This is a genomic window from Ferruginibacter paludis (assembly GCF_030409685.1).
GTDB classification, from domain to species: Bacteria; Bacteroidota; Bacteroidia; order Chitinophagales; family Chitinophagaceae; genus Ferruginibacter; species Ferruginibacter paludis.
Genome location: NZ_JAUFQJ010000008.1, coordinates 1 through 461,373, shown reverse-complemented (window position 1 = coordinate 461,373; position 461,373 = coordinate 1). Strand labels below are relative to the sequence as shown.

Genomic DNA, 461,373 nt, shown 5'->3' with positions numbered 1-461,373 from the left:
TATAACCGTTCAACAAAATGTCAATGCTTTAAAAGATTTACCTGCCAATCATTTCTTTACCCATCCCTTTTTCGGTGATCTGAATGTGAAACCTGCCATTACATTTTTGAAACTGCATACGCGGCATCATTTAAAAATAATACAGCGTATTATTAAACAGGGTTTGCTTTAAGCCTTTCTTTTAATCATTGTTACCGGGTCATCTACCTTAGTAGAAAAATAACCTGATTTACTGCAACCTCATTACCTTATTAACCGGACAAATTTTCAATAAAATAATAAGGTCAATTCCTGATAACGCTGCATTTCTACCAAGGTTTACATACTAAAATGAAAACCTAAATTTCTTTTACTCGCTATGTATTGTTCAACAAAATAACTGGTTCATACTTCAGCAATGCCGAAGCAATTATGGTAGTTGCGCTTTATAAAACCGCTTCGAAATTAATTTTGTACCAGTACACCATTGTTTACATAATAATGATAGGCTGTACCACCACCCAGCGTCCAGTTGGTGGCATTGAAACTTCCGTTACCGGTTAAACTGGCCCTGATTTTATAGGCCTTTACTGCAAGACCGCTGCGGTTCCAGGTAAGTGGGGTTCCGCTGATGCAGGTTTCTGCCCCCAGGTTTTCATTTTGTAAAAAATACGCCTGGTTAATGCCATAAACTTTGCCTGCGCCTGTCTGGTCGATGCAGACTGCGGTTTGTTCATCTATGCCAATGCCTTTGATATTGTTATATGCAAAGTCCTTCATCATTCTTGCAAGAAAGGTGATGTGCCTGCCTTGCCTGTCACGCTGCGTATAGTGAGAATCTGTAATGGTATTTTGCAACAGGGGAGTAGCAATAAAATCATTTTGCCCCAGCGTGATGTATTTATGGTATGGATCTTTTAACGCCTGGGCTGAAGTTACACTGCCCGTTTGTGCACTATAATAAATACTACCCATCACTGCAAGACCGGCACTTGTACCGCCCACCGTAACCTTTTTTGTATTGATCAGGTAATTGATAGCGTCTTCGGTACCGGTATTTTTCCAGTAATTAACATAATCCCACTGATCGCCACCTGCGATAAACAACGCTTCGGCATTGCGTATCTTTTGCGTAACTGCTGCAAGGTCAGCCTTGGTCCTGCTATCAATAATAATAGTCTCAACAGAATTTACGCCCACCATATCATACATATACTGGTTATACCCATCGGCACCCGTAGCCCTTATCACCACCACATCTCCACCACCGGCTTTTTGTAAAAACCATTTTATGGCTGCATCCACATCTGTACCACCACCCATTAAAATAAGACCTGCAGTGGGTGAGGTAGTTACATCTGCAGCATCTCCTGTTAAATAGGTTACTACCGATGGCACAGGTTTAAGTGCATTGCCTCCACTTTTATCAGCTGACAGGCTGGTAGCTGCAGGAACAGCTGTCTGCTTGGCGCAGCTAAAAAACAGACCTACAGAAATCAGTAACAGCAGCTTGGATGGTGATTGCTTTTGCATGATTAAATTTTGAGTGAAGTGGATTATCAAATATAGTTGATAACAGGTATGTATCTCCAGTTTATTGCTACAATGATGCTATACCATTTCTGTAAGCATTAAAGAATATGTGGAAGATTAATTAAGTCGTTGTAAGCAGCAGGCGAATTAATCCCTGTAATTCAATGCCGGCTTTCTGTCTCCCAGTAAAGGTTTGTATTTATAATCACCCTTAAGTGTGTTGAATTCATCCGTTGCCTTTTTGATCAACGCCGGGTTTAAATACAGATCAATCGCCGTGAAAGCCAGCGTTTTTGCGGCTGCTATCATGCCTCTTGTGCCCATGTCTTTTCCGCCACAGGCAACCGCCTGCCAGCTGTGTGCAGCTGTGCCGGGCACCCAGGTAGCCGTGGATAAACCCACAGTCGGCACAATATAACTTACATCACCTACATCGGTTGACCCCTGGCTTTTATCTGTATGCAAGGGAGTAACAATCGCCGCCGAATCCAGTGAAGGTATCTTACCTAAAAAAGTGGATTGCAGTTTTTGTGCAAACACTATTTCATCGGGCGTATAGGTTATGCCACCTATTTTTTCAAGGTTGGTCTGCATATCTGCCGCCAGTGTTTTGTTGATCAGTAAATCATGTGTTCCATCAATTACTTCATACTCCATTTTCGTTTCGGTGCCCATTGCTGCACCCCGGGCGGCCCTGGTTACCCGCTCAAACAAATTTCAACAGTGGCTCTTTCCGGGTGGCGTACATAATAAAACACTTCTGCGAAATCAGGTACCACATTAGGGGCTTTGCCACCATTTGTAATTACGTAATGAATCCGGGATTCCTGCGGTATATGTTCCCGCATCATGTTTACCATGTTGTCCATGGCTTCCACCGCATCCAGTGCTGAACGTCCTTTTTCAGGCGAAGCTGCGGCGTGTGCGGCAACACCATAAAACCTGAATTTGGCAGAACGGTAAGCCAGTGCGCTGCTGTAAGTCACTTCATTTTTATCACCCGGGTGCCAGTGCAATACTACATCAGCATTGTCAAACAAACCTTCCCTCACCATGTATACTTTTCCGCCGCCACCTTCTTCGGCCGGGGTGCCATATAATTTTATGGTGCCCCGGATTTTACCAGCTTCAATCAATTGCTGAATGGCAATGGCCGCAGCTACAGAACCGGTACCAAAAAGGTGATGGCCGCAACCATGTCCGCTTGTTCTTCCTTCAATGGGCGTCTTGGTAAATGAGGTATCCTGTGACAGTCCCGGTAAGGCATCAAACTCCGCAAGAATACCAATCACAGGTTTACCAGTTCCGTAACTGGCTACAAATGCAGTAGGCATTCCTGCTACACCGGCTTCAATTGTAAACCCATGCTGGCTAAGTGTATTTTGTAACAGGAGTGAGCTTTTGTTTTCTTTAAATCCGACTTCGGCATAGTCCCCAATATTTAATGCAATTCTTTTATAGTCTTCATAACCAGCCTGTATATTTTTTGCGGCTGATGTCTTTAAATTTTCCCCAATTTTAAACGTGTTGTTTTGAGCAATGGAATTTAACGCTGCCACGAGTAAGCAGCCGGAAATAAAAATTAATTTCATGAATGTTATTTTAAACGAATGAATGGCGGTTGTACTAAAATACGAAGCCTGTATCCATCGACAGCATTTGTTTTATAAGATGCTTCCATTCAGCCATACAATAAATAGCGATTGACGCTTGTTGTTGAAACAAGCTATGCTTTCACAATCATCTTACCGGTGTTTTCTCCTTTGAATAGTCCCAGCAGCGCCGTTGGCAGTGAATCAAAGCCATGGATAATGGTTTCAGTGAATTTAAGTTTTCCTTCTTTTACCCATTGGGCCAGGTGTTGAATGCCTTCCGCAAATTCACTTTGAAAGTCGTTAATAATAAAACCCTGCATCAATACGCTGCGGGTGAGCAACATAGATTGCAATCGTGGCCCGGTCGGTACTTCAGTGCTGTTATAAGTAGATATTTGTCCGCACAAAGGAATGCGGGCGTGAAAATTGATATTGGCTATCACCGCATCCGATATTGTTCCACCGACGTTATCAAAGTAAATATCCACACCACCAGGACAAGCAGCTGCAATTGCTTTTTCCATATCCGTTGTGGTTTTGTAATTGATGGCTTCATCAAAGCCAAATTCGTCTTTCAGCAATTTTATTTTTTCATCAGACCCGGCAATGCCAACCACACGGCAGCCCGCTATTTTTGCCAGCTGGCCAACTACAACACCCACCGCACCGGCGGCACCGGATACCACTACCGTTTCGCCCGGTTTGGGTTTACCTATGTGCATCAACCCGAAATAAGCGGTTAGCCCCGTCATACCCAGGATGCCGATATAATAACTTGCAGGTGCAAGCGTAGTATCAATTTTAGAGATCAATTTTTCTGAAGCAACTATTTCAGTGCGCCAGGGAAGAAAGCCTGTAACCAAATCGCCGGTTGTAAAATTGGCAGATTTACTTTCCACAACGGAGGCAACAACTCCACCTGCAATGGGGGCATCAATTTGAAAGGGCGGGGAATAAGACTTGACGTCATTCATCCGGCCACGCATGTAAGGGTCTACGGAATAATACAATCCTTTCAGCAACACTTCACCTTCCTGCAACGCAGGCAATGTTATATTTTCTGTTCTGAAATCTGCTGCCACCGGAAGGCCTTTTGGTCTCCGGGCAAGCACTATTTGTTTTGTTGTCATGTTGTTGTTATTATAGTTATAAGTTGAAATAAGCAAATTTGCTGTTGTTTAGCAAGTTCTGCACCAGAAATATTACAAGTGCCGGGTGCTAAGGTTCAAATTATTTTTGTTTTGATCGGCAGGTATTTTTTTGCTTAGTAGAATTTATTACCCGCTGAGGGATGGAGAAGAGGGCAGTCATACAATAGTGGCTAGTTGAATAAATTTCTGCCGGTCCCGCAGATTAATAGAGAAGAATAGCAGACTTCCATTAAGAAACAGTTGTTATAAAGAGAGCAATGAATTAAACAATATTTGCGGCAACCTGCGCCATCTGCGGGAAGGTTGTCTCTGATAAGCCTGTTAAATGAACAATATGTCCTTGGCAGCAAAATTGTACAGGTAAGTTTTTAATTTTAAAATTTACTGCAATGGACTTAAGAAGTGAAGATCTGCCTGCCACATTACAGGCATTCGATTTGATGGATAATAAGGAAATTTTTTTGGCTGAGCAGGTCGTAAGCAATCAAGCTGAGATAGATATTTTTACCAACCGGTATGCAGGTAAACTGATTAAAGCCAAAACAACGTTGCCGGTGAACGGCAGTGCCAGCTACGCCAAACCGGCTCACCGAAGCAGGTATTCTTCAACAGGAGTTGTAATGGCAATCATTGTGGTGCTGGTTATTGTGCTTGTCATCTATGGCTTTTCAACCGGCTGGATACAGGAAAAATTGCACATGAAAGTATGATGTGCTGGAGCGTACAGTACGCCCAATAAATCAGCCTGGTGTATTTTGACGTGAAGACAATCTTATCTTTACTGCAAAAATAATCGTCATGCAAAATTGGTTGTTGGCATTGCTCAGTTTAATTGTTTCAGGTACCACCAGTGCACAGGTGAAAGCGAATTATGGCAATAACAAAGCCGCGGCGAAATATTATGATGTGCGTGGAATGAAAATGTATGTAGAAGAATACGGTAATGGTAAACCGCTATTGATGATACATGGTAACGGAGGCAGCATCCGCAGTATGGCCAGTATTATTCCTTACTTTTCGAAGCAGTATAAAGTAATTGTAACCGATAGCCGTGCGCATGGTAAATCGACAGATACAAATGACTCTCTGAGTTTTGAAATGATGGCCGATGATGAGGCTGCATTACTGGACAAGATGCATATTGATTCAGCGTATGTAATTGGTTGGAGCGACGGGGGTATTATAGCCCTTTCGCTGGCCATGCGTCATCCGGGTAAAGTAATTAAGCTGGCTTCAACAGGTGCCAATCTTTGGCCGGATTCTACTGCACTGATTCCTTCTTTATGGAAAGATGAACAAAATCATTACGATGCCCTGCACTCAAAGAAAATGACCGATGCCAAAGAGAAAAATGACTGGAAAATATTTATGCTCGACTGGCTGCAACCCAATATTCCATTAACTGATTTGACTGCCATTCAATGCCCCTCACTGATCATCAGCGGCGACCATGACTTAATTGTGCTTGAACATACGGTTCAAATTTTTAAACATATTCCACATGCCTATTTATGGATATTGCCCGATTCGGGGCATGGAACATTGGAAGAACACACCGCCGAATTCAATCAAAAAGTACATGATTTTTTTGTGACACCTTTTCATCAGCGATAGTGCTTACCACCTCACCTATTCTTTTTCTTTCCTGCTGATTCTCGAACTCGTCAATGCGTTCAACTGATAATTGATCCCCTGCATAAAATTACTGGCCACCGACGTATCGATTTTATATTGCTGTAACAACATGGCAGTTTGCTGCAGGTAAGTTGCAGTTAATTTTTTTTGCTGGCTGATCAATTCTGATGGCAATGGATATTTGGTAAATCGCTTTTCGAATGCCTGCCATTCATTTTTTAAAGATGGATTTTGGAGCAGTACGTTTTCTATACCAATTAATGCAGGTGAATATTTATCGCTGCTGCTATCACGGTATGGCTGATGCAACTTCAGTGTGATAAACAAACGCGGTTGACCGTCATATTCATTTTCATTTTCCCCTTTTTTCTGCAGAACCGAAGATGGTTTCCATCCCCTGGATAGCGCCATTACAATAATTTCACTACTGATGTTGCGGGTCTTGTTTTCAGATGCCATTTCAATCATTTCTTCCATGTTCTGCTCTAATACCGGCCAATGTGCTGCATACCAGTTTAGCACCTGCTGGTGATTATGGCCAAATACAATATTGGATGAAATCATTTTTTTGATGCGCTCATTTTTTGTGGAAGCCCATTCGTTGGCAACAAACGAAAATACTTTGTCCGTCATGTGGTTGCACAGCACATCCAGCACCAGTATTTTTTTATAGTCGTCCTTCATTTCTTTATACTCATGGATCAATGGTTCGGAAGAAACCGAATCGTGTTCGCCTATTAACTGGTACACTCCGTTTTGCAGCAGCCAGGAAGGTTGCTGCTTCAGAAAGCTGACCTTTTGCTGTAGCAGCCGGCTGTCTTTAGCAGAATCCTCCAAAAGCCCAGCGATTATTTCTAACTGCACGTTTTTGGAAGGATTGGTGTTTGTAAGGGCAAAGTTTACAAAAGCCGGGCGGTTGTATTGAAACTTACTGATAAACAGAACGGCAGCACTGCTGACCCAGCTATTTTTTGAATTCATCATCGGATAAATTTTCTGGTATAACAACAGCGCAGTATCATAACTGCCAGTCTTCCTGAGCGAATCGGTCATCAGGTAATGGTCATAGTAATTATGCCCGGCAAAATAACAGACCGCATTGTACTGTATTTCCTCATTGCTGCTGTTGAGCATTGGGATATAGTCTGCCTCTTCAAAGCCAGGTATGTTAACGTAGTGATATCCCGTATTGCTTTCCTCGTTGTCGCAGCCTGCCGACATCAGGGAGAGAGTGGCTGTGAGACAGGCAAAGGAAATGACGATATTGAGCAAAATATTTTTCATGAGCTTGCTGTTTAGTAGGCAGAAAGCTACCCGCATTATATTTAAATAACACTGACCATCGTCCGGCAAAATATTGAGTATTGTCAGTCCTTTTGCCCGATAAATTTGGGTTGGAATGATTACTCCTGGTGTTGGAATGCCTGTCTTCATTCAACTATATTTGCATGACGAAACAGTTATGCTAACGCTAAATAAACACTAAATGGAAATAGGAATTGATAGTTTTGCCGCAGCGTCAGCAAAGGCCGGCGGTACTGCAGCGGATAGCATGCAGGCGATAGATGAGTTGATTGAAAGAATTGTTTTTGCAGACAAAGCCGGCCTGGATGTTTTTGGAATAGGCGAGCATCACCGCAGGGAATTTTTAGATGCTGCGCCAACGGTGCTACTTGCTGCTGCGGCTGCTAAAACAAACCGCATTCGCCTTACAAGCGCCGTTACGGTATTGAGTGCTGCTGACCCGGTTAGGGTATTTCAAAATTTTGCTACCCTGGATTTGATCTCCAAAGGCCGTATAGAAATGGTGGTAGGCCGCGGCTCTTTTACCGAGGCGTTTCCCTTATTTGGATTAAAACTGGAAGACTATGACGAACTGTTTACCGAAAAGCTCGACCTGCTTTTAAAAATCCGTGCCAATGAAACAGTCAACTGGTCCGGTAGGTTTCGCCCGGCCTTACATAACCAGGCCATCTATCCAAGGCCTTTGCAGAATCCCTTGCCTGTCTGGATCGGTGTTGGCGGAACGCCGGCTTCTTTTGTCCGTGCCGGTACATTGGGTCTGCCTTTAATGGTTGCCATCATTGGTGGTGAAACACACCGGTTTCGTCCCCTGGTTGATCTGTACCGGGCCGCAGGAAAAAAGGCAGGTCATTCGCCGGAACAATTGACCGTAGGTTTACATTCGCTTGGTTACGTTGCCAACACTACGGAAGAAGCCGTAGATGACTATTACCCCGGCTATGCTGAAACGTTTACCAGGATAGGGAAGGAGCGTGGCTGGCCGCCGGTTACCCGTTCGCACTTTAATGCGCAAACCGGAATGTTCGGAGCTTTACTGGTAGGAGGGCCTGAAGAAGTAGCTGAAAAAATTAAAAGGCATAGTGAGGCCCTGGGTGGTATTTCCAGACTTACTTTTCAGATGGACAATGCCGGGCTTTCGCACAAAAAATTAGTGCAGTCTATCGGGCTGATAGGCTCAAAGGTTATGCCTTTCGTGAATGGATAAATGCAGGCTGCAGTGTTTGGCATGACAAATGTTCCCATGCATGCTGTAAGTAAAAACAGGTAATAAAAATTAATACACCACAATCCTGGTATGTATATTTGCTGCAGGCTCAACTGACTTGGGGATATGCAAATGCAGTACGCCGCTGTTATATTCAGCACTTATAAATGCAGTATCCACATTTAATGGCAATTCAATGCGTTTATAAAAGAAGATGTTTTTAAAGCCCGGTTGCCCGTCGTTTTCTTGTGGTTGAATGCCCGATTCTTTATGCGTTACACAAACCGTTAAAAAGTTTTTGTCAGCGTAAACTACAAAATCTTCCCGCACAACACCGGGCACAGCTATTTCAACCTTAACATAGTCTGCCTCGTCGGCCAGGCTTACAGCAGGATACATGGTCCTGTTTCCGGTATGAGATTTTTTAAGTTCTTTCTTAACCGCAGTTTCACTTAGTAAGGGAACAAACTGACCGGGGTAAATGGAATAGCCGGGAGGGAACAATTTTGCATTTTTCATATGACTTAATTTAAGGTGGACCGAAGCTTCAAGTTACGCTGAATTTTTGAGGGAAAATAATGACAGTTATCAGTTAAATTGAAGGACAAAAAACTACTCATGTGCATCAAAAATTCAGCCAAAAAAATACTACCTTTTGTAAAATAATGTATGAAAGCACTTGTTATTTCAGGCGGCGGCAGCAAAGGCGCATTTGCTGGCGGGATTGCTGAATACCTGATAAATGTATGTAAGCGGGATTATAAAATTTTTATTGGCAGTTCTACCGGCAGTCTGCTGGTACCGCTTTTATCCATTGGTAATACTGATAAATTAAAGCATGTTTTTACCACTGTTACGCAGGATGACATTTTTAACAATTGTCCTTTTTTGTTAAAGAAGAAGAAGAACGTGTATAAAACAAAAATCAATCACCTGGGTATTGTAAAAATGTTTTTAGAGGGGAAGAAAACATTCGGCGAAAGTGAGAACCTGCGTGACCTGATTTTTAAAACCATCACTGAAAGTGATTTTGAGCTGATCAAAAAAAATGATGTTCATATTACAGTGTCTAACCTCAATACAATGGCAGTGGAATATAAGGAAGCGAAGGACTGTACTTATACCGATTTTTGTGAGTGGGTTTGGGCTTCCGCTTCGCTGGTACCTTTTATGAGCCTGGTCACAAAAAACGGGTATGAATATGCGGACGGCGGTATGGGTAACATTGTGCCCATTTACCAGGCCATTCAAAAAGGGGCTACCGAACTGGATATTATTGTTTTAAAAACAAATGAAAACCCGGTGAATAAATTGCCTATCCGCAATGCACTGGATCTCACTTCCAGGGTGTTTTCTTTTATGCTGAACCAGATTGTTACAGATGATTTGATTATCGGCAGGCTGGAAGGAATGAATAAAAAAATTAAACTTAATTTTTATTATTCAAAAAAGGAGCTCACCACCAACTCCCTGATTTTTGATCCCGTTCAGATGGCCGAATGGTGGCAATATGGATATAGTGTAGGAAAAGAAAACTGCCCTGATTGCAGAACAATCGATCCGCCGGATGTTGCAAAAGTAGTCGCATCTGCTGTTCAGCATATGAAATAAATTTCAAAATCAATCTTCGTGGCTTGATAATAATTTATGGTTAAGTTAGCATTAGTTGGTATGTTGCGGATGATTGCATGCAGCATTAAATATGACAACAAGGGACAAAGCCATACAAATATTTAACTCAGCAGTGACCTCAGTGCAACCAGCACAATTAATACCAGCGCATTTATTTATAAGCGATAACAAATTGCATATTTTCAACCAACAATTTCCAATAGCCGGGTTGCAAAATATTTACGTAATTGGTGCCGGAAAAGCCAGTGCGGCCATGGCAAAATCGGTGGAAGAAATACTGGGCAATTTAATTACTTCTGGAATCATCGTTACAAAATATGAACATGCCATTCCTCTGCAAAAAATCATTTGCGCAGAAGCTGCCCACCCGGTGCCGGATGAAAGTGGTGTGGCAGCTACAACACAGACCATCGAATTAATAAGTAAGGCAGGCAAAGGTGATTTAATCATTTGTCTCCTCAGTGGCGGCGCATCATCGCTGTGGGTGGACGTACCGGCAGGCTTAACTTTAAAGGACCTGCAAACAACATACGAACTACTGTTGAAAAGCGGCGCCACGATTGATGAAATGAATACAGTGCGAAAACATGTATCTGCTGTAAAAGGTGGACAATTATTACAATATGCACCGCTTGCCAGTTGGTTTTCATTTATTATATCAGATGTGCCGGGAGATGACTTATCCGTCATCGCCAGCGGCCCGACTGTGGCAGACCAATCTACATTTTATGACACCGAGCGGATATTGAAACAGTATAATTCAATGACTGAATTACCGCCTGCTGTGAGCGATTATATCCATGAGGGCCTTAACGGAAAAATAAGAGAAACAACTAAGCTAACTGACAAGGTGTTTAACCACGTGCACAACCATATTATTGGCAGCAACAGCATCGCTTTAAAGACTGCGGCAGCATGCGCTGAAACGTTGGGGTACAACGTAGTCATGGTTGAAAATACGTTACATGGCGACGCCGCTGAGCGGGGAACTGCGCTGGTGCGGCAATGTAAAAATTATACAGGAAACCTGCCCGCATGCTGGTTGCTGGGCGGCGAAACTACCGTAGCTGTAACCGGCAAGGGCAAGGGAGGCCGTAACCAGCAAATGGCGCTGAGTGCACAACTGGAATTGAGCATGTATACAAATAATGATACCCTTACTTTTACTTTTTTAGCAGCCGGTACTGATGGAACAGATGGACCAACGGATGCAGCCGGGGCTATAGCAGCCCAGTACAGTATTGAATTAGCAAATGAAAAGAAACTGGATGCAGCAGCCTTTTTAAACAACAACGATGCTTATCATTTTTTTGAACAAACAGGCGGCCTGTTTAGAACCGGGCCTACACAAACAAATGTGATGGACCTGGTTATTGTAATTGCAGAAATAAAAACGAATGGATAATTGAATAATCAATAATGGATAATGTTGTCAGGTTGTAGCTTTCTTCATTATAGTTAAAGACTTAATGATGCGATCAGGAAAATTTATTTGATACTACATGCTACTCATTGTCCATTAAAAAATTATCCATTATCCATTAACATTATTAATTATGGTCACAGGCTTTCCTTTACTGCTTATTATAACGGCTGCTATTTTGTTTATCGTAATAGCCTGTTCCCGTTTTAAATGGCACCCGTTTTTGGCTTTGCTGATTGCTGCGCTGTTTACGGGGATTGCTGTGGGCTTGCCGGTAAAAGATATTGCCCTTACTGCCAATGAAGGCTTTGGCAACATGATGACGCATATCGGACTGGTCGTGGTGCTGGGAACACTCATTGGAACCGTACTCGAAAAAACAGGTGCAACGTTGCGTATTGCTGATTCCATCATTCATTTTGTTGGAAAGAACCGGCCGGTGTTAGCCATTACGGTTATCGGATCGGTGATAGGAATTCCTATTTTTTGCGACAGCGGTTTTGTTATTTTAAACGGACTGACAAGACCTTTGAGCCGGGAAACAAAAAAATCGTATACTGCAATCGTAAACGGGCTGGCAGGTGGGTTATACATTACACATACACTATTACCACCACATCCCGGGGCACTGGCGGGTGCCGCCAATCTTGGTTTAGGACAACATCTTGGTACTGTTATTTTAACCGGCCTGGCGGTAAGCATTCCAACTACAATTATATGCTGGTTATTTGCCTCCCGCTTTTTAAATGTGGTAAACGAACACGACGCGGCAGCAGAAATACAGGAAGAAGAACTAATGCACCTTCCTGTTTTTTGGAAAAGTGTATTGCCGGTGATAGTACCTGTTTTATTAATAGCCGCAGGTTCTGCCACCGAAATAGTACCAATGCATGAACAGCTGAAAAATGGATTGCATTTCCTGGGAAGCCCGGTAATAGCTTTACTGAGCGGTTTATTGCTTTCCTTATTGCTGGTAAAGCAATCTGAAGTCGCGGTTTTCAACGGTTGGATAACAGAAGCGATCCGAAACGCAGGCCCTATACTGATATTGGTTGGTGCTGGTGGTGTGTTTGGAAATGTGTTAAAAAAAACGCCGCTGGCCGACCTGGTGCAGCATTGGGTAAGCAGCGGCACATTTTCCCCGCTGGCTTTTTTACTGATCGCTTACGCAATTGGCTGTTTATTAAAAACGGCACAGGGTTCAACCACTTCAGCCATCATTGTCGCTACCTCCATATTATCCCCCGTTGCGTTTATAGCAGGATTTAAGGAACCGCTTTCTTTGTCTTTATTATTAGGCGCCACTGCTTCTGGGGCCATGATGGTAAGCCATGCCAACGATGCCTACTTTTGGGTAATATCGCAATTCAGCGGACTGAGTATGCAGCAAACTTACCGCAGTTTTTCATTATTAAGCATCGTGTTGAGCATTTGCTGCCTGTTAGTTGTATTACTGCTTGCATCAGCGCTGCTTTAGAAAAAATCAACCAACCGATTATTTCAAAATGTTATTCGCAGGATAATAAGGGCGCTGGCATAGCCGGCAAACACTTTGTTTAAGCAAATTTTTTAATGGCAGTTTTCCTCCTCAACCGGGTAAGATTATGAACACAAACTGCCCGCGTTTGCTGGTTGTTTACCGCATATTATTTTGGCATGTTTCTGTTGCTTTTTTAAATCGATCTAAACTTATCGATAACTATAAAAAACAGACCAACATGACAATTATATCAACAGAAAACAGTGAAGCAAAACGGATGGAAGATCCCCGGGAACAGTACCCTGTGCCACCTTACGAGGAACAGCAACAGGCCCCACCGGGAGACGAAGATTTATTGCAGCCGGGCGCAGATCATGGCGAACTGACTTATAAAGGATCCGGCAAGTTACAGGGTAGGAAAGCCATCATTACCGGTGGAGATTCCGGCATTGGAAGGGCCGTGGCTATTGCATTTGCCAGGGAAGGTGCAGATGTAGCCATTTCTTATTTAAACGAAGATGATGATGCACAGGAAACTGCCAGATATGTGGAAGAAGCCGGCAGAAAGGCCATATTGATACCCGGCGATATCAGCGATCCTCAGCACTGTAAACATGTGATTGAACAATCGGTAAAAGAGCTGGGTGAGATTGATATTTTGATTAATAATGCTGCCTACCAGGCTACACATGAATCACTGCAGGAAATTACACCGGAAGAGCTGGATCATACTTTTAAAACAAATATCTATTCCATGTTTTACCTGTGCCAGGCTGCGGAGCCTTATTTTAAACCTGGCAGCACGGTCGTAAATACTACATCTGTAAACGCATACAGGCCTTCCCCGGCTTTGCTGGCTTATGCTTCAACCAAAGGTGCCATTCAAAATTTTACATCCGGCCTGGCGCAGCTTTGGGCAGATAAGGGAATACGGGTTAACTGTGTTGCTCCAGGGCCTATCTGGACGCCGTTGATTCCATCTACCATGCCTGTTGAAAAAGTACAAAACTTTGGAAAGGATACACCGTTAAAAAGAGCCGGGCAACCCGCCGAGCTGGCACCGGTATATGTATTGCTGGCATCGCAGGATTCAAGTTATATGACGGGTTCAACCGTACAGGTCACCGGCGGAACACCTACCATTTAAGTGAAACTGACTAATTAAACGTACAAAAGATTGAATGAGCAGTATTGTTTTTGACCGGCATTATTTAAAGGAATACCTGCTGTTTGGATCGGCCGCTGCCACATTATATACGGTGGCAGTCGGCTTATTTCTTCATCATAACAGTTACCAGCATTTGTATTATCTTTTTATGGGCTGCCTTTTTTTATGGTAGCTATCTTTTTTTACGAATTTAAACTCTTGTATACCCGGTATGATAAAAAACGGGCGGTGTCCATGCTGCTGGCTGGTTATCTTACTACCTTAGCCGGCATATTGGCGGCTGTTATTTTTGCTGTAATAGCAATGTTGTTTTTTAACCCGCATTTATTTTCTTCAATGCCTGATCAGCAACTATTGCACGGAGCTGCAGCGCCGGACCAAACTACTAAACCCATTTACTTGTTGGGAATGATATTGGCTACAGCAACCATCGGAAATTTCGCGACCGGCTCCTTTATCTCTATCATTGTAAGCTATGCGGGTAAGCGGGACTAGGAAAAAGATTTACCACTTGAGTTAGAGAAATAACAGAACCCGCAAAATTGGCGTCGAACCAAAGTCATTCGTTTAGCATAGAGTACCCGGGGAAATAATAATAGAAGAAAAACGTTAACAGGTAAAGAAAATCCATTTCTATATGAAAAAGTACCTGTTTATCCTCGTATTTTGTCCTCTTATATCACTTGCACAAAGAGTAGATCTCGATCGTTTTAATTTCACTGTGCAGTTTCACTCGCTGCCTGCTATGCGCCTGGACAGCACTTATCACACTTATAATGTAGTTGTGGAAACCAGCCGGATGATGCAGCCATTTATGAAGCCTGCTGTTGCAGAAAACTCTGTAATACTGGAAGGCTGGAAAAAGCTTCCTGCCTACGGCCACATTACTATCAAAGTAAAGCTGGAGGATTTATTGCCGGAATCTGTTTCGATTAAAGAGAGAGTTGAAAATATTAAAAATACCCTGGGGCAAATCACGGGCACACGTACCTTATACCACGAGGAAGTAGTATACACGTTTGCTGCGATGGCAATGATATCTGATTACAAGGGTATGCATATCATGGACCAGGCACTGGCCGATCGTGGTTACAAGCAAGTTTATAAAAGTCCTGAATTTCCCTTCCGGCCAATGGCGGAAGGTTATTTTGTGTTAAACACAATGACCACCACCGGCGATCTGTACCGCAATTGCGTTAACAGGGCCATGCACTACCTGAGTGACCGCATCACCGATAATTTTGGTTACAGTGATGTTACGGTAAACGATATGATGTGGATCGTTGGCAACAAAAAGCATCCGGAATATGAAGACCACCGCAAAGCTTTTCAGCAGTTGACAGAAGTGTTGTTTTCGATGAATGCCAACCAATCCATCGAAGGTGCACGTGAGCAGTTAAAACCGGTGATTGATTATTTTGAAAGTGTGAAACAAACCTATACTTCCAGCAAAAAACGTGACCGCAAAATCCGCTATGCAAGTTATTATAACCTGGCAGTGCTGTACTATTACCTGGATGATCCGCAGGCGATGATGAAAGAAGCAACCGGTTTGGTGCTGAATGATTTTGATACAAGAGATGGAAAAAATTTTGAAGCGACTGCCACCAGCCTGAAAAATCTTTTTCAGCAGGCAAATATTTATACACGTCATTTTAAGATAGATCCGTTAAGCTATAGGGGGCCGTTGGAAGGATCAGAGCAAACAGTGCGATAAATTATTGCAAAATTACCGGCCATACCGGGAGTAATAACCGCCGTACCGTGAGTGATAACCACCAATAATCAGGTCGATTGAAAAGGCATTTCCCTGCAGGCTGCTGCCGCCGCTATTGCAGTAATTAACTACATTATAGCGGCCCTGCAACCCAAGGTAAAAAGTGGGGGTTACATAAAAATTATACCTTAATCCGCCATTGGCGTTGAATGAATTAATAGATAAAGGCCTTAGATTCTGATCATTCGTTTTGGAAACATCAAAACCATCAAATCCCACACCAGCCAGCAGTCCAAGATCATTCTTGCGACTACTCAGCAGGTAATACGTATAATCAAATCCGATATAGCCACCAAAAAAATGATCGCTTTGATATATTGTATTGTTGCGCTTGATAACATAAGGGTTAGCACTTTTTATAAAACGAAACTGTATCGTAAAATCAATCTCCTGTTTGTCTTTCCTTGAGCCCCATTGAAATCCGATTGCCGGATGATTGCCAATTATATTAAGATCACCATTTGGAGCCCAGGTACCAATGAGAAAAGCGCCATTCACCCGGGATTTTTTCCTTTGTTCTTTATCGTTTTGGTATACCAATGCCGCCAGCTCCGGATATTTTTCGGCATTGTGTTTTATTTCTGTTACCGGATCAGTAACATTACCAGTAAAAACGGAGCAGATGAATTTTTCAGCTGCATCCAATGGTCTTTCTTCCATCAGCAACTTTGCCCAGATAGAAATGAATTTATAAAAGGCCGCTTCGTTTTTATAATAAGGTGCTGTGTATCTTTTATAGAAAGCAAATAAACGGGCATAATTCTCCAATACTCCGATGGTTAAAGTGCTGATGGAGTCTTTTTTAAATGTAGCCTGTTGTATAGACAGCAATAGCGAGGTACAGGTTATGTTATCATTATCGCCACAGGCATCTTTCCAGATGTTGATGGCAGTATGCATGGAATCAAAAGCCTTCTGCCTGTAGAGTGTTGGAAATACCTCAACAGCATTTAAAAACACATCATTGCAGGTGGGATGTGTTTTTTTCATTTGTTCTGCTATGGTCTGGGCTTTCACATTATTAACGATGCTGGAGAGAATCAGCAGGCAAAAAAATAAGGGTTTCATAACAGGTAAAATGGTTACCCAAAAATAAGTGTATTGTCGTTGTATATCAAATTGGGCTGTCGTTTTAACAGGAATGAGCCTTACACAAGGTCTGTCACAAAATAAAATAATCAGCATCTGTTCCTTTTATGCAGAACATGATTCCAGAGCACAAACGGATTATGTTATGTGCCGCAAACTTTTGCGATGGCATTGTCTATAATTGTAATCGCATTCATTAATTGCTCTCTTGTAATAATCAAGGGCGGGCATAGCTGTAAAACGTTTCCCTGCGATACTTTAAAACTTAACCCGTTAGCGAGGCATTCATACATGATCTTTTCTGCTTCGGTAATAGCTTTTGCTTTTGTAACGGCATCTTTTACCAGTTCAATACCCCAAAGCAAACCAATGCCCCGCACATCGCCGATAACCGGGTGACGCTCTTTCAGCAGCTGCAGTTGTTCCCGCATAAAAATTTCATCTTGTTGTACTTTTTCAACGATGTTTTCCTTTTCCAGGAATTCAATCATAGCCAGGGCGGCGGCGCTGCCCAGCGGACTTTTTTCATGTGTATAATGCCCCAGCGACACATCGCCTGCAATGTTGTATTCTTCCCGGCAAACCATAGCGGCGAAAGGAATAACACCACCACCAAGGCCTTTGCCGAGGCAAACAATATCCGGCTCAATATCGTAATGTTCAAACGCAAACATTTTTCCCGTGCGGCCAAAAGCGATGGGTATTTCATCCAGTATCAGCAACACATTGTATTGTGTACATATCTCCCTGATCCTTTGCCAGTAAGCTTTTGATGGAATCTGTACATCAGTATTGCGAACAGTTTCAGCAATGAATGCGCCAACGCCGTCCTCCTTTTTTAAAATTTCTTCCAATGCATTGGCGTAGGCGATATCATCTTCAATACCATTTGTATTGCGGTAGCCTGTCGGCTGCGGAATGTTGGCTGTGTTCGGTATCAATGGCCCCAGGTATCTTTTAAACTGCTCTTCTCCGCCCGCCGCAATGGCATCAATAGAGGCGCCGTGAAAAGAATCTGCCAGCGATACCACTTTATATTTTCCGGTCACCACCCGTGCCAGTTTTAATGCAATGCCAATGGTACTTGTACCACCCGGTGCAAACAAAACCCTTGAAAGCGGAGGTGGTAAAAGCGAAGTAATTTTTTTAGCACAATCAATGGCAACGGCATTGGTATACCTGCGTGGACTAAAGGGAAGTATGTCCAGTTGCTCTTTTACTTTATCAACTACATACGCGTTGCGGTAACCCACCTGGTGCACATTGTTGCCATGAAAATCCATCAGTTTTTTTCCGCTTACGTCGGTAATATAAATTCCTTCGCAACTTTGTAACACATCAAGGCAGGGGGTGGAGAGGGACTGATGCAAAAAAACTTCACTGTCCCGGTCCAGTAATTCCATGGTAGTTGTATCAAGTATTTTGTACCAGCCTTTACGGGAGGGTGCGAAATTTACATCACCTTCTGTGAGCAAACTCTCTTCCTTTTGCGTACCTGCAGTCATCATAAACAGTTGTTTTATTTTTTTTCAAAAATAGGGCATCAATGGCAAAGACATTTTTTTGGAGTGAGATAAATTTAACAGGCGCAGACTTTAAAAAAATTACCGGCATATACTTTGTGTTACTTTTTAATATGTTTACCATAAAATTTATTTGCCATGATACAATTTGACATTACCTGCTTGAAGAATAGCGTGCTAAACCGCCTGCTTTGTTGTATGTGCTTTTTGTTTTTAACAGGAAAAAGTTTTGCTCAACCAACCATCGCTTTAACACCGGTGATTACTTCCGGGTTAAGTTCACCCATACAGTTTGTAAATGCCGGTGACGGAACAAACCGTGTTTTTATTGTACAGCAGGGCGGTACCATAAAAGCATATGATGCTTCGTTTAATTTCCTGGCAGATTTTCTTACCGTATCTAACGTAAACGTTGGCGGAGAGCGGGGTTTGCTCAGTATGGTGTTTCATCCAAATTATGCTGCCAACGGTTTTTTCTATGTATATTATACCAACACGGCCGGTGACCTGGAGCTGGCAAGATACCATATCAGCAGCGATGCCAATGTTGCGGATCCAGCCTCCAAAGTGATTTTAATTACGATACCGCATCCAACAAATTCCAATCACAATGGTGGAGAGTTGCACTTTGGTGCGGATGGATTCCTTTACCTGTCAACCGGTGATGGCGGAGGTGGTGGTGATGTTCCCAACAACGCACAGAATACCGCTGTGCTGCTGGGAAAAATTTTGCGGTTTGATGTAAATACTTCCAGCGTAAGTCCCTATTATACCATCCCCGCAGGCAATCCTTTTGGCAATGAAATATACGATCTTGGTTTGCGCAATCCATTTCGCTGGAGTTTTGACCGGCTTACCAATGATATGTGGATAGGAGATGTTGGGCAGGATTCTTTTGAAGAAATTAATTTCAGGCCAGCGGCAGCAACTGCCGGGGTAAACTATGGATGGCGTTGTTACGAAGGCAATAATACCTACAACACAACCGGCTGCGGACCGATAGCCAATTACGTTTTTCCGGTGTATACTTATCCTACCCAAAATCCGGCAGCTGCCATTACAGGCGGCGTCGTTTACCGGGGAACGCAGTATCCATCGCTGCAGGGTTATAATATCAGCGCCGATTTTTATTCAGGTACATTTTACCTTACGAAACCAAATGGTTCCGGCGGATGGATTACTACAACACAAGTGCTTGCAACAAATAACATCGCTGATTTTGGTGAGACAGAAAATGGAGAAGTATACGCCGTCTCGCTCACAGGCAACAGCGTGTTCCGGATAGACGCACCCGGACCTTTGCCAGTAACATTAACAGCCTTTGCCGGTGTGCCGGAAAAAGCAGGTGTGGCACTGCAATGGCGAACAGCAGCTGAACAAAACATACGTCAGTATGATGTTGAATACAGTTTAAACGGCAGTGCATTTTCTTTTGCAGGAACTGTGCAACCGGTGTTGACTTCGGCTGTAAATACCTACCATTTTTTACATGCCTTCCGGTATAACGGCATTGTTTTTTACCGGCTGAAATTGATAAATGCGGATGGCAGTTTTCATTATTCGGCCGTGATACAATTCCCGGTAAATAACACCATTAAAAATTTAATTGCTCCTACTATTGTTAGCAACGGTATCATCAATGCATACCTTGATAAACCCGGATATCGTGCATTGGAAGTGGTAAGCAGCAACGGGGCCATTGTTGCTAATCAAAATATTACAGGGCAATCCGGCCAGGTTAAAATACCAGTAAACACATTACCCACCGGGGTTTACATGGTAAAGTTTATTGGAGATAATAATACCGATGTTGAAAAAATAATCATTCGCTAAAGGACAAGTTGAAAGTGGCTTCCGAAGCAGGCGTGGTTGCGTAACTGTAACGCTGGTGCTATCTCTTTTTCATTCTGCATTACGCCGAAAGCAATCTAAGGATACAGCTTATCCGGTTAATGTTTTAAGTAAACGATATTGAATGGGGTGTTACAATCCGATGATGGTACTTCTTTCGCCTTTGGCCTTAAAATGAATAAATGCCTCTGCTGCTTTTACGCCTGCTTCCAGGCCGCGAAATTCTTCCAGTGGCTTAAAGTAATCGTTGTATGTATTGATGGGGTCTTGCGTTTTGTGTGCAAACATGGCTTCTTTCTTACGCTCCCGCAAAGCGGTAATATCAACGTAATCCGTTGGAGTAAAGCCCATGGTTTCGCTGCCCGTGTTTACTTCGTAAAAGTATAAATGGAATTTTCTTTCCGTCCTTACCCAAGCAGTCAGTGGTAACAAACCGGTCACCTGGTGATCCGGATGTCCGTCTACAGGCCATTGTGTAAATACGATATCTGGTTCCAGTGCCAGGATCATTTTGGTCATCTCTTCATTCTTGTTTTTATCCAGTACGGTGTTGCCATCAATCTGGCCCGCATACATGGCCGTAGCGCCTAATATTTTGCAGGATACAGCAGCTTCCTTTGTTCGCAGCTCCGCCATCTCGGCATAGGTCTTTGTAGCATCGCTGGCTTCGCCTTTTGTGAGATACAAAAATGTAACCTTGTGACCGGCATCGCTGTATTTAGCCATAGTGCCCCCGCACCCAAATTCCGGATCGCCGGGGTGGGCGCCAACGCAAACAATGCGCAGTTTTTTATCTGCACTATATGTTGCTGATATTGGCATGGCTTGTACAACCGGCGCTGCAGCCAGACTGCCAATACCCATTGCAGATAGTTTGATAAAATGGCGTCTTGCGGAAGTAGATTTTTCCATTGCTGTCGGTTTAAGCAATCACTGTTTTTGCAGATTGATGGCCTGTTTCAAAAATGGATAACGATACCAGTAACAGCAATCCGATTACAAAAAAGCCATCCAGTACCAGGGCCGAATCCCGCATTTCATGCGTTAATGATTCTACAAAACCAAAGGTAAATAAGCCAACAACAATAGACAGTTTTTCGGTAACATCATAAAAGCTGAAATAAGAAGCGGTGTCTGGAATATTTTGCGGAATGTATTTGGAATACGTGGAGCGTGACAACGACTGTACACCACCCATCACGATCCCAACCAATACAGCGGCAACATAAAACTGCATTGCATTGGTAACAAAATAAACACCGGCACATATCAAAGCCCAGATAAAAACAATGCCCGCCAGCACTTTGGTATTACCATATTTACCAGACAATTTCGCTGTAAAAGAAGCACCGATAATAGCCACCAGCTGTATGATCAAAATAATACTGATTAAACTTTCTTCCGGCATTTTTAATTCCTTGGCGCCAAAATTAGCTGCCACCAGCATAATGGTTTGTACGCCTACCGAATAAAAGAAGAAGGCAGGTAAAAATCGTTTTAATAAGGGCAGGTGTTTTAAGTTGTACCATACCTTGGCCAGTTCTTTAAAACCGCCGGTAAAAACATTGTAGTTGTGAGAACCTGCATTGGGCATGCCTTTCGGCAGTAAATAAAAAGGAATGATAGAAAAGCCCAGCCACCAGATGCCTACTATTAAGAATGAAATACGGGCAGGCAATGCATCATCCGTAATACCAAATGTGGAAGGGGATAATACAAAAACAAAACAAATAACCTGTACAACAATGCTTCCTGCAAAGCCATAAATAAATCCTTTGGCACTCACGGCATCCTGCTGGTCAATAGTAGCAATTTGCGGCAGGTAGGAATTATAAAATACAAAGCCGCCACAATAACCAACCGAAGCAATGCCAAAACAAATCATGCTGAATTCAAAGTTGTCCATTGTAAAAAAGAACAGGCCGGCACAGGCCAAACTGCCCATCCAGGTAAAGAACTGCAGGTATAATTTTTTATGTCCCTTGTAATCGGCAATGGAAGTAAGTATGGGCAGCATCACCACAATAATGAGGTACGACAATCCCAGGATGTAATTGGACAATACGGTGTTAACATACTGGTGACCAAAAAAAGAAACCATATCTCCCTTTTCTTTATTGGCTGTAATGGCAACATAATAGGCCGGAAAAATGGTAGAGGTAATTACCATATTGTACGATTGGTTGGCCCAATCAAACATAGCCCATGCCCAGATGGTTTTTTTATTATTTTTTTCAGGAGTCATAACCGGTGGATACTGTTACTTAATGCCGTAATGATCATTCATTAATTTTTCAAACAACGATCCCGGTAATATGCGCTTTAATGTAGGTGCAATGGTTTGTCCAAATGCCCCGATCAGGTAACGGTGAGCCGGATTGGCGGTATCTACAATCTTACATAATTTAGCCGCCAGTACATCCGGGCTTTGGCCGATGCTTTCGTCTTTTTCCATGCTGGCAACAGCGGCTTTGTATTCTGTTTCCAATTGAGGGTTGGCAATGCCAAACGCCGTTTTTTCCCTGCTTTCTGTAAAGCCGGTTTTAAAATCGCCGGGATTAATCACTACTACTTTTACACCGGTATTGCGCAGTTCCATCCGCAGGCTTTGAGAGTAGCCTTCAATGGCGTATTTGGATGCACTGTACATGCTTTGGTAAGGCAGCCCAAAAAGGCCGGCCAGCGAACCGATGTTAATAATCGTTCCCTGTTTTCTTTCAATCATCCCGGGCAGAACGGCAGTGCACATGCGCACAACGCCAAAAAAATTAACTTCAAATTGTTTCTTTGCATTTTCTACAGACATGGTATAGGCAGGGCCTGCAACACCGTTGCCGGCGTTGTTTACCAGTACATCCAGTTTGCCTTCTGCCTGTATAATGGCAGCAATGGCCTTTTTTACAGAAGCATCATCGGTAACATCTAACTCAATTGGTTTAAACGATACAGATTGCAACCGGTTAAGGTTACGGGCAGAACCATATACGGTATGTCCTTTTGATTGAAGCGCTGTTGCACAGGCAAGGCCTATGCCGGAAGATGCACCGGTTACCAGAATTACTTTTCCCATTAGTTGTAGTAAATTTTAGTTGAATAAATGCCGCCTGAAAGTATACGAATATTTCACAATGGCGCCGGCTAAAGATAAAAGGATAATCATAAATCATAAAATAAAGTTGATGCTGATAACAAAACAACAACAGCTTTTAGAAAACAGCCGTGCCGTAATCATCAGCAGTATTAAATTTTAGTACACCATAAATTTGTTATAATTTGATCAGGAAAGACGTTGTACACTGCACTTGCGCCGGTAACAACAAAGCCATATTAACAACGATTGCCAATAAAAAATTACCATGCTAAACTTGTCTGTTATTTTGGAGGATAGCGCCCGGCAGTATCCCGCAAAAGCCGCCTTTACCTTTATGGATCGTTCAATTACCTATGCTGAATTAAATGCAGCAGCAAACAAAGTGGCCAACGGCCTGGTAAGCCGCGGCATTGTACCCGGCGATAAAGTTGCCCTCAGTTGCCCCAACCTGCCTGCCTTTCCGGTGTTGTATTATGGCATTATTAAAACCGGGGCAGTGGTGGTGCCGTTGAGTGTGTTGCTTAAAAAAGATGAGATAGAATACCATCTTCGCGACAGTGATGCCAAAGCCTATTGCTGTTACACCGGCACGCCGGATTTACCTATCGGGCAAATGGGCCACGATGCCTTTAATGCAGTAGCAGCATGCGAATTGTTTTTTTTGATTATGCCCGATGCAGCCATGCCCACCTCCATTGCAGGTACATCAACCATGTGGGATTTAATGAACAATCAACCGGACGTATTTGAAATTTGCCAAACCAATGCGGAAGACACCTGTGTAATCATCTATACCTCCGGCACTACAGGCCGGCCAAAAGGCGCTGAGCTCACACACAGCAACCTGCTGTTGAATGCCATCCTTATTTGCGATTTGATGAACAGTACTGCAGATGATACGGGTTTAGTTGTGTTGCCGCTGTTTCATATTTTTGGTATGACGGCTTTATTAAATGCCGGCGTGTACAAAGGCGGCACCGGGATTTTACTGACACGTTTTGATGCAGGCAACGCCTTTGCCTTAATGCAGAAATATAAAGTCACCATTTTTATTGGCGTGCCTACTATGTTCTGGGGATTGTTAAATTATACCAACCCGGAAATTGATTTTGCCGGTATTGCAGCCAATTTAAAACTCTGCCTGTCCGGTGGTGCATCGCTGCCGGTAAAAGTGCTGCAGGATTTTGAGCAGCGTTTTAAGGTACCCATCATCGAAGGGTATGGTATGTCAGAAGGTTCGCCGGTAGTAATATTCAACGATTTAAAAACCGGCCGCAAGCCAGGTTCAGTGGGCACACCGGTTTGGGGTGTACAGGTAAAACTGGTTGATGCAGCAGGCAACGAAGTACCCGTCGGTGAAAAAGGTGAACTGTTGTACCGGGGCCACAACGTAATGAAGGGATATTATAAAAAGCCCGAAGCCACCGCTGCCGTTTTACAAAATGGATGGATGCATTCCGGCGACATTGCTGTTAAAGACGCGGATGGTTTTTATTACATCGTAGACCGTACAAAGGATATGATCATTCGGGGCGGGTACAATGTGTACCCAAGAGAAGTGGAAGAAACTATGATACAGCACGAAGCAGTATCGCTGGTGGCGGTGATAGGCATACCGCATGAAGAACTGGGAGAGGAGGTAAAAGCATTTGTAGTATTGAAAGAAAGCCATACAGTATCCTCTACCGAATTGCTCAATTGGACCAAAGAGCGGATAGCATCTTACAAATATCCCCGGCACATTGAGTTTGTTGCAGCATTACCCATGAGCGCTACCGGAAAAATATTAAAGAAAGAGTTGCGGAAATTGTAGGAAGTAGCAGTAACGTTTTACCAATATGTTACCGCATTTTGTTGAGGAAGATTTATTTTGCATCAGTCAGCCATGCACAACGGCAGCAAACGCATCCGCCAAAGCTGCATCCTGCGCCGGCGCAGACTTCACCTCATTAGCATGCTTGAAGCAAATGGCCGGAATCAATGTTCATTCCTGTTGGGAGATAATTTTTTCAGCAGGAATTCTTTTTTATTTCTTGAAACGTCTATCGATGAACCATCGCTCATAATAAGATAGCCACCTTCGCCTTTTACAAATTTTTCTACTTCATTTAAATTAACAAGGTAACAACGATGCACACGGGCAAAAGAATGTTCTTCCAGTAATTCTTCCATGTCTTTTAAATTGCGGCATACTACCATTTTCCTGTTGTTTTTTAAATGCAGCCTGGTATAATTGCTGTCAGATTCACAACTGATGATGGTGTCAACAGCTACCATTTGTAAGCCTTCCATGGTGGGCAGGGCAATTTTGCTGATGGGGGCGGATGGCTTTTGTATTTTTTGCATTAAAATTTCCAATTGCGCTGCAATGGGTTTTTGAGAGCGCCGGATAACTTTTTGTACCGCGTTTTGCAGTTCATCAATATCAATGGGTTTTAATAAATAATCAATCGCACTAAAACGTATTGCCTTCAGTGCATATTGGTCGTAGCTGGTGGTAAAGATGATTTCAAAATTAACGGCGGGTAATTGTTTCAGCATATCGAAGCCGTTCATCTTCGGCATTTCCACATCCAAAAATATAAGGTCAGGGGCTTGCTTCCTGATAGCAATGAGGGCATCTGTGCCGTCATTAAAAATACCGGTTACAGCAACCTCCGGGCAGTATTCTTCCAGCAGTATTGCCAGCGATTCGCAGCAATAGGGTTCGTCATCAATAATCATTGCCTTAATCATCCAATAAACTTTTTATGTATTTAAAAGTTCTTCTCTTTCTTTAAAGCCGATCTTTAAATTTATCTTAGTCCCAGCCACATTTCCCTTTTCATCCAATATATTTTCTATTTCATAAAAACTGTGCAGCCCTTTCTGGCTGTTCAACAGGGCCAACCGCTCTGTGGTGATTTTTAACCCCATCGATTTTTCTTTTTCAGCCGATTTACTTTTCATTTCCTCCGATTTCTCCAGCCCGATACCGTTATCAGCGATGGTGCAATGTAGAATATTGTCCTTCATGCTAAATTCAATATTCAGCCGGCCCTGTCCTTCTTTGTGCATCAGCCCATGCCAGATGGCATTTTCACAAAACGGCTGCAACAGCAAAGGTGGAATATAAATATTATCTGTTTCCACGGTGTTTAAAAAGGTGATGCCATAATCGAATGAATCTTTAAAACGGAGCCGTTCCATATCAAGATAAATAGTGAGCATTTGCAGCTCATCCTCCAGTGTTATCAGTGGCTTTTGAGAATTGATGAGCACCATGCGTATCAGGCGGGAAAAGCGGACTAAATAACTGGATGCTGTTTTACTTTCATTTTTTAAAATAAAACGATTGATGGAACTAAGACAATTAAAAATAAAATGCGGGTTCATTTGTGCACGCAATGCCTGCATTTCCAGTTCACCAGCCTGCCGCTGCAGTTCGGCCTGTTTCTTTTCACTTTCCAGGTGTTTCATTTTCCATTCCTGTTCTGTTTGCTCCCGCTGCAGTTTTTCGTTCTTTCGTTTAAGTGTGAGGTTTCTGAAAACATATAGGCCGGCAAAAATAAAAGCGATGAATACTGCAACTAGAAATTTTTTAACAGTCGCCTCCTGTTTCAATTGCTGATCTTTAATCTTATTGTCTTTATTTAATAACCCTATCCTCGCTTCTTTTATAGTATCCTCCGAAATTTTTTTATAATTGTTCAAACGAAATATGAATTGCCTGTTTTGAACAGAATCTTTTAAAGTAATGTATTTGAGCAAACACTGATAAGCGCTGTCATTATTTCCAGCATGATGATAGATCCCTGATAGCAATTCGTATCCTTTCAATGCGTCGGACCTTGATCCTATTTTCAATACAAGTGCCATACCTTCTTGTGCATAAGGCAGTGCAGCGGCATACTCCTTTTTACCTGCATAAGCGCTGCCGATGTATAATAATGTTGGGCCCAGTACCCTGCCAACAGGATCCTTTTTTCTATAAAAGGCAAGCGGTTCCTGTAATACTGCCAAAGCGCTGTCATATTCATTTTTCAACAGGAAGGTAGCTCCAATATCCTTTTTTATCCATGCAGCATTATCAGGATACTGAGCCATTAACTTTTTTAAATAATAGAAAGAAGAATCGTATTGGTTTGTTAAGCGAAATATCTCAGCCTTTTGCTCTGCCACATCAAAACCGGTTTGATGTTCCAGGGTAAACTGGTTGTTCTGGTTAAGGTATTGCAAAGCTGTTTGATAATCACCTGCCGTTTCATACAGTTTAGCCATGTCGGCCAATGATACCTGGTAAACAGTATTGTTGTAAGCTTTTTCTTCTTTTGTTATTGCCTGTGGAATTACTTTTTTGTTAAGCGCAATAGCCCGCTGGCAATATTCAAACGCAGCTTCATAATAACCGGTTTCAATGTAACTTTCAGAAAGCCACGTACAAAGCTTTCCTTCCTGGCTTTCGTTGCCTGCTTTATTAAAAGCATCAATAGATTTTTTACGGTAAATATTTCTTGCTTCGTTTTCTACATAATTGTTTCTTACAAAACCCATATCAGCCCAATACATGTAAGCATAACCCAATGTTTCGTAATCATGTATCTGTTCTGCCAGCGTTATAGATTGGGTTAAATAGTTTTCCACTTCTTTTTGAACTTCATAATCATCCTTTCCACTTATTCTTAAACCGAGCGCTTTTATCTGTTCATAATCTGCTAAATTCATTAATGATGCTGCAATTCCTTTTTTATAACCTATTTTGTTTGCTTCTTTGTTGGCAACAGAGGCATAGTCGTACATGGCACCGGCTCTTTCATTCAATGCAAGATGAGCGGTTGAAATGGTTCGGCATAACAAATTCAGGCAGTCTATTCTTTCGCTACCTTTTAAATGAGTTGCCAAATTTTTCAGGCTGTCAATTTTCAGTTGCTCAGTAGCCTGGGAAAATGCTGCCAGGCTTAAAGCAGTCACCATTGCTGAGAGGAATAAATATTTTTTCATAACAGAGTCCTGACTGCCGGTTTGAAGTTTAAAAAATAATTAGATAAGTTACAAAAAGAACGGCAATAAGGTGCTGTAAAACTAATTACCGGCAACACTGCTTCAGCCTGTGATTATGTAAATGACGGATTTCAATGCCGGAGTGCGGATGAGATTGTGAGAAGGGAAATGAATACAGACGATAATGAAGTTGCAGCGTGCGAAAAAGGGGAGCTGTTGTACCGGGGCCATAACGTAATGAAAGGGTTCGATGATTAACAGGATTAAGAATGCAGTGCCAATTAAAGATGCAGTAATGTACTCCAAACGGCCAATCATCAAAATCATAAAAATCAAACAAATTATAGTTCAGGTAAAGTAAGCCCCACGATAAAAAAGTATCCACAACAAACAGCCAAACAGCTAATCAATCCTTCAACAGCTTCCTCTGTCGGCTGACATTCCAGTTTATGTCATTTGCTTCCTAAAAATGGAAAATAGTCTGGCTACCAAAACTATATACTGCTTAAAACCAACGCATTAGGTTATTGGCATGGTTTAGGACTTATAGTATATACAAGCGATGACGGACGAAAAGAGGAGGAAGAGCAAGAGGGTACCAGATCAGCGCAGTTAAAAATACAAAAGGTTTTTCCTAAAGATATAATCATTCAGGATTATGGTATAAAACAGCCGTCTCAATATTGAGGCGGTTTTTTTATGGAGCTAAGTATTGCTGCGGAACTAAATGATAGAACGCTGATGACGCGGAAGGCGCGGATGAAAAACGGATTTTTATATAGCTATCTGGTGCAGATGTGAAAAGTAATATAATCGAAAACGCTTATATAGCGGATGAAAGCAGGTAGAACGGATGTTTCGGCTCTAAAATAGGTAATTCTGCCATGCAGTATACACAAAAAATCAGCCCTCCTCCGTATCAATCCGTGTCATCCGTGTTCCATCCTCCGCTAAAATCACTGCGCCTTCCGCATCACTTTCGCTTTTTCAATTTCCGCCAGCATCTCTTCGGCGTCATATAAAAGAATACCGCAAAAACGGCTGTAGGTTACTTTACGCAGGCGGCGCCAGTTTTTCAGCGTGTCCGGACTGATGCCGAAAAATTCAAAAATATGCCGGTCGGTAATCCATTTTAAAAATCCCTGGGGCAGGGTACGTTGTTCAATCAACTTTCTGATAGCGGCATCTGATTTCATAAATGTATGGGTTAGTGAAAAAAGTAATACAAATGAAATAAATATTATTCAAAATGTCAATGCGTACTTTTACTCATTTTTCCGGAAAGTAAAAAGCTTTATCAAAATGCAGACTGTCAATACAACCAGCCTGCAATCAATAAAGCTTTAAGGCAATCAACCGGGTTACTGCACAAACTGGCTTGCCACGGGGCTGTAGGCAATCTGTTCGCCGCTGCCAGTGGCCGCCACCCTTACCCAGTAGCGTTTACCCGGCTGCAGGTTGGTATAGATAAATTTGCTGCGGCTGCTGTTGGTGCTTTGCCATTCAGTTCCCGTAACAGGCTCTTCGGCGGCTATCTGGTACACATAGCCTTTGGCGCCCTTTACCGCACCCACCGATACTTCCATTACCCCCGTGCTTACGCCATTGGCCAACGTAACATTGCCCGGGTTGGTAATGTAATTGGGCTCCGGCAGCTTGCTCAGCGTAAAGCCGCTGCTGGTAAGGATGGCTGCGTCTCCGTTGGCAACGTACATAATGTACATGCCCAGCTGGCGCAGCAGGTTTTCCAGCAGGGTGCGGCTTTGGTTTTTCCTGGCCACAGCCGTCCGGTCAAGCGAGGCTGCTGCCACCAGGTCGGCACTGTATTGTGCCAGGGCATTGGTTACCTCCTGCAGCGTAGGCACGGGGTTGGGAAAGGCAGGATTGTTCGTCATACTGCTCAGTATGGCCTGTGCCTTTTGTTCAAAAACCGCATCGCCATACGCAGCAAAACTCATGTTGATTTTTTGAGTCTTCATAATAATTGAATTTTACGTTTGCCACAAATTGTGGGTTGTGGTATTAACAGGCCGTGGGTAATAATTATTGGCTGCCTGTTCAACAAAGTAACGTTTTACCCTTGCCGCAAGCAGCGCTTACCCTTATTTACCCGCATTTTTTTATAACAGGCTCAGGCTGAAACCACCATGCAAAAAACAGGGCTCCCAGGGCAGCAAGCCACCCCAATAAAGCGGCGGAAGAAGCCACAAAAGCAGTAAACGAAAGCCCGTTAGCAGCGGAAGTAAGCCCGGTAGCTGCGGAAAAAATCCTGGTAGCAGCAAAAGACTGCGCAAAAGCAGCAGGAACAGCCTTGCATGCTGCAAAAGGGTGGGCGATAGCAGCAAAAGAAATCGCAAAAGCAGCGGAAGCGCACGCAAAAGCAGCAAAAGAAAGGGCAATAGCAGCAAAAGAAAGCCTCCAACACGCAGAAGAGAGCCGACTTTCAGCAAATAAAAGCCCTGACAGCATACCCGGAACGTTGGATGAAGTACAACGGCCATCCTTGCCGTAGCCAGAAGTTTTAAATGCAGTATTGTCCGGGTATGTTTTCATTGGGCGTCATCGTAGTGTCACTCACTTGTACGGCATACCGTTGAGGGCTTTTATTAAAGCGGTTGTGCGTTTACCAAATTAAAAGGCACGTTTACGTAAAGTTTTATTTTGGTGTTTGTTTTTATTGTACATTGTTTGCCACTTACTTCTAATATCCAGCACTTAATTTTTAACCCTAAACCATTTTTCCATGACTATAAATATTTATGTCCGTTTGCGGCCTGCACGTTTTTTTATGTGTTTTAGCCACGTGTAATTTAAATGGGCAAAACCGGACAATTTATAAAACGTATTGTACTAACAACAATACAAAATGTATAACATTAATCCATTGATTTACAATTGCAATTTTTTTTAACAAATAGCACCTAATATTATAGATCTACGTGTTGCCCTGCAAGCGTAAATGACACCCCCAATATGATAGAGACACTTAAGATAAAAAATATCGCAACCTATGACAGTGTAGATGGTGTGGAAATCCCTGATTTGAAAAAAGTGAATTTTTTCTTTGGATATAATGGTTCAGGCAAATCGACCATAGTTAAATATCTATACAATCTTAGTCTTGACACAAGCCTTAAATCACAGGACTTTAATGACTGTTCACAGACAGGCTATATTGAATCCAATCAGCAAATACTAGTCTTTGACGAAAATTTTACAGAAGTAAATTTCAATAGAAATCCTGTATTAAAGGGTGTATTTTCTTTAAATCAGGCTAATGCGATTATTGATGGCCAGATAGCAAATGAAGAAGATTCAATACTTAAATTTGACGACCAAATAACAAGCAAGACAATTTTAACTGAAAGTATTGAAGCCGCAAGGCGAAAGCAGCAAAATAAATTATTAGAACATTGTTGGAGACAAAGAAATTCATTCGCAACGTTCACAAAAATTAGTTTAGCTCATTCGGGTAGTAAACCGAATAATTTACAGGAACTAAAAAATAAACTTGCAAACCCTTCGACTATAATTCTCACGATCCCACAACTTACTCATCGCTATCAACTACTCTATGAAAAAGAAATCAAACAAGTCAGTCAAAACTTAAGATCTGTTCTTTACAAAGAAATAAGAGTAATTGAAGTAAAGTTGGAAAAGTTGCTACAGGAAGTTATTATCGGTAACGAAGATGTAGATATTGCAGCTTTGATTGCGAAATTAAATGCAAGGAGTTGGGTTGAAACGGGGATTCAATTTCTTGACAAAACCGGTGACATTTGCCCATTTTGCCAGCAGGAAACAATTGATGAAAATTTGAAGGAGCAATTCAATAAGTATTTTGATTTGACCTACAAAGGAAAGATTAGTGAACTGGCTGCATTTCAAACAAATTATAAACAAAAAACAGAATCGTTTTTAGCAAATTTAATTAGCATCCAAAATGAATTCAATCCTGATAATTTAGTTACAAATGTTTATTTTAATCTACAACAACATTTCAGTAGTAACAATAAAATAATTACAGATAAAATTGAAAGCCCTAATGAAAGAAAACACATTGTCTCAATTAATTCATTCAAAAATGACCTTTCGGACATAATTAAGAAGTCAAATGAAAACAATAAAATCTTTTCAGAGTTAAATGCAAACAGAATAAATTTAATTTCGGAAATTTGGAATTTTATGGCTTCCAACTGCAAGACAGAAATTGATGACCTTGCAAAAAAGGAAGTAAAATATCAACGCATAACATTGTTGGCAAATAGTTTAATTGCGGACTACAGGACAAAGATTCTTGCATCCAAACAATTAATTGAAACATTAAGAAGCCAAACTATAAACACAAGAGAAGCCGTTTACAATATCAACTTAATTTTAAAGAATACTGGATTTGACGGTTTTGAAATTGATGAAAGGAATGTAGTAAATAATATTTCTCAATATTATTTGAAACGGCAAAATGCAACTGCTGGCAATCCGATTTTTAAGAGTTTAAGTGAAGGGGAGAAAAATTTTATTTCGTTCTTGTATTTTTTTCAACTGTGTATGGGAACTGACGACATTCAGAATAACGGCAACAAAAAGAAAATAATAGTTATTGACGACCCTGTTTCGAGTTTGGATAGTCAGGCGTTGTTTGTTGTCTCAACTTTAATTCATAATTTAATTTTAAGAAAAGGTGACAATCCTAAGCCAGACAAAAAACTGCTTAAAAACGACAGTATATCTCAAGTGTTTATCTTAACCCACAACCTATATTTCTACAAAGAAGTATCTTTTGACAAGCGACCAATTTGCACTGACTATTGGCATCTTAGAATAACTAAGATTAACAATAAGACTTCTGTTAAAGGAGAGCATAATAAAACTATTTATGATGACTATTCGTTGCTCTGGAACACGATTAAGGATTTAAAGGCAAACATTCCAACAACTACTTCTTTGAACATTGTAATTGCTAATTCAATGAGAAGAGTAATTGAGAGTTATGTGAACTTTATAGGATATGGAAAAGACTCTTGGGCTTCTCTTTTTAATGACAATCACAATGACCCATCTTACTATATAAAGTGTGCGTTTATATCAACTATTAATGATGAAAGCCACAAGATTACAGCATTAGATAGTGTCTATTACCAAAAAATTATTAATGAGCAACCTCAAATATTATTTGATGTATTTATCGAAATATTCAAGTCAATTGGTAAAGAGCATTACGAACTAATGATGAATGAACAACTTTAGCCTCAAATGAGAGACTAAACGACAAGGAAAACAAAACAAAGTGCATAAGAACCCCAATTTGGTCCAAGCCCCATTTGGTCCAAGCCCCATTTGGTCCAAGCGGAATCTTCCAATCAGCGGGCTCTTGCATTGGCTTGGTAGCAAAGGTATTGTGAGTAGGCCATGCTTGTACCAGACAACAAATGCGATAACGATAATAATGCACCCACTGCGGCAATCATAAAAGCAGCGCAAACAAAATAGTAAGCCTGTTAATTATTGGGAAGTGTTACTTTGCAGAGCCTGCAATGGCACAAGGATAGCCCGGCGCACATTGCCAACGCTGCACCCTTGCGCCAAATGCAAGGGTGCAACTGTTTGAAGAGATGCCTGCACCAATGGGGGGAGCTTTTATTAAAGCGGTTGTGCGTTTACCAAATTAAAAGGCACGTTTACTTAAAGTTTTATTTTGATGTTTGTTTTTATTGTACATTGTTTGCCACTTACTCCTTATCTCCGGCAATCAATTCTTAACTCTATATAATTTGCCCATGATTAAGAATATTCCTGCCTGTTTAATAACAATACAAAATGGATAACATTAATCCATTGATTTATAATTCGGATTTTTTGAGTTGGTAAAATGTTATATCATCTGTTTTACGTGTTAGCGGCAATGCCATAACAGACTTAATCATTAAAATAACAAATATGAAAAGAAGAGACTTTTTAATTAACACCGGACTTTCAGTTGTAGCAATTTCTGCCTCAGGTTTTATAAAATTTGATGGCAAACATTTTATTGGCGACTGTGAAACCACCTCTGACATTCTTGGACCTTATTACAGGCCCAATAGTCCTGTCCGCAATAACCTTGTCATTAAGGGGGAACAAGGTACTTTAATTGAATTAAGTGGTGTAATCAAACACAACGATTGTATAACACCCTACAAAAATGCTAAAGTTGAATTGTGGCATTGCGACAATAAAGGACAGTATGATAATACCTCTGCTGAATTTCGTTTTAGAGGTACGACATTTTCAGACGATAAGGGAAATTATTCATTCAATACTATTGTACCTGTGCCTTATGGCAGTGGAAATAACTTCAGGCCGGCGCATTTTCATTTGATTATTACAGCAGAAGGCTACCAGCCTTTGGTGACGCAATTGTATTTTGCAGGCGACAAATATATTGCAAAAGATGTTGCTGCATCTTCACCAAACTCCAAAAGACGAATACTAAAAGTTCAAAGTTTAAAAGATGGCACAAAAAAAATGGTATATGATATAAGTATGTCGCTTACTTTGGCGGCCGAAGCAGTTGCTATTGATAAATTAACAGGTATTTATACTAATATCAAAGACCTCAAAAATAAAAAGGAACTCTTTAAAAAAGACAACGACTTATGGGTAAAAAATGAAGTATTTGGAGAGAATTATAGATACATTGGAAACAATACATTTGAATATCCGGGAGAACCCGCCGGAAGCCATGACTCGTTACAATTTGAATTATTATCTTCTGGCGACACTAAACTAACAATAACAAGTGTATGGGGTGCAACGGTAACTCCTGTTGAAGTATATTTAAAAGACAAGTAAAATTTTAAAGAAATCTATATGCCCTGGTTCGTGGCACACGAATCATCAACGGCTTTATGGTTATCACAAAGAATGGTTCGTGTGCCACGAACCAGGGCGGAGGAAAACATCGATATGAAATAGGTAGGCTAAAATTTAAAAAAATGAAAAAATACTTTGTTTTCCTTCTCGTGATTTTATCACAAATAACCTTTGGACAAAATAAAAAGAGCATTGATTTTTACCCAACTACTTTTTACGGAACTTTCTCGCCTGAAACGAAACCGGCGCTGAGTATATCACCAGGAGACACGATTTACACGGAAAGTGTTGATGCCTTTGGCATTGATAAAAATGGAAAACAAGCAACCGACGGAAAAAGTGTAAACCCTTTGACGGGCCCTTTCTATATCAGAGGTGCTTCAAAGGGAGATATTTTGGTTATAACATTCACCAATATAGCCCTTAACCGGCCTAGTGCTATTAGCCTGGTACGTTTCGTTCCCAGAAGCTTGCCAGACAATATCAATCTACTCAAGGATTCATTTATACCATCTGAATGGGAGCTCGATTTAAATAATATGACGGGGTCACCAAAAGTAAAATACGATCATCTGCATAACTTTTACATTGTTTTAAATCCATTTCTTGGAGACGTAGGCGTAGCACCCAGTGATAGTGCAATAGCCTCTACAGATGCAGGTCCCTATGGAGGAAATTTTGATTTCAGCCGTTTAACGACATCATCAAAACTTTATTTGCCAGTCTTTCACGAAGGTGCCTTATTGTATATGGGAGATGGACATGCTGCTCAGGGTGATGGTGAAATAAACTTAACGGCACTTGAAACTTCTATGAATATCGGGTTTACTGTGCAATTAATTAAAGATAAAAAAGTAAAACTTGAATTTCCAAGAATTGAAGATGAAACGTATTTCATGGCAGTGGGATTGGACACCACTTTGGATAATGCTTTGAAGATAGCGACAAAAGGACTGCTTGATTGGCTTCAACAAGATTATCAATTGTCACTTGAGGAAGCAACTCAGGTTATTGGGTCATCAATAGAATATAGAATTGCAGAAATTGCAGACCCCAAAGTTGAAGTAGTTGCAATGATTAAAAAAGCCATACTTAAAAGACTTACTAAAACATCGCAGAATTAGGGAAAAACAGCCCCATTTGATCCAGGCTCATTCTTTCAAATCAGCGGGCTTTTGCATTGGCGCAAGCTTGGTAGCAAAGGTATTGTGAGCAGGCCATGCTTGTGCCAGACAACAAATGCGCTAACAATAATAATGCACCCACTGCGGCAATCATAAAAGCAGCGCAAATAAAATAGCAAGCCTGTTAATTATTGGGAAATGTTACTTTGCAGAGCCTGCAACGGCAGAAGGATAGCCGGCGCACATTGCCAACGCTACACCCTTGCGCCAAATGCAAGTGTTCAACTGTTTGAAGAGATGCTTGCGCCAAATGAGAGATAATTTTTTTATTGAGCCGTTTACTGAATTACGTATCTTGCTTTTTCTTAAACCAAAACATATGAAAACTTTTGTTCCGGCTTTATTGCTTGCGTTTACTGGTCTGCTTGTTTCCTGCGGTAAAAAAAATGACGTTGCTGTATCTAAGGATGAGGTTGGTGTCAGTTTATTTAGTATTGATACTACAAAAACAAAATTATTTAAAGAATCTTTTAATGGTAAGACTGAGGGTTATTCTGTAGGTCTTATTCCTGATGTTAGCACGCCGCTAACCGTTAATTTTAGCGTTACTACTAACCCGGCAAATTATAATACTAAACTGGAGTACACTGTAGTCAATCCGGATGGTTCTGCAGTGCCTTTGTCATCCTATTCTATTTCAGGTAACCAAATTAATTTTACCGTTCCAGGCAATTATAGAATAACTGGAGCAGTACCAGCCGGGGCTAATAATAACCCGTCAGCAGTAACACCAGAAATAAAAGTTCAGGTAGCCCCGAACGTTCCCGATAACAATTTAAGAACAGAATTAAAAAAAATAAGCACACTTCATTTTACCGGCGAAATTCTCAATGTTACCACTTCCCAAAGCTCAGGTACTTTGTCGCTGGGGAACCTGATGCTGCAAAGTCTGGAGGGAATTAAATATCTGAAAAACATCGACACATTGTATTGCCAGGCCAATACTTTAACCAGTCTTGATGTCAGCGGAATGACGAGTTTGAAATGGCTGGATTGTTCATTCAATCAGATAGGGTCGTTAAATCTTACGGGTCTTTCTAACTTGTTCTTGCTTGGCTGTGGTAATAATAAGCTGCCATCTTTGGATGTGCAGGGGTTAAATAATTTAAGCGCACTTTTCTGCGATGCAAATCAACTAACTGCGCTCAATGTAACTGGTTTAACAAAGCTGAGGTCTTTGACTTTTAGTAACAACCAGGTATCTCTTATCGACCTCTCTGGCTTAATAGATTTAGGATATTTAGATTGCTCCTCGAACCCATTGTCTTCTCTTAATGTAACAAGTTTTACGAAAATGCAAACTTTAATGTGCATCAATAACAACTTTACCAGTCTTGATGTACAACAGCTTTCACAGCTTGTTGCTTTTTCCTGCTATTCGAATGTCCTGTCTTCATTGACGTTTAGTACAGCTCCCAATAGCTACCCTAAATTAATTGACTTGCGTGTGTATGACACATTTGCATGTACGCCAGGGATTAAACAGGCAAAAATAGATCGTGGTGCTGCATTGAGTGTACGCTTGTTTAATGCTAACGGTCTTGTCAATAACGATTATGATGCTTCAACCTGCCCTTAATAGTGTCATTTCTTTTCAGCAGTCGAAGGAGTGTGTCAATGGAACGAAATGAAATAAGCTCAACAATGCTAAGCCTTTGCGCTAAAGGCGTAAAATTTTAACCAGCTAACAGAACATCAAAACAGTGATTGTAAAAACGAAACTATCTGAGAAAGACTATATTAACGCAAGCATTGCTATTCTTTTTGCCAGATCCTATACGCGAAATTTTTTGGGCATTGCTTGTGTGGTTATTTTAATAAACATTATTTCCGGCATTGTAAGAAGCGGGTTGGTTATAGCAAATGTATTGCCTCCAATAATCATATTGGGGATTTTTCCTGCCGTATTTTATTTCAGTATCAAAAGGGGGTATAGAAATAATAAAAGAATGAATGAAAGCATTGAATACAACTTCATGCAAAATGATTTAGTCGTAACGGGAGAATCATTTAAAAGCGAACTTTCCTGGAACAAGGTTTACAAAGTTGCAAAAACAAACAAGTGGCTGCTGATTTGGCAAACCCGGCAAATTGCAAATGCAATTCCCATCAATAACATCGCAGGTGACGACTTAACAAAATTGAAGAATATACTAACCGATAACCAGGTTATAAATAACTTGTGAGTCTTGAGTCCGGCGGCGTTTTCACAGAAGCAAATAATAATTATAATGCTGCGATGGTGAAAACACGGAGCAGAAAAGAGTTGCAAACAGTTTGTGGTCACGCTTGATATATTGAGCATGACCGCTTTCGAAAGCAGTTTTTCCGGCGTCGGCCTTCACGGAAAGTAAATGTCTACTGCCGGCTTAAGCTGTGCCCCCCCTTGGTTCAGGCGTTCTATTGAAGTGAAGTCTGCTTTGGCGCAAGGGTGTAGGGCAGGGACGGAGCGTTGGCGATCCTTGTGCCAGACAACAAATGCGCTAACAATAATAATGTACCCTTTGCCCCAATCATAATAGCTGCGCCATCAAAAATAGTAAGCATATAAATTATTGGGAAGTGTTACTTTGCAGAGCCGGCAACAGCACAAGGATATCCGGCGCTCATTACCAACGGTAAGCCCTTGCGCCAAATTGGAATGCATATACATTTCGGCGAGGTATTCTAAAGAAGGTCGTGGTCGGTGGTGGCAGCGGACCATGGGAAGAAAAGGTTTTCGGCGATGGGAGATGTACCAACGACGGAAGCAGAATTAGAAATCTCTATCGAAAGGGTATCAAGCATTTCATATCGCTTAGCATACATGGAGCGTTTATGAGATTTTATTTCCTGAACATTTTTTCGAACCGGTATTAATGGTATCTCAAACCAATTATCATTTGTGCTTTTTCCTCCAACTTCACACCAAAATTTATCATAATCGAACGTTATATTTTGCACCCACGGAAAATTGATGGCATGCCTTCTGTTTGATATATGAATGGAATTGCCTACCCCATAAATTGCACTGCAACCTATATTTCTTATCAATTCCTGTGCTGCATAAACGATCAGTGAATTTGGTCGCAATCCGTATAACAATTTTTGTGTTACTTTAAATGCATTTTGTATTTTTTTATTTTTATGTCCCTGAACACAACCAATTACACCTACCCATTGCCCCTTCACTACTTCTTCTATAGAAAAAACCACAGTTGTAATTTTTCCACCAAGCTGATCACATTCAAACGATAATGCCAGTTCTCCTTCATTCCGGATACCATCATTATAGCTTAGTTTTACAACTCCTTCATATTTATTATGTAATATCAGCTTAGCAATAACAATCCCTTCTTTATAAGTAAGAAATTGTTTAAATGCCGTTACCTTATTTTCTATAAAACGATAGGTATCCAGTATTACTTTTACTTTTCGTTTTTTATTCCATTTTGTCGAGATATAAGGTCTAAATGGTTTAACGTAAAGACGGGGACGGTTTGAGGATATGTAATTAAACTTTTGGGATCTAAAATAATTGAACCAATTACCCGCAAAACGCGGGTTCAATAGTATATAAAAAACTACCTTCCATTGTTGTTTCCTTCGATAACCAGGTATACGATCTGAATTTCCACTTGATGCAAGTTCCCAACCAATAATTAATACTGAAATAAAAGAAATCTTCCTGAAATAATGCATTATTATTAACTAAAGAATTTTAATACCATTATTACAATTTCAGACCAGGGGATAATTTTGTAGTCTATTACTCTCTTCCCCTTTTTACTATTTTTTATCGGGATGTTCCATTCTGCAAATCACGGATTTGTATTTTTGCACTTCCTGCAATTTATTGTCTGGCAGTTATCTGCCAGCCATGTTATAAGCAAAATAACCGGCAAAGAGTGCAAGGGAAATTACTGCCGTTTTAACAACCCATTTTAAAATGGTGAGTTTTATTGAATCTTGTTGCATATGGCAATTTAATTTACAGCTAAAAATATAAATTGGTTTGCTAAAGAGACAAATAGGTTGAACCAATAACAACTCCGTAACAAACAAAGGTTGTCTGCTTCTGTGGTCGGGTGTACACTCTCAATAGGCGAAGGAGTGCATCAGCGTTCTACTAAAGTGAAGTCAGCGTTGGCACAGGGTGTAGTTGGGGGCAGGAGCATTTGCTATCCTTGTGCCAGACAACAAATGCACTAACAATAATAATGCACTCATTGCGGCAATCATAATAGCAGCCAATCAAAAATAGTAAGCCCGTGATTTATTGGCAAGTGTTACTTCGCAGAGCCGGCAACGGCACAAGGATGTCCGGCGCACATTACCAACGCTTCAGCCTTGCGCTAATATAAATCTTAACCAGTTTGACGAGGAGCTTGCAACAATAGTGGGCGATAATAAGATCCTGGTTGCAGGAATTTGCCCGTCCTTTCCCCACCTGGCAAATCCTTATTGTCCTGTTCTCTTAAGCGAAATTGTTTCATGCACCAGTGCTCCGCTTGCTGCAATCCCTTCTATGGTAAGCGTATAACTGGTGGGCAGGTCTGCGGTATAAAAGCTAATGTTAGCGGGCGCTGTTTCATCTGTATGTACATTCCCGTTCCAGTAAATAGTTGTTCTTTCATCCTTTATTTTAACTTGCCTGCTTTCATCTGTTTCATACCTGGGAGCATAAAAATTCTTTTCAACATGGTAGCCGGCAACCTGTAAGGGACTTATTCCTTTTTGAACAAACCTTACCCTGCTATCGCTTCCTTTTTTTGTATTGATCAAAATGACCCCATTTCCCCCTCTTACGCCATAGATGGCCGCTTCACCACCTCTTAATACTTCAATAAAATCAATGTCGTATGGATTGACAGCACCCAACGCATCACTGACTTCAACTCCATCAAGAATATATAAAGGTTCGGAAAAATTAAAACTATTCCATCCAAAAAAACTAATATGCCCATCCATTATAGTGGCACCCGGAACAGAATAAAAGACGTCCCTCAGACTGAAATTTCCATATTTTTCAATAAAGTCAGACGGGATAATGTGCGATACCATGCTTACCCTTCTTGATTCATCATAGTTTACTTTTCTCTTTCTTGAGTTCACAAACACTTCCTGTAACAGGCGTGCTTTTTCTTTATCCCGCAAAGAATCGTAGCGGACACGCATGGCTAAATTGATCCCATCAAACTGATCAGGGTTAAAAGGCTGCGGGTTAAAAGACCTGTCAAAATAAGTGAGCGGAAAATGGGTGGCATCCATTATAACATTTACATTTTCATTTGTTCCCTTCGGATTTTTTGTTTGAACAATAAAGGACGTGGAATCGCTGTAATCTACCCCCGCGAAATGAAACCGCCCCTGTTGATCTGTAGTGTCAACGCCGATAAACGCATTGTCGGTTGCGGAAAAAAGCATCACGGCATAATGAGCCGCAGGGGCGTTTTTGCCGGTAGTTATTGTACCACTGATGGAAAGACTGCTGTCTTTTTCTTTTACATTGATGCGGGCATTGCTTTTAACATCGCTCCAGTTAAACCTGCTCCAGCCATGGGTTAACATCACCAGGTCAAGATCCAGCTGGGCTGCAGTATTATTATTGAAATAATAACCCGGCTGTTCAATATATCCTTTCAGGTAAGGCGATAGTAACAGGTGTGTTTTGATGTTGCTTTCATTGAGCTTATGCTTTACCATATTATCGTCGGTTACGGCGATGGAATACATCCCCTGTAAAGGCGTACCTGTTGCATCTGTTACTTTCAGCCCCAGTGTTACCTTTTCTCTTGCCTTGTAGTTAGCCCTGATGCCGGTGATGCTGACTTTTACACCGGGATGATGTACATACACCAATCGTTCACTTACCGGTTGCATGCCCTCATCAAACAGGGTTAATTGCGCAATGCCTTCCGGAAAATTGTTCAACGGAATAGTTGCCTCATACAAATCAGTGCCACGGCTCGTGAAACAGACTTTATTTCGTGAGGTTGCAACGAGATAGCTTACCTTATTCTTTTTATACAAAGAGTCGCCCAGCGCCACACGAACATGCAACGCATCATCGCTTCTTTTAGCAACGGTAAGCTGGTAAGCATAGTTATCAGCCGGTGCAAGGGGAACGGTAAATATTTTGCCGTTTTTTGTTTGAATGTAAGCCGTGTACGACACACCGCTTACAGGAACAAATTCAAACTTGCCCATGCCGAGGTGGGTGCTGCTAAAACTGCAAACGGCCTTCCCTTTGTTGTCCTTTATATAACCCTGCACATCTGTTCCGTATCCATACTGATCGACGGCCTTCAATGCCACATAGTTTTCAATATCATTCACCAGGTTGCCGCCTTCCGGTAAAAATTGTACATCTATATTACTGTTAAAAGAAGGCAGGCGAAGTAATTTCTGGTGCCCGTTGATGTTAATTTTTAATATCGCATCATTCCTGTTTTCTACAGCAATGGCATGCAGGTTGACAGAAAATTTACCTCCGGCATTTGTAACGGTGGCTGCTTTTTCAACCAGGCGGTCTTTATACAGCAACTGGTAACTGATATGCCGGTTAGCATAAGCATTCTTTGCAGTGTCCTGTAGTTGAACAGCCACGGTTGAAAGCGTTGAATCAGGATAGGAGAGGTCTGAAAGAATAAGGCTGTTTTTATTAAAAATATACAGCGAATTACTAAAAATATTTTGCGCATTGTTAAAGCCGGTCATCCATAAAGTGTAGGCCCTTAAAGTATAATTTCCTTCAGGGATAGAATCATTTAAGTGAAAACTGAAATTGAGGGAGCTGTACATACCATTTACAATTGCCTTCTCAACGACGGTATTTTCGTCATTGATTAACTCAACATATATTTTTTTGCTCCGGTTGCTGTCAAGCCCTGCCCGGTCTTCATTGATCAGGTAAATTTTACCAAACATATCGTCGCCGCTGAAGTAATACGGTTTGTCAGTATGTATATGGATCTTTTGTTGAGGAAACTGTTTACAGAAGTTGTAATAATTATCTACCAGTTGTTGCAATGTGTCAGTTGGTGGAAGTATTTCATGTCCGGCAAAAATGAAGAGCCCAGCCAGCAGGGGAAGGCAAACTTTTTTTTTAAAGAGTAGTCGGGCAATTGCTTTCATTTGACAAGTATTATGGATGGCAGAACGGGTACACTGAAATTAATTTGGTTTTAATTACCGGTGGAAATTGAAGATAACAATAATTTACTTAATACATTTTTTTTACACTTTACTTCCGTGGTTGGTGAAAACTCTTAAACCTCAAAGGTCGGTGTCCCCAGCGACCTCCTTCCCAGCAATGTCTCCTCCCAAGCCAGTGCGTTGGCCAGGGACGTTGCGTGCTACGGAGCAACGAACAATACTCAGGCCGGCACAACGTCATCGGCTATGCTTCAAGGGCACCGAGAGAGACGTTGCTGGAAAGAAGGATATCCGGCGAACATTACCAACGCTACACCTTTGCGCCAGTGCGAGCGTTCGCCAGTTTGAAGAAGTGCTTGTGCTAACGGGATGTAAATTTTAATTTAAGCCAGGCGTGCCTAAATTTATGGAAAAAGGGCAAGCCTGCATCTTTCAGAAAAAATTTATCACCGTCATAGAAAGCAATGAAAAAAAAGATAAAAAAAATCGTACAATACTTTTTTCTGTTATTGCTTTTTTGTTTTGTAGTATATGTATGGAAATTTCTTCCGATAGTAAACGGGCATGTAGCAAAAGAAATGTGTTCTGATGTTTTTGTTTCAGGAAGAACACCTGATGACATCGCAAAGCATGAAACAGGTATTTTTCCATACAACCTCGGTTCTTATAAAGTAGATAGGAAGGATAGTTCTGTAACAGTATCCGTGTTTGGACTTGCTAAAAGAAAAGCTATTTATAGAAGTGGTTTGGGTGCAACATTAATTAGTGGAATTAGTGAAACAGAATTAAGGCAACAGCCTATCAATATTACCAGTGCTTTATCTTTCAACCAGGATACAATAATTTTTCCACAGGGCAATCGTACAAATGACGGCGTCAATGCAGGCGTAAACAAGGTGCAATTAAATGCCGCCATCAAAGCTGCATTTGATGAGCCTGACAATAAACAGGAAAGACAAACAAGAGCAGTACTGGTTGTTTACGATGGCCAGATAGTTGGAGAAAAATATGCACAAGGTTATTCTGTTAATTCAAAACAGCTAAGTTGGTCCATGACCAAAGGAATAGTTAATGCAATGACTGGAATTTTAGTGCAGCAGGGAAAGTTAAACATAAATGCGGCTGCACCTATTGACCAGTGGCAAAAAGACGAAAGAAATAAAATTACAATTGCAGACCTGATGCACATGAGCAGTGGATTGCGTTTTTGGTGGTTCCCCTTTGGGCCAAGTGATTTAACCAACATGCTATTTAAAGAAAGAAATATGAGTGAATTTGCGGCTGACAAATCACTTAAAGATAAACCCGGCGAAGTTTTTAATTACTCAGATGGCTCAGCAAACATACTTTCGTATGTTATACGCAAAACCGTTGGTGACAAAGACTATTACCTGTTTCCATATGAATACCTGTTTCATAAAATAGGTATGAATAACACTTTAATGGAAGTGGATGCAAGTGGAACATTTGTTGGTTCATCCTACTGTTACTCAACAGCGCGGGATTGGGCAAGGTTTGGCTTGTTATATTTAAACGATGGTGTTTGGAATGGGGAACGGATTTTACCTGAAGGGTGGGTAAAATTTACTGCAACAGCTTCTTCTGCAAAAAACGAAAGAAATGGCAAATATGGAGCTTTGTGGTGGACGAATGAAGCAGATAAAAATAATGTTGCAAATAAAGACTACCCCAATGTACCTGCTGATTGTATTTACTGTCAAGGTTTTGACGGACAATATGTTTGGGTTATACCTTCAAAAAAGTTGGTAGTGGTTCGGTTTGCTTTTGAGCATGGAAATTACTTAGACCCCAACTTTTTCTTATCAGAAGTAATTAAGGCTTTGCCTGAGACACCCTTTGGCGCAAGCGGTCTACATAAGTGAAGTCTGCGTTGGCGAAAGGTGTAGGGCAGGGCAGAAGCGTTGGCTATCCTTGTGCCAGACAACAAACGCACTAACAATAATGATGCACCCATTGCGGCAATCATGTTAGTTGTGCAAACAAAAATAGTAAGCATATAAATTATTGGGAAGTGTTACTTTGTAGAACTCTGGCAACGGCACAAGGATAGCTGGCGCACATTACCAACGCTTCACCCCTTGGGCTTCAGCTTGAACAACATCTATAATCAGACAAATAATGGGACACAAAAAGGTTTGCTTAGACTGTAAAATTTCATTTAACAGAGAGTTTTAGCGCATATATTTGAGTTATGGGCAATATCTAGATACCTCTTAAAAATGTAAAATCAGACGCTCACAAAACATTTATCGCTCGATGCCCTCAAATATTTTGCATACTATTTCAGGATTACTTACTATGTCTCGTCCTGAAATCGGTTGACTACAAATCAACTAAAAAATGGATATCAAACAAAAAGCGATTACCGGGTATTTAACGCAAAGAGAAGTTTACATGAGCGTATCAGCGACTTCACCCTAACCTACAAGCAGGACTAAGACAGATAATTCCTCAAACTAATTTCTTAAAAATATATTTCACCCTTACTGTGATATTTTAGTTTGTTGTGCGTATAATTAAGAAAATAACTAAAATGGTTAATGTAATAATTAGAGAGAATGACTAAAATTTTTAAGCCCGACTTATTTCTTTCAGTCATTGAAACTAATAAAGGTATCATTTACAAAGTGGCTAATTCTTATTGTAAAGACACCGAAGATAGAAAAGACCTTGTACAGGAGATTGTTCTGAAATTATGGAAATCATTTGATAGCTATGACGAACATTTTAAGCATTCAACCTGGATTTACCGGATTGCTTTGAATACTGCCATTTCATTTTATAGAAAGGAAAAAACAAGAAAAGAAATTAGTAACCCGTTTTCTGAAAGCTTATTTAATGTAGCCGATTTTGAGGATAAAAAACAAATAGGGGAAAGTACATCTTTTTTAAATCAGTTTATTTCTGAATTGAAAGAGTTAGACAAAGCATTAATGTTACTTTACCTGGAAGAAAAGAGTCACAAAGAGATGGCGGAAATCATCGGCATTACCGAAACCAATGTGGCAACTAAAATTGGCAGAATAAAAGACATTTTAAAACAACGGTTTTCACAGAGCATAACTTAAATATTATGGAAGAAACAAATTTTGTTCTTTTATGGAAAGAACAGTATGAAAAAATTGACCAGTCATTGGTAATTAACAAGCAACTTTTAAAAGAGGTAATTAGTCAAAAAGCTGAATCAGCCTTACAATCTTTAATCCGGTTCAAAACAAGAGGAATTGTTGCGGCAGTTGTCTATTTAATTTTGTTAGGCATGTTTCTATTCTATGCAATTTCACATTATTCTTCTTCGGGAAATTATTTTATCCTTTCTATAGGTGCTATATTTCTTATCAATGTAAAAGCTTTATACGACTATATTAAACATTTGGTTTGGACAAATAACATTGATTATAACGGGAGTATTACAGAGATACAGCAAAAATTAACCAAACTACAATTATCTGTTTTACGTCACAGTCGTTTTATGGTTTTACAATTCCCTTTTTGGACAACATTTTATTTGAGCGACAAATGGTTTCCGCATTCTGTAAGTTGGGATTATATTATCTTCCAATTTTTACTGACTTCTTCATTTACATTCCTGGCTTATTGGCTATACAAAAATCAGACAATGGAGAGCGCAAATAAAAAGTGGGTAAAGACTTTAATTGAGGGTTCGGGCGGAAAATCAATTATAAAAGCAATTGCGTTTTATAAAGAACTTGAAACGTTCAAGCAAGTTAGCTAAGCTAAGGGCAGTGAGAGCGCCCGCCTGTACCATGATATCTTGTGCTCATTCCTGGCAAGGTTTCCTTCCGAGCCACTGCGTTAGCTAGGGACGGTGCTGGAAAGAAATGATGCAAGGATATCCGGCGCTCGTTACCAACGTTATCCCTTTGCGCCAATGAAAGATTTATTTGGTTGAAATGTTGCTCCCGCTGACGGACTTTATGCGTAAATAAAATAAATAACATTTACAGTTCTTTAAGTTTTTAAATTATATCTTCATTTCTCACCAATCAATTTTACCATTATGAAACTCTTTACACTAATCTCACTCTTTATTGTTATGTCCGTTACTGCCAGCAGCCAGGTAAACAAAGGCCAGTTTTTAGTTGGCGGAAACATTAATTTTAACTCAACCAAAAACGGCGGTTATAAAACAACCAGCCTTGTTGTTGCACCCAACATTGGATATTTTATTATTGACAAACTAGCTGCTGGTGTAAGGTTGAATCTTGCATCTTATCATCAAACAATAGGTTCAGTAAGTTCTACAAACACAAATACAAGCTTGTCGCCTTTTGCAAGGTATTATTTTTTGCCAGCTGCTAAAATGGTAAACGTATTCATCGATGGCAGTTATAACCATTTTAAAAACAAGAACCGGTACGAATCGCAACCGGCTAACACTTCAACATCGTATGGCTATACTGTTTCAGCAGGGCCATCCATTTTTTTTAATCAGCACATTGCCCTGGAATTTACTGTAGGATACCAATCTACCGTGCAAAAAAATATTCCGGGGAGTACAATAACACAGTTTAATTCTGGCCTGGGATTACAAATACATTTGGGGAAAATAAAAAGCAAGTCGGCTTGAGGCCATTCAGGTTTTCACAGAGGCAATAGCAACTATCAAAATTATAACAGTGTAACTCCTGCTGATAAAAAATAACCATCGGCCCGGGGCAGAATTTGATTTCCCAGCCTGCATAAAGCCCCATATCCGATGGATGTTATTTCAATATTACCACAACGTTATTTTACTTCAAATGACAAAACTTATTTCAAAATTATCAAATGAAATCTTCTATTTTTCTTTTCTTATCTATTGTATTGTACTGCCAACTGCAGGCCCAAAATTCCAAAAGATTTTCACTGGAGGTTAATTATGGTCTGAATGGTAACTTTTTTGTTCGTTCATATGATGAAACAGAAGGGCCTGCGAACAAAACAAACTTCTACAATAAGAATTTCCTGGGAACTGTGGGCGGTATTGAAATGAACTATCACTTAAATGATCATTCTTCTTTAATTGGCGGCTATTCCAGAAGTACCAACGCCGGAGAGAAAAATTATTCAGGAAATGTTAACGGAGTTAATCTCTTTATCAAAGATTTTAACATCAGGCATAGTAATGATTTTTATCAATTAGGTTATGAGCGAAGATTTAATAAATCAAATCCTATGCTTAAATACCATTTTGGCGTTGTGTATGCTACAATGCATCAACAAGAAATTTCAGTTGAAAATTTTGCCAACGATATAATAGTCGAGGAAAGGAATTTTAAAAATTCAAGATTGGAGGAGGGCGGAATTTTTGGGGGCGTTCATTTTCAAAAAAAGATTGATACAAAATTTGAATTAGGAATAAGAGTTAGAGCTTATTACCTTATATCTGCACAAACATTGGAGGCAGTGACCTTCACTCCAACATTAACATACCTGTTCTAAGAATTAAAATAGAGGGACAATACTTTCCCCCCATTTGGTTCAGGCGTTGTGCTGAAGTGGAGTCTGCGTTGGCGCAAGAAAGTAGGACAGGGCAGGGCAGGGCAGGGCAGGGGCGTTGGCTATCCTTATACCAAACAACAAATTCGCTAACAATAATATTGTATTAAGTGGGGCAATCATAATAGCAGCCAAATCAAAAATAGTAAGCCTATTAATTATTGGAAGTGTTACTATGCCGAGCCGGCAGTGGCACAAAGATATCCGGCGCACAGAGCCAACGCTACGTCCTTGCGCAAGGGTAAGCCTTTAACAGTCTGAAAAGCTGCTTGCGCTGATAAGGACACAGGTCATGATTTTACCGGATGAGCATTACCGTTCCGGATTTTGATTGTTGCTGTTGTCCTGCAATGCGAAACCGGCACTGCCAGGTATAAGCGCCAATTCCCTGCACTATTCCTTTATACATGCCATCCCAACCATTGTCAGGCAACGAAGAGCTGAATACCTTTTGGCCAAAACGGTTGTATATAATCCATTCAAAGGAAACAATATTGCCAAAGATCAGTGGTTTAAAAATATCGTTTTTGCCATCCTGGTTGGGGCTGAAAGCAGTTGGAATATAGAAGCCTTCCATACAATCTTTTAAGGATATCATCACGGTATCCGTACCAATGCAACTGAATTGATCTGTAACCTGCAACCAATAATTTCCGGGCTTGTCTACAGTAATTGAAGCATCGGTGCTGCCGGTGCTCCATAAGTATTTTGAATAGTGATTTGATGCTGATAATGTTGACTGGCCGTAACTACAAATTGCCGTATCCGCAGGGAGAAATAAAGACGGGGCGGGCAAAAGGGTTACTATTTTAACTGTATCGGTATTGATACAATTGTGGTCATCTTTTACCGTTACAAAAAAAACTCCGGTGTTGCCAACGTCAAAACTATTGCTGGTACTACCGTCCTGCCACAGGTAGGAAACAAAATTTCCCGGTTCAAGTCGCCTGGTTGTTCCCACACATAAGCCGGTATTGTGATCCAGCGTTATAAGCGGTTTTGACCAAACTTTTACAATACTTAAAGTATCACTGGCCTTGCAGCCCTCTGCAGTTTTCGCGGTAACACTGTATTGCCCTTGTTGCTTAATAATAATAGCTGCTGATGTATTTCCATTGTTCCATAAATAGGAAACAAAACCAGCAGGTGCGCTAATGCGCACACTGTCGCCTGTACACAGGCTAATATCGTTGCCCAGTTGCACCGGGGGCACTTTATTAACTTTAATGTGCACTGTATCAAAAGCAAAGCAACCAGGCAGCTTTTCCGCCTGCAAGTAATAAGCGGTGTCTTTTGGTGGATTCACCACTACATCAGGCTGATTAAGAAAATCAATAAAATAATTATCCGACCATTGATAGTTTAAAAACCCTCCGGGAGCTTTCAATTGTATAGTGTCGTTGTAACACATGGCTCTGTCTGGTCCTAAATCAATGGCCAAATTAAACGGATTAATAGTGATACTGTCCCTGGTTTTATTGCTGCAGGAATCAGCGGCTTCTACCCAGTATACGCCCGGCTGCGTAATGGTTAGTACGGAATCCGTTGAACCATTGTTCCACTGATAAGTTAAAAAATCAGTGCCTGCATGAAGTTGTATAGCGGTTCCACTGCAAATAATTGTATCGTTGCCAAGATTAAGTGTTGCCAGTTTGGGAGCTACCTCAATAATGAGCGAATCTTTTACCGGTATACAACTGTGAAGAATTGCAGCAATATGGTAAATACCTGGTTTATTAAACCGCAGTGAAACAGCTGTATCGGTACTGTTGACCATTTGTACTCCGGAAGGCAGCACCCATTGAGGAATTAAACCACATTTCCGATTTCGATGGACCCTGTAAGTATATACATCCTTCAAACTGCATACTGATGCAGGGCCTGTTATCTTTATGTAACTGCAGGAATCAAGAAAATCAGGACAGGTAAAACGTGACTGAACAAAAGCGTCTGTTAAAGTATACGCACTTGCATCACCTGCCTGCAGTACGAGCGATGAATCAATTTCATATTTAAAATCAATCCGGTCGAGATTTTTTTTGCTAACTACATAGTTATTTTCAATGCTAAAACAATAATCCGGCGCCGCCTTTATGGTATCCATTTTCAACAACCGGAAGTCACGTGAACTTAAAGCGCCATTGTCAACGTATCCAAACTGCTCTCCAACTGCTGCAAACTTGTCATTCGCCGCCATGGTAGCATCAATAAAATAACTTCTTTGGTATTCAGCCAACACCATCCCTCCGTATTTGTTCAGCGAAGTGTCTACAACCGCGAAATTGGTTGCATACCAAAAATAAGGTTGAAGATTAAGAGCTTCTTCCGTCCATTGCATCATGTAAATGCGTCCCTTTTTGTCAGCATATGCTTTTGATACTTTCTGGCTATAGGTCAAGGGAAATTGTACACCGATATTTTTAACAACGTCACCCTGCTGGCTGATGAGTGAAACCATTTGGCCATTGGCAAAGCTTGAGCACATCAATAAATCTCCGTAAGCAGACATATGAGCAAATGCAATAGTTGTTGGATTGGCCTGATCCGTGTATCCATATTGCCATTGCCGCTTGCCGGTTAATGCGTCTAATTTTGTAATAAAGGCAAAGTAAGATTGATCCTGTCTTAAATGAGCATTGCCACACACATAAATATTGCCGTTAAGCCATAGTAAGCCGCTCGGTGAAGCATAGTCAAATTGGCCCTGGTCATTCATAAAGTTGTAGGAGAGGCTACAATATTTATTCCATACAACTGTACCATTACTGTCCATTTTGGTGACGATCCAGCCAAAATCTGGTGTCAGATAGAGCGTGTAAATAAAGCTTTGGGGGTCGCTGGTAATAAATGATATGCCTGCAATTTGCTGACCCTGATTAAGTCTTTTGTTCCAAACCAGGTTTCCATTTTTATCAAGCCGGGCAATTTCACTGCTATTTGTTATCACGTAATAATTGTTGTCTGCAGTTGCTGCTATCGCCGTTACCTTTGAATTATTGCAGTAATAGGGAACTTCAAATTTTTTCGACTATTCAATACAACCCTTCTCAGTTGTTTTTACAACTATTCCCTGCTCGCCACAAGATCTCCACAGATAAGATACGCCTCCCATTACCAAACCGCTGTCACGGGTATTATCAACACAGGTGGCTTCCTCATTCGTTTCATAGAATCCATAATTTAACGAAGCGAAGCTGTCCCTGTTTTGAGCGGTACCCGCTGCGAAGTACACAACTGTAGCTGTATCTGCGCACTGACCCTTACGGGCAACCAGGCTAATGGTATGTACTCCTGGCGTGACGCCATAGTTCCAGGAAGGCCCCGTTACTCCCGGATAAAGACGGTCATACAACCAATACACTGTATCTGCGTTAATGCTATTGCTTGTGAAGTTGATGGTGGTATAGGCGGTAACAACGGAATCTTTACTTGCAGGCAATATTTGGGCTACTACGCCACAGGGATTTTTTGTTTGTGCATGCAGGTCTTCATGTTTTAGCAGCAACGCAAAAAATGCTACCAAAAAAGTACTCAAATATGCTTTCATCTGGTATTAAAAAGGTTTAGGGATTCTCAGGACAATATTGAAGGTAAGCATTAATCGATTAATTTTTATTCTGTAATAGTTTGGCAAATGCAATAGTTGTAAGAAAGCTTGCACAAATGGAGAGTCGCCATAATTTATCCCAGCGCTTCAGCGAACTTCACAAAACTGAAAAAGCCATTTGCCATGCATATCTCAACGCAATTGAAAATCCTGAGCCTTAAATTTAGAGCGACTCTACGTGTTGCCTGCCAATATCGCTGTATACTTCCGTAGTTGGTGTAAACTCTTCAATCTAAGGTAGGTGTCCCCACCGGCTTGTCGCAGGATGAATTGAGTTCCGTCGGAGTTTCACAGAAGCAAATAACAATTATAAACTGTAACAGTGAAACCCTGACGCATAAAAGAGTTGCAAACCATTTGCGGTCACGCTATTGAGGATGAGCGCTTTTGAAAGGCAGTGCTTCCGGCGTTGGGGTTTTCACGTAAAGCAAGTGCTTGTTGCTGCTTAAGCTATGAAACACCGTCGGGACCGAAAGGCCAAAAAATGTAAATTATGGGACAGCAACAGAATGTGTTTCTGTAATTTCAATAGTGGTTGAGGCTTGATAAGTGACGCTCAACTTTAATTACTAACTTCAACAAATAATGTTAACCGGCAGTGATAATGGCAGCCGGAATTTTGCGATTTTACTGCCTGCACAAAGGCCTGCCCGTTGTGTACTATGCGCAATAAAATTTACCGCTATGAGTCAAGCTAATTTTATTTTATTTACAATTGCTATTTTGGTTGGTGGCTGTAAAAGCCATCAACAGGGCGATTCAACATCCTCGTTTAAAACAGAAATACCTGCCTCTGTTTTCGGGCATGCTGACATTTTTTATCTATTAGCAAAAGACAGGCAAAAGGAGTTAGGTCTTGACAGGCTTGAAAATGGCTTCCACGATTTACAGGTCAGGGTTTGGTATAACTCGCCAGTGGCAAAAGAGCAAAAGCTGGTAGTCATCACAAACAAATACACCAACTGGACAGCGGCTGTTTATGATTTCCAGGTTAACAGGGACGATAAAGAGGAAACTATTCTATCTAAAAAAATAAGGCAGGTTTCACCCAAATCCGGCTGGCCAATATTCTCAAAAAAGTTATTGGACTTACAGATACTGACATTGCTCAACCAGGATGATGTAGAAGGCTATAGTGCGGGGCGTGACGGCACAACATACAGTATTGAAGTGGCAACGAAAAACCAATACCGGTTTTATAGTTATTGGGAACCGCAGGGATACCAGGACAAGTTTTGGCAAGCAAAGAATATGACTGAAATTTTAAAACTTATTGAAACAGAACTGGTCGTTTGAGAAACGCACAGGCACATGATGCGGGGACGTTTTACTACTGAACCCTCGCCAACAATTGTCAGCCAAAAATAAATCGCAATGTAACAAAGCACAACGGATCCGGCTATGCGCAAATACTTGCCCGGCAATGCTGGTGAAAATAAACTGTGATCAGTGTTGCGGTATTAATAGCTTTTGAATGAGAACTCCGAAAACTGGGCCTGCTCGGTTGGCCCACCTTTAAAATGCAGCCCGGCCCGCGGACTTCTGTCCCATTGAGGTAAAAACTGTACCGATACCGGTTGGGCGGTTGGCAACAACTTCCATTGCTCTTTGCCCTGCCTGTAGTAAACAAGTGTAGTCGCGTCGGGCTTCATAGTCAGTTTAAGCTGTACCGGTAACGTGCTGCCGATGTCAGCCTCTGCCAGTATGTTTCGTTTATTACTCCTCACCTCCCAAAACACCACTTTACCGCCGATAGTTCCAACACCGACAGCTGCATTGGCATCACCATAAAAAGCCAGCCCTTTCAGCACATTGTTATGATTTACCACGGTGGTGGTGATGTCAAAACTATCGGATACCGGCTTTACAGTTAGCACTATGCCTGTTAGATTATCTGCCCTGGCTGTGCCGGATAAAAATAAGGAACCATTGCGCTGTTGCACCACAGGCATTGCATTGCGGAAATCCCATTGCCAGTATTTGGCAGCCAGTTTATTATTGAAAAGGTCATTGATAGCGGCAGGCGCTGCTGGTGCAGTTTCCGTTTCTTTAAATGCCGGCCAGCCACTATTGTTGGGCCATACCAGTTCGGCAAGCATGCCCTGCCTGCCTGTAAACACACCGTTTTTATTGCTGTATGCATGGTGCAGGTAATAGTATTTGCCGTCGGCTGTGTTTACAAAAGTACCGTGCCCGGTGCAGGTAAAGTCGCCACCGCCCTGCAGTACAGGGTTACCCGTAAAATTTTCATAAGGACCTGTAAATTTTTTTGACCTGGCAACACGTACATTATAACTGCAAGCAGCTCCGCAGCAATTGCCTGCAGAATAGAACAGGTAATAAAAATTTCCTTTTTTGAGAATGCTCTGGCCTTCCATACCCATACGCGGCTCATCCTTCATCAAAAAAAAAGGGCTGCCCTCCAGCTTCAATCCATCTTTTGAAAGCTTGCTTCCCAATAACTCAATAGGCCGGTTATCCAGGCCATAAGCCTTAAAGGTGATATACAATTGCCCCATGTCATTGTACACAAATGCATCGATTGCTTCTTTACCAAAGTTTACGATAACGCCATGGTCAACAAAGCCCTTGTCAGGATATGCAGAGGTAGCCACACCGATGTATGATACACTATCTTTTTTGCGCCGGGCGGTGTAATACAGATAATAAGTGTTGCCGATCTTGTAATATTCCGGTGCCCAGAAAGAACCTGCTGTCCATTCGGGTGCTTTGTTAAAAATATAGCCCTGGTGTTTCCAATTTTTAAGATCAGTTGATATATAAACAGGGAAGTGCGGCGCCCATTCTGATGAAGTGCCTGCAGCGTAGTAGGTGCTGCCAACCCTTATGATAGATGGATCAGCAAAATCCCCGGCAATAACGGGTTTAACTCGTTGTTGCGCTTGTAGCGGGGTAAAAAAAACAATGCATTGCAAGGCCAAAAAAAACAGGAAAAGGGTAGCAACTGGTTTCGTCATGGAAGGCATTTATAGTTATCATCCAAAGATAGAAGATTGAATTGATACACAGTAAGACAACACAGTATGCGGCAAGCGTTCTGCTAAAGAGAGTTGAGTTGCCGCAAGGGGGAAGATGAAATAGCAGCACATGAATTATCGGGCAAGTCTTACTTTGCGATGCCGGCATTGGCACAAATAGCAAGTGTTGAGCAGCCAATATAGCTGCATAGTAAACGCCTACAACTACCAATCAATTTCAATAGCAGCAGCAATACAACTTTCACCACTTGAACAGGAGATAGCAGTGGTAGACATTAGGAGTTGATGGTTGTAGTTCCTAAATTTGAATTATCAAAATTATGGGAGCCACTTTCTTTATTGTTGAACAATTACCGTCAGTAAGCGGCCGCATTTATACAAGCCGGATGAAAACAACATGGTTATTATCGAGCCATTGCGGCAGATAAGAGCAACCCCGTCCATTGGTGAACAAATAGAAAAAAATAAAAAGAAAAAATAATAAGAAAATGGAATTCTCACCCTTCAACAATGTTGTTAAACGCTGTATTCAAGGAATGGATATGGAAGAAAAAGGTAAGCATGACGAGGCAATCAACGTATTTCAGCAGGCCTGGGAAGAAGCGGCAAATGACTTTGAAAAGTTTCTTGCTGCACATTATATCTCCCGGCAACAAAAAACTGTATCCGGCAAATTAAGATGGCTTGAAACAACTTTGCAGTTTGCTTTAAAAGCAGATAGCGATTCTGTTAAAAGTGCATTTCCTGCACTCTATTTAAATATTGCCAAATGCTATGAAGATTTAAAAGACTATAACAAGGCAAAAGAGAATGCAGAATTGGCAATTTTATTTCAGACAAATCCTGCAGATAAAGGTCCGTTTTACCATGGTACGAAAGCCGATTTGCTGGTTGGCGATTTATTAACGGCGGGTGGCATTTCTAATTACAAATCCGAAATTAAAATGAATCATATTTATTTCACAGCACTGGTAAATGGGGCGGGACTTGCTGCTGCATTAGCAAAAGGCGATGGAAATGAGCGGGTGTATATTGTTGAACCAACAGGTGATTATGAAAATGATCCCAACCTTACAGATAAAAAATTTCCAGGTAATCCAACTCGTTCCTACCGCTCAGAAGCCCCATTGAAAATCGTGGGAGAAGTAACAAACTGGGTTCGGCAAACTCCCGAAGAACTTAAAAGATTTCGTGAAAAATTGGCAAACAATAAAGGAGAAATAATTAACTAATGCCGGAGGGCTTGCAACAACTAACCGCTGACGTGGGGTTTTATAATATTGGTGCATCACGAGCAATTATCAGCTAAAATCAAAGCCAGTCTTAAGTTTTGGTTTTGACCAGCATCGCTCAAATTTTAGTATAAACAATGAATGAAGAGATGCCTGCGCTAACAGGAAATCAGGAGCGCTTTGCAACGGCCTGCTTACCTAAAATCTCTTCCCTGAAGTGAACGCCCCATTTCAACAATTCCTCCAGCATTTTATTCATCGACTTGCCAAGCGGGGTTAATGAATACTCTACAATTACCGGCATACTGTCGTACATGGTGCGGGTAATAATTTTATTTTCTTCCAACGCCTTTAACTCCTGCGACAACATTTTGGGCGATATATCCGCAATATCTCTTTGCAGTTCACCAAAGCGTTTGCTGCCAAATGTAAGGGCAAGTACTATCGGCAATCTCCATTTGCCCTGTATTACTTCCACGGCATCCCTGGTAACCATCAGCTTCTGCTGGCATACGCTGTCTTTCTGGTTCATAACTGCTGTTTTTGTTTGTACTTACTTGTGGGTAACTACTTACCCGCAGGTAACAACTATCTATTGGATAGCAAGGTTAATTAATTTTGAGTTTCAAAACAAAAAAATATGGCAAATACAACAACATGGGTAATAGACCCGATGCATTCAGAAGTGTTATTTAAAATCAAACATTTGGTGATCTCTACCGTAACCGGTTCGTTCAGAAAGTTTGAGGGACAAGTGGTGACGCAGGGAGACGACTTTAATGACGCAAGGGTAACCATTGCAATTGATGTAAAAAGTATCGACACCAATCAGCAGCAGCGTGATGAACATTTACAAGCAGGTGACTTCTTTTCTGCAGATCAGTATCCGCAAATAACTTTTGAATCTACCTCTTTTAAAAAAACGGACGGTAATGACTATAAAATGACAGGCAACTTAACTTTAAAGGGTGTAACCAAACCCGTTGAATTGCATGTAGAATATGGCGGTTCTGAAAATAACGGGCATGGTGTAATAAAGCATGGCTTTGAAGTGACGGGAATAATTAACCGCAACAAATTTGGTATGACGTGGAATAAGCTAACAGATACGGGCGGCTTAGGTTTGGGTGAAGATATAAAACTGATTGCCAATATCCAGGTGGCTGAATTGGTGGAAGAAGCAGTATAGATAACCTACGCTGATGGCAGGTTCGGGCAATAAATGTTTTTGCAATTGCTACGCTGTTGATTCACTAAAGAAAACCCGTAGTTGGCCAACTACGGGCTTTCTTAATTTATACCAACACATTTGTGCCAGTATTTAAATAACTTGTAGTGATATAATGCAGAAACTTCGGAATAACTTTAGCATGGATCTTATACTTTAAACTGAAACCTTGGAAAACCTGACCAATCCTGACCGGCATCATCTTAACATTCTTAGTAAATTATTTCATGACCTGGGTTATGACGCCATTTGTAAAATCCACGAAGCAGGTGAGAAACAGCAAATCGGCTCCGGGGAATATTTATTCAGGCAGGGGGATATCCAGGACTCACTTTATATTGTTTTAAGTGGAAGGTTACGGGCTGTGCGTGAAGACAATGGAGCCTTGCAAATCCTGGGTGATATTGGAGAAGGTGAACCCACCGGTGAATTTGCGTTATTCACAAACGAACCGAGAATGGCAGCGGTATTGGCGATTCGGGCCACCACTGTTTTAGAAATCACCAAACAGGAATATTTAAACCTGGTCGCTCAAAATCCCGGGTTTGCGGGTAAGCTAACAAGTTTTCTTATTAAAAGACTAAGGCGGAATATGCTGGAGCAACACACGAGTAATGCGCCCAAAAATATTGCTGTCATCAACCTGCAGGCACACCATGACCTGAGCCCCTGGACAAATGATATAGAACGTACCCTCGGAGAAAACGGAACGCCGATCCAGGTTTATGAATACGATTCACAACCGGGGCTGCATTTTAAAACTACATTTGATACATTGGAAGAACACGAGGGGCTGAATATTCTGGTGTGCTCGGATGCGAATCTTGAATGGTCGCGGCAGGCCCTGCTCTATGCCGATTTGGTAATAGTAGCCACTAATTTTCTGGCTGACACGAGCTTGTACCATATTGAAAAAACACTGGACCTCTATGCTCAAAGTATTCTGAATAAAAAAATATACATCGCCTTCTTACATGAAAATACAGGTTCCTTACCGCAACAAACCAGTCGCTGGCTTCAAAAACGTGCCGTAAACTTGCACATTCACGTGCGTAAAGGACATGCTGCGGACACCCGACGGTTTTGCCGTATCATTTCCAACCAGGCGATCGGAGTTGTATTTGGCGGGGGCGGAACAAAAGGCTTCGCTCACGTAGGCGCAACACGGGCAATGTATGAGGCGGGAATTGAGATTGATTTTCTTGGAGGAACCAGTGCCGGCGCTCTCTACGGTATCGGGATGAGCCATTCCGATTTTAATTTTCCAAAGGTCGAACTGCTTTGCGAGGCGTCCGCCAAAGCCCGGCTTATGACCAATGATTATTCCTGGCCATTTATTTCCATTATGTCAGGTAAAAAAATGATCGGTTTCATCCGGCGCATGTTCGGCGAATCTGAATTAGAAGATATTTGGGTGAACTCATACTGTGTGTCTACCAACTTTACCAGTTCTGCTACCGCTGTGCATGATGGAGGACTTGCCAGCAAAATGATCCAGGCGAGTATGGCCATTCCAGGCGTTTTTCCGCCGGTGGTAATCAATGGACAATTACATGTTGACGGAGGAGTAGTAGATAATTTACCGATCGAGCCAATGTACCAGTATCCCGTCCGGCACATTATTGCCATCTCGTTGTCAAGTCTTTCAACGAGGGAGATCGATTATACTGAAACACCTTCTGCAATCACCTTGGCATGGGATAAAATTACAGGCAGGCGGAGATACAAAATTCCCGGCATCATGTCGTTGATTATTAATTCTCTTACCCTCAACAGCCGCCAGCGGCAGGAAAATGCCAAAGGTAAAGTGTCGCTGTATCTTGAAATGGATCTGAAAGGGGTTGGCTTACTGGATGACAAAAAATGGAATGAAACAATCAAAAAAGGCCATGAGCAAATGAGTACTTTCCTCGCTGGTTTGCCGGATGAAAAAAAATTTTGGATGAAGAGCCCGAGTTTTCCACCAGTTCTCCGCAGCATCCCGGAGGTAGCTCCACGATATGCAGACAAAGCGCCCGACAGTTGATGGTCAATTGCATTTGCAATTTTATTTTTCTCATCATGTTTTTTACATTACATGTTATCAATAAACAACCTCCTTCATTTACAACGATATTGTAGTTGTGTTTTGTTTGGATGACCTGGCTACGATTCTGTGTTGACTATTATAACGCTTTGCTATTCGATATGCGGATTCAACTCGTTACTTTAAAAAACTGTTGAGGTAATTTAAAATGGTTGCGGTCTGCATCATCAGGCTCACATGCCCCTGGGAAGGAACAATGGCAAGTTGCGATGCCGGCATTGGCTGCATGTCGGCACTAACTCCACCGCCCAATAATTGATATGTTTTCATCAACTCAACTTTATCCAGTCCATCATTGTCACCGGATATGACTAATACAGGAGCCGCAATTTTTGAAATATTGGAGTCACCAACATTGAATGGTTCCTCTGCGAAAGCAAACATCTGCGCTAAAAATGGTCTCCATTTTGTTTTGTCAGGTGCCACTGCATCGTAGGCAGTTTTGATTGGGGTGTTATCAAAAAATTCTGGTTTAAAATTTTTAAACCCGCCGTTTACTACGGGTAGCCAGCCAGCGGTTTTATAAGTAGATGAAATGATGACTAATTTTCTCAACCGTTTCGGGCTTTGTACAGCAAACTGGTAAGCTACCGAGCCGCCCATACTAAATCCTGCAACATCCGCACTATCAATTTTCAGGTAATCCATTACACCGGCTACATCACTTGCCAAAGCAGTGATCGACAATTTTCTATCTGAAAACGGCGAATGCCCATGTCCCTGCATTTCAATTGCAATTACCTTCCTGGTTTTTGACAGTTCAGGGATTAATTGGCTCCAGTTCAAGTCAATGGTATAAAAAGCGCCATGCAGTAAAACTAAAGGCTTACCTTCTCCAAATACTTCGTAATATACTTTGATGCCATTAACAGGTGCATAGCCACTGTTGGAAGGTTTGATTGATTGCCCGTTTGATTTAGATACTGACAACATAGTGATTACAACTAACAATAGTATTGATTTCAGCCGGTTGCCGGTTTTGAATAACTTTTTCATAACATGATTTATCTTGTGTTTGAATTTTATTGACAAGACAAAGATTGGATTCATTTCCCAATTTGACACTGTGTAAAGACGACAACTTAGGGACGTTTTTTGCCAAAACTTTTTACTTCAGTAGTTGGGTTAAACTCTTTAACTCCGGGGGAGACGTCGCCATCAGCCTGTGGAAATTGAATTACTGTACAAATAAAACTGAAAGCCAGTGACTTTAAAAACAATGGTCATTGCAATTCGGGCAGCGGATAAAATGAAGTTTATTTTGGACAATTGCCATCAAAAAGTGTGGCATTTATTAATAGCCGGACAAAGATAAAATGATTGTCATCAACATAGGATATTGTAGGAACAGCATCTTAAAACAGTTGAAAAAAAAGTTTGAGAAAACTTGCATTTATAAAAAATTAATCCAAATTTTACCGCACTGGTTTTTTAAACCAGTCCTCCTCTTTTAACTATACAGAAGACGCCAGGCAACAGCCGGTGAAGGAAATGATTCAATAATTTTTATCTGAAGATTTTCCTGGTATCAATCCAATCATTCTTCCTTAATAAAAGTAATCCTTATCTGACAGGATAGTATTCCAGTCAAGCAAATATGCGCATGTTAAAAGTGCGCAACAGCAGGCCAATGCATATTTTTTAATGTAAGTAAATTGATTTTTTATGGATTTTGCATTCGCCCCCGGTGCATCTGGTTACGACATCATCATGCGTAAAATGTTTACCAACCGGGCATCCACCACATTGATAAATAAGCGTGGCATCAATTCAGTAAAAGATTTTTTCAATCACCTGGCAAGTGCCGGAGTAGTGGCTACACCGCTTACAGATATTTTAATCGGAACGCATGGCAACGAATCAGGCTGGATGAATGTGCAGCTGGATCCTGCATTTGATGCGCACACTACTTACGAAGCAATGGAAAGTGCGATCAATGCACCAACACGTACCTGCCAGCTTGCAGATGCCATCATCAACCCCAGGCCCGTGGACAGCAATAACAACCCAATTGATCCGCATGTGTTTATCAGGGGCTGCCGCATCGGAGTAATGAATCCTTTTATCGAAAAATTTAAAGAGGTAATCAATGGTTTGAGCACAACCGATATTGGCGTTTGCGCCCCGCTTTTTTATCATGAAGTCTATAATGTCAGGCAAGGTGTTTTTGAATCGTTTAACTATGACTTTCACATATTCAGTAAAACGGCGGTTGCCGATAAAGCTGCGCTGGTAGCGCTTTTTGATGGCTTAAACGCAGTGGATACATATGGAACCGCTATTACAACAGCCCAATGGAACGGGTGGATAAAGACCAATATCACAAGGGATGCAGATCCGCTGGTATTGGTAAATTTAGCTGCAACTCCGGTTACCAATTTACTAACTCTAAGATCCGGCTTTTACAGGCACAGGTTTCAAACCATCATATCCTCTATTCGGGTAGATCCTGCAGTGGGTGCTCTTCCGACTGATCCCGCTGGCATTGCCACTTTTTTAAAGCAACAACTCAATAATCTAGCAGCTAATCCAGGAACTAATCCGTTTGGACTTCAATTGCAGAGCACACATCCTTTTCCACTGTTTACCAGGTATGAATATGCTTCCATTGATGAGATGGTTGACGGTTTAACCTGGACTGTTAATACCCAATCAAGAGTTTTTGTAGGAAAGCGCCACGAATATTATGTATGTCCGCCGGTGACAGCCAACAATGCAAACAATGAACTGATATATAATTTTTACGCGACCCAGGGAGGAGGAGCGACCTCGAAGAAAAATTTTGCAGATGATGCAGCTGATTACTTTAACGCAGTATAAATAATTAAGTACCACCATGGCAGATCAGGATACCTTATCAATAATAGCAGAAGAAATCGGCAGTGCGTTTACACCATTGAAAGATATGGTGCAAACGCCAGAGGCTTTCCGGTCGACCATGAAGGAATTGGGCTGGGATGCAACGGCGGCGATACAACCCGTTACAGACCTGGTGAATTTGGTAGACCCTATTATCACCTTACTTGAAACAGGCGACATCAATTTTGGCAATATCACGCAGTTACTTGGTCTCATCAAAAACCTTGTAACAGGTATTGAAGGCCTGGTATCAAAACCCGATGCTTTGTTCAGCGGTCTCGCATCCACTGCTACAGAATTTAAAAATGATTTTCCGTCGGAAATTGGCCAGTATGTACTGGTTGAATACTTTTTAAATCAGCGCCCCAAAGTTGGCAGCCTGCTGCAGTTGCTGGGTATTATTACCATCACGTCAAAAGACGCCGGTGGAACAAGACCTGCCTATTACAGGAAAGAAATTCATTTTGATAAGATTGGTACATTGTTCAGCAATCCACTGAAATTATTGCAGGATTTGTATGGCTGGGCAACACCGGGGCTCGACAGGGAATTGCTCTTTAAAAACCTTACCGATATTTTTGACGGGTTTAGCATTCCGTTTAACCTCACTGAAATAAAATCGCAGTTTTTGCAGGTGTTGAATAACGGGTTGCCTGCAGGTACATTTGATAAAGATGCGCTCACGCTGGTGTTGATTGATGAAAAAACTTCCAATGTAGGCGCCGCCGCCGGAATTAATTTTTACCTGTTGCCTCAAAACGGTTCCTTGTTGCCGGGCATTGCCATTATACCTTATGCCAATGCCGAGATTACCGAAGAAGTCAACATTACAGATAATCTCACTTTTAAATTTGATACGGGGCTTGACCTGAACAACGGCGTGGCTTTGATCATCAGGCCGGGCAAAGCGCCTGAACTGATCAGCAATCTCACCGGAGGGGGAACCAGTGGAGGGGCCAATGCCAAAGTATCTTTGTTGCTGGAATATAAAAAAGCCGATGGCAAACCCATCATTGTATTTGGCGATCCAGCCGCAAGTCACTACGAATTTTTATCGGCCTCCATTGCTGCTGCGGCCAATATCACCACGGCAGGTTCCAAAGATGTAAAGCTTGAATTTGATTTAAAAGGAAGTAAAATAGTTATAAAGCCGGCACCGAATGATACCGACGGTTTTCTTTCAAAGATATTACCGGCAAATGGCATTACGCTTGCCTTTGAACTCGCTTTTGGTTTTGGTTTGCAAAGCGGTTTTTATTTTAAAGGAAGCAGTGGCCTTGAGATTGATTTGCCTGCTCACTTACAATTGGGCCCAATTGATATTGAAACTGCGAAGCTGGGAGTTAAACCTGCGGGAGGAAATATCCCAATCAATATTGCGCTGGATATCAAAGGTACGTTAGGCCCTATTGAAGCCGTGGTGCAGGGTATGGGCCTATCCGGCACATTCAGTTTTCCGGCCGACAGAAAGGGAAATCTTGGCCCTGTAGATTTCACTATCGGATTTTTATTCCCAACTGGTGTAGGGTTATCTATCGATGCAGGTATTGTAAAGGGCGGCGGTTTTCTTTCCATTGACCGTGATAAGGGAGAGTATGCCGGCGCACTGGAATTATCTATACAGGATACCATACAGGTATCTGCCATCGCCATCATCAACACAAAAATGCCGGATGGCAGCAATGGGTTTTCCCTGCTCATTATCATCAGCGTTCAGTTTGAACCCGGCATTTCGTTGGGTATGGGTTTCTTCCTGAGCGGGCTGGGAGGTATGCTGGGCATCAACAGAACAATTAATGTAAATGCCCTGCGGGACGGCGTAAAAAATGATGCCATTGAACAGATCATGTTCCCTGAGGATATCATCGCCAATATCAATACACTGCTTCCCCAGATCAAGGCCATTTTCCCGGTAAAGGAAAACCAGTTTATGATTGGCCTGATGGCCAAAATAACCTGGGGTGTGCCCACACTAGTTACAATTGAATTTGGTATTGCAATTGAGTTTACCAGTCCTGTAAGGCTCGCTATCCTAGGTGTGTTAAAAATAGTATTGCCAACCGAAGACGCCGCCATTTTGCAGCTGCAGGTAAACTTCCTCGGCATCATTGATTTTGACAATGGCTATTTATCATTTGACGCCAGCATATACAATTCCCATATTCTTACTTTCACATTAGAAGGTGATATGGCTTTGCGGTTAAACTGGGGCAATGAAAAAGCCTTCCTGTTATCGGTGGGTGGTTTTCATCCTTCGTTTACACCGCCGGCTGCTTTGAATGTGCCGAAAATGAAGCGGCTTACGCTAACTATTTTAAGCCCCAATCCGAATTTGGTTTTAACAGCCTATTTTGCTGTAACCTCAAACACAGTGCAGTTTGGTGCACGCATTGATTTTAAATTTGAAGTAGCAGGATTTAGCGTGGTAGGTTACCTGGGCTTTGATGTACTCTTCCAGTTCTCGCCATTTAAATTCATCGCCAATATTACAGCAGGCCTTGAAGTGAAGATGGGCAGCAGTACCTTGTTCTCCATCAACCTGGATTTCGAACTCTCCGGACCAACGCCATGGAATGCGAACGGTACCGCTTCTTTCCATATTTTATTTATCAGCATCAAGGTACATTTCAATGTTACCTGGGGCGATGCACAACAGGATACATTGCCCAGCATTGCGGTATTGCCAAAAATTCTCGAAGCCTTTACCATTGATGCCAACTGGTCGGCTGAACTACCGGCTAATCGTTACAACGTGGTAACAATTGCCGGCATCGTTCCGCAACCCGGACAAATTGTGTTGCAATCTTTTGGAGCTGTAAAGGTGAGCCAGTTGATAATGCCTTTGGGCCTGGTGATTAACCGGTTTGGTAATAACGCACCATCTGATATTAACATGGCAGATGTGTCAGCATTCAGGCTGGGCGGCGCCGTTACGCCATTGAGTAACGAAACAGAATCCTTCGCCCCTTCGGCATTTAAAAATATGAGTGATGATGATAAATTGAAATCACCATCCTATACAAAGGAAAAAGGAGGCGTAAAAGTTGCTGATACTGCAACACTGTTTGTGGATTACGCACTGGACAGGGATGTGGTGTATGAAGTTAAAGTATCTGATTTTGATCCGTTCCCCAATCCGCCTGCATTTGACATCGATTTCAGCTGGTTTAAACTGATGATGCGGGGAGGAGCAATTGGCAAAAATGAGCTGTCTGTACAAAACAGGCAGAAGAGTTTTAAACTCGCCAATGCTGCTGTAAATATGGACGAAGAGCAGTTTGTGCTGATTGATAACGCCACGCTTACACAGCACAATGTAAATGTATTTGCAGGTGGAACACATGCCCAGGCCAACGATGCTTTTGATACGATACTCAAACAAAATCCGGCATTAAAGGGCAAGATAAGTATTGCATCTGCTTACCAATTGTAGTCATTGATTTTTTAATTTTTCAGATATGCCAACATTACCTTCTTATGGATTTTTACCCTGGGCACGACAGGGCGTTGCGTCAAAAATAGGCGAGACGGATACGTTGGGAAGCGGTGACGGTTCTGCTATAGTTAGGGCAGATTTGAGCGCGGAACTGGATATCCAGTATACAAATCTCGATGGGTCTGTTCAAACCAACACCATTAAAAAGCTGGTGCAGGTAGTTGGCCCCGGCGATGTGATGAGTATAAGTACCAGGGCCATTGTAAGAACAGAGCCTGCCAATGGTGTGATGAATTATGAAGATAACGGACTGCCCTATATTGAATTTTATGAAGAGGATTTTTTGTGGAGATATACGCCCGCCGCTGCAGCCAATTTAAATACCCGGCAAACTAAACTTCGTCCGTGGTTGGCGCTTGTTGTATTAAAAGATGATGAGTATAAATTAAAACAAACTCCAGGCGGACTTCCTTTTATATCGGTAGAGCAGGGCACTTTTGACGCCGCCTTTCATCACCAGAATGATAACTGGGCATTTGCACATGTGCATTTTAATAACAAGCTGACAAACCTCAGTGGCGCCGCCATGCAGCAGGAAGTAAATGCAGATATAGCGGCAGACCCGGATGTGGCGGTCTCAAGATTACTTTGTCCCCGTAAGCTGGCCAAAAATGCTTCCTTCACAGCCTTTGTGATACCCGCTTTTGAAACGGGACGTTTGGCAGGTTTGGGGCTTGATACAGCCGGCGTAGCAGCACAAAAAACTTCCTGGCACAAAGGCGCTATGCCGGGAACCGGTACCCGGCCTTTTGATTTCCCTGTGTATTACCAGTGGCATTTCAGAACGGCTGCATATGGTGATTTTGAAAGTCTTGTCACCATGCTGAAACCCATCATTATGGATGGCAATTCGGGTAAGATGCCGATGGATATCCAGGACCCGGGTTTTAACCTGGGGGTTCAAAATGACGGCACCAAGGTAATTGGTATGGAAGCCGCATTGAAACCACCGGATTTTGTTCCTGACAGCTGGCCTGGAAATGGTGGTGCGAATGCAGCGGACAAAAACACTATTCAAAAGTTAAAAGACCTGCTGAATTTGTCTGCCGACCTGGTAGATAAGAATATTGTAGTCGCAAGTCCGAATCCTTTTTTCAATACCGACATTGGTGAAGATCCTTTGTTGGTACCTCCGGTATATGGTGTGTGGCATGCGTTGGTATCAAAATTGGGCGACGGTACCAATCCTCCATGGATAGACCAGCTGAACCTGGATTTCAGGAACAGGGGAGCTGCAGGGCTTGGCGTAAAAGTGGTACAAAATCACCAGGATGATTTTGTAAACCGGGCATGGCAACAAGTGAATAAAGTGAACGATGCCAATAAAAAGATACAGGAAACATTGCTGGCACAAGCCATCACCAAATGCATTTTTAAGAAGCACATCATCAATGCGGGAAATGACAAGGCTGTTATGCTCACACATTCTGTACAGCATCTTATAAAAAATGCAGCCAATACAAAAACGGTTCAGCAGGATTTTGTTGAGAGCCGCATTCCGTTTGCTTCAAAAACGGCAGCCTTCCGAAAAATGTCAAGGCCCAATAGCAAAATTGCCAGGGTTGGTTTGGGTGTTTCGTCCGGGATAGCTACTGTGGTTAAATTAAACACTGTTATTAAAAATTTCAATTTAATAGAAAAAGATGATCCGACCCATTTTGTAACCGCTGCAAAGTTAAAGCAGGCGCCACTTGCAGCATTAACCACAGCCATGATTGATACTGCGATAACCGGTGCGGTAAGCAGTTATACAGCCAGCGTTCCTGATCTTGCCAAAGATGCTTTTGTTGAAATGATAGAAACGGACGTTATCACCGCTAATGCATCTTTAAGCCAGGCACAATTGCTGACCGCCATTGATGGGAAAGCGGTAGCGGCAGATGTAAAAACTGCCATGAAAGATATGGTGAACAATATTGCGGCAACAAATTTCCCTGTAAAAAAGAATGCAGACGGTCAGGTTATTGTACAATTAAACCCTGCCAGGTTTACCGCTCTTTTCGGTACAGGCATTCATGCGAAAAATTACAATGATGTAATAATAAGTGACGGCTCCGACCTGACAAAAGTGAGCATTAAATCAATGACCACTCAAAATGACGTACTGGCATTGAAGGCATCTTTTGCAGACTTTACCTCCGTATTAGGTGCATTGCCGCAGGTTGAAGTTGTGCCTGCATTTAGCAATGCAGCAAATATTTCGACCCATATTTTTGAGAAATTAGATCCGGCTGCAACCTTTGCCAGGAAGTTGTTTATGAATATAAAACTGCTGCAGAAAGATGGCTCCTATGTTCCTTTGCCACAGTTGAAACCCATCATGGCTTATCCTGAATTTACAGAAGCAGTATACACTTACCTGCTGGAAATTTCCAAGAATTTTATACTACCCAATATTGATAAACTGCCAAACAATTCCATCACGCTGCTGGAAAATAACCAGGCTTTTATAGAAGCATTTATGGCTGGCATGAACCATGAAATGGCAAGGGAATTATTGTGGAGGGAATATCCTACAGATCAGCGGGGATCCTACTTCCGGCAGTTTTGGAATATAGATGACAGCCTGATGCCATTGGATGCGGACCCTGAAAAAGACAAGGAACTAAAACTGGACATTCGCAAGATCAATACATGGAGTCATCCCCTGGGCGAAAATAATCCGAGAGGAACTGAGCAATCCAACCTGGTACTCGTTATTCGAGGCGACCTGTTTAAAAAGTATCCCAACACAATGGTGTTTGCGCAACAGGCCATGTATGATCCCAATGATGCATCCAAACCAAGACAGTTGAAGGGCGGCATTGATTCCAACTTTACAAAATTCCCATTGTTTAAGGCAGAAATAGAACCCGACGTTACCTTATTTGGATTTTCACTGGATGAAGATACTGCAAAGGGCGACCGGATTGAACAACCTCATGGTTCTACCGCCGGTAAAAACCCGGGTTGGTTTTTTGTATTAAAGGAAAGACCCGGCCATATCCGTTTTGGCCTGGATGATTTTACAGACGAACATGGTAATACCGATGTAATGCCAGCAGGCAATCCGAAAACCTGGGATGACATGGCATGGGAATATTTGGTAAACAGTAAAGCAGACCTTAATTCCTACCACATCACGTTTAATAAAAATATTACCATACAAAACCCGGCGGACCAGCCTTTATGGAATGCAAATGCTGCAGACCTGGCGGCTATTTTATTTCAGGACCCTGTATTGTTTGCAAGACACGCTGCGGAAATGTTACCTGAAAATTAATGTTATTCAACTGAAACAAATTATGGCAACCATCAATGCACAAGTAGAAGATCCAAGGCTTGAAGAAATAAGAGCCACAGTAGCCCGGCACACGGATTCGATTCCTTATGTACTGCTTCCCCTGCGGATAGAAACCAGGTTTATGCAGGTGGAAAAGAAGGCGCCGGAAGCAAACGCAACTGTTGAATCGGTGCTGGAAACAATGGCTTTTGTGCAGATAGAAGCGATCAATGCGCAAGTCAGTTTAACCGGCGATAGTGTGCGTACGTTGACAGGCGATACCAATTCACTGATAACACTGATACAATCGATGGGCCTTTTGCTGGTAAAAGAAAAGGGCTGGTTAAGGCAGTTGTCTGGAGACATGCAAAAAGATATGCAGGCAGTTGTTGCAGCTTCGCAAAGTATATTTCCTGCAGACAGTCAGAAATTAAATACAGCCATTACACAATTAAATGCTGCCGTAACAGGTACAAAGATTGTTGACCTGGCTGCGCTGGAACCTGCACGGGTATTGATTGACAGGTTTATAACGATCAGTAATGCGCTGCAAACATTGAACGGGGTTAACAAAAAGAAAGCACCTTACACAGATGTAAAAAATAAAAAAACACTGTATGGATACATCACCAGCACCTTAAATACCATCAAAGAATTTTATCAGAATATTGATACAGCGATAAAAGCGTTGCAGTACATAGATACTACGCAGCGAAAACGAATACAGCAGTTACAGGCAGACATACAAACACAACTGGGTACGCTGGGTGCGTCCATCGAGAAAATGCATACCGATGCCGCCTGGAAAAAGTTTGCGGCGGAAACAGCACAACCCGAGGTAACAGCTATCATCGCTTTAAGCAATGCCTTTGCCGCAGGTTCGTTGTTGTTATTAAATAATTTACCCGGCCCGCCAGCCGTACAAACAGGCGATGTTTATTTCAGCGGAATTAAGGCATTGGTAAAAATTAAAAGATTCAATGCCCAAAAACAACAAGGTTACGAAGTAATAAAAAAATACAAAACCTACCTGGAGCCCCGGATTAATTCGCTCGCTAAAACAATACAATCACCGATATTGGAATCCAGGCCGGGCCAGGTATCCAAACTGCAGAATTTGTTTGCTTCCATCAACACAGAAGTCACCAACTCCGTAACAAAAATTAATAATTACAATGCAGCAAACAAATCGCAGGGTGCAGGCAAAAATCTGATCAATACTTTTTTTAATCAAAGTGTATCAAGTGTTATTGGTGGTTTTGCCGGCCAGGCGGTTGGAAATTTTCCAAAGCCGGTATATATCACTGATCCGCCAAAAATGGTTAACCAGCTGTGGGTGCGTATTTATCCGGATGATGTTTTTGTACAAACACATGAGGAGGCTTTGTCGCCAACTGAAACAGATGCCGGTAAACAGTTCTGGAAAGTTTGGTGGGCTGCCGGTGGCGATAAGGATTTACAAATGGCTGCCTGGCAAACCTTGTGCAAGGCATTGGGCACACACCGTGCGTCATGGGTCGCGAGAGTGTTAAATCCTTCTGCTATTGCTGCAAACAAAGCTATCTTTCAGACCGGCCCTTCTTCAAAAATTATCGATGCAATCACTATCCTTACCGCAATCAATGCACGGCTGAAACAATTGCCGTTAGATAAGCCCATATCAAACATTGTATCGGCCACTTTTGCACAAAAAGCATTGGCAGAGGTGCATACCAATCTTTTAAAAATCAGCACAATACTTTCCTCCTTAAAACAGGAGCAGGATTTTTTACTCGAAAAATTCAGAAGCAATTTTATAAATACAGCAGGGTTGTTAAACCAGCTGATCACCAGTAACCAGGATTTAACCGGCCTGAAACAAAAAATAGCTGCGGCGTTTGTCCATAGCCTTCATATGATGTCCGGCAATCTTGAAATCATACAAAACGCATTGAATAAAATAAAACCTGTTAATCACAAAGACTTTGTTAACGCCATAGACAATCCATTTGTATTTCCGGCAGTAGCTGCAAAAGATAAAGACTGGACCGTGGCGCCTCATTCAAATTGCTTGCCCGATAAATTTGCCGTAATCACCATGAAAGACAGCCAGTTTACACGCATTGCCGTTGGTAATGCAGTAGATGAAACCGTGCAGCTGGGCCTGGATCCGCAAAAATTTGATGATCTATCTTTATTTACAATTGATGCCGACGGCAACCTGAATATTGACGAAGGGCTAAAGTGGATGACTGATTACAATACCGCTGTTTCAAAAGGTTTTGGTATTACACTCGATATTACTGATGATGAATATAACAACGGTTTTGATAGATTAATTGTGCTTGGCATTAAAGGTTCTGATGCTACCAGTTCAAAGCAATTATTTGAACAGCTTATCACCAATCACATTTATGGCGTGGATGGCCTTGACTTTTTAAAAGTGGGTACGCCTACCAATAATACACATGAGGCTGCATCGGGTTGGCAAAGCGGTAATGACTCACAACAGCGGTATGACATTGAAATAAATAACCTGAAATATAACCTGGGAGAAACAGATATTTTTAAAAAGGCGGATGGTAAATATTTTTCGGATGCATTGGGTATTGACAATGCGGTTACCCAGTTTGCCAACTATTCTGGCAATCTTGAAATGGCCAATGCCTTTGCCGCCAACAGGGCTTTGTGGGGAGTATCGCTTGGGCATTATATGGAAGAAATGTGGGATGGAATGTTTACCTATGACAATATCCGGCGTACAGAAAATTTCTTCACCAATTATTGTGTGGGAAGAGGTATAGTTCCATCAGTGCGTATTGGAATGCAGCCGTATGGTATTTTAGCCACTACCGCATTTTCCCAATTGCAATTATATCCAGGCAATATTCCTGATTTAACCATTGATGAAGCAAAAACTATTTTGCCATGGGCCGTGCCTTCGCCTGCCCTGGAAAATAAACTACAGCAGCGGTATGAAATGCGCCTGTACAGGTTGTTGAATATGTTGAAGAATACGTGGACATCGCTTCGTGAAAGCAACGTAATTCATTCGGGCAACCTGGAAAAAGAAGGAGATGCGCAGCAGCGTTTTGTACAAATGCTGGGATTAAATGCCAGCTCTCTTGATTATTTTTACAGGTATGCGATTAACATTGCCAAAGGCCCCAATGCTTCGGCCGATGGATTTGGTACCAACTTTAAGGCAACAGATGCCTTTGGTCCAAATGGTTTGACAGAGCTTTTCAAAAACCAGATACTGGACGGCATTTTTACCCCTTCATTTGATTTTATTGATGAGCGGTGGCCGGGAGGGCTTACAACATGGCAACTCACGGATGCCAAATACTCCCGCATCCTGCACCAGTTTGAATCATCCCGCCTGTTTATTGCAAGACTGGTAGAAAATTCGCTGCCTGTTACCGGAAACTTAATTGACACGATACCTGATGCCGACAACGGTTTAAAAAGCGATTACTTAAGCTGGCTGTTAACTTCTGGGGCCAACAGTTTACTCGGAGGAAATGCAGTAGGAGACCCGGCAAAGATTCCTTTTGATACCATGCTTTTTGTTATGCTGCGGCAATCATTGCTGCAGGGTTACCAGGAGGCAGCATTGAATATTTTACAATTGGAAGCAATTTTACCTGAGCTTGACAGGCGCATCGCAGGCAATACAAGCCATTACCATTACAAATTATTTCAGAATGGCAAATACGTAAACAAGTATCTGACCAAGTGGCATTTTCTTTTTAAAACCCTGAGTGATTTGGTGACTGATATTGCTTTGCCATCGGCCACTACAGCCAAACCATTTTACCAGTTTATTGACCAGGGCCCGAAGTCGCTGGCCAATTATCTTGATAGAGTGAAAACTGCCAACCCGGCATTGTTCAATAATTCGCATAAACAATTTTTTGACAAATTAAGCCTTACAAGGCAGGCAATAACAACACTAAAACGTGCCACCACAAAAGAGCTGGATTTGCTGATGGCAGAACACATTGATCTCTGCACTTACCGCCTTGATTCCTGGTTGCTCGGCTTTGTTGCAAAGCGGTTGCAGCAGCAGAGAGCTAAACAACCAGCAGGCGTTTTTCTTGGTGCCTACGGGTATGTTGAAAACCTGCGCAGGGATAAAGGCAAGGATAAATTTGCAGATCAGAAAACGCTGGCCAATTTTAAGCTGGATGCCACCAAACCTGTTTATCATGATACATCCAACCAAGGTTTTATACACGGTCCTTCCATTGGCCAGGCTATTACCGCCGCAGTATTGCGCAATGCCTATATGACCAACAATACTTCTGCAGAGGATATCGCTAACCGGCTTGCGGTCAATATTTCATCCGGCCGCGTTCGCATGGCAATGCAATTGATTGAAGGAATCCGGAACGGCCAGGAACTGGGCGCCATTCTTGGTTTTCAGTTTGAAAGAGGATTGCATGACCGTTACAAAACAATTGAGCTGGACAAATACATTCAACCGCTACGCAAAGTATTTCCGTTGCAGCAGGCAGTGGATGAAACTGCCAATGGCAGCGCAACCTATATAAGCCTTGTTGTAAACGGCACGACCATACTTGATAAGGTGCACGCTGCAGTGGACTGGCCAACTAACCCGGCAATAAAAGATGATACTATTGCTGAATTGCTTAAAGCCAATAATTACGCAAAGTTTCCAAAATTGATAACCGATGTACTTGATGCCAACCTGGCCGGCGACAATAAAAATAAAGTGTACGACAGCATCATTGAAGAGATAGACCGGATGGCTGATGCGTTTGATGCCCTGGGAGACCTGGCCATGTCGGAAAGTGTTTACCAGATGGTGTTGGGCAATCATGTTAGGGCAAGTGCGGTATTAACAGCGCTGGCCGAGGGAAAGCACATGCCCGATCCTCAAATTATTGACACCGTAAGAAATGGTACCGTGGTAACACAGCGCATCATTTTGAATTTTGCCGCAACAAATAATTCCTTCCAGTTGCCTGCTGGCTGGGCTGCAGCACCTACCGTAAGATCATTGACAGAACCTACGTTCAATAATTGGCTGGGACTAACTTTAGGGCCGGCCAAAGCCATCAAATATGTACTTACAGCCGCTGATGCAAATAATAACGTTACTAAAACAAGCTTTGATATTGGTGCATCGGGGCTGCAGGCAATTGACCTCTTCCTGGTGCCGGGAGGCGAAAGCGAATTGTCGGAAATAATCATCAGCCTCTATCGAAAGGCAAACAATGATTATCAGTCTGCGATTTCGATTGATATAAAAGAGCGGGATAACGGCTGGAGTTTGGATGATAAATCTTTGTCGGAAATATACATCCTGATGAAGTATATCCGCAATATGGTGAGCAGCGCCAAATATGCCGGAGACAGTGATATCCGGCTTCCGAACGACCCGGTAAATCCTGATAATCCAGGCAATTGTGATGTGGACGAATTGAACAAACGGGTTACTGCAGCACATAAATCGTTGCAATTATTTATACAGGACATTGCTACTGCTGCTTTTCTTACAGATGTGCTCAGTGGTAAAACGCCTGTAAATGATGTAGTACCAACTGTGGCGCAGGTTGATACCTTGTTTACATACCTGCACAATGCGGTGTTCCTGGGCATTCCTCACGCGCTTTCTATACCTTTCGATGCGGCGGCAACAAGTGACCAGCGGGCAACAGGATTGCTGCAACAGGTGGTCAATATTTACAAACAAGCGGTGGCCCGGGAAGCCGAAGCAACCGCAGCAGTAACGGCCATGGCAAGCGTTACAAGTGTAAAGTTGAAAGTGCAAAAGTTAATTGAGCTTACCAAAATAGTATTGGGTAAAAATGCCATTGTAAATCCATTGTATACGCCGCTGGAAACAACCAGTATACAAAAAGAACTGGCACTTGCACCAGATAAGAAGATTGCAAGAAATGGCGGATCGCTGGTTATGGAAGACTGGTTACAAAATGTGTCTAAAGTAAGGGAGCGCATGTATGATCTTTCTATGGTGATACAAACAACGGATATATACAATCTGCCTGTTGCCCAGGCAGAACCTGTTCAGCTTCCCTACACAGACGGAGATTACTGGCTGGGTATAGAGTATCCGTCAGCATTCACGCCGGTTGGTGATGTTATATCACTTGTATTGCTTAATACTAAACAGTTGCAAACGGCCGGCATTCAATCGGGTTTTATTGTTGACGAATGGCTGGAAATTATTCCTGTCAGGGAACAAACTACAGGCATCACCTTTAACTATAATAATCCCAATGCATCTCCACCACAATCCATATTACTGGCAGTAACGCCGGAAATCACCAATCAGTGGACATGGGATGATTTGGTGTACACGATCATTGATACGATGGATCTTGCCAAGAACAGGGCGGTAGAGCCGGATCATTTTGACAAAAGCTTTTTAGGACAGGTATTGCCTGGCATTTTCTCTGAAGTAGTGCCACCACAGTTTAGAAATGAAGATACCAATCCGCTGGGAGTACAGGTTGTTATGGATTTAGCAGATGTAGTTTTACCAAAATAAATTTATTGTATGCCAAGAATAGATATTTTTTCGTGTGAACCATTCAGAGCCTGGAACCGCCTGGAGGCAAGGCCGCGGCATGCTGAATTTGATAAAGTGCTTGAAGCAGATGTGCATGATGCTTTGTGGATGCTTACCAGGCAATGGCAGTTTGGAGAGTTGCAGGGAGAAGATACCGGCTCCGCCATTTTTTCAAAAATTTACATGAAAACCACCGCTATTACGCATGTAAAAACAGCCAATGGAAAAGCGCAGCCTTTTGACGATTCTATTCCGCTGGAAGAACGCATAGAAAGCATGCCTTATAAGCTTGATTTTAAAAGTAAGCTGGAAGCCGCCTATATCTTCCTCAGGTGCCTTGACCGTGCAGGAGAAAACGCCAACCCAGTGGTACCGAATGCAAGTAAATTGTATAAGCCTAACCTCATTAAAAAATTTGGTATAGATGAAATAGCACCGGTACAAAATGGTGACACCAATGCAACCATCATCGGGAAAGTAAAGTCACTAAGCAATGACAATTATGTAAACATGGTCAATGCTTCAGCAGGCCGTTATTTTGATGGCGCTAAATTGTACGTAGCTATCATTGCCAGCCACGTTAACGCTATAGCGGCTATCAGCCTTGGAGGTGATACCCCTTTACTTACAGCTGCCTTGAATGATTTTGTGGCATGGTACCAGAAAAATTTTGTTGTCTCTCCTGCAGAAAGCTCTGCCTGGGTTCCGTCAAAACTGGAGTACCAGTTTGATTGTGCATTGCCAGCCGAAGATGGCAACAATATTGTCCTTTCGGCCGACCAATATTATTCCGGAGACCTGGACTGGTTTTCAATGGATGTAAACAAGGTTGAAACCGTGGAAGGTATTTCGGGTGCTGCGGATGCCGGCGATATGCTGAATATAAAAGAGCAATTATTGTCGGTGATACCTGTGGAAGCGAAATTCGCAGGAGCGCCCAATTCCCGTTTCTGGCAATTTGAAGATGGAAAAGTTGACCTGGGTAATATCAATGCACAAACAACCGATTTATCAAAACTTGTTTTTACTGAATACGCATTGATGTACAACACAGATTGGTTGCTTGTTCCATACCGTGTACCGGTTGGTACATTGTGTGAAATAAAAGGAATTATAGTTACTGATGTGTTCGGCCAGCAGTTTTTTGTACAATCAGCTACACAGGGAAATACCGATAACTGGGCCGGATGGGGCATGTACAATTTAAGTACTGTAAACCCGGACGGCGCCAGGAATGTACCAACAGATACAAGGTTGCTCGTACTGCCCAACGTGGTGAAAAATTTAGAAAGTGAGCCGGCTGAGGAAGTGTTTTTTGTAAGAGATGAAATGACGAACAGCATATGGGCAATAGAATCAAGCGTGGGGGATGAATTGGGAAGTAATACAGACGGTCATAATAGTTCAAGATCTTTTACAGAAGCGTTAAAAGCGGTTGATACTACACCTGTTACCAATGAAACAGATGTTGATGTCATGTTCCGGTATACGCTTGCCAATACAGTTCCTGAAAACTGGATACCTTTTATACCGGTGCATTCAGATGAATTGAACAGGCAGGTAAAATTGCAACGTGCTGCCATGCCGCGGCTGTTTAACAATGAATTCACACACATACGGCCGGTAACGCAATTATTACGGGAAGGCATTGCAGGAGATGACGACGAAAAAGCTAAGGCTTACTTTATTAATGAAGAAGAAATACCAAGAGCGGGGGTACAATTGTCCGCTACTTTCCAAAGAACCCGCTGGTATAACGGTGCTGTAATAAACTGGTATGGATACAGAAAACAGGTTGGGCGTGGAGAAGGTTCAAGTGGTCTTTACTATGACCGTGTGGATGCAGTTAAAAAATAACAATACCAAAACGTTCAAGCACTGTTAATACTTCTTTTGCATCGGCAGATGGATTGCTGCCGCTTACCGGTATATTGATGCGTTGTTTATTATCAGTAGTGTAGTTTGTTGCTGCATCATAATAATCCAGCATCAATGTTATAAATGAGGCATAATTTTCTTCCTTCAACAATGCTTCCAGTTGTTGTATAACGGGGTGGGGCAAACGCTTATGTAATTTGTTTAAAGCGGTCAGAAAGCTTTCCTTTCCTGCGGAACCATATGCTTTCAAAATATTTTGAACCCTTGTTTTTTTATCAACTTCAAGTTGCACAGAAATTCCTTCATTCATTTTTGCATTAAGCCAACCCGGAAGTCGTAATTTACCTACCGGCGATACTTTTTGTTCTATAAAAACATAAGGTGAGAGGGAATATAAAAGGAATTTATTCTGAAGTACGTTTTCAAACTCATCTTGCGAAGGTTGCGGAGGCAATAGCATTCCGCCGAAGGCTGATCCCCGGTGAGATGCCGTTTGTTCAATGTTGATGGTGGGATAGCCTGAGTTTTCAAGCTGTTGCAGTAGCATCGTTTTACCCGATCCTGTCTTACCAAAAAAAACAATGCATGTTAAAGAAGTTGGAATGGTCATTGACAAAGAGACACCTTTTTAGAAGAAATATGTTCCATAACTCACGTTCAGTTTCAATGGACATTCTGAGACCACAAGACAGGGAATGACCCGCAAATGAAGACAGTTTGAGCAAAGATTCCTAATAGCTAACATACGAAGAGACTCATTATTCAACTTTATTAAAGTGGTAATATTCTCTGTTCGGACCAAACCCGATACTGCACATGCAATCGAATAAAAACAGTAGTAAGATAGAAAAAAATATGAACCGATGCAAGTTTTTCTGCCTGCATTTTTTAGAAATGTTTTTTAAAGTGAGGAAAGAGGTTAGGTGCAATAACAATCACAAAAAAGTTATTGCAGTTATTTTTTTAACTTGATCAATTGCAGAGACAAGGAATGCATTGAACGCAACTCTGTGCACTTTTTTTATATCATCACTTCCATCGTAAAACCTGGCTTTGCCTCCACACTTTCCAGGTTAAAGCTGCCTCCAAAAATGGCAGATCTTTGCTGAATGGTTGAAAAACCTTTCCCAAACTGTAACCCCTTAAGATCAACGCCGGTGCCGTTATCACTAATACGCATTTTTATTTTTTTGTTAACAACGGTAAGCCGTACCGTTACATGGGTAGCGTTGGAATGTTTTAAAATATTCGTAAACTGGTGTTGTGCAATACGATAAAACGCAGTCTGTAAATCTATATTCACTTTACGGAAATCAATGTCGTCTACAAAAAGGGTGTAATGAATTTGATTTTCTTTTTTTAAAGCAAGTAGTAATTCTTCCAGCGCGAGTTTTAAACCAAGCATGTTCAGCGAAATTGGGGACAGGCGCTTTGATAAAACCCGGATTCCGGAGATTGACTCCATCAATAAATGCTGGGCTTCTTCCAGCCAGGCAAGCCCTGTAATATTGACATGTTTTTTTGCGTTGGCGATATGCAAATTGATGGCACCCAGCACCTGGTTGATATTTTCGTGCAGTTCTTCACTGATGTGGTGACGCTCAGCTTCTTCTGCCTGGAAGACCGCTTTGTAAATAATTTGCTGATGTTCCTGCCGGATATGGTCAAATTTTTGTTCCAGTGTATCCAGTTCCGAAAGATCCTGCATTGTCCCAATCAGCCTAATCGGCGTATTGTCTTCGTTTCTCACTACAAACAACCTGTCGAGAATTAATTTGTAATTTCCGTTTTTGCATCTGAAAAGGTACTTACCCCACCACACATTTTCAGTACCGGCCAATAAGTCATCCAGGGCATTGATGACCCTGTTTTTATCCTGTGGGTGAATATTGTTTCTCCACCAGGTATTGTTGTCTTCTATTTCCGGATAGCCATGTCCGAAAAGTTCGGTAATGCCTTCGTTATAGAAGGATTTTTTTGTGATAAAATCGTATTCCCAGATGCCTTCCTTAGTGGCAAGGGATAAAAGTTTAAATCGGTCAATCGCTTTAATAAATTCACTTTCCCGAACTGAATTTTTTTTCATTGAATATTATTAAAGGTTGCTGTCACTAAGCAAAATCATTGGTTTTGAAAATGAATTCTGGGTTAATTGAGAGAGGATACGCAAAATTTACTATAATTTGTCATGCCCCATTTTAGAAAAGGGCAAAATCTTTCCAGTGCCACTATTGACCCATTACATTCTTTTCAGAACGTTTCTTTACGGCGACATAGTAATTTATGGCCAGCACAGCAATTAAAATCAGTAAACCAAAAAACTCCCTGGACTCTTCAATCCATGGCTGTTCAGCTTTCATGGTTCCAGCAATGTTTTCTGCATGGTGCAGCTTAATCCAATCCACCAGGCCATTGGCATCAAAAACTTTGTAAACTGCATACAATGTGTATACCCCTATTCCATACAAATACAATTTGGGATAATATCGTTTCTTCGCCGCCAGCCAGCATAAAACAGCCGTGTACATATAAATTGGTACCCAAACATACGGATCAGGATCATTGTATTGCAGTGCTGCGAATACGATAAATAAAAAGCAGCAAATAAGATTAAATACTTTCACGGCAATTCGTTGAAGGTTTAAAGATAATTTTAAAGGGGCTTATTTTGTCTTCACAGGCGGCAAATATACTTTTCGCAATCTACATAAAAAAAGTATGGAAATTTGCAGAAACTTGCTACCTGATTTAAGGAGGGCCGTACACAAAAACCTTTACCAATTATCAGTTCTTTCTTTTTAGAAGCGTAGTTTTCTGATCAATACGATTGAGATAAGGTAAAAAAACATTCGGCTATTTCGGTTAGCCGGGGTAGGTAAAAAGTAAGCTGTGGTGATTTATAATAATAGCAGCCTGGCAGATTTGTACGAGGTTTCGTTTCAGCAGCCAATTTTAACCAATCAGATCGCTGAGTATTATTTTAGCCGTAGTCGCGGCACTTTGCAAAGCGGCTTCAACAGTAGCGTTTTTTTCGCCAATGTAAAGCGCTTCTCCTGCAAAAAAGAGTGTTCTATCCAAAGGCGTGCTAAGCAGTTTTTTTGCTCTGGATGATGCTATGGTATCATAACTGTAGCCCCCCAAAGCGAACAGATCGTTTTGCCAGTTAAAAATATAACTGGCTGTCAGCATATCCTGCATTTGAATAACTGACATTGAAAAAATAGCAGCCAGCGATTGCAGTGCTTTATATAATATGAACTCATCGGTTGCATCGGATAAATTTTCAGCACCCGGGCCACCCAACCAACCTGTTAATATGGCTGAAGTATCAGGTAATTGTGTCCACCAGGTTTTAAACAATTCGTCACTGATTATAAAGCCTGCGTCTGCCGGCCAGAAACGGTGATTAAATTCAAGTACTACCTTTATGACGCTGCCATAACCAATTTGCCCGGCAGCTTTTCGATAACTATCTATTTCAGGTGTAAAGTTGATGGAGCCTGGACTATTGATTTTTGCAAGAACACTAACGGGAATAGTTACCAATAATTGGCTGGCTTTAAATTCCTCACCTTCTGCCGTATATACGCTTACATCATTTGGCTGCCAGTCGATCTGCCTCACAATTTTACCGGTCATAATTTTAGCGCCCAATTGAATTGCCTGTTGTTCCATGTATTGAGTAAGCGAGCCATATCCGGATGGTATCCTGAAATTTTCTCCGTCTTCTGCATTCCATTCCGCATACAGGCTTTTAATACTTGCTTTTGTTATATCTGCCAAATCAAAACCTTCGGCATAGCCTGCTACTTCTTTGCGCAACGCCCCATGAACTTGTGCTGAATAATAGGTTTCAAGAAATGTTGCCAGGGTCATGTCTTCCGGGGCCTCTTTTATATCATCCAATAATTTATCCCAGCCTGCCGCCATTTTATTGTCGTTCACGAACTGCCCTTCCCTGAAGTGGTACATCTTTCCTTTTACCGGAACAGTTTTAATACCAGCTTTCGCTAACAAATTGAATGTTAGCGGCAATTTACCATGAATAAATTCTGCGCCGGTTTCAATTGTTTTGTCCTCCTTAATAAGAGAATTTATCCGGCCGCCGGTTTCGGCTTTTGCTTCCAGTACAGTCACTTCCATTTGCCCTGCCAGCAAGTTAGCCGCCATAAGGCCTGTGGCGCCCCCACCAATTATCAGAATTGATTCTTTTTTCATACAGAGTTTATTATTAATATTAAGCCAATGCGGACGACGTTTTAAACACTTGTAAACTCACCGGCGCATAATTTTTTAGAGCAAAGTGTAGGACCACCGGATGCTCAAATTTTAGAATGGAACGAATTGCTTACCCAATAAACAAAACCTGAATAATTTAAATTGAGTAACTGAAAAACGTTTATCATTAAAACTATACTCCAAATTGAGTTAAGTGATGATCCAGATGTTTATACAGCATATTGTTCCATTCTGTTTTTGTAAGCTTACCAAAGGAGTGGGAGCGTTTGCCATCAAAATAATTTTCTCCCAGCTGTTGTGTTTTGGTAATATAATTGATCAGCCGCTGCTTTTCAGCATTAAAATCCTTTATGTCTTTTATAATAAAATGTGGAGCGGTTTTACTGTTATGAGCATAAGGTGTTTCGCCTGTGACCTTACTTTTAACAAACGCTTTTAAAATAAATTTCATAACTGCATTGGGCGCCGGATGGATATTATCGTAAATCATTTCATAAGTAACATTGCAATGGGCAAGCATTTGCGCTACACTCATCTTTCCCCATTTTGGCTGTGTAGCCGGAGTAAGCGATTCAATTCGTTTTACGATGGAATCTGAAATTTCCTTTGTGAAAATGTTTGGCAGTGGCATAATCATTATTTTAAGTACCAATAAAAGTACAAGAATTTGTAGTGCTCACGGATTTCCAATATGCAAAAAAAGCGAGGTAAAGCCGGTAAAACATAAAGTTGGGGCATAAAAAAAGGGCCAACTGTAAAAACAGTGCCCCGATTTAATCCGTACCCTATGAAAACTTTGCACAAGATATAAATTCCTTTTTAAAAAAATAAAAAAAGTTTTTTTTCTTAAAAAAATTGGCGGCTCATTATTTAATGCCAAAAAATGATTTTTTGTTCAGGCGACGTTTCTTATTTCCACACAGACTGTAAATAATTCCTTGCTTTTGTAAATAAGGTCTGGATTCAATGTGCTTTTTTTAATGCACTGCCCGAAAGAAGAATACCAGAACTGTCGGCAATATTTAATTGTATAGAGCCTATTTGTGCATGGCCTACGTCAAGCAATGAAACGCCCTGAACGGAAGCAGTGACTGACCTGACAAACATAGCTTCCTTGCTTTTAATGCCATTGGGCAGAGTATGGTCCTTTAAGGAAAAGATCGCAGTAGAATCGTTTTGATTGGCATATTGTTTCTTGCTCGCTGTCTTTCCAAATGCATATTCAGGCGACATCTCAAACACAACTGCTGAAGAATCTTGCTGCGCAATATTTAAAGAGTCCAGATTGGGCGTCATGCTCTCCACTTCAAAGGAGGATTTTCCTGTCATACGAACCGTGTATTGTTTTTGTTTCATTTTAAACATCTCCAGGTTGGTGTTAAACCCGTCGACATACAAAAGTTGTGGAGCAAAGATTCGTACGGGTGTGATATTTCTAAGCCATATTCTTTCATTTTCGTTTTGCGGTACAAAACTAAAGTTTACAAACAGGGTATCATTTTTTACAAAGGCATCGATATCGCCTTTGTGATACCTGCTCCAGTCTTCAAAAATCCGCACAGAGCAGGTTGCACTCTGTTCAAATGCAATATGGGTATTGTTACCGCCGGTAATTTTAAGGTATTTAAAAGGGGTTTGTAACACCTTCTTGTAGGTCCAGTAGAGATCGCTTTTATCTACCTTGTCGTATTCTTTTTTTATAACAATATTGCTGCAAAGCATACCGGCAATCAGCAGTATTAACAGGCTAAATAAAATGGTAGTACTTATTTTCATCATCATTATTTTTTAAAATTGTCTTTTACAAACTGATCAAACAATATTTTTATTTCTTTAAAATCTATTTTAAGCAGGTAGATATTGCGCATGAAAACAGGCAGTTCATTTTCCATAAATTGTTCCCGCCTGAAACTGAGTATCCGGTCCATTGCATCTTCCTCAGTGAAATAGCCAATGCCTCTTTTATTGGCAATAATTTCTCTTTGTTGCAAGAAGTCGTATGCCCGCTGCACAGTGTTGGGATTAACTTCCATGGCGATCGCGAGGTCGCGGATGCTGATAATTTTTTCTCCCAGATTCCATTTTTTTAATAAAATCTGCTCACAAACATATTCTGCTATCTGTATATAAATTGCCGGGTTTTCTTTAAAGTCCATAGCGTTAAATTAAAATTCCTTCTCACGCAAACGTATAAAAGATGTAATAAACAAGATTGCAGGAAAAACATAGCTAACCATATTAAATGCGAAATCGGAGATTTTTTCAGGCAGCAGAATGGAACCTTCAGCCTTACCAACCGGTATCATAACATAATGAAAAGGCCAGGCATCTTCGATTACTCCTCCAAAAACTATTTTCGCAAAAAGATGGTTTAGCAGGTAGAGGCTAATTAATAGACTGCATATAACCAGCGAAACTTTTATTAAGCCCGCTTTATTAAAATATAGAGAGCCTGTTAACATAGCACTTACTGCAAAAAGAAACAGGGGATAGACTTTCCATGCAAAAAAGCCATTAAAAGAAAGTGTGCCGACCGATCGATACTGTTCTTTGTAAAACGGTGCAGCCGGGTCAAGGCTATTGTGATAGATTGAAACAAAAGATGCATCCATCAACCGGTAAAAAAGCATAAATACAGTTGGGTATAAAACTCCTGCAATCAGTATACCGCAAAGCCATTTTTCCAAATGTGATGCCGGTAATGTAAGGTAAGATGAACCAATAGCATTCGAGGTAAAATGACTAAAAACAAAAGACGCCATAAAATAACTACCGCCAATAAGTCCCCATAAAAATGTAAGGTTTTGAGCCATAGTAAACCCGGAGATAGTCTTTGTGATGGCGTAAGTTATCAATATGAGCGCCAGTAACAACCCGGTAAAGCCGAACATTTGTATTGGTCTTTCAAGGAGTGTTTTCTTAAACAGCAAACCGAAGCGTTGCGGGCTGAAGGTGTTATTCATTTTTTAAAATTTTTTTATTGAAAAATGGCTTTCGCTTTTGCCGGATTTTCGGTAACGCCGTTAAATAATTGTTCCAGGTCTATTTTAGAATCTTCCTGATTTGTATTTTCCATCACTACGGAGTAACCTTTTAATGACTCCTCGGCATACAGCACTTTGCTTTTATCGTCTATTTCGCTCATCGTTTTAAAACAAAGTTTTTGAGCTATTTCAGTAATGGATGCATTCAGCAGCAGCGAACCATTGTCAACAATCACAACTCTGTCGATCAGATTATCCAGATCCCGTATCTGGTGAGTCGAAATAAAAATTATTCTTTCATTGTCAAATACCGACGATATCAATTTACGGAAGCGGATCTTGGAAGGAATGTCCAGCCCGTTTGTTGGCTCATCCAATAATAAAATTTTTGTGTTGCAGGCCAGCGCAAATGCAATGATGAATTTTTTTTGCTGGCCGAACGACAGGGTATTTAGCTTGCCCTGGTCTTTTACATCCAGCTGCCCGAGATAGCTAAAAAACTGTTCTTTGTTAAAAGCAGGATAGAAGGGAGCAAACAGGTGCATGTATTTGTGAATGGTTAAGGCTGGTATATTCACTTCTTCGGGAATTAAATAAATGGTTTGCAAAAAAGCGGGCAATCTCTTTTTAGGGGAGTAGCCATTGATTGTAATATTGCCAATAGTAGGAAACAGCAGCCCTACAAGGTTTTTTAACAAGGTAGATTTGCCAGCACCATTTTTGCCCAACAGGCCATAAATGCTGCCTTCTTCGAGGTTTAGGGTTAGATTTTTATACAACAACTTTTTCCTTTTATAACCAAAGGAAAGATTTTCAATTTGTATCATTAGTGTATTAGTTAAGTAGTACACTGTAAAAATAGGAATACTTTTTTTATTACCAACTATTTTTTTGGTGTATAGCAAAAGGTTGGATGAAGACAGTTCTGTATAATTTGTGATGGCTAAATGGGTGGCAGTTTTTACCCGGAAAACACTACTTATGTTGGGTTTGAATAACGCTTATTGATGTTTGTAAATGGAATGAAACACAGGTTGTTCATTGGAATCGTGCAATTTTGCTTTACTGGCATTTATCTTTTTCAGCAACAGTTTATTTTCTTCTGCCAGGGTGCTGGCAATTATTTTGAGCTGATGTTTTTCATTTGGCGGAATCGCTGCAGAACGCATCGCTTTATGTAAATAACGCATGGTAACATAGTCGTCATGCCATGCGCCTAGTAAATGGGATAGCGCATATTCCGGCTTATTGGTTTGCTCCTCCTTTTCCAGCCCAAGACATTTTTTTGTAAAGGAAATTGTTTTTAGCAGCTTGCGAATGTTGTGTTGTTGCTTCGCTGATCCCACATTTCTTTTGCCGCTCCTTTCGTACATCAGCTTATACATTTTGTGCAGGTAAAGATTGCTTTTTTTTTCGGTAATACCAGAAAGAAAAGGAGCGATTTTCTTATGCGTTGTTTCGAATGATTTTACCTTGTGCTTGTGCAGGAGGCTAAAAAAAAGGGCACGCTGTTTTGCCGTAATTTTTTCAAGATAATTAGTGTATTGTGGTAGTGAACTGTCAGGTAAACTTCTTTCCACCACCGTTTTGGCTATATCAAGTTCCCGCACAATGCCGGCCTGTTTGAAAATAATTTTATAAGGCCGCAAAATTTTTTTTCGGGGAAAATCTTTTGAGCAGAATTTGAGCAATTTAAAAAAGGCCGCCAGTTTTTTAATTTCTATGCGAAGCTGGTGAAAGCTTTCGGGGTTATGAGGGGCGGACGTATTTTGTAAAAGCGCTGAAACGATTTGCAGGTGGTGCTTAAAATATGTTTTTACTGGTTTCATGGCCGGTTTACCCGTAAAACTGCTCACAATGAAAATGGCGGTTGCAGGTTGAACAAAAATTATATGCTTTAATGGTACGAAGTTATACCATATTAGATATGAAGCGAAATGTAGTTTGCGGCTGTTTTGTAATCCTGCTTTTGTAGAAAATTGTACCCGTATTGCTAATTAATGTTTTGGCCCCCTATTTATCATTATAGTCTAAATGAACAGAAGCAAGGGGCGTGTTAACCCACACCTGTATTAACCGCGGATTTGCAATTGCTGGTACGCTTATAGTTATTCCACTGTCATAAACCAGCATTTTTCATGAATAGCAAAGGGACTTCTTCCAAACTGACAAAATTTTTTAAGGTGCTGGGCCCTGGCCTGGTAACAGGTGCCAGCGATGATGATCCCAGCGGTATTGCTACCTATTCTCAGGCAGGGGCTAAATTTGGCTTAACCACTTTGTGGGTAGCCCTGATAACATTTCCATTGATGGCTGCAATACAGGAAATGTGCGCCAGGATAGGCATCATGACTTCTGTTGGCCTTACCACTACCCTAAAAAAGCATTACTCCAGGTTTCTGCTTTACCTGATGCTCCTATTCAGCGTACCAGCCATTGTACTCAATATCGGAGCAGATATTGCCGGCATGGGTGCGGTTGCCAACTTGCTCCTTCCTTCTGTTTCACCCATTATTTTTAGCGTTGCATTTACGTTGCTGCTGCTCGTTATGATTATTTATTTGCCTTATCAAAAAATGGTAGCCGTGCTAAAATATTTATGCCTGTCGCTGCTATTGTATATTGCCGTCCCTTTTTTCACACATCCCGACTGGTGGCAGGTAGCACGCCGCACATTTATTCCGACAATTCATTTCAATAAAGATTTTATTGAAATACTGGTAGCACTATTGGGAACTACTATTTCTCCCTATTTATTTTTCTGGCAGGTAACCATGGAGGCTAAAGATGTAAAATCATCCCGGCAATTGTTTCTTGCCCGGCGGCGAATTTTAAAAAATGAAGAGGATCATACGGTTGCGCATGCAAAAGAGAAAAACTTTATGTCATTACTGATTAAAAAAATGCAACTGGATGTAAATCTGGGTATGTTGCTTAGCAACCTGGTAATGTTTTTTATTATTCTTGCAACAGGGACGGCTTTGTTCGGTCATGGCATTTCCCAGATTGATACAGTAGAGCAGGCGGCGAAAGCTTTGCAGCCGGTGGCCGGTGACGCCTCTTACCTGGTATTTACCGTAGGAGTTATTGGCACGGGCTTATTGGCTATACCAGTTTTGAGCGGCTCGTTATCCTACATCGTTTCTGAAACTTTTGGATGGAAAGGCGACCTGGATAAAAAATTTTTCCAGGCCAAATCTTTTTACATCGTCATAATTATTTCTTTGATGCTTGGGCTGATGATTAATTATTGGGGACTAAGCCCGATTAAAGCCTTGTTTTATACAGCTATCCTGTATGGGTTAACATCTCCGCTTTTGATTGGCATTGTACTGCATATAGCCAATAACAAAAAAATAATGAAAACCCATACCAATAGCAGGCTGTCGAACGGGCTGGGATTTGCTACGTTGATTGTGATGACAGCTGCTGCGGTGGCTTTGATCTGGCTGCAGTTCTGATTGCAATAAAATTATTTTATCACGCTTAAAATTTATAACTATGGGATTTGATCAGTATCACGAGCCACCGGAAGAATTATCCGATGATGCCAGAACTTTTGCAAGGATGATTACTTCATTAACAGAAGAAGCCGAAGCAATTGGCTGGTACGAGCAACGGATTTCACTTGAGAAAGACAGGCAGGCAAAAGCAATTATGGAAAATGCACAGAAGGAAGAAATGAAGCATTTTGGCATGGACCTGGAATTTTTATTGCGCAAAAAAGAAGTCTGGCGTACAACGCTGAAAGCCATTCTTTTTACCGACGGCGACATTGTTGAAATGGGCAAAAAAGGAGAGGAGAAGGCGGAGGGCTAATAAAGCTTTTGAAAATGTATTCAACAAACAAGTGGTACCGGTATGTGTAACAATATGCAGGGTACTTCTTGTTTTTATGTATCTTTTGTAATAACCTGTCTGATAAATATCATGTGTTAAACTGTTATTCCTCATTTGCCTGCGCCAGCAAAAAGATAGATTCGTAAAAAATAACCATCATGGAAAGTCACGATCTGTTACATGAATTTCCCGGACACAGGGAAAAAATTTTAGCGCTCCAAAAAGGAAGCAACCGTTTTAGAAAACTCCAGGAAGAATACAATGCTGCAGACAGCCAGATTCACCGCATTGAAACCGGTGCCGAAGCTACAACAGATGAACACCTGAATGAATTGCGAATGAAAAGGGTACATCTTAAAGACAGCTTGTATCATTTTTTAATTTAACTGCAAAGGGTATAAATTTTCCTTATCCTCTTGAAAAAGATTTTTCAAGAGAAGTTTATTGTGAGATCGTTGACCGACTAACGAACACATTGAATAATCCTCCCGGTAGAAGTTGACTAAAAAACTATGTCGGCAATCTGTGATGGGTTTGTAATATTAATTCTATAAAAATTCAGGGGAAAAATAATAGTTTTTTTGTCCCGTTTAAATGCTACGCCGCTGTAGTCAGTTATTTATATAAATGCTACACCAACATTTAAACAATCATTTTTCGGACAATAGTCTCTACCCATTATGAAATACCCCCTATCAAAATTATTCCGGCTAGTCCGTCTTACCGCATGTAATTGGTTTTATTCAGTTCATGTAACAAATCAGACAGTGTTGCCAGTACGCAAGGCAGCGACAATCCCGCATTGATTCATTGGTGAGTATGGGTGCCCCTGCTTTTTTTAACTATGAAACTTTCAGGGAGGTTGCGTTGGATGTTACGTTACTTGCACCCGATAACACGCCGATTAAACTGCCCGGCTATCTTTGTGATTAATATTTATTGAACTCTGTACATGGGTCTTGTTAAACAGGTAGGGCCGCCACCACCTTTCACACTTATTTCCTCGCCTTTGTACACAGTTACTTTACAACCGGCTTTTTCAAGGGCAGCTTTTGTCTTTGGGTTACCATCAACCATCAAGCAATCCCTGGGCGCCAATGCCAGCACATTGCAGCCCATGCTGTCAAATTCTTCGTCGGGCACTTCAACCAATTCGTAACCGCGTTGTATCAGCAACTCACGAAACACTACCGGCATCAGCGGTGAATATACTACTGCAAGATTGGTATCAACCGGGCTTAAAATTGACATCAGGTGAAATACATCCAATGGGCCTTTATAGTGTGGCAATGGCACTGTAATTACTTCCACATTCAAAGGTTTCAGCAAGGCAGTAAGTTGGCGGATACCTTCAGCGTTGGTTCGGTAACCATGGCCGGCGGCCAGGGTGTGTTCATTCAGCCAGGCAACATCGCCGCCTTCTAAAGTACCGGGGGCTGAAATGCTGCCCAATATTTTTATGCCATTGGCTTCAAATACTTTTTGCTGTGCCAGCGGCTCTTGCTTTCTTGCCTCCTTACCCATATTGCAAAGAATCATCCCGCCGTCGGTTGCAACAGCTGCATCGCGGCAATAAACCGAATCCATATTCACTGTGCCATCTTCAGGAAAATAAAAAATATCTGCTCCAAGGTTTTTTAAAACCGCTTCAAAACCGGCATATTCCGCTACCGCTTCATCCAATAAAGGTTTGCTGAGAAAATTCAATTCTTTCCAATGCTGTTCAATGTGGGCATCGTTGAGTAAGGCCTGCTGAACTTTTTTTATAAACAGCGATTTTATTTTTCCGGTATCAGAGTGACAGGTCATTTTTGATTGCATGGTTTATTGGCTTGGCCATTTTTAAAATGATAAGAGCCGGAAAATTACTTAATAATGATCAGTAAACAGAACAGGCGAAGAATTACCGCTTCCCGATACATCATTATTCTCTTGAAAGGGTTTAATCAGATAATGATTTACGGGAGATAGTTTTTAAAATATTTCTTTACAAAAAATCCGGCGGATAATAAAACACGACTATCTTGCTTTTTTAAATAGTGGACAAGCAAATATGATTGAATTATTAAAGACTATCATCCCTGAGAACCGCGTAAAAACCAGGTACATCGATCTTGTATCATTTGCAGCAGACGCAGGATTTTATCACCTTTTACCAAAGGCTGTAGTACAACCAATCAGCGAAGCAGAGATCATTTCATTGTTTCAATTCTCACAAAAGAATAAAATCCCTCTTGTGTTTCGCACAGGTGGTACCAGTCTCTCCGGTCAATCTATAACTGACGGTATACTGGTTGATTTAAGTCAGCACTGGCGAAATATAAAAGTAGAAGATAATGGTAAATTAGTTCGTGTACAGCCAGGCATTACGGGAGCCATGGTTAACGCCCATTTAAAAAAATACAATCAAAAAATAGGTCCTGATCCTTCCAGCATCAGCGCTGCGATGATGGGCGGCATCCTGTCGAATAATGCCAGTGGCATGTGTTGTGGAGTAACATTAAATTCTTATCACACCACCAAATTTATACGTTTTGTTTTACCTGATGGAAATACTTTCAGCACCGAAAACAAGGCGGACTATAGCCGCTTTGAAACAGAGTGCTCACATTTATCCGATTCCCTGACAGCAATAAAAAATGAAATTTGTCAAAACGAATTATTGTATAAAAAGATACGGTTAAAGTACCAGACAAAAAATACAGTAGGGTATTCATTGAATGCGTTTATTGATCATACACATCCGCTGGATATTTTAGCACACCTGTTAATTGGTGCAGAAGGAACCCTTGCGTTTATTGCAGAAGCCGTTTTACAAACTGTGCCTGACGAGCAATTTAAATCGACAGCACTACTGTATTTTCCTACAATCAAAGCCGCCTGCGAAGCAATTGTTCCGCTGACGAATGCAGGTGCTGCCATGGTGGAATTGATGGACAGGGCTTCATTGCGTTCAGTTGAAAATCTGGATGGGATGCCTGCCATTGTAAGAAACCTGCCGGATACGGCGGCAGCTTTGCTGATCGAATTTCAGGAGGCCAGCTGGACAGCCCTGGAAGAAAGGGTGAGCGAATTTTTGCTTTCAACGCCTTCGCTTGAATTGTACAATGCGCCCGTATTTACAAGTGATGATGCAGAAAGGGAATTTTTGTGGAAGGTAAGAAAAGGGCTTTTCCCTGCAGTTGGTGCAGTGAGGGCGAGTGGTACAACGGTGATACTGGAAGATATTGCTTTTCCGGTAAAGCAATTGGGCAACGCCATTACTGATTTGCAAAAATTATTTGAATTGTATGATTATAACAACGCCATCATTTTCGGTCATGCCAAAGACGGGAATATTCATTTTGTGGTTACCCAATCTTTTAACTCAAAAGCAGAAGTTACCCGGTATGATTTGTTTATGCGGGAAGTGATAGAACTGGTAGTGAAAAAATACGACGGCACATTAAAGGCGGAACACGGCACGGGCCGCAATATGGCGCCGTTTGTTGAAACAGAGTGGGGTAATGAAGCGTATGAGATCATGAAAAAAATAAAACTGGCGGTTGACCCGAACTTACTTTTAAACCCCGGCGTAATTATTAATGACGATAAAAATGCGCACATAAAAAACCTGAAAGAGTTACCCGCAGTGGAAGAAGAAGTAGACAAATGTATTGAATGCGGTTACTGCGAACATAAATGCCCGAGCCGCGATATAACGGCTACGCCAAGGCGCAGAATCGTAATAAGGAGAGCCTTAAAAAAACTACAGTCAGCCGGTGATACAGTAAATTATAACCTGTTGCTAAAACAATCGGAATATGATGTGATGGACACCTGTGCAGTAGACGGGCTATGTGCCACAGCGTGTCCGGTTGATATCAATACAGGTGACCTGGTGAAACGTTTACGGAGAGAGAATCACAGCGCTAAAGCAAACAGGGTGGCCTTGTTTGTTGCAAAGCATTTTAAGTTTACAGAAAGGTTGCTGCGTATTGCTTTAAAATCAGGCACAGGCATAAATCATCTGCTGGGAAAAAATACGCTCACAAAGCTAACGGGAGGAGTAAAAAAAATTTTTCCTGCAATGCCATTGTGGTCAGCGCAGATAAATGCTGCGCCAGATTTGAAGGTATTGAAAATGAATGTTCCTGTTACAGGCGCAGCAACTACTATTATATATTTTCCAAGTTGCATATCCAGGATGCTGGGTACTTACCAGGGAAAGGAAAAAAATATTTTGCAAACCTTTATCAGCGTTTGTTCTAAATCAGGTGTTGCAGTGAAGATGTTGGATAATGTAAGCGGCAGTTGCTGCAGCCAGATTTTTTCTTCCAAAGGTTTTAGCGCAGCAGCAGCATTTACGGCGAATGCCATTGCTGAAAACTTATATAAAAGCAGCGAAGGTGGTCGTTTTTCAGTAGTTATTGATGTTAGTTCCTGCGCTTACACACTGCACCACATTCGCCCGTTGCTTTCAGAAGAAAACAAACAAAAATTCGATCAGCTCACCATTCTTGACAGTGTTGATTTTTTACACGGTATTATTTTACCCGTGGCGGTAGTGCAGCATAAAAAAGCGAACATATTGTTACACCCCGTTTGTTCTTTAGAAAAAATGAAAACCACCGCTAAATTTATACAAGTAGCCAAACACTTTGCTGCAACAGTAACAGTGCCTGAAAATACGGGTTGTTGTGGCATGGCCGGCGATCGCGGATTTTTATTTCCAGCTTTAACAGCCTCCGCTACCAACCATGAAGCCAGTGAAATACGGGCGCTGAAATTTGACGGATATTATTCAACTACCAAAACCTGTGAAATGGCGATGTCGGCTGCAGTAGACCAAAATTATGAATCCATTTTATACCTCGTGGACGAGGCGATCTGACCTACTTACGCAGTCAAAATTCCAATCAATTTTTTTTTATATTCTTGATAAAAAGGAACTGTTAACAGAACGCAAACAATCGTAAAATTACTACTGCTGGCATTGTTTTTTCTCATGCATTAATTCAACAAATTTAAATTGTGTATGAAAAAAATAACGAGTTATGCAGCAGCTTTGCTGTTAATGGTAGTTGCGTTTTCGGCCTGTAAAAAAAGCGATAACAATAACAATATACGGACACCCTCAGCCGGACTGATGGCGTTTAACCTGGCCCCTGATAGAGATGCGGTAAGTTTTGTGGTTTCCGGTAAGAGACTCACCAATGCACCCCTGAATTACAATGGATTCACCGGGGGATACCTGGCTGTTGGCGTTGGGTCGCAGGAAGTGAAATCTGTAAATCCCGGAAATGATTCCACACTGGCTACCGGCACTGGCAATTTTGTTGACAGTATGTATTACTCCGTTTTTACAGTGGGTAAAGGTGGAAATTACCGCAACATATTGGTTAACGATTCTTTAAACAGTCTTACAGTTTCACCCGGTCAGGCATATGTGAGGTTTATTAATGCTATAGCAGATTCAGCCTATATGCCGATGGTTACTATTTCTTCCGGCGATAGCAACATCGTTAACGCCAATGCAAGTTTTGGCACTATATCTCCTTTCACAAAAATACGTGCAGGAAATATAGATGTTAAAATCAGCAACGGTGATAGTGTTGCCGCAACCCGTACAATTGCAGTAGATGAATCTAAAGTTTATACGGTTTTATTAACAGGCTTACGTGGCGCAACGGATACTACTAAATCTATCCAGGTAAAGTACATCAATAATGGAACGGTAAAATAATTTTCCTGTAATAATAAAAAACAGCGCAGTTGGCTTCGTGAAAACGAGGCCATCTTTCGTAAAAAGGGGCTTGGTTTCAGGATATACCTCACCTGCAATACCTTATTTGCTTTACAGAAGCTATGTGCTGCCAGCAGGCATTTTTATTTTTAATTGTACTGTAAACCGGCTTCCCTTTCCTGCCTGCGACACTACTTTAATGGTACCACCGTGCTGCTGTATAATTTGCCTTGATAAACTAAGGCCTATGCCGGAACCATTTTCTTTAGTGGTAAAAAATGGAATAAAAATATCTTCCAGGGCTTCCGGTTCTATACCGGGGCCATTATCTGTAACGTCAATAAAAACCCATTGATTTTGTGTATAGGTAGTAATGTGTATCAAAGCATCTTTGGTATGTTCCAGGGCTTCTTTCGCATTTTTTATTAAATTAATAAGTACCATAGAAAGTTGCTCCGGGTCAGCTTGCACCAATTGATCGCCTGCTTTGCTTTCAACAGAAAAAGATATATGGGCCGCAACCATTTCAGGCTGTAAAAGATTCATGATCTGTAATATCAGCGGGGCTACTTGTACCTCTGCAAAAGAAGGAGAAGGAATGCTGGTGAAACTGCGGTAACCATCCACAAAATTGATCATGCCGATGCCACGGCTTTCCAAGGTTTGCAGCGCTTCCTGCAAATCGCCTTTGGCGCCATTGTCGTTGGCAGTGGCGGGTAATTCTGTGTCCACTATATGTTTCATCGTTCCAATAAGGGACAAGATAGGCGTAAGCGAATTCATGATTTCGTGGCGCAGCACACGGGTTAAATTCTGCCAGGCTTCCACTTCTTTTTGCTGCATTTCAGGCTGTATGTTTTGCAGCGAAACAAGGTTCTTTATTTGGCCACCAAGCCGGATGGAAACAATGTTGACGGACACCTGTAAACCATTAGCGCCCTGGTATAAAAAATGTTTATCGGTTGTGTCATGCAGCTTTTCTGCCAGTTCCGCATGATTGGCTTTTAATTCCGCAATATTTTTAAGCCGGTAAAAACCCAGCAGCTTGCAGGCCGCGCCGTTACTGAGTTCTATTCGGCCGTACTGATCGTACAACATCAAACCTGTTTGCACATTCTGGATGATTGTGTTCACCAAATGAAGGCTCGCTTCGTTCTCCGCCCTTATTTTTCTAAAGGCTTCCAGTACTTTATTAAATTGTTTATTCAGTCCCTGGAAACTTTTTCCAAAAGTATTGTCCGAAGAAAATTTGATGCTGAAATCATCATATTGAATAGAGTCAAAAAAGCGGGCGAGTTTACGGTTAGTGGCATTGGAATAATAATACAGATCGAAACCGCGGTAGACGATAACGCCAAACAGCAACGCACAACTGAGCCAGTAAATCACTTCTGTTTTTGCCTGGAACAATTGTGTCAAACAGTACGCAAGTCCGGCGGACAAAAAAATGATCAGCACAATGCGCCATAGAAGCCCCAAAGAAAAGCGTTTGAAAATCATAATGGTCTAATCTTTTATCACGTTGCCCGGTCTTGTGGACAGGGTACCAAGGTTGCCAGCAGATTGTTTTGTGCGATAAAGATATAAAGTTAAACCATACCCCCTGATTTTGATTTATAGGAGGTAACAGGTGTGGAAAGCACCCGCATATCAGCTGTAAGAATTTTTAACTGTTGTAAAATAAACGGTCGCTGAATACCTGGCTTTATTTGGAATGATTTTCAAAGCCTTCAAAAGCACCGGCCGTGGCATAAGATGCGTCTTCATTTAGTCCTTCCTCTTTACTAACTTTTTCATTTTCCTTTTTATTTTTTGCAGTGCTGTCTTCCTCCTTCAGGTCTTCATCCAACGGCAAGCCGGTATCTGCCGGTTGCTTTTGCTGATAAATTTCCTTCTTAATAAAAACTTCGCTTTGCGGAAGTTCAGCCGGTTGTATAGTCTTGTCCTTGTTATCTTGTGTCATAATAAACATTTCACCTATTGCTGTAAATTCTATGCCAGAAAGCAGTACGTTAAGATTGTTTCAGGCAGCTCCGGATAATTCCCGGCATTAATGACAACGGGTTTACTGGTAAGGGTTGGCACATGGGAGTGTTTAGTTGGTGGTTGACAGCCTCAAAATATCTACCTTAGCTTTTTAATAAAATGTACTTCAAAATGAAAAAATATTTTTGCCTTTTTGTGCTGAGTGGTATGCTCTTTACTGTAGCGGAAGCTCAGCAACCAGCCAATAATGTGGCGGTTTCTGCTAAAATAAATGGACATCCTGCCTGGATTATGCAGGGAAATATTTATGAGGTCAACATTCGCCAATACACGTCCGAAGGAACTTTTAACGCATTTGCAAAACATCTTGACAGGTTAAAGAAAATGGGCGTGCAAACACTCTGGTTTATGCCGCTCAATCCCATCAGTAAGATTGACCGTAAAGGCACTCTGGGCAGTTATTACGCGGTGTCCGATTATACATCCATTAATCCTGAATTTGGTACCATCACCGATTGGAAGCAATTGGTTAAAACAATACACGCCAAGGGGATGAAAGTAATTATCGACTGGGTGCCCAATCATACAGGCGGCGATCATCACTGGTTAAAGGAGCAACCCGATTTTTTTGTAAAGGATGCCAATGGTAATGCGGCCATAGCGGTGGATTGGGCGGATACCAGGCAACTGGATTATAACAACCCGGTAATGCAGGATAGTATGATTGCCTGTATGAAATATTGGCTTGCCAAAACCGGTATTGATGGATTTCGTTGTGATGTAGCCTGGAATGTGCCTGGCGCTTTCTGGAGCAAATGCATCAGCCAGTTAAAGAAGATTAACAATAATATTTTTATGCTGGCAGAAGGAGATAAACCTTATCTGAGCCGCAGTGGTTTTGATGCCGTGTATCCATGGGATATGTTTCACATGATGATTAAAGTGGCCGCCGGCGAACGGCCGGCCTTTGCACTGGATAGCGTAAAAAACTATGCCGACACTGCCTTTGCCAAAAATGAAATACAAATGTACTTTACCAGTAATCATGATGAGAACAGCTGGAACAAGGCAGATTATGGTGTATTTCCCGGTGCTGTACATGCTCCGTTTGCTGTGTTCACGCAAACGATGTACAACGGTGTTCCGGAGATTTATAGCGGGCAGGAAGAGCCTGTATTGAGACCGTTAGAATTCTTTGAAAAAGATCCAATCGTTTTTGACAAGTATCTGCGGGCACCTTTTTATAAAACCTTATTGAACCTCCGCAAAAATAATCCGGCTTTATCCGCCAATGCAGCTTTTAGAAAGATCAATGCAGGAGATGATAAAGCGCTTTATGCTTATGTACGGGAAAAGGGCAGTAATAAAGTGCTGGTGATTTTAAACCTTTCATCAACAGAGCAAACGGTAAGGGTGACAGATAAACGCTTGTTTGGAAAACCTTACAATGTATTCATGGGTATAAAGGAGCCGCTGAGTGGTAAAGATTGGAAGATAGAACCCTGGGGATACGTCGTATACACGTATAACGCCACAAACAGGTAACAACAGCGGACAGTCTTTTTATTTGGGCAAAATCTATGACCAACTACCTATTACAGTATTTTAATGAATCCTGTGACTAAATTGACGCCGCTATAATTAATGCCTTTGTATGGTGTAGATTGCAGGCAGGCAAAACTCAAAGGGATCAATCAGCGGGTTTCTTCTGGTCTGCATTTACAGCGGTTGTTTCCATAAATAAATAAAACCTGTTTTACAATGAAAGGAAGAATACACCGGCTGTTTTTTGTGACTGTTTTTTTATCTGTTGTATTATTGGCCAAAGCGCAACCAAACGTACATCCTCAATCAGTAACGTACGAGTGGCCAACAGATGCGCTCGTAAAAGCAAAATTAGACAAGTGGCAGGATCAAAAATTTGGAATGCTCATCCACTGGGGATTGTATGCCGTGCCCGGCATCATTGAATCATGGTCTATCTGCAACGAAGACTGGATTGAGCGGGATAGCACGTCGCATTACGAGGAGTATAAAAGTTGGTACTGGGGCTTGCAAAAAGATTTTAACCCGGTAAAATTTGATCCCGATCAATGGGCAAAAGCAGGTAAAGATGCTGGAATGAAATACGTGGTATTTACCACTAAACACCATGATGGCTTCAACATGTTTGATACAAAACAAACTGATTTCAAAATATCCGCTGGTCCGTTTAAAGACAATCCCAAAGCCAATGTAGCTAAATTTGTTTTTGATGCTTTTCGCAGAAATGATTTTATGATCGGCGCTTATTTTTCCAAACCCGACTGGCACTCTGAGAATTTCTGGTGGCCGAAATATGCAACGCCCGATAGAAACACGAATTATGATATCCGTAAGTTTCCCTGGCGGTGGAATAAATTTAAAGACTTTACTTATAACCAGATCGGCGAGCTCATGCACGACTATGGTTCTATGGATATTTTATGGCTCGATGGAGGTTGGGTTCGTCCGCTGGAAACTGTGAACGAAGAAGTACGCAGTTGGGGTGCAGCCATACCGGCATGGAGCCAGGACATCGACATGCCACGCATTGCTGCCATGGCAAGAACTGCGCAGCCGGGCTTACTGATTGTTGACCGGACAGTTCACGGACCATACGAAAATTACCAGACACCTGAACAAAAAATTCCCGAAAAGCAATTGGATCATCCGTGGGAAAGTTGTTTGACGCTCGCCAATAACTGGGGCTATGTTCCGAACGACCAGTTTAAATCTTCTGAAAAAATTATTCATACGCTGATTGAAGTGGTAGCCAAGGGCGGAAGCTTATTATTAGGGGTTGGCCCAAAACCTGACGGTACATTTCCAGACAGCGCTACGGAGCGACTGGAAGAAATAGGGAAGTGGATGAAAGTGAATGGCAGCGCTATTTATGCCACCCGCACAACTCCTTACTACAACGAGAAAAATATTTGGTTCACGAAAAGTAAAACAGGCAGTACTCAATATGCCCTTGTTTGCCTGGAAAAAGGAACCCCCGTTCCGGCCACTATACAATGGACAACCAACCTGCCGGCAAAAGGAAGCAAGATGAAATGGCTGCAAACCGGTGAGAGCGTGAAATGGGTAATAGCAAAAGGCGTAGTAAATGTGCTGGTGCCAAAATCGGTATATAAAAGTAAAAAACACTACCCTGCACTGGCTTTTTCATTCACCGGCAGCACAATGTAGACCATAGAGAATTAACCGCAATAAACAAGACAAGCGTTTGCATAATAAAACAGTGTAAGCATTCTTATCTTTAAAGATCAATTCCCTTCCATCTGAAAATGTTTTACAACTATTTTATAACTGCATACTAAAACAAAAAAAATGGCTGATACAGCAACCTTGAACACGCCTTCAACCAACCTTACCACACCCGCAAAAAATAACGGTCCGATTATTATTATCGGCTCCCTGTTTTTTATTTTCGGGTTCATCACCTGGCTGAATTCCGTGCTGATACCTTACCTGAAAATTGCCTGCGAGCTCAATAATTTTGAGTCGTACCTGGTTGCATTCGCATTTTACATTTCTTATTTCGTAATGGCCATTCCATCTGCACGGGTGTTAAAGGCAACAGGTTTTAAAAGAGGAATGGCAGTGGGGCTGGGTGTTATGGCTGTAGGCGCTTTGATTTTTATTCCGGCCGCAATGACCAGGACATACAGTTTATTTTTGCTTGGTTTATTTGTTCAGGGTACCGGGCTCGCTGTTTTACAAACTGCCTCCAATCCATACATCACCATCATTGGTCCAAGGGAAAGTGCTGCCAAAAGAATCAGCATCATGGGCATCTGTAACAAAGTGGCAGGTTCTATCGCTCCCATTGTGCTTGGCGCTATTACTTTAAAAAATGCGGATGTTTTAAAAGAGCGCCTACTTACTATGGGTGCTGCCGAAAAAGCAGTTCAACTAAATGAACTTGCCGCAAGAGTGATATTACCATACATCTGTATTATAGTGGTATTGGTAATTCTTGCCATTGCAATTAATTTTTCTCACCTGCCTGAGATAGATACAGAGCATGAAGACGAAGCAGTGGCAAAAGCCAATAGCGGCAAGACAAGCGTGTTCCAGTTTCCGCACCTTATGCTGGGTGTGTTGACGTTGTTTTTATATGTAGGTGCAGAAGTATTGGCCGGTGATACCATCATCAGTTACGGCGCTTCGCAGGGCATAGCCTTATCAACAGCTAAGTTCTTTACCACTTGCACTTTAATCGCAATGATAGTTGGATACATTGTCGGTATCATCGCTATTCCAAAGTATTTAAAGCAAGGCACCGCATTAAAATTCTCTGCCATCATTGGGGTTGTCTTTTCTATCATTGCGATACTCACAACGGGATATACTTCAGTATTATTTATAGCATTGCTGGGGTTGGCCAACTCCCTAATGTGGCCGGCAATATGGCCGCTGGCAATTGCAGATTTAGGCCGTTTTACAAAAGTAGGTTCCTCGTTGCTGATTATGGCCATTGCAGGGGGGGCGGTACTTCCATTAATCTATGGTCGGCTGGCAGATGTACTCAGTCCGCAGCATGCCTACGTTATCTTAATACCTATTTACCTGTTTATTTTATATTATGCAGCCATCGGCAGCAAAATCAGAAAATAATATACCTGTTGTATAATTTTGTACAATTCTTTTTTTCAAAATATCCATATGTTGTATCTATCCCGGTTCAACCCTGTTAAACAAAAAAAATATTTACCCCTACTTTTGGCAACCTGTTTTTTTGTTGTCACCAGCAACGCACAACAACTTACCAAATACGTTGATCCTTTTATTGGCACCGGCGGCCATGGCCATACTTATCCGGGCGCAACGGTGCCATTCGGCATGGTACAGTTAAGTCCGGATAACGGCGAAAACGGCTGGGACTGGTGCAGTGGTTATCATTACAGCAGCGACAGCATACAAGGATTCAGCCACACGCATTTAAGCGGTACGGGCATTGGAGACTGGTGTGATATTTCTGTGATGCCCGCCGCCAATATCTTACAGCCCGGCGAATATTATAAGGTAAAATACAGTCATGCCAATGAAAATGCAAGCCCCGGTTTTTACCAGGTAAAATTAGACAATGGCATACAGGCCGCTTTTACTGCAACAGAAAGATGCGGTCTGCATCAATACAGTTTTCCCGCCACAGCCACACCGGTGCTGCGTTTCGATCTTGGCTTTCATATCAACTGGGATACACCAACCGGAACTTACATCAAACAACTCAATGATTCAACCATTGTTGGCTACCGTTTTTCAAAAGGCTGGGCCAATGTGCAGCGCATTTATTTTGCCGCACGCACTTCTGTTCCAGTAAAAGAACTGCTGTTGAGCGAAGCAACCAAATCTGTAAAAGGCAAAGAAACAAAAGGCACCAGGAGCATTTCGCAACTGGTGTTTCAATCTTTAAATGGTAAAACGCTTTTATTGAAAGTGGCGCTTTCTTGTGTAAGTACTGATAAAGCCCTTGGAGCATTGTCAGAAATTAAGGGATGGAATTTCAACAGTGTAAAAGCATCTGCGGAAACAAAGTGGGATAGCGAACTAAAAAAATTACAGGTTAAAACAACAGACGAAAAATTAAAGAAAGTTTTTTACACCGCGTTATATCACACTTGTATGGCTCCGGCATTGTATTCAGATGCAGATGGAACTTGTCAGAATGTAAAAGGCCAAGTACTTAAAATGCAGCAGGGGCAAAGGTATACAGAGTTTTCGTTGTGGGACACTTTTCGTGCAGAAGATCCTTTATTCTCCATTACACAACCTAAGCGCATACCCGATTTCATCAATACCATGATGGCTTTTTATAAAGAAAATGGCCTGTTGCCTATCTGGGACTTGAGCACCTGGGAAACGAATACTATGACCGGCTATCATGCCATTCCAGTACTGGCCGATGCGATTTTAAAAGATACCAAAGGGATTAACGCAGCTGAAATTTTTGAAGCCATGAAAAAATCTGCTATGCAAAACATACGCGGTACAGATTTTTACCGGCAATATGGTTATGTGCCGCAGGATAAATATGGCAGCAGCGTAACGGTAACGGTTGAGTACAGTTATGATGACTGGTGTATTGCACAGGTAGCAAAAAAATTAGGCAAAACCGCAGACTATGAAACCTTCATGAAAAGGTCGGCATCCTGGAAAAATTTGTTTGATCCGGCCACCGGTTTTATCCGTGCAAAAAATGCAGACGGAACCTGGGTAACGCCTTTTGATCCCTACCTTTCAGAGCATGATGAAAAGAAAGCCATGTACACCGAAGGCAATGCCTGGCAGCATTCTTTTTTTGTACCGCACGATGTAACAGGTCTGGCAAAAGCCCATGGCAGCACAGAAAAATTCATCCTGAAACTCGATTCTTTATTCACCGTTAGTTCAGAAATAAAAGGCGAAAATAAATCACCCGACGTGAGCGGTTTGATTGGCCAATATGCCCATGGCAACGAGCCAAGTCATCACATTGCTTACATGTACAGTTTTGTCGGCGATGCCTGGAAAACACAGGAGCGGGTGAAGACGATTGTGGATTCTATGTACCGCGATCAGCCGGATGGTTATGCAGGCAATGAAGATTGCGGCCAGATGAGTGCCTGGGGCGTGTGGAGTATGATGGGCATTTATCCCGGTAACCCCAGCAGCGGTCAGTATGTTTTTGGTACGCCCATGATGGACGAAGTGCGGATGCAACTGCCCTCAGGTAAAACCATGTTGCTGCAGGCAAAGAACAGGTCGGCCAATAATTTTTACATTCAAAGCGTGCAGTTAAACGGCAAGGATTATAACAAAACGTATATAGATCATACTACTTTATTAAAAGGAGGAACACTGGTTTTCACCATGGGTTCAGCGCCTAATAAACAGTTTGGCAGTGCCCCTGAAACATGGCCTGCATCAGCATCGGGCAGCAATTGATTGTATAATTTCCAGGACGGGAAGAGCTGTACTTTTGTTTGTTTAAGTAAATGGTTTTTACCAGCAGTTGTTTTTCATAGCAGCATTCTTGTGTCACTCACTTGTACAAATAAAACCATGAGCAACAACAAATGCAGTGGCTCAATAAATAAAAATGCTTCAGCAATTATAAAAACCAAAATAATTTTTTAATGAATAAATCAATCGCCGCTGCATGTTGCATGTTGTTTTTTGTTGTTCAGCTAACAGCGCAGGATCAGTATGAATTAAACACGGGCTGGTTCTGTTCGCCCATCGCTGCAACCAAACAAGCCGGTACAGAAATTTCAAAACCTTCCTTTGCCGTAAATGGCTGGTTGCCTGCTACAGTGCCGGGCACTGTGCTCACCACCATGCTGAATAATAAGCAGGTACCCGATCCTTTTTATGGAATGAACAACCAGTACATTCCTGATATTTATCAAACCGGTCGCGACTACTATACCTACTGGTTTGTAAACAATTTTAAAGAAAAGATCAGTTCAGCGAATGAACAGGTATGGTTAAACTTCAGGGGAGTAAATTATGGCTGTGATGTGTTTGTAAACGGCCATAAGGTGAACAAAAAAACGCACAAGGGTATGTACCTGCGGCAGACTTATAATATTACAGCTTACCTTTCAAAAGATGGCAATAACAGGCTGGCAGTGATTGTATATCCGCCGGATGTTGTCGGCAACCCAAACGGCGGCCAGGGTGGCGATGGCGAGATAGCAAGGAATGCAACCAACCAGTACACCGCAGGCTGGGACTGGATACAACCCATCCGAGACCGTAACACCGGCATCTGGGATAAAGTAACCATCGAAAAAACCATCAGCGTAAATCTTAAAAATTCAAACGTTGTTACGTTGGTGCCCGGTGTTCGTTTACCCGGTGCTTCGCAGCAACCAGCCATCATTAAAGTAAGTTCAGAAATTGAAAACCCGGGCAGCACGTTGCTTGCGGGCACGCTTCAATACACGCTCGACGGCACCACCATTAAAAAAGACATTATACTTCAGCCAAAAGCTACTGCTGAATTTCAACTACCGGATTACACTTTAAAGAATCCTAAATTATGGTGGCCCAACGGCTACGGCGATCAACCGTTGTATAAAATACAGGTACAGTTTATAAGCAAGTCAAAAGCCTTGCTGGATAAGGAAGACATCAGCTTTGGTATCCGTGAAATTCAGACAGGATGGAACGCTCACACGGGCAGCAGGGAAACAATCGTGAATGGCCAGAAAATATTTATAAAAGGCGGCAACTGGATAGTTTCTGATGCGATGATGCGTTTTACAAAAGAGCGCTATGATGCGGAGATACATTTTCACCGCGACATGAATTTAAACCTCATCCGAATTTGGGGCGGTTCATTAACGGAGCGCCCGGAATTTTATGAAGCCTGTGATAAATACGGCATGCTCGTGTTCCAGGACTTCTGGTTTTCCGGCGATTGCAACGGCAGGTGGCTTGACCCAATGAAGAAAGAAGATCAGTGGACACGCCGCCAGTATCCGGATGATCATGGACTCGTGCTCGAATCAATTGCAGATCAGATTAAAATGATTCGCAGTCATCCCTCACTGGCCTTTTATTGCGGTGGAAATGAGATCACACCGCCTGAAGATATTTTTACAGCGTTGAAAGATTCCATCTTACCAAAGCTAGACCGTACCCGTTATTTTTATGATTATTCCAACAGCGACAGCATGTCGGCGAATACGCTGGGAGGCAACGGCGACGGACCATACGGCGTGCAAAACATCAACACATTCTGGGGTTTTAAAACATTTCCATTTAACAGCGAAGTTGGTTCTGTTGGTGTAGGCGATTACGAATCGCTGGAAAGATTTCTGCCAAAAGAAAACATGGTAGCACCACAATTCCCGGGCAAGCCTGATTCCGTTTGGGACTATCATAAATACATTGGCTACGATCAGTTTATTGCGCCTTATGGAGCTGTGAAAGACGTGCGTGATTTTGGTTTAAAAGCACAGCTGGTCAACTACGATCAGTACCGTGGTTTAATAGAAGGATTTTCGGCACACATGTGGGATTGGTACACCGGTGTCATCATCTGGAAAACCCAAAATCCATGGACAGCTTTACGGGGACAGATGTATGATTATTACCTGGACCCCAACGCCTGTTTGTATGGATTAAAAACGGCAGGGGAGCAGGTGCACGTAATGTACAATCCCGTTACCGGTATGGTGATGATTGAAAACAATGGCTTTAAAATAGTCCGCGACCTGATGCTGGAAATTAAAACCTATGATATGGATGGGAAAGGCAATCTGCTAACGCAGGTATTTGCCGAAGCACAGCCAACATCGGTTAAAAATTATATTCCAATCAAGGAAACCATTGACGGTTTGCGAAAAGATAAAGGCATGTTTTTATCGTTGCGTTTGCTGGATATAAGCAAGAAAATTGTAAGTGATAATTTTTACTGGTTGCCAAACAACGAAGAAAAATATACCGGTTTACAGCAGATAAAAACCGCAGCGGCAACAATAGAAGCAAAGCAACAGGGAGCTGATAAAATCGCAGTTACCATCAGCAATCCGGCCAACGGGCCAGTCTCATTCTTCAACCGTATTTCATTGGTAAATTCTGCCACTAAAAAAAGAATACTACCGGTATTTTACAGCGACAATTATGTATCCGTTTTACCCGGCGAAACAAAAACAATTACGCTGGAATACACGCCCAATGCAGCAAATGCCAAACCACAGGTTTCATTGCAGGGTTGGAATACAGCGGAGCAGCTGGTTTATATAAAATAGAAAAGGCAATTTTAAAACAGTGTAAAATGTATTTCATGAAGCTTATAAAACCGATTGCATGCATTGCCATAGTTGTTATTATTTGTGATAACACTAATGCACAAACACCTTTATTCAGGGATGAAAAAGCACCAAAGGAAGCAAGGGTAAAAGACTTGTTGCATGCCCTCACGTTGCCGGAAAAAATTGCGATGCTGGGCAACACAAGTCCTGCGGTAGAGCGCTTAAAAATACCTGCCTATAATTGGTGGAACGAATCGTTGCACGGCCTTGCGAGGGCAGGCGAGGCCACGGTATTTCCGCAGGCCATTGGCATGGCAGCTACCTTCAACGATGATTTATTGAAAGAAGAAGCAGGGATAATTTCAACAGAGGCCCGGGCCAAGTATAACCTGGCTGCAAAAATGAGCCGTCATCTTTGGTACATGGGGCTTACCTTCTGGTCGCCCAACATCAATATTTTTCGTGATCCACGCTGGGGCAGGGGGCAGGAAACTTACGGGGAAGATCCATTGCTGACGTCAAAAATGGGTACTGCTTATGTAACCGGCCTGCAGGGAAATGATGCGAATTATTTAAAAGTAGCAGCCTGTGCCAAGCACCTCGCAGTACACAGCGGACCGGAAGCGGATCGTCATAATTTTGACGCCGTTGTTGACGAAAAAGACCTCCGGGAAACCTATTTATATTCTTTTAAAAAACTGGTAGATGCCAACGTGGAAGCGGTGATGTGCGCTTATAACCGCGTTAACGGTGAGCCTTGCTGTACGGGCAAAACACTGATCACGGATATTGTAAAAAACGAGTGGCATTTTAAAGGGCACATGGTGACCGATTGCGGTGCCCTGTCAGATATCATCAATATCCCCGGCGTAAAAACAACCAAAGAAGAACTGGCAGCAGCGGCAATTAAGGCTGGTATCAACCTGGAGTGTGGTGGTATTTTGCAGCAGGATGTAATGGGCGCAATTAGTAAAGGCCTGTTAACGGAAGCCAATGTAGATACTGCCCTCAGCGGCATCCTGCGCACGCAGATGAAATTGGGAATGTTTGATATTAATGCGTCAGACAATCCTTACGCCAGGTTTTCGGAAGACAGTGTGCACAATGATTATCATGTGGCCTTGTCCCGAAAGGCGGCACAACAAAGTTTGGTGTTGCTTAAAAACAACGGCGTATTGCCAATGCCAAAAGATAAGTATGAATCCATTTTAGTAACCGGCGCCAACTCTGCTTCGCTGGAAGCCATGGTGGGTAATTACCATGGCATGTCGGGCAATATAGTAACGGTGGCCGAGGGCATCACAAAAGCCGCAGGGCCAGCCACTGTAGTGCAATACGACCAGGGAAGTGATTATACAGACACAACCGATTTTGGTGGCATATGGGTATCTCAAAACAGCGATATTACGATTGCGGTAGTTGGTTTAACGCCGCTGCTGGAAGGTGAAGAAGGGGATGCGTTTTTATCAGCTTCGGGTGGTGACAGGGCCAGCATGAGTTTGCCGGCAGCACACATAGCATTTTTAAAAAAATTAAGAGCAGCTTCGAAGAAGCCGATTGTAGTTGTAGTGAATGCAGGAAGCGCTGTGGACATCACAGCCATCAATGCTTACGCTGATGCAATCATACTGGCCTGGTATCCCGGGGAACAGGGTGGCGCTGCTTTGGCGGATGTATTGTTCGGGAATGTAAATCCGTCTGGAAGATTGCCACTTACATTTTATCAATCGCTGAAAGATCTTCCCAATTATAAGGACTACGCCATGAAAGGCCGCACTTACCGCTACTTTAACGGCCCTGTTCAATATCCTTTCGGATACGGATTAAGCTATACCAGTTTTGATTATAAATGGAAACTGGAACCGCTGGCTGCATATAAAGTAACCGATAGCATTCGTGTAGCCATTGATGTTGATAACACAGGCAATTTTGATGGCGACGAAGTGGTGCAGGTGTACATGGAATATCCAAACCTGGAAAGGATGCCCATAAAGGAATTGAAAGCGTTTAAAAGGGTTACCGTTGCCAAAGCAAGTTCAGCGACAGCAGATATAAAAATCCCCGTTTCAGATTTGCAAAAATGGGATTTAAAGGAACATAAATGGAAGCTGAATAAAGGCACTTATACAATCTGCATTGGCAAAAACTCCAGCGACTTTATTTTGAAGAAAAGCTTTACAGTTAAATAAATATTTATTGGTAATTAATACAATGCCCTTTCATAATTGTTATGCTAAGGCCTTTTCCCGGTAAGCCTTTGGTGACAACCCGGTTGATTTTTTAAAAAATTTGTTGAAATTGGAAAGCGTTCTGTAGCCACAATTGAAGGCTACTTCTGAAACGTTGTAACTGGATTCAGTAAGTATTTTGCAGGCATTTGAAATCCTTATTTCGTTAAGGTAAGAGAAGAAACAGAGTTTTGTTTTTTGTTTAAACATTCTGCAAAAGGCTGGCGGGGTAAGGTTAGCTACTTTGGCGATGGCTTCAAGAGTAATGTCTTCGCTAAAATTTGCACTTACATAGTTAAAAACCTTCGTTAACCTGTCAGCGGTATTATCACTTAATTTGCTATCATACCCTTCACAAACAAAATAGTCCAGTTCATCAGACGTAGAGAGGATGTGAAGAATTTCGATCAATCCAATAATACGTTCAAAGTCTTTTTTGTTTAGAAGCGCATTGATTTTTTTTGCCACAACCTTGTTGGTTTTACCCATCACTTTAATTCCGCGGCTGGCTTTTTTTATCAGCGTATTAATTTTGCTGCATTCTCTTAAATTGTAAAAACCATCGGAAAAAACGTCTTTATTAAAATAGGCTACCACAGCATGCGATAACCCCTCTGTTGAATGTTTCGAAAACTCTTCATCGTTGATGATTTCATGCGGTAAATCTGAACCTATAAAAAAAATATCACCGCTATAGAACGTATCCAGCTTATCGCCAATAATTCTTTTACCTTTTCCATTTTTAATATAGATAAGTTCAAGCTCTGGATGGTAGTGAAATTTGGAATCAAAATATGGAAATTTCCTTTCCATGATGGCAATCTGCCTGTCGAGCGCATTGGATATTTCTGATTTAAAAGCCCGCATTGAAAAAAATTTTAGTGTGCTAGAAAAGTTATTTGCTGCCCAGACTACTATTTAGTTGGCAGGAAATACCAATATCGTTAAGAATTCCAGTGATGATATTATTTATGCCAAATAAATATTTTTTTAGCTAAAAATACATCTAAAGTTTTAAAATTGTTAAGTAAGTTACAAAAACATTTTAAAAAATTTGTGAAAGTCGATATCTTTATCAAGAGAATTAAAGAATTTTGAAATAAACTATATATTATAAAAACAGGGCATTCAAGAAATACAGGCCACTTGTTAATATAGTACTTGGTACTCAAAATTTTGACCTCTCATCAAAAATTGTTATCCTTTAAAATGACAAAGTACGTCTTAACCATTGCGTTTTGTTTCACTGCCTTTTGTAGCATTTTTGGCCAGGCCAGGTGGCGGGTCCTGCGAAGTGAAATGATTGTTCAAAATCCGGTCTTTCAGGAGTGCCACGCCTCAACAATCGCGGAAGTGGCTCCAGGCAAATTGATGGCTTCATTTTTTGCAGGAACCGGCGAAGGAGAAAAAGATGTTACCATCTGGCTCGCCACTTGCGATCATGATAAATGGACTGCGCCTGCAGTCATAGCCGATGGCATTATCAATGATACCCTGCGTTACCCCTGCTGGAACCCGGTTTTATTCAAAAGCAAAGAGGAAAAACTTTTTTTATTTTATAAGGAAGGCCCCAGGCCGTTCAATTGGTGGGGCATGGTCAAAACATCAGATGATAGCGGCGCAACCTGGAGTTTGCCGGAGCGGCTTGCGAACGGAATATTGGGGCCAATAAAAAATAAACCGGTACAGCTGGTGGATGGCACGATATTCTCCCCATCAAGCAAAGAAGAAAATGATGTATGGAAAGTGTACATCGAAAAGTCAACTGACAAGGGCAATAGCTGGCAGCTGATTCCCGTGGACACGGGTAATGCATTCAGGGTAATTCAGCCAACTATTTTATTGTATCCGCATCAACGCCTGCAGATGCTTTGCAGAAGTAACCAGGATAAAATAGTACAGTCCTGGTCAAATAATAACGGACAAACATGGAGTAAATTTTCGCTTACGCAGCTGCCAAATCCTAATTCAGGTATTGATGCTGTTACCTTAAAAAGCGGCGTGCAAATGCTTGTATACAATCCTGCAACCAAAGGAAAAGAGTGGTCAAATGGTCGTCAAAAACTGCATGTAGCTATATCAAAAGATGGGCTGAATTGGAAAGATGTTATTGTGCTTGAAAATGGCACAAGCGAAGAGTTTAGTTATCCAGCTATTATAGAAACAACTGACGGAAAGGTGCACATTACTTATACATACGATAGGAAAAATATTAAGCATGTTGTGCTTGCGTATAAGTAAGCTGTTTATTATTGGTGGAGCACAAGAAGTAACGCTGCTACCAGGCGAAATTGATTAAAGTGTTGCTGGTAGTGCAACAGGTGGGGTTCAATGTTAATATTATGTCAGCAAGCGATAAAATTGAAGCGACGATTATTAACACCAATTGTCATCTTTACCATTTACAACAGTTGGCCTGGTGATAAGCAGTTTTTGTGTGATAAATCATGCAGGTAACAGAAGGGGTTTAGCAGCTATGCTGTATAATTATCATCACAATCGCAGGAGTTGTATCCTGGTTTGTATGAATTTAAAGATTGAACTAATAAAAAAAACAAGGCATTTTAGAATTATGAAATCATTTCTTTTTCTCACAATTTGGATCATTGCAGGCCTGGTAGGTTTTGCACAGCCGGTAAGCATTATTCCACAACCAGTAAGTGTTAAACAAACGGGGGGGAAGTTTATCATAAATGCAAAAACTGTTATTGTAGCTAAAGACGCTGAGGAAGAAAAGGCAGCTGATTTTTTTACTACTTATCTGCAAAGTGTGTATGGATTTACCTTAGGAAAAAGCAACAGTGCGCAACATAATTACATAAGGCTTAATACAAGGAAATTTATCCAAAAACCGTCATCTGATGCTTATACTCTAATGGTTACATCTTCCGGTGTAACCATTACAGGTGATACTTATCCCGGCACTTTTTACGGTATTCAGAGCCTCATTCAATTACTGCCTGTCGCAAAGAGTAACGCATTAACTATTCCGGCTGTTACCATTGCTGATGCGCCGCGATTCAATTACAGGGGAATGATGCTGGATGTGGGTCGTCACTTTTTTCCTTTACCAGTTGTAAAAAAATATATTGATTATATCGCCCTGCATAAAATGAATTATTTCCACTGGCATCTTACGGATGACCAGGGCTGGAGAATTGAAATAAAAAAATACCCGTTGTTAACACAAGTGGGCAGCACCCGCAACAACACCATCATTGGCCATTTCCCGGGTACAGGAAATGATAATACACCACATGGAGGATTTTACACCCAGGATGAAATAAGAGAAGTAGTTAAATATGCCGCAGACAGGTTTATAACTGTTGTGCCTGAAATTGAAATGCCCGGCCATGCAGAAGCTGCGCTAACGTCCTACAACTGGCTGGGGTGCCCTGGCACTGGCCCCTACAAAGTGGAGGGTACCTGGGGTGTGTTTGACAATGTTTTTTGTGCCGGCAAAGATTCGACTTTTCAATTTTTGCAGGATGTAATAGATGAAGTGCTGCAATTGTTTCCTTCACCTTACATACATGTAGGTGGCGATGAGTGCCCGAAAACCAACTGGAAAAAATGCCCGCTTTGCCAGGCAAGAATAAAAGCAGAGGGTTTAAAAGATGAGCATGGATTGCAGAGTTATTTTGTACAGAGAATGGAGAAATATATCAACGGCAAAGGACGTAAAATTATTGGTTGGGATGAAATTCTGGAAGGAGGATTAGCTCCCAATGCAACTGTAATGAGCTGGCGTGGAGAGGAGGGAGGCATAGATGCGGCCAAACAAAATCATGATGTTATTATGACGCCGGGCGGATGGGTTTACTTTGATCATGCACAGGTTGAAAAAGATGATTCACTTACCATCGGAGGTTTTTTGCCACTGGGAAAAGTATACGGATACGAGCCGATTCCAAAAGAATTAAATGCGGAGCAGGCCAAACACGTTCTGGGCGGCCAGGCCAATTTATGGACAGAATATATTACCAATCTGCCAAAAATTGAATACATGATTTTCCCTCGCATGAGTGCGTTGAGTGAAGTGCTTTGGAGTCCCAAAAATCAGCGGAACTGGAAGTTGTTTTTGCCACGTTTACAGCAACAATATAAAAGATATGATTTATGGAAAAGCAATTTTAGTAAAGCTATAATCGCAGAAGTTAAAGTTGCGCCCAAAAAAGTCATCAGTAAAAAAAAGTGATTTTGACAATGCTATGCCAGTGAAAAAACAGGCTGTTATTTGCAACAGCATTCAAAAAGATCATTCTAAAGTTTTTTAATTGATGGAATCAGAAACACTCATACAACCAAAGATGTTGTCGCACGAAAAAGTGCCAGTCGTAATTTATAAAAACTCCCGTGAGGCTTCCAAAATAGTGGCGCGGGAAATTGCGGATTTTATCATCGCATGTCAGCAAAATGGCAAACGTGCGGTGCTTGGTTTGGCAACCGGCTCAACTCCCAAAACAGTATATGCTGAATTAGTAAGGCTGCATCACAGGGAAGGACTGAGTTTTAAAAATGTGATCAGTTTTAACCTGGATGAGTACTACACGCTGCCGCCTGATGCGATACAAAGCTACCGCCGGTTTATGAATGAAAACCTGTTTGATCACATCGATATCCTGCCTGAAAATTGTTATATACCCGACGGCACGGTACCACAGGAACTGTTAAAGACCTACTGTACGGAATATGAAAATAAAATTGCGGAGGCAGGCGGTATCGATATCCAGCTGCTGGGTATTGGCAGCAATGGACATATAGGGTTTAATGAACCCGGCTCACATGTAAGTTCACCTACAAGGCTCATTACACTCGACCTGAGTACAAGAGCAGATGCCGCATCTGACTTTGGAGGCATCGCCAATGTTCCCAAAAAAGCCATCACCATGGGCGTTGGTACTATCTTAAAAGCCAGAAGAATTATACTGCTTGTATGGGGTGAACGCAAAGCAGATATTTTAAAGAAGGCGGTTGAAGGGCCCGTTACAGAATTTGTGCCGGCCTCTTACCTGCAGGGTCATCCAAATACACTTTTTGTTACGGAGCAATCGGCGGCTGCAGCTTTAACACGCCGCAAATCCCCCTGGTTAACTGAAAATGTTGTGTGGGATACGGCGATGATTAAAAAAGCCGTTACCAGTTTGGCCCTAATGGTAAAGAAGCCCATTCTTAAGTTAACAGACAATGACTATAATGAAAACGGCCTGAGTGACCTGCTGGCTATGTACGGACAGGCGTACGATATCAACATCAAAGTTTTCAACTGGTTGCAGTATACCATTACCGGATGGCCGGGCGGTAAACCTAATGCTGATGATACCAACAGACCAGAAAGAGCCAATCCAGCTAAAAAAAGAGTCCTGATTTTTAGTCCTCATCCGGATGATGATATCATTTCGATGGGTGGCACTTTTCAGCGACTTGTTGATCAGGGGCATGAAGTGCATGTGGCGTATCAAACTTCGGGAAATATCGCAGTGGCTGATGATGAAGCATTGCGGTTTACAGAATTTGTTATCGACTTTAATGAAAAATTTTCAATTGAAAATGAGGGCACCAATGCTATTTACAAAAAGGCACTGGCTTTTTTAAAGGTGAAAGAAAGTGGCGAAAAAGATATTGAAGAAGTACGGTATGTAAAAGGGTTGATCCGGCGTGGCGAAGCAAGAAATACCTGCCGCTTTGTTGGTATTCCGGCCGGCTGCATTCATTTTCTTGATCTTCCTTTTTATGAAACCGGGCTGGTTGAAAAAAGCCCCTTGTCGCAAAAAGATTATGCCATCATACAACAGGTAATTCAGCAGGTGCAGCCGCACCAGTTGTATGCAGCCGGCGATCTGGCAGATCCGCATGGTACACACAAGGTTTGCCTGGATGCCATTTTTGAAGCGGTACATTTATTGAAGAACGAAGCCTTTATGAAAGATTGCTGGGTATGGTTGTATAAAGGGGCATGGGCCGAATGGGATATCGATATGATAGAAATGGCAGTTCCTATGAGTCCGGACCAGGTGCTTAAAAAAAGGCTGGGAATTTTTAAACATCAATCCCAGAAAGATGGAGTGGTTTACCAGGGCACCGACTCCCGGGAGTTCTGGCAAAGAGCGGAAGAAAGAAACAAGGCAACAGCTGACCTGTATAACAAATTAGGCCTTGCAGAATATGCGGCAATGGAGGCATTTGTGCGATGGCATTTTTAACAAACCAATCACATAAAACATTTGCCAGCGCAAGCAGCCTTCTAACGTTAAAAAGCATCATGTAGTAATAGCAACTAAAACTGGATAGTTCAACTTCTTTTGTATAGTTCCCGTTTGATGAAGGGATTTTTTTATTAACCAAAAACTAAAATTGTAATGAGAAAATTACGCATTTTAACCGCCTTGCTACTGCTAAGTTCAGTAGTGATGGCACAAAGCCGGCAACTAACCGGTACTGTTACAGATTCTAAATCTGGCAGCGGCTTACCGGCTGCCACAATTGGTGTAAAAGGCAAAACTGCCAAGACCGCTGCTGGTCCTGATGGTTCTTTTTCACTCACTGTTCCTGCCGGTAATATTTCCCTGGAGGTTACTTCTGTTGGCTATGTTACTAAAACCATTTTGGTGGAAGGTGACAAAAGCAATATTACAGTTGCATTGGACCAGGCTTCTGCAGACATGTCCGAAGTAGTGGTAACTGCCTTGGGTATCAGCAAACAGACAAGGAAAGTAGGGTATGCTGTATCTACAGTTGGTGGCGACCAGATGTCCAAAGCAAGGGAAAACAACGTGGCACTGGGGTTAGCAGGACAGGTTGCCGGTTTAAATGTTCATGGAACCAATGGTGGTCCTGGGGGTTCTGCCCGTATTCTATTGAGAGGTATTTCAAGTATCACAGGTGGCGGCGCTCCCTTGTTTGTGATCAACGGAGTACCGATGGATAATAGCCAGCGTGGTAGCGCAGGTGAATGGGGTGGTTCTGATAACGGTGACGGTATCGGAAATATAAACCCGGATGATATAGAAAGCATGACCGTGTTGAAAGGTCTTGCTGCTTCTGCCTTATATGGATCAAGGGCCGCTAATGGTGTAATTTTAATTACTACCAAAACTGGTAAAAAAGGAACCGCTAACATTGAATACAATGCCAACTACGTTGCTGAAAAAGCAATCAACAGCACCGATTATCAATATGTATACGGACAGGGAACAGGCGGTTTGAAACCGTCCAGCGCCAGTTCTGCACAATCTACAGCACGTTTTGCATGGGGTGCTAAAATGGACGGATCGCAGGTGATTGGCCTTGACGGTAAAAACTACGCATACTCTCCTTACAAAAATAACATTGCTGATTTCTACAGATGGGGACCATCTTTTACCAACACAGTTTCTGTAAACGGTGGTGGTGACAAAGGCACTTATCGTTTGTCTGCATCTAACCTTAGTAATACTGCAATTGTAAGGGGCAGTGGCCTTGACAGAAAGACAATAAACTTCAGTATGGATCAGAAAGTAACTGATAAATTGTCTGTCACAGTAATGGCTAATTACATCGATCAGCTTGCAAAAAATCCTCCGCAATTAAGTGACGGTCCTGGTAACCCAAACAACGGTTTGTTCCTGGCTCCCAATATTAAAGAATCAATCTTGTCTCCCGGTTATGATGCCAATGGAAGGGAAATTGTATTCAGCGATGATAACTATGTAACCAATCCTTATTTTGCAGTGAACAAATGGATCAACGACGTAAGCCGTAAAAGACTGATCACCGCAGTTTCTGCAAAATACAATTTTACAAGTTGGTTGTATGCTATGAGCCGCATCGGGTATGATAATGAAGACGACCGAGTGTTGGGTGTTACTCCATCAGGTACTGACTATTCTTATAACTCCGCAGGTCAGTCAGGGGGCATTGGTCTTTCCACCTCGCAAACATCTGAATTAAACCTGGATGCATTGATAGGAGTTACCCACAAAATTACAAGTGATATCAACTTGGACGCTACGTTGGGTGCCAATGCAAGAACTAACAAAAGTGAAGGTTTAAATATCAATGGCGGACCATTTGTGTTACCAGGATTGTATACTCCAGGTAACGTATTAAATTACGGAAGAGGATATAGCTACAATGAAAGAAAAGTACATTCAGGATTTTATTCTATGGACTTTAGCTATAAAACATTCTTTAGCATCGGTACTACAGGCAGATATGATGCCTTCTCTACACTATATAACTCAGGTATTCCAAAAGGCGACCGCAATATATTTACGCCGTCTGTGTCTGCCAGCTTAATATTCTCACAGTTAATAGATGTACCTAAACTTAGCTTTGGTAAACTGCGTGCTTCTTATGCAAAAACCAGTGGAGAACCAGCTACGCCTTACCAAACTGCTGTTTATTATAATGTTGGTGGAGCAATCAATGGCACTTCTACAGGAAGTTTCGACGGAACACTTCCTAACCTGTTCCTGAAACCATATACCCTTACAGAATTTGAAGTTGGTACAGAATTGAAGTTCCTTAGCAACCGCTTGGGATTTGATATTGCTTATTTTAACCGTAAATCATCTAATGAAATTATGAATGCCAACCTTAGCTGGGCAACCGGATATTCTGGTTCAGTAATTTCAAATGGTAGCATCCAAACTAAAGGGCTTGAAGTGATGGTGACTGGCAATATTGTTAAGCAAAAGAATTTTAACTGGAATGCAAGCTTTAACCTTACCTCTGTTAGCAATAAGGTACTGAAAACAGATGCAGCGGGCAACCAGCTTGGTTTGGGAACATACAGACCTTTGAATGCAAATACAGCTTATGTGATAGGTTTGGGCGGACCACAGGTAATGGCTCATGATTACACTTATAACGACAAAGGACAAATTGTTGTTGACGGAAGTGGCTTACCGGTACAGGGAGGCCTTATAGCAATGGGATCAGTTTTACCTAATTTGTACGGTGGTTTTAAAAATGATTTCAATTACAAAAACTTTGATTTATCATTTTTAATTGACTACAATTATGGTAACAAAGTACTGTCTGCGACTAAAAACTATGCCCTGGTAAGGGGCTTGGATAAAGCAACTTTGGTTGGAAGGGAAACAGGTATTAAGGTTAACGGTGTATTGGCCGACGGAACAGCCAACGGTGTTACCGCAACTGCAGAATCGTACTATCAAAGGTTAGCGCAAATTTCAAGAGGCAACGTATTAAATGGTGATTATATTAAGTTACGCCAGGTTACACTTGGTTATACTATTTCTGAAAAAGCATTGGCAGGATTACCTTTATTTAGTTCTATCCAGATTTCTTTTGTTGCACGTAATCTTTTCACTTTCCTTAAGAATACAGATAACATTGATCCGGAAGCGGGCTTCTCTTCAACTATCCGCTATGCAGGTATTGAAGGTACCAGTCTTCCTTCAACCAGGTCTTTTGGTATCAATGCTAATTTCAAATTCAAAAAATAACCAGACATGAAAAAAACTATTTTAAATATGGGTCTTTTTGCAGCCGTTTTTATAACGAGCTGTACAAAAAACTTCGATGATGTCAATACCGATCCTACCAAGGCTTCGGCAGCTAATTTCGATGCTAACCTGTTATTGCCATCAGGGCAATTAGGATATGTAGACGCAATTTCCGGCTACAACGGGCCGATACTTTTTCAAAGTATGTGGACACAAACTTTTGCTTCGGCCATTTACCCGGGCTATTATAGCGGCGGTGATAAATACGTGCAGGGAGGCAGTTTCTTAAACTACCAGGGACGTACCTGGGATGCCGGCTACAGATCTGCCAGCTATCTGCGTGAGATACAGAACTTAACCAAAGACAAACCTGAATTAAGTAATGTAAGTGGTATTTCCGTTATCTGCGAAGTACTGAATGTTGAAGCTGTAACGGATGTTTACGGTGACGTGCCCTACTCACAGGCACTTAGCGCAAAGTCCGGTATTTCTCAACCAGTGTATGACAAGCAACAGGATGTTTACAACCTGATGTTTGCCAAACTGGACAGTGTTTTACCTACACTGGATGCAGCCAAAGCTATTCCAACAAATGACGTATTTCCCTACAAAGGCAATATTGCACAATGGAAAAAATTTGGATATTCTTTGATGCTGCGCATGGCTATGCGCTTAACCAAAGTGGATCCAGCTACGGCACAGAAGTATGCTGAAAAAGCGTATGCCGGCGGCGTTTTTGCAAGCAATGCAGATAATGCTTATGTTGTATTTGACAACTCTCATGGTTTTAGCAACGCCAACTCGCGTTCCCTGACAACTGCAGAAGATTATTCTGAAGTTAAGTGGGGTAAAGTGCTGGTTGATTATTTAAAATCAACTGCTGATCCAAGATTGGGAGTGATTTCAGAGGTGCCAATGCCAGGTAAAGCCAATGCTGCCAATGAGAGTCTTGCAGGCGTTTCAACTCCAGCTTTACAGCAAGGTATGCCTAATGGCTACGATCAAAATGGTGGCGCAACTGACATTACACATGCACCTGGTTTTCCCGGAGCTACCGGAACAGGAGATGATCTCAATGTTACTGGCGGGTATTCACGTCCCACCACTGCTGTATACTTGGATTTGAATGCACCTACTTTCGTTTTAACCTATGCACAGACAGAATTTTTATTAGCTGAAGCTGCTGTAAGGGGATGGAATGTAGGCGCAACAGCTGCTGCTCACTATGCAAACGGTTTAGCTGCTGCTATCCAGACTTATGGTCAGATTAATGCAAAAGGCGCTATCGCTGCCGGCACTGCAACAACTTACGCTGCAGCAAACCCGCTGGACGTGTCTTCTGTTGAAAATTCCTTAAAGCAAATCAACACCCAATACTGGGTGCTTGCAGGCACCATCTTTGATTTTGATGAAGCATGGAGCAACTGGAGAAGATCTGGCTATCCTGTTTTAACACCGGTAAATTATGCCGGTAATTTTACAGGTGGTACTATTCCAAGAAGACAAGCCTATCCAACAAGTGAAGCTTCTAATAATCCTGCAAACTACAAGTCAGCCGTAACCGGATTGTCAGGTGGTGATACTTATGCCGGACGTGTTTGGTGGGATAAATAAGTATTTTATTCAATCAAAATAAAGACAGTTTTAGTAGGTCAAATTAACGCCACAGGGCCATCACTTTGATGGTCTTGTGGTTTAATTTTTTATGGAAGCACTGCTCTTAAAATTTAAATGATTTTCTGGTGGTTGTACAATTGAAGCCCCGATACAGCAGTCATAAAAATTAAGCAAACTTTATCAACTAATTTATGCGCATCCTGGCAATAAATCTTTCTTTAGAATAACTTTAGGTATGAGATTTAATATTACTACTGCAACCTTATTATTATTATTTGCCATACCGGCTATTGCACAGCAAAAGCTTTTTCAACTGTTGCCTCCCGGCCAAACCAATATACACTTCAGCAACGATATCAGCGAATCGGAAAGCCTGAATGTATTATCATACGAATATTTTTATAATGGCGGGGGTGTGGCTGTTGGTGATATTAACAATGACGGGCTGCCCGATCTATTTTTTACAGGCAATATGAAGGCCAATAAATTATACCTTAACCTGGGTAATATGCAATTTAAAGACATCACCAAAGATGCCTGTAGCGAATTACCCGGCCGCGCCGGGGGATGGAAAACAGGCGTTACGATGGCTGATGTAAACGGAGACGGGTTAATGGATATTTATGTATGTTATTCTGGCAAAGTGGGGGAGGAACTGAGAAGAAACCAACTCTTCATCAATAAGGGAAATTTAAAATTTACAGAAGAGGCGAAAGCTTATGGATTAGATGACAAAAGTTATAGTACGCAGGCTGCTTTTTTTGACTATGATAATGACGGCGACCTGGATATGTTTTTGCTGAACCACAGCACCAAAAAAATTGACAATATGGAATTTGCCAAATTCAGAAATGATATTGATGAACTGGCAGGTGATAAATTATATGAGAATAACGGTAACCATTTTACAGATGTTTCTGTAAGAGCTGGTATTCGGCAAAACCCGATGACGTTTGGATTGGGCATTGCCATCGCAGATGTAAATAAAGATGGCTGGCAGGATATTTATGTTAGCAACGATTACAACGAGCCTGATTATTTATATATAAATAACCATGATGGAACCTTTACGGATCAGTCGCAGCAAAGGTTGCGGCACTTGTCTCAATTTTCAATGGGAGTAGATATTGCGGATTTTAACAATGATGGCCTGCCGGATATTATGTCGCTTGATATGTTACCGGAAGATAACAGGCGCCAGAAATTACTACAGCTACAGGAAAATTATGAATCGTTCGCATTGATGCAGAGCCAGGATTTATACAAGCAGTATATGCGCAATATGCTGCAGTTGAATAATGGCGATGGTACATTCAGTGAGATTGGCCGCCTGGCCGGCGTATCTGCTACGGACTGGAGTTGGTGTCCTCTGTTTGCTGATTTTGACAATGATGGATTCAAAGATTTATTTATAAGCAACGGGTACCTGCGGGATTATACCAACAAAGATTTTTTAAGGTATTGGGGAGATTATAAAGTAAAAAAAGCTGTTGACAGGGAACCTGCTTTATTGATGGATTTGGTAAAAGCAATGCCATCTACTACTTTGCCGAATTACATTTTTAAAAATAACCACGACCTCACTTTCAGTAATAAGCAGATTGACTGGGGGCTGAGTACACCTGGCATATCAAGTGGTGCCGTATACGCCGACCTTGATAACGATGGCGATCTTGATTTGGTGATAAACAATATCAATGAAGTGGCATCTGTGTATAAAAATCAAAGCAGGGAACAGGATGCCGGTAACTATGTGGCAGTAAAATTATCCGGCAGGGCAGGCAATACAAATGCAATTGGCGCCAAGGTTTATTTATATACCAATGGCAACATGCAATACCAGGAAGTGAATCCAAACAGGGGATACTTATCATGCATATCTACCGTACTTAATTTTGGTTTGGGGACACAAAAAAATATTGACTCACTAAAAATTATATGGCCCGATGGCAGTACACAGCTAACGGCAAACCTCACCGTTAATCAAAAAATAATTATTCAACAAAAAGATGTGCCCCAGCCGGTGAAAACTGCACCTGAAAATGCAGTTAAGCCCCTGTTCACAAAGTCATCCGCTTTGCTGGATTATAAAAGTGAGGTGAGTAATCAAAATGATTTTAAGCGGCAATTGTTAATGCTGTTTATGTATTCAAAAACGGGGCCTGTAATTGCCAGGGCAGATGTAAATAAAGATGGGCTTGAAGATATGTTTATCAGTGGAGATAATACCCAGGCTGCAAAAATATATATCCAGCAGCGGGATGGCCATTTTGTTGCGCAGGAAGGATTTTCGGGCGGCAATGAAAATGAATGTACTGTTGCGGCAGCCGTGTTTTTTGATGCCAACGGGGATGGGTTTCCTGATTTATACATTGCCAAAGGTGGCTATAGTCTGTGGGAAGCCAATACGCATTCGCTGCAGGATGAATTGTACCTCAATGATGGTAAAGGAAATTTCAGTTTATCAGAAGAAGCATTGCCGGATGTAAGTGCCAGCAGCAAATCCTGCGTACGGCCTTGTGATATCGATGGAGACGGTGATCTGGATTTGTTTGTTGGCGGACGCATTATACCGGGTAAATATCCGCTGGCTCCAAAAAGTTACCTGTTAATCAATGATGGCAAAGGAAAATTTACAGTTGCAGATATGCCATTTTCAAATATTGGCATGGTTACAGATGCGCAATGGATTGATATTAATAAAGATGGAAGAAAAGATTTGGTACTCTGTGGTGAGCTGATGCCAATAAAAATATTTATCAATACCACTTCTGGCTTCGCTGATAAAACCGGTGAATATTTTTCTGAACCGACCAATGGTTTTTGGTTTACTTTAAATATAGCTGACGTGGATGGCGACGGCAACGAAGATCTAATTGCCGGTAACCTGGGCTTAAATTCGCCTTTCAAGATATCAGAAAAAGAGCCTGCGGAAATGTATTATGCGGACTTTGATGGCAACGGTTCTATCGATCCGTTTTTTAATTGCTATGTGCAGGGCAAAAGCTATCCTTTTGTAAGCAGGGATGAATTGAATGAACAGATCTACCCAATGCGCCGAAAATTTTCATCTTATAAAAATTATGCAGATGCGGGTATGAAAGAAATTTTTACCCCCGACGAACTTGCCAAAGCATCCGTGCTTACAGCCAGTGAGGAAAGGACAGTGTGTTTTTTAAACCGGGGCGGCAAATTCGTGAAATCGTTATTACCATTGCAGGCACAGTTTTCAGTTGTAACAAAAATATTGGCAAAGGATTTTACACACGACGGGAAAATTGATTTGTTGTTACTGGGCAATCACGCAGATAACCGGTTAAAGATAGGAAGTATTGATGCCAATTACGGTTGCTTACTAGAAGGTGATGGTAAAGGGAATTTTGAATATATCCCTCAACCAGTCTCTGGATTTTCTGTAAAGGGTGATGTAAAATCAGCCGAAGCGATAACGGTTGGCAAAGAGCAATATATTGTAATTGGAATTGCAGGTAGCGAATTAATTTTTTATAAACAGAATTGATGATGAAAAATATCTTTCTAGGATTGGCACTATTGTATGGCCCGGTAAACGGGCAGATAAAAAAAACATTACCTGCTTACCTGGATTTACAGCCTGTTGTATTTTCTATGTCTATGGTAATGATGCATGATGTGGTGAACCCGCCCGCTGCCAGCCGTTTTTATAGTTACGCAGTATTGAGTGCATACGAAATAGTCAGCCAAAACAATTCAACGCTCCATTCACTCTCCACCTTGCTGAAAGATTACACGCCGGTAAAAATAACTAAAAATAACAAGACCTATAACTATCGTATCGCAGCAGTTTATGCAGTATTGGAAACAGGTAAAAGAATGCTTCCGTCGGGCTTTATGCTGCAGGAACAGGAAGATGCTTATTTAAAAACCCTTAGTAAAAATAACATTGCAGCAAGCACTATCACGGCATCCGTTGCTGTGGCCAATCTCGTAGCCGGCAGCATGGTAGCCTATGCTAAGGCTGATGGCTATAGCAAGCTCAGCGCCAGGCTTAGGTATACGCCGGTAAAAGGTGATGCCTACTGGTATCCTACGCCGCCTGCCTATATCGAAGCTGTAGAACCCAATTGGAAAACGATTCGTCCAATGCTGATAGATTCGTGCAACCAGTTTATATGTGCTCCGCCAGTTACTTTTAGCAAAGACAGCAGCAGTAATTTTTTTAAACTGGCAAAAGAGGTATACGATATTTCTAACCGGTCAACACCTGCGCAAATACAGGTAGCATCTTTTTGGGATTGTAATCCTTTCATAGTAAATACGTCAGGCCATATGGCCATCGGCTTTAAAAAAATCAGTCCGGGAGGGCACTGGATGAATATTACAGGCATTGCGGCAAAGAAAGCGGGATTGTCTTTTGACAATGCAGTGCTTCTGCATGCTATGGTTTCCCTCGCCCTGGTGGATGCATTTATAGTTTGCTGGGATGAAAAATACCGCAGCAATCGGATACGTCCGGAAAGCTACATCAATAAATACATTGATCTGCACTGGCAGCCGTTGCTCCAAACGCCCCCTTTTCCGGAATATACCAGCGGCCACAGTGTAATCTCTACTGCGGCTGCAGAAGTCCTTAGTTATTTTTTGGGAGATCATTTCAGCTACACCGATAATTCAGAAGAGTTATTTGAAATACCTGCAAGAACATTCCCTTCTTTTCGCGAAGCAGCTGCGGAGGCTGCCATATCAAGGTTGTATGGCGGAATTCATTTTAGGGATGCCATTGAAAATGGGCAAAGGCAAGGGAAGGCGTTGGGCAAATGGATGGTGGAAAAGATGCGTGTTCATCTAAAACCCATCGGGGGATAAAGTTCCATACAAACACCGGCTTTACGTACGCTTGTAAAGCTAAGACGGTCTGTTGTGTGATCAATCAGACGTTTCGGTTAACAAGTCTGTTTCCCCGTAAAAGTCCTGTCATATTTACCCTGCCAGCACTTAACATTTAAAAACAGGATATCAATTCTGCCTGGATTTAATATTAGTATTACTGAAATGTAGGTAATATTTTTGCGCAACCGTTTGTTTTACTATCGCAAACGTTTGCGTAGTAAAAATATCTTTTTTCGTCAAGCGAAAATTATTGCTTTTTCAAGAATTGTTCTCATCTTTAATTGGACAGATATTTTTTCAATTACCAAAACTAATATTGCATGACGACTAAACTATTCAAAGGTTTCCTTCTATTTTTTACTGCACTGTTAGGTTTTACTGCTTCAATGCAAGCTCAGACAAGAACCATTTCGGGCAAAGTCACATCAGCGGCAAACGAAGTTCAGCCAGGTGCTACCGTTATAGTTAAAGGGCAAAAGAAAGGTACTATAACGGATATCAATGGTAACTTTTCTATCACTGCTCCCTCCGGAAATGTATCCATTGTTGTATCCAATGTAGGGTTTGCTACAGCCGAAAAAACCGTATCGGCCAATGTATCTGAAATAAACATTGTGCTGACAGAATCCAAGACGGAACTGGAAGGTGTGGTAGTTACCGCCCTTGGAATTACCCGCCAGAAAAAAACACTGGTGTATGCAACGCAATCTGTAAAGGCGTCGGAACTTACGGAAGCCAGAGATGCCAATAATGTTATCAACTCTCTTTCTGGTAAAGTCGCCAACGCAGTTATCACACAGGGTTCTGGCGGACCAGGCAGCGGTGCACGCATTGTGTTAAGAGGTAACCGTTCTATTCAAGGTTCAAATAACGCTCTTATTGTGGTTGACGGTGTACCAATCAGTAACAATACCAATGGAACCTCTACCAGCGATTTCGGTTCTATTCAGGGATCTGATGGTGCTTCCAGTATTAACCCGGACGATATTGAATCAGTAACCGTTTTGCGGGGCGCTTCTGCAGCTGCGCTTTACGGGAGCCAGGCTGGTAATGGTGTAATTGTTATCACTACAAAAAAGGGAAAAAAAGACAAGATTTCTGTAACAGTTAATTCGGGTATTGCGGTTGAATCTGTATTTGCTTTACCTAAGTTTCAAAATACTTATGGCCAGGGCAACGGCGGTGTTTTAAAAGATACGCTTACTTCCGGTGAAAGCTGGGGTGCAAAAATGACTGGTCAGTCAATTGTAAATCATCTTGGAGTACCAGGAACTTATTCTGCCCAGCCCAACAATGTAAGCGATTTTTTCAGGGACGGTATTAGCCTGAATAATTCCATTGGTGTTACCGGCGGAACAGATAAAATGCAGACTTACTTCTCGTACACAAATAATAAAATTGAAGGCATTGTCCCAAAAAATGATCTTATCCGTCATACGGTTAATTTACGCATCACCAACCAGGTGAGCAGCCGCTTTTCTACCGATGCGAAAATTACCTATGTAAACCAGGATATCAAAAACAGGCCACGCACTGGTGAGGAAAACGCACCGGTAATTGATATCTATAACATGGCAAGAAATATTTCTACCGCAGATGCCATGAATTATCAAACATTAAATAACGTGGGTATCTATGCTCCTACAACATTTCCTTCAACACTGAGTTCAATTTATCAAAACCCTTACTGGACCGTTAATAATACTTCTATCAATGAAGCAAGGGACAGGGTGATTGGATTTTTGACAGCACGGTTTAAGCTTACCAACTGGCTTACACTTGCAGGGCGTGCCAACATGGACAAAACGTTTGACCGTGGCGAAAATTCGGTTGCAGAAGGAACCATATTATGGGCAAAATCGGGTGGCGATTATCAGAAGAATAACATCGTTGCCACCGAAAAATGGTTTGATGTGATGCTGGAGGGAAACAATAAGATTACAAGTAAATTTAAAGTAGACTATCGTGTTGGGGCTATTATACAGGATAGTAAATATGATGCGAATGTGTCTTCTGCCGGTGGTTTGAATGTTACTGATAAGTACAGTCTCAATTTCGCCAAAAGCCCCGCTGTTAATTCCAGCTACACCCAGGTTCAAACGCAGTCTGTTTTTGGCCAGGCTAACCTGTCTTATAAGGATGCCGTATTTCTTGACCTAAGTTTGAGAAATGACTGGGATTCAAGATTGCCAAAACCTTACTCATTCTTATATCCATCTGTGGGCGTATCAACAGTATTATCAGATTTACTGGTATTACCGCAGGCGCTGTCATTTTTAAAGGCTTCAATAAACTATGCTGAAGTTGGAAATGGTGGACGTTTTGGGTTACTAAAATCAGTTTACAATTATGGTCAGGGTGCGGGAAACGGATTTTTACAGATCAGCTCAACGCTGCCTTTACCAGGTTTGAAACCAGAAATTGTTAAAAACCTTGAGTTTGGTATGGAAGCGAGATTTTTGAACAACAGGATCGGATTTACAGCTACCTATTATAAGAGTAATTCGTTTAACCAGTTGCTACAGGTCGCATTACCGGTTGCTTCTGGTTTCTCAAGCAAATATATCAATGCCGGTAATATTCAGAATACCGGATTTGAATTAGTGCTGAATGGTTCTCCCATCCAATCAAAAAACTTTAAATGGGATGTAACCCTTAATGTTGCGATGAATCACAGCAAAGTAATTTCATTAAGTGATGAGGTGAAAATATTCTACCTGGGTGGCGGCTTTGGCCGTTCTGCAACACCGGTTGTACAGGAAGGTAAAGCGTATGGCGATCTACTTGCTTTTAAATGGGCTACAGATGCAAAAGGAAATCGTGTGGTAGATAAAGTTACCGGTAAACCAGTATTGACACAGGAACAGGAATACATAGGCAATTTCAACCCAAAAGCAACTGTTGGCTTTACCAATACGTTTGAATACAAAGGGTTCTCGCTGCGTTTCTTAATTGATGGACGTTTTGGTGGAACAATGGTATCTGGTACAGAAATGAACCTTGCATTTAGCGGAATTCCCGAAGTCACAGCCTTGAAACGTGAAGGTGGCTGGAGTCTTGGAGGTGTGGATGCAACTGGTTCACCGGTGTCAAAGACCATTTCTGCGCAGGACTTTTGGCAGATAGCTTCCGGCAAAAGGTACGGTGCTGGTGAGTTTTTTGCATACGATGCAACCAATTTAAGAGTAAGAGAATTATCAATTGGTTACAGCATTCCTTTAAAAAACACAACAGTTATAAAGGCAGCTAAACTCTCACTGGTAGGAAGAAATTTATTATGGTTATACAGGGGCAAGTCTTTGCTAGACATTCCCGGCATAGGAACCCGCAAAATGTGGTTTGATCCTGATATGAGTCTTGGTAACAGCAACTACCAGGGTGTTGAATATGGTACCTTACCAGCTACGCGTAGTTTAGGTGTTAATTTACAGCTAACCTTTTAATATAACTTTCTAAATAATTTTATTATATGAATCGAATAACAATTTTAAACCGGATTTACACGCCTCTTTTTTGTTGTGTAGTTCTGCTGGGTGCCTGTACGAAAAAGTTTGACCAGATCAACACGGATAGAAACACAGTTGCTACAGTGGGGTCTGCTGAACTACCTTTCCTTTTTTCAAAAGCAGAAGCGTCTGCGGTGCCTAATATCTGGAACTACCAGGTTGCACAAAACCTTTTTGCAGATCAGTATGCGCAATACTTTGCCTGCACCGCCACCTATTTTCCTTCAGATCGTCTTAACATTAGGATGGATTGGGTTGGTGCTGCATTTAACCCAATTTATACAGATATGGTGCCGCAGTTACAGGCCATTGCATTAGCTTCTCCGGGATCCGCCGAAGCTGCCTTAGGTGATATCGTCTGGGTGCTGGGGTTTCATAGGGTAACCGATTACTGGGGTCCAATCCCTTATTTTCAGGCCGGCAAGCCAGGCAACTCAGTACCATACGATGCGCAAGATAAGATCTATGATGATTTTTTCAAGAAGCTTGATGCTGCTGTGACTGTGTTGAAAACACATGCTGGTGAAAACCATTATGGAAGTTTTGACCTTATCTATGGCGGTGATGTAAACAAATGGATAAAATTTGCGAATACATTAAGACTGAGGCTGGCAATGCGTATTTCTTCAGTAGATCCTGCGAGGGCAAAGTCTGAAGCTGAAGCTGCTGTTGCTTCGGGTGTTTTTACGGATAGTCCTTCAGATGATGCGTTGATACAAAAAAGTTTGAAAGGGGATGATAATAATGGTCTTTCCATCATGTCTGACTGGAATGAATTTCGTATGAGCGCTTCTATGGAATCTGTTTTGAATGGATATAAAGATCCCCGCCTTCCTGTTTACTTTCTGCCAGATGGAGCCAGCAAAGCAAATCCAAATGGCAATGGCAAATATGATGGTCTTAGAAACGGGCTTACAGCAACGCAGTTAACAGAGTCGCAAAATTCGTATGCAAACAATGCAAAGCCTGGCAAACGATGGTCTTCACCTGATTTTGGAGGAAACGACAACTTTAAAGAGACACCACAAAACATCATGTCTGTTGCAGAAGCCTATTTTCTGCGTGCAGAAGGGGCACTAATGGGCTGGAACATGAATGGTAATGCAAAGGAATTATATGAAGCTGGTATTACTAATTCCATGAAACAATGGGGTATTACAGATAATGCAGCCATCAGCGCATACATAAGCAGTACAAATGTACCGATTGCGCCAAACGATTACCTTAATTCGCCTGCAGTTTCTGATGCACCAGTAAAATTTGCCGCTGACCAAGCCACTCAAAAAAAGCAGATTGCAATTCAGAAATGGCTGGCTATTTATCCTGATGGAAATGAAGCATGGGCAGATTACCGGAGAAGCCGCACGTTTATTCTATATCCGGTTGCTAATTCTGAAAATCCTGATCTTCCTGATCCCAATACCCAATGGATAAGAAGAATTCCATTCCTGCTTTCAGAAAAGCAAAATAACAAGACAGCAGTTGAAGCAGCTGTGTCTTTACTTGGCCCTGGCGGCGATAAACTCACCACGCCACTGTGGTGGGATAAGAATTAAATTTATTTGAAATTTTTATACAAAGATTCCATCGAAGGTTTTACATTCGGTGGAATTTTTTTTATGTTATATGGTGCATGTTCTAAATCTATTTTATGCAAAGGCGCTTTACACTTCTACTGCTTTTTATTTCAGGTATGTTAGTCACAGGGTGCAACAATGATGATGGAAATCGCTTGTTTACCCGGCTGGATGAAAAGACTACGGGTATCAATTTCAGGAATACACTGTTTGAAGACGGCCCGCTGAATGTTGCCAATTATATTTATTTCTATAATGGTGGGGGCGTTGCCATCGGGGATATCAATAATGATGGGTTGCAGGATATTCTTTTTACTGGTAACATGGTACGAAACCGCTTGTTTTTAAACAAAGGCAATTTTAAATTTGAAGATATTACACAACAAAGCGGTGTAGATAAAATGCAGGGATGGTGTACAGGCGCTACCATGGCGGATGTAAATGGAGACGGCAAACTGGATATTTATATTTGCAGGAGTGCAGATATAAATCCTGATCTGCGTAAGAATTTACTATTCATCAACAACGGCGATCTTTCCTTTACAGAAAAAGCAGCTGAGTTCGGCCTTGCGGATAACGGCTATTCAACGCAGGCTTCTTTTTTCGATTACGATAAAGATGGCGACCTGGATTGTTTTATCATCAATCACTCTGTTCAAAAATATACGGCGGGCGTACAGGATAACCCCGAATTGCGGAAAGAAAAGAATCCAGATTATGCCAGCAAATTATACCGCAATGATAATAACCATTTTACCAACGTCAGTGATTCCGCAGGTATTACCTCTAACGTGCTCACCTTCGGATTAGGGGTTGCCATATCAGACTTTAATAATGATGGCTGGCCGGATATTGCAGTTTCCAACGATTTTAATGAGCCGGATTATTTATTTATGAATAACCGTAATGGAACGTTTTCGGAACAGCTTACAAAAGCAATGGACGATATTTCCCTGTATTCGATGGGCTCTGATGCAGCTGATTATAATAACGACGGACTGACTGACCTGGTAACACTCGATATGCTTCCGGAAGATAATAAAACAATCAAGATGCACGCTGGTGCAGAAAATTTTGACAAGTTCCAGTATCTGTTTACACAAGGTTTCTATTACCAGTACAGCCGCAACATGTTGCAGAAAAACAATGGCGATGGTACGTTCAGCGAAGTGGGGCAACTGGCAGGTGTATCCAATACAGACTGGAGCTGGTCAGCCCTTTTTGGTGATTATGATAATGATGGGTATAAAGATTTGTTTGTTACCAATGGCTATGTTAAAGATTATACTGAGATGGATTTTCTCAAATATTCAGTAGACAGGGTTGTTAGAAACATGCATAAAGATTCGGTAGATCCGATTCCGGAATATATCCGTAAGATGCCAACCAATGAAACACCCAACTATGTTTTTCAAAACCAGGGCAATGGTACTTTTCTTAAAAAAACTACTGAGTGGGGGTTTGATCAGAAAGGTGTTTCAGCAGGTGCGGCCTACGCTGACCTTGACAATGATGGAGATCTTGACCTGGTGATAAATAACACCAATGATTTTGCCGGCATCTACAAAAACAACAACGAAAAGCTTAATAAAAATAATTACCTGCGGGTGCAGTTAAATGGCGGCGCTGCAAATGCAAGAGGTATTGGCGCAAAGGTGAAATTATTTTGCAAAGGACAGGAGTTTTACCAGGAACAGTCGCCTGTAAGAGGTTTCCAGTCATCAGGCGACCCGGTGTTAAACTTTGGTGTGGGTAAAAATACAATGATCGATTCATTGCTTGTGATCTGGCCCAATGATCATTTTCAAAAACTGGCTGCTGTTAAAACCAATCAGTTGCTAACAATAAAAATGGCCGATGCGCATGAAAAATGGACATATGATACAGTTGCCACAAAAAAGTCGCTTTCCCAAAATATATTGCCGGAAGTGAATCATAAAGAAAATACATTCAACGATTTCACCGTGCAATCCCTGCTGCCAAATTATCTTAGCCGACAGGGGCCGTGCATTGTATCTGCAGATGTTAATAACGATGGACTGGACGATTTTTTTATGGGCGGTGCTAAAGGCGAACCTGCACAGCTTTTTCTTCAAAATAAAAACAATACGTTTTCCTTGAAAGCTACACCAGCATTTCTTAAAGACGCTGCCAGTGAAGATGTGGCTGCAAGCTTTTTTGATGCAGATAACGACGGCGACATGGATTTGTATGTTGCCAGTGGTGGATTTGAATACAATGAAAACGATCCGGCTTACCAGGACAGACTATACCTGAATGATGGGAAAGGAAATTTTACAAAAAAAGAAAATGCATTACCTGCACTATTGGCGAGTAAAGGGTGTGTGAAAGCGGCTGATATAGATGGTGACGGCGACCAGGATTTGTTTGTGGGCGGAAGGGTTGTGCCCGGCAAATATCCCACTTCGCCCAGAAGCTACATTTTACTCAATGATGGCAAAGGTAATTTTACAGATGCAACGCAGCAGGTCTGCGCTGCACTGCAGTATACCGGTATGGTTACAGATGCATTGTGGATGGATCTAAATAATGATCATCAACCTGACCTGGTGGTTGTGGGCGAATGGATGCCGGTAAAAGTTTTTACCAATTTAAAAGGTGTATTATCAGAGGCCTCTGCTAAGTATATTCATTTTAAAAGCACGGGCTGGTGGAACCGCATTGATGCCGAAGATATGGATGGAGATGGCGATGCTGACCTGGTGATTGGTAACTGTGGAACCAACACACAGTTTCATGTTACTGAAAAAGAACCGATGACGTTGTACTATAAAGATTTTGATAACAATGGTTCTGTGGATCCGCTGCTTTGTTATTATATTGGTGGAGTTTCTTATCCCGCCGCTTCAAGGGATGATCTTACTGACCAATTACCAGGATTAAAGAAAAAGTTTTTAGAATATAAAGCTTATTCAACAGCTACAATTAATGATGTTTTTACTGCGGAACAACTCAAAGATGCAATACAGCTGAAGACAGAAAACATGCAAACTGTTTATCTTGAAAATCAGGGCCAGAAGGGATTTGCGTTACATCAGCTACCCATTGAAGCACAGTATGCTCCTGTCTATGGAATCACTTCGTTAGACGCCAATCATGATGGTAAAAAGGATTTATTATTGGCCGGTAATAATGCCTGGACAAGAATAAAATTTGGTCGCTATGAGGCCAACCACGGAGTACTGTTGTATGGTGACGGAAAAAATGATTTTACTTATGTGCCGCAGGTTAAAAGCGGGTTAAATATAAAAGGCGATGTGCGTAGTATTGTCAAAATAAAGAGCGGTAATAAAGAACAAATCATAGTGGGCATAAATAACTCTGCCGCTTTATCACTCATGGTAAAGTAATTGCCGTTCTATTAAACGCACTGGCTAATTTTAATTAACAGAAGCCTGCAAAATTGAAGGAAGTTCTCATGTATCAGGGAGGCTGCAAGCAGAACCATTTCAATTTATAAAATACAAAATTTGATTCTTGACTGATAAACTCTATTTTAAAAACCGCCTGCTGCAGCATTGTATGCAATCCATTCAGCAGAGAATTGATGCAGCTTTGCTGGCAATGGACAACGCCCAAGCGGCAGCCAACAGTGAGGAAAAAAGCAGTGCAGGAGATAAATATGAAACCGGCCGTGCCATGAGCCATTTAGAGAAAGATATGCATGCCCGGCAATTGGTAGCCAACCAGCATGAACTGGCGGCACTAAAATCGGTTGATTGCAGCAGGTTGCATGTTACCGTGGCTGCCGGAAGCGTGGTTGTTTGTGACGATGTAAAATTTTTTATAGCAGCAGGGCTCGGTAAAATAGTGTTTGAGGGCGAAACCATATTGGTGTTATCACCTAATGCACCGGTAGCAAAATTATTACTGCGCCAGGTTAGCGGTGGAAGTTGCTCTTTTAACAACAAAACTATGCTTATAAAAGACGTGTTTTGATTTACGTTTATCAAAAACAGTTTTATCCTGGTTTCAAAAACATTTCCGATTGCGCCTTAATTTGTACTTTCGCAGCGTAATAAAAACAAAAAAACAATGAGCGACGTACAATTAACAACCGGCGAGATACATACCGCCAAAGGTGTTTTAAAATTTGAACTCTACGATGATGATGCACCGATAGCAGCAGCCAATTTTAAAAAACTGGTAAACCAGGGTTTCTACAATGGGTTGACTTTTCACCGGGTAATTCCAAATTTTATGATACAGGGCGGATGTCCTGATGGTACAGGTGCAGGTGGCCCCGGCTATTCTATTAACTGCGAATTAAATGGCAGCAAACAAATACATGACCGTGGTGTAATGTCAATGGCACACCGTGGACGTAACACCGGTGGCTCCCAGTTTTTCATTTGCCACAACCGTAATGGTGTAAAGCACCTGGATGGCGTACATACCTGCTTTGGTAAAATAACAGAAGGCGTGGATATCATCGACGATATCCGTGGTGGTGATGTAATGGAGAAAGTGATCATTACTTCATAGAATATTGCGGTAAGCGAAACAACGCCTGGTAGTAATAGTACATAAAAAAAATCCCCTTTTGCAAGGGGATTTTTTACTGATTTCAGCTTCTCAAATCTTACTCGCTATCCAGCATAATGGGATAGTCATATAAACCATCTGAACCAGGGTAAAATCCGCTGATAGTAACGCTTTTGGAAGATCCGATAGCCTTGCTGAGCTCATCCATATTTTTAACTTCTTTATCATTCACTTTTACAATAATGAAACCGTCTCTCATTCTCGACTGATCACTTAGCGCACCTTCATTTATTTTCTTAACAATCACACCTCCGGGTACTCCATACTCTTTTGCTTTCTTAGGATCAAGGTTTACAAAATCTGCACCTAATTTTGAAAGCGTAGTATTTTCTGCTTTAACGATGGCAAAAGTGCCCATGTTATTTTTTAAAGTCGCAGAGGTAGAAATATCTTTTCCATCTCTTGAAACCACGATATTGATTTTGTCACTGGGTTTGTAACGGGTTACCAGTTCCTGCAATTCAGATGGCAGTGTTACCGAAATACCATTTACACTTTTGATAATATCCCCTTTCTTTAAACCTGCTTCAACCGCGGCGCTGTTGGCTGATACATCTGTAATAACCAATCCATCACCTGAATATTTAAGGTTTAATCTTGTCTTTTCAGTTTCAGGAAGGTCATAGGTATTGGCAGTGGCAACACCTAAAAATCCTCTTTGTACATTGCCATATTTAATGATATCATCTACCACTTTTTTTACAATGTTTACCGGGATGGCGTATGAGTAACCAGAGTAATAACCGGTGGGAGAGGCTATAGCAGAGTTTATACCAATCAATTCGCCGCCGGTATTAATCAAAGCACCACCACTGTTTCCCTGGTTTACGGCTGCATCAGTTTGTATAAATGATTCTACCGCAGAATTTAACTTAGTGCCTTTGTTTAAACCAAGGCTTCTTGATTTGGCACTGACAATGCCAGCTGTAACCGTAGTCTCTAAATTTAAAGGATAACCCAGCGCAAGCACCCACTGACCAATTTTTACATCATCTGAATTACCATACAAAAGAAACGGTAAGCCAGTAGCATCTATTTTAATAACTGCCAGGTCGTATGCAGGATCCCGGCCAACTACTTTAGCTGTGTATGATCTTTTATTGTTCAGTGTTACTGTTAATTCATCTGCATTTTCAACCACATGGTTGTTGGTTACAATAAAGCCATCCTGGCTGATGATAACGCCAGAACCCGAAGCTCTTTGCTCAGGAACATAGCCACCACCATTTCTGTTACCAAAAAATTGTTGCAACATGTCGTCATCAAATAAATCGCTGAATGGATTTCTGTTTTGTGACTTGGGTAAATTGTTGCTTACCTGCTTGGCATTGGTTTTTGTTTTGATGTGCACTACGGTTGGTAATGCTGCTGCAGCAGATTGTGTAAAATCCACGGCGCCGGGAGGTGTTGTATTGCCCTCGGTCAATTTTGCTAATTTGTAGTTGGCTGGAATAATACCTTTTTCCTGGCCTGCAAATGTATTACCTGCTTTTACATAACTGCTGTATCCCCACATTACACCAAATGCAGTAACAGCACTGATTACAATTGTAAAAAATACCTGTTTAATTTTCATTTGTATAAATTTTAATTTTAATTATTTTAAAACCCTTCAAGCTCAGCTACTAAAATCAATTTTTGTGCCTTGCAGTACAAAGTAACGATGCTCTGACAAAATGTTATTTACCGCAGGGCACCTTTAACAATTAATTAGTAAGGCTTTCGTAGATGCTCTATAAAGTTAATAAAAATTGTATTGTATCCACACCATCTGCATAATCAAATAATCCGGGGCTTTGCACCTCACCAAAAGGAATATCTATTCCCGCAATGCATTGCACTTCTTCGTTTTGCTTTAAAGCATCAGTTACTGGCACTGCATCCTTGTAAAAGCCGTAGTTCAGCTGACTGATGGGTGAAAAAATAGCATCGCTTTCCACAAGCAATGTAGTTTCATTGGTCATATAAAAACGGTTGTTCATAATCTGAACAGACAAATTATAATCGTAATTATTTCTGTATTTATGATGATCTGCAAAATATTTATACCGGTGAAACGACTGCAGCAACGGTACAAAATCATATCCTTCAGGAACAAAAATTTTTGTGACATTTCTGCAACCCAATCCAAAAAAGATATGGATGTCATCTGACAATTTTTCAAGTGTCTCCATACTTTCATCACCTCTTAAAATGGCGACCGAAGTCCGGTTCTTACGGATGATGGAAGGATACTTTGAAAAATAATAATCAAAGTAACGGGCGCTGTTATTGCTTCCGGTGGCTATGTAGGCATCGCAACCTTTTAAAAAAGGAGCTAAAACAACAAGGTCTTTTACAGCTCCATCCCAGCTCACCATTTTTTCTATCAGATGCTTCATCAAAACATCGTCTTTGGAAGATAGTTTAATGGTTTGCTTATGGCCACTGATGAAAACGCATAAAAAATCATGAAAGCCAACAAGGGGAATGTTACCAGCCATTACAATGCCCACGTTTTTCGGATGAATGCTATCGTCCAAAAAATAATGATTGGCCCAGGGCTGCAATTTTTCAACGCTTAAAAACTGCTCCGTGATATTTTTAATTGCTGTATCAATGAATTCAATCGTAAACCAGCCGTTGTATAGAGATGCGGAATGTTTGATAGCCTGAAGTTCTTCACCATTATCAACCAAATATTCTCTAAGCGCTGATAATAATGCAATTCGATTTTGTAGTTTCATCCCGATAATCTTATTTTGTATTGTCAATATTCAAAATTCGCAATTTCAAAATTCTAAATCAAAAGTAATGGCTATTAAAATTACAGACGAATGTATTAATTGTGGTGCCTGTGAACCTGAGTGTCCTAACAACGCTATTTATGAAGGTGGCGTTGAATGGGCTATATCTGACGGTACCACTGTAAAGGGATTATTTACTTTGTTAGATGGTACGCAGGTAGATGCAGATAAACGCAATTCCCCGGTTAGTGTAGACACTTATTATATAACTCCAAACAAATGTACCGAGTGCCAGGGTTTCCACGAAGAGCCGCAGTGCGCCGCTGTTTGCCCGGTTGATTGTTGTGTGCCGGATGAAATGTACGAAGAAACCGTTGACGCTTTACTGGCTAAAAAAGACAGGCTGCACGTTTAATTTTGCAGTTTAAAAAATATCAATATAGCCTTCGGGCTTACTTAGGCAGGTGATATTTCCTGCATCATGGCGAGGGTATTGCAAAATACTTTCGCTTTTTTTTTATTTGTTAATTGATTGTATAATTGCAACACGCACGCAAATCAGCTGTTATTTTTTTGCTTAATTTACAAATGCCAGCCTTCAAAACTTCTTTTTCATCTTTTAATTGAATTATGCTAAAAAAGCGATTGTACTTTTTATTGATGCCTCTTTTTTTATTAATGGCTTGCAGCAGAAAAAAAGAAATAAAAGATACCACTGAGCAACGTGCTGAAATGATTGCAGCGGAAATTTCGTTTTCTGAAATGAGTAAAGTAAAAGGCACCAGGGCCGCAATGATGCAGTTTATTGACAGCAACGGCGTACTGCTGCGCCCCAACAGTTTTCCTTTGATTGGCGGAGATGCTATCAACTTTATAAGCCAGTCAAACGACAGTGCTTACACAATGATCTGGCAACCGAAAGGAGGCAATATAGCTGCTTCCGGCGACCTGGGCTATACCTTTGGCGTATATTCAGTACTTCCAAAAAACGGTGATTCCGCCATGCATGGCACTTACGTAAACGTGTGGAAGAAGCTGGCTGATGGCAGCTGGAAACTAATGCTTGATTCTGGTAATGAAGGCATAGAAGATGAGAAATAAAGATTGGGAGGTATAACTATTCCCTGATTGATTGACAGCTTTATACAAAATACGGCCTGCCTTTGGCTCACAAAGTATATTTAAACTATTTTTTGCCGGCTTGAAACTATAAACAATTTTCGTTTCTTTGCTTAAACAACCCTTCTCTTTTTATTTATGAAGAAAACAATCGCATTAATTACAGGTGGTTATTCGGGCGAAGCTGTAATATCTTATAAATCCGCTGCCACCATAGAACAACATGTTGACAGGGAGAAATGGGATTGTTATACGATTGATATTACACCAGCCGGATGGTTTTATGTCCCTACTGCAGGAGAAAAAATCAATATTGATAAAAATGATTTTTCATTGACTATAGACGGTAAAAAAATAACGTTTGATGCGGTGCTGGTCGGCCTGCATGGAACGCCTGGTGAAGATGGCAAATTACAGGGATATTTTGATTGCCTTAATATTCCTTACACGTCTTGCGATACAGCAACATCTGCCTTAACCTTTAATAAGCGTTACACGGTTGCAGTGGCAGCTTTTGCAGGCATGGCCGTAGCAAAATCACTGCATCTTTTTAAAGCAGGAACTATTGAAGCCGTTGAAATATTAAACACATTAAAACTGCCTGTATTCGTTAAGCCAAACAATGGTGGCAGCAGTATTGGAATGAGCAAGGTGAGTGAAGCTGCTGAATTGCAGAACGCGTTAGACAGGGCATTTAAAGAAGATGACCAGGTGTTGGTAGAAGAATTTATAAAGGGCAGAGAATTTACCATTGGTGTTTTTAAATCAAAAGGTGAAATCATTGCATTGCCTATTACAGAGATTATTACCAAAAATGTTTTTTTTGATTACGAAGCAAAATACCATGGCGCAAGCGAAGAAATTACGCCTGCTAAGGTAGCAGAAGTTATCGCTGAAAAAGTACGCAATGCGGCCAGGATGGCGTATGCGATTTTCAATTGCAAAGGAATTGTGCGGATTGATTTTATTTATGACGAAGTAAGTGACAGACCTTTTTTACTTGAAATTAATACCGTGCCCGGGCAAACCGAAGCCAGTCTTGTACCGCAACAGGTAGCCGCCATGGGCTGGACTTTAAAGCAGTTTTACACCACTTTAATAGAAGAGTGTTTGAATCAATAATGCATTACTGAATGCTTTCTTTGCAGCGTTGCAAAAAAGCATACTGAACTAAAAACTATGTTTAAATTTATCACCGACCGTCCTTTTTGGGTTAACCTGCTGGTAGCAGCTATACTGGCATTTTTGCTGATATTTTTAACGCTGGAAATGCTGGGATGGGTCACCAAACATGGCGAATATTTAACCGTGCCTTCTGTAAAAGGTAAGCGCACGGAAGAGGCGATTAAATTATTGGAAAGCAAAGGCTTTGATGTAACCATTCAGGACTCTGTTTTTACGGATAGCTTGCAACGGGGTATTGTAATAAAACAATTGCCGGATGCGGATGCCACGGTGAAAGTTAACCGGACCGTTTTTTTAACCGTTAACCGGTACATGCCGCCGATGGTAGTAATGCCTGAACTGGAAGGCAAAAGCCTCGGCTTTGCGCTGGATCTGTTGCTACGAAGTCATTTGCAGTTAGGCGATACGACTTTCAAACCTGATTTTATGAAAGGGTCCATCCTAGAGCAACAGTATAATGGAAAAAAGATAGAGGCTGGTGAAAAAGTAATCTGGGGAAGTAAAATATCACTTGTGATTGCCGGAGGTTTACAGGATGAACAGATCATGGTGCCGGAACTGGTAGGCAAAACATTTGCGGAAGGTAAAATAACGCTGGAAGCACTTGGCGTTAACATAGGAGCGGTGATTGCAAAAGATGCTATTAAAGATACCGCCAATTCCTTTATATACCGGCAAAATCCTGATAGATACAATGATGAAAAAAAGCCCGTGTACATACATCCCGGGCAGTTGATGGATATTTATATTTCAAAGGAAATGGTATTACCGGATTCTGTTTCTACCAATAAAAATTAACACAACCAAACAATGACGACAATTACAGCTGAAGAAGTAAAAGCCAGGCAGCAAGCCGGGGAAAAACTGAATATTATAGACGTAAGGGAACCAAATGAAAATGCAGAATTCAATATTGGCGGCACTTTGCTGCCATTGGGCCATATACAGTCTATGCAGATTGACGATTTGGAACCGTATAAAAATGAAGAACTGATCGTGTATTGCAGAAGCGGAAACCGCAGCGGACAGGCCTGCCTGATTTTGGAAGCGGCCGGATTTACCAATGTAAGAAATTTAACCGGTGGTATGCTGAACTGGAGAGAGACGTTTAAGGTATAATTCGATGTCTGATGGCTGATTTTTGATATCTCATCTCTTTCAGATTGGTGACTATGGTTTGACAGCAGGTGGCTGAGAAATAGAGATTTTTTTATTCTTCTGTTTCTTTAAAATACGCCACTAATTTATCCTTTAACGCTGCGGGCATTTCGCAGCGTTTCATATGTTTGGCTTCCATAAAGTACAGCGTTACATCGCCTGTGTTTAATAGCGCCCCATCTTCACTATATATTTCTGAGTGAAAAACAATCTTGTGGTGTACCGGCAATTCTCTCAGTGTTGTTTTAACCGTGATCAGGTCATCATACTTTGCAGGTCTTAAAAACCTGCTGTGAATATCAACCACGGGCATTATAATCCCCATTGCTTCAATATCCTTGTAACTATATCCCAGTTCGCGGATAGCTTCAGCTCTTCCAATTTCGTAAAACTGGGCATAGTGACCATGATATACAACACCCATCTGGTCGGTTAAAGCATAATGAATTCTTATCTGGGTTGATGTTGTATACATGTTGTAAATTTCGTTCTTTGGCAATTGGCCAACTCGGATAATTGATAATCAAAATGGCTGCAATGAGACGTAAGACAGGATTATTTTCCTATCATCCCATCCACGCTGACCTTGCCCGGGCCGATTAATAATATAGCAAGATAACCCGTAAGAAAGAGTGCAGCCTTTTCTCCTTGTCCAAAAAAATCAAGGTGAGTTACTTTATATAAAACAACACTCATAGCGATGATCAGCGGAATGCATGCAAATCTTGTAAACAAACCAAGAATAATAAACAAACTGCAGAAAAATTCTGCAAAAATTATTAATGCCGTGTTGACTGTTGTACCCATACCAAGCAAGTTTGGCATGTGCCGGGCTGTTTCACTAAAATGAGTTATTTTATGGTAGCCATAATTCACCAGCATTAAAATACCAAGCCCCAGCCTTAACACCAGCATCCCTGCATTAACAGCGTTGGCACTGTACTTTGATGAGAACAATCTTTTCATCGTAATTTTTTAAGCGTTCTAAATTTCCGGCAATTTAATCTTTATCATTATTCATGCAGTAAAAATTATGGCACAACAGAAATTTTAAAACCACCTTTCAATAAAATACATCTCGTTATTTAAGTAACTATTTGTTTCCGGCAATTCATCAAGTGATTAAAAAGCTATGTGAAAATTTTTTCTTTATCTTTTTTTTAACAGGCATTCGACTGTACATTTCGTTCTCAATCCAACAGTTATCCACTTATTAACAAAGGCTTTGGAATGGTGTTTGCTTAACTGGCAATATAGTTAATTTTACAGCTGGCAATAATGAAAGAAACAATCAACATGATAAAACCTACTTATTTTTTACTGCTTACTGCAGTGCTGTTTTCATTAACGCTGATTGCACAGCCCACACATGTTTTTACCGATGCGGAAAAGAAATTTAAAGATGCGAAGGAACTATTTATTAAACAGCAATACGCACTTGCTTATCCCTTACTGGAAGCTGTAAAGAAGGAATATCCTGATGAACAAAAAAGCAACAATGTTTATCTGCATGATGATGTAAATTATTACTACATCGTGTGCCGTTTAAAATTGCAGTTGCCTGTTGCTGAAGAAGAGGCAAAGTATTACATAGATTGGATAAATAATGAACCAAGGCAGGAACTGATGAGTTACCACCTGGGCAAATTCTATTTTGTAAAAAATGATTTTGCCAATGCAATAAAATATTATGAAAAGGCATCGCTGGATAACCTGAGTAATGAAGAGATTGCGGATGCTAAATTTGAAATGGGCTATTGCTATTTTAATCTTAAAAGGTTTAAAGATGCAAAGCCATTGTTCAATGAAATTCACCAGTTGCCGGATAACAAATATTATATTCCGGCCAATTACTATTATGGATTTTTAAGTTATTACGACCGCAACTATGCAGAAGCTTTAAAATCATTTAAGCTGGTAGAGATGAAGGACGAATACAAAAGTGTAGTACCGTATTACATTGCCGAAATCTACTATTTTCAAAATAAAAAAGATGAATCTTTAAGATACGGAGAAAGTGTTTTAAGCAGGGGAGGGCTGTACTATGACAAGGAGATGAAACAGCTGCTGGGCCAGATGTATTTTGAAAGAAAGAATTACGCCAAAGCTTTGCCACTACTTGAATATTACGTAAACAATACGAAAAAAGTAAGCAAGGAAGATTTGTATGAAGTAAGTTACTGTTACTATGAAGCAAAGCAGCTAACTAAAGCAATTGCAGGGTTTAAACAGTTAAGTAATGAACAGGATTCATTGGGACAAAATTCCATGTACCTGCTCGGCGATTGTTATTTGAGAACCAATCAAAAAGCCAATGCAAGAACTGCTTTTCAATATTGTGCCAATAACAGCAGCAATAAACAGCAGCAGGAAATTTCTCTTTTTAATTATGCCAAGTTATCTTACGACTTGGGTTACCAGGACGTGGCATTGAATGAAATGAGAAAATTTTTAAACAACTATCCAAATTCAACTTATACCAATGAAGCAAAAGAAATTTTGGTAGGCTTGCTGGCCAATACAAATAATTTTAATGATGCGCTCGCCTTGTATGAATCTTTCGGCAAGCCGACGGCATCAATGCAAAATGTGTATCCGCGGATTTTATATGGCCGTGCCGTTGAATATTTGAATGATCAGCAGATAACACAGGCAGATGATCTCTTTACAAAAATTCTGAAATTGCCGGCATCATCTGTTACACCTTACGCCAATTTTTGGAAAGGGGAAATAGCCTATCGTATACCTGATTATGACGCGGCCATACGATACCTGACTTTCTATTTGCAGAGCGGTGCGCCTGCACAGGGAGAGGCAACACCTGCTACTGCTAAATACGACCTGGGATACTGCTGGATGAAAAAAGAAAGTTACAAGCAATCTCTTACCAATTTTGAACCTATCGCAAAATCAGCTACCACAGCCACTCCTGTAGAACAGGACGCTTATGTAAGAAGTGCAGATGATTATTTTATGCTGAAGGATTTTGCTAAAGCAAATACTATGTATGATGTGGTAATCAGCAATGCGCTGCCTCAGAGCGATTATGCGATGTTTCAGAAATCTATGATAGCAGGCATAAAAAGTGCTACCGGAAAAATTGCAGGACTCAACAGCTTAACGCGTTTGTACCCCCAAAGCAGTCTTGTACCTGATGCTACAATGGAAATTGCCAATACATATATGGCTGATGAAAAATTCAGGGAAGCTATTCCTTATTTAACGAAAGTACTGTCAAATACCAATGCCGGAGGGTTAAAACCAAAAGCTTATCTAAAACTTGGATTAAGTTATTATAACCTGGACAACAACGATCAGGCCTTAACAAATTACCAGCAATTGATACAGCAATACCCGCAATCTGCAGAAGCAGACGAAGCGCTGGATAATATCAAGAATATTTATGTAGAAGCCGGCAAGCCGAATGAATATGTTGAACTGATGCGTAAAAACGGCAAAAATATTTCTGCAACCGAAGCGGATGGTATAACATACAGTGCAGCAGAACTAAAGTATAACAACAACGATTGCGCCGGTGCCATTGCAGGATTCACCAATTACTTATTGCAGTTTCCGGCCGGTGCTTCAGTATTGGAGGCTAATTTTTTCCGCAGTGAATGCTACTTAAAAAATAAGGACTGGAACAATGCATTGATTGGGTACAACTATGTAAGCGGCAAAGGCATCAACAAATATTTTGAAAGAGCTGCACTAGCCGCCAGCCGCATTTACTATTTTGAATTGAAAGATTATGCCAACGCAAAGAAGACGTTCGAAATATTGCGGGCTGGTGCTGTTAACCAGGATAACCAACTGGAAGCCGCAAGGGGATTGGTGCGGTGCGATTACCAACTAAAAGAATACGACCAGGCAAACGAAGTTGCCAAGGATTTATTAAAGGGAAAGGGAATCAGTACTGACGATAGATCAGTAGCTTTTTTAGTGTTGGGTAAATCACAGCAAAAAAGTAATGATTGCAACGGTGCTATTGCTTCCTTTAAATCATGTGCAGCAATCAATAAATCAGCCTGGGGAGCTGAGGCCCGTTATGAAATTGCCAATTGTTTGTTCAGCCTCGGTAATTATACTGCAGCCGAAAAAGCGGCACAGGTGGTTATAAAAGAAACCAGCAGTTACGATTACTGGCTTACCAGCAGCTATATTTTATTGGGCGATATTTTTATGCAGCAGAAAGATTTTTTCAACGCAAAAGCTACTTACCAGAGTGTGGCGCAAAACTCAACTATACCGGAATTGAAAACATCGGCCCAGCAAAAACTGGATAAGGCAACAGCAGCAGAAAAAGAATTGTCAAAAGTAAATTAGTAACTGTTTAAACCATCAGTAAACATTTTAAAAAGCACATTACAATAATTATAACCATGCGCATAAAAAGTATTATTACAGGTTTATTTTGTTTACCGGCACTGGCATGTCTGGCACAAAAAGACACAGCAAAAAAGCAGAGCATTGATATTACTTCCAGCTATAAACCTGTCTTGCGCAATGCAGTTAAAATTAATTTTTCGGCGAGCAATCTGACCGCTGATACGGCCAAACAGGTTGCACCCTATTCTATTCCTTCGCAAAATTTATTTTATACCTACCAACCGATGGCGTTAAAGCCACTTGCACTTGCTCAGGACACCAGCCTGGATATGGGATCAAGAAATTTTTTGAAAGCAGGGTTCGGAAATTATTCAACACCATATATCAATGCGGGTTTTAGTTTTGGAGATGGAAAAACAAGCCTGGTAAATGTGTATGCGGATTATATTTCATCCAAAGGAAAAATTGCCAACCAGGATTATAGCAAGATGAATATAAAAGCTGCCGGTAGTTATTTTACAGCAAGAAATGAAGTATACGGCAGCGCAGGTGTGAGCCAGTATGATTACTATTTATACGGGTACGACCATGCGTTGCATACCTACAACAGAAATGATGTATTACAACGTTTAACCGATATTAAATTGAAGGCTGGTTTTCGTAATAAAGATGCCAATGAGTCGGGTATAAATTATAATCCAAATGTGGAGATCAACATATTCAGTAATCGTAAACACCTCACGGAAAGTTCTTTGCTGATAGAAGCTCCTGTTGATAAAACACTGGGCGACGTATTCTCTGTAAAAGTGGCTGCCAAGGCTGATATCACCACTTATACCACACAAAACTATATCCCCAATAATTTTAAATTCAACAACTATATTTTTTCAATTGCGCCGGAACTGGTGTACGCTACGCCTTCACTTTCACTTCATGGTGGTGTAACGCCTGCATGGGATAATGGGCAGTTAAGTGTATTACCTAATTTTTATGGAGAAGCTCAAATACCTGATAAACCTTTTTTGGTACAGGCTGGTTTAATCGGCCGTTTTATTAAAAACAACTATCAGAATTTAACGACGCTAAATCCTTACCTGGCCCCGATTACTTCTGCACAACTAAATACAAAAGAAACTGAATTGTATGGCGGCGTAAAAGCATCCGTTGGAAAGCATTTCAATTTCAGTGCAAAAGCAGGGTTGCTTAGCTACAAAAACTTGCCGTTTTTTATAAACGATACTGCATCTGACATGAGGTATTTCAAAATAAGTAACGAAAGTAAACTGACTGACCTGCGCTTACACGGCGACTTAAGTTATATAAGTCAGGATAAATTTACTATTACAGGTGGGCTCACTTTTAACGGCTATACTGGTATGCACGATAATAACAAAGCCTGGGGAACAATACCGCTGCAAATTGAAGCATCGCTTCGCTGGTGGGCATTTAAACAGGTTATGATTAAGAGCGATTTTACTGCTTACACCGGTTCATCTTACCTCTTGCCCGGCAATGTCAATAAGGCACTAAGCGGCGCTGCGGACCTGAGTGCGGGTGTTGAAGTTTCGATCAACAAAAAAATAAGCGCCTGGCTTGACATCAATAATATCCTGAATAATAAATACCAGCGCTGGTATGGATACCAGGTATACGGAACAAATATTTTGGCTGGTGTGCTGTTGAAGTTTTAACAGCGTCCGGGCTGTTGCCGCCACATTAAAAAATTATTACTGAGTCATTAAATGAAACCGTTTTTGATATAATATCCTGCTATCTTTGATCCATACAATCTATCATGGAATATTTAATAGCCCCAACACTTTTTCAAAAAAAAATATGCCGGTTGCCCGGTATCGGCATCCTGTCTTTAAAAAATTATCCGGCAGTAAGTAATGTTGCCGCAGCAGTAATCAAAGCACCTGCACCGTTTATCAGTTTTTCCCCGGCAAATGAAAATGAAGAAAGTGTCTTCAATGAATTTTCAGCACTCAGTGAAATAATCAGGAAAGACATTGAAGAAAATGGAACTGTTACTTTAAAAGGGGTTGGTGACTTTATTAAAAAGGAAAACGGTGCCATTGACTTTATACCATCCCACATTCATCCGTTGTTTATGCCGGATGTTACTGCAACAAGGGTAATCAGGCAGAACGCAGAGCACACCATCCTGGTAGGAGATAAGGAAACTACCAACACACAAATGAGCGGCTATTTCGTGGAAGCAGAAGAAATAACTCCGGCGAAAGACCGCTGGTGGATTTGGGCAATTGTATTGGTAGCGGCCGGTTTGGCAATAATTGGTTTGTACCTTCTGCAAAATGGTTTTAACCTGTTTGGCAATGTAGTTAACCCCTGATCTGGCTGACTAAATTTTTCCAACGGAAGATTACCGGGTTACACACAAAAAAAATGTTTCCTCTTTCACAAGTGTATATCAATTACTATTTTCATACAACGGCTCTGTCGCTTACTGATTAATATAAGCTTCAAACATTTTAGGCCAGCGTTTCCCCGTGATGTACAGCTTTTTACTGGTGCTGTCATAAGCAATGCCATTCAGTACATCTGTTCTGTCTGCAACAACCTGGTTTTTAAAATACTGATCTTTCAAGCCAGGTAAATCAATCCTGCCCACCACATGGCCGCTGGCGGGATCAACCTTTACGATGAACTCCATTGTATATACATTGGCGAAAACAAAACCGTTGATCATTTCGAGTTCATTCAAATTAGTTACCGGCCCTGTATTATCAGTAACCTGTATGGTAGTTCTTACCCTGAAATCTGCCGGATTCACAAAATATAAATTGGCAGACCCATCACTTATTATGAGTTCTTTGTCAGTGTGTGTAATGCCCCAGCCCTCATATGGCCAATTGAAAGTCTGGATTGGTTTATCTATATTGTTCAAGTCGTATACATTTACCACGTGGCTTTGCCAGGTTAACTGGTAAATTTTATTATTAAAAATGGTGATGCCTTCTCCAAAAATTTTACCTGTGCCCATTACATGTTTATGTTCCACCCTGCCTGTTTTTATATCGGTTACACGTAAAGAGGATGTTTCATAATCACCTGTTCCTTCATATAATTTTCCATTGTGTATTTCCAGTCCCTGTGTATAGGCACTTGTATCATGCGGATAAATGCCGATAATATTTAAAGTAATGTTTTGAGGAGCTGCAATTCCGGTAGAAGGTGATTCTGCAGGCGTGGAGGGTTCGGTATTGTCGTTGTTATTGCTGCAGGCTGCTAATAGCAAAAGACCAGCTGATAGAAAATATTTTGTCATTAAAATTTAATTCGTTTGTGGGCAAAAGTACTAAAGCCCCGCAGCTTTAAAGCAATGTCTTCAATAAAAGAATGCAAATATTTTTTGCCGGTAACGTTATTCTCCCTATTTTTATGTTATCTCTGAAACGGATATTTGAAACCACTTCTATTTTAATAATACCGTAGCCCGCTTTTTATTCTGAGATAAAAAATCCCATTTCTTTTATTGTTGGCCTCCAGGCCTTTTCTCCAATACCTCTGACAAGTGTTTTGTGTATCCCCATGAGCCAAATTATTTTTTTGCTATTCAAATTTTTGGTTTATGAAATTTATCCCGGGCCTTGTATTGCTTTTATTATTACCAACAATGGTTGCAAATGCGCAACGCAGGTGTGGTACGGCATACTACATTCAGCAACTCATTAAAGCAGACGCTGGCTTAGGTAATTCCATCAACAAGGCGGAAGCACAGATAAAGGCTGTTACAAGCAAGGCCGCTGGTGAAAGGGATATAGTAGCAGACGAAATTATTTACTTGCCTGTAGTCATACATGTACTGTACAATACAGGGGTTCAAAATATAAGCCTGGCGCAAATTCAATCACAACTTACTGTCTTAAACAATGATTACAGTAATTTAAATGCTGACAAGGTTAATACGCCCGCAGTTTTTAGCGCCCTTGCCGCCGATACCAAGATCAGGTTTTGTCTTGCACAGGTAGATCCACAGGGAAAAAGAACTTCAGGAATAATAAGAAAATATACCGGTACACAGGTTTTTTCCCCGGAGGATGCGATGAAATATACGGCACAGGGTGGTGATGATGCCTGGGACTGTAAGCGGTACCTGAATATTTGGGTTTGCGATATGGGAGGAAGAACACTTGGCTATTCCAGTGTACCCGGTGGCCCTGCAGCTACAGATGGAGTGGTGGTTGCGTATGACGTTTTTGGGAGTACCGGCAATGTACGTTCGCCCTATGATAAAGGGAGAACAGCTACTCATGAAACCGGTCACTGGCTTGGATTAAAGCATGTATGGGGCGATGCAGTCTGCGGTTCGGATGAAGTAGATGATACACCGACTCAACAGTATTATAATTATGGCTGCCCATCATTTCCACATGTATCCAATTGCTCGCCTGATGGTAATGGGGACATGTTCATGAACTTTATGGATTTTGCAAATGATGCCTGTATGAGCCTTTTTACAAACGGCCAGAAAGCGAGAATGCGTGCCTTGTTTGAAAAGGATAACATCCGCAATTCATTCTTAACATCGTTTGCATGCGATAGCACATTGGTACAAGCCAGCCCCGTAATTACCGTGGATACGATAGCGGTCGCAAAACCGGTTATTGGGGTAAATATCTATCCCAACCCGATGCAATCGAATGTTACAATTGAATGTGCGTCAACATTAAAATCGGCAACGCTGAAAACAATCAATATCTACAATGTATCCGGTAGTAAAGTATACACATCCACTTTTAATTCGGCTAAAACAACTATCAGCGTTGCTACTTTAGCTAAGGGGATTTACATCTTTAGTGTTGAAGAAGGAGCAAACAGGTTTACAAAGAAACTCATTAAGCAATAAATATTTAATTCATCATGCCGGCGATTTTCCGGGCAGCTTCGGGTGCAAGGGCAACACCCATTCCGCTCATCCGTACACAACAAAAAACATCACTTTCTATTTGCTGAATCAACGGTTTTTTCTCACTACCCATTGCCATAATACCACTCCAGGTATCAGTAACAGTATAATTTGTTTCCGGAAGTAAGTGTTGTGCAATAAAATCCTGCAAGGCGGTTTGTATTAAAGAGGTAGTCTCCATCTCCAGCGTATGCTCATTGTTAAAATCTTTATTTCGGGCGCCGCCTAACAACAACCGGTTGCCTACGTTTCTGAAATAATAATAACCCTGGTCAAAATGGAACGTACCTTTAAATTTAAGATTGGCGATAGGTGCTGTAATAAGCACCTGTCCACGGTTTGGCACGATATCTATCTGCGGTAACAGCTGTTTTGTAAAGGCGTTGGTGCAAAGCAGGAGTTGATTTGTATAAAAAGAAATCTCCATTTTTTCGTTGCCTGCGATGGCATGTAATTGTATTCCTCTGGAATGTTTATCAAAATGCTTTACTTCAATATTCGTTAAAACCTGTATTCCCATTCCCTGTACTTTTTGCAGTAGTGCCTGCACGAGTTTGCCCGAATGTATTCCTGCTTCCAGCTTATTTTCTACCAGATGCGTGAAACCTTCAAACCCAAATTCAGTTATTTTTTCGTCAGCAATTTTAAATAAATTTTCGTGGCTGGTAATTGTATGCAGTCCGCTGTTAAGCCAGTCAAGTTTGTTGGCACATTCATGCCAGTCTGCTGATTGTTCCGAAAAGCATTCATAGCCGCCGCACGGATCATAATCAATAGCAGCATCATCAAAATATTGTCTTATTTGCCGGAGACCTTTAAAGCGCATTTCAACCAGCTGCCACATATTATCTTCTCCCATTGTCATCGCATCTGCTATCAATTCTCCCGGGCTTCCAAAGCAGCTGAAGCCGGCGTTGCGGGTGCTGGCCCCTGTTGGTATTACGCCTCTTTCAAGGATCGTTATCTTATAACCGGGATTTTTTTCTTTTAGTTTCAGCGCACTCCATAACCCGGAAAATCCACTGCCAACAATGATAACATCCTGTGGTGCAAAAAAACTTTCCTTTTCCCAAAAAGATAACTGTGGCATATTGCAAATTGTTAAAAAAGATAAAGGTAGAAACTAAATAAGCACATTAAACGTTACACCACTAAATTTGTCCTACTAATCAAAATATTATATGAAAAAAATTACTACCATTTTTATCGGGCTTTCATTGCTTGCTTTAACTGCTCATGCACAAGGTCTTAAAGGCCTCATGAATAAGGTTACAAAAAAAGACAGTACCTCCGGAAAAAGTTTGCTTGATAAGGTTACACCGGGTTCGGGCTCTTCAGGTTTGGGAAAGGGGCTGAGTAATGACGATATTATTGCTGGTTTAAAGGAAGCATTGAGAGTAGGTACGGATAGCAGCAGCAAAAAATTGAGTGCTGTAAACGGATTTTTTGCCGATGCCGCCATAAAAATCTTAATGCCGGCAGAAGCCCAGAAGGTAGAAAAAAACTTACGTAATTTGGGGATGGGAAGTTTAGTAGATAAAGCCATTCTTTCAATGAACCGGGCGGCGGAAGACGCAGCAAGCGGGGTTGGAGATATTTTCTGGAACTCCATCAAGCAAATGAGTGTTAGTGATGGTTTGGGAATTTTGAAGGGTGGCGACTTTGCTGCCACGGATTATCTGAGGAAAACAACTACCATGGAGCTGACTGAAAAATTCAGACCTGTAATTGAAGCCAGCCTTGTAAAAGTAGATGCAACCAAATATTGGAAAGATGTATTCAGCAATTACAATAAATTTTCTGCCAACAAGGTAAATCCTGATCTTACTGCATATGTTACCGAAAAAGCGTTGAGCGGTTTATTTTTAAACATCAGCCTGCAGGAACAAAAGATACGGAAAGACCCTGCAGCGCAGGTTACAGGTATTTTGAAGTCGGTGTTTGGGGGTAGTAAGTAACTAACTTTTTAATCTAATCTGACTCATTTTAAAAGGGCTGCAATTAGCAGCCTTTTTTATTACCTTAGCCAATATGAAAGTTAGCCTTCTGTTTATATGTTTAACAATCTCAATAAACTTTTTCGGTCAACAAATTAACTATAATGATCTTATCGGGACGTCCTGGACATACAATAAGCAGACATTTTCAGATAGTATCAGCTTTGTATTTACAGACAGTGCTCACTATAAATTATACTATTGGAAAAACGGGAAAAACTATTACAACGGAAACTTCATGAATTATTCCCTTGATACATCTTATTCACCCACACTTTGGTGTTGGGGAACATTTACAAATGTTGGTACAGGTAATCAGAAAAACTGGCAGGAGATGTATTGTTTTCTAAGAATGATAGATAAAAATACCCTTGAAGCACAATCAAAATGGAACGGTAAAAAACCCAAAAAAGGAAGTTGGAAAAAACATGCAAAGTTTACTTATACCATGATCAAAACCAGCTGAATACTTATTTTTTGATGTTCCGATTTTCATTAAAAAACAACTTTAATCAATTCCGGTAATCTTATTGAAGCTTTCGTCACCAAAAACTGAATAATGGAATATGCAAATGCAATCAACCGGCATTTAATTTTTAACCGATAATTTTGCAAACAAATACACATCATTGAGCGCTCCCGTTTTTTTTATAACACCACCGTTTACGCAGTTAAACACGCCTTATCCTGCTACGGCTTATCTCAAGGGTTTTTTAAATACAAAAAATATTCCTTCCTTCCAGGCCGATTTGGGGATTGAAGTAACACTTGCTATTTTTTGTAAAGAAGGATTGACACATTTATTCAGCGTCATTCCCGATAAAGAATGGTCGGAGAATGGCTGCAGGATAATTGCGTTGCAGCAGGAGTATATTAATACCATTGATGCGGTTATTTTGTTTTTGCAGGGAAAAAATCCAACGCTGTCACATCTTATCGGCAACAGAAATTTTTTGCCTGAGGCCAGTCGTTTTGCACAACTGGATGATTTGAAATGGGCTTTTGGCAGTATGGGCATCCAGGATAAAGCAAAGCACCTGGCAACCATGTATCTGGAAGATTTATCGGATTTAATAACAGAGTGCGTGGATGTGCATTTTGGTTTTAGCAGGTATGCTGAAAAGTTGGGCAGAAGCGCCAACAGTTTTGATGAACTATATGCAGAACTGCAAAAAGACTATACCTATATTGATGAATTGCTGATTGAAATTCTTAAAAAAAAGATGGATTCAGTCAATCCTTCCCTGGTTGCTATTTCAGTTCCGTTTCCTGGTAACCTGTATACTTCACTTCGCTGCGGGCAGTTTATAAAAAAACAATATCCCGGCGTGAAAGTGGCTATGGGAGGAGGTTTTGCCAATACAGAACTCCGCTCGCTGAGCGATGCAAGGGTGTTTGAAATGTATGATTTTATTACACTCGATGATGGTGAAGCGCCGGTAGAAAACCTGTTGCTATACCTGGATGGTAAAATAGCCATTGACAAGCTGAAGCGGACTTTTACCTTGGTGAACGGTCAGGTAACTTATATCAATAATGCAGCCTGCAGCGATTATAAACAGGGACAGGTTGGTACACCGGACTATAGCGATCTGTTGCTTGATAAATATATTTCCGCCATTGAAGTCATCAATCCCATGCATAGTTTATGGAGCGATGGACGCTGGAATAAGCTCACTATGGCGCACGGCTGCTATTGGGGCAAATGTACTTTTTGTGATATTTCACTCGACTATATAAAACTATATGAACCTATCGCGGCGCAATTGCTTTGCGACCGTATGGAAACAATCATTGCGCAAACCGGGCAGAACGGTTTTCATTTTGTGGATGAAGCTGCGCCGCCTGCCCTGATGCGTGCGCTGGCTATTGAAATCATCAAAAGAAAACTAACTGTCAGCTGGTGGACGAATATTCGTTTTGAAAAAAGTTTCACGAGGGATTTATGCCTGCTTTTGAAAGCCTCGGGTTGTATTGCTGTATCAGGTGGCTTGGAAGTGGCTTCCGACCGCCTGCTTGCACTGATACAAAAAGGCATAACCGTGGCACAGGTGGCAAAAGTAAATAAGCATTTTTCGGAAGCCGGTATTATGGTACATGCCTACCTGATGTATGGATTTCCAACGCAAACGGTACAGGAGACGATTGATTCATTGGAAATGGTAAGGCAGCTTTTTGAAGCAGGGATTTTGCAATCTGCCTTCTGGCACCAGTTTACCATGACGGCACACAGCCCTGTAGGGTTGGAGCCTGAAAAATATAAAGTGAAAAAAATGAGCGAGGTGACAGGCAGTTTCGCCAATAATGATATTGAACACACCGATCCAACAGGTGCTGATCATCCTGCCTTTAGTTTTGGGTTAAAAAAATCGTTGCTAAATTATATGCATGGCGCCTGTTTTGACTATCCTCTGCAAAAATGGTTTGAGTTTAAAGTGCCCAGGACAAGCGTACCGCCTGATTATATTGTACAGGCACTGGAACAACAGGAACCCACTACAGCAAAGCCCGGCGCAAAAATAACCTGGCTGGGCACAAGGCCCCGGGTAGTGCATTTTACCAAATCAAAAAAAGGAAATCATTGGCCGATGACCGAATTGATTTTTCAGAATAAAAAAGAAACAGTCAGCATTAAAGTAAATGAACAACAAGGCGATTGGCTCGCAGCCATGCTGGAAAAACTGTCAGTACATAACAATGACGTGTATACGCTGCAGCAGGTAAAGGAAAACTATGAAGTAAACAACCTGGAAGACTTTGAACTTTTTTGGGATAATAAACCGGTGAATAGTTTGTATCGTTTTGGCTTGCTGCAGCTTTAAAGAGTGGCCGTTCAAGTGGTCTTCGAAATAAAACAGCAGCTCAGACAATATCAGTTAAAAAAGCTCCCGCTTTTCTTAAAAACCTCTTACCATTCCCATTGCCTCTATAGCCATTTTTTGATTCAGTTCAAATGTTAGTTCTTTGTGATTGATGGTATCTACAATGGTACCAATAAAACAAAGACCCGCGGTAAAAAAATAAAGGATGCCCATTCCAATTTGTCCGGCAACAAACCGCTGAATGCCGGCAAAACCTACAAAACCAAGTACGCAACAAATTAAGATGGTTTCTGATCGTTTGCGTTTTGCATTGTACAGCGAAATAAAAAGATGCAGTTTATCTTCCGGAAGATCTTTGGTAAAAGCCTTTAAAAAGGCAAGTTCATCAGGCTCAATGGTAGGTATCAGTGTAATTAAATTGGTGCTCATGTCAATATCAATTTTGGTTTTAATGAAAGTTGTACTATACGATGACAAATAATAATGACTGCCAGTATCCCAAGCGGGTGATGGTGAAATGATGATGCCAGTTGCAGGTGCAGGGCGTCATGTATAGCATGGCCTATTCCGCATCCGGGGCATGCGTGTATGTTGAGCCTGCTTAAAATACAGATCGTGGGAGCATTGCTCTCCGGGCGCATACAAAACAGTAGTAACAGCGACAGGCACCAGAACAATCGTTCAAAATTTTTACCGAAAAAATGTTTGGCCCGTTTTATTAATGTATAAAATGTGTCCATTTTAAAATCTTGTTATTGCATTTTGATTACAAAGGGTAAGGCAAATAAAAGGATTAGCAATGTTTAATAAAAATACCTTTTAAATGCATGCAACCTTGATTTTATTTTACGAACGGTACTTAGCATCATACATGCTCTTTTAATAAAAATCATATTGTGCGGTGATTGATATCATTGGGATAAGGCTGTATATAATGGTACTTTTAAATCCTAAAAAGTTTATCATGAAAGCCATCATAGTTCCTGTAGATTTTTCAACAACAGCTGCCAACGCAGCTGAGTTTGCCGGCAACCTGGCCGCGTTTTATGGCGCCGATCTTTTACTGTACAATGCGTACGAAATTCCGGTTGCATTAAGTGAATATGCCTACCCGGTATTTGATGTGGGCGAAATGCAAAAAGCAGCCATTCATGAGCTGGAAATTCTTAAAGAAAACACAAAGGCAAAGGTGCGGGGCAGCATCAACATTAATATAAAAGCAGAAATGATCACACTCGAAACTGGCCTGCAAACCTTGTGCGCTGAAATCAACCCCAGTCTTGTTGTGATGGGCCTGTCAGGCAAGAACGCACTTACCCGTTTGATTGTAGGCAGTAACACCATCAAGGCAATTCACTATTTAAAATACCCGATACTGGTAGTGCCGCCCAAAGCTGAGTTTATTCCCATCCGGAAAATAGGACTGGCCTGTGATTATAAAAAAGTCGTAGAGTCTACGCCATTAGCACTGCTCAAAAAAATCGTAACAGATTTCAGGGCTGAGCTGCATGTATTAAATGTAGATTTTGAGAACATGCATTTTCAACCAGGGATGCTAAAAGAAAGTTTTGTGTTATCTGAAATGCTGAAGGAGCTTAAACCAGAATATCACAGCATAGAGTCTGCCGATGTTATCAACGGACTAAACAATTTTGCAATTCATTCTAAATTAGACTGGATTGTAGTGATACCCAAAAAACACTCTGTGGTACAAAAAATATTCGCCCGCAGCCAAACGCAACAATTGTTATATCATACCACCATACCAATACTGTGTATACATGAGTAAAGAACAATTTTAATTTGTTGATGACAATAGAGTCATGCTGGTTGGTGCAGCAATGAGCAGCCATATACATGACTCTTTTCCTTACATCAGCTTCAATTAATTTTGTGAAAAATGGTAGAATTCATTTACAGGCCGAGATAAACAAATCAATCCAGTACCTCATACACATTCATCGGATGTGCTTTATTTTTAAGCGAAATTTCTCCTACTTTACGGCAGTTAAAAGACTCCTTTATTTTTTCATAGGTCTGTTCGCTGATTAATATCTGGCCTGGTGTGGCAGCGGCCTGCAGTCGCTGTGCTGTATTAACAGTATCACCAATAACGGTATAATCCAGCCTGCGCAGACTGGCTGCCCCGATGTTGCCGGAAATCATCTCACCGCTGTTGATACCGATGGAAACCTTCGGCGTAAATGCAACTTTATCGTTAAGTGATGGCAACTTTTCTACCTGTGCTTTTGCGGCGAGGCAGGCATCAATCGCCCGGTCTAAATGGTACTTGCCCCTGAACACAGCCATTATCGCATCGCCAATAAATTTATCGATGTAGCCCTCATTTGCAATTACTTCTTTAACCATCACGTCGAAATATTTATTCAATAATTTAACGACGGTATCGGGCGATTCGGTTTCGCTGATGGAAGTAAAGCTGCAGATATCCATAAAAACAACAGTGGCGTCAATCGTTTCATTGGCAGTAAGTGACGACTCAAATTCATGACTGCCCATAAAATTCAGCACGGTTTCGTCCACATACATTTTAAGGATGTTATTTTCTTTGATGGCTTTCAGCGTTTCCCTTAACTGGGTAACATGTTTAATTGTTTTTATAATCGTGAGCGAGAGGTCTTCAAAGTTAATTGGTTTGGTTATAAAATCGAAAGCGCCGCGGTTCATTGCCGTGCGAATATTTTCCATATCGCCATAGGCCGAAACAATGACCGATTTTATAAGCGGGCTTGATTCATTGAGCCTGCTGAGTAATGTCAGGCCATCCATTTCCGGCATATTAATGTCGCTCAATACAATGTCAACATCCGGATGCTGCTGTATTTTATCCAGGGCATCATTGCCATTGGCAGCAAAAATAAATTCGTATTGCTGCTCCCTTATCTTCTGCCTGAATTTTTGTTTGATGAGCATTTCCAAATCTGCCTCGTCATCTGCTACCAATATTTTTGCCATCAGTAAATCAATTTAAATTTTTCTTTTAATAAAGTAAAGTCAACCGGCTTGGTTAAAAAATCGTCGGCACCCAGTTGTTTGGCCATATTAAAATTTTCCGCGTCACCGTAAGCAGTAATCATCATCACCATTGGAGGTGGTTTGTGGTATTTTTGTTTGATGTGTCCCAGTAATTCCAGCCCACTCATGCCAGGCATATTGATATCGCTTAAAATTAATACGGCTTCATGCTCGTGTTGATTTAAATATATCAAAGCGTCTTCACCTGAAAATGCGAAAACAAATTCAAGCGATTTGTCTTTTATCTCTTTTCTGAACCGTTGCTCAAACAGGGTTTGAATATCCCGTTCGTCATCTACTACTAGTATTTTCATTGGTTAAATATATAGCATTTATGCTGGTAATAATATAGTGAATTCTGTTCCTGTTCCTTCTGATGTATGAACGGTCAATTGGCCGCCATGACCCTTGGTAATGATATCATAACTCATGCTTAAACCAAGCCCGGTGCCCTGGCCCGTGGGTTTGGTGGTAAAAAACGGTTGAAATATCTTATCCATAATATTTGCCGGAATGCCGGGCCCGTTATCTCTCACCGTAAGGGAAACAAGGGTTCCTTCATCTTCCGTTGGCGGTATCAGCGCCGTAGTAACCCAAACTGTCGGGGTTTTATGGTTTGCTGCAACTGTATCGTCAGGTAATGCGGAAGGTTGTGAGGCCGCGTAGAACGCATTGGTAATTAAGTTTAAAATTACGCGGCCAATATCCTGTGGAATTACGTTGATAGGGGGGATGTAGCGGTCAAAATCTGTTTTCATTGCGGCGTTGAACGATTTGTCTTTTGCCCGCAAACCATGGTAGGCCAGTCTTAAATATTCATCTGCCAGTTTGTTGATATCGGTTGGTTCTTTAATACCATTGCTGTTGCGGCTGTGCTGCAGCATGCCTTTCACAATTGAATCCGCCCTTTTGCCATGATGATTTATTTTTTGCTCATTTGCCGCAATGTCGGCTGCAATGGCAAGTACTTCTTCCGAATCTCCTTTGGCGATCGCCTCCTTCATTTCTTCAATTAGTTCAGTGTTTACTTCCGAAAAATTATTAATGAAGTTTAACGGGTTTTGAATTTCGTGAGCTATGCCGGCTGTTAGTTCGCCCAGCGATGCCAGTTTTTCTGATTGAATCAGCTGCGCCTGGGTGGTCTTTAATTCAGTCAATGCCTCTTCCAGCGTTTCTTTTTGACTGGTCAGTTCTGCTGTGCGTTCTGCCACTTGTATTTCCAGTTGGGCTTTCATGGAAGCCATGAATTTATTCTTTTGCTCTTCTTCGTGCGTTTTTGATTGCTCTTTTATAAGTGCCTTTCTTTGTTTGTTATTGATGATTAACAAGGCTATCATCCAGATAAAAGCAAAAAAACTGGCGGCTTCAAAAAAATAATGAATCTTATTGTAAAATGAAATGCTGATCAATTTAAAAACGTCTTCTACAAAACTTACTAAAATCAACGGCAGTACTGCAAACATCGTAGGCCGCTCGGAACTAAATTCATCATTTAAATAAATGATCCCCAAAACAACGGCCACTACGCCATTTGCAATCCAGCCGGAAAGCGGCTTTAAAAAATTAAATGAAGCCTGCACCGTAAATAACGCAATGCACACAAACATAAGCCCAAGCAGTATTTTTTCCCATTGGGGGAAGGCTGTTTTTGTCTTAAATTTTTTGCGCAGCCGCAGGATGATAAAAAATGCAATAAAAATCTGTAAATCCATTGGTGTCTTATTGTGTTAAATGTATCACGGGAAAAAAAGGTGATAACCGTAACTGCCATTTGTTCAACTAAATTAAAGAAAATAAAGCACCTTTTGCTTATGCAAAAAGCTTATCAGCCAAACAACTAAAACGTAAAGGCTTTGTTTATATATTAAGCGTCTCTGCCTGGATTCTATCAGCCCTGTCATTTTGTTTACCTCGTTATACAAACTCGTTAAAGTAAACAGGCTCTTTGGTTTTTAATTGATTTTAATCACACGATATTAATATATTTATACCGGAATATGAGGATTTGAAATGCGGCAATCAACCATCCCTGATATTTTACACAACATGCAGTACGGTGAAATTTTAAACAAGGCGGAAAATTATATCAGTGAATTGTACAGGCTGAATGCTGCAAAAAACTTGTACTATCACAACTATCAGCATGCTATGGAAGTGCTGGACAATGCGAAGAAAATTGCCGCACATTACCAGCTGAACGATCAGTTGTTCTTTATTGTTTGTGCCGCGGCTTGTTTTCATGATTCCGGCATACTGGTGCCAGGTGACTTATTGCATGAAGATAAAAGTGCCACCCTGGCGGATGAATTTTTTCAGCAAGCCGGCGTAGAACAGGCCGATATCGCGGCCATAAAAAGGTGCATACTGGCAACAAAAATGCCGCAGCAGCCACAGACACTGGAAGAACAGATTATTTGCGATGCCGATTTGTTTAACCTTGGCACTGCTGAGTTTAAAGAAAAAAACAAACAACTGAAAAAGGAAACAGAAGCAAGAACAAACACAAAAATAGACGGGATTGCCTGGCGGGCGTCGTCCGTCAGCTTGCTTGAAAATCACCGATACCATACAACTTATTGCCAGGAGTTACTCAATGAAACCAAGGCGCAAAACCTCGCCTGGTTAAAAAGTAAACAACAGGAAAAATTACTGGAACTGCAACGGGCGGCTGCAGAACCATTGAACGAGGCTGGTAGTGCCGCCGATAGCGGCATCCCTGGAAAGAAAAATAAAATAAAAGAAAAAGACAAGCCTGTAAAAGGGATTGAAACCATGTTCAGGATATCAGCGGCCAATAATGTGCGGATAAGTGTAATGGCGGATAATAAGGCCCATATAATGATTACGGTAAACTCTATTATTCTTTCTGTTTTACTGGGATTGGTTTTAAAAAATCCGGATGAAAATCCGCATGTGCTGATACCCTCGTTTATTTTGCTGGCGGTGAGTGTAACTACTATTATTTATTCTGTACTGGCCACCCGCCCACATATTGGAGATGGCGAATTTACCAAAGAGCAGGTAGAAAAGAAATCGGTCAACCTGTTGTATTTCGGCAGCTTTTACAAGATGAATTTCAGGGAGTACAACGAAGGTATCAAGGCAATGATGGGTGACAGCGAATTTTTATACGGCAGTCTTACAAAGGACATTTTCTGGCAAGGAAAAGTGCTGGGCCGCAAATATCGCTTATTGCGGATTTCGTACACCATTTTTATGTACGGCCTTATTGCAGCTGTGGTTGCGTATGCCATCTCTGCTATTGTTTACAGGTAACAGTACTATTAACATGCACGTATGCTTAAACCTATCTTACTATCAGCAAACAGTTTTTTTTGTTTAATGACAGTATTGGTATGTGCCAATTGTAACAGCTCCGCACAATTTGGAAGCCCGGCGGGGTACGACTTTACCCGCCCTTCAAAAAAAACATTGCCAGCAGTTTTACATGAAATTTCAGGGATTGCAGTTGATAAACAAACCGACAGTTCATTATTGGCTATTGAGGATGAAGATGGAAAACTGTTTTCTTTTTCAATGAACGACAAAGCGCTCCGGTATTCAAAATTTGGAAAGAAGGGAGATTATGAAGATGTGACCATTTTAAAAAACAACCAGGTTGCTGTACTAAAAAGCGATGGTTCAATTTTCCTTTTTCGTGAAGCGGCTATGCAAAATGAAAAGATAGACAGTGTGCAGATTTACGACCACATTTTGCCTGAAGGCGAATATGAAGGTTTGTTTGCCGATGATAATACACTTATCACGTTATGTAAAAACTGCCCGGGCGATAAGCAGAAAAAGGAAGTATCTGTTTACAAATTGCAACCGGCAGCATTGGATTCATTGCATATGCTAAACTCTTTTCAGATAGATATATCAGCCATACAGGCAAAGGATGAGGATGGAAAAATTAAATTTCATCCATCCGGTATTGCAAAGCATCCTGTAACAAAAGAATGGTTCATCATCTCATCGGTAAATAAACTGTTGCTGGTGTTAGACGGGGATTGGAAAGTTAAAACCTATTTTAAACTCAACCCGGCGCTGTTCAATCAACCGGAAGGTATCAGTTTTAACAGCAAGGGCGATTTGTATATCAGCAACGAAGGGGGCGAAGGAGCAGCTACGGTATTGTTTTTTAAGTATTTGCCCGGCGGTATTGTAAAATAACCATTCAATCTTCTTTCAGCCCTTTTATCACTACATTGCCGGTACCGTTTTTATCACAGGGATAACCGAATTCTTTTTTCATTTTGGCTGCGTTGTTTATTACGGCATAAAATTCATCCAGGTATTTAACGGTAGTTTTTTTATATTTTTCATCCAGCAAAGTACAGTTTGTATAAATTGAATAGATGTCGTTTTTAATATGGTTGTATAAAGCAACGGCACTGTCGAATTTTGAAAAATTGTTTATGCAATAGCCTCTGTACCGCCGCTCTCTTACACTATTCATCAATAGCTCTTCTGCGGGTTTTGCATAGGGCGTGTTAACGATTCCGGCATGATCAAAATCGTATGGAACAGCTACTGGTATTGCATTGGAGTCGGCGGCTATCAGTTTAATATTCTGCAGGTATTGAACCGACCAATCTGTATTACCAATGAGGTATTCAAAAACTGACATCATTAAAAACGAATCGGTTTCGGTATCTTCTGGTTGTAATTTTTTTGATAGAGGAATGCTGTTATTTCTTTTAGCCATTTGCTTTTCTTCTTCCAGGAAAACGGCAAAAAATGACGCTGCCATTTTTTTGCCGTTATTATCCAGCATATTTATTTTTACCAACCTCGCCCTAAAACTTTTAGGCGTAACCAGGTTATAGAGTTTGTACACCAGCCATTCCCTTATCACATATTCGTCGCCCTGGCAGGGCATTACCAGTTTTATTTTATCCTGGTCTTTAAACACAGATAATTTAAAAAGATCGTTTTGTGTAAAATGTATTGACAAAGGCGGATACAAACAATTCTCTTTCAGCTTACGAAAATGTCCGCGGGTTTTTCCCTGGGCATTAAGCGTTACTTCTGAGCTGTCATCCTGCCGGCAGGCAATGTTAATTGGATATAACTGGGGGTTTTCCGTTCTGTCATTTAGCAAGTCACGAAGGTTGCCGGAGAGGGTAATTTCCAGTACCTGGTCGCTGTCAAACAAGCCGGGGGAAACTTTTTTTAGCGATGCTGTCACAGACGAAGGCGGTTGGCACCGGGTGCAAATAGCAATAAAAAGCAAGCAGGCAGCAGCCATGGATCGCAGAAATATTTTCATTTGTATGTATTTGATAATTGAAAATGAATCGTTGTGCTTGCTCATGGATAAGTTGTTTTTGGAAGGGGCATCTTTCATACCCAATTTTTAAAGAAACAACTCTTTTAAAGTTACCGTATTTATTGCATAAAAGAAATAGCCCTCTTTAAACAGGATACGTTTACCTACCGGCTATCACGGCTGGTATCCACCTATATTTTTCAGTCCTTTTCTTTCACCAGGCTTCTTCCTTCAGCCTTGCCGGTGGGGCAGCAGTGGTTAATTTCAGCGCTTTACCACTATAAAGCTTAGTGGAGTTAAAATGGAACCTATATAAAACTTCGGTAATGCTGTCACAATGAGCTTACGGCTTTTATCATCTTTTGCAATTGCCAGTTTATGTTGAACGTTATCCCGTATTAGGTCTGTCCCGCCTGCCTGTTTAAAAGATCGTTCCTCCAACAACAAGGACAGAATTGTGATTGGAAACGTTTTTAATTTCTGCCTTTTAATTTGGTAATTGAATGATAAACTTACTTCCGTTACCTTCCGTCGTCTCCACCTTCAATTCTCCGCCGTGTGCCTTTACAATATCGTAGGCCAATGATAAGCCTAAACCCGTTCCCTGGCCTGTAGGTTTGGTGGTGAAAAAGGGTTGAAATATTTTGTCTATAATGTTTTTCGGAATGCCGTTACCGTTGTCACTAATGGATATAGTAAAGCCCCCATTTGCTTTTTTTGTTTGCACCAGAACAGAAGGATGATAACTTTCATCAGCTACCAGCTTTTTTTCTGTAACCGCATAAAAAGCATTGTTAAATAAATTTAATAATACCCTTCCAATATCCTGCGGGATGATATTTATTTTTCCGATACCTTCATCAAATGCTGTGCTCATTGTTGTATTAAAAGATTTGTCTTTTGCACGAAGACCGTGGTAGGATAAACGTAAATATTCATCGCACAATGCATTGATATCTGTTGGTTCTTTTGTACCTGTTGTTTGCCTTGAATGTTGCAGCATTCCTTTTACAATGGCGTCGGCACGTTTACCATGATGGTTTATTTTTTCTTCATTTGCTTTGATATCATTTGAGATATTTATTGCTTCGTCAACATTGCCGGACTTTAATTCAGTTTGTAATTCATCAATCATTTCTTTATTTACTTCACTAAAATTATTGACAAAGTTCAATGGGTTCTGAATTTCGTGTGCTATGCCGGCCGTTAACTCCCCGAGTGAGGCCATCTTTTCTGATTGTATAAGTTGTGACTGAGTGGATTTAAGTTCTGATAGTGATTGGCTTAAGGCTGCCGTTCTTTCTCCAACCTGTTTTTCGAGTGTCTCGTTTTGGGCGGCAAGAATTTGCTGTTTTTCCTGCTCCTGTTCCAGGCTTTTTTGCGAGAGCTGGTTTACCTGTATTAGTTTTAAGCGCAAATCACGATTTGCTGATCTGAATTCCCATGCAAGGTGAAGTGCGTAGGTCAACGGAATCCCTAATTGTGGAAAAATGAGTTGTATAAGAAGCACCTCCGGAGTGTAAACGGGAAACCAGTGAAACACGTCGAGAACTATGAGGAAAAAGCCAGCCTGCTGTATGAGAAAACCAGTGAGTAAAAGCCCAAAACCGGTAGCTTTATTTTTAAACCCGAGCATAAACATCCTGACAATTTCAACGTAGCACAGTAATGTGGCTATGACTGATAAAAAAGAAAAATGAGTAAATATTACCCCCGCCACACATACAAGCATACCTGCAATTACAAGCCATGTGCGCCTGGGCATCTTCCCCTGGTAGTATAAAGCATACAAAATAAGCAACACAAAGAAATTAAGCCATGCTGATGTTATTGCCCCGGTATTACTTGCTCTTACCAACGGCGCCCATTCGTTTTCGCTGAGCAAATAATACACAGAGGTTAATACCACACAAAAATCCAGCAATAATAGCATGGTAATCAGGCTGGCCAATCGCTTTGGATAAAAGATCCAGACGAAAAAAAAGTAGAGGCAAAATATAAAAATGATACCGATTGATACCGGTAAAGACGAAGTGTTTGCCAAAACAGATGCCGGCTCAACCCAGGGAGGCGAAATCAATAATCGAAAACCCGGGTGCTGATTAGCGTAACCTGGGTTGCCTGCATGAAAGTTTGAATAATGCACCAACAGCTGATGATAAAACTGGTTATCCAAATCAATTATAACCGGTGTGCGGGGTACGTAAATTTTTTCATTTTTCATCTCACTGCCAACCATCCCATACCGCTTAATTAATTTGCCATCCATAAAAATTTCGGATGCTCCGAATTGCCACATGCGGAGCGCCACTGGTTTACCTCTTAATTGGTCAGGAACAGTAATTTTTTTTGCATACCAGCCATTACCAAGCTTTTCCAGTCGCTTGTTTGTACTGTCCAGCAATAACTCCGTATTTACCAATTGCCAGCCAGTGTTATTTGAATCTGTTGCCGGCAAACTATTTCCCGGATGAAATAACCAGAGTGAATCTACCGGTAAATCATTATAGCGGTTGTTAGCTGCTAACCAATATCCTTTATCTTCAAAGTTCTGGGCGCTGCACACAAAACCAGAAAGCAAAAGACATGGCAGTATACATGCTACCCATACTTTTTTGATTCTGTAAATTGAAAAGATAATCATGCGGGCAATTTTTCGGGTAAGGAAATTGTGAACATGCTTCCTTCGCCAGCTTTCGTCTCCGCTTTCAACTCCCCACTGTGCGCTTTTACAATATCATACGCCAATGACAATCCTAAGCCGGTTCCCTGCCCGGTGGGTTTGGTGGTAAAGAAAGGTTGAAATATTTTATCAATAATCTTTTGCGGAATGCCGTTTCCGTTATCACTTACAATGATTTCTACCAGTTGATTTTTCTTTATTGTAGTTACAGAAACCGTGGGTTCGTATTCTCCGGTATCTTGTATCTTCTTTTCAGCAACAGCGTAAAAGGCATTGTTGATTAAATTTAATAATGCTCTGCCGATATCCTGCGGAATAACATGGATGTTACCGATCGTTTCATCATACGCTGTTTTCAATGTTGCATTGAACATTTTGTCTTTTGCCCGAAGGCCGTGGAAAGCCAACCGCAGATATTCATCACACAAAGAATTTATATTGGTTGGTTCTTTATGGCCCGTGCTGCTGCGACTGTGCTGCAACATTCCTTTTACAATCGCATCAGCACGTTTGCCATGATGATTTATTTTTTCTTCATTGGCTATTACATCATCTGCCAGTGTTTTAGCTTCATCAATATTTCCTTTCTCCAGTTCATCTTTCATTTCAGCCAGAATTTCTTTATTAACTTCTGAAAAATTATTGACAAAGTTTAAGGGGTTTTGAATTTCGTGTGCAATGCCTGCGGTGAGCTCTCCAAGGCTTGCCATTTTTTCACGCTGAATTAATTGTGATTGGGTTTCTTTCAGTTCCGTAAGGGTTGATTGTATTTCTTCTTTTTGCCGGTTGGTTTCTTCGTATAAACCAGCCAGCTCTACATTGCGCAACCGATATATTTCCGCCTCATTTTTTGCGTTTTCTACTTTATGAGAAATCTCAAGGTGTTGAATTTTTTGATTCAGACTATCTGTATGAATTTGTTTAAATAAACTAATATAGATTTCAATGTGTGCAAGCGCTTCCTGGTGAAGATTAAATTGTTTACAGGCTTCATAGAATCCCAAATGAATTTTAGCAAGCAAATCAAGGGCTTTGATTTCTTCCCCCAACTGCAGCGCATGATTCAGTAACGCAATCACATTGTTGCGAAGTTGCTCAGTAATATTTTCTTTTAATTGAAGTTCTGCCAAAAACAACATTACTTCAGCCTGTCCTCTTTTATCCTGAATAACCTTCCGGATGGCTAAACTTTCATTGTAATAGGTATTTGCTTTTTGGTAATCTGCTAACTCTTTACAAATATTTCCCAGGTTAACGAGCGCATTGCCCTCGCCTTTTTTATCGTCTACAGAATTAGAAATAGACAATGCCCTCGAACAGAACTCCAGCGCTTTTTTATACTCTTTTAATTTATAGTGTATGATGCCCATATTATCCAGGCATCCTGCTTGTCCCCATAGGTCGCCTAATTTTTGACGGGACTCGAGGCTCTCCTGGTAATATTCGATTGCATTGGTAAAATCACCCATTTCAAAATAAATGAGCCCTATTAGATTTAAGCAATATGATTTTGGCATCAGCAGGTCATGCTCACGGGCTACAGACAAGCCTTGCAGAAGATAAGTGAGTGCAGTTTCAAAGTCGCCCAAATACTTATAGGTTGCTCCCAGGTGATAACTAGTAAGCGACTCACCCTCTTTATTACCAGTTTGCTGTCTTATGGCTAACGCTTTAAAAAGATAATCCAATGAAGCAGCATAGTTTCCGTAGCTACGTTGTATAATACCATGGTATTCATAAACTGAGGTCTGACCATTCAAATCATGCAGTGATTCAAATAAAGGCAATGCTTTATCACAATACGCAAGCGCCTCCTGGTGCTTTGAAAGGCGAATCAGCGTGAAAGCAAAAGTGCGGTATCCTTCTGCCTTCCCTTTTACATAATTTATTTCTTCAGCAAGCTGGAAGGCTTCCCTGCTAAGTTCATGGGCCCTGGTGGAGTCTGCTACACGTATTTCCCACGCAAGTTTATTTAGCTGGTCTATTTTTTCTGATGCTGAAACGTAGCCTTCTTTATTTTCCATATAGGTAGATCAGTTCAGTGTTAGGAAGATAAATCAGTTAACAGCCAGGCATCAGCTGTTCCCAATTTTTGATCACTGCACAATTTTATGTGTAAAAATAACTGCAGCTTGTAGGCTGCCATAAATTTAATGCAGGTGGAAATAATGCCTTCTCCCAACGGTCCCTTTTCGCCCCAGGGGTACACAATTTCTTTATGAAACAAATCATCTTCCGTAAACTGGGTAAATAATTTATTGATGATGTCAATCTGTTCATCCATCAATGAAAGAAATTGTTCGTGCGGCAGTTTTTTAGAAGCCACCGTTACTTCACCAAAATAAGTATTGAAAGGCAGTTCACTTTTATTCATCCAATAGTCTAACGGCGCCGTTCCGATGATGCATAAATATTGCAGCAACTCGTGTATACTCCTCAGTTCTTCCTTTGTTTTAAAATCCATTTTATCGTTCGGAATTTTTGTATAAAGCCTTTTGCATATTTTCATTTCTTTCACGATGGCGTTTAGCAGGTGTTGTTTATACATGATGAATGGTTTTATTGATTGCTTATGAAAAATAAGTAAAAAACAATGCAACGGGCGACTGGCTTTTGCTGCAGTATTCCTGGCCAATATTTTGCCATCAGTATTTTTGGAAAACCGTTGTAACGATTAATCTTGCCGGCAAAGAGGCGTTTTAAATATAGATAGTGGAGATGCTAAAAGGTGCAATAAACATACTACATTTTATTGTAATTTTTTAATATACCGGGGATTTAAGGCAAAGCAGGTAAAAGAATAGTAAATATTGTACCATCATTTTCTTTGCTATCCATTTTTATTTCACCCCCGTGGGCCTTAATGATATCATAGCTTAAACTCAAGCCCAACCCGGTTCCCTGGCCGGTGGGTTTGGTGGTAAAGAAGGGTTGAAAGATTTTATTGATAATATTCTGAGGAATACCGTTGCCATTATCTTCCACATTTATTTCAATTGTATCACCAATTCTTTTTGTTTTGATTGATACGAGTGGCTTATAATTTTTATCGGCAGCTTTCTGCTTTTCATTCACAGCGTAAAAAGCATTGTTGATTATATTTAGCAGCACTCTTCCGATGTCTTGAGGGATGATATTGATCTTCCCAATACTTTCATCAAAATCTGTTTTGAAATCTGCGTTGAAGCTTTTGTCTTTTGCACGTAAACCATGATAGGAAAGGCGCAAATATTCATCGCACAAAGCATTGATGTCTGTTGGTTCTTTTTGGCCACTGCTGCTACGGCTATGCTGCAGCATGCCTTTTACAATGGCATCAGCACGTTTACCGTGGTGATTTATTTTTTCTTCATTTGCTATTATATCATTGGCGAGGGAGTTTGCGTCTTCTAAATTTCCTTTACCCATTTCATCTTTCATTTCTTCAAGTAACTCTTTATTTACATCAGAAAAATTATTCACGAAGTTCAACGGGTTTTGTATCTCATGAGCAATGCCGGCGGTGAGCTCGCCGAGCGAAGCCATTTTCTCCCGTTGTACCAATTGTAACTGTGCTGATTTTAATTCATCAAACGCCTCTTCAACTTTTAATTTTTGAAAATCGGTTTGCTTTTTTTGAGTTTGCAGCGATGCATAAGCTTTTTTCCTGTGCAGGTTATTGCGCCAAAGCATAAATGCGATTAAGAAAAAAACAGCTATGCCTGCAAGAAGAAAATATTTTTGCAATACCTGTTTTTGCAGTTGTAGCTGTTGAAGTTCCTGTTGTTTATTTAACAATTCAATTCTTTGTTCAAAATCATATGAGGCGAGTTGTCCTTTTAATTTGTTATTTACAATGGAGTCATTTATTGTGACATACCGTTTATAATAGCGATATGCGCTGTCAGGACGATTCCTGTATTCATAAACGGATGAAATGATTTTGGAAGCGTCTCTTATTACTTGTTTTGCGCCGGTTTGATTTGCCATGGCAAATGCCTCCTGTGCGTAACTTAATGCAGCATCAATATTTTGTAAAGCAAAACAGGCTCCAGCAATATCAATTAACAAACGCATGATCTGGTTGGCATCTTTGGATTGTCTGTTATAGTGTAAACTTCTTAGTAAATCAGGCAACGCTTTATTGTAATTATTCATCGATGAATAAAATTCACCGGAAAATGCTAAATAAAAACGCAAATCTCTTTGCTTGATCGTATCCGGTATGTAGAGGTTAAAATATTTTGTAGCAGAATCAAATTGTTTATTGAGCGCAAAGGTTTGGGCCAGTGTTGCGTTAAGGTCGTTTTTTTGACTATCACTAAATGAGTGCTTATAATAATTAATTGCTGTGCTATAGTTTCCGATATCTGCATTCAGATCACCAAGTTTATTTAGTTCCAAGAGCTTCCACTTTGGATCGCCGTTAGCTGCGATTAACTCGTGATCTCTCTGCAACCTTTCAAAGGCTTTCGCATAGTCTCCTCTTTCATCAAAACTAATACATGATACAATCGCGGAACTCAAAGCGTAAAATGAGTCTGCTGCCAGTTTGCTTAAAACGTAACTGGTATCTAAATTATTTACAGCATCATCAAACCTACTGAGTGAATGCAATGCAGTGCCCAACCGATAGTAAGTTTTGTACAGCCCTTTTTTATTTGCAGATTTTTTATAGTTGTAAACAGCTTCATGACATAGAACTTCTGTTTGAAGAAAGTCTTCATATTTCTCAAAAGCGATCTTGGCTTTTAGTGACAAAGCTTTCGCCGCGCCGTATATATAACCTATATCTTTAGCAGATTTCAGGGCTTGGGAAATGAGTATTTCGGCAGAGTCCAACCGGGGTCTTTCCCGCAGCTCCGAAAACCATTCCGGTAGTCCTAGGTATGTCTCACTTAGCTCATTCAGGCAATCTATTCTTGCACTATCATGTAATGTGTTTAATGCTCTATTCAGCCGATCAATTTTATTTCTATATTGCGAAAAGCTATTTTGCAGAATGGAAACAAAAAAGAATAAAAAAGTGACACTTTTCATGATATCCTGTTTAGCGGTAGTTGAATAATAAACTTTGCATATTCACCTTCATTGCTTTCTATTGTTAATTCCTAACGATGCCCTTTTGCAACGTCGTATGGTACCGATAAATCCGATCTTATCAACTATTTTTTGAGGAATGCCGTTGCCGTTATCGCTACAATAATTTCAACCTGTTGATTTTTTTTGTTGTGGTTACAGAGGGGTCATTTTCTTCACGCACCTGTTGGAGATAGGGGCTTTTCTTTTTTTCAGTACTGCGTAAAAAATAATGTTGAATAAATTTAATAAAACTCTTCCAATATCTTTGTGAATAATGCTGATGTTGCAGATTGTTTCACTATTGTCAGTTTTTTAAAGCGATATTAAAGAACCTGCCTTTCGCCGGGAAGCCATGGCAGGAGAGACGTACATATTCATCATGCAAGGTATTCATCCATTTTTTATAGCCTATGCCCTTACAGATTTCGGCTTCTTAAAAATTAAACTCACAATCGTTCCATTATTGATTTCATAGGTTAATTTGCCATCCAGCTGTTTTGTCAAGAGATTCACCAGTTGTGTTCCGAAACCCGTGCCTGTTGTTTTTTCATTGATTGGTTTGCCGATACCATCGTCTGAAATTTTCAATAAATATGCCCCTTCATTATTGCCAGTCGGATCTTGTTCGGTCAAACTGATTTTGATTGCTCCATTTTCTTTTTCATTGAATGCGTATTTCAATGAGTTAGTCAATAGCTCGTTAGTGATAAGGCCAACTGAAATAGCAGTATCCACATCTAAAATCAATTTAGGCATGTCACATTCCACTTTGATGTGTCCCTCTGCGTTGAAAGAATCGAGAATATTATCACTGAGATGGATAAAATAATCCCGCATTTCAATGGCAGCTAAATTTTCACCCTGATACAGTTTTTGGTGGATAATGCCCATTGAATGTACACGGTTCTGGCTTGCTAACATTGCCGACTGTACCGAGGGGTCATCAATCTGAGCGGATTGTAATGCTAAAAGACTGGATACTACTTCGAGATTATTTTTAACACGGTGATGAATTTCTTTTAATAACAATTCATTTTCTGCATTTCTTGCAGCGAGCGATACCTGCGTAGTTTTGAGTTCTGCTACCGTTTTTTCTATTTCATCATTTTTATCTTTTAAAGCCAGGTTGGTTTTGACTTTCATTTTATTGCTCTTGTATAATATAAAAGCAATAATGGAAAACAACAGCAACCCGGTTAATAACAGCAATACTTGCGTTCTGTTTTTTGTTTTAATTCTTTCGGCTTCAGCTTCCTTCAATCTCATCTGTTCCCTGAAGCCAACGTTTTGAAAATTAGTCAATGTTTTTATCTCTTTGTCATTTATGGAATCACTTAATTTTTTAGACAATTGTAAATAATAAAAAGCGCTGTCATACTTGTTTTCATCTTTAAAACTTAACGCAAGTGCGGTGTATGCTTCTTCCATTTCAGGCACATAGCTGCCCAAAGATCTGTAGTTGGCAATACCCGCTTTTGAATAATACAAGGCTGAATCAACCTTACCCAATTTTCTATACGTGTCTGCCAATGCAAACTGGGTAAGCGCTATGTAAAATGTATTTTTATTTTTTTCGAGCAGCTTTAATGCTGTGAGGTAATTGATTTTTGCATTGTCAAAATATCCTTTTCTAAAAAGGATATCACCAATAGCTTTATTGGATGCTCCGCCATAGTTTTTATTTTCAATTTTACTTTCTATACTCAATACAATTTGCTGAAAGAAAAGAGCAGAATCAAGCTTGCCCATATTTATATAAGCATTGGCAATATTATTATTGATAGTATAGCTTAGATTTAGATCAGTAGTTTCCGTTTCGATTATTGTCTTTGCTTCTTTTAGCTCTGATAGTTGTTTATCAAAATTTTCCGTGCGGCCATACAACATAGCCAGGCTGTTTTTTATGTAGCCTAATAATATTATCCTGTTTATTGTTGGATCATTGCTGGTAAAATACTTACTAAAAAATGGCGTGATAATAATATCCTTCGCAATGTTTTTATCTTCAATTAATTTATTGGCAACAAGTAATTTAGTCAATGCGGTTCCATAATCTCCGTTACTCAGCAATGTATAGCCAAGATCACTCAGGATACTTGCCTGGTAAAATTTCTGATGTAGTTTTTCTGCAATTGAAAAAGCAATATCTGCATAATAAATAGCGCTGTCCCTGTTAACTTCAGAATATTTTAATGCCAACTCACAAAAGTTATTTAAACGAATGGTATCATTTTGTCCGAATGAATCAACCGGATAATTAAAGAGGATAACCAGGATGAATAAATAACTTTTAATCCGTTTCATTATACTGGCTTTAGAGTGTTATGATAAATGTTGTTTCTTCTCCCCGTCCGACCGGGTCATCCGGGCGGGCCTTCCTTGTATCTACCTTCAACTCCCCGCCATGCGCCTTCACAATATCATACGCCAACGATAAACCCAAACCAGTTCCCTGCCCTGTAGGTTTGGTTGTAAAGAAGGGTTGAAAGATTTTATCTACTATGTTTTGAGGGATACCGTTGCCGTTATCGGCAACTCTTATTTCAACTTTATCGCCAACCTTTTTTGTACTTACTGAAACGGTTGGTTCGTATCCTTCAGGTTGTTGTTTTTTCTTTTCATCTACTGCATAAAAAGCATTGGTGTATAAGTTCAGTAACACCCTTCCTATATCCTCCGGGATGATATTGATACTACTAATACCTTCATCAAAATCTGTTTTGATAGTAGCATTAAATTCTTTGTCCTTTGCTCTCAATCCATGATAAGCCAATCGCAAATATTCATCTGCCAAAGCATTGATATTGGTGGGTTCTTTATGGCTGGTGCTTTTGCGGCTATGCTGCAGCATGCCTTTTACAATGGCATCGGCACGTTTGCCATGGTAGTTAATTTTCTCTTCATTGGTTTTGATATCATTCAGCAGTTCAGTTTCTAATTGTTCATCTCTATCTGCGTTGAACTTTATGCGTTCTGCGTTCAGCTCTTCAATCAACTCCCTGTTCAATTCACTAAAATTATTTACGAAGTTTAACGGGTTTTGAATTTCATGGGCAATGCCTGCAGTAAGTTCTCCAAGTGATGCCATTTTTTCAGATTGAATGAGTTGCGCCTGGGTGGATCGCAGAGTGGCCAGGGTTTTCTCCAGCGCAAGATTGGCTTTGTGTTTTTGGCGACTGTTGCGCACTACGATGAACAAAAACAGCAATACAACAGCCAGTCCAAATCCGAATGCATAAAATCCCAATTTGGTTTTATAAGCTGTTTGCTCCTCAGTGATTTCCTGTTGCCTCAGTTTTTCATTGAAGGAAAAATTTTGCACCTGTTTGATTTTTTCTTTGCTGTATATCGAGTCTTTTAAGGTATTTGCGATTTTTTGATATTTAAAAGCACTGTCAAACTGATGTTTCGATTCATACAGATCTGCGAGCAGGTTGCTTGCATCGAGGCTTTGGTTTGGAAAGGAACTTTCATTGGCCTGGCTAAGCGCTTTTTCCACATACCATGCGGCTGAATCCGTTTTTCCAAGAGCCTGGAAAGTTTTGGCAATACCAATATAAGCCTGGCAGATGTCCTGAGGCAGACGGCTTTTTAATCCAAATTGTATAGCAGTTCGGAATTGCCGCAGGGCATTTTCCTTTTCGCCGTTTGCTAAATTAATCAGGCCCAGGTAATAATGGGGCATGGGCCAGGGCTGGTTCGGACTCATATTCAAATTTGAATCAACCTGATTGAGGTAAAACAGCGCCGAGTCGAATTGGTGTAAGTCATAGAAGCAGGAGCCGAGGTTGGCGATCCAGATCTGTTTTACATTCAATCCTTTTTCTATCTGCACCGCTTTCCTGAAATAATCCAATGCGATACCCGGTTCCCCAATATTTTGATACACTTCTGCAATATTTTCGATCAGGCGCGTAGGAGACCCGGAATGTATGTTTTCCATTAAACGGACTGTTTTCAATGCATATTTTACGGCAAGTGAGTCATTTCGTTGTTCTGAAAGTGCTACAGCACTAAGTGCATTTAAACGAGCTTCGTTGATTGCAAACTTATCAGGATCGTGGTTGGGTTGTGAAGATGCGTTTTTTACCAGCGACAATCCCAGTGATGTATACATGAGGCAGGAGTCGGGGTTTGTATAAACATATAGCTCGGCAAGCCTGAGAATGGCTTTTATTTTTGTGCTGTCCCCGGTTGCGTGTAGCAGTGTCTTCTGCATGCTGTCTACTTTACCCCTGTTTTGGGAAAGGCATTCGGTAATAACCAGGATGGTCAATAAAAGCGATAAAATCAATTTCATACTATTTTTTTTTGAGCAATTACCTGCCAGGCAGAATCACTATCAATGTTGAACCTGTTCCTTCCACGGTTGCCACTTTTATTTCCCCCCCATGTGCCTTTACAATATCATAACTTAAACTCAATCCCAATCCAGTTCCCTGCCCGGTTGGTTTGGTGGTAAAGAAGGGTTGAAAAATTTTGTCAATTATTTTTTGAGGGATACCATTGCCGTTATCACTCACTTTTATTTCAATCTTATCATTTATCCTTTTTGTAATTACCGAAACAGTTGGTTCATAATTTTCGCCTCCCGATTTCTTCTTTTCATCTACCGCGTAAAAAGAATTGTTGATTAAGTTTAACAACACTCTTCCAATGTCCTGCGGAATGATATAGATATTGCCAATCGTTTCATCAAAATCAGTTTTTAATGTTGCATTAAATGATTTATCTTTTGCACGAAGCCCATGATAGGAGAGGCGTAGATATTCACCAGCCAGTTTATTAATATCTGTTGGTTCTTTTTGCCCGGTACTTGTTTGTGAATGTTGCAGCATGCCTTTTACGATGGCATCGGCTCTTTTACCATGGTGGTTTATTTTTTCTTCATTCGATATTACATCATTGATTAAATCATTTTGCAAATCACCATCTGCGTCAGGCTTTAAGCGTTCAGCTTTCAACTCTTCCAGCAGTTCTTTATTTATCTCACTAAAATTATTTACGAAGTTTAACGGGTTTTGTATTTCATGTGCAATGCCTGCAGTGAGTTCGCCGAGGGAAGCCATTTTTTCTGATTGGATGAGTTGCGCCTGGGTAGATTTTAATTCATTTAAAGTATTTTCTACTTTTTGCTTTTGTTCCTGCAACACACTATTTGCATGATGCTTTTGGCGGTTGTTTCGATAAAGGAATATCCCAATTACAATGAAAAAAAACAAGCAAACTGCTAATATATATTCCTTCATTTGATTGTTATAAGCAGTCTGTTTTTCCATTGCTTCAATATTGCGCAACTTTTCGTGGAAAGACAATGCCTGTAACCTGTTTATATTACCCTCGCTAAAAATAGCTGCATTTATTTTCGACTCCTGCCTGGAGTAATAATAGGCACTGTCTGTTTGATGCAGCGTATCAAATATCTGTTGCATGTAAACAACCGCCTTCAACCGGATAGCATTACTGTTCGCAGTATTGCCCAGATCAATAAATTGACGGCAAAATGATGCAGCTTGCTTAAGCCGGGAAGCCTGTATTAAATACTTAATATAGGTGTCATAAAAAAGCGACCTTAAAGAGCTTAGTTTTATATTAGGTAGTATACTTAGTGCTTTTGTAAAAGCACTGTCGGCATTAGCAGTATCATTGGCCAGGGCATAAGCAGCTCCTGTTAAACAAATGGAGGCCATGTCATACAAGCCAATACCAAGTTTACCTGAGGTTTCAATACTTAACCTGGCGTAATGTAAAGCCGAGTCGGCTTTATTGATATCGAGATAGTAACCACAGACGTTATTCTGGTATTGTATCAACATAAAATTATAAAGTGGCGACGATGGGTCGGGCAGGTTTTCTCCACCTTTAACCGTGTATTCATACTCAGCTTGATAATTTTTAAATTCGCTGTACACAAGGCTTATATCAAAGTATAGAGAACTGATGCGTCGCTTATCTTTTGCTTTTTCCGCCAGCGGAATGCCTTTAAAAAAGTATTCAAGCCCGGAAATATAATCGGCTTTGCTAAAAGCAAAGTAAGCACCGATCCAGTTGTAGCTAATGGCCAACAACGAATCCTTTTTTAATTGCTGTGCAATGCTGAGCAATTGAATGCACAATGAAGAATCAATATTGTCGGAGGTATTGTTAGAATGTTCAAGTTCTTTCCTGATAAAATTGAATTGCTGCATCGGTTGTGAAATGGCAGACAGTTTTACTTGAAAGCTATCAATATCCTTTTTTTGTGCCTGGCAATAAAAAATAGATGTGATCCAAAAAATTGTTGCTGATACTATCTTTAGCGTTTGATGCATTAATTAAAAATTAACTTGTAAATATTATACCCTATCTTTTATTCGTTTCCAATATTGTCTAACTCCCATTGCTTTAATAATAGTATAACGAGATTTATTTTGTTACCAGCATGAGTGTCTTAATCATCTTTCGTTGTCTCTCGATTGTGCTTTCTGTTCATTATTGAGCTAAGCGTACAGGTGGACGAAGTAACGCAAGCGCCATATATATGCTTAGCATAGCTCACCAATTTGTATTTAGCTAATGGGCAATTGCATTATAAATACCGTTCCTTCTCCTTCTTTTGTTTCCACTCTTATCTCACCGCCGTGTGCTTTTATTATGTCATAGCACAAACTTAAACCCAGCCCTGTTCCTTGCCCTGTCGGTTTTGTAGTGAAGAATGGCTGAAAGATTTTGTCGACTATTTTTTGAGGGATGCCGTTACCATTGTCTTTCACAGAGATCAAAACTTTACCCCCATCCCCTAAAGGAGCGCCGGTTCTTTGGGTTGTTACAGTTACTACAGGTTCATAGGTTTTATCTTCTGTTTTATGCGTTAAGCTTTCCGCTTTTTGCTTTTCGTTCACGGCATAAAATGCATTGTTATATAAATTCAATAACACCCTTCCTATATCCTGCGGAATGATATTGATGTTGCCAATGCTTTCATCAAAATCTGTTTGTAATACCGCGTTAAACGATTTGTCTTTTGCACGAAGGCCGTGATAGGAGAGGCGGAGGTATTCATCAGCCAAAGCATTGATGCTGGTAAGCTCTTTTTGCCCGCTGCTGGTGCGACTGTGCTGAAGCATTCCTTTTACAATAGCTTCGGCACGTTTACCGTGATGATTTATTTTTTTTGAATTTTCTGCAATATCATTTAATAATTCATTTTCTAACTGTTCATCTCTTTCATTATTCACTTTTAATTTTTCAAATTTTAATTCCTCAATTAATTCTGTATTTACTTCACTAAAATTATTGACAAAGTTTAACGGGTTTTGTATCTCGTGTGCAATGCCTGCGGTAAGTTCTCCAAGGCTTGCCATTTTCTCTGATTGTATCAGTTGCGATTGTGTATCTTTTAAGTCACGGAGGGTTTTCTCTAATACCTTGTTGGCTTTTTGCTTTAGCCTGTTGTTTCTGTATAATAATAACGCCGCCAAAAGAAGAATGGCCAGGCCACCTGTAAAACCAAATTGTTTTAACCTGATCTCGTTAGCCTTTATGTTTTCAGTAACCTGTCTTTCTCTTTCCTGTTGTTCGGCTAGTGTTTTTTGTAAGGCTATTATCTTGTCCTGCCCATACATTTTAATGTACATCGTCTCATATATTTTTCGGTAATATAGCGCCTTCGCCACATCTCTGGTTTCAAATTCCGTTGCAAGCAGAAGGCTGTTGATCAGGATGCCTTCATTCAATTGTATGTTTTCAGCAAGGGTTTGTCCCTTTATTGCGTAGTAAATGGTAGAGTCAGGCTGATTGAGTGCCTTATATAATTTTGCCGTACTGTTATTGGCCCAGATAAGGCTATATAGATCATTGTCTTTGGTATCAATTGAAATGGCCCGCTGCAGGTATTCTTTTGCAGTAGTATAGTTGCCGAGACTTGTATGAATGTTGCCCAATACCTCCAGTATGATCGCCAGTGTCTTTTTATTTTGGGTGTCATCATATAGGTTTTGCATACATAACAAAGCGCTGTCTTTTTTATTGGTAGCCATATAGGTATTGGTGATGGCAATTTCATTTTCTACATTGTAGCCGCCCCAGGAATTTCCTTTGAATAATGCTCTTGCCTTTAGTGAAAAGGCAAGGGAAAGGGTATAGTCTGATAAATCCTGGTAGGTGTAGCCCAGTTCCAAAAGGCTGATCGCCTTTTCTCTTTTGAAGTGAAATTTTTCACTTAGTTCCAGTGCCTTAAATGCGTATTGCAGCGCTTCAGGATAATTACCTTGCCGCAGGTAAAGATTTCCAAATCCAATCAATGCATTTGCTTTTCCCCTGGCGAAGTCAATTTTTTCAGAAAGTTTTAAGGCTTTTTCTGCATACAATAAAGAAGAATCAAAGTCAGAATAGGCATACTCGTAACTAAGTCCGGCCCAGATAAGTGCCCGGCTGGTATCGGTGCCGGCTTTTTCAAGTTCCTGTTTTAAGTCAATGGTTTGGTAGGATGAGGTATTATTCTTCTGGCCATAGCCGAAGCTATTCAGGAAGAAAATAAATACAATAAAAAGAATAATTTTTTTCATGTTTTTAGTTTGCCGGTAATTGAACCAGAAATTCAGAACCTTCATTTTCTTTCGTTTCTACCCTTAGTTCACCACCATGTGCTTTTACAATATCATAGACCAACGATAAACCTAAACCGGTTCCCTGGCCGGTTGGTTTTGTAGTAAAGAATGGCTGAAATATTTTGTCTTTTACCGGCGAAGGAATTCCGTTTCCGTTATCGGCCACGCTGATTTCAATTTGATCATTTATTTTTTTTGTACTGACTGAAACGGTGGGTTCATATTTAACCGCTGCAGGGTTTGCAACAAGCGACTGATTCTTTTCATTTACTGCGTAGAATGCGTTGGAAATTAAATTTAATATCACTCTTCCAATATCCTGCGGAACGATATTAATGTTACCAATTGCATCATCATAATTTGTTTTTAATGTGGCGTTAAATGATTTGTCTTTTGCACGCAAACCATGGTACGCCAACCGTAAATATTCATCTGCCAATGCATTGATATCGGTGGGTTCTCTTTGACTGCTGCTGCTGCGGCTGTGTTGCAGCATACCTTTTACAATGCCATCAGCACGTTTGCCATGGTGATTGATTTTTTCTAAATTCAGAATCACATCATTCATGATTTCCTTTGCCTCTGTTGTGTCGCCCTTATCCATGGCTTCTTTCATCTCTTCGAGTAATTCCTTACTCACTTCACTAAAGTTGTTGACAAAGTTTAACGGGTTTTGAATTTCATGTGCAATGCCCGCGGTGAGTTCGCCGAGACTTGCCATCTTTTCAGATTGTATCAACTGCTTTTGTGTGGCCTGTAATTCTGTTAATGCTGATTCTGCTTTTTGTCTTGCTTCTTTGATGGCTATTAAATCCTGCTCCGCCTGCAGGGCATGTGCCTCTGCAATTTGTAAATCGTTGAAACGGGTGAAGGTTAAATTGAACACAGCCGCAAACCGTTCCAGCAATTGCAAGGTTTCTTTTGGTTGGTCATCCGGTGATGCGATGCCAATAAAACCTTTGCTGAAATAAGCAATATCCTGTACTCTTCTTTTTTGAGAAAGGCCATTTTTAAATGGTACACCCAACGAGGTAAGATGGCGGAAATAATTTTGTAATTCTTCGCCCTGCATGTCTATTATCAACGATTTTTTTTGCTGCTTCCATCCTTCAAACATGCTGGCAAATGAGGGGTTGTCATTCAGGTTAGCATCGAACGCAGTACTTATTTTCTTACCATCCTCATCGGTTATCCAAAATTCTGATGCGCCATTTTCATCTTTTACAATAGCGATGTATAAGCGGTTGGGTGCAATACCCAACGCTATCAATTGCTGAAACAATACGGCAGCGGTTTCGGCCAGTTCATCACTTTTTTGCATGGCCAGCGTGCGGCTCCTTACTTTTTCAAGTGCCGTTTCAATCTGTGCCTCCCTTGCCTGTGCCTCTGCTTTTTGAAGATCAAGAAAACGCCTGTAAGACTGCTCAAAAACATTTGCGATCCTTTTGATAATTAAATTTTCTTCCACCGTGTATGGCACCAACTGGTAATTTGCAATGGAGAGAATTACATTTTTAGACACCGCTAAGGAAAACGCTGCGCCCTTTGAATTGTAAACATATTGCTTCCTGTCTTCCGGAGTATATTTTAGTAACGTTTTTTCAAAAACATAGCTAAAGAATTCGTTTTTTTCCTGAAATGACAATGCCTCCGTGTAAAATCCTTCACCGGCCTTTACAATTCGTGAAAGCCTTTTGAAAAAGACTATGTCTGTAGCTAAACAATACATTCCTGCAGGAGTGGAGATGCCAGGTGTGGATATATACCAATAAGAGCCTTCATCAGTATATTTTGTTACAAAGTTTGCTGTATCGAAGTGAAATCCCAATTGTGCAAACTGTTCGGTAACAACCCTAATCACGGAATGAAGTTCATCGCTTTTATGCATCGCCATAGAACTGCTTCGAACCTTTTCCAATGCGGCTTCAATGGTTGCCTCCCTTGCCTGAGCCTCTGCTTTTTGCAGGTCAAGAAAACGGGTATATGTTTGTTCAAACACTTTGGCTGCCCGTTTTAATACAACAATTTGGTCCTCGTTGTAGGAAGAAGTGTTCCAGCTATCTACGAATAAAGCAGTATTTTTTTCTGTTATCATACAAGCCAAATGCTGACTTGACTGTATTATTATTTTTCGTACATCAGCAGGAATTACATCGAAGCCATTATTGGCAAATACATAATCAAAGTATTCATTTTTTTGCTCAAGGGTATATTGCTTGTTGAAATAGCTGGTGCCCGATAGCCAGGCTTTCCAACTGTCACTGTAGTTATTTTCACCACTCATCAATACTTCGCTATAAGGTAGGTTAACTTTAGTAGGCGCCTGTAGTTTATTACCTACCCAAAAGAATGAATTCATTGAGTTTTTATCAAAAAGCCAGATGCCGACTGTGCCCAATAATACGTCTAGTTCATCCAGCTTTTCAAATATCAATGCAATTACTTCTTTCAGTTCATCAGAATTATGCATGGCCAAAGAACGGCTCCTGATTTTTTCCATAGCTGCTTCTACCTGAGCTTCCCTTGCCTGTGCTTCCGCTTTTTGCAGATCAAGAAAACGGGTATAGGTTTGTTCAAAAACTATTGCAAAGCGCTTGAAAATTTCATAGTAAGCAGCTACCCGCTCAAATGAAATAAACATAAGATATCCATGCGTAAAATAAACACAATGAATGATCTGAAAAGTTGGAATGGAAACTCCATCCCGCCGCCAGTTTTCCATGATTACTTCCCTGAAGGTTGGGATTGTAGCCAGATACTGGTAATGGACTTCCAGTTCCTTTCCACTTTGCTCTATCACAAACAAAGGCTTTCCTGTCTGCGCAGCTTCATAAATCTTCTGGTACACATCTTTTGAACTGTCGGTTTTAAAGGGTGGCAGAAGACCACTGATGGACCCCATCCATGCGGTTGCGGCTTTTCGGTCATCGTCCCAGATATTAAAACCACATGCAAGAGGGGGTAAACCCAACGACTCAACTTGCCGGAAGAGCAGCAGTGAAGCGGCCTGCAATTCATCGCTATGTTGCATCGCCATTGTTCTTGCCCGCACTCTTTCCAATGCCAATTCTATCTCTGCTTCTCTGGTTTGTGCTTCTGCTTTTTGGAGGTCGAGGAAGCGGGTGTAAGCCTGCTCGAATACTTTGGCAAATCTTATAAAAACCTGTTCATCAGTATATGCCTCCAACGTAATCGTTAGCACATATCCATATTTGAAATATGCGGCATGCCATGTTTGCCTTGTTGGAAATGAAAGACCAGAAGCAAGTATGTTTTCAAAAAACGTCTTAACTGACGGAACTGAAAGCATATAGTCATAATGATCATTCAATGCCTTGCCTTCGAGGGTGTTTTTACATAAATCCATTTTGTTTTTCCAGCCTTCGTACATTTTTTTATGCGTTGGATCCTTGGTATGGGGAATAGCAATGGGGGGAAGTACGCCGTTTTCATTGGCAAACCAAACTTCATCATCATCCGAACCAGGCATGCATAATACAAAACCACAGCCCCACAAATTGCCGCCCAAATTTCTTAGCTGCTGAAATAAGACATTCGCTACATCTGTCAGTTCAGCACTTTGATGCATGGCCATGCTTCTTGACCTTACTCTTTCTAGTGATGCTTCGATCTGTGCTTCTCTTGCCTGTGCCTCGGCTCTTTGAAGATCAAGAAAGCGGGTGTAAGTCTGTTCAAACACTTTTGCAAAGCGTTTGAAAATAGTATAAGATTCAGGAGATGGCTGTAAAGTAATATAAAGCAAATTACCATAAGAAAAATTAAATGCATTGTGCACCTGCCGTACAGGTGTTTGCACCCCTGCGGCCTCAGATTTTTTGAACGCTTCGTCTAATAATGGAAAAGATCTTAGATAGCGGTAAAACTCCTGCATTTCGTTACCTGTAAAATCATGAATGATATATTCTTCCTGATTTTTCCAGGATTGAAATTGCTGTTTATGCCACTCAATGTCAAACGCAGGCATTCTAAAAGGCGGGTTAACAGAGCCATCGGCATTGCACATCCACGATATCAATTCATTATTTTCGTTTTCCCAAACTGTAAACCCGCTGCTATAACAATTAATACCCAATGCTATTACCTGTGCAAAAAGCAATGATGCTACTTGTGCTAACTCGTCACTTTTTTGCATTGCCATTGTTCTTGCACGAACTCTTTCCAATGCAAGCTGTATTTGACTTTCTCTTGCCTGCGCTTCTGCTTTTTGCAGATCAAGAAAGCGGGTATAGGTTTGTTCGAATACTTTTCCGAAGCGTTTAAGAATATCATCATCGGCCGCTGAAAATGGTTCGCCAAAGTGGTTGATGATAAATATACTGGTATGCATCGATACACAACAGGACCGGGTATATCCTCCCGGGCTTGAAAGGGTTTCTTTTTTTTGTTCAGCATCCAGCTTTGACCAGGGCTCATGCTCAAATAAAAAAGTGAAAAAATCTTTTTTTTCCTCCTGTGTATATTCTTCGGTAAAAAATCCCGGGCCATTTTTTATGCCGTTTATAAGATTGCTGCAAAAGGGTTTTTCATAAAGCGGAAGATGTACTTCTTCTGATGTGTCGGCAGTTCCGCCTGAGCCCCAGCAGCGGAGCGTTGTTTCAATATCATTATTTATAGCAATGAACGAACCTCCATTAATTGCAATATTCAAATTGAGTAATTCTTTATGCACTGTGTTGATGACCTCCTGTAATTCAGAAGTTTTGTGCATGGCCATGCTACGGGAGCGTACTCTTTCCAAACCGGTTTCTATCTGCGCTTCCCTTGCCTGAGCCTCCGCAGTGGTGATGTCTGTATATCTTTTATAAGCAAGGTCAAATACATTGCGGAAGCGTTTAAGGATATTGAGCTGTTCTTCACTGATTTTTTTAAAAGTGGATATGCCCACATTTCCCTGTTCGATTGAATAAAAATAATAGTACAGTGCATTGGCATCTATCAGCCGGGTATCTTCATATTCACCATTTTGTTTTCTGAATGCTTTCCATTCTTCCAGTTCTTTTCCTTCTACAATAAATTCTGTAAATGCATCGGTGGCACTCTTCATTTGTTGTATCGACTTATCAATAATTGAATTTTTATTGTATGGAATGTTGGTAATGCTGCCACCCGAAAAATCAGAATAGTCGTAGTCAGTAAAATAATTTTTATCATCGTGAAAGATGCCAATCAGTGAATTTCTTATTTCAGAAAAACCCAGTTTAGTTAGTTCTTTATAATTCGCCTGGCTGATATTTAACAAGTCTTCGGGCGCGCTCATTCCCATTGCAATTGTCCGCACTCTTTCCAGCGATGCTTCAATTTCCAATTCCCTGTTTTGTGCTTCCACAGCCTTTTGCTTGTGGTCTAGTTCTTCAATTGTTTCTTCCAAAAGAATGGCTGTCGTCTTTTTTACTTTTTCCGTTCGGTCAAGTTTAAAAGCAGTTATTTCAAATTCCTTATCTGCATCTTTTATTGATTTCAGGAGCGCATTTTTTTCCTCCGCAGTCATGTTATTGTTCTGCTCAATAAATTGTAGTATGTGTTGAAGATGCTGGTTCATTGTAGGTTTTTGTTCAGCAATGTTATTCAGTACAAGTGTGCGACGCAACCGAAGCTTAATAGCAGCACTGCAGTTGGGTGCATAAAATTTTATTTCTCTTTTAGGGCGACAACACAGGTGGTAGCATTGTGCATTTCCAGTTTACCGCCTGTTGCCCTTGCCAGTTCTGCATTGCTGAACATACCGGCCATTGGAGCATTCCACACATTTTTTATACCTTCCAGCTCCTGATTAATGAGTGGCCCGAAAGACAGCAAGCGGCCTGCGCAACTAAATACAATTACAGCATCCGCTTCCGGCATATCGGTGGCTTTAATATTGGCTGTTTCACTAATTACTTTTTCTATTACATCAAAATCCGGCGGCAGTGAAAAACGCACTTTTGATCCCTGCGGTACCGATCCGCTGCAATAGAAGGAATGGTCATTCCAGTCTATCACCAAGCCGGGCCGCATTACGGGATCTCCGTTTTCCCGTTGTAATTGCATGGGTAAATTGGCTGCTATCTCCAGTAATAATTGCGGATTGTCCGGCGTAACATTTTCTATGCCACCATATCTTGCCGTGAGGTCAAGCACCGGCACATCATCCACTGTATACACATGATTGCCTTCACTTTTTGTGACTGTTTTTAAAGTGCCGACTGCCCTCCATCCACAGGTGGCCCTGCCTTTTATCGTTACATTATCAGCATCGAGTGCCAGAACAATCATCCCTTTATTGCTTTCCCAGTCGTTGCTGAAAACAAACTGTTCTGTAAACGTAATGTCATCACCGGCCATGCCGCCGTAAACCTCCACATGTGCCCCCACGGCTTCTTCAAAGCCCTTTAGCAAAGCTTCTGCATCGGTATTGGCATGACTTCCCCCAACTAAAAAAGCCGGGTTGGAAATATTTTCCAGCGTTTTCGAAGCGAGAGAAACTGCCACCTGCCTGAAATTCGTAGTGTTGTAATCAGCATGCAGTATCTGAAAATTTGACCGCTTCATATCCATCAGCAGCACAACAGTTGATTGCTTTTCAGGCGTTTCATCAGTAAATTCTCCGTTGCTGGTTACGCCGAAAACCTGCAGGCCTACGTTATCCAATACCCGGGTGATGGCCTTTCTATCCTGGGTGATCGACAGAAAGACAATGGCCAGCGTTGGTTTAAAACCATCGGCCATGCTTTGTTCTAAAGCAGCCTGAATTTCGCCTGGTGATTTTCCTTTAATTGATTTTGCCTGCATCTGGATGTTTATTTTGAAGGAGTGATTTTTGTTTTAATGCTACTTGGCTAAAGGTGGCGGAATGAATGCTTATCGGCTATCCTTGATTAAGTTTTAAACGATTACAACAAGCATCCATATTATTTTGACAGCTTTTTAATGATTGCATCTTCCAGTGGCGTTTTGATTTTTACTATGCTATCTAACTGCTCATTGGGAATGGTGGTAGATAAAATGTACTGCTGTACTTTCCAATCTTTGCCCTGTTTTACGAGCACGCCGGAGCCACGACAAATTTTCATTTGGGTATTCAATAATTCATCAAACCAGGCAAGGCTGCCGGTTTTATCAAAATAAATATGACGCTCCAGTGCAGTAAAATTCCAGGCGTGACCTTTATCAAAAATAGGTTTGGCCCAGGCCATAAAAGATTTTTTATCCCAGCGCTCTGTAGCATCGGTACCGGTAAATATGGCGTCGCTGGTATAGTAATTAAAGTATTTATTGTAGTCAGCTTTTGCTGCGGCAACATTAAACGAGTCGAGCATAGCCGCAACCTGCATTTCATCGCTTGCTGTGTTTGGTTTATTGTTACTACAGGCTGCAAAAAGTAAAGTAATAAAAGCAATGGTAATTACAGGCTTGCGTAAAGCTGGTTTCATGTGTTGGTTTTTATATTAAATGACAATGAAGTGATGATGCGTATTTTGCACCGGCTTTATAAAGGGTAGAGAAAGTTAATTATATTTTTTGAGTTCTGACTCGTCTTGTTCTGGCCCGGGTGGTATTGCAGCCTCCCAAATGTTCAAACTTTACACTGTTCTGTAGACTGACTGACGCAAAAAAAGACTGCGACAGAAGCGTTTTTTCATCATGCGCTAAACTGGTAATTTAATCGTGAATACAGTGCCTTCGTTTTCTTTGGTTTGTACTTTTATCTCACCACCATGCGCTTTTATTATGTCATAACTTAAACTCAGCCCTAATCCTGTACCTTGTCCGGTGGGTTTTGTTGTAAAAAATGGCTGAAAGATTTTGTCTACTATTTTTTGCGGGATACCGTTGCCGTTGTCTTTCACAGCAACCTCTACATAATCATTTTTCTTTTTTGTGCTTATCAAAACAGTCGGTTCATAGTTTTCAATTCCTGATTTTTTTTTCTCATCTACTGCGTAAAAAGCATTGGTGATTAAATTTAAGATTACCCTGCCGATGTCCGGCGGAATGATGTTGATGTTGCCGATTGTATCATCAAAATCCGTTTTCAATATTGCATTGAAAGACTTGTCTTTTGCACGAAGGCCGTGGTAGGAGAGGCGCATGTATTCATCCGCCAGCTTATTGATATCTGTAGGTTCTTTTATTGCGTTGCTTGTGCGGCTGTGTTGCAGCATACCCTTTACAATGCCATCCGCCCGTTTGCCATGATGATTTATTTTTTCTTCATTCTGTTCAATGTCACTGGCAATCGTTTTTACTTCTTCATAATTACCGCTGTTGATGGCTTCTTTCATTTCGGCAATCAACTCTTTATTTACCTCTGAAAAATTGTTTACAAAATTTAACGGGTTTTGAATTTCATGCGCTATGCCTGCGGTGAGTTCGCCAAGCGAAGCCATCTTTTCAGACTGTATCAATTGCTTTTGGGTATTCCGTAATTCTCCGAGCGTGGTTTCTATTTCCAGTTTTTGAGATTGCAGGATGGTATTGGCTTTTTGTTTTTGTTTGTTATTTCTGAATAAAACAAAGGCCACGAGCAGAAATACAGCCATTGCCGTAATTAACCCGTAGATTTTTATTTTTGTCTGGTATTGCTCCTGTGCTTCTTTACGCTGCTGTTCCAGTTGCTGGCGGCGGGACGATTCATTGAAAGAGAGTGTTTGAAATTGTCTTACTTTCCCCGAATTATACAGGCTGTCTTTTAGTAATACAGAAAGATGGAGGTACTTATAAGCACTGTCCAACTGCCCGTTTGCGTTGTATAGATCGGCAATGAGAGGGCTTATTTCTGCAATAAAATAATCAGAATTTTCGCCCCATGACTGAACAGTTATTTTTTGAGTTTGATAAAAAGTTAAAGCCTTCCTCGCATAGAACAGGGCTGAGTCCAGGCGGCCTTCTTTTTGAAATAGCTTTGCCATACCTACATTAGCCGGGGCAATCCAGTAATCAACACTATACGGAATAGCCTGTCTGTAAAAGTTGAGCGCAGTGTTGTTTTCTCCTTTTGCTGCATACAAATCTGCAAGTAATCTGTTGGCTGAGGCCTGGTATGCCTCTGGGAAAGCTAACCCTTTTATCATTTTCATTTGATTTGCATAGGGTAAAGCAGAATCCGGTAGTTGCAGGTTATAAAAGGCAGTAACAATGCTAAAATTTGTATTCCATCTACTTGATGGAAACCTTGGGTCAGCAGGGTTTAATTTGCTTAGAATTGAATCCGCCGATTTACCATAACTCAATACATGCTGATAATCTTTCATCGCAAGATAATCATTGGAAATACTCAGGGTGGTGCCTACAAGTAAAAATTTATCAGTTTCCTTTTCTGCCAGGTTTAAATTTTCCAATCTTAACTCCAGCGCTTTTGGATAATTTCCAAAAGAATGCATGAGTGAAGCAACTACCTCCTGAAGCGTGATCAACTGGATTGTATAGTCTGAACGGTACGATAACTTGTTGTTTGAAGAAGCCATTACTTTTTGCTGTAACTGAAGTGCTTCCTGGGCATACATCAAGGCAGAATCAGCATTGAAATATTCGTTATAAAATCCATAAGCGTATGCAATCGAGGCTAATATTTTTATCCGGCCGGTATCTTCCTTTTCTTTGGCAAGTGCATACCATTTATCAACAAACATCTGATCACGCCATCTTAGCACACTGTCTGTAAGCGTAGTATTTTTATTTATAGTGATGGTACGATCCGGCACCTCGTCGCCGTTATCCTGTTTTTCAACAGTCAGCCAACTGCCCCTGTGAAATTTATATTTGATGATACCAGCTTTTAAAGTCAATGTGATTGATTTTTCGCTGGCTGCCAGTGGCAATAAAAGGAATTCTTTATTGGCGGTTGAATCCCAGTTGCTGAAAGTGCCGGTTATAAAAATACTGTCGTGGTGAATGGCGGTTTGTTCTTTTAAAACAAACCGCACCTTGTATTGTGCCTGTGTTGAAAGTGCGGTAAAGAGGAATAGCAGCAAGCCGGGTAATTTTTTCATATTCAGTTAATTGCAGGCATAAGATAACAAAGATTACTGAAGCACGAAACAAAATACACTGTTGAATTACAAATAGCAGAACCAATACCCATCGGCCACGGAGGGAGTCCGAATATTAAAAATTCAAAGGAATCGGGTTGAAAATCACCATAAAATTAGGTAGGCTAATAGAGAGTTCCCCCAGGCGATTTTTAATCATCTTTACAGCCAATGTAAAAAATAACAGCTTTCGTGCCTGCCATAATAATCATCAGTTGGCGGCGGTAACTAACTCTTGAAATGGCTAAAATCTTCTTCATGAAAAGTTGATTGATATGGGTGAGTATCCTTACTTTCTAAATAGATAGTGAAGAACGATATATAAAATCAGTAGCTTGCTTAATTAAAATCACCTTGACAAAATGATCAATAAATTAACCTTCTTTCTTGTAATATTTTTCGGTGCAGCCACACTGCTATCAGCCCAAACGCCTGCAACGAATAAGCTGCTTTTTGGCGTTGCCTATTACGATGAGTATATGCCATACGAGCGGCTGGATAAGGATATACAAATGATGAAAGCTGCTGGCATCAATGTGGTACGGATAGCAGAATCTACCTGGAGTACCGTAGAACCACAGGATAGCGTGTACGACTTTTCGCATATTGACCGTGTACTCAATGCCATGTATAAAGCAGGTATAAGTGTATTTGTTGGTACGCCGACGTATGCCATTCCTACCTGGCTGGTAAAAAAATATCCCGCAGTACTGGCAATAACACCAGCCGGACAAAATCAATACGGCGCCCGGCAAAACATGGATATCACCAATGCCAATTTTCGTTTTTATGCAGAGCGGGTGATCAGGAAAATAATGGAACATGTAAAAGATCACCCTGCTATAATTGGCTACCAGGTAGACAATGAAACCAAAGCTTATAATACCGCCGGGCCAAATGTGCAACAGCTTTTTGTTTTATACATGAAGGAAAAATACAAATCACTGGATAGTTTAAACAAAGCTTTTGGATTGGATTACTGGAGCAACCGGATCAATAACTGGGATGATTTTCCATCTGCCACCGGCACCATCAACGCAAGCCTGGGTGCTGAATTTGCAAAGTTTCAACGCAAGCTTGTAACAGATTATCTTGGCTGGCAGGCAGCTATTGTAAAGGAATACAAACATCCGGGCCAGTTTATCACACAAAATTTCGATTTGGAATGGCGGGGTTATTCTTACGGTGTTCAGCCGGATGTAGATCATTTTGCCGCAGCCAAAGCATTGGATATTGCAGGCATAGATATCTACCATCCAACACAGGATGCTCTTACCGGAACCGAAATATCTTTTGGCGGCGATATGGCCCGTTCAATGAAGGCGGGGAAAAATTATTTTGTAATTGAAACAGAAGCGCAGGGTTTTCCGCAATGGGTACCTTATCCCGGTCAGTTAAGACTGCAGGCTTTTAGCCACCTGGCCTCCGGCGCAAACATGGTAGAGTACTGGCACTGGCATTCCATTCACAATGCAGCCGAAACTTACTGGAAGGGATTGTTAAGTCACGACTTTGAACCGAACCCAACATACGATGAAGCAAAAACCATCGGCAACGATTTTGAGAAACTAAGCTCACATTTAGTCAACCTTAAAAAGACAAACAAAGCAGCCATTCTCTTCAGCAATGAAGCGCTTACCGCATTTAAGTGGTTTGGCTTTGGATGGGGATCAAGGGAAGGTTACAATGATATACTGCGGCCATTATATGATGCGTTGTACCACATGAATATCGGGGTAGATTTTGTTGATCCTTCCAGCAAAAATATAGACGATTACAAACTGCTTATTGTACCGGCATTGTATGCGGCACCCGATAGTTTATTGCAGCATTTAAACCGCTTTGTGAAAAACGGTGGTCACATTGTGTATACATTTAAAAGCGGCTTTTCCGATCAGAATGTAAAGGTGCGCACAACACTTCAACCAGGTATTATCAATGAAGCTTGTGGTATCAGTTACAGCCAGTTTACCATCCCACAAAATGTTACTTTAAAAAGCGATCCGTTTAATGTTGGCAAGGAGAACAATGCAGTAACAACCTGGATGGAATTGATTATACCCACATCTGCAAAAGTGTTAGCGGCTTATGATCATCCAGTTTGGGGAAAATATGCAGCCATTACTGAAAATAGCTATGGTAAAGGGTTAGCCACTTACATAGGCTGCATGACAAGTACAGCGGTTACCAATAAAATAATGGAAGATGCGGTAAAAAAAGCCGGCTTGTGGGGAACAGATCAGCAGCTTGCGTTTCCTGTAATAACAAAATCAGGCGTAAATGAAAAGGGCAAACTGATTCATTATTACTTTAATTATTCAGCCACTGCAATCAGTCTTAAATATCCTTATCCCGATGGCAAAGAATTACTTGGTGATTCATCCATACTAAAAGATAGCCAGCAACAACTTAAGCCCTGGGGCGTATTGATTATTGAAGAGAAATAAGTGTAAAAAAAAATGGCTTTAACCTGGGATGATCTTTTTGCACAGCGGTTTAACCACACTGTCAAAATAATAAAAAGATGCCTTAAAAAACGAATAGAACAAAGCCAACTTGTCAACCCGTTGTTATGAATAGTACAAATTCTTTCTTCACACAATATTATACAGTCATGCGATTTAATAAGCCTTTTTTTACTACCATTCTTTTCTTCTTAACAGGTCATGTTTTAACTGCGCAATTAAATATAGTTACAACCTCCAACGGTATTGTTGCGGGATATATCCACAACAATATCAGTATTTTCAAAGGCATTCCTTTTGCTGCTCCGCCAGCGGGTGCATTGCGTTGGAAAGCGCCGCAACCCGCTGCAGACTGGCAGGGAGTGAAGCAGTGCACCGCTTTTTCTGCAAGTCCCGTTCAGCCAACACCTGCACCCTTTTTGTGCTGGTCGGAAGAATTTATTGCTCCTCCGGCGCCACTGAGTGAGGATTGTTTGTACCTGAATGTATGGTCGGGTGCAAAAACAGCCAATGAAAAAAGACCTGTATTTGTATGGATATACGGGGGAGGATTTAATTCAGGGTCTGCAGCCTGCGCCATTTATGACGGGGAAGAGATGGCGAAAAGAGGGATCGTTTTTGTTAGCATCAATTACCGCGTAGGGCCATTCGGGTTTATGGCGCATCCTGAATTGACTAAAGAACAAAACAATGCATCCGGTAACTATGGCTTGCTTGACCAGGTGGCTGCGCTGCAGTGGGTGAAAAAAAATATTGCGGCTTTTGGCGGTAATCCAAACCAGGTAACCATTGGCGGACAATCAGCCGGTTCGATGAGCGTAAATGCTTTGCTGGCTTCACCATTGGCAAAGGGGCTTTTCCAGGGTGCCATATTGGAAAGTGGTGGACTGCTGGCAGGTCTTGCACCGGCTTCATTGCAATCAGCAGAAAAAATTGGGCTGGAGTTACAGAAAAAAGCAGGTGCTTCATCTATCAGTGAATTGAGAAATAAATCCGCTGAAGAAATACTGAAAGCCTCCCAGGATTTGGGTGGCATGCGCATGGGACTAACACTGGACGGATACGCCTTGCCGGTTGATTTTATGCAGACATTTAAAGAGGGTAAACATAATAATGTGCCTGTAATGATGGGTTGGGTAAAAGGTGATGGAGGGTTATTTGGTAAACCGGATATTACAGCAGAAAAATTTATTCAGCAGGCCAAAGAAAATTATGGCGCCAATGCCGCCGATTACTTAAGAGTTTTTCCAGCAGGCAGTGATGGTGAGGCACAGGCAAGCCAGGCAAAACTTGCTATATTGAATTTTGCATCGCTGTCAGCCTATCTGATGGCAGCATATAATAAAAAGCCAACCTTTATTTATGAAGGCGGTTATGTTCCAACAGACAAGCCGGGTTTCCCCAATTACGGGGCCTTTCACACATCTGAAGTTCCTTTTGCTTTGCATACACTGCATTTATGGAACCGGCCATGGAAGCAATCTGATTTTGATGTGCAGGAACTGATGTCAACTTACTGGCTGCAGTTTATTAAAACCGGCAACCCCAACGGGAACGGATTGCCGCAATGGAATGCTTATGATAAAGCAAAAGGTACCATACTCGAAATAAATACCACCGCAACAGCTAAACCTGTCTTGTATAAAAATGAATTTGAACTATTGGATAAACTAAAAGCCGGCAAATAGGCGATTGCCCAAACGCAAAGAATTCAATAATTTAACTGCAGATTTTGTATACTTCCGAATCAATGTCGTTTACTTAGCGAATGAAGGTGGTCGACCTTTTTATAGTTATCAGTTATTTAATAAGGTCGGCCACCTTTTCCCTCGGGCTAAATTTACTTAACTAAACGACATTGACTGCCTAATCATTAAAAATGGCTTCTGCTTTTTTAATTGTCTTCTCCAGGTCAATGCCTTTTTTCAATACATCTTTAAAAGGATCGCCCTCTGTTTTCAATCTTTCTATTGTATTAAAAATAGTGAAGTGCTGCATGGTTAGGCCTTTCTTAACTTCTTCCCAATGCAATGGCATGGAAACAGTTGCACCCTTTTTTGGCCTTAGCGAGTAGGGGCCGGCAATGGTTGCTCCCGGGCGGTTCTGTAAAAAATCGAGGTACATTTTGCCTTTTCGTTTGGCAATCATGCGTTCTACACTGGTAAATTTGGGCAGCATATTGTGGACGATATTAACAACAATTCTTGCAAACATTTGCGACTGATCATAACTGTATTTTGCACCCAGTGGAATATAAATATGCATACCTGTAGAGCCGGATGTTTTGCAGTAGGAGGGAACATCTATCGCATCCAACACTTTCTTTGTTTCCAGCGCAGCTTCTATTACCTGGTCAAAAGTATTTTTATCAGGATCCAGGTCTATCACACAGTAGTCCGGGTTATCCGGCGATTGAATGCGGCTGAACCAGGGATTCATTTCAATGCATCCCAACGACGCCATCCATAACAGCACGGCCTCATCTGAACCCACCAGGTATTCTTTATCTTCCCCGTCACTAGTAGAATAAGGGAAAGTTTTTGTGATCCATTCCGGTGCTTTGCCTTTGATGTCTTTCTGGTAAAAGCTCGGACCACTAATGCCATTGGGAAACCTGTTTAGGGACATCGGTCTGTCTTTAAGATAAGGCAGAATGTAATCCGCCACCTGGTAGTAATAATTCAGCATATCCCGTTTGGTGATCTTCTCATCCGGCCAATAAATTTTACTGAGGTTGGTAAATTTAATCTCATGTCCACAAACTTTACGTACCTGTGTTTCTTCTGTTGGATTCAGCAATGTTTTACGGCCACCTTTTATTGGAGGCTTGATCAGGTTAGTTGTTGCATCTGTTTTTTCAGCTGCTGTTTTTTTTGATGACGCCTTTTTTATTGCGGGTGCAGACTTGTCATTTACAACAGCTTCTGCATGTATTGCTTTTTCTCTTACTACATCTTTGGCTTTTTTATCTATCCGCATTCCCTGGAAGGAAGGATGACGAAATACACCATCGCTTGTAACTTCTGAAAAAGCTACTTCGCATACCAGTTGTGGTTTAAGCCAGGTAGCTTTTGCCGTCGGCGGATCGGGTCGGAAACGCGACGGCTTATTGATATCCGGCTGCATTTTAAAAGGGCTTTTAGTCGTGATCAACGGTTTAAATTTTGCCATCATTTCTTTTTGCAGTTGATTGGAAAAACCGGTGCCCACTTTACCGACGTACTGCAGTTCGCCCCCTTCGTATACACCCAATAAAAGTGAGCTGAATTGTTTGGCAGTGTCTTCGTTTTTTGTGTACCCGGCAATCACTACTTCCTGTCGCTGGTGTGTTTTTATTTTCAGCCATTCCTTTGAACGTAAGCCAGGCGAATAGGAGCTTGAAGCCTTTTTAGCAATGATACCTTCCAGCCCCATTTTTTCTGCGGCTTTAAAAAATTCGATACCACCGGCATCAAATACTTCACTCCGCCGTATGCTGTCATCGCCCTCGGGGAATATTTCTTTTAACACCGCCTGGCGTTCCACCAGCGGCAGATCCATCAGGTTTTTCCCATCATACCAAAGCAAATCGAAAATATAATATACCAGCCGTCCATCTGCTTCACTGCGCCAGTTTTGCAGATCACCAAAGTTCGAAATGCCCTTGTCATTCAGCACCAGTATTTCACCGTCGGTTACCGCATTGGCTTTCCACTTTTGCAGTGCCTGGTGAATGGCATAAAATTTTTCATCAAAAGATTTATTGTTGCGGGAAAGCAATTCTACCTTGCCCTTATTTACAAATGCGAGCGCCCGGTATCCGTCCCATTTAATTTCAAACAACCAGTCGGGATCGTCAAACGGGTCATCAACCAATGTAGCAAGCATGGGCGTTATACCCGCCGGCATGGCTGATTTGGGTGATTTTTTTAAAATGGCAGCTACGTCTGTTTCGTCCGGCTTTTCAACCTGCTGTTTATTCAGACTTGCCCGTTTTGCGGGGGCTTTTTTTTTACTACCCGGTGCCGGCTTTTCGATGGTTTTCTCGCCGCCATCCTTCCAAACTTTTTCGCTGGTCTTTTCCATATTGGCAATGGTCTTGCCGCTTACAACAGATTTATCCATTTTAGTAATATCTTTTGCAGATGCAAAATCATCTTTGTGTTTAATCAGCAACCAGGCATTTTCGCCCATACCATGCGTTTTTACCAATGCGAATTCACCCTGCAGTTTTTGACCATGCAATTTTATTTTTAAAGAGCCTGCTTTGAGTTGCTGCAATAAATATTTTTCCTGTGCTTTTTTACCGGTGATAGGTTCAAGCGGTTCGTAAGTGCCTTCATCCCAAACAATCACTGTACCGCCACCATACTCACCCTTTGGTATCAGGCCTTCAAAATTTTTATAATCAAAGGGATGATCTTCTACCATCATCGCCAGCCGTTTCTCCTTAGGGTCAGTGGATGGCCCTTTGGGCACTGCCCAGCTTTTTAGCACGCCTTCCATTTCCAGGCGAAAGTCGTAGTGCAGGCGGGTGGCATCATGTTTTTGAATTACAAATGCGAGCTTGTTTTTATCCCTGCTTTTACCTGCCTTGGGTTCTTTCGTTTTTGTGAAATCCCGCTTCGCTTCATATTTTGTAAGACTCATGGTAAATGATTTTATTGCCGGTAATAAATGAATTGATGCAACGGTAATTGTTGCCTTTATTTTATTGTGTATTCAAGCATACAACAATTGTTACGCCATTTTTATAATCCTTTCTGCCTGCAATTTTTGCCTGATAAAGCACAGTAATTGAGGCAAATCTTCTACTACATTAGTCATCTTCGTCAGGAAAGAAAAGAAAAAATGAATTAACTTGTAATGACGGTTGTCATTACATTGTCTGAGTATGATACAAACTGAAACATTGATTATAGGCGCAAGTATGGCAGGTCTTGCGTCGGCAGCCTGCCTGCAAAAGCAGGGTATAAAGTATATTGTTATTGAAAAAGAAAAGGAATCAGTTGCTCCCTGGCGTAACCACTATCATCGGTTGCATTTGCATACCAATAAAAGAATTTCAGCATTGCCTTTTAAAAAATATGGCCCTGATATTCCCCGCTATCCATCCCGTGCAGAGGTAATCAATTATGCAGACGCTTATCAAAAAGAGTTTAACATCGAACCCATTTTTAATACCGAAGCAACATCGGTTAAAAGGGTGGGTGATAACTGGCTTACGCAAACAGCTACTGAAATTTTTCAATCAAAATACCTGGTGATGGCAACGGGTGCCTTTGGCCATCCCAGGCCTTTAAATTTTAAAGGGATGGAAACTTTTACCGGTACTGTTGTGCATAGTTATGCGTACAAAACAGGAAGCGATTATAGAGGAAAAAAAGTATTGGTGGTGGGCTTTGGTAATTCAGCCTGCGAAATAGCCATTGATTTGTATGAACAAGGAGCCATGCCATCCCTGTCTGTTCGCTCGCCGGTGAATGTGATACCACGTGATATAATGGGCATCCCGGTACTGGAAATAAGCTTACTGCTGAGTCATCTTCCTCCGCGTATTGCCGATGCTGTCAGTGCGCCTCTATTGGCGTTGGTATTGGGTGATATTACCAAACTGGGGCTAAAAAAAATGTCGTATGGACCACTTGAACAAATTGCCAGGGACGCTAAAATACCTTTGCTGGATATTGGTACCATCGGCCATATCCGCAAGGGCCATATCCAGGTTTATAGCGGCATTGATTATATTGTTGGCAACACGGTCTGTTTTTCAGATGGCCAACAGCAGGTGTTCGATGCTGTTATTGCTGCTATTGGCTACAGTATGCAAAGCAGTGCGATGGCTAATTTTGAACCTGGCCGGATTGCGGATGCAAGATTGCCTTTGGATAAGCAAAAGTACTTCGGTAAGGATGGTTTATATTTCTGCGGATACAGGATTGCTGCCACCGGGCAGATCCGTACAATAAGCCGGGATGCGCAAAAAATTGCTGCCGGCATTGCCGTAAAAGTTGCAGCCGGCACTATTAATTCGCACCACAATTGAGTTGCAATGAAAAAGTACATCAGCAAAAGCGGCAAACAATCAGGCGTAACAGGATATGATATTGGAACCGATCATATCATCATTCAGTTTAATCACCACCCGGTATATAAGTATTCCTATGTAAGTTGCGGCAAGCAAACTACCGATACCCTTAAACAACTGGCGCATGCCTCAAAAGGTCTTGGCACATACATTTCACAGCATCATCCGCCATATGAGTGGAAACGGGAATAATTTTATGTTGAAAGAAACCGGCAGGTCATTTACCGGCAGCTACACAAAAAGCATTTTATCCGGCAGGATACTTAAAATTACATTGTAGAGAAATTTTCTGTGAGGCAACGGTTTTTAAAAACAATACGTATTACCGGGGAAGCCTTTTTCTTTATCAGGAAAACCAGTGGCGGAAACTGCTTAATTCAATCCCAACCCTCTGATCAAAACATGCATCTCAGCCTGTAGAAACGCAGCAACACTTTTTTAAGAAAATTGAGTCCAGGCGTATTTTATTCAGCATTCAAAAATGACATCTTACTACAGGAAGTACTTGTGTCTTTTTTGCGCAGACTACCAGTAAAATAGGGATTTTCGGCAATAAAAACTAAGAATTTCGCAGTTGAATTTGCTTTATCTTTAAGAACATAAAACTAACAAGTGCCGCATTTTAAAACCTGGTATAAAAGCCAACGATGGTTTTGGAATTTTCTTTCGCCACTATACATAATAGCAATATGCATGTGTACAGGCACCACTGTTTGCGCCCAAAGCTGCCCGGTAAATATTGATTTTGAAACCGGCACATTTGCCAACTGGACCTGCTGGCTCGGGCGCACCTCAGCTGTTGGCGACCAAAATGTAATTTCACTCAGCAGGGTATCAGGACCTGTTTCCGAGCATCATACCATGTATAGTGGCAACAACAGCCAGCTTGATCCCTTTGGCGGTTTTCCGGTGTTGTGTCCCAACGGGAGCGGTCATTCCATCAGGCTTGGAAGCACGGAGGCTGGCGGCCAGGCCGAAGGCGTATCGTATGATTTTACGGTTCCGGAAAATAGCAATTCTTATTCGGTCACATTTCACTACGCGGTTGTATTTCAATCGCCCAATCACCGCATCAATGAACAACCCCGCATGGAAGTAGAGGTTACCAATGTTTCGGAGAACAGTGTTATCAATTGCGGCTCTTTTTCGTTTATTGCGGTGGGGTCTTCATTGCCCGGCTTTGAGGTATCGAACGTTGTGGATACCATTACAGTCCTCTATAAAAAATGGTCCACTGTAACCGTGGATTTGTCAGGCAACGCCGGTAAGCAGATCCGCTTGTTTTTTAAAACGGCAGACTGCACATTTCGCAGGCATTTTGGATATGCGTATATCGATGTAGATTCAGACTGTGGTGGCAGTTTTGTAGGAGCTGCTTTTTGTAAAGGCGATTCAGTGGTACACGTAACAGGGCCGGCAGGGTACGCAGGCTATACCTGGTATGACAGCGCACTGACAAGGGTTTTAGGTAAAGGCCCCACGCTGGTATTAAAGCCACCGCCTCCATCCGGCACCAGCATTTCACTCAAGCTGGATCCTTATGACGGCTATGGATGCCCGAAGGTATTGCTGGCCCTGTTGAAAGATACGCTTCAGCTGAGCGCTGATGCGGGAAATGACGCCTTGTATTGTCATACAGCGGGCATAACCATCGGCAGCCCGCCCCGGCAGGAGTTGATATACAGCTGGAGCCCGGCTGCAGGCCTGAGCAACCCTGAAATATCCAACCCGATAGCGGCGCCCGGGGTAACTACTACCTACACACTGACTGCCAGCAGCGTGGGTGGCGGGTGTAAAACTTCCGATGCGGTGGTTATTAAATCGTCAGCTGTTGATACCACGCTGAGATTGGCCGGCAAGGCTGCATTTTGTTTTGGATATGGAGACAGCGCTGTTTTAAAAATAACTTCCACGCAACATATAGAATGGTATAGGGATAATGTGGCCATTGATGCCACGGGTATCACAGCGTATCATGTGGCAGAAAGCGGCACCTACTACGCTGTGTTGCAAAACAGTGACGGCTGTACGCTGTCAACTTCCAAGCAAACCATTTTGATAGAACAACCCGTACCGCCCATTACATACCCGGTAAAATATGCCATTATCAATTTAACATTGCCGCTGGAAGCAAGACATATCGGCAACCAGGTACTTTGGAAACCAGCGATCTGGCTGGATAATCCTGCAAGCTATACACCCAATTTTACCAGTGCCACCGAACAATTGTATGCCATCGAAATGCATACAGCGGCAGGTTGTGTTACGGTAGATTCCCAGCTTGTTAAAACGGTGAAGAACGTCGAGATCTATGTCCCTTCCGGCTTTACACCCAATGGTGATGGCAACAACGATATTTTACGGCCGGTATTGCGGGGCGTAAAAGGCATTACTTATTTCAGAATCTTCAACCGGGCAGGTAACCTGTTGTTTGAAACCAATGTGGAGCGACTTGGATGGAATGGTATTTTTAAAGGGGTACCGCAGGATCCGCAAACACTGGTCTGGATGCTGGAATGTACCGGTGTGGACGGACATATTTTTCAAAGAAAAGGAACTACCGTTTTGCTCAGATAAATATAATTACAGTTAATTGCCGCAACTGCATATTGTTTATCAACCCACTTATTTATAATGTGTTGGCTGAGCAGCCCATAGCATTTTGATGTTTGTATTTATTGTACATTTATCTATGCTTTAAACCAAATCTTTAGCTATGTCAGTACCCCGTATATTAATAGCCTGTGTAATCTTGCTTTATTGTTTTAGCTCGTGCAAAAAAGAAAATATCAATGGGGCTGGAGACAGGCTACTGCAACGGGTTGTAAACAGATCAGGTGATAGCATTGGTTATTTATCCTATGAATATGATGCACAAAAGCGTTTGGTAGCAATAACAGATAGTAATAATCATGGCGGGTATATTGGGACGACCTTAATAAAATATGATACCGCCGAAAATCTTACAAGGTTCACCTATCAGGGTATTTATCCTGGTCAGCCCGATAGAGAGTGGGCATATTTATTAGTGTATCAGGAAGGAAAAGTAATACAAAAACTTGTTAGTAATTCCAACAATGGTTCTTTTGTAACTGAAAATATTTATACCTATGACATGAAAGGGCGGCTGGTGAGGGATTCTGCTATTTCATGGGGTTATACCAATTTTGTATATGATGATAACGATAATGTGGTACAAATGCAGAAGTTTTATAAGGCTGCTGGTGCGATGATAAACAGCTACAATATAACAGCCTCTTACGATTCTAATATTAATCCGTATAACGGCTTAGGGCTCACCTTATATTTTATAACAGATCTGTATAGTGTAATAAGTAAGCATAACATCACGCAGGAAATTTATAACCAGTATAATTCTAACCACACTGGAAATTATACTTACGAATATGAAAATAGTTTACCCAAAATGATGACAGAGACTTGGGAAAATGACGGGCTGGTTTCGGTAAGCACAGTTAATTTTTATTACAACTAAAAATTAATACATTTTTTTTGGCCGCCTTGACGCAGGGTGCCTCACAATCCAGGGCCAGATTTTATTAAGAATAATTTATTTGATCGGATGAGAAATTCGTTGGTCAAACATCAGCACTTAATAAAAAGAAAAAGTCATAACCCTCCCAGCTCATTTTTACATAGACCTTCTTTGCATGAAACAATTCAGCTTGTCATTTGCCAGGTGTATATTTGAGTCTGCGTCACACCGTTGGTAAAAGCATGCAATAAGAATTTCAGGGTTTTAATTTTCTTAGTAAAAGCGGAGTATTATTATGTCCAATCCTTATATATCACTGATGAAAACTGCGTGGCGTTACGCCCGGGAGGAAAAGAAAAGGTATGTCGGCATTTATACGTTGTTTATTTTGGCAAGTGTTGTATCAGCCATGAACCCTTTGCTCTATGGCTGGTTTATCAACGCAGTACAAAAACAAGGTATCGACAAATTACAATACGCCTGGTGGTATGCCGGCATATTTATGTTACTGAAGCTGGCCGAATGGGCTTTTCACGGGCCAGCAAGAATTATGGAACGCCAGCTGGCGTTTAACTTAAGCCGCAATTTTTTACAGCAATTGTATCATCAAACATTGCACCTGCCGGTGAGATGGCACCAGGATCACCATAGCGGCGCTACCATCAATCGTATCCGTAAAGCCTATGAGGCGTTGAAAGATTTTTTTCAGAACGGTTTTATGTACCTGTACACACTCACTAAATTTTTGTCTTCCTTTATCGCCATGATTTATTTCTCACCATTGTTTGGTGCCGTTGGCGTACTCATTGGTGCACTGACAGTCTATTTAATCTTTAGGTTTGATAAACCATTTATGCAGGCGGTTGATGACAAGAATGAGAAGGAGCACATCGTTTCCAGCACCTTATTCGACAGCCTTTCAAATATTATCACGGTCATTACTTTAAGGCTTGAAAAAAGAATGGAAGGGAGTGTACTCCAAAAAGTAAAAGATGTTTTTCCCTCGTTTAACCGCAGCGTAAAAATCAATGAATGGAAATGGTTTGTGGCCGACACCCTGGTGAGCCTTATTTACGTAATCACAGCTGTGGGCTATATTTACCAGCACACCCGGCCGGGCAGTGTTTTTATGCTGGGCAGCCTGGTGGCATTGCTGGGATTTGTAAACCAGTTCACCAGTGTATTTCACGATATCGCCTACCAGTATACACAGGTAGTTCAGTACAATACCGATGTGCAAACGGCCCGCTTTATTACAGATGCCTACCAGGAACATCATCTGCCTGAGAGCGGTAGTGGCCTGCCGCAGAACTGGCAAACCATTGTTATAAGCGGACTCAATTTTTCGCACAAGGCTGCCTACTCGGCCGCAGAAAAAGCACACAGTCTGCACGGAATAAACATCAGCCTGCAGCGGGGCAAACGCATTGCTTTTATTGGTGAAAGCGGCAGCGGAAAAAGTACGCTGATGGCGGTGTTAAGAGGTTTATATGATCCTGAACCCGGCATTCGCATTACAGTAGACGATGTGCTGGAGACAGATACGGCCCGCCTTGCTGAAAGTATTACTTTATTTCCGCAGGAGCCGGAGATTTTTGAAAATACGATTGAACACAATATCACACTCGGTCTGCCTTTTGACCAACAGGATATTGATGATGTATGCTACACGGCGCATTTCACAGAGGTAGTAAAGCAATTACCCAATGGATTGCAATCCGGTATCCAGGAGAAAGGTGTCAACTTATCCGGAGGACAAAAGCAGCGACTGGCACTGGCCCGCGGCATATTGGCCGCCCGCAGCAGCGAGATTGTGTTGCTGGATGAACCCACCAGCAGCGTTGACCCTAAAACAGAAGTGCAGATTTATGAAAAATTGTTCAAGGCCTGTGAAGGAAAAGCGGTTGTTTCTACTTTACACCGGCTATACCTGTTAACCTATTTTGATTACGTGTACATTTTGAAGGATGGTTACATTGCCGGTGAGGGAACATTTGCTGATTTGAAACAACACAGTATTTTGTTCAACGAATTGTGGAAACACCAGGAGAAGGAGCGTGATGCAGTGTAAAAGCATGTAAACATGCTATCCCCGGATACACCCGGATGCTTTCCTCTGCTGCAACGATCATGGAGCCGTATATTTGTCTTTACATGTTAGCAAGGTTCTGCTATTTTTACATTCACTAAAAAATACAACGATGTGCCTCTTTGCCGCTTCAAGAAAAATGCCCGTTTTTACTTTTTTACTTTTGATGATTGCATCACTGGTTACTGCTCAACAGGTAATACAATTGTATCCCGGCAAAGCCCCGGGATCTGAGAGCTGGACCTGGCAGGAGAAAGACAATAATGACAACATGTTTAAAACGCGGGTAGTGTATAATGTTGCACAGCCAACACTTACAGCCTATTTGCCGCCCGCATCTGCAGCCAATGGCACGGCTGTTATCATCGCTCCGGGTGGTGCTTTTCATACGCTGTCTATAGAAAGTGAAGGCACAGAAGTAGCTAAGTGGCTTAATGCAAAAGGTGTGGCTGCTTTTGTTTTAAAATATCGTTTGGTGCATAGCCTTACCAATGATCCGGTAGCAGAACTCTTAAAAAAAATGGGTGATTTTAAAAAGCTGGATGAAGAAAATGATAGCGTGGTTACCATGGCTATTGCCGATGGATTAAAGGCAGTCGCATACGTTCGCACCCATGCGGCTGAATACAATATCAGTCCAAAGCGAATTGGTTTTATGGGCTTTTCCGCAGGAGGTACAGTCACCATGGGCGCCGTATTTAATTCAACGGCGGCCGACCGGCCCGATTTTGCGGCACCCGTTTATCCTTACATCACGGCACTGAAAAACCAAGCCATTCCACCAGATGCGCCACCCTTATTTATATGCGCCGCCACAGATGACCAGCTGGGCCTGGCATCACACAGCACTAATTTATACAACGCATGGATTGCTGCCAAAAAACCGGCCGAGCTGCACATGTATGCAAAAGGTGGCCATGGTTTTGGTATGCGTAAAAACGACATCCCAACTGATACCTGGATTGATCGTTTTGGCGATTGGCTGGAAGAACAGGGATTATTATGGCCCGTACATCCAACAGGGTGGATGGCAAATGTTACACCAAAACAGGTAAAGCAGTGGCAAAAGGAAGGTGAAGAAAGGGTAAAAAATGATTGGCCTGATATTGGCCATTTTGCGGCGGACAACAAGCAACTTGTGCCACCCAAAAAAGGAGAACAAAGAGTTGTCTTTATGGGCAACTCCATCACCATTGGCTGGAAAAATATTGACTCTGCTTTTTTTGCAACGCATGGGTATATTAACCGCGGTATCAGCGGACAAACAACGCCGCAAATGTTGTTGCGGTTTCGCCCGGATGTGATTGATTTGAAACCTGCAGTAGTGGTGATACTGGCAGGAACCAATGATATTGCCGGCAATACAGGGCCTGCCACTTTGGAATCCATTTTGGGTAATATCAGCTCTATGGCGCAACTGGCAAAAGCAAGTGGCATAAAAGTAGTGTTGAGTTCTGTGTTGCCAGTGTATGACTATCCATGGAAACCAGGCTTGCAACCGGCAGAAAAAATATTCACCCTTAATAAGATGATTAAAGCATTCGCTGACAAAAATGATTGTATTTATCTGGATTATTTTACACCAATGTCAGACGAACGAAAAGGATTAAAAGCAGGGCTGGGAGATGATGGTGTGCATCCCAACCTGGCGGGCTATAAAATAATGGAACCTTTGGTGGAGCGTGCTATTGCGGCAGCGCTTGATGTTCAAAAATCAAAAGTAAAAAGTAAAAAATAAAAATGCAGCGTGCATTTTTGCCAGGGCATAGCAGATATTATACTACTAAAAATAAGAAAGATGGAATACAGAAAATTGGGTAACTCCGGGTTAACCGTTCCGGTATTAAGTTTTGGTACGGCAACTTTTGGTGGCGGCAACGAATTTTTTAAAGCATGGGGAAGTACACAGGTGGATGAGGCAACGCAGATGGTGAACCTTTGCCTGGATGCAGGTGTCAATTTATTTGACACGGCCAATGTATATTCGGGGGGTGCTGCTGAAGAAATTCTCGGCAAGGCGGTCCGTGGAAAAAGAAACCAGGTGTTGATTTCTACCAAAGCAACATTTCCTATGTCGGATGATATCAATGATCATGGTTCTTCCCGTATGCACCTGGTGAAAGCCTGCGAAGACAGCCTGCGGCGGCTGGATACAGACCATATTGACATTTACCATATGCACGGTTTTGATGCAGTTGCCCCCATCGATGAAACGTTGAAAGCATTGGACAACCTGGTACAATCTGGTAAGGTTCGTTACATTGCCTGCTCTAATTTTTCGGGCTGGCATTTGATGAAATCTTTGTCTGTTTCAGAACGATACGGCTGGAGCAAATACGTTGCTCACCAGGCCTACTATTCTCTGTTGAGCCGCGATTTTGAGTGGGAATTGATGCCACTCGGAATCGATCAGCAAATAGGTACCATTGTATGGAGCCCCCTCTCCAGCGGTATGCTCACCGGCAAGTACAACCGCAACCAACCGCTGCCCGCAGATGCCAGGGTAGCGCAGGGAGGAAGTCCCGTGCCAAGCGAAGCAACCGATCTTGAAAGACTATATACCATCGTAGACTCATTAAAAGAAGTAGCTGCTGAAGTAAATAAAACAGTCGCCCAGGTATCGCTGAACTGGCTGCTGCAAAGGCCCACCATTTCCAACATTATCATCGGCGCCCGAAACGAAGAACAACTGAAACAAAACCTCGGTGCCGTTGGTTGGAACCTTACACTGGAACAGGTAAAAAAATTAGATAAAGCAAGCGAACAAAGATTAGCGTACCCTTACTGGCACCAGGCCCAGTTCCCCATGCTGCAATCTTTACCGGATTTGTATGGTGGAAAGCACAAGGCTTAAGGCAGAAAGCAGAGGCAGAAGGCAAAAGGCAAAAAGCGAAAGCATAAAGTCAAAAGTAAAAAGCAAAAGGCAGAAAGCAACACGTATTTTGACAAAATTGAAATTTTCAAATTATCTCTCCGCATTGAAACAGTAACTGGAAAGTCGCTCTCTTTTTCTCCGGCTCAGACTTAGCCGGAATTGAAAAAATGCGCAGCATATTTTTTCAAAGGGGCGGAGGAGGTAAAGCCTCAACCAGAATGGAATAGGCAAATGAGTCAGTGCTTCAATGTTTACAACCGTCTATAGATAAACAACATTTTCATTCGTATAAAACAAAAATAACGACCATGCCAAGCAGAAAAGATTTTCTAAAACTTAGTGCCGCCCTTGCTTTTGGTGGACTTGTACTTCCCCGCAATGCTAAAGCTTTATATCCTGCGCCAGCCATGCACCCGGTTGGTTTGCAATTATTCACTTTGTTCAATGTAATAGATGATGATGTAAATGGTTCATTAAAAAAAGTGGCAGACATTGGCTACAAAGAAATTGAATCGGCCTTCAGCAAAAAAGGTGGTTATTATGGATTAAAACCGAAGGATTTTGCGGCCTTGATAAACAGCCTCGGCATGTCATGGAAATCGCATCATGTGCTGGGTGCACCTTTTAAAATGCCGCCCGGTGCAAAGATGCCAACGGGTGCAGATGGCAAACCCCTCGTGATTCCACCCATGCGGAATTTAAGAGACAATATGCAGGCGTTGGTAGATGAAGCAGCAGAAGGCGGAGTGGAGTATTTGGTATGCGCCAATACGCCCATCAATACATTGGATGATATTAAGTCTTCGATTGAAGTATTAAACAAAACAGACGAAGCCTGTAAAAAAGCAGGAATAGGTTTTGCTTACCATAACCACGATGCGGAATTTAAAGCTGTAGACGGACAAATTCCTTACGACCTGTTTTTAACACAAACTAAGGTAAAGATGGAGCTGGACCTTGCCTGGGCCGTAAAAGGGGGCAAAAATCCCGTAGATATATTTAAACAAAATCCCGGCCGCTTTCCACTGTGGCATGTAAAAGATCTGGATGCATCCAGGGAAAATATTTTACCTGTAGGAGAGGGCACCATCGATTACAAGCCCATATTTGACGCCGCTTCCATCGCGGGCATGCAACATTTTTACATTGAACACGACATGCCAAAAGATCCCTGGGCAAGCATGACCACCAGCTTTAAAAACTTGACTAAAATGCTGGAGTAAATAGTTGTAAGTAATACCACAACTATAGATCGATCGCTGCCATGGTGGAAAATACGGCAAATTAATTGCAAATCGTAACGGCTATAAGCATTATGACCGGGCTATCGCAAATGGATGTTCCGCTGCCGCTATAAGCACTTTACAGACTGTAGCTCTTATCAACAGATAGTACTATATTACGTTATGAAACAGACTGTTTTTTTTGCCCTATTGTTATCGGTTATTTTTCTTTCTACGGCAAAAGCACAGGTCCTTGAAAGGAAAACAGTACATATGGGTGAGAGCCTATCGGCACAATTCTATTATCGCTTTCCCACATTTGCTCATGCCAGCGTTAAATTAAAAAGTGGTGGAGCCGGTCCATCGAAAATGAACTTTAATTTACTGGTATGCGAAATGCAATTTATAGATCCGCATGGTGATACACTCAGCATTGCAAAGCCACAGGATATAGACAGTATCTCCTTAGGTGGCAGTATCTTTTTTTACAAAGACGGTTACCAGGAGCAGATAGCCTCTACCAATAGTGTGAAGCTGCTGATAATACGAAAAGTAACTTACGAGCCCATTGAAATAGGCGCCATGGGCCTTCGTACCCGTACTGGCGTTGGTATAAAGAATTACAGTTCATTAATAGCAAACTCGGTAGAAAAACAACTAACCCTGAATGTTGATATTGATATTGCAATGGAGACAACCTATTTTCTTAATACCGGCAACGAAATGTTAAAGGCGGGTAAGTCGGCCTTCCTTACGATGTTTCCAAAAAACAGCGACGCCATCCAGGGTTATATAAAAGCGAATAAGCCTTCTTTCAATAAAGAACAGGACCTAAAAAAACTCTTTGATTATTGTGCCGGCCTGCAATAATCTCAACTGGTTTAATGAAAATAAAAGCCCGGTCACAAATGATTGCTGCCCTCTTCCGGACTATAGCTAATACGCTAACATCAGCTTTTTTAACCGGTTAAATCTTTCTGTCAAATTCCTGCGTTCTGATTAATTGTTAAAATGAAAAAAATCACTAGAATATCTGAAATAATTACATTTACTTTGAAATACAAAGTACTTTTTATTTATCAATTATTTTAAAAACGCAATTATGAAAACAAGTAAACAGTGGATTGAATATTTTTATCAGAATGCCTTAAGGCAGCGGGTAGACTGGCATTTAGAACCAGCTGTTTCGGTAACTGAACTGTCGCAGATTGTACATTCCCTGCAGGCCTGGCAGTTGGGCGAAACATCCGATGGAGCGCATTTAATTCATGCGGCTACATTATATGCCTCCAGAATTAACGACCCGCATTATGTGCAGGCTGTGCAACTTTTTATAAAAGAAGAACAAAAGCACGGCAACAATTTGGGAAAGTATCTTGATGCCATCCATCAACCACGAATCAGCAAAAATTGGGGCGATACCTTGTTCAGGAAGATCCGGTATTTTAATACCAGTATGGAAATATGGACGCTGGCTGTTATTACGGTAGAAAGTGCGGCGCAGATTTTTTACCAGGCACTGAAAAACGCAACCAACTGTACACTGCTGCAACAGATTTGTACAGACATATTGATTGACGAAGCATATCATATCCATTTTCAGGCAGAAAGAATGGCCATTATTTTTAACAGTAAACCGGCCGACACCAGGATATTCAGCCGCTTTTTTTATCCACTGTTCTTCTTCGCTACGTCGCTGCTGGTTTGGTTTGCGCACCAAAAGTTATTTAAAGCGGGCGGAACAAACTTCAGTAAATACTGGCGCAGCATGCAATGCAAATACAAGAAAACATTGCATGATGTAGCCTTGTCAAAAAGATTAGCTTTTACCTCATTGCGGACTCCACAATATCAAAATGAAATGGAGGGGATGGTGTAATGACTGTATATAAAGCCTGAAATTGTAAGCGGCTTATTTACGTGACTTTCCTTGTGCCGGTAAAACCGCCAACTTCTAAAAGTTGGCGGCCATAAATGACTTGCAGCTTGGATAGTTGCTCAACGGATCACAGTTACTTTTAAAAATGTAGCCGGGATGGAGGTTGTATTTTGGGTGCCGGTTTTATTCTGACTGTTAAACAACTGTTCTAATTCCTGTTGCAATGCTGCAGCCTTGCCATTTTTTTCTGCTGCTTCAAAGGCATTCATGGTGGGGCCGTAATAGTTTTTAAATCTGTCAACAAATGTTGCGGGAGAATAGTCTGCGTTGAATGTAAAGGTTTCGTTAGAGAATGAAATATTTCCTGGTGTTATGCCTGCGCTCACAAAACGTTCGGTTACATGATCCGTTACACCCCATAGCATCGGGCTGACAAAACCTTCCGGTGGTGGTGGCATGTAGGCTGAGCTTATTTTTAGGATTTGCGCTACAAGTGTGGGGTCGCCGGGAATCCAGTTACCCATCACTATTTTACCGCCCGGCCGGGTCACCCTAACCATTTCCCTCGCTACATCCAATGGCCTGGGCGCAAACATGGCCCCGAAAATACTCACAACCAGGTCGAACGATTCATCGCGGACACCGTTCAAATCACAGGCATCACCCTCCCGGAAAGTGCAATTGCTTAGCCCTGCTGCCTGTGCCCGCTTGTTGGCTGCAGCAACGAGGTTACTGGCAATATCTACTCCTTGTACATCGGCGCCGAGTTGGGCAGAAGGCAAAGCAGTAGTACCGTCTCCGCAACCCAGGTCAAGCATGTTAATGCCGGGAGTAATACCGAATGTTGCAGCAAGTGCGGCGCCGCTCTCCCGCATGGTTGCTGCTATGCGGGTAAAATCACCTTTTTCCCACAATGCTTTGTTTGGATTCATGTTGTTTGAATTTTAAGATTTGTAATTGGTTTATTTGTTTCCATTTCAACTCTGCTGCCGGATGAAAGAAAAAGCTATTGGCTATTTTGAATGATCCTGCAGGGAGCTGAACTGGCTGCATGAACACCTTTTTGTTCATTGCATAACAAAAGTATTCGTCCATTTAAAAACAGCCTTTGCTGCAAAGTCCAGATGTTGTACTTAAAAGTTCAGAAGGAAATTTATTTGGCTGCGGCTGGAGAGACGCCAAATCGTTCTTTAAAGGACCGGCTGAAATGGGAAGGGTTTTCAAAGCCGCTTTCAAATGCCGCTTCACTTACAGTTTTATTCCGTGTAATCAGCAGGAATTTTGCATGATGCAATCTTTTTTCCAGCAGCCATTTGCCTGGCGTACTGTTGAATTGTTTTTGAAAGTCACGTTTAAAAGCAGAGAGGCTGCGGTTGCTCAACAGTGCATACTGTTCCAGCTTCAGGTTGAAACAAAAGTTGTCATCCATTACGCGTTGCAGCGATACCGATTGAGGTTCGTTCATGAGCGAGCAGAAATAGGCAAGCGCTTCTTCATTTTCAGGATTGTCTGCAATGGTTAAAATAAGTTCCCTGAATTTTAGTTCCAGCAACGATTTGTCGGGTTCTGCCGTGCCGGAAAAATACGCGTACATCGATACGAAAAAGGACTTGAGTGTTTCGGTAGAGTTCAACTTCATTACCGGCTGATATCTGCTGCCAGTTTTTGCTATGGGGGCCGATCTGTTTTTAAGTGTATTGCAAATAAATTCATCCGGTATAAAAAACAGCACCACACAAAAACCAATATCGAAAAACTGTTCCAAAATGCAGGCGCCCTTTCTTACTAATACACAACTGCCTTCCCCGATTTCATAAGCACCCTGGGCAGTATGCCATACTTTTTTTCCTTCCAGCACATAAAATATATAATTTTCATGGCACCACAAATCAGCCAGTTTATTTTGCATTAACCGGGCCTCGGGCGGACAATTGAAAATAGTAATCAGTGAATCGCCACAGCTGAACTGGCGGCAATACTGCGGATACGTTAACACTCTTTCCTGGAAATTGACCATGCTATTTTGTTAGTACAGTAAATTTAATGATTGCAGGCAATACCATGAAATGGTTGTTCATCGCAGCGCTAAATCTAACTGACTGTGCAAAACCGGATGCCCAATCAGGAAAATGTACCCGTAACGCAGAAGGGTATCGCTTTTATCTGCGATGATCAGCCTGATTTTGGGGAATGAACTCATCCCGCAGAGGATACAAATTTTCGCAGCTGTTGTTTTTCGATTGCAACTTACAGCAGCAAAAAGAAAATTACCGGGTACTACAGAAGGCTTAATCCGGTGTTCGACAGCTATTGTATCGATATGTTATTCGCTATACCTTCTTCGGGACTCCTTCGGGACATGTTCGGGACAGCTTCGGTAATTCCCGAACATGTATCGAACAAGTCCCGAAGCAGGTGCGTTGAAAGCCTTTTGCCGGGTAAACAATTAATGCCGCAGTTTGAAAAGGGTGCAAGCCCACCTGCCATACAGCAAAGCTTCCTTCGCGGGGTGGAGAACGAACTATTTTTCCTTCGCAACCCAACTAATTATTTTTTGTGTAAAAAAGGAGATATATTAGCTTTCAATTTGTCATTCCCGCTGACAATAATAAGACCATACATTTCAATACGCATCTTTACCAATCTATTCCCTACCAAACAAGTTTATTTTTTCTCGAATCAAATACAGCGTTATCCAGGATGCCATTCCCGCATGTTACTCGTCAGTGCGAAGTAATTGAGGAAGGCTTAAAGCTCCGTCATTTGTTTACCCCGGAGGTCGTTGCTTTGTCGTGAAAAAATATGAACCCTGGCTTCTATTTTTTAACCCAAACAACTAAACCCGCTTATTATGAAGCAGACAATCTTTTGTTTTATACTTGTGTCCATATTATTTAATTGTTCCTGCACAAGCCCCGCAAAAAGCAGGGTAGATAAGATCAGTGCAAAAGCGGGGAATGATTCGGTAGAAGTAAAGCTTCAGTTGGTAAGTAACACCATTGCCGCCCCGGTTGAATTGAATGTACTGCCCGATACAAGCCACCGGATGTTGATTACAGATAACAGTGGTAAAATCTGGATGCTGAAAAATGATTCGGTACTACCGGAGCCCTTCCTGGTTTGCAATAATAAGCTTGGGCAACGGGATAAAAAATCACCCCTGGGCTCCATTTTCAGTATCGCCATTCATCCGCAGTTTTCATCCAATGGTAAATTGTATGTTTGTTACGCAGCAACCTCTTTGTTACACCCGGCAACAGGCAAGCTGGTTGTTTCAGAATTTACTTCCGGTGGTAGCAGTAAAGATTTGGCAAATGTGCAATCAGAATACCGCGTGTTTGAATTAGAGGGCGAAAACATTACGCACAATGGTGCCCAGGTGGCTTTTGGGCCGGATGGTTACCTCTACATTTCTATTGGTGACGACCAGCTGGGTGATAGCCAGTATGTTTACCATGGACAGGATTTGAATTTTTTTAACGGCAAATTATTGCGCATTGATGTAAATAAAAAGCCTTATGCTATTCCTGCTGATAATCCTTTTGCAACCACCAAAAATGCGAAGCCCGAAATCTGGGCGTATGGTTTTCGTAAAATGTGGCGTTTTTGTTTTGATGCTTCAACCCATCAATTATTTGGCGCAGACGTGGGACAGGAAAAAGAAGAGGAAATTGATATTGTTCAAAAAGGATGCAATTATGGCTGGCCACTGAAGGAAGGTGACAGCAGTTTTTTAAAAATGGATAGCTCTAACCAAAGCATCTTTACGCCACCCATTTATGCCTATACGCACAAAGAGGGTATTTGTGTTATTGGCGGTCGTTTTTATTATGGAAAACAAATTCCCGCACTTGATAAAAAATATGTGTTCGCCGATTTTAATGGAAATATGTTTGCCCTTGTGAAAAATGAAAAAGGAAACTGGGTACGGCAGCCATTGAAAATTTCCAATAGGCCGAAAGACCCCTTTTTAATTTGCGGGGTGAATGTGGATGACAATAATGAATTGTATGTAATGGGTTTACTGCAAACAAAAGCCGGGGTAACAGGGCTTGTTTATAAAATTGTAAAAATATAAAGGGTGATGCTTCATCTTTTTTTCGTGTGTTACTACAGAGCCCGGCCTTTGAAGGAGTAGAATATCAGGTTGCCTGTTCATTGCGTTTTGTTTCGTAGTGAAGCGCAATTACGCCACAGGCAAAAGTTTTAGAATCTACAAATTTCAATTGAGTCGCCTCAGTTATATCTTTAAATAACGGCATGCCCTTTCCCAATATAATTGGATTAACAAAGAGCCAAAACTCGTCAATAAGTCCTTCTTTTAATAACGATTGTGATGCACCGGGGCTCCCAAAGATGATGATATTTTTTCCGTCCTGTTTTTTTATTGTATTGATGTTGTCTGCAAGCTGGTCGCTGATAACGGTAGTGTTGTCAAGTCCTTTTTCACTCAATGTTCTTGATAAAACGATTTTTGGAACCTTGTTATACCAGGCTGCATGTTCTTTGTCGTGTTTAGATGCGTTGGGTTGTTCACCGGCAGTTGGCCAATAACTTTGCATCATGTCATACGTTACCCGTCCATAAAGAGCAGCGTCGGCTCTGTCTGTCATGGTAGCTACAAAGTCAAATATTTCTTCGTCTACTTTTATCCAGTTCATTTCTCCGTTGGGCCCGGCTACAAAGCTGTCAAGCGACGTGTGCATAAAAAAAATTAAATTTCTCATGTTGGTATTTGTTTAAATGTTCAACGTATTTGTTCGTTCGTTTTACTGTCTGTTAATTCATATCTGCACTGTCGCCAAAAAGTTGCCGGTGACATTTTGCTTTACAGAATTAAAAATAGTGCATTGCATTAATCCATCAAAAACTGTGTATTACTTTATCTGCTTCAAATGCGATTCTCTTCAAGCCAAAACTTTTTATGTAAAAAAAGTTGCTGAAAGCCTCGCTGTAAACTGAATACTGTCGTGTATAAATTAATGTACCCAGCCGGAGGGGTGGCCGGCCCTGCAACTTATGCTTGTGTCGATTAGTGACGTCCGGCATCAGAACAGGAGTTTTGGGCCAGGTTGGCTTCTGGTGGTGCTTAAACTTCAACTTAAAACTAACAATATAAATAGTGAATAAAAATAAAATAGGCTGCCTTCTGGCAGCCTATTTTATTTTTATAGACACATCATTTACTGTGGTTGGGTAACGGCATTTTGTTGAAGTGTTACCGCAGTTTGTGCTAACAATCTGCCGTTTATTGTTGCACCTGTAGTAAGGCTAATACCAGTTTTCCCTAAAATAATTCCTTCAAAATGACTGGTGGTGCCCAAAGTAACTGAACCAGCTGTTTGCCAAAATATATTCTTTGCCAGTGCTCCGCCGGCAAGGGTAATTTTTACGGCAGAACTCGTGGTAAGTGTTCCTGCTACCTGGAATATCCAAACATCAGTAGCACTACCTGAAATGGTAATATTTGTTGGAATAATAACAGAGCTTGTCCATTTGTAAAGACCGGGTGTAAGTGTTTTGCCACCTATATTACCAGCTCCAAGATTCATAAAATCAGGATTAGACCTTCCGGCAGCATCAGTATAAGCTGTTTGCATATTGCTTACTGCAGTAGTTAGCCTGCTGGCGTTAATTACTCTGCAGGGAAGCGGGCCGGGAGCAGCTACTGTGTAAATAGTACCAACAACTTCTGCGCAGGTTAAACCAATGGAGGCACCTGTAATGGGGCTGGTACCAATGTCCCCTGTAACGGAGGATTGATAAACATCGGTAATACCTGATTTTGAGAGGATGGCAAAATTACCTGCAATACCAAGGTTTACTACAGCGAGGGGCTGCTTTGGAATTTTGCGGAGGTTTGTTACTGACGATTGAGTAGATGGCTGTGACAATGAATTTAACACCGAAGTGTCTTTTGTGCAGCCTGCTGAAAATACCATTAACAGGGCACTTATTGCCGGTAACATTGATTGTTTTGAAAACATTATATGTGGTGTTTTAAAGGTGACTTAATTAACTACCTGACGACAGCGTAGTGAAATAACGCTCATAAAGAATGAACATCGTTGTGTGTGATGATTGATGCAACAGCATCACTATTAAAAGCATTTGCTGATTGTTTGTATGTTCCAAAGAAAGTGACACCAAAAAAAAATACCGCTACCGGTAAAGTGTACTTTCCTACAATAAAGCTGTTGCTGAATAATTCATTAATGTTGAGTTGGTAAGCCCGGTTTATTTTTTTTAAGAATTTTAATTACCGGTATGTAATAAGAAACTATTACCGTGCCACGGTTGTGTTAAAATAAAAAGTAAATGATTTAACTACACGCTTTAAAAGGCAATAATAAATATAAAAATTGTTGTATTTGCATAAGATATTGCTTGTTTAAAATCTTTGCTACAGTAACTATTGTCTCATTAATAAAATAAATTAAAATTTATTTTATTTTAGACTCCGGTAATAAAAAAGAAAATAAAAATCAGCAAATTCTTCTGCCCCATTGTAGTAAAGTAACTATAAATCTCCTGTAGTCATATTACATAAATGCAAAAAAATCCCCTGTTTGGTTGTTTAATTTTTTGTGGGAATTTAAATACTGCCAGGCGCTTTGTTTTATGAATTGCTGCATTGCTAAAACTCATGCCCTTATATCCCAGGTGACGTTACAAATATGTTATTGCTAAATAAATTTATCTGCAATTGTATTTCCTCCGTGTCCGGTATATTAATCAGCGACTTTGTTTTTTGCTAAACACATTGGGCAAATATTTTGTAGTGCCAATAAAACCAGAACAAGAATGGAGTACAGTTAGCAGTTAATAAACTTTTACATAAAACGATTATCATATACTAAGCAGTGCCATTAAGTAATGTAGCAGCATTTCACAAAATATTTAAGCATCCTATTTAAATACACCCGGCATTCCCGATAAAAAAAGATGTGGCTTACAGGTTTTCTTTTATTGGGCGAAATGAAAGTATTGCAGGAAACTATTAACCTGAATGCCTTGTTGAAGTAGCTGATGCTTTATGCGATATTCAATACGTGCTGGCAGGTGTCATTTTGGAATTTGGATTGGGAGAAAAGTATACAGAGCTTTTGGTTGAAGTACACCGGTTTATTATGAGAAGGCATGTACATCTTAAGCAGAGGCAAATCCAACCATGGAACATCAATAAAACAAAAGAGCAAAGCGATGTTTACTGGAAAGAGAAGGAAGCCTTGTCAGGAATAATTCCTAACAAAAGAGAAGGATTGCAGATTGAACTGGATTTAAATATTCGTCGGCGAGTCCTGCAACCTATGCTGCCTTTTAATTAAAATAACTCGTGCAGAGACATCGCCTGGGAAGTTCATCAATGGAACACTTGAAGCGGAATAAGGTCATAATAAATGTACATCCAGTTTTTTTATTTTGTCTGCCACAGTACCAAACTCAAACAGCCGGAAAATGGCCGACAGGGTTTTTACAGCGGCACCGGGGTGCAGTATTTGGTTGCTGAAATCCGTTACACTTCTATCCCTTGCAATAATATAGTTTTCCTTTTCAGTTATTCCGTTGCCGGCATTATAATCAAGCGCCGATTGCCATGCGGCATCCCGGGCAATGTGCATCGAAAAGCCTGCGAGATCATTTTCAAATTGACCCATGTTCAATTGACTGATGAATTTGCTTAATGGCCACATGCTGAATAAACTGGCTTTTACTTCGGCGATCAGATCGCACAATATTGTATTGATTTTGTTGAAATCGGTATGGATATTTTCAATGTCGCCACCCGGAGAAACGATGGCTGCGGCTATCCCAAGATCAAGTCCGATGTGCGCATTCATTCCCAGCAACAGGTGATGCATTACCATCGGCTGCCAGGCATTGCAGGCATCAAAAGCAAATTGCCAGCAGGCGGAACATTTTTTGTGTTGGGTATACTCCTGGTATGCATCCAGGTATCGACAGGCGAAAACTACATCCAGCTTTTCCATCCGCTCGTTGTCGTCAAAGTAGCCTGCTTTAATTTTATCGTAAACAGCAATGGTTACTTTTTTGTACAAGGTTGCAAAATAGCCCGCTCTGTTGTTTTCAGCTGCTGCCTTACCAACAATATTTGTAAGCTGGTCAATTACTTCAGCAATGGTAGTAACAGGCATTTTTTTTATGTTGAAATTAGAATTTTTTTTGTTGATAATTGTGTTAGCTAATTCATCGTGAAGGTGGCTGTAGTGTGATCGGGGTATCCTGGGCAACTTATCCGGTTTCTGCCTGAACGTCCATCATTTCAATTTGATAATTCTGTATACTAAAAGGGCCTCACAAAGAGGCCCTTTTAGTATTTGGTCATTTTTAGATTATACCTGCTGTTTTACTGCTGAAATATCAATGGGCAATAAATAAACATCCAGGTAAGGCGATTCGCATTCAAAACTGCGCATGGCGTAAATTACATTCACCACCAGATTGTATTTAATTTCTACATAAAAATCATTCACCTGGTACAAAATATACCGGGATGATTTCCCCAAACGTTCTCCAACTTTTTGACCTTCTACCCAAAAAGTTTCGATTTGCTCTAACTCATCTAACTGCTTAAATTCAAACATGGTCATAAGAATAAATTTAATAAAGTGATTAATTAATTACAATCCGGACGACTCAAAAATAAATAAATATTTATTTCGAAGATGCGGGAGTAGTAAGAAAATAGCTTGCAAAAGTACTTTTATACACCGATCGCTTTTACATAGCAGTAACCTGTGTTGTATCCGGCTTTGCTGTAGCCTCGTTATTTTTAAACTGCATTGAATAGCCACTTTCCGGGGAGAAGAAAGCGGGAATATCAATGAGATAATAATAGTGGCACGGTTTTACATCCTATAACAATACCAATGATGTTAAATAACAGATGGCCTGAATAATATCCCATTAACAAGTAACGGGAGACCACTATTACTTAAGAAAAATGGCAGAATACTTTAAAACCCCCTTTTTACCAGGTGAATAAAATACCAACAACAAAACTTAAAAAGCCACACCGTATTTCCACAGATAACATTTTCCCTGCAAGTATAGATGACCTGCACCGCCTCGCTTTCGAAAACTCATCCCAGGCAAACATCATTACTAATTTGGGGAATGGATTGATTGTATCAGCTAATAACGCAGCGTGTAACTTATTGGGCTATCCGAACGACGAATTACTAAATAAAAAAGGTTCGGCAATTTTCGACATGTCACAACAAAACTTTAAAGCAATGCTGCATCAACGAATGCCTTCGGGACATTCTGTAGCACAGATACCTGTTTTTAAAAATGGAGGGACTACTTTTTTTGCTGAAATAACTGCTGCCATTTTTAAAGACCATGATGGAGTTAAAAAAGCCGTCATTACTATTGCTGATTTAAGCGAAGCCATATCAAGGCAAAAAGTGATTGATAAAAAAAATAAAAAAGTAGTCGACAATGATATTGTAATTGCCCTGGCAAAATCAGACTCCAGGCTGGCAGCAAATAATGAGTGGAGAAAGTATATAGCAAAGGCATCTTATGACATTATGTGGGACTGGAATATAGGTACCGGGGCTATCTATGTTGGCGACAGTATCGAAGAAGTATTTGGATATAAAGTAAAAAACAATACCATCCATTTTAAAGATTTTGTTCACTGTCTTATTGCAGAAGAAAAAGATACCGTTCAAAAAAAATTGCTGAAAAAAATTGCGGCTGTTAATAAAACATGGAAAGATACTTTCAGGTTTAAATGTGGAAATGGTACAATTGCCAACACAACCAGCAGGGCCAGTATTGTAAGAGATAAAGAGGGAAATGCTATCAGGTTAATAGGTGCCACCCAGGACGTGAGCAGGCTTCAGCAACTGGAACAAATGATGCAGGGGATTTTACAAAATACTGCACAAACTGACACAAATAATAAGCATGATAGCAATGGCGTAAACAGCGATAGTGACAGTACCGCTGCCGACAGATTTCCACATAATTTACCTATGCATAATACCGCGGTGAACGCTCCACTTTCAATTAATGGGGCTGCCCTGAAAACGAGGCCTGTACTGAATAGTGCCATGTATAACAAAAGCCAGTTAATTAATTTAATAAAAGAACTTATTATTGAATTGGTGCATCATTATGAAGGGCAGTTAACAACCAACTTATCTGATTATCTCAGTGCAAAACTTGATTATGATTATAATTATCTCTCCAACCTCTTTTCAGAAGAAGAAGATATCAGCATTCAGCAATTCATGATTTCCCAAAAAATAGAACGGGTAAAAAAATTACTACTTAATGAAGGTTTAAGCCTTACGGAGATTGCCTGGAAACTTCATTACAGCAGCGTAGCTCATCTGTCTAACCAGTTTAAAAAAGTTACAGGTTACACACCATCACACTTTAAAAAAACGAAGGAGAAATAATTTGTTTATAGTAATCTGTAAATGATGTAACATTTTACGTGAAAGATGTAACGACGGCGCTTAAGCATTAACATAGTTTTGTGATGCGGTATACCTTAAAATTTCCAGGAAAACCTATGCCGCTTTTATCCAATCATGAAAAACTATTTTTCCCCTTCAAAAGGGCCCGTGCCGTTGCGCACCCATCCAAGCTATCCCAGGATTATACAGTACAAATGGCAGGTGTTTCTTTTTTTAATTATTGTGGCTGCTGGCTGCAAAAAAGTGAATGAGTTACCCGGTATTATGGGCGTATGTCCCACAGTAATTTCAACCAATCCGGCAGATAAGGCTGCAGATATAGGCCTTGCAACAACGGTAACCGCAACATTCAATGTCAGTATGAATCCTGCTACCATTACTGCCACCAGCTTTACTGTAAGCCAGGGTACAACACCGGTGGCAGGTTTGGTAACTTATACAGGCACCACTGCAACTTTTACACCGGCAGTTAAGTTAACTGCCTCTACCGTTTATACCGGTACTATCACTACAGCAGCCAGAAGCCTTGCAGGCATTGCCACTAAAGATAATTATGTGTGGACGTTTACTACAGGTGCGCCCGATGTAATAGCACCAAGGGTAGTTGCTACCGACCCTGCTGATGTTGCAACTGGTGTAGTGCTGGATAAAATAATTACCGCCACTTTTAGTGAGCCAATGGATTCTTTATCAGTAACAACAAGTTTTACCGTAGTCAATACCTCTCTTGGAGGAACACCAATAAGCGGCAAAGTAACCTACCATGATTCCACCGCTGTTTTTTTGCCTGATGTTAAGCTGGCAACAAATACTACTTATACCGGTATCATCACTACGGGCGCCAGAGACCTTGCAGGTAATACATTGGCAAATAAATATGTGTGGAACTTTACTACAGGCCTGTCAATTATGCCACCTTCCTTTTTAGCAAGTGCTGCAGTATTCGGCGTGTTTGGAGGAAATGCCGGCGTAACCAACCAGGGTTTAAATACCATTATCAACAATGGCAGTATCGGTACCACAGCCGCCTCAACTTTAATAACTGGTTTTCACGATGGAACCACAGGCGATATTTACACAGAGACGCCGTTAAATAAAGGTGACGTAACCGGGCGCATATACACAGCAGCTCCCATGCCGGGCACTGCAACTTCTTTTACCATCGCAACCAAAGGCTTAGCCGATGCAACGATAGCCTATAACAGCATTTCACCAGCGTCAAAACCAGGTGGTATTGATCCGGGTGCAGGCGAATTGGGCGGCTTAACATTAGCGCCTGGAGTATATAAATCTGCCAGCGGTACTTTTAAAATTACCAACGGCAATCTTACACTGGATGCTAAAGGCGACCCGAATGCTGAATGGATTTTCCAGACTGCAGCGGGACTTACAGTGGGTGTGGCCGGACCATTGGGTGCACGCAGTGTGTTGCTGATAAATGGAGGCTTAGCTAAAAATGTATATTGGTATGTGGGCAGCGCAGCAACCATTAACGGAGCAGGTGGTGGTGTAATGACGGGTAATATCATTGCATCAGCCGGGGTTACTTTGTCTACTGCAGGCAATGCTGTTCAAACCATATTAAATGGCAGGGCACTTTCGTTGAATGCATCTGTAACAATGGTAAACACCACCATTAACGTACCTAACTAATCAACAGGCACTTCATTCAATGAAGGCATGTTATCCAATTCAAATGAAACTATAACAACCCATGTCTAAAAGATATTTTATGTTACACTATACAAAACAAAAAATCACCTTACTGTTTTCTGTCCTGGTTCTGGCGGCAACAACAGCCCATGCACAAAAAGAACAACGCCTGCAACCCGTTTGGTGGTTTGGCGAATCCGGCGCAGCCAATTTTAATTTTTATCGTGGCACTACCCAGGTGCTGAATGATAACCTTACGGTTCCGGCTGCATTTCACAAAGGAAAGGGCGTGAGGCCATATGCCTCTTTACTGACTGAATACCGCCCTGGCAAAGTTTGGGGTGGCATGCTGAACATAGCATACGATAACCGGGGCGGTAAATTTAAGGATGTTATTGCTCCCTGTAATTGTATTGCAACTTTATCAACCAACACAAGTTATATAGCCATAGAGCCAAGTCTGCGCATTGCACCCTTCGCTAATTCGTTTTATATATTTGGTGGCCCAACGGTAAGTTTTAATATAAACAAATCGTTTACTTACACGCAGGAGAAGCAAGCTGATTTAAGGGGCGAATGGAGTGGAATACACAAAACACTGTTGTCGGCGCAGGCAGGGGCAGGTATTGATATACCGCTGTCTTCAAAAACAAATACCACGCAAGTGATGCTTTCGCCATTTGTATCTTTTCTTACAGACTTTGGCCATGTTCCCCGTTCAATAGAATCATGGTCAGTTTATACCATTCGTACGGGTGTGGCACTTAAATTTGGCATGGTCAAAAAAACAGCAACTAAAACACCCATTGCAGAAACGCAGGCAGCTCCTGCAACAGTAACGGAAAAAGAAGTACAATTTTCTGTAAGGGCGCCTAAAGTAGTACCGCTTAACCGCCAGGTAAAAGAAACATTCCCACTTCGCAACTCCGTATTTTTTGATCAGTCATCTGCAGCTATACCGGATCGTTATGTGCAGCTAAACAAAACAACAGCGGTATCTTTTAAAGAAAACCAGTTACAGGAAAGCCAGCCTGATAATCTAAATAACGGCCGCTCTGCAAGGCAACTGGCAGTTTACCACAACATTTTAAATATCATCGGAGACCGTATGCGGGCCAATCCGGCAAGTACAATTGCATTAACAGGCGCATCCAATAAAAATCCATCAGAAGGTAAAATTATGGCTGAAAATATCAGGCAATACCTGGTGACAGTGTTTGGAATTGACGGGGCTAGAATAAGTACGGAAGGCAGAGATAAACCCGTTATTCCTTCAGAGCAACCGGGTGCTGTAAATGAACTTGCGTTACTGCGGGAAGGAGACCGCAGGGTGGATATTACCAGTACCTCTCCTGAAATGCTGACGCAGGTTGGTGGAAGTACTGCCGGATTTCTAAAACCTGTAGAGATTACAACTGTTCAGTCAGATCCTTTGGACAGCCATGTACTCTTTAATGTAGCCGGGGCAAATGATGCATTTGATTCATGGTCGGTAGCAGTTAAAGATGAACAGGGTAATGTACAAAACTACGGACCTTATACCAGCGACCAGGCATCTATTGCCGGTAAAACCATTTTGGGAAACAATCCACAGGGCAATTATACTATTGCAATGACGGGGCACACCAAAACCGGTCGCACCGTTACAAAAGAAAGCTCGGTTAGTTTAATGAAAATGGATGATCCTAAACAGGAAGGCCTGCGTTACAGTATCCTCTTTGATTTTGATAAATCCAAATCCATCGCTACGTATGAAAAATTCCTTACTGACATTGTATCTCCTTTGATAGCTGACAATGGAACAGTGATCATACATGGCCATACCGATATTATTGGCGATGAAAAATACAACCGTTCGCTATCTCAAAACAGGGCAACGGATGCCCGACAGATACTGGAGCGTGCATTATCCAACACCGGAAAAAAGGGGGTGAAATTTGAATCCTTCGGCTTTGGTGAGGATGCAGCGTTGGCACCTTTTGAGAATACTCTTCCGGAAGAACGCTTTTACAACAGGACAGTAATTATTGATATCATTCCTGCTAAATAAAATGCGAAAAATAGGTAAAGCAAAGGACGTTGCATCTTTTGCAGTTATCCCGGGATGACAAGATGCAACGTTTTCGGCTTTGCTTAAAGTGTAGTTGCCGGCTACTGTTGGTAGTATACGCTTATCAATTAATCAGCCGCCAGCAAACAAATGTTTGCACCGGTTAAATAATAATAGTTTCTATGAACATTTATAAAAATTAAAATAAAGAAACGCTTTCATAAAAATTGTAAACCAAAACAAGGTTGCAATTTTTTATTTTTTAAGTCTTACGTAATACTATCAAAATAAAATTATGGCATTATCAATTGGTCAGCTGCTTCAGAAGAAAAGCAAAGCGGTGTTGGAATCCTGGATTAATATTCAACTGCAGGAGGAGGGATTAAAGGAAGAACTGATTTCCAACCAGGAAATAAGAAAACAGTCAGAAGAGTTTTTACAATCGGTCATTCAACTTTTAAAGAATGAGGATGCGCAAAACATGGAATCGGCCGAGTTTGAAAAGGCAGCAGAGATATTGGCCGGCATAACTACCTCACGGGCTATGCAAGGCTACACGCCAAGGGAGACCGGGGTTTTTGTATTTAGTTTAAAGGAAGCTTTTTTGAGCGTACTGGAAAAGGAATTTAAAGACAACTCAGTACCTTATGCCGATTCGCAAAAAATTAACAAGCTAATGGATGCCCTGGCCATCCTGACTTTTGAAACTTTTATCACCAGCAGGGAAGAAGTGATTTTACGCCAGACAAGTGAAATTTCTGAAATATCCACACCGGTAATCCGGGTTTGGGATGGAATTTTAGCGTTGCCGATCATTGGCACGTTGGATAGCGCACGCACGCAGGTGGTGATGGAGAATTTGCTGATGAAAATAGTAGAAACAGAAAGCACCATAGCGATACTGGATATATCGGGTGTGCCGGCAGTAGATTCATTGGTAGCCCAGCATTTAATTAAGACAGTGAGTGCAACCAGGTTAATGGGAGCAGAATGCATCATCAGTGGCATACGCCCGGAGATTGCGCAAACCATTGTGCACCTGGGAATAGATTTATCCAATATCAATACCAAGGCTTCTCTTTCCCAGGCGTTGCGCAGCGCCTTTATGATGCTGAAACTGGAAGTAAGAAAAACTGTAGAAAAGCCTAAACTGTAATCAATGGAGAAGATACCTATTTTAAAAATGGGCGGCTACCTTTTAGTAACCATACAGGTAGACTTATACGATCGGTTAGCCCTGAACCTGGAAAGTGATTTGGTAAATATGATTAATAAACATTCGTCAAAAGGGGTGTTGATAGATATTTCCGCAGTGAATATTGTTGACTCATTTATGGGAAGGATACTGGGCAATATCGCACAGATGTCAAAGATACTGGACGCACATACTGTAGTGGTAGGTATGCAGCCGGCTGTTGCCATAACGCTGATAGAACTCGGCTTGCCATTAAGTGGTGTGCATACCGCATTGAATGTAGAAAAAGGCATGGTGCTGTTGCAGGAAAAATTATTAGGTGACGATACTGTAATTACTGACGATACGGATGATAACACTTAATAAGGAAATCATAGTAATAAAAAAGGAACAGGATGTGGTGTTTTTCCGCAACAGGGTAAATGAGTATGCCGAAAAAATTAAAATGGGCCTGTTGAATAAAACGAAGCTGCTTACTGCTGCGAGTGAGCTGGTGCGCAATATGCTCATTTACGCCAAAGAGGGAAAAGTGATTTGCGAAATAGTAACCATTTCTGCACTTCAGACCGGTATAAGGCTAACCTTTATAGACAATGGTCCCGGTATTGCGGATATTGACAAGGCTATGACTGATGGATATACAACCGGTAAATCCCTGGGCCTTGGTCTTCCGGGAGCTAAGCGGCTGGTGAATATTTTTGATCTCAAAAGTGTAAAAGGTAAAGGAACAACAGTAAGCATAACAAAATGGAAAAATGGTTGAGTCTCCTCATATTAGTTTAACAATGCCCAACAGGTCGTACCAGTCTTTTGTGCGTTCCGAAATAAAGAAAATAGCAAAGCAGGTTGGTTTTGCCGGCAGCAGGTTGGGTGAACTGGAGATAGTGGTTGCTGAGCTAACCAGTAACCTTGTTAAACATACAACAGGCGGGGGCGAGCTACTGGTAAAGAAAATAGAAGATGCGACTGGGTTTACCGGTATCGAACTGATTTGTATTGACTCCGGGCCAGGCATGAGGCTGCCGGTGAAAATGATGCTGGACGGTGTATCCACCACCAAAACCCCTGGGCAGGGATTGGGTGCTATCAAAAGGCTGTCAGATGAGTTTGATTTGTATACTTTAAAGGGCTGGGGAACGATTGTATTAGCCCGGTTATTTCTTGTGAAACCGTTAGCGGTAAAACAAAAAAAGACAGTCGCAAAAGTAATTATGATTTCCAAGCCGGGAGAAACAGCCTGCGGAGACCGCTGGGATGTTATAGCAAAAGGTAACCTGCTAAAATTTATTATAGCCGATGGCCTGGGCCATGGTATACACGCCGAGGAAGCATCTGTTGAAGCCATTAAAACTTTCAGGATAAATCAAAAAATGGCGCCTGATGAAGCGTTGATTGCAATACATGCAGCCATCCGGAAAACCAGAGGCGCTGTAATTAATATTACTCATGTTGACACCGGTGCGGGAGAATTGACCTACTGCGGCGTGGGTAATATTTCTTCAAAAGTTGTATCAGCCAGAAACAAGTCCTTTATATCTTACAATGGCATTATCGGTCACTCTATCCCCAACACGATGAACAATCATGTTTATAAATGGGAAAAGCAGGATACGCTGATTATGCACAGCGATGGAATCAACACAAGATGGGATATTCAAAAATACCCGCAGGTTCAGTACTATGATGGAACAATATTAGCCGCAGCATTATACAAAGACAATAAAAGGGGAAATGATGATATCACCATAGCTGTCATTCGGCAAAACAATCCAGTATTATGACAACAGCAATTTCAGTCATTGAAATACATAATGAAATAGATTTGGTGCTTACCCACCGCAGGGCAATGCAGATTTGTAAATTTGCAGGTATTGGCCTGGCCGAACAAACAAGGTTTGCTACAGCCGTTTCAGAAATTTGCCGCAATTGCCTGATGTATGGAAATTCAGGCAAGATAACCTACAACCTGGTAAAAATGGGGGATGAGTATAAGCTGGAAGTGATTGTTAAAGATGAAGGAAAAGGGATAAAGGATCTTGATGCCATTTTATTGCGTGATCCCCAGGTGTATAAGGGGAGGGGATTGGGAATTGTATTTGCACGAAAACTATCAGACGGTTTTAAAATCAAAAGTACATCCGGCGGAACCACCGTGATTCTTGAAAAATATATTGCCTCCAATGCAGTACCCATAAACAGTTTAATTATAAAAGGCTGGATTTTACATTTAAAAAACGAACCGGTAGTATCAGCTTACGAAGAACTGAAAAACCGCAATGTGCAATTGATTCAGCTGACTGAAGAGCTGAAGACTGAAAAATTAAAAGTCGATCAGCAGATAGATCAGATCAAAGAACTCAATGCCATCCTTGAAACCCGCAATGCTTATCTTCAGCAATTTACCTACTCTGTATCGCATGAACTGAAGACGCCGCTAACCAGCCTGAAACTTTCCATTACTTTATTACAGGAAAATAAAAATCATATTTTACAGCAGGAGCTGATTGATGTAATTGCAAGGGCTGAAAAAAAATTGGATAAAACAGTAACTGGAATAGTCAATATTCTTGAGTTGCAGAGCAAGGGAAAACAGGCGGCAAAAACAGTATTATTCGAAGAAGAACTCCTGGACGTCATCGACCCTATAAAAAAGCATTATGGAATTGATGCTATCCATCTGATTACTGATTTCAATGCAGTGAAAGAGATCTGTTATGTGCAGGCATATATTTCCAGTATATTTTCTAACCTGCTGAGCAATGCCGTAAAATACCGGTCAGATGAGCGGCCTTTAGCAATAGCGGTTGCTACCTCCAGAAGAGACAATTACATCATATTGACTTTTATGGATAATGGTGAAGGCATCAATCTTATCAGCAACGGGGATACACTTTTTTCTCCGTTTACCAGGTTCAATACCTCCAAAGAAGGAAATGGAATCGGGTTGTATATTGTTAAAAATATGGTGGAGAAAAATGGCGGTAAAATTCAGGTAGAAAGTTTACCTGATAAAGGCACTACCTTTCATTTCTTCCTGAAGGAATATGAACTGGAGCAAGTATGAGATATTCATGTTGAGCAAGCATGTCTATTAATGTTTGTGTATCTATTTTCTGTAAGGTGCATGTTGGTATAAAGTTTTTTTCTTTATAATAAAAACTATGCAATACGAATTAACTGATAAAATGTACAATAAAATAAGCACCTAATAAAAATAGGTTGTTGCCATTGCAAAATTATTTTGCCTGTGCAGAATTTATTTTATGCATAGATGGAGATACAGTGCCAAAAGTTTAAAGCATAGTAAAACAGCGCCGTTGAATATTGCCTCAGGATTACAAAGCGCTCCATTTAATATTTAAGATCCTCACTTCCTTCATGCAAGGCCGCCAGTTTACAATTACCAACATTTTCCCGTACAGTGCAAATCGTTTTTCATTTACAAAAAAGGAATAGCATTTCAACAAAATTCAGCTGTAATAACCGGTTGTGACAATACTAAATATTGTATCAATTTTGTCACACTTTTGTGACAAAATTTTAATTTGCAATAAATTTGTCACAGCTGTGTGACAAATTTATTAATTTCATAAAAAATGTCACAGTTATGAAAACAGATTTTTTACTGCGTTTTAAATTGGGTCTCACACAGGTTCAACTGGCACAATACCTGGGCGTTACACGCAGCCAGGTTGCTATGTATGAAAAGGGAATGAGGGAGCTGCCCACAGCTGCCCTGTTAAAAATGGCGGAGATAGAGTTAGAATTGCACCGGGCAAAAGCAGCCGGCTTCGATGGCCATCCACATACAGCTGTTCAGCAGGCCAATGCACGGCAGGCGCTGCATAAGCACGCAAAACAGCTGGAATATGCTCACCAAAAAGCGGTAAGAGCGTTGGCAAAACAACAACAGCAATACCAGCAAAATATTACCCTGCTTAATATATTGAAACAGTTAAAAAGCAACCAGGCGGCAGCTCCCGTCCAGGCGTCTATGTTGCAGGGCCTGCAAACCGCTGCCCAGCGGCATATGCAAAAAAATAGTCTGGCGCGGCAAATGGTATTGCAAACAACCATACATGGTTTGCAACAACAACTACAACATACCGCAACTTTAAAGAAATCATTGGATTAAAAAAATTTTTAAAAAATAAATGCCAAAACGCTATAATAATTATAAGATAATATATATTATTACTATTATTTACTTTTAAAACTGTAAACATGGCGTACTCAACAGCAAAAATCTCCACTACGGCAGATTGCGATCTTTTGCTTGCAATGGCAGCTAAAGAAAAGTCTAACCTGGACTTTAAAAAACTGTCTGACGAAAGACAGAAAACAAATTACAGCGACAACTCCATAGAAATTGATGCGGAGTTGTTAGCGGTAGAGGCAGAAATTGCAGCTACCACCACCATCATCAACACCCTGCCCGAGGGTACCTCCAAAGATGACGCGGTGAAGAAAAAAACCAAACTGGAATACAAGAAATTTTTGCTCGACAACCGAAAGGAAGGGTACGGTGCAGTAGCCCTGCTCGGCAAAGAAATGGAGCTGGCAATAGTAGACCTTGAACTGGGTGAAATTGCCACTTTTACAGCTGAAGTTACTGCCCGAAAGGCGGCCTTATAGCTCATGCTGACGTTATGAAAACTGTCTCCGTACCGGGGGCAGTTTTTTTATGTGGTGATGCAAATTGATTTCATTTTTCGTCCGGCATTGCTTACTTGGTTACCATCCCTGGGGTACCGCCTAAGCAACGTCTCTCAACAGGTTGTTGCAGCACTGCGGGCACCTTGCATCCGGCTGAATACTTTCGTTGCTCCGTAGTACACAACAGAGCTTGCCAGCAATCTGGTTTGGGGGCACACATTGCTGCGAAGCAATTCATTTCATTCGTAACTTACCTCTACAGCCAGGGAGTTCCTGTTACTTCTGTAATGTATAATCTATTTTAACTTCAGTTTTACCATCCCCATCTGTATCTAAGTCTGCACCTGTTGCTTTCAATACATCGTTTACATAAATTGAACCAACAAGATTATTATTGGTTGCTTTTGTATCTAATTTTAAGGTTGCACCTGGTTGCATAGACAGGGTTGTGTCTTTAGTGCCGGAAAATGGAGTTAACACATAATTGTCTGTAACGCCTTGTGTTATTTTAAACTGGCTAACGTTGTTTCCTGTAACCGTGTATTTCACTTTGTAGGTTGTACCGGTGCTATCTTTTTTACAGGAGAATAATAAAAAAAAGATGGCACATGCCAGGAGGATTTTTTTCATAGGATTAAAATTTAAACAAACCTACATCTTTCAAATCAACAGTTAAAATGTTTAACTACCTGGTATATTTACTAAAGTGTCAGGAAAGTAAATTAAAGACATTAGAGCTAAAGACCCCGAAAGGCGTACAAAAACTATTTGCGGTAAATCAAATTCCCTTATTTTTATTTGCCCATCAAATAACAAACTATAAATGCGTCTTTACGAAAAACTACAACAGGCAACCAGCGAAGAAGATGTTAAAGATGCCTACATAAAAGCACTTGGCTTAAAGGAATATCAAAAAAACCTGGTAGATATACAGACCAAAGGACTGCAATATTTTCTTCGGTTTGGGGGCAGGGACATGGTTTTTATATTAATGAAAAAACACTTTGGCAATCAGCTATAATATTACAGTTAGACGAGTAATAAAACCAACATGGCTCAACGACCGTGATCAATTTCTCCAGCCCACCGCACCATTAACAGACGAGTTTAATAATGATTGTTTAATCTGGATGTTATTTAACGGCAGCAACTTAACCGCCAGCGCCAACGACCTTGAATGGAACGGAAAAAAATGGAGCATCGTCAATCATTTTATACCTTTTACAGAAGCCGAAGTAAATGCACCCGATCGTTTTGAAAGTGATTTTATGGTGCAGTATTTAGCGGATAAAATATTGTCACCCGAAGCCATACAGGTACTGCAAGCCGGTAAAGTATTATCGCAAGCCTACTTTGCAAACACTGATGTAAGAACAGTAAGAGACGAACTAAAACTAAACCGTGCCGATGTAGGCTGGTACCAAATAAGAAAAGCCCTGCAGGCAAGAAACAGCAGCGGCGATTTTGCACCCGTAAGTTTCAGCACTTTGAAACAGCCTATAAAGCATTAACAGAAAAGCTGCAGCCACAGGTGTATAAGCTGGGGTTTTTAAAGATTTGATAGGGGGAAGGAGCGTGGCTGCCCCCCGGCAAAGTTTATCCCCGATTATATGCCAGCCCTGAGTTTGCATATCCATAAGCGTAATTAAAACGTATTGCACTAACAACAATACAAAATGTATAACGTTAACCTATTGATTTACAATTGTAATTTTTTTAACCTGTAGCGCCTAATATCATATATTTACGTGTTGGCAGTAATTTTTTGACACACCTCACTTGACAGTAATTTCACAGACAATGGAGAAGCTTCATTTTTATTTTTTCTGTTTTTACAATTCGCTATATAAAGACGGTTTTTATTTGGAGACTTATTTAAAGACGACTGGACGAGGGAAGATTTTACCAGAAAGACGAACCATTTTAGGATTGTTCTTTTCCACTTGGCTTTGGACTATTGTATTAAGACTTATTACAATTGACTTACTAAAGCAAAATTTTAAAATATTGTTTTACAGTTTCTTTTCTGAACTAATAATTGCTGTAATTATATATGCTGCTTACTTTTATTATTTTGTTGACAATAATCGTTTCGCTAACATTTATGCTCAGTATAAATCGACAGACAAAATAGTTCAACGACAAGGAGTAAAAAAAGTATATTGGTTTTTAGGACTACCACTTTTGTTAATCCCATTAATTCTGTGGTGGACAACAGACCGTTTACATATTGATTTGACAAAATAGCAAACGTTTCAGTTGACCAAAACTACTGCCAACAAAAGTATTGCTGGCAAGCGGGGCTGGACAATCAAACTTCAGCAGTTTGCATCGCTGTACTTTAGTCCGGGCTTGACGAATAACTATTTAGCATTAGTTTTTATCTTCAACAAAATAATTTCAATCATTATTTGTTCCGGGCTGGACGATCAATGAATATCCCGCCTGCAGCAATACTTGGCCGTTACAGGCAAGCTTTATCGAACATTTCAATTATAATGAGATTAATTTATCTTTCCCTTTTAACAGCCTTACTCTTCTCTTGCAACCGTTCCAAAGCAAAAGTGGACAAAGACTTAGTACTAAAAATTCAACCATTCATAGGGACAGACCTCAATGAAATAAATGAAGTAGCAGATTCAATAAGAAAATATTATCCCAAAGTAATTATCGCGTCACCAGTAAAATTGCCAGACTTCGCATTTTATGCCCCCCGGGGAAGATACAGGGCAGACTCTCTTCTTAAATTCTTAAGTGGTCTTGCCAAACCGAATGAAACGTTAATAGGTTTTACGACAAGAGACATTAGCACTACCAATGGGGCAATTGCTGACTGGGGAGTTATGGGACTAGGAAAATGCCCAGGGAACTCATGTGTTGTTTCAACATTTCGCCTAAATATGACGAAGGGTAAAAATCAATTTTTTAAAGTCGCTATTCATGAACTAGGGCATACAATGGGCCTACCCCACTGTCCAAATCCCGAATGCTTCATGCGTGACGCCGAAGGAGGTAACCCTCTTGACGAAGAAAAAGGTTTCTGTCCAAAATGTAAGAAATATTTACACAACCAAAATTGGAAAGTATTATAAGCCTGCCTGTAACATCGGGTTTTGCGGCAACTTGGGCAGGACAAACAATGTTCAGCAACGGTTTGCTACCAATCATTGGTTATTGGCTGGACCGCTGACTAAGACTAATTTCGTTTGGCTTTTAAAATTCATTCCTTAATTTACATCACAGCGGGGGCGGACACAGCAATAAATACCCAAGCTGCTCAAAGCCGTGCCCGTTACAGGCTATCCCGTTGGACAACTTTCGGTTTATAAAAGACTGACAAAATTTAAGAAACTTCACTATGAAAAATACTTTTCACCTATTCACAATAATTATCGTTGGCGTTTTGAGTTGTAAAAACGCCAAAGCCCCGGAGGATAAACTTAAGATAAATCTAATTGGCAAATGGGGCGGACTTGGTGAAAAGCCAATTTGGGATATTAGAAGCGATTCATTTTACTTTATCGAACCAGCACAGTCCTATTATTATCAATTATTTGGCGACACGTTAATAGTTGACTATCCTGATAAAATCAAGAATTTAAACTTTGGCAAAATCAGAATTGACGCCGATACTTTATTTATGCACGATTATAAAAACAATTTTACAAGAATCTCATATAGATATAAGAAATAAATCCGGACAACAACACAGCAGTAACAAGTTGTGTAATTTGTTTTGGTTAACACAGCTTTTCAATTTGTAATAACAAAATCAAAATAGCTTTTTATTCTTTTAGAGTTTCCGGTTGACAAAGAGTGTTTTGATGATCAACTCAAAGAATATCATTGTAGATGGCACAAGCCTGTAACAATGGGTTTGCTGCAAGGCTGGCAGGACGTTGTATTAATGGGCATTTTATCGCTATCAGCATCAGCTGGGCAGGACAAGCACCGCTGGGCTTTTGTTTGTTAACCTGTACTTTTATATCTTTAATTAGCAGCGGTTCCGGGCGGACAAGCAATGAATTCCAGCCCTGCAGCCAGCCCTGCCCGTTGTAGGTAATGCATAATCAGCAGTTTTCATACAACACCATGACTCAGCCTAAATTAGCTGAACAGCAATTTGCAATAGGAAGTGCTGAATTTTCTACTGGACACATACTCAAAAAAAATGGCGAACTATTTTTGACTGGAGATGACTTCAATGATTTCTGGCAAATATTTAACTCATTTGAACAAGCCAAGGCTTTTATCATAGAAAAAATTAGTAGGAATCGGACAATTGAATGTTGGGTTATTGACTTTACTGGAAAGACTATATTTTTTTATAACAAAAATGGGGAGCAACAACTAGGTTGACAAAAAATAATTTCAATACATATCTAATGACCGAAGATGAATTAAACGAAATTGAGCATAGGCTTAATCAAACTACACCAGGACCGTGGAAAGCCTACATTGAAGACAGAGATCATGAAAGTGGTTCAAGTTTTATAATGACTGGTCCAGAAAATCGGAGAGGTGAGGACATCGAATTATATGGCGCAACAATTGCGGACTACGATTTCATTGCTAATGCGCGACAAGATATTCCAAGACTGTTGAAAGCCATAAGGGAACTTAAGTCAAAGTAATCACAAAAGCACTACCTACAACATGGGTATTGCGGCAAGCGGGGCGGGACATTGAAACTTTAGCAGTTTGCATCGCTGTGCATTAGCTCGGGCTAGACGTTAGTAATTTGGCTTTAGTCATTAACTTCAACAAAATATTTTCAATCATCAGTTGTTCCGGGCAGGACATTATAAAATATCCCGCCTGCAGCAATACCTGGCCGTTGTGTGATACTTTGCTGACCACTCTAAAATTTCGAAAAGAATTAATGAAATTTAAAATATTTGCCAAATTTTTCATAGTTACAATGCTCATTTCTTGCTCATCTGACACAGGAAAACAAATGACAATCAAAAAATTTAGAGATCCGGACAACACAGCAGTCTTTACGACCAAATTTATAACTATTGATAAGAAAGTTATCACAAGAGTAACCCATGAAAAAGAAGACGGAGCATGGCAGTTTTTTAGTGATGACAACTTTGACAGTTTTGAAGATGTGGCAAAAGTTGTTGGACTTGGAGAAGTCATTAAAATTGACAGCACAGTTCTTGAATTAGCAGATATGCAAAAAGGGTATTTTGCTACTAGGCAAACCAAAGGCGACAAATGGGTTGTAAACCAGCATAAGTAAAAAATGAGCGAGGACCTAAAATATGGCTTACTATTCTTTTGTATAGGAATACTTAGTTTGTACATTGGGATAACTTGGAAAAAGCCTTCATATGGAGGTGGTTTAGTTCATAAATTGGGTTTAATTGTTTTAGGAGTCACGTTTGTGCTTTACTCAGTTTTTTTATTGATGCGGCATTTATAGTTTATAAAGCAGCACACAACATGGGGCTATGCTATTGGGGCTTGACCAACAATCTTGGGCTAAAAGCAAAGCCAGTCTTCAGTTTCGGCTTGACCAGCATCTTTGAACTTTAGTAAAAACAACGAACTTTTAATTATAAATTTAGCAGCGGTACTGGGCGGACGAATGGAAATATCCCAACACATAAAGCCCTGGACGTTGTACGCTAATACCTTTCAACATGCAACAGATTTCTGCATTGACAGACAAGATGGTTAAATATATCGAGTCCAAAAGAAATTGGGTCAAGGATCATTATACACCCGAAGCAATCAACGAATACAATACAATTTCTGGAAAGCTGACTTTGTTGGACACAATTTTACAATCAAATTGGATCGAGAAAGATGAAACTTACAAACTGCAAAGTCTTGGAATCACTTTGGGTGACATACTCGTTCAGGAAATGAGTTTTGTTTGGATAGAAGTTGATGACGAATTTGGCAAGTCACCAGCCCTCCAACTACCGGACACCACATTAATATTGTATCCTTTAACAATGATATCTAAAAGAATTGAAGCAGGTGAGGATGTTGATATTTATGAACTATACAACGGACTGAAAGAAAAAATTAATGAAGTAAAATTCGAGGCCGGATAGTACAGCGTACAACATTTCTGTCCCGGCAGTTCATATGTTTGAATCGGCTTTAAGTGTTTTTAGATTTACATTCTAAAAATTACAGTCATGCAAACATATGAACTGTCGGGACAAAAGAGAAATAAATAATGGCGGCTTTAATCAATATTTCTGCAACTCAAGTGGTGACAATGCACACGAAACAATTTTATCAATCGAATCAATTGGTGCACACAAGACAGCAGACATTTTACAAAAAGCAATTGACCAATTCCCTAATAAAACTGTTCCAAAGGACAGAGATGAACGAACAGAAATAGTTGAACAAATTGAAGAAGTTGCTGACGAAGTTTGGGGCGAACTTGACGAAAAGTTTTTTGAATATGAAGACGACTTGAATACTTTAAACATTGAGTCGTCAAGAAATATAAAGACTTTTTCTAACAAAAAGTAACGACAAAAGGAATAGCCAAATTTCGTTCGACAAAATTTGCTTCCATGGTTGGTGCATCTTCAATCCCCATTTGGTCCAAGGGCACTTTTCCAAATCAGCGGGCTCTTGCATTGGCCCATATGGTCCAAGGGCACTCTCCCAATCAGCGGGCTCTTGCATTTGGCGCAAGCTTGGTAGCAAAGGGATCATCCCTGGGGGGCCTTTTAATCGCATTCTATTGTACGACTATTACCCAACAACTACGTTTACAATCATAAAAGTTACGTTCACGTAATGCCTGGTTGGTGAAATAGTTGTTTTGAGAACTATCGGGTATCTTCAGCTTTTTATTATTGCTTCGCCGGCCAAGAATCAAAAAATCTTCGTTGCGTTAAAGAAGACAGACAGCATTATGAAGGAGATTGATAAAATTGAAATAGAATGGTCTTCAGCATTATAACCGCCACTTCACTACTAATATGAAAAAACTTATTGCAGCAATTATTTTAACGTTTGTAAGCCTGGTCATTTTTGCCCAATATAAAATGCGTACGGTTGATCAGTTGATTAACCGGGCAGAGCCCGGCTGGCCAACTGTTAAGCAATGGATTGATTCAGCAAAAAATAAAGTAGAAGTGCTGCCGGTTGATACTATAAAGGCCAAAGATGTGCTTTATAAAACGCAGGTAACAACCCGTTCTATAATGGGCGCCATTGTTTTTTCTACCGGTGGTATGTTGATTGATAATGGCTGGATCAGGATATTGGGTTCTGGCAGTGCGGCAATGCAAAGAACACTTCCAGATTGGAATAAAGGCAAAGCATTTAAAGCGTTTGGCGACCCGCCGGTTTACTTTTTAGTTGCAGATGATGCAGCAGGAGGTTACTTCGCAATTAATTATGGTTTGTTTGGAAACGATGTTGAGAGCATGTACTACCTGTCGCCGGACAACTTGAAATGGGAAGCGCTTAATATGAATTACGAAGATTTTATCTGGTTTTGTTTTACCGGTGACTTAAATAAATTTTATACCGGCATCAGGTGGAGATCATGGAAAAAAGATATGGAAACATTGAAAGCGGATGAAGTATTTCACATTATGCCCCCCTTATGGTCAAAGGAAGGTCGCGACATAGAAAAGAGTATAAAAAAAGCAGTGCCATGTGAGGAGCTCTTTTCTTATACACTCGAATTGCAGAAAACATTGGGAATTCAAAAAAGCGGTAATTAACATCAGCTGAACCAGGGTTTTTCAATAGCAAACAGTAACTCTGCATTTATTTCATAAACAATAAAAAATTACAACTAATCTGGTATGAAACATCCGCTACCCATTATTCTTTTACTAATAACAATTGTGCTAACCACCATGAGCTTCGAATGCCGTAAAGAAGGTCCGCCTCCTCCGCCGCCTGTGTATGAGTTTGAGGAAAAAATATCGCTGACACCCTACAAAAAAACGTACGCTGTTAATGATACCATCCGGGTGCAATTTGAAACAACTGATAAAAGCTTATTTGATAAATTAAGCGGTAAAAAAGTGGCGACGGATACTACCTATTTGCAGGCAGATTTTTCCTGTTATAAAATATACCGGCCGGACTATGATACCGTTACCTTTTGCGATGTAAAAATTGATGACCCGGTGGCGCCCACTTTAGTAACGCTGTATCCATATCATGGCTTGCTTAGCTATCAAACAGCCTGCAACAGTAACAACTATAATTTAAAAATGGAGTTTATTCCTAAAAAGCCCGGCATCTATTCCTTACAGCCCCATATTAAATTGATGTATTGCCCCAATAAAACGATCGGGCAACCTATAACTTCCCGGTTTATTTTTAATTTAAATGATTGCAATAAAGACGTATGGCTTACCATACCGCCAGCCTCAAGGGGTGGGGAATTGGGTAGTACCGATGTAGCAATTGATAACAAAGAAAACTTTGTGTTCAGGGTAGAGTAGGGAGGAAGTTTGCTTAGCTGATTTAATTTTAACCATCGTTTTGTTACGGGCTTTTACAACGTCACCGTTCGCTTAAAATGGATATAATGAATGTGAAAATATTTTTTCCGCTTTTGATTCTATTTGTGCTCTCCAGTTTAGTCGTTTGGGGTCACAAAAGTTATCATGTAACAATTAAGCTAAATAAGCAAATTAGTTTTAGCCAGCTTGAAGTATACGTAGATGATGGAAAGGCGCAAAAGCGTATTGAAATCAAGGATTCTCAGAACCTGGTTTTTACAATAAAGGGCGATTACTACTCCTATTATGCAATCATTAAACTTAAATATCCTATAGCAGGTATGATGACAGAATATTTTGAAAACCGCTTTTTTGTTAGAGAAAAAGCTGCTGTAATAACTTTTAAAAAAGTAGATGACGGTATATCTCCTTTTGAGAATTACTCTCTTATAAATGCAGTTGATCTAAAAAAAGAAAAAGATGGCATGGCTGCAAACAGTGCCATCGAAATAAATAATCGACGGTCTTTTCAGTTACAACACGATAAAGAAATTTATTACGGAACTGACACAGCTATTCAAAAGGAATATTTCAGGCTTCATAATCTGGTTTTAAAAAAAGACTTTGATTATACGCTCAGCAATGGAAATTCATACTATGCGTTTGTCAATTTTAGAAGAAATTTCCTTAACCTGTTGTCGCCGGATTCGACACTACGGATTTTTAATAAAACATTTCCTGAAAAATTTAAAAATAGTGAGGAAGGTAACACGATAAAAAAATATTTGCAGGGTAAATTAACCGTTAAGGTAAATAATATAGCGCCGGACTTTACCACAAAAGATATTAACGGTGATAAAATTTCGCTGTATTCTTTTCGCAATAAAAAATATGTATTGCTAACTTTTTGGGCTACCTGGCCCGTGCATAGCAGAAATGCCTAAAATAAAGGCATTACATAGTAGATACCCTAATAGTCTTGAAATTATATCTGTAGCATACAGTTCTAACTATGCTGCCTATCATAAAGCTATTAAAGATAACAGCATGAATTGGGTGAATATCTATGGAGATTCGACGCTGATAAATGATTATGGTGGCCGAACTGGTATCCCAAGAATTTACTTAATTGATAAGAGTGGTAAAATAATTTATGATAATACCGCCGAAGAACATGGGGACAGTGATTTAAAAAATTTAGAGCTTAAGGTCAGTAATTTACTATCCCAGTAGCAAAGAATTTATTGAGCCCCGGCGAGGTATTCACAGAAGCAAATAACAATTATGACACTACTCTCAGGGCGATTCTATTGACGCCAAAACTTTCAATGTGAATTTGCTTGCTGAAGGACTCGCCACAAACCAAATACTATAACGTGCAAATTGATGTAGCCAACCCTGATAGGAGGCGAGTCCTGCAGTTTATGCTGGTTGTTTGATTGTAATAATTTGTGCAGAGACATCGCCTGGGAAGATTTTAAATGGGAGACTGAGAGCGGAAGAAGCTTGTTGGATCATCCTTTTCCTGGTTATTGTATTTGCGTAACTACCAGCATTTAAATGTAACATCTTTCTCTGAAAAATAATATCTTTCATCCATGACAAGATACCACCAATGAAAACAAAACAGCATTTTACTTTTGGATTTGTGTATGTTATATTTTTGTTGCTGCAAGGCTGCGATTGTATAAACCCAGATTGCAATCAAACGGTTGGTTTTACTTTGATTGACCGGATCTCCAAAAAGGACCTGATTTTTGGCGGTAATCCAACTTACTTTAAAGATTCAATGAGTATAAGAACCAATCAAATTCCTTATTATTCCCCCGTCAGTTTTATGGATTCCGCCAGTTTATATTTACCTGCTGCAGACACAATTTATTTACGGCTGAATAGTGTTGAACAGGACACCTTGATTGTAAGTTACAATCGTTCAAAAGCTTCTTATTGCTGCCACAACGGGTATGCTTCTCCAACTTATTTAGTTTTCAATGGTAAGCGTACCAATATACAAGGCAGTAAATTTTCACTTGAAAAATAAGATGATCTGCCATGCCGGAATGCGGGCGGTCTTTCGCCATTGCCGGAATATGTTATTATTCTTTTCTGTCCCGGAGCTTACTTGCAGGCCTCTGCACGCCAAAACTTTCAATTTGAATTAACTTGTTGAATGACTCGCCGCAAACCAAACACTGCAGCGTATAAAATTGATGCATCCAGCCCTGATAGACGGCAAGATTCTGCAACTTGTGCCGGTTGTTTGATTATAATAATTCGTGCAGATACATCGCCTGCGAAGTTATTGAAATCGAGACTTGGCGTGGAAGAAGTTTTTGAATTGGAGACCCGGAGCGGAAGGAATTTTTTGTAAACGAAAAAATATTCTGTGTATATTCGCCGGTACAAAAGCACGGGGTGCCTTTTAATGGCTGAGATGATACCCGCTACCTGATTTGGATAATGCCAACGTAGGGATGCAAGTTGAAAAAAAATATTTCAAACTCCATCCATTGGTTTTTCCTGGGATGGAGTTTTGTTTTTTATTAAATGACAGAAATGGATATAGAAAAATTTTCAAGTGGATTAATTCCTCAAACACAACAAAACTGGCAGGGAAGACCAGAATGGTTTTTCAATCGTGAACACACCGACACCTATGAGCAATGGTATGAAGGAAGGTATAAGCGTGCCGAAATCTGGCAAAAAAAAATTATGGAACAGCTTGTTTCTAATGACAATCGTATCAAAACATTATTAGAGTTTGGTTGTGGAACGGCACGTTTTACCAGGTGGTGGAAAGAAATAGGTATTGAAGCCACAGGAGGCGACATTTCTCCCCTTATGCTATCGCAGGCAAAACATCTTTTTGAAGGCGATTTGGTAATGGCAGATTCGCACTATATGCCTTTCAAAGACCACAGTTTTGATGCACTTGCATTCATTACAACTTTTGAATATTACAAAGACCCTGTAAAAGTTATTCGGGAAGCGGCAAGGGTAGGCAAATATGGTATAGCAATGGGAATGATGAACCGCTACTCCACCAAAGTAGTAAGAAGAAGAGTTCAACAATTATTTGGAAAAAATCCTTTTTACGTAACGGCCACTTTTTACTCGCCACAAAAACTGACGGACATAATCCATGAAGCACTTGAAGGACGGGAATATTCTATTCACTGGACTTGCACAGGGCTCCCAAAGTGGTTTCCTGTTCAACAATGGAGACTACCATTTGGTGATTTTTTCGGCTTGTATATACAGTTAAAAGATGTGGACTAATGAGCGAAAAACTTGGCAAAATAGAGCATCATTTGATCGAACAACTCATTTCTACCAAATGCGGTTATCAACGCAATGAAGTAATTGCGGGGGCACAGTTTGGCGTAGATGTTTCGGTTATTGATTTACCGGGTGATGTCGCTTTGGCATTAACCAGCGACCCGTTATCGCTGATCCCTTCGCTTGGTTTGCAGGAATCGGCATGGTTATCTGTTCATCTTATGGCAAATGACATGGCTACAACAGGATATGCGCCAATGTATGGTCAGTTTGTATTAAATCTACCTTCCTCATTTTCAAAAAACGACTTCAAAGTATATTGGGAATACATTCATAAATTTTGTTCAGAAATAAAAATTGCCATTACAGGAGGACACACCGGTTTTATTGAAGGGCAAAACTCATCCATTGCAGGAGGCGGAACGCTTGTTACGGTAGCTCCTAAAAATAAAATACTGTTATCAAAATCAGCAAAATCGGGAAATGCGATACTGGTAACTAAATCCTGTGCAATATCCTCTGCCGCAATTCTTGCAATGAGTTTTCCTGAAACAGTAAAGAAAAAAGCAGGAATAGAAATTTTCCAATACGCCTGCAATTCATTTTATCATACGTCATCATTGCAGGATGCTTTAATTGCTGTAGGTGAAAACAATGAGTATTCAAATGTTACTGCTATGCATGATGTAACCGAAGGCGGTGTGTTGGGAGCTATTTATGAATTGGCTATTGCTTCAAATAATGGAGCTGTTATCTACAACAACAAATTGCCCATTGCAGAAGTTCAGGCAGAAATTTGTACCATTTTCGGTTTAGACCCGAGGTATTGCATAGGTGCTGGTTCTATGATCATCACTTGTGAAAAAGAAGCATCTGATGAAGTAGTTGCCCGTTTGGCTAAAAGAAATATTCCCTGTGTAGAAGTTGGTGAATTGTGCGAAAAGAAAAACGGGATAACACTGGTTGAAAACGATGAAAAATCGGACTTAAAATATTTTGAGGAGGACCCTTATTGGGCGGCATTCTTTAATGCGTTAAAAGAAGGTTGGAAATGAAAATACAGAATGGCATTTATCTTATTATTGACCCGTCAATGGACAGAAATGTTTTATTGAGAAAGTTAAAGGAAATCATTTACGAAGATATCGCTGCCATACAAATTTGGGACAACTTTAAACCGAATGAAAATCCGGTAGAATTGATTAACGGGATATTACAATTGTGCTATACTAAAAACTTTCCCGTGCTTATCAATAACCAGTGGGAATTATTGAAGCAGACCAGTTTAGACGGTGTTCATTTTGATAAAGTGCAGGATAATATAAGTCAATTGAAATGTGAATTAGGCAGAGAAATCATTACAGGTATCACTTGCAATAATGACCTTTCTGTTGTTAAATGGGCAAACGAAAACGAGCTTGACTATATTTCATTTTGCTCTATGTTTCCATCATCAACAGCAAATAGTTGTGAATTAATAACTTTTAATACAATTAAAGAAGCCCGAAAAATTACGGCACTACCTGTTTTTCTGGCAGGAGGAATAAAGCCGGAAAATATAGAAATGCTAAACGAATTGAATTATTCAGGCATTGCAGTAGTGTCAGGAATAATGAATATCGACAAACCTGTTGAAGCATTAAAAAAGTATCAGCAAAAAATAAAAACAAGTTAGGATGAGAATAGAAACAATTAAAAAACTCTGCTGTTCATTTGACAAAACGGATTTGAAATTAACAGTAATATCAACGGATGTTCAGGATAATATTTTAGAAGGATTTTTACTCTGCATTGAGTGTAAGCGAATTTATCCCATCGTATCAGGAATACCCATTATGAGCCCGGATGAATACAGGGAATTTAAATTAGAGCAACCTTTGTTGGAGCTTTGGACAAAAGATAATGTATCCGATAGTTTTCGGCTCATCTCAAACAAAGCAGAAAACAAATAATAAGCCCACAATTGAATTCATTTTTAAACACCGTTGATTTTAAGGACAGCATGGCTAAAGTCAATCGAATCAAAAACATTTACTATTACATGAAATAGCCCTACCAACAACGGCGAAAAATGGGACAGCATCCTGCGCCAGATGGGGCATAGGAGCAAACCGATGTTAGCGGCTGCCAATCTGCTTGTTTATCAAATATGTATTTTATAACTTCCAGGTTAATCCTGGCTTAACGGAGGTCCAAGAAGAGTCATTTCATATTTTTCAAAGAGCTGAGCGACTACCTTTTTATCTGGTGAACCATTGTGCATAAGAGGTCCCAGTTCCGCAAAAAATTTATGACCTCCTCCGGGGGTATAAACAACAATAATTTCTGCCCCCTCATTGGTGAGGTTAAGGAAGGCATGCGGCACTTTCGATGGCAGGTAGGCAAAGTCCCCTTCGTTGAGATAGAAAATTTCATCACCTATCCGAACTTTAAACTTGCCTTTAAGAACGTGAATTGTTTCCTCCTGCTTATGATGCACATGCAAAGGCGGGCCTCCATATGGTGCTACCTCTACAATAAAATAATCGAATGCACCACCAGTATCTTCGCCAGTGAGTTTGAAGATAAGGTCGCGACCCGGACCAGACTGTAATCTTAATCCCTCTTTGGGGGTTAACATCTTGGTTTGAGTTAAAGTCATGTCTTTGTTTTTTTGTGAGCAAGTAATTAACGATACAAAGGTGCATTGCTAAAAATGCTAAACACTTAACCTGGGTTAAGAAATGAAAAGGGGGAAAAAAAATTCAATGTTTATTGGTCAGCCTGTTTCTCATTCGGCTGAGCGATTGCGGTTCGATGTTCAAATAAGATGCAATGTGTTGCAATGGAATACGCTGAAAAATATGAGGCTGTTTTTCTATTAATTTGAGATAGCGTTCTTCTGCAGACAGGGTTTTCATTTCTTCAATTCTGTTTCTTGAAGCACTTGCTGAGCGGAGCATTTTAAAAGAATACCATTGTGTGAGTTTAGATATTTCCTTTTCTGCTTTTTGAAAGTTTTCTTTTGAAATTACCAGTAGTTCAGAGTCTTCCAGCAATTGGATATAGTTTGTTCCCGGTTTGCCAGAATAGTAACTATCGAAGTCACCAAGCCACCAATCTTCAAATGCAAAGAATAAAATCCGTTCATGTCCCTGTTCATCCAATACAAAGTTTCTTGCACAACCTTTATTAAGATAAGCTTTTGCATGGCAGCATTCACCGGCTCTTAAGTAGTAATCTTTTTTAGTAACTGTTTTAACCGTAAAGTATGACAAGAACAGTGCAAACTCTTCCTCAGTAAATGCGAATGTTTGCCTGAATAATTCTACAAACTTGTGATTTATATTTTTTAAATCAACTTCCATTGATGGTTGTTTGTTTATGTTTGCCGCCATTTGTTTGCCACTAACGTTCCAGGGATTTATGCTGTTGGGATATTTGCCATTGTGCCGCCCGGAACCGATGTTAAATTTATAATTAAAAGTTCATTTATTTTACAAAAGATCAGAGTTGCTGGTCAAGCCGAAACTGAAGACTGGCTTTGCTTTTGGCTGATGTTAGTTGGTCAAGCCCCTATAGCATAAAACCTTCTGTTGGCTGTAGTTTTTCTACTCATCGTTGTTTTTAATTTCCAGTTTCATTTGTTGTCCGTACAAAATAAGTTGTGGAATGAAAAGTAAGAAAATAAATAATTGTCCAGATGAAAAACCTTTACGAGCAATAAAAATAGCAACGTTGACAAATGCTATAGCGATTACAGCAATATTTATTCGATAAGCTGTTTTTAAATATCCTTTGTCAGCCCACTCACGCCAACTATTAATTACTCTTACATTATTGTTTTTCGAAAAAGCTTGTAAAAAGCCTATGAGTTTAAAATTGTCTTGCGGCTTTACTTTAGTTGTGTTGAGGTAAACGGTTTTGCCATCTGTTATTAGCTTTCGTAAAAATTGGCCATTGTCTATAACTATTGTTTTTATATCTGCAAGGTTTACGTCAGCAACTTCTTTGTAATTAAAGACAATTTTCTTTGTCCACGAAAAATGCAGCCGTTCATTGTCAATAGAAATTGTCAACTGCCCAACTGTGAAATAATAATAGACCAATAAATAAAAAACAAATAAGAGTAGTCCCCAAATAAAGCTGCCTAATTCAAGTCCTAAAAGAAGAAGTCCTGTAAACGCAAATGGCAAAAGAAAAAGTCCGAATAGAACTCTTGATTGTCTAAATATGGTGAGCTTAAATGTTTGCAAGGTCAAATAAAATTACAGCCAACGCTTGTTTTACGCAATTAAAAATACAGCATTGCGTCAATCCGTCAAAAAGTATTGGATTTGCGTAATCTCGAGGGCGAGTCTCTTCACGCCAACACTTTCGATGCCAATTAGCTTGCTGAAGGACTTGCCGCAAACCAAACACTATTGCGCATAAATTGATGCACCCAGCCCTGATAGGCGGTGAGTCCTGCAGCTTATGCTGCCTGTTTGATTAAAATAATTTGTGCAGCAACATCGCTTGGGAAGTTATTGAATTGGAAGACCTTGGAGCAGAAGAAAAATGTGTAAGTATCCCGAACGCTGCTACATGCCTTAATTAAGGTCTTTTACTTTCGATTTTGCAAGTAAGATAATTTCTTTTCGATTCCAGTCTTTGGGTGAAAGAGCTTACGCTAACCACGGAAGCAAATATTACTATTGGCAAAAAATGCAAATCACTCTTGCTATTATTTGCAGAAAATGCAATTCCACTTGTTGTCAGGCGATATTTAGTAGTAATGAATACATGCCATTATCAGCGGTCTCATTAATGGCAGTTTAAGCACTTTTTTTACAAAAGCAAAGCACAAGTCAATTTTAGTTTAGGAGAAGTGTGAAATAGTTTTGTCCTTAATTAAACCAAATTAAAATGAAAGCAATCATTCAACTAACAACCCTCTTTTTTATTTATTGCCCGGTATTTAGCCAGGTTAAATACACCAGCACTAATAAAAATTCAGGCGTATATCTTTATACCAGGCCGACCGGCAGATCGCTGTGGGGCGAAATAAATTTAGGCTATTCAAACAATGGCGTAAAGGGCAGTTTTGCCATAAATTACCGGGTACGGAATGTATTGTATGGTGTAGGTTATTATAAATCGCATATCTGTTACGACCACTACCAAAAGCACGATTGCTTCCTGGATACAGAAGACAGTCAGAATCATAAAACAGTAAAATACATATCCGTGTTTTCAGGTTTTATTTTACCCGGTAAATTGAGCCCCAGCTTATCTTTTGGTATTTCGTGGATAAAATTTACTTACCTAACCGCTAAACCAATTGAACACAATGTAACGCTGCCGCGAATATGGCAAACAATTGTAGGAAGTGATTATACTAAAGAAAGATTAAGTCTGCGTACAATCAATACAATTGGCATTCCGGTTGGTATAAATCTGCATTTTAAACCTAAGCATTTTGCAGGTATAGATGCAGCGCTAAATACAAATGTAAATTTGCACAGTGTTATTGTTTCAGGTGGCATAGGCATTCATTTGGGCAGAATAATCAGAAGGTAATCAGTGATACGCAGTACCTGATCTTAGAAGTTGTTTAAAGCAATATTTTTATTTGCAGCTTAAGGCTGGTGTATTCACCAATTCTGGTCAAATTTTAAAAAAAACCAGCGACTGCTTACTGCTTATCAATAATCTTTCCAAGGCGAGGCTCTTTACGTCAAAACTTTCAATAGGAATTAGCTTGCTGAAGGACTCTCTGCTTTCAAGGCAAGTCTCTTCACGCCAAAACATGTGATGTAAATTAGCTTGCTGAATGACTCACCACAAACCAAATACTATAACGTGCAAATTGATGTAGCCAACCCGGATAGGAGGCGAGTCCTGCAGTTTATGCTGGTTGTTTGATTGTAATAATTTTACAGAGACATCGCCTTGACTTTTCGAATGGGAGCCGGGGAGGACTAAAAATAGTAATACAGGAAGATAATGCAGCTTACGTGTAACTGATCAGCGCCGGCTAAGAATAGAAAAATATAACTGCAAGTTCAGCGTGATGATAAGCAGGGATGCATATTTTCTTTGGTTATTGTTTGGTTAATGTGGTAGCAAAAGAAGATCCCGTAAAAAAAGGACCTACCTTATAACATGCAATTTTATTTCAGGAAAGGTGTACACTTTTAAAATTTAAAATAATGGAAAAAAGGACTTTCGTTAATCCCGCCATAAACGATGCTGCCACGTTTCTAAAAACCGCTGCAGAAACAAATGGAGCGTATACTCTTTTAGAAATAGATTTGGGAAAGAGTGACGGACCGCCTTTACATTATCACAAAGCATTTTCAGAAAAATTTCAGGTACAGGAAGGCATTCTATACCTGCAGGTTGGAAAGCAAAAAAAAATACTAAAGGCCGGTGAATCGGTAACTGTTCCTGCGGGAACACCGCATCGGTTTTATAACGAAGCAAATGACCAGGTTAAATTTCAGATAACGCTGCAACCGGGACATACCGGGATGGAGAATTTTATAAAAATATTCTACGGTCTTGCAGCAGATGGGCTTACTGATGAAAAAGGAAAACCAAAAAAATTTGCCCATCTTGCGGTAGCATTAATAATATCAGATTCAAATGCTCCGGGATGGATGTCACTGCTTTCGCCTCTTATCCGGGCTGCCGCCAGGCGTGCTAAAAAAGATGGAACAGAAAAGTGGTTGTTAGACCGATATTGCTCAGCATAAATTTGCAACGCCTATCATTAGATCTAAAACACTTATAATAAAAGGGCTTTTATTTTTTTAGTAAACGCAATGGCTGCCTTGATTTTATAAAACCTTCAGCGCCGGGGTTAACGAATAGCGAACTGTAGTAAATAAAAACTGTTGAGCTAAAACGCCAAACAGTTAACATCCAATTTTAGTTCGCCCTGCTTCTTTATTATTTGATAGTTATCAAAAACCTTTGCGTTATTTTTCCACCACCCTGATCAAAAGCATCTATAATAATGTAGGTATTAGCAGTAATGCCCGTTACCAGGTAGGAAAAATCATATTCATTTTTATTTTTTGCAGTTGCATCATCAATAAGAAAAGGAGTTGTTTGTCCCTCTTTGGTTAACACAACTTTATTAAGACTAACTGCCGAGCTGATATGACCTGTGATCGTGTATTCACCACTTGAATTGCATATACCCTGGGCAACATTATTGCTAAAAGTAAGTTGGGGATGGGTGCTTTGTTTTTTACAAGACAAAATAAAAAACAGGGCAAATAATGCCGTTACAAGAAAAGATTTAGTTTTCATTTGGTGGGTATTGGTGGTTTAATGGTAAGACTATGTAACAAACGACTATTGATGTACTATATTGCTTTTCAAAAATGGCAAAGCCTTTTTCATTTCCTCACCTGTCCCTGCTGCAATAGAGTTACCCGGATAAATCTTAAAAGTTGGTGAATCAGTAACTGTTCCGGCGGATAAAATATTAATTAGAGGAGCTTAAACGTTTATTTAGTTCAGCTTGTATCAGAGATAGCTCATACTCTTGTTGCTCTATATTTATGTAACCCTTTTCAACAATTATTTCGGTCAACTGCACTGTCTGTTGAGCCAGCATATCTATCAAGGTCTGTGTATCTAATTCCTGTAAGTCTGGCATTTTGGTAGAACTTTTTTAATTACCAGCAAAAACTATGCGATACAGATGATTCAGGAAAATTTACAAAAAATAAGATTTAAAAAGACTAAGTCTTTGAACATATTGAACCCAGGCTGTGGTTTGGGCAGGACAAACAACTTTCAACTTTAGTTCTTATATTCAACTTTATATTTTCAATCAGCAGCGGTTGTCGGCAGACGGAATTCCCAACCTGCATAAAGCCCTGCCCCTTGGTGGCAAGCCTAAAACGACACCACTAATGGACGATTCACAATATTTTTAAAGCTTTTTATTTGACAGCTATGAATTTTTATTTCACTTTACTTTTGACCTTCATTCTATCACATTCTGCAATTGGACAAAATTCAAGAAACGAGCAACTGGTGAAAGATGTAGTTTTAGCTTTTCAGGAAGACTTTAATGAGGGAGGATTTAAGAAAGCGGTATTTTACACGACAAAAGATTGGGAACACATTAACCCTGGCGGAGGAATTACAAAAGGACGGGAAGCTGTTTTGAAAGAAGTCAGGGCTGTACATCAGACATTTTTAAAAGGTGTTTCGCTGACAATTGAAAGTATGACAATCCGATTTTTGACCCCGACAGTTGCAATTGCCGATGTTGTTCACAAAAGTAGCGACTATGAATTACCACAAGGAGTAAAGCATCAAAATGAACGACAAATGAAAACCTATGTAATTGTGAAACGGCAAAACAAATGGTTGCTGACACTTGACCAAAACACAGTTATTATTGGACATTGACCGACGAGAGAAGGCCAGCCACCATCATCGCATTTGCAAAATACGGGGTAGGACAAACAAAGTTCAGCATCAGTCCGCTCACTATCATTTGTTTGGCGTGACATCTTTCTTTTAATAATTTCGTTTCAATTAATAATTTTCTTTCTTTTAAGCATTTTCACCGGGCAGGACCAGCAACAAATTCCCAGTACATTCGCAAATGCGCAACGTTAGGGACAATTTAAAAACGACACATTGACAAGAAGACACTTCATGCCATCGCAAATGCTCAACGTTCGCTGTTATTTTAAAATCACTAAAACTTTCTGACTTTATGAAATCAACAACATTTAAGCGGAACGCAGCACAGATATATCTTTCCCTCGTTCCTTTCGTAGTTACTTTTTTAGCCTTTACAACCGGCCACGTCAGTTACAAAATATATTTACCCATTTGGATTATTAATGCTTGCCTCATGATAACAGCTGCCTGGTTTCTGGGAGCTCATGTTGTCAAAAAAAATGATACTGAAAAAAAGCATTTGGCTATTGTTGCCTGTCTCTTGCTTGCGCCTACCTTATTGACTTCCATTTTTGGGGGTATGGGTGCTCCGCCAGACACCATTAAAGAATGGGTGATAACTGCTACTGAACAACAAGTAAGGTTTTCTTTTCTAATATTGAGTGGAATACTGATAGGTTTTGGATTAATTCTTTTAAGAGATAAATTAACTGGCACAGGTGGAAATTTTTATGCCCAGCTTGGTTCGGCTGCCATTATCATTGCCCTACCACTCCTGGTTTTTAATATGTCTTTCTGGCACAGTCTTGCCTTAGAAGCATTTAAACTTAAAGTTGCTTCGGCATCAGAAAAAGTACCTGACTGGTTCCTGGCTATGCGAACTTTGGATTGGATATTAACGATAGTGGAGTTTTGCCTGACTTATGTTGCTATAATAGCATTTGCAGCCGCATTAAGATCTGCCAATTGGTTTCGCAAAATTCCTTCACGCATTTATATCATCATAAGTTCAGTGGCCATTATATGTATCCTGCTGTATCCATTATACCCCGGATCCACCATGTTTTCAGGTTTTCCATATTACCCGTTTATGATACCAGCAATACCCTTTTTTATGCTTTACTTTATTGGATTAAACTTATTACGGAACGCAGGTACTGATGACCAACAACTTTATGCAGAAATAACATAAAAAACAACAGCCAACAACTAAGGCTTCGTTGGGTGCTCAGCACCAACAATGAAGCCTGATGTTGAACGAAACCGGCAAAATGTAAAGGTGGCATTGTAGTATGGAGTTGTCGTTTTGCAACCTGGGCGCTGCCATTGATAGACTGGGTACGTTTTTTTTAGTCAGTTGTTTTCTTCGGCGTTCTGGTGTTTTAATACATCTTAGTTCCAGGTTTAGTCTCTTCGCGCCGAAACTTTCAATGTGAATTAGCTTGCTGCAGGACTCGCCACTAACCAAACACTTAGCCTATCGTTAATATACCCCGCCCTGACATGCGGCGACTCCTGCAGCCAGGTTATTTGATGATACTATTTTGTGCAGTGACATCGCCTGGGAAGTTGTTGAATGGGAGACTCAAAGGCAAAAAGGTATTTCTGGCGATGGCTTTATTGTGGTAACTGATGTAATGGAAAGAGAAAATAAACGAATATCTGTTAAAGCGATGAGGGGTATAAAGTCATTTTCTATGCCAGGCATTAGGAAGATGGTAAAAAGTATTTATCGTGTAGAAGTAATGGTGGATAGTGATCTTATTATTTCATTGAGTTGAATTGTTCAGCACCAGGATTTTGGTGAAGTACTTATTTCTAAAACACAGCGCAATTAAAAAACTGATGCTTCACTGCTTTCTGCACTGAATCCTGATGTCGGATAAAACTCACACTTATAACGCAGGTGTTTATCGCGAAGACTCATCCGGGTGCTTTCTTATTTTCATAGTAATTACTACGACTGCATTTATCAGCCAAAAGATACAAAATGGGGAAAGAATGAAATAAGCTGTAAAAGTGAAAGGTTGTAGATGGCATATATTGCAGATGACGGCTAAATGGGCGGTAGCGTAAATTCACATGAATAGTGTGAAGAAAATGTAATAACAGCAAGACCTCAAAATAATGAACTAAAGAATGGACAATAACAAATTGGGTACAAAACCCCACTACCAGATTTTAGATGGACTGAGGGGCGTGGCAGCTATTATCGTGGTATGTTTTCATCTTGCCGAACCTCTTGCCAGCAACCACCTGGACAATGTTGTAAACCATGGTTACCTGGCAGTTGATTTTTTCTTTCTGCTGTCTGGTTATGTAATTGGATATGCCTATGATGACAGGTGGAACAAACTAACCATTGGGGGCTTTCTCCGGCGCCGGATAGAACGGCTGCAACCACTGGTTGTATTGGGCATGACGCTTGGCGCCATAGGCTTTTATTTTACCGACTCAACCATATGGCCACTCATTCACACAGTTCCGCTGTGGAAGCTAATGGTGGTGATGTTGATAGGGTATACTATTTTACCCATCCCACTTTCAATGGATATACGAGGCTGGCAGGAGATGCACCCGCTCAACAGTGTTGGCTGGTCATTATTTTTCGAGTACATCGCCAATATACTCTATGCGATTGGGCTAAGAAAATTATCTAATAAGGCATTGACTTTTTTTGTAGTACTGGCGGGCGCAGTATTGTTGCATTATGCGGTTACCAACCCCAACGGAGACGTTACCGGTGGCTGGACATTGAATTTCGAACACATGCGTGTTGGCATCACCCGTACGATATTCCCATTTTTTGCCGGTTTGCTTTTATCAAGGATAGCAAGGCCGGTCCATATCAAAAATGCGTTTGTATGGTGTAGCCTGCTGGTGGCGGCCGTCTTATTTATGCCGAGACCCGGCGGCACCGAACAGGGCTGGATGAATGGTCTGTACGAAGCGTTTTGCATCATCATTGTCTTTCCACTAATTGTATATATGGGCTCCGGCGGTGTGGTGCGTAATCAAACAGAAAATAAAATTTGTAGTTTCCTCGGTAATCTTTCTTATCCTTTATACATGACGCATTATGTGCTTGTGTATTTTTATGTAGCATGGGTTAGCAATCACCCCGGCATTACATTAGGGCAGGCCTGGCCATATGCGCTGCTCACTTTTTCCGGAGCCATCGTATTGGCTTATGCAAGCTTGAAGTGGTACGATGAACCAGTAAGAGGGTGGTTGCGAAAAAAGTGGAAGTAGCAACAAGACAATTATATCATTTTACCATTTCATCGCATTTTTAGGTAGTTTACCTTCCTTGCAAAGTCTTCTCCCGCACCAGTAGCCAGGTTGTATATTATGGCGCAGCTGGCGTAATCAACTTCATGCAACGTGCCGGCTATGCTATAAAAGCCCTTCCTGTAAAAGTAACGTTTGATAACTGCTATATGATTTTCCCAATTTCTCATTTTGACTACAAACACCCTCAATTTGGCTACAACCGGTAAATAACAGTTGTTGACTTTTGTGTAACAAAAATCAAAACAGAAAAATATGGAACAACAAAATGAAAAGTCAACCGGTAAGGTTTGGTTTATAACCGGCGCTTCCCGAGGGTTTGGAAGGGTTTGGGCAGCTGCTGCGCTAAAGCGTGGCGATAAGGTGGCGGCTACTGCAAGAAAACTTTCCAGTATTGCAGATTTGAAAGAACAATACGGGGTAAATGTGTTAACGCTTGAACTGGACGTGACAAATACCGAACAGGTAAAGACAGCCGTTGCGCAGGCACATGCGCATTTTGGCAGGCTTGATATCGTACTTAACAATGCCGGGTATTCGCTGGTTGGCACCATTGAAGAAGCCAGTGCTGAAGAAGTGAAGGCGATGTACGATACCAATATTTTCGGCGCACTAGCAGTTATACAGGCAGCACTGCCACTACTGCGCCAGCAAGGCAGTGGGCACATACTCGGTACTTCCAGCAATCTCGGGCATGTTGTGTTGCCGGTGATCGGTTATTATTGTTCTTCTAAATGGGCTTTCGAAGCCATTCATGAAAGCCTTGCTCTGGAGGTAAAACCTTTTGGTATTAACGTGACCATTATTGAGCCCGGCGCTTATGCCACGGAGTTTGGTAGCCAGGAGTCTTTAAAATTTGCCGCAGGCCTGGACATTTATGCGGATTATAAACAGCATTTTTTCAGTACCTTAAAAGACCTGGAAAGAGGTGATCCGGAAGCAACGCCTGAAGCAATTTTCAAAGTGGTTGATGCGGACAATCCACCACTGCGTTTTTTCCTCGGCAGTCATAATTTGCCATGGGTAAAACAAGCTTACGGAGAGCGTTTGGCTGAGTGGGAAGAATGGCAGGCTGTTTCCAACGCAGCCCAGGGCATTGCGAAGTAATTTTTTAAGATATCAATTACAACCGGCCGTTAAACATACTGCGGGTTATAATTGTATTAAATTGACAACATGAAAAAGGAAGAGCATACACCACATAGTTTTAGGTCGCTTTCAGAAGCAGCCCGGGCTTTTGGACTGCCCGAGCCACAGCATCCCCTGATATGCATGCTGGGCGCTGAAAGTAACCAGGTGATTGAAAACAATTTTCCACAATCACATGTACTTAGTTTTTATAAAATCTCTTACAAGCCAAGGCTTAGCGGCAGGGTTAAATATGGCCAGCATTATTATGATTTTGATGAAGGCGGCTTGCTGTTTGCTGCTCCCAACCAGGTAATAGGCAGTAATGCAGATCATGGCGGTGTATGCTCATTTTATACCCTGCTGATACACCCGGATTTTTTCCTCACCTATCCGTTGGCAAAAAAAATAAAACAGTATGGCTTCTTTTCTTATTCTGCCAACGAAGCTTTGCATTTATCGGATAAGGAAAAGGCAACCATCATTTCTATTTTTAGTATCATTGAAGAAGAGTTAAACAGCAGGATCGACGATTTTAGTCACGATGTGATAATCTCGCAAATTGAGTTACTGCTCAATTACGCCAATCGTTTTTACAAGCGACAGTTCATTACCCGTAAAACACTCAGCAACGACCTGTTGCAAAAGCTGGAAGAGATACTGGACAATTATTTTAACAACGAAAAATCCCTAAGCAGGGGCATACCAACGGTACAGTATCTGTCGGAGCAGCTCAACATTTCCGCCAGTTATTTAAGTGATATGCTGCGTTCATTAACCGGCCAAAATACGCAACAACATATTCACCATAAACTAATAGAAAAAGCAAAAGAAAAACTATCCACTACCAACCTCACGGTAAGTGAAGTTGCTTACGAATTGGGCTTTGAACATCCACAGTCTTTTAGTAAGTTGTTTAAAACAAAAACCAGTCAATCGCCTTTGGAATTCAGGCAGTCGTTTAATTGAATATAGAACCACACATGCCATTTATCACAGGCGTCATAACCAGGAGAGGTCTTTATTGGTACAATGGGAGGGCAATAGAAGCATTGGCGATCTTTATGCATGCAGCTTATTGCCAACCCTTTATTGGCGGTTCGTATTTCACACAGTTAAAATAAAAAGTCCATTTAGTAAACTTCATTTAATATGGCTGCAAGTTCTTCCGGCATAGAAAAAAAGGGGGAATGGCTGCTTGGGAGGGTATAAACTTTTTTACAAGGCACATGTGTTGAAAGAGCGGTCTTGTCAAGGTCTTTACTTTTTGTACAAAGTATGTAGTATTTGGGAATGGCTCCATAAATACTGTCCGTTACCTTAACGGGCATGGCTAATGGAGCAAATGCCTGTCTTGATAGGTTTGCTTTGGCAAATTCAATGTCTTCCGCAGAGCAATCATCATAAAAAAATTGCTGCGCCATTTCGGGTTTAAATACAGCTGTTTTTTTATCTTCAGAAGGCGTTATACAATCCGCTATTGTCAGGTCATTGGAGGCCGATGGAGGTAATTGTTTCTGCACCATTTCTACCAGTGAAAATACAGATTCTCCATTTTTGGGTATAAAAGCATCTAAGTAAACTAATGCGGCTATTTTATCAGTTCCTGATTCTTCGGCTGCCTGGGCAATTACAACACCGCCCGAGGAGTGCCCTACTAATATTACTTGCCCCGTTTGTTCATTGGCTACAGCCACTACTTTTTTTACATCATCATCTAATGTGATGTTCGTTGGATTTGTAGTGTCGTTACCATGTCCGGGTAAATCTATTGCAACAACTTTATGTCCTTTGGCTTCCAGCAATGAAACAATTTTGTGCCAGCACCATGCACCATGCCATGCGCCGTGAACCAGAATAAATGTTTTGTCAGAAGTTTGAGAAAATACATTTGTTGACATAAATAAGGGTATTAAAAATTAGAAAAAAGATATGCAGTATGTAAGTAAGTTTTATCAATCAAAATTGAAACTTTTACCATATTCCAAAGTGGTAAAAAAAGGACATTTTTTAGAATGGCAATAATGCTTATTGAACGCGGCTTCGATAAAGTTCGCCCGTAAGTCCAAGCATGCTTTCGGGAGAATTGTTTTCAAGTAAATGAAATTCGTTTGGAGTAAATCCTGTGAAATCTTTATAATCTTTTACTAAATGCTGATAATCAAAATAGCCGCATCCGATGGCTATCCTGAGCCAATCAAAAGCAGGAAATGCGTTTTTTGTATTGAATGCTTTAGTAAACCGTATGATCCTTGCATAAGTTTTAGGATTAACACCCGTTCTTTCGTGGAATTTTCTTTTGAATTGTTTTGTACTAAGACAACTTTCCTTTGCTAACCAGTCAAGCGTAACATGATCCCGTTTGTGCATCATCGAATTACTTACGGAGTCTAACAGGTGAAAGTCTTTTTGCTTATTTCTTACAAGGTCAGCTACATAGTTATTGATAATTAAAAGCATTTCACTATAACTTTTTGCATGTTGTAACTGCTCCTGAATAAAGCGGACACTTTTCGGCAAAATATAGTCTGCATGTACAAGTTGATTGGTAAGTTCAAAAGCCGGCACTCCGGTTAGCCGGTACAAACCGGTTGGTTGAAAAACTACCTGCACATTTAAAAAATTTCTCTGGAAGTATCGCCTGTTAATTGTAGTCTGCTGCCCTATGATAACCGGAAGCTGAATTTCCTTTACGGTAAAATTGCTTAGTTCAACTTTCAGGCTGTCCTGAAGAATAAAATAAAGACATTCTTCCGGCTTGGGCGGATATACCTTGAATGGAATTTGAGTGAATTTGTCAAATTGAAAATGAACAATTCTATAACATTGAACAAACTCCCTAAGTGCAGCATCCGGAAGAAATTCTTTTAAAATCATAATTTAAGATTTTAAATTTAGCATGTAAGTAAAAATACATTTCCCGAAGTTTACTTTTCCATCCGGCATGACCACGAACTTTTTTAGCGCAATTAAAAATAATACAATACTTAAATCCGTCAAAAAATAAAGTATTTATTTAGCTTTCCAATATTTTTTAACTGCAGTCGGCGCTGATAGTAGGATATTCCTGCAGCTATGCTGGATGTTTGTTTATAATAATTTGCGAAGTGGCATCGCCTGGGAAATTTTTGAATGGGAAAACTCAGAGCGGAAGAAATGCTCAGCCCCGATTGTACAAAAGCTCATTCAGAGCGGTTTATTATTTAAGTGCTTCTCTTGATTTCCTGAATCTCCCTTTTAATTTGACTTGCTTGCTTTATTGTCTTAACTGACATAATAAGCAATATGATAAAAACCGGAAAAATGACCAACGGGCTAATTTTCTCATTTGGAATAAAATATCTCACTGCTAAAAAGTGAGCACAAAAAAGAAGGAATATTGCTATGTAGCGGAAAAGCAATTTATAAAAACTTTTTTTGAGTAATTGTAATTTGTCTTTTTCTTCTTGGCTCATTGTCTGAGATATTAAATATACATTTCGGCTAACGTTTGACTTTACGCAACTAAAATAACGCATTGCATCAATCCTTCAAAAAGCATTGTATTTGCATAACCATGGTAGTATAAATTTTATTTCCATGGCGAGTGTCTTCACGCCAAAACTTTCGATGTAAATTAGCTTGCTGAAGTACTTGCCGCAAACCAAATACTATAGCGTATAAATTGATGTACCCAGCCCTGATAGGCGGTGAGCCCTGCAGCTTATGCTGGTTGTTTGATTATAATAATTTGTGCAGAGACATGGCCTGCGAAGTTTTTGAATTGAAGACTCAGAGCCTTAGAAAACGTTCTTTTTTTTCGTGATAGATGAAAGGCTTTTTAACTTTACAAAATGAAAAAAGTATCAACGCAAATAAAAGCGGTTAAAATTATCTCTGATCTCAGAAACAAAATAAATACGTCCGATAGTTTAGAGAACATAATTGAGTTGATTCAAAAGGCTATTCTTATTGGAGTCAACGTTCCGGCATATCCGGGTTCTATTTTTAAACGAAAATCAAGAATTGAAGCAGTGGCCACTTTGGATAGGGAGTTAGAATGGTTTAAAAAAGCAAAGTTTTTAGATTTAGAATTGGCTAAATTTCAAATTGTGTATTCTTTGGGTACATTAGCCATGTCTTATGTTGAATGCGGTATTAGTGAAGTGAACGATATCGCTTATAGTAAGGTCTAATCTGTCTCCAAGATTAGCTAAAACTAAAATTGGAAAATTAAATCGCTCAATAACTTACTGTGTAAAAGTCGTCGCCGAAAAAAGAGTTCTTGAATTGAAGTCTCCAAGCGGAGGAAAAGCCAGCATCAATGAGAAAAATCGGACTTAAATATATGGGCAGTCAACTGCGATTAGAAGAAATTACGCCAGTATACCTTCAAGGATGTTCCATAAAGTGTTCTTTCGTAACATTCTGGGCTAAAAGTAAATTCAATCAAGAGCGTTTGGTAGTCCTCCCTGGTGTAAATAACAAGTGGCGACAGTTTATTATCTATTTGCCAATTTGGGTTCAGGGCATTTAGATGATAATGATAGCTTTCTTTTATTCCATCAATTACTTTACCTCCAGGGTCAAAATTGCTTAAGGATAGGTCGGTAAATTCGTTATCTAATATTTTTCTTAGATCTTTCAATAACCGATTAGTTGGGTTTATGAAATCGTCCAAAATTCTTTTCTGTTTTTTAAATTGAATTATGACTCCATTAAAATCATTTTTTGGATCGCTTAATTTTCGTATTTCTATTTCAAATTGTTTATAGGTGGAATTGACCCCGGTTGTATCTCTGTTAACAAAGTATTGCTTGTTAGCCGACGGGCTAGAAGGCGTAAACTTGAGGATACTATAAACCCTCTCTTTAATTATGTCAATATTCTCCAGCGTAATTATCGGCTTGATAATTTTGTCCAGTTCTTCGTAAGTAAGTTGATTATTGAGCATAAATCTATATAATAATGAATCAGTTATTTTATATCACCCTGCATAAGATGTTAGTGTTCATCAATGGAAGACAACGTTTGTATAATTGTTTACTTAAAGTTAATTTGCTAATTAATGGAAAATTTAGTTTTAAAAAATGAAAAGGAAAAGCTTTTTCTAAACAAGCTGATTTTATCTAAGGATATTTATGATTATCCAGAGGTTAAAAATGAAAAAGAATTTAGGCATTATATAATATTCAGAAACCATGAAAGATCATGGGTTTTGGACCAGTTATATGACGAGGTGGAAGATAATCTATTACTACTATCAAATAAAGATTCTAGAACTGTGTATTTAAGACGCTTGCTGAAAAATATAGAAAGAATCAAATTACTTCAAAATGAAAGAATAGATGCTTTCAATGAAAAGATGACGGAAGATTACGAATTTGTATTAAGCTATCCTGGTAAACCTCAAATTGTATTTTCGACTTCGAAAATTATCTTGATACATAGCATTGCAGCCGGCCTTTTCTATTTAGATTTATTTGAACTATTCGTTACGGCGCAGCTTGAAATTGAACTACAAACAGAAGAAATTTCATTAGTGGAAAAAGTAAATTTTGAGGATCTAATTAATGATGCTTTTATAAGATTTATTTACAGCATGCAGCGAGATTTAAAAGTCAGCAAATTATTAAAAGCTGATTTTGCGGCATATGAAAAACGAGAGGATTCGAGGACAAGTTATTTGTTTAATAAATTTGAAGTCATGGGAGAACTCAAATGTAATTATCAGCATCACATTGGCAGTTCCGGAACAGGCAAAACAGAAGGGATTGCAGATTTCTCAATTTCTGATATTACAGGAAAGCCAATTGCACTGTGTGAAGCTTTCAATCATGAAGCTCTTAATAAAAAAGTAGTTAAAGAACATTTGACTAAAATCTTCTCGTATAATTCCCAACGATTAAATCTTTGGTATGTAATAATTTATTATGAAGGCAATTTTAAAGATTTTCACACCAGTTACAATAATTATTTAGAGTATGTTAACAACATTGAATTTGAATTTAAGCTTGAACAAATAAGAGATATTACCGAAACATTTTCTGCAATTCAAAGCGAAGGAATTAAAGTTGCAAAAGCCAAACATTTTTGGAACAAAGACAAACTAGCCGTTTCCAATGGCTTTCATTTTTTCATTGATATCTCAGGAAATTCAAAATAACAAAGTGGATTTAATACCAATATTGCATTCCTCTTGTTGTTCCCCAAAGCTGTAAAAGTAAAAGAGGGCGATGCAACGATGCCCCACAAAGCTTCTTAGCCCGGACCAAAACTGTATTTCTTTTTTGCTCAAATGCCGGCCAGATCATTCCTTCCAAAAAACATTTTATAATTCATGACAGTACATGACAGTTGCAAAACATTGTTCCCTTACTTTTACAAAGATTGTTTTTCAGCCATATTAAAACCAATTGTACATGCAGGTTCTTCTCGGTATTATTTTTCACTTCGTTGGCGGCTTTGCTTCCGGTAGTTTTTACATGCCTTATAAAAAGGTAAAGGGTTGGCATTGGGAAAGCTTCTGGATTGTGGGCGGTATTTTTTCCTGGTTTATTGTTCCCCCGGTGGCGGCGTATTTAACCATTCCGGGTTTTGCAGATATCATCCGCGGGGCGAGTGCAGGTACCCTTGGCATCACGTATTTGTTTGGTGTGCTGTGGGGCATTGGCGGTCTCACGTACGGGTTGGGCGTGCGTTACCTGGGTGTGTCGCTGGGCAGCAGCATCATACTGGGTTTATGTATGGTATTTGGTGCGGTGATCCCTTCTATCTACTATGATTTTTTTCCGAAGGAAGGCAAGGATACTTTTTCCATGCTGGTGCACTCCAGCTGGGGACTCACGGTGCTGGCGGGTTTGGCCGTGTGTGTACTGGCGATTGTTATTTGCGGCAAGGCGGGCATGATGAAAGAAAAACAACTGAGTGCTGCGGCTACTGATCCGCACGGGGTAGTGGTGAAGACAGAATATAAGTTTGCGCTGGGCATGCTGGTGTCGATTGTATCCGGTGTGCTGAGTGCCTGTTTTAATTTTGGTTTGGAAGCGGGTAAACCAATGGCCGAACTGGCCAACGAAATATGGAAAGCGGCGCACCCCAACCAGGGTAATTTTTTATACCAGAACAATGTTACCTATGTAGTGGTGCTGTGGGGCGGGTTGACCACCAACTTTATCTGGTGCATGATTTTAAATGCCCGTAACAAAACATTCGGCGATTATGGCAACAAAAAAACACCGTTGCTCTCCAACTATATTTTTTCTGCACTAGCAGGTACTACCTGGTTTCTGCAATTCTTTTTTTATGGCATGGGCGAGAGCAAACTCGGCAACGGCGCCAGTTCCTGGATACTGCACATGGCCTTTATTATCCTCACCGCCAACATGTGGGGACTGGTACTGAAAGAGTGGAAAGGTGTTAATCAAAAAACAACCAGGACGATTATTATCGGTATCCTTACCATCATACTATCTATATTGATAGTAGGCTATGGCAACTATTTAAAACCATGATGGTTTCAATGAAAAATAATATAATCAGCATAAGAAAATAACAAGCACTATGTCAACAACAAAACAATTTAAACATGTAAGCTATTTATGGGATGACGCAAAAGCGGCCGAACTGGCGGGGGATGAAGTAGCTTTATTGGTATACCGCTCCAACCTGCTGGGCGCCGATTTGAGGCTTACCAATTATGGTGGTGGCAATACTTCCTGCAAGGCAATCGCTAAAGACCCGCTGACGGGCAGAGATACAGAAGTAATGTGGGTAAAGGGCAGTGGCGGCGATTTGGGCACTATGAAACGCAATGGCCTTGCGGCGCTGCACATGGACCGCTTACTGAATTTAAAAAGTATTTACCGCGGCATAGAGCATGAAGATGAAATGGTGGAATTGTTTAACCATTGCATTTACGACCTGGCTTCCAAAGCGCCATCTATTGATACAGCCTTACATGGCTTTTTACCTTTCAAACACATTGATCATTTACATCCCGATGCAGCCATTGCAATTGCTGCGGCGAAGGATGGTAAACAGATCACCAAGGATTTGTTTGGCGGAAAAATTGGCTGGGTAAAATGGCAAAAGCCGGGCTTTGATTTGGGCTTGTTGTTAAAAGAATGTTTGGATGAAAACCCCGGTATCCGTGGTATTATGCTGGGCTCTCATGGTTTGTTTACCTGGGGCGATACGGCGTATGAAAGTTATATGAATACGCTGGAAGTGATTGAAACCTGTGCTCAATATTTAGAAGATAATTATGGTAAGAAAGGTCCGGTGTTTGGTGGTGCAAAAATAGCATCGTTGCCTAAAGAAGAAAGGCTTGCAAAGGCTGCTGCACTCGCTCCGATATTAAGAGGTTTTTGTTCTTCTCAAACCAAAATGATTGGTCATTTTACAGATGATGATCGTGTATTGCAATTTATTAATTCAAATGATTTGGACAGGTTGGCTCCGCTCGGTACCAGTTGCCCGGACCACTTTTTAAGAACAAAAATTTCGCCGCTGGTATTGAATTTAGGTACTGGTGAAGATGTAAGCGATACTGCTGCTGTTAAAGAAAAAATTGCGCCTTTATTTGAAGCTTACAGAAAAATGTATGCGGAATATTATAACACCTGTAAACATCCCAACAGTCCGGCAATACGCGATGCCAACCCGGTCATTATTTTGTACCCTGGTGTTGGTATGTTCAGCTTTGCAAAAGACAAACAGACCACCCGTGTGGCGTCTGAATTTTACATCAATGCCATCAACGTAATGCGTGGGGCAGAAGCGGTGAGTGAATACACATCACTGCCAAGACAGGAAGCCTTCAACATTGAATACTGGTTGCTGGAAGAAGCCAAACTGCAACGCATGCCCAAGCCAAAAGCACTGACCGGAAGGATTGCCCTGGTAACAGGAAGCGCCGGTGGTATTGGTAAAGCCATTGCAAAAAAGTTTGCAGAAGAAGGTGCTTGTGTGATCATCAATGATATTAATGAAGAGCGTTTGCAAAGTGCGATGGAAGAGTTTCAAAAATTATTTGGAAGAGATACCGCTTCAGCAACTTTGCTGGATGTTACTGACAATGCCACGATTGAAAAAGCATTTGCCGCCACAGCGCTGGCATTTGGTGGCGTGGATATTATTGTAAACAATGCCGGTATCAGCATTTCAAAATCCATCACCGATCACAGTATTGCTGATTGGGATAAGTTGTATGATATTCTGGTGAAGGGACAATTTCTTGTTTCAAAAGCGGGCACGGAGATCATGCGCAAGCAAGCCATTGGTGGCGACATCATCAATATCGTTTCTAAAAACGCGGTGGTATCCGGGCCAAACAATGCAGGCTATGGTTCTGCCAAAGCAGCACAGGCACACATGAGTCGTTTATTGGCTGCTGAACTGGGTGGCGATAAAATAAGGGTGAACACAGTGAACCCTGATGCGGTAATTGCAGACAGTAATATCTGGGCCGGTGGCTGGGCAGAAGGCCGTGCAAAAGCCTATGGCATTACGGTTGAAGAATTACCTGCCTATTATGCCAAACGCACCTTGCTGAACGAAGCTATTTTACCAGTAGATATTGCCAATGCCTGTTTTGCTTTTGTCGGCGGACTGTTGAGTAAATCGACTGGTAATGCATTGAATGTGGATGGTGGTGTGGCTGCGGGGTTTTTGAGGTAGTTGAATTGCCCTGCCCTTCAGGGCAGGGAGATAAGAGAAATTAGATTTCTATTTGGGCTTTAGCCCAAAGCTGTTCGGCTAAAGCCTGATTTTTTGTTTCTTCTTTTACACCCGCCCTGAAGGGCGGGGCAATTGAGAGGGTGGGCAATTAAACGGACGGGGCAATTAAGAAAAAGTCTTCAAAGAATAGATTTTAAAAAGAGACTTAATTTACTGGAACTATGCAACGTGTAGCATTCAAAATGAAACTCTTTAAGGGGTTTGAGGAAGAATACAAACGCCGGCATGCTGCGCTGTGGCCGGATTTGCAGGCTTTGCTTAAGCAGGCTGGCATTAAAGAGTATTCGATATTTTTAGATGAAACCACCAATGATTTAATCGGCTGCCTTACCATTGATGATGCAACCAAACTGGATGCCTTACCGGCTGAGCCGGTGATGAAAAAATGGTGGGCTTATATGGCCGATATCATGGAAACGAATGAAGATAAATCGCCCGTTAGCATACCTTTGAAAGAAGTATTTTATTTGCCCTAGGTTTATAAAAAGAGCACTGTCATATGAATACAAAAAACGGCTTTACTTTTTTTACGATGTTACTGCTGTTTGCTATCGGCAACAGTGCCCTGGCGCAGCCAGCACCTAAAAAAGCATATGAGGTGGCCGTATATTATTTCCCCAATTACCATGTGGATTCCATCAACGAACGGTGGCACGGCAAGGGCTGGACAGAATGGGATTTGGTGAAAATTTCAAGACCGAGATTTGAAGGACACCTGCAACCGAAAGTCCCCACCTGGGGTTATTTTAATGAAGCCGACCCGGTATGGGCCACCAAAGAAATTGATGCCGCAGCAGATAATGGCATTGATGTATTTATTTACGACTGGTACTGGTATGAACCCTTCGGCCAATACCTGCAGGAAGGCCTGGAGAAAGGCTTTTTAAAAGCACCCAACAACCAGCGCCTGAAATTTGCGCTGATGTGGGCCAACCATAACTGGGCGAATATTCACCCAACACCTTATACCAATTTCCAGGAAAAATTAACGGATGGAAAAGTATCTGCCTCCACCTGGAACATCATCACTGATTATATTATTGAACATTATTTTAAACAGTCCAATTACTGGAAGATAGATGGCAAACCTTATTTTTCCATCTTTGAAACAACAAACTTTATTGCCAGCTTTGGCAGTCTCGAAAAAGCAGGAGCGGCAATGCAGTTGTTTGAAGACAAGGTGAAGAAGGCAGGCTTCCCGGGTTTGCATTTTAATTGCATTGACCAGGGCTTGACAGATAATTCGGTGCAGCATGCATTGCATAATAAAGCAACTGCCGGTGATGCTTTTAAAGCATTGAAAACGGCCAGTCTAACCTCGTACAATTTTCTGTATGCATATGATCTGTCCAAGGCAGGATGGCCTACAGCCAGCTACCAGGAAGCCATTGATGCCAACAGCAGTTACTGGCCGGTGATAGGAAATAAATATCCGGGCATTGAATATTACCCCAATGTTACCATGGGCTGGGATGTAACACCGAGGCTGGTGCAGTCGGATAAATTCGATACGTTCAAAGGCTATCCATGGACACCCGTATTTAATGGTGATAATACTCCTGAAGCCTTTCAGTCGGCGCTGGTAAAAGCAAAAGCATTTGTTGATTTAAAAAATTACAAACATAAAATTGTCATCTTAAATGCCTGGAACGAATGGACGGAAGGCAGTTATTTATTGCCGGAAGAAAGAACGGGCACTAAGTATTTAGAAGCAATAAAAAATGTTTTCGGTAAACCTTAGTCTTTTAGAGATTACGAAGTTTAACGGAATTTTCTTCGACGGCCTCAGAAAAAAAGCGTTAAGAAAATTTGAATGGTTGCCGTCAAAAAATGAAATTGATGTTACAAATGTTTGGCATTGTTATTAGCCCGTAAGTTGCACAAAGGCCCGGATATATTTAACTGATTGAGCTAATTTCATTTTAGGCAAGCATTTAAATTTTTAGCTTTTTTTCTGGAGCCTTGATTTTTTTTGTTACTTTTTTTTATCAAGAAAAAAAAGTAGGTAAGCACTAACATTATTTGAACAGGCCCTGCGGCTTAAATAAATTATTTGATATTCTTTTTATAAAAAGTAAATACACACGATATGCTAATTGAAAAATACAAACTCAGTCAACACAACGAGGCTGCATTAAAAGTCCATCAGCGCAAGTTTGATTTTATTGCTTCGGAAATAAATAACACGGAAGATATTTTACAAAAACTCATCGAGTTCCAGGTCGCCATACCAAGCTGGGCGCTGGGTACAGGCGGAACCCGCTTTGGTCGCTTTCCCGGTGGCGGCGAACCGCGTAACCTGGAAGAAAAAATTGAAGATATCGGCATGCTGCATGCCTTGAATAACTCCAGCGGCGCCATCTCTTTGCACATTCCATGGGACATACCGGAAAATGCAAGTCATATAAAAGCATTGGCAGCACAGCACGGATTAAAGTTTGATGCTATGAACTCCAATACTTTCCAGGATCAGCCGGCGCAGGAGTTGAGTTATAAATATGGTTCGCTGCAAAATGTAAACAAAACCGTTCGCAAACAAGCGATCGATCATAATATTGAAGTAATAAAGTATGGTATTGAACTGGGTTCGGAATCACTCACGGTGTGGCTTGCTGATGGCAGTTGTTTTCCCGGTCAGTTGAATTTTAGAAAAGCTTTTCAGAATACACTCGAGAGCCTGGAAGAAATTTATGCAGCCTTACCCAACGGCTGGAAAATGTTTTTAGAGTATAAAGCGTTCGAGCCAAATTTTTATTCTACGACAGTAGGCGATTGGGGACAATCTTTTACCTATGTAAACAAGCTCGGCCCGAAAGCCTTTACGCTGGTGGATTTAGGCCATCACTTGCCCAATGCCAATATTGAACAGATCGTTTCACTGTTGCTGATGGAAGGCAAACTGGGTGGCTTCCATTTCAATGACTCCAAATATGGTGATGATGATTTAACGGTGGGCAGCATCAAACCATATCAACTCTTTTTAATTTTTAATGAACTGGTAGAAGGCATGGATGCCAAAGGAATGAATCACGCCAATGGCATCGGCTGGATGATTGATGCATCGCACAATGTGAAAGATCCGCTGGAAGATTTGTTGCAATCGGTAGAAGCCATTATGATCACTTATGCGCAGGCATTGCTGGTCGACAGAACTAAATTGCAGGAGGCGCAAAACAACAATGATGTAGTCACAGCACAGGAAATACTGCAGCAGGCTTTCCGCACGGATACCAGGGCACTGGTTGCAGAGGCAAGGTTAAGAAGTGGTGCGGCATTGAATCCATTAGCTGTGTACAGAGCCGAAAAAATCCGCGAAGGTCTCATTAAACAAAGGGGCTTAAAGACTGTTGCAACAGGTTTGTAAAGCCCTGGTATTCTCTGTTGAACAAATGTTGTTAAATGAATTAAAGAGCTGTACGAATAAATGGATAAACAAAACGTCATAGCAATCTTCGACATCGGCAAAACCAATAAAAAGTTATTGTTATTTGATGAACATTATCAGCTGGCGCAGGAAACAAGTAAACAGTTTGCAGAAATCAAAGATGAAGATGGCTTTGAATGCGAGGATGTACAGGCTCTGACTAAATGGATCAAAGAAGCTTTCGAAGCCTTACTACACAACGAAAAATTTAATGTCAAAGCAATCAATTTTTCCGCCTATGGTGCCAGCTTTGTTTACCTGGATGAAGCGTTGAATGTGTGCCTGCCTTTATACAATTATCTTAAGCCGTTTGATCCGCAACTACAACAACAGTTTTATGAAACTTATGGTGGAGAAAGCCTGGTGGCAAAACAAACGGCTTCCCCCGTGTTGGGTAATTTGAATTCCGGCATGCAGTTGTATCGTTTAAAATATGAAAAGCCTGCAGACTTTGCCCGCATCAAATATGCCCTGCATTTGCCGCAATACCTAAGTTTTATTTTGACCAATAAATTATGTGCAGACATCACCAGCATCGGTTGTCACACCAATTTGTGGAACTTTGAAAAGAATCAATACCATCAATGGGTACACGAAGAAAGCATAGATACCAAACTGCCGCCGGTAGTTAACGCTGATGCAATAGCAGGGTATGTAAACACTACAATCCCCGTTGGCATTGGATTACATGATAGTTCTGCCGCATTGATTCCATACCTGGCAGCCTTCCAGGAACCGTTTATTTTATTATCCACCGGTACCTGGTGCATCAGTTTAAATCCATTTAACAACGAACCGCTCAGTGAAGAAGAATTGCTCCAGGACTGTCTTTGCTATCTTACCTACCAGGGCAAAAGCGTAAAAGCCAGCAGGCTGTTTGCCGGCTACGAGCACGAGCAACAAACAAAAAGACTGGCGGAACATTTCAATCAGCCCGTTAATTATTTTACCGGCGTAGAATACAATCCTGCTTTTATTTATTACAGAACAGATCAAACAGACAATCCGCAGCCAGGCAACGCAGGCATGGTGGCAGCTTCCCATTTTGGTGAACGAACATTGACCGATTTTGATTCGTTCGAAGCAGCTTATCACCAGTTTATTTTTGATTTAATACAACAGCAGGTGCAGTCCACTAACCTGGTTTTACAGGATACTATCAAAAGAATTTTTGTAGATGGAGGCTTCAGCAAAAATGTGGTGTACATGCACCTGCTTGCAAATGCATTTCCTCACATCGAAATTTTCGCCGCTTCTGTTGCGCAGGCTTCTTCGTTGGGCGCTGCATTGGTAATGCACGCCCATTGGAACAACAAACCTTTGCCGTCTGACATTATTGAACTAAAATTGTACACCAATACCAACAATGTTTTTTTATGAAGGCAGGTCTTTTTATTCCATGTTATGTTGATCAGTTTTATCCGCAGGTAGCCATCGCAACATTGCAGTTGCTGGAAAAATTGGGCGTGGAAGTGGTTTATCCGCCCAACCAAACCTGTTGCGGGCAACCCATGGCCAATTCTGGCTTTGAACACCTCACCAAAGGTTGCGATGAACTCTTTGTAAAAAATTTTGCCAACTTGGATTATATTGTTTGCCCCTCCGGAAGTTGCACGCTGCACATCAAAGAACATTTGCACGATGAACACGATGAAGCGGCAGCAACCGGCATCCGTAAAAGAGTATACGAACTCACAGAATTTTTGGTGGATGTACTAAAGGTAGAAAAACTGGATGCCAGCTTTCCGCACAAAGTAAGCATGCACCAGAGTTGCCACGGGCAAAGGGGATTGAAGATTTCGCAGATGAGTGAGCTGGTAGCGGCACCGTTTTCAAAGCCGGGCAAATTATTGCAGATGGTAAAAGGTGTGGAACTGGTGCAGCTCAGCAGGCCGGATGAATGCTGCGGTTTCGGCGGCACCTTCTGTGTTTTTGAAGAAGCCGTAAGTGCCAAGATGGGTAAGGACAGGGTAGCGGATCACATAGATCACGGCACAGAGTTTATCACCGCCGCCGACATGAGTTGTCTCATGCATATGGAAGGCATTTTAAAAAGACAAAAAAGCAAGGTAGAGGTGAAGCATATTGCGGAGATTTTGAACAGCCAGTTGTGATTGGTGAATTGTGAGTGGTGAATTGTGAATTTTTGAAGCAGATAATTTTGTTTTTTTGTCCGGGCTGAGAAGCTTTGTGGTACTTCATTGGCGTCGCACTCTTGTACATTTTTTCATTGCTGAACTTTTACCAAAGCGAAGTAGAGTAACCGGAACAGTGAAAGCTTTTCAAGTTAGCAGACAACCAATTTTGACTTTTGAATTTTGACTTTTGATTTAAAAAAGATGGAGCACAACAATAAAGATCATGCAACACTCGCAGCCGCATTCAATGTGGATGAAGCAAGGGTTGACTGGCATGATGAAACATTATGGTTTGTAAGGCAAAAGCGGGATAAGGCCGTACACATTGTGCCCGAATGGGAAGCCCTGAGGGAAACCGCATCGCAAATAAAAAATAATGTGCTGAGTAACTTACATGATTACCTGCTGCAATTTGAAAAAAATGCGCAGCAAAACGGCATCACTGTACATTGGGCTGCAGATGACAAAGAACACAACCAGATTGTGCATTCTATTTTACAACAAAATAACATTAACCGGATAGTTAAAAGCAAATCCATGTTGACGGAAGAATGCCATCTAAATAATTATTTAAAATCAGTGGGCGTTGATGTGGTGGACACGGATTTAGGCGAGCGCATCGTGCAACTGGCAGACGAAGCACCCAGCCATATTGTATTGCCCTGTATCCATTGGAAAAAAGAAGAGATAGGTGAACTATTTCATCAATACCTCGGCACGCCGAAAGGCAATGCAGATCCGCAATTTTTAACAGGTGCTGCAAGAGAACATTTAAGAGAAAAATTTTTAACCCGGCGTGCTGCCATCACAGGCGTAAACTTTGCCGTAGCAGAAACAGGGGAGTTTGTGGTGTGTACCAATGAAGGCAATGCCGACATGGGCGCCCACCTGGCAGATGTACACATTGCCTGTATGGGCATTGAAAAAATTATTCCGCTGCAAAAGCACCTTGGTGTGTTCCTGCGCCTTCTTACCAGGAGCGCAACGGGTCAGCCGATTACTACCTACAGCAGTCATTTCCTGCAACCTCGCAAAGGCCAGACGTTGCACATCGTGATAGTTGACAATGGCCGCAGCAGGCAATTGGGTCGGGAAGATTTTCGCAACTCATTAAAGTGTATTCGTTGTGCGGCTTGTTTCAATACCTGCCCGGTATACAGAAGAAGCGGCGGTCATAGTTACCACACCGCCATTGCCGGGCCCATTGGTTCCATATTAGCGCCTAACCTGGATATGAAGGACTATGCAGACCTTCCGTTTGCCTCTACCTTATGTGGCAGCTGCAGCAATGTATGCCCTGTGAAAATTGATATTCATCAACAGTTATATAAATGGCGACAGGTGCTGGTGAAAGATGGTTATGCACCCACCGCAAAAAAAATCGCCATGCAGGGTATGGCTTCAACCCTGGCCAGTCCTGGTATTTACAGGTTCGCAGGTAAAATGGGCCGCTGGGTAATCAAACACTTTCCCTTTATGGTAAATAATAAATTGAATGCCTGGTATAAACACAGGGATATGCCGGCACCGCCAAAAGAATCTTTTGGGGAATGGTATAAAAAGAACAGGGAAAAAAAGGGATAGAAAAATATGAGCAGCAGAGAAAAAATATTATCCGGTATAAAAGCAAATCAGCCTTCTCTAATTGCGTTGCCTGACGTGGAAAATTTCGTGCAGCCATTTGCTGACGTGGTTGAAAAATTTAAAACGGTATTGAAGGCGATTGGTGGCAATGTGCATGCCGTACAAAACGTGGCAGCTATCATAGAAGTGTTGAAAGCACAATTTGCAGATGCGTCCAGGATTATTTCCGTTCTTCCGGAACTGAACGACTATGCCACATTGTATCAGCAGGGTGATGATCCGCATTTATTGAATGATGTAGATGTAGCCATCATCAAAGCACATTTCGGTGTGGCCGAAAACGGCGCTGTATGGGTTACTGAAGCCATACTGCAGGAAAGAGTCCTGCCATTTATCTGCCAGCACCTGGTGGCAATCATCGACAAAAATACTATTGTACCCACCATGCACCAGGCATATGAACAAATAGCCGGAACAAGCTATGGCTTCGGAACCTTTATTGCCGGCCCATCTAAAACGGCTGACATTGAGCAATCATTGGTGTTGGGCGCCCATGGTCCTAAAACTATGACTGTGTTTATTTTAGCGTAGGAACAGATAAAATATATGCAGCGTTTATGCATGTCAAACTAAAACAAAAAACTATCTTTAAATCAGGAAGCATGGCTTGCTGATTTCACTTTTCTTTCATCACACTTAGTGATCACTAACGCAGCAGCCCTCGCTCTCTTTTGCTTGTATCAATCATTGTAACCGAACTTTTTAATAGGTTCAAATTGAAATTAACGCTGTATGAAAAGTATACTCACACAAATTGCTGAAAAGAACAAAGTACTTGAAACGCAGGAAGCCCTGCATACCCAATCAGAAATCGACCATCCATCTACAAAAAAAGACAGGCGTAATTTTTTAAAGAAAACAGCCATCGGCGGTATATCATTGGCTGGAATGATGGGCCTGCCCATCGCTGATACCATTGCCCAAACCACAGCCAAAGTAAGCCGGTCATCCAGTCCGTCTGATTTGAAAATTACGGACCTCCGGTATTGTCTTACCACAGTGTTAGGAGGTACGGCCATCATCCGCATTGATACCAACCAGGGCATTTATGGATTGGGAGAAGTAAGGGATGGCGCCGATCCCCGGTATGCATTGATGCTAAAAAGTCGTATCCTCGGGTTGAATCCATGTAATGTTGAAATGATATTTAAAACCGTCAAACAATTTGGCGGGCAGTCACGCCAGGCGGGTGGTGTATGCGGAGTAGAAATGGCGTTGTGGGATATTTGCGGCAAAGCATTGAACGTGCCGGCATGGCAATTATTGGGTGGCAGATATCGCGATAAAATAAGATTGTACGCAGATACACCGGAAGCCAATTCAAGAGAAGAACAAATCAAACTGATTAAATACCGCACGGAAGAGCAGGGCTATACCTGGCTTAAAATGGATGTATCCATTGATGAATTGAAAGACATTCCGGGCACATTGGTAAATCAAAAATTCTGGCAGGATAAGGGCAGCCTTAAACAGTGGCAGGGTGATTTTATGTCGTATGCCAATACACTGCATCCGTTTACACAAATACAGATTACCGAAAAGGGGCTGGAGGAACTGGCCAAAATTGTAGAGAATGTAAGAGGCATGGTAGGATATGACATTCCGCTTTCTACAGATCACTATGGCCATTTTGATTTGAACAATGGTATACGCCTGGGAAGGGCGCTGGAAAAATATCGTCTTGCCTGGATGGAAGACATCGTTTCCTGGCAACTGACCGATCAATGGAAAACCATGTCTGATGCCTTAGAGACACCGTTGCTTACAGGCGAAGACATTTATTTACTAAAGAATTTTAAACCATTGATAGACATCCACGCGGTGGATATCATTCATCCTGATCTGTCAACCTCCGGCGGTTTACTGGAGACCAAACGCATCGGCGATTATGCGGAAGAGCATGGCGTTGCCATGGCCATGCACCAGGCAGGAACGCCCATTTCGTTTATGGCCAATGTACATTGCGCTGCTGCCACCCAAAACTTTTTGGCGCTCGAACATCATTCTATCGACTTGCCCTGGTGGGAGAGTTTGGTAAAAACAACAGACGGCCGTCAGCTGATTACAAAAGGTTTTGCCAATGTGCCGCTGTCTGCGCCAGGCCTGGGTATTGAGCTGAATGAAGAAGTTGTAAAAAAACATTTGCATCCAAAAGATCAAAGTTTTTTTGCACCGACAACTGAGTGGAATGAGCTGCGTTCGCATGACAGGCTGTTTAGTTAGGTGGGGAGAGGTGAGTAGTGAGTGGTGAATGGTGAATTGTGAACAACGCAAAACAATTCCTCATTACTGATTATTTACTATTGACATTTCAAGATAAAGGCTCTCCACTCACTACTCACAACTGACCACTCACCTGAACGGCCTGCCGCAATTATCATAGCCAACAAATTATTTATCCTCAACTTTAAAAATGTATGATCACTAAAAAAATAGCTTTACTCATTGCGTTTGTGTTTTTTAGCACTTATATAAATGCCCAGCAAATCGGCGCTTCGCCTGAATATGTAAAGGCACTTACCGCCCAATGGAAAGGAGAACGCTTTGCCGATGGTCGCCCGAAGGTTGCTGACATTTACCTGGAACGTTTGCAGGAAGCTACACTGGAACAGATCTGGGGCTTTTTGGGTAACAAAGGATTTCGCAACCAGGTAGAAAAAGACTGGATCATTCTAAAGCCGGGTGAAACCATGGTGGGCAGGGTAGTGACAGCGCAGTTCATGCCTTCCAGGCCCGACCTTGATTCGCTGGTGAAACAAACCGGCAGGGCAGAAGGCCGCTCGCAAAAAGGTGGCATCAATATCTGGCCCATTGATATTTTAACCAAGGGAGATATATATGTAGCGGATGGTTTTGGAAAAGTAAAAGATGGTACGCTGATAGGGTCAAGCCTGGGCAATGCGATTGTGGGCAAAACCGGTAAGGGTGTTATCTTTTACGGATCTGTAAGAGATATGCAGGAACTGAAAGATACCAAAGGGTTTAATGCATGGGTTAAAGGACATGATCCGTCTTACATCAAAGACATGACGCCCACCTCTATCAATGCACCCATTCGCATTGGCCAGGTAACGGTGTTTCCGGGTGATGTAGTATTTGCCAATGAATATGGCGTCGTTTTCATTCCTGCATTCCTGGTAGAAGAGCTTGTGCATGATGCTGAACTGACCGGCTTAAGAGATGAGTTTGAAAGATTGTTGTTGCAACAAAATAAATATCCCAGCGGGCAAATTCATGGCGATTGGAATGATGCCATAAAAAATGAATTCCGGGCCTGGTTTGCTAAATATCCTAAGAAGCTCGCGATTACTTCAAAAGATATTGAGGCCTATCTTGAAAAAGAGGGACATTGATTTTAACATGACTTACCCCAATGATTTTGTAAAAATTGAATAATGAAATTAATCACCGCTGTTGTTGTATTTCTTTTTATAAGCGTTTGCTGTAACAACATTTTGATGGCACAAACCATGTCTAAAGAAGAATTGATTTTTCTTACTTCAGAATGGAAGGGAGAGCGCTTTGCAGACGGACGGCCGAAAGTTGCAGATGATTTGCTGGAAAGAGCAAAGCACATCAATATTGATGATGCCTGGACCGTATTAAAAAACGAAGGTTATGTGAACCAGTTTGAAGGTGGATGGAAGATGGTTAAAGAGGATGTACCTGTCATCGGCAGAGCCGTAACGGCTATGTTTATGCCCAGCCGGCCAGATGTGGAAAAGAATATCAAAGCACGGGGAATCAGCCGGGATGGAAGAAAAGGAAATACCAATTCGTGGCCTATTGAAACACTGGTAAAAGGAGACGTATATGTGGCAGATGGTTTTGGAAAGATTGGTGGCGGTACTTTGATGGGCTCCACGCTGGCCACTTCTATTTTTAGTAAATCAGGAAACGGTGTGATTTTTAATGGCGCCGCAAGAGACTTGCAGGAAATAAAAGAGATGGATGGTTTTAACGCATTTGTACGTGATTTTCATCCTTCATTTTTAGAAGAAATGGTGCTGATGGGATTGAATACACCTATCCGTCTCGGTAACGTTATGGTATTGCCGGGCGACCTTGTTATTGCAAGGGGAGAGGGTGTATTGTTTGTTCCGGCACATTTGGCAGAACAGGTAATTAGTACCGCAGAGTTTGTTATCCGTAAAGATAAATTTGGTTTTGAAATGGTGAAAACAAAACGCTATTCCACCGGGCAGGTAGACAGCCAGTGGACGGATGAGATAAAAGCGGAATTTTTAAAATGGCTTGATCTGCATCCTGAACTGGGTAAAATGACAAAGGCAGAACTGGATAAATTAATGAGCAAAAGAACCTGGTAATTTGCAGCCGGTTAAATAAAGTAAATTTTGAAGTAAAATAAAATGATACTTACCTGCTGATGGAAAATACAATCGCAAAGCGCAGATGGATCCGGTTAATTCCCGTTGCTTTTATTACCTATAGTCTTGCCTATCTTGACCGTGCCAATTTTGGCTTTGCCACAGCAGGCGGCATGGGCAAAGACCTTCATATCACCGCCGCTACTTCTTCCTTGCTGGGTTCCTTGTTTTTCCTGGGGTATTTCTTTTTTCAGATTCCCGGGGCCTTGTACGCCGCCAATCAAAGTGCCAGGAAATTAATTTTCTGGTCATTGATATTGTGGGGCGGGCTGGCTACCGCAACCGGTCTTATCAGCAATGTAAATGCACTGATCGTAATCCGTTTTATGCTGGGTGTTGTGGAGAGTGCCGTGATGCCGGCAATGCTGATTTTTTTAAGCCGGTGGTTTACAAAAACCGAACGTTCCAAAGCCAATACTTTTTTAATTTTAGGCAACCCGGTAACCATACTATGGATGTCTGTTTTATCCGGCTATTTAATAAGGTCGGCCGGCTGGCGGTGGATGTTTATCCTGGAAGGATTGCCTGCTATCATCTGGGCTTTTTTCTGGTGGCGGCTGGTAAATGATCAGCCTGCCGATGCCAAATGGCTAACAGGAGGCGAAAAAGAAGCACTGGCCGGGCAGTTGCTGCTGGAGCAGGCGGACATCAAACCGGTTAAAAATTATGCCGCGGCGTTTCGTTCCAAGACGGTGATTTTACTTTGCCTGCAATACGCCTGCTGGAGTATTGGTGTATATGGTTTTGTGATGTGGCTGCCTTCCATTATCAACGCAGCACCCAACAGCAATATCGTTCATACCGGATGGCTTTCTGCCGTACCTTACCTGCTTGCTATCATCAGCATGCTGGCGACATCTTATTTTTCCGACAAAACACTTCGAAGGAAAATTTTCGTATGGCCGTTTCTGTTAGTTGGTGCCATTGCTTTTTATGGTTCTTACCTGGTAGGCCCAAATCATTTTTGGATATCCTTTATTTTACTGATCATCGCCGGCGGTGCAATGTATGCACCATACGGGCCTTTCTTTGCCATCATTACAGAAATTTTGCCGGGGAATGTTGCAGGCGGAGCCATTGCTTTAATCAACAGTTTCGGTGCACTGGGATCCTTTGCAGGAGCTTATTTGGTTGGATACCTCAATGGAAAGACAGGCAGTTTTAATGCGTCGTATATTTTTATGGCAGGCTCTTTATTGCTGGCAGCCGTATTAACACTTGTAGCTGTCAGGAACAAAAAAGTGTAAACACGTCAAACCGGCATCGTTAGGCGATGCGTTGCGGTTCTAATTTATTGTCAATAAATATATCCAGCAGGTTGAGTACAAAATTCAGTTTGCTTTTATCGATGGTATCCAGTAGCCTGGCCTTGTCGATAAAAGGCTCATCCCGCCTGTCATTGGATGTTAACGGCAGCAAAAAAACCTCTACCGGAACTTTAAATATTACTGCCAGTTTTTCCAGCATGGATAATGGCAGATCAACGTGCCCGTTTTCAATAAGGGAAAGTTCTTTTGTTTTGATGCCCAGTTGAATTGCCAGGTCTTTTTGTAAAATGTTTTTTTTCTTTCGCAGTTCAATAATATTTTGGGCAACCAGGTTTTGTAAGCCCCTTGTTTTAATCTTATGCATACAACCGCTTTAAGCAGATAAATAATGAAGTTTTTTTTTGTAACAAAAAATAATGCAGGATGAAACAATAGCGTTTCATCCTGCAAAGAATATTAATCCATTTCCTGGCCTAATTTTCTATATCCCAAATAAAAGAACAATGGAAACACCAGCAGCGTGAGTACAGTAGCGGTAATCAAACCTCCAATTACCACTATGGCCAACGGCTTGGATGTTTCAGAACCAATGCCATGCGACAAGGCAGCTGGCATCAGTCCAATTGCAGCCATCAGTGCCGTCATCACAACCGGTCTTACCCTTGTTTTTACACCCTCAATAATGGCGGTTTCCAGTGAGTGATGGGTGAACTCACTTTTTTTAATTTTTTGCAGGTTGTTTTTAAATACCGTAATGAGAATTACACCATTCTGTATACAAATACCAAACAATGCAATAAAGCCTATACCCGCTGAGATGCTGAAATTAGTTCCGGTTACCAACAAGGCGGCAATACCGCCGATGATGGCAAAAGGTACATTTAACAATACCATGCCAGCATCTTTTACATTGCCAAACATGATAAACAATATTAAAAATATCAGCAACAAACTGATGGGCACTACCTGCCCCAGACGTTTGGTAGCTCTTTGCTGGTTTTCAAAATCGCCCGCCCACTGCATTTCATATCCCTTATCCAGGTGAACTGCTTTATCTACTTTTTGCTGCGCTTCCGCAATCGTACTGCCCATATCGCGGCCACGAACAGAAAACTTCACCGCACTGTATCTGCGGTTATCATCCCTGAAAATAATACTGGGGCCGGTAAGGCGCTGAATGGTAGCGATACTTTTAATTGGAATCTGTGATCCGCGAAGGGTAGGGACCATCAAATTACTGATGGCTTCTGCATTGTCGCGGTAGCCTTCTTTATACCGCAGCCGTAGCTGAAACTTTTTTTCACCTTCATAAATTTGCGAGATGGCTTTTCCGCCAATCGCCATTTCTATGATTGCATTGGCATCTGCCGTGGTTACACCGTACAAGGCCATTTTATTCTGGTCAAGATCTATCCTCAGTTCCGGCTGGCCAATGTTCCTTATTACACCCAAATCTTCAACCCCTTTTATGTCTTTCATTACAGCGAATACTTCGTTGGCTTTTTGTTCGGTATAAGATAAGGTGTCACCATAAATTTTCACTACCAGTGAGCCTTTTACACCTGAAACGGCTTCTTCCACATTGTCCATGATGGGCTGCGAAAAGTTTAAATCAATACCAGGGAATACCGCGAGTTTTCTTTGCATTTCATCCACCAGCTGCTCTTTTGAAAGGCCGCTTTTCCATTGCTTTTTAGGATAGATGTCTACGTGAAATTCAATGTTGTAAAAGCCGGTAGCATCGGTTCCGTCATTAGGCCGGCCGGTTTGCGACATCACCTGTTTTACTTCCGGAAACTGGCGGATCAGCGCACGCATCTTATTGGCAATATCCCGGGAATCATCGAGCGAAACACTTAAAGGGCAAGTGGCTCTTATGTAGATAGCTCCTTCATCCAGTTCAGGTAAAAATTCTGTACCAAGAAATTTAAAGAAGAATAAACCTACTACCACCAATGCACCGCCAATAAGTAACGTGATGCGCTTATGATGATAGGTCCAGGAAAACATTTTCATGATACCGTTCGTCAAAGCTTCTGTGAAAGGATTGTGTTTTTCCTTTACGTTTTTGCGTAACAAAATACTGCTCAGCAATGGCACGAGTGTGAGTGTTAGCAGCAGTGCTCCCAGTAATGCAAAACCAAGTGTCCAGGCCAGCGGCGAAAACATTTTGCCTTCTACCTTCTGGAATGAAAAAATGGGTAACAACGCAGCGATTATAATCAGCTTGCTGAAGAAGATGGCTTTCCCCAATTCGCCGCCTGTATTTTTTATAATACCCAGTTTAGACAACAGGTTGAAACGTTTCATTCCGACATCATGTGCCTTGCGATCCAGTATTACAAAAATACCTTCCACCATTACTACAGCTCCGTCGATGATGATACCAAAGTCAATCGCTCCCATGGAAAGCAGGTTGGCGCTCATTCCTTTTAAGGTTAAACAAATGAATGCAAACAGCAGGGCCAGCGGTATAACAATCGCCACTATAACAGTCGTTCGCCAGTCCGCCATGAAAAGAAACACAATTACGGTCACGAAAATGATCCCTTCCAGCATATTGTGCAGCACTGTTTCTGTAGCAAAATCAATCAGGTCGTTGCGGTTGTAAAATGTATTGATTTTAACATCAGCCGGCAGTATCTTTTCGTTCAGGTAAGTAATTTTAGCCTGTACCCGTTTGATGACTTCACTGGGATTTTCTCCTTTGCGCATCACAATGATGCCCTCTACCACATCATTTTGTGCATCCCTGCCTACCTGGCCCAAACGGGGCAGTTGCGAAATGTCTACATCTGCTACATCCTTTACCAGTATGGGAGTTCCGTTAATATTGGTGACAATAATATTGCCGATTTCTTCCACGTTATTGAGTAATCCAATACCCCTTACAACATAAGACTGAGAATTGTCTACTATCACATCGCCGCCTACATTAATATTACTTTTTGCAGCGGCCGTGTATACATCCAGCGGTGTGATGTTATAAGATGCCAGCTTTAACGGATTCACTTTTATTTCATAGGTTTTCACTTCACCGCCAAAACTTACTACGTCACCCACACCGGGTACGCCGAGAAACTGCCGTTCAATCACCCAGTCCTGCAGTGTCTTCAATTCTTTTACTGTTTTGGAATTGCTGGTTAATGTATAACGAAATATCTCACCGGTTGGTCCGGTAGGGGGCTGTATATTAGGGGATGCATTTTCAGGCAGATCAATATCTCTCAGCATATTGTTTACCTGTTGCCTGGCGAAGGCATCATCTACATCATCTTCAAAAATTATTTTTACAACAGACAATCCAAAAACGGTGGTGGAACGCACCGATGTTTTTTTCTGGATCGGGTTCATGGCTACTTCAATCGGTATGGTAACAAATTTTTCCACTTCTTCACCGCTGCGGCCCGGCCACTGTGTGATGATAGTGATCTGAGTATTGGTAACATCCGGAAAAGCTTCTATCGGAATATTTCTGAAAGAAATAACGCCCCATATGATTAATACGATGGTAGCAAAGAATATAAACAGCTTATTCTTTAAAGAAAAAGCGATGACTTTTTTGATAGCTTTAAACATAGTGTGGTTGATTATTTAGTGATCAATGCCTGGTAAAGAAATACCTGCGAGTTGGTAACCACCTGTGCGCCTTCTGCCAGGCCGGAGATGTAGGCTTTGTTATCAATCCGCCGCAGCAGGTTCACCTCCTGCACTTCCAGCTTATTATCTTTTTTTACCACCACATAGTTTTTACTGTTGTCCATTACAATGGCCTGGGCCGGAATAGAAAGCCGGCTTGTTTTTCCTTTTACATTTACGGTAACTGTCGCAAACATTTCGGGTTTTAAAACAGTGCCCGGGTTATCCATGCTGATGCGCACTTTCATTGTTCTTGTAGCAGGATCCAGCACATTGTATATTTTATCTATTTTACCCGCATATTCTTTTTCTGAATTGGCAAGGGTGTTCACTTTTACCATGTCACCCAGGTGTATATTATCCATATCCGCTTCGTACACATTCGCCATTACCCAAACGTTGGATAAATCGGCGATGGCAAATAAATTGGTATTGTTATCAGCCCTTACTTCAGAAGCATTGGTGATATTCTTTTCTATTATAAAACCATTTAAAGGAGCAGTAACCGTATAAGCAGAACTTTTACCGCCGGTAATGGCAGACACTTCTTTTACCCTGTTTAATTCAGACAATGCTTTGTTGTAAGCAATTTTGGCGGTGAGGTAATCCTGTTCGGTGGCCAGCTTGCTGTCGTATAAATCCTTGCTGGTCTCCATGGCTTTTTTTGCCATGGTAACATTTGATTCTGCGTTCGATAAATCATTGGTATAGCCGGCCACTTCTGTACTTTTTATCACAGCCAGCACCTGGCCCTTGTGTACATAATCGCCCAGTTCAACTTTCAAAGCAGTTACCCGGCCGCTTACCAGGGAAAATACTTTGGCCTGTTTGTTTTCGTTCGCTTCAATTTTACCATTCAGTTTAATGATATCACTTGCATCTTCCACTATTGCTGGTGCTGTCTGTACGTTTTTAACCAGGCTGTCTGATATGGCCGGGATCGCTGCGGCAGCTTCTTCCTTATGACCTTTGCAGGAAATAAAAAAAACAGAGAGCGTAATAAGTACAGAAATAATTAATGCTTTCATTGTATTGAATTAATTGTTTAAGATGGTTTTACCGATGATAAAATTCAGGGTTTCGATGGCCTGCATTTTTTGATTTTGCAGCTCATTAATCTGTAAAATATTATTCTTGTATGATTCATTGAAATCTGTAAAATCAATCAGGCTGATATTTTTCTTTTGAAAATTTTGAGAAACAGCTTTTAATAAATTTTCAAATTCATCCCTGAATGCCGGGTCAATTGACTGCAGCATTTTGTCTGTATTCAATGCTTTTGTGTACGCCGATTGCACTTCGTTTTCAACCGTAAGTCTTTGTTGGTTCAGTACAACTTTACTCTGATCGATATTGATTTTTGCAGCTTTAATATTGCCCTGGTTGCGGTTAAAAAACGGCAGGTCGATAGCCACATTAAAGAAGGAGGCATTGTCTACAAAACTGCCGCGTTTATCAAACTGGGCGCCCAGCGTGATATCTGGCTTTGCCATGGCTTTTTGTAAGGCCAGGTTTTGCTGGTTGTACAACAGGTTATTTTCTGCAAGCTTTAAATCGAACCTGTTCTCATAGGCAGTATCAACCAAATCAGGCAGCTTCATTTGTTTGAAGGAAACTGCCAGTGCATCATTTTTTTCTACCGTGGAAACAAACCAGGTTTTATTATCCTGTAACAATATTTTCAGCTCTGCTTCTATGTCATTTAACTGGTTCTGTAATCCGTTTTGTTCAGCTTTTAAACTATACAGCAGGGATTTAATACGGATTGCATCTTTGAGGGTAACAACACCTTTTGTTTTTAACGCTTCATAAGATGCGCTCAGGCTTTCTAAAGAGGCAATCTGATCGTTATAGGCACTGATAGAATTTTGCAGGTAATAGGCGTTATAAAAATTACTTCTTAAAGAAAAACGCAGGGTTCTCAACAGGTCAAAAAAGCGATTTTCACTAAGCCGGGTGCTGGTTTCAGCCAGTTTTATTTCTTTATTTCGCTTGCCGGCTACCCTTATCAATTGTTGCAGACCAATAATGTACTCGCCGGTTTTATTGCTAACATCTGCGATTTTTTTATTCTGCGGATTGTAAATATTGCCGTTGAATGAAAAGTTGGGATTGCTGTATAACCTGGCTTGTATCACCTGTGCCCTGGCAATATCAATATTGTACTTCTCTGCGAGGAGGTCCAGGTTTTTTTGAAGAAACTGTTTTTCTGCTTCCGGAAGGGTTATGCGCAATGTATCCTGTGCATGCAAGCGCAGGCTGGAAAATAACAGCATAACCAACAGGCTGGTTAGCCATTGGCTTTTGTGGTTCATGTTAAAATGATTAATAAAAAATAACGTTCAGGAATATTTCTGCCTGACGATGGTATAAAGTACGGGGATAACTATAGAATTTGCAAGCATCCTGACCAGTGTCAGAAAAGCTGCATTTCAATTATATGGATAATAAATCGGGAGGTGGACTAATAATATCCATGGAGATTGATCGAAAGTTGCGTTCGTCGGTATGATAAAAAACAGGTGGCGAAACTGATGAGACTATGGCAGGCTCTGGAGCAAAATAACATTGCTGAAAATTGCATTCAACATTTTTTACCAGGTGAAAATTTTGACCGTTATCATCATCCTCATCATCTACGTGGTGATCGTAACCCAGAGCCACCTGGAAATATTCGATCACACTGTTAACATCATCCAGCTGTTTACCGCAGGAATCATACAAGTCATCTTCCGCAATCTGCGGAAGAAACATGGATGCGTTCATGTGACAGACTAACAATATAAATATGAAGAACCTTTTCATTGAGGAGGCAAATGTATAGGATATAAAATCCGGAGATTGTTTACCGGATGTTAATCAATTCAATGAATTGTTTCCTGGATGTTAACGGCAATTTGGAATTTGCTTTACAAGCCCGGTATAAAGGAGAGGTATCGTTTTTATTTAAAGGAGAATGATGATTTTAATTGATCCAGTTAAATTCGTATTCAAGTGGCGCTTTAATACCACGGCCTGCCACTTTTCTGAAACGTTCAGGAAGCGCCATCAGGTAGTCCCTGGCCTTTTCTCCATGTTCATCCAGGTTAGATATATTACCGATATTCCAGTCAATTAAAAGAGAGTCTAAGATTTCCGTATAGTCCCAGCTTGTATATACACCGAGACGTTGGGCCGCATCACTGAAGTGGGTAAAGGTGGTACCAATTGCTTCTCCAGCCTGGCGAAGGAAATGGGCGGGCATTACAATTTTTTTGCGCATCATATATTCAAAGGCAATCATCATTTCACTGGGGTCTACCTCAAATATGCTTGAGACAAAACTCTTGTAAGCTTTTGCATGTCTTGCTTCATCTGCAGCAATTACACCGCATATTTTTGACAGCTGAAGGTTACCATGCTTTTTTGCAAGGGATGCAGTACGGCGGTGAGAAATATTGGTCGCCATTTCCTGGAAGGAAGTGTATACAAAATTTTTATAAGGGTCTGTGCTGGTGCCTATATCAAAACCATCCGCAATTAAATACTGTGTACTGATTTCCATTTGGCGCATATTAATACGGCCCGATAAATAAAGGTATTTGTTCAACAGGTCACCATGCCGGTTCTCTTCTGCTGTCCACATTCTAACCCATTTAGCCCATCCCTGCGGATCATGCTTTGTAATGCCTTCAACATCCATCAGCCAGCTTTCGTAGGTAGGCAATGCTTCTTCTGTAATTACATCCCCAACCAGTACAGCCAGGTAATCATAAGGAAGTTCTTTGCATTGTTCCTGTAATTCCTTCACCTGTGCGGTAAAATTTTCTGAAGAACTATCTGGTAAAAAATCAGTGGGCTGCCAGTTGGTATCTATTTTTTTTAAAAACTCATCAATTATACTATCAATTTTTTTTCCCAAAAAATTCATTACCTCAATTCTGCTTTGCTTGTGTTTATTCATGACTGGTTGTAACAATACTTATACTAAAAGGTTGTGGTTGTAATAAAGAAGGTGTAGCGATAAAGGTACATGTTTTTAGAGAGACTTGCCTGTATGTTTCATCTATTTTTACGGTGCAGGAAGGTTATTGGAAAAGGCTGTTATAAAATCAGCTATTCATTGTATCCATCTGCTAAATGCCATATTTTCTTTTTATATCCCTGTCTGTTTCACGTTCTTTTATAGTCTCTCTTTTGTCAAATATTTTTTTCCCTTTACCAAGACCGATCTCCATTTTGAAAATGCCTTTGTCGGTTAAAAAAATTTTTAAAGGAATGATGGAGTAGCCTTTTTCCTTCGTTTTTGCTTCCCATTTACGAAGCTCTCTTTTGTTAAGCAGCAGCTTTCGTTCCTGCAGCGGGGGATGATTATTATATGAACCGAAGGTATACTCAGAAATGTGAAGGCTCTTTACATACAATTCACCTTTGTCAAAATAACAATAGCTATCATTGAAACTTGCTTTGCCACCGCGAAGGCTCTTTATTTCGGTGCCCGCAAGCACAATGCCTGCTATGTACTTATCTTCAAAAAAGTAGTCGTGATATGCCTTTCGGTTGCTGATTTCCAATCCTTTATTTTTTGCAAAAATAACGATTAAAGCAGACTGATGTGCGCTGAAACTGGCATATGTCCCAATATATTTTACAATGCTAAAGCACTTTTTCCTGAGAAAGGAGCTTCGGCTTATACCCTCAAGGTATTCCTTTGCATGAAATAATGAAATCTGGTTTCTCAACTGGCATTTTCTGCAATTCATCAACCTATTTTACCGGCTATCACAATCTAAAAACGCTTACTTATTTACTTTTAACTGACTATCAAGTACTTAAGATATTGCATACTATTAAAGACAAACTATTACTATAAAATAAATGGTACTTTATATTGCATAGTACTAAAATTGTCTTTATCTTTGCTTTATCAAATCAAGCTAAAAACAATTAAAATAAAAAGTCATGAAAAAGTTCATTTTCGCCGCCTACGTTGCAGCCTTATCATTAATGGTTCCGGCAATTTTTATTGGTTATTTATATACCAGTCCGGAAAGTACCGATACTACAAAAAGCGTGTCTGATGTAAAAAAACAGCCGGTTCAATCAGCCAGTATCAACCAGGAAACAAGTTATAAACCGGGATTAGTTTTTGTTTTAAGGGGAATTTAAGGCATACAGGATATACGGCATTTAACAAATGCTTCAGCGTTTTATCGATCTGGAGCTTTCGAAAAGACAAATTGCCAAAATGTTGCTCTGGGAATAATGAACCTGATTGGTATTGGGAATTTATTGAGGAGCATCTATTCATTGTTCTCTTATCCGCTGCGGCAACAAACAAAAAAGGGCCAGGATAGAAATCCAGCCCCGTTTAAATCCAATATCCTATGAAAAACCGAAACAAATGTAGAGACTATGCCGGATATAAAAAATACCCTAAATAGGGTATTTTTTACGATAATAAACTCATTCGGCAGTACTTTATTTGTTTGTGCAGCTTTTTTAGTATAAAATCCGCAAATAAAAATATATTAATGTTACGGCGGGTAAAACCGGGTTAGCTAACTCATTACACTTTTATAAAACAAATAGCCGGCATCTCTACTTTTTTAAAATCATTGGTTAAAGTATCAAAATACCGGAGCAACACTATGCCATCGGCTCCAATGCCGGTAATAACCAGCTGAATATTTTTGTTGGCTTTAAATGCTACCACGTCGCCAATTTCAAACAGATTGTTCATGAGAATTTTTATTGGTAAGATAGTTCATTTTAATCATCGGGAATTATACTTTGGTTATGCGTTAGTTTAATCAGGCCGATAATACCTGGCAAACTATTCGAAAAATTTTTCGGTATGGCCTGGCTCAACACCAGCTTTGGAGTAACTGCGGAAATATTCATCTGCAGATAAAGTTCCGCCGCCCTTTATTGAGAAAAGGATGGATAAGCCAAGGACAATGATTGACAGCATTAACTCTGAGTTGGAAAAACTCACACCTAATTTGCTGTTTACAAATAAGATGGCTCCGGTGATAACGATGATTTGGATGATGCACATCCAGCGTGTAAATAAGCCGACTGTTATGAAAAATCCACCAAGCAAATTGAAATAAGTAATAACGAAGGCTAAAACCTGGCTGTTGTTACTCAGTATTTCAACACCACCGGTCTTTAATAAAGTTTCAACTGCTACTGTATCTTTAAAAAATACAAACCCTTTCCATAAAATAATCAATCCTAAAATAACACGAAGTATCGTAAGCCACTTGGGTTGGGGAGCGCTGTTGTTCAGCAGGAGCTTTTCCATAACCGATGAATTTGATGATGATAAAATAAATTCAGCAACAAAAAATAACCGTTGGTTACAGGGGATACCGGCACACAAATATAATTATTCTTTCAGAGAAAGAAAATTGAGAGAAATTGCGGCTCTCAATTATTCATGTTATCAAAAACTTGCATTACTGTTCTATCTGTCTATATACATAATGCCCATCACTTTATTTCGTCGCAGCTTTTTTGCCGTTCATCTCATTTACGTGCCATTAATTTTTTGCAGGAAATACTTTTGTTAAAGCACAGCCATTATATTGTAAATATCCGGCAGTAATAGGCTGCGTTCTTATAATTGAAATAAGGGCGCTTTTTTTAAATACAATTTTAAAGTATCGCGATATCAGATTAGTATAGCAGCTAAGTTTTGGTGAATACTTTTCCCGGCGTTTTTTTAAGCGCCGGGTTTTTATTTTTAGCCTCATGGTAAATTATCCGTCCGGGGTCAAACGCAAAAAAGAGCAGTCCTTTCGGACCACTCTTTTATTTATGTACTTTAAATCGGGTAATTGTATCTATAATTCACATTTGCCACTTAGGCTTTAGGTGTTTTCTTTTTCTTTGTTGTGGTACCGGATTTTGAAGCAGCTTTTTTTGTCGTCTTTTTAGTTTCACTGCTTTCAGTTGCCGGAGTTAATTCTATAAACTGACCATTTTTCAATTTGACACTTTTACCACCCGGGTATTTTACCATACCATCAGTTGTAACAGTAGCACCGCTTTCTAATTTATAATCTTTGTCAAGTGCAGATGTCTCATTGTTTTTTACAATCACCATCTTATCATCCTTCATCATTACCCTGTCGGTTAAAGTTGTAGTATCACTTGTTTTACTATTGGTTCCTGCCGTGGCAGTTTGAGAACTTGCTGAGGTAGTATCAGCCGTACTTCCAGTTTGCAAACCTGGTTGCTGAGCAGTAGTACCCATACTATCAGTTTTCATGTTACCACTATGTTGTAAAGTGCTGTCTGTGTTTGGCCATGTTTTTTTATTTACAGAATCCTTAGGCCATTGTCCTTTCGAGTCAAAACCAGTTGTATCCTTTTTAGTCCACGAACTGTTGCCTGGAACCGTGTCGCGATTATTGTTTGGCGGAAAATTATTTTTCCCGGCTGTAGTGTCCTGTGCAAAAACAACAACACCAAACATCATTGCTACGTATAAACTAATTGCTTTTTTCATTTTTTTTGTTTTTAATTAAAAATCTGTTTGTCTGTAATTTTTATGATCTTTCAATCTTGTTATCATTACTGTTCCCTATAATTCAAAAACCAAACCATTTAAAATTTAATTGGAATAGTTAACCAAATTGTGGAACCCTAACTCCATGTGGGAAAATTTAGAGACAAAAAGGGGCAATAAGCAGGGCTTTCGAAACAATCTAAGGATCAGGCAGTTGCCAGCTTAACACAGTTCCATACTTGCGATCGGAATATACAAATAGGGTAGAAAATCAAAATTATGTTAAAGCAGGACTGTTTTTTTATTAATGACTTTATTCATCGGATAGACTAGTTAACCGGTTGTAAACAATCGTGTCATCATCATAAAAATTTTGTCGCTTCAAACTTTAGAAAGGCATTTCTCTTTTCATGGTACAAGCCGATCATTATACATACAATGAATAAATATGCAGGCATTCTTTTTTATCAATATATTTATGCAACAAATCAACAATTATTATCATCATTATTTATTCTTCCATAAAATCTACAAAAATGACACTCTCAAGAAGAAAATTTTTAGTAAAGGGTTCCCTGTCGCTTGCAGGAACGATGCTCTTATCCAACCAGCTCTTTGCTGCTCACACAGCTGGGTCTGCAATGGTAGGTATACAACTGTATTCTGTTCGGGATGAAATGAAAGCAGATCCTTTGGGAACACTGAAGCAACTTGCCGCAATGGGATATAAAAATGTAGAACATGCCAATTATGTTGACAGGAAATTTTACGGCTATTCTGCAACCGAATTCAGAAAAGTACTGGATGACCTTGGTTTGAAAATGCCGAGCGGTCATACAGTAATGGCAGACAAACATTGGGATAACGCGGCCAAAGATTTTTCAGATTCGTGGAAACAGACCGTAGAAGATGCTGCGGTGTGTGGACAGAAATATGTCATCAGCCCGTGGCTGGATGAAAACCTGCGCAAAAACTATGATGACCTGTTAGGCTTCCTGGATATATTTAATAAGTCTGGCGAACTTTGCCAAAAGTCGGGAATGAAATTCGGTTACCATAACCATGATTTTGAATTTAAGTATTCATTAAATGGTAAGAAAATATATGATATCATACTGGAACATACCGATCCGAAACTCGTAATTCAACAAATGGATATTGGCAATATGTATGGTGCAGGCGGAAGGGCACTGGATATTTTAAAAAAACATCCCGGCCGTTTCGAAAGCATGCATGTAAAAGATGAAATAAAATCCGCTGCAAAGGGAGAGATGGACAGTGAATATGAGAGTACGATTTTAGGAAAAGGAATTTTACCAGTCAAACATATTGTTGACCTGTTTAAAAAATCCGGCGGCACGACGGAATTTATTATTGAGCAGGAATCTTACCAAGGAAAAACACCGCTGGAATGTTCCAAAGAGGACTTAAAAATTATGAAGAGCTGGGGCTACTAATTTTGCCTGGTTGTAACTTTTTATTTTAATTTTTAGCCCCGGTATTTACCGGGGCTATTTTTATAACAGTGGCTTTCGATATATTATTTACGCTCCAATTTTATCAGGGTCGTCCTTCCCTTTTTTAAAATCATCACATTGCCGGTTACCGAATATTTGTCAACATCGTTTAAGGCACTTAAAAATGTTGTCTCAAAAGGAACATCCGGGCAGCCTGCTAATTTGCCTGACTGAGCCACAAATTTTATTTTACCACTGCTGATAATATAGGTTCCATTGATATCATTGCATCCGCCAAAACCACGGTATTTCTTTCCTGCCGGTTCAAATATTAAATGTGCATTTTTAGATGGATTCCCTGTGATCTGTACCGGTACTTCTTTCAATTCAGTTAATACCCATCTGCCAATGGCCCAATTATTATCTGGCGCTAATTTCGGGCTGCAGGAAAATAGCAATACAGCGACTGCGAACAATAGACATACTTTCATAGCAATTTATTTTTTTATCTAAGTTAATTAAATCACGCGGGTTTAAATGTAGGTTTTTAATAATTCAATTGTACTTGATGTTGTACTGGCTTTCAACAAAAAAATGACTGAAGCAGCCTGTCTGTTTTTTGTTAAATTTGATTTACCTTCCTGTTAAATTTTAACATGGCTAACCGAAGAACTTTTATACAACAAATAGGAATAATGGCAGGCGCCTTTTCTGCAAACAGTTTATTCAACCAGGCGCATGCTGCTGAGTTTTCTGCCGCAAGTCAGCGGATACAGGCACTCGCACCTGGCGATGCTGCCGCAGATGAAGATTACTGGAGTATTATTCAACAGGCATTTACGGTAAGTCCTAATATTATCAATCTTAACAATGGCGGCGTAAGCCCATCACCAAGGGTTGTACAGGAAGCGGTAACACGGTACAATAATTTAACTAATGAAGGCCCGTCATATTTTATGTGGAGGATACTTGACCAGGGCAGGGAGCCGGTTCGTGAAAAGTTAGCTGCGCTGGCGGGTTGTGATAAAGAAGAAATTGCCGTTAACAGAAATGCGACAGAGGCTTTGAACACGGTTATATATGGCTTGTCGTTAAAAGCTGGTGACGAGGTAATTGGAACCAAACAGGATTACCCCAACATGATCAACGCCTGGAAACAAAGGGCCACCAGGGAAGGAATTATTTATAAACAAATCAGCTTTGTGTTTCCGATAGAAGATGATGACACAATTGTAGCTGCCTATGAAAAAGCCATTACACCCAAAACCAAAATCATTCATGTAACACATGTTATCAACTGGATCGGGCAAATAATGCCGGTAAAGAAAATCAGTGAGATGGCGCACCGCCACGGAATTGAAGTGATTTGTGATGGCGCCCATTCTTTTGGACTGATGGATTATGCAATCCCTGATTTAGGTTGTGATTATTTTGGCACCAGTCTGCATAAATTTTTAAGTGCTCCCATTGGCAGTGGTATGCTGTGGATAAAAAAAGAAAAGATAGAGAAGATATGGCCGCTGGTGTGTAATGATAAACCACAAGGAACTGATATCAGGAAATTTGAAACGTTGGGTACCAGGAGTTTTCCGATAGAGCAGGGGATAGGTGAAGCATGCAATTTTCAAATGGCGATTGGCAGCAAACGAAAAGAAGAACGCATCCGTTATTTAAAAAATTACTGGGCTCAAAAAGTAAAGGATATTCCTAAAGCAAAGATTCATACATCTTTTCAGGCAGCTTATAGTTGCGCTATTTGTGGTGTAAGCGTAGATGGAATGACGCCGGGAGAACTGGAAACTGCATTATTCAATGATTATAAAATTCATACCGTAGGAATAGTTTGGGAAAATGTAAGCTGTGTGCGCATAACACCACATGTATACACCCGTTTGCAGGACCTGGACAAGCTTGTAAAAGCAATTGGAACGATCGCTTCAAAAAAATAAGCCTCGCATAATTTTCTATTTAAACAACGTAATGGATAAACTTTAAGGCTGCAGCATGAAATATTTTAAACTCAATTTTGAAACCGGCCGGCAATAAAAATATTCAGCTAATTATTGCAGGAATTTTCTTTGCAATTTTATGGCCTTCTGCTTCGGTAACCACCAAAATAGCATTGCAGTTTGCACAGCCTTTTACGATTGCAGTGATTCGGTTTTTCGCAGGTGGTGTAATCATGTTGTTGTTTGCGCATGTTGTTTTACAACAACAATTACCTCAGCAAAATCAATGGAAACAGTTGGCTGTGTATGGCTTTATGAACATCACCATTTACCTGGGTTTATATGTACTGGCCATGCAGCATGTTTCGGCCGGGCTTGGGTCGCTGGCAACTGCCACCAACCCGGTTTTTATCAGTTTAATAAGCGCCCTGTGGTTCAGACAAAAACTAAAGCCTGTCATTTTAATTAGCCTGTTACTATGTTTTACGGGTGTTATCATTGCGGCTTACCCGCTTTTACTGCGTAGTTACGCCACTCCTGCAGGCCTGTTATTGCTGATCATAAGTATGCTGTCTTATTCTGCAGGAGCAATTTATTTTTCAAAAAATAAGTGGCAAAATTTGCATACGCTGACCATCAATGGCTGGCAGACCATTTTAGGTGGCATCTTTCTGCTGCCGTTTGCAATTTACTTTTATGATGGTACAAAAAACAATTTTACGCCTGCTTTGATGGGCTGTATTGTATGGCTTGCAATTCCCGTTTCCATTGCTGCAGTGCAGTTATGGCTTTTCCTTTTAAGAGATAACCCGGTGAAGGCGTCCTTCTGGCTTTTTCTTTGCCCTGTAGCGGGCTTTGCATTGGCAGCTTTATTGATGAAAGAGCCGTTGAGCTGGTACACCCTGAGTGGTGTATTGCTCGTTGTTGCCGGTTTATATCTTGTTCAGAAAAGAAAATAAAATTGTGACTTGATCGTCGCAATGGTAGTTACAGTGTACAAAAACTTATCTCCAATTGTTGACACATACGGCAAAGGCTCCACGCGAATTTAATTAATTGAAAAAGACTACTTACTTCTGATAGCTTCTACTGCGTCCATTTTAGCAGCTCTTGAAGCAGGGAAAATGCCGGCCAGTACACCCACTACCAAACAGATTACTACGGTGCCTATTAAAAGTGGGATGGAAACGAAGACAGGAAAATCAAACATTTTGGTAAATACCATCGTAAGAATATAAACGAGTAATAAACCGATGGCACCACCCATCAGGCAGAGCATGGCGGCTTCGAGCAAAAATTCAAACAGTATGCTTGAGCGTTTTGCTCCTATAGCTTTTTTAAGGCCGATCATACTGGTTCTTTCTTTTACGGTTACAAACATAATATTAGCGATGCCAAACATGCCTACGATAAGGCTGATCACTCCAATCAATCCACCTACAATATCCACCGTGCCAAACAAACCACTGATGGCTTTACTGAATGCCTCTACACTGTTTAGTGAAAAATTATCTTCCTGTGTCGGACTCAGTCTCCTGATTTGCCGCATGGCGCCTTGCAACTCCACACTTAGTTGTGTAGGTGTAACATTGGGTTTTCCTTTGGCAATTAATACCGGGTTGCTAAAATCTTCTGCAATAATCTGGCGGGCAAATTTGTAAGGCAGCATTACACAGTTATCGTAATCCCAGCCAATAAAATTTTTACCTTCCTTTTTTATTACACCAACAATGGTTACTTTTTTACCTTTTGTTTCAAAGGCTTTGCCCAGTGCCCGTTCTGCATTGCCATATAATTTTTCGGCGTTGTCAAATCCAATTAATCCAACTGCGCTGCCACTGTTAAATTCTGCATCTGAAATAAAACGGCCGAAAGCGAAAGATATCGGTTGTACTCCCATCTGATCAACGGTTATACCATATATGGAAGCGTTATCGATTACATCATCATTATAAGAAATACTGCCGCCCGAACGCATCAGAAAACTGATGTTTTCCACCAATTCGGAGCGTTGCTTTAATAGCGCCACTTCCTGGTACTTCATGGTTGGTCTTGCACGGTATTTCCAGTAGGGGCGATCGGGGCCACCACTATATTCCCACTTATCTATATAAATGGTATTGCTACCGAGGCTGCTAACTTCGTTCTGGATATTGTGCTCCAGGCTGTTTACAGTAGCTAATACACCAATGATGCAAAAAATTCCAAAGGCCACACCTGTAAGACTAAGGCCTGTCCGCAATTTATTTACCCTTAACTCCTGCAAAGTGAGCCGCAAAGAATTGCCAAGAATTTGAAGTGTTTTTTGCATACTTCAAATGTACAGCTTGGAATTGTATTCCATATCAAAAATTGATAAATGGCGAAAGCTGGCTTTATTTTTATGTATAGAGTAGGATTAAAACAGGAAGAAATTGTCTCATAATAAATGCAGTTTTTTGTTTTCAACAATAACTATTTGATGTTGTATACAGATTGCTTTCACTATTTTTATAACAATGGAAAGTTTTCAAATTGTAATTTTTATAATGGCAATCCTGATCGGTTTATCAGCCATTGCCGATAAAATAAAATTGCCTTACCCGATATTGCTGGTAGGTGTAGGTTTGGTGATAGGCTTTGTTCCGGCCTTGCCGGATCTGGCGATGAACCCTGAAATTGTGTTCCTAATCTTTCTTCCACCTTTGTTGTATGATGCTGCATTTAAAACATCCTGGCATGAATTTAAGACAGCCATCAGGCCCATATCGACCCTGGCAATAACACTGGTATTTTTTACCACCATTACAGTTGCTGTTGTAACACACTGGCTCGTGCCTGGTTTCGGCTGGCCGTTGGCATTTGTGTTGGGGGCCATTGTTTCTCCGCCGGATGCAGTTGCTGCCACAGGTATTATTAAGGGACTTGGGTTGAATAAAAGAGTAATCACGATACTGGAAGGGGAGAGCCTGCTGAATGATGCGTCGGCCCTGATTGCCTACCGGTATGCGGTTGCAGCGGTTACAACCGGCGTATTTGTATTTTGGAAAGCAAGCCTTGAATTTTTATGGGTTGCAGGCGGTGGTGTGGTTGCCGGCATCGCAATTGGTTACCTGTTTATCCTTGCTCATAAAAAAATTGCTCATAACCCTGTAGTAGAAACCAGCCTTACTTTACTTGCCCCCTACATAGCCTATTTACTTGCAGAGCGGCTGCACATTTCTGGTGTTTTATCAGTGGTATGTGCTGGTCTGATGGTCACCTGGCGGGCTCCGGAAATATTCAGTTACCAGACAAGAATGCGTACAAGGGCAGTGTGGGACACCGTGATTTTTTTGCTGAATGGCATTGTGTTTATTTTGATAGGCCTGCAGTTACCGCTTATAATCAATAACATCAAAGGATATGCTTTTATGCAATTGCTGGGGTATGGCTTACTCATCAGTCTCGCAACAATTGTTGTCCGCATTGTTTGGGTTTTTGCAGGCGTTTACAACCAAAAGCTCTTTTCGTTTAAGAAGAAAAAAAATATAGAAAATGCTGCGCCTGCTGAAACGCCTGGTGAAATACCGTGGAAGAATGTACTGATTGTTGCCTGGACAGGCACGCGGGGCGTAGTATCGCTGGCGACCGCACTGGCATTGCCTTTAACGCTAAATAACGGCCAAGCCTTTCCCTATCGGAACGTGATTTTATTTTTAGCGTTCGTTGTAATTTTTATTACGCTGGTTGTACAGGGATTAACTTTACCATTGCTGATAAAGATACTGGGCGTGGAAAAAAAGATGACTTTTCATAAAGAAGATAAAGAACTGGAATTACATATGGCGCACCAGGTGGTGGATTTTATTGAAAAAGATTTTCCGGTTCCGCTGGAACCTAAAATGACAAATCAGTTAAAGAAAAGATACGACGTACTTATTGACAAACTGAGTAAAGAAATTTCGCACATTGACCAGCTTAAAAGGCCGGTACAAAATAAGCTGGCAACACCAATGGGGCAATTATTGCTGGCACAGCTGGAGATCACCAAATTTCAAAGAGAACTGCTGATAAAGTTTCATAAAGAAGGCAGCTTTAGCGACGATGCGATTAAACATGCCGAGCGTGAACTGGATGTGGAAGAAATGCGATTGAATGGTTTAATTGATAAAAATGAAAAGTAACACACTGTATTAAAAAGTAACTGGCCATCACCAAACCAGTTATTAATTACGGCACGATATTATAGATAAAAAAATGTTAATAAAACGAAACTGACTTTATGATGAAGACGCTTACCACGCAGGCAGGTCCTTTCTATACAAAATTGGCCATGATTTTAATTATCCTTATTGCCGGGGGATATTTGTGTATACTGGGTAAAGAAGTATTAAGTCCCTTGATATTTGCCATGCTGATAGCCATTGTGTTGTTGCCCATCGCCAGTTTTTTAGAGCGGCGTTTTAAATTTCACCGGAGTGCGGCAGCTGGTGTTTCCGTGTTATTAATGATTGTTTTTGTTGGTTTGATTTTTTACATGGTGGGAGCGCAGATTGCTGACCTGGGTAGTGACTGGCCCCTGTTTAAACTACAACTGGCTGCATCACTTAAGGATTTTCAGCACTGGATCAGCTCCACATTTCATGTGAACATGGCTAAGCAAATGGCCTATGTAAATTCAGCAACTTCTGACTTGCTCACCGAAAGTACATCGGTAATTGGTGCTACGGTATTGTCTGTTTCTTCTATGTTGCTGTTTTTGGTTTTTACCATGATCAATACTTTTTTTATGCTTTTTTACCGCAGGCATATCGTACGTTTTTTGGTGGTTGTTTGCAACGAAGAAAATGCCATGGTGGTGTATGATATTATAGCCCAGGTGCAGTATATCATCCGTAAATATATTGTTGGATTATTGCTGGAAATGGCCATTGTTGCAACTGTACTTTGTATTGTTTTTTGGTTGCTGGGTATTAAGTATGCGATGCTGCTGGGTATCATTACCGGGCTTTTTAATATCATTCCTTACATCGGTATCTTTACCGCTTTGCTGTTTAGCATACTGGTAACTTTTGCCACGGCTGCCGGTACTACCAAGATTTTACTGGTGTTGGTTGCCGTGGTAATTATGCATTTAATTGACAGCAATGTATTGCTGCCGATGATTGTGGGCAGCAAAGTAAAAATAAATGGCCTTATTACTTTGTTAGGCGTTATCATAGGCGAAATGATGTGGGGTATTCCGGGTATGTTTTTATCCATACCGGTTATTGCCATCGCAAAAATTGTTTTCGACAGAGTGGAAAGTCTGCACCCATGGGGATTTTTATTGGGAGATGAAAAAGATGAACAGCAACCGCCTCCGCTGAAGCAAGAAATTGCAGATGAAACGAATGCCACTCCTGCCTGATGATTTTTTTTTAATAGTATGACTTCATTTGTTGTAAAGGCTCCGGCTTTGGCCACGCTTTAATAAAAGCTCAATGCCTGTATTGCTGTTGAACGGATTGCGACGCAACGATGCTGCTACAGGGCACTTCAGCCGGTATCATTGTTTTTTTTATACTGCTTTTGCTTAAAGATTTATCAAACCGTACCTTTGCGCCTCAAAATTATAAACACAAATTCCCTTGCGGGGATAGGGCATGAAGTACAGCAACGAAATAAACAGGCGCAAAACATTTGCAATTATATCTCACCCGGATGCCGGTAAAACTACGCTTACAGAAAAATTTCTGTTGTTTGGCGGCGCTATTCAAACGGCGGGAGCGGTTAAAAGTAACAAAATAAAGAAGCACGCCACCAGTGATTTTATGGAAATTGAGCGCCAGCGTGGTATCAGTGTGGCAACCAGTGTGATGACTTTTGAGTATGATGGTCACCTGATAAACCTGCTGGATACGCCCGGCCATAAAGACTTTGCGGAGGATACTTACAGAACTTTAACTGCAGTGGACAGCGTAGTGCTGGTGATTGACAGTGTGAACGGGGTAGAGGCGCAAACAAGGCGCCTGATGGAAGTAATTGCGATGCGTAACACGCCCGTAATTGTATTCATTAACAAAATGGACCGGGATGGTAAGAACAGGTTCGACCTGATGGAGGAAATTGAAAATGAACTGAAGATTCAGCTGCATCCAATGACGGTGCCGATCAATAGTGGTAAAGACTTTAAAGGCGTTTATGATCTGCATGAAAAAAGCCTGGTACTGTTTGCAGCCGGCACCAAAGCAACTGGTGAAGAAGTGGTAGAGATAAAAGACTTGAACGACAAAATTCTGGATGATAAGATCGGGGAAAAAGACGCCAACACTTTACGGGAAGATGTGGAACTGATTGATGGTGTTTACGGCGAATTGAATACGGCCGATTACCTGAGCGGAAAAACTGCCCCGGTGTTTTTTGGCAGTGCTGTAAATAATTTTGGTGTAAAAGAGATGCTGGACACTTTTGTCCGCATTGCACCAACGCCCCGTCCGCGGCATACAACTACCCGCGATATCGATCCTGAAGAAGAGAAATTCAGTGGTTTTATTTTTAAGATTCACGCCAACCTTGATCCCAAGCACAGGGACAGGATCGCCTTTTTAAGGGTGTGCAGCGGCAAGTTTGAACGCAGTAAATATTACAATCATGTTAGGCTTGAAAGAGATCTGCGGTTTAATAATCCCTACAGTTTTTTGGCCCGTCAAAAAGATATTATTGAAGAAGCATTTCCAGGTGATGTGGTAGGTTTGTTTGACACTGGTAACTTTAAAATAGGGGATACATTGACTGAAGGGGAAAAGTTCTACTTCACTGGTATTCCATCTTTTAGTCCGGAAATTTTTAAAGAGGTAGTGAATAAAGATCCGATGAAAACCAAACAGTTAGAGAAAGGACTTTTGCAGCTGACTGATGAGGGCGTTGCGCAGTTATTTACACAATTTGGCGGTAATAAAAAGATCATTGGTTGCGTGGGCGAACTGCAATTTGAAGTAATACAATACCGCTTGTTGCAAGAGTACGGCGCTTCCGTACAAATGAACAGTCTGCCCTTTTACAAGGCCTGCTGGCTCACCAGTAAGGACCCGAAAAAGCTACAGGATTTTATCAAATTTAAACAGGCGAACATTGCAGAGGATAAGGATGGTCACCTGGTATACCTGGCACAAAGTGAGTGGTTTTTAAATACCGAAAGACAAAATAATCCGGATATAGAATTTCACTTTACCAGTGAGATACATAAGTGAATTTGAAGGTTTTTTTGCTGGTTAATTGCTTTTTAAAATTAACCAGCTCTTGTTTTTACACTTTGCACATCTTTCAACATCTACCGGATCAGGACTAAGTTTCCTTTTTTGTAAAACTTGCTACAGTTATCCTCCGCTTTGATATAATAAACGTAATTGCCTGCGTCAGCTGCTTTTCCTTGGTAGGTTCCATTCCAGCAATCATTATCTGTGGTAGTATGAAATACCATGCTTCCATAGCGGTTAAAAATGGACACTTCAACAGATTTCATGAAGGTAAAATGACTGACTTTAAAACAATCGTTTAATCCATCTCCATTTGGTGTAAACGCTGACGGAATGAAAAAAGAAGTGGACCCGATTTTATTTACTACTACGGTAATCGTATCAGTGGCAACACAGTTGGTGGTTAAATCTACAGCGGATACGGTGTACAACGTGGTGGCATTGGGCGAAGCCAGCGGATTGGCTGCAGTACTGTTATCCAGGCTGGCAGCAGGTGACCAGGAAAACGGTCCGCTGCCGGTTGCCTGTAACTGGGCAGCAGATATACTACAATCTATGTCATTTAATTTTGTTGCTTTGATGGCAGGCACAGGCAATACAGCTACTGAAGTAGTTAAAGTAGCAGTGGTATTACAGGTAAGTTCTTTAATTACTACTGTATAAGTCGTATTGCTGCTGGCATTGGTGGTGGGGTTTGCAATGTTAGGGTTATTTACAAGTGCTGCCGGTGACCATGTGTATACGTCACCGCCAGTTGCTAATAACTGGGCAGATGCATTGAGGCAAGTGGTATCTGCTGCGGATATGGTAAATACTGGGTCGGGGTTTACAGCAATTTTTACCGAATCAGTGGCAGTGCAACTATTGACTCCGGTTACAACAACAACATATGTGGTGGTGGTTACAGGCGACGCAACCGGGTTGGCAATGGCGGCATTACTAAGTCCGGCTACAGGCAGCCATTGGTAAGTACTGCCACCAGATGCTTGCAATTGTAGCGGGGTATTTTTACAAATGGCTGTACCCGGAGTAACTGCAACAACAGGAAGCGTCTTTGCTGTAATGCTAACGGTATCCGTAGCTGTACAGCCTTTACTGTCTGTACCCGTTACAATGTACTGGGTGTTTACAGCTGGTGTTGCTACCGGATTGGCAACCGTTGCATTTGAGAGACCAGTTGTGGGAGACCAGTTATACGATATGCTTCCGTTTGCACTCAACTGCACCGCCTTGCCTGCACAAACTAGGGTGTCATTATTTGCTTTTACAGAAGGATTATCTACTGTGATAATTACGCTGTCTCGTTTTATCAGCACCGGCGCGAAAGAAATATCATCCAGCGCAAAATCGTTGCCCTGTACAAAAGTGTTTTTGTTTACTATTGCAATTTTTGCAGAAGTATTGTTGCCAGAGTTCCAGGTTGTATAAAATTGGGTCCAGCTACAGGTTGGTAAACTCGCTGTAATTAATGTGCCAACATCCCCACCATTAATCGAAAAACTAAGTTGCGCCGGATTGGGTGTATACAGCGCTTGTATCCAGGTCGAAAAGGCATAGTTTGTATTGGGTGTGACTGCAACACTTTCACTCCACACCAGTACGTCTGCTGTCGGCGCGCCGTTTACTAACATCATATTACCGCTGCCTGTTGTATGATCACCACATGGGCTCAGACCCCCGTTCCAGTTTTGGGGATTTGTGCCAACGAAATACTGAGCTTCCGTGATGTTGGGTGTGGCAAAATTATATGCCGAAGCAAATCCTGTATTGCCGGCGCTAAAATCGCCGTTGACAATGGTGTTAACGCCGGGGATTTGTGCAGTTAAGAAATAGGTGATAGCAACCGGTGTATTTGTGGTGGGATTTGCAGATAAAGGATCGTCTAAATAAGTCGTGGGTGACCAGCAAAAGTTGAGTGAAGGTGCCGTCAGCAATTGTTTAGTCGTACCAAAACAAATGGTAGTATCCCTGGTAAGTATAATATCCTGCCGTAGAATATTAACAGAAATATTTTTCGTGATAGTGTCATTACAGCTACCGGTTTGCGCCGTATATTTTACAAGGTAGTTACCCGTATTGGCATAAACATGAGTTGGTGTAGCCCCAGTCGCAAGTCCGCCATCTCCAAATATCCAGGATGGATTTACCGGAGCATTTCCAATTGCTGAAAACTGGATGCTGAGCGGATTACAGCTATTCTGGTTGTAAGAAAAATCAATCGTAGAACCTGTAGTGGTAACGGTAGTTTTTACACTGTCTGTACAACCGTTGTTGTCGGTCACCACAAGGGAAACAGTATGTGCGCCAACTGTAGCATAGGGATGTGTTACAACGGATGAGCTTGCTGTTGTGCCATCGCCAAAGTCCCAATGCCAGGTTTTGATGGCAGAATTTTGCACGTAGGCAAGTCCTGTAAAATCAAATGAATTGCAGGAGGACTTTGCGGATTTTATTTTTACAGAATCAATATTTTTTTTGAAGGGAACAGAAGTAACAGGTAATACCAAACTGTTATAGGTAAATCCGGCAGACCCTGGCAATGCGCCCCAGGCATCGTTACCCGCTGTGGTATTAACTCCATTAATTCCTCCATTTAATGTTAATAGTGCGCCAGGAGGATTCACGTTTTGTTTGAACCAAATTACGCCACCACTGCCACCGCCTCCTGGTCCTGTAATAAAAGTTGGGAAAGGGCCGGTGCTTGCACCGTTTCCTCCTTTAGCTTCAACAGTAATTTTATCAAGAAAATTATTTGTATTTAATAAAATTGAACCGCCTGCTCCGCCACCACCTGCTCCTTCATTGCAATTGCTTCCCGTACAGGCTGTACCATTGTTCCCGTTGCTCTTTATTTTAGAACTATTAGATTGAAGATAACCGGATGAAATGAGAATAAGTGCACCACCTCTACCACCACCGGAAGTAAAAGGATCGGCACCAGGGTCATTTGCGTGGCCTGATCCGCCACCGCCGCCTAAGTAAATTTTATTTTGCGTAGTATAATTTGTTAAACCATATCCCGCAACGCCGGCATTAACAACTATGGCATCATTGCAAAGATTAAACTGATTACCCCCTCTGCCACCTATGGAAGCATTGGAGCCACCTCCACCGCCGGCATTGTGATCATTTCCACCTCCGCCGCCATTTGCCAGTTTACCTTTGCCTGCAGACTTTTCTGTGCTCACTTCTGCAATGCCTTCACCTTTCGCAGCACCAAATACATTTCCCAGCATATAATAAAAATCGTTCTGACTACAATTTGTACTGGCGGTATTAAAATTTTCTTCACGCCCTCCTTTAAAGCCTTTCCCACTAACATCTATGTCAGAATTTAATTTAATAGTGTCTTTCACATTAAACACCAATACGCCACCCTTTTTACCATCCCAGGGCAGACACGTAAGAGGACTGGAAAATGTGATGCTTTTGTAGTAAGGAACCCTTACCAGCTGCACCCGTCCATCGGGTAAGTCATACTGGCGGAGTAAAACATTCGTCAGTTCTATTATATTTCCCGATTTACTTTTTACGTAGTTATACTCATAATTACCAGCATTTTTAAAATTGGTAATATTACCAAATGCCGCGGTATTTGAAGTATCAATAAGAGCCCCTTTCATCTGTATCATCAGCACTGTATCACCAATATTAAATGTAGATGCATCTTCAACGGTAATCTTATTTTCGCAGGGATTGAACGCTATTACAGGGGTATAGGTGTTGATGATTAAACTGTCACTTATAATTTTAGCGCAGGAATCTGCAACAAATGCACAATTGGGGTTAGTTGCATTGATGGAAGCACTGCCGCCCAAAACACCATCGAAAGCAGTATTGCCCTGTTTATTTAATAAATTATCAAAAGTATAGTAAGCCACCAGGCCAGGTTGCGTGGTTGGAGCAGGTAAGGTGGTGTTCATGTAATTTTTTAGCTCTGCCTGCGTTTTCGCCACATTCCAAATTCTGACTTCATTAATATATCCAATAAAGTTTGTGTTAAATCCCTGTGGCTCGTACCAGCCAATCCTTGTTTGCCAATTGTTTTGATATAATGTACCAGTGGCGGCAACCTGGCTCATTAAAAATCCATTTCTATAAAATTTTAGCGTACTGCCATCGTACACCATAGCGGCATGGTACGTTTTATTGAGCTCAATATCACAGATATCAGGCGTTCGGAAATACCCGTTGGATGTAGTAATTTCTGCTGTGTTGGGACGTAAAAGATAATTGGCATCCGAAGGGTCATTGTGTTTGGAAACTAAATCACCGGCATAAATTTCACCTCCGGAATAGGAGGTTGTTCTGTTGAAAGTAGCCTCCACTGTAATCTTGTTTCCGGTAATATTTACCTGCCCCATATTGGCATAAGAAGGAGTGGCCGGAGTTGCCAGCCAGTTGTTGCAAGCTGTTGTAACTCTTGCGCAGGAGTCTGCCACAAAAGCGCAGCTTGTATTGGTGGTATTAATAGTGGCTGCCCCGTTGATCGTTCCGTTAAAAGTAGTATTGCCCTGTTTATTTACCAAGTTGTTGAATTGATAATATGCCAACAGACCTGTTTGAGCAGTTGGCGCAGGTAAAGATGTATTCATGTAAGATTGTAGTTGCGCCTGAGTACGTGCTACATTCCAAATCCTGACTTCATTAATATATCCTATAAACTGCGTAGTGTAAAATGCTTGTGAATAATGACCAATCCTGGTATCCCAGTTATTTTGAATCAGATTTCCCGAAGCTGCAACCTGGCTCATTAAAAATCCGTCTCTGTAAAATTTTAGTGTACTACCATCATAGACCAGAGCGACATGATAGGTTTTGTTTAAAGTAAGATCACAAATATCCGGTGTTCCAAAAAAACCATTCGTTGTTGTTATGTAAGCATGGTTGGGCCTTAATAAATAATTGACGTCAGAAAAATCATTGTGTTTTGAAACGATGTCTCCTTCTGTATTGTCACCTCCGCCCGGAACATACGGTTGGGTTCTGTTAATAGTTGCTTCTACGGTTACCTGATTTCCCGGAATATCCAGCTTCCCGATATTTACGGAAGAGCTTACAGAAGGAGTACTTAACCAGTTATTACAATTTTGAGCTTTACAGACAGACCAGCCAATATGTAGCAGAAAAAAAAGACAGGCAAATTTTCTCATACGGGTACAGTGATAGTTTTATTAAGGTAAAATAAAAATACCCTAATAATTTCATATACCAGTATAATTGTATGGAGTTATTTTTTTTAATTCGTTTTTTAAAGAAGCAGCAATTTTCAGTGAACCAATGAATTGGTGTATCGCCTGCTTATCAATCGCATTTTTGCCCCGTGTCAATTCTTTCAACGCTTCATAAGGCTGCGGATAATTTTCTCTTCTCAACACGGTTTGGATTGCTTCTGCAACTACAGCCCAGTTGTTATCAAGGTCAGCTTTTAGTTTTGCTTCATTCAGCACCAGTTTATCAAGGCCCTTTTCAATGGACTTAAATGCAAGGATGGTGTGTGCTACCGGCACGCCTATATTTCTCAATACTGTTGAGTCTGTGAGATCCCTCTGTAATCTTGATACCGGTAATTTGGCTGAAAGGTGCTCCAGTAAAGCATTTGCAATACCAAGGTTGCCTTCGGCATTTTCAAAGTCAATTGGGTTTACTTTGTGAGGCATTGCCGAAGATCCTATTTCTCCCTTTTTTGTTTTCTGTTTAAAATAATCGGTACTGACGTATGTCCAGATGTCGCGGCAAAAATCTATGAAGATGGTGTTGATGCGTTTAATGGCATCAAAATGTGCAGCTAAGGTATCGTAGTGTTCTATTTGCGTGGTATATTGCTGGCGTTCCAGGCCCAGTTTCGTTTCTGTAAATTCATTGGCAAACTTTACCCAATCGTATTTTGGATAAGCTACATGATGGGCATTAAAGTTGCCGGTAGCACCTCCAAATTTTGCCATAAAAGGAATGTAACTGAACAACTGCACCTGGTTTTCAAGTCTTTCCACGTATACCATGATCTCTTTACCGAGGCGTGTAGGGGATGCTGCCTGTCCGTGCGTACGGGCCAGCATGGGTATATCTTTCCAGGCAGTTGCTAATTGTAATAATTGCTGCTGCAGATTAATTACGGCAGGCAGGTAATCATGCTCCACCGCGTGTTTCCAGCTTAAAGGTATCGCGGTATTGTTGATATCCTGTGAAGTCAAACCAAAATGTATCCATTCTTTTAGAGAAGCTGCATTGCATTTATCCAATTCCCCTTTCAAAAAATATTCAACTGCTTTCACATCATGGTTGGTAATTTTTTCAGTTTCTTTTATCACTCCCGCATCTTCCAGGGAAAAATTGGCGACCGCATTCTGAAGGTGAGTTTTCACGCTGGCAGGCAACTTAAAAAATTTTTTTTCAGCAAGAAAAACGAAATATTCAACCTCCACCAGCACCCGGTATTTTATGAGGGCATACTCGCTGAAATATTCGTCCAGGTGATGCAATTGTTTTCGGTAACGTCCGTCAATGGGAGAGATAGCAGTTAGTTGATTTAAATCCATGGTGATGCTGTAAATTTGCAGCCAAAATTATACTAAAGCAATTGGACAGAAAAATAAGAGTAGGAGCGGTTAGCTATCTGAACACAAAACCGTTGATTTTTGGATTTGAAAAGGGAATGATGAAGGAGTCAATTGATCTTGTTATCGACTACCCGGCAAATATTGCTATACAACTTATCAAAAACGAAATTGATATCGGACTTATTCCCGTTGCTATACTTCCGCAGTTGAAAGAATACTACATCATGTCCGATTATTGCATTGCCTCCGACGGAGAAGTGGCAAGCGTTTGCCTTTTTAGTGATGTGCCATTGAATGAAATAAAGACGATTTTACTGGATTACCAGAGCCGCACTTCTGTTGCGCTTTTAAAGGTGCTGTTGAAAGAGCATTGGAAAATTTCTCCTGATTTGGTACAGGCTTCAGAGGGATATGAGAATGCTATATCCGGCGATACAGCGGGGCTTGTTATTGGTGACAGGGCGCTGCAACAACGGCTAAAATCAATCTTTATCCATGATTTAAGCACTTCATGGAAAGAGTTAACAGGTAAGCCTTTCGTATTTGCAGCCTGGGTAAGCAACAAGCAAATGACTCAACAGTTTATAGCAAACTTTAACCAGGCAAATAAATTTGGATTGGATAATTTAGAACGGGTAGTCCGGGAAAATCCATACGATACGTATGATTTACACACCTATTACACAGACAATATAAAATTCAATCCTCAATTTGATAAGCTTGAAGTAATAACTTTATTTTTGGAGAAAATAAAAAGCTACAAATGAAAGTTGTTCTATTTGCCGGAGGGCTGGGAACCCGGATTTCTGAAGAAACGGATATCCGGCCCAAGCCAATGGTTGAGATTGGCGGAAAGCCCATTCTGTGGCACATTATGAAGATTTACAGTCATTATGGATTTAATGATTTTATCATTTGCCTTGGTTACAAAGGGTATGTAATAAAAGAATATTTCATTAACTATTTTTTACATAATTCTGATATAACGGTTGATTTACGCACCAATAAAACTGAAATTCATGGCACCAACGCCGAGGCGTTTAAAGTGACATTGGTGGAAACGGGATTAACCACCAAAACAGCCGGAAGATTGCAGCAAGTTGAGAAATATATTGGAACTGAAGACTTCTTATTGACTTATGGGGACGGGGTGTGTGATGTAAATATCAAAGATTTGCTGGCTTTTCACAGAGCCCATAACAAGATTGCAACCGTTACTTCAATACAGCTGGATGCACGCTTTGGCGGTATGGATCTTGGGTCAAATGGAGAGGTAGTGTCGTTCAGGGAAAAGGCAAAAGATGAGAGTAAATGGATCAACGGCGGGTTTTTCATTCTAAAGTCAGAAGTCTTCAAATATCTGGAAGGAGACATGACAAACATGATGTGGGAAGATGAACCGTTGGAAAAATTGACCAACGATCAGCAATTGGTGGCGTACCAACATAAGGGCTTTTGGAAATGTATGGATGCATTGCGGGATAAATTAGAATTGGAAGAGCTCTGGAAAAATAATAATGCGAAATGGAAAGTGTGGTGAGAGGAAATACATTTTTATATTATAAGGGCAAGAAGGTTTTTATAACAGGCCATACTGGTTTTAAAGGCGCATGGTTGATAACCTGGCTGCATTTATTGGGTGCTAACATAAAAGGCTATGCGCTTGCGCCAGATGATATTGGATTATTCAATGCTGTAGCGCCTCATATTGAGTTTGAAAATGTAATTGCGGATATAAGAGACAAAGAAAAATTAAAGAAAGAAATACTTGATTTTAGACCAGATTTTATTTTCCACTTAGCGGCACAAGCATTGGTTAGGCGGTCATATGAAATTCCTTCTGAAACTTTCGATATAAACACTGTGGGTACTGCCAACGTTCTCGAAGCTGTATGCGATCTTCCCGATAAGTGCAGTGTGATTGTTATCACGACGGATAAAGTGTATGAAAACAAAGAAATTGATTATCATTATCAGGAAACAGATGAATTAGGAGGGTATGACCCTTACAGCGCCAGTAAGGCAGCTGCAGAAATAGTGATCAATTCATTCAGGCGGTCTTTTTTTAATCTTCAAAAATATTCAACCCATCAAAAATCTGTTGTGAGCGCTAGAGCAGGCAATGTAATTGGTGGAGGTGACTGGAATAAGGACAGAATTATACCCGACATCATCCGCTCATTGATTGAAGAAAAGCCTGTCAGGGTTAGAAATCCGGGAGCTGTACGGCCGTGGCAACACGTTTTAGAGCCGTTAAGCGGGTATCTTTTGTTGGGAATATTATTAAATGATGAACCCGCTAAATTTTCAGGAGCTTATAATTTTGGTCCAAAAACTGACGACCATTTATCTGTAAAAGAGTTGGTGAGTTTAGCCCTTGAATATTGGGGACATGGAAGTTGGGCAGACGATTCAGACCCTTCGCAACCACATGAAGCTGGAATATTGCAATTGGATATTAGTAAAGCTATAGCAAATTTAAAATGGACTCCAAAGCTGACAAGTAAAGAAGCTATTGAATGGACTATTGAATGGTATAAACAAAAAGCAGAAAATGTATTTGAGTTTACGATACAACAAATTAAAAACTATCAATCAACATGATATTCACGGAAACATCATTGAAGGGTAGTTACGTCATCGATCTTGAACCATTTACTGATGAACGAGGCTGGTTTGCGAGAACATATTGCAAAAACGAATTTAACTCGATAGGACATACAAAAGAATGGGTTCAGTTAAATCATTCGTATACCAGGCAAAAAGGCACAATCAGGGGAATGCACTTTCAACTTGCCCCTTTTACTGAAGTCAAGCTGGTACGTTGCATAGCCGGAGCCGCTTATGATGTCATCATTGATATAAGAAAAGATTCCCCGACATTTTTAAACTATTTTGGAGCCGAAATATCCGCGATTAATAGAAAGATGATCTATATACCTGAAGGTTTCGCCCACGGATTTCAGGCGTTAACCGATGAATGTGAACTAATCTATCATCATTCTCAATTTTACGCACCGGGTGTAGAAGGGGGGATAAGGTATAATGAACCATTAATAAATATAGACTGGCCACTTTCAGCAGACCGGATTTCAGAAAGGGACAGTATGCACCCATTGATTGATATAAATTTTAAAGGACTGTAATTATGCAATGCAGATTTTGTAAGGCCCGGCTAGAGAATGTTTTTATCGACCTGGTAAATTCGCCTGCGTCTAACTCTTTTTTAACGGCAAGTCAACTAAATGAGCCCGAAACTTTTTACCCTTTAAAGGTGTATACCTGTCATGAATGTTTCCTGGTGCAGGTGGATGAATACAAAAAATCCGAAGCGATATTTGATAGCAATTACGTTTATTTCTCATCTTACAGCACAAGCTGGCTACAACATGCAAAAGAGTATTCTGATTTAATGATTAAACGATTTGGTTACAACCAACAGTCGTTGGTGATAGAAGTTGCTTCGAACGATGGGTATTTACTGCAATATTTTAAAGAGAAAAATATCCCGGTGCTGGGCATTGAACCAACAGCTAACACAGCGGCCGCAGCAAAAGAAAAAGGAGTAGAATCGGTTATTGATTTTTTTGGATCGAAACTAGCAAGTGAGTTGGTAGCAAAAAATATTAAAGCTGACCTTTTACTCGGCAATAACGTGTTGGCCCACGTACCTGATATTGTTGATTTTGTGACTGGTCTTAAAATAATTTTAAAGGAGACCGGAGTTATTACAATGGAATTTCCACACCTGATGCAGTTGGTTGATAACAACCAGTTTGATACAATTTATCATGAGCATTTTTCCTACCTGTCTCTTTATACAGTAAAACAAATATTCAATTCACTGGCGCTGGAAATATTTGACGTTGAGGAATTAACTACTCATGGCGGTTCTTTGCGCATTTATGCAAAGCATCAGCACGATGCAACCAAAAAGATCAGCGAAAACGTTTCATTACGTTTAAAAAAAGAAGTTGGTAAAGGAATGATGACCCTGGCATACTATGATCATTTTCAGCAACAGGCGCTAAAAGTAAAATTAGATATTACCGAATTTTTGATTGATCAGAAAAGATTGGGAAAGAAGGTAGCCGCCTATGGAGCGGCTGCCAAAGGAAATACGATGTTGAATTATTGCGGTATAAAAAATGATCTGATTGAGTTTGTGGTAGATGCCAATCCCCACAAACAAAATAAATATTTACCTGCCAGCCATATTCCCGTTGTAAATGAACAATACCTTAAAAATGCGCAGCCGGAATTTGTGATTATATTTCCCTGGAATTTAAAGGATGAAATAATAAAACAGCTACATTATATTAGAGAGTGGGGAGGGAAATTTGTCGTTGCTGTACCTCATTTACAAATTATCGGATAGAAATATTCATGAAAAAAATACTTGTTACAGGGGCCACTGGTTTTATTGGGAATTATGTAGTAGAACAATTACTGCAACAAAAAGATCTTACTGTAATAGCCTCTTCCGCTGACATAAAAAAAGCCAGGCTTGCGCCTTGGTTTTCATCTGTAATTTACATCCCATTTAATTTAAAGGATTATAATAGCACAATTAATTATTACGATTTCTTTTATAAGCCAGATAGTATGATTCACCTGGCTTGGGAAGGATTACCCAACTATACTGCTGCTTTTCATGTACACGACAATTTACCCCGTCACTATTCATTTTTGAAAAATTGCATTGATAATGGTTTAACTGACATAACAATAACAGGGACTTGTTTTGAATATGGTATGCAGGAGGGAGTTTTATCGGAAAATATGGATACAAGGCCAGCTAATTCATATGCTATCGCAAAGGATACATTGCGCAAGCAAATGGAGGAATTGCAATTGCAAAAGATATTTCACTTTAAATGGATAAGGTTATTTTACATGTACGGAACAGGGCAAAGCCCTAATTCCTTAATTTCGCAACTGGATAAAGCACTGGATGCTCATGAAGCAGTATTCAATATGAGCGGGGGTGAGCAGGAACGGGATTACCTGCCTGTAGAAAAAGTGGCAAGCTACATTGTTAAGATAGCCTTACAATGCAGGGTGACAGGACTGATCAATTGCTGTAGCGGTCGTCCGGTTAAAGTAAGAACTCTTGTAGAGAATTATTTGAAGCAACGACAAAAGCAAATACAACTTAACCTCGGGTACTATCCTTACGCAGATTATGAACCAATGCGTTTTTGGGGTGATAACCAAAAATTAAAAACTATAACAGACAATGACAAATCCAATTGAGCAATTTAAAGAGGAAAGGGAAGATCGCATTGCCAACAATGCCAATAATGAAAGGCTATTAACTGCCGCCGGGGCTTTCAATCTTGAATCTAATAAGGCGCAGTATTCATACAATTTTTCGTGGATGGGAAGGCCTATCATTCAATATCCCCAGGATATGCTGGCTATGCAGGAGATAATATGGACGTTGCAACCTGATTTGATTATAGAGACAGGAATAGCTCATGGAGGATCTTTAGTTTATTATGCTTCCCTGTTGGAATTGATTGGGAAGGGAGAAGTGCTTGGGATAGACATTGATATTCGTGAGCATAACAAAATTGCCATTGAAAGCCACCCTATGTACAAAAGAATAAAAATGATCCAGGGTTCATCTATTGATCCGGAAATAGTAACAAGAGTACGGCAACATACTGTAGGAAAAAAAACGGTTTTGGTTGTACTTGATTCCAATCATACCCATGAACATGTTTTACAGGAATTACAGATGTACGCCCCATTTGTCTCTTTAAATTCCTATGTAGTGGTTTTTGATACGATTGTTGAAAAGTTACCCGCTAATTATTTACCAGGGCACACACGGCCATGGGGAGTTGGCGATAATCCGTTAACAGCGGCTAAAGCATTTCTTGACGTTAACAGCCAGTTTGAAATAGACAGGTCTATTGACAATAAACTTTTAATCAGTGTTGCGCCAAGTGGTTATCTAAAACGAATAAAATAATTACCCTTATTGGATTCATTATTTTAACTTAACTGTAAGCATCAATAGTAAATTATCTTAAGTGAACACCGATATCAGTATTATTATTCCAACGCACAACAGGCATGGTTATCTTACAAGAATACTGGAGTATTATTCACTCACCGATATTTCTTTATTTGTTGCTGATAGTACAGCTAAACCATACGATATAAATTTGGCAAGTGGCAAATTGGATAGGGTTCATTATTTTCATCTTCCTCAAAAATCACTTACCGGTAAAATTGCTTTCATATTGGAAAAAGTCAGGTCGCCTTATGTTGTGATGTGCGCTGATGATGATTTTATTATCCCGGAAGCCCTTCTTAAATGTATCAGCTTTTTGAAAGATAACGAGGCTTTTAGTTCTGCGATGGGCAACACAATTTGTTATAAAAAAGTACCGGGGGCTTGTGAAAAAATTGATTTTTTAGCAATGTATACAGATCGGTTATCATACAGAAGTCAGGAAGAGGATCCATTCAAAAGGCTACAACAATTCTTTCATTCATACCGAACGATATTCTGTGCAGTACATCGGACGGATATTTTGAAACAAGCTTTCCGGGATGCTGAACAGTGGATAAGAAACCTCTTTCTTAACGAGTATATTACGGCGATTTATCCGCTGGTGAAAGGGCATATTATTGAGTTGCCTTTTTTGTACCAGGTAAGGGAATACACAGAATATTCTGATGATAAGACGACTCCAAATATTGATACAGTTTTACTTGACAAAAATTTTGAAAAGGAGTTTGAAGATTTTTTGACTTATCATGCTTTGCTAATTTCGCCGGAGATAAATCAATCAGTAGAAAATTCGAGGCATTTTTTAAGACCAATTATAATGCAGTTTGCCCATCATGTTCATAGCCTTAAGAAAACTGCGAATGTGAGTTTTGAGAAAAAGGTCGGCAAATTATTTTTCGCCATTCCTTTTATCGGGCCGCCAATGATCAGCCTGTTTAGAAAACGGAAGAGTGCAGTCGCTTTATCCAAACTCGTAAGAACGGACGATGAAAAAAAACAGCTGGCTATAATTCATGAGTTAATATCCAAGTATTTTAAAAAGAACTCGTTTTCAACACCATAAATTCAAAAGGATTCCATTTGTAATTGGTGCAATGATATTTATTTGTATTGATTTAAAGCTGGTAATTTTTATCCTTCTAGTTGCTCGATTAATGATGAAATAGGTCGTCCCTTTAACATTTAAATGACTTGAAGAAAAAAATGCCATAATAAATAACAAGGTATCTTAAGTATGAAATTCTTTTATCTGGAACTTCCGCAATCAATACTTGTGATCCTTTCTAAAAGTGTTACGCATTTACCAAATTATTTTTATACTATCTTATTTCACAGCCAATCCGAAACTGGGTTCCCCTTGAGTAGGCATTAATCAAATTAATAAAAATGAGAAGAATTTTCATGATCTCTGCTGCACTAAAAGCTTTTGTTTTGACATCCATCCTTTTTCAGATGACAAGCTGTAAAAAAACTACTGTTCAAGCCGGAGATAATTGTCCTCCCGCAGCTTACCCCGTTACCGGGTTATGGGAAGGTACCTACCAAACCGACCAGGTAAATCATATTGCTACTTATTGCAGCTTTACAATTTATCCTGATGGAACTTTTATGAAAAGGGCTCAGGTTATATCATCAACGGAATATGAACTTACCAGGGGAACATGGAAACTAAACGGAACTTTATTTGAATACCAGGATACGTCAATACTTCCATATAGTGGAGGAAGTATAATCAACAAGGCTAAATTAACATTCAGCGATACGGGAACTTTAACTGATGGCACCTGGCAAGATTTAAGCGGACAAACATATACCGGAACATTCCAAAATATGAGAAGAAATAAATAGGTTTTTGTAAAGTTTTGATTAGCGTTTAGAGTTTTCCACAGGCTCTAAACGTTTTTTAGTTTTACAGGCAACCCCATCTCTTAAACAGAGTTGCTTTAATTTTCAATAAGTTTGCATATTTCTGTTATAAAAATTTAAATCTGCCAAATTTATATCAAACTTTTACTATGCGTGTATGGTCAGCGATATTGAAAAAGCCTGGTGCAACGGCTTTATGAGCAACTTTAATAAGTCTAATTCTTTAAATCAAAAATATAAATGCCGGGTAATTCCTTTCTTCAAAATATTTCAAAAGGTATCAGTTTAAATTTAAAACGGTTGGGGTCCAACCCGTACAAAAAAATAAATTTAAACTGGTTCAAAATAAAATACTATAAACATTTGCCTGCCGGTAAAATCAAAACACATGTCCTATTTGGCAAGCCGCTTTATTTTACTGATTCTATACAATTGGTTAACGGCCTGGAGGAAATTTTTATAGAAGAGATGTATCGCCAGGAATTAAAAGCCAACCCATTTATAATTGATTGCGGCGCTAACATTGGGTTAAGCGTTATCTACATGAAGCGGCTATATCCTAATGCTGAGATGATCGCCTTTGAGCCGGACGAAACAAACTTCCAGCTGTTGTCAAAAAATATAGCTTCTTTTGGATACAGCAACGTAGATCTTCGCAAAGAGGCTATCTGGATTGAGAATACGGTGCTTCAGTTTTCAAGCCAGGGCACAATGACCAGCAAAATTGAGATGAAGGCAAGTGCTGGTACAATCGACGTGCAGGCAGTGAGGCTAAGGGATTTGCTGGACCGGGAAGTTGATTTTTTAAAAATTGATATTGAAGGTGCAGAGTATAAAGTGCTCTGCGATATTGCTGATAGATTATACCAGGTTAAAAATATGTTTTTGGAATACCATGGCACGTTTGCTCAAAATAAAGAGTTGACCGCAGTGTTTGAAATGATTAGTGGTGCTGGATTTAATTACTACATAAAAGAGGCCGCCACTCTTTTTGATTATCCATTTCAAAGAGTAAAAAAATCCGATATTGAGTATGATGTGCAGTTAAATATTTTTTGTTTTCGTGTATAAATTACGTGTTTAAGATTTTCATTTATGATCTCAGTAATCATCTGTTCAATTAATAAAATACTTGCCGGACAGGTGCAAAAAAATATTGCAGAAACCATCGGGGTTGTGTGGGAGCCTGTCATAATTGATAATATTACAAACCCACAAAGTCTAACGTATGTATATAATCTTGGAGCCGCAAAAGCGTCTTACGATATTCTTTGTTTTGTGCATGAAGATTTAATTTTTAAAACGCAAAACTGGGGATTGAAATTGATTGATCATTTTAAAAATGATCCGCAGCTGGGCCTGGTTGGTATTGCCGGCAGTAAATATAAAAGCAACGTTCCTTCTGGCTGGGCAACGGGCATTGCGGAAATTGATTGTTGTAATATTACACATCTGGATCGTAAAGGGAACCAGCAACAAATGTATTTTAATCCGGTGCCCGGATCGCTTATCCAGGAAGTGGTTGTGCTGGATGGCGTGTTATTATGTTGCCCAAAAAAGGTTTGGGAAGAGGTTAAGTTTGATGATATCTTGCTGAAAGGTTTTCACCTGTATGATTTGGATTTTTCTTTGCGGGTAGCTGAAAAATATAAAGTGGTGGTTAGTTTTGAAATTGATATGATCCATTTGACAGAAGGTGGCAATTTTTCTGATAAATGGCTGGAGGCAACACTTGACTGGCACAATAAAATGAGTGCGAAATTACCTGCTTATGTAAAGGGATTACCAGTTAACAAAAAAAGATGGGAAGATAAAATTGTACGTGCCTGGCTGATACGTTTGAAGCACGAAAATATTAGATTTTACAATCAGATGCAATGGCTGATGAGAGTAAAAATTTGGGCGCATCTGTCAGCGTGGCCAAATGTATTATTGTTTATGGTGAAAAAATATTTTAAAAGCGCAGTTAAATCATGAGCAATAAGCCCCTTATTTCAATATGTATTCCAGCTTACAAGCGGATCACTGATCTGAAAATATTACTTGATTCCATTGGCAACCAAACGTTCACCGATTATGAGGTTATTATAACAGACGATAGTCCTGACGACACCGTTAAAAATTTCTGCGATACTTACCCGCACACCTTTAAGTTGGTGTACTACAAAAATACGCCGCAACTGGGAACACCGGAAAACTGGAATGAAGGCATACGCAAAGCATCCGGCACATGGGTAAAGCTGATGCATGATGATGATTACTTCGCTGCCAAAGATAGTTTGGCATTATTCGTTTCGGCCATTGAAAGCAATCCACAGGTGCAGGTATTCTATGGTGCTTTTATTTTTGAGGATACTGCTAACAATACAAGGAAAATTATCACCTGTAATTGGTTCGACCGTTTCTTCTTAAGCCTTTCTCCGTACCATATGCTGCGGAGAAATTACTTTGGCAACCCCAGCTGCATCGTGGTAAAAAAAGACGTCCCATTTTTATACGATAACCGTTTTAAATACATTGTTGATTTTGCCTATTATATTGAGTTGCTTCAAAATAAAATTAAGTGCCGGTATATCAATGAAGTGTTGATTCATGTCGGCATTAATGAGGGGCAGGTTACCAATTACACTTATAAGAACAAGGCAGTTCAAATGTATGAGAACCACGTTTTGTTTGAAAAAATTGGCGCCGGGGCTTTGCGCAATGTTATAGCATTTGATTATTACTGGCGTACTTACAGAAATTTTGAAATTAAGTCAGCGAAGGATATTGAACCATTTTATCAAGGAGAGGTTGCAGCCGTTTTACAACATATGATTGCTTTTCAGCAGCAGGTTTCACCTGGCTTAATGAAGAAAGGATTATTTTCAAAAATAGCCATGCTGACCTGCTATTGTCTGCTGAGAATGAAGGGTGTTTTTTAGCTCCCACAAATATGTTGTTGGAAAAACTTATTTAAAGATTTGTGTGACCCAAAGCGCTCCATATTGTTTGGTATAATAGATGGCAGCAAAAATATACCACCTGAAATCGGGATAAAATTTCTTCATAAACTGCGCATGATTGCGGATGGATGTGGTGCGTATTAATATCCATTTGTCTTTGCTCACACTTCCTTTGTGTACATGCATTACTTTCGCCTGCGGCAGAAAATGTATTTGATAACCCAACTGCTTAAAATCCCAGCACCAGAGTGTGTCTTCGCAATACATAAAAAAATCATCCGACAATTTTTTCTTTGGTAGTTGTTGTATGATGCTTTTAGGAAACAGCATAAATGCACCCCAAACCCAATCGCAGTTAGCAAAGCTTTGGTGATCAAAATAATGATGCAGCATCAGCGCTTCCCGTTTGGCCTTTGGCAACAATTTATACAATGGAAACACTTCCAGCAACTCCCAGCTGATGGTTCTGAAACGACGGCAATTGAATTGAACACGCCCATCCGGATATAATAACTGGCAGGTAGTCATGCCTACCTCTTTATGCGTCAACAAATGATCAAGACAAATTTTCGGCGCATTGTTGATGAGTTCCGTATCGCTGTTTAATAGTAACAGGTAATCGCCTTTAGCATTGTCAACGCCCAGGTTATTGCCGCCCGTAAAGCCACTATTGACCGGACTTACAACCAGGTTGATGCCCGGAAATTTTTGCTTGAAAAGCATTGGATCGCATTCAACAGAAGCATTGTCAACCAGTACGATTTCATAATCAACATCTATTAGTTTATCGTAAATAGATTGTATGCAACTACAGGTGAGTGTAAACGTATTGTAATTGATAATGATGATGGATAACTGCATTGTTAAGCTACTTTATAAAAATAAGGTTTGTTTAAAAAGATCTTAAAACAATAGCGCAATAATACGCCCATATTTTTTACATAATCAATCCAGTTTTTAAAAGTATAGGTTGCATTATTGAAAGTGAAAATTTTGTGCAGGAGCAAGCAGATGAAAAACAGGGGTATCTCAATAAAGTAAGTGCCGGCTATAATCAAGAACCAGCCAATACCAAATTGTTTCCTGATGCGTAGCATATTCGACACAATGATCTGCCTGCCTTTTTTATTCCACAGGTTTTTACTGTTTTCATTTTCCGTGGTAGTGTAGTAATCGCTGCTTGTTCCGCCACCAATATGAATTACTTTGGGCTCAGCAAACAGGTACAGTTTCCCCTGCTTGCGTAAGCGGCTGCACCACTCAATCTCTTCGGCGTACATAAAAAAATCCTCATCCATCAAACCAGCTTTTTGCAGCACATCTTTTTTCACTAAAATATAGGCACCGACCACCCAGTCCACTTCAATTTTATCTTTGATCGTCTGCACGCTGGGTACCGTTGATTTAAAACGGTACCCAAGATAACGGATCAGTTTACCCAGGTAGGGCAGGGGCAGCAAAGTATTCAGGCCGCCCTTCACAAAATGCGCCCCGGATATCTGGTTGGTACCGTCTGTATTCAATAGTTGAACGCCTGCCCCCACAGCAAATGGCTCCTTTTTTATTAACGCTAAATTTTTATCAATCGCACCCTCTGTGATAATCGTATCTGCATTTAGAATTAGTACATATTCACCCAGTGCAATGCGTATGCCGGCATTGTTGGCCCTTGCAAACCCTGCATTATAGCCGGTTTGCAGCCATCGGGTAGCCGGAAAGCCAGCCTTTAATTTTTCTTCCAACCCGTCTTGTGAGTCATTATCCACCACAATTATTTCAAAACTATACTGATGTGTTTGCTCGTAGATACTCGCTACGCAATCCATCACCAGTTTGGCAGATTTGTAATTGATTATGATGATGGATACATCCATGTTTTTAAATAGAAGTCTTGTAATATTTTAAAGTTCAGTTAAAGCAAGGGTGATAGCATCAGCATTTGTATGCTATTATATTTACAAAAGGTGCAAAGAAAATTCCTTGTGCGCCGCTTATATTGATCAGTTTATTCAACCATTTTGCAAGCAAATTCATAACCGCTGATTGGTAATTAGTATCCCAGTAACCGGCGGTAAAATCCATGCAATACCCTGCTTTATTGATGATTATTTTGTACTCGTTCTTTGCCAATAAATGTTCGCACCAATAACCATAAGTACAGATGCAGGTGTTGCTTCTTAAAAATTGTACGGGTGTAACAGGTTTGTTTTTTTTGTAGTCATCTATCGCATTTGTAAAATCTTTGTTTGCTTTGCCTCTTGTTAAATAAGCCAGTTGCTGTAATTGCTTGTCGGTAATATCGGGCCAAAGTTTTTGCAGCTCTTTTATCCGAAGCGGCCTGTACTGTTCCTTCTCGATTTTTCTGTGCAGCAAATAATGCTTCAGTCGCATTGCCGGATTGTGGAAATTGGCCGAAGTAGTGGAGAAGACGACAGCTGCCGGATTGTGACGATACAATTCTTCATAAAAAAAATCAAGACTGTAAATATGCTCAATCACATTTCTCGAAGCAATGATATCGAATACAAAATTTTCTGCGGATGCAAACCTGGTCACATCATCAATGTCACCCGTAACAAAACCATCTACTTTAATTTGTAACGCTTTACTGATCTTAATTGCGGTATCTCTCCAGCCTGGTAAATAATCATTGTATATCATTCTTTTAAAACCGATCATTCCCCCCAGCAAGTATAACGTACCCAGCCCTGCGCCATAATCGACTATGCTTATTTCTTCAATTTTAAGCCCTGTTTTTTTTACAGATTCGTATATGATATGGGCACTATTCTGAATTGAAAAATACAAGCGTCTGCCTAAATGGTGCTGAATGAAATAATCCTTAAAATGCGCTTCAATGTCCAGGCTTGCAGCATCAAAGTTTTTCAACAGCCTGAATAGTTCAGCAGCTTTACGATTGACAGCAACAGCCAAGGCATCATCACCTTTCAAAAAGATAAAATCAGATTGCTCAGCAGCCATTATTGCTCAATTTGCTTGCAGCTTTGCTTAAATACATAAGCGGCGTAACCAATCAATAAAATCACCAGCAGCCATGTAGCCAGCAAAGAAATGGTGTAACTGGTTTTATACACTTTCGGTTCAAATTTAAATTCAATGGTGTGTTTACCGGCTGGTATCAACAGGGCTCTTAAAACATAATTTGCTTTGGCAATCGGTGTTAATTTTCCATCAATGTAAGCGTTCCAGTCTTTGTAATATATTTCACTGAATACGGCCACATTGGCTGCATTGCTGTTGCTCTCATATTTGATAGCCATATTTTCAAAAGCAGTCTGTTTAATGCTGGCGGCGCTGTCTGCAGGTGCAAAACCGGTAATGATATTTTTGAAGCTGTTGTCGATGATCGCCGTGTCTTTCGGATCAAAATTATCCAGCGCTTTCATCTCTTCCACCGGTCCGTTTACAAATCTGACACCCTTTACAAACCAGCAATTACCAAGCGCCTGCATGTTAACCTGCGCAGTAGTATTATCGCCTTTTTGGTTGGGCTGAATGATGTATTTTGTATTGAGCATGTTCAGCACCGAAAGATTAGGCTGACCGCTTAACTGGTAGGTAATCAGGTCATCATAAATGCCCAGTTTCGCCGGATGATATCCACCAATAGAATTGTGGTAGTAAGATGTTTTAGCTTCCTGGAACGGGTCACTGCCGCTTACATTAAATACCCTGAAATTGGGATCTTTGTCTTTTAATATAAACAGGTCTGCGTTGCTCTGCGGAAACTCATTGGCATGATATTTTTCGGCATTATCAAAACTTTTTTCGTTGATGTAATGCGTGTCAAATGGAATAAGATCCAGCGCTGTCAGCAACGGAAGTCCAATCAAAACAATTACCGCATTAATCTTTCTATAAATAAACAGACCAATAAGTGCAACGGTAAGTGCAACAAACAAGAGGGAATGTAAAATATCCCCACCCAAAAAGTTTTGCCTGTCTTTACGCAATGCAGTAACGACCGCACGGGCCACTTTTGTATCTCCCTTGCTTTGCTGTAAAAAATTCTCATACACCCTGTTATCTACGAGTGGTTCAAATTTTTGGTTGATCTCCTGCATTTTGCCGTTGAGCGTACTGTCCGGTGTGGCAAACGCGGCATTCACAGCAGCGGTTCTTTCCTTATTCTCCTTACTGTAATCAAGGGTAAAATATAATAAACCCGCAATTACAAAAATGCCCGCTATAGTAAATACGCTGAGCCTTAATTTTTTCAGCATTTGCGGATCATCATTGTCTAACACCTTTTGTGTGGTAAGCACGGCCAAAATGGGAAACAAAATTTGGGGAATAACCAGGGCCATTTCAGGCGTTCGGAACTTATTATAAATAGGGAGATAATCAAATAAAAAATTATTGATCAGTGGCATATTCTTGCCCATCGCCAGGATAATACCCACGATGCTGGCAGTAAAAATCCACCACTTATGCTTGTTGTCCAGCAAAAACATACCCAATATAAATAGAAAACAAATAGACGCACCGAGGTAATTGGAGCCGGTTGTAAAAGGCTTATCGCCCCAGTAAATACTGGTAGAAAGGTTTGTCGCGATATTGCCAGCCTGGTCTTCGGGCACATTTAATGTCTCCTGTAAATACTTACTTACGTTCGAAGTTTCAGACAGTTTAGGAAAAATGCTGTAGTCCTGGTCCCGTTCACTAGCGTGGCTGCCATAGCCGGTTATACCTGGAAATAATAAGCTGAGGGATTCCATTTTACCATAACTCCACTGAAAGGCATAATCTCTTGAAAGGCCATTCGTTTTATTTTTGTCAGCGCCGGCTGTTTTGCCTTCGGATTTACCATCCATCACCAAAACGCCTCCCCGCTTGGAGTATTTGGCATAATCTACTACCGGCAACAACAAAATGGCATTAATCATAGCGCCGATTGCAGCGCCGCCAATTGCCAGTGAAATCGCTTTCAGCATATGTTTGGTATCTTTTTCCTTTATCCACTTTACAGCAAAAAACAGGGTCATGATTGCAATGATCATTAATGTATAATAACTGATCTGCTGGTGATTTTGCATCAGGTGCATAGTGGCGAATAGGGCTGTAAAAACAAATCCGCTGATGTACTTTTTATTGAATAACAAAATAACCCCACCGATCAGGGCCGGTGCATAAGCCAGTGCAAGCAATTCGGTATCGTGCCCCGCAGCGGCGAGTATCGGGCTAAACGTACTGTATGCAAAAGCCAGGCTACCTAATATTGCCACATACGGTCGTATGCGCATGCACATACATAAAATGTAAAAGCAAATACAACTTAAAAAGAAAAAGTTGAGTGGTTTGGGCAACCAAAACTGAAAGGCTTTGTCTACATAATAAAAAGGGGACCAAAAGCCTTCATAAATAATATTGTAAGCCGGCATGCCACCAAACATACTGGTAACCCAAAGGGGATACGTACCGTGCGCTTCTTTATATAGTACACTCTGGTGCTTCATGGCATCGGCCTGCGTAAAATCGCTTTGCTGCATTACCACACCCGGTTCAAGGGCCGGTTTGCAAAAAATTACGGCAACCAGTAAAAACACCACAATGGCAATAACATGCGGCAAAATCTTCTTTACATTTAAATTCTTCATCGAACGCTTTTGATTATGAGGCAGCAAATTAACTTAAAATATTTGTAAGCAAAAAAGCGGCACTTTATAAGTACCGCTTTTAATATAAAAAAATATTGTCCGGGCTGCGAAGCTATGTGCAACTTCAGTGGCGTCGCACACTTTTACCACCTATTTTCAGGCAGCTTTTACGGCAGCAAAGATGGCGTATGAAAAGCGTCAATTCAAAATATGTAAGCTTTACAATAACCGGCAAAGACGAGCTACTCCCTTTAGGAGACGCAGTTACTGCCCGTTCACACCCTGCTGATTATTGTTCTGCATATTCTCCATTTCGCCCTTTATGTTTTTGCGTTTAAACAGGCTGGCATCAATTTTACCAAAGCGCCAGTTAAAATTCAAGCGCAATACCTGTGGATCTCTGCGGCGGTCATAATCCTGTATAAAATAAGCCGATTCAGAATGCGTACTATTTAACCTGGTCCTGAAAATATCGCTGAACTGAAGCGTTAAAGAAGCCGCATTGTTCTTTAGAAAGTCTTTTCTGATGGCAATATCCGCTCCATAAAAAGGCTTGATGTATCCTTGCGTCGATGGTTGACTTCCTCCGCCAAAACGGCCTCCGCCATCGCCACCGCGTCCTCCGCCGGCAATCAATGTTTTGGACTGATAATCGCCGCTTAACTGAATGGAATAATTTTTTGGCAGCTTAAAATTGTTATTCAGTTTGCCAAACCAGCTTACCTGGTTACTACTCACTCCACCGGGAATATTTCCTGCATTAATGGTAGACTGATAGAGATTAAAGTTGCTGGTAATGTCCCAGGCTTTTGCAATCTGGTCCCTGCTGATCAGTTCAATTCCGTACGTGTAGGTTTTGGAAGCATTTACATAAGAAGAAATAATCACGCTGTCAACTTTAGCCGGGTTAGGATTCAATATTTGTTCCTGGAATCTTGCTATCAGGTTATTGGTATTTTTAAAGTAGATAGTGGTAAGTAAATTGTGTCCTTTGCTTAGCTGATTTTGATATGCCAGTTCCAGCAGGTTGGTAAACTCTGGTACCAGGTTAGGGTTTCCACGGCTCAAATTCAGCGAATCGGTATAATCAATAAAGGGAATCAGTTGCCAAAAATTGGGGCGGTTGATTTTCCTGGAATAATTTAATTGTACATCCTGTTTATCGTTTAACTTATAGGTGGCAAATGCACTTGGAAATAAACTAAAAGGATATTTATTTGAAAATGATTTTCCTGTTGTCAGCAATGATCCGTCGTACTTCGAACTCTCTATCCGCAAACCTACATTGTAACTAAACTTTTTTATTTGCTGGGAAAATGTTGCGTAGGCAGCCAGCACCTGGTCTTTGAACTGGTACTTGTTATTGAGCGAAGGAAGAGAAATAAAATCGCCACTCACCGGATCCTGGAAAAAATTATCGTTGGCACTGTAAAAATTACGAATGGCTACCCTTGCCCCGGCTTCCAGCTTTGTCGTTTCATTGATAGGGTCAGAGTAATCTGTTTGAGCGGTGAAATATTTGCTGTTGCCACCACCTTGCGAACGTTGGTTAAGCACGGCAGTTTTAGGGCTATGGTCCAGGTTAAAGTATTGGGAACTTAAATTGTTGATGTTATCGTTTTTGCTGTAATTATAATTGGCATCAGCCGTAATGTACTTATTGGGTTTGGCAAAATTATGCTTGTAACTCACGGAAGATCCGTAATTTCTGAAGTTAAATGTGCCATCGGTATTTCGTGTGCCGTAATCCGAACTGCTGTAAGTGTCGTAAGCAGTATCCCTGTTGATGTGCAGTAAATCAACATTATTAAATCTTCCCCGGTTATAATTGCCAGCAATGGTGATGGTATTGCGGTTATCCAGCAGGTAATCCATTCCCACTCTGCCAAATCCAAAGGCGCCTGTGCCCACCGGCGCACTTTTTTGCAGCAGGTTAGCAGTTGCACCTTTCAAAAAATCAGTACGTTCTGTACTAACGGTACTTTTACTTTTTCTAAAACCAACAAATCCGCTTGCGAAAAGATTTACTTTTCCTTGTTTTACATTGATATCTCCGCCGAAACTGGGTTTTCCCCGGCTGTCCAAACCCGCTCTTATATTGCCGTTGTAACCCACTTTCCTGTTCTTTTTCAGCACAATATTCAGGATGCCTGCACCGCCACCGGATGCATCAAATTTGGCCGAAGGATTGGTAATAATTTCTACTGTAGCAATATCATCTGCAGGGATCTGATCTAACGTTAACGTGGTCGGTCTTCCATCCACAAATATCTGTGGACTAGCATTACGCAGTGTAACATTGCCATCAATGTCTACATTTACACTGGGCACATTTTTCATAACATCCACCGCGGTACCGCCGGTACTGGTAATATTTTTTTCAACATTGAATATTTTTCTGTCAATACTCATTATAAGCAATGGTTTGGACGAGGTAACTGTTACATCCTGCAACTGCTGGGCATCTGTTTCCATTTTTATATTGCCAAGATCTTTATCAACCGCATTCAACAGGCTGCTGTAATCGCCGCCTTTCGCCGCCTGCATATTAATTTCAAAAGCAATTTTTCTTTCAATCGGTTTGTACCCAATGGCTGTAATTTTTAGTTTGTAGCTGGCCATTACAGGCAGGTTCTCTAAACTAAACTCGCCTTTTTTAGTGGTTAGCATGCCGGATACAATTACATCTTTGCGTTTTTTTGTGACGGTATCCAATTTGTTTTGTATCAGTTGAATACTGGCAGCATCTATTCCTTTATTGGAGGCCGAGTCCACAACTTTGCCATAAAAGTGCCCCATATTCATATTTTGTCCGCCGCCACGATTGCCTGCACCCGGAAATTGGGCCAAAGTATCGGCCGAATAGAACATCAAAAAGCTTAGAAAAAAAATCAGGTAGTATTGTTTGCGCATCGTATTGAATTTGATTAAATGTATAACCGGCAGGCAAATTTCTGCTGTAAATATTAAAAAATGCATCGGGAAATGATGAGTGGTAACAGTTCTGCCGGGTTATTGTTTGATCTGTATGAATCAGTTGGTAAAAAAGTGCGCAGCTACTTCTATAAGTCCGATAAGGAAGCCAAAAAAGCCGCCGACAAATTCAAGGAATTTAAATTCCCGTTTTGTAATCTGGTTTAAAATATCTTCCAGTTTCTCAGACGAAAAGGAGGCCACTTTTTCGGTAACAATTTTTTCCAGATCCAGGTCTTTTTCCAGCTTGGTCATATAGCTTTTCATCAGCACCGGAAAAAGGGTTTCCAGTTCGGCCAGGAAGGCATCTTTTAGTTGCAGGATTGTTTTTTCACCAATCAGCATCGATAGCATGGGAAACACTTCCATTAACTTATTGCGCAAAAAATGATCAATGTGTTGCTCTATATCGGGCCGCAGTTTTTGTAAATTTTCCGGGTCGGTAACTTTTTGTTCTATCTCATCAAAGCTCAGCAGTTCTTTTCCCACTACCTGTCCCAGTTTTTCAGCAATCAGGCGTTGATTTTTAGGGAAAATGCCCTGTACACTAAAGCCCAGTATTTTGATTGGTTTCCTTGGATGAAAAAGCATTTTGATAGCAATCCATGTGGTAACCCAGCCGGTAAAAGTTGAAAGTAAAATGGTGATGATATTTCCTGTCCAGTTCATAATTTAAATTAGAAGTGCAAAGAAACACAAATAATAACCAACAAAATGCGTCCAGTATTGAAGGATTTAAGTAAGCAGGCTGAAAGTTGGTACCATCAAGTAGTACCCCGCGGATAATGCGTGATATGCTGCAGCCCCGTAAAATAAATTTGCTGTTTTTTTAAATGTAATTTTGAACGGGAATAGTTTTTTGCTATTTTTGCCCTCCGATAAAAAACGGTAGTCGTAGCTCAGTTGGTTAGAGCATCAGATTGTGATTCTGAGGGTCGGGGGTTCGAGCCCCCTCGATTACCCACATTTAAGATTTCAAAACCCGCTTCTTAAGCGGGTTTTTTCTTTCTTTCTGGGGTTGCCTATAACGCGGTTGATAATACCTGTAATTTTTATTATTTAAAATTTCGATTGAACCTTACCTGCCACTTAACGGGAGCCTGCTCACCTTGAAACCTTAACTTAAGTATATTCCCTGTCAGTTCCTTTTTTACCTGAACTATTTTGTTTTTACCAGTGATTGCTGTCAACGTTGTAGTATCAAATCCATCGGGCACATAAACAAAAAGGTCGTACATTTCGCCAGGGATGGTTTCAGATACACCCTCCAGTGAGTTTTCTTTTTCATTCCACTGTAAACTGAGGACAGAGAAAGCGCCTGTAATATGACGGGAGTTTCCGATAAGCTGAGGCTTTCCGAGCAACGGATGCAGTTGCAACACCCTTGTATCATGCGCTTCAACAGTCAGGGCTAAACTGTCGCGAAAAACACCCACAAATTCCTGTCTCCAAAAATCAAAGGCAACATAAGCGGCGCCGGAGCTAAGTCCTAGTTTGTCCGCAAAGGAAATTTTTCTTGTAATTTTTTCGTTTCGCCAATTGGTGAATGCCACTACATCATAAATACCCGATTGGGCATTTACTTTCAGATTCAGTATTTCGGGATAATTATGAATATAGGTATCCGGTGTTCTGTGTTTAAAATATTCCCAGGGCGTGTTGTTGCTCATGTCGGAACCGCGGCTAAATAAATCGGCAGGTAAAATTGGCATCGTTGGCATAGACATCTTCAATAGCCCGGCCCGTTCTTCCGGCAATGCAGGCATGATACTCGTAAGCGGATATACAACACCTGTCAATGCTACAAAAGATACAAGTGTCCGGGCCTCTGCCATAGACACACCAAATCCTTTCAGCGAATCTTCACTTGTTTCTGCCGTGTAAATATAGCGGGCCGGCATTCTCTTTTTGGCTTCTGCCAAACTGGTGAAAGGAGATACATCAATGCCTTCACCGGGCATCACATACACCGCAATGTGGTTTAAAAACGCGTTGGCACTGATGGCATTAAACAAGGCATAAGATCCCAGCCAGGTATTGTAAACATCGGCTCCGTTAAAATAAGAATTAAAAAATCCAATACCGTTCAGCGGCGTTCCCGCAGGGCAGCCTTCTAAAAATGTTGTTGATCCAACTATCTCCCGGATTAGCTGCAGCCTGTTCCGATAGGAAACCACGGGATCAATTGTGGTATCAAATTGTCTTGTTTTATCAACAACAGGCGCATATTTTGGAAGTGCAAACTCGCCATCAAATTTAAAATATTCAAAACCCCAGCCCTTTAATGTGGCGAATAGTTTTCGCAGCCATTGCTGAACGCCGGGGTGGGTGAAATCCAGTGTTGGCGTATCATAATCTAAAATCAGCTTACCGTTTTTGTCACGCAGGTACCAGTCAGGGTGTGTTGTAACAGCCCCTGCATAGGAGTTGGGCACAAGCCACAACCCGGCATGCAGGCCTTTAGATTTAATATAGTTCGCCATCCATTTTGGCCCTTTTGGAAACAAGCCACGTTTATCCCAATTTTCTATCCAGGCATGTTGCAGACTGTCTTTGCCATTGTCATACCCGTCATCAATTTGTACATATTTAAAACCATATGGTTTCAGGTTGGCAGCAAGCCAATCCGTATTGCGGACAATGTCTTTTTCTCTTGTATCACGGTAGTAAGAAGTCCAGCTACCCCAAACCACCGGCGCTACAGGAAACTCAGAATCATTAAAACGGGAATAAAAAGGTAGCCCCAACGTGTGGGTGTAATAATCTGGAAGCAAGCGGATGACGGTGTTTCCGGCAACAGGAATTGTTACAATGAGCAGATCAGGGTACTGTGGGTTTCTTTGCAGCAGGGATTGATCTGAAAAAACAATGGCAATATCTTGGTCACGATCAAAAAGACTATGGAGGTTGGCTGATGAAACTTGTCCGAGCGTAAAGGTCATCACTTCCGGATTTTTAGAAGCAAGATAAGAGGGCGTCCGGGTTTCGGTCCCCCCGAAATTTTCAACCACTTCAGTAGTGCCCGTCCATGTCACAGGCGATCCTTTGGTATCAATAACATTGGCTATAATGCGGTCGTTGCTGGCAGGTGCTTGTGCAGTCAATACAAGCTTTGCAGAAGACGATGATATAGTTATACAATGCTCATTCAAATCAAAAAGCAAGGCACAGGCTGGTTGAATTACATTTATGGCAAGTTGGTGCTGACTTGTCTTTTCAGCCATCCAGCCCTTTAGTGAAACCAGCTGCTGGTTATTTTCTATATTAAGCTGCAAATGTTGCAATAGTGTACCCAAACTGTCATAGACAATATTGATACTGCCTTTTGTTGCATCAGCAGTTATTGTCCAGCCTGCATATGCAACAATAACAGGGGTTGATAAAGGCTGTGTGCCAACCGTAATTAATGTTGGTACTTGTGCCTGGCTTTGGCTGATGTATAGTGTTATACATGGAAAAACAAAATGCAGTGCAAAAGCCAGATTGTATATTTTTTTCATTGTATTATGATTTACCAGCAGTTTTGTCCGTCAACAAATCAGCATTGAACAAAATATCTGGAAGAAATCTTTGCTGAAAATATTTTTGCCTGTTTGCAATTGTTGAAATTGGTTTAAATATAAACTGAGATGGGTTTAGTAAAATTGAACAAACGTTTGCGTCATCCAACTTTCAATAATAGATTTTAGAAAGAGTTGTTTTGAAAGGAAATTCAATATCTTGGGATACTAATTATCTACCTTTTTTGCCAAACGAAAAACTTCAGACAGAAAAAAACTTGTTGCAGCTTGCCGCTCATGGCAATGAAGCTGCATTTGTTGAACTCTTTTATTTATACCGGCATAAGTTATACAGTTATATTTTAAAGATTACAGCCCGTCCGGAGCTGGCGCAGGATATGGTGCAGGATGTATTTTTAAAATTGTGGAAAAACAAATGCCAGCTGGATACAATAGAAAACTTTAACGCATTTATTTTTACGGTAGCTCAAAACCAGGTTGTCAATTACTTCAGGCGCATGAACAATGAAACCCTGATGCTGTCGAAAATGCAGGATAGGAGACAGGGTTTTGAAAGGTGCACGGAAGAGCGTATCAGTCACAACGAAGTACAACAATCAATTAACGAAGTGCTTAAGCGGCTGCCTGCGCAGCAGCACCTGGTATTTAAGCTAAGCAGGGAACAGGGTTTAAAACAGGATGAAATAGCAATGGCTTTGAAAATTTCTCCCAATACAGTAAAAAATCACCTGGCCCTGGCCATAAAAACCATCAGGGAATATTTACGCCACAAGCTTGAAATTGAACATCTCCCCCTATTATTTATTTTGATGCAACTTTTTAAAAATTATTTTTAAAAAGTTGGTTTTACACTAGTCTTAAATCTCCTCTTGTTTGTCTTATTAGGTAACGGCGTCGTAATTGGTAGCATTCTGCTGACATAATACGTTGCCTCCGATAATTATACATGGCCATACCATCAACAAAAATTGAACAGCTGGTTGAGTTATATTTTAGTAACAGGATTACACCTGACCAACAACTCGAGCTGGCCCATCTGGCAGCAGGTTTGACTGATGAACAAGTGCAATTGCTGTTGGAAAAGGCCTGGGCTGATTATATACCGGATGCCGCTATGCCGGATGCCGTTTCAGACAAAATAATCGCTTCTCTTTTTACTCATGAAAAAACCGGGGAGATATACCAGGTTGCAGACGGACCTGTTGATATTGATACCATCTTACCTGTTACACAGGAAAATGTATCCGAAGAAAAGACCATTGGGTTAACAGAACACTCGGGTAACACCGGGGCCGACGCTGCTATTGTAAAAATGAAGAATACCGGTAGTAAGAAGAAAAGAAACATTGTATCAATCATGTTTGCCCTGACTGCTTCAGTAGCCGCAGTTGCGCTGTTATTTATTTTCAATGATGGAGGTAGCCGCAGCGAAAAAAAAGAGGTTTGGAAGATATTTTTATCAGCCTATGGCGAAAGAAAAAATTTTCAATTACCTGATGGCTCGGTAGTAACGCTGAATGGTGGCAGCAAGGTAACCATCGGCGAAGGCTATGGCATTTCAACCAGGGATATTTTCCTGGAGGGGGAGGCTTTTTTTGACGTAAAACATAACCAGGATATTCCTTTTATTGTGCATACTACAGCAATGGACATAAAGGCTGTCGGTACCGCATTCGATGTAAAAGCATACCCCGGCGAAAAAATTACGGAAACTTCGCTGATAAAGGGTATGGTGGAAGTTACACTGAAGGAAGAGCAGCATCGCAGGGTACTGTTACAGCCCAATCAAAAAGTTCAATGGAAATTACAGGAATCTTTACTGGATGGAGTGGTGGGTGAAAAAAACAAGACAGGGATCAATACAGCGCAAGTGGAAAGCCGTGTGCAGGATATTACCAAAACGGATGACGGAGATATTATTGAAACTGCCTGGAAAGAAAACAAACTGGTATTCACGGACGAGAGCTTTACCGACATTGCAATTTTGCTTGAAAGATGGTACGGTGTTAAAATAGTATTCGCTGATGACGCCATCAGGGATTACCGGTTTACAGGAATTTTTGAGAAAGAAGAATTGGGTTCGGTACTCGGGATTTTAAAAGAATCCCGCAGTTTTAATTATGTTACCATCCCCGGAGAAACAATCAAAGTGAAATTGTACAAATAAACAATAAGGGAGAATGCTGTAACATTCCCCCTGTCAGTTAAAATTTACAGAACAGCCGGCTCTTTCAAAAAACAGCTGTTCCTATTCTTAATTAAAACTAAAACGAAGGTATGAAAAACAAACATGCTTACGGGGGGCGGTTTTTCCGCTCGCCCTTAATCAAACTGCTTAGAGTTATGAAATTAATGGCTATTCTTTTACTGGTCTGCGCCATGTCGGTAAGTGCAGGTGGCTTTTCCCAGGATGTAAAAATCAGCCTTTCGCTGAAGGAAGTAAAGCTTACTAAATTTTTTAAAGTCATAGAAAAGGAAACCTCTTACCGCTTTGCTTTTAGTAACGATATCATTCCGTCAGGTCATATTGTAACGGTTACTGTAAATGATGTGCCGGTATCGCAGGTGCTGAATGACGTGCTGGCTTCAACAAAACTTAAATACAGGTTGATTGAAGAGTCGGGCCTGATTGTTATTTCGGAAAAAGCGGTTGGCACTGCCGTGGAAAATGCACCGTTGCAAATTTTTACAATTAGTGGAAAAGTGACAAACGAAAAAGGCGAACCTTTATCCGGTGCAACTGTACAGGTAAAGGGATCTGGCAAAGCCACCACCACGGCCGAAGATGGCAGTTTTTCGTTTGACGCACCTGACAATGCCAGGACACTCGTGGTTTCGTATGTCGGGTATGCCACGCAGGAAGTGAATATCGGAAAACAAACCACTATCAATATCTCACTGAAACCCGAAGCCTCCGGATTGAGCGATGTTGTGGTGGTAGGATATGGCACTGCCCGCAAAAAAGATGTTACCGGTGCGGTATCCAGTATAGGTGCAAAAGATTTTACGCAGGGATTGGTTACAAACCCTATGGACCAGATACAGGGAAAAGTGGCCGGGCTGGTGATTACAAAAATTGATGGCGATCCCAACTCGCCAGTAGTAATAAGGCTTCGCGGACAAACATCGCTGGCCGGCGGACAAAGTCCTTTGGCGGTTGTAGATGGTGTTATACTAGACGACATCAACCAGATTTCAAATATCCCTCCCGGTGATATTCTTTCTTACGATGTATTAAAAGATGCATCGGCTACATCAATTTACGGTTCCCGTGGTGCCAACGGGGTTATCATTATTAACACCAAAAAAGGGCGTGGCGGACGCATGCAGGTTGACTACTCCGGATACCTGTCATCTTCAACCGTGGCTAAAAAGCCAGACCTGCTGAGCACACCCGAATTTTTGGCTGAAGCAGTGAAGCTTGGCCAGGATGCAGCGCAACTTGAAACAGCTAACAGCAGTGCCGGCACAACCAATGACTGGGTTGGGGCCATCCTTCGTACCGGCATTGCACACAACCACACGGTGGGTATTACGGGCGGAACAGATAAATTTAATTACCGTGGTTCCGTAACCTATTTAAACCAGCAGGGCATTGTAATCAACACCGGCAAAGAACAGGTGGGTCTGCGGTTGAATGCAGAACAAAAAGCACTAAACGATAAACTAAATATCCAGATAGGCATTGTAAATACTTCTACCGACAGGAACCTGGTAAACAGGAACATTTTTAATTACGCGTATGTAATGCCTCCTTATATCCGCATTAAACAGGCCGATGGCACTGATAACCCGGTGTATCAATACAATTACCAAAACCCGGTATTGCTGCAGAACATGGTAACCAATAAGGCAAAAGAACACTTAACTCAGGAATACGCGACTGTCAATTATAAATTGCTGAAGGACCTGACAGTTGGTGTTACCGGATCACTTACTAAATTTAATACACAGGGAGATTATTATTTGCCAGTAATTCCAGGTTGGAACAACCTGAACAGCGCCGTTAAATCATCTTCCAACAGGGATTCGAGAAAAGGCGATATGCACGCAAATTACATTACCAGTATTGGGAAACACAATTTTACCGCCACAGGTGTATATGAATACAATTATTATTCGTACGATGCGTACAGTGCTGCGGGTAAAGGTTTTGCCGTAGACGCCAATGGAGATAATTCATTGCAGAATGGCAACTCAAGTTTAAATGCCATCAACTCTTATAAAGAAGAATATAAAATCATTTCTTTCCTGGGAAGGTTGACTTACAATTACAACTCGAAGTATTACTTAACGGCAAGTTTTCGCCGCGATGGCTCGTCTAAATTTGGTATCAATCACCGGTGGGGTAACTTCCCTTCCATATCTGCTGCCTGGCGTTTAAAGAACGAATCTTTCCTGAAAGATGTCAGCTGGCTGGATGAATTGAAAATTAACGCAGGCTATGGAGTGGTAGGAAACCAGGATGCCATTGGTGCATATAATACACTTACTACTTTAAGCAGCGGGGGTGTTACCTATGATCCTACCAATACAACTAATCCTTATCCGGTGGGTTTTTCACCCAATCAAAACCCTAATCCAGACCTGGTTTGGGAAGAAAGGCACGGTAAAAATATTGGCTTTGATTTTGCCCTTTTTAAAAACCGGTTAACGGGATCGTTTAGCGCTTTTAATGATGAAACCAGGCACTTGCTGTATAACTACACTGTGCAGGTTCCGCCCAATTTTGTATCCACCGTATTGGCCAATGTGGGAAGCCTTACCAATAAGGGCGTAGAGCTTCAATTAAATGGCGACATCATTCGTTCAAAAGATTTAACCTGGTCAGTTGGGGGACAGATTACTACCATCAATACAAAAATTACCAGCCTTTCCGGAACATGGAACGGACAAAAATTATCAACTGATAATATACCCGTAGGTTCAGCAAGCGGAAGAGGGCTAAGCGGTAATCCCATCACTTTTTTAATCGTGGGAAAATCACCGTATACTTTTTTTCTGCCACACTATGTAGGCAAAACAGCGGCGGGCTTGTCCGAGTTTGAAACTGACGGCGGTACCACTACAGATTACCTGCAGGCCAAAAATCGGTACATCGATCCCTATCCAAAATTCAACTATGGTTTTTCATCCAACCTGGTATTCAAACAATGGGCGTTGAATGTATTTTTCAGGGGTGTTTCTGGTGTGAAGATATTTAACAATACCAACCTCAACCTGGCCAATTACAATAACCTGCCTTCGGTAAATACATTAAAAGAAGCGGTGACCAGTGGATTAAGAGATAATCCAACGCCATCTGATTACTGGCTGGAAAATGCATCTTACCTGAGGCTTGAAAGTCTGACCTTGTCTTATAATCTTCCTGCAATAAAAGGAATTGATAACATGCGGTTATACGTTTCCGGAAACAATCTTTTTGTGATAACACCTTACAAAGGACTGGACCCGGAAATTGCAACAGTCGATAACCAGGCAACACCAGCATTTATTGATTTAACATACAATGGAGGGGGAGGCTTTTATCCAAAATCGCGTTCACTTACAATCGGCGTAAACATCTCTTTTAAATAATAGAGACGCACGGGGTGAACAAATTTTGAATCTTAAATAAACACAAAAATGAAACAGTTAAAATTTAATATAACATTGGTTGCGCTGGTTGTTCTTTCGCTTTCCGTACTGCGCTGCACCAAACTCGATACCAAAGTTTACAGCCAGATTGTAAATGAAAATTTCTGGCAAACACCCGAACAGATTGCTGCCGGCAAGTCGCCGGCGTATGCTGCCTTGCAGGGACTGGGCGGAAACTCCGGTGTATATTGGGAAAATGAAATTTCATCTGATGAAATGATTACACCAACCCGTGGTGGTGACTGGGGGGATGGCGGCATGTGGACGAACATGTGGTACCATCTCGAAAAGCCTGGTAGCGGCGGCGTAAATGAATGGGCATGGGGAGATATTTTCAGCGGCATTGGGAAATGCAATTACATTATTTACACGCTTAATAGCTTGAGCCCGGCACCAGCCACCATCAAATCTGATCTTGCAGAGATGAAGGCCCTGCGATCTTATTTTTATTACCTGGCGCTGGATCTTTTTGGAAATGTACCCTACGTTACCAATTTTAAACAAGATCCTACTACAGTGGTAACGCTGCCAAAGGCACAGGTATTCGATTCGTTGGTGACCGAATTAACGGCAGCTCTGCCTGAACTTTCTACAGCAACGGATATTACAAAGTATGGCAAGGTGAACAAGTATTTTGCACACAGCCTGTTGGCCAAATTATACCTGAATGCAGAAATATATACTGGTACGCCAAGACTGTCAGAGTGCATAGCACAATGCGATGCGATCAAAGCGGGAGGGTATACATTAATGCCAGTTTACTTTGACAATTTCAGGGATAAAGTGCAGGAAGCATCTACTGAAAATATTTTTGTGGTGCCTTACAAAGCGGGTGTTATACCAGCAGGCGGTGGTAACTATATTGTGGTGGCGTCTGTCATGGCTAATAACGCGTTTTATACTTTTGGCCAAAACGGAATGGGCAACAATGGCATGTCTACTTCGCATCCATTCTATAGCTTTTATGATACCACATCAGTGTATGAAAAAAGAGTTGTGGATGGCAATACCAATGTGTACAGAACCTTTAATGATCAGCGTACCGGGCAGTTCCTGATCGGTCAACAGTATGTTAAAGGTGTTCCATATCCTCCTTATCAAAACATCCTGTATTCAAGCAGTAACAATGATCCTGTCGGCCTTGGCCCCTCCAATCCCGGTGCAATTAAAATCTATGATGACCAGTCCGGGTTGCCACTGGCTTATTTTGATACCATGTACCTGGCCTCCAATCCTGCCCCTTATTTCAGGTTGGCAGGTCTTAGAAACATCAAGTACTGGCCGGAACCGGGTGGAAATGTGGGTGACAATATCAGCAATGATGTACCTGTTTTTCGCTATGCAGATATTTTGCTGATGAAAGCAGAAGCAGAACTTCGAGCCGGAACCAACCTGGATGATGCACTTGCCAATGTAAATGAAGTACGCAGGCGTGCGTATTCAGGAAGTACAAGTCATGACTGGAAAAGCAGTGACCTGACACTGAATAATTTGTATGCAGAAAGAGCTAGAGAACTGGCCTGGGAAATGGTGCGCAGGCAGGACATGATCCGTTTTGGACATTTCCTGGATGCCAGAACAATTCCTGATAAAGCAGCGGATAATCCTGACAAACATACTTACCTGTTGCCTGTTCCGCCATCAGTAATTTTATCCAATCCCAAGATTCAACAAAATCCCGGGTATTAATTTTGATGGAAGGAATGTATATTTTTAAAAGAGTAGCAACTTCGGTTGCTGCTCTTTTTTGTGCAGGCTTGTTTGGGTTTCTTTTAAAAATTAAATAGCGTAGAGCCGGGCAGGATGTAACTAATTACTGCTATCTTTTGCAGGTGTAAAAATGATAAAGCATACAAACAATGACAGTGTTGAAATGGTAAAACCAATAGCAGAAAAAGCATTTAAAATGCCACAAATATTTCCAGTGCGGCTGATGACGCTAACCTTAGCGACATGCTCTTGTTTGTTTGCAGTATTGGTGTGGAGCAGTTGTACACACCCCGTTCCAAAGGACACTTTGTTTACAAAAATGGAATCTGCAGCAACTGGTATAAATTTCGAAAACCCCAATATTGATACCGACAGTTTGAGCATTATCGATTATCTCTATTATTACAACGGCGCTGGCGTTGCAGTAGCGGATATCAACAATGATGGCTTACCGGATATTTATTTTGCATCTAATACCAGTGGCAATAAATTATTTTTAAATAAAGGCAATTTTAAATTTGAAGACATTACGCAAAGTGCCGGCGTTGCGGGAAAAGCAGACTGGACAACCGGAGTAACCATGGCCGATGTAAACGGCGATGGCTTTTTGGATATCTACATTTCCACCGTGTCCAATCATAACCCCAATGACAACAATGGTGCGGCATACACCTATTTTAAAAACTCCCGCAACCAGTTGTTCATTAACAACCACAACAATACATTTACTGAAAGTGCTGCCAAATGGGGGTTGGACATACAAGGTTATAATACCCAGGCGGTTTTTTTTGACTACGACAAAGATGGCGACCTGGATATGTTTCAGTTACAGCATTCCACACACCAGACAGACGCTTACGGAACGATTGCCCTTCGGGATAAATACAGTGAAGTAAGCGGCGGTAAATTATTCAGAAATGATGGTGACCACTTTACCAATGTAACTAAAGGCTCGGGTATCATCAGCAGTGCGCTGGGCTATGGATTGGGTGTTGCTGTGGCCGATGTTAACCAGGATGGCTTTGATGATATTTATGTAAGCAACGATTTTCATGAAAATGATTATTACTATGTAAACCAGGGCAACGGAACTTTTAAAGAGATGAACAAAGCTGCTTTTGGCCATGAGTCAAAATTTTCGATGGGCAACGATATTGCCGACATCAACAATGACGGGTGGCCCGATGTGATGACCGCCGATATGTTGCCTAAAGACGAAAAAATATTGAAATCTTCGCTTGGCGATGATGCCCTTGATATTTATAACTACCAACGCAAATTTGGTTATGCCAACCAGTATGCACGCAATTGCTTACAGCTTAATGTTGGCCGGGGAATGAAGTTTGCAGACATAGCCCTGTTTAGTGGCGTGGCTGCAACGGACTGGAGCTGGAGCCCCTTGATAGCCGATTACAACCTCGATGGTAAGGCGGATATATTTGTTTCAAACGGAATAAAAAACAGGCCCAACGATTTGGATTATATCAAATTCATTTCCTCTTTATCCCATGATCATTCCACTACAGGGGTAAGGGAGCATGATAAAGAAATACTAAAACACCTGCCCCCCGGCGCATGGCACAATTATATTTTTGAGGGAAGTGAGGAGTTGAAATTTACAGATCAATCAGTGGCCTGGGGCTTTGAAAATGCCACCCTTTCCCAGGGTGCTGCGTATGCCGATTTGGATGGAGATGGAGACCTTGATCTGATTACCAATAATATGAATGAACCAGCCGGTATTTACAAAAACAATACCCGTGAAAAGCAACCCGATGCACACTATGTAAGCGTTCAGCTAAGGGGTAAATCGCCCAACTATTTTGCGGTTGGCGCCAAAGTTTTTCTTTTTAGTAAGCAACAGGCGATGTTTAAGGAAGTGCAGCCGGTAAAGGGTTTTATGAGTTGTGGCGAAACCCAGCTTAATTTTGGATTGGGTAGTAATAACCGGATTGACAGCATGCTCATCATATGGCCGGATAACAGGTACCAGGTGATCAACAATATTACAATTGATAAAAAGACAACGGTTGTTTACAATGTGCAACACACCGATAGTATCGCTAACTACGTAATCTTCATCAACCACATATTACAGACAGCATCCCCCGAATTGTTTACTGATATTACGGCTAACCTTGGCAGCAATTTTAAACATACAGAAGATGATTATGTTGATTTTAATGACCAGTGGTTTATTCCACACGAGCTGTCAACACAAGGACCTAAAACGGCTATTGCAGATGTAAACAAAGATGGGTTGGAAGACTTTTTTGTATGTGGTGCAAAAGGCCAGGCAGGCGAACTTTTTTTACAACAAAAAAATGGCAGCTTTAAAGTTTCGGCAGATAGTACAGTGTTTGTAAACGACAAAGCCTGCGAAGAAACAGACGCTCTTTTTTTTGATGCGGACAATGACGGTGATCCTGATTTATACGTGGTAAGCGGCGGCAATATTTATTCCGGCATTACACCGCTGTTGAATGACAGGCTTTACCTGAATGATGGAAAAGGTCATTTCAGTTTTGCAGATAACCTGCCGGCGATGTCAGAAAATAAATCTGTTGCCATCGCCGCGGATGTTGATCACGATGGCGACCTGGACCTTTTCGTTGGTGGCAGATCTATCTCAAGGAATTATAGTAAAACGCCCGCATCTTACCTGTTAATCAATGATGGCAAAGGGAAATTCAGTTTCGCCAAGGGCGATATAACAACCATACTCCAGCAATTGGGAATGGTTACCAGCGCCAGCTTTACGGATATTGACAAAGATGGATGGCCCGATTTAGTTGTAGCAGGAGAATGGATGGCTCCGGTTTTATTTAAAAATAATCATGGTACACTCACTAAGTCTACCTTAACCGGTAACGATACAAATTTAACGGGCTGGTGGTGCGCCATAAAAACTGCAGACCTGGATGGCGATGGACTGGATGATATTTTATTGGGTAATTATGGCCTAAACAGCAAGCTAACAGCCAGCAAAGATTATCCGCTGCAAATGTTCAGCAAGGCGCTGAGTGGTATTGGTTCTGCCGACCAGATACTGACGGTAGCGAAGGGCAATAAATACTATCCTTTTTTAAATAAAGAAGACATTGAAAAGCAGTTGCCCTTTTTAAAAAAACAGTTTTTAATGTATGGTGAAATGGCTGGCAAAACGGTGGAAGAAGTGTTTGGGGAAAAGCTGCAGGGAGCAACAATTTTTAAAGCAGCAACACTGGCCTCCATGGTGCTGATAAATGATGGCAAAGGGCATTTTAAACCAACGCTATTACCTGCTGCATTTCAGTGGTCACCAATTTTTTCGTTTGATGTAAATGACTACAATGGTGATGGTAAAAAAGATCTGCTGGCAGGTGGAAATTTCTTTGGCACCACACCTTTCGAAGGCCGGTATGATGCTATGCCATTGGCTTTGGGCCTCGGCAACGGGCAAGGTGTATTTAATCCGGTAATGCCCATTCCTTCGGCATTCAACCAGGTAATGGGGGAAGTGAGAAGTGTTAATCACATTAAATTATCGGGCAATAAAAATGCTTTATTGATGGCGATTAACAATGACTCGCTGAAACTTTTTGAATATCATTGATGCAGCGCAATAATATCATCAGCAGATAAAATTTCAACTCCCATCCAGGGCACACAGGATGAGAGTTGAATCAAATTATTAAAGGGGTAAATTTTGCTCCATGCTTACAAAGTACCTCGTAAAGTTTTTCAATGATGAAACAATACATTGCCCGGGATCAGTTCATTTTTTGCTCCAGGCGGCTGCCAGTTTACTTTCAGTTCATTCACATCACCATTGCCAAAATAGGTTACTTTAATAGAATGAAAGCCACTTTTTAAAGCCGCTTTGCCAAACAATTCCATGGCAGCATGTTCACCGTCGTTGTTTACAATTTCAACCCCGTCAATAAAAAGCTTGCTGCCGTCGTCAGAAAAAGTAGAGAAGGTATAAAGACCACTTTTACTGATCTTAATGAACCCGTCAAAACTCAGTGCCAGCTTTTCTTTCCGTTGCTTTACCTTGTCTGATATTTCATTGGTAAACCCGGTTTTTACCGGTGCTGCTGTGTTAATTGAATTGAGATCGATCTTGCCATTCAATTCAAAATAGCGGTAAGCAATACCCGGGCTGGCAGCGTTAACTTTTACTGCATCCATCCACTCATAACGGGTGGCCTGTTTTGCAGCTTCGGGTCCGGGTAATATACCATCGATAAAAGAGGCCGCTTTAATCTCAGCTGATTTATCCAGCACAAAAGGCTTGGTGTACAACGCGGAAGTGGCAACGGGCTCGCTGCCGTCTGTTGTGTAACGAACCACTTCATTGCTTTTTCCGGTGATTGCAACTGTGGGTTGTAATGCCGTTTTTATGTAATTGATTTCGATCGAAGGCTTTGATGTAAACTTTCCGAAGCCTGCAATTTTTATGGCATAGGCGGCGGTGTTCTTTATCTTTTCAGGATTGAATTCAGGTAATTCAATTTCGATATTTTCACCCGCTTGTTTCCATAGCAGTTTTTCTTTGGTTGATAAAAAGGTCATCTCCGTGCCGGCCGGAATCACCAGTTTTTTCAATACTATTTTCTTACTGCCGGGGTATTTTGGAAGAATGGCGTACAAATCATTTTTGTCCGCATTGTAGGTATAAAAAACTTCCTTCACGGCGAAGCCCGGATCAGGGTCAAGGGTGATTTTTAACAGCATATCGCCGCTCTTGCTGGTATAATCTCTTCTGCCTTCACTCCATTGGGCAACTGTTTTCCATCTTTCAGTTCCATAGATAGCCTCGCCATTTATTTTTAACCAGTCACCAATTTGCAATAAACGTTCCTGCATAATGGGTGGTATTTTTCCATGTTCATCAGGACCAATGTCCAGCAGGAAATTACCACCCCGGCTGGCTTTATCAATCAGCTGCAACACCAGGCTTTGCGAAGAGTTGTAATCCCATGCATCTTCATCCCGGTTATAGCCATAGCTGTATCCCATACCACGACTTTCTTCCCAGGCATGGCCTTCCACATCCAGGTCGGGCTGATACTCCGGAGTATATACCGCACCATGTTTAAAACGAATGCCGCTGCCCCAGCGATCGTAGGTAACTACTTTATCCTTTACCGGACTTTCGTTGTACAACCACGATAAAAACTCCTGGCTTTTCCATGTTTCGGCCGGCGCATCCCATTCGCCATCTGTAAAAATTACATCGGGTTGATAGGTATTTACAAGCTCTTTCATTTGTGGCCACATGTGTTCCGTTACATACTTCGGTTTATCATTTAGCCAAAGCGGGTTGTACCACTCATACAGCGAATAATACATGCCTGCCCGCACGCTGGTTTTACGCACTGCTTTAAAAAGATCTCCAAGCAAATCCCTGTGAGGTCCTACTTCTGACGCATTCCATGCAAAGCCCCTGTCGCGGCTTGCTTCCCTGCTTGGCCACAGCGCATATCCATCATGATGTTTCGAGGTGAGCACAATGTATTTGGCACCCGACTGTTCAAAAACTTTGGCCCATTCATCCGGGTTAAACAATTCTGCTTTAAAATCTTTAGCAAGATCATAATAAGTGCGGTCGCCAAATTTTTTCTGGTGATAGTTGGTGGTGGCACTATCGCCGCCGGTAAGTGTATTCTGGTACCATTCTGCATAATTGCCTTTGCCGCAATATCCCGGCACTGAGTAAACACCCCAGTGTATAAAAATGCCAAACCTTGCATTGTTGTACCATTGCGGAACAGGACGTTTATCGAGTGACTCCCAGTTGGGCTGGTATTGTGCAGTCAATGGTGCGGTGTACAAAATGATCACCAGTAGGGCAGATATTTTTTTCAGGAGCTTGTGCTTTGTCATGGTGCTAATACTATTTGGGTTTTAATTTTTTTATTACAATGGTCAATGCGCTAAGGTTAAGATATGGCTTTACTCTATCAGCCGGTTTAAAAATTATGCAACATTACGTCAATGATTTGCTGCTGCTTCAACGCGGTGTTAAAAATCATTACATCATCAATGGAACCACGAAATACCCTGTCAGTGGCGGTTTCATTGCGTCCGATGTTCCATAAACTACCGGAATAATCAGCAGTGCCTGTTTCGCCTTTCGGGTTTCTCGTTTCACCCTTTTTTGTTTCCACCAGTTTGCCATCCACATACAATTTAAAATAAATGCCATCTGCCACGCCTGCCACATGATGCCAGTGATGATTCCAGTTTGCAGGAACTGTTACCGTGGCTTCGTGCCCTTCCCAACCGGTTGCATAAAAATTGATGAAGCTGTTGCTGCCCTTTAATTGTAAACTGTTCCAATCGCCCTTTGAAATGATGTCGGAAAAATTTTGTTCATCATCCGGGAATATCCATGCCATCATCGTCAATGGTAAATCCCTGCCGTTTTTGTCAAGCGCAGAAACAGCGGGGAACTCAATATAATTTCCGGCATAGGCGTTTGTCTGGATGGCTTTTCCAAAAGCACCTGCTACCCATTGTACATTTCCTTTAACGATGCCGTCATTGTTATGGCCCGAAAAATCATGAATCTTCCCGGCGGCACCTTCATCAAAATTCATTATGAGCAAGGGTTTTAGCGAAGCCAAGGCGTTGTAGTTGTATTTCTTTTCTGCGGAATGATCCACCACGTTTACCAATAAGGGTTGTAAAGATGCAATGCCGATTTTGTTGATGCCTTGTTTTGTGGCGATATAATTAAAACTGATGAGTTGTTCTTCGCCGGGCCCGAGTGTAATTGACCTGGCCGCTGCTTCAGTTTTATTTGCAAAAAGTTTCACCGGTGCACATGCTGAAACGCTGCCGGTATTTTTTACGGTTGCAGTAATGGTGATGCTATCACCCAGCTTCAACAGCGGGGTTGTGGTAAAAGAAAGATGACGATAAGTAAACAACGGTAGTGTTTGCTGAACTTGCAGGTTAAAAGCTTTAGTTCCCACAATTTTAATATGGTGTATGCCTTGTTGATAGAGAGTAAGGTTAGATTTAATGTTGGCTCTTTCGCCTGCTGCCATCACTTTGGCTATGGTTGTAAAGCGTTTGCCATCGATGTAAACGGGCGCATAAAAAGTACCTGCTGCAGCGCTGTTGTTGTGCACGTTTATTGACAGCTGCACCGGTGTATTTGCTTTTACAACCCTGGTTGAAAGGGCGCTACGCTGAATAATAAAATGGGGAGTTTCTTTGGTCATTGAATAAGGCCTGTCAACCTTGTTGATTCCCCAAGTTTTATTTGGTGTTGGCCCCATTTCAAGCGATAGAATTTTACCTGCTGCAATATCTTCCTGCGTAAGCCAGGGCCGGTTAAACGGCATTCCGTTTAAGGTGGCTGACTGGATGTACTTATTTTGCTGCGACACGTTGTTGGCTTTCAAAATAAAGTCCTTACCATTGGAAAGATGAATGACTGTTTCTTTAAAAATGGGGCTACCCAGCTGGTACTGGTTTGTACCAGGCGTAACCGGGTAAAACCCCATGGCGCTAAAAACATACCAGCTGGATAAGGTGCCCAGGTCATCGTTTCCGGGCAAGCCGCCGGGATCAGTGGAATAATTTCCTTCGGTGATTTGCCGGGCCCACTGCTGTGTTTTCCAGGGCTGGCCGCAATAATTAAACAGGTAGGCATAATGCAAGGGGGGCTCGTTGTCATGCACATAATGTCCCTCTTCAAAACATTGGCTAAGCTTGTTGGAAAACGAACTGTCGCCACCCATCAGGTTAATCAATCCCTGCACATCATGTGGCGCAAACCAGGAATACGTCCAGGCTGTGCCTTCTGCATACCCGCCATCCTTCCATTCACCCACGCTGGTTTTAGCACGCATAAAACCAGTGGCTGCATCAAAACTGTTTTTGTAGTACCCTGCCTGTTCAATCAGTGTGCTGTATTGCTTTGTATAACGTTGATTATTGCCGCTAACTGATAAAAAGTTAGCAGCCGCCCAACAATTATAAGCATATTCAAGCGAATGTGTTACACTATTGGTAATGTTAGCGGGTACATATTTGTATTGCACAAAATCACTCATTTCCCGGCGGGCGTAAGGTGGCACAGTAAGGCTCTTACTCATTGCTTCAGCTGCTTTTACAACATCAAAATGGGCAGCTCCTTTTATGTAACTGTCGAGTATTAGTTCCGTATTGTGATTGCCCATCATATTGTCGGTGGGTAACCATCCCGTCTTGTCGTATTCGACCAATACTGATGCAACCATATCGCTTTCCCTGTCGGGATCAAGCAGGGTAAACAAGGGATGCTTGCAACGGTAAGTATCCCAGGGAAACAGCGCTCCATAGCTGTCTTTCATTGCTCCGGCATCTGATTCAATAGCAGGCATAAACATCGAATGGTATAAGGCCGTATAGAAAACTGACTTGCTGTTTTCGTCCGGCGTGGTGATGGATATCTGACCTAATTTTTGATTCCAGATTTTTTTAGATTGCAGTTTGGTTTGTTCAAAATCCCAGCCGGGTTGTTCCAGTTGAATGTTGTTTTCCACGCCTTTAAAAGAAGTGGTTGAAAAGCCGATTTTTACAAGGATGGGTTCGGTGGGATTTGCAGCATAATTGATGGTGATGGAACCGGGAAATTCAGTGCCGGTAGTATCTGTTTGCTTTTCAATCTTGCCCGGATAAGGAGCCACTGAATTAAAAGGTTTGCTGAATTGCAGTATAAAATAAGATCCTCCGCAACGGCCTTTGATGGTGGTGCTGTCAACAATTATTGTGTTGCTGATATCGTATAGCCGCAGATGAGCTGCTGTAGCTGTTAAAAAAGTAAACCGGCAAAGAGCGGTTCTTTCAGTGGCTGCAAACGCCGCTGTGATGCCTGTTTCTTTCAGCTTTACCTGGTAAAAATAGGGCGTGGCAATTTCATCCACATGATCAAAAGTTGCGGCTATTTTTTCTGCCCCTATACTATCACCAGCAAAAGGCATTAGGTTAAAACTGCCGGTAGAAAAATATCCGCTGGCATGATTGATAAAACTAAAACGCCTGATTTTTTTATCAGAATACATGTAACCATCCGGTGTAATTTGCACCATACCAAAAGGCCGCAGTACGCCAGGAAATGTGGCACCCTTCGACTCCCAAACGGTATGGTGGCTCGACTTTTCGGTGCCAATCAGCGGGTTTACATAGTCTGCCAGTTGTTTGTTTTGTGCATGTACATTGTAATCAATGCAACATAGAAAAACGCTCAACAATCCAGTTGCAAAAAAGGTATTTTTTAATTTCATTATGGTGCATCAATGCTCTTTAAAAGGGTGCTATAAAAATTGTTAGTGAACAAAAAAAGTAGCATCCATCAATTGTTTTTCTCCGCCAGGTGCTTTCATAAATACCTGCAAACTTTGTCCCGATCCGTTTTGAAAATAGTTGACCGTAAACCGATGCAAACCGGCCGCCAATGCCTTCTCTCCCGATTTTTCAAGATCGCCGTGACAACCATTGTTGTCAGCAACGAACGTATCATCTATAAAAATTTGCGAGCCATCATCTGACAAAATATAAAAACTATACACACCTGTAACCGGTACTTTGATGTAGCCGGAAAACTGTACTGCATAATATTCTTTTGGTGTACTGAGCAGGCTAAGATCGGGTACGCTTACAACACTGGTTTTGCCGTTGCTGAGTTGCTTAAAATCGGGCATCAGTTTCCACTGGCCTTCATAAACAGTTGCCGATAAACCCGCAGCTGCAGAAGTCTTGCTTATGGGTGCTGCAGGGGATTGTTTGGTATACCTTGCTGTTGCAGTTTCGCTGCTCATACCCGAGGCAAAATAAGTGGTCACTTTCAGCAAGGCGCTGTTCGTTAATACCAGTGAATCTTTGTACAAAGGAGAGTTGATTCCGGGCTGCGTTCCATCCAATGTATAATGAATGGTTCCCTGGCCGTTGGATGTTTTAATAAAGATATTTTTGCGGTCAATAAACAATCCTGCCGGTGAAGACAGGATGGGGGCGGGTGCAAAAAGAAACCGGGCAGTGGCAGTCGCGTCTGTCTGCACACCCTTATTGAAAGTAGTTGCCCTGATCAATGCTTTACTGCTAATTACAAATGGCTGAATGTATAGAGTGGATTGGGCAGTTGGTTCGGTGCCGTTGGTGGTGTACCGGATTTCAGCAGCGGGAATGGCTTGGATGGTAACTGCTGCAGGTGCAAATAAATAACCTCCCTCCGGATGTATACCCAAAGCCTTTGCACCGGCGGAAACACTTTTAAACATGGCTGCATATCCCCCGGAAGCCTTCATAACAACAAGCAATGAGTCATCATTTGTATAAGCAGTTTGCGTATACAACAGTTGATCGGGGTTGGTTAAATCATCCTGGAACACAGCGGTTTTAAAATTGCCTTTGCCTAAAAACTGCAAGGGTAGCATCAGGCGTTTTTCATCGCCGGCATTGATAATTCCAATGTACCAGTCGCGGCCTTTTCGCCTGGCAAATGCTGCAACTTTTCCAATACGGCTTTGCGGCAAAACAATCGTTTCATCCCACACGGTGGGCATAGATTGAATCAATGGAGCGGCCGTATTATTTAAATACGCATTGGGGTCTGCAGGCCAGCAGCTTAATACGGAATTAAAAATTACCTGCAACGCCAGTTGGTGTGCACGGGATGTACCGTATGCTTTTTTACTATCGAATACACCCGGAGTAGCATCCGCCGGCCCAGCCAGCATGCGGGTAAAAGGCAGGATGGCATTGTGTACCGGCCCCTGCGGATTAAAGGTCGCCCATTCCTGTCCATACACGGCTTCCCTGGTAAGTTCGTTGGGAAAACTGCGGTTATAGCCGGTTGGTTTGTTGGCACCGTGAAAGTCAATCATCAGGTGATTGTTTGCGGCATCTTTTAATGCGGCTTCATAAAACTTTACCTGGTCTATTCCTTCCTTGTCAATAAAATCAATTTTTATTCCGGCTACACCGGTATGCTGCATCTGCTCAAAAAAGGCACGGCGTACGGTATCTTCTTTTAGAGATGTGTAGGCTTTCCAAACCCAGATGCCAACTTTTTTATTGCTGGCGTACTGCACCAAAGCTTTCAATGAATCCAAGCAATTCGGCCAGCTCGATTCCCAGCCGGCATCCACCATATTGTATTCAAAACCCAGGAGGGCAGCTTTGTCAATATACATTTTTTCAAGTGCCATGGTGGTAACATTGTCATGCATAAAATACGACCAAACGGCTTTGCCGGGCTTTATCCAGCTGGCATGCTGTAATGCACTATCCGGCGCAGGATTCAGGTTTTGAATGATGTCTGCATTTACAAGCCCATTGAGGTTATCACTAATAATGGCCACCCGCCAGGGCGTTACAATCGTGTCCTGTATTTTCCATCCGCTGGAATCATTTACAAACGCAGCATGCAGGGTTCCACTATTGTCTGATTGCAACGACATGCCGCTATAGTTGTATAAAGCCGCTTCGGTAATGCTTACATAAATACTGTCTGTAGTTTGGTAGGTGAGTGGCGGTCCAAGTTTTTTTACACCCAGTTTTGACACCGGTGTTTCGTAATACAATCCTTCATAGTAAAAAACATTTTCCTGGTACCACACCGTTGACCCGGCTGGTATTTTCCAGGAACTGGCTTCACCTTGCACAGTGGCTGTTCCTTTTTGCGGAACCACATACCGATAAGCGATGCCATCCTCAAATACCTTTATGTGCAGCTGGTACTGCATCCCGCTTTGTTGATGGGTAATGGGAATGATAACCTGGTTGTAGTGGTTGACAGCCGTATCGTGCACACCTGGCGATGCATATTTTTCATTGACGGATGAATAGACAGGATCATTCATTTGTACAGACTTACCCAAATTGATTTGGTTAACGGTAATGCCAAGGATTGAGTTTAAAATAACCGTCTTGCCCCGGTACTGAACGGTATAGATCAGCATTCCGGCACTATCTGCGGATATGGAAGTTGTTATTTTACCATCCGGACTCTGCAATGTAACCGCACCATTTTTTTTACCGCAGCCGGTACTGGTTATAACCACAATGGCTGCCATTGCCAGCAAGCCATTCATCAGTTTTTTTAGATGCGGGGCCAGGTAAAAAAAGCAATGGCGCAGGTGAATTGATTTCTCCAAAAGGTATTTGTTCAGCATATTTTAATGACCTTGTTATTGCAGATTGCTTTGCTGTTATTATAATGGATGAACGCCAGGTTTGTTACAGTGATATTCATTTGTTGACGGGTGCTATAGTTGTTATTAAGCGTATGTTTTAACCAATGATGAAGCATTCGTAGGGTGGGGCAAGATGATGCAACAAGTTACTGTTTAATACTCATCCGTTAAGGTGGCTGTCATACGCAAACGCTTGTGTTTAATTTCGTTTTAATTTGATTTATGAAGGAAAGCATTTTTTTACCGCATGTTAAATTTGTTATTACTGATATTAAATACCTTGCCTTGTAAACAAAACAACCTTTATAAAGTTGATGTCATGTCAATACGCAACACAACCTGCAAAATGAAAAAACAATTAACAGCTATTTGCATTACAATAATTGCCGCAACAGCCGCACAGTGCCAGCCGGCTAATCCGGCCCAATTTGTAAACCCATTTATAGGTGCCAGCACCAATGTGGGTGAAGCCGGCATTTATCATGGGTTAGGAAAAACTTTTCCTGGCGCAGCAACGCCCTTCGGTTTGGTGCAGCTTAGTCCCAATACCATTACCGGTGGCGATAACGGCTCGGGGTATAGCTATGAACACACCAGCATTGAAGGTTTTGCGTTTACGCAAATGAGTGGCATCGGTTGGTATGGCGACCTGGGTAATTTTTTAGTGATGCCAACAGTTGGGCCGTTGAAAACAAATTCAGGTAAAGAAGGCGATGCCTTACCAGGCTATCGGTCCGGCTACAATAAACAAAGTGAAAAAGCTACCGCGGGTTACTACAGTGTGCAGCTAACCGACAACAATATACAAGCAGAATTAACAGCAGCACCGCATTCAGGCATCATGCGTTTTACTTTTCCTGCCAGCAGCCAATCACGCATACAGATTGATTTGGCCCGAAGGGTAGGTGGCACTTCTACCCTTCAATATGTAAAGGTGGTAGATGACTACACCATAGCAGGATGGATGCAATGCACACCCGATGGCGGAGGGTGGGGTGATGGTGAAGGCAATGCCAATTACACCGTATACTTTTATGCAAGCTTCAGCAAGCCGTTAAAAAATTTTGGCGTATGGAGCGCTGATATCCCTGATACAGCAAACCGTCACCGGGAGGCGGTTTCAGCCAGTTACTACCAGCAACGCATAGCCGAAGCAATTGTATTAAAAGGGGTAAAAGAAAAGGAAGGAAAGCACCTTGGCTTTTTTACAGAATTTGCCACATCAGATAAAGAACAGGTATTGATGAAAGCCGGGATTTCATTTACAAACATTGCAGGTGCCAAAGCAAATGTAAACACCGAAATAAAAGACTGGAATTTTGATAAAGTACATGCCAATGCCATTGGCAGCTGGAATAAAGCCCTTGGCAAAATCAACATCATCGGCGGAACTGATGAAGAAAAGAAAGTATTCTACACTGCTTTATACCATACCATGATTGATCCCCGGTCTATGCAGGATGTGAATGGCAATTATGCGGGGGCCGATCATTTGGTTCATCATGCTCAACAATTTACCAAGCGCACCATTTTTAGCGGATGGGATGTTTTCAGGAGCCAGATGCCGTTGCAGAATATCATAAATCCGGAGGTGGTAAACGACATGATCAATTCGTTGGTAACAATGGCAGACGAAAGCGGCAGGCATTACCTGGAACGTTGGGAATTGTTAAATGCTTATACCAATTGTATGATTGGTAACCCGGCGATACCAGTAATTGCCGATGCCTACGCAAAGGGCATCCGTAATTTTAATATTGCCAAAGCATATACCTATGCTGTAAATACCACCGGCAAATTTGGCAATGGTGAAAGAGGATATGTTGCTGAATCCAATAGTATTTCCGGTACGCTTGAATATGCGTTTTCAGAAAGTTGCCTGGCGGGTCTGTCAAAAGCTTTGGGTAAAAAAAATGATGAAATTAAGTATACACTTGCGGCACAGAGCTACCGCAATATTTTTGATACCGCTACAGGTTGGTTCAGACCAAAAATGAAAGATGGAAGCTGGGAACCCTTGCCACCAGCAGGCCGTTTGCAGCAGGATTATGGTTCAGTAGAAAGTAATCCCTATCAACAGGGATGGTTTGTTCCGCATGATATTAAAGGTATGGTGCAGTTAATGGGCGGCACAAAAAAAGTAATTGCAGACCTAACCAGTTTTTTTGAACACACGCCTGAAAGTATGACCTGGAACGATTATTACAATCATGCCAACGAACCGGTGCACCATGTGCCTTTTTTATTCAACAGGTTGCAGGCACCCTGGTTAACGCAAAAGTGGAGCAGGGCAATTTGCCGAAGGGCTTACCACGATGGCGTTGCAGGGTTGGTGGGCAATGAAGACGTTGGCCAGATGTCGGCCTGGTATATATTGGCATCCAGCGGCATTTACCCGGTTGCTTCCGGTAATTCGCGGTATGAAATTACCAGCCCGGTTTTTAATACCATAACTTTTAAACTGGATGCCCGGTACACCAGCGGCAAAACATTTACCATAAAGGCCATCAATAATTCGACGAAAAACATATACATTCAAAGCGCCACACTTAACGGAAAGCCCTGGCCCTACTGTTTTATTACGCATGCCGCTATTGCAAAAGGCGGCATTTTACAATTGCAAATGGGCGACAGACCCAATGAGCACTGGGGTAAAAATGAATAACGGCAGCAGTACAGGTGGTTGTTTTCTGTTACAAAGGTTAAAGCGGCGTGTGGTAAGATACCGATCCAAAATGAAGCCGGGTATTTTACATTTTTCATTTGCGTTATGGATAAAATTTGTAAATAAACGGCCATTTTAAATCAATTTACATTTTATTCAACCCTTACTTTTGTGTAATAATTAAAATTTAACTGTATGATACAACCTGCATGGGAAGGAGTTTACCCCGCAATGCTTACTCCGTTTACAAAAGACGATGCCATCGATTTTGAGATGTTTAAAATAAATGTAAATGCACAGCTGGATGCCGGCGTGGATGGCCTGGTGGTGGGTGGCTCTTTGGGTGAAGCCAGCACTATGCTTGCCGAAGAAAAGTGGGAATTGTTGCGCTATTGCAAAACCGCTATGAACAGGCCTGTACCGGTGATTGTAAATGTTGCAGAGCAATCTACAAAAGCAGCTATCCATATTGCAAAAGATGCGGTAGCCAACGGAGCTGATGGATTGATGGTGTTGCCACCCATGCGCTACAAAGCAGATGACCGGGAAACGGTGGAATACTTTAAGGCCATCGCAGCTACTACAGATTTAACCATCATGATCTATAATAATCCATACGATTATAAAATTGAAGTAACACTGGCCATGTTTGAAGAATTGGCAAAAATGCCTACCATCGTGGCGGTAAAAGAATCCACCCGGGATGTTTCAAATGTAACCCGGATGAAAAATCATTTTGGCGACCGGTTTAAAATTCTTTGCGGTGTAGATACATTGGCACTGGAAGAACTGGCGCTGGGTGTAGATGGATGGATCGGCGGATTGGTAGATGCTTTTCCTGCAGAAACAGTAGCTGTTTACAAACTGATGAAGCTGGGCCGTTATAAAGAAGCGCTGGAAATTTACCGCTGGTTTTTGCCCCTGCTGGAGTTGGACATTCACAGTAAACTGGTACAATACATTAAACTGGCAGCAACACAAACCGGCCTCTGTACCCCGTATGTAAGGGCACCAAGGCTAATGCTGGAAGGGCAGGAAAAGGAAGCCGTTCTTGCAATTATTAACAAGGGTATCGCTACAAGGCCAGTATTGCCTGTTCTTTAAAAAAATGTAAATACGGTACTGTTAAAAATCATTAGCAGGTTAGAATAAAATGCATTGTCCGGGCTAAGAAGCTATGTGGAACAGCGTTGCGTCGCCCTCTTGTACCTGGATAACACTGTGGTACGTCTTTCGTTGCAGCTGTTTTTTTGCAAAAATAATTGTTGCAAAGCGGTAACAAAAATGCGGGTGGGTTGAATTGAATCACGATTTTGATGTGCCCTGGCCGAAAAACATTTTTAAAAAATTAGTAAACAAACTATGCTTTCAAAAAAATTCTTTTGTATAGATGCGCATACCTGCGGCAACCCGGTAAGGCTGGTAGCAGGCGGCGGCCCTTTTTTACAAGGCAATAACATGAGTGAAAAAAGGCAGCATTTTTTAAAGGAGTATGATTGGATACGCAAGGGCCTGATGTTTGAACCCCGTGGACACGATATGATGAGTGGCAGTATTTTGTATCCGCCACACGACCCGGCCAATGATGTAGCCGTATTATTTATAGAAACCAGTGGCTGCTTACCCATGTGTGGGCATGGCACCATTGGCACCATCACCATCGCTATTGAAGAAGGATTGATCACACCAAAAACACCCGGAATCATCCGCATGGAAGCCCCTGCAGGACTGGTGTTGATCAGTTACAAACAGGAAGGTAATAAAGTGAAATCCGTAAAGCTTACGAATGTAGCATCCTACCTGGCAGCTACCGAATTAACGGCTGAATGTCCGGAACTGGGCGAACTGGTAATAGATGTTTCCTATGGAGGAAATTTTTACGCCATTGTAGATGTGCAGAAAAGCTTTAAAGGCATTGAACATTACAGCGCCGGCCAGTTAATTGCATGGGCAAGGGAACTGCGCAAACGCATCAACGAAAAATATGAGTTTGTACACCCGGATAATCCTACCATCAACGGCTGCTCGCATATATTATGGACGGGTGCTGTGCTTGATAAAAATTCAACCGCCCGGAATGCCGTATTCTATGGCGATAAAGCCATTGACCGCAGTCCATGTGGCACAGGCACCTCCGCACGCATGGCGCAGTGGTATGCCAAAGGCAAGCTTAAAAAAGGCGATGTGTTTATTCATGAAAGTATCATCGGCTCAAAATTTAACGGCACCATTGAAGAAGAAACAAGCGTTGCCGGCAAGCCAGCCATAAAGCCCGGTATTGAGGGCTGGGCAAGAATCTACGGGTACAATACCATCAGCATCGATGAAGCAGATGATCCTTATGCGTTTGGCTTCCAGGTAATTTGAATTAGTTAGTAACAAGTTTAACAATTTTATGAAGGCAGTTATTATTGGCGGAGGTGTGGTCGGCTTAAGTTCAGCATACTATTTAAAAGAGAGTGGTTGGGATGTAACGATCATTGACAAAACTGATCTGTCAGACAGTTGCTCTTATGGAAATTTGGGCATGATAGTACCCAGCCATTTTGTTCCATTGGCAATGCCGGGAATGATTTCACAGGGTATTAAATGGATGTTTAACAGCCGAAGCCCTTTTTATGTAAAACCTTCGTTGAATGTTGATTTGATTAACTGGGGTTTAAAATTTGTAAAGAGTGCGACCGAAAAAAATGTCGAACGATCTGCGGTTCCGCTTCGTGATATTAACCTGCTGAGTAAATCGTTGTACGAGGCGTTGGCAGCTAAACCGGGTTTTGATTTTGGCCTGGAAAAGAAAGGCATTATGATGTATTTTAAAACACCAAAAGTTCAGGAAGAAGAAATACATCTTGCACATAGAGCGCAATCACTGGGCCTGGATGTAGAACCGCTTAGTAAACAACAGGCGCAAGCCCTGGAACCGGCAATAGACCTCGATGTTTTGGGAGCAGTGCATTACCGTTGTGATGCGCATTTGTACCCTAATAAACTCATTGCGCAACTGATTGAATATTTAAAAAGTGCTGGTGTAAAATTTCAAACGAACAGCGCTGTTGAAAAAATAATAAGACAAGGAGACTCAATAAAAAAAGTAGTTACCGCAAACGGCGATTTTGAAGCTGATGTGGTGGTGATGGCTGCAGGTTCCTGGTTACCGCAGCTTACAAAAATGGTGGGCTTATCCATCCCGCTAATGCCAGGAAAAGGATATTCCTTCATGCAAAATAACCCTGCAAAGCAACTCAATATTCCATCCATCTTTTGTGAGGCACGGGTAGCTGTTACTCCTATGAATGGCGGTATCCGCTTTGGTGGTACCATGGAAATAGCGCCGGTTAACAACAGGGTGAATATGAAAAGGGTAGAAGGTATTGTGAATTCAATTCCTAAATATTTTTCCAATGTGCAATTGAATTTGCCCCAGGAAAAAGATGTATGGTATGGCTTCCGGCCCTGCACACCGGATGGGGTTCCTTATATTGGTTCAACCAAAAAAATAAACAATTTATTTATCGCCGGTGGTCATGCCATGAGTGGCTTAAGCCTTGGGCCGGCCAGCGGAAAGCTAATCGCAGAATTGGTAAATGGTCAGCAAACATCCATGGATATTAAAGCTTTTGACCCGGAGCGCTTTTCATAATCATTTGATTAATTTACAATACTAATTATCTCTTATGCGCAAATTCATTTTTATTGCTGCCGTGTTTGCCGGGTTATCTTTTTCTCTTAATGCACAAATGAGCGCAACATATGTGCCCTGCAACGAGATGCCCAATATCATGCAAAGTTATAATGCAGATGTTACGGCATTAAACCGGGTGTATATTGTAGAAGGCGCACCGGAAAAAAGGGAACGCTTTAAAAAACTCGCAGAAGATTATATCAGCAAGCTGAACAAATTAACTTTTAGCGCATTGCCGCAGGGTTGTAAAGCAGATTATATTTTATTTAAAAGAGACCTGGACGAAACTGTTTTCCAGGCCAACAAAGAAGCCGCAGAATATGCAGCGGTACAGCAATGGTTTCCTTTTGCCGATTCTGTTTACGCATTCGAAAAAATACGTCGCCGTGGTGGCGCAATAGATGGTAAAAAAGTAGCCGCTGATTTTTTCGCTATTAATAAACAATTGCAGCAACTGAAGACAAAACTGGCTGCTGAAAAAAATATAACAGTCAGCAATAGCCGCCGTGCAGCTATCATCATAAAAGGGTTACAAATTGCCGCCAAAAATGTGTTTACGTTTTACAACGGATACGATCCGTTATTCAGCTGGTGGGTGCCGGATACTTATAAAAAATTAGATAGTTCGCTGATAGTATATGCCGCTGCCTTTAAAACAAATGCCGAAAAAAATGCACCCAATAAAGATTCAAGTGGTATAGTTGGCTATCCCATTGGCCGGGATGAAATTGTGCGCCAGTTAAATTATGAAATGATTCCTTATACACCGGAGGAACTAATACAAGTAGCCAATAAGGAATTTGCCTGGTGCGACAAAGAAATGCTGAAGGCTTCTGCGGAAATGGGCTTTGGTACAGACTGGAAAGCAGCCATGGAAAAAGTAAAGCAAAGCTTTGTACCCGCAGGTGAGCAGGCGCAGGCAATGGTTAAATTGTACGATGAATCCATCGCCTTTCTAAAAGCGAAAGATTTAATCACCATCCCGCCACTGGCGGAAGAAACCTGGCGCATTGCAATGATGACACCACAGCAGCAGCTGGTGAATCCTTTCTTTTACGGCGGTGAAGAGTTTGCCGTTTCCTATCCAACCAACACGATGGAATACGATGCCAGGATGATGAGCATGCGGGGGAATAACCCACATTTTTCAAGAGCCACCGTACACCATGAATTGATTGCCGGGCATTACCTGCAGCAGTTTATGAATGAACACGTAAACACCTACCGCAATTATTTCACCCCCTTCTGGACGGAAGGGTGGGCCCTTTATTGGGAAATGGAATTGTGGAATGAAGGCTTTCCGCAATCGCCGGAAGACCGCATTGGTATGCTCTTCTGGCGCATGCACCGTTGCGCCAGGATTATTTTTTCGCTCAACTACCACATGGGTAAATGGTCGCCCCAGCAATGCATTGATTTTTTGGTAGACCGGGTAGGGCATGAAAGAGCCAATGCAGAAGGAGAAGTACGTCGTTCTTTTGTTGGTGGTTATAGCCCGCTATACCAGGTAGGTTACATGATGGGCGGCCTTCAGTTTATGGCGCTTAAGAATGAAATGACCGGTGAAAATAAAATGAGCCTTAAACAATTTCATGATGCTGTGTTACAACAAAATTCAATGCCGGTAGAAATGCTCCGTAATATTTTAACCAATCAACCGCTGAAGGAAGCATATAAAACCAGCTGGAGGTTTTATAACTTGCCATAGAAAGTATTAACGCATTTTTAGAAGAAAGTCACCCTTTGTGGTGACTTTCTGTATAACAGCAATATTGAATCAACAGAACGTTAATTGGGTAAAATTGGTAAACAATAAGAGAGTTTATTTTTAGATGGTATCCGAAGGAAACTTAATTTTAACCATTGATATTATTCCGAATAAAAAATAGGTTTTAATGAATCATCAGTCTATAAAATGCTGCTTTAAATTATCCGTTAAAATCATTGTAGCTATTTTATTATTTAGCGTAGCAGCAGATCTGCAGGCGCAACCGGTAAAGCCTTACCAGCCTGCACGGCAGCAGGTATTGAGGGCTTACAAAGCTGCAGCGCTGTTAGATTCACTGGCGAAGAAAAGTGTTTTTAAATCTTATGTAAATGCAAACTGGCAGACAGATGAAAAAGGTTTTTGGTATAGAAATTTACTGGCCGGCGACAGTGCGGAATATTTATACGTAAATGCATTAACTGCCACCAGGCAAAACGCATTCGACCATGCAAAAATGGCCATGGCGCTAAACAAAGTACTGGATACGACGGTTACAGCGGGCAGTCTTCCTATAAGTAATATGCAGTTTGACGGGTTGCATCAACATGTTGCTGTAGAGGTACAGAAAAAATGGTACCGGTGCAATTTAAAAACTTATAGCTGCAGCAAGACAGATTCTGTTGTTATAAAAAAAGACAATGGTTTTATAACAGGCAATATAAAAAGCAGGTGGGAGCGGCAGCCGGCGGCAGACAGCCTTTCACCGGATAAGCAATGGGCCGCATATGAAAAAAATGGCAACCTGTTTATTCGGTCAGTAAAAGATGGACAGACCGAACAGCTTACGCAGAACGGAGATACAGCTAAACCATACGGGCAAATACAATGGTCGCCGGATAGTAAACACCTGGTGGTGTTTCACATTAACCCGGTAAAAGAAAAACCCGTTTATTACATTCTGTCTTCTATTGACACCCTTACCCGGGGCGTTTTAAAACGCAATGACTATGCCCAGCCTGGTGACGCTTTTAGTAGTTATGAAATGTTCATCATTAATATGGATGATAAAAAATTACTCAAAGTAAATACGGAATTGTATGATTTTTTGGATTATCCCTGGATACACTGGCGCACCGGCGATAACCGCTATTTTGTATTTGAAAAAGCAGACCGTGGTCACCAACGTTTTAGAATGATAGAAGTGGATGCAGCCAATGGCAACAGCAGGAATCTTATTGATGAAAAGACGAATACATTTATTTATGAAAGCCGGATATTTACCTGGTACACCGCTGCCACCAATGAAATTATCTGGAGCAGTGAAAAAGATGGCTGGAACCAATTGTATTTGGTAGATGCGATAAAGGGCGGCGTAAAAAACAGGATCACCAACGGCAACTGGGTGGTAAGAAATGTTGACAGTGTAGATGAAAAGAAACGGGAGATCTGGTTCCAGGCAAGTGGTGTAAACCAAGGTGAAGATCCTTACAACATTCATTATTACCGCATAGGTTTTGATGGAAAAAACCTGGTGTCATTAACCCTGGCCAACGCCAGTCATTTGCTCAGTTTTTCTCCCAAGCGAAAATATTTTATTGATAATTATTCCCGGCCGGATATGCCTGCCGTTACTGAATTACACCGTACTGCCGACGGAAAATTAATTTCCGTATTGGAAAAAGCTGACATTGGTAAATACCAGCAACTCGGGCTAAAAATGCCGGAAGTATTTGTTGCCAAAGGCAGAGACCATGCTACAGATATCTGGGGCGTTGTTTGCCGTCCTTCCCATTTTGACAGTACCCTGAAATACCCGGTGATTGAAAATATTTATGCAGGCCCGCAAGATGCATTTGTACCGAAACGCTTTATGAATTACAGCGAAATGCAAAGCATGGCCGAACTTGGTTTTATTGTTGTGCAGTGTGATGGCATGGGCACAGCCAATCGCTCCAAAGCTTTTCACGACGTGTGCTGGAAAAATCTTGCCGATGCAGGATTTGCCGACCGCATTTTATGGATAAAAGGGTTGGCTGCAAAATATGCTTATGTAGATGTTGCAAGAGTAGGTTTGTATGGCACATCTGCCGGTGGACAAAATGCTGCAGGCGCAGTACTGTTTCATCCTGAATTTTACAAAGCCGCAGTTTCGGCAGCAGGCTGTCATGATAACCGCATAGACAAGCAATGGTGGAACGAACAATGGATGGGATATCCTGTAGGCCCCCATTATGCTGCACAAAGCAATGTGACCAATGCCGGTAAATTAAAGGGAGCTTTGCTGCTGATAGTGGGAGAGGCAGATACAAATGTGCCTCCGGAATCTACTTATCGCATGGCCAACGCATTGATAAAAGCCGGGAAGAATTTTGACCTGTTGGTGGTGCCAGGCATGGGACACAGCGATGGTGGACCTTATGGCAGACAAAAGAAACGTGATTTTTTTGTAAAACATTTATTGGGTGTTGATCCGCCGGATAGAAATATGGAAGAATTGAATGCCGGTAATCCCTAAACGTTATTGATTTGTGGTATTAAAAAAATGCATTGTTTATTATGCTACATCTTACCTGGTATAGAAATGAAATTGGTGAAATGTATTGACAACAAAACCTGAATGAGTAAATAAAAACTGTATGAAAAAAACTTATTTAACAACCTGTGCTTTATTGATTTTTTGCATAACCACTCTTTGCCAAAGTTATGTACCTGAATGGAAAGACAGTAAGATGAAAGTAAAACCTGTAGTGGATATTAAAGCCTATGCTTTTAATGTAAGTGATGTAAAATTACTGGATGGGCCGTTTACAGCAGCGATGCAGGCGGATGTAAATTACCTGTTGAAAATAGAGCCAGACCGCCTGTTGTCAGATTTTAGGGTGCACTCCGGTTTAAAAGCCAGGGGCGAAAAATACGGCGGATGGGAAACGTCCGGGCTTGCCGGACATACGTTGGGACATTATTTATCTGCACTCGCTTTGCATTACGCATCTACAGGCGATAAGGAATTTCTTAAAAGAATTAACTACATTGTTGATGAACTGGATGAATGCCAGCGGGCCAGGAAGACGGGGTATATTGGCGCCATTCCCAATGAAGATAGTTTATGGCTTAGTGTTTCACAAGGCCATATCCGATCCCGCGGTTTTGATTTAAACGGAGCCTGGTCGCCGTGGTACACGGTACATAAAATTATGGGCGGCTTGCTGGATGTTTACCTGTACACCAATAATGTCAAAGCGTTAAAGATAAACGAAGGCATCGCCGATTGGGCTGCTAACATCACGGCTAATCTAAGCGATACGCTTTTTCAAAAAATGCTGGTAACAGAATATGGTGGCATGAACGATGCATTGGTAAATACCTACGCTATCACCGGCAACAAAAAATACCTCGATTTATCTTACCGCTTTTATGATAAAAGAATTTTAGATTCGTTGGCTGCACACATGGATGTGTTGCCGGGTAAACATTCCAACACACAAATACCAAAAGTAATCGGCAGTGCAAGAAGGTACCAGTTAACAGGAGATCAAAGAGACAAGTCGATTGCGGATTTCTTTTGGGAAACGGTTACAAAACATCATTCCTATGCAACCGGAGGCAACAGTAATTATGAGTATTTAAGTGAGCCGGATAAATTAAACGATAAGCTAACGGACAATACAACGGAAACCTGCAACACTTACAACATGTTGAAATTAACCCGTGAACTTTTTGTAACCAACCCATCGGCGGCATTGATGGACTATTATGAGAAGGCTTTGTACAACCATATCCTGGCATCACAAAATCATGCAACCGGCATGGTTACTTATTTTGTATCGTTGCGAATGGGCGGTAAAAAAGAATACAGCGATGAATACAATTCTTTTACCTGTTGCGTAGGCACCGGCATGGAAAACCATGTTAAGTACGGCGAAAATATTTATTATCGTGGTAAAGATGGTAGCTTGTACGTCAATCTTTTTATTCCATCTGTTCTAGACTGGAAGGAAAAAAATATATCCATCAGGCAGGAAACTGGTTTGCCTTCAACCGATAAAACGGTTTTTACTATTTCAGCAAAGCAGCCCACCAGTTTTGCTATCCGCCTCCGCAAGCCATATTGGTCAAATGGTATTACTGTAAGTATCAATGGTAAGCCTCAAAGGGTAGTGATTGATAATGAAGGGTACATCGTGCTAAACAGGAAATGGAGCAACAATGATAAGGTTGAGTTCATAACGCCATTGCATTTTTATACCCAGTCAATGCCCGACAATGCTAACCGTAAAGCGGTATTTTATGGACCGGTTTTGTTGGCAGGCGTGTTGGGTAATAAAGAACCTGAGCCATCTGAGATACCGGTTTTTGTAACCAGTGAAACCGATCCGGGTAAATGGGTAAGCCCTGTTAGCACTCAGCCACTTGTTTTCAAAACAGCAGCTACCGGCAATTCAAAGGAAGTAAATCTCATTCCGTTTAATACCACCGCAGATGAACATTATACTGTTTATTGGGACGTATTTACGCCACAGCAATGGGCAGTACAGCAGAAAATATACGAAGCTAAAAAGCAGCAACAACAGGAGCTGGAAGCAAGAACGGTAGATAATTTACGCATCGGCGAAATGCAGCCGGAAAGGGATCATGAGCTCGTTGGAGAAAAAACTACTACGGGTGATGAACACAACCGAAAATGGAGATCAGCAGAGGATAGCGGTTATTTTTCTTTTACAATGAAGGTAGATCCATCGGCCAGCAATACCCTCGTTTGCAATTACTGGGGTACGGATAACAGGGGTCGGGTATTTGACATTTATGTGAATGATATTAAAATAGCAACGGAAGATTTGAATAAATACAAGGGCAGTAAAATGTATGAAATTGCCTATCCCATTTCGCTTGATTTAACAAAGTACAAATTAACAGCAAAAATAAAATTTGTACCCAAAGCGCAAAATGCTGCCGGGCCTGTATATGGAGTTAAAATAGTAAAAGGGGACGTAAGTAAACTGATCAATTCCAATTAATAAAAATACCAATCAGTTATGAAGCACATAAGGTTGATGGCAGCGATGCTGTTATACATGTCAGCATATGCACAGCAAAAAGATTATCCCATACAGCCGGTACCATTTACGCATGTAAATGTGAATGATAATTTCTGGAAACCTAAGATGCAGGTAAATGCAGACATCACCATTCCATACATTTTGAAGATGTGTAAGGAGCATGGAAGAATTGATAACTTTTTAGCAGCGGCGGGAAAAAGAGAAAATAAGGTATGTTCAGAATTTCCTTTTGATGATACCGATGTTTACAAATGGATAGAAGGGGCTTCTTATGCCTTGCAGGTATCGCCCAATAAAAAATTATCATTGTACCTGGATACACTGATTGCCATTATTGGTGCCGCCCAGGAAAAGGATGGCTACCTCTATACTTTCAGAACGATTAAGCCGGCAGTATTACACGAATGGTTGGGTGCACAGCGCTGGCAAAAAGATTCAATTTTAAGTCATGAATTGTACAACACAGGGCATTTATATGAAGCGGCTTTTGCGCATTATAACGCAACTGGTAAAAAGAGTTTATTAAACATTGCAACCAAAAATGCAGACCTGCTGGTAAAAACTTTTGGCTGGGGTAAAGTAGAGGAATATCCCGGTCACCAGATTGTAGAGACCGGGCTTGCAAAATTGTATCGCATCACCGGCAATAAACAATACCTTGATCTGGCCAAATTCTTTTTGGATGTGCGGGGGCCCAATGGTGAATCATATAACCAGGCAGATAAAAAAGTGGTAGATCAAACAGAGGCCGTGGGGCACGCAGTACGGGCTGCTTATATGTACAGTGGCATGGCAGATATAGCTGCATTAACCGGCGATAAAAAGTACCTGTACGCAATTGATAAAATATGGGATGATGTGGTCAATAAAAAATTATACATCACCGGTGGTATTGGCGCTACCGGAAATGGCGAAGCATTTGGTGAGGCTTATGATTTACCCAATATGAGCGCATATGCAGAAACCTGTGCGGCCATTGCCAGCGTGTATTGGAACAGCCGTATGTTTCTGCTGCATGGCGATGCCAAATACATTGATGTGCTGGAACGTACGCTCTACAATGGTTTGCTATCTGGTATGTCATTAAGTGGCAACCGTTTTTTTTATCCTAACCCGTTGGCGTCGGTTGGTCAGCATGACAGAAGCAGCTGGTTTTCCTGCGCCTGTTGCATCTCCAATATGACCCGTTTTCTTCCCTCCGTCCCCGGGTATGTATATGCGCAAAACAACAACGATTTGTACGTAAATCTTTTCATGAGCAACAGCAGTAATATCAAATTAGCATCTGGTAAAATAAACATTGCACAAATCACCAACTATCCATGGAGTGGTAAAATTGAGTTGGCAGTAAATCCTGAAAAAGCAGGGAGTCTTACATTGCACGTGCGTATACCCGGCTGGGCACAACAGCAACCGGTACCTGGTGATTTATACAATTCAATCAACACCCCAATGACGGTTTCAATGCTCATCAATGGCAAACCGTTTAGCTACAAAGTTGAAAAAGGATATGCGGTTATTCATCGTACTTGGAAAAAAGGCGATAAAGTGTCGCTCGATTTACCGATGCAGCCTCAAAAAATATTTGCCAATGAAAAAGTGAAAGCCGATGCTGGACGTTTTGCAATTCAGTATGGTCCCGTGGTGTATTGCCTGGAAGGCCCCGATAATAAAGACAGCCTGGTGCAAAATATAATCGTAGATAAAATGGCACCCCTGCAGGCAAGTTACCACGAAGATTTATTAAATGGAATCAATACAATTACAGGCGATGGGGAAGCAAGCAAACGCCAGTTAAATAGTTCCGACTTAATAACTACCAAACAAAAAGTAACGGCCATACCTTACTATGCATGGGACAATCGTGGCTCCGGAGAAATGGAAGTCTGGATTCCTTACACGGCGGTAGCAGCAAGGCCGCAGCCTGCTGCTACCATCGCTAACAAAAGCATTGTTACAGCTTCAATAAAATCAAAATCATTAAAAGCGATTAACGACCAGTTTGAACCTGCCGATTCAAAAGATAACACCGTGCCCTATTTTCATTGGTGGCCAAAGAAAAATTCAACCGAATGGGTAGTGTATGATTTTGATACGGCGCACACTGTTTCATCCAGCAAAGTGTATTGGTATGATGATGGCCCGTGGGGAGGTTGCCGCATACCGGCCGCCTGGAAAATCTATTACAAAAAAGACGGCGAATGGATTCCTGTAAAAACTATTGGTGATTACGAAATTGCAAAAGACAAATACAACACAGTAACCTTCGAAACAGTAAAAACCATTGCTTTGAAATTGGAGGTGCAGCTACCTGTTGATAATGCAACGGGCATACATGAGTGGATAGTTGAGTAGAGTAGTAATTATTTGTCCGGGCTAAGAAGCAATGTGGAACATCGTTGCGTCGCTTGCCGATTTTATCGGCATCCTGATGTTACACTTAAATCGGGACTTGTACAAAAAAAGCTATGATGAACTTTTTTTAAAGCGTATGTGATAAATAATAGTAGGATTCAATTATCGTTCCGACGAAAAGTAATATATGCACAAGAGCTAATGATAGCAATCGTTCCGTAGGAACGGTAAGTGGGTAGAAAACACAATCGCATCATCCGTTCCGTAGGAACGATATGTGAACATGCAGAGTCGACAGGCTATCAAACAAGTTCTTTAAAAATATAGCGTTCATCATAGTCAATTTCAAAGGCTTTCAGGAAGGTAATGTACTCTTCCCGAAACGTTTGTTTGCGATGATGCATTTCCTGGTTTTGAATATAACGGATCACATTTGGAACATGGCTTTTGGAATAGGAGAACGCACCAAAACTATCCTGCCAGCCAAATTTTTCACAGCAAAGCTGGTTGTCATTAATCCATTTCGTGTTTTCAGATTTTACGATTTGGACTAACTGCGACATGTTTTCATCCGGCCTGAATCCAATGAGCATGTGCAAATGGTCCGGCATCGAATTAACCTGCAGCATTTTGTGCGTTTTGTTTTGGATGATGCCGGTGATGTATTGATGCAATTCATTTTTCCAGGGCATTGCAATTAAGGCCAGGCGGTATTTTACGGCAAATACAAATTGAATGTGAATTTGGGTATAAGTATTGGGCATAAAGAATTGTTTGTAAAATAAATCTATAAAAAATGGGTTGTATTTTTTTGTGTATTTTATTTTGCACATATCGTTCCTACGGAACGAAGGTCGATTCGGTGGCTGTTGCTACCCACATACCGTTCCGACGGAACGAAGGCAGAACAAGTGTAGCGAGTTACCCATATTACGTTTCTACGGAACGAAAAAAAATGACTCAAGTCTGATAAAATAGATTACCAGTGTAATGAAAAAATATTTCTTTCTTCTTGCAATAGCCGCTTGTAATCATGCGGCTTACACTCAAAACAGGGCAACCATCAGCATTGATGCGTCCAAATTCGAAAGCAACGTATCGCCTGATTTGCACGGCATTTTTTTTGAAGAAATCAGTCACGGTGGCGAAGGAGGTTTGTATGGCGAACTCATCCAGAACCGTGGTTTTGAAGAAAGCCGGTTACCCCTGGCCACCACGCTTACGGATGGTGTTATTATTCCCAAAAGATCGCCTCATTTTATGATGCAGGATAATGCTGCCAGCGATTGGAAAATGGAATGGAATTTAAAAAGTCAATGGCCGGCGTGGAGCCTGCAAACAAGTGGCGGTAGTTCTATGGCGTTGGCATTATCCAGGCAAAATCCTTTGAACAACGCCACCCCCAATTCGTTGCAGGTAACCATTAATCAATGGGATCCCACAGCCAATAACAACGTGGTGAATGACGGCTTTTGGGGTATCAATACGGTTAAAGGAGCTGTTTATAACCTGAGTTTTTATGCCCGTACCAACAAGCAGTACAAAGGCCCCATAACGGCATCGCTGCAATCAGAAACCGGTGTAATACTTGCTGCATATACATTTGCTGCTGTAAGTGGTCCATCCTGGAAAAAATACACCTGCCAGTTGCAGGCAAAGCAATCAAACAGTAAAGCAAAATTTGTACTGACATTTGGCAGCACAGGTGTTGTTTGGCTGGACATGGTTTCACTGTTTCCTGCAAAAACATTTATGAACCGGCCAAATGGTTTACGGTTGGATCTTGCCCAATATATTGCAGATTTAAAGCCGGCATTTGTTCGTTGGCCAGGTGGTTGTTTTGTAGAAGGCATTAATACCGAAAATACACCCAACTGGAAAAAAAGCATTGGGCCTGTTGAAAAGCGGCCAGGTACTTACAGTGTTTGGGGCTACTGGAGTACAGATGGATTTGGCTACCATGAATACCTGCAGTTTTGCGAAGACATTCATGCCGCGGCATTGTATGTTTTCAACATCGGCATATCCTGTGAATTCAGAAGTGGCAGTTTTGTACCAGATAACAAAGTAGATTCCATCATACATGATATACTTGATGGAATTGAGTATGCAGTGGGACCGGTTACCAGTAAGTACGGAAAATTAAGAGCTGCCAACGGACATCCGTCTCCTTTTCCATTAAAATTTATTGAGGTGGGCAACGAGCAATCAGGTCCACGCTACGCCGCCAGGTACAACCGTTTTTATAAAGCCATTAAAGCAAAATATCCGCAAATAAAAATAATGGCGAGCATGGGTATTGGTGATGTAAATAAGCGTACAACCGACAGCATGAAGGGCATTGATATAGTAGACGAACATGCATACAAACCGGCGGGCTGGGCCATGCGCAACTACAATCATTTTGATAAATATAAACGGGGCGATTGGGATATGTATGTGGGCGAATATGCCACCAACAGTGGAGTGGGAGCCGGCAATATGAATGCTGCTTTAAGCGATGCCGTGTACATCATGAGCATGGAAAAAAACAGCGACCTTGTAAAAATGAGCAGCTATGCACCTTTGCTGGTAAATGTAAATGACATCGACTGGCCGGTTAACTTAATCAATTTTGACGCTGCTGGCAGCTTTGCCCGCATCTCTTATTACGCTATCAAAATGTTCAACGAAAACAAGCCAACCCAAAATATAAATACGCAAACATTGATACCGGAACAAAAAACTAAAACGCCTTTGTTCACAGGAAGTATTGGTTTGGCTACCTGGGATACACAATCTGATTATAAAGACATTGAAGTGATACAGGGAGGAAAGGTTGTTTACAAAAGTGATTTTATAAACAAGCCCGACGAATGGAAACTGGTTCGTGGCAACTGGAGAATACAGGACAGTGCCCTGGCTCAAACAGTAGAAGGAGAGCAACGGCTGGCCTGGTTAAAAGACAAAACATTTGATACTTATACCTTGAAATTAAAAGCCAGGAAAAAATCTGGCTACAATGCATTCATCATTCCCTTTGCAGTAAAAAATGACAGTACACAATTGCGTGCGCATATTGGCAGCTGGCTAAACAGCCATGCAGTTTTTGAAAGTGTTACCAACTCATTTGATGTCGCTGCTATTTCAGAATCAAAGCGATTGGATAAGCCAATTGAAAGCGGCCGTTGGTATGATGTTACCATTGAGGTAGGTATGGACAAGGTAGATTGTTATCTCGATGGCGAATTATTAATGACATATAAAGAACCACAACAATTTTTTAGTATTGCAGGCAAAGACAGTATCACCGGTGATATCATAATCAAAGCGGTGAATGCGTCAGCCAATCCATACCAAACCAGCATTTCATTAACTGGTGTTACCACTTTACAATCTATGGGAGAACTTATTTCATTGCGGGCGACTTCACCGGAAGCCGAAAATTCTTTTGCCGAACCAACAAAGTACATTCCACAAACACAAACGGTTGGTGGTATAACATCTTTTTTTGAAATCAGTTTTAAACCTTATTCCATCAACGTGCTGCGGCTGCATACAAAATAAATACTAAGCCAATGCCTTCTGCCGGATGGCTTCAATTTCAGTTACTGTTCTCGGTAAAGATGTGCTTAGTAACTCGCTGCCGGTTGGTGTTACCAGGTAATCGTCTTCAATGCGAATGCCACCAAAATCTCTAAAAGCCGGTAATTGATCGTAGTTAATAAACTGGCTCAGTTTTTTTTCTGCAGCCCAAATATCCATCAGTTCCGGAATAAAATACAGGCCCGGTTCAACTGTTACCACGTAGCCCGCTTCCAGGGCTTTACCCAACCGTAAACTCTTTAAACCAAACTCAGTACTCTTTTTCATTTCCGGTGTGTAACCAACATATTGTTCGCCCAGGTTTTCCATGTCATGTACATCCAGTCCCATCATATGGCCAAGCCCGCATTGAAAAAATAACGTATGCGCACCGGCTGCAACCGCTTCTTTTGCATCACCTTTCATCAGGCCCAGGGCCGTTAATCCTTCGGTTAGTTTTGTCGCCGCAAGCAGGTGGATGTCTTTAAATAATTTGCCTGGTTGTACAGCAGCTGCGGCGGTTTGTAATGCATTCAATACAATATTGTACACATCTTTTTGTAAAGAGGTAAAAGCAGCATCAACAGGAAATGTACGGGTTAGATCACCGGCATAATGCATCGCCGTTTCCGCACCGGCATCCAGTAAAACCATTTTGCCTGGTGGTAAAATATGGTTGCCATAATGGTTGTGTAATATTTCACCATGCGTGGTTAATATGGTTGGGAAAGAAAGATTGCCGCCACCACTGATTGCTACAGACTGCACCAATCCCGCCACATGTGCTTCCGTTAAACCGGCACGGCTTTCACGCATGCCGGTAAGATGAAGCGCTTCGGAAATAGCGACCGCTTTTTTTATTTCTTCCACTTCTTCTTTACCTTTTATGGAGCGAAGTGAAACAATCGCTTGTATTAAAATGGTTGATACACCTGCATCAACACCAGTTAACGGGGTGGATAATAAATGACTTAACAGCAATCCCTGTTCCGGCCGGTAAGGAGGCAAATAATGAATGGACTGATGGCGATCCGCGGCATTTTTGACAAAAGATTTTAATTCGTTAAAAGACTTAGTAGTGCTGCATCCTGAAAGTTCAGCCATCTCTTTCAATGATGGTGTATGACCGTTCCAGATAATATCATCAACACCCGATTCTTCTCCAAAAATTATTTCGGTATTATTATCAACGTCAATAATTGCCGCAAGTGCCGGTGTATCCAGGCCGGTAAAATAAAGAAAAGAACTATCCTGCCTGAACGGATACCAGTTGTCTTTAAAAGACATACTGCTTTGCTCATTTCCAATCAATAAAATAATGCCGCTGCCAACAAAGCTTTTTAATTGATTGCGCCGGTTGATGTAAATTTCTTTGCTAAACATAATTGATATATTAAAGGTTGAAAGTATTGTAAGAGACTATTTGTTTACTGCTAATTTTTTTGAATCGCAAAGTTACAATTGATAAACCAGTTGAAACCGGTTGGATGAAAATTTGCATTAAGAGATCTGGCGATTAATTCTTTTTGTGGTACTCTTTTATATACTCCCGGGGCGCCTTGCCGGTAATACTTTTAAATACCCGGTTAAAAGTAACCACGTTGTTAAAACCTGATTGGTAAGCAATGGTAGAGATACTGTCGAAATCCATCTCCATCATTTTTTTGCAGGCTTCATTTATGCGAACCTCATTTAAAAAAATGATGTAGGTTTTGGAAGTGTGTTTTTTAAAATAGCGACAAAAAGATTGAGGCGTTAGATACACAACGGCTGCAATTTGTTCCAGCGTTATGTTTTCTGTAAAATGCTCCATGGTGTACCTGTAAATATCATTCATACGCAACCCTTCCGAGTCTGTAATTGTAAATTCAAAAGATTCTGTAGAGAGGTATTTCCATTTTTTTAAATTGGCCATCACCTGCAGCAATTCAATAAAATAGGCCAGGCGAAACCCTGCAGTACTGTTTCTTATTTTTAAAAAATGTTCCGATAATTTAGCCGCATCTTTTTCAGATGCCTGCATACCAAAACTACTGGCGGTTACAAATTTTTTTATACCACGCATTTCCGGAAAAGCAAGCAATTGGGCGATAAAGCCGGTGGGGTTAAAAAATATATTCAGCGAGTGAATGCTTTTACGGTTGGCATCATCAAAATAAGAAGGATCGCTTTTAAATAAATGTGGCTGGTTGGCGCCAATAACAAAAAGATCGCCTGATTGAAACCGTTGCATCGTATTGCCCGCAATCAAAGTGCCCTCCCCGCTGATTACCCAGGTGATTTGGGTTTCGGTGTGCCGGTGCAGGTGTTCATAAAAATGCGGCAACTTGTCTTCCTGCAAGTGGATAGAATTATCAATTTCAACCGGTATGGTAAACTGCACAACTTTCATCATAACAATATTACGTTATTTTTTTACCGGCATTTAAAAGGGTTAAAATTGGTAAATTAAAAGACAAGAAAAGTATAGTACTTGTTAATAAAACAAATAGTTTTGAATGTACCGGGAGATTTTCCTGCAACTACAATTTAATTTATGAGTACAACTTCTTTTAAACCCACGCTGGGATTGCTTGATGCCACGATGGTAGTAGCCGGTAGTATGATTGGTTCCGGAATATTTATTGTTAGTGCAGATATTACCCGAAATACCGGCAGCGCAGGCTGGCTGATGCTGGTATGGATTATAACTGGTTTTATGACGTTGATTGCGGCCTTAAGTTATGCAGAGTTGAGTGCCATGTTTCCAAAAGCGGGGGGACAATATGTTTATTTAAAAGAAGCCTACAATCCGCTCATCGGATTTTTATATGGCTGGAGTTTTTTTTCCGTTATTCAAACGGCTACCATTGCCGCGGTAGGTGTGGCATTCGCCAAATTCAGCGCTTATATATTCCCGGTATTTAGTGAAGATGCAGTGGCGGTCGATCTTGGTTTTATCACCATTTCTCCCGCACAACTGCTATCTATTTTTGTGATTGTTTTATTAACCTTCATCAACTCCAGGGGAGTAAAAAATGGCAAGGTCATTCAAACCACATTTACATTGGCTAAATTGATCAGTTTGTTTTGCCTGATTGCATTTGGGTTAAAGGCAGCCAACAGCGGTGTATGGCATGGCAACTGGCAAAATGCCTGGCACCTGCACGGTTTGGCGGTTGATGGATCGGTAAAAGAATACACCTGGATAATTGGCGCCGGTGCAGTAGCCTCTGCCATGGTGGGGTCTGTTTTTAGCAGCGATTCCTGGAACAATATTACATTCATTGCCGGCGAAGTAAAAAATCCGCAACGCAACATTGGCCTTAGCCTTTTTTTAGGAACATTGATTGTAACGCTGATTTATGTAAGTACCAACCTGGTGTATACCGCCGTGCTGCCATTGCAGCAAATTGCGGCAGCTCCAAAAGACAGGGTAGGCGTTGCTGCATCTGAAATGATATTTGGCACTTCCGGCACTATTATAATTGCCTTACTGATTATGGTCTCCACATTTGGCTGTAACAACGGATTGATACTGGCTGGAGCAAGAGTGTATTATACAATGGCAAAGGATGGGTTGTTTTTTAAAGGAGCCGGCATGCTTAATAAATTTGCCGTGCCCGGTTATGCATTGTGGTTACAGTGCATCTTTGCCTCCGCCTGGAGCCTGAGCGGCAAGTACGGCGATTTGCTGGACATGATCTCTTTTGTAGTGGTTTGTTTTTATATGCTCACCATTGGCGGAATATTTATTTTGCGGAAAAAACAACCCGGTATGAAGCGTCCGTACAAAGCATTTGGCTACCCGGTGTTACCCATTGTTTATATCCTGATGGGCATCACCTTTTGTTTGCTGCTGGTAGTGTTTAAACCAAAATTTACCTGGCCTGGCTTGTTGATTACATTACTTGGCATACCCGTGTATTACCTGGCGGTTGCAACAAAGAAAAGTAGTGTCTCAGAGAATAATGTTGAAGACTAATCTGGCATCCCATCACCCCGAAATAGTATCCACTTTTCATAATTTGTATTTTCACGCTATTAAATGATTGTACAATAATTATTAAAGCCGGCTTATCGCCGGTTTTTCTTTCTTATGTGTCATTTTACAAGCAGGTTTAAACGGCCTCCCTTGCAATAGCACCTTCGCCTGGCAACAATTTGTTAACAAATTTTATCTGTCAAAAGATTTGATTTGGAAAAATATTGTTCTACCTTAAAACTCTTGCTATGCAAGGTGTTATAATTACTTGCCTCCCCCTTCCACAGGAAAGAAGTTGACAACTTCATTATCCTCTGACAGAACTCTATCAGCCATCCTGTTATTAATGCGCAGTTACTTGACTTAAACAACCATTTTTTGCAATGGATAATCGTCGTTCTTCCAATTCAACCGAAACAAATACAAAACCAGCTACCGGGTTTCAGCAAAATAATACTGCAGACAATTTCGTACAGCAAACGCCTGCAGTAACATTGCCAAAAGGAGGCGGTGCCTTAAAAAACATTGACGACAAATTCAATGTGAATGCAGCCAATGGCACAGCCGCGGTTTCTTTCGCTATTCCCTTTTCTGCAACGAGAAGTAATTTTGTTCCGGCCATGTCGCTCAATTACAATTCAGGTTCCGGCAATGGTGAATTTGGATTGGGCTGGGGGCTTGATCTTCCTGCAATACAGCGAAAGACAGACAAGCGTTTGCCTGAATATAAAGATGCGGACGATAGCGATACCTTTATGTTTACCGGTGTTGAAGACCTGGTTCCGCAGCTTAAAAAAGATGGCACAGGCAACTGGCAGCCAGATGAAGTTACCGACCCACTCACAGGGTATACCATTAAAAGATACCGCCCCAGGATTGAAGGTAGCTTCCTGCGCATAGAACGAATCACGCCGAAGGATGCAGCAACTTTTTACTGGAAGGTGACCGACCGCAATAACATCGTTACGATCTTTGGAAGATCTCCCGCCGGACAAATAGTTAACCCTGCCAATCCGCAACAAATATTTAAATGGCTACCGCAGCTGAGCTACGATGACAAAGGCAATTGTTTTGAACTAACTTATCTCAAGGATGATTTTAAAGAAGTGCCAAACGTTTTACCTGAACGTAACCGGTTAAACGGAAATGCACCCTGCACAAACAGCTATCTTAAACAGGTACAATACGGAAATGAAAATCCCTATTTTCCGGATTTGACCAATCCATATGATCCGCCGTTTCCTGCCAACCCGGCTTATTTTTATGCAGCTGTACTTGATTTTGGTGATCATGATGAATTGATTCCAACACCAACGGCACAACAGGATTGGCCTTGCCGCACAGAGCCATTTTCACACTACAAATCAGGCTTTGAAATCCGGAACTACCGGTTGTGCCGGCGCATATTGTTCTTTCATTTTTTTAAAGAATTAAATGATGGCATCAATGCTGCGCCAACTCTGGTGCGCTCGATTGATTTCGGCTACCAGCTTTTTCAAAATTCTTCAGCAACAACTATACAAAAAAGAAATGCTGAAGCAGATTATATTATCTCCCTGCAGGAAAGTGGTTATATCAAAAAACAAGATAGTAGTTACTCAAAAACAAGTATGCCGCCGCTGGAATTTACTTACCAGCAACTGAACTGGAACAAAACAATCCAGACAATCTCTCCTGAGAATCTTGCTAACGATCCGGTTGGATTAAGCGCCGGTTATCAATGGACAGATTTATACAGCGAAGGCATTGCAGGCATACTAACGGAACAAGCCAATGCCTGGTATTATAAAAGCAATTTGGGCGATGGCAATTTTACAACTGCACAACCGGTTATTCCTAAACCTTCTTATACCGGAATTGCCAATGGTTCCCTGCAGTTGCAGGACCTGGAAGCAGATGGCAGAAAATTCATCGTTAGTTTACAGCAAGGTGCAATGGGTTATTTTGAATTGAATGAGGACGCTTCCTGGCAACCATTTCGTTCGTTTCAGCAAATGCCGAATATCAATTTTGCTGATGTCAACACTAAGTTGATAGATTTGGATGGTGATGGCCGGGCTGACTTAATTGTGTCTGAAGAAAATGTATTTACCTGGTATACCAGCAAAGGCATCGCTGGTTATGACTCTGCGGAGCTGGCGACAAAAATGTATGACGAAGAACACGGCCCTTCATTGATTTTTACGGATAATACACAAAGTGTGTTTCTTTCGGACATGACGGGGGACGGACTTACTGATATTGTACGCATCCGCAACGGAGAAATTGGTTACTGGCCAAACATGGGCTATGGAAAATTCGGCGCTAAAATAAATATGGATTTTGCTCCCTGGTTTGATTGGGCAGACCAGTTCAATGCGGCTTACCTGCACCTGGCTGATATCAGCGGTACAGGTGCAACCGACCTTATTTACCTCGGTAAAAATATATGCAAGGCCTGGATAAACCTGGCCGGAAATGCCTGGGGCGAAGTACAGTCCTTTGATGGATTTCCCACAACAGACCAACCGAATCAAATTGGTGTGATGGATTTGTTGGGTAATGGCACCGCTTGTATTGTATGGTCTTCTCCCTTACAAAAATATGCGACCTCGCCAATGCGCTATATAGATTTGATGGGAGGCAATAAGCCCCACATCATGAAGGGGTTCAAAAATAATTTTGGCAAGGAAACCAGCTGGGAATATCAAAGCTCCACCCAATATTATCTGGCAGATAAACAAGCCGGTAAACCATGGATTACCAAACTGCCGTTCCCTGTTCAATGCGTAGCGAAAACGATTATAAAAGATGCCGTGGCCGGCACGCAATTTACAAATGGGTATTTGTATCATCACGGCTATTACGATCATGCAGAAAGAGAGTTTCGTGGCTTTGGAAAAGTTGAACAACTCGATACGGAAGATTTTGCCAGCTTCCAATTATCCAATGCCAATAATGTTGTCGAAGAAGATCTGCATCAGCCGCCCGTTAAAACAGTTACCTGGTATCACACAGGTGCCTGGGTGAATGAACAGAAGATATTGGATCAGTTTAATGGCGAATACAATAAAGGACTTTTTGAATTTGATTTACCAAAACCGCTTTTGCCCGCTGACTTAACTGCAGATGAATACCGGGAAGCTTTGCGTGCCTGCAAGGGAATGGTATTGCGGCAGGAAGTATATGCAATAGACGGAACTGCGGATGAAGACAAACCCTACAAAGTGAGCACCCACAATGTAGTCATCAAATTGTTGCAACCAGCATCAGTCAATAAATTCGCGGTTTTTATAAGCCATGAAAGTGAAGCAGTAACGATTAGCTATGAAAGGAAGTTGAATGATCCCCGCATAGCCCATTCCCTTAATTTGCAAACGGATGATTTTGGCAATGTGCTGCAGTCAGCATCTGTTGTGTATGGAAGAAAACAAACAGATGCATTATTACCGGCCGGTATACAGGCAGAGCAAAACAAAGTGCATGTTATTTACACTACCAACGATTACACCAATTTATTTGATGTGCCGGAAACATACCGGCTGAAGGCATTGGCCGAAACCAAAACCTACGAGCTCACTCAAAATACTTACAACGCGGTTTCCGTTTTTGACATCAATCAATTACTCGCCGACTTTGCAGCCGCTACTATGATTGCTTATGAAACGGCCGCCAACGGAACTTTGCAAAAAAGATTGATTGAAGATGTTCGTGTCATCTACCTTAAAAACGATCTTATTGCGCCCCTGCCATTGTTACAAATAGATACATTGGGCTTTACGAGCCAGACGTATAAACTGGCATTTACACCTTCACTTATCACCAGTTTGTATGGAACAAAAGTGGTCAATCAAATGCTGACGGATGCAAAATATGTACAGGCGGATGGCACCAACTGGTGGCTGACCTCCGGAAGAAATATTTATTTAACGGGTGTAGAAACTGCAACAAATGCCAAGCAACGCTTCTATTTACCGGTAGCGTCAAAAGATCCCTTTGATATGGAAACGAAATTATTTTACGATGACTATCAGCTGATCTTAACCAAAACAACTGATGCATTGCAAAACATCACATCGGCTGAAACCATTGACTACCGTACGCTTCATCCGGTTATATTAAAAGATCTGAATAATAACATCAGTGAAATAATCACTGATGAGTTGGGAATGGTGATAGCAAGTTCCATGCATGGATCAGAAGGTGATGGCAATCATGGTGATCTGCCATTAACCAGTTACAACGTTGTTGTTCCGGCCGATTTAAACGAAGTAGTCAACGATCCGCATAAATTTTTACAAAAGGCCACTGCGTTTTTTTACTATGATTTGCTGGCCTGGATGAACCGGAGCCAACCAGTATATTTTGCCAATGTAGTAAGAGAAACACATGAAAGCGAATTAAGCGGCGGCAACCCGTCGAAGGTTAGTTTAAGTGTTGGCTATTCCAATGGAATGGGCAACAACCTGCAAACAAAAATTCAGGCAGAGCCGGGAAAGGCCTTGCAATGGCAGGGTAATAATTTAGTAACAGTGGATACTTCGCCCAAGCTTCGCTGGGTAGGTAGTGGCCGAACCATTCTCAACAACAAAGGCAACCCGGTAAAACAATACGAGCCTTTTTTCAGCACCACGTTTGAATACGAAAGCGAAGCCGCGTTGGTGGAAATAGGTTTTTCATCCGTGTTATATTATGACCCCTTAAACAGAAATATATTGGCCAAACATGCCAACGGAACATTTTCCAAAACTGAATTTGATAGCTGGAAACAATTGACGTGGGATGAAAATGACACGGTGCTGGAAAGCCAGTGGTATGCAGATCGTGGCAGCCTAAGCCCGCTAGGGCCAGAACCAAACAATACAGAACAACGGGCAGCTTGGCTGGCCGCAAAACACGCCAATACGCCGGCGCAGCAACATGTCGATAGTTTGGGTCGTACCATTTATACAATAGCCGACAATGGCCCCGCAGGAAAATATGGAACCGAATATTTACTGGATATTGAAAATAATCTGCGGGCTGTGACAGATGCCCGGAATAACAGCGTGATGCAGTATAGTTATAACATGGCATCGCAGCAATTGTATCAAAACAGTATGGATGGTGGAGAACGATTGGTTTTTAATGATGTATTGGGCAAAGCAGTTTTCACCTGGGATAATCGTGGCCACCGCATAAAAACGGAATATGATTTATTGCACAGGCCTTTAAAACAATGGTTGAAAGAAAACGTGCAGAATAATAACCCTGAAAAATTAATTCACTTCAGTGTTTATGGAGAAAATCAGCCAAATGATCAGCAGTTGAATCTTCGGGGAAAATTATTCCGCTCCTTTGATCAAAGCGGCCTTACAGAAACTGCACAATACGATTTTAAAGGCAATGTAAAAATCAGCAACAGAAAAATTGCATCCGAATATAAGCAGGTAGTGGACTGGAATGTAGCCGATCCTATGCTGTTGCTGGAACCGGATAATTTTGGCTGCGGTGCTTTATTTGATGCATTAAACCGTGCGACCGAAGTTCAGCTACCCGATGGCAGTAAAATTCATCCTGCCTACAACGAAGCCGGATTGCTGGAGCAGCTGAATGTTTTTGTGCAGCGTCAAAATCAAAATTTCCAGTTTGTTCAAAATATAGACTACAACGCAAAGGCGCAGCGGGAGCGGATATTATATGGTAACAATACCGCCACCCGGTATGAGTACGATGAAAAAACATATCATCTTACCAGGTTATTAACTACCCGAAACAATGGGGCAGACATCATGCAGGATCTGAATTACACATTTGATCCGGTTGCCAATATTACCACTATTGCCGACAATGCCCAGCAAACAATTTATTTCAACAACGCACTTGTGGAAGCCAGTAATAAATTTGAGTACGACGCGGTGTACAGGCTGACTTATGCGCAGGGGCGTGAACATGCAGGCCAGAATGCCGCCAGTGATCAGTTTGATGCAGACAAGACGCAATTCAATAACCAACGCTTCACCCTGCCCGCCGACATGAATGCCATGCAGCGGTATGAAGAACTATACAGCTACGATGAAGTGGGTAACATGATCAGCATGGTACACAATGCAGGTAATGGCGTATTCACCAACAAATGGACAAGAATATTTACCTGCAACGTCACAGATAACCGGCTTGCACAGACACAGGTCGGGGCCAATACCACCAGTTACAGTTATGATACGCACGGCAATTTTAAAAATTTACAGAACGGCAATTTCGGACTTGCATGGAATTATGCAGACCAATTGCAACAAGTAGATTTAGGCGGAGGCGGTACCGGTTATTATGTGTACGACAGTAACGGACAGCGGGTAAGAAAAGTGATTGAGAATGGCAACCAGGTAAAGGAACGGATATATTTAAACACCTTTGAACTATACCGTGAAAAGCAAAATAATGTGGTGAGTACTGCAAGAGAAACATTGCACATCATGGATGACAAACAGCGCATTGCTTTGATAGAAACTCGCACATCCGGGGAAGACAATGGCCTGCCTTTTTTAATACGCTACCAATATACCAATCACCTTGGTACGGCCTGCCTGGAACTGGATAACAATGCCGCCATTATTTCCTATGAAGAGTATTATCCTTTTGGCAGCACTGCGTTTCAGGCTATGCGCAATCAAACAGAAACAGCCAAACGCTACCGATACACCGGTAAAGAAAGGGATGAAGAAAGTGGACTGTATTACCACGGAGCCAGGTATTATGCACCCTGGCTGGCAAGATGGACAGCAGTGGATCCGGCGGGCATAAAAGATGGCATCAATGATTATGTGTATTGCAGTAATAACCCGGTGTTGAAGAAGGATCTCAATGGCATGGATGGAGGCACCTGGACAACTACTTATGATGCCAATGGCCAGCCGGTATATTCGTCTACCGGTGATCAGGCAAAAAAGGATTTGGGCAAAGTTGGAGGTACTGTTGGTAAGCTAACGCTGGATACTGACCTGGTGAAAGGTTTGAAAAAATCGCTGATTGATCCGAGGCTGAATGAATTGACGACTTCGTTAAAAGCCGATTGGGACAAGGATAAAGCGCCGCTGATTGTCGGGGGTGTGCTGATACTGGTTCCGACCGCCGTGGCCCTTGGTGCTATTGCTGTGCAGAACCCAAAACTGGATGTGCCCATCATAGGAAATTTTTATCCCCGGCAGGGTGTAACCGCTCTAGCCTCATTGGGCGTAGAGACATTAACAAGCAAGTTAACAGATGACCGCTTTAAGCTTGGATTTAGTTACGAGAAGAAAGATGACAAGACGGATGTGTACGGTTTTGAGTTAACCCTGAGTGGGAAAAAGCCGCCGGAAGATGACAAAAAAGATCAGCCAGCTGAAAAGAAGTCGCCTGAAAAACAAGATCCGGCTTCTGCAGGGACAACCACAAAAACCAACGAACAAAAACAACAGGAAGCATTGCGCAAGGAAATTGAAGCACCGGCAAGTTTAACAGTTGGGGCCAAGTTTGGCGGCGGTGGTGGTGAAGGATCAGTCAAATTGGAAAAGCCGACTGCCATCGGTCGCTTTACTGTAGCACCGGCCTTGAAAATCGCACCGCAGGCAGCGCCCAATTTCACTACCAACCTAACACTTACCACCAGTTTGTTGGGTAACCGGGTTGAATTTGGTGCTTCTCTTTTTGTAAATAATCCTGCATCAAAAGATTCGCCATTTGATGTGAAGTATGATGACAAGACCAATTTAACAACTGTCACCACCGCACCGCCATTGCGGGGAACAGGCGGATTTTTGGGCGTGCAGGGCAGTTTTTAATTCTTATAAATACAGCATATAAAAAAGTATAAATAGTAACCTCCAAATTTTGAACGATGAACACAACACCTGCATCTGCCCGTGGCGACAATGGCCGCTATTCAATTTCCGGAACTGTAAGAAACCAGTACCAGCAACCAATGCCGGGCGTGATAGTTACCGCATTTGATAAGGATATAAGATCTGAACAAGCGTTAGGGAAGACGCAAACAAACGAACAGGGCTATTATACCATTGCATACTCTCAGCAACAATTTGCCGATACAGATAAAGATGCGGCGGATGTGTTTCTACGGTTATATAATCCTGCTGGTGCAGTACTTAAACAAACGGATATTTTTTACAATGCACCTGCCCAATTGACGATCGATATCTCGCTGAGTGCAGCACCCTATAAGGGCATCTCAGAACTGGAACAGGTGCTGGCGGCTGTAACGCCCTACACTGGCAAGCTCACACTGGATGCATTGACTGAAAATGCAGATGTGCAGGACATCACCTTCCTGATCAATAAAACCGGCCTTTCACGCGACAGGATAGAAGCGCTTGCGATGGCATACCGCTTTCAATCTCAAACAAAAATTTATGCAGCGGTATTTTATGGGTTGCTTCGCGAAGGAGTTCCCGGAGATACAACGCAACGGTTGTTGCAAAATATTTCAGCGCCCACGTATGAGCAATTGCTGAATCAGAAACTGGAAGGCATGATGTATGAGAACATAGATGTGTTGATGAAAAGTTTTCAGCAGGCCATAACCAATAATATCATTCCCTTTAGTTTAAGTGCGGAAGCTGAAAAGATAAAAGAGCAACTGCTGCGTGTGATGATTGGATATAAACAACAGCATCCCGAAACAGGCATTACATCAGTTCTTTTTCAGAAAGTACAAGGCAGTGGCTTATCTCCTGAAGATACCAAAAGAGTGATGGAAGATTTGTCAAAACACCGGGGCGACTACCAGTCTTTTTTTGCTGCCTTAAATGATGATCCCACTTTTCCAGGTAACACCGACCGCCTGGATACCGTGTTTCAATTAAGCCAGTTAACCGGTGATCATTTGCCATTGGTGAATCATTTGGTGAATACGCAGGATATAAAAAAAGTGGCCGATATAAAAAAGTTGGCGGCCAAAACAGCGGGTGATTGGGAGAAGATCATCACAGAACAAAAACTGGAAATGCCACCTTCCTCCCAAGACAGCTCTTTCACAGACCGCGTTAAAACTTTTGCTAAAAAACTGGAATCAACCTTTGCTAAAAAATTTCCTACTACCGCTTTTACAGCAAAGCTAAAACAGGATGATAAAGCCGCACCAGAACAAAAAAGTAAGCTGGTGGATTTCTTTGATGTAAATCCTGATTTTGATTTGGAACATCACCGGATAGAAAATTTTTTGTCGGCAAATCCTGCCGCCATTGCACCTGAAGCAAAGCCGCTGGTGGCTGGCCAGCTTCGCCGTTTACAAAGAGTGTTTAAAATGGCACCAACCTATGAAGCATCCAGTGCCTTGTTGGGTAAAGGCATCCATTCGTCCCAGCAAATTTATTCTATGGGGAAGGACCTGTTTATGAAAACCTTTGCCGCTGATCTCGGCAAAAAAGAAACCAGCCAAATTTTTAACAATGCGGCAAAGATGTATGCTTCGACCATTGCAATAGCAGGTAACATGCATGGATTGGCGACCGCTTCTAAGTTGAGTGTGCTGCCAAATTACCAGGACATCATGAAAGCTTCGGCTGCAGCAAAAGAAATTCCCAACCTGGATGTATTGTTTCAGCATGTAGATTTTTGTGAATGTGATGAATGCCGTTCGGTATATGGAGCTGCATCTTACCTTACTGATGTGCTGCATTTTTTAAGTCAGCGCATGACGGACAGCACCGGCACCGTGCGTGACCGGCTGCTGGAACGCAGACCGGATATCGGAGACATTGATCTGAATTGCGACAACACCAATACACAGCTGCCATACATTGACATCGTAAACGAAATACTGGAGGAAGCAATTGTGCCATCCGTGTTTTCCATCGCGACAAGTTTTAGTGCGAACCTGCCGGTATTTGTGCCGCTGGTAAATACGGATCCGCTGCCTGATAAACAGCACGCCATCAATACTGCTTTACTGAATGAATTGACAACGCATACGGCAGACGTGCCGCACATTGACGTGTTGCTTACAAAGGATGCGATGGTTTCCGATGCTTACCAGGCAATGGGTTCTTCCTCAACCCAATGGATCATACGCGATAAATTTATTGTACTGAAACTCACTGCCAACGCCGCTAAAATAAATGTGCAGTTGCTGCACCAAACATTGTTATCAACAGATGAGCTGAGCGCTAATCCTGAATATACCAATGTAAAAGTCTATGATAATTTTTTGAAGACAGCGAAGCGTGCGTTTGGACTGCCCTTTGATTTATTCAGTACCGAAGGAAATATTTATCTTACCAAGCTTGGCATTGGCAAAGCAGACCTGGTAAGGATTTTTGTAAAGGAACATTTACCTGTCGCCAATCCCCCTGCGGTTGAACTGGAGGAAGCCTTTGCATTTTTGGAAGTAAGTTTTGAAGAACGGGATTTGATTTTTAAAGAAGACTTAATCAATTCTGCCAATTACTGGGGCACAATGGCAACCTCCGCATCTGTTGAGGTCGACCTGTTTTTGCAATACACGGGCCTTGAGTATGCTGACCTGCAAACCTTGCTGAACCTGCAATTCATCAATCCTTTAAAAGACAGTAAAATTGATCATGATGATGTGTCTTGTGATTTAGATAAACAGCACATCACCAATGTATCTCCAACAAAGTTTGATCGTATACACCGGTTCCTGCGACTGTTTAAAAAACTTTCCTTCCGCATGGAGGAACTGGATGCATGCATTCAGTGCCCGGCCATCGGCAACGGAAAATTGGACACCAGTTTTGCATGGCAACTGCATCATTTGCTTCAGTTAAAAAACAGGCTGGACCTGGAGATATTTCCACTGCTTGCTTTTTATGAAGACATACAAAGCACGGGCGAAGACAATCTTTACAACAACCTGTTTCAAAACAAGCAAATCACGTATCCGTTAAATCCTGATTTTGCCCTCGTAAATGTAAACAGCGGTATCGCTATTACGGACATTCATAAATCTGTCATTCAGTCGGCCACCTTTATTTCCGGTGATGAATTGAATGTGCTGCTTGCCGACAATGCCATCACTACTTTAACGCTTGCCAATCTTTCATCGATTTACCGCAATGTTTTGCTGATGCAATCCCAATCATTTACCGCGGATGATGTACACATTGCCAAACAGGTAATACCTGACAACATTTTTGCATCGCCTGTTGATACGATGGATTTTCTTGCCAAAAATGATTTATTAAATACTGCAGGCATTACCATATGGGAGCTGAATTATATTTTGCGCCAGCAAAACGATGCCAATAATAGTTTTGTACCGGCGGAGGAAATAATCGCATCAAACCTCGGCGAATTGGAAAACGCATTGCTGCAAATACAGGCTGCTACTTCGGTTCAGCCCGATGCCAATGGCGATTTACTCACCAAATGGTTGAATGACCCCTTGTTGAAATGGGATGCTTCCATCACAGCAAAACTGATTGCCATTTTAAAAACAATTGACGACGATGCGTATGTAAACAACATCATCCCTGCCAACTATACCTTCCTGAAAAATTTAAGGGTACAATATGACCAACCGTTTCATGAAGTGACCCTTACTAATTTAACACCGGTAGAAACACTGTCTCAACTCAGCGCAAATATCAATTACAATTCGGGTACAAAGCAGCTGGAGTTTACCGGGGCGATGACGGCGAATGAACAAACAGCCTTGCTTGCTGCATTTTCCGACCAGGATTATGCGGACGCTGTAAACCAATTATTCACCGACTCCCAGGGAAGTGCGAATACAACTGCAGCCCTTGATGCACTTCCGCCGCTAACTGCTTATGCACCTGCAGCCGGACAACTTATATATGATTCTAATAAAAAAGCACTGCGCTTTATTGGATACATGGATGCTGCATTGCGGGATGCATTGAAGAATTTTTATAACAACCCAAACCCTGTAAGAGATGCGCTCGATAATTTATTTGGCACGCAGCAAACAGATAACAGCAGCACCAATATTTTCTTTGCCAGCAACGGCGATATAGACACCAATTTAAAAACGCTGGACTTTGCACACGTGGCACAACGGTTTGAATTGTTGCTGCAAAAAATAGCCCCCTTTTATAAAAATATCCAGCAACAATCTGCCATTCAAAACCGCATCAGCAGCTGGTTTTCGGTAGATAAAACAATCGCAGCACAATTGTTGGTTTCCCTTCCTGCCATTTATACCGACTGGACGAACACTGCATTTGTTCAAAAAATTAATACACTTAACAGCACCAACTATGCGGCACAGTTCAACCAATATTTGCGGGTAGCAAAAATTTGCTTTGTTGTAAACAAATTAAAAATAGATGCCACTGCACTGGATTGGATATTAACCAATGCCGCAGCGGTTACCATTACTGATTTAAATACACTGCCGCTGGCACCCGTTGTAACGCCCGTTTCTGCAAATGATTTTACATCTTTTGAAAATCTCATTAACCTTTTCAACCTGCACCATAGTTACGCCTTCTCAAATTCCGGCGCAACCATCATCAATATTTTGCAGGATGTAATTGACGGTACAAAAACGCTGGATGCGATTGAAACCGAACTATCCGGTTTGTACGGCTGGGATAAAACAGAATTGAACAGCCTTGTGGAAGCGCCCAATTATTTAAATCTTTTAACAGCACCGCCTGCAAGTTCTGATTTAAAAAATATTCGGATATTGGTTCGCTTGTATAAGTGTTTTTCTGCCATGGCATTGCTTGGTGTAAAAGCAGAAGACTGTATTAACTGGAGCAAGCCTTTCTTAAGTTTTGATGATGCTACCAAGATTAAGCAGACTTTAAAATCTAATTACGCAGATAGCGACTGGCTGGACGTTACGCAACCGCTGCAAAATAAATTAAGAGAAGCAAAACGGGATGCATTGGTTACCTGGTTACTGGCCAACCCCGGTACAAATACCTGGAAAAATGCCAGTGATTTGTACAGCTATTTCTTAATTGACGTAGAGATGAGTGCCTGTCAGCCAACCTCCAGGATTGTGCAGGCTACCAATGCCGTACAGCAATTTGTGCAGCGCTGTTTTATGAGCATGGAAACCGACATCACTGTAAACGCAGATGACCCCGACCAGGGCAGTTTTGACAGTAAATGGAAGCAATGGGAATGGATGAAATATTATCGTTTATGGGAAGCCAACCGCAAGGTTTTTCTGTATCCCGAAAACTGGATTGAGCCGGAATTGTTGCCCAATCAATCTTCATTTTTTAAAGACCTGCAAAATCAATTATTGCAAAACGAAGTCACACAACCCAATGCCGAAGACGCTTTTATGGCCTACCTGGAAAAACTGGATGGCGTGGCGAGGCTGGAAGTTAAAGGCATGTGGTACCAGGACGACAACCAAACACTGCATGTAATTGGCCGCACGTATGGCGGCGATCCTAAAATTTATTATTACCGCCAATATGTTGAAAACAGGCGGTGGACGGCCTGGGAAAAAATTGATCTCGATATCAACAGCGATCATATTGTGCCGGTTGTGTTCAATCAGCGCCTGTATATTTTCTGGGCATTGTTTACAGAAAAGGCAAGAGAAACACCCGATACATTGCCGGTGCCGGATTTAAAAGAATCCGCCTTTCCCATTCAAAAACCGGATAAATACTGGCAGATACAAATGGCCTTTAGTGAATACAAAAAGGGCAAATGGTCGCCCAAGAAAATTTCCAACAATGACGTTTCCGGTATCATTGAAGTGAGCCAGTTTTATGATAAAACACAACAGGTTTACACGCCCGCCAAATCTAAGTTTTTGTTTTCACCGGTGGATTTACCACAGCCCGATTTTAGCAATCTTGCGACCTATATTGAAAAGAAAGACATCAAAGGGTGGTGGGGTGCTTTTTTAAATGACATTGAAAATTCATTGAAACAAAATGGCACGCTTAACATCAATTGCTATGTGGTGAATGATAATAATTATTATAGTTATAAAGGCACATTCGACCTGGATCCCTGCCGTGGGTACCCGGTGGTTACAAACAATTATGTGCAGATCAATCCGCATCTGTTTACACGCAGTGGTTTAGACAATATGCTGGATGACGAGAGCGGAAGTGACACCACCAACAACTTCCTTGCCTTCCCGGCGCAGTCTTCCATTTTAAATAATACCCCCGGCTTGTTCCGCAATTGTATGCCGTTGCAGGCAGGCTTTTTCGACCGGATGCTTTACCTGATGCAGGTAATTTTTAAAGCCAATCAGTATGCCTTTAGTGATCGAAAATCTACTATCACGCTGGGAACTTTTCTGCCTTTCTTTTACCAGGATGCAACTTATCAACAGGAAAAAACAGGACGTACTTATTATGTAACACCCGAGTTCAGCGACAATGATACGTTTGAACTATTCTATTCCGATATGGAAGCATGGTTTCTTCAACTGCTGGAATTACTGGAAGCCATCATTGCCGGAGATACGGCCAAAGAAGCGGAGATCAAAAACGCCATGCCACAGATTCCGCAGGGAAAAAGGATACTGGTGCTGTATCATTTTTATAACTTCTATCATCCCATGTCCTGCTATTTTATGCGGCAGTTATTTAATAAGGGAATTGATGGATTGATGAGCCGGCAGACACAGTTAAAAGGCGATATTGCCTATGATCCCAACCCGGCCAAATTTAGTTTTAACACAACCTATGCACCACAATTCAATGTATACAGGGGGCAGCCTGTAACTTATCCCAATGCGGTGACAGATAATACTCCGGGGTATCCGAGGGAAGATGTTGATTTCAATATTCAGTCGGGGTATGCCTTGTATAACTGGGAACTGTTTTATCATGCACCGCTGATGATTGGCATGCGCCTGAGTGAAAACCAGCAATTTGAAGACGCCGATAAATGGTTCAAATACATTTTTAACCCGGCTGATTCTTCACCTTATCCGGCACCGGATAAATTTTGGGTAACCAAGCCATTCTTTATGAATGTGGTAAATGTTGCCGGTAAAACAAAATACGATTTGCAGCGCATAGAAAATATCATGTTTGGTACTGCCGATCCTGCTTCGGCGCATCCGAACGACCTGGATAAAAGTGTGGAAGACTGGCGGGTGAATCCGTTCCAGCCGCATTTTATTGCGCAGTACCGTACCGTTGCGTATCAAAAAACTACGGTGATGAAATACCTGGATCACCTCATTCGCTGGGGCGATTATTTGTTTACGCAGCACACTATGGAATCTGTGACGGAAGCAACCCAATTGTATGTATTGGCGGGACAGATTTTAGGCAACGAACCAAAGATCATTCCTCCTGCATACGAGGTGCCGGTAAATAATTATTACCAGCTGGAAAAAAAGCTGGATACTTTTTCCAATGTACTGGTGGAAATAGAAAATTTGTTACCAATGCACACTTACCAGGGATTGGATTTCTCCAATCCCGATAATCCTGATCTTCCTTCGCTGCAGGCATTGTATTTCTGTATTCCTTTTAATGACAACATTTTGCAGTACTGGAAAACAATAGCAGACCGCTTGTTTAAGATCCGGCATTGCCTGGATATACAAGGTGTATTTTCACCCCTTTCTTTGTTTGCTCCACCCATTGATCCGGGGATGCTCGTGCGTGCAACCGCAGCAGGACTCGATTTGAGCAGTGTGCTGAATGATATGAATGCGCCGTTGCCGTTTTACCGTTTTGTGATTATGATACAAAAAGCAACCGAGCTTTGCAACGAAGTAAAGTCATTGGGAGCATCTTTATTGGCGGCATTGGAGAAAAAAGATGCAGAACATATTGCCCTGCTGCGTTCGGGCCAGGAAATAAAATTATTAAGTGCAGTGCTGAAGATGAAAGAACTACAGATTTCGGAATCAGATAACCAGCTCAAAAATCTCATCAAACAAAAAGAACTGCTTACCATACGGAGGGATTACTATCAGAATTTGTTGTCATCAGGATTGAATTCTGGTGAAACGATTGCGCTTGCGTTAAACACAGCCTCTACTATAATCGATACAGGCGTCGCAATTGGCTATACTCTTGCCGGCGGCTTAAAATTGATTCCTGATTTTATTTTGGGTGCTTCAGGATTTGGCGGCTCACCACATGCAACAGTAACAACCGGTGGACAAAGTTTTGGCAATTCTGCTGAAGACCTGGCCAGAACACTTCAATCCATTGCCACTGCATTGGATAAAAATGCTTCGCTTATGAGCACCAATGCATCCTACCAGCGCAGGGCCGATGAATGGAGAAACCAATTGAACAATGCCAATAAGGAACTGGAGCAGGTTGATGTACAGATTTTGGGCGCTCAGATACGACAGGAAATTGCCAATACAGATAAAGAAAATCAGCAGTTGCAGATCGACAACGCGAAAGAATCAGATGATTTTATGCACAGCAAATACACCAATGAAGATTTGTATGCCTGGATGATTGGTAAAATTTCAACTACCTATTTTCAGAGTTATCAACTGGCTTATGATGCCGCAAAAAAAGCGGAACGTTGTTTCCGTTACGAGCTGGGGCTAAATGATTCTGACTATATTCAGTTTGGCTATTGGGACAGCATGAAAAAAGGATTGCAGAGTGGGGAATCACTGATGTACAACCTGAAGCAAATGGAAATGGCTTATTATGAAAAGAACAGGCGTGAGTACGAACTGACCAAATACATTTCGCTGGCACAGCTGGATGCAGTGGCCTTGCTGAAATTAAAAGGAACCGGCCAATGTTTCATCAACCTGCCGGAAGAGTTGTTTGACCTGGATTATCCTGGTCATTATTTCCGCAGGATAAAATCAGTGAGCCTTTCCATACCCTGTGTCACCGGTCCTTTTACTACCATCGGATGCACCCTGACATTGATGAACAATTCACTCAGAACTGATTCTACCAGTGTGGCGGATGCAAAAAAATATCCGCGTAAATCGACCAACGGAATTCCTGCAGATGATCCCCGTTTCCGTGACAGTGCAGGAACTTCTCAATCCATTGTATTAAGCCATGGTCAAACCGACAGCGGCCTGTTTGAATTAAACTTCCGCGACGAGCGGTACCTGCCATTTGAAGGTGCTGGCGCCATCAGTAGCTGGCATTTACAATTTCCTTTTGCCAATACAAAAGATAAGAGCGGTACCAAAGTGAATACGCTGTTGCAGCAGTTTGATTATAACACCATCACCGATGTTGTAATGCAGGTAAAATATACAGCCCGTGAAGGCGGAGATGCGTTGAAGCTAAATGCATCCGATAGCCTGAACAATAAGATTAACCAAATGCTGGTGTCGTTGAAAGATAAAGGGTTGACCAGGATCATCAGCGCAAGGCATGAGTTCCCCAATGAATGGTACCAGTTTTTAAACCCTGCGCTGATCACTGATGACCAGGTTTTGTCCATCAATTTAACTAAGGACAGGTTTCCATTTTTTGTTCAGGAAAACCATGTTAAGATCAACGTGATTGAACTGGCGGCAGACAGAACGGCGGGTAGCGTATTAACTCATATTCCGGGGATAGTATTGACACCGGCACCTAATCCAAACGCAGCACAGGATCTTACAGCTGATGGCATTTACGGAAATTTATTACACAAGTCAATGAATTACGCAGCCAATAACCAGGTGCCGGGCGTGTGGAAAATAACCAACCCGGTTGCCAATCCAAGAATAACAGCAGACCAGGTAAATGATTTGATGATTATCCTGCACTATGCGGTGGGTTAGACTGGAGTGGAGTTTATTAAAGGAGAGATCTAAACAGGCTGTATTGGTATTTTTTGATATCTATACAGCCCGGTAATTTATGAAAAAGGATAGAGACTCGTGACTTTTGAACAGTTGGCTAAAGTGTAACAACAGTTATAAAGCGGCTTTTGCCAGCTTGCCCAATACTTTCAATCCATGTGCTGTTTGCTCATTCCATTCCAGTCCATAGCTAAGGCGCATACAATTGTTGAATTGGTTTTGCAGCGTAAACATACGTCCGGGTGAAAAGGTAATTTTTTTGCTTACTGCCGCGTTGTATAATTCGATGCTGTCAATTTGTTTTGGTAGTTCAACCCACAGGGATAATCCCCCCTGTGGCCTGCTGATTTTGGTGCCATCCGGAAAAGATTCGCCGATCAATCTTACATATTGCAGGTAGTTGGCGTGCAGCGTTCTTCTTAATTGTCTCAGGTGTGCTTCGTACCTGCCTGTTTCCAAAAAATTACCAATCACCTCATGTGTGATGGGCGTACTGCAAAGGCTGTGAAATAATTTTATTTTCATCACTTCATTCATGAATTTCCCGGGGGCCACCCAGCCGACCCGGTATGCCGGAGCAAGCGTTTTGGAAACAGAACTGCACAACAGAACCATTCCGCTTTCGTCATACGATTTGCAACAGGTCGGTCTTTTATCTCCAAAATAAAGATCACCATACAGATCATCTTCAATCAGCGGCACATTATATTGCTCCAGTAATTTTACTGCTGCTTTTTTATTTTCTTCAGGCATCAGGCTGCCAAACGGGTTGTTGAAATTGCTCACAAACAGGCATGCAGCGAGTTTGGTTTTTGCGACAATCTTTTTGAGCGAATCCATGTCCACGCCCGTTTGCGGACTCGTTGGTAATTCCAGCACTTTTAAACCAAGGCTTTGTGCCAGTTGTAAAATGCCATAAAAACAAGGGCTTTCTACCGCAATGGTATCACCGCGTTTGGTCAACGCCATCAGGCAATAAGAAATAGCCGATATGCAGCCTGCGGTGGTTAAAATATCTTTTTCAGCAAGATTGCCTTTCCAGTTAAAAGACCACCTGGCAACCTGTGTCCGCAACTTTTCATTTCCCTGCAAGGGCTCATACATGGTCCCTCCACCAGGCAACGATCTTACCGCCTGCAGCATGCCTTTATTTAATTTGGCGATGGGCAGCAATGCAACAGCCGGTACACCTCTTGAAAAAACAGTAAAGCTTTTTTCGCTGGCATTGTTGAAAGCATTTTCAAAAATATCGGTTACCGTTTTTACAACCGGCGTACTCACAGGCCTGCTTGCTTCCGGCATTGCCATTTTTTTGCGGAAAGAATTGCTTACATAGTAGCCAGATTGTGGTCTTGATTCTATCAGCGATTTTCCTTCCAGCTCGTAGTAGGCAAACTGTGCCGTGCTCATGCTTACACCATGCTGCCGGCAGATCATCCTGATAGAAGGAAGTTTGTCACCCACCTTTAAAATATCCTTGCTGATTTGCTGTTCCAGGCTGTTGGCGATTTTTATATAGAGTAATTCTTTGCCGGGTGATTTTTGCTTCATAAATGAACTGTATTGGTCAAAAATACTAAAATTGTATCTGTGCTGGTAAAAATAATTTGTTCACTTTTGCAATGAATACGCACGGTTTTTTTTATAAATAACATGAATGAAATGGAAACCTTGGCCAATATTGCTTTTCAAACGATTGACTGGAGCTCAATTGAAAAAACGATTCACCCGGGAGAAACGGGAGAGGTCTGTTGGCAAACTTTTCAGTTGCCTGGATTGCGTATAAGAATAGTGGAGTATTCTGCGGGATATCTCGCAGACCACTGGTGCAGGAAGGGGCATATTGTTCATTGCCTTAGTGGAGAGCTAACAAGCGAAATGGAAACAGGGGAATATTTTACCTTAACAAGCGGAATGACTTATGTTGTTTCGGATAACCTGAGTTCCCATCGTTCAATTACAAAGGATGCGGTAAAATTATTGATCATTGATGGCGACTTTTTAAAATAGCATACACTAAATGGATAACTATTTACTGAATGATTCAGCGCAAGCTGCTGTGTTGCTGGAACAAATAAAAGTGCAAAGTCTAGCTTATTTGCAGAATCTTTCCAACAGACCAACGACTGCTGATGTGCAAGTTGAAACAACAGATCAATTAAACAGCGAAGGTGTTGGAACGGCCAATGCCCTGCAGCAATTTAATGACCGGTTTGAGAAAATAATGGTGGCCTCATCCGGGCCGAGATACTGGGGTTTTGTAACGGGAGGAACAACGCCGGCGGCCATTGCAGGTGATTGGCTTGCGACTGTATATGATCAAAATACACAGACAGCAAACGGGCAAGGCGATATTTCTGCTATTATTGAAAAAGAAACTATTCAGTTATTATTGAACCTGCTGAATCTTCCGGCGGATTTTTTAGGCGGATTTGTTACCGGAGCTACCATGTCAAATTTTACCTGTCTTGGTGTTGCCAGGCAATGGGTAGGTAAAGTGTTGAATAAAGATTTTGCAAAAGAAGGAGTTTCACCCGCAGATATCAACATATTTTCAGCCACGCCGCATTCTTCTTCTGTTAAAGCCTTATCCATGCTGGGCATAGGCAGTTCAAGTTATACCCGGGTAAAAACTCTTGAAAGTAACAGGGAAGCCATTGATATGGATGATTTACAAAATAAAATAAACGAACTGAATGGAAAGCCCTTTATCTTGATATCCAGTGCTGGTACAGTAAACACAGTTGACTTTGACGATTTTAATACGATTGTGCAGCTTAAAAATAAGTACAATTTCTTTTGGCATATTGATGCCGCTTTTGGAGGTTTTGCAGCCTGTTCGCCTAAGTATAAATACCTGGTAGATGGCTGGCAATATGCAGACAGTATAACCATCGATTGTCATAAATGGCTGAACGTGCCGTATGAAAATGGTTGCTGGCTGATAAAAGAAAAACACAAGTTGCTGCAGGTAGAAACATTTCAAAATTCCAATGCGCCTTATTTGGGAGACCCGTTGGAGCATTTTAGTTACCTCAATTTTTTGCCGGAAAACTCAAGGCGTCTGAAGGCATTGCCGGTATGGTTTTCGTTAATTGCCTATGGCAAAAACGGCTACAAGGACATTGTGGAAAACTGCATTGGGATGGCCAAGCAGTTCGGAAATTTTATACAGCAACAAAAGGCGTTGGAGCTTTTGGCGCCGGTAAGATTAAACACCGTTTGTTTTACCCTTAACGGACAAGAAGAACAATCAAGAGTGCAAACCCTTCTTGAAAATATTAACGCTTCCGGAAGGATTTTTATGACTGCCACTGTATACAAAGGGCGCATTGCAATAAGAGCCGCATTTGTAAACTGGCGTACCAGCATAAGTGATATTGATATAGCCATTGAAGTTGTGGAAGAAGAATTACAAAAAATGTATAGTTAACTAAATTTATATTGATATGAAAAAAGCAGTGATTATTGCCTTCGATCATTTTACAGACATAGACGTATTTCTTCCATGGGATTTATTGAACAGGGTGCGTCAGATTCAAAAAGATTTCGAAGTTAGAATTATTGGCACAGCCCCGGAACATCGGTCTGCATGTGGCATTAGCCTAGCCATGCAAGGACAAATAGAAGAAAGCAAGGAAGCTGACCTTGTATTTTTTGCAAGTGGCTCAGGTACCAGGGCCTTGTATAAAAACAAAACCTGGCTCGAGCGTTTTCAGTTGAATCCGGGCAGGCAAATTATTTGCTCTATGTGTTCAGGAGCTTTACTGCTTGCAGGGCTCGGTTTACTGGATGGTTTTACAGCTACCACTTATCCATCTGTGTTTAAAGAGTTGAAAGAAATGGGTGTTGACGTAATAGAAGATCAGCACCTGGTCACACATGACAATATTGCCACGGCGGCAGGTTGTCTTGCCGTTGTTGATTTGCTTGGCTGGGCGATTGCAAAATTGTACGATGAAAAAACGGCGCAGGCTATGATTGCATCGGTGCTGCCGGTAGGGCAGGGGCAGGTTTGTATTTACTAAATCCTGCCAATAAAATGGCCACCATGCTATATACATATTCACCCGGGTAAAGAAAAAATAATTTTACCCGGGTGAATTTTATCATTTCTTTCACTAAACGAAATAACAGCTTTGGCAATTCATTAAGATTTGTTCTGTTAATTTCATCCCATCAATACTAAATGGCTTTTATCACCAATTTTAGTGGTGTTTAAAAACCATATTTACCAAATCACCGCCTGCATTATTAGAGAACAGTTTTTAATTTAAACCACAACGCCAGGGCACAATTTTACTGCACAAAAATTTACGGGAACACCAACGTTTGCTATAACGGCTGCTATGCACCTTGTTATTTCAGGAAATGAATTTACCAACAGTAAAATTTAAATATAGCCCATGCATACAACTACAAAACCTACTTTCTGGCAGCGATCCGGGGTACACAACTGGTTCCTTAAAAAGGAAGCCGGTGTTACAGAAACATCTTCCATGACCCCTGACCTGGTATACAAATACATCATCGAAAAATTTAAGGAATCTGTTACCGAGTTGTCATTTGCAGATAGAATTATTTTTTACCACGAGTACATTATATGTTTTAGTCCGCCCGATTACAACAAGTTTATGGACAATAATCGCGGCATCTTTTCGCTCATCATCAAAGAATCAGTAAAAGCTTTCTATACTATTTTACAGGAGCACCGGCAGAAAGGAAAGAAGGTAACGGCTTCTGCAAATAAATGGGTTTTCCGTTTTGTTTCTCACCCCGATTATGAAAAAGGCGACAAGAGTTTTATTGGAAAATTATTGCCTGGAAACAACGTGCAGCAGAAAGAAGAAAATCTCCGTGTAACTTTTATTCCACGCCAGACCGGTATTGCACAAACATTTGATATTGCCGATGAAATTTTAAAAGACTTTACTTTTTACAGCGATGGCTATTACGAAATTCCCTGGAACGAAGGGCTGGTACTGGGTGACGTGAATGATCCAAAAGTCCCCAGGTACCTTGCCCGGTTAGAGGCCACACTTCCCGATAAAAAATTCGCCGGAAAAAAACTGGAATACCTCATTAAAGACGACATCATTACCGTGGCCGGTATAGATGAACAGCCAGACCAGCGGGCAGTTTTCCGCGTTCCATCAGAATGGGTTTCTTCACCACATCTTTCTATCCGCTACGATAAAGTTGCGGATAAATTTTTTGTTGCATCTTTTGGTGAAAAGACCATCGTTAATGAAAATGAAGTAGGAAATAGTACTCGTGATGTGCCTATCTGGACGGAGCTTCCGATGAACTCAAGAATTGTTTTAAATGGCATTGTTTCTATCAACATTTTTAAAGTATAACATGGACAAATTCTTAGCGATAGGATTGTTGGTGATCAGCCTGGTGTTGCTGGTAGCACATTTTTCTGACATTAAACAAACGCACAAAAATGGCTGAATACTTTTTTGGTATGACAGATAAAGGCCGGCGCAGGGAGAAGAATGAAGACACTTTCTTCGTCCGTGAAATTATCAACAAGCGGTTTTTGGTAGCCTGCGTAATTGATGGTGTGGGCGGCTATAAAGGTGGTGATATTGCTGCCGCTATTGCCCGGTCGGTTATTATGAAAAAGCTGGAAACCATTTCGGAAGATGTGATTGAAACCTTGCAGCAGGCCATTGTTGCGGCCAATACAAAAATTAACCAGCAAAAAAAGCCCGGTGCTAAAAACGAGCGCATGGCCTGTGTATTAACCTGTGCCGTGGTGGATATCAAAAATAGTAAATGCTGGTATGCGCATGTGGGCGACACAAGAATTTATTTACTGCGTGATCGTTCGCTGATCAAGATATCAAGGGATCATTCTGCCGTGGGATTTTTGGAAGAGTCCGGAAGGTTATCAGAGGAAGAAGCCATGCGGCATCCGAGAAGAAACGAGATTAATAAAGCACTGGGCTTTGAAGAAGACATCACAACCGCCGAAGATTTTATTGAGACAGGTGAATCACCTTTTCTTTCAGGTGATCTGTTGTTGCTATGCAGTGATGGCCTTACAGATATGATCAGTTCAGCAACCATTATTTCGGTTCTGACCACAGAAAAAAGTTTGGCAGCAAAAGCGAAGGCATTAATTGATGCAGCCAACGATGCTGGTGGAAATGATAATATTACCGCAGTACTCGTAGAAAACAATAAGGAGCCAAAACTAAAACCCGAACCAGTAAGGGTGGAAAGAAAAAAAGAGCTGATTACATCACCTCTTTCTGCAGATGAACTGCTTCCGAAAAAAGATAAAATATCTTCTAAGAAAAGTCGCGGAAGCCGCCTAGTATTGCTGACACTGCTTTTTATTGCCATAGTTGGTGTTGCATTGATGGCCGCCTATAAAAAAAGTATGGTGCCAAAAGCGGTGATGCCAGCTACCGTTGCACCGAAAAAGAATGAAGTGCTCAATCAGCTGATGGTACAAATCAATGATTCAACCAAAACAGTTGTGCTGCCGGCAGAAGGTACGGTGCTGGAAATAGCTGCCCCGGTTACAATTAGCAAAGACAGTTTTTATCTGAAAGGCAATGGCTCTATCCTCATGGCAGACAGTGCCTTTAAAGGGCCGGCACTAATCATCAATGCATCCGCAAAACACATTGTACTTGACAGCCTGGTATTTAAAAATTTTGATGTAGGGTTGATGTTGCAGAAGAACAATGTTGTCTTAAAAAATGTACGCTTTGTCAATTGCCGTATACCGGTACAGTACGCTGTGTTTTTTGCAGATTCACTCGTATCCGGAAAGTTTAAAGATTCCATATTTATCACGCATTCAAATACTAAATAATCCATGGCGGCTATCCCCCAACCGTTTACTAACAGAAAGCTGGAACGCCTTATCCTGCTGCTTATCGGTGGCATCATGGCCATGTTGTTTTGGAAATTATATGCTGTATTACAACGTGACTTTGCAGATGTGGATACGCGGCTGCAAAACGGCACGATGATCAATCTGAATGCAGGAAAGCCGGGTGAAAGCATGGAAGGTTTATTGAAGAATGGTTTGTATTTCGAAGACCCGAAGGACATCGCATTTGCAGCTGCAACCGTGTCCGCAAAAGATGCCGGTTCCATCATGGATAATATCGGCGAACTCAATAAGAAAAAATATTTTGTAAATGCAGAAGAGGCTTTTGTAAAGGGTGGAAAATCTTTTAAGAAAAGGGTGCTGCTGTCAAGAAATTTACTGGGCTTTGCCGAGGCAGATTCCATTACTTATGAAAAAGAAAAATTACATCCGTTAGCAGTTACGGCACAAACAAATGTTAACCTTGGCAGGTACAATATTTCGGGCAACATTAAAGGCGCCGATGATCGTCCGGCTTCCGGCGTGCTGGTAAGATTAAAATTGCTGGTGCCGCAGGATAGCAGTACTGCTGCCGATCAGCTCGAAGATGAAAACATCACCATACAGTTTAAGGACGGTGTCAGAAGAATCTATGTTCCTGATTCAGCAAAGAACCTGCAGTTACTTTCTTTCAATGCCTATGCACGGACGGACGCATCCGGCAAATACAGTTTCTCGGGATTACCTGAAAATAAATCCTATGAAATTATTCCGCTGCAACCCGGATATGAATTTGGACGTTCACAGGGAATAGAAAAATTACAAAATGATGCCAGTTTTAATTTTGTACAGTCGCCCCATACCATGCGGCTTTTTGCTGCCAAAGATTTCAGCACTTTTAAAAAAGAAAAAGCCTTTTTGGTAAGAACACCGGCCGAAGTAACCAACTGGTTCTGGACAATCACCATCACATTTTTTGCAGCCTTCTTTTTACTGCACCTCATCTTCACCATTCGTTTTCCGGCGACCGACCAGTTGTTGTTACCGGTGATCATGATACTGACGGGCATTTCATTCATCACCCTGTTCAGCCTGCAGGATCCTTTGCGTGACCGCTTCCTTGCAAAAAGTACCTTTATTTATTTCTGCATCGGGCTTGCTGGCATACTGGCATTGCAGTTCATCAACCTTAAAAAATTTACGCCTGATACCGCCTTCTACCGCTTTTTTGTTTTAACAAACGACCGGAAAGCAGCGAACGGCTGGCCATGGGCATTGGGTGCTGCGGGGTTATTATGCCTTACTATTCTATTTGGGACAGGTCCTGAAGGTAGTGGGGTTAAAGTAAACTTGTTTGGCTTTCAGCCGAGCGAGATTGTTAAATACATGGTCATCATTTTTCTTGCCGGCTTCTTTGCAAAAAATGAAAAATTCATTTCCGAATATCCTTCCTTTAATAAAAGAGTCTCGTTTTTTGTCTTTGCAGTGTTTGCCATCGTTTCAACTATTTTGTTGTTCCTGGCATTGGGAGATCTTGGCCCGGCCATCGTTTGCTGTTTTACCTTCATCGTACTCTTTTCTTTTTCAAGAGGCGATTTTATGCAGGTGGTTGCGGCCATGCTGTTGTATGCCATCGCCGCCTGGATCTTTAAAAATCCCTGGTATGCAACCGGTATTACAGCAGCGGCACTTGCATTGTACATGCTGGTTGCTAAAAAGAATTTGAGTGAATCAGCGGTGATGGCACTGGTGGTTGTAAGCGGATTTTTATTGCTGGATAAAATACCCGTGTTGGCAAAAATAATTCCGGGACCGATACAAAGACTGGTGGACCGTAAAGCCATCTGGTCAGATGCGTGGAACAACCAGGTATATGGCGGCGACCAGGTTGCCAATGGTATATGGGCAATTTCAACAGGGGGCATTACAGGCCAGGGTGCCGGTGAAGGTTTTGCCAAAACAATTCCGGAAGCACATACAGATATGATATTACCCGCCATTGGTGAAGAATTTGGATGGGCGGGTATCACCTGTATTTTTATTTTATTCCTAATTTATTTACATCGATCCATCATTATAGGACGACAGGCAGGTGCACCCTTCTTATTTTATTTATGTGCCGGTGCAGGCATCGGAACTTTTGTACAATTTCTGCTCATTGCGGGTGGTTCTACAGGCGCATTGCCTTTATCAGGAGTTGCATTACCATTTATCAGTTATGGCGGAACTTCTCTCTTGTGCAGCATGATAGCGGCCGGTTTTTTATTGAGTGTATCGAGACAAAGCGGCACGCAGGTGCAAATGAAATACATCACCCAGCGGCAGGATAAAAATTTAATGCCGGCTTTACTGGCGGCCTGCATGGCGATACTGCTTTTAGCAATCAATGTATCCGGTTATACTTTTCATGAAAAGAAATGGATCGTGGAACCTGCACTGGTGGCAGATCGCAGCGGTGCAAGAATGTACAGTTACAATCCAAGAATCAATATTTTAATGAGCCGTTTGCAGGCAGGTAATGTGTTTGACCGCAACGGAAGACTGCTGGCATCAAGTGATCCGCAGTTAGTACAGGATCAAAAAGATTCGATGATAGCACTCGGCATTCCAACAGAGAATATACAGTCACTTGCATATAAAAGATTGGAGCGCTATTATCCTTTTGGTGAGCATATGTTCTTTTGGACAGGTGATGCCAACACTGGGATTTTTGCCGGTGGCAGCAATGGTTATTTTGCGGAGTATGCGCATGCCGCTGAACTTCGTGGATTTCCGGCACCGGTTGTTAAATACCAGGTGAGCGCCAACCGCTTTCGTGCGGAACGTTTTTTGCCCATGACTGAAACAGAAATGACGGTAACAAGAAGGGATTATACAGCGCTTACCAATTTGCTGGTTGCCGGCATCAACAGTGAAGAAGTAGCGCAGTTTAAAAAACGCAACCGCGATGTCACGCTCAGCATGGATGCTGCCTTACAAACAAAAATTGAACTTGCTATACAAGGCGATGATAGTGTGAACAGGAAACGTGTTTCGGTAGTCGTGATGGAAGATAACACGGGTGATGTACTGGCTTCAGCCTGCTGGCCTTTGCCACCAGTGAACGATTGGGAAAGGCTGAGTTTATCTGAAAATGAAATTAATAAATTGCCAGGCTGGAATGTGAATACGGATATTGGTTTCACACATGCCACGCAACCCGGTTCAACAGCGAAACTGGTTACGGCCATGGCAGCATTTAATAAACTGGGTGCTGCTGCTGCAAAAAAAACTATCCGGGTATATCCAAAAGATTTGATCCGTGTTACTGGTCCTGAGCCGGATGAAGCGGGTATGATTAACATTGAAAAAGCAATTGTAAAATCCAACAATTCATTTTTTATAAGGCTTGCCAATGAGGAAAGATTGCAGGAAGAAATGGCAACCCTGTACATGCAATCCGGTATGTTTTTGCATGGTGTTGGCGGTTATTATTTCGACAATGAAAGTGGCAACAACGCACAAGAGGAAAAGTGGAGGGAGCTGTGGAGAGCAACAGAATTTAAAAGTCTCAACCGGTACAATCCTGAAAACATCCGCCGAACAAGAGCCATTGGTATATCGGGTATGTCATGGGGACAGGGTGAACTGGTAGCAACCCCCGCAGCTGTAGCAAGGGTTGCAGCGGGTATTTCCAACAATGGTTTGATGATGCCCAACAGGTACGTGCTGAATGTAAATGGCGAAGCGGTTGGCACCAGGCCGGGCGTAGCAATAGCCAAGGATTCATTATATGCACAATACATGCAAACCTACATGCGGGAGCAAAGCGCTCCCAAGAAATCAAAGCTGGGGCTGCTGGTCGCAGGTAAAACAGGCACTCCCGAAAGGATTGTTAAAGGCGAAAGCATCAACGACGGCTGGTATGTTTTTTTTGCACCTGAAGTGAAAGGCACGGGTCACCTGGTGGTTTGCATAAGAATCGAAGGCGCAAAGGGTTCAAGCGATGCAGTTCGGTTGGCAGGCAGGCACATCGTACCCTTATTGCTGGAACGCAATTATATCAAAAGTTTTGATCCGCTCAAGAAAACGGAAGGGTCGATGGCCAGCGATAATGGAATGAATTAATGCAGGCAGTGATGAGCATAACAGTAATAAATCATTTTAAAAAAGTAACCCAAATATGTTTAAGTTATTCAAAGAACGTCCGCACGATGTAAAGTTTATCCGCAACATTTTATCGCAGTTCATCAAAGAAAGATTGCAGCGGGCGCAGGGCGGAGAAGGTGCCAACATCATGGGCGTTTATATTTTTATCAATTGCAGTGATGCGGAAAAACATTTGTATGAAGCGGCAGTGTTTGCCAATGTACCCGGCAAATTTAAACTGGAAGAAGTACAGCGCATAGCGGATGATTATGCCATCACCTTATCACCATCTTTTAAATGTGATATTGTTTTTACAGACAAATTCCCGCCACAGGCTGACCTGATAAAAGACATCAATGCAGCCGTGTTTATCTCTACAAAAAAATCTGGTCTTATCAATAAAAAGAGCCAGGCTTTCATTAAGGTATTGAATGGTGAAGCGGAGCATGAAAGCTACTCGCTTGATGCAGCAAACGGGAGAATCAATATTGGCCGCGAAGCTAAAGTGCAGGCCGCCGGCAACTACATGCGCAAAAATACCATCGCCTTTAAACCCAATGAAATCAACCGTTCTGTAAGCCGCCAGCATGCGCACATTGAATGGGAAGCAGACAGTAACTCCTTCCTGGTTTTTGCAGATGAAGGGGGTATTCCACCCAACAATAAAATGAAAGTGCGGACGCCCGAAGGTGTGCTGATTAAAATGCAGGCAATAGAAGTCGGGCACCGGTTGCAGGAAGGTGACCAGGTTATTTTAGGCGATTCGGCTGTGCTTGAATTTACTTATTCGGGGGGCAATTATTAATATGGCAAAAGTATTTACGATAACAGAAGGATTGGAAAATCTCGGTGCATTAAAATCGGGCGGACAGGGCTCTGTGTATAAGGCCAGGAAGACCGGTGAAATCATCACGGCAATAAAAATCATCCCAACACCCATCGCCAGCGAAACGGAAGATGACAAACATTTTGCCTCTTTTCAGAATGAAGTGCAGAAATTAAAAAAGGTAAATGAAATTCCCAACCCGAATGTAGTCAGCATTATTGCTTCGGGCATTACCAGTTCCGGCAATTTGCCTTACATTGAAATGGAATATATAGAAGGCCCCGACCTGGGTGAATTGCTAAAACCGCCTTATGAACCTGTGTTTACGGTGAAGGAAACCATCAAGGTTGCAGACCAGTTAGCGAATGCATTGGCCCACTGTCACCGGGCAAATATCAAGCATGGTGATATCAAAAGCAACAACGTAAAATTCAATCAGCGTACCGGTAATTATATGTTGCTGGATTTTGGTTTGTCTGTAATGTCAGATGAACAAAGACGTACCAGCATTCGCTATGCCGGCGCCATTGAATTTATGGCACCCGAGCAAAGCAGCGGCGAGACATTGTTTGAGACCGACGTCTATAGTTTTGGCATTATCCTTTTTGAACTACTGGCTGGCATCGTTCCCTTTCCTTTAACCAACAAAGGCGAGATGGCGAGAAACGCGGTAATGCTGGCACACATGGAAACATTGCCGCCGGATATCATCACGCTCCGCCGCGAAGCCATCAGCGATTTATGGAACAGCGAGAAGCAGGAAAGAGAAATGCAGATTCCATTGTGGCTGATTACGATGATCTACAAGTGTCTCGAAAAAAGTCCTTCCAAACGCTTTAAAAATGGCAGTGAGTTACAGGAGTTTATACATGAAGGAGCGCTGGCGGAGGAAAGGAAAAAAAACATTCCTGTTTCTGTAATACAAGCACCCATAATGTCAATTGATGAATTGACCTGGCGGAGCCAAATAAACAATTTACAAAATCAGCTGGCGGCTAAAGAGGCATTGCTGAGCGAATTGCAGTACCAGGTGGAAGCGAAGGATAAGGAATTATATCACTCAAGTCTTAAGAAGCGAGGTGGAATTTCAAAACCATTGTTTTTTGTGGTGCTACTTGTTGCACTAGGCTTAACTGGCTTTACCGCGTACAACAAATTCTACAATCCGGGTAAGGAAAATCAAGCTGAAGTTGGGGCTCAGCTGAATGATAAGCCACCAATAATTCCTGCAGATTCATCGCTCGTAGCAGCAAATAAACCAGACAAAAAAATAAAAAATAAGTGGGCTAAAAATGCAAGTGCAACTACAGGCGAACATCTTAAACCGGTTAAAAAAACGGGCGTGACGGGAGATTCCACGTCGCATAGAAAGAAGCATCATGCAATAAACGAATATGAGGTAATTAACACCGCTTATTTTTATGATATGCCGGACAAAACCACCCGACGCAATGTTTATTTAACTTCCGGCTCTGTAAATTTTACAACTCTTGATGAAAAAAATGATTTTGTGTATGTAGAAATAAAGGGCGATGATGGTACAAAAACGAGGGGTTGGTTATTGAAAAAGGATTTTATCCCTGCCAACGACTATTAGTTTTTCTATTGTAAAAGTGAGTTTTGGTGGTTGTTAAGCGGGCGTTTTGCAAGTGCAAAACGCTTTTTCATTTTCAGGCCGAAACCGATTCAGACCGATATATGGCAGAATTATTGCCACTCATCAATTTTTAGGAAAACATTAGACCTTAATCAGTTGTTAATCCAATAAACACAATCATTTTTCCGTTAATTTTATATCATGCTTAAAATCCAGCAGTTTATTATGAGTAAAAAATTTTTACCGGTTTTACTGGTGTTAACGGTTGCAAGCCTCTTCGTAGCTTTTCAAACTCAGGGACGTGGGGGAGGAGACAATCCAAAGACAAAAAATGAAAAGATATTGCGCAATGTGGGAATGTTGCTGGAACAGGGCCATTACAGCCCAAAAAATATCAATGACAGTTTTTCCAAACAGGTGCTGAACCGGTTTGTAAAAGATCTGGATGAAGATAAAAGTATCTTTCTGCAAAGTGATATTGACAGTTTTTCAAAGTTTGAAAACAGGATAGATGATGAGATTCATGGTGCTAAACTGGAATCATTCTATGCAATAAATGACAGTTATACCCGCCGCCTCAACCAGGCATCACAGTATTTTACCGACCTCCTGAGCAAACCATTTGATTTTACTAAAGATGAAAATGTTTTGCTGGATGGTGATAAATTAAGTTATCCCAAAACAGAAGCTGATAAAAAAGAAGCATGGCGCAAGCGTTTAAAGTATATGGTGCTTAGCAAATACTCTGATATGCTGGATGACCGGGAAGCCAATAAAAATAAAAAGCCTTTGTTTGCTGCAGATAGCGCCGGAGCCCTTGGAAAGGCAGCCCCCAAAAAGTTTGTTTATAAAGCAGATTCCACCCTGGAAAGAGAAGCAAGAGATATGATCCGCAAACAAATTGACCGTTATTTCACTACGCTTAAAACGCATAACACGAATGACGAGTTGTTCAGTTCTTTTGTAAATGCAATAACAGGTGAAATGGATCCGCACAGCAATTACTTTGCACCTGTTGATAGTCGTGGTTTTAATGAAATGATGAGTGGAAAATTTTATGGTATCGGTGCTCAATTAAAAGAAGAAGAAAGTAAAATAAAAATTGCCAGTCTTATAACTGGAATGCCCGCCTGGAAATCTGGCGAGATAGGTGTAAACGACGAAGTAATAAAAATCGGCCAGGGTAATGCAGAACCGGTTGATGTAACCGGCTATGCTGTCACCGATGCTGTAAAACTGATCCGAGGTTCTGAAGCAGGAACAGAAGTTAGACTGACCGTTCGTAAACCCGATGGTAGTATAAAAATAGTAAGCTTAAAAAGAGGCGAGATAAAACTGGAAGATACATTCGCCAAAAGTGCTATTATTAAAGGAGAACACAAGATTGGTTATATCTACCTGCCGGAATTTTACATGGATTTTGAAAAACCCAATGGTGCAAAATGCTCCGAAGATGTGGCCAAAGAAATTGTAAAATTAAAAGCCGAAAATGTGGAAGGTATTGTGATGGACCTGCGTGGTAATGGCGGCGGATCTTTACCTGAAGTGGTAAAAATGGCAGGATTGTTTATTGAAGATGGTCCTATTTGCCAGGTAAGGGGAAGAGACGAAAAGCAGCCGTATTTATGGAAAGACAGGGATAAAAGCATTTTATACAGTGGCCCTTTAACAGTTATGGTGGATGAAGGCAGTGCCTCTGCTTCTGAAATTTTCGCGGCGGCTATCCAGGATTATAAACGCGGTATTATCATTGGCAGTACATCAACTTATGGAAAGGGAACAGTACAACGCACTATCCCGTTAAATCCGGAAGCAGAAAATCCTGCTTTTGCAAAAAACACAGAAGATCTGGGAACTGTTAAGTTAACACTGCAGAAATTTTACCGCATTAACGGAGGCGCCACTCAATTAAAGGGCGTTACACCGGATGTAGTAATTCCCGACAGGTATGAATTTTTTAAATCCAGGGAAAAAGACAATGATGCAGCCTTAAACTGGGATGAGATTAACAAGGCAGACTACCACCCATGGGTTAGTACCTACAGCTCGGATGCTGTTATTAACGCAGCAAAAGATCAGGTGAATACCAGCAGCACCTTCCAGTCAATGAAACAACAAATTGAATGGATAGATAAAAAGAATGATAAAGAAGTGTCACTGAATCTTACAAAATACAAGGCTGATCTTCAGCAAATGAAAACAGCTTACAAACAATTGGACAGTTTATATAAATTGCCTAAAGAATTAACGGTATTGAACAATCCGGCAGATACAACCGGTTTGGGTACTGATAAGGACAGGATGGACAGAAATAAGCAGTTTTTAGACAGGTTAAAAGGAGACATTTATGTAGATGAAACCGTAAAGGTGATGAACAATATGATCAATCAAACGAATATCGCTGTAAATGCTGCATCTGCAGAATCAAAGAAACAGAATTAGTTTAAATAGCTATTTTGCATCAAGGCCGCTTCGATTGAAGCGGTCTTTTTTATTGTGACACGCCCATTCATAATATAAATTCGCCAGTAACTTTTAATTGAGGGGAATAAATGTGCACCTGAAAAAACGGAAATAAAACCGAATGGAATAAATAAAAAAACTTCCACAGCTATTAGTCTTCATAGTCTGTGGAAGAAACATTTTGCTCGCCGGCTGGCCGGCATTTCAGGGATTTACTTTTAGCGTGGTAAACGCTCCAGAAAAATCAGTTTAAATGAATTGTCTGGTTTCAGTATTCGGTCTTTTTTGCCATCATCGCTTTTACGCATAGGCCAGGATATTGGGTCATTGGTTTTGGATCATCATCGCTTTTTACAGCATAGTTCCGGGATATTGGCTTTTTGGTTCTTCATGTCATGAACGCCTTTTGGGTAAATGACAAGGATATTGATTTAAAGTTTGGATCATCATCGCTTTTTACAGCATAGTTCCGGGATATTGGTTTTTGAGCATTCTCGCTTGTTACAGCATAGACTCGGATCTTTCAGGAAACGGATTGTTCTTTTGTTTTGGATTGTTCTGGAAAGAAAGACCTGGTTTTTTTAGCCTGACTTTCTGATACAAATATCCGAACCTTTTATGTACTAAACTAGCGCACCTGTACTCATTTTTATGATTGCATGAATTACCTTCCGGGGCGTATTTTTCCGTGAAACAGGCACGGACTTTTACTAATAATAGCGGATGCATGGATAAATGGGGGGCGCTAAAATAAAAACTTCCACAGCTATCTAGTTTTTCATAGCCTGTGGAAGTAAGATTTTGTGCGTCAGCCGCAACTGACTGTTCAGGATTACATTTGCGGGCTACCTACCAGAAAAATCGTGTTGAATCAATTTACTGGTTTCAGTGTTCTGGTCTTTTGCCATCGTCGCTTTTAACAGCATAGGCTAGGATATTGGTTTGTTGGTTTTTGGATCATCGTCGCTTTTAACAGCATAGATCCGGATATTGGTTTTTTGTTGGTCTTTCAAGTCATCATCGCTTTTAACAGCATAGACAAGGATATTGGTTTACTGGTTTTGATCATCGTCGCTTTTAACAGCATAGATCCGGGATATTGGTTTTGGTTTTTTGAAACATCGTCGCTTTTAACAGCATAGTTTCAGGATGTTGAATGTTGCAGTTTTCAAAGGAAATCGATTACTGTTTTTTTGTTTTGCTGGATCAGATTGTTTTGATTTTTCAACCCATAACTTTCTGATACAAAGATGCGATACCTACACTACCCTCACAAGAGCAGCATTACGCTATTTTTATCGTTCATTAATTACGCAGGGTAGCGTATTTATTCATTTGTGTAGTAGGATATCTACGTAGAAATCAGCAAACTTGCTACAAACCTGGTTTTACACTAAAGTGAACCTTAAAAAAAACTTCCACAGCTGTTTGATGGGCGTGTGGAAGTAAGATGTTTCCGGCAAGGCCGGCAATTTCAGGGGTTACACTTTTTGCGTGGTTAGCGCTTCCAGATCAAACCTGTAAATGATTTGGCTGGTCTCAGGGTTAGCTTTTTGAACCATCATCGCTTTTATTGCGTAAGTTCGGCATGTTGGATCTTGTGTCTTCAAAGGAATTCGTTGTTGGTTTTTGCACTGGATGTTGCAATATCAATTAGTTTGAAAAACGTAAAAATAAAAAGAAGTTGACTGATATTGGATTAGGTAGTTTTTCAGCGATTAGTTGGATTCTAGCTATTTTTTCGGTTTATCAGGATATTGGACGAGATTGATATTTAATTCCTATCAATCAACTTCTGATACAAAAATGCAAAAGATCCAGCTATTAGACAAGCGCATTCTTGCGCTATTTTTTGGGTACAGTAAATACTGTGCAGCGAACACGGATACCGAAAAAACCGAAGGAATTATCCCATTGTTAAACCGTAAAATTACTGTTATATAAATTATTTGTTATCCCGTTTGTTATTATTTATAATGGAATAAAATCTACAACTAGATTGTAAATCAATAAACAACAACTAAATAACGGAACTCTTCACTTTATTTAGTAAGGCTCTGAATTATATCGTACTTTGTTACAATATGTAGCGAGCCAGCTTCGTCACGACTTAATACTGCACCATTTTCTTTGTTTATAAAGGCGCTTAAACGTTCTACTGGCGTGTCGAAAGCTACTTCCGGATAGGCTTTTTCCAGTACTGATTCCACTTTTTTCCATTTCACATTGGCATCATCCAGGATTTTATTAAACAATCCGCTTGCTGATATAGCACCAATTGTGGCGCCATCTTGTAGCACCGGAATATTTTCTATATCATATTCCTTCATCAGGTCGATGGCTTCGGCTACGGTTTGCCCGGAGCTTAAAGTAATCAGTCTTTGCGTACCACGACCACTGATGAGGTCTTTAAAAGTTTTCATTTCTAAAAATCCTCTTTCAAGCATCCACTCATCATTGTAAACTTTTCCAACGTAGCGACTGCCATGGTCGTGGAATATCAGTACCACAACATCGTCTTTTTTTAGCTCGCTCTTTAATTGTAACATTCCCTGGAGACAACTGCCTGCGCTATAGCCACAGAAGATACCTTCCTCTTTTGCTATCCGCCGTGCCATCAAAGCACCATCTTTATCTGCCACTTTTGTAAAGGCGTCAATAACACTCATATCATAATTGGCAGGCACAAAGTCTTCGCCAAATCCTTCGCTTATATAGGGATAAACTTCTTTCTGATCCAGTTCGCCAGTTTCAAAATATTTTTTTAACAAAGATCCATAACTATCAATTGCCCAAACTTTAATATCAGGATTTTTCTCTTTTAAATACTTACCTGTGCCAACAATAGTTCCACCTGTACCAGTTGCTACAACCAGGTGCGTAACTCTCCCTTCAGTCTGCTCCCAAATCTCCGGACCTGTCTGTTCATAATGTGTTTGTCTGTTGGCTAAATTGTCATACTGATTTACATACCAACTATTGGGAACTTCAGTTGCCAGCCTTTTGCTAACCGAATAATACGACCTCGGATCCGAAGGGTCTACATTCGTGGGACAAACAATTACTTCTGCACCTACGGCTTTTAGAATATCCGCCTTTTCTTTGGATTGTTTATCTGTTGTGGTGAAAATACATTTGTAGCCTTTAACGCAGGCTGCCAATGCAAGGCCCATTCCGGTGTTGCCGCTGGTACCTTCAATGATAGTTCCGCCGGGCTTTATCTTTCCTTCTTTTTCGGCCACTTCAAGCATTTTCAACGCCATCCTGTCTTTTATGCTGTTGCCGGGATTAAAATATTCCACCTTTGCCAGTACCGTACAAGGCAAATCTTTGGTGATCTTATTTAATTTAATAAGCGGCGTATTGCCAATGGTCTCTAAAATATTATTAAGCCACATGATTTTTATTTTGATGCTAAGGTAATTTTATTCTGCAGGTACAGCAATAACCGCTGATTAAAGATGAGACTGATAGCTGCAAGTACTGCATCATCAAACAGCATACTGAAAAAGTATTAATAAATATCAGACACGTTATCTGGACAAAAGCTCAACTGATTTCAAGACGGCTTTGTCCTTTGTATTGAGTGTTTCGTAAAGTCCCTCATTGCGCCATAGTTGTCTTGCAATAGAAGACTGAATGCGTGCAATAAGGCTTGCTTTTTCTTTCTCAGAAATGGTGTCCAGCCGTATGGAATCTTTTGCAGCGGCCGATACAAATTGTTTCCAGTTATCTTCGGTAAAACTGAAATTCTTTATAAAATCGGATGTTGTTTTAAAGCTGTTTAGCTGAGTTGCATTTTGCAGGTAATAATGATAGCCGAAGTCGCTTACCAGGCCCCTGTAAAACACTTTTGCAAAGGCTGCGCTAAAATCTGCCGTGTCAACCGGAATAAAAACATCTGGTGTAATGCCGCCTCCGCCATATACAATTTTACCATTTTGAGTCTTAAACATTTTAGTACTGTCATGTTTAACAGAATCGGCAGAATTAACTTCTCCATCGTGAAACCGGTTAGCAACTTCTTCATAGTAAGCTTTGCCGCCATTGGTATAGGAGCGTTGGATGCTTCGTCCAATCGGAGTATAATATCTTGCAATGGTCAGCCTTAAAGCGCTGCCGTCACTCAAATCAAATTGCTCCTGTACCAACCCCTTACCAAAACTGCGCCTTCCCACGATGGTAGCACGGTTCCAATCCTGCAAGGCACCAATTAATATTTCACTAGCGCTTGCGGTGCCTTCATCTGCCAGTACTACTAATTCCCCTTTTTCAAATAGTCCCGGTCTTTTGCAACGGTATTCTTTTTTGGCAAAGTGAGTACCTTCGGTATAAACAATTAATTTGTCTCCATCTAAAAATTCATCGGCAATTGAGGTGGCTTCATCCAAAATACCGCCGCCGTTGCCTCTTAAATCAAGTATTAATTTTTTTAACCCCTGCTTTTGCAATGCTTCCATCGCCTGCATAAATTCCCTGTAAGTTGATTGGGAGAATTTATTAAGCCGGATATAGCCGATGCCATTTTCAATAATATAACTGGCATCCACGCTGCTCACAGGTATCATGCCACGGGTAATGGTAAAAGGTATTGTCTGGCTTTCGCGCAAAACAGTAATTACTACTTTGGTATCAAGGTCGCCCCGCAATAGTTTCCTGATCTGGTCGCCAGTAATCTTTTTACCTGCTACCGGCGTTTCATTTACTTTAATGAATTTATCGCCGGTCTTTATACCCGCTTTAAAGCTTGGCCCGTCTGGTACTACATTAATTACATTGATGGTGTCGTTAAAAATATTAAACTCCACTCCAATGCCAAAAAAATTGCCAGCGATATCATCATTGACACCTTGCAGTTCATCTGCTGGTATAAAAACAGAGTGTGGGTCAAGCTTGCCCAGGATAGCAGCAATGGCGGTATCTGTTAATTCGGCGGTCTTTACACTGTCTACATATTTGGTTTCTATCAAATCCATCACTTCCTGTAACGGCCTTCTTTTATCGGTTGAAAAGAAATTTTTGCCCGGCATATTGTCTCTCATTTTATACCCAATCATCATACCCGCAATCATCGTAATACTAAAAAGCAGTGGTAACCAAACCTGAATTTTCTTGTTCATATATACACTTATAAACACGAAAATAATTGAATTATAATGAATGCCGTCGTTGTGTTTTTTAATTAACTTGAGCTTTAATAAATTAAACCTCCAAATAATAAATAATAATAATGGCAAATATTTTAATAGCAGACAGTGGATCAACCAGGGCAGAGTGGTGTTTGATAAATGGGGATAAAAAGAAGAAAATTGTAACACAAGGCATCAGCCCTTACTTTTTGAATACCATAGAAATTGAGCAGCTGCTGGCTAAAGAGTTAAAAAATAAATTAAAAGAGCATGAGCCCGACGAAATATATTATTATGGTACGGGGTGTATCAATCCGGAAAATGCAAAATTGGTAACAAAGGCTTTAAAGACAACTTTTCCAAAAGCAAAAATTACAGTAACGCACGATTTAATGGGAGCCGCCAAGGCCCTGTGTGGCGATCAGAAAGGGGTTGCCTGCATACTGGGTACAGGATCCAATTCATGCTATTACAATGGAAAAAAAATTATTAAGAACAGCCCCGGACTCGGATATATCTTAGGCGATGAAGGCAGCGGCGCTTACCTGGGGAAAAAAGTGGTGCAGTATTATTTGTACAATACATTTGATCCCGACCTGATGGACAGGTTTAATGCAAAGTACAATACCACGTCAGCAGAAATTTTGGATGCCGTTTACAAACAACCGCTTCCCAACCGGTACCTGGCGGGCTTTGTACCGTTCCTGGTAGAAAACCGCGGTCACTTTATGATAGAAAATATCATTGAAGATGGTTTTAATGATTTCTTTTTTAATCACCTGTACAAATACAGGGAAAGCTGGATAATGCCCATTCATTTTATTGGAAGCGTAGCCTATGGCTTCAGGGATATTTTAAAAGATATGTGCGACACCTATGAATTGCAGTTAGGCAGGGTATTAAAAAATCCTATGGATGGGTTGGTAAAGTACCATAAGCAAAAAATGATCACCGGTTAACATATTACCTCATCAAAACCTCAGGAACAAACGCCGGCACTTTATAAATGCCGGGGACGTTGATAAAAAGCGATACAATGGCTGTCCAGAAAATAACCGAACAAAGCTCCCATTACCAGCATCTCGAAAAAATGCCGGTGGCAGAATTACTCAGCAACATCAATAAAGAAGATAAAAAAGTAGCAACCGCGGTAGAAGCAGTATTGCCGCAAATAGAAGTGCTTGTAAAAGCGATCGCAGATAAAATGCTGGCTGGAGGGCGCCTTTTTTACATTGGGGCAGGTACCAGCGGACGGTTGGGTATTTTGGATGCGAGCGAATGCCCGCCTACATTTGGTGTATCACCCGACCTGGTCATTGGAATAATAGCCGGAGGTTACAAAGCCATTACGCAGGCCGTAGAATTTGCGGAAGATGATGATGAACAGGGCTGGAAAGATTTAATGGAGTGCCACGTATGCGACCGGGATGTTGTAATTGGTGTTGCCGCCAGCGGAACAACGCCTTATGTTATCGGCGCTTTGCAGCAATGTAAAAACAGGAATATTATTACCGGAAGCATCAGCTGTAATTTGAATGCACCGGTAAGTGAAGTAGCCGATTATCCTATTGAGGTTATTGTAGGACCTGAATTTATTACCGGAAGCACCCGGATGAAAAGCGGTACAGCGCAAAAGCTGATATTAAATATGATTTCCACCACACTGATGATTCAGCTGGGCAGGGTGGAGAATAACACGATGGTAAATATGCAGCTCACCAATGAAAAATTAATTGACAGGGGAGTGCGGATGGTGATGGATAAATTAAATATTAGCTATGCGGATGCAAAAGCATTACTAATAAAATATGGCAGCGTAAAAAAATCACTGGAAAATAAAGCTTCCTGATAAGACTTTCCTGTTTGTTTTTGATGGGAATTTTGTCTAATTTACGAAGACATTGTTCATGAACAAAACTCACCATTATGAAACGTACACTTCTACTTTTTTCTGTTTTTTTTACGATTGCTTTTCTCAGCAAAGCTCAAAGTTCAAAGCCTTCGTATGCCATTACAGGCAAGCCAAACAATAATTTCTTTTGGGCAGATATAAAACAAGTTGACCTTGCTACCGGCAAAGTAATAAGGACGTTGTTTGAAGCAGATAAAACGCCTTTTAAAATCACAGGCTCAGATAACAGCAATGAGGCAAGAAAAGCTACTGCAAACCCGACTGGTTTTGGCGTGGCGGCTTGTGCTTTGGATGTTGCACACAACAGGTTATATTTTGCTCCCATCCATTTTTCGGATATAAATTATTTAGACCTGAACCAGTCCGATGCAAGATTTACCACAGTTAAAACCAACCTCCTCGCCAAACCTGCAGGCGGTGCCTTTCAAACAGAAGAAAACCAAATCACCCGCATGGTAATTGCTGCCGATGGTTATGGTTATGCATTAACAAATGATGCCAACCACCTGCTGCGTTTTAATACGGGCGGCAGCGTAAATGTGCAGGACCTTGGGCCGGTAATTGATGCTGCAGAAAACAAAGGCATTTCTATCCATAACAAATGCTCCAGCTGGGGCGGAGACATGGTGGCAGATGCTTTTGGCAAACTTGTAATTGTAACAGCAAGCCATAATATTTTCAGTATTGATGTAGCAGCCAGGACGGCAAAATTTACAGGGGGCATTACCGGCTTGCCTGCCACTTTTACAACCAACGGTGCAGCCGTGGATGATGCTGGTAATATGGTGGTAAGCAGTGCCAATGTTTTCGAGGGCCTGTACAAAGTGAATATGAAAGATCTTTCAGCCGTAAAAGTTGTGAGCACAGAAAGTCCATTCAATGCATCTGACCTGGCCAATGGTAATTTTTTATTACAGAAGGAAGCTGATGCAGAAAGAAATTCGCTTGCAAAATCGCTGCTGCCGCTTTCAACTGTTAGTGATGCAAAAATTTTTCCTAACCCTGTCACCGGTTCTCAGTTCAGGGTTTTAACAGCTGGGCAAAATGTTGGACGATACACCGTAATAGTTACGGATCTCGCCGGCAGAACCCTGCAGTCAAAAGTTGTCAGCCTTACCAAAGCGCCACAAACAACCACCATTAATTTTGCCCGTCAGCAACCAAAGGGCACTTACATGGTGAACATTTTAAATCAAAATAAAGAGGTTACATTCACCGAAAAACTGGTTGTAGAATAGCCGGTTTTACTTCATTGTTGTTGTAAATAATAAGCTGCATTGATTGCAGCTTTTTTTATAAACAAACCATTTTATCAGCACGATGATTTAATTTTGCTACAACAATATTTTTTATTTTGGTTATGGCAGTGCAGCGCTTTTTTATTGTATGCAAAATATAGAACCTTATTATAACTGGCGTCATTTGTACATCGCCGAAGACGATGACAGGTCTCCATTTTATGGACGTGAGTACAGCGAATTTGAATTTTCCCAAACAGTTTACAATTATTATATCCATCCGCAGTGGGATGAATTTGGTAGCAGAACATTATACATGAAAATTATTTTTGTGGATTATGATCAGCACTTTGCCATTATAGAATTACTGGGTGAATGGAACGATGCAATTGAAAATGATATCATGACACTGCGCCGGGACATCACCGATATTTTGTATGTGCAGGGTATTTTCAAATTTATATTCATCGCTGAAAATGTGCTGAATTTTCACAGCAGCGATGATAGTTATTATGAAGAATGGAGAGAGCAACTGGAAGATGACGGAGGCTGGGTAGTGGTCATTAATATGCCTTCTCAAAGCCAGTATGATTTTAAAAAAGCACGACTGACCAACTATGTAGCGTTGCTGGATTTCCCGCAATGGAGAACATTAAAACCGGAAGTGGTTTTTCAGCAAGTAGACAACTGGATGATTAAACAATTAAATTAAATATCACATCGCATGACTGATATAGGCAAAAAGTATTGCTTAAATAATTTCAATAAAATAATTTTTTGAGACTTACTGACGTACTTTTGCATCAATTTACTAAAATAACCCAAGCTATATGACCTGGAAATTATTCTTTACCTCCTCAATCGGCAAGAAATTCATAATGGCGCTTACCGGTATTTTCCTTATCACTTTCTTAATAGTTCACTGCGGCATAAACGCCATGATTTTTTTTAATGATGGTGGCGAAACGTTTAACCATTGGGGCCATTTCATGGGTTCTAATTTAATCGTTCGCACTATGGAACTGGGTTTGTTTTTATTTTTAATCATGCATATTGTACAAGGACTTACCTTATGGAGTCAAAACAATAAATCCAGGCCGGTAAAATACGTTGTAAAAAACTCTGCCGCCAATAGTACCTGGTACAGTAGAAGCATGGGCTTGCTTGGAACGCTGATTCTTATTTTCCTTGTATTGCATTTATATCATTTCTGGACTCCATCCAGGTTTGGTGGAATGGCTGGTATCAAAGCACTGGACGAAACAAGTCTTGCAACATACAACAATGAAGAAGTACACAATTTATATGCAGAAATGAAATTGGTGTTTGAAAACAATTTATTAATTGTTGTTGTTTACATACTTGGCGTGATATCGCTTTGCTGGCATTTGTTGCATGGTTTTCAAAGTGCGTTTCAAACGTTTGGTGTAAACCACAAAAGATATACACCCATTATAAAAGGCGCAGGCGTTGTTTACTCAGTTGTTATTTGCTTATTGTTTGCATTGATGCCACTGGCTTTTTATTTGCACTGGGTTAATTAAATATTTCAGCAACTATAGTCAGTTAACTCACAACAAATAAAATTGTACCAATACGTCTCTGATATATTAGCAACTAACACAATCGTATTACAACACCTTGTAAAATAGTTTTAACCAATCACCTAATCAACAATACTATGTCTTTCGATTCAAAAATTCCTGCCGGCGAAATGAATGAAAAGTGGAACGATTATAAAGGGCACGTTAAGCTGGTAAATCCTGCCAACAAACGTAAGCTTGAAGTAATTGTAGTAGGCACCGGGCTGGCCGGAGCTTCTGCCGCAGCTTCACTGGGAGAGATGGGATATAAAGTAAAAGCATTTTGTTTCCAGGATAGTCCGAGAAGGGCGCATAGTATCGCAGCCCAGGGCGGCATCAATGCAGCTAAAAATTATCAGAATGATGGCGACTCTGTTTTTCGCTTGTTTTATGATACGGTAAAAGGTGGTGATTACAGGGCGAGAGAAGCAAATGTGCATCGCCTTGCGGAAGTGAGCAACGCTATTATTGATCAGTGTGTGGCACAGGGTGTTCCTTTTGCAAGGGAGTACGGCGGCTTGTTAAGCAACCGTAGTTTTGGTGGAACCCAGGTACAGCGTACGTTTTATGCTGCGGGCCAAACAGGTCAGCAATTATTGCTGGGCGCTTACAGTGCATTGGAAAGGCAAATTGCGTTGGGTACGGTTGAAATGTACAGCCGCCACGAAATGCTGGATGTGGTAATGATTGATGAAAAGGCGAGAGGAATTATAGCAAGAAACCTGGTGACAGGAGAACTGGAAAAACATTTTGGTCACGCTGTGTTATTATGTACCGGCGGTTATGGCAATGTATTTTATTTAAGCACCAACGCCATGGGCAGCAATGTTACGGCTGCATGGAAAGCACATAAAAAAGGTGCCTTCTTCGGTAATCCTTGCTTTACACAGATTCACCCAACCTGTATTCCGGTGAGTGGCGAATACCAAAGCAAGCTTACTTTGATGAGTGAAAGTTTGCGCAACGATGGCCGCATCTGGGTACCCAAACAAAAAGACGAAAAACGTAAGGCAGTAGATATTCCTGAAGAAGAAAGGGACTATTACCTGGAAAGAAGATATCCTGCATTTGGTAATCTTGTACCACGCGACGTGGCTTCAAGGGCAGCAAAGGAAAGATGTGATGAAGGCTATGGCGTAGGTACAACAAAGCTGGCGGTTTACCTTGATTTTAAAGATGCGATTTTAAGATACGGTAAAATTGAATTGGGCAAACAGGGTAATACGACTATTTCGCAGGAGGAAATCATAAAAGCAGGTAAAGCCGTAGTGGAAGAAAAATATGGTAACCTGTTTGAAATGTATGAAAAAATTACTGGTGAAAATCCATATGAGATGCCGATGCGTATTTTCCCCGCGGTGCATTATACCATGGGTGGATTATGGGTTGATTACGAATTGCAAACAACAGTAAAAGGCTTGTACGCATTGGGTGAAGCCAACTTCAGCGACCACGGTGCCAATCGTTTGGGTGCGTCTGCTTTGATGCAGGGTCTCGCGGATGGTTACTTCGTAATACCATATACGTTGGGTAATTACCTGGCCGATGAAATACGCACACCAGCCATTCCAACAACACATCCTGCTTTTGCAGAAACAGAAAAAGCAGTAAGCGACAGGATCAACACACTCATGAACATCAAAGGCAAACAAACAGTGGAAAGTTTTCACAAACGCCTTGGTAAAATTATGTGGGATAAATGCGGGATGGCCCGTAACGAAAAAGGATTGCAGGAAGCGATCGCGGAAATCCAGGCATTGAAAAAAGAATTCTGGAGCGATGTAAGAATACCGGGAGAAATCAACAACATTAACCCTGAACTGGATAAAGCAGGGCGTGTGGCTGATTTTATTGAACTGGGAGAGTTGATGTGCAAAGATGCGTTGGAAAGAAAGGAAAGCTGCGGTGGCCATTTCAGGGAAGAATCACAAACAGAAGATGGCGAAGCAAAACGCGATGATGAAAATTTCAGTTTTGTTTCTGCCTGGGAATACAAGGGAGAAAGTAACTGGCAGCTGAACAAAGAACCACTGGAATTTGAAATTGTGAAACCAACACAGCGTTCTTATAAATAATTGATGAATTACAATACAACCATTCATCAATACAGCAATTCAACAATAACCAATACAACAATTTAACCATTCAAAAATGGAACATTACAATATGAATCTGACGTTAAAAATCTGGCGTCAAAAAAACAATCAGTCTGCCGGTTCTTTGGAAACCTACCAGGTAAAAGATATTTCATCAGAGATGTCGTTTTTGGAAATGTTTGATGTTTTAAACGAGCAGTTAATTGTAGCAGGGGATGATCCGATTGCATTTGATCATGACTGCCGCGAAGGAATTTGTGGTCAGTGCAGCATGCACATTGATGGAAGAGCACACGGGCCGTGGACAAACAATACTACTTGCCAGCTCCACATGCGTGCTTTTAAAGATGGCGATACCATTGTGGTAGAACCATGGCGCAGCAAGGCTTTTCCGGTAATAAAAGATTTAATGGTAGACCGCAGTTCGTTTGACCGCATCATCCAGGCAGGTGGTTATATCTCTGTAAATACAGGTAATGCGGTTGATGCCAACTCATTGCCGATTGATAAAAAAGACGCAGACAATGCTTTTATGGCAGCGGCTTGTATTGGTTGCGGCGCCTGTGTTGCAACCTGTGTAAACAGCAGCGCCATGTTGTTTGTGAGTGCAAAAGTGGCCCAGCTGGCGCAGTTGCCGCAGGGACAACCGGAAAGGGAATCAAGGGTGTTGAATATGGTGGCCCAGATGGATAAGGAAAATTTTGGTAACTGTACCAATACCTATGCATGTGAAGCAGAATGCCCCAAGGGAATTTCAGTTTCAAATATTGCCCGTTTAAACCGTGAATATCTTTCTGCCGGGTTAAGTACTGAACAATAAATTTATACGTTATATATTGGCTAAACCTTCTTTAACCGGAAGGTTTTTTTATTTGTACCGGCGTTGGAACACTCAAAAGCTGTTGCGCAATAAATACTAACTTTAAATACCGAAATCTAAAAGCCTGATTTGAAATCTCCAAGGATATATCTGCTGCTGATCTTTCTGCTGACTGTACAATTATCCGTGGGGCAAAAAATACTATCCCCCGTCTCCAACCTCCGAAATAAAAAAATTATTGTCAGCAATACACGTAACAGTTTCGATAGCCTCAGTGTTGTCCCCGGTACATTCCATATCAAAAATGTATATCCTTCCCAGTATATTTTGGATGAAATCAATGCCCGTTTAACGTGGATACAAAAGCCGGAAACAGACAGTATAGAAATCAGTTACCGGGTTTTCCCAACGAAACTAAACGCAGCTTCCCGGCATTTTAACTATGATAGTATCCGCAATAATTTCATCGCCGAACGGCCTTATATTTTCAAAAGTGGTGGCAAGCAGGCCAACGCCCTCTTTGATTTTGGCGACATCAATTACAATGGTAGTTTCGGCCGGGGTATTTCGTTTGGCAACAGCCAGGATGCGGTGCTTAACTCAAGTTTAAATTTACAGCTCAACGGTTTTATTGGTGATAGCCTGGAATTAACAGCAGCTGTTACTGACAATAATATTCCTATACAGCCAGATGGCAATACGCAGGATCTGCGTGATTTTGATAAAGTGTTTCTGCAGGTAAAAAAAAGAAACTGGCAGGTGAATTTTGGGGATATCGATATCCGCCAGAGTAAAAACTATTTTCTCAATTTTTACAAACGATTGCAGGGGATGTCTTTTTTGACAGACAATAAAATCAATAAACATGTGAGCAATTCGCTGTTGCTGAGTGGCTCTGTTGCCAAGGGGAAATTTAACCGCAATGTATTGGTTCCGCTCGAGGGAAACCAGGGCCCGTACCGACTACAGGGCGCCAGCAATGAATTGTATTTTACTGTACTGGCTGGTACAGAAAGAGTTTTTATGGATGGCGAACTGCTGGTGAGGGGCGAAGACCAGGATTACGTAATCAACTACAATACGGCGGAACTGACTTTTACACCCAAACGGATGGTTACAAAAGACAAGCGCATACAGGTGGAGTTTGAGTATGCAGACCGTAACTTTTTAAACTCTAATTTGTATGTAAACGATGAAGTAACCATCAATAAAAAACTGGTGCTGAGTATCGGCGCTTTCTCCAACCAGGACGCAAAAAATTCTGCCATTAACCAAACACTGGATAGCAAGCAAAAACAATTTTTAGCAGATGTAGGCGATGGCATTGATACTGCCTTTTATAGAGGAGCAGTACTGGATACATTTGCAACGGGTAAAATATTATACCGTAAAATAGATTCGGTTTTTAATACCACGCAACACGATTCTATTTATGTGTATGACACTACGAACAACAACACTTTATACAATCTGGCTTTTACCTACCTCGGTGCCGGGAAGGGTAATTATGTACAATTGTACACCGCAACCAATGGTAAAGTATTTAAATGGGTTACTCCCAATGCAGCCAATGTAAAACAGGGCGACTGGGAACCGGTTATTTTATTGGTAACTCCCAAGAAAAAGCAACTGATTACAGTAGGGGCCGAATACAGCATCAATGCAACTACGCGTATCAAAACAGAATTTGCTGTGAGTAATTATGACATCAATCTTTTCAGCAGCAAGGATAAAAGCAATGACAATGGCGTAGCCGCAAAAGTACAATTGATACAGGATGGGAAAAAAGTGCATCTTTTTAAAAAGGCATTGGAATTGCAAACCAACCTGGGATACGAATATGTGCAGGGACGTTTCACTCCGTTGGAGCGTTTACGCAATGTAGAATTTAACCGCGACTGGAGTTTGCCTTATACCGTAGCTCCCGCTGATGAAAGTCTTGCCAATGCAGCGTTCCAGCTAAGAGACAGTGCCGGCAACCAGGTGAAATATGAAGTTACCCAATACAGCCGCAGTGATAAATTCAGCGGCGTACGGCAGGCATTCAATCATTTTTCAAGCATTCATGGCTGGAGGCTGACTGACCAAATTAGCATCACGAGCAGCAATTCTCCTTTACAAAAATTCAGTTACCTGCGTCCTTCGGTTGATATAAACAAGCAGTTTAAGAAATTCAACAACCTGGTAATAGGTGGAAATTATTCAGCTGAGCACAATGCAGTTACCAACAAGCAATATGATACCTTATCGCCTTTCAGTTTTGCCTTTCATACCTGGCAGGTGTATGTAAAATCAGATGAGGTAAAGCCCAATAAATGGGGCATCAGTTATTTTACCCGGAGCGATTTATACCCCGTGGTAAAAAAATTATCAGTGGCAGATAAAAGCAATAATTTTAGTGTAACAACCGCCTTGTTAAAAAATGAGCATCACCAGTTTAAGTTCAATTTGACTTACCGCAAACTGCAAATTGTTAACCCATTGCTTACCACGCAAAAGGCGGATGAAAGTTTGCTCGGCCGCTCAGAATATTTTATCAATGAATGGAAGGGCCTGGTTACAGGAAACGTTTTATATGAAGTGGGAGCAGGGCAGGAGCAAAAAAGAGAATTCACTTTTGTTGAAGTGCCGGCCGGCCAGGGCGAATATACCTGGAATGATTATAATAACAACGGGATTGCAGAACTGAATGAATTTGAAATTGCCTTGTTCCCTGATCAGCGAAAATACATCCGTGTAAATACGCCTACCAATCAATATGTAAAGGCTAATTATGTAACGTTTAATTACAGCGTTGATATCAGTCCACGAGCGATAATAGATGCGGCTAAAGCCAAAGGGTTTAGAAAACTGTTGAGCAGGCTAAGCACATCCTCTTCTATGCAGATCAATAAAAAAGATATCTCTACCGGCAGTTTTCAGTTCAATCCTTTTACAAAAAAACTGGTTGATACTACCTTGCTTACCCTGAGTTCTTTTTTATCGAATTCGTTATTCTTTAACCGCGTTAGCAGCAAATGGGGTATGGATATAACGCATAGCCAGAACAGTGGTAAATCTTTGCTGACGTATGGATTCGAAAGCAGGAAATTGACGAACATCACTTATAAGGCAAGATTCAATTTTAACCGGAAAATCACTACCAGTATAACTTTAAAGTCTATTAACAATGAATTGAATTCGCCCAAGTTTGATAACAGGAATTACAGCGTGCAGCAAAAAGTGGCCGAACCAGCAGTAAGTTATACGCATGGTAGTGACCTACGGGTAACAGCATCTTACAGTTTCAGCGATAAAAAAAATACGGTCGGCTTTTTTGAAAAACTGACCAATAATGCCATCAATACAGAAGTAAAATACAATGTGCTTTCCAACAGCACCATCAACGGAAAGTTCTCGGTTAATACCATCAGCTTCTCAGCGAAAGATCCCAGTGCATCGCCTAATTCTACTGTTGGATATATTATGCTGGAAGGGTTGTTGCCCGGTAAAAATTATTTGTGGAACCTGGAATACACCAAACGCCTCGCTGGTAATATTGAAATGAGTGTGCAATACGATGGCCGTAAGCCAGGCACAGCAAGGGTCGTACACATCGGGCGTGCAACCATCCGGGCAATCTTTTAGCAGATGGCCTATATCAGGAAATCATTAGCACTCTTTCAACAACCCAATAACCAGCTACCAACGCAATCATGGATGACAGGCCATACACTACTCTTCCCCTGTACCATACCTTATCTTTCAAAGGAAGTATCACCAGCGAAAACATCGCCACTATAACCGTCATCTGCCCCAGTTCTACGCCCAGGTTAAAGGATAAAATGGAGGTAAAGAATTTGTCAGCCGGCAAACCAATTTCATTTAAAGCGCTGGCAAAACCCATTCCGTGAATTAGCCCAAACAAGAAAACAACAGCAATCCGCCAGGGCTTCAGCTTGGTGACCAGTATATTTTCTACAGCTACAAATGCGATGGATAAAGCGATGATGGGTTCTACAACAGGTGCCGGTGCTACAAAAATATTTTTCATACTCAATGCAAGCGTAATAGAATGTGCCACGGTAAATGCGGTGGCCTGCCACAACATCGTCTTGATATTTGTACTCAGCAAACACAGTCCCACTACAAATAAAATATGATCCGCACCTTTTGGAATGATGTGAGTGAAACCAAGCTTTGTATAAAACCAAACCACATCTTTTGCCGGTGCATTTTGCAGGGCATAATTAATGCTGTGTGCAAAAAGCAGCGGTGAAAAAAAGAGGACTGTTAACAGGATCACCCACTTTCTGTAAGCCGGTACAATAAAATCTTTCATGGTAAATATTTTATCATTTACTAAAACTTACGAAACTCTTAATCTGTTGTAATGCAGCCGTCTTAAGCGTTTCATCTATGTTAGGATTATTTTGTACGGCATCCTGCAGGTATTTATTTGCTTTAACAGTGTCGCCATTTTTTGCGAAAATTAATCCCGCCCTGCATAACAGTGTTGGATTTTTACTGTTGGTCTTCATCGCTTCCCGGAGGTATGGCAAGGCTTTACCTGGTTCATTGTTTTCGAAATACATCCAGGCCAGTGTTTCATTTACATCAATGTTTTTTGGCCGCCGGTTATATTCCATCAGTGCATGTTCAAGTGCCTTTTCTTTGTTGCCCGCAGAGAGATAGGCATAGGCCAGTTCTTTATCAGCATAGTGTCCGATGCTTTCATCGCTGTTGGCTGCATTTGCATTTTTATCCAAATCTTCAACCAGTTTTTTTGTTACTGCAGTACCATTTTCTTTTTGTCCGGCGAGGTAATAAACGTTGGCAAGCTCCTGCATAAAACTATTGCTGGTGGCATCTTTTGCCGCCTGCTGATAATAGTCAATGGCTTTGTTATAATCCTTTGATGCAGTTGCAATGCGTGCCATGCCTGCAAGCGCATACATGTAACCCGGGCGCTCTGCCAATGCCTGCTGATAACTCATTTCGGCGGCTTTCAAATCACCTGTGTTTTCATACAAATGTCCTAACTGAATCCTTGACCATTCGGTAGCTTCATCTCCCGGCGCTCCGGCATCAATGGCGAGTTTCATGGCATCAATGGCACCAGGGTAATCACCGAAAATTTCACGCAGGTAAGATGCCCGTGCATAGGAGCGCAGGTCTGGCCTGATGTCCATCATCTTCTGTGCGCATTCCAAAGCAGAATCGTAATTGCCCATTTCGACATGTCCGTCAACCAGTATGCCTTGTACAAAGGCGTTGTAAGGAATAATGCTGCCGGCATGTTCTGCTGTTGCCAGGCCGTCTGCAAAATGATGCTGGCTCAGGTAGATCACTGATTTCAATGTAAGGGCTTCAAAATTGGCAGCATCAGTCTTTAATACATTATTCACCAGTTTCATTGCAGCCATATCATAATAGGGATAGTTGCCGGTTGCCCTGGCCTCTAAAATAAAATAGTTGGCCAGCGCAATGGTTGATTTGGTATCAGCAGCATTTGCCTTAATTTTTTGTTGCAGCACTGCCACATTTTTTTGTGTCACAAGCCATTCATCTGTTTTAGCCAGCAGTCCCTTTCGTGGAAGCAATGTGTATACCATGGCTTCCATCTTCTTTTGCTTGTGCTGGTATCGTATCACAATAAACCCTGCACAACAGATGCATACTGCAATCAACAAAGTGTATAAAATATTTCTTTTCATGATGTTTGGTTTTGTTTTTGGGAAAATAAAAAGTGTAAAAAGATTGTTCTAAAAGCCGCAGCGAAACATTGAGCACCGTTACGTAATCATTCGCCTACTTTGGATAGAAAAGTTTACAGTCAGCGCTACGGGCTTTTAAAACAATCTTATTTTTTAACCTTATCCTTTCATCACTTTAATGGTTTGTTTCACTTCACCATCTTTAACCACTTTTATAAAGTACACGCCCCTGGTTAAATCTTTGCCGTTCCATTTTTCAGTATAAGTACCCGGGGTAAGGTTTTTATTAACCAACATTTTTACCTGTTGTCCCTGTTCGTTTACCAGCGAAATACTAATATTGGCGCTATTATCCAGGCGGTAGGTGATGGTACCGTTATCAACAAAAGGATTGGGAGAAACCCTTGCAAAAACTTCAGGAGCTGCCAGAGATAATCCACCGGAATTAATGGTACTTCTCATGGTGTTGCTTGTTCTCGCATTGTTCGGTGTATTACATGGACAAATATAATTGCCTGCAAACGGCGCCTGCACATAAGGGAAAGATGTTTTGAATGCCACATCATTTGCTTCAATGCCTGTTGTGTAAGTGAGTACTTTTAACAGGTTAGGTGTAACTGGGCTGGCGCTTGGACCAGGTATATAATCATCGTACCACAAACCAACAGCTGCCAGTACAACACCACCTACGGCCTGCAATTCAATTCTTGTTACATCATCTTCCAGTCTTCTGCCGTTAGGAAAGCCATCCATGTTGGGAATGTTTTGGATATCAGTAGAATTATATGCAGGATCAGTTAAACCCAATACCGCTGCCTGTACCAATCCGAGGGAACTGAACTGGCTGCTGTTTCTTGGTGTAGGGGGTACTGCCATATTCAATCTCAGCATGTCGCCACCGTTGGGTAAAAAATTATTGATAAAAGGTTTGCCTTTTGCCAGTGGATTTCCAGCCTTGCCCGTTGCCAGTTGATAAGGTGGCAGGTTAGGAACACCGGTGTGAAAGATGGGCCATAAATCAACAGAACGGGGAGAGTTGGGAGCCGGAAGTAACAGGCCGCCAAAGGCAGACTCAGACAGGGCTGTACCATTCAACGCGGCATTGCCTTTTAAACCATACAGGCCATTCTGATTGTTGCCAAAGCCGAATGCGCCCAGTGAATTTCTTTGGATACGCAATGGAGCCAGTGCCGGTACGGCGCCTCCAAAATAAGTATCGTCCATGTACAAGGCCAGCTCCGGATTGTAAAAGAATTTTCCAAATGTGCTTAGTTTTGAAAGGTCTTCGTAAGGTGTTAAGGAGTTCCAGTAATCTTTATAACCAATTGGTATAACCGCTTCGTTGGTTAGTGGCATGCCGAGTCTTGACACCTGCACCCAGGGGCCTTCTGTTCTGATGCCTTTTCCGTCTTCTCTTAAGATGGATATTTTCTGACGGCTGGCACTTGCCCATACACCAATCACGTAATTGGGATCCAGGATGCTGGTGCATTTACTTACCGGCTTGCCTTCTTTTTGCAACGTGCTGATATCAATCTGTAAAGCGATGGTAGAAGCGTTCAGGCATTTTAATCCGTCGGTTGATGGACTGCCGGTTGTGCGGGGCGCATCTCCCAAATCAAAAATACCACCGAGGTCAACAAAGAAGGGATCATCTGCGGGGCCACAAAAAACCTTTTCACCCGTGCGGGAAGTGGTAATGGCTTTGTTGATAAGCGTATTGTAATCCGGCACATTCAACCCTACAGGTGAACTGATAGAACGTGGGCCAATATTGGGCGGCGGCACCATTCCATCCCGGATAACCGTTTGAAAACTTCTGCCACCATCTGTGCTTCTCTCCATCCTGTAAGTGGTTTTCAAATTTTGTTTGCCCAGCCTGATGTTGAAAAAAGTAGTAGGGTCTTCATTGGTTTTATCAAAGGTGAAACGGTAAATAATATCATCTCCCTTTGTGGCCGCATTGTTATCAATGTGAATTTCATAGCGGATGTTTTCTCCAAACTGGTAATAGTTGGGACCGCCCTGTGGCAGTTGCCCGGGTACATAATTGGCAATGATGGTAATTTTGTTTGGATCATCGGGGCTGCGAAATGCATACACGTCTGTATTATCTGCCAACGGGTCATTGGCAATGAGCGGCGCCTCCCGGTGCGATGACGCAAACGCAGGTGCCGTGGTATTTACAAGCATAACCATAAGCAGAATAGCTGCCGAAATTTTTCTTTTCATAATGAATAGTTTTTTGTTGAAAAATAATTTCCTGCATGCAGGGAAGCAAGGCAATAAAAGTTTGGCAAGTGTGCGGATTAGGTGGCAGAGTGATGCATGTACATTGGGTACAAACGTGGCATGCAGTTCTTCCTAATAATTGATTGTTGTTTTCGTAGAGGCTTTAAAATGGTGAGCTCATTGTATGTACGCGTTTAATAAAATATTGGATTTAACATTTTATTTATTTTTTAAACTTTTTTTTGGCGATGTTGATTTTTATGAAAGGGGTATCGTTGGCAAATGGAAAACATAGTTCTCTATTAATAAATCCCTGTACAAAATGTATACGTAAGTATAAAAAGACTGCCTTAAAATTGTGCTTATGAAGAAGAACAGCTGTTTCATTCCTTTCCTGTTTTTTGTTTGTTGTATCACCAGCGAAGCAGCCTTTTGCCAAATAAAAGTGAGTGGAAGAATAATGGATGCGGGCACCATGCAGCCACTCGAATACGCTGCCATAGCAGATTTGGGCTGTAATGGTGCAATAACAAGTTCTGACCAGTCAGGTAATTTCACACTCTTCCTTAAAAATATAAATGATAGCCTGGCAGTTTCTCTGGTTGGCTATAAAACCCAGCATGTTCATACAGGCAGCCACGGAAATATCACCATTGAACTGGAGCATGCAGTACTTAATTTAAAAGATATAGTGGTACTTCAAAGTAACAGCGTCACTAAATTCAGCACTTTGAGTAAGATAGATCTTGATCTTAAACCGGTACGCAATACGCAGGAATTGTTGCGCCTTGTGCCCGGCCTGTTCGTAGCGCAGCATGCCGGTGGAGGAAAGGCCGAGCAAATATTTCTTCGGGGATTTGATTGCGACCATGGCACCGACGTGCAGGTATCAGTCGATGGCCTGCCGGTAAACATGGTAAGCCATGCACACGGGCAGGGGTACGCCGATGCACATTTTATCATCCCTGAAACCATCAACAATATTGATTTTGGGACCGGACCTTACTATGCTGATCATGGTAATTTAAACACAGCTGGTTATGTTGCATTCAGAACTTTCAATAATATTGCCAACAGCAGGGTGGAGGTAGAAGCAGGGAGATTTAATACCTACCAGGCATTGGCCATGCTAGACCTGATCAAAAAAAATAAAAGCAAGCAGAGCGCTTATATTGCCAGCGAAGTCAATTATACAAATGGCCCCACCATTAACCCGCAACATTTTAAACGTTTCAATATTTTTGGAAAATACAATCTTGCCATCAACGACCGAACGCAATTCACAGCAAGTGTTTCTTCTTTTGCAAGTGGCTGGGATGCATCCGGCCAGGTGCCTGGAAGAGCCGTGGCAAACGGTTTGATTGATCGTTTTGGAAGCATTGACCCGAGTGAAGGTGGCCAAACGCAACGCCACAATGCCAGCCTGCTGCTCATACATCATTTTACGAACGGGGCTTACTGGCAAAACCAGTTGTTTTACAGCCGCTATCTGTTTGACCTCTATTCTGACTTTACGTTTTATTTAAATGATCCTGTCAAGGGAGACGAAATAAACCAGGGCGAAAGAAGAAACCTTGCCGGGTACCAGACCAAGCTAAATCACCAATACCAGCTGGGTAAGTTTAGCCTGAAATCCACATACGGCGCAGGTGTACGGTATGATGCCACACAGGATAGTAAACTAACACATGTTGTAAAACGTGTATTTTTAAGTAACATTCAGCTGGGCAATATAAAAGAAACCAACGGATTCGCCTTTACGCAGCAACAGTTTAGTGAAGGAAAATGGCTTTTAGATGCCGGGCTTCGTGCAGACTATTTTCACTTTTGTTATTTTAACAAGTTAAGTCATCTGCAACAGCCCGGGCAATCAAAAATGATCCTCAGTCCTAAACTAAATATCCAGTACACAGCCACTGCCGCCTTTCAGTTGTACGTAAAAACTGGCAAGGGATTTCATAGCAATGATACAAGAGTAGTGGTGGCCAATAGCGGAAAGGAAATTTTACCTGCCGCTTACGGAACTGACCTGGGTGTAATTATTAAACCCAACAAAAAGCTGTTGCTCAACATCGCCGCCTGGTATTTAAAACTAAACCAGGAGTTTGTATATGTAGGTGATGATGGCAATATTGAACCTGCCGGTAAAACCCTGCGCAAAGGCGTAGACGTGATTGCACGGTATCAGCTGGCAAACAATATTTTCGCCAACGTCAATATCAATTTTACAAAGCCCAGGGCATTGGGCTTAAGTAAAGAAACCAGTTATATCCCGCTGGCACCGACAGCCACCAGTACCGGAGGCCTGTATTATAAAGCCGGCAAGGGTTTCAATGGCAGCATATCCTATCGCTATATTAAAAACCGATCCGCCAATGAAGACAACAGCATCATAGCCAAAGGCTATTTTTTAGGCGATGCCTCCATCAATTATACCAAACCCTCTTATGAAATAGGATTGGCAGTAGAAAACATGCTGAACTCAAAATGGAACGAAGCACAGTTTGCCACCACCTCCCGTTTACAAAACGAGAACACAGCCGCTACCGAACTTAATTTTACTCCGGGTACACCCTTTTTTGCAAGGTTAAAACTGGCTGTGTTTTTTTGAGAGCAATGGTTAGGTTATATGCAATTGCATTATTTTAGCACGTACTTTGCAAATTCTTCCGGACAGTATTTTAAAAAACAAAATCCGGTAGCATGTTAAATAAATCTTTCCCGCCTTTACCAAATTTGACAACAGAAAGGCTCGTGCTCAGACAACTGGAGATTGCTTACAAATTTTTCCATATACTTTTCTCTAAAAAATATTTATCAAAACACTTGCGAAACCGAATAGTTGCGCATATATTTGCAACCGATTGGATGCGTAAATAGAAAATTAAAATCATGAGGCGAGATATTTTTCAGGCAATAGCCGACCCAACGAGGAGGGCAATAATTACCTTAATAGCATTGCAGGCAATGACGCCTAACGCCATTGCTGAAAACTTCAATACCACCCGGCAAGCTGTGTCAAAGCATTTGCGGATACTTACAGAATGCGAACTGGTGAAGCAGGAACAACAAGGCAGGGAAATCTATTATTCACTTGAAATTAAAAAAATGAAAGAAATAGATAAATGGCTTGAGCAGTTCAGGAAGCTTTGGGAAACCCGCTTTAATCAACTTGATATTGTATTATCAACCATAAAAAACAGAAAAAATGAGCGCTAACTTATTATTTGATTTCACTGTTGACAAAAAAGCTAAAATGGTATACATCACCAGGGAATTTGATGCTGAACTTTCACTGGTGTGGGATGCTTTTACAAAACAGGAACTGCTTGACCAATGGTTGGCACCTAAACCCTGGACGTGCAAAACGAAATACATGGATTTTAAAGTTGGCGGCAAAAGATTTTATGCAATGGTAAGCCCTGAAGGAGAAGAGCGCTGGGCAATTCAGGAATACACTTCCATTACTCCTAAAACCAACTTTAAAATGTATAATGCTTTTGCAGATGCAGCTGAAAACCGTGAATTACCTGGATCTGAATGGGATCATACTTTCAGCGAACAAAATGGTACAACAAAAGTGAGCATCACTATTTACAATGAATCGCTTGAAAGGTTAGAGCGGATATTGGACGGCTTTACACAGGGAATGAAAATGTCATTGAGCAACCTGGAAAATCTGTTGGCAAGGTTATCTCAAAAATGACAGGATTACTAAATAATCGCAAATACTTCAATGCATTAAAATGACCGTATAGCAACAAATCAAGGAGTATATTACCAGCCTGCCTGAACCAAAACGCAGTGACATGGAAGCCCTGCACCACCGTTTTTTGCAAATAATGCCGGCATGTAAATTATGGTTCCTGGATGGTAAAAACAGAGGAAATAAAACTGTTTCTAATCCTAATATCGGATATGGATCTTACATTATAAAATATGCTGATGGTACAAGCAGGGAATTTTATCAAATTGGTTTAAGTGCAAATACAACCGGTATTTCTGTATACATTCTTGGTATAGAGGATAAGACGTACTTAGCCAAAACCTATGCAAATAAAATAGGCAAGGCAACCGTCACCGGGTATTGCATCAGGTTTAAAGCACTGAAAGATATAAACCCTGACATACTTAAAACTTCAATTTTATATGGCGTTGAGGCCACGAATAAAAAGGATGACCTGACGAAATGATTTAAAAAAACAGAATGCCTTTTAATAACAATTAAACAATCCAAAAAAATAAAAATTATGGCACGTATCAATCCTCACATTAATTTCAACGGAAACGCTGAAGAAGCATTTACCTTTTACAAATCAGTATTTGGCGGAAAGTTTGCAAAGATTATCCGATTCAAAGACCTGGCAAGTGCTGAATTTAAGGTTGCAGAAAAGGAAGAAAATAAAATTATGCATATTGCCCTGACTATTGGTAAAACTGATATGTTGATGGGAAATGATGTTCCGGAAATTTTTGGAAAAACAAATGAAAATGAGAACAGAAGCAAAATTGTAATAACTGCAGAGAGTAAAGAAGAAGCAGATAATTTGTTTAACGGGCTGTCTGTGGGTGGAGAAATAGAAGGGCCTATCGGTGATAGTCCCTGGGGTTCCTATTTCGGTTGTTTTAGAGACAAATATGGTATTGAATGGATGGTGGACTTTGACCCTAAAAACAACGGGTAATAACCGCGAAAAACCACGTCAGCCAGGCTCCTTGAAATCAAAAGCGGTTTTCAAATTAATCAAAATAAAAAAGTCCCGGAAAAACTCCGGGACTTTTTACTGAATCTGTTACAAGTTCTAACCGAATAAGCCACCTTTTTTAAAGTGTCGTGTGCCTTCGCCAATTTTAAAACCGTTGTGATAAACTTCAATTTTGTAATCCCCGGTTATGTACGGAGAGTTTTGTTTCCAGTCGAAACTAACCCGCTGTTTTTCCCCCTGGTTATAATTTACACTAACTTTTTGTGTGTAAGTTTTTTGTTCTCCTTCCCTGGTAGTGAATACTCCTGAACCAAGCGCTTCAACTGATACAGGTTTACCGTCAGGGGCGGTAACAAGAATGTACAAATCTTTCGGACCGGAAGTGGCAATCCTGTTTTCATCAAGGTCAAAGGCAATGCGGATTTTATCTACTTTCTTTGCTTTGGTTGTTTCTTTTTCTTTACCATTTCCCTTGTCATCTATTCCTATAATTGAGAAGTTGGCTGCATGTAAGGTTGAACCAACGTCGATAACGTCTTCCCTTGCCTTGATTACATTTTTTGCTGAATCATAATCCTGCTTTACTTTATTTCTTTCCTGTGTCACCACCTCTTTTTCCTGAGTCAATACCGCATTTTCTCCTTTCAATGTTTCTATCTGTACTTTATAATCCGCAATATCAGTATTGAGTGAGGCTATCAATTCTTTAGCCTGTTTCAATTCTGCTGCAGTAGCATGTTGCTTGGAAAGAATACCCTGTATTTGTGCCTTTTTTGCGGCAATCTCCCTGTCTTTTGCAGTAATGGTACTGTCGTTTTTTGCATTCGTGGTCTTTAAAATATCGTAGCGCATAGTCGCTTCTTCAAGCTGGCTTTGCAGTGTATCTTTTTCTGTAACTACCGATGCATACTGCACATCTTTTTTTTGAATCTCATCTTTTGTTTTACTCTTATCCCAAATGATATAGCCCCAGGTACCAAGTAGTGCAATAATCAACGGAATAGATAAAAGCGTGCGCCAATCTTTTTTCTGCTCTCTTGGAGGAGTAGATTGTGGTGATTCTGATGGAGGGAAATTTTCGAATGCCATATGGAGTTGTTTTTGGTTATAAAAATAATGAATGTGAAAATATGTTTGGTTCCAAATGTGGATATGTTAACAACTAAGTTAAAAAATCTACAATTTTTATGAAAGTGAATTTCTAAAACCATGCCAGTTTTAATAAGGCGAATGACTTGCAGCGCACGTAATTTATAGTTTGATTTTAATTATTTTTGAAATTCAACTATACAAATATGAATTTTAAAACAATCGGCTTACTGATAGCTTCCAATATTTTTATGACGTTTGCATGGTACGGCCTTTTAAAAGAAAAAGGATTAACCATGTGGAAGGCAATTTTGCTGAGCTGGTGCATTGCTTTTTTTGAATACAGCCTGATGGTGCCGGCAAACAGGATTGGTTACCTGAGCGGTATGAGCGGCTTTCAGTTAAAGATTACACAGGAAGTAATCACGCTTGTGGTGTTTGCCATCTTCGCAGTGGTGTACCTGAAGGAACCTTTACAATGGAAATACCTGGTGAGCTTTGTCTTGCTGTTGGGTGCTGTCTATTTTATGTTTAAAAAATAAATAACGCTCTGCACTCTTTTTTCGAAATGGAATACTTTGTTTAGTGCTGGTACCCGTATGTTGCAGGGCCTTATCTTTGTTTATAACTAAATACTTTTATGGAGACCAAACGTTCTGCAGCCATCAGCTTTATTTTTATTACCCTGTTAATAGATGTTACAGGTATCGGTCTGATTATACCGGTGGTGCCGGGGCTGATAGAGCGGCTGATTCATGGTACTATCAGCGATGCTTCAAGGTATAGCGGCTGGCTGGCTTTTGCATATGCCATTATGCAATTTTTATTTGCGCCCTTGCTGGGTAACCTCAGCGATAAATATGGCAGGCGTCCCGTTTTGCTGCTTTCCTTACTTGGTTTGGGAATTGATTATATTTTCCTGGCCCTGGCACCTTCCATCGGCTGGTTGTTTATAGGCCGCCTCATTGCTGGTTTTGCCGGTGCCAGTTTTACAACCGCAACTGCTTACATTGCCGATATTAGCACGCCACAAAACAGGGCCCAAAACTTTGGTATGGTTGGGGCTGCATTCGGGTTGGGATTTATACTGGGGCCTGTTATTGGCGGACTGCTGGGCGAATATGGAGTTAGAGTTCCTTTTATTGTAGCGGCGTGCCTGAGTCTTGTAAATTGTTTGTATGGCTACTTTGTGTTACCCGAATCTTTGGCGGTTGAAAATCGCAGAGAGTTTCAGTGGAAAAGAGCCAACCCGATTGGAAGTCTCAAACAATTACAAAAATATCCCGCGGTGGGAGGGCTGATTCTTTCTTTTTTCCTGATTTATTTAGCGGCGAATGCCGTACAAAGCACCTGGTCTTTTTTCGGTATAAAACAGTTTAACTGGACGCCACGCACCATTGGTATTTCGCTTGGGTTGGTTGGCTTGCTGGTGGGAGCAGTACAGGGCGGTTTAATACGTATTGTAAACCCGTGGCTGGGAAATAAAAAAAGTGTTTACCTGGGGATTGCGTTATATGCTGTTGGCCTGTTTTTATTTTCCATGGCTACGCAAAGCTGGATGATGTTTTTATTTTTGGTGCCTTACTGTCTTGGTGGCGTGTGCGGTCCGGCATTACAATCCATCATCAGCGGACAGGTTCCCGCAAACGAACAGGGCGAATTGCAGGGCGGCCTTACCAGCGTAATGAGCGTTACCAATATTATCGGACCGTTGTTAATGACGAATTTGTTCTCCTACTTCACCAAACCAGGTGCGCCGGTGCATTTTGCTGGTGCAGCCTTTTTTTTAGGCGGCCTGTTTATGACCATCAGTTTGGTATTGGCCTGGCGTACCTTACGGCATAATACAACTATCTCATAAAAAATTGTTCAGCAGATGATCAAAGATATCAGCGATTTTAAAAACGTTTTTTTTATCGGCATTGCCGGAACAGGCATGAGTGCAATTGCACAATACCTCGCAGGCATACAAAAAAATGTAAGTGGCAGCGACCGCTATTTTAAAGAAGGTGAAGCGAATGATACAAAAGAAAAATTGTCAGCTGAAGGTATAAAATGCTTTTTGCAAAACGGGGAAGGCATCACCGCAAATACTGACCTGGTAGTAGTTTCAACCGCTATAGAAGATACCGTGGCAGAAGTACAAAAAGCGAAGCTGCTTAACATCCCTATTTTAAAGCGAAGTGAAGTATTGGCACTGATTGCCACGAGCAAAAAGACAATTGCCGTTGGCGGTACCTCCGGTAAAAGTACCACCAGTGCTATGTTGTACGATATACTGGCGGCGGGTGGCTTACAGCCCGGCATCATCAGCGGCGCCGGCCTTATCAGCATTATTAAGGAAGGTAAGATTGGTAATGCGAAAGTTGGCAAAGGCGATTGGCTGGTGATTGAGGCAGATGAGAGCGATGGGTCTATTGTGCAGTACCATCCGGAAGTCGGCCTGTTGCTGAACATTGATAAAGACCATCAGGAGATTGATGAACTGATGGAAATATTCGGGACATTTAAAAAGAATACACAGCAATTATTTATAGTCAATCAATCCAATGCGTTGGCAAGCCAGTTGTCTGTAAATGCAGCCAACGATTTCGGTGTTGGTACAGATACCGATGCAGGCTACAAAGCGGCGGCTTTTGAGCAAAAAGGACTGACCATCACCTTCAACATCAACGGTACAGATTTTAGTTTGAACACCGTTGGTAAACTGAACATGGAAAATGCACTGGCAGCAACAGCAGTTGCAAACCAGTTGGGAGTTGATCTTGCAACCTGCTCGGCGGCTTTAAAAAACTATGAAGGCATTTACCGCCGTCACCAGGTATTGGGCCATCAGCATGGGGTGTGGCTGATTGATGATTACGCACATAACCCTGTAAAATGTGCCCGGAGTATTGAAGCCTGCCAGCCTGTTGCCAAAAAAGTGATTGCCTGGTTTCAGCCGCACGGTTATGGACCTACCCGTTTTTTAAGAAATGATTTTGTAAAAGAAATAGCCGCTGTATTAAGGCCGCAGGATGAAATATGGATGAGTGAAATTTTTTATGCCGGTGGTACAGCGGTAAAAGATATTTCGGCAAACGACCTGATCAATGATTTAAAAACCCTCGGCAAAAACGCTTTTTTTGTGAGTGACAGAAAAGACTTCTTGCAAACGGCCAGGCCACATTTTACAGATAATTGTGTGCTGCTTTTAATGGGCGCACGGGATCCGGGGCTGGAACAATTTGGAAAAGAAATTTTAGCAGGTTTATAAGTTTAAGAGACCTAAATACAAGTTTCGAATGTCAGCAACACTGATCACCAACATACAACAGCTCGTAAACGTCCGGGAGCAAAGTGATTTGCTTTGCGGTTCAAACATGGCGACGTTGCCCTGTATAGAAAATGCATTTGTTTTAATTGAAGATGGTATAGTTGCTGACTATGGTGCGATGTATGAGGTGGAACTTAAAGCACCTCATCTACCCAAACATATTATTGATGCGCAGGATAGTTTTGTTTTACCTGCCTGGTGCGACAGCCATACCCACATTGTGTTTGCAGCCAGTCGGGAAAACGAATTTATTGATAAGATAAAAGGAATCAGCTATGCTGAGATTGCTGCAAGAGGAGGAGGCATTTTAAACTCGGCACAAAAATTAAACGACACCACCGAAGATGAATTGTTTAACCAGGCCTGGAAAAGATTGCAGGAAGTCAGTCAACTAGGCACTGGTGCCATTGAAATAAAAAGTGGATACGGGTTAACAGTTGAAAGTGAGTTAAAGATGTTGCGGGTTATAAAGCGGTTGAAAGAAAAATCGAACCTGCTGATAAAATCTACTTTCCTGGGAGCACATACTTATCCAATTCAGTTCAAAGAAAATCATAGTGAATATATTGACAGTATCGTCAACGAAATGCTGCCGGTAATTGCGCAGGATAAATTAGCGGATTACATCGATGTGTTTTGTGAAACGGGCTTCTTTTCACCTGAAGAGATGGAAGCCATTTGCAAAGCCGGTATGCGTTATGGCCTGAAACCTAAACTACATGTAAACCAGTTAAGCAGCATTGGTGGTATTGAAATGGGGCTACAGTTAAACGCTATATCGCTTGATCATTTAGAAACCTTAACGGGCGAAGAAATTAACAGCTTGGGTAATCAAAACAAGCAGGGTAAACAAACCATCTGCACCTTATTGCCAACGGCAGCTTTTTTTTTAAGAATGGGTTTTCCCAATGCCCGTGCTTTGATGCATGCCGGTTGTGCCATTGCACTGGCAAGTGATTTTAATCCAGGTTCATCGCCAAGCGGCAATATGAATTTAGTGCTTGCGATGGCTTGTATTCAAATGAAAATGTTGCCGGAGGAAGCCATTAATGCGGCTACCATTAACGGAGCTTTTGCAATGGAGTTGGGCAACCAGGCTGGCAGTATCACTATCGGTAAAAAAGCCAATTTTATTTTTACAAAACCCATTCCATCGCTTGCCTACCTGCCGTATGCTTTTGGCAGCAATTTAATTGATAAGGTGATGATCAATGGAGAATATGTCTGAATTAGGATTTTTGTGTGAACGCAGATTTTGGCGGATAGGGAATGATTAAAAAGTTTTAGGAAGATCCTATTTTCATGCCATGATCATCACTCTGATGTTGATATTCTTTTGCATCTTTGATAAAATTAAGAGTTCAATATTAACGCTAAAAAGACAGCTAAAAATATATTTACATGCAACAGCTTATTGAATGTGTGCCCAATTTTAGTGAAGGAAATAATTTAAGTATCATTAACCAGATTACTGCTGAAATTGAAGCGGTGGATGGGGTGCGTTTATTAAATGTGGATCCGGGCAAAGCGACCAACCGTACCGTTGTGACGATGGTGGGTACGCCGGAAGCTGTTGTGGAAGCGGCTTTCAGGGCCATTAAAAAAGCCGGCGAGCTGATTGACATGAGCACGCATAAAGGCGAGCATCCCCGCATGGGCGCTACGGATGTTTGTCCGCTGATACCGGTGGCCAATATTTCAATGGAGGAAACGGTACAGTATGCGCTGCAACTGGCAAAGCGGGTGGGGGAAGCGTTGCAGTTGCCGGTGTATTTATATGAAGCTGCGCAACCCAACAAGCAGCGCAGCAATTTATCGCACATCCGTGCGGGTGAGTATGAGGGTTTTGTAAAAAAAATAGAACACCCCGACTGGCAACCCGATTTTGGCCCCGCTATATTTGATACCAAACGTGGCGCTACTGTAATTGGAGCCAGGGATTTTTTAGTGGCCTACAATGTAAACCTGAACACCACCAGCACACGCCGTGCAAATGCCATTGCATTTGATGTGAGAGAAGCTGGTCGCGTAAAACAGGTAAACGGAAAACCAGTGCTGGATGAAAATGGTAAGCCTGTTAACATTCCCGGTAGTTTAAAAGCGGTGAAGGCAATCGGCTGGTTTATTGAAGAGTATGGCATAGCACAAATTTCCATCAACCTCACCAACATCAATGTAACGCCCGTGCACATTGCGTTTGATGAAGTTTGCACCAAAGCAAACGAACGGGGCATACGCGTAACCGGCAGCGAGCTGGTAGGATTAATTCCATTAAAAGCCATGCTGGATGCAGGAAAATATTTTCTGTTGAAACAGCAGCGCTCAACAGGCGTGTCTGAAAAAGAACTGATCAAAATTGCCATTAAATCGATGGGCCTGGATGAACTGGCGCCTTTTAAACCGGAAGAAAGAATCATCGAGTATTTGCTGGCTGAGAAAGTTGACAGCAAACTGATTAATTTATCACTCACTGATTTTGCAGATAAAACTGCCAGCGAAAGTCCCGCCCCTGGCGGTGGCTCTATTGCAGCATACATCGGCGGTTTAGGTATTTCTCTTGCTACGATGGTAGCCAATTTATCATCGCAAAAAAAAGGTTGGGATGATCGCTGGAAGGAGTTCAGCGATTGGGCAGACAAAGGCCAGCAATACAAAAATGAATTGCTGAAACTGGTAGATGCAGATACCAAAGCTTTCAACCAGATCATGGATGCATTTGGTTTACCAAAAACAACAGACGAAGAAAAAGCTGCACGTACAAAAGCCATTCAGCTGGCCACTAAGTATGCCATCGAGATTCCATTTAAAGTAATGCAGCTGGCACATGCCAGCATGCAGGTTATAAAAGCCATGGCCGAAACTGGCAATCCCAATTCTGTGTCGGATGCAGGCGTTGGCGCACTCTGTGCACGCAGTGCCGTGATGGGCGCCTTCATGAATGTACGCATCAATGCAGCTGGTTATGCCGATGGTGAGTTTGTAAAAGATATTGTCGCGAGGGGTAACGAAATTGAACAGGAAACAATAGCATTGGAAGCGACAATTCTAAAAATCGTTAATGAAAAAATTGGTTTGTAGAAACATGCTTACAGTTGTATAATTTTCTCAATTGAATTCATCAACAAGCGTTGTCAAAATATTTTTGTCCGGGCTAAGAAGCTTTGTTGAACATCGTTGCATCGCCCTCTTGTACTTTTATTTTTCTATTGAGCTGTTGCGCTCAAATACTTGCCTATAAAGGGTTTTGTAGTTTCTTATTATCCTTGCCTTTAAATTAATGTTCACTTCAAGCTAGCAATACTGCAACTGGTTGAAGGCGCTCCACACGGGTATATAGTACAAGTGAGTGACACAACGATGCTGCTATGAAAAACTGCTGCCCGAACCAAAATATTTTCCTTTTCACAGCAACGCATAAATGCGTTCCGGCGAATTTATCTATTAACATTTCATTGGTAAACGAAGTGAATCCGATTACATCTTATATGCATTCATAACAATTAAACTTACAACCATGAAAATAACATTTACAATTTTAGCACTTGCCACTTTATTTACTTCTGCAGCATTTGCACAATATGATGGTAACCGTCGCAACGACAATAAATATGATAATAACAAATCGCACGATGTAGTAGTAAACAGTTTTCCAACCAGGGGCGGTGGTTATGATGACAGGGGCGATCGTTATTTTTCTGAAAGAGAAAAAGACATGCAGGTTGTCCAAATTAACCGGGAATACAATTATAAAATCCAGTCCGTAAAGAACCAGTTCTTTATGAGCCGTTTTCAAAAGAACCGTAAAATAGATGCACTGAATTTTCAACGCGGCCAGGAGATTCATTCGGTAATTGAAAAATTCCATCACCAAGGTTACAACAAAAGAGGATATGACCGTGACAGGCCGAACTGGTAAACACAATTAATAACTATAACGAATACACTCAGTATAAAACGTTTATAAATTTTTACAACCAATCCAATCACAATTTAAACTTACCAATCATGAAAAAAACTTTTACAATTTTAGCCGCAGTAATATTTTTTACTACAGCTGCATCGGCCCAATACAGGAGTGACCGATCCGATGACAAAGGGTATGACAATACTGTCGGTATGAACACCCGTGAAAACGGTTATGGTGACCGCGGACGCAACTATTATTTTTCTGAAAGAGAAAAAGACATGCAGATTGCCAGGATCAACCATGAATACCACGAAAGAATAGAAGCCGTACGTTTTAATTTCTATATGAGTCGTTTTAGAAAAGCACGCATCATTGAAGGCTTGCAATTTAAACGCGACAGGGAAATTCATGAAGTAATTGAAAATTTTTATGGCCGTGGCCTTTATCACAGAGACCATGATGATCATGACAGAAGGAATTGGTAATACAACAGAAACCAGCAAAAACGAGCCTCCGCAATGCGGGGGCTTTTTTATTATATTTGCGCACTAAACTCAATACAGTAAACCAATGTACAAAGCAGTTTTTATAGATATGGATGGCACATTATTAAAGAGTGATCATTCTGTGAGCGAAGCCAACAGGCAGGCCATTCATCATCTGCAGCAAAAGGGAATTTTGGTAATACCGATTTCTGCACGGCCTTTACACGGTATGATGCACATAATAAAAAATGTTGTAGCTGACGATGCGCCATTGGTGAGTTTAAATGGAGGTTATATTGTACACAAGGATGAAGTGATTTTCCAAGATGCAGTTTCATTGCACGAAGCTGCAAGTGTTCATAAAGAATTATGCATGTATGACTTGTCTGCCATGTATTACAGCCAGATGGAATGGTTTGCAGAACAGGAAACCGACCGCATTAAAAAGGAACAAAAAATTACGGCTGTTAAAATAAAAATTCAACCCTTTGGTGAAACCCTTCAATATTGGGATGAACAAAAAAATGGCCCGAACAAGATATTGATTGCCGGCGAAAAGCACCTGGTGCATGATATTGAACAGCGGCTTGTTGAATTGCATGGCGGAAAGCTGAATATTTTTAAATCACAATCTACTTACCTGGAAGTGATGAGCAGCGCAGCTTCCAAGGCAAAGGCCGTTGAGTTCCTGATGAACCGCTATGGTATTGAGCAAAAAGAAATTATTGCGATAGGAGATAATTTTAATGATCAGGGAATGATTGAGTTTGCCGGTATGGGTGTAGCCATGGGCAACGCGCCGGAACAAATAAAAGCAGTGGCCAATTACGTTACAGACACCAACAACAATGATGGTGTTGCCAAAGCATTGCAATATTGTTTTAATTAAAACCAGGTAATCCAATACATACAACAGCCACCAGGTTTAACCCGGTGGCTGTTTACATGCGTGAATCATATTTACTTTACAACATCTTCCAGTTCTGTTTCTTCATCATTTACGTCACCTGCTATCAGCGCATCCTGGATCTCCATTGTCTGCGCCTGTCTTCTGTCGGTTGATACATCTTTTGCCTTATTCAGCATGCTTGCCAATACATCCGTGCATTCGCTTACCGAAGTCTCAAAATATTGACTGTTCTTTTTTACAAACAAATCATTGCCCGGCACTTCCAGCCGCACTTCACAATAATTATTTTCTGGGTTGGTGTCCGGCCCTTTAAACAAGGTTACGTTGGCCCTGATAATGGTCTCACTTTTTAAGCCATTCATCTTTTCTGTAATAAACTGCTCAATTGATTCTCCTGCTTTAAATCCTAAGGATTGAATAATGATATCCATGGTGTTTTTTAATGGTAGTCAGGCAGCAATTGTGCCAAACAAATTTTAAGCATAATTGTCAGTCCTCCGGATTTGCCTCGTATCATTAATCAGCAAAAATTGATTCATTAAAAGGATGCATCCGGATAAGTTCAAATTTTGTTAACTTCCCTATATGAAACATTTTAAGTTTTACTCCAAAGAAGATATACTATCGCTGACAAAAATTCGCCGTTTTGAAACCCGGATAGGGGAGCGGATAAAACACCTCCCTGTAACGAACGATTGGATGGAAGCATTGCAGCAATCTGCCGAAAAGTATGTGCTGCTGGGCATTCCAGAAGATATTGGTGTGAAGGCGAATTATGGAACAGGTGGTACTGATACCGCCTGGCTGCCCTTTTTATCCTGCTTTTTAAATAACCAAAGCAATGATTTTTTAAATGGTGAAAATATATTGCTGCTGGGTCATTTTGATTTTGGAGACATCAAATACCTTATAGAAAACAATGCGGATAATCCTGATGAACTGATAGAAGCTTACCGCCATGCAGTAAACAGCATAGATGATGCCGTGGAGAATATGATCAAAGTAATTACGGCGTTAAAAAAAATACCCATTGTAATTGGTGGCGGGCAAAACAATGCCTATCCCATTATTAAGGGAACGGCAAAAGGATTGCATAAGGCAGACGTTATTCCGCTAGCCCAGATCAATTGTATTAACCTGGATGCGCATGTTGATTTTAGTGCAACCGAAGGAAGACACAATGGCAATGGGTTTCATTATGCTGAAGAAGATGGGTACCTCGGTAAATACTGCATTATCGGCGTACATGAAAACACAATATCCCAAAATGTGTTGTTGGAAATACACAACAATCCCTTTATAGATTATATCACCTACGAAGAAATTTTTATCCATGGCAGAAAAAACTTTATGCAGTCCGTAGCCCACGCAACCGGGTTTACGGAAGATACCTACACCGGCATAGAGCTGGATTTAAATTGTATTGAACAGGTACTAAGCAGTGGGATGCTGCCGGCAGGAATATCTGTGTTGCAGGCAAGGCAATACGTTACTTTTACAGCCCAGGATTCCAAACCTGCTTACCTGCATATCAGCGAAGGTGCGGTGCAATTGGTTGACGGTAAAAAAAATGATACCACGGGGATACTGATAAGTTACCTTGTAAGTGATTTTGTAAAAGAGTTGTCGCAGGATTGATCAGGGGCGCAGGGCTTCCGCCATTTCTTTTTCTGTAGCCACACCATCTTTGCGCCAAACCTGTTTGCCATTTTTAAATACTATAAAGACTGGCAGAGCAGTTACTGCATATTTTTTTAACAGGTCAAGATCTTTACCTCCATCCACTTTCACCAGCTCAAACTGGTTGGCATGATTGCTTTGAAGACTTTTTATGACAGGCTCCATTTTTTTGCAGGGCGGGCACCAGGTTGCGCCGAAATCAACCAGCACCGTCTTGCCACTGATGGCTGCATTAAAAGCTTCTTCGGTCATTTGCTTTTCATCAGATTTTCCTTCCAGCGGTTTATTGGCGGCCTTCCATGCATTGATGCCGCCTGAAAGTTCTATTACATTTTCATAGCCTTCTGAACGTAACTGCTTTGCTGCAGCAGCACTCCGGCCGCCGGCCAGGCAATAGATATACACTGGCTTGTTTTTATCTACAAACGCAACCCTGCGGCTGAATTCAGCTTTGTCGTTCCAGTTGGCCAGCAATGTATTTTTAATATGGCCAGCACTGTATTCTTCTGGTGTTCTTACATCTAAAATTTGTACAGAATCTTTGGTGATTGCTTTTTCAAATTCATCTGCCGTTAAGTTGGTTTTCTGTTGCGCCTGGCAGGAAATTAAAATCAACCCAAACAAAAAAGCAATGGCTGTGCGGTGAATTATTTTCATAAAAAAATAGTTAAGCTGCAACCAGAAAATCTATCTGCCAGCAGGCAGACGGATTTTTCCTGGCATAATTAATTTTTAAAAAGCAATAACAAAGAAGCCAATTTATCTTTCAATTCTTTCCTGTTGATGATAAAGTCAAGAAATCCATGTTCCAGTAAAAACTCGCTGCGCTGAAAACCTTCCGGTAAATCTTTTTTGATTGTTTCCTTGATAACCCTGGGGCCTGCAAAGCCAATCAAGGCACCTGGCTCTCCGCAAATGATATCGCCCAGCATCGCAAAGGAAGCAGTTGTACCGCCGAAAGTAGGATCGGTACACAGTGAGATGTAAGGGATTTTGGCATCAGACAACTGCGATAATTTACCCGAAGTTTTGGCAAGCTGCATTAATGAAAATGCGCTTTCCATCATCCTGGCACCACCGCTTTTATTGATGATCATAAAGGGGATGCGGTGCAAAATACAGTAGTCGCATGCACGGCTTATTTTTTCACCCATTACGCTCCCTAAACTGCCGCCGATAAATTCAAAGTCCATACAGGCAACCACAAAATCATTGCCTTTTAATTTGCCATGTCCTACAGTGATGGAATCGTGAATACCAGTCTTGGCGTAGGTTTCATCCAGCCTTTTATTGTAGGGTTTTAAATCTACAAATTGTAAATAGTCTGTGGATACAATATTGGCAAAGAGCTCTTCGTATTCATTGTCATCAAACAAAATTTCAAAATATTCTCCGCTTCCAATGCGGTGATGATGATCACATTTAGGACAAACAAATAAGTTCTCCCTGAGTTCCGAAACGGTGCAAGTGTATTTGCAATTGGGACACTTGGTCCATAGTCCTTCGGGTGCATCCGCCTTGTCTTTTGTTGCCGTAAGAATGCCTTTTTTAATACGCTTAAACCAGCTTCTTTTTGTTTCATCTGATTCTCCGTCTTCGCCGGCAAGGTTGGCATCAAAATCTTCTTCTTTTATCATAATAAGCCCCACCTGCATTGTATTGCAAGAAGCTAAAAAATGCAGGGTTCTTTTAAAAGTTAAAAATTTATTACATCTTTAAAAACAGCTTTTTAAGGGTGGTGTAAAATAACTGCAAACAATTTACATTACCTTAAGAAATATAAATTGTTTGCAGTGTTATATTAAAGACTATGCATTACGGTTAAGACAATTCAAATCGTCAAAAGCGGTTTCAAGACGTTTGATAAAAGTCTCCTGTCCTTTGCGTAACCATACTCTTGGATCGTATTGTTTTTTGTTTGGTTTATCACTTCCTTCAGGGTTGCCCAGTTGTCCCTGCAGGTAGCCTTCATTCTTTTTATAATTGTTTAAAACACCTTCCCAGAATGCCCATTGCAAATCCGTATCGATGTTCATTTTGATGGCGCCGTATCCGATTGCTTCCCTTATCTGGCTTTGCGGAGATCCGCTGCCACCATGGAATACAAAGTAAACGGGTTTTGGACCGGTCTGTAATTTTTTCTGAATATACACCTGGCTATTATTTAAAATTTCGGGGCGCAGTTCAACATTGCCAGGTTTGTAAACACCATGCACATTACCAAAAGCTGCGGCAATGGTAAACATGTTGCTTACCTTACCCAATTCTGTATAAGAATACTCAACGTGTTCCGGTTGGGTATATAATTTATCATTTTCAACATCGCTGTTGTCAACTCCATCTTCTTCACCGCCGGTGACACCCAGTTCAATTTCAATACTCATGCCCAATGGAGCCATTCTCTTGAAAAACTCTACTGATGTATGGATGTTTTCTTCAATTGGTTCTTCACTTAAATCAAGCATATGCGAACTGAATAAAGGCTGGCCTTTTTCTTTGTAAAATTGTTCGCCGGCATCAATCAATCCGCTGATCCATGGTAACCATTTTTTTGCAGCATGGTCGGTATGCAGTACTACAGGTACACCGTAATACTTGGCTACATTGTGTATATGCAAAGCGCCGGAAATGGCGCCCGAAATATTGGCTTGTAACTTATCGTTCGGCATTCCTTTACCTGCAAGGAACTGGGCGCCGCCATTGCTGAATTGTATAATTACAGGAGAGTTAACTTTTGCTGCCGCCTCAAGCGTAGCATTGATGGTATCTGTGCCTATGCAGTTTACTGCGGGTAAGGCAAACTGGTTGTCTTTAGCGTCATTATAAAGGGCTTCTAGTTCTGCGCCGAACAATACGCCGGCTTTGTATTTACTCATGTTGTTGTTTTTTTACAAAAATAAGTGAATTTCACTTTTGGTTAATGGTTATTTGAAACTGATATGCATCTGCAAAAAGATACAAAGGTAACAGTAACAGGTGTTTTTAGAACAATTGTGCAGGCGGAGTGGCATACACGGTTAAAGATAACCGGATAATTTAAAACGCAGCACTGCTCAGGCCAGGCGGACTGAACAATGCATTGCTGGTGTATAAATTTGTGAAGAGGTGGTTTGGGGGACAGATAATAAACCAGGCATTAGAGCTTTGGATATAAAAACGGGAGAGAGAATAAAAACTTCCGCATTCATTTATAAACACGGAAGTTTTTAAAATTTTTTAGCTTGGGGACTGTTCCGGGAAAAAGTCATTCCATGGTCAGCGTACAGCTTTTCCTGTTTTGCAACAGTTTTGGGATAGTAAATTCAGGATTTTTCAGGATAAAGGACGTGGTTTGCTTTCTTCAGGATACCGGATAAAATGCTACGGAAGTAATGTTCGCAATGCTTTCGCAGCACCGGGTAAGAAAAATGAAAAAGAAGTTGACTGATATTGGATTTTTGCTATTAGCTTTAAATCGATATTGGATTGAACTTTATAGGCTTTATCAGGATATTTGGATATGATTGATATTTAATTCCTATCAATCAACTTCTGATACAAAGATGCAGCAGAAATGGATGCTACACAAGCGCATAATTGCTCTATTATTAATACACAGTAAATACGGAAGCTATCGTAACAAAACTGTAAAAAAGTACGTTTATTTACGATAAAACGTATCGTAAAAATACGTACCCGCTCGATTGAAAGTTAAAATTTAGCAGGAGATAAGGTATATAATTTAAGCAACCCGCTTAAGTTTATGCGGATATCAAAACCTTTGTTGACTAAAGGTATCGTTCTTCAATTATTTTTTTATGGTGATACACATGCCCCAGCGTAATATATCCCATACTTGCGACGCTGGTTGGTATACTGTTGGCGCTACCAATTCTTGTAAGCGTTTCTTCTGTAAAGCTTTTATAAAGCAGTTCTGTTGCTTTGCGTACGGCTAAAAATTCTTCTGTAAGGCTTAGCCAGGTTCTGTCGTTGGCTACCACGCTTGCGGCATAGGCATTTTCATCAAATCCAGCGATATTGCTGGCTTCCCTTCTTGCAAAACACAACGCACGGAAACAAAAAATTCTTTCCGTATCAATGATATGTTGCAATAAGTCTTTGAGTGTCCATTTACCCGGGGCATAAGCGTGCATTGATTTTTCTTCTGTTATACGGCTTAATAAACTTGCGATAACCGGCCCCTGGTTTGCGAAGCCCTGCAGCAATGATTCGTCTGGTACCTGGTCAATATATTTTTGAAAATAGGGAGGATAATTTTCCGGAGATGGTTTAAACATGGCTGAAATTTTTTATGGTTAAATAAAATGCCGGGCGAAAGCCCGGCACTAAATTACTATTTTTAGAAACTGCTGTAAATTATCCTTTTTTATTTTTTGTCATCGTCGGTGCAGGTAACACTTCCTTTGTCCTTTCGCCTTGGAGACTTGCCGCTAATTTAACTGCTTCATAGGCATTCAGCAAACCACCACTAACACACAATTCACTTAGTTTAGTTTTTTGCGTAGTGCCAGGAACGTTTACTTCAGTATCAGGTGACACCGAAGACTTTTCAATGATGTATTTTAACTGCTTGGCGCTTAACGTTGGAAAATATTCCAGCAACAATGCAGCTGTACCTGCCACCACCGGGCATGCCATACTTGTACCTGAAGCATTGCCGTACATGTTTCCACCAGGGATGGTTGAATAAATTTGTACACCAGGAGCAAAAACATCTACCTGTTCTTTACCATAGTTGCTAAAGTTAGCTGTAATGCTGCCTGTATGCGGATCTCCGCTTGCACCAACAGTAATCCAGTTGGTTGCTTTTTTGCCGTTGTCAAGATAAACAGGGCTTGGGAAATTGTCTGTGCTGTCAACGTTTTTAGCATCGTTGCCAGCTGCGTGCACCAGCAGTACACCTTTGCTTTCAGCAAATTTTACAGCATCATCCACCCATTTCTTTTCAGGCGAAAACTCTTTTCCAAAACTCATACTGATCACCTGGGCGCCATTTTCCACTGCGTAACGTATCGCATTGGCGATATCTTTGTCGTGTTCATCACCATCCGGTACAGCCCGCACCATCATGATACGTACATTGTCTGCGATGCCTTTAATCCCCTTGCCATTGTCCCGAACGGCGGCAATAATACCGGCGCAATGGGTACCGTGAAAAGGAGTTGCCGTCATAATATCTTTGTTGCCATAAAAGCGGTCACTGATATCCTTTTCATCGTCCTGAACAATTTCCTTCCGGTATTCTTTTGGAGAGTTTTCTACTGCATCTGCTTTTCGCAGCTCGCCGTTTAATTCGTCTATAATCTGTTTATTGGTTAGTTCGTTGCTATTGTTTCCCTTGCACAACTGAGTTAGAAATACTTTAGTCCTTTTTGCATTGGCATCTGTTGGATTGTATTTTTCAAGGTCAGTACAATTGTATTCTTCTTTGCCTAATTCTTTTGTAATAACAGAATCACCTTTTAAAAAGCCGGGTAATATTTGTTTTAAAAAGGCAATTTCCGCCGGGTTTACTTCACCCGCTACTTTCTCTTTTACTTTTTTATAAAGGGCTATTTCATTTTTCTGCGTATCGGAAACGGCTGAATCCTCAGGAATTTCTTCGCCATATTTTGCCTTTAAAGCAGTGTAGACCCTTGCCCCTTCGTAACTGTCTTCTTTTACATTGCGACCATCTTTACCGCCTAAAAAGTTCCAGCCATGCACGTCATCAATGTAACCATTATGGTCATCATCAATGCCATTGCCCGGAATTTCTTTTGCGTTGGTCCATAAAACCGGCTTCAAATCTTCGTGCAATGTATCAATGCCGCCATCAATTACTGCAACCAACACCTGTTTGCTTTTTAGTTTTTTTGCCTTCAGAAAGTCGTACGCTTTATCCAGGCTGATGCCATAATAACCAGTGCTTGCTTTATCCAGCTGGTACCAGTTCTTCGGAACCTCTGTGGATGCACTTTGTGCGAATGTGGCGGTGGTTACCAGTAACGCACTGCTTAAAAACCATATTTTCATAGTTTAAATTTTACTGGGAGGCAAGTTATCACAAAGCCTCTAAATGTATCAATCAAATCAAAAAAAATAACTTGTTTTTATCAAAAAAATATCGGTCTACAATTGGATAAAACGGGTAAAAAATGGAAAGATGTCAGTTTTATCTCCAGGAAGCTGTTGATCAAACAGGCCAAAAACGGTGCTTCCGCTACCGCTCATCGCAGCAAATACAGCTCCCATGCTGTATAATTTTTCTTTGATTTCCTTTATAACAGGCCAGTTTTGACTCACCGGTTCTTCAAAATCATTTATCAGCGTATGTTTCCATGATGATATTGGCTGCTGCATTATAGCGGTCAACGATGCCACCTGCGAACTTTCCCCATCCAGCTTATGCAATTTCAAAGCCGCAAATGCTGCTCCTGTGTTTACATGTATGCCCGGGTTTACCAATGCCAGCGTATAGCCTGAAAGATTGAGCGCAATGGGGTGCAAAATTTCACCTCTGCCAGTTGCCAGACAGGGTTTATTTAAAATAAAAAAGGCGCAATCGCTGCCTAGTTGAGCTGCGTAGTCTATTAATTTTTCGGTTGATATTTGTAAGTGGAAAAGTTGATTTAATAGTCGTAAGCTAAACGCAGCGTCCGCAGACCCTCCACCCAGTCCGGCTCCCATGGGAATACATTTGTGCAGGTGCATCGTTATAGAAGGGAGCTGGGGGAAATCTTTCTTTAAAAGCCAGTAGGCCTTCATGCAGATATTATCTTTGCTATCACCATCTACTGCTAAACCTGAGTTGCTGAAAATAATTGGTTCTGAATTGCTGGAGGAGATGATTTCAAGTGCATCGGTAAACGGTACCGGGTAAAAAATGGTTTCCAAATTATGGTAACCGTCATTTCGTTTATTAAGAATGCGCAGACCAAGATTAATTTTGCAACCGGGAAAAACGACCATGTTTTTAATGGATAATTTTTTAATTGATAATTGATACTATATTCAGATTTGGCCAATTATCCCAAGCCGGTATATCAAATATCATTTTTTTAAGAGAAGATAAGTATTGAAGAAATGATCCACTAATCCATTATAAATTATCCATTAACCTGCTATTTTCTTGTTTTTATTTCATCCCGGATGGCGATTGCTCTTATATAATCTTCCTGTTCCAACACTTCGTTTAACAGTGTATTCAATTCTTCCAGCGAAAGGCGTTGCAAATCGTCCTGTCCGCCTGTTTCTGTAGTTACCGGGGCAGTCGACTTCTTTTTCTTTTCATCATTTTCCATCAGGATGCCGGCACTATCCAATATATTTTCGTAAGTAAAAATACTGCACCCAAAACGCACTGCCAGCGCAAGTGCATCTGACGTTCTGGAATCAATTTCAACGGTATCATTCTGACTGCTGCATACCAGCTTACTGTAAAAAATACCTTCCTGCAAATCGTTGATCACTACTTCGTGTAGTTCAACATTAAAAGCCATCATAAAATTTTTCATCAGGTCGTGGGTAAGCGGACGACTGGGGCTCATGCGTTCCAACGCTACTGCAATGGCCTGGGCCTCAAAACCTCCTATTACAATGGGCAATCTGCGTAAGCCATTCACTTCTCCCAGCACAACTGCATAGGAATGAGTTTGTGTAATGCTGTGCGAAAGGGCAACTATTTCTAATTCAATTTTCTTCATGTTCAAATCGTCAAAAAGGGATATAAGTATCTTACTAAGTGCAAATATAAAAAACAAAAGCCTTTCAAGACAATTTGAAAGGCTTTATAAATTAAATTAATAAATTTTTACTTTGTCAACGCTACTTTTAGATTTACAGCTGCTTCATTTGCTTTACCGCTTCAATAATTTTGGGCATTATTTCAAAAGCATCACCCACAATTCCGTAATCAGCGGCCTTAAAAAAGGGCGCCTCAGGATCTTTGTTGATTACAACAATCGTCTTGCTCCTGTTTACACCCGCCAAATGCTGAATGGCTCCGGATATACCAATGGCGAAATACAGGTTAGGTGCAATAGCAAGACCGGTCTGACCCACATGTTCGTGATGCGGCCGCCAGCCGATATCTGCAACAGGTCTGCTACAAGCAGTGGCGGCACCCAATAGTTTAGCGAGGTCAGTTACCAACCCCCAGTTTTCCGGTCCTTTCAGTCCACGGCCACCGCTTACTACAATTTCTGCTTCACTTAATGGCACTTCGCCTACTACTTTATCGGTAGCAGTTACCTGCACTTTGGGTGCTTCTATTGTTGCAGCAAATGGGGCTACTTCAGCAATGCCTTCGGTGGTAGCAACGGTAAACGAATTGGGATTTAACGAAATTATTTTTATAGCCGTGTTGATGGTAACATTGGCAAAGGCCTTACCGCTAAATACGTTTTTTTGCACCGTAAATCCATTGGTTGTATCGGGCAAAGCAATGGCACCTGAAACAAGCCCGGCCTTTAACCGCACGCTCAACCGCGGTGCAATGGCCTTGCCGTTGAAGTTGTTGGAAAACACAATCACAGTTGCGCCAGTAGCTATAGCAACCTCCGCAATAATTTTTGTAAACCCCTGAGCATCCACATGGTTAAGCGCCTCATTTGTTACGGTATGTACTTTAGTAATTCCATAATTACCCAGCGACGCCAAATCGTCATTTACAGTACCGAGCACAACAGCTTCCGCAGCAGTACCCGTTTGTTTTGCAACGGCAGCGCCATAACCGGCAGCTTCGAAAGAAGATTTTTTAATGTGGCCATCGGCCTGGTCCAAAAATATTAATACACTCATTTTAAAAGTTTTGCTTTAAATAAAAATGATTTCAAATAAATTAATAAACTCCGAATTGAAAGTGTTGCCCAATGAACTAAAAGCAAAAGAGTGCGACGCCTATGAAGTTGCAAGTTGCTTCCTGGCCGGGACAATAATTACAAGCCTTCAATCGGGCGAACTCCCTGAAACAAAAACTAACCACCCTAAGTTCCCCCTTTGGAGACGGCAGCTTTTAAATTACCTTCGCTTCCTCATGCAGCAACCGAACCAGCTCTTCCGGGTGCTCGGCACTTACCATTTTTACACCTGCCTTAGCCGGTGGTAAAGTAAAGGATGCGATGGAAGTGAAAGCCTCTGCAGCAGCAGGTTCTACCACTTTCAGCGGTTTGTTCCGGGCGCCCATAATGCCTTTCATATTGGGGATGCGTTGTTCAGCCATTCCCTTCTGGCAACTCACTACTACGGGTAGCTGCACTTTATCGGTTTCTTCCCCACCTTCAATTTCGCGGTTGATGCTAGCCGTGGTTCCTTCCAGTATAAATTTGGTTGCCAGCGAAACATAGGGAAGGTCAACTAACTCCGCTACCATGCCGCCGATAGAAGAACCATTATAATCAATCGTTTCCTTACCGGTAAAAATTAAGTCGTAGTTATTTTCCTTTGCAATGGCTGCAATCTGCGAAGCAATAAAATAACTGTCATGGCTATCCGCATTTACACGGATGGCTTCATCACCACCCAGCGCCAGCGCTTTGCGGATGATTGGGTCGCAGTCCGCTCCGCCCACGGTTACCAAGTGAATCACCGTCGCAGCATCGGCTTCTTTTAATTCGATGGCCCTCACCAGCGCATACCATTCATCGTACGGATTGATGATCCATTGAACACCATCTGCAGCGAATTTCGTATTGTTATCAGCGAAGGCTATTTTTGCGGTGGTATCAGGCGTTTTACTGATACAGACTAAAATTTTCATGCAAGTTCATTTTTCCCTGTCTTTATTGGGTGCTAAGACGGTCGTTATAAAATAAAGTTGTTTATGCAACTAATAACAAAGGTAAGTGTTGTTCCCATAAATAAAATAAAAAATTAAAAAAAAAGTATCACATGAGCCGGATAGAAAAATTACTGGAATATCTGGAAACTTCCGGCAAGGATAGTTTTCTGCAACATGCACTGGCACTGGAATACATCAAGGTGGGCAACGATGAGGAAGCCCGCAAACTCTTCAATGAAATCCTGTTGCGGGAGCCTACTTATATCGGTTCTTACTATCATTTGGGAAAATTACTGGAGCGGGTGGCAGACTTTGACCGGGCCATCAGAATTTATAAAAGGGGCATGGAAGAAGCAAAAAGGGCAGGGGATAATCATTCGTATAATGAACTGCAGGGAGCGCTGGAGGATTTGGAGGAGTAAAAGCCCCCTTAATCCCCAGGGGGAACTTGGTGGAGAGTATTTGTGCCAGTTAGTTCTTTTCAATGGCAAGTTTAAAATTGTTGTCCGGGCTGAGAAGCTACTTGCAACTTCATTGGCGTCGCACTCTTTTACTTTATTTTTTCATTGCATCTTTGGCCCGCGGTTCATATCGGTTTTCAGCATTTGTTACAAACTTATACATGGAGCTTTTCGAAAAATTTACCACATACCTTAAAAAGGAAAACCTTTTTCAATCAACCGATAAACTGTTACTGGCAGTCAGTGGGGGAGTTGATTCTGTTGTATTGTGTACTTTATGCAAACTGGCAGGTTACAATTTTTCCATAGCACATTGCAATTTTAAATTACGTGGCGAAGCAAGTGACCGCGACGAAAAATTTGTACAGGAACTGGCTGAAAAATACGATGTGCTGTTTTACTCAACAAGTTTTGATACCACATCAATAGCAGCAGAAACAAAAAATTCAATTGAAGAAACCGCCCGTAACCTGCGTTACCAGTGGTTTGAAACACTGCGGTCTGAAAAAGGCTATAATCACATTGTGACAGCCCATCATGCAGATGACAATATTGAAACCGTGGTAATGCATTTTTTCCGGGGCACTGGGATAAAGGGTTTGCGGGGTATTTTGCCAAAGCAAAATAAAATAGTACGGCCATTGTTATTTGCCCGCCGTGCGGAGCTGGAAGCTTTTGTCTCAACAAATCAACTGGCATTTGTAACTGATCATACCAATGCAGAAAATGATTATACCCGCAATTATTTCCGCAACACTTTGCTTCCCCTGGTAAGCCAAAGTTTTCCCGAAGCCAAAGAAAACATCCTTAAAAATATTCAGCGTTTTACCGAAACTGAAATCCTCTACCGTCAGTCGGTGGATATTCATCTAAAGAAACTGCTGGAGCAAAAGGGCAATGAAGTACATATACCGGTGCTGAAACTTTTAAAAACGATACCGCTTGCAACTGTTGTTTATGAAATAATAAAAGACTTTGGGTTCACAGCTCATCAAACTGATGAAGTGATTGGGTTGCTAAAAAGCGAGACAGGAAAATATGTAGAATCGGCCACACACCGCATCATTAGAAACCGCAACTGGCTTATCATTGCGCCGGTTGTGCATGAGGAAGCGCAACATATTTTAATTGAACAGATTGACAAAAGAATTTTATTTGCAGGCGGAGAAATAACAATTGAAAAAATAGCTTCAGACAAGGTAAACCTGAACACATCCCAATCAATAGCTATGCTCGATGCAAGAGAAATTAGCTTTCCTTTACTACTCCGCAAATGGAAGCAGGGCGATTATTTTTATCCCCTTGGCATGCAAAAGAAAAAGAAGGTCAACCGTTTTTTGACAGACCAAAAGTTATCGCTTACCCAAAAAGAAAATACCTGGGTAATTGAAATGAATAAGAAAATATTGTGGGTGATTGGCCTGCGCATTGATGACCGTTTTAAAACAACTCCACAAACGCGGCAGATGCTGAAACTGGAATTTAATAAGTAGAGAAGAGGTTATCTAAACGAACCGTTTTTACCTGCTCCAAAAAATTCGCCACCACGGGATAATGACCAAAAATGCCTGCGCAAATCACAATAAAACCGATGCCGAACAAACCTCCCCAGATATGTGCTGAGTGGTTGATATTACTGTTGCCTTTTTTTGCCAGCAAATAAGAGATCACCAGGTAAAGAATACCAAATAAAAATCCCGGAATAAACACAGGTATAAATATCAGCCCAACGCCCTGCATGGGATTAAAGAGTATAAATGCAAAGACCACCGCAGATACAGCGCCTGAGGCACCCAAACTCTTATATTGATAATTGTCTTTATGCGTCATATAAGTTGGTATAAGGCACACCGCAAAAGCCGCTACATACATCAGTATATAAAACAGTTTACCTGCACTGCCAAAAATAGCCACAAACTCAAACTCAACGCCACCATTGTGCTGACCCTGCCCGAACAGGTACAATGCGTACATGTTAAACAACAGGTGCGGAATATCTTTATGAATAATGCCGCAGCTAAAAAAGCGATACCACTCATGATTGACTGAAACCGCTGGCGGATAAAATATCAGTTTATCCATCAGCTCTTCATTATTAAAACAGATAAATGATACAATGCAGGTAATGGCTATGATAATAATAGTAACACTCATAAAATTTTATTGATGATGATATTTTTCGTTGCGGTTGATGCTGCAGGCTCTGTACACCTGCTCGGCTAAGATAACCCTAACTAACTGATGAGGAAAAACCAATTGTGCTAAACTCCACTTAAAATTTGCTCTTATCATCACTGAATCGCTTACACCAAAAGCACCACCGATTAAAAAAATGATATTTTTTGTACTTTCATTTGCCCGCTGCTGAATAAAAGAAGCCAGTCCTTCACTGGTCAATTGTTTACCCCTTTCATCCAGTAACACCAGGAAATCATCTTTTTGCAATGCTGCTAAAATAATTTCTCCCTCTTTTTTTTTAAGATCTGTTTCACTCAAAGCAGCTGCGTTTTTAGGACCCGCAATAATGGTCCAATCCACCGGATAGTAGTTGGCAATGCGTTTTGTAAACATTTCCACACCTTCTTTAACAAAGCTTTCATGCGCCTTACCCACCGTCCAGAATTGAAATTTCATTTTATTATTTAGCGCAAAAATGCATAAAGAGTTGGGATGAATAAAATAAATCTCTATTTTTGCCGTCCGAAACAAGAAACGGCTGCGTAGCTCAATTGAATAGAGCATCTGACTACGGATCAGAAGGTTTCAGGTTTGAATCCTGACGCGGTCACTGAAAATCAAAGAGTTATGAATTAAAATTTATAACTCTTTTTTTATTTGATACATAATTTGATACATGTTTTGTGTATTTAAATTATTGTTAATACTTTGTGACAAAAGCAATAACTGTGGCAAAAGTTAGCTTCCCCGTAAAATACATCTCCAACAAGTTTTATATAAGTGAAGTTTCTGTCGAAGGGAAGCATACACGGAAATTTTATTTCCGCATCAGTTTTTATGAATTGTATGCAGCCCAGGTTATCCGCACTGGCAACTGTCTCACCTTGCTGAGCACTACCTTTGAAATCACCCGCGATAATTTCTGGAACCCGCATTATTTTGAAGACATTGCCCGATATGTTTTCTGGACTTTTAATAAAAGCTTTCTGCTTATTTTGTCCGATAAAATAAATGGTTTAACTATAGCCCAGCTCAAACGCTGCCATGAAATACTAACACACGATTTGGTTCCTTACCAGACAACAGAAGGGGAAGAAGTGGCGGATGAAGAATTGCGCTGGTGCCATGTAAAAAACCACTTTCTGAAAAAGAATAAAAAACACCAGCAGATGTATACGCTTGATCAGCAAAACCGGTCGGTGCTATTACAGGCATTGACTGAGCAACTGGAAGAGCGATTGAAATCTGCTGATGAAAAAAAAGAAATTATTGAGGAGCCGGAGTTTCCCACTTTTGAAGCCCTGTTAAATCCGGTCAATGGCGGTGAAGCCGCTACACTGGAACTGATCAAACAAAAAGTAAGCGAAGCCCGTTTCGAATTTGACATCTTTTCCCGGATAGCCAAACTGCCCAACGGCAAAAATCCCTATGGCCTCAACAGCACGATTTCCGCTGTCATTGATCACTTTTACCAGCTGGGGTATTTTAAAAAAGAGGCTGACCTGAAAACCATCTTCCGCAGCTATTCGGTCTACACCGGCAACAGTATCGGCAAATTCAACATCTTTATTTCTGAATTCAGGAATGAAGAGCGTTATAAAAAAAATATGGCCAAACTAAAGGCACTCAAAATCAACAAGCTATCCTAGCCATTAAGGAAATTGCCTGCTTCCCTGATTTCGTTCCCTGAAAATCCTGAAATATTTTTCCCTTCCTGCCAATTTGCATCCAGTTGCTAACAATTAAAACAAACTGAGATGCAAACAAACAATCCATTCGACCTCATCCTTTCCAGGCTGGATCAACTGCAAACAACTGTGAATACATTGAGTGAACAGTCACAGCAATCTGTAGCAGCGCCATACGCTGATCCTGACCGACTGCTTGATCTCACCGAAGCGGCCGCCATTGTACGCAAGCCGGTTGGCACCGTGAGGCATTATATCCACCACCGCAACCTGCCTGCCATCCGAATTGGCAAAAGTTACCTGATCAAATTAAGTGAACTGCTGCACTGGGTGAACCGCTTTAAGGATGCCGCGGAAACAACGCCAGCAGAATTAAGCCCAATGCTGGCCAACCGGAAGCGATATGCCAAAAGCAGTATTCAGCTGCCTAAAAAAGACAAGCCATGAGCAGGGGAGACAAAAAACTTGAACATATCCGGCTGGAACGCTACCTGGCCAAACATTTTCATTTTCAGCTAAATGAGATTACCGGTTCCATTGAATTTAAAAAGCAATACGAAACAGTGTGGGAAGAGCTCAATGAATTTAATATTTACCGGCAGCTAAAGCTGGAAGGTTTTACCATTAACCTCAATGAACTGATCTATTTGCTGAAGAGTGATTATGTCAACCGCTTCAATCCCTTTGTCAATTATTTTGAAAGTTTGCCAGTCTGGAAAAATGATCCGGATTATATCCGGCAGCTCTGCAGTTTTGTGCAGGTGAAACATCCGGCCCGTTTTGAAAAGCATTTCAAAAAATGGCTGGTGAGAACCATCCGCTGTGCACTGGAAGACTCCTATTGCAACAAGCACGCCCTCATCCTGGTGCATGAAATGCAGAACTCAGGCAAAACCACTTTCATCCGTTTTTTATGCCCGGAAGCGCTGAAGAATTACATGACAGAAAATATCTCCTTTGACAAGGACAGCCTGATTGCCCTGGTAGAAAACTTTATCATCAACCTGGATGAACTGGCCACTTTTACCCGTGTAGAGATCAATGCCCTGAAAAGTATCATGAGTAAATCCTTTGTCAAGGAAAGGCATCCATTTGAGCGCAAGGCCAAGAAACTGCCCCGCCGTGTCAGCTTTATTGGTTCCACCAATATGACGGAGTTTTTAAGTGACCCCACAGGCAACGTGCGTTGGATACCTTTTGAAATCTCCGGCATCGACTGGAATTATTCCAGCCAGGTGAACATCGATGAAGTCTGGGCGCAGGCCTATTCCCTGTACAAAAGCGGCTACAGCGGGGACATTACGGCCGAAGAAGTCAGGGAAAACGAGGAGGAGAACAAGCAGTTCACCCTGGTGAGTCCGGAGATGGAACTGCTGCTAAAATATTATGAGCCCGGCACCAGGGAAAAGCATGATCTTTTTTTAACAACAGGAGAGATTGAGATCGCCCTGCGCAAAGAAACGGATGGACTGGCGAAGATCTCTGCCAACCAATTGGGCAAGGCTTTACGGATGACAGGCTTTTCGCGGGATAACCGGTACAGTAAAGGAAAAGAATATCCTATCAAGGCCTATTTTTTGAAATTCCGGGAAGAAAAGTGATAAAACTGCTTACTTATCTTACTTGGATAGTTGAAAGCCGCTGCCAGCAGGCCTTATTATAAGTAAGATGCATATTACTTTAAGTTACTTGAACTTACTTATGTTACTTATAGGCAACGGCATCAACCCTAAAAAATAAGTAAGCAAGTAAGACAAGTAAGTTACTTTTTTGATTTTGTAAGTTTTTTATTTCATCAGCAATAAAACATGAAAAAAGAGAGCAGCAATGAAAACAAATCATCTTTCAATAAACGAAATAAAGCAGCTGGATATGGTGGCCTACCTGGAAAAGCTTGGATATCAGCCACAGACAATTAAGGGCAATGATTACTGGTATCTGTCACCGCTCAGAACAGAATCGGTAGCCTCTTTTAAAATCAACCGGGAGCTGAATGCCTGGTATGATCACGGCATGGGTAAGGGTGGTAACCTGGTGGATTTTGGCATTCTGTATCACAACTGCAGTGTACAGGATTTTATAGAAAAAGTGAGCTCCGGTATTTTTTTATTTCATCAGCAACCTGACAATAAGAAGGATATTAAGACCGAAGAGCAAAGCAATAAAATACAGATCACACTCGACAAAGCAATTGAACATCCTGCCTTGCTTTACTACCTGACACACCGCGGCATCCCGCGTGAAATTGCCTTGCAATATTGCAGGGAAGTTCATTACGAACTGAATGACAAAAATTATTACGCAATTGGCTTCAGGAACAATGCAGGCGGCTATGAGTTGCGCAATGCCTTTTTTAAAGGCAGCAGTTCCCCCAAAGATGCAACACTGATACAAACACCTGGCGCTCTTTCTTTAACCGTTTTGGAAGGTTTCTTTAGTTTTTTATCCTGGCAAACCTTCTTTGGGAAGCAGCAATTAGCTACAGATTTTCTTGTGCTCAATAGCCTGGCTTTAATGGATAAAAACAGCCTCCTTGTTCAAAATTATCCCGCTACAAATCTGCTGCTGGATAATGATGCGGCCGGCGATAAAGCCACTGTAAAGATGCTGGCTTTGAATCCTTCTATATCCGACGGCCGCAAAATCTACCAGGGATATAAAGACCTCAACCAACTGCTGACAGAAAAAAATAAACAGCTTAGAACCCTGCAGGTAAAGGATCTTAAAAAAGAACTACCGGAGAAAAGACAACAGCAGGGCAGAAAAATGTAACCCCTTTTTTAATAAACATTTTAAAACAATTGTTATGGCAGACTTTAAAAGAAAAACCCTGTCACTGAGCACAGGGAAACAAATCAAATTATTTGGCGACAGCATCGCCATCAGTAAAGCGCTCGAACTGGCAGAAGCTTATGCCCCGAATATTTTATCGGCATCCTTAAACAACACGGAAGAAAAAGCAACGCGTGCTGTTTGCAATCCTTACCGTTTAACTGAACCCGAAATCCTGGAACTGGCCGATTACAATATCCGGCTGTGGATGGAACTCAAAGACAATATCCGTAAACACGGGTTGGAAAGTCCAAAGATTTTTAAGCAGGAAAGCTAACAAATATACTGCTACACGAGTGATTTAGGAGTAAAAGGAGTAACCAAAAAGGCTTTTCGATGACTTGAAAACCGCGGAAAGCGCTATTTTTTTGATCCTTTATTATGGCGAGCGGTGTTGTTGTCGAACAAAAATTTTGTTCGGTCACAACGCTCGCTTTTTCTCCCGCTGGTCGCAAAAGAAAATGCAGGAGGACACCTGAAAAATGAGGAGCATGAAAACGTTGATTGTGAAAAAAAAGAAGGCGGGAAGACCGGGCAAAACCGTCAAAAAAGAAGTAAGGGCAGCCGTTCGCTTCAGCCGGCACGAATACTTTATTGTGCGGGAAAAAGCCAGCCAGGCTGGCCAGACCATTTCTTTTTATATCCGCCAGGCGGCAATTGAATCCAAAATTATTCCCCGCATCAGCGCCGAAGAAACCGCTTTGATCCGCCAGCTTGCCGGCATGGCGGTCAACTTTAACCAGGTAGCCAGAATTGCCCACCGCGAAGGGCTCTATGAATCCATGCAATATTTTAACCAGTACCGCCAGGCAATGGACGAGGTAATCAAAAAATTGCACCATGATCAGTAAATGTATTTCCACGGGTTCTTTCAAAAATACCTGCCGCTATATTACCCAGAAGCCCGGGGCAACCATCATCCTGAGTGAAGGGGTACGGAGTTATGATTATAAACTGATGGCAAAGGATTTTGAAATGCAGCAGCAGCTGCGGCCGGAAAAACAGCAGGCCTGTTTCCACGGAGTCTTAAGTTTTTATCCCGGAGAAAAACCCTCCGATGAAATGATGGAAGCGATTGTAAAAAAATATTTGCAGGACCTGAAAATTGAAAACACGCAGTACGCCGTTTGCAAACATGCGGACAAAGCCCACCTGCACCTGCACATCGTGGCGAACCTCGTCAACAACAATGGACAGGCAATCAAAGACAGCTGGATTGGATTAAAAGGAAAAAAAATTGCGCAGCGGCTAACCCAGGAATATAAACTCATACCAGCCCTGGAAAAAAAGTTGTCACTGACTCACCTGGATGAACTCAGGCAACCGGAGCTGGATAAATACCGGGTTTATCAGCACATCACGGAAATCTTACCACAGTGCAGGAGTATGGCAGAGCTCGAGAAAAAACTCCTGCAGCGGGGAATAGAAGTGCAATACAAATACAAGGGACAAACGCAGGAAAAGCAGGGCATCAGTTTTAAAACGGGCAACTACTGTTTTAAAGGCAGCCAGGTCGACCGCAAGTTTTCCTACACGGGTCTGGTGAATACCATCCAACTGAAGGTAACGGAAACCTTACAACAGCAGCAAAAACAGGCGCAACTACTTTTACAAACACAAGAAAAAAAGCGGGAAAAAAGCATCGGCCAGGAACAAAAAAATGAACTGAAGCCAACGTCTAAAATTGCAAAGGAGCCTACCAGGAAACAGAACAATAAGCCAGCTAAATTAATAGATGCCGTGATAAAACCGGACCTGACCTATGATTATGTTCCTGCAGAATTATTAAAGGAAACGGAAGAAAGCCGGAAGCGAAAAAGAGGCATGCGCATCAGCCATTAAAAATGATTTTTGAACAAAAAAAAATGAACAATCATGAACGACAATAATCAAAATACCCAAACAGTGTTTATGGAACTGACAACGAAAAAATTAGAGGGACAGGATAAAAAAATAGAAGCCTTGTCCGATGGTTTTAAACAGGCAACCGACAGCCAGGCAATGGTAAAGGAACTAATGGCCATGGTACAGGACTTGAAAAAAGACAGCAAAGCAGGTCAGCTTCCGGCAGCAGTGTTACAAGAATTATCCAGCCTCCTGGACAGAAATATCAGCGGGTTGCAGCAGCTCGCCGTACACAAAATACAGCATCATCATTATGTGCCTAAGTTAACCTGGATCACTGCCGGATTATTTATTGCGTTTGCCCTCGTATGTTCCGGCTGGTACAACACCTGTACCAACCTGGGACAATATACTGCCAATGATACCAAGTACCGCAAGCTGCGGCTGGACACCGCCCAGCTTGCCTTGCAGCGCTACCTGTATCACATAGATAGTTTGTATGAAGTTAATGCTGGTTTACGCAAAGAAGTGATTGAAACGGAGCGTCAATACCGGGTCAATTATGACCGGTTGCAAAAAGCAAACAGGTTGAAAGAGGAAGCGAAGGCGCTTGAAAGGTTGTCTAAAGAAAAATGATTAAGATTGCCGTTAATAGGAGGTGGATAGATTGAATGGATCCCAATTTTAATATCGCAAATTGTTCCAGCACATGCCTGTCATTGGCTGACATTTTCCTGATCATTAAGCTGGTTGTGCATTTTTAACTGGTCTACAACCCATTCATAATAGCTGTTGCCTTTGAAGGCAAACCAATGCTGCCGGTAGTCGCCTGCATTATCGATGACAAATTTAAAATGTGTGAACGGGCCTTTTCTTTCCAGGGCATCTATAAGCTTTGCCCGGAGTCTTTCGTCCGTAATTTGTTCTGAAAATTCAGCCATTACTTTAAAGGAATCGCTGGCTTCCATAGCATAAATTTCCTGGTAGTTCAAAAAGTTTTTTTTGAGTCTTTTTAGTTCCTCTTTCCAGGCACTTGTGTCCATATCAAAATGCCTATCTGTATCAGGTACAAAAATTAGTTCGCCAGTTAGTTTGTGATAAAATGCCCGGAAGCCGCAGTCAAGCTGCTGCGAAATTTCTTTTATTTGTTCGGTTGTAAATGACTGCATATCATCAAAGGTTGGCTAGAATAAAAATACTACATTTTGGTATTTTTTTCAAGTTGATCAGTGTCGGCTTTTACAAATAATTGCCAGCTCACTGCTTTAACCCGTCCCTTCAGTTAAATACACGAAAATCACTTATTCTTTGATATCCATTTTTAAGTTGATTTGTAGTCAACCTATTTCAGGACGAGACACAAAACTGTCGATTGCTCTTCCGTCCAGCCACACTTGCGGCAAAGCATCTATGTAAAAGCGGTAATTTGAGGGTGCTAAATAATTCAAAAAATGAATACTCAAACTACCGCCATACCAAAGTTATTTATTGGTATAGACATTCACAAAAAACAGTGGTCTGTTCATCTTCGTATAGATTCCTGACCATGTTGACCCACCATTCCTGTTCATGTTGACCCACCATTCTTGCATGTTGACCCACCCATAAATAGGTCTGTGGTTGGTGCTTATTCTTGCATGTTGACCCACCTGAGAGAGCGATTGAATATTTTGTTATTCATGCTGCCA

General features: G+C 41.2%; 338 protein-coding genes, 2 tRNA genes, 1 pseudogene and 1 riboswitch (1 of these 342 only partly in view). Of the genes and pseudogenes, 216 read left to right on the top strand and 125 right to left on the bottom strand.

Features of this window, described 5'->3' with window-relative positions:
• A protein-coding gene (locus QWZ08_RS17250) for a DinB family protein (protein ID WP_290338749.1) crosses the window boundary here: on the top strand, positions 1-172 show its end. The gene continues 296 nt to the left of window position 1, outside the view; only the last 172 of its 468 coding nucleotides appear in the window; the start codon falls outside the window, past its left edge; the stop codon is at positions 170-172.
• 272 nt (positions 173-444) lie between these two features.
• On the opposite strand, the gene QWZ08_RS17245 is transcribed toward QWZ08_RS17250, so the two are convergent.
• The 4 genes from QWZ08_RS17245 to QWZ08_RS17230 form a co-directional block, all read right to left on the bottom strand.
• On the bottom strand, positions 445-1,512 hold the full coding sequence (locus tag QWZ08_RS17245; RefSeq protein ID WP_290338748.1) for a cyanophycinase: 1,068 nt from the start codon (positions 1,510-1,512) through the stop codon (positions 445-447).
• Between the two features lie 147 nt (positions 1,513-1,659).
• The gene (locus QWZ08_RS17240; RefSeq protein WP_290338747.1) at positions 1,660-2,226 is read right to left on the bottom strand and encodes a zinc-binding metallopeptidase family protein; all 567 of its coding nucleotides are present in this window, start codon (positions 2,224-2,226) and stop codon (positions 1,660-1,662) included.
• The gene (locus QWZ08_RS17235; RefSeq protein ID WP_290338746.1) at positions 2,211-3,104 is read right to left on the bottom strand and encodes an amidohydrolase; all 894 of its coding nucleotides are present in this window, start codon (positions 3,102-3,104) and stop codon (positions 2,211-2,213) included. The genes QWZ08_RS17240 and QWZ08_RS17235 overlap by 16 nt, the downstream gene beginning before the upstream one ends.
• Positions 3,105-3,238: 134 nt before the next feature.
• Entirely contained in the window at positions 3,239-4,237 is a 999-nt protein-coding gene (locus QWZ08_RS17230; RefSeq protein WP_290338745.1) for an NADP-dependent oxidoreductase, read from the bottom strand.
• Positions 4,238-4,647: 410 nt separating this feature from the next.
• Here QWZ08_RS17230 and QWZ08_RS17225 point away from each other — a divergent pair, with 410 nt between their 5' ends.
• Positions 4,648-4,968, top strand: a complete 321-nt coding sequence (locus tag QWZ08_RS17225; RefSeq protein WP_290338744.1) for a hypothetical protein — start codon at positions 4,648-4,650, stop codon at positions 4,966-4,968.
• Positions 4,969-5,056: 88 nt separating this feature from the next.
• The gene (locus QWZ08_RS17220) at positions 5,057-5,872 is read left to right on the top strand and encodes an alpha/beta fold hydrolase (protein WP_290338743.1); all 816 of its coding nucleotides are present in this window, start codon (positions 5,057-5,059) and stop codon (positions 5,870-5,872) included.
• A gap of 15 nt (positions 5,873-5,887) precedes the next feature.
• On the opposite strand, the gene QWZ08_RS17215 is transcribed toward QWZ08_RS17220, so the two are convergent.
• Positions 5,888-7,177, bottom strand: a complete 1,290-nt coding sequence (locus QWZ08_RS17215) for a hypothetical protein (RefSeq protein WP_290338742.1) — start codon at positions 7,175-7,177, stop codon at positions 5,888-5,890.
• 202 nt (positions 7,178-7,379) lie between these two features.
• Between QWZ08_RS17215 and QWZ08_RS17210 the strand changes: the two genes are divergently transcribed.
• Positions 7,380-8,402, top strand: a complete 1,023-nt coding sequence (locus QWZ08_RS17210; RefSeq protein WP_290338741.1) for an LLM class flavin-dependent oxidoreductase — start codon at positions 7,380-7,382, stop codon at positions 8,400-8,402.
• Positions 8,403-8,471: 69 nt separating this feature from the next.
• Here QWZ08_RS17210 and QWZ08_RS17205 read toward each other — a convergent pair whose 3' ends face one another.
• A complete protein-coding gene (locus QWZ08_RS17205) occupies positions 8,472-8,921 on the bottom strand; it encodes an Hsp20/alpha crystallin family protein (RefSeq protein ID WP_290338740.1) in 450 nt (149 codons plus the stop codon).
• A gap of 150 nt (positions 8,922-9,071) precedes the next feature.
• On the opposite strand from QWZ08_RS17205, the gene QWZ08_RS17200 reads away from it, so the two are divergent.
• From QWZ08_RS17200 to QWZ08_RS17170, 7 genes are all read left to right on the top strand, one after another.
• Positions 9,072-10,013, top strand: coding sequence for a patatin-like phospholipase family protein (locus tag QWZ08_RS17200; protein WP_290338739.1), 942 nt, complete (start codon positions 9,072-9,074; stop codon positions 10,011-10,013).
• Positions 10,014-10,104: 91 nt separating this feature from the next.
• Positions 10,105-11,439, top strand: a complete 1,335-nt coding sequence (locus QWZ08_RS17195; protein ID WP_290338738.1) for a glycerate kinase type-2 family protein — start codon at positions 10,105-10,107, stop codon at positions 11,437-11,439.
• A gap of 151 nt (positions 11,440-11,590) precedes the next feature.
• Complete coding sequence (locus tag QWZ08_RS17190) at positions 11,591-12,934, top strand: GntP family permease (RefSeq protein WP_290338737.1); 1,344 nt, start codon at positions 11,591-11,593, stop codon at positions 12,932-12,934.
• Between the two features lie 241 nt (positions 12,935-13,175).
• Positions 13,176-14,084, top strand: a complete 909-nt coding sequence (locus QWZ08_RS17185; protein WP_290338736.1) for an SDR family oxidoreductase — start codon at positions 13,176-13,178, stop codon at positions 14,082-14,084.
• 34 nt (positions 14,085-14,118) lie between these two features.
• Positions 14,119-14,277: a hypothetical protein gene (locus tag QWZ08_RS17180; protein WP_290338735.1), complete on the top strand. Its 159-nt coding sequence runs from the start codon at positions 14,119-14,121 to the stop codon at positions 14,275-14,277.
• The gene (locus QWZ08_RS17175) at positions 14,271-14,600 is read left to right on the top strand and encodes a hypothetical protein (protein WP_290338734.1); all 330 of its coding nucleotides are present in this window, start codon (positions 14,271-14,273) and stop codon (positions 14,598-14,600) included. The genes QWZ08_RS17180 and QWZ08_RS17175 overlap by 7 nt, the downstream gene beginning before the upstream one ends.
• 142 nt (positions 14,601-14,742) lie before the next feature.
• Complete coding sequence (locus QWZ08_RS17170) at positions 14,743-15,822, top strand: hypothetical protein (RefSeq protein ID WP_290338733.1); 1,080 nt, start codon at positions 14,743-14,745, stop codon at positions 15,820-15,822.
• A 12-nt stretch (positions 15,823-15,834) separates the two neighbouring features.
• On the opposite strand, the gene QWZ08_RS17165 is transcribed toward QWZ08_RS17170, so the two are convergent.
• A complete protein-coding gene (locus tag QWZ08_RS17165) occupies positions 15,835-16,950 on the bottom strand; it encodes a hypothetical protein (protein ID WP_290338732.1) in 1,116 nt (371 codons plus the stop codon).
• Positions 16,951-17,114: 164 nt separating this feature from the next.
• Positions 17,115-18,479, bottom strand: coding sequence for an aspartate aminotransferase family protein (locus tag QWZ08_RS17160; protein WP_290338731.1), 1,365 nt, complete (start codon positions 18,477-18,479; stop codon positions 17,115-17,117).
• Between the two features lie 153 nt (positions 18,480-18,632).
• On the opposite strand from QWZ08_RS17160, the gene QWZ08_RS17155 reads away from it, so the two are divergent.
• Complete coding sequence (locus QWZ08_RS17155) at positions 18,633-20,327, top strand: PQQ-dependent sugar dehydrogenase (RefSeq protein WP_290338730.1); 1,695 nt, start codon at positions 18,633-18,635, stop codon at positions 20,325-20,327.
• A 150-nt stretch (positions 20,328-20,477) separates the two neighbouring features.
• On the opposite strand, the gene QWZ08_RS17150 is transcribed toward QWZ08_RS17155, so the two are convergent.
• Genes QWZ08_RS17150 through QWZ08_RS17140 form a run of 3 tightly spaced genes read right to left on the bottom strand, consistent with a single transcriptional unit; the run spans position 20,478 to position 23,415 of the window.
• The gene (locus QWZ08_RS17150) at positions 20,478-21,257 is read right to left on the bottom strand and encodes a PIG-L deacetylase family protein (RefSeq protein ID WP_290338729.1); all 780 of its coding nucleotides are present in this window, start codon (positions 21,255-21,257) and stop codon (positions 20,478-20,480) included.
• Between the two features lie 10 nt (positions 21,258-21,267).
• The gene (locus QWZ08_RS17145; protein ID WP_290338727.1) at positions 21,268-22,590 is read right to left on the bottom strand and encodes an MFS transporter; all 1,323 of its coding nucleotides are present in this window, start codon (positions 22,588-22,590) and stop codon (positions 21,268-21,270) included.
• A gap of 15 nt (positions 22,591-22,605) precedes the next feature.
• A complete protein-coding gene (locus QWZ08_RS17140) occupies positions 22,606-23,415 on the bottom strand; it encodes an SDR family oxidoreductase (RefSeq protein ID WP_290338726.1) in 810 nt (269 codons plus the stop codon).
• 286 nt (positions 23,416-23,701) lie between these two features.
• Between QWZ08_RS17140 and QWZ08_RS17135 the strand changes: the two genes are divergently transcribed.
• Positions 23,702-25,249, top strand: a complete 1,548-nt coding sequence (locus QWZ08_RS17135) for a long-chain-fatty-acid--CoA ligase (RefSeq protein WP_290338725.1) — start codon at positions 23,702-23,704, stop codon at positions 25,247-25,249.
• Positions 25,250-25,413: 164 nt separating this feature from the next.
• Here the strand turns inward: QWZ08_RS17135 and QWZ08_RS17130 are convergent, their stop codons facing one another.
• The 5 genes from QWZ08_RS17130 to QWZ08_RS17110 form a co-directional block, all read right to left on the bottom strand.
• Positions 25,414-26,172, bottom strand: a complete 759-nt coding sequence (locus QWZ08_RS17130) for a LytR/AlgR family response regulator transcription factor (protein WP_290338724.1) — start codon at positions 26,170-26,172, stop codon at positions 25,414-25,416.
• Between the two features lie 12 nt (positions 26,173-26,184).
• A complete protein-coding gene (locus QWZ08_RS17125; protein WP_290338723.1) occupies positions 26,185-28,416 on the bottom strand; it encodes a tetratricopeptide repeat-containing sensor histidine kinase in 2,232 nt (743 codons plus the stop codon).
• Between the two features lie 956 nt (positions 28,417-29,372).
• Positions 29,373-29,612 carry a hypothetical protein gene (locus QWZ08_RS17120; protein ID WP_290338722.1) on the bottom strand — a complete coding sequence of 80 codons (240 nt, stop codon included), beginning with the start codon at positions 29,610-29,612 and terminating at the stop codon, positions 29,373-29,375.
• A 165-nt stretch (positions 29,613-29,777) separates the two neighbouring features.
• Positions 29,778-30,395, bottom strand: coding sequence for a fibronectin type III domain-containing protein (locus tag QWZ08_RS17115; RefSeq protein WP_290338721.1), 618 nt, complete (start codon positions 30,393-30,395; stop codon positions 29,778-29,780).
• 127 nt (positions 30,396-30,522) lie between these two features.
• A complete protein-coding gene (locus QWZ08_RS17110) occupies positions 30,523-30,969 on the bottom strand; it encodes a hypothetical protein (RefSeq protein ID WP_290338720.1) in 447 nt (148 codons plus the stop codon).
• 420 nt (positions 30,970-31,389) lie between these two features.
• Here QWZ08_RS17110 and QWZ08_RS17105 point away from each other — a divergent pair, with 420 nt between their 5' ends.
• The 5 genes from QWZ08_RS17105 (at position 31,390) to QWZ08_RS17085 (ending at position 38,638) form a co-directional block, all read left to right on the top strand.
• Positions 31,390-33,663: an AAA family ATPase gene (locus QWZ08_RS17105; protein WP_290338719.1), complete on the top strand. Its 2,274-nt coding sequence runs from the start codon at positions 31,390-31,392 to the stop codon at positions 33,661-33,663.
• Between the two features lie 690 nt (positions 33,664-34,353).
• Positions 34,354-35,247, top strand: a complete 894-nt coding sequence (locus QWZ08_RS17100; RefSeq protein ID WP_290338718.1) for a dioxygenase family protein — start codon at positions 34,354-34,356, stop codon at positions 35,245-35,247.
• 143 nt (positions 35,248-35,390) lie between these two features.
• The gene (locus QWZ08_RS17095) at positions 35,391-36,392 is read left to right on the top strand and encodes an acetamidase/formamidase family protein (protein ID WP_290338717.1); all 1,002 of its coding nucleotides are present in this window, start codon (positions 35,391-35,393) and stop codon (positions 36,390-36,392) included.
• 262 nt (positions 36,393-36,654) lie between these two features.
• Entirely contained in the window at positions 36,655-38,031 is a 1,377-nt protein-coding gene (locus QWZ08_RS17090) for a leucine-rich repeat domain-containing protein (RefSeq protein WP_290338716.1), read from the top strand.
• Positions 38,032-38,401: 370 nt separating this feature from the next.
• Positions 38,402-38,638, top strand: coding sequence for a hypothetical protein (locus QWZ08_RS17085; RefSeq protein ID WP_290338715.1), 237 nt, complete (start codon positions 38,402-38,404; stop codon positions 38,636-38,638).
• 214 nt (positions 38,639-38,852) lie between these two features.
• Here QWZ08_RS17085 and QWZ08_RS17080 read toward each other — a convergent pair whose 3' ends face one another.
• From QWZ08_RS17080 to QWZ08_RS17070, 3 genes are all read right to left on the bottom strand, one after another.
• Complete coding sequence (locus QWZ08_RS17080; RefSeq protein WP_290338713.1) at positions 38,853-38,999, bottom strand: hypothetical protein; 147 nt, start codon at positions 38,997-38,999, stop codon at positions 38,853-38,855.
• A 120-nt stretch (positions 39,000-39,119) separates the two neighbouring features.
• Positions 39,120-40,133, bottom strand: coding sequence for a DUF535 family protein (locus QWZ08_RS17075; protein ID WP_290338712.1), 1,014 nt, complete (start codon positions 40,131-40,133; stop codon positions 39,120-39,122).
• Positions 40,134-40,892: 759 nt separating this feature from the next.
• A complete protein-coding gene (locus QWZ08_RS17070; protein WP_290338711.1) occupies positions 40,893-43,568 on the bottom strand; it encodes a TonB-dependent receptor plug domain-containing protein in 2,676 nt (891 codons plus the stop codon).
• Between the two features lie 485 nt (positions 43,569-44,053).
• Between QWZ08_RS17070 and QWZ08_RS17065 the strand changes: the two genes are divergently transcribed.
• The 5 genes from QWZ08_RS17065 to QWZ08_RS17045 all read left to right on the top strand — a co-directional run bounded on the left by QWZ08_RS17065 (position 44,054) and on the right by QWZ08_RS17045 (position 49,055).
• Positions 44,054-45,472, top strand: coding sequence for a serine hydrolase domain-containing protein (locus QWZ08_RS17065; protein WP_290338710.1), 1,419 nt, complete (start codon positions 44,054-44,056; stop codon positions 45,470-45,472).
• Between the two features lie 696 nt (positions 45,473-46,168).
• Entirely contained in the window at positions 46,169-46,678 is a 510-nt protein-coding gene (locus QWZ08_RS17060) for an RNA polymerase sigma factor (protein ID WP_290338709.1), read from the top strand.
• A 5-nt stretch (positions 46,679-46,683) separates the two neighbouring features.
• The gene (locus tag QWZ08_RS17055; RefSeq protein WP_290338708.1) at positions 46,684-47,346 is read left to right on the top strand and encodes a hypothetical protein; all 663 of its coding nucleotides are present in this window, start codon (positions 46,684-46,686) and stop codon (positions 47,344-47,346) included.
• A gap of 285 nt (positions 47,347-47,631) precedes the next feature.
• Entirely contained in the window at positions 47,632-48,201 is a 570-nt protein-coding gene (locus QWZ08_RS17050; RefSeq protein WP_290338707.1) for an outer membrane beta-barrel protein, read from the top strand.
• 200 nt (positions 48,202-48,401) lie between these two features.
• Complete coding sequence (locus QWZ08_RS17045) at positions 48,402-49,055, top strand: hypothetical protein (RefSeq protein WP_290338706.1); 654 nt, start codon at positions 48,402-48,404, stop codon at positions 49,053-49,055.
• Between the two features lie 355 nt (positions 49,056-49,410).
• Here QWZ08_RS17045 and QWZ08_RS17040 read toward each other — a convergent pair whose 3' ends face one another.
• Positions 49,411-52,059 (bottom strand): T9SS type B sorting domain-containing protein, encoded by a 2,649-nt coding sequence (locus tag QWZ08_RS17040; protein ID WP_290338705.1) that lies wholly within the window; start codon positions 52,057-52,059, stop codon positions 49,411-49,413.
• Positions 52,060-52,140: 81 nt separating this feature from the next.
• The gene (locus tag QWZ08_RS17035) at positions 52,141-52,659 is read right to left on the bottom strand and encodes a hypothetical protein (RefSeq protein ID WP_290338704.1); all 519 of its coding nucleotides are present in this window, start codon (positions 52,657-52,659) and stop codon (positions 52,141-52,143) included.
• Positions 52,660-53,403: 744 nt separating this feature from the next.
• On the opposite strand from QWZ08_RS17035, the gene QWZ08_RS17030 reads away from it, so the two are divergent.
• Positions 53,404-54,015 (top strand): hypothetical protein, encoded by a 612-nt coding sequence (locus tag QWZ08_RS17030; RefSeq protein WP_290338703.1) that lies wholly within the window; start codon positions 53,404-53,406, stop codon positions 54,013-54,015.
• Positions 54,016-54,179: 164 nt separating this feature from the next.
• Here the strand turns inward: QWZ08_RS17030 and QWZ08_RS17025 are convergent, their stop codons facing one another.
• Entirely contained in the window at positions 54,180-55,697 is a 1,518-nt protein-coding gene (locus QWZ08_RS17025; RefSeq protein WP_290338702.1) for a glycoside hydrolase family 43 protein, read from the bottom strand.
• A 509-nt stretch (positions 55,698-56,206) separates the two neighbouring features.
• On the opposite strand from QWZ08_RS17025, the pseudogene QWZ08_RS28240 reads away from it, so the two are divergent.
• Both QWZ08_RS28240 and arr read left to right on the top strand, forming a co-directional pair.
• A pseudogene (locus tag QWZ08_RS28240) lies at positions 56,207-56,533 on the top strand (NAD(+)--rifampin ADP-ribosyltransferase); the annotation flags it as partial.
• A gap of 3 nt (positions 56,534-56,536) precedes the next feature.
• On the top strand, positions 56,537-56,950 hold the full coding sequence (gene arr, locus QWZ08_RS28235) for an NAD(+)--rifampin ADP-ribosyltransferase (RefSeq protein WP_353960497.1): 414 nt from the start codon (positions 56,537-56,539) through the stop codon (positions 56,948-56,950).
• Positions 56,951-57,119: 169 nt separating this feature from the next.
• Here the strand turns inward: arr and QWZ08_RS17015 are convergent, their stop codons facing one another.
• Positions 57,120-57,482, bottom strand: a complete 363-nt coding sequence (locus QWZ08_RS17015; RefSeq protein ID WP_290338700.1) for a winged helix-turn-helix transcriptional regulator — start codon at positions 57,480-57,482, stop codon at positions 57,120-57,122.
• A 108-nt stretch (positions 57,483-57,590) separates the two neighbouring features.
• Between QWZ08_RS17015 and QWZ08_RS17010 the strand changes: the two genes are divergently transcribed.
• Both QWZ08_RS17010 and QWZ08_RS17005 read left to right on the top strand, forming a co-directional pair.
• Entirely contained in the window at positions 57,591-58,139 is a 549-nt protein-coding gene (locus tag QWZ08_RS17010) for a YceI family protein (protein ID WP_290338699.1), read from the top strand.
• A 208-nt stretch (positions 58,140-58,347) separates the two neighbouring features.
• Positions 58,348-60,204: a patatin-like phospholipase family protein gene (locus QWZ08_RS17005; RefSeq protein ID WP_290338698.1), complete on the top strand. Its 1,857-nt coding sequence runs from the start codon at positions 58,348-58,350 to the stop codon at positions 60,202-60,204.
• A gap of 177 nt (positions 60,205-60,381) precedes the next feature.
• Here QWZ08_RS17005 and QWZ08_RS17000 read toward each other — a convergent pair whose 3' ends face one another.
• A complete protein-coding gene (locus tag QWZ08_RS17000; RefSeq protein ID WP_290338697.1) occupies positions 60,382-61,260 on the bottom strand; it encodes an alpha/beta fold hydrolase in 879 nt (292 codons plus the stop codon).
• Positions 61,261-61,929: 669 nt separating this feature from the next.
• Between QWZ08_RS17000 and QWZ08_RS16995 the strand changes: the two genes are divergently transcribed.
• From QWZ08_RS16995 to QWZ08_RS16975, 5 genes are read left to right on the top strand one after another with little or no spacing between them, the layout of a single operon-like run.
• Positions 61,930-63,084, top strand: a complete 1,155-nt coding sequence (locus QWZ08_RS16995) for a hypothetical protein (RefSeq protein WP_290338696.1) — start codon at positions 61,930-61,932, stop codon at positions 63,082-63,084.
• 16 nt (positions 63,085-63,100) lie between these two features.
• The gene (locus QWZ08_RS16990) at positions 63,101-66,556 is read left to right on the top strand and encodes a DUF6603 domain-containing protein (protein ID WP_290338695.1); all 3,456 of its coding nucleotides are present in this window, start codon (positions 63,101-63,103) and stop codon (positions 66,554-66,556) included.
• Between the two features lie 25 nt (positions 66,557-66,581).
• Positions 66,582-69,881 (top strand): hypothetical protein, encoded by a 3,300-nt coding sequence (locus tag QWZ08_RS16985; RefSeq protein WP_290338694.1) that lies wholly within the window; start codon positions 66,582-66,584, stop codon positions 69,879-69,881.
• A 22-nt stretch (positions 69,882-69,903) separates the two neighbouring features.
• A complete protein-coding gene (locus tag QWZ08_RS16980; protein WP_290338693.1) occupies positions 69,904-76,401 on the top strand; it encodes a hypothetical protein in 6,498 nt (2,165 codons plus the stop codon).
• Positions 76,402-76,410: 9 nt separating this feature from the next.
• On the top strand, positions 76,411-78,279 hold the full coding sequence (locus QWZ08_RS16975) for a hypothetical protein (RefSeq protein ID WP_290338692.1): 1,869 nt from the start codon (positions 76,411-76,413) through the stop codon (positions 78,277-78,279).
• Here QWZ08_RS16975 and QWZ08_RS16970 read toward each other — a convergent pair.
• The 10 genes from QWZ08_RS16970 to QWZ08_RS16925 form a co-directional block, all read right to left on the bottom strand.
• Positions 78,269-78,910, bottom strand: a complete 642-nt coding sequence (locus QWZ08_RS16970; RefSeq protein ID WP_290338691.1) for a tRNA 2-selenouridine(34) synthase MnmH — start codon at positions 78,908-78,910, stop codon at positions 78,269-78,271. The two genes, QWZ08_RS16975 and QWZ08_RS16970, sit on opposite strands and share 11 nt — an antisense overlap.
• 411 nt (positions 78,911-79,321) lie before the next feature.
• Positions 79,322-80,386 carry a sensor histidine kinase gene (locus tag QWZ08_RS16965; protein ID WP_290338690.1) on the bottom strand — a complete coding sequence of 355 codons (1,065 nt, stop codon included), beginning with the start codon at positions 80,384-80,386 and terminating at the stop codon, positions 79,322-79,324.
• A gap of 142 nt (positions 80,387-80,528) precedes the next feature.
• Positions 80,529-80,924: a transmembrane 220 family protein gene (locus QWZ08_RS16960; RefSeq protein WP_290338689.1), complete on the bottom strand. Its 396-nt coding sequence runs from the start codon at positions 80,922-80,924 to the stop codon at positions 80,529-80,531.
• A 328-nt stretch (positions 80,925-81,252) separates the two neighbouring features.
• Positions 81,253-82,518: a flavin monoamine oxidase family protein gene (locus tag QWZ08_RS16955; RefSeq protein WP_290338688.1), complete on the bottom strand. Its 1,266-nt coding sequence runs from the start codon at positions 82,516-82,518 to the stop codon at positions 81,253-81,255.
• Between the two features lie 193 nt (positions 82,519-82,711).
• Positions 82,712-83,170: a DUF1569 domain-containing protein gene (locus QWZ08_RS16950; protein WP_290338687.1), complete on the bottom strand. Its 459-nt coding sequence runs from the start codon at positions 83,168-83,170 to the stop codon at positions 82,712-82,714.
• Between the two features lie 332 nt (positions 83,171-83,502).
• Complete coding sequence (locus QWZ08_RS16945; protein ID WP_290338686.1) at positions 83,503-84,321, bottom strand: hypothetical protein; 819 nt, start codon at positions 84,319-84,321, stop codon at positions 83,503-83,505.
• Positions 84,321-84,695, bottom strand: a complete 375-nt coding sequence (locus tag QWZ08_RS16940) for a GntR family transcriptional regulator (protein WP_290338685.1) — start codon at positions 84,693-84,695, stop codon at positions 84,321-84,323. The genes QWZ08_RS16945 and QWZ08_RS16940 overlap by 1 nt, the downstream gene beginning before the upstream one ends.
• Before the next feature lie 9 nt (positions 84,696-84,704).
• Entirely contained in the window at positions 84,705-85,502 is a 798-nt protein-coding gene (locus tag QWZ08_RS16935) for a hypothetical protein (protein WP_290338684.1), read from the bottom strand.
• A gap of 14 nt (positions 85,503-85,516) precedes the next feature.
• Positions 85,517-86,350 (bottom strand): ABC transporter ATP-binding protein, encoded by an 834-nt coding sequence (locus QWZ08_RS16930; RefSeq protein ID WP_290338683.1) that lies wholly within the window; start codon positions 86,348-86,350, stop codon positions 85,517-85,519.
• Positions 86,351-86,524: 174 nt separating this feature from the next.
• The gene (locus QWZ08_RS16925; RefSeq protein WP_290338682.1) at positions 86,525-87,352 is read right to left on the bottom strand and encodes a CHAD domain-containing protein; all 828 of its coding nucleotides are present in this window, start codon (positions 87,350-87,352) and stop codon (positions 86,525-86,527) included.
• A 309-nt stretch (positions 87,353-87,661) separates the two neighbouring features.
• Here QWZ08_RS16925 and QWZ08_RS16920 point away from each other — a divergent pair, with 309 nt between their 5' ends.
• The 3 genes from QWZ08_RS16920 (at position 87,662) to QWZ08_RS16910 (ending at position 89,749) form a co-directional block, all read left to right on the top strand.
• Positions 87,662-88,984, top strand: coding sequence for an Nramp family divalent metal transporter (locus QWZ08_RS16920; protein WP_290338681.1), 1,323 nt, complete (start codon positions 87,662-87,664; stop codon positions 88,982-88,984).
• Positions 88,985-89,024: 40 nt separating this feature from the next.
• Complete coding sequence (locus tag QWZ08_RS16915) at positions 89,025-89,342, top strand: ferritin family protein (RefSeq protein ID WP_290338680.1); 318 nt, start codon at positions 89,025-89,027, stop codon at positions 89,340-89,342.
• A 179-nt stretch (positions 89,343-89,521) separates the two neighbouring features.
• Positions 89,522-89,749, top strand: coding sequence for an HP1242/YdcH family protein (locus QWZ08_RS16910; protein WP_290338679.1), 228 nt, complete (start codon positions 89,522-89,524; stop codon positions 89,747-89,749).
• Between the two features lie 550 nt (positions 89,750-90,299).
• On the opposite strand, the gene QWZ08_RS16905 is transcribed toward QWZ08_RS16910, so the two are convergent.
• Complete coding sequence (locus QWZ08_RS16905) at positions 90,300-91,172, bottom strand: dimethylarginine dimethylaminohydrolase family protein (RefSeq protein ID WP_290338678.1); 873 nt, start codon at positions 91,170-91,172, stop codon at positions 90,300-90,302.
• Between the two features lie 244 nt (positions 91,173-91,416).
• Between QWZ08_RS16905 and QWZ08_RS16900 the strand changes: the two genes are divergently transcribed.
• Both QWZ08_RS16900 and QWZ08_RS16895 read left to right on the top strand, forming a co-directional pair.
• The gene (locus tag QWZ08_RS16900) at positions 91,417-94,236 is read left to right on the top strand and encodes an FAD-binding and (Fe-S)-binding domain-containing protein (RefSeq protein WP_290338677.1); all 2,820 of its coding nucleotides are present in this window, start codon (positions 91,417-91,419) and stop codon (positions 94,234-94,236) included.
• A 144-nt stretch (positions 94,237-94,380) separates the two neighbouring features.
• Positions 94,381-95,088, top strand: coding sequence for a DUF4397 domain-containing protein (locus QWZ08_RS16895; protein ID WP_290338676.1), 708 nt, complete (start codon positions 94,381-94,383; stop codon positions 95,086-95,088).
• Positions 95,089-95,208: 120 nt separating this feature from the next.
• Here the strand turns inward: QWZ08_RS16895 and QWZ08_RS16890 are convergent, their stop codons facing one another.
• Both QWZ08_RS16890 and QWZ08_RS16885 read right to left on the bottom strand, forming a co-directional pair.
• Entirely contained in the window at positions 95,209-96,588 is a 1,380-nt protein-coding gene (locus QWZ08_RS16890) for a sensor histidine kinase (protein WP_290338675.1), read from the bottom strand.
• Between the two features lie 205 nt (positions 96,589-96,793).
• On the bottom strand, positions 96,794-97,051 hold the full coding sequence (locus QWZ08_RS16885) for a hypothetical protein (RefSeq protein ID WP_290338674.1): 258 nt from the start codon (positions 97,049-97,051) through the stop codon (positions 96,794-96,796).
• 194 nt (positions 97,052-97,245) lie between these two features.
• Here QWZ08_RS16885 and QWZ08_RS16880 point away from each other — a divergent pair, with 194 nt between their 5' ends.
• From QWZ08_RS16880 to QWZ08_RS16855, 6 genes are all read left to right on the top strand, one after another.
• Positions 97,246-98,619, top strand: coding sequence for an alpha-amylase family glycosyl hydrolase (locus QWZ08_RS16880; protein WP_290338673.1), 1,374 nt, complete (start codon positions 97,246-97,248; stop codon positions 98,617-98,619).
• Between the two features lie 216 nt (positions 98,620-98,835).
• Positions 98,836-100,287: an alpha-L-fucosidase gene (locus tag QWZ08_RS16875; RefSeq protein ID WP_290338672.1), complete on the top strand. Its 1,452-nt coding sequence runs from the start codon at positions 98,836-98,838 to the stop codon at positions 100,285-100,287.
• Between the two features lie 141 nt (positions 100,288-100,428).
• Positions 100,429-101,718: a sugar MFS transporter gene (locus QWZ08_RS16870; RefSeq protein WP_290338671.1), complete on the top strand. Its 1,290-nt coding sequence runs from the start codon at positions 100,429-100,431 to the stop codon at positions 101,716-101,718.
• 105 nt (positions 101,719-101,823) lie between these two features.
• Positions 101,824-104,028 carry a GH92 family glycosyl hydrolase gene (locus QWZ08_RS16865; RefSeq protein WP_290338670.1) on the top strand — a complete coding sequence of 735 codons (2,205 nt, stop codon included), beginning with the start codon at positions 101,824-101,826 and terminating at the stop codon, positions 104,026-104,028.
• A gap of 191 nt (positions 104,029-104,219) precedes the next feature.
• A complete protein-coding gene (locus QWZ08_RS16860; RefSeq protein ID WP_290338669.1) occupies positions 104,220-106,844 on the top strand; it encodes a glycoside hydrolase family 2 protein in 2,625 nt (874 codons plus the stop codon).
• A 35-nt stretch (positions 106,845-106,879) separates the two neighbouring features.
• Positions 106,880-109,036 carry a glycoside hydrolase family 3 C-terminal domain-containing protein gene (locus tag QWZ08_RS16855; RefSeq protein WP_290338668.1) on the top strand — a complete coding sequence of 719 codons (2,157 nt, stop codon included), beginning with the start codon at positions 106,880-106,882 and terminating at the stop codon, positions 109,034-109,036.
• Between the two features lie 39 nt (positions 109,037-109,075).
• On the opposite strand, the gene QWZ08_RS16850 is transcribed toward QWZ08_RS16855, so the two are convergent.
• Positions 109,076-109,942 carry an AraC family transcriptional regulator gene (locus QWZ08_RS16850; protein ID WP_290338667.1) on the bottom strand — a complete coding sequence of 289 codons (867 nt, stop codon included), beginning with the start codon at positions 109,940-109,942 and terminating at the stop codon, positions 109,076-109,078.
• 342 nt (positions 109,943-110,284) lie between these two features.
• Here QWZ08_RS16850 and QWZ08_RS16845 point away from each other — a divergent pair, with 342 nt between their 5' ends.
• From QWZ08_RS16845 to QWZ08_RS16790, 12 genes are all read left to right on the top strand, one after another.
• Positions 110,285-111,316, top strand: coding sequence for a sialidase family protein (locus QWZ08_RS16845; protein ID WP_290338666.1), 1,032 nt, complete (start codon positions 110,285-110,287; stop codon positions 111,314-111,316).
• A gap of 331 nt (positions 111,317-111,647) precedes the next feature.
• Positions 111,648-113,273 carry a beta-N-acetylhexosaminidase gene (locus QWZ08_RS16840; protein ID WP_290338665.1) on the top strand — a complete coding sequence of 542 codons (1,626 nt, stop codon included), beginning with the start codon at positions 111,648-111,650 and terminating at the stop codon, positions 113,271-113,273.
• 82 nt (positions 113,274-113,355) lie between these two features.
• Entirely contained in the window at positions 113,356-115,278 is a 1,923-nt protein-coding gene (gene nagB, locus QWZ08_RS16835) for a glucosamine-6-phosphate deaminase (RefSeq protein ID WP_290338664.1), read from the top strand.
• A 156-nt stretch (positions 115,279-115,434) separates the two neighbouring features.
• Positions 115,435-118,527, top strand: coding sequence for a SusC/RagA family TonB-linked outer membrane protein (locus QWZ08_RS16830; RefSeq protein WP_290338663.1), 3,093 nt, complete (start codon positions 115,435-115,437; stop codon positions 118,525-118,527).
• 6 nt (positions 118,528-118,533) lie between these two features.
• The gene (locus tag QWZ08_RS16825; RefSeq protein WP_290338662.1) at positions 118,534-120,141 is read left to right on the top strand and encodes a SusD/RagB family nutrient-binding outer membrane lipoprotein; all 1,608 of its coding nucleotides are present in this window, start codon (positions 118,534-118,536) and stop codon (positions 120,139-120,141) included.
• Between the two features lie 238 nt (positions 120,142-120,379).
• The gene (locus tag QWZ08_RS16820; RefSeq protein WP_290338661.1) at positions 120,380-123,664 is read left to right on the top strand and encodes a VCBS repeat-containing protein; all 3,285 of its coding nucleotides are present in this window, start codon (positions 120,380-120,382) and stop codon (positions 123,662-123,664) included.
• Positions 123,664-124,989, top strand: coding sequence for a vanadium-dependent haloperoxidase (locus QWZ08_RS16815; RefSeq protein WP_290338660.1), 1,326 nt, complete (start codon positions 123,664-123,666; stop codon positions 124,987-124,989). The genes QWZ08_RS16820 and QWZ08_RS16815 overlap by 1 nt, the downstream gene beginning before the upstream one ends.
• Before the next feature lie 344 nt (positions 124,990-125,333).
• Positions 125,334-128,456 (top strand): SusC/RagA family TonB-linked outer membrane protein, encoded by a 3,123-nt coding sequence (locus QWZ08_RS16810; RefSeq protein ID WP_290338659.1) that lies wholly within the window; start codon positions 125,334-125,336, stop codon positions 128,454-128,456.
• Between the two features lie 26 nt (positions 128,457-128,482).
• Positions 128,483-130,075 carry a SusD/RagB family nutrient-binding outer membrane lipoprotein gene (locus tag QWZ08_RS16805; RefSeq protein WP_290338658.1) on the top strand — a complete coding sequence of 531 codons (1,593 nt, stop codon included), beginning with the start codon at positions 128,483-128,485 and terminating at the stop codon, positions 130,073-130,075.
• Positions 130,076-130,170: 95 nt separating this feature from the next.
• A complete protein-coding gene (locus QWZ08_RS16800; RefSeq protein WP_290338657.1) occupies positions 130,171-133,467 on the top strand; it encodes a VCBS repeat-containing protein in 3,297 nt (1,098 codons plus the stop codon).
• A gap of 127 nt (positions 133,468-133,594) precedes the next feature.
• A complete protein-coding gene (locus QWZ08_RS16795) occupies positions 133,595-134,056 on the top strand; it encodes a hypothetical protein (RefSeq protein WP_290338656.1) in 462 nt (153 codons plus the stop codon).
• A 96-nt stretch (positions 134,057-134,152) separates the two neighbouring features.
• On the top strand, positions 134,153-134,602 hold the full coding sequence (locus QWZ08_RS16790) for a peptidylprolyl isomerase (RefSeq protein WP_290338655.1): 450 nt from the start codon (positions 134,153-134,155) through the stop codon (positions 134,600-134,602).
• A 97-nt stretch (positions 134,603-134,699) separates the two neighbouring features.
• Here QWZ08_RS16790 and QWZ08_RS16785 read toward each other — a convergent pair whose 3' ends face one another.
• On the bottom strand, positions 134,700-136,238 hold the full coding sequence (locus QWZ08_RS16785; protein ID WP_290338654.1) for a trypsin-like peptidase domain-containing protein: 1,539 nt from the start codon (positions 136,236-136,238) through the stop codon (positions 134,700-134,702).
• A 157-nt stretch (positions 136,239-136,395) separates the two neighbouring features.
• Positions 136,396-137,388, bottom strand: a complete 993-nt coding sequence (locus QWZ08_RS16780) for an acyl-CoA reductase (RefSeq protein ID WP_290338653.1) — start codon at positions 137,386-137,388, stop codon at positions 136,396-136,398.
• Between the two features lie 67 nt (positions 137,389-137,455).
• Here QWZ08_RS16780 and QWZ08_RS16775 point away from each other — a divergent pair, with 67 nt between their 5' ends.
• From QWZ08_RS16775 to QWZ08_RS16755, 5 genes are all read left to right on the top strand, one after another.
• Complete coding sequence (locus QWZ08_RS16775; RefSeq protein WP_290338652.1) at positions 137,456-137,803, top strand: 4Fe-4S dicluster domain-containing protein; 348 nt, start codon at positions 137,456-137,458, stop codon at positions 137,801-137,803.
• Positions 137,804-138,018: 215 nt separating this feature from the next.
• Positions 138,019-138,489, top strand: a complete 471-nt coding sequence (locus QWZ08_RS16770; RefSeq protein WP_290338651.1) for a YybH family protein — start codon at positions 138,019-138,021, stop codon at positions 138,487-138,489.
• A 156-nt stretch (positions 138,490-138,645) separates the two neighbouring features.
• On the top strand, positions 138,646-139,629 hold the full coding sequence (locus QWZ08_RS16765; protein ID WP_290338650.1) for a D-alanine--D-alanine ligase: 984 nt from the start codon (positions 138,646-138,648) through the stop codon (positions 139,627-139,629).
• Positions 139,630-139,686: 57 nt separating this feature from the next.
• Entirely contained in the window at positions 139,687-140,490 is an 804-nt protein-coding gene (locus QWZ08_RS16760; RefSeq protein WP_290338648.1) for a PASTA domain-containing protein, read from the top strand.
• 12 nt (positions 140,491-140,502) lie between these two features.
• Complete coding sequence (locus QWZ08_RS16755) at positions 140,503-140,811, top strand: rhodanese-like domain-containing protein (RefSeq protein ID WP_290338647.1); 309 nt, start codon at positions 140,503-140,505, stop codon at positions 140,809-140,811.
• Positions 140,812-140,902: 91 nt separating this feature from the next.
• Here the strand turns inward: QWZ08_RS16755 and QWZ08_RS16750 are convergent, their stop codons facing one another.
• Together QWZ08_RS16750 and QWZ08_RS16745 are read right to left on the bottom strand one after the other, a co-directional pair.
• The gene (locus tag QWZ08_RS16750) at positions 140,903-141,325 is read right to left on the bottom strand and encodes an acyl-CoA thioesterase (protein WP_290338646.1); all 423 of its coding nucleotides are present in this window, start codon (positions 141,323-141,325) and stop codon (positions 140,903-140,905) included.
• An 80-nt stretch (positions 141,326-141,405) separates the two neighbouring features.
• Positions 141,406-141,816: a DoxX family protein gene (locus QWZ08_RS16745; protein WP_290338645.1), complete on the bottom strand. Its 411-nt coding sequence runs from the start codon at positions 141,814-141,816 to the stop codon at positions 141,406-141,408.
• A gap of 312 nt (positions 141,817-142,128) precedes the next feature.
• Between QWZ08_RS16745 and QWZ08_RS16740 the strand changes: the two genes are divergently transcribed.
• From QWZ08_RS16740 to QWZ08_RS16730, 3 genes are all read left to right on the top strand, one after another.
• On the top strand, positions 142,129-145,176 hold the full coding sequence (locus QWZ08_RS16740; RefSeq protein ID WP_290338644.1) for a tetratricopeptide repeat protein: 3,048 nt from the start codon (positions 142,129-142,131) through the stop codon (positions 145,174-145,176).
• 56 nt (positions 145,177-145,232) lie between these two features.
• A complete protein-coding gene (locus QWZ08_RS16735) occupies positions 145,233-146,870 on the top strand; it encodes a TonB-dependent receptor (protein ID WP_290338643.1) in 1,638 nt (545 codons plus the stop codon).
• Positions 146,871-146,974: 104 nt separating this feature from the next.
• Positions 146,975-147,535: a hypothetical protein gene (locus tag QWZ08_RS16730; RefSeq protein ID WP_290338642.1), complete on the top strand. Its 561-nt coding sequence runs from the start codon at positions 146,975-146,977 to the stop codon at positions 147,533-147,535.
• Positions 147,536-147,646: 111 nt separating this feature from the next.
• Here the strand turns inward: QWZ08_RS16730 and QWZ08_RS16725 are convergent, their stop codons facing one another.
• Positions 147,647-148,471 (bottom strand): glutaminyl-peptide cyclotransferase, encoded by an 825-nt coding sequence (locus QWZ08_RS16725; protein WP_290338641.1) that lies wholly within the window; start codon positions 148,469-148,471, stop codon positions 147,647-147,649.
• Between the two features lie 303 nt (positions 148,472-148,774).
• Between QWZ08_RS16725 and QWZ08_RS16720 the strand changes: the two genes are divergently transcribed.
• Positions 148,775-150,052 carry a T9SS type A sorting domain-containing protein gene (locus QWZ08_RS16720; protein WP_290338640.1) on the top strand — a complete coding sequence of 426 codons (1,278 nt, stop codon included), beginning with the start codon at positions 148,775-148,777 and terminating at the stop codon, positions 150,050-150,052.
• 4 nt (positions 150,053-150,056) lie between these two features.
• Here QWZ08_RS16720 and QWZ08_RS16715 read toward each other — a convergent pair whose 3' ends face one another.
• Complete coding sequence (locus QWZ08_RS16715) at positions 150,057-151,202, bottom strand: NAD(P)/FAD-dependent oxidoreductase (protein ID WP_290338639.1); 1,146 nt, start codon at positions 151,200-151,202, stop codon at positions 150,057-150,059.
• A 91-nt stretch (positions 151,203-151,293) separates the two neighbouring features.
• Between QWZ08_RS16715 and QWZ08_RS16710 the strand changes: the two genes are divergently transcribed.
• From QWZ08_RS16710 to QWZ08_RS16700, 3 genes are all read left to right on the top strand, one after another.
• Positions 151,294-152,070, top strand: a complete 777-nt coding sequence (locus QWZ08_RS16710; RefSeq protein WP_290338638.1) for a DUF4197 domain-containing protein — start codon at positions 151,294-151,296, stop codon at positions 152,068-152,070.
• Between the two features lie 277 nt (positions 152,071-152,347).
• Entirely contained in the window at positions 152,348-152,575 is a 228-nt protein-coding gene (locus QWZ08_RS16705; protein WP_290338637.1) for a hypothetical protein, read from the top strand.
• A gap of 163 nt (positions 152,576-152,738) precedes the next feature.
• A complete protein-coding gene (locus tag QWZ08_RS16700; RefSeq protein WP_290338636.1) occupies positions 152,739-154,931 on the top strand; it encodes a B12-binding domain-containing radical SAM protein in 2,193 nt (730 codons plus the stop codon).
• A gap of 75 nt (positions 154,932-155,006) precedes the next feature.
• Here the strand turns inward: QWZ08_RS16700 and QWZ08_RS16695 are convergent, their stop codons facing one another.
• Positions 155,007-155,360, bottom strand: coding sequence for an NINE protein (locus tag QWZ08_RS16695; protein WP_290338635.1), 354 nt, complete (start codon positions 155,358-155,360; stop codon positions 155,007-155,009).
• The gene (locus QWZ08_RS16690; RefSeq protein ID WP_290338634.1) at positions 155,357-155,671 is read right to left on the bottom strand and encodes a DUF2752 domain-containing protein; all 315 of its coding nucleotides are present in this window, start codon (positions 155,669-155,671) and stop codon (positions 155,357-155,359) included. The genes QWZ08_RS16695 and QWZ08_RS16690 overlap by 4 nt, the downstream gene beginning before the upstream one ends.
• Positions 155,672-155,895: 224 nt before the next feature.
• Here QWZ08_RS16690 and QWZ08_RS16685 point away from each other — a divergent pair, with 224 nt between their 5' ends.
• Complete coding sequence (locus QWZ08_RS16685; protein WP_290338633.1) at positions 155,896-156,720, top strand: universal stress protein; 825 nt, start codon at positions 155,896-155,898, stop codon at positions 156,718-156,720.
• A gap of 146 nt (positions 156,721-156,866) precedes the next feature.
• On the opposite strand, the gene QWZ08_RS16680 is transcribed toward QWZ08_RS16685, so the two are convergent.
• From QWZ08_RS16680 to QWZ08_RS16670, 3 genes are read right to left on the bottom strand one after another with little or no spacing between them, the layout of a single operon-like run.
• On the bottom strand, positions 156,867-157,907 hold the full coding sequence (locus QWZ08_RS16680) for an adenylate/guanylate cyclase domain-containing protein (protein WP_290338632.1): 1,041 nt from the start codon (positions 157,905-157,907) through the stop codon (positions 156,867-156,869).
• On the bottom strand, positions 157,907-158,281 hold the full coding sequence (locus tag QWZ08_RS16675) for a response regulator (RefSeq protein WP_290338630.1): 375 nt from the start codon (positions 158,279-158,281) through the stop codon (positions 157,907-157,909). Before QWZ08_RS16675 ends, QWZ08_RS16680 begins: the two co-directional genes overlap by 1 nt.
• A gap of 18 nt (positions 158,282-158,299) precedes the next feature.
• Positions 158,300-159,679, bottom strand: coding sequence for a sensor histidine kinase (locus QWZ08_RS16670; RefSeq protein WP_290338629.1), 1,380 nt, complete (start codon positions 159,677-159,679; stop codon positions 158,300-158,302).
• Positions 159,680-159,977: 298 nt separating this feature from the next.
• On the opposite strand from QWZ08_RS16670, the gene QWZ08_RS16665 reads away from it, so the two are divergent.
• Positions 159,978-161,243, top strand: coding sequence for a Pycsar system effector family protein (locus QWZ08_RS16665; RefSeq protein ID WP_290338628.1), 1,266 nt, complete (start codon positions 159,978-159,980; stop codon positions 161,241-161,243).
• A 66-nt stretch (positions 161,244-161,309) separates the two neighbouring features.
• On the top strand, positions 161,310-162,140 hold the full coding sequence (locus QWZ08_RS16660) for an SdiA-regulated domain-containing protein (RefSeq protein ID WP_290338627.1): 831 nt from the start codon (positions 161,310-161,312) through the stop codon (positions 162,138-162,140).
• 4 nt (positions 162,141-162,144) lie between these two features.
• On the opposite strand, the gene QWZ08_RS16655 is transcribed toward QWZ08_RS16660, so the two are convergent.
• The 13 genes from QWZ08_RS16655 to QWZ08_RS16595 all read right to left on the bottom strand — a co-directional run bounded on the left by QWZ08_RS16655 (position 162,145) and on the right by QWZ08_RS16595 (position 189,560).
• Positions 162,145-163,317 carry a hypothetical protein gene (locus QWZ08_RS16655; protein ID WP_290338626.1) on the bottom strand — a complete coding sequence of 391 codons (1,173 nt, stop codon included), beginning with the start codon at positions 163,315-163,317 and terminating at the stop codon, positions 162,145-162,147.
• Between the two features lie 409 nt (positions 163,318-163,726).
• A complete protein-coding gene (locus QWZ08_RS16650; RefSeq protein WP_290338625.1) occupies positions 163,727-165,883 on the bottom strand; it encodes an ATP-binding protein in 2,157 nt (718 codons plus the stop codon).
• Positions 165,880-167,946: a tetratricopeptide repeat protein gene (locus tag QWZ08_RS16645; RefSeq protein WP_290338624.1), complete on the bottom strand. Its 2,067-nt coding sequence runs from the start codon at positions 167,944-167,946 to the stop codon at positions 165,880-165,882. The genes QWZ08_RS16650 and QWZ08_RS16645 overlap by 4 nt, the downstream gene beginning before the upstream one ends.
• A 20-nt stretch (positions 167,947-167,966) precedes the next feature.
• Positions 167,967-168,470 carry a hypothetical protein gene (locus QWZ08_RS16640; protein WP_290338623.1) on the bottom strand — a complete coding sequence of 168 codons (504 nt, stop codon included), beginning with the start codon at positions 168,468-168,470 and terminating at the stop codon, positions 167,967-167,969.
• 230 nt (positions 168,471-168,700) lie between these two features.
• Positions 168,701-170,941, bottom strand: a complete 2,241-nt coding sequence (locus QWZ08_RS16635; protein WP_290338622.1) for an ATP-binding protein — start codon at positions 170,939-170,941, stop codon at positions 168,701-168,703.
• A 450-nt stretch (positions 170,942-171,391) separates the two neighbouring features.
• Positions 171,392-173,287, bottom strand: a complete 1,896-nt coding sequence (locus QWZ08_RS16630) for a histidine kinase dimerization/phosphoacceptor domain -containing protein (protein WP_290338621.1) — start codon at positions 173,285-173,287, stop codon at positions 171,392-171,394.
• Between the two features lie 10 nt (positions 173,288-173,297).
• The gene (locus QWZ08_RS16625; protein ID WP_290338620.1) at positions 173,298-175,283 is read right to left on the bottom strand and encodes a tetratricopeptide repeat-containing sensor histidine kinase; all 1,986 of its coding nucleotides are present in this window, start codon (positions 175,281-175,283) and stop codon (positions 173,298-173,300) included.
• 19 nt (positions 175,284-175,302) lie between these two features.
• A complete protein-coding gene (locus tag QWZ08_RS16620; protein ID WP_290338619.1) occupies positions 175,303-177,294 on the bottom strand; it encodes a sensor histidine kinase in 1,992 nt (663 codons plus the stop codon).
• Between the two features lie 237 nt (positions 177,295-177,531).
• Positions 177,532-179,529 carry a tetratricopeptide repeat-containing sensor histidine kinase gene (locus tag QWZ08_RS16615; RefSeq protein ID WP_290338618.1) on the bottom strand — a complete coding sequence of 666 codons (1,998 nt, stop codon included), beginning with the start codon at positions 179,527-179,529 and terminating at the stop codon, positions 177,532-177,534.
• Positions 179,530-179,533: 4 nt separating this feature from the next.
• Positions 179,534-185,131: a sensor histidine kinase gene (locus QWZ08_RS16610; RefSeq protein ID WP_290338617.1), complete on the bottom strand. Its 5,598-nt coding sequence runs from the start codon at positions 185,129-185,131 to the stop codon at positions 179,534-179,536.
• A gap of 89 nt (positions 185,132-185,220) precedes the next feature.
• Positions 185,221-186,360: an FIST signal transduction protein gene (locus QWZ08_RS16605; RefSeq protein ID WP_290338616.1), complete on the bottom strand. Its 1,140-nt coding sequence runs from the start codon at positions 186,358-186,360 to the stop codon at positions 185,221-185,223.
• Between the two features lie 119 nt (positions 186,361-186,479).
• Positions 186,480-187,001, bottom strand: a complete 522-nt coding sequence (locus QWZ08_RS16600; protein WP_290338615.1) for a nuclear transport factor 2 family protein — start codon at positions 186,999-187,001, stop codon at positions 186,480-186,482.
• 216 nt (positions 187,002-187,217) lie between these two features.
• Positions 187,218-189,560 carry an ATP-binding protein gene (locus QWZ08_RS16595; protein WP_290338614.1) on the bottom strand — a complete coding sequence of 781 codons (2,343 nt, stop codon included), beginning with the start codon at positions 189,558-189,560 and terminating at the stop codon, positions 187,218-187,220.
• A gap of 401 nt (positions 189,561-189,961) precedes the next feature.
• On the opposite strand from QWZ08_RS16595, the gene QWZ08_RS16590 reads away from it, so the two are divergent.
• Both QWZ08_RS16590 and QWZ08_RS16585 read left to right on the top strand, forming a co-directional pair.
• A complete protein-coding gene (locus QWZ08_RS16590) occupies positions 189,962-192,046 on the top strand; it encodes a beta-galactosidase (RefSeq protein WP_290338613.1) in 2,085 nt (694 codons plus the stop codon).
• Positions 192,047-192,171: 125 nt separating this feature from the next.
• Positions 192,172-193,752: a carboxylesterase/lipase family protein gene (locus tag QWZ08_RS16585; RefSeq protein ID WP_290338612.1), complete on the top strand. Its 1,581-nt coding sequence runs from the start codon at positions 192,172-192,174 to the stop codon at positions 193,750-193,752.
• Between the two features lie 178 nt (positions 193,753-193,930).
• Here QWZ08_RS16585 and ligD read toward each other — a convergent pair whose 3' ends face one another.
• Positions 193,931-196,693: a DNA ligase D gene (gene ligD, locus QWZ08_RS16580; RefSeq protein ID WP_290338611.1), complete on the bottom strand. Its 2,763-nt coding sequence runs from the start codon at positions 196,691-196,693 to the stop codon at positions 193,931-193,933.
• 244 nt (positions 196,694-196,937) lie between these two features.
• Here ligD and QWZ08_RS16575 point away from each other — a divergent pair, with 244 nt between their 5' ends.
• The 10 genes from QWZ08_RS16575 (at position 196,938) to QWZ08_RS16530 (ending at position 209,693) form a co-directional block, all read left to right on the top strand.
• Positions 196,938-198,089 (top strand): flavin-containing monooxygenase, encoded by a 1,152-nt coding sequence (locus QWZ08_RS16575; protein ID WP_290338610.1) that lies wholly within the window; start codon positions 196,938-196,940, stop codon positions 198,087-198,089.
• Between the two features lie 6 nt (positions 198,090-198,095).
• Positions 198,096-198,323: a hypothetical protein gene (locus QWZ08_RS16570; RefSeq protein ID WP_290338609.1), complete on the top strand. Its 228-nt coding sequence runs from the start codon at positions 198,096-198,098 to the stop codon at positions 198,321-198,323.
• 501 nt (positions 198,324-198,824) lie between these two features.
• Complete coding sequence (locus tag QWZ08_RS16565) at positions 198,825-200,708, top strand: T9SS type B sorting domain-containing protein (protein ID WP_290338608.1); 1,884 nt, start codon at positions 198,825-198,827, stop codon at positions 200,706-200,708.
• Positions 200,709-200,847: 139 nt separating this feature from the next.
• Positions 200,848-201,627, top strand: a complete 780-nt coding sequence (locus QWZ08_RS16560; RefSeq protein ID WP_290338607.1) for a hypothetical protein — start codon at positions 200,848-200,850, stop codon at positions 201,625-201,627.
• A gap of 319 nt (positions 201,628-201,946) precedes the next feature.
• The gene (locus QWZ08_RS16555; protein WP_290338606.1) at positions 201,947-203,698 is read left to right on the top strand and encodes an ABC transporter ATP-binding protein; all 1,752 of its coding nucleotides are present in this window, start codon (positions 201,947-201,949) and stop codon (positions 203,696-203,698) included.
• Between the two features lie 130 nt (positions 203,699-203,828).
• Positions 203,829-205,454: a GDSL-type esterase/lipase family protein gene (locus QWZ08_RS16550; protein WP_290338605.1), complete on the top strand. Its 1,626-nt coding sequence runs from the start codon at positions 203,829-203,831 to the stop codon at positions 205,452-205,454.
• A 60-nt stretch (positions 205,455-205,514) separates the two neighbouring features.
• Positions 205,515-206,570 carry an aldo/keto reductase gene (locus QWZ08_RS16545; RefSeq protein ID WP_290338604.1) on the top strand — a complete coding sequence of 352 codons (1,056 nt, stop codon included), beginning with the start codon at positions 205,515-205,517 and terminating at the stop codon, positions 206,568-206,570.
• 329 nt (positions 206,571-206,899) lie between these two features.
• Complete coding sequence (locus QWZ08_RS16540) at positions 206,900-207,814, top strand: sugar phosphate isomerase/epimerase family protein (RefSeq protein ID WP_290338603.1); 915 nt, start codon at positions 206,900-206,902, stop codon at positions 207,812-207,814.
• 273 nt (positions 207,815-208,087) lie between these two features.
• The gene (locus QWZ08_RS16535; RefSeq protein WP_290338602.1) at positions 208,088-208,684 is read left to right on the top strand and encodes a hypothetical protein; all 597 of its coding nucleotides are present in this window, start codon (positions 208,088-208,090) and stop codon (positions 208,682-208,684) included.
• A 232-nt stretch (positions 208,685-208,916) separates the two neighbouring features.
• On the top strand, positions 208,917-209,693 hold the full coding sequence (locus QWZ08_RS16530; protein WP_290338601.1) for a ferritin-like domain-containing protein: 777 nt from the start codon (positions 208,917-208,919) through the stop codon (positions 209,691-209,693).
• A 119-nt stretch (positions 209,694-209,812) separates the two neighbouring features.
• On the opposite strand, the gene QWZ08_RS16525 is transcribed toward QWZ08_RS16530, so the two are convergent.
• Both QWZ08_RS16525 and QWZ08_RS16520 read right to left on the bottom strand, forming a co-directional pair.
• Positions 209,813-210,625, bottom strand: coding sequence for a class I SAM-dependent methyltransferase (locus QWZ08_RS16525; RefSeq protein WP_290338600.1), 813 nt, complete (start codon positions 210,623-210,625; stop codon positions 209,813-209,815).
• A gap of 221 nt (positions 210,626-210,846) precedes the next feature.
• A complete protein-coding gene (locus QWZ08_RS16520; RefSeq protein WP_290338599.1) occupies positions 210,847-211,710 on the bottom strand; it encodes a helix-turn-helix domain-containing protein in 864 nt (287 codons plus the stop codon).
• Positions 211,711-212,544: 834 nt separating this feature from the next.
• Between QWZ08_RS16520 and QWZ08_RS16515 the strand changes: the two genes are divergently transcribed.
• The gene (locus QWZ08_RS16515) at positions 212,545-213,771 is read left to right on the top strand and encodes a PQQ-dependent sugar dehydrogenase (RefSeq protein WP_290338598.1); all 1,227 of its coding nucleotides are present in this window, start codon (positions 212,545-212,547) and stop codon (positions 213,769-213,771) included.
• A 64-nt stretch (positions 213,772-213,835) separates the two neighbouring features.
• On the opposite strand, the gene QWZ08_RS16510 is transcribed toward QWZ08_RS16515, so the two are convergent.
• Together QWZ08_RS16510 and QWZ08_RS16505 are read right to left on the bottom strand one after the other, a co-directional pair.
• Positions 213,836-214,420 carry a dihydrofolate reductase family protein gene (locus QWZ08_RS16510; RefSeq protein WP_290338597.1) on the bottom strand — a complete coding sequence of 195 codons (585 nt, stop codon included), beginning with the start codon at positions 214,418-214,420 and terminating at the stop codon, positions 213,836-213,838.
• 456 nt (positions 214,421-214,876) lie between these two features.
• Positions 214,877-215,662: an ice-binding protein gene (locus tag QWZ08_RS16505; protein WP_290338596.1), complete on the bottom strand. Its 786-nt coding sequence runs from the start codon at positions 215,660-215,662 to the stop codon at positions 214,877-214,879.
• A 1,161-nt stretch (positions 215,663-216,823) separates the two neighbouring features.
• Here QWZ08_RS16505 and QWZ08_RS16500 point away from each other — a divergent pair.
• The gene (locus QWZ08_RS16500) at positions 216,824-217,021 is read left to right on the top strand and encodes a hypothetical protein (protein WP_290338595.1); all 198 of its coding nucleotides are present in this window, start codon (positions 216,824-216,826) and stop codon (positions 217,019-217,021) included.
• Positions 217,022-217,084: 63 nt separating this feature from the next.
• Here the strand turns inward: QWZ08_RS16500 and QWZ08_RS16495 are convergent, their stop codons facing one another.
• On the bottom strand, positions 217,085-217,849 hold the full coding sequence (locus QWZ08_RS16495; RefSeq protein ID WP_290338594.1) for a DUF5995 family protein: 765 nt from the start codon (positions 217,847-217,849) through the stop codon (positions 217,085-217,087).
• Between the two features lie 198 nt (positions 217,850-218,047).
• On the bottom strand, positions 218,048-218,305 hold the full coding sequence (locus QWZ08_RS16490) for a hypothetical protein (RefSeq protein WP_290338593.1): 258 nt from the start codon (positions 218,303-218,305) through the stop codon (positions 218,048-218,050).
• A gap of 387 nt (positions 218,306-218,692) precedes the next feature.
• On the opposite strand from QWZ08_RS16490, the gene QWZ08_RS16485 reads away from it, so the two are divergent.
• From QWZ08_RS16485 to QWZ08_RS16440, 10 genes are all read left to right on the top strand, one after another.
• Positions 218,693-220,129 (top strand): PAS domain S-box protein, encoded by a 1,437-nt coding sequence (locus QWZ08_RS16485; protein ID WP_290338592.1) that lies wholly within the window; start codon positions 218,693-218,695, stop codon positions 220,127-220,129.
• Between the two features lie 135 nt (positions 220,130-220,264).
• Positions 220,265-221,803, top strand: coding sequence for an ice-binding family protein (locus QWZ08_RS16480; protein ID WP_290338591.1), 1,539 nt, complete (start codon positions 220,265-220,267; stop codon positions 221,801-221,803).
• Between the two features lie 79 nt (positions 221,804-221,882).
• Positions 221,883-223,853 (top strand): OmpA family protein, encoded by a 1,971-nt coding sequence (locus tag QWZ08_RS16475; protein WP_290338590.1) that lies wholly within the window; start codon positions 221,883-221,885, stop codon positions 223,851-223,853.
• A 295-nt stretch (positions 223,854-224,148) separates the two neighbouring features.
• Positions 224,149-225,009: an STAS domain-containing protein gene (locus tag QWZ08_RS16470; protein ID WP_290338589.1), complete on the top strand. Its 861-nt coding sequence runs from the start codon at positions 224,149-224,151 to the stop codon at positions 225,007-225,009.
• A 3-nt stretch (positions 225,010-225,012) separates the two neighbouring features.
• A complete protein-coding gene (locus tag QWZ08_RS16465; RefSeq protein WP_290338588.1) occupies positions 225,013-225,411 on the top strand; it encodes an STAS domain-containing protein in 399 nt (132 codons plus the stop codon).
• Positions 225,398-225,811, top strand: coding sequence for an anti-sigma regulatory factor (locus QWZ08_RS16460; RefSeq protein ID WP_290338587.1), 414 nt, complete (start codon positions 225,398-225,400; stop codon positions 225,809-225,811). Before QWZ08_RS16465 ends, QWZ08_RS16460 begins: the two co-directional genes overlap by 14 nt.
• Positions 225,804-226,829, top strand: coding sequence for a SpoIIE family protein phosphatase (locus QWZ08_RS16455; RefSeq protein ID WP_290338586.1), 1,026 nt, complete (start codon positions 225,804-225,806; stop codon positions 226,827-226,829). Before QWZ08_RS16460 ends, QWZ08_RS16455 begins: the two co-directional genes overlap by 8 nt.
• Complete coding sequence (locus tag QWZ08_RS16450; protein ID WP_290338585.1) at positions 226,826-228,112, top strand: sensor histidine kinase; 1,287 nt, start codon at positions 226,826-226,828, stop codon at positions 228,110-228,112. Before QWZ08_RS16455 ends, QWZ08_RS16450 begins: the two co-directional genes overlap by 4 nt.
• 543 nt (positions 228,113-228,655) lie before the next feature.
• The gene (locus tag QWZ08_RS16445; RefSeq protein WP_290338583.1) at positions 228,656-229,183 is read left to right on the top strand and encodes a helix-turn-helix domain-containing protein; all 528 of its coding nucleotides are present in this window, start codon (positions 228,656-228,658) and stop codon (positions 229,181-229,183) included.
• Positions 229,184-229,272: 89 nt separating this feature from the next.
• Positions 229,273-229,683 carry a hypothetical protein gene (locus tag QWZ08_RS16440; protein ID WP_290338582.1) on the top strand — a complete coding sequence of 137 codons (411 nt, stop codon included), beginning with the start codon at positions 229,273-229,275 and terminating at the stop codon, positions 229,681-229,683.
• A gap of 297 nt (positions 229,684-229,980) precedes the next feature.
• On the opposite strand, the gene QWZ08_RS16435 is transcribed toward QWZ08_RS16440, so the two are convergent.
• On the bottom strand, positions 229,981-230,334 hold the full coding sequence (locus QWZ08_RS16435; protein WP_290338581.1) for a hypothetical protein: 354 nt from the start codon (positions 230,332-230,334) through the stop codon (positions 229,981-229,983).
• A gap of 193 nt (positions 230,335-230,527) precedes the next feature.
• Between QWZ08_RS16435 and QWZ08_RS16430 the strand changes: the two genes are divergently transcribed.
• The 19 genes from QWZ08_RS16430 to QWZ08_RS16340 all read left to right on the top strand — a co-directional run bounded on the left by QWZ08_RS16430 (position 230,528) and on the right by QWZ08_RS16340 (position 243,385).
• Positions 230,528-230,725, top strand: coding sequence for a hypothetical protein (locus tag QWZ08_RS16430; protein ID WP_290338580.1), 198 nt, complete (start codon positions 230,528-230,530; stop codon positions 230,723-230,725).
• Entirely contained in the window at positions 230,709-231,215 is a 507-nt protein-coding gene (locus QWZ08_RS16425; protein ID WP_290338579.1) for a hypothetical protein, read from the top strand. Before QWZ08_RS16430 ends, QWZ08_RS16425 begins: the two co-directional genes overlap by 17 nt.
• A gap of 289 nt (positions 231,216-231,504) precedes the next feature.
• Positions 231,505-231,951, top strand: a complete 447-nt coding sequence (locus QWZ08_RS16420) for a hypothetical protein (protein ID WP_290338578.1) — start codon at positions 231,505-231,507, stop codon at positions 231,949-231,951.
• 251 nt (positions 231,952-232,202) lie between these two features.
• Positions 232,203-232,796: a matrixin family metalloprotease gene (locus QWZ08_RS16415; RefSeq protein ID WP_290338577.1), complete on the top strand. Its 594-nt coding sequence runs from the start codon at positions 232,203-232,205 to the stop codon at positions 232,794-232,796.
• A gap of 266 nt (positions 232,797-233,062) precedes the next feature.
• Positions 233,063-233,398: a hypothetical protein gene (locus tag QWZ08_RS16410; protein ID WP_290338576.1), complete on the top strand. Its 336-nt coding sequence runs from the start codon at positions 233,063-233,065 to the stop codon at positions 233,396-233,398.
• A 398-nt stretch (positions 233,399-233,796) separates the two neighbouring features.
• A complete protein-coding gene (locus QWZ08_RS16405; RefSeq protein ID WP_290338575.1) occupies positions 233,797-234,063 on the top strand; it encodes a hypothetical protein in 267 nt (88 codons plus the stop codon).
• A gap of 26 nt (positions 234,064-234,089) precedes the next feature.
• Positions 234,090-234,338 (top strand): hypothetical protein, encoded by a 249-nt coding sequence (locus tag QWZ08_RS16400; RefSeq protein ID WP_290338574.1) that lies wholly within the window; start codon positions 234,090-234,092, stop codon positions 234,336-234,338.
• A gap of 248 nt (positions 234,339-234,586) precedes the next feature.
• On the top strand, positions 234,587-234,952 hold the full coding sequence (locus QWZ08_RS16395; RefSeq protein ID WP_290338573.1) for a hypothetical protein: 366 nt from the start codon (positions 234,587-234,589) through the stop codon (positions 234,950-234,952).
• A 403-nt stretch (positions 234,953-235,355) separates the two neighbouring features.
• Entirely contained in the window at positions 235,356-235,775 is a 420-nt protein-coding gene (locus tag QWZ08_RS16390; protein ID WP_290338571.1) for a DUF3806 domain-containing protein, read from the top strand.
• A gap of 97 nt (positions 235,776-235,872) precedes the next feature.
• Complete coding sequence (locus tag QWZ08_RS16385) at positions 235,873-236,208, top strand: DMP19 family protein (RefSeq protein WP_290338570.1); 336 nt, start codon at positions 235,873-235,875, stop codon at positions 236,206-236,208.
• Positions 236,209-236,666: 458 nt separating this feature from the next.
• Entirely contained in the window at positions 236,667-237,419 is a 753-nt protein-coding gene (locus QWZ08_RS16380; protein WP_290338569.1) for a DUF2625 domain-containing protein, read from the top strand.
• Between the two features lie 84 nt (positions 237,420-237,503).
• Positions 237,504-238,154, top strand: a complete 651-nt coding sequence (locus QWZ08_RS16375) for a hypothetical protein (protein WP_290338568.1) — start codon at positions 237,504-237,506, stop codon at positions 238,152-238,154.
• 86 nt (positions 238,155-238,240) lie between these two features.
• Positions 238,241-239,098 carry a peroxiredoxin family protein gene (locus tag QWZ08_RS16370; protein ID WP_290338567.1) on the top strand — a complete coding sequence of 286 codons (858 nt, stop codon included), beginning with the start codon at positions 238,241-238,243 and terminating at the stop codon, positions 239,096-239,098.
• A complete protein-coding gene (locus tag QWZ08_RS16365) occupies positions 239,091-239,387 on the top strand; it encodes a TlpA family protein disulfide reductase (RefSeq protein WP_290338566.1) in 297 nt (98 codons plus the stop codon). The genes QWZ08_RS16370 and QWZ08_RS16365 overlap by 8 nt, the downstream gene beginning before the upstream one ends.
• 382 nt (positions 239,388-239,769) lie before the next feature.
• Positions 239,770-240,195, top strand: a complete 426-nt coding sequence (locus QWZ08_RS16360) for a hypothetical protein (protein ID WP_290338565.1) — start codon at positions 239,770-239,772, stop codon at positions 240,193-240,195.
• A gap of 360 nt (positions 240,196-240,555) precedes the next feature.
• Positions 240,556-240,646: riboswitch (TPP riboswitch) on the top strand.
• A gap of 64 nt (positions 240,647-240,710) precedes the next feature.
• Positions 240,711-241,433 (top strand): class I SAM-dependent methyltransferase, encoded by a 723-nt coding sequence (locus QWZ08_RS16355; RefSeq protein WP_290338564.1) that lies wholly within the window; start codon positions 240,711-240,713, stop codon positions 241,431-241,433.
• Positions 241,433-242,488, top strand: a complete 1,056-nt coding sequence (locus QWZ08_RS16350; RefSeq protein WP_290338563.1) for an AIR synthase family protein — start codon at positions 241,433-241,435, stop codon at positions 242,486-242,488. The genes QWZ08_RS16355 and QWZ08_RS16350 overlap by 1 nt, the downstream gene beginning before the upstream one ends.
• Entirely contained in the window at positions 242,485-243,108 is a 624-nt protein-coding gene (locus tag QWZ08_RS16345) for a thiamine phosphate synthase (protein ID WP_290338562.1), read from the top strand. The genes QWZ08_RS16350 and QWZ08_RS16345 overlap by 4 nt, the downstream gene beginning before the upstream one ends.
• Before the next feature lies 1 nt (position 243,109).
• Positions 243,110-243,385 carry a Trm112 family protein gene (locus QWZ08_RS16340; protein ID WP_290338561.1) on the top strand — a complete coding sequence of 92 codons (276 nt, stop codon included), beginning with the start codon at positions 243,110-243,112 and terminating at the stop codon, positions 243,383-243,385.
• Positions 243,386-243,603: 218 nt separating this feature from the next.
• On the opposite strand, the gene QWZ08_RS16335 is transcribed toward QWZ08_RS16340, so the two are convergent.
• The 3 genes from QWZ08_RS16335 to QWZ08_RS16325 all read right to left on the bottom strand — a co-directional run bounded on the left by QWZ08_RS16335 (position 243,604) and on the right by QWZ08_RS16325 (position 245,668).
• The gene (locus tag QWZ08_RS16335) at positions 243,604-244,074 is read right to left on the bottom strand and encodes a cupin domain-containing protein (protein ID WP_290338560.1); all 471 of its coding nucleotides are present in this window, start codon (positions 244,072-244,074) and stop codon (positions 243,604-243,606) included.
• A 103-nt stretch (positions 244,075-244,177) separates the two neighbouring features.
• A complete protein-coding gene (locus QWZ08_RS16330; protein WP_290338559.1) occupies positions 244,178-244,780 on the bottom strand; it encodes a Crp/Fnr family transcriptional regulator in 603 nt (200 codons plus the stop codon).
• Between the two features lie 243 nt (positions 244,781-245,023).
• Positions 245,024-245,668, bottom strand: coding sequence for a hypothetical protein (locus tag QWZ08_RS16325; RefSeq protein WP_290338558.1), 645 nt, complete (start codon positions 245,666-245,668; stop codon positions 245,024-245,026).
• Between the two features lie 652 nt (positions 245,669-246,320).
• Between QWZ08_RS16325 and QWZ08_RS16320 the strand changes: the two genes are divergently transcribed.
• Together QWZ08_RS16320 and QWZ08_RS16315 are read left to right on the top strand one after the other, a co-directional pair.
• Positions 246,321-246,974: a hypothetical protein gene (locus QWZ08_RS16320; RefSeq protein WP_290338557.1), complete on the top strand. Its 654-nt coding sequence runs from the start codon at positions 246,321-246,323 to the stop codon at positions 246,972-246,974.
• Between the two features lie 632 nt (positions 246,975-247,606).
• Complete coding sequence (locus QWZ08_RS16315) at positions 247,607-248,152, top strand: cupin domain-containing protein (RefSeq protein WP_290338556.1); 546 nt, start codon at positions 247,607-247,609, stop codon at positions 248,150-248,152.
• Between the two features lie 196 nt (positions 248,153-248,348).
• On the opposite strand, the gene QWZ08_RS16310 is transcribed toward QWZ08_RS16315, so the two are convergent.
• A complete protein-coding gene (locus tag QWZ08_RS16310) occupies positions 248,349-248,714 on the bottom strand; it encodes a hypothetical protein (RefSeq protein WP_290338555.1) in 366 nt (121 codons plus the stop codon).
• Positions 248,715-249,368: 654 nt separating this feature from the next.
• Here QWZ08_RS16310 and QWZ08_RS16305 point away from each other — a divergent pair.
• The 6 genes from QWZ08_RS16305 to QWZ08_RS16280 all read left to right on the top strand — a co-directional run bounded on the left by QWZ08_RS16305 (position 249,369) and on the right by QWZ08_RS16280 (position 255,218).
• Complete coding sequence (locus QWZ08_RS16305; protein WP_290338554.1) at positions 249,369-249,830, top strand: SgcJ/EcaC family oxidoreductase; 462 nt, start codon at positions 249,369-249,371, stop codon at positions 249,828-249,830.
• Between the two features lie 313 nt (positions 249,831-250,143).
• Positions 250,144-251,022 (top strand): hypothetical protein, encoded by an 879-nt coding sequence (locus QWZ08_RS16300; protein WP_290338553.1) that lies wholly within the window; start codon positions 250,144-250,146, stop codon positions 251,020-251,022.
• A 352-nt stretch (positions 251,023-251,374) separates the two neighbouring features.
• A complete protein-coding gene (locus QWZ08_RS16295; RefSeq protein ID WP_290338552.1) occupies positions 251,375-251,611 on the top strand; it encodes a hypothetical protein in 237 nt (78 codons plus the stop codon).
• 358 nt (positions 251,612-251,969) lie between these two features.
• Positions 251,970-253,082 carry an acyltransferase family protein gene (locus QWZ08_RS16290; protein ID WP_290338550.1) on the top strand — a complete coding sequence of 371 codons (1,113 nt, stop codon included), beginning with the start codon at positions 251,970-251,972 and terminating at the stop codon, positions 253,080-253,082.
• Positions 253,083-253,376: 294 nt separating this feature from the next.
• On the top strand, positions 253,377-254,228 hold the full coding sequence (locus tag QWZ08_RS16285; RefSeq protein WP_290338549.1) for an SDR family NAD(P)-dependent oxidoreductase: 852 nt from the start codon (positions 253,377-253,379) through the stop codon (positions 254,226-254,228).
• 69 nt (positions 254,229-254,297) lie between these two features.
• Positions 254,298-255,218: a helix-turn-helix domain-containing protein gene (locus tag QWZ08_RS16280; protein WP_290338548.1), complete on the top strand. Its 921-nt coding sequence runs from the start codon at positions 254,298-254,300 to the stop codon at positions 255,216-255,218.
• A 164-nt stretch (positions 255,219-255,382) separates the two neighbouring features.
• Here QWZ08_RS16280 and QWZ08_RS16275 read toward each other — a convergent pair whose 3' ends face one another.
• From QWZ08_RS16275 to QWZ08_RS16265, 3 genes are all read right to left on the bottom strand, one after another.
• Positions 255,383-256,150: an alpha/beta fold hydrolase gene (locus QWZ08_RS16275; protein WP_290338547.1), complete on the bottom strand. Its 768-nt coding sequence runs from the start codon at positions 256,148-256,150 to the stop codon at positions 255,383-255,385.
• A gap of 127 nt (positions 256,151-256,277) precedes the next feature.
• The gene (locus QWZ08_RS16270) at positions 256,278-257,126 is read right to left on the bottom strand and encodes a helix-turn-helix domain-containing protein (RefSeq protein ID WP_290338546.1); all 849 of its coding nucleotides are present in this window, start codon (positions 257,124-257,126) and stop codon (positions 256,278-256,280) included.
• Positions 257,127-257,452: 326 nt separating this feature from the next.
• On the bottom strand, positions 257,453-257,704 hold the full coding sequence (locus QWZ08_RS16265) for a hypothetical protein (RefSeq protein ID WP_290338545.1): 252 nt from the start codon (positions 257,702-257,704) through the stop codon (positions 257,453-257,455).
• A gap of 378 nt (positions 257,705-258,082) precedes the next feature.
• Between QWZ08_RS16265 and QWZ08_RS16260 the strand changes: the two genes are divergently transcribed.
• Positions 258,083-258,424: a hypothetical protein gene (locus tag QWZ08_RS16260; protein WP_290338544.1), complete on the top strand. Its 342-nt coding sequence runs from the start codon at positions 258,083-258,085 to the stop codon at positions 258,422-258,424.
• A gap of 170 nt (positions 258,425-258,594) precedes the next feature.
• Here the strand turns inward: QWZ08_RS16260 and QWZ08_RS16255 are convergent, their stop codons facing one another.
• On the bottom strand, positions 258,595-259,182 hold the full coding sequence (locus tag QWZ08_RS16255) for a hypothetical protein (protein ID WP_290338543.1): 588 nt from the start codon (positions 259,180-259,182) through the stop codon (positions 258,595-258,597).
• Between the two features lie 114 nt (positions 259,183-259,296).
• Here QWZ08_RS16255 and QWZ08_RS16250 point away from each other — a divergent pair, with 114 nt between their 5' ends.
• The 14 genes from QWZ08_RS16250 (at position 259,297) to QWZ08_RS16185 (ending at position 276,810) form a co-directional block, all read left to right on the top strand.
• Complete coding sequence (locus QWZ08_RS16250) at positions 259,297-260,394, top strand: hypothetical protein (protein WP_290338542.1); 1,098 nt, start codon at positions 259,297-259,299, stop codon at positions 260,392-260,394.
• Between the two features lie 256 nt (positions 260,395-260,650).
• Positions 260,651-261,742: an L-rhamnose/proton symporter RhaT gene (gene rhaT, locus QWZ08_RS16245; RefSeq protein ID WP_290338541.1), complete on the top strand. Its 1,092-nt coding sequence runs from the start codon at positions 260,651-260,653 to the stop codon at positions 261,740-261,742.
• A gap of 49 nt (positions 261,743-261,791) precedes the next feature.
• On the top strand, positions 261,792-263,909 hold the full coding sequence (locus tag QWZ08_RS16240; RefSeq protein WP_290338540.1) for a bifunctional aldolase/short-chain dehydrogenase: 2,118 nt from the start codon (positions 261,792-261,794) through the stop codon (positions 263,907-263,909).
• A gap of 221 nt (positions 263,910-264,130) precedes the next feature.
• The gene (rhaM, locus tag QWZ08_RS16235) at positions 264,131-264,445 is read left to right on the top strand and encodes an L-rhamnose mutarotase (protein WP_290338539.1); all 315 of its coding nucleotides are present in this window, start codon (positions 264,131-264,133) and stop codon (positions 264,443-264,445) included.
• A gap of 23 nt (positions 264,446-264,468) precedes the next feature.
• Complete coding sequence (locus QWZ08_RS16230) at positions 264,469-265,710, top strand: glycoside hydrolase family 99-like domain-containing protein (RefSeq protein WP_290338538.1); 1,242 nt, start codon at positions 264,469-264,471, stop codon at positions 265,708-265,710.
• A gap of 348 nt (positions 265,711-266,058) precedes the next feature.
• Positions 266,059-267,333, top strand: coding sequence for a sugar isomerase (locus tag QWZ08_RS16225; RefSeq protein WP_290338537.1), 1,275 nt, complete (start codon positions 266,059-266,061; stop codon positions 267,331-267,333).
• 60 nt (positions 267,334-267,393) lie between these two features.
• Positions 267,394-268,773, top strand: coding sequence for an FGGY-family carbohydrate kinase (locus QWZ08_RS16220; protein WP_290338536.1), 1,380 nt, complete (start codon positions 267,394-267,396; stop codon positions 268,771-268,773).
• Positions 268,770-269,507, top strand: a complete 738-nt coding sequence (locus tag QWZ08_RS16215) for a (Fe-S)-binding protein (protein WP_290338535.1) — start codon at positions 268,770-268,772, stop codon at positions 269,505-269,507. Before QWZ08_RS16220 ends, QWZ08_RS16215 begins: the two co-directional genes overlap by 4 nt.
• Before the next feature lie 225 nt (positions 269,508-269,732).
• A complete protein-coding gene (locus tag QWZ08_RS16210; RefSeq protein WP_290338534.1) occupies positions 269,733-271,115 on the top strand; it encodes a lactate utilization protein B in 1,383 nt (460 codons plus the stop codon).
• Positions 271,116-271,121: 6 nt separating this feature from the next.
• The gene (locus QWZ08_RS16205) at positions 271,122-271,706 is read left to right on the top strand and encodes a LutC/YkgG family protein (protein WP_290338533.1); all 585 of its coding nucleotides are present in this window, start codon (positions 271,122-271,124) and stop codon (positions 271,704-271,706) included.
• 201 nt (positions 271,707-271,907) lie between these two features.
• On the top strand, positions 271,908-273,398 hold the full coding sequence (locus QWZ08_RS16200; protein ID WP_290338532.1) for a mandelate racemase/muconate lactonizing enzyme family protein: 1,491 nt from the start codon (positions 271,908-271,910) through the stop codon (positions 273,396-273,398).
• A gap of 194 nt (positions 273,399-273,592) precedes the next feature.
• Complete coding sequence (locus QWZ08_RS16195) at positions 273,593-274,528, top strand: RraA family protein (RefSeq protein ID WP_290338531.1); 936 nt, start codon at positions 273,593-273,595, stop codon at positions 274,526-274,528.
• Positions 274,529-274,570: 42 nt separating this feature from the next.
• Positions 274,571-275,503: an RraA family protein gene (locus QWZ08_RS16190; RefSeq protein ID WP_290338530.1), complete on the top strand. Its 933-nt coding sequence runs from the start codon at positions 274,571-274,573 to the stop codon at positions 275,501-275,503.
• A 59-nt stretch (positions 275,504-275,562) separates the two neighbouring features.
• A complete protein-coding gene (locus QWZ08_RS16185) occupies positions 275,563-276,810 on the top strand; it encodes an MFS transporter (protein WP_290338529.1) in 1,248 nt (415 codons plus the stop codon).
• A 19-nt stretch (positions 276,811-276,829) separates the two neighbouring features.
• Here the strand turns inward: QWZ08_RS16185 and QWZ08_RS16180 are convergent, their stop codons facing one another.
• From QWZ08_RS16180 to smpB, 7 genes are all read right to left on the bottom strand, one after another.
• Positions 276,830-277,195 (bottom strand): helix-turn-helix domain-containing protein, encoded by a 366-nt coding sequence (locus QWZ08_RS16180; protein ID WP_290338527.1) that lies wholly within the window; start codon positions 277,193-277,195, stop codon positions 276,830-276,832.
• Between the two features lie 92 nt (positions 277,196-277,287).
• Positions 277,288-280,410, bottom strand: coding sequence for an efflux RND transporter permease subunit (locus tag QWZ08_RS16175; RefSeq protein WP_290338526.1), 3,123 nt, complete (start codon positions 280,408-280,410; stop codon positions 277,288-277,290).
• Between the two features lie 11 nt (positions 280,411-280,421).
• Positions 280,422-281,498 carry an efflux RND transporter periplasmic adaptor subunit gene (locus QWZ08_RS16170; RefSeq protein ID WP_290338525.1) on the bottom strand — a complete coding sequence of 359 codons (1,077 nt, stop codon included), beginning with the start codon at positions 281,496-281,498 and terminating at the stop codon, positions 280,422-280,424.
• Between the two features lie 9 nt (positions 281,499-281,507).
• The gene (locus QWZ08_RS16165) at positions 281,508-282,785 is read right to left on the bottom strand and encodes a TolC family protein (protein WP_290338524.1); all 1,278 of its coding nucleotides are present in this window, start codon (positions 282,783-282,785) and stop codon (positions 281,508-281,510) included.
• A gap of 121 nt (positions 282,786-282,906) precedes the next feature.
• Positions 282,907-283,236, bottom strand: a complete 330-nt coding sequence (locus QWZ08_RS16160) for a hypothetical protein (protein WP_290338523.1) — start codon at positions 283,234-283,236, stop codon at positions 282,907-282,909.
• A gap of 199 nt (positions 283,237-283,435) precedes the next feature.
• Positions 283,436-284,413 carry an acyl-ACP desaturase gene (locus QWZ08_RS16155; RefSeq protein ID WP_290338522.1) on the bottom strand — a complete coding sequence of 326 codons (978 nt, stop codon included), beginning with the start codon at positions 284,411-284,413 and terminating at the stop codon, positions 283,436-283,438.
• A 172-nt stretch (positions 284,414-284,585) separates the two neighbouring features.
• Positions 284,586-285,212, bottom strand: coding sequence for an SsrA-binding protein (gene smpB / locus QWZ08_RS16150; RefSeq protein WP_290338521.1), 627 nt, complete (start codon positions 285,210-285,212; stop codon positions 284,586-284,588).
• Between the two features lie 199 nt (positions 285,213-285,411).
• Here smpB and QWZ08_RS16145 point away from each other — a divergent pair, with 199 nt between their 5' ends.
• The gene (locus QWZ08_RS16145) at positions 285,412-285,618 is read left to right on the top strand and encodes a hypothetical protein (RefSeq protein WP_290338520.1); all 207 of its coding nucleotides are present in this window, start codon (positions 285,412-285,414) and stop codon (positions 285,616-285,618) included.
• A 400-nt stretch (positions 285,619-286,018) separates the two neighbouring features.
• Here QWZ08_RS16145 and QWZ08_RS16140 read toward each other — a convergent pair whose 3' ends face one another.
• The 3 genes from QWZ08_RS16140 to QWZ08_RS16130 all read right to left on the bottom strand — a co-directional run bounded on the left by QWZ08_RS16140 (position 286,019) and on the right by QWZ08_RS16130 (position 287,968).
• Entirely contained in the window at positions 286,019-286,192 is a 174-nt protein-coding gene (locus tag QWZ08_RS16140; protein ID WP_290338519.1) for a hypothetical protein, read from the bottom strand.
• A gap of 93 nt (positions 286,193-286,285) precedes the next feature.
• The gene (locus QWZ08_RS16135) at positions 286,286-286,759 is read right to left on the bottom strand and encodes a DoxX family protein (protein ID WP_290338518.1); all 474 of its coding nucleotides are present in this window, start codon (positions 286,757-286,759) and stop codon (positions 286,286-286,288) included.
• Positions 286,760-287,320: 561 nt separating this feature from the next.
• Entirely contained in the window at positions 287,321-287,968 is a 648-nt protein-coding gene (locus QWZ08_RS16130) for a DUF6799 domain-containing protein (RefSeq protein ID WP_290338517.1), read from the bottom strand.
• A 536-nt stretch (positions 287,969-288,504) separates the two neighbouring features.
• Between QWZ08_RS16130 and QWZ08_RS16125 the strand changes: the two genes are divergently transcribed.
• Entirely contained in the window at positions 288,505-289,425 is a 921-nt protein-coding gene (locus tag QWZ08_RS16125) for a sugar phosphate isomerase/epimerase family protein (RefSeq protein ID WP_290338516.1), read from the top strand.
• 83 nt (positions 289,426-289,508) lie between these two features.
• On the opposite strand, the gene QWZ08_RS16120 is transcribed toward QWZ08_RS16125, so the two are convergent.
• Entirely contained in the window at positions 289,509-289,916 is a 408-nt protein-coding gene (locus QWZ08_RS16120) for an META domain-containing protein (RefSeq protein ID WP_290338515.1), read from the bottom strand.
• A gap of 165 nt (positions 289,917-290,081) precedes the next feature.
• On the opposite strand from QWZ08_RS16120, the gene QWZ08_RS16115 reads away from it, so the two are divergent.
• Together QWZ08_RS16115 and QWZ08_RS16110 are read left to right on the top strand one after the other, a co-directional pair.
• On the top strand, positions 290,082-291,374 hold the full coding sequence (locus QWZ08_RS16115) for an aminotransferase class V-fold PLP-dependent enzyme (RefSeq protein WP_290338514.1): 1,293 nt from the start codon (positions 290,082-290,084) through the stop codon (positions 291,372-291,374).
• A gap of 77 nt (positions 291,375-291,451) precedes the next feature.
• Positions 291,452-292,333 (top strand): DMT family transporter, encoded by an 882-nt coding sequence (locus QWZ08_RS16110; protein WP_290338513.1) that lies wholly within the window; start codon positions 291,452-291,454, stop codon positions 292,331-292,333.
• 107 nt (positions 292,334-292,440) lie between these two features.
• On the opposite strand, the gene QWZ08_RS16105 is transcribed toward QWZ08_RS16110, so the two are convergent.
• Positions 292,441-293,685 (bottom strand): ABC transporter permease, encoded by a 1,245-nt coding sequence (locus QWZ08_RS16105; RefSeq protein WP_290338512.1) that lies wholly within the window; start codon positions 293,683-293,685, stop codon positions 292,441-292,443.
• Between the two features lie 217 nt (positions 293,686-293,902).
• Between QWZ08_RS16105 and QWZ08_RS16100 the strand changes: the two genes are divergently transcribed.
• The 3 genes from QWZ08_RS16100 to QWZ08_RS16090 all read left to right on the top strand — a co-directional run bounded on the left by QWZ08_RS16100 (position 293,903) and on the right by QWZ08_RS16090 (position 298,567).
• The gene (locus QWZ08_RS16100) at positions 293,903-295,519 is read left to right on the top strand and encodes a Na+/H+ antiporter (protein WP_353960496.1); all 1,617 of its coding nucleotides are present in this window, start codon (positions 293,903-293,905) and stop codon (positions 295,517-295,519) included.
• A gap of 98 nt (positions 295,520-295,617) precedes the next feature.
• Positions 295,618-296,745 (top strand): AI-2E family transporter, encoded by a 1,128-nt coding sequence (locus tag QWZ08_RS16095; protein ID WP_290338510.1) that lies wholly within the window; start codon positions 295,618-295,620, stop codon positions 296,743-296,745.
• A gap of 235 nt (positions 296,746-296,980) precedes the next feature.
• A complete protein-coding gene (locus tag QWZ08_RS16090; RefSeq protein ID WP_290338509.1) occupies positions 296,981-298,567 on the top strand; it encodes a peptide chain release factor 3 in 1,587 nt (528 codons plus the stop codon).
• Between the two features lie 80 nt (positions 298,568-298,647).
• Here the strand turns inward: QWZ08_RS16090 and QWZ08_RS16085 are convergent, their stop codons facing one another.
• On the bottom strand, positions 298,648-303,726 hold the full coding sequence (locus QWZ08_RS16085; RefSeq protein ID WP_290338508.1) for a LamG-like jellyroll fold domain-containing protein: 5,079 nt from the start codon (positions 303,724-303,726) through the stop codon (positions 298,648-298,650).
• 51 nt (positions 303,727-303,777) lie between these two features.
• Positions 303,778-305,112 carry an adenylosuccinate lyase gene (gene purB, locus QWZ08_RS16080; RefSeq protein ID WP_290338507.1) on the bottom strand — a complete coding sequence of 445 codons (1,335 nt, stop codon included), beginning with the start codon at positions 305,110-305,112 and terminating at the stop codon, positions 303,778-303,780.
• A gap of 41 nt (positions 305,113-305,153) precedes the next feature.
• On the opposite strand from purB, the gene QWZ08_RS16075 reads away from it, so the two are divergent.
• The 12 genes from QWZ08_RS16075 to QWZ08_RS16020 all read left to right on the top strand — a co-directional run bounded on the left by QWZ08_RS16075 (position 305,154) and on the right by QWZ08_RS16020 (position 315,951).
• Complete coding sequence (locus QWZ08_RS16075; RefSeq protein WP_290338506.1) at positions 305,154-305,900, top strand: menaquinone biosynthetic enzyme MqnA/MqnD family protein; 747 nt, start codon at positions 305,154-305,156, stop codon at positions 305,898-305,900.
• Complete coding sequence (rfbF, locus tag QWZ08_RS16070; RefSeq protein WP_290338505.1) at positions 305,897-306,673, top strand: glucose-1-phosphate cytidylyltransferase; 777 nt, start codon at positions 305,897-305,899, stop codon at positions 306,671-306,673. The genes QWZ08_RS16075 and rfbF overlap by 4 nt, the downstream gene beginning before the upstream one ends.
• Positions 306,658-307,737: a CDP-glucose 4,6-dehydratase gene (gene rfbG / locus QWZ08_RS16065; protein WP_290338504.1), complete on the top strand. Its 1,080-nt coding sequence runs from the start codon at positions 306,658-306,660 to the stop codon at positions 307,735-307,737. The genes rfbF and rfbG overlap by 16 nt, the downstream gene beginning before the upstream one ends.
• Positions 307,734-308,279, top strand: a complete 546-nt coding sequence (gene rfbC / locus QWZ08_RS16060; RefSeq protein ID WP_290338503.1) for a dTDP-4-dehydrorhamnose 3,5-epimerase — start codon at positions 307,734-307,736, stop codon at positions 308,277-308,279. Before rfbG ends, rfbC begins: the two co-directional genes overlap by 4 nt.
• Positions 308,280-308,281: 2 nt before the next feature.
• Positions 308,282-309,511: a class I SAM-dependent methyltransferase gene (locus QWZ08_RS16055; protein ID WP_290338502.1), complete on the top strand. Its 1,230-nt coding sequence runs from the start codon at positions 308,282-308,284 to the stop codon at positions 309,509-309,511.
• A gap of 8 nt (positions 309,512-309,519) precedes the next feature.
• Positions 309,520-310,389, top strand: coding sequence for an NAD-dependent epimerase/dehydratase family protein (locus QWZ08_RS16050; RefSeq protein ID WP_290338501.1), 870 nt, complete (start codon positions 309,520-309,522; stop codon positions 310,387-310,389).
• On the top strand, positions 310,373-311,113 hold the full coding sequence (locus QWZ08_RS16045; RefSeq protein WP_290338500.1) for a cephalosporin hydroxylase family protein: 741 nt from the start codon (positions 310,373-310,375) through the stop codon (positions 311,111-311,113). Before QWZ08_RS16050 ends, QWZ08_RS16045 begins: the two co-directional genes overlap by 17 nt.
• 61 nt (positions 311,114-311,174) lie before the next feature.
• A complete protein-coding gene (locus QWZ08_RS16040) occupies positions 311,175-312,224 on the top strand; it encodes a TIGR00180 family glycosyltransferase (RefSeq protein ID WP_290338499.1) in 1,050 nt (349 codons plus the stop codon).
• Between the two features lie 323 nt (positions 312,225-312,547).
• Positions 312,548-313,009, top strand: a complete 462-nt coding sequence (locus QWZ08_RS16035; protein WP_290338498.1) for a hypothetical protein — start codon at positions 312,548-312,550, stop codon at positions 313,007-313,009.
• Between the two features lie 258 nt (positions 313,010-313,267).
• Complete coding sequence (locus QWZ08_RS16030; protein ID WP_290338497.1) at positions 313,268-314,098, top strand: FkbM family methyltransferase; 831 nt, start codon at positions 313,268-313,270, stop codon at positions 314,096-314,098.
• Between the two features lie 24 nt (positions 314,099-314,122).
• A complete protein-coding gene (locus QWZ08_RS16025) occupies positions 314,123-315,004 on the top strand; it encodes a glycosyltransferase (protein WP_290338496.1) in 882 nt (293 codons plus the stop codon).
• Complete coding sequence (locus QWZ08_RS16020) at positions 315,001-315,951, top strand: glycosyltransferase family 2 protein (RefSeq protein ID WP_290338495.1); 951 nt, start codon at positions 315,001-315,003, stop codon at positions 315,949-315,951. Before QWZ08_RS16025 ends, QWZ08_RS16020 begins: the two co-directional genes overlap by 4 nt.
• A gap of 27 nt (positions 315,952-315,978) precedes the next feature.
• Here the strand turns inward: QWZ08_RS16020 and QWZ08_RS16015 are convergent, their stop codons facing one another.
• From QWZ08_RS16015 to QWZ08_RS15990, 6 genes are all read right to left on the bottom strand, one after another.
• A complete protein-coding gene (locus QWZ08_RS16015; protein ID WP_290338494.1) occupies positions 315,979-316,833 on the bottom strand; it encodes a glycosyltransferase family 2 protein in 855 nt (284 codons plus the stop codon).
• A gap of 2 nt (positions 316,834-316,835) precedes the next feature.
• Positions 316,836-317,846, bottom strand: a complete 1,011-nt coding sequence (locus QWZ08_RS16010) for a glycosyltransferase family 2 protein (protein WP_290338493.1) — start codon at positions 317,844-317,846, stop codon at positions 316,836-316,838.
• A gap of 58 nt (positions 317,847-317,904) precedes the next feature.
• A complete protein-coding gene (locus QWZ08_RS16005) occupies positions 317,905-318,954 on the bottom strand; it encodes a class I SAM-dependent methyltransferase (protein WP_290338492.1) in 1,050 nt (349 codons plus the stop codon).
• Complete coding sequence (locus QWZ08_RS16000) at positions 318,954-321,590, bottom strand: YfhO family protein (protein WP_290338491.1); 2,637 nt, start codon at positions 321,588-321,590, stop codon at positions 318,954-318,956. The genes QWZ08_RS16005 and QWZ08_RS16000 overlap by 1 nt, the downstream gene beginning before the upstream one ends.
• Positions 321,591-321,854: 264 nt before the next feature.
• Complete coding sequence (locus QWZ08_RS15995; protein ID WP_290338490.1) at positions 321,855-324,503, bottom strand: TonB-dependent receptor; 2,649 nt, start codon at positions 324,501-324,503, stop codon at positions 321,855-321,857.
• 120 nt (positions 324,504-324,623) lie between these two features.
• Positions 324,624-325,232, bottom strand: a complete 609-nt coding sequence (locus tag QWZ08_RS15990; protein WP_290338489.1) for a DUF445 domain-containing protein — start codon at positions 325,230-325,232, stop codon at positions 324,624-324,626.
• Between the two features lie 219 nt (positions 325,233-325,451).
• Between QWZ08_RS15990 and QWZ08_RS15985 the strand changes: the two genes are divergently transcribed.
• A tRNA-His gene (locus QWZ08_RS15985) sits at positions 325,452-325,525 on the top strand.
• Between the two features lie 93 nt (positions 325,526-325,618).
• On the opposite strand, the gene QWZ08_RS15980 is transcribed toward QWZ08_RS15985, so the two are convergent.
• Complete coding sequence (locus tag QWZ08_RS15980; RefSeq protein ID WP_290338488.1) at positions 325,619-328,063, bottom strand: alpha-galactosidase; 2,445 nt, start codon at positions 328,061-328,063, stop codon at positions 325,619-325,621.
• A 245-nt stretch (positions 328,064-328,308) separates the two neighbouring features.
• Between QWZ08_RS15980 and QWZ08_RS15975 the strand changes: the two genes are divergently transcribed.
• From QWZ08_RS15975 to QWZ08_RS15955, 5 genes are all read left to right on the top strand, one after another.
• Positions 328,309-328,920 carry an RNA polymerase sigma factor gene (locus tag QWZ08_RS15975; RefSeq protein WP_290338487.1) on the top strand — a complete coding sequence of 204 codons (612 nt, stop codon included), beginning with the start codon at positions 328,309-328,311 and terminating at the stop codon, positions 328,918-328,920.
• A gap of 110 nt (positions 328,921-329,030) precedes the next feature.
• Positions 329,031-330,251, top strand: a complete 1,221-nt coding sequence (locus tag QWZ08_RS15970; RefSeq protein WP_290338486.1) for a FecR family protein — start codon at positions 329,031-329,033, stop codon at positions 330,249-330,251.
• A gap of 110 nt (positions 330,252-330,361) precedes the next feature.
• On the top strand, positions 330,362-333,661 hold the full coding sequence (locus QWZ08_RS15965; protein ID WP_290338485.1) for a SusC/RagA family TonB-linked outer membrane protein: 3,300 nt from the start codon (positions 330,362-330,364) through the stop codon (positions 333,659-333,661).
• 48 nt (positions 333,662-333,709) lie between these two features.
• Positions 333,710-335,410: a RagB/SusD family nutrient uptake outer membrane protein gene (locus tag QWZ08_RS15960; RefSeq protein ID WP_290338484.1), complete on the top strand. Its 1,701-nt coding sequence runs from the start codon at positions 333,710-333,712 to the stop codon at positions 335,408-335,410.
• A gap of 151 nt (positions 335,411-335,561) precedes the next feature.
• Positions 335,562-339,026 carry a VCBS repeat-containing protein gene (locus QWZ08_RS15955; RefSeq protein WP_290338483.1) on the top strand — a complete coding sequence of 1,155 codons (3,465 nt, stop codon included), beginning with the start codon at positions 335,562-335,564 and terminating at the stop codon, positions 339,024-339,026.
• Positions 339,027-339,154: 128 nt separating this feature from the next.
• On the opposite strand, the gene QWZ08_RS15950 is transcribed toward QWZ08_RS15955, so the two are convergent.
• The 3 genes from QWZ08_RS15950 to QWZ08_RS15940 form a co-directional block, all read right to left on the bottom strand.
• Positions 339,155-341,302: an alpha-L-fucosidase gene (locus QWZ08_RS15950; protein ID WP_290338482.1), complete on the bottom strand. Its 2,148-nt coding sequence runs from the start codon at positions 341,300-341,302 to the stop codon at positions 339,155-339,157.
• Between the two features lie 86 nt (positions 341,303-341,388).
• Positions 341,389-344,697 carry a GH92 family glycosyl hydrolase gene (locus QWZ08_RS15945; RefSeq protein WP_290338481.1) on the bottom strand — a complete coding sequence of 1,103 codons (3,309 nt, stop codon included), beginning with the start codon at positions 344,695-344,697 and terminating at the stop codon, positions 341,389-341,391.
• 42 nt (positions 344,698-344,739) lie between these two features.
• The gene (locus QWZ08_RS15940) at positions 344,740-347,586 is read right to left on the bottom strand and encodes a glycoside hydrolase family 97 N-terminal domain-containing protein (RefSeq protein ID WP_290338480.1); all 2,847 of its coding nucleotides are present in this window, start codon (positions 347,584-347,586) and stop codon (positions 344,740-344,742) included.
• Positions 347,587-347,953: 367 nt separating this feature from the next.
• Between QWZ08_RS15940 and QWZ08_RS15935 the strand changes: the two genes are divergently transcribed.
• From QWZ08_RS15935 to QWZ08_RS15900, 8 genes are all read left to right on the top strand, one after another.
• Complete coding sequence (locus tag QWZ08_RS15935) at positions 347,954-350,272, top strand: GH92 family glycosyl hydrolase (RefSeq protein WP_290338479.1); 2,319 nt, start codon at positions 347,954-347,956, stop codon at positions 350,270-350,272.
• 195 nt (positions 350,273-350,467) lie between these two features.
• Positions 350,468-351,376 carry a dihydrodipicolinate synthase family protein gene (locus tag QWZ08_RS15930; RefSeq protein WP_290338478.1) on the top strand — a complete coding sequence of 303 codons (909 nt, stop codon included), beginning with the start codon at positions 350,468-350,470 and terminating at the stop codon, positions 351,374-351,376.
• A gap of 258 nt (positions 351,377-351,634) precedes the next feature.
• Complete coding sequence (locus tag QWZ08_RS15925; protein ID WP_290338477.1) at positions 351,635-352,639, top strand: 4-hydroxyproline epimerase; 1,005 nt, start codon at positions 351,635-351,637, stop codon at positions 352,637-352,639.
• Between the two features lie 28 nt (positions 352,640-352,667).
• Entirely contained in the window at positions 352,668-353,912 is a 1,245-nt protein-coding gene (locus tag QWZ08_RS15920; protein WP_290338476.1) for an NAD(P)/FAD-dependent oxidoreductase, read from the top strand.
• 34 nt (positions 353,913-353,946) lie between these two features.
• Positions 353,947-355,662 carry a DUF885 family protein gene (locus QWZ08_RS15915; protein WP_290338475.1) on the top strand — a complete coding sequence of 572 codons (1,716 nt, stop codon included), beginning with the start codon at positions 353,947-353,949 and terminating at the stop codon, positions 355,660-355,662.
• Positions 355,663-355,849: 187 nt separating this feature from the next.
• Complete coding sequence (locus QWZ08_RS15910; RefSeq protein WP_290338474.1) at positions 355,850-358,177, top strand: S9 family peptidase; 2,328 nt, start codon at positions 355,850-355,852, stop codon at positions 358,175-358,177.
• A gap of 121 nt (positions 358,178-358,298) precedes the next feature.
• Positions 358,299-360,677 (top strand): glycoside hydrolase family 127 protein, encoded by a 2,379-nt coding sequence (locus QWZ08_RS15905; RefSeq protein WP_290338473.1) that lies wholly within the window; start codon positions 358,299-358,301, stop codon positions 360,675-360,677.
• 18 nt (positions 360,678-360,695) lie between these two features.
• Positions 360,696-363,074: a glycoside hydrolase family 127 protein gene (locus QWZ08_RS15900; protein ID WP_290338472.1), complete on the top strand. Its 2,379-nt coding sequence runs from the start codon at positions 360,696-360,698 to the stop codon at positions 363,072-363,074.
• Positions 363,075-363,376: 302 nt separating this feature from the next.
• Here QWZ08_RS15900 and tnpA read toward each other — a convergent pair whose 3' ends face one another.
• A complete protein-coding gene (tnpA, locus tag QWZ08_RS15895) occupies positions 363,377-363,838 on the bottom strand; it encodes an IS200/IS605 family transposase (protein WP_290338471.1) in 462 nt (153 codons plus the stop codon).
• Positions 363,839-364,064: 226 nt separating this feature from the next.
• Between tnpA and QWZ08_RS15890 the strand changes: the two genes are divergently transcribed.
• Positions 364,065-366,620 carry an alpha-L-arabinofuranosidase family protein gene (locus tag QWZ08_RS15890; protein ID WP_290338470.1) on the top strand — a complete coding sequence of 852 codons (2,556 nt, stop codon included), beginning with the start codon at positions 364,065-364,067 and terminating at the stop codon, positions 366,618-366,620.
• Positions 366,621-366,623: 3 nt separating this feature from the next.
• Here QWZ08_RS15890 and QWZ08_RS15885 read toward each other — a convergent pair whose 3' ends face one another.
• Together QWZ08_RS15885 and QWZ08_RS15880 are read right to left on the bottom strand one after the other, a co-directional pair.
• Positions 366,624-368,021 (bottom strand): aminopeptidase P family protein, encoded by a 1,398-nt coding sequence (locus QWZ08_RS15885; protein ID WP_290338468.1) that lies wholly within the window; start codon positions 368,019-368,021, stop codon positions 366,624-366,626.
• 133 nt (positions 368,022-368,154) lie between these two features.
• Complete coding sequence (locus QWZ08_RS15880) at positions 368,155-369,033, bottom strand: helix-turn-helix domain-containing protein (RefSeq protein WP_290338467.1); 879 nt, start codon at positions 369,031-369,033, stop codon at positions 368,155-368,157.
• A gap of 141 nt (positions 369,034-369,174) precedes the next feature.
• On the opposite strand from QWZ08_RS15880, the gene QWZ08_RS15875 reads away from it, so the two are divergent.
• The 3 genes from QWZ08_RS15875 (at position 369,175) to QWZ08_RS15865 (ending at position 388,252) form a co-directional block, all read left to right on the top strand.
• Complete coding sequence (locus tag QWZ08_RS15875) at positions 369,175-370,602, top strand: APC family permease (protein WP_290338466.1); 1,428 nt, start codon at positions 369,175-369,177, stop codon at positions 370,600-370,602.
• A gap of 383 nt (positions 370,603-370,985) precedes the next feature.
• Positions 370,986-378,383 (top strand): SpvB/TcaC N-terminal domain-containing protein, encoded by a 7,398-nt coding sequence (locus QWZ08_RS15870; RefSeq protein ID WP_290338465.1) that lies wholly within the window; start codon positions 370,986-370,988, stop codon positions 378,381-378,383.
• A 56-nt stretch (positions 378,384-378,439) separates the two neighbouring features.
• Positions 378,440-388,252, top strand: coding sequence for a Tc toxin subunit A-related protein (locus tag QWZ08_RS15865; RefSeq protein ID WP_290338464.1), 9,813 nt, complete (start codon positions 378,440-378,442; stop codon positions 388,250-388,252).
• A 135-nt stretch (positions 388,253-388,387) separates the two neighbouring features.
• Here the strand turns inward: QWZ08_RS15865 and QWZ08_RS15860 are convergent, their stop codons facing one another.
• Positions 388,388-389,824 (bottom strand): aminotransferase-like domain-containing protein, encoded by a 1,437-nt coding sequence (locus tag QWZ08_RS15860; protein ID WP_290338463.1) that lies wholly within the window; start codon positions 389,822-389,824, stop codon positions 388,388-388,390.
• Between the two features lie 111 nt (positions 389,825-389,935).
• On the opposite strand from QWZ08_RS15860, the gene QWZ08_RS15855 reads away from it, so the two are divergent.
• The 9 genes from QWZ08_RS15855 (at position 389,936) to QWZ08_RS15815 (ending at position 404,101) form a co-directional block, all read left to right on the top strand.
• A complete protein-coding gene (locus QWZ08_RS15855) occupies positions 389,936-390,283 on the top strand; it encodes a DHCW motif cupin fold protein (RefSeq protein ID WP_290338461.1) in 348 nt (115 codons plus the stop codon).
• Positions 390,284-390,293: 10 nt separating this feature from the next.
• A complete protein-coding gene (locus QWZ08_RS15850) occupies positions 390,294-391,706 on the top strand; it encodes a pyridoxal phosphate-dependent decarboxylase family protein (RefSeq protein ID WP_290338460.1) in 1,413 nt (470 codons plus the stop codon).
• A gap of 16 nt (positions 391,707-391,722) precedes the next feature.
• Entirely contained in the window at positions 391,723-392,301 is a 579-nt protein-coding gene (locus tag QWZ08_RS15845) for a DJ-1/PfpI family protein (RefSeq protein WP_290338459.1), read from the top strand.
• A gap of 378 nt (positions 392,302-392,679) precedes the next feature.
• The gene (locus tag QWZ08_RS15840) at positions 392,680-393,633 is read left to right on the top strand and encodes a hypothetical protein (protein WP_290338458.1); all 954 of its coding nucleotides are present in this window, start codon (positions 392,680-392,682) and stop codon (positions 393,631-393,633) included.
• A gap of 89 nt (positions 393,634-393,722) precedes the next feature.
• Positions 393,723-395,108, top strand: a complete 1,386-nt coding sequence (locus tag QWZ08_RS15835; protein WP_290338457.1) for a PP2C family protein-serine/threonine phosphatase — start codon at positions 393,723-393,725, stop codon at positions 395,106-395,108.
• Positions 395,109-395,111: 3 nt separating this feature from the next.
• Positions 395,112-399,215 carry an FtsW/RodA/SpoVE family cell cycle protein gene (locus QWZ08_RS15830; protein ID WP_290338456.1) on the top strand — a complete coding sequence of 1,368 codons (4,104 nt, stop codon included), beginning with the start codon at positions 395,112-395,114 and terminating at the stop codon, positions 399,213-399,215.
• A gap of 55 nt (positions 399,216-399,270) precedes the next feature.
• Positions 399,271-400,041 (top strand): FHA domain-containing protein, encoded by a 771-nt coding sequence (locus QWZ08_RS15825; RefSeq protein ID WP_290338455.1) that lies wholly within the window; start codon positions 399,271-399,273, stop codon positions 400,039-400,041.
• Between the two features lies 1 nt (position 400,042).
• Positions 400,043-401,659 (top strand): serine/threonine-protein kinase, encoded by a 1,617-nt coding sequence (locus QWZ08_RS15820; protein WP_290338453.1) that lies wholly within the window; start codon positions 400,043-400,045, stop codon positions 401,657-401,659.
• A 225-nt stretch (positions 401,660-401,884) separates the two neighbouring features.
• The gene (locus QWZ08_RS15815) at positions 401,885-404,101 is read left to right on the top strand and encodes a carboxy terminal-processing peptidase (RefSeq protein WP_290338452.1); all 2,217 of its coding nucleotides are present in this window, start codon (positions 401,885-401,887) and stop codon (positions 404,099-404,101) included.
• Between the two features lie 2,063 nt (positions 404,102-406,164).
• On the opposite strand, the gene QWZ08_RS15810 is transcribed toward QWZ08_RS15815, so the two are convergent.
• Positions 406,165-407,520 carry a pyridoxal-phosphate dependent enzyme gene (locus tag QWZ08_RS15810; protein WP_290338451.1) on the bottom strand — a complete coding sequence of 452 codons (1,356 nt, stop codon included), beginning with the start codon at positions 407,518-407,520 and terminating at the stop codon, positions 406,165-406,167.
• A gap of 135 nt (positions 407,521-407,655) precedes the next feature.
• Positions 407,656-409,242: a S41 family peptidase gene (locus QWZ08_RS15805; RefSeq protein ID WP_290338450.1), complete on the bottom strand. Its 1,587-nt coding sequence runs from the start codon at positions 409,240-409,242 to the stop codon at positions 407,656-407,658.
• A gap of 110 nt (positions 409,243-409,352) precedes the next feature.
• On the opposite strand from QWZ08_RS15805, the gene QWZ08_RS15800 reads away from it, so the two are divergent.
• The 8 genes from QWZ08_RS15800 to QWZ08_RS15765 all read left to right on the top strand — a co-directional run bounded on the left by QWZ08_RS15800 (position 409,353) and on the right by QWZ08_RS15765 (position 420,527).
• The gene (locus QWZ08_RS15800; RefSeq protein WP_290338449.1) at positions 409,353-410,210 is read left to right on the top strand and encodes an N-acetylglucosamine kinase; all 858 of its coding nucleotides are present in this window, start codon (positions 409,353-409,355) and stop codon (positions 410,208-410,210) included.
• 77 nt (positions 410,211-410,287) lie between these two features.
• A complete protein-coding gene (murQ, locus tag QWZ08_RS15795) occupies positions 410,288-411,100 on the top strand; it encodes an N-acetylmuramic acid 6-phosphate etherase (protein ID WP_290338448.1) in 813 nt (270 codons plus the stop codon).
• A 77-nt stretch (positions 411,101-411,177) separates the two neighbouring features.
• Positions 411,178-412,401 (top strand): T9SS type A sorting domain-containing protein, encoded by a 1,224-nt coding sequence (locus tag QWZ08_RS15790; protein WP_290338447.1) that lies wholly within the window; start codon positions 411,178-411,180, stop codon positions 412,399-412,401.
• Positions 412,402-412,549: 148 nt separating this feature from the next.
• A complete protein-coding gene (locus tag QWZ08_RS15785) occupies positions 412,550-413,113 on the top strand; it encodes a hypothetical protein (RefSeq protein ID WP_290338446.1) in 564 nt (187 codons plus the stop codon).
• A gap of 118 nt (positions 413,114-413,231) precedes the next feature.
• Positions 413,232-413,945, top strand: coding sequence for a succinate dehydrogenase cytochrome b subunit (locus tag QWZ08_RS15780; RefSeq protein WP_290338445.1), 714 nt, complete (start codon positions 413,232-413,234; stop codon positions 413,943-413,945).
• Between the two features lie 137 nt (positions 413,946-414,082).
• A complete protein-coding gene (locus QWZ08_RS15775) occupies positions 414,083-416,059 on the top strand; it encodes a fumarate reductase/succinate dehydrogenase flavoprotein subunit (protein WP_290338444.1) in 1,977 nt (658 codons plus the stop codon).
• A 76-nt stretch (positions 416,060-416,135) separates the two neighbouring features.
• A complete protein-coding gene (locus QWZ08_RS15770; RefSeq protein WP_290338443.1) occupies positions 416,136-416,900 on the top strand; it encodes a succinate dehydrogenase/fumarate reductase iron-sulfur subunit in 765 nt (254 codons plus the stop codon).
• Between the two features lie 129 nt (positions 416,901-417,029).
• Complete coding sequence (locus tag QWZ08_RS15765) at positions 417,030-420,527, top strand: DUF8818 domain-containing protein (protein ID WP_290338442.1); 3,498 nt, start codon at positions 417,030-417,032, stop codon at positions 420,525-420,527.
• Positions 420,528-420,540: 13 nt separating this feature from the next.
• Here the strand turns inward: QWZ08_RS15765 and QWZ08_RS15760 are convergent, their stop codons facing one another.
• From QWZ08_RS15760 to QWZ08_RS15750, 3 genes are all read right to left on the bottom strand, one after another.
• Entirely contained in the window at positions 420,541-421,221 is a 681-nt protein-coding gene (locus QWZ08_RS15760; protein ID WP_290338441.1) for a HupE/UreJ family protein, read from the bottom strand.
• A gap of 13 nt (positions 421,222-421,234) precedes the next feature.
• On the bottom strand, positions 421,235-422,596 hold the full coding sequence (locus tag QWZ08_RS15755) for a tetratricopeptide repeat protein (protein ID WP_290338440.1): 1,362 nt from the start codon (positions 422,594-422,596) through the stop codon (positions 421,235-421,237).
• Between the two features lie 159 nt (positions 422,597-422,755).
• Positions 422,756-424,828 (bottom strand): DUF4331 family protein, encoded by a 2,073-nt coding sequence (locus QWZ08_RS15750; RefSeq protein ID WP_290338439.1) that lies wholly within the window; start codon positions 424,826-424,828, stop codon positions 422,756-422,758.
• A gap of 364 nt (positions 424,829-425,192) precedes the next feature.
• Between QWZ08_RS15750 and QWZ08_RS15745 the strand changes: the two genes are divergently transcribed.
• From QWZ08_RS15745 to QWZ08_RS15725, 5 genes are all read left to right on the top strand, one after another.
• Positions 425,193-427,439: a TonB-dependent receptor gene (locus QWZ08_RS15745; RefSeq protein ID WP_290338438.1), complete on the top strand. Its 2,247-nt coding sequence runs from the start codon at positions 425,193-425,195 to the stop codon at positions 427,437-427,439.
• Between the two features lie 281 nt (positions 427,440-427,720).
• Positions 427,721-428,047, top strand: a complete 327-nt coding sequence (locus QWZ08_RS15740; RefSeq protein ID WP_290338437.1) for an ArsR/SmtB family transcription factor — start codon at positions 427,721-427,723, stop codon at positions 428,045-428,047.
• On the top strand, positions 428,037-428,534 hold the full coding sequence (locus QWZ08_RS15735; RefSeq protein WP_290338436.1) for an SRPBCC family protein: 498 nt from the start codon (positions 428,037-428,039) through the stop codon (positions 428,532-428,534). Before QWZ08_RS15740 ends, QWZ08_RS15735 begins: the two co-directional genes overlap by 11 nt.
• A 103-nt stretch (positions 428,535-428,637) precedes the next feature.
• Positions 428,638-429,021: a DUF1801 domain-containing protein gene (locus tag QWZ08_RS15730; RefSeq protein WP_290338435.1), complete on the top strand. Its 384-nt coding sequence runs from the start codon at positions 428,638-428,640 to the stop codon at positions 429,019-429,021.
• A 57-nt stretch (positions 429,022-429,078) separates the two neighbouring features.
• Entirely contained in the window at positions 429,079-429,513 is a 435-nt protein-coding gene (locus QWZ08_RS15725; protein ID WP_290338434.1) for a VOC family protein, read from the top strand.
• Between the two features lie 117 nt (positions 429,514-429,630).
• Here the strand turns inward: QWZ08_RS15725 and QWZ08_RS15720 are convergent, their stop codons facing one another.
• Positions 429,631-430,623 (bottom strand): DUF8428 domain-containing protein, encoded by a 993-nt coding sequence (locus QWZ08_RS15720; RefSeq protein ID WP_290338433.1) that lies wholly within the window; start codon positions 430,621-430,623, stop codon positions 429,631-429,633.
• A 206-nt stretch (positions 430,624-430,829) separates the two neighbouring features.
• Between QWZ08_RS15720 and QWZ08_RS15715 the strand changes: the two genes are divergently transcribed.
• From QWZ08_RS15715 to QWZ08_RS15680, 8 genes are all read left to right on the top strand, one after another.
• Positions 430,830-431,165, top strand: a complete 336-nt coding sequence (locus tag QWZ08_RS15715) for a DMT family protein (RefSeq protein ID WP_290338432.1) — start codon at positions 430,830-430,832, stop codon at positions 431,163-431,165.
• A gap of 98 nt (positions 431,166-431,263) precedes the next feature.
• The gene (locus QWZ08_RS15710) at positions 431,264-432,484 is read left to right on the top strand and encodes a TCR/Tet family MFS transporter (RefSeq protein ID WP_290338431.1); all 1,221 of its coding nucleotides are present in this window, start codon (positions 431,264-431,266) and stop codon (positions 432,482-432,484) included.
• Positions 432,485-432,499: 15 nt separating this feature from the next.
• Positions 432,500-433,879, top strand: coding sequence for a UDP-N-acetylmuramate--L-alanine ligase (locus tag QWZ08_RS15705; RefSeq protein WP_290338430.1), 1,380 nt, complete (start codon positions 432,500-432,502; stop codon positions 433,877-433,879).
• 28 nt (positions 433,880-433,907) lie between these two features.
• Complete coding sequence (gene hutI / locus QWZ08_RS15700) at positions 433,908-435,167, top strand: imidazolonepropionase (protein WP_290338429.1); 1,260 nt, start codon at positions 433,908-433,910, stop codon at positions 435,165-435,167.
• A 173-nt stretch (positions 435,168-435,340) separates the two neighbouring features.
• The gene (gene ftcD, locus QWZ08_RS15695) at positions 435,341-437,017 is read left to right on the top strand and encodes a glutamate formimidoyltransferase (RefSeq protein WP_290338428.1); all 1,677 of its coding nucleotides are present in this window, start codon (positions 435,341-435,343) and stop codon (positions 437,015-437,017) included.
• Positions 437,018-437,453: 436 nt separating this feature from the next.
• A complete protein-coding gene (locus tag QWZ08_RS15690; protein ID WP_290338427.1) occupies positions 437,454-437,855 on the top strand; it encodes a hypothetical protein in 402 nt (133 codons plus the stop codon).
• 89 nt (positions 437,856-437,944) lie between these two features.
• Positions 437,945-438,331 (top strand): hypothetical protein, encoded by a 387-nt coding sequence (locus QWZ08_RS15685; RefSeq protein WP_290338426.1) that lies wholly within the window; start codon positions 437,945-437,947, stop codon positions 438,329-438,331.
• Positions 438,332-438,416: 85 nt separating this feature from the next.
• Entirely contained in the window at positions 438,417-439,220 is an 804-nt protein-coding gene (locus tag QWZ08_RS15680) for a Cof-type HAD-IIB family hydrolase (RefSeq protein WP_290338425.1), read from the top strand.
• Positions 439,221-439,291: 71 nt separating this feature from the next.
• On the opposite strand, the gene QWZ08_RS15675 is transcribed toward QWZ08_RS15680, so the two are convergent.
• Positions 439,292-439,672 carry an HPF/RaiA family ribosome-associated protein gene (locus QWZ08_RS15675; RefSeq protein WP_290338424.1) on the bottom strand — a complete coding sequence of 127 codons (381 nt, stop codon included), beginning with the start codon at positions 439,670-439,672 and terminating at the stop codon, positions 439,292-439,294.
• A 154-nt stretch (positions 439,673-439,826) separates the two neighbouring features.
• Here QWZ08_RS15675 and QWZ08_RS15670 point away from each other — a divergent pair, with 154 nt between their 5' ends.
• The gene (locus QWZ08_RS15670; protein WP_290338423.1) at positions 439,827-440,879 is read left to right on the top strand and encodes an arginase family protein; all 1,053 of its coding nucleotides are present in this window, start codon (positions 439,827-439,829) and stop codon (positions 440,877-440,879) included.
• Here QWZ08_RS15670 and QWZ08_RS15665 read toward each other — a convergent pair whose 3' ends face one another.
• The 9 genes from QWZ08_RS15665 to QWZ08_RS15625 all read right to left on the bottom strand — a co-directional run bounded on the left by QWZ08_RS15665 (position 440,880) and on the right by QWZ08_RS15625 (position 450,660).
• Positions 440,880-441,578 carry a thioredoxin domain-containing protein gene (locus QWZ08_RS15665; RefSeq protein WP_290338421.1) on the bottom strand — a complete coding sequence of 233 codons (699 nt, stop codon included), beginning with the start codon at positions 441,576-441,578 and terminating at the stop codon, positions 440,880-440,882. It lies immediately after the preceding gene.
• A gap of 68 nt (positions 441,579-441,646) precedes the next feature.
• Complete coding sequence (gene accD / locus QWZ08_RS15660; protein WP_290338420.1) at positions 441,647-442,558, bottom strand: acetyl-CoA carboxylase, carboxyltransferase subunit beta; 912 nt, start codon at positions 442,556-442,558, stop codon at positions 441,647-441,649.
• Between the two features lie 171 nt (positions 442,559-442,729).
• On the bottom strand, positions 442,730-443,797 hold the full coding sequence (fbaA, locus tag QWZ08_RS15655; RefSeq protein ID WP_290338419.1) for a class II fructose-bisphosphate aldolase: 1,068 nt from the start codon (positions 443,795-443,797) through the stop codon (positions 442,730-442,732).
• An 891-nt stretch (positions 443,798-444,688) separates the two neighbouring features.
• Positions 444,689-445,198, bottom strand: a complete 510-nt coding sequence (locus tag QWZ08_RS15650) for a DinB family protein (RefSeq protein ID WP_290338418.1) — start codon at positions 445,196-445,198, stop codon at positions 444,689-444,691.
• Positions 445,199-445,277: 79 nt separating this feature from the next.
• The gene (locus tag QWZ08_RS15645) at positions 445,278-446,936 is read right to left on the bottom strand and encodes a S8 family peptidase (protein ID WP_290338417.1); all 1,659 of its coding nucleotides are present in this window, start codon (positions 446,934-446,936) and stop codon (positions 445,278-445,280) included.
• A gap of 96 nt (positions 446,937-447,032) precedes the next feature.
• Entirely contained in the window at positions 447,033-447,872 is an 840-nt protein-coding gene (ispE, locus tag QWZ08_RS15640; RefSeq protein ID WP_290338416.1) for a 4-(cytidine 5'-diphospho)-2-C-methyl-D-erythritol kinase, read from the bottom strand.
• Positions 447,873-448,024: 152 nt separating this feature from the next.
• Positions 448,025-448,606, bottom strand: a complete 582-nt coding sequence (locus tag QWZ08_RS15635) for a bifunctional nuclease family protein (RefSeq protein ID WP_290338415.1) — start codon at positions 448,604-448,606, stop codon at positions 448,025-448,027.
• A 133-nt stretch (positions 448,607-448,739) separates the two neighbouring features.
• Complete coding sequence (locus tag QWZ08_RS15630; protein WP_290338414.1) at positions 448,740-449,702, bottom strand: electron transfer flavoprotein subunit alpha/FixB family protein; 963 nt, start codon at positions 449,700-449,702, stop codon at positions 448,740-448,742.
• 214 nt (positions 449,703-449,916) lie between these two features.
• On the bottom strand, positions 449,917-450,660 hold the full coding sequence (locus QWZ08_RS15625; RefSeq protein ID WP_290338413.1) for an electron transfer flavoprotein subunit beta/FixA family protein: 744 nt from the start codon (positions 450,658-450,660) through the stop codon (positions 449,917-449,919).
• Between the two features lie 131 nt (positions 450,661-450,791).
• Here QWZ08_RS15625 and QWZ08_RS15620 point away from each other — a divergent pair, with 131 nt between their 5' ends.
• Together QWZ08_RS15620 and tilS are read left to right on the top strand one after the other, a co-directional pair.
• Positions 450,792-451,103 carry a tetratricopeptide repeat protein gene (locus tag QWZ08_RS15620; RefSeq protein ID WP_290338412.1) on the top strand — a complete coding sequence of 104 codons (312 nt, stop codon included), beginning with the start codon at positions 450,792-450,794 and terminating at the stop codon, positions 451,101-451,103.
• Between the two features lie 200 nt (positions 451,104-451,303).
• Positions 451,304-452,635 carry a tRNA lysidine(34) synthetase TilS gene (gene tilS, locus QWZ08_RS15615; RefSeq protein WP_290338411.1) on the top strand — a complete coding sequence of 444 codons (1,332 nt, stop codon included), beginning with the start codon at positions 451,304-451,306 and terminating at the stop codon, positions 452,633-452,635.
• Here tilS and QWZ08_RS15610 read toward each other — a convergent pair.
• Positions 452,625-453,296 (bottom strand): rhomboid family intramembrane serine protease, encoded by a 672-nt coding sequence (locus QWZ08_RS15610; protein ID WP_290338410.1) that lies wholly within the window; start codon positions 453,294-453,296, stop codon positions 452,625-452,627. The two genes, tilS and QWZ08_RS15610, sit on opposite strands and share 11 nt — an antisense overlap.
• A gap of 6 nt (positions 453,297-453,302) precedes the next feature.
• Positions 453,303-453,776 carry a 23S rRNA (pseudouridine(1915)-N(3))-methyltransferase RlmH gene (locus tag QWZ08_RS15605; protein WP_290338408.1) on the bottom strand — a complete coding sequence of 158 codons (474 nt, stop codon included), beginning with the start codon at positions 453,774-453,776 and terminating at the stop codon, positions 453,303-453,305.
• An 80-nt stretch (positions 453,777-453,856) separates the two neighbouring features.
• Between QWZ08_RS15605 and QWZ08_RS15600 the strand changes: the two genes are divergently transcribed.
• The 9 genes from QWZ08_RS15600 (at position 453,857) to QWZ08_RS15560 (ending at position 460,321) form a co-directional block, all read left to right on the top strand.
• A tRNA-Arg gene (locus QWZ08_RS15600) sits at positions 453,857-453,930 on the top strand.
• 100 nt (positions 453,931-454,030) lie between these two features.
• Entirely contained in the window at positions 454,031-454,969 is a 939-nt protein-coding gene (locus QWZ08_RS15595; protein ID WP_290338407.1) for a hypothetical protein, read from the top strand.
• A 108-nt stretch (positions 454,970-455,077) separates the two neighbouring features.
• Positions 455,078-455,455, top strand: coding sequence for a helix-turn-helix domain-containing protein (locus tag QWZ08_RS15590; RefSeq protein ID WP_290338406.1), 378 nt, complete (start codon positions 455,078-455,080; stop codon positions 455,453-455,455).
• Positions 455,452-456,609: a VapE domain-containing protein gene (locus QWZ08_RS15585; RefSeq protein WP_290338405.1), complete on the top strand. Its 1,158-nt coding sequence runs from the start codon at positions 455,452-455,454 to the stop codon at positions 456,607-456,609. The genes QWZ08_RS15590 and QWZ08_RS15585 overlap by 4 nt, the downstream gene beginning before the upstream one ends.
• 226 nt (positions 456,610-456,835) lie before the next feature.
• Positions 456,836-457,780, top strand: coding sequence for a DUF8464 domain-containing protein (locus tag QWZ08_RS15580; RefSeq protein ID WP_290338404.1), 945 nt, complete (start codon positions 456,836-456,838; stop codon positions 457,778-457,780).
• Between the two features lie 34 nt (positions 457,781-457,814).
• The gene (locus QWZ08_RS15575) at positions 457,815-458,117 is read left to right on the top strand and encodes a hypothetical protein (protein ID WP_290338403.1); all 303 of its coding nucleotides are present in this window, start codon (positions 457,815-457,817) and stop codon (positions 458,115-458,117) included.
• 214 nt (positions 458,118-458,331) lie between these two features.
• Positions 458,332-458,691, top strand: a complete 360-nt coding sequence (locus QWZ08_RS15570) for a plasmid mobilization protein (RefSeq protein ID WP_290338402.1) — start codon at positions 458,332-458,334, stop codon at positions 458,689-458,691.
• Positions 458,681-459,682 (top strand): relaxase/mobilization nuclease domain-containing protein, encoded by a 1,002-nt coding sequence (locus tag QWZ08_RS15565; protein WP_290338401.1) that lies wholly within the window; start codon positions 458,681-458,683, stop codon positions 459,680-459,682. Before QWZ08_RS15570 ends, QWZ08_RS15565 begins: the two co-directional genes overlap by 11 nt.
• 33 nt (positions 459,683-459,715) lie before the next feature.
• Positions 459,716-460,321, top strand: coding sequence for a hypothetical protein (locus tag QWZ08_RS15560; RefSeq protein ID WP_290338400.1), 606 nt, complete (start codon positions 459,716-459,718; stop codon positions 460,319-460,321).
• Between the two features lie 80 nt (positions 460,322-460,401).
• Here QWZ08_RS15560 and QWZ08_RS15555 read toward each other — a convergent pair whose 3' ends face one another.
• Positions 460,402-460,854, bottom strand: coding sequence for a UPF0158 family protein (locus tag QWZ08_RS15555; protein WP_290338399.1), 453 nt, complete (start codon positions 460,852-460,854; stop codon positions 460,402-460,404).
• Between the last annotated feature and the right edge of the window lie 519 nt (positions 460,855-461,373).

What these genes read in the sequence shown, in the direction of transcription:
- QWZ08_RS16525 (WP_290338600.1), bottom strand. Translation starts at nt 210,625, where the DNA reads ATGAATCCAAACAAAGCATTGTGGGAAAAAGGTGATTTTACCCGCATA.
- tnpA (WP_290338471.1), bottom strand. Translation starts at nt 363,838, where the DNA reads ATGCCCAATACTTATACCCAAATTCACATTCAATTTGTATTTGCCGTA.
- QWZ08_RS16910 (WP_290338679.1), top strand. Translation starts at nt 89,522, where the DNA reads ATGGAAAGTCACGATCTGTTACATGAATTTCCCGGACACAGGGAAAAA.
- QWZ08_RS16655 (WP_290338626.1), bottom strand. Translation starts at nt 163,317, where the DNA reads ATGAAAGATGCCCCTTCCAAAAACAACTTATCCATGAGCAAGCACAAC.
- QWZ08_RS17235 (WP_290338746.1), bottom strand. Translation starts at nt 3,104, where the DNA reads ATGAAATTAATTTTTATTTCCGGCTGCTTACTCGTGGCAGCGTTAAAT.
- QWZ08_RS16290 (WP_290338550.1), top strand. Translation starts at nt 251,970, where the DNA reads ATGGACAATAACAAATTGGGTACAAAACCCCACTACCAGATTTTAGAT.
- QWZ08_RS17130 (WP_290338724.1), bottom strand. Translation starts at nt 26,172, where the DNA reads ATGATTAAGGCAATGATTATTGATGACGAACCCTATTGCTGCGAATCG.
- QWZ08_RS16360 (WP_290338565.1), top strand. Translation starts at nt 239,770, where the DNA reads ATGAAAACAAAACAGCATTTTACTTTTGGATTTGTGTATGTTATATTT.
- QWZ08_RS15565 (WP_290338401.1), top strand. Translation starts at nt 458,681, where the DNA reads ATGATCAGTAAATGTATTTCCACGGGTTCTTTCAAAAATACCTGCCGC.
- QWZ08_RS17245 (WP_290338748.1), bottom strand. Translation starts at nt 1,512, where the DNA reads ATGCAAAAGCAATCACCATCCAAGCTGCTGTTACTGATTTCTGTAGGT.
- purB (WP_290338507.1), bottom strand. Translation starts at nt 305,112, where the DNA reads ATGGATTTAAATCAACTAACTGCTATCTCTCCCATTGACGGACGTTAC.
- QWZ08_RS16330 (WP_290338559.1), bottom strand. Translation starts at nt 244,780, where the DNA reads ATGGAAGTTGATTTAAAAAATATAAATCACAAGTTTGTAGAATTATTC.
- QWZ08_RS15965 (WP_290338485.1), top strand. Translation starts at nt 330,362, where the DNA reads ATGAAAAACAAACATGCTTACGGGGGGCGGTTTTTCCGCTCGCCCTTA.
- QWZ08_RS16680 (WP_290338632.1), bottom strand. Translation starts at nt 157,907, where the DNA reads ATGGCAAAAATATTGGTAGCAGATGACGAGGCAGATTTGGAAATGCTC.
- QWZ08_RS16670 (WP_290338629.1), bottom strand. Translation starts at nt 159,679, where the DNA reads ATGGATTTACAGATTTTTATTGCATTTTTTATCATCCTGCGGCTGCGC.
- QWZ08_RS16305 (WP_290338554.1), top strand. Translation starts at nt 249,369, where the DNA reads ATGAATTTTTATTTCACTTTACTTTTGACCTTCATTCTATCACATTCT.
- QWZ08_RS16575 (WP_290338610.1), top strand. Translation starts at nt 196,938, where the DNA reads ATGATACAAACTGAAACATTGATTATAGGCGCAAGTATGGCAGGTCTT.
- QWZ08_RS15875 (WP_290338466.1), top strand. Translation starts at nt 369,175, where the DNA reads ATGAGTACAACTTCTTTTAAACCCACGCTGGGATTGCTTGATGCCACG.
- QWZ08_RS17015 (WP_290338700.1), bottom strand. Translation starts at nt 57,482, where the DNA reads ATGAACCAGAAAGACAGCGTATGCCAGCAGAAGCTGATGGTTACCAGG.
- QWZ08_RS16160 (WP_290338523.1), bottom strand. Translation starts at nt 283,236, where the DNA reads ATGAACGCATCCATGTTTCTTCCGCAGATTGCGGAAGATGACTTGTAT.
- QWZ08_RS16135 (WP_290338518.1), bottom strand. Translation starts at nt 286,759, where the DNA reads ATGGAAAAGCTCCTGCTGAACAACAGCGCTCCCCAACCCAAGTGGCTT.
- QWZ08_RS16420 (WP_290338578.1), top strand. Translation starts at nt 231,505, where the DNA reads ATGGAGAAGCTTCATTTTTATTTTTTCTGTTTTTACAATTCGCTATAT.
- QWZ08_RS16495 (WP_290338594.1), bottom strand. Translation starts at nt 217,849, where the DNA reads ATGCCTGTTACTACCATTGCTGAAGTAATTGACCAGCTTACAAATATT.
- QWZ08_RS15820 (WP_290338453.1), top strand. Translation starts at nt 400,043, where the DNA reads ATGGCAAAAGTATTTACGATAACAGAAGGATTGGAAAATCTCGGTGCA.
- QWZ08_RS15900 (WP_290338472.1), top strand. Translation starts at nt 360,696, where the DNA reads ATGAAGCACATAAGGTTGATGGCAGCGATGCTGTTATACATGTCAGCA.
- QWZ08_RS16605 (WP_290338616.1), bottom strand. Translation starts at nt 186,360, where the DNA reads ATGCAGGCAAAATCAATTAAAGGAAAATCACCAGGCGAAATTCAGGCT.
- QWZ08_RS16705 (WP_290338637.1), top strand. Translation starts at nt 152,348, where the DNA reads ATGAATTATTCCCTTGATACATCTTATTCACCCACACTTTGGTGTTGG.
- QWZ08_RS16280 (WP_290338548.1), top strand. Translation starts at nt 254,298, where the DNA reads ATGAAAAAGGAAGAGCATACACCACATAGTTTTAGGTCGCTTTCAGAA.
- murQ (WP_290338448.1), top strand. Translation starts at nt 410,288, where the DNA reads ATGGCTGTCCAGAAAATAACCGAACAAAGCTCCCATTACCAGCATCTC.
- QWZ08_RS15775 (WP_290338444.1), top strand. Translation starts at nt 414,083, where the DNA reads ATGTCTTTCGATTCAAAAATTCCTGCCGGCGAAATGAATGAAAAGTGG.
- QWZ08_RS15880 (WP_290338467.1), bottom strand. Translation starts at nt 369,033, where the DNA reads ATGATGAAAGTTGTGCAGTTTACCATACCGGTTGAAATTGATAATTCT.
- QWZ08_RS17085 (WP_290338715.1), top strand. Translation starts at nt 38,402, where the DNA reads ATGAATGAAAGCATTGAATACAACTTCATGCAAAATGATTTAGTCGTA.
- QWZ08_RS16395 (WP_290338573.1), top strand. Translation starts at nt 234,587, where the DNA reads ATGAAATTTAAAATATTTGCCAAATTTTTCATAGTTACAATGCTCATT.
- hutI (WP_290338429.1), top strand. Translation starts at nt 433,908, where the DNA reads ATGTCAGCAACACTGATCACCAACATACAACAGCTCGTAAACGTCCGG.
- QWZ08_RS16205 (WP_290338533.1), top strand. Translation starts at nt 271,122, where the DNA reads ATGAGCAGCAGAGAAAAAATATTATCCGGTATAAAAGCAAATCAGCCT.
- QWZ08_RS16445 (WP_290338583.1), top strand. Translation starts at nt 228,656, where the DNA reads ATGAAAACAGATTTTTTACTGCGTTTTAAATTGGGTCTCACACAGGTT.
- QWZ08_RS16265 (WP_290338545.1), bottom strand. Translation starts at nt 257,704, where the DNA reads ATGAGCCAAGAAGAAAAAGACAAATTACAATTACTCAAAAAAAGTTTT.
- QWZ08_RS16405 (WP_290338575.1), top strand. Translation starts at nt 233,797, where the DNA reads ATGACTCAGCCTAAATTAGCTGAACAGCAATTTGCAATAGGAAGTGCT.
- QWZ08_RS16560 (WP_290338607.1), top strand. Translation starts at nt 200,848, where the DNA reads ATGTCAGTACCCCGTATATTAATAGCCTGTGTAATCTTGCTTTATTGT.
- QWZ08_RS16145 (WP_290338520.1), top strand. Translation starts at nt 285,412, where the DNA reads ATGAAAAAGTTCATTTTCGCCGCCTACGTTGCAGCCTTATCATTAATG.
- QWZ08_RS15760 (WP_290338441.1), bottom strand. Translation starts at nt 421,221, where the DNA reads ATGAAAGATTTTATTGTACCGGCTTACAGAAAGTGGGTGATCCTGTTA.
- QWZ08_RS15665 (WP_290338421.1), bottom strand. Translation starts at nt 441,578, where the DNA reads ATGAAAATAATTCACCGCACAGCCATTGCTTTTTTGTTTGGGTTGATT.
- QWZ08_RS16925 (WP_290338682.1), bottom strand. Translation starts at nt 87,352, where the DNA reads ATGAAACCAGTAAAAACATATTTTAAGCACCACCTGCAAATCGTTTCA.
- QWZ08_RS17180 (WP_290338735.1), top strand. Translation starts at nt 14,119, where the DNA reads ATGAGCAGTATTGTTTTTGACCGGCATTATTTAAAGGAATACCTGCTG.
- QWZ08_RS16620 (WP_290338619.1), bottom strand. Translation starts at nt 177,294, where the DNA reads ATGCATCAAACGCTAAAGATAGTATCAGCAACAATTTTTTGGATCACA.
- ligD (WP_290338611.1), bottom strand. Translation starts at nt 196,693, where the DNA reads ATGAGTCTTACAAAATATGAAGCGAAGCGGGATTTCACAAAAACGAAA.
- QWZ08_RS17145 (WP_290338727.1), bottom strand. Translation starts at nt 22,590, where the DNA reads ATGACTCCTGAAAAAAATAATAAAAAAACCATCTGGGCATGGGCTATG.
- QWZ08_RS16645 (WP_290338624.1), bottom strand. Translation starts at nt 167,946, where the DNA reads ATGGAAAATAAAGAAGGCTACGTTTCAGCATCAGAAAAAATAGACCAG.
- QWZ08_RS16740 (WP_290338644.1), top strand. Translation starts at nt 142,129, where the DNA reads ATGAAAGAAACAATCAACATGATAAAACCTACTTATTTTTTACTGCTT.
- QWZ08_RS17055 (WP_290338708.1), top strand. Translation starts at nt 46,684, where the DNA reads ATGGAAGAAACAAATTTTGTTCTTTTATGGAAAGAACAGTATGAAAAA.
- rhaM (WP_290338539.1), top strand. Translation starts at nt 264,131, where the DNA reads ATGCAACGTGTAGCATTCAAAATGAAACTCTTTAAGGGGTTTGAGGAA.
- QWZ08_RS16950 (WP_290338687.1), bottom strand. Translation starts at nt 83,170, where the DNA reads ATGCCACTGCCAAACATTTTCACAAAGGAAATTTCAGATTCCATCGTA.
- QWZ08_RS16995 (WP_290338696.1), top strand. Translation starts at nt 61,930, where the DNA reads ATGGATTTTGCATTCGCCCCCGGTGCATCTGGTTACGACATCATCATG.
- QWZ08_RS17075 (WP_290338712.1), bottom strand. Translation starts at nt 40,133, where the DNA reads ATGCATTATTTCAGGAAGATTTCTTTTATTTCAGTATTAATTATTGGT.
- QWZ08_RS17220 (WP_290338743.1), top strand. Translation starts at nt 5,057, where the DNA reads ATGCAAAATTGGTTGTTGGCATTGCTCAGTTTAATTGTTTCAGGTACC.
- QWZ08_RS15560 (WP_290338400.1), top strand. Translation starts at nt 459,716, where the DNA reads ATGAACGACAATAATCAAAATACCCAAACAGTGTTTATGGAACTGACA.
- QWZ08_RS15635 (WP_290338415.1), bottom strand. Translation starts at nt 448,606, where the DNA reads ATGAAGAAAATTGAATTAGAAATAGTTGCCCTTTCGCACAGCATTACA.
- QWZ08_RS16045 (WP_290338500.1), top strand. Translation starts at nt 310,373, where the DNA reads ATGACAAATCCAATTGAGCAATTTAAAGAGGAAAGGGAAGATCGCATT.
- QWZ08_RS16015 (WP_290338494.1), bottom strand. Translation starts at nt 316,833, where the DNA reads ATGCAGTTATCCATCATCATTATCAATTACAATACGTTTACACTCACC.
- QWZ08_RS15785 (WP_290338446.1), top strand. Translation starts at nt 412,550, where the DNA reads ATGCAAAATATAGAACCTTATTATAACTGGCGTCATTTGTACATCGCC.
- QWZ08_RS15830 (WP_290338456.1), top strand. Translation starts at nt 395,112, where the DNA reads ATGGCGGCTATCCCCCAACCGTTTACTAACAGAAAGCTGGAACGCCTT.
- QWZ08_RS16415 (WP_290338577.1), top strand. Translation starts at nt 232,203, where the DNA reads ATGAGATTAATTTATCTTTCCCTTTTAACAGCCTTACTCTTCTCTTGC.
- QWZ08_RS16120 (WP_290338515.1), bottom strand. Translation starts at nt 289,916, where the DNA reads ATGAAAGTATGTCTATTGTTCGCAGTCGCTGTATTGCTATTTTCCTGC.
- QWZ08_RS15575 (WP_290338403.1), top strand. Translation starts at nt 457,815, where the DNA reads ATGGCAGACTTTAAAAGAAAAACCCTGTCACTGAGCACAGGGAAACAA.
- QWZ08_RS17110 (WP_290338720.1), bottom strand. Translation starts at nt 30,969, where the DNA reads ATGAAAACATACCCGGACAATACTGCATTTAAAACTTCTGGCTACGGC.
- QWZ08_RS15745 (WP_290338438.1), top strand. Translation starts at nt 425,193, where the DNA reads ATGAAGAAGAACAGCTGTTTCATTCCTTTCCTGTTTTTTGTTTGTTGT.
- QWZ08_RS15710 (WP_290338431.1), top strand. Translation starts at nt 431,264, where the DNA reads ATGGAGACCAAACGTTCTGCAGCCATCAGCTTTATTTTTATTACCCTG.
- QWZ08_RS16460 (WP_290338587.1), top strand. Translation starts at nt 225,398, where the DNA reads ATGATAACACTTAATAAGGAAATCATAGTAATAAAAAAGGAACAGGAT.
- QWZ08_RS15990 (WP_290338489.1), bottom strand. Translation starts at nt 325,232, where the DNA reads ATGAACTGGACAGGAAATATCATCACCATTTTACTTTCAACTTTTACC.
- QWZ08_RS17215 (WP_290338742.1), bottom strand. Translation starts at nt 7,177, where the DNA reads ATGAAAAATATTTTGCTCAATATCGTCATTTCCTTTGCCTGTCTCACA.
- rfbF (WP_290338505.1), top strand. Translation starts at nt 305,897, where the DNA reads ATGAAAGTTGTTCTATTTGCCGGAGGGCTGGGAACCCGGATTTCTGAA.
- QWZ08_RS16490 (WP_290338593.1), bottom strand. Translation starts at nt 218,305, where the DNA reads ATGACCATGTTTGAATTTAAGCAGTTAGATGAGTTAGAGCAAATCGAA.
- QWZ08_RS15650 (WP_290338418.1), bottom strand. Translation starts at nt 445,198, where the DNA reads ATGTTTAAACCATCTCCGGAAAATTATCCTCCCTATTTTCAAAAATAT.
- QWZ08_RS16665 (WP_290338628.1), top strand. Translation starts at nt 159,978, where the DNA reads ATGCGGCAATCAACCATCCCTGATATTTTACACAACATGCAGTACGGT.
- QWZ08_RS16215 (WP_290338535.1), top strand. Translation starts at nt 268,770, where the DNA reads ATGAAGGCAGGTCTTTTTATTCCATGTTATGTTGATCAGTTTTATCCG.
- QWZ08_RS15925 (WP_290338477.1), top strand. Translation starts at nt 351,635, where the DNA reads ATGCTTTCAAAAAAATTCTTTTGTATAGATGCGCATACCTGCGGCAAC.
- QWZ08_RS17150 (WP_290338729.1), bottom strand. Translation starts at nt 21,257, where the DNA reads ATGGAAAAATCTACTTCCGCAAGACGCCATTTTATCAAACTATCTGCA.
- QWZ08_RS15680 (WP_290338425.1), top strand. Translation starts at nt 438,417, where the DNA reads ATGTACAAAGCAGTTTTTATAGATATGGATGGCACATTATTAAAGAGT.
- QWZ08_RS16975 (WP_290338692.1), top strand. Translation starts at nt 76,411, where the DNA reads ATGCCAAGAATAGATATTTTTTCGTGTGAACCATTCAGAGCCTGGAAC.
- QWZ08_RS16630 (WP_290338621.1), bottom strand. Translation starts at nt 173,287, where the DNA reads ATGAAACGGATTAAAAGTTATTTATTCATCCTGGTTATCCTCTTTAAT.
- QWZ08_RS16035 (WP_290338498.1), top strand. Translation starts at nt 312,548, where the DNA reads ATGAGAAGAATTTTCATGATCTCTGCTGCACTAAAAGCTTTTGTTTTG.
- QWZ08_RS16310 (WP_290338555.1), bottom strand. Translation starts at nt 248,714, where the DNA reads ATGAAAACTAAATCTTTTCTTGTAACGGCATTATTTGCCCTGTTTTTT.
- QWZ08_RS15890 (WP_290338470.1), top strand. Translation starts at nt 364,065, where the DNA reads ATGAAAAAATATTTCTTTCTTCTTGCAATAGCCGCTTGTAATCATGCG.
- QWZ08_RS17210 (WP_290338741.1), top strand. Translation starts at nt 7,380, where the DNA reads ATGGAAATAGGAATTGATAGTTTTGCCGCAGCGTCAGCAAAGGCCGGC.
- QWZ08_RS15720 (WP_290338433.1), bottom strand. Translation starts at nt 430,623, where the DNA reads ATGGCATTCGAAAATTTCCCTCCATCAGAATCACCACAATCTACTCCT.
- QWZ08_RS15625 (WP_290338413.1), bottom strand. Translation starts at nt 450,660, where the DNA reads ATGAAAATTTTAGTCTGTATCAGTAAAACGCCTGATACCACCGCAAAA.
- QWZ08_RS16510 (WP_290338597.1), bottom strand. Translation starts at nt 214,420, where the DNA reads ATGAGAAATTTAATTTTTTTTATGCACACGTCGCTTGACAGCTTTGTA.
- QWZ08_RS16000 (WP_290338491.1), bottom strand. Translation starts at nt 321,590, where the DNA reads ATGAAGAATTTAAATGTAAAGAAGATTTTGCCGCATGTTATTGCCATT.
- QWZ08_RS15620 (WP_290338412.1), top strand. Translation starts at nt 450,792, where the DNA reads ATGAGCCGGATAGAAAAATTACTGGAATATCTGGAAACTTCCGGCAAG.
- QWZ08_RS17140 (WP_290338726.1), bottom strand. Translation starts at nt 23,415, where the DNA reads ATGGGAAAAGTAATTCTGGTAACCGGTGCATCTTCCGGCATAGGCCTT.
- QWZ08_RS16260 (WP_290338544.1), top strand. Translation starts at nt 258,083, where the DNA reads ATGAAAAAAGTATCAACGCAAATAAAAGCGGTTAAAATTATCTCTGAT.
- QWZ08_RS16230 (WP_290338538.1), top strand. Translation starts at nt 264,469, where the DNA reads ATGAATACAAAAAACGGCTTTACTTTTTTTACGATGTTACTGCTGTTT.
- QWZ08_RS16850 (WP_290338667.1), bottom strand. Translation starts at nt 109,942, where the DNA reads ATGCGGGCTTTTAAATCAGAAATATCCAATGCGCTCGACAGGCAGATT.
- QWZ08_RS15735 (WP_290338436.1), top strand. Translation starts at nt 428,037, where the DNA reads ATGAGCGCTAACTTATTATTTGATTTCACTGTTGACAAAAAAGCTAAA.
- QWZ08_RS15870 (WP_290338465.1), top strand. Translation starts at nt 370,986, where the DNA reads ATGGATAATCGTCGTTCTTCCAATTCAACCGAAACAAATACAAAACCA.
- QWZ08_RS16185 (WP_290338529.1), top strand. Translation starts at nt 275,563, where the DNA reads ATGGAAAATACAATCGCAAAGCGCAGATGGATCCGGTTAATTCCCGTT.
- QWZ08_RS16905 (WP_290338678.1), bottom strand. Translation starts at nt 91,172, where the DNA reads ATGACCTGTCACTCTGATACCGGAAAAATAAAATCGCTGTTTATAAAA.
- QWZ08_RS15705 (WP_290338430.1), top strand. Translation starts at nt 432,500, where the DNA reads ATGATCAAAGATATCAGCGATTTTAAAAACGTTTTTTTTATCGGCATT.
- QWZ08_RS15850 (WP_290338460.1), top strand. Translation starts at nt 390,294, where the DNA reads ATGGATAACTATTTACTGAATGATTCAGCGCAAGCTGCTGTGTTGCTG.
- accD (WP_290338420.1), bottom strand. Translation starts at nt 442,558, where the DNA reads ATGATAAAAGAAGAAGATTTTGATGCCAACCTTGCCGGCGAAGACGGA.
- QWZ08_RS15610 (WP_290338410.1), bottom strand. Translation starts at nt 453,296, where the DNA reads ATGAGTGTTACTATTATTATCATAGCCATTACCTGCATTGTATCATTT.
- QWZ08_RS15915 (WP_290338475.1), top strand. Translation starts at nt 353,947, where the DNA reads ATGCGCAAATTCATTTTTATTGCTGCCGTGTTTGCCGGGTTATCTTTT.
- rfbG (WP_290338504.1), top strand. Translation starts at nt 306,658, where the DNA reads ATGGAAAGTGTGGTGAGAGGAAATACATTTTTATATTATAAGGGCAAG.
- QWZ08_RS16970 (WP_290338691.1), bottom strand. Translation starts at nt 78,910, where the DNA reads ATGACCATTCCAACTTCTTTAACATGCATTGTTTTTTTTGGTAAGACA.
- QWZ08_RS15995 (WP_290338490.1), bottom strand. Translation starts at nt 324,503, where the DNA reads ATGCGCAAACAATACTACCTGATTTTTTTTCTAAGCTTTTTGATGTTC.
- QWZ08_RS16935 (WP_290338684.1), bottom strand. Translation starts at nt 85,502, where the DNA reads ATGAATAACACCTTCAGCCCGCAACGCTTCGGTTTGCTGTTTAAGAAA.
- QWZ08_RS16885 (WP_290338674.1), bottom strand. Translation starts at nt 97,051, where the DNA reads ATGACACAAGATAACAAGGACAAGACTATACAACCGGCTGAACTTCCG.
- QWZ08_RS16770 (WP_290338651.1), top strand. Translation starts at nt 138,019, where the DNA reads ATGCTAAAAAAGCGATTGTACTTTTTATTGATGCCTCTTTTTTTATTA.
- QWZ08_RS16020 (WP_290338495.1), top strand. Translation starts at nt 315,001, where the DNA reads ATGAGCAATAAGCCCCTTATTTCAATATGTATTCCAGCTTACAAGCGG.
- QWZ08_RS17200 (WP_290338739.1), top strand. Translation starts at nt 9,072, where the DNA reads ATGAAAGCACTTGTTATTTCAGGCGGCGGCAGCAAAGGCGCATTTGCT.
- QWZ08_RS16610 (WP_290338617.1), bottom strand. Translation starts at nt 185,131, where the DNA reads ATGAACCAGCATCTTCAACACATACTACAATTTATTGAGCAGAACAAT.
- QWZ08_RS15810 (WP_290338451.1), bottom strand. Translation starts at nt 407,520, where the DNA reads ATGTGGCTTAATAATATTTTAGAGACCATTGGCAATACGCCGCTTATT.
- QWZ08_RS16805 (WP_290338658.1), top strand. Translation starts at nt 128,483, where the DNA reads ATGAATCGAATAACAATTTTAAACCGGATTTACACGCCTCTTTTTTGT.
- QWZ08_RS16825 (WP_290338662.1), top strand. Translation starts at nt 118,534, where the DNA reads ATGAAAAAAACTATTTTAAATATGGGTCTTTTTGCAGCCGTTTTTATA.
- QWZ08_RS17025 (WP_290338702.1), bottom strand. Translation starts at nt 55,697, where the DNA reads ATGACGAAACCAGTTGCTACCCTTTTCCTGTTTTTTTTGGCCTTGCAA.
- QWZ08_RS15590 (WP_290338406.1), top strand. Translation starts at nt 455,078, where the DNA reads ATGCAAACAAACAATCCATTCGACCTCATCCTTTCCAGGCTGGATCAA.
- QWZ08_RS16555 (WP_290338606.1), top strand. Translation starts at nt 201,947, where the DNA reads ATGAAAACTGCGTGGCGTTACGCCCGGGAGGAAAAGAAAAGGTATGTC.
- QWZ08_RS16125 (WP_290338516.1), top strand. Translation starts at nt 288,505, where the DNA reads ATGACACTCTCAAGAAGAAAATTTTTAGTAAAGGGTTCCCTGTCGCTT.
- QWZ08_RS16240 (WP_290338540.1), top strand. Translation starts at nt 261,792, where the DNA reads ATGTCAACAACAAAACAATTTAAACATGTAAGCTATTTATGGGATGAC.
- QWZ08_RS16375 (WP_290338568.1), top strand. Translation starts at nt 237,504, where the DNA reads ATGAAACATCCGCTACCCATTATTCTTTTACTAATAACAATTGTGCTA.
- QWZ08_RS17045 (WP_290338706.1), top strand. Translation starts at nt 48,402, where the DNA reads ATGAAATCTTCTATTTTTCTTTTCTTATCTATTGTATTGTACTGCCAA.
- QWZ08_RS16275 (WP_290338547.1), bottom strand. Translation starts at nt 256,150, where the DNA reads ATGTCAACAAATGTATTTTCTCAAACTTCTGACAAAACATTTATTCTG.
- QWZ08_RS15800 (WP_290338449.1), top strand. Translation starts at nt 409,353, where the DNA reads ATGGCAAATATTTTAATAGCAGACAGTGGATCAACCAGGGCAGAGTGG.
- QWZ08_RS16550 (WP_290338605.1), top strand. Translation starts at nt 203,829, where the DNA reads ATGTGCCTCTTTGCCGCTTCAAGAAAAATGCCCGTTTTTACTTTTTTA.
- QWZ08_RS16470 (WP_290338589.1), top strand. Translation starts at nt 224,149, where the DNA reads ATGGCATTATCAATTGGTCAGCTGCTTCAGAAGAAAAGCAAAGCGGTG.
- QWZ08_RS15685 (WP_290338426.1), top strand. Translation starts at nt 437,945, where the DNA reads ATGAAAAAAACTTTTACAATTTTAGCCGCAGTAATATTTTTTACTACA.
- QWZ08_RS15840 (WP_290338458.1), top strand. Translation starts at nt 392,680, where the DNA reads ATGCATACAACTACAAAACCTACTTTCTGGCAGCGATCCGGGGTACAC.
- QWZ08_RS17010 (WP_290338699.1), top strand. Translation starts at nt 57,591, where the DNA reads ATGGCAAATACAACAACATGGGTAATAGACCCGATGCATTCAGAAGTG.
- QWZ08_RS16190 (WP_290338530.1), top strand. Translation starts at nt 274,571, where the DNA reads ATGAAATTAATCACCGCTGTTGTTGTATTTCTTTTTATAAGCGTTTGC.
- QWZ08_RS15780 (WP_290338445.1), top strand. Translation starts at nt 413,232, where the DNA reads ATGACCTGGAAATTATTCTTTACCTCCTCAATCGGCAAGAAATTCATA.
- QWZ08_RS16350 (WP_290338563.1), top strand. Translation starts at nt 241,433, where the DNA reads ATGAGCGAAAAACTTGGCAAAATAGAGCATCATTTGATCGAACAACTC.
- QWZ08_RS17095 (WP_290338717.1), top strand. Translation starts at nt 35,391, where the DNA reads ATGAAAAAATACTTTGTTTTCCTTCTCGTGATTTTATCACAAATAACC.
- QWZ08_RS16030 (WP_290338497.1), top strand. Translation starts at nt 313,268, where the DNA reads ATGCCGGGTAATTCCTTTCTTCAAAATATTTCAAAAGGTATCAGTTTA.
- QWZ08_RS16090 (WP_290338509.1), top strand. Translation starts at nt 296,981, where the DNA reads ATGAAGTACAGCAACGAAATAAACAGGCGCAAAACATTTGCAATTATA.
- QWZ08_RS16100 (WP_353960496.1), top strand. Translation starts at nt 293,903, where the DNA reads ATGGCAATCCTGATCGGTTTATCAGCCATTGCCGATAAAATAAAATTG.
- QWZ08_RS16945 (WP_290338686.1), bottom strand. Translation starts at nt 84,321, where the DNA reads ATGATGATGAAAATAAGTACTACCATTTTATTTAGCCTGTTAATACTG.
- QWZ08_RS15845 (WP_290338459.1), top strand. Translation starts at nt 391,723, where the DNA reads ATGAAAAAAGCAGTGATTATTGCCTTCGATCATTTTACAGACATAGAC.
- QWZ08_RS16095 (WP_290338510.1), top strand. Translation starts at nt 295,618, where the DNA reads ATGATGAAGACGCTTACCACGCAGGCAGGTCCTTTCTATACAAAATTG.
- QWZ08_RS16105 (WP_290338512.1), bottom strand. Translation starts at nt 293,685, where the DNA reads ATGCAAAAAACACTTCAAATTCTTGGCAATTCTTTGCGGCTCACTTTG.
- QWZ08_RS16750 (WP_290338646.1), bottom strand. Translation starts at nt 141,325, where the DNA reads ATGTATACAACATCAACCCAGATAAGAATTCATTATGCTTTAACCGAC.
- QWZ08_RS16880 (WP_290338673.1), top strand. Translation starts at nt 97,246, where the DNA reads ATGAAAAAATATTTTTGCCTTTTTGTGCTGAGTGGTATGCTCTTTACT.
- QWZ08_RS16390 (WP_290338571.1), top strand. Translation starts at nt 235,356, where the DNA reads ATGCAACAGATTTCTGCATTGACAGACAAGATGGTTAAATATATCGAG.
- fbaA (WP_290338419.1), bottom strand. Translation starts at nt 443,797, where the DNA reads ATGAGTAAATACAAAGCCGGCGTATTGTTCGGCGCAGAACTAGAAGCC.
- QWZ08_RS16365 (WP_290338566.1), top strand. Translation starts at nt 239,091, where the DNA reads ATGCCTAAAATAAAGGCATTACATAGTAGATACCCTAATAGTCTTGAA.
- QWZ08_RS16535 (WP_290338602.1), top strand. Translation starts at nt 208,088, where the DNA reads ATGGGTGAGAGCCTATCGGCACAATTCTATTATCGCTTTCCCACATTT.
- QWZ08_RS15740 (WP_290338437.1), top strand. Translation starts at nt 427,721, where the DNA reads ATGAGGCGAGATATTTTTCAGGCAATAGCCGACCCAACGAGGAGGGCA.
- QWZ08_RS17160 (WP_290338731.1), bottom strand. Translation starts at nt 18,479, where the DNA reads ATGATGACTGCAGGTACGCAAAAGGAAGAGAGTTTGCTCACAGAAGGT.
- QWZ08_RS16585 (WP_290338612.1), top strand. Translation starts at nt 192,172, where the DNA reads ATGAATAGTACAAATTCTTTCTTCACACAATATTATACAGTCATGCGA.
- QWZ08_RS16165 (WP_290338524.1), bottom strand. Translation starts at nt 282,785, where the DNA reads ATGAACCACAAAAGCCAATGGCTAACCAGCCTGTTGGTTATGCTGTTA.
- QWZ08_RS16875 (WP_290338672.1), top strand. Translation starts at nt 98,836, where the DNA reads ATGAAAGGAAGAATACACCGGCTGTTTTTTGTGACTGTTTTTTTATCT.
- QWZ08_RS17225 (WP_290338744.1), top strand. Translation starts at nt 4,648, where the DNA reads ATGGACTTAAGAAGTGAAGATCTGCCTGCCACATTACAGGCATTCGAT.
- QWZ08_RS16130 (WP_290338517.1), bottom strand. Translation starts at nt 287,968, where the DNA reads ATGAAAAAAGCAATTAGTTTATACGTAGCAATGATGTTTGGTGTTGTT.
- QWZ08_RS16270 (WP_290338546.1), bottom strand. Translation starts at nt 257,126, where the DNA reads ATGATTTTAAAAGAATTTCTTCCGGATGCTGCACTTAGGGAGTTTGTT.
- QWZ08_RS16600 (WP_290338615.1), bottom strand. Translation starts at nt 187,001, where the DNA reads ATGAAACCAGCTTTACGCAAGCCTGTAATTACCATTGCTTTTATTACT.
- QWZ08_RS17060 (WP_290338709.1), top strand. Translation starts at nt 46,169, where the DNA reads ATGACTAAAATTTTTAAGCCCGACTTATTTCTTTCAGTCATTGAAACT.
- QWZ08_RS16545 (WP_290338604.1), top strand. Translation starts at nt 205,515, where the DNA reads ATGGAATACAGAAAATTGGGTAACTCCGGGTTAACCGTTCCGGTATTA.
- QWZ08_RS16990 (WP_290338695.1), top strand. Translation starts at nt 63,101, where the DNA reads ATGGCAGATCAGGATACCTTATCAATAATAGCAGAAGAAATCGGCAGT.
- QWZ08_RS16225 (WP_290338537.1), top strand. Translation starts at nt 266,059, where the DNA reads ATGCTAATTGAAAAATACAAACTCAGTCAACACAACGAGGCTGCATTA.
- QWZ08_RS16570 (WP_290338609.1), top strand. Translation starts at nt 198,096, where the DNA reads ATGAAAAAGTACATCAGCAAAAGCGGCAAACAATCAGGCGTAACAGGA.
- QWZ08_RS15555 (WP_290338399.1), bottom strand. Translation starts at nt 460,854, where the DNA reads ATGCAGTCATTTACAACCGAACAAATAAAAGAAATTTCGCAGCAGCTT.
- QWZ08_RS15835 (WP_290338457.1), top strand. Translation starts at nt 393,723, where the DNA reads ATGGCTGAATACTTTTTTGGTATGACAGATAAAGGCCGGCGCAGGGAG.
- QWZ08_RS17135 (WP_290338725.1), top strand. Translation starts at nt 23,702, where the DNA reads ATGCTAAACTTGTCTGTTATTTTGGAGGATAGCGCCCGGCAGTATCCC.
- QWZ08_RS16855 (WP_290338668.1), top strand. Translation starts at nt 106,880, where the DNA reads ATGAAGCTTATAAAACCGATTGCATGCATTGCCATAGTTGTTATTATT.
- QWZ08_RS15860 (WP_290338463.1), bottom strand. Translation starts at nt 389,824, where the DNA reads ATGAAGCAAAAATCACCCGGCAAAGAATTACTCTATATAAAAATCGCC.
- QWZ08_RS16860 (WP_290338669.1), top strand. Translation starts at nt 104,220, where the DNA reads ATGAATAAATCAATCGCCGCTGCATGTTGCATGTTGTTTTTTGTTGTT.
- QWZ08_RS16480 (WP_290338591.1), top strand. Translation starts at nt 220,265, where the DNA reads ATGAAAAACTATTTTTCCCCTTCAAAAGGGCCCGTGCCGTTGCGCACC.
- QWZ08_RS16450 (WP_290338585.1), top strand. Translation starts at nt 226,826, where the DNA reads ATGACAACAGCAATTTCAGTCATTGAAATACATAATGAAATAGATTTG.
- QWZ08_RS17190 (WP_290338737.1), top strand. Translation starts at nt 11,591, where the DNA reads ATGGTCACAGGCTTTCCTTTACTGCTTATTATAACGGCTGCTATTTTG.
- QWZ08_RS16345 (WP_290338562.1), top strand. Translation starts at nt 242,485, where the DNA reads ATGAAAATACAGAATGGCATTTATCTTATTATTGACCCGTCAATGGAC.
- QWZ08_RS15675 (WP_290338424.1), bottom strand. Translation starts at nt 439,672, where the DNA reads ATGGATATCATTATTCAATCCTTAGGATTTAAAGCAGGAGAATCAATT.
- rfbC (WP_290338503.1), top strand. Translation starts at nt 307,734, where the DNA reads ATGATATTCACGGAAACATCATTGAAGGGTAGTTACGTCATCGATCTT.
- QWZ08_RS16300 (WP_290338553.1), top strand. Translation starts at nt 250,144, where the DNA reads ATGAAATCAACAACATTTAAGCGGAACGCAGCACAGATATATCTTTCC.
- QWZ08_RS16255 (WP_290338543.1), bottom strand. Translation starts at nt 259,182, where the DNA reads ATGCTCAATAATCAACTTACTTACGAAGAACTGGACAAAATTATCAAG.
- QWZ08_RS16455 (WP_290338586.1), top strand. Translation starts at nt 225,804, where the DNA reads ATGGTTGAGTCTCCTCATATTAGTTTAACAATGCCCAACAGGTCGTAC.
- QWZ08_RS15950 (WP_290338482.1), bottom strand. Translation starts at nt 341,302, where the DNA reads ATGACAAAGCACAAGCTCCTGAAAAAAATATCTGCCCTACTGGTGATC.
- QWZ08_RS15670 (WP_290338423.1), top strand. Translation starts at nt 439,827, where the DNA reads ATGAAACATTTTAAGTTTTACTCCAAAGAAGATATACTATCGCTGACA.
- QWZ08_RS16660 (WP_290338627.1), top strand. Translation starts at nt 161,310, where the DNA reads ATGACAGTATTGGTATGTGCCAATTGTAACAGCTCCGCACAATTTGGA.
- QWZ08_RS16055 (WP_290338502.1), top strand. Translation starts at nt 308,282, where the DNA reads ATGCAATGCAGATTTTGTAAGGCCCGGCTAGAGAATGTTTTTATCGAC.
- smpB (WP_290338521.1), bottom strand. Translation starts at nt 285,212, where the DNA reads ATGAATTGCAGAAAATGCCAGTTGAGAAACCAGATTTCATTATTTCAT.
- QWZ08_RS16340 (WP_290338561.1), top strand. Translation starts at nt 243,110, where the DNA reads ATGAGAATAGAAACAATTAAAAAACTCTGCTGTTCATTTGACAAAACG.
- QWZ08_RS16870 (WP_290338671.1), top strand. Translation starts at nt 100,429, where the DNA reads ATGGCTGATACAGCAACCTTGAACACGCCTTCAACCAACCTTACCACA.
- QWZ08_RS16675 (WP_290338630.1), bottom strand. Translation starts at nt 158,281, where the DNA reads ATGAAAATACTAGTAGTAGATGACGAACGGGATATTCAAACCCTGTTT.
- QWZ08_RS17165 (WP_290338732.1), bottom strand. Translation starts at nt 16,950, where the DNA reads ATGAAACCCTTATTTTTTTGCCTGCTGATTCTCTCCAGCATCGTTAAT.
- QWZ08_RS15855 (WP_290338461.1), top strand. Translation starts at nt 389,936, where the DNA reads ATGGAAACCTTGGCCAATATTGCTTTTCAAACGATTGACTGGAGCTCA.
- ftcD (WP_290338428.1), top strand. Translation starts at nt 435,341, where the DNA reads ATGCAACAGCTTATTGAATGTGTGCCCAATTTTAGTGAAGGAAATAAT.
- QWZ08_RS17125 (WP_290338723.1), bottom strand. Translation starts at nt 28,416, where the DNA reads ATGAAAAAATATTTATTCCTCTCAGCAATGGTGACTGCTTTAAGCCTG.
- QWZ08_RS15955 (WP_290338483.1), top strand. Translation starts at nt 335,562, where the DNA reads ATGATAAAGCATACAAACAATGACAGTGTTGAAATGGTAAAACCAATA.
- tilS (WP_290338411.1), top strand. Translation starts at nt 451,304, where the DNA reads ATGGAGCTTTTCGAAAAATTTACCACATACCTTAAAAAGGAAAACCTT.
- QWZ08_RS16590 (WP_290338613.1), top strand. Translation starts at nt 189,962, where the DNA reads ATGATCAATAAATTAACCTTCTTTCTTGTAATATTTTTCGGTGCAGCC.
- QWZ08_RS15605 (WP_290338408.1), bottom strand. Translation starts at nt 453,776, where the DNA reads ATGAAATTTCAATTCTGGACGGTGGGTAAGGCGCATGAAAGCTTTGTT.
- QWZ08_RS16530 (WP_290338601.1), top strand. Translation starts at nt 208,917, where the DNA reads ATGAAAACAAGTAAACAGTGGATTGAATATTTTTATCAGAATGCCTTA.
- QWZ08_RS17105 (WP_290338719.1), top strand. Translation starts at nt 31,390, where the DNA reads ATGATAGAGACACTTAAGATAAAAAATATCGCAACCTATGACAGTGTA.
- QWZ08_RS16920 (WP_290338681.1), top strand. Translation starts at nt 87,662, where the DNA reads ATGAATAGCAAAGGGACTTCTTCCAAACTGACAAAATTTTTTAAGGTG.
- QWZ08_RS16725 (WP_290338641.1), bottom strand. Translation starts at nt 148,471, where the DNA reads ATGACAAAATATTTTCTATCAGCTGGTCTTTTGCTATTAGCAGCCTGC.
- QWZ08_RS16915 (WP_290338680.1), top strand. Translation starts at nt 89,025, where the DNA reads ATGGGATTTGATCAGTATCACGAGCCACCGGAAGAATTATCCGATGAT.
- QWZ08_RS15815 (WP_290338452.1), top strand. Translation starts at nt 401,885, where the DNA reads ATGAGTAAAAAATTTTTACCGGTTTTACTGGTGTTAACGGTTGCAAGC.
- QWZ08_RS16760 (WP_290338648.1), top strand. Translation starts at nt 139,687, where the DNA reads ATGTTTAAATTTATCACCGACCGTCCTTTTTGGGTTAACCTGCTGGTA.
- QWZ08_RS15730 (WP_290338435.1), top strand. Translation starts at nt 428,638, where the DNA reads ATGGAAGCCCTGCACCACCGTTTTTTGCAAATAATGCCGGCATGTAAA.
- QWZ08_RS16635 (WP_290338622.1), bottom strand. Translation starts at nt 170,941, where the DNA reads ATGAAAAGTGTCACTTTTTTATTCTTTTTTGTTTCCATTCTGCAAAAT.
- QWZ08_RS17100 (WP_290338718.1), top strand. Translation starts at nt 34,354, where the DNA reads ATGAAAAGAAGAGACTTTTTAATTAACACCGGACTTTCAGTTGTAGCA.
- QWZ08_RS16785 (WP_290338654.1), bottom strand. Translation starts at nt 136,238, where the DNA reads ATGAAAATTAAACAGGTATTTTTTACAATTGTAATCAGTGCTGTTACT.
- QWZ08_RS15805 (WP_290338450.1), bottom strand. Translation starts at nt 409,242, where the DNA reads ATGAACAAGAAAATTCAGGTTTGGTTACCACTGCTTTTTAGTATTACG.
- QWZ08_RS17170 (WP_290338733.1), top strand. Translation starts at nt 14,743, where the DNA reads ATGAAAAAGTACCTGTTTATCCTCGTATTTTGTCCTCTTATATCACTT.
- QWZ08_RS16980 (WP_290338693.1), top strand. Translation starts at nt 69,904, where the DNA reads ATGGCAACCATCAATGCACAAGTAGAAGATCCAAGGCTTGAAGAAATA.
- QWZ08_RS16195 (WP_290338531.1), top strand. Translation starts at nt 273,593, where the DNA reads ATGATCACTAAAAAAATAGCTTTACTCATTGCGTTTGTGTTTTTTAGC.
- QWZ08_RS15970 (WP_290338486.1), top strand. Translation starts at nt 329,031, where the DNA reads ATGGCCATACCATCAACAAAAATTGAACAGCTGGTTGAGTTATATTTT.
- QWZ08_RS16895 (WP_290338676.1), top strand. Translation starts at nt 94,381, where the DNA reads ATGAAAAAAATAACGAGTTATGCAGCAGCTTTGCTGTTAATGGTAGTT.
- QWZ08_RS16900 (WP_290338677.1), top strand. Translation starts at nt 91,417, where the DNA reads ATGATTGAATTATTAAAGACTATCATCCCTGAGAACCGCGTAAAAACC.
- QWZ08_RS16500 (WP_290338595.1), top strand. Translation starts at nt 216,824, where the DNA reads ATGAGAAGGCATGTACATCTTAAGCAGAGGCAAATCCAACCATGGAAC.
- QWZ08_RS16220 (WP_290338536.1), top strand. Translation starts at nt 267,394, where the DNA reads ATGGATAAACAAAACGTCATAGCAATCTTCGACATCGGCAAAACCAAT.
- QWZ08_RS16050 (WP_290338501.1), top strand. Translation starts at nt 309,520, where the DNA reads ATGAAAAAAATACTTGTTACAGGGGCCACTGGTTTTATTGGGAATTAT.
- QWZ08_RS16715 (WP_290338639.1), bottom strand. Translation starts at nt 151,202, where the DNA reads ATGCCACAGTTATCTTTTTGGGAAAAGGAAAGTTTTTTTGCACCACAG.
- QWZ08_RS16595 (WP_290338614.1), bottom strand. Translation starts at nt 189,560, where the DNA reads ATGAAAAAATTACCCGGCTTGCTGCTATTCCTCTTTACCGCACTTTCA.
- QWZ08_RS16210 (WP_290338534.1), top strand. Translation starts at nt 269,733, where the DNA reads ATGGAGCACAACAATAAAGATCATGCAACACTCGCAGCCGCATTCAAT.
- QWZ08_RS16780 (WP_290338653.1), bottom strand. Translation starts at nt 137,388, where the DNA reads ATGAAACTACAAAATCGAATTGCATTATTATCAGCGCTTAGAGAATAT.
- QWZ08_RS16515 (WP_290338598.1), top strand. Translation starts at nt 212,545, where the DNA reads ATGAAGCAGACAATCTTTTGTTTTATACTTGTGTCCATATTATTTAAT.
- QWZ08_RS15570 (WP_290338402.1), top strand. Translation starts at nt 458,332, where the DNA reads ATGAAAACGTTGATTGTGAAAAAAAAGAAGGCGGGAAGACCGGGCAAA.
- QWZ08_RS16800 (WP_290338657.1), top strand. Translation starts at nt 130,171, where the DNA reads ATGCAAAGGCGCTTTACACTTCTACTGCTTTTTATTTCAGGTATGTTA.
- QWZ08_RS16380 (WP_290338569.1), top strand. Translation starts at nt 236,667, where the DNA reads ATGAAAAAACTTATTGCAGCAATTATTTTAACGTTTGTAAGCCTGGTC.
- QWZ08_RS16180 (WP_290338527.1), bottom strand. Translation starts at nt 277,195, where the DNA reads ATGCATAAGATTAAAACAAGGGGCTTACAAAACCTGGTTGCCCAAAAT.
- QWZ08_RS15865 (WP_290338464.1), top strand. Translation starts at nt 378,440, where the DNA reads ATGAACACAACACCTGCATCTGCCCGTGGCGACAATGGCCGCTATTCA.
- QWZ08_RS16720 (WP_290338640.1), top strand. Translation starts at nt 148,775, where the DNA reads ATGAAATTTATCCCGGGCCTTGTATTGCTTTTATTATTACCAACAATG.
- QWZ08_RS16475 (WP_290338590.1), top strand. Translation starts at nt 221,883, where the DNA reads ATGTTACACTATACAAAACAAAAAATCACCTTACTGTTTTCTGTCCTG.
- QWZ08_RS16745 (WP_290338645.1), bottom strand. Translation starts at nt 141,816, where the DNA reads ATGAAAAGATTGTTCTCATCAAAGTACAGTGCCAACGCTGTTAATGCA.
- QWZ08_RS15885 (WP_290338468.1), bottom strand. Translation starts at nt 368,021, where the DNA reads ATGTTTAGCAAAGAAATTTACATCAACCGGCGCAATCAATTAAAAAGC.
- QWZ08_RS16690 (WP_290338634.1), bottom strand. Translation starts at nt 155,671, where the DNA reads ATGGACACATTTTATACATTAATAAAACGGGCCAAACATTTTTTCGGT.
- QWZ08_RS16540 (WP_290338603.1), top strand. Translation starts at nt 206,900, where the DNA reads ATGCCAAGCAGAAAAGATTTTCTAAAACTTAGTGCCGCCCTTGCTTTT.
- QWZ08_RS16845 (WP_290338666.1), top strand. Translation starts at nt 110,285, where the DNA reads ATGACAAAGTACGTCTTAACCATTGCGTTTTGTTTCACTGCCTTTTGT.
- QWZ08_RS17070 (WP_290338711.1), bottom strand. Translation starts at nt 43,568, where the DNA reads ATGAAAGCAATTGCCCGACTACTCTTTAAAAAAAAAGTTTGCCTTCCC.
- QWZ08_RS17065 (WP_290338710.1), top strand. Translation starts at nt 44,054, where the DNA reads ATGAAAAAAAAGATAAAAAAAATCGTACAATACTTTTTTCTGTTATTG.
- QWZ08_RS15935 (WP_290338479.1), top strand. Translation starts at nt 347,954, where the DNA reads ATGAAAAAACAATTAACAGCTATTTGCATTACAATAATTGCCGCAACA.
- QWZ08_RS16695 (WP_290338635.1), bottom strand. Translation starts at nt 155,360, where the DNA reads ATGAGCACCAATTTAATTACACTGATACCTACCATTGAGCCTGATGAA.
- QWZ08_RS15980 (WP_290338488.1), bottom strand. Translation starts at nt 328,063, where the DNA reads ATGAAAAAAATATACAATCTGGCTTTTGCACTGCATTTTGTTTTTCCA.
- QWZ08_RS16765 (WP_290338650.1), top strand. Translation starts at nt 138,646, where the DNA reads ATGAAGAAAACAATCGCATTAATTACAGGTGGTTATTCGGGCGAAGCT.
- QWZ08_RS17205 (WP_290338740.1), bottom strand. Translation starts at nt 8,921, where the DNA reads ATGAAAAATGCAAAATTGTTCCCTCCCGGCTATTCCATTTACCCCGGT.
- QWZ08_RS16115 (WP_290338514.1), top strand. Translation starts at nt 290,082, where the DNA reads ATGGCTAACCGAAGAACTTTTATACAACAAATAGGAATAATGGCAGGC.
- QWZ08_RS15825 (WP_290338455.1), top strand. Translation starts at nt 399,271, where the DNA reads ATGTTTAAGTTATTCAAAGAACGTCCGCACGATGTAAAGTTTATCCGC.
- QWZ08_RS16565 (WP_290338608.1), top strand. Translation starts at nt 198,825, where the DNA reads ATGTGTACAGGCACCACTGTTTGCGCCCAAAGCTGCCCGGTAAATATT.
- QWZ08_RS16815 (WP_290338660.1), top strand. Translation starts at nt 123,664, where the DNA reads ATGATGAAAAATATCTTTCTAGGATTGGCACTATTGTATGGCCCGGTA.
- QWZ08_RS15960 (WP_290338484.1), top strand. Translation starts at nt 333,710, where the DNA reads ATGAAACAGTTAAAATTTAATATAACATTGGTTGCGCTGGTTGTTCTT.
- QWZ08_RS16625 (WP_290338620.1), bottom strand. Translation starts at nt 175,283, where the DNA reads ATGAAATTGATTTTATCGCTTTTATTGACCATCCTGGTTATTACCGAA.
- QWZ08_RS16940 (WP_290338685.1), bottom strand. Translation starts at nt 84,695, where the DNA reads ATGGACTTTAAAGAAAACCCGGCAATTTATATACAGATAGCAGAATAT.
- QWZ08_RS15910 (WP_290338474.1), top strand. Translation starts at nt 355,850, where the DNA reads ATGAATCATCAGTCTATAAAATGCTGCTTTAAATTATCCGTTAAAATC.
- QWZ08_RS15920 (WP_290338476.1), top strand. Translation starts at nt 352,668, where the DNA reads ATGAAGGCAGTTATTATTGGCGGAGGTGTGGTCGGCTTAAGTTCAGCA.
- QWZ08_RS17115 (WP_290338721.1), bottom strand. Translation starts at nt 30,395, where the DNA reads ATGAAGACTCAAAAAATCAACATGAGTTTTGCTGCGTATGGCGATGCG.
- QWZ08_RS17000 (WP_290338697.1), bottom strand. Translation starts at nt 61,260, where the DNA reads ATGAAAAAGTTATTCAAAACCGGCAACCGGCTGAAATCAATACTATTG.
- QWZ08_RS16790 (WP_290338655.1), top strand. Translation starts at nt 134,153, where the DNA reads ATGAGCGACGTACAATTAACAACCGGCGAGATACATACCGCCAAAGGT.
- QWZ08_RS15790 (WP_290338447.1), top strand. Translation starts at nt 411,178, where the DNA reads ATGAAACGTACACTTCTACTTTTTTCTGTTTTTTTTACGATTGCTTTT.
- QWZ08_RS15940 (WP_290338480.1), bottom strand. Translation starts at nt 347,586, where the DNA reads ATGCTGAACAAATACCTTTTGGAGAAATCAATTCACCTGCGCCATTGC.
- QWZ08_RS17195 (WP_290338738.1), top strand. Translation starts at nt 10,105, where the DNA reads ATGACAACAAGGGACAAAGCCATACAAATATTTAACTCAGCAGTGACC.
- QWZ08_RS16985 (WP_290338694.1), top strand. Translation starts at nt 66,582, where the DNA reads ATGCCAACATTACCTTCTTATGGATTTTTACCCTGGGCACGACAGGGC.
- QWZ08_RS17185 (WP_290338736.1), top strand. Translation starts at nt 13,176, where the DNA reads ATGACAATTATATCAACAGAAAACAGTGAAGCAAAACGGATGGAAGAT.
- QWZ08_RS16730 (WP_290338642.1), top strand. Translation starts at nt 146,975, where the DNA reads ATGGAATATTTAATAGCCCCAACACTTTTTCAAAAAAAAATATGCCGG.
- QWZ08_RS16085 (WP_290338508.1), bottom strand. Translation starts at nt 303,726, where the DNA reads ATGAGAAAATTTGCCTGTCTTTTTTTTCTGCTACATATTGGCTGGTCT.
- QWZ08_RS16615 (WP_290338618.1), bottom strand. Translation starts at nt 179,529, where the DNA reads ATGAAAAAAATTATTCTTTTTATTGTATTTATTTTCTTCCTGAATAGC.
- QWZ08_RS16710 (WP_290338638.1), top strand. Translation starts at nt 151,294, where the DNA reads ATGAAAAAAATTACTACCATTTTTATCGGGCTTTCATTGCTTGCTTTA.
- QWZ08_RS15750 (WP_290338439.1), bottom strand. Translation starts at nt 424,828, where the DNA reads ATGAAAAGAAAAATTTCGGCAGCTATTCTGCTTATGGTTATGCTTGTA.
- QWZ08_RS15580 (WP_290338404.1), top strand. Translation starts at nt 456,836, where the DNA reads ATGAAAACAAATCATCTTTCAATAAACGAAATAAAGCAGCTGGATATG.
- QWZ08_RS15770 (WP_290338443.1), top strand. Translation starts at nt 416,136, where the DNA reads ATGGAACATTACAATATGAATCTGACGTTAAAAATCTGGCGTCAAAAA.
- QWZ08_RS16010 (WP_290338493.1), bottom strand. Translation starts at nt 317,846, where the DNA reads ATGGATGTATCCATCATCATAATCAATTACAAATCTGCCAAACTGGTG.
- QWZ08_RS16775 (WP_290338652.1), top strand. Translation starts at nt 137,456, where the DNA reads ATGGCTATTAAAATTACAGACGAATGTATTAATTGTGGTGCCTGTGAA.
- QWZ08_RS15630 (WP_290338414.1), bottom strand. Translation starts at nt 449,702, where the DNA reads ATGAGTGTATTAATATTTTTGGACCAGGCCGATGGCCACATTAAAAAA.
- QWZ08_RS17080 (WP_290338713.1), bottom strand. Translation starts at nt 38,999, where the DNA reads ATGCTTACTATTTTTGATGGCGCAGCTATTATGATTGGGGCAAAGGGT.
- QWZ08_RS17175 (WP_290338734.1), top strand. Translation starts at nt 14,271, where the DNA reads ATGGTAGCTATCTTTTTTTACGAATTTAAACTCTTGTATACCCGGTAT.
- QWZ08_RS16640 (WP_290338623.1), bottom strand. Translation starts at nt 168,470, where the DNA reads ATGTATAAACAACACCTGCTAAACGCCATCGTGAAAGAAATGAAAATA.
- QWZ08_RS16355 (WP_290338564.1), top strand. Translation starts at nt 240,711, where the DNA reads ATGGATATAGAAAAATTTTCAAGTGGATTAATTCCTCAAACACAACAA.
- nagB (WP_290338664.1), top strand. Translation starts at nt 113,356, where the DNA reads ATGGAATCAGAAACACTCATACAACCAAAGATGTTGTCGCACGAAAAA.
- QWZ08_RS16440 (WP_290338582.1), top strand. Translation starts at nt 229,273, where the DNA reads ATGGCGTACTCAACAGCAAAAATCTCCACTACGGCAGATTGCGATCTT.
- QWZ08_RS16810 (WP_290338659.1), top strand. Translation starts at nt 125,334, where the DNA reads ATGACGACTAAACTATTCAAAGGTTTCCTTCTATTTTTTACTGCACTG.
- QWZ08_RS16890 (WP_290338675.1), bottom strand. Translation starts at nt 96,588, where the DNA reads ATGATTTTCAAACGCTTTTCTTTGGGGCTTCTATGGCGCATTGTGCTG.
- QWZ08_RS16140 (WP_290338519.1), bottom strand. Translation starts at nt 286,192, where the DNA reads ATGAACAATCTGTTTGAAATTGGCGACGTGGTAGCATTTAAAGCCAAC.
- QWZ08_RS16520 (WP_290338599.1), bottom strand. Translation starts at nt 211,710, where the DNA reads ATGGTCAATTTCCAGGAAAGAGTGTTAACGTATCCGCAGTATTGCCGC.
- QWZ08_RS16955 (WP_290338688.1), bottom strand. Translation starts at nt 82,518, where the DNA reads ATGAAAAAAGAATCAATTCTGATAATTGGTGGGGGCGCCACAGGCCTT.
- QWZ08_RS16685 (WP_290338633.1), top strand. Translation starts at nt 155,896, where the DNA reads ATGAAAGCCATCATAGTTCCTGTAGATTTTTCAACAACAGCTGCCAAC.
- QWZ08_RS16930 (WP_290338683.1), bottom strand. Translation starts at nt 86,350, where the DNA reads ATGATACAAATTGAAAATCTTTCCTTTGGTTATAAAAGGAAAAAGTTG.
- QWZ08_RS16335 (WP_290338560.1), bottom strand. Translation starts at nt 244,074, where the DNA reads ATGACTTTAACTCAAACCAAGATGTTAACCCCCAAAGAGGGATTAAGA.
- QWZ08_RS16170 (WP_290338525.1), bottom strand. Translation starts at nt 281,498, where the DNA reads ATGAAAGCATTAATTATTTCTGTACTTATTACGCTCTCTGTTTTTTTT.
- ispE (WP_290338416.1), bottom strand. Translation starts at nt 447,872, where the DNA reads ATGGTCGTTTTTCCCGGTTGCAAAATTAATCTTGGTCTGCGCATTCTT.
- QWZ08_RS15690 (WP_290338427.1), top strand. Translation starts at nt 437,454, where the DNA reads ATGAAAATAACATTTACAATTTTAGCACTTGCCACTTTATTTACTTCT.
- QWZ08_RS16370 (WP_290338567.1), top strand. Translation starts at nt 238,241, where the DNA reads ATGAATGTGAAAATATTTTTTCCGCTTTTGATTCTATTTGTGCTCTCC.
- QWZ08_RS17120 (WP_290338722.1), bottom strand. Translation starts at nt 29,612, where the DNA reads ATGAAATCAGATGCCGCTATCAGAAAGTTGATTGAACAACGTACCCTG.
- QWZ08_RS16435 (WP_290338581.1), bottom strand. Translation starts at nt 230,334, where the DNA reads ATGAAAAAAATCCTCCTGGCATGTGCCATCTTTTTTTTATTATTCTCC.
- QWZ08_RS16385 (WP_290338570.1), top strand. Translation starts at nt 235,873, where the DNA reads ATGAACTGTCGGGACAAAAGAGAAATAAATAATGGCGGCTTTAATCAA.
- QWZ08_RS15905 (WP_290338473.1), top strand. Translation starts at nt 358,299, where the DNA reads ATGAAAAAAACTTATTTAACAACCTGTGCTTTATTGATTTTTTGCATA.
- QWZ08_RS16505 (WP_290338596.1), bottom strand. Translation starts at nt 215,662, where the DNA reads ATGTTACCGGCAATAAGTGCCCTGTTAATGGTATTTTCAGCAGGCTGC.
- QWZ08_RS16465 (WP_290338588.1), top strand. Translation starts at nt 225,013, where the DNA reads ATGGAGAAGATACCTATTTTAAAAATGGGCGGCTACCTTTTAGTAACC.
- QWZ08_RS17155 (WP_290338730.1), top strand. Translation starts at nt 18,633, where the DNA reads ATGATACAATTTGACATTACCTGCTTGAAGAATAGCGTGCTAAACCGC.
- QWZ08_RS16755 (WP_290338647.1), top strand. Translation starts at nt 140,503, where the DNA reads ATGACGACAATTACAGCTGAAGAAGTAAAAGCCAGGCAGCAAGCCGGG.
- QWZ08_RS16200 (WP_290338532.1), top strand. Translation starts at nt 271,908, where the DNA reads ATGAAAAGTATACTCACACAAATTGCTGAAAAGAACAAAGTACTTGAA.
- QWZ08_RS15755 (WP_290338440.1), bottom strand. Translation starts at nt 422,596, where the DNA reads ATGAAAAGAAATATTTTATACACTTTGTTGATTGCAGTATGCATCTGT.
- QWZ08_RS17035 (WP_290338704.1), bottom strand. Translation starts at nt 52,659, where the DNA reads ATGAAAGCATATTTGAGTACTTTTTTGGTAGCATTTTTTGCGTTGCTG.
- QWZ08_RS16005 (WP_290338492.1), bottom strand. Translation starts at nt 318,954, where the DNA reads ATGGCTGCTGAGCAATCTGATTTTATCTTTTTGAAAGGTGATGATGCC.
- QWZ08_RS16840 (WP_290338665.1), top strand. Translation starts at nt 111,648, where the DNA reads ATGAAATCATTTCTTTTTCTCACAATTTGGATCATTGCAGGCCTGGTA.
- QWZ08_RS16285 (WP_290338549.1), top strand. Translation starts at nt 253,377, where the DNA reads ATGGAACAACAAAATGAAAAGTCAACCGGTAAGGTTTGGTTTATAACC.
- QWZ08_RS16400 (WP_290338574.1), top strand. Translation starts at nt 234,090, where the DNA reads ATGACCGAAGATGAATTAAACGAAATTGAGCATAGGCTTAATCAAACT.
- QWZ08_RS17050 (WP_290338707.1), top strand. Translation starts at nt 47,632, where the DNA reads ATGAAACTCTTTACACTAATCTCACTCTTTATTGTTATGTCCGTTACT.
- QWZ08_RS16155 (WP_290338522.1), bottom strand. Translation starts at nt 284,413, where the DNA reads ATGAATAAACACAAGCAAAGCAGAATTGAGGTAATGAATTTTTTGGGA.
- QWZ08_RS16175 (WP_290338526.1), bottom strand. Translation starts at nt 280,410, where the DNA reads ATGTTTAAAGCTATCAAAAAAGTCATCGCTTTTTCTTTAAAGAATAAG.
- QWZ08_RS15585 (WP_290338405.1), top strand. Translation starts at nt 455,452, where the DNA reads ATGAGCAGGGGAGACAAAAAACTTGAACATATCCGGCTGGAACGCTAC.
- QWZ08_RS15930 (WP_290338478.1), top strand. Translation starts at nt 350,468, where the DNA reads ATGATACAACCTGCATGGGAAGGAGTTTACCCCGCAATGCTTACTCCG.
- QWZ08_RS16410 (WP_290338576.1), top strand. Translation starts at nt 233,063, where the DNA reads ATGAAAAATACTTTTCACCTATTCACAATAATTATCGTTGGCGTTTTG.
- QWZ08_RS16965 (WP_290338690.1), bottom strand. Translation starts at nt 80,386, where the DNA reads ATGAAAAAAAATTCAGTTCGGGAAAGTGAATTTATTAAAGCGATTGAC.
- QWZ08_RS15725 (WP_290338434.1), top strand. Translation starts at nt 429,079, where the DNA reads ATGGCACGTATCAATCCTCACATTAATTTCAACGGAAACGCTGAAGAA.
- QWZ08_RS16830 (WP_290338663.1), top strand. Translation starts at nt 115,435, where the DNA reads ATGAGAAAATTACGCATTTTAACCGCCTTGCTACTGCTAAGTTCAGTA.
- QWZ08_RS16315 (WP_290338556.1), top strand. Translation starts at nt 247,607, where the DNA reads ATGGAAAAAAGGACTTTCGTTAATCCCGCCATAAACGATGCTGCCACG.
- QWZ08_RS16250 (WP_290338542.1), top strand. Translation starts at nt 259,297, where the DNA reads ATGGAAAATTTAGTTTTAAAAAATGAAAAGGAAAAGCTTTTTCTAAAC.
- QWZ08_RS15645 (WP_290338417.1), bottom strand. Translation starts at nt 446,936, where the DNA reads ATGAAAATATGGTTTTTAAGCAGTGCGTTACTGGTAACCACCGCCACA.
- QWZ08_RS16025 (WP_290338496.1), top strand. Translation starts at nt 314,123, where the DNA reads ATGATCTCAGTAATCATCTGTTCAATTAATAAAATACTTGCCGGACAG.
- QWZ08_RS16735 (WP_290338643.1), top strand. Translation starts at nt 145,233, where the DNA reads ATGCGCATAAAAAGTATTATTACAGGTTTATTTTGTTTACCGGCACTG.
- rhaT (WP_290338541.1), top strand. Translation starts at nt 260,651, where the DNA reads ATGCAGGTTCTTCTCGGTATTATTTTTCACTTCGTTGGCGGCTTTGCT.
- QWZ08_RS16320 (WP_290338557.1), top strand. Translation starts at nt 246,321, where the DNA reads ATGAAAGCAATCATTCAACTAACAACCCTCTTTTTTATTTATTGCCCG.
- QWZ08_RS16650 (WP_290338625.1), bottom strand. Translation starts at nt 165,883, where the DNA reads ATGATTATCTTTTCAATTTACAGAATCAAAAAAGTATGGGTAGCATGT.
- QWZ08_RS17030 (WP_290338703.1), top strand. Translation starts at nt 53,404, where the DNA reads ATGAGTCAAGCTAATTTTATTTTATTTACAATTGCTATTTTGGTTGGT.
- QWZ08_RS16430 (WP_290338580.1), top strand. Translation starts at nt 230,528, where the DNA reads ATGCGTCTTTACGAAAAACTACAACAGGCAACCAGCGAAGAAGATGTT.
- QWZ08_RS15715 (WP_290338432.1), top strand. Translation starts at nt 430,830, where the DNA reads ATGAATTTTAAAACAATCGGCTTACTGATAGCTTCCAATATTTTTATG.
- QWZ08_RS16820 (WP_290338661.1), top strand. Translation starts at nt 120,380, where the DNA reads ATGAGATTTAATATTACTACTGCAACCTTATTATTATTATTTGCCATA.
- QWZ08_RS17230 (WP_290338745.1), bottom strand. Translation starts at nt 4,237, where the DNA reads ATGACAACAAAACAAATAGTGCTTGCCCGGAGACCAAAAGGCCTTCCG.
- QWZ08_RS15945 (WP_290338481.1), bottom strand. Translation starts at nt 344,697, where the DNA reads ATGAAATTAAAAAATACCTTTTTTGCAACTGGATTGTTGAGCGTTTTT.